Source organism: Paraglaciecola sp. QJM3NY_14 (assembly GCF_056173245.1).
Window position 1 is genome coordinate 3,402,615 of sequence record NZ_CM149664.1, and the last position, 461,373, is coordinate 3,863,987.

Here is a 461,373-nt window from a genome sequence, read left to right on the forward strand (position 1 = left end):
GCAAATCACCAGTAGTGGCTTACGCAATACCTTTCCTGAGAGTTTACTCAACTGGCTAGATAGGCTAAATCGTTGGTTATACGCTCCCTATTCACCGTTAAATGTATTTACCAAACGACGTAACATGCGCGTCACCCCGTTAAAGCCTTCGCACGCGTCTGCGGGTGAACGTTTGGTCAACGGCTCAGGCATTGGCTTGGTAGAACTTGACGATGAAGGAAAACCAACAAGTATCAGCCAATTGTTGTTTGATCAACAAATACAGTTTGAAGAAGCGGATATTGTCAACTCACCACACATGCGAAGACATGAAAGGTAAACAGTAGGGCAACAAAAACACAACGCTTCATTTACATACGCATTCATTTGGTAATTTTTTTGCTCTTACCTTAAGGTTTCACAGCCAAGGCTAAGAGCAGTTACATATCGTCACGTATGCCTTAGCAAATGACAAAACGATCAACCTAAGGGATACGCTAATGAAGACATCTTTAAAAACCATTGCTTGTGCGCTGGCAGTTAGTTTTAGCACTCAAAGCAGTGCAGCCCCCACAACTTTTGTCCACTTATTTGAGTGGAATTGGCATGACATAGCCACCGAATGCGAAACCTTTTTAGGCCCCAAAGGCTATGCCGCGGTTCAAGTATCGCCACCAAACGAGCACATCATCGCACAGCAGTGGTGGGCTCGTTATCAACCCGTTAGCTACGTGTTGCAAAGCAGAGGGGGAAACCGCGCGCAGTTCATTGACATGGTGCAACGCTGTGATTCAGCAGGCGTAGATATTTACGTAGACGCGGTCATTAACCATATGGCGGCAGGCTCAGGAAATGGAACTGCTGGCAGCAGTTTTGGCGCCAAGCAGTACCCTATATTTTCCCCCCAAGACTTCCATACAACCTGCACAATCAATAACTACAGTGACCGAGGACAGGTACAAAATTGTGAATTGGTTGGCCTAGCTGATTTAGACACGGACGCGCCTTACGTTCAAGACACCATCGCCGCCTACTTAAGTGACTTGACCAACATAGGCGTTAAAGGGTTTAGATTAGATGCCGCGAAGCATATGCCTAGTGCCGATATATCCAGTATATTATCCAAAGTCGCGGGCAATCCCTTGATATTTCAAGAGGTCATCGATCAAGGCGGAGAAGCTGTATCAGCCAGTGAGTATACCAGTAATGGCTTAGTCACCGAGTTTAAGTACAGCGTTGAAATAGGTAACACCTTTCGAAATGGTAAATTAGCGTGGCTAAGTAATTTTGGAGAAGACTGGGGGTTCATGCCTAGCTACCAAGCAGTGGTCTTTGTTGACAACCATGATAATCAGCGGGGTCACGGCGGCGGTGGCAACGTTATTACGTTTGAAGATGGCAGGTTATACGATCTCGCAAATGTGTTTATGCTTGCCTATCCCTATGGATATCCAAAGGTCATGTCCAGCTTTGACTTTCATTCTGATACCGATGCAGGTGCGCCCAATATGCGCGTACACAATAACGGTAATCTTGAATGCTTTGGGCAAAACTGGAAGTGCGAACATCGCTGGAGTTACATTGCTGGTGCGGTAGATTTTCGAAATAATACCCATGACGATTTCTCACTGTCCGACTGGTGGGATAATGGTGCTAATCAAATCGCCTTCGGCCGCAGCAGCTCAGGCTTTGTAGCCATAAACAAAGAGAGCTATCAACTTAGCGCAAGCGTACCTACTTCAATGCCACCAGGACAATACTGCAATGTACTGAAAGGTCAACTTGCCAGTGATGCTCAAAGCTGTTCCGGGGAGGTTGTAACCGTACAAAACGACGGAACCATAAACCTTAGCGTGGTTCCTTTTGATGCAATAGCGATTCATCACAATGCAAAAATCACAGACTCTGCCCCTACTCAAAATAGCCAAAGAACGGTCATATTCATTAAAGCGCAGACGCAAAATGGTCAGGATATGTTCGTGCGCGGCGGTATAGACCATGCCTATGCCAGCAGCCAATTAGGCAAGGCCTGCACGGCAGAAAACTATCAATGTGCAATTCCAATCACCCACAATAATCTGCGCAACACAACCACGGCGGTGTGGAAACAAAGTGAACAATACCTAGATTGGTATGGTGCTGAAAGCGCGCAAAATGCAGCCGCACAAGGCACCGCAATGGACTGGACGACAAACCTTTGGCCCGACAGCTATGGCCCACACAAAACAGTGGTCAACGACGGGTTTGGACAAGAAGTACTCAATGCGTGGGGGGAGCATTACTGGATGCTGGATGTACAAATGGATTGCAGTAAAACCGTAAACGGCTGGTTCGAACTCAAGGCCTATGTAAAAAACGGACAAGGCTTTGAAGGCGACGTGCAGCAAATCGGTACACCTTATCCTTCGAGCAATCATTTCGCTCAATGCGGTAAGATAAACCAATTCGAATTCAACAGTTCAACTGCGTATATCGTGCCGTTTTAGATAGCAGTTAGACTTTCAATCTGTGAGGAGTAGAGGCTGAATTAAAAACACGTGCGGGTAAACCTTACCCGCTATTTTCCAGCGTCACGTCAGTAGCAATGAGGCAGGTTATTATTTTAATTCCACCAGATAATGGTATTTGTCACTGCGGCAACGACTGATGCGGTATTCCATCGGTTTGTCGTTTAGCGACTGAGCGATGCGTGTTACTTCAAGCAACGGCTCACCAAGTTTTATGTCTAGTGTATCAACGTCATTTTGCGTGGCGAGATCCGCTTTGATACTGTCACGAATGGTATGCACGGTCAGGTTAAAGTTGGTTTGATAAAAGTGGTACAGCGTATGAGGCACTTCTTTTTCATCAAGCAATGCTTTGAACCATTTATGGGGCAAAAAAATGGTCTCAGCAATACAAAACTCGTTATCTAAAGTACGGCGCCTGATCAGTACAATCACTTTGTCTTTCGGATTGAGTGCTAGGGCCGCAGCAACTTTCTTATTGGCCGTTTGCGTTGAAATAGACAATAGCTCAGCCTTAGGCAATTCCGGGTTTTTACCATCCGCAATCAGCGGGTAAAAACGATAAAGTCCGTGATGCCCCGTATGCTCAGAAACAAACGTACCAATGCCTTGCCTGCGGGTAAGAATTTTAGCGCTCGTTAGGCTATTCAGCGCTTTACGCACCGTGCCCTGGCTGACGCCAAACTCGCTGGCCAGCTGAAATTCGTTGGGTAGCATTTCACCTGGCTTCCAGCGCTGCTCAACAATAAGTTGGGTCACTTGCTCTTCCACCTGTTTGTACAGAGGTTGGAAAGCTAAACCAGGTCGGCTAAGTTTGTTGTCAAAGCGATTTTCGTTCATATACGGCAAATTTGTTGAAACAAAATATAAGAGTAATATTAAGTGTATGTCTTATACAAGATATTATCGTTTGGTTTACATTAAACTTTGTTAAGGATCAATTCGGTGCATTTTTGCGAAGTGCATTAATCCCGCTATATCTACTAGTTTTAAGCATCGTTTCAATCACTTAATATGCAGACTCGGATAACGGAAAACCCAGCATGCAACTAAAACCCAACAAAGATTGACAAGAATTTAACACTACTATAACTTATATCTTATATAAGATTGTAAGGGTTGCTTGCATCGCCTCAGTGCTAGCATTTGCGCTTCCCCATTGTGCCATTATCACGAGTGAGAAAAATTCATGTCTATAACTACGTCTGTGTTTGATGTTACTGCCCCGAATTGGAACGATATAAAGCAAGCTGAAGTGACCGGCGCCGCGAGCTTGCAAAGTGATGCCAGTGTACTAATTCCGACGTCGCAAGGTGAGTTACACATCGCATTTCATACGTTTGGTGTGCGTGTACAAATTGGCACGAAAAACCAGCCTGACTATGGTCTACTCGTATCCACGCCGGAGGTAATAGCGGCAGATATCGTTTCAAATGAGCAGCAAACAACCCTGATTGCTGGCGACAGTAAGTTGGTGATCAACCACACACCCTTCACGTTTGAGTTATCACAAAACAGTAAAACAATTCAGCAAACTGCGACCGATGGTCACTTTGTGCGTCGCTACCGTTTACCACCTCTAGCCAAAGTGGATAAAGGCTGGTTAATAAGCCTAGAGCTCGACACCGACGAAGCCGTATACGGCTTAGGCGAAAAGTGGGGTAGCCTTAATAAGCGCGGTCAACTGGTGCGCTCTTACAACCACGATGCGCTAGGCGTAAATGCAGAAATTTCCTACAAAAACACGCCATTTTGTTGGAGCCCCAGCGGTTGGGGCGTGTTTGTGCATACCCCTGCCCCGGTAACACACGCTGTGGGTTATGCCACTTGGTCACAACGTGCTTACGGGGTATTGGTGGAAGATGAATGCTTAGATATGTTCTTGATGCACGGTGAGGATGGTAACGCCATTATCAACACCTACACAGATTTAACCGGCAAAGCGCCAACCCCTCCGGTATGGAGCTTAGGGGTTATTTTGTCGAAAGCGTATTACAAAGATGTGCCTGAATTATTGGCTACGGCAAAAGACGTACGCGACCACAAAATGCCGTGCGACGTTATCACCCTTGACGGACGTGCATGGCAAGACACAGATACCCGCTTTGCCTTTGAATGGGATCCCAAACGCTTTGACGACCCCGCGGCGGTGATCAATAAGCTCAAAGCAGACAATTTTAAAGTCTGCATATGGGAATATCCATTGGTTTCTATTCAGCATCCGCTTTTCGCCGAAATGGCCAAAAAAGGCTGGTTATTAAAAGACAAGCGCACCGGCGAAGCGTATCAATACAAGTGGGACATGAGCGCGTTTGCAGAAGTGCTGACGCCACTACCTGAGTCCGGCATTGTGGATTTCACCCACCCCGATGCATATCAGTTTTGGATGGAATCACACAAGCCCTTGTTTGATTTAGGCATTGATATGATAAAAGCCGACTTCGGTGAACAGGTCGAAGATGACAACATGCTTGCTCACAGCGGTGATTCAGGCAACCGCTTGCACAACGTTTACAGCTTTCTATACAACAAGTGCGTGTACGAAGCCGCAGAGAAGTATTCTAAAAACGGCCCTTTCTTGTTCAGCCGTTCAGCATGGACCGGCTCACAGCGCTTCCCTAGTCAATGGGGCGGCGACCCACAAGCCGATTGGGGCGGGCTAAGCGCCAGTATCCGGGGTGCTTTATCGTGGGGGATGTCAGGCGCGCCTTTCTTTGCCACTGATATTGGCGGGTTCTTCAAAGACACCCGAGATCAAGAGCTCTTTATTCGTTGGTCACAAGCCGCCGTATTCAGCGCTCATATGCGTTTACACGGCATAGGTCAGCGTGAACCTTGGAGCTATGGCCCTGAAGCAGAAGATGCAGTAAACCAAGCATTGGTGCTACGTTATCGCTTACTACCGTATATTTACAACGCCATGCAACAAGCAAGCAGTACAAGTGTACCCTTGATGCGCGCGATGCCATTGGCCTTTCCCAAAGATCGTGTTGCGGCAGCGCTTGAATCGCAGTTTATGTTCGGTGATGACATGTTAGTGGCTCCCTGCTTAAAACCCGGCGGAGAAGTAGAGTTCTACTTACCCGAAGGTGAATGGCAACGCTTCCCAAGTGAACAAACCTACCAAGGTGGCAAGGTTTATAACCTAACCCTTGGCGCTCAAGAAATGGCCGTGTTCGTACCTAAGGGCAAGCGCATACCACTTGGGCCAGATGTTGAACACACGGACGAGTTGACTGATAAGCAACCGCAAATTAGCCATTACTGGCCCAAATAGCCCTTAAGCGCAGTCGGAGAACACCTCATGCAAAATACTGTCAGTCGCGGGTTTTTAGCCATTAATCGCCCGCTAGGTAAGGTCAATTATGCCATCAGCACCCTTGGCAAAAATATTGCGGGCGTGCTGTTAAGCGCTATGTTGCTGATGATTTTAGCTCAAGTGTTCTACCGTTATGTGTTAAACGATTCCCTAGCATGGACCGAAGAGCTCGCGAAATACTTGATGGTATGGGTCACGTGTTTAGTTGCCCCTTGGGCTTATCGTGAAAATTTAAACGTGTCTATCGAGATGTTTGCCGACGCCCTTCCCAAAGGCTTACGCAGAATGTCAGAAATTATAATCACCCTCTTAGTGATTATGATAAGCGCAGTGTTTTTCAAACAAAGCGTGGCATTTTTCCAAGGTGGTTTTGAAATATATGCCTCGTCCATGCCCGTCAAGCTTGCTTACTTTTATGCCTGCGCACCGTTAATGTTTGCGGCCCTGTTTTTAGTGGGTATCGAAAACCTGATCAAACAACTCTTTGCTCGTGCTTATCTCACTGCGCAAACGATTCCCCCCATGGAAGTAGAATAATATGTCTATCAGTTATTTTTGGGTTTTCATTCTATTGCTCACTGCTGGCACGCCAGTGGTATTTGCCTTGTTAATTGGTCCTGGCGTCAGTTTAATGCTTGACGGTAACGAGGTTTTTTTCTCAGCGTTGTTAACCCGTTTGTACTCAGGGATGAATTCGTTCCCTTTGATGGCGGTACCGTTTTTCATCTTAGCTGGTGAGCTGATGAATCAAGGCGGGATCACCCAGTCTATTGTGCGCTTTAGCCAAACCTTAATAGGGCATTACAGAGGCGGCTTAGCACAAGTGAATATTTTATCGTCAGTGCTTTTCGCGGGGCTATCAGGCTCAGCGGTCGCCGACACCTCTGCGTTAGGTAAAATGCTTATCCCCGCTATGGAAGAAAACGGCTACAGCAGACGCTTTGCCGCTGCAGTAACGGCCGCTTCTTCTGTTATCGGCCCGATTATTCCCCCCTCAGGGATCATGATCTTGTACGCATTTATCATGAACGTATCTGTGGCGGGCATGTTCTTAGCAGGCATTACCCCGGGCCTATTAATTTGTGCTGGTTTGATGATAGTCACCAGCCGAATTTCCAAAAAACGTAACTACCCAGTAGCAAATCAAAAAGCGACTTGGTACGAGCGTGGCAGTGCCCTTAAATCGTCTTTTTTACCCTTACTCACCCCCGTTATTTTACTTGGCGGGATCGTATTAGGTGTATTCACCCCAACAGAAGCGGCCGCAGCAGCAGCGGGTTATGCACTGATCGTTACCTTATTTGTGACCAACACCCTTAAATTCCACAAGCTGCCGCACATACTCGTTAACGCAGCCGTGCAATCAGGAACAATTTTATTACTGGTCGGCTCGGCGGTAACCTTCGCTTGGATCATTACCGTGTCCGGTATGGCTGATATGTTAGCCGAACAAATCGTCGGCATAACCGACAACGTCTTGTTGTTGCTGCTGATCATTAACTTATTCTTATTCGCCATCGGAATGTTTTTAGATGCAGGCCCTGCAATTTTGATCCTAGGCCCTGTGCTAGCGCCTATTTTTATCTCGCTAGGCATCGACCCTCTGCATTTTGCGGTAATCATGTGCGTGAACTTAACGGTTGGCTTAGCAACCCCCCCTATGGGCTTGGTGCTATTTGTGGCTGCGTCCGTATCCGGCGAAAAAACCGAAAATATTGCCTACGAAATGCTGCCATTTTTAGCAGTTGAAGCCTTGGTGATTTTTATTATTACCTATTTCCCTGCGGTCACTATGACCTTACCTCGTCTGTTTGGGTTTGCTTGATATGAATACAAAACGCATTGTGCTTCTTACTGTTTATGCCGTCATTGCGGTGGCCAGTATGGTGGGTATTATTAACGCCAATTCTGATCGCGCTGAATTTATCATCAAGGCGTCTATTCAAGCATCGACTCAAGATGAAGATTATGTGGGTTTACTGGCGTTTAAAGAATACGTAGAACAAGCAAGTGAAGGCCGAGTACAAGTTCAGCTTTATTCCTCGGGCCAGTTTTGTGGCGGCGTGCCTGAGTGTATTGGTAACTTACAAAAGGGCGTGCTTGAAATGTTTCCTACCACGGCAGGCGGCACAGGAAATTTTTTCGCGCCTGCTCAAGTACTCGATTTACCCTATGTTTTTGATAACGACAAGCAAGCCCAGTGCGTGCTCGACGGGCCTATTTTAAGCAAAATGCGCAGCACCGTTTTAGACCGAAACCTGCAAATTCGCCTAATGGGTGTGACCAACACTGGCGGCTGGCGTAATTTCGCTACCACCAGCAAAGCCATTCATCATCCAAGAGATTTAATCGGACAAAAAATACGCACTACGCCGGCTAAAATACAGCAAGAGCTTGTACGGCAATTGAGCGCAAACCCGACGCCGGTTTCATGGGCTGAGCTCTACACTGCACTGGCAACAGGCGTGGTAGAGGGCAGTAAAAACGGTATTCAAGATATTATTGGGGCTAAATTAGAAGAGCATTTAAAATACATAGTGCTGGATGGGCATTCGTATATGGCGGCGCTATGGTGGTTCTCTGAGCCCGTTTGGCAATCATTACCTAAAGATATTCAAGGCATTATTGAACAAGGTTTTGTACGCCAGCAAAAAGCAGCAAATGATTTGGTATTTAATCAAGAAGCCAACTCATACACGTTGTTTGAAAAAGCAGGTGGTACGGTTTATCGCCCGTCTCCAAACGAAAAACAAGCTTTCAAAGATGCTTCAAAAAATATGCGTCAGTGGTTTAAAGATAATTACGGCGATGATTGGCTCACGTTGCTGGAAACCTCAGTGGCGCAATGTGCTACAAACGCTAGCTAACCTGTTACGAAAATGTATCAATTGTATTTATAGCCACTATAAGTAAGACGTAAAAACCTTTCTAATAACACTTATAAAGCCCATTTTTATTGGGCTACAAGCTTATTCTTCAAAGCCCCTCAATCAACAAAATAGATTTAACAAAAAGATTGCAATTAGTTAACTTTATGGTTAAATTTTGCCTATCTTTTGTCTTATATAAGACATCTAATGTTTGACACAAGATGCCCTATGCGTCAGCACAATGAGCATTTCATGCTGTTGATGAAATGAAATATTAAATGAAGAACGGTAAGCCAACTACCAACACACTGACATTCTGCAACCTGGACACGCTGCAAATGAACATTGGACTTGCCCCTAAAACAATATCGTGGAGAACACCATGTTACTAAGACCTAGCACACTACACTCAGGTATCACGCGCGCACTCGCTATCGGTACGTGCATGACAATCGGCTTCGCCGCCAACGCACAAGAAGCTGTGCCGGCAGAAGATAAAGGCCTAATGGAAAAGATCACTGTTACGTCGCAAAAACGCGTAGAAAACCTCAACGAAGTGCCTGTTGCTGTATCAGTGTTACGTGAAGATCAAATTAACTCGGCGTTCTCTGCAAACATTGAAGGCTTACAAGCTTTGGTGCCTTCAGTTAGCTTTCGTAAAGGTAACACCAACCGTAACTCAGCAATCACAGTACGTGGTATCGGTACTATTTCATTCAGTGTGGCGGCAGAGCCAAGTGTATCTACCGTGGTTGATGGTGTGGTACTAGGCCGTTCTGGGCAGGCATTCGTTGATTTATATGACTTACAACGTATCGAAGTACTACGCGGCCCTCAAGGCACTTTATTTGGAAAAAATGCGTCAGCTGGTGTGGTTAACATTACCACCAAGCGCCCATCTGATGAATTTGGCGGCACGGCCGAAGTGACTTTATTTCAGGACAACGAATACCGTTTGAAAACCAGTGTAACAGGTGCATTGAGCGATAACGTTAACGGTAGTTTGACGGTACTTAAATCACAGTTCGACGGCTACATCGACAATGTGTATAACAACGAAACAACCAACGGCTACGACAAGGAAGGTATCCGCGGTATGTTAGACATTACCGCCGCTAACGATACCGACATCCTGTTCATTTTTGAAAACGTAAAATCGAATGACAATTGCTGTGCAGATTTAGAACTTGCACCAAGCAACCGTTATGTTTCCTCTGACGCGGCCCCTGACAGCACAGGCAATGGCGACCTCGATTTAGAGCAACGTAAAATTGACCATGACTTTGAAACTCGCACCATAGATGAAACCACTGGTTTCTCAGTGCAAGTAGATAAAATGATTGGCGATCACGAATTTACTTCAATCACAGCTCACCGTAGCTGGGATAACACCGAGTTTCGCGAAGGTGATTTCACCTCAACCACGGGCTCTATTCCTTTGCCTGTTAACTTTGGTAGCGTGCCGGACGGTGGCGTTGGATTTCAGCTTCACGATACGGGTGTACAAAACTGGAAACAAACCTCTCAAGAGTTTCGTATAGCCTCTCCTATTGGCGGTGATTTTGACTATCAATTAGGTGCATTCTGGTGGACACAAAAATCTGAGCGTAACTTTACCCGTGACGCCAGCTGTCAAAATAACGGTGGTCAATTCCCAGCGGCTATTGGCACATACCTGACCGAAAGCCTTGGCGTAGCTGATCCTTCTGAAGCACAGATTAATCAATTTATCGCCGATGAAAATTTAAGCTGCAATGCTAACGACATCGTCAGTGCTACTGCCTTTATGCGCACCCAATTCGATAACTGGGCATTGTTCGCTGACGGTAAATATCACATTAATGACGACTTACGTTTATTGTTCGGTATTCGTTATACAGATGATGAGGTGAGTTACTCACACGACCGTCGCAGTAACGATGAATACAAGCGCACAGGTGTGGGCGTACGTAGCTTTGAAACCAACTATCAAGGTGAAACTGACGAAACGAATGTATCAGGTAAAATTGGTGTGCAGTACGACTTAACTGACAGCAGTATGGCATATTTCACTTTCTCGCAAGGTTATAAAGGCCCAGCGTTTAACGTGTTCTACAACATGGCCGATGCTGATGCACTGCCCATTGATAAAGAAACATCTGATGCTTTCGAGCTAGGTTATAAATACGCAAGCAACGATTTAATTTTCAACGCGGCTATTTTCAGAACTAACATCGATGGTTTCCAAGCGAATAACTCTGAATTACTTGATGGTGTCACCATTACCCGTTTAACAAACGCGGGCTCGGTGATTACTCAAGGTATCGAGTTTGATTTGATGTGGCAGGTAACAGACGACTTCACGCTAACCGGCGGCTTGTCTAAAGTTGATGCTGAAGTTGATGAGTTCAAATGCCCAGTGACTGATGCAAATTGTACTGGTCGCTCTGGTGCTGACTTACCTTTCTCACCTGACCTTAAGTACTCAGTGACAGGCGAATACTTATGGGAGCTTGATAACATGAACGTTATCCTCAACAGCTCATATGTATACACCGACGAAATGTACGCAGGTGCCCCAGGTGGCACCGCCACAGCAGTAGACCTGTTGCCAGATTACGGCATCTTAAACGCAAGCTTGGCGTTCTCGTTTGACGACGATGCATATCGCATCAGCTTAATCGGTAAAAACTTAACTGATAAGAGCTTTGTCACTACTTACAGTGGCGATAACTTCCGTTATCAAATTCCGCGTGATGCAGACCGTTATTTCGGTGTTCAATTACGTGCAAATTTCTAACCGTAAACGTCTAACCTTTCCCTGAGAGTTAGTGTGTGTTTAGGGCGCCTTAGTGGCGCCCTTTTTTATGTCCGCGATCAAGAAAAACGCACAAATTTAAAACAATCCTTTTATTCCATTTGCCACTGGGGTAAGTTTATTTATAATCGGTTTTTACTTATTATGTAGATGAGCCATTAGCCGATAAAATTCAAGTAGTTAGCTTTAAGCTGTGTTTTGCTCGCGGTTTAATCTGTGGGTGCATAACACGTAAATTGATATGGCGAGCCATATTGTTACTTTTTATTGATAATCTATTAGTTAATTATGAAATTTCACATTCAAAAGCATTTAGAATCTTACTTAGTAAAAGAACGCGTACCAACCGAATACCGAAAGTTAGCCTTAGGTTGTGAGTCACATCTTGAAGACTCTTGCACGTTAATCACTTTCCCCCACGATCGTAAAAACATGGTGAAAAGCAGTTTAGTACAAAAAGCACTGACCAAACTAGGTGAGCTTGAAGATCAAAGCTTGGTGGTGATAGGTGGTTGTTTTACCGCTGAATCAGTTGAGCTTCTTAATGAAGTGGATGCTGTTATATTGTCACTGTCTGAAGGTCATTGGACTGACTCGAGTCAGGGCCATATTCGCGCAAATCACGATTAATATATTCAGGCTTTTACCCTAAAAGCGAATGAAAGCGACGAACTTGCCGTCGCTTTTTTATTGCTGTTTTTTTGATACTGCATCTGTGAAGTTATTACTGCTGACTAGCGCTAGTCATTCTACGCTGCTTACTAGTGACAACAGGAAGACTTAGGCTTACTCGGCGCTTGGTCTTTAGTCTCTTGCTTGTTTACCATCTCATCAGATTTCAGCGAACAATGATGATCTTGCGGCGCTGCGGCTATTAAACCCCTCGCCTCAGCGACAATCTTCCATGAAGATTGAACAATCACTAAAGCAATGATGGTCCCTATGACTAAATCCGGGATTGACGAATCTAACCACACCACCAGCCCAGCAGACACAATCACACCCACATTGGCTATCATATCATTGCGCGAGCATATCCAACTAGCACGCATGTTAATGTCACCCGTTCGGTAGCGAGAAAGTAACACGAAGCAAAATAAATTTACGGCTAAGGCCAACAGCGAAATCCACAACATGATATTGCTTTGTGGCGCACTGCCATATATCAAGCGCCTGATGACATCAAATAAAATCAAGCCAGCTAACACCAGCTGCAGGCTGCCGTTGAACAGTGCCGCTTTTGCTTTGTACTCAATGGCCTTACCTACAGCGTAAAGCCCAACCATGTACACCATGGCATCCGCTAACATGTCTAACGAGTCTGCCATTAAGCCACTTGATTGCCCTACCCAACCGGCAATAAATTCTACGAAGAACATAGCACCATTGAGACCTAGTACAGTCCATAGCAACGTTCGTTGTTCTTTGTCTTGGGCGTTCACACCACAACATTCACTCATATGACTCCCATTGAATTGCGTATTAGTAAGCGTAGAATAAGGGTTCCAGTAACAGGAAGGTCAACCATGCAAATTAAACAATTAGCGCAAGTCACGAACGTCAGCGCCAAAACAATCCGCTATTATGAAGACATTGGGCTGCTACCCGAGGCAAAACGTGGGGAAAACGGCTACCGCTACTATCAGCAAACTGATGTGTCTTCACTGAATTTTATTCGTCGCTGCAAAGAGTTGCGCATGCCTCTGGCTGACATAAAAAGATTGGTGGCTGTGCAAAGTGATGGCAATGCCCCCTGTGCAGAGGTAGACGCATTAATTGCCCAGCAATTAGAGCAAATCCGCGTTGCCCAATATGAATTGCAACAACTGGAAAAAAACCTGCAAGCATTAGCCGACAGCTGTCAACACAGCCAGATAAAGAACTGCGATATTTTAAATCACTTACATGCCAACTAGGGTGCGCTGTACGCAGAAAAAAAAAGCCCTACAAATGCAGGGCCTAATGTGCCTAGTCAGGCTGCTAAGTGATGTTATTAACGCCGTGAAAAAAATTTCCTCATGAATTTACGCGGTACCGGGTTTCACTTTATAAAATATAGAAAATAACACTGGCACCACAATAAGGGTTAATACCGTCGCAAAGCCCAGACCCGCCATAATAGTAATTGCCATAGAGCCAAAGAAAGGATCAAACATCAGTGGCACCATGCCTAAAATGGTCGTCATGGCGGCCATACTGACGGGTCGTACACGACTAAGTGCACTGTCCACCACCGCCTTATACGCATCCTTGCCTGTGGCAAGTTCTATGTTTATCTGGTCCATCAATACAATGCCATTTTTCAAAATCATCCCGCTCAGGCTAAGTAAGCCAAGCAAGGCAGTAAAGCTAAAGGGTAAACCTGTGGCCAGTAACCCCATAGACACGCCTATGATAGCCAAAGGCACGGTAAACCAAATGACCAGCGGTTTACGCACTGAATTGAACAAAAAGACAGTAATGATAAACATCACCAATGCCCCCAAAGGTAAAGACGAAAACATCGCCGCTTGAGCATCATTGGTGGACTCGTACTCTCCTCCCCACGATAACTCATAGCCTTCAGGTAATGTTATTTCCTCAACCTTAGGGCGTAGACGGGCAAACAAAGACGCTGCGGTTTCATCCCCCAACACATCGTGATCAGCCATAACGGTTAAGGTACGCTTCCTATCTCGGCGTAAAATAAGCGGATCGATCCACTCCATTTTTACACCATCAATAATTTGCTCGATGGGTATGTATGTTTGCAAGGTAGGGCTCCAAATATTTAGATTCTCTAAAGATTCAAAATCCACCCTCTCTTCTTCCGGTAAACGTGTGATCACAGGCAACATATGCGTACCATCACGAATAATACCTATGGTGTTACCACCAAATGCCATTTGCAAAGTACTTGATAAGTCTTGCTTAGAAATGCCCAACCGCCGTGCTTTCGATTCATTAAACTGAGGCACCAGCTCTTTGGTACGTTCGCGCCAGTCATGACGAATATTTCGCGCACCAGGATCGGCATTAAACTCATCCTCTATTTGTACGGCAAGTGAACGTAATATGTCTGGATCTGAGCCTGTGATCCTTGCTTCGATCTTCGACCCTGGCGTGGGACCAAATTCCATAACCCTTAGGCGAAAGGTGGGATGCGCAAAGTTTTTATTCAAGTCAGCTTCCAAACCATCTAGTAGTAAAAACATGTTTTCCCGGGTGTCAACGCGCACGGTCATTTGCGCAAACGCCGCGTAACTTTGCTCGGGCTGATAGGTCAACATAAAGCGCTGCATACCTTGGCCTACAGTGGAGGCAACAAAATCAACATGCTCCAAAGACCCCAAATACGCTTCTACCTCAGCGCTCTGTTTAATCGTTTGCTGAATATCAGTCCCTTGTGGCATCCACACATCAACATGAAACATAGGCGTGCTAGAAGCAGGAAAGAACGATTGCTTCACGTTGCCAAAACCAATCACAGCCACCACTAATAACACGACCATAGATGCGACCGTGGTCCAACGAAAACGCAGGGCAAATCTCAGCATCGAGCCAAAAACAACAAACAATGCCCCTTTGTAAGCATCGTCTTCTTCGTCGTCATTCTGACTGCCATCAGTACTTTGTGGCTTTTCTTTAAGCAGTAGATTGGCTAAAAATGGCGTTAGGGTCAGCGCGGTTATCCAGCTTAAAAATAGCGAATAACACAATACCCAAAACAGCGATCCCATAAACTCACCGGTGGCATCTTTTGACAACCCAATGGGCGCAAATGCAGCTATAGCGATAACGGTAGCCCCAAGCAAAGGCCACTGTGTTTGCGTGACGATATCCTTTGAAGCTTGCAATCGGGTACGACCTTTTTTGAGCCCTACCAATATACCTTCAACAACGACGATGGCGTTATCCACCAGCATGCCCAGGGCAATAATCAATGCACCAAGAGAGATACGATGTAGCTCAATCTCGTTGTAGTTCATAAGCATGAACGTACCAAAAACCGTTAACAGCAACACGGTACCGATTATGATCCCGCTGCGCAGGCCCATGGCAAACAAGAGGACGACAATCACAATACCTACCGCCTGTGCCAGACTTATCACAAAATCACTGACGGATTTATCAACCTCTATCGCTTGATTATAGAAATAATCTAGCTCCACTCCGGCCGGTTTAATACTTTGCAATGCTTCAAACTCTTGCTCGATATGTTTACCGATTTCAACCACATTTACCCCTGGGGAAAATGAAATTCCTAAGCTTATTGCTTGGCTACCATTGAACGTCACCACATTATTTGGGCGCTCGGCAATGCCCCGTGACACTTTCGCCACATCTTTCAAACGAATAAGGTTACCTGTGTCTCGGCCATGAATAATGAGGTTTTCAAGCTCTTCTACTGAACTTAATGTGCCACTAGGTCGGATGATAAGCGACTGACCATTGACCATGATTTGGCCAGATTGCTGCACGCTATTTTGCTGATTAAGTAAACCAGTGACCGTGCTCATGTCTAAGTTAAGTGACGCTAAACGCTCTAGGGACAATTCGACAAAAAGCTGCTCGGTTTGATCGCCAGAGATTGCCACCTTACCAACGCCTTGCACCAACTCTAATTCCCGTCGTAGTTGATCCGCGTAGCGCTTAAGTTCAACTGCGTCGTATCCGTCGCCGGTGATCATGATCATAATGCCGAACACGTCACCAAAATCATCAAGGATCTGCAAAGAGCTCACGCCTGCGGGAAGCGTTGGCTGAACATCGTTTATCTTACGACGCATTTCATCCCAAATTTGCGGCAGGCTTTCGGGTCCATATATGGACTTCATACTGACTTTGAGTTGAGACATACCAGCAGAAGAAATCGAGGTAATAGTATCGATATAGGGTAATTGGCGAATTTCACGCTCTAGTGGATAGGTCAGCTCCTCTTCGACTTCTTGCGGTGTTGCACCAGGGTAAGTCGCAATAATCAAGGCGTCTTTTAGCGTGAATGCAGGGTCTTCCAAACGGCCTAAGCCGTAGAAGGCTGACAAGCCGCCTAAGGTTAAAATCGTCAGAAACAGCCAGCTAATGACTTTGTGTTTAATCGAGTATTCGGCGATATTCACTTTACGGCTCCTGGGATCGTCATACCCTGTCTTAATTTTCTTAAATTCGAGTTGGCAATCACATCGCCCTCACGCACACCGCTGGTAACAATTACACCGTTGGATTTAACCTGACTAACCTCAACCGGGAATGCTGTTACTGCCCCGTCTTGAATTTTCCATACTTTGAATTGCCCACGCTCGCTAGCTGCGTCAAGCGCGGTCACTGGTAAGGCATAGCCATGTAGCATCGACATCTGCGCTTTGATCATGTCAACACTGACGCGCACGTTAGTACCGGGTAAAATTTTAGGGGTAACTTGAGGCATACGTAGCCAAAATTGATAGGTCTGAGATTCAGGGTTTAGCTCACTGGTGTGCTCAAGGTAATCGAGTGGGTAATTCCCTTCGTAGCCATTGAAATGCGCGACAGGCCGATAATTTGGTACGCTCAATAATGGTTTCAAGCGCGTCAATACGGTGTCAGACACTGAAATTTCAACGTATACATCTTTGCTCTGATAGATACTGACGACCGTTTCGCCCGCGGCTGTGCGCTCAAAATCTTGTTTTGATACTTGCGAGATAATACCATCTACCGGGGCTTTGATGCGGGTGTAGCCAAGTTGTACTTCGGCCAGTTTGGCATTCGCTAGTGCAAGTTTGTAGTTTGCCTTGAGCTCGTCGAGTTCCGAGGAAGATAGCATTTCCCTCTCTCTTAGCTCCTTACCCCGTGCTAATTGACGTGCAACTAAATCAAGTTTTGCTTGGGCGTCATTCAACGTTTCTTTGCGTTTACTGTCATCCAAAATCGCCAATACTTGACCTTTTTTGACCTCATCCCCTTCTTGTACCAATACATCTAGAATTTCGCCTTCTAGACGAAACGATAGCGGTGTGAGCTCAGGGGCAATAACCTGACCATTGAATGCACGAAATTGGGTTTCAATAGGTGCGGGTACAGTAATGGTATCTAAAATAAGAGGCGGTTTACTGCGGTGTTCTATATTCGGCGAACACGCTTGCAGCATGATCGCGCCCATAAAAACCAAACTACATTTTGTACAATTCATCAAATTCCGTCCTCTTCTACCCACGGCTTAACAAGCTGACCCTCTTCAAGACCGTGAATGCCGGTTTCAACCACGAGATCACCTTGTTGCAACCCGCTATGAATAAAACCATTGTCATCTAATAGCACGGCTGTTTTCATCACACGTTTTTCATTTGGCTCGAATTTCCAAACGTGACCTTTTCCATCTTCTTTGCTGATCCACGCAGTTCTGGGCAAAGTGAATTGACGTTTATTCTCTGGGTTAGCCACATGTACTTGGCCACTCATGCCTGACAACAAGGTCACATCAGCAGGGCGGCGCACCGTCACGCGCGCAGTGTAAGAATTGGTATCAGTATTTGGCTGGGTGGAAATTTCTTTAAATTGAGCGGGTATTTGCTGTTCACGGGCTGAGTCCATCGTCACCCATACGCTCGATTGGCTAATCGCCTGCACGCCATAGTTTGAAACAAAACTGACGGGAACGGTAAAGACCACATCCATCACGGTGTTGTTTAGTACTTTCATCACTGGTTGATTAGCCGCCACCACCTGATGAGATTCGGCGTTAGTTAATGACACTGTGCCATCAAATGGCGCAATAATTTTAGTGTAGGTTAAGTCTGTCTTAGCTTGGGCGAGCTGAGCCTTAGCCACCTTGTAATTGGTTTCTGTTTGATCGAATACGTCTTTACTAATAAGGGTGTCTTTGATCAATGCTTTGGCTCTTAAATACTGTGTTTCAGCCAAATCAAACTCTGCTTGGCGAGTGTCCAAAGCGAGTTGGTAATCCGTTGGGTCTAACGCTGCCAGTAACTCGCCTTTTTTGACCTGCTTGCCCATGCGTGGCATGACCGATGCAATTTCACCGGCTACGTTGAATGACAACACCGCACGCTCTGTGGCATCCAGTTTACCGATAAAGCTGTCAACATGCTGACGGCTAAGGTCTGGCACCATAGTCAACTTTACTGGCTTAATAACACGGCTCACTTCTTGAGAGTTAACATTGTTGCACCCAGTTACGCCGACACTGACCAGCAAGATAACTCCTAGCGAGCCTAATACGCGACTGACATTTCTACTTAGCATTTCACTTATCTCATCTTTATTGCCCAGTCGTATAGCAAAATACTATACAGTCGTGCAGTATATTTAATTTATTGCTAAAATCAATATTTATTGACCTACCGGTACATTAAAAATTTTAAACAGCGTAAATATCTGTTACAACACCGCCAGCAAAAGGGTGAAAGAGTAAAAATGAACGTAAAAAAGCAAGGGCGTAGAAGCGCCGAAGATGCAGAGCAAACCAAATCAGACATATTAGAAGCCGCGGCTGAATTGTTCTGTGAGCTCGGATTTGAGCGTGTTTCTTTGCGAAACATCAGTGATAAAGCCGGGGTGTCTCATAGTCTGATACGTCATCATTTCGGCAGCAAAGAAGAAATCTGGCACGCAATCAGTGACGAACTGCATGAATTTATTGTTCGGTATGTGGCTGTGGTCTACCAAAAAATGTCTAAAACAGTCCCGGCTAACGTGCAGCTGTTCGAATTTGCTAAGCGTATGCTGGCATATATGTTGGTATTTAAACGTCCTGTTCAGTTAATGGCGGATGCCGTGCGCCAAGAAGATGCCCTGCTCGACTACTTCATTGGCAGTAGCGACGATATTGAAAGTTTTGTGGAAGGGCTGGTAAGCGCTCACAATACCGCTTTCCCTGAAGCACATATTCGCATGTGGGATTTAAAGTGGCAGATTGTAATGTATTCCCATGCCGCAGCATCCCTAACGCCGTTTCTAAAGGAAACTTGGTCTGACGAAACAGACGATCTCGACACCTGCTTACTGCGACACTTTATGTTGTTCGAACAGACCATGGCTGCAAGGTTAAAGATCGATAATGGCTATCGCAGCATCCCGAACAGTGTAAAAGAGTTGGTTTATGAATTACCTTGCTCGGTAACGCCAGAGGAATAGATTTTTATCGAGCTAACGTAGGTAAGGCATAAAAAAGCCTAGCAATGGCTAGGCTAACTCGTTTGTACTTACACTAGCCTATTTCACCTTTTTCGGCATTAAGTGCTGTGGCAATGGCGCTCGTCGCCCCATGGATCGCTCGCCATAGTTAGCACTCAAATAATCGAGTATTTTTTCCTCTTGGGGCAAAGGCCAAAGGTTTTGGGTTTTCTGCATCCAGCGAATAGTACTCAACCAGCGTTCACGGCTCATGTGATTTTGCGTCACCAATTTGGCCGAATGACAAGCGGTACAATGGGCCCGCACCATTTCAAAGCCGGGCTTGATGATAAAACCTGAACTAGGGTCTATTTCGCCGTTCTTGCTGGCTGAAGGTGTTACATCAGCTGCGCTAGTTAATCCACTTGCCAGCGCGCATACGCCTAACAGCATCAGCCTTTTAAGCCCATTTAGTCTACCGTTTAAAGTGCTCATGGTTATACCACTTGCACAGCAACACGATGGCAGGCATTGTTTAAATATCCTTTCGGGTTCCAGCCCGGCAATATCATGGGTTGGCTTATTCCATCACTATCAGTGGCCCTAGCCCAGACCTCAAAATAGCCTTTAGCAGGAAAGTTCAGCTCACTTTGCCAGTGTTGCCATGCATTGCGATTCACCGGTTTTTCAATCTTGGCTTGTTGCCATGTTTGGCCAAAGTCGACAGAGATATGCACCTCGCTGACCACTTTATCCCCAGCCCATGCGTGCCCGCGCACCGCAAAGGTTTGGGATTGCTTATGGCTTTCTCCTGATTTAGGAAAGGTAATAAGTGATTTAACAGGCATGGCATGAATAATACACATGTCCTCTGCGGCCACTTTGCTGCCAGGCGCAACCGGCTCACAGGGCACGCGATAAGCAGGTGCCGCCATTTTCGCGCCGTCATGCACTTGGTCACGGATCACAATACGCTCAAGCCATTTACCAGAGGTGGATGCTGGCCAGCCTCCTATGACTAAACGCAGTGGATGACCGTTCATAATTGGAATATCAGCATCGTTCATCGCCCAAGCAATCAGGTTTTCTTGTTCAAGGGCTTTATCGATAGGCACGCCGCGAGATATTGCTTCTTTGCTCGGGTCACCACTGATGTGCGTGTCTTTGCCGTAATAACCGATATATACCGCATCGTCTTTGATGCCAACGTCTTTGAGCACATCCGCTAAGCGTACGCCTGTCCATTTAGGGCAAGCTACCGCCCCTGTTGTCCACTGGTTCCCCTTGGCACCTGGGTTGAACTCCGCGCGCCCGTTACCGCCACATTCTAATGTTATTTGATAACTATGATGCGTAAATGTCTGTTTTAGATCCTCGAGACTATATTGTTTGCGTTGTTTGGCAGATTCACCTTCTATGGTGAGTACCCAATTGCTTACATCAATTTCATTGGGCGGAATACCATTGTTACGCACGAACATATTTTCGGCGCTGGTGATTTTATCATCCAGCATATGGGCAGGGGTTTCAGCATTAATTGGCCTGTCATTGAGCACCACCAGCCCCGCACTTTTACCTATGATTGCGGATGGGCTATTGGTTTGGGCGAACGCGCTGGATATCATGCCCGAGGGAAGTAAAGGCGCAAGTAAGGTTTGTGCGCCGGTAACGACGCCGAGTCCCAGTAGAAACTTTCGTCTGGACAGACCGCTATGCGCATTGTTAATAGGCGTTGTTGCGTGCGCCTCAAAAGACGAAGCACCTGCAGAAACTGTATTTGAATCAGAGTTAGTATGGGAAACATTGGAAATTGCCGACGAATGTTCGACAGAGGAAAAAGCAGACTCAGGCTTGGTCTGTGTTGGTTTCATGACATCACCTCATTAAGAAAATTTAAAGATAAGGAAGGCATACCAATATCAAGCCAGCAATCCATGCCGTTTCTAGCATTAGCAATAAAATTGGTTTGAAACCTACCGTCAGTAATTGGCTTAAGTTGGACTTCATACCAATTGCTGCGATGGCGATGACTAATGCAAAACGTGAGATATCAGTAGATATTTTGGTCAATGCCTCAGGCAAGGCTACTATGCTGTTGATGCTCATTAAAATAACAAAACCGATTAAAAACAATGGAATACCAGGTGCTTTAGCATGAGTAGTTTTGTCTAAATTCATCCTCAAGACCAGCAAAATACACACAACGACCGGCATCAATAATGCCACACGTACCAGTTTCGTCAGTGTTGCTAACACGCCAGTTTGTTCTGACACTGAGTAACCTGCGCCCACGACTTGAGCGACATCATGAATAGTGCCGCCTAGAAAAATACTGGTGGCGGTTTCATCAAGCCCTAACATACCAGCGATAATCGGATAGACCACCATGGCCATAGTCGATAGTGCAGTCACACCAATAATCGTCAATAGCGTGTCGCGATCTTTGTCTTTGCTGTCAGGTAAGACTGCAGAAATAGCCATAGCCGCTGATGCACCGCAAATCCCTACTGCGCCGCCAGTGAGCACGCCAAAGCGTTTTTGCAAGCCGAATGCTTTTGCTAATACGATGCCAAGCAAAATTGTGCTCATAATAGCCACGACCAATAACAAGCCGGTTTTCCAGCCTAATGCAATTAAGTCACCAAAGGCGATACGCAGACCAAGTAGCGCAACACCAATACGCAAAATAGTACTGGCGGTAAATTCGATACCGGTTTTACATTGGGTGCCTTGATGCAAAAAAGACATGGCGATGCCTAACAATAAGGCAAATAACATGGCGGGCGCGCCGTAATGGTCGCTTAAAAATAGCGCGGCCATGCCCACAGTTGTCGCCACCATAATGCCAGGTAGCAATGTTTTGATTCTTTCCATATGTGTTTTTTCCATATGTGTTGCTACCTGAAATTAAGGCGGGCTGTGAAGATGTATTAACGAGGCGATGCGTTAGCGATATTAATTCATCGCCAAGGCAACAAGCACTTCACGCTTGCGCTCACCTGAGTACGAACGGCGTCCGTGCATACTCATGTAGTTATCAACTAACGCAACGTCACCGTCTTGCCAAGGCAGGTCAAAGGTGTAATCTTTGGCTAAATCTGTGGCTAATTGCAGTCCTTCTACTGGGATCGCACTGCCATCGCCAAAAGTAATGGCACTTGAAGGGTTTTCCCGTACGCCTTTCCAGCCCATAAATGCAGCAATAAGCTGGTTGTAAAAGACCTCTTTACCGTTATCCAGTTTTATCACAGCAGGCAATACTGGCGTGGTGGCACGCAAACCGCCATCTTCAGTCCACGTCCAGCTATAACCTAGCTCTTTAAGCTTGGCTTCCGCTTCCGCTTGGCTTTCAACACTTAGGGTGCTCTTCCAGCTTCGACCTTGGCCTGAATTAACGTCATTTTCACTTGGCATGTGCGTGGTGTACTTTAAGCCTTTGTTGATGAAGTCTGCGGCTAATACAGGTTGCTGCGTTTTTAGCGCCGCAAACAACAGGTCAGAGCGGCAAATTGGCGTGGCTCCGCCTTCATCTGCAGCCGTTTTACAAAAGAAAAATACTTTGCTCGGTGAAATAGGCGTTTGAGCCATTTCGTGATGCAAGAAAATCTCTACATGCTTAGGCGCTTCATTAGCGGTGAATACCCGCTCAGTGAAGTTAATGCGCACAGCGTTAGACAACGACTCTTTGTAGGTGAAATTTGGGTACCCAAAGGCGTTAGAAAACTCGTCAAACGTTTCCGCTGAATCAAGAGGAAAACCTCTGAACAAAATAGCCCCTGACTCTTTTAGCTCAGCCTCAAGTGCTGCTTTGTTTTGCTCAATCCACGCTGCACAATCATCTAGAGACTTGACTGATCCGTCGTTTAAAACAACACGTGGAAAAACCGAGTCACCGCTTTTTAGTTGATGCGGTACGTCAACATAATTAATCGCTGGTACTGACATGATTACACCCTAATCGTAGATTGGATAAAAAGTATTGAATGCTTCTTCACAGAAATGGCCGGGATCGTTAAAACGACGATTACTGTTAAGTGCGTTAATATCGTCCATTTCTTGCTGCGACAGTTCGAAGTCAAAAATGGCTAAGTTTTCCACTAGACGCTCAGGTTTAGAGGTTTTTGGAATGATCGCATTGCCGCGCTGCACGCCCCAACGAAGCACTACTTGCGCTGCGGTTTTGCCTAAACGTTGTGCTGCTGCTTTGACCACACTTTGCTCTAGAACAGATTCAGCAGCCCCTGCCATATCAAGCTCAAGGTATGACAAAGCACCAAGAGGTGAGAACGCAGTCACTTGGATGTCGTATTGCTTCGCCAATTTCATCAGACGTTCTTGCGTCAAATATGGGTGCGACTCAACTTGCAACATAGCGGGCTTGATTTTAGCGTAAGCCATCAAATCATTGAGCAAACCTGTGTTGTAGTTACATACACCGATTTCCTTGGTTAAGCCCTTCTCAACCAATGACTCCATGGCGTGCCATGTTTCAAATAAAGGTACTGGCGCCAATTCCATCTTAGGATTAGCGGCACTAGGGTCTGTGATCCACTCAGGTGGGTAGCGATCATCAAAGGCGACAAACGGCTGAGCTATGGGGAAATGAATCAGATACAAGTCTAAATAGTCTAATTGCAAATCTGACAAAGAACGTTCGATTGCTTGTTGCACATGCTCTTTTGCATGATACGTATTCCATAATTTTGACGTGATCCATAAGTCTTCACGGGTACAGATGCCTTCGTCGATGGCGCGCTTAATCCCCTCGCCTACCTGTACTTCATTGCCGTAATCACAGGCGCTGTCTAAATGGCGATAACCTGCTTTAATGGCCTCATAAACGGCATCGGCACAGATATCTTGGGGGATTTTCCAAAGGCCGAATCCGACTTTGGGCATTTTGCTCTGACTGAGTGACATACATTCATTCCTAAGGTGAAAAGCTACGGGTAATAAATAGACGCTAATTAAATCTAATATTATGTCTTATATAAGACATAAGTTAAGGTACTGCTTGTGATTTGTCAAATAGTTGTGTACTAATTAACTCAAGCTAGCGGCGACAAGCAACTAAGACATTGAATTTACATGAATATTTAAAACATTGAGCGGTAAACAAAATGTAAACGAAAGGTCAAAATACGAAGAAAATGAATTGGATAATCCCTTTAAAAAGGCGAAATTATGCATACAAGACTAGCGTTTCTATTGATTCAGCAGTTCTCGCAACTTGCGCTCTGCTGCTTGGGCCGGTGTTTCGCTATGAGGGGATTGTAAGGGCGCTTGCGTGTGGTTTTGCGCAACATTGACCGCATCATCACGCTTTTGTTCGTGATAGTCGCGGTGCTCACTGTCACACTCTTCATCATCAAACAGCGCTGCAAGTTGTGCTTTTGCCTGGCGTTGTTTGATGAGTTTTGTATCGTCAAAAGCGCGGCTAGACAAAGCATAATATTCACAGAAGTTGGCCCGCTCTTTATCCACGATAAACTCGGCACGCTCTTCATTACAGCCTGTACGATTGTGGACATCATAATGCTGACACATTGTACAAGCATGAATATCACTATGACACTGGCTGCACTCTTCGCGACGAGACACAGGGGTAATGATATTGCTCAGATGCACGCCGCACTGCCAACATGTTGCCGTGGCCATTTGTTATACCTCTATATCAATAAATTTAGGATCATCAGACTCTGTGTTTTTTGCAGCTTGCCCCTTAGGCGCCTGCTCAGGCGATTTCACCTCGCTTTTGGCGACGTGCTGGAGCTGTGCGTCACGCTGATGTTGTTCGTCATGCGGATCTTGGGCGTCACGCGTAGCATTGCGTCGCTGGCGTTTCTTTTCCCTGGGGTCGTCTTTGTCAGGTCGGTAAGCTTCATCCTCTTCATCTATCTGTTTGATAGCACCCTTTTTATCAATTTTTTTGACCTTGAGTTCATCACGGGCAATGGGTGACTTCCCCTCACGAGGCAGAATAGAAAACAGCAAGTCGTTCAACATGGTTCTCTCCGTTTTAGCGTAGCTACCAAAAGCCAATAAAAGCAGCGATTGTTATCGCCGTACCTGTTCTTTACTGGTTACTAACCGAGCAGCTCATTAATTGCGTCAATTATCAACCGCACCAAGCATAACATTTAGAGCCTAGCGGTGGCGCTTGGTTCCCGCCGGATTTGTATGTACATCGACTAGGTTAATAAATAACCACACAGATGCTAGACCCAGTTATTTAAATTATGCTTTTTAGCAGTAACTTATACCTGTTTTACGTGACAAAACCTGTTGCAATCCCCTTTGCAACAGTCTTTCAATGCTCTTACAATACATTGATGTAAAAAGTTAGAAATTTACTATTGCATTAAGCAAGCCAATTAGCTAATGTTTGCGCCCTCAGTCGAAACACGGCCCAAGAATTACAATGTTTATCTCAATTACGCCAGCAAAACATCACTATCATATAGCATAACCTTTCAGGTTGGTGCTGGAAGGTCTATTGATTCCTTCCTGCGGCGTAACGATTAACTAGCCCTCGGAAGGAAACTTCCGGGGGTTTTTCATTTAAGGCATTGAAAAATATATAATTCGTGAGCATCGATAAGATGAATTAACGCAAATGATAATAGGACAAGCAACTTATGAGTGACAGCAACAGATTACGTATCGCAATTCAAAAATCAGGTCGCTTAAGCGACGACAGCATTGCGCTATTAAAAGCCATTGGCGTTAAACTGCAAATTCGTGACCGCTTGCTAATTGCTCACGCGACCAACTTACCTATCGATTTACTACGTGTGCGTGATGACGACATCCCTGGTCTAGTCATGGACGGCGTAGTTGATTTGGGCTTTATCGGTGAAAACGAGCTAGAAGAAAAAATGCTTGAGCGTCAGGCATCAGGTAAAAAATTCGAATTTAAAACTCTGCGCCGCCTAGATTACGGTGGATGCCGCTTATCTATTGCAGTACCAAACGAGTTTAACTACCAAGGTGTTCAATCTCTTGAAGGGAAAAAAGTCGCGACCACTTACCCTTTCCTACTCGAGCGTTTCTTTAAAGAAAATAACGTGAATGCGTCTGCAGTTATGTTGACTGGCTCAGTTGAAGTGGCTCCGCGAGCAGGCGTAGCCGATGCAATCTGTGACTTGGTATCAACCGGCGCAACCCTTGAAGCAAACGGATTGCAAGAAGAGGAAGAAATCTTCCAATCCAAAGCAGTACTTATACAACGTGGTGGTGAATTACCAGAAGCCAAAGCACAACTTGTGAGCCGCTTCTTGCCACGTATCGATGGCGTTATGCAGGCCAAAGAAAGCAAATACATCATGTTGCACGCACCTAAAACCTACCTAGAGCAAGTGAAAAGCTTGTTGCCAGGCTCTGGTAGCCCCACAGTGTTGCCATTAGCAGGCAGTGAAGACACCGTGGCTGTGCATGTGGTGAGCTCGGAAACCCTTTTCTGGGAAACCATGGAAAAGCTTAAAGCCCTAGGCTGTAGCTCTATATTGGTGATGCCAATCGAAAAAATGATGGGCTAGTGGTTCAGTTACCCATTGTGTAATTGAGCAAGTTAGCGAGCAGTACGAATACCTTTTATTGGTCAGTGAGACGAACGAAAATGCAAACATGGTCGGGCCTAAACGAAGGCCAACAACAGGCATTGTTAAGCCGCCCAGCAATGGCGGACAACAAGGCGCTCAGCAGTGCAGTAGCTGACATTATTCAGCAGGTTGCCGACAACGGCGATAACGCACTACGTGAATTAACCCGCCGCTTTGATGGCGTTGAACTGGGCGAGCTAAGTTTGCCAACGGGTGAACTGACTCGCGCCAAGCATGACATTAGCCATGACGTTAAAACCGCCATTGATACGGCATATGCCAATATCCACGCCTTTCACAGTGCTCAAAAGCCAAGTGATGTAAAAGTGGAAACGGCGCCGGGTGTGGTGTGCGAATTAAAACATGCCCCGCTAGATTCTGTTGGTTTGTATATTCCTGGCGGCAGTGCGCCGCTTATCTCTACTGTGCTGATGTTAGGTGCGACCGCACAAGTCGCTGGCTGCCCACGCAAGGTCTTGTGTACGCCGCCTAATAAGCAAGGTGAGGTGCCGGCCGAAATACGTTACGCCGCCAGCTTATGTGATATCAATGAAGTGTATTTAGTGGGCGGAGCGCAAGCGATTGCCGCCCTTGCCTTAGGCACTAAGTCCATTACCAAAGTGGACAAAATCTTTGGCCCAGGCAACAGTTTTGTGACCGAAGCCAAGCAGCAAGTCAGTCGTATTCCTGCAGGCCCAGCGATTGATATGCCAGCAGGCCCATCAGAAGTGTTGGTGATTGCCGATGGCAAGGCGGATCCTGTGTTCGTCGCGTCTGATTTACTGTCTCAAGCGGAACACGGCGCTGACTCGCAAGCGATTTTGGTCAGTGACTCAAAAGACGTGATCAGCGCCACACAGCGAGAAGTTGAACGTCAACTTGCCACCCTTAGCCGCCAAGACATTGCCCGCAAAGCCATGGCTCACAGCCGCTATATTTTCACTGATACATTGGACAGCGCCATTGATGTTAGCAACCAATACGCACCTGAGCATTTGATTGTGCAAGTTGAAAACGCGCGCGCCTGTTTGCCTAAGCTAAAAAATGCAGGCTCGATTTTCGTTGGCCAATGGTCGCCGGAATCAGCTGGTGATTACGCCAGTGGAACCAATCACGTGCTACCCACCTATGGCTATGCACGTAATTATTCAAGCTTAGGCTTAGCTGACTTTATTCGCCGTTACACGGTGCAAGAACTAAGCGCCAGTGGCCTACAAAACATTGGCAGTGCCATCATGGATTTAGCCCAAGCTGAAGGCCTAGATGCCCACAAGCAAGCCGTTGCCTTACGTTTAGAGACCCTGGCAAATCAACGGGAGCAAGATAATGGCTGAGCCCGTGAATAACCTTATCGACTTGTTGTTAAACGACAACATTAAAGGATTAAAGCCATATGAGTCAGCGCGGCGCTTGTTCTCAGGTGCAGGTAACAAACAGCAAGTCTGGCTAAACGCGAACGAATCGCCATTCGCCAATGACTTTACTATCGATGCCGAGCGTTTTAATCGCTACCCTGATTGCCAGCCCCCAGCGGTTATTGATGCTTACGCCGCCTACGCCGGTGTCCAGCCCGAGCAGTTACTGGTTAGCCGAGGTGCGGATGAAGGCATTGAATTACTCATTCGCGCTTTTTGTACACCAGGCAAAGACAGCGTGCTTATTTGCCCGCCGACCTACGGCATGTATGCCATCAGTGCAGAAACCTGTGATGTGGGTATTGAACGCGCTGGGTTAAATGATGACTTTTCATTAAACGTTGATGCCATCAAGGCCTTTAAAGGCAAAGTGAATCTGGTATTTATTTGCTCGCCAAATAACCCCACCGGCACCAGTGTTGACAAAAACCAGCTACTAGAGGTGATTGAACACTTTGCCGACAGCGCCATCGTGGTCATTGATGAAGCCTATATCGAGTTTGATAAAAACAACAGCTGGGCAGCAGAGCTAAGCAATTATCCGAATATCGCTATTTTACGCACCCTGTCCAAAGCATTCGCTTTAGCCGGTTTGCGTTGCGGTTTCACTTTGGCCCAAGCGCCTATTATACAAGCATTAATGAAGGTCATTGCGCCCTATCCTATTCCAGAGCCTGTGGCGCAAATTGCCGCTCAAGCGCTTAGTAGCGAAGGGTTGGTGACACTCGAACAACAAGTTGCCGTGATCAATCAAGAAAAAGCCCTGCTTAAAAGCGCGCTGGCTAAATTTGCAGACGTTGAGCTGGTCGGTGACGACAAAGCCAACTTTATTCTTTTTCGCACACCCCAAAAGTCTGCATTGATGAATCACTTGGTTGTCAGCGGTATCCTAATACGTGATCAATCGAAACAAGTTAACCTGGATAATTGCTTGCGCATCACCGTGGGCAGCCCAGAACAGAATAAACAATTGCTGAGCGAGATCAGTCGTTTTTTCACCTTTCAAACTTCTACGCAGGAGGCCTAACGTGAGCCTAAGTCAGCAAGCCATTTTATTCATCGACCGTGACGGTACCTTGGTTGAAGAGCCACCTATCGATAAGCAGTTAGACACCTTAGCAAAACTGGTTTTTGAACCAATGGTGATGCCGGTGTTAACCCAACTACAAAATGCAGGATTTCGCTTAGTCATGGTGTCAAACCAAGATGGCTTGGGTACTGATAGCTTCCCTCAAGCCGATTTCGACTTGCCGCACAATAAAATGATGGATATTTTCGCCAGTCAAGGGATCGTCTTTGATGACGTATTGATATGCCCGCATTTTCCTGAAGATAATTGTACTTGCCGCAAACCAAATTTAGGTTTGGTTAAAGACTATCTTCAACAAGGCAAAATTGATTTCACGCGCTCGTTTGTCATTGGGGATCGTGAGACCGACATCCAATTAGCCCAGAACATGGGCATTGTTGGTATTCGCTACGATCGTGACGCAAAAGACTGGCCTGCGATTGCCAAGCAATTATTGGCATCAAGCCGTATTGCTGAAGTGGTGCGTAAAACCTCAGAAACAGACATTCATGTTAAGGTCGATTTAGACTCACAGGCCAAATCGACAATAGAAACTGGCATTGGCTTTTTCGATCATATGCTTGATCAAATCGCCACTCACGGTGGCTTTGAGCTGAACCTACGGGTGGACGGCGATTTGCACATTGATGATCACCACAGTGTTGAAGACACCGCCCTAGCCCTTGGTGAAGCATTGAAAAAAGCCTTAGGTGATAAGCGTGGTATCGGTCGCTTTGGCTTTGCTTTGCCGATGGATGAGTGCCGCGCTGAGTGTATTTTAGATATATCAAACCGCCCTCACCTTAAATTTGAAGCCGAGTTTAGCCGAGACACAGTGGGCGAAATGGCGACTGAAATGGTGCCGCATTTCTTCTATTCAATTGCACAAGCCATGGGCTTGTCGCTGCATTTGTCGACCTCTGAAGGCAATGCTCATCACCAAGTCGAGAGCTTATTTAAAGTGTTTGGCCGTGCACTACGCCAAGCGATTCAAAAAAACGGTGAAGCACTACCCAGCAGTAAAGGAACGTTATAGTGAGTACGTCAGCACCTTTAGTTAGCAGCAAACAGAACATTGTAATTGTGAACACCGGTTGCGCAAATATTTCATCGGTAAAATTTGCCGTTGAACGCTTAGGGGTAAAAGTGGATGTGTCTGATGATGTTCAGGTCATTCAAAAAGCCGATAAAGTGTTTTTGCCCGGCGTAGGCAGTGCCAACGCCGCTATGGCCAGCATTGAGGTTAAACAGCTAAAATCCTGTATTCAGGGCCTAACGCAACCGGTATTAGGCATTTGCCTAGGCATGCAACTCATGGTTGAACGCTCTGAAGAAAGCCTAGTGGATAGCACCCCATGTTTAGGTATGATCCCCGGTGAGGTAAAACGCATGCAGGTGGGTGATTTACGTTTACCGCATATGGGCTGGAACACCGTGAACCCTGTTGAGCAAAACACCTTATTCAAAGGCATCGATGCTGGCAGTTACTTTTACTTTGTACATAGCTTTGCCGTTGCTGTGAGTGAATATACCCTCGCGCAAACCGACTATGGCATGGGGTTTTCAGCTGCGCTGCACAAAGACAATTTTTTCGGGGTGCAATTTCACCCTGAACGTTCTAGTGATGCGGGCGCCGCCCTTCTTAAAAACTTTATCGAGTTATAAACCAAATTATGATTATACCCGCAATAGATTTGATTGAAGGCTCTGTGGTTCGTTTGTATCAAGGCGACTATGAGCAAAAAACCCAATACGAACTGGACCCCATTGACGTAGTCAATAACTATGCCGATCAAGGCGCTAAGTGGTTACACATAGTGGATTTAACTGGCGCGAAAGACACCAACAAACGCCAACTAAAACTGATTGGCGACATGGTGGCCACTGGCCGCATGCAATTTCAAGCAGGCGGCGGCATTCGTAGCGAACAAGACGTCGCGCAACTGTTAGCGCTAGGCGTTAAACGTGTCGTTATTGGTTCACTTGCGGTGAAAGAGCCTGAGCTGGTTAAAGGTTGGGTCACTAAGTATGGCAGTGAAGCTATCGTACTCGCCCTTGATATCAACATTGACGAGCAAGGTAATAAATTTATTGCTACCCATGGCTGGCAAGAAAACTCCGGCGTGTCATTAGAAGCGCTGTTAGAAGACTTTTTGTCTGTGGGGGCCAAGCACGTGCTATGTACTGACATCAGTCGTGATGGCACATTACAAGGTGCAAACCATCAATTGTATAGCGAAATGGCTGCGAAATTCCCGACCATTGAATGGCAAGCATCGGGCGGCATTGGCAATTTGGATGATATCGCCGTCCTTAAACCAACCCATGTCAGCGGGGTTATTCTTGGCCGTGCCTTGCTTGAAGGAAAATTCACCGTCGAACAAGCGATAGAGTGTTGGCAAAGTTAATTTATCCCCTTTTTACGCGGTGAGAGCGCCGGTACAATCAAGCTAGACAAAGTCCTTAACAATTGTATGGGACGAAGTGATTGCACTGGAGCCGTGCTTACTAAATAATTGAATAACTTCAACCGTAAACGATCATGGCAAGGACACACCAGAGTCACCCCTGATCCCCTGTATTTAGGAAAAAGTAATGGCAGCATTTGGTACCGTTTTTATGCCTGAAATGGCATTGACTACATTTGAAAATGATCAGTGGAATAAAGCGCAAATAGTTTCTTCAGACAGCATTAGCCTGCACCCTGCAGCCCATGTTTTGCACTACTCAAGTACGTGTTTTGAAGGTTTGAAAGCATTTAAACACGAAGATGGCAGTGTGCATGTCTTTCGTATGGATCAGAACATAAAGCGTTTTGCTCAAAGTGCTCGCTTTTTGTCGCTACCTGAAGTTGATGAAGCGCAAGTCGCGCAAATGATCATGGATATTGTGGCCAAATATGCTGACGATGTGCCGTTGCCGCCAGGCTCGATGTATATTCGCCCGACACATTTCGGTACCGAGCCTGCTATCGGTAAAGCGGCAGTGCCATCACTGACCTCGATGTTATACGTATTACTGTCACCAGTAGGTGATTATTTCACTGGCGGCGCTAAAGCGTTGCGCCTGCTACTGGATGAAACCGGTATGCGCTGTGCGCCGCACATGGGCATGATTAAAAGCGGTGGCAACTATGCCAGCGCCCTAGGCCCGATTTCTAAAGCGCGTGTTGAGCACAACGCCGATCAAATCTTGTTCTGCCCCAATGGCGACGTACAGGAAACTGGCGCGGCCAATTTCTTGCTGATTGATGGCAATGAGATCATCACTAAAGGTCTGGACTCGACTTTTTTACATGGAGTGACTCGTAGCACTATTTTGACCCTTGCGGCTGACTTAGGCATGACCATCAGTGAGCGCGACATCACCGTCAGTGAGCTTCTTGAGCGCTCGGCTAAGCCTGGCGTTGAAGCTGCACTTTCGGGCACAGCTGCTGTACTCACGCCGGTGGGCACCTTTATTCATAACGATAAAGAATACACAGTCGGTAGCGGTGAAGCAGGCCCAACAACTGCGAAATTACGCCAAGCATTAAATGATATTCAATGGGGTAAAGCCCCAGATGTTCATGGTTGGCTGAAGCGCGTTAAGTAATCCCTATTAGGACGCCTGCTTGCATAAAGTAGGCGTCTGTTGTTCGTATAAATATTTTGATTAAAAAAGGTTTTCTATGCTCGCTAGGCGCATTATTCCCTGTTTAGATGTTCGTGATGGTCTTGTGGTAAAAGGCGTTAAGTTTCGTAATCATGAAACCATTGGCGAAATCGTTCCTCTGGCGGAGCTATACGCCCAACAAGGCGCTGATGAATTGGTGTTTTACGATATTACCGCTTCTAGTGATCAACGCGTGGTGGACAAAAGCTGGGTAACTCGCATCGCGCAAGTCATCGATATCCCTTTCTGCGTTGCCGGTGGTATCAAGTCTGTTGAAGACGCTGGACGCATTCTTGAAATGGGTGCAGATAAAATATCGATTAACTCCCCTGCTCTTGCTAACCCTAGCCTTATTCGTGAGCTACACGATACGTTTGGGCAACAGTGCGTGGTGGTCGGTATTGATAGCTACTTTAATGAAGAAACAGGAAAGTACCAAGTACACCAGTACACAGGGGACGAAAGCCGCACGCAAATTACTCGTTGGCAAACCGCTGATTGGGTCAAAGAAGTGCAGCAACACGGTGCAGGTGAAATTGTACTTAATTGCATGAATCAAGACGGTGTGCGCCAAGGTTATGATATTACGCAACTGACCGCCATTCGTGAAAACTGCGCGGTTCCGTTGATCGCTTCAGGTGGTGCTGGTGAAAAAGTCCACTTTAAAGATGTGTTTGAGCAGGCTGATGTAGACGGCGCATTAGCGGCGTCAGTCTTTCATAAAGGCATCATTCCAATACCCGAGTTAAAGGCCTATTTGCGCGAACAGCAGGTGGCTATTCGCGATTAAGCGGTAGCAAAGCCCGCGAGCGAGTTATACAACATTAAATTGATACGAATACGAGATAAACATGATCATCAATAAGCAAAACGTTGAGCAATTGGCTTGGCAGAAAATGGACAACCTTCTTCCTTGCATCGTGCAAGATGCGTCTACAGGCAAAGTTTTAATGCAGGGGTATATGAACAGTGATGCCATTCATCACACCCTTGAAACGGGCCACGTTACCTTTTTCAGCCGCTCAAAGCTGCGTCTTTGGACCAAAGGGGAAACATCTGGCCACACACTAAATCTCGTTCAGCTCAGCGCTGATTGCGATCAAGATTCAGTACTGGCTCTCGCTCACCCCAATGGCCCAACGTGTCACTTAGGTAACGAAACCTGCTGGGCTGATGCCGCTGCACCAGATGTCAGTTTTATCGCAGAGTTGGAGCAGGTTATTGCATCACGCAAGGGCGCATCTCCTGATTCTAGCTATACCGCCCACCTTTACAGCAAAGGGATAAAACGAATTGCCCAGAAAGTGGGTGAAGAAGGGGTTGAAACTGCATTAGCGGCTACGGTAAAAGATTTGGACGAGCTTAAAAATGAATCGGCTGATTTGCTATACCATCTACTGGTATTGCTACAAGCAAGTGATTTGTCATTAAGCGACGTCATCGAAGTACTAAAAGCTCGCCACGCGAAGTAGTCGTTTTACTATAAACTGAACGGTCGGTTTATCAATACTACCGACCGTCAAGTAATTTCCTTTTTATCTTTTTTTATCTTGTTTTATCTTTTTTCTCTCTTCTCAACTTTTTAGCACTTGGTTTATTGCTCACGTCGCAGTCATCTGTGCACTTTTAATACCTGCCACCATAGCGACTGCATCGCGCCACGCTCTTTCCCCTCGAGTGTAATGGGTGTCTAGTCTGATATAACCGTTCTAATTTATCGATACTTAGCGTTACAAGATTGTCATACTAATTCAATAATACGAAGGGTATAGTATCTCTATTCTTTATTAGGTAGTTGAAATGCTTAAAAATTCGTCTCAGCATTATGGTTGGTTAAGTATCGCTTTTCATTGGCTCAGCGCCGTTGTGGTTATTGGAATGTTTGCAGCGGGCTGGTGGATGGTCGAATTAAGCTATTACAGCCCTTGGTATACGGATGCCCCCCATTATCACAAAAGTGTCGGCATATTGCTTATGTGCCTTACCGTTGTGCGAATAGTATGGAAAGTAACCCAGACTAAGCCGGACCCACTAGGCAAACCATGGGAAATATTAGCCGCAAGAGTCACTCACGCCCTGCTCTATATACTGTTAGTAACCTTATTTGTGAGCGGCTATTTAATTTCCACTGCCGACAACCGAGGGATTGATGTATTCAACTGGTTTTCGGTAGCCTCTTTAGGTAAATTATTTTCCAATCAAGAAGACTTATCGGGCATGGTTCATGAATATGTCGCTTATACGCTCATCGCCTTAGCAAGCTTGCATGGACTAGCAGCGTTGAAACACCACTTTATTAATAACGACAATACACTGGTAAGAATGCTTACCTTTAAAAAACATAAGGAATAAAAATGAGAAAGTCACTTTTAGCATTCAGTTTACTTGCCCTACTGACTGGCAACGCATTTGCCGCAGATTATGTGGTGGACACAGCAGGCGCTCATGCCTCAATTAACTTTAAAATACAGCATCTTGGGTATTCTTGGCTAACCGGTCGTTTCAATACCTTCGATGGTAAGTTCAGTTACGACCCGGCCAAACCTGAAGCCTCTACCATCTCTGTGAATATCAATACGGATAGTCTTGACTCAAATCATGCTGAGCGTGACAAACACTTGCGCGGTGAAGATTTTCTGTACGTCAAAAAATATCCAATCGCTAAGTTTGTGAGCACCAAGGTAGAAAGCTTAGGCGGAGAGCGCTTAAAGATATTCGGGGACCTATCTCTGCATGGGATCACTAAGCCTGTGATCATCATGGCCGAGAAAATCGGAGAAGGAAAAGATCCTTGGGGCGGTTACCGTGTAGGCTTCTCAGGCACCACACGCATCGCTATGGCAGATTATGGCATTATGACAAATTTAGGGCCTAGCTCGACTCATGTTGAGCTGATGCTGAACCTAGAGGGTATTAAGCAATAACCCTCAATTGTACTTTTACAAATCATGGCCCGCTTATTAGCGGGCTTTTTTGTTATATTCAACAATAAAATAAAACCAATAAAATCAAAAGGTTAAATTTGAATTGAAATTTAATTTACATTTTTTAATTGAAAAATGTTGTGCCTATCCCTACATAGTATTTGTCGACGCCGAAAGGGTCGATACAAATTCAAAGGATAAGAATTTGGCAGGAAACTGCAAAGCCCTAAGGGTTACGCGAGGACCGCGTTAATAACATAACGTCGCCGCTAGTCGGGACATTTTAATCTCATATTGCTTTATAAAGAGGATATGCAAAATGCGTAATATCGATCTATCTCCACTATACCGTTCTTTCATTGGTTTTGACCACTTGGCATCAATGATTGACACTGCATCTCGTAATGAAAAACAATCTAGCTACCCTCCCTACAACATTGAGTTGATAGCCGAAGATAAATATCGCATCACCATGGCGGTTGCGGGTTTCGCAGAAAATGAAGTCTCGATTGAGGTGCAAGAAAACACCTTGAAAGTCACCGGCAATAAAGCCGCAGCAACAGACGAAGAGCGAAAATTCCTTCACAAGGGTATTTCAGAGCGTAACTTTGAACGCAAATTCCAGTTGGGCGATCACGTAAATGTGCTCGACGCCAAAATGGAAAATGGCCTACTCCACGTTAATCTAGAGCGTGTGGTACCCGAAGCGAAGAAGCCACGCACGATTCAAATTGGTAGTCATACTGAGAAGTTGATTGAGGGTGAAAGCAAACCCGCGAGTTAACTTATAAAATTTGATGTGTGTTCCCTGTGAATCAAAACGGCGCTTATTGAGCGCCGTTTTTTTTGCCTTGTATTGATTGAATAATGCCCCTATACGGGTACCTATAAGAAAGTGCTAATAGAGATAATCGATGTTCTGCACTGATAGTCCAATCAAAGCTACAAAGGTTAATATCATGCCTGAAACACGTTGCCAACTAGCCCCTGAATGATGTTTAAGGCCATAAGCGTGTAATATACGGCCTACGAGTAAAGCGAGGCCAGCAATGTGCAGCACAATAGGATAAGACGCGTTAATTTCTGCGACCAACATCAATACGAGTGTTAACGGAACATACTCTGCAAAGTTTCCATGGGCACGTATCACGCCTAAGAAATGGCTGTCTCCTCCATCTCCCAGGCTGATTTTCCCCGCTCGGCGACCTCTAACAACTAATATTGAAAGATACACGAAAGTGATCCCCAGTAGTCCAGCGTAAAATGCGGTAATTGGCGTGTGTAGCATAATAAATAAGTTCCTGTTTTAGTGTGCTTTCGTTTTTAGTTTAGGTTCTTCGAAACAAATAAAAATGATTATAGGCATAAAAAAACCCACTTTTCAGTGGGTTTTTCATCATTCAATTAAATAGCCATCATTAGCCAAGTAAAGATGACAACTGGTCGCTGACGACATCAACCGCTTTAGTACCATCAATTTTATGATACTGGCAGTTGTTGGCGCTTGCTTCACTCTGATAATAATCAACCAGTGGCTTAGTCTGTTCATGGTAAACACCTAAGCGGTGACGAACGGTATCTTCTTGGTCATCAGCACGGATAACTAAATCTTCACCCGTTTCATCATCTTTTCCGTCGTTTTGAGGCGGATTGTATTGTAGATGATAAACACGACCCGAAGCAGGATGCACGCGACGACCCGCCATACGCTCGACAATCACTTCATCAGGTACATCAAATTCGATAACGTGATCGACATTAATGCCCGCTTCTTTCATCGCATCAGCTTGAGGGATAGTACGCGGGAACCCATCGAGTAAGAAACCGCCTTTGCAATCATCTTGTGCAATGCGCTCTTTTACCAAACCAATGATGAGCTCATCAGAAACCAGTTTTCCTTCGTCCATAACGCGCTTTGCGGCGTTACCTAACTCAGTGCCAGCTTTAATTGCTGCTCGTAGCATATCACCCGTAGAGATCTGCGGGATGCCATATTTACCCATTAAATATTGAGCTTGAGTGCCTTTACCAGCACCAGGAGCACCAAGAAGAATAATACGCATATTCTTTGCCCTCGCCTTTAGTTAAAGTTAAAAAATTCTGTGCCGAACTTTACACATTCGGCCTTTTGGTTACAAGCCGTATAAGACGTATGTCTTAGGTCAAATGTGTAAACATCTAATAATGCATAATATACACAAAAAATGGGCTAAAGAGCCCATTTTTTAACGTTATGTTGAGTAATTTAGCGTTATTTTGCCAAATTCATTAGTAGGGTGTTTAAATTGTGCACAAAGGCTGCTGGGTCTTTTAGACTGCCTTGTTCTGACAACGCAGCTTGATCAAACAATACTTCAGTCCACTGACCGAAACGTTCTTCATCTTGCTCGTCAGCTAGCATTTTCACCAAGCTATGCTCTGGGTTAAGCTCGAAGTGATACTTAGCTTCAGGTACTGGTTGACCTGCAGCTTGCATCAACTTGATCATCTGAGTAGACATACCACTGCCATCAGCCACGATACACGCAGGTGAATCTGTTAGACGGTGCGTAAATTTCACCTCAGCGACTTTATCGCCTAGCACAGTTTTAACGCGTTCAGTTAGGCCTTCAACTTGCTTCTCAGCTTCCTCTTGGGCCTTTTTGCTGTCTTCGTCGTCTAAATCACCTAAATCTAATTCACCATGCGTAATGGATTGAAATGACTTTTCATCGAATTCAGTCAAATGCGACATAAGCCATTCATCCACACGGTCTGACATCAATAAAACTTCGATGCCTTTTTTGCGGAAAATTTCTAAATGCGGGCTAGATTTAGCTGCTTTGTAGCTATCGGCGGTAATGTAGTAGATTTTATCTTGGCCGTCTTTCATACGACTAACATAATCAGCCAAAGAAACGTTTTGCGCATCGCTGTCATTTTCAGTCGAAGCGAAACGTAACAAGCCTGCTACTTTCTCTTTATTGGCGTGATCTTCAGCGGGGCCTTCTTTTAGCACATTACCAAATTCAGCCCAGAAGCCTTGGTACTTTTCGCTGTCATTTTTAGCAACACGCTCAAGCATTTGCAATACGCGCTTAGTACAGCCCTGACGAATAGCTTGGGTGATTTTGTTATCTTGCAAAATTTCACGAGATACGTTCAAAGGTAGGTCGTTTGAATCAAGCAAACCTTTCACGAAACGCAAATACGTCGGCATGAATTGCTCAGCGTCATCCATGATAAACACGCGCTGAACGTATAGCTTCAAGCCGTGCTTTTGTTCACGGTTCCACATATCGAACGGTGCTTTAGCTGGGATATACAGCAAGCTATTGTATTCAGTTTTACCTTCAACCTTGTTGTGTGACCATACTAGTGGATCCGCAAAGTCATGAGAAATATGCTTGTAAAACTCTTTGTATTCTTCGTCAGACACTTCAGACTTATCGCGAGTCCATAGGGCTGTTGCCTTGTTTACGGCTTCCCACTTAGCAGGTTGCGCAGGCACTTTCTCGCCATCTGGGCCATCGCTTTCTGGAACTTCTTCTTTGTACATCATCACAGGAATGCTGATGTGATCAGAATACTTGCTAACGATTGAGCGTAGACGCCAGTCATCTGCGAACTCTTTTTCGTCTTCACGTAAGAACAAAGTAATTTCAGTACCACGGTCTGCTTTCTCGATATCTGCAACCGTAAACTCGCCTTCACCTTCTGATGTCCACTCAACGCCTTTGCTGGCATCGTCGCCTGCAGCACGAGAGCGCACGACCACTTTTTCAGCCACGATAAACGCAGAGTAAAAACCAACACCGAACTGGCCAATTAATTGTGAGTCTTTCGCTTGATCACCCGATAAATTACTGAAAAATTCGGAGGTACCAGATTTTGCAATCGTGCCTAAATGCTCAATGACACTCGCTCGGTCCATACCGATACCGTTATCACTGATGGTGATAGAGCCAGCGTCTTTATCAATGCTTAATTTAACGCATAAATCGCCGTCGCCTTCGTATAGACTATCGTTCGACAGCGCCTTGAATCGTAATTTGTCTGCTGCATCGGCAGCGTTAGAAACAAGTTCACGAAGAAATATTTCTTTATTTGAATAAAGTGAATGGATCATCAACTGAAGCAATTGTTTTACTTCGGTTTGAAAGCCATGAGTTTCTTGATGGGCAACGTCAGCCATGGACAAGTATCTCCTAAGTTAGTTGGTTTCTGTCTGTGAGTAAGGAGATAAGGTCGCTTGAAAGCATTTCAATACAAAAGATGAAAAAATTGTAACTATCAGTGAGATATTTGACGGCCTATGAACTAGACCGCCATAAAACGTAGAAATTTTCGCCTAAGACAGGCTTCGACGACCCACAAAAGCATGCGTCAACGTATTGCCATCAACATATTCTAACTCGCCACCCACCGGCATACCGTGAGCTAAGCGAGTCGCTTGAATGTCTCTCGCAGAGCACATCTGGCCAATGTAATGGGCCGTTGCCTCGCCTTCAACCGTCGGGTTGGTGGCTAGGATCACTTCCGTCAAATCTTTGCTGTCTAACAAATTCGCTAGTTCGTCTAACCCGATTTCACTCGGCCCAATACCATCGATAGGCGATAAATGTCCCATCAATACAAAGTACAAACCTTTAAATTCAGCGGTTTGTTCAATCGCCACCACATCTTGGGGGGACTCAACAACGCACAAAGTGCCCGCTTCGCTACGTCTAGGGTGAGCACAAATTTCACACAATTCGCTTTCGGTAAACGTACGGCACTGCTTACAATGCCCCACGTGTTCCATGGCGTTATGCAACACTTGGCTCAACTGCAAGGCACCACTTCTATTTCGCTCTAACAAATGAAACGCCATGCGCTGGGCGCTTTTCGGGCCCACACCGGGTAACACTTTAAACGCGTTAATAAGCTCTAAAATAAGAGGACTAAGCTTCATCTATACTGCCTTGAGTGAAATACTGAGAGTCGGCTTTCTTAGAACGGCATTTTGAAGCCCGGAGGCATCGCCATGCCGCCAGTGACATCTGCCATTTGTTCTTTGGTGGTTTCTTGCACACGACGTACTGCATCGTTGATGGCTGCCGCAACCAAGTCTTCAATCATTTCTTTATCGTCTTCCATCAAGCTATCGTCAATGTCAACGCGGCGTACGTTGTGGTTACAGGTCATAGTGACCTTCACCAAACCTGCGCCAGACTCGCCGGTAACTTCCATTTTGGCTAGCTCTTCTTGTTTCTTCTGCATGCGCTCTTGCATTTGTTGCGCTTGCTTCATTACATTACCCATTCCACCTTTAAACATATTTTTCTCTCTTAAACTTTGAAATAAAACTTAGCGTGCTTTGATTGAATCATTTAGCACTTGGGCGTTGAACATGTCTTTAAACATACAAATGGACTCATTAGTTTCGACCACTTGCTTGGCATATTCAAATCGCACCCGATTAATACTTTGTTGTAAGGCAAACGGCGTGTTAATCGCGTCACCTACATGTACCTCTAGGGTAATCTGTTGTTGCAACACATCGCTCAGTGCACGTTGCAATTGCTCTCTAGCTGAATCGGTATTCAGGTGCTCCTTGGTTTGCACCAAATTGAGCACGACTTTGTCGCCATCCCGAGTGAACTCAGAATGCAGCGCCAATTGCTTCGTCAGCGCAGCCACTTGCATCTGTGTTATCAACGCGCTCCATTTATCCAATTGGGGCGCTATTGTGACCTTTTCACCCGACTCAAGAAATGCAGGTACCTCATAGTCCACCTCACATTCTAAATCTTGCGCTAAATGAGCAGTGGGGTCGAAAACGGTATTTTCAATCTCTTGTTGGTTTTCTGCTATGTCTTCTTGTGCGTCAACGGGCACCGTCACTTCATCAAGGGCTAGCGCCTCGTGGCTTAGTTCATTAACAGATACATCACCACCAGTGACTTCGTTAACGGTTACTTCGTTAATGTCATTGATATCATTAAGAGAGGTTTGATTATTAACATCATCTGTCGCCCAAGGCGGTGCTTCCCCTAACTCGGCATGATTCGCATTAGGTACATCAGCATCGTTCGGATAAGGTGCATCTGCTTGAGCAGAGTACGCGTACGGCGCAGCTTGCTCAGGTGAATACTGCTCAGGTGAAGGCGGCTCAGGCAAAGATTCAGGTGAACTCGGGCTTTCAGCAGAAGCAGGCTTCGTGACGGGCTGATTCCTAGGAATTGCGCCAGCCATTGGTTCAACACCCGGTCCGCTACCACCAGGCAGAAACTGACTGGCATCATAACCACCCTCAGACTTTTTTACTGAAGGGGCATTCTCCTGTTCATCTTCCGCTGCCTGAGTGAGTTTACGGCGCAGCGCAAGTAAACTCTCGGTAGATTGACTTTGCGGCTTCGAGGCATCTTGTTGATGGACTGCTTGCTGATGGTCGACAGCTGTATTCGTATCATGTGGTTGCTGAGTCTGCGGCTGAATAAAATACTTAGCTTCTTGCAAAATGCCTGCTTGTTGCGCTTCCATGTCCTGCATTTGTGCACTGTGATATTCGTCATCATCAAACGGCTGAGCTGAAGCTTCATCTGCTAGTGTCTTTTCAACAGCAGCAGCCCCTTCCACTTGATTTTGTGTGGCCGCTTTGTCTGCATACTCACTTTTCGAGCCCACTACCTCAAGGGGTTGAGTGTTCTGACGGGCTGTAAAATCACTGTCGTTAGTAAAATCATTGTTAGACGTAGAGTCACTGGCAGTAGATGGCGCATCTTTTGGCGCTGCCGCACTTTGCGTGTTATCAATCTCAGTGGCAATTGGTGCTTGGGGCGCTTCCTCAGCTTGTGCCGTCGCAGCTACAACCGTTTCCTTAGACTCAACTGGCGTGTCGTCAGTGGGTGTAACAAGGTCGTGTTTGTCTCGCATTGGCAGCGGTGCACTACTCGGCCCACTACTCGATAATGGGCTTGGGGTCATAGCCACCAGCTCTTCAACACTAGTACTTACTTGCACTGGGCTAAAGGCCAACATGCGCAGCAGTGTCATTTCCAAGCCTGTTCTGGCATCCGCTGCAAATGGCATATCGCGCTTGCCTTGCAATGCAATTTGGTAAAGCAATTGTATGTGCTCAGGCAGTGCATTTTTTGCTAATTGATATATTGCCCGAGCGGAAATAGTCTCAAGTTTGCATGCATCAGGTACAAATTGGGTCAAAGCGACTTGATGTAGCAAACTCATCAATTCATTCAGCACCTGGCTATAGTCGACGGCTTGTTCAGACATAAAGTCGACCAATTCAAACACCGACTCATTTTGCTTATTCAGCACAGCATTGAGTAACTTGAGAACTTGCGTTTTGTCCATTAAGCCGAGCATGTCGGTGACTATGCTTAAACTGACGTTGCCATTGCCTTGGGCAATAGCTTGATCGGATAAACTCAAAGCGTCACGCATACTTCCCTGTGCAGCTCTTGCTATTTGCGCCAGCGCTTCTGGCGCATTTTGAAGTTGCTCTTGGGCAAAAACATGCTGTAGTTGCTGAGCAATTTGCGCTCGTGATAAGGCTTTAAGATTGAACTGCAAGCAGCGAGATAAAATCGTGATCGGTAGCTTTTGCGGATCGGTTGTCGCCAACAAGAATTTGACGTGTGGCGGTGGCTCTTCAAGGGTTTTAAGCAGAGCGTTAAAACTATGCTTAGACAACATGTGTACTTCATCAATTAAGTACACTTTGTATCGACCACGTGAGGGTCGATATTGTACGTTGTCTAATAATTCCCGAGTATCCTCGACCTTTGTGCGTGAGGCTGCATCGATTTCTAACAGATCAACGAAGTTGCCCTGCTCTATTTCAACACACGTAGAGCATTTACCACAGGGTTTTGACCCCATGCCCAATTCGCAATTCAGACTCTTAGAAAAGATCCGTGCGATAGTGGTTTTGCCCACACCTCGCGTACCCGTAAACAAATAAGCGTGGTGTAAGCGGTCATTATCAAGTGCATTTGAAATAGCTGCGACTACATGCTCTTGACCAACTAATTCACTGAAATTATTTGGCCGCCATTTTCGCGCTAGAACTTGATAGCTCATGTTATTGGATTACTCGCCTTCGAACTCACAAATTGAATGACTTTGTACACCGATTTCTTGCAGTTTGGCTTCACCACCTAAATCAGGTAATGAAATAACAAAACCAGCATGCTCAACGATACCGCCTAAACGTCTAATTAAATTAGCAGTGGCGATCATTGTGCCACCAGTGGCAAGCAAGTCATCTAGCATCAATACTTTCTCACCCGGTTTGACCGCATCTTCATGGATCTCTAGGCAGTCAGTGCCGTATTCAAGATCGTAGCTTTCGCTGATCACTTTACGCGGCAGTTTATTGGGCTTACGTACAGGTATAAAACCGATACCTAGCTCAATCGCCAGAGGCGCACCGAACAAAAAGCCGCGGGCTTCTGTGCCAGCCACTTTATCGAAATTGTATGGAGCGAACTCTTTTACCAAAAGTTCGATACTCGTCGTGTACGCTTTATGATCTTCAAGAATCGAAGTCACGTCACGAAATAAAATCCCAGGCTTGGGATAATCAGGTACGGTTTTAATAACCGACTTTATATAAGCAGCGGGCACAGCTTTCCCCGTTGTGGTGGATAATTAAAAAACGACGGTTAAAGGAAAACCATCCAACCAAGGATGACGTGCATTAATGGCAGTGCCAATAACGTCAACAGCCCAGCGGCCAGATAAGTGAAGTTGAACGGATCTTGAGAACCATTATTATCTTGCATTGAAAACCCCATTCGTCGCGATTTAACTAATATGAATTCAGCCGTAAATGGTAATTCAAACAAATAAAAATTGATAGCCTATTTACGTGCTAATCGCATACGGCACGAGTATCTGTTGCTCTAACATTTGCTGCACAATTTGATTTACGCCTTGTAACACTTGCGCTGGTTCTATTTGCGGGAGCGTTTCAATCATACTTTGATTCAGCGACTCGAGTGACAAATGCTGATTATTTTCAATCGTGACGAGCAAATGGGCTGTCATAGCGGTTATCAGCGTAAAATCTACTTGATCGTCGCTATCACGGTGGATCACTAAATAAACAGGCTCGCCAGGTTCGCTTGGTTGATAATCTTGGCTAATTTGGTGTACAGGAAACTGGTAACTAACCACGCTGGCAAGTTGTGATAATTGCACTGCTGTTACGTTTTGTGCTGCGTCGTATGTTTGAGAGTGAGTTTGCTTTCTGATAGATACCGTAAGCTCCATCCATTCATAGTGGGCCAGTTCAGCCATAAAAACGGGATCATGTGGTTGGCGTTCGTATTCATTGCTTAAATACTCAACGAACTCTTTACTGATATCCGTAAAATAGGGCGAACGGCATTCGTGCTCAGCAAAAAATTGCCGAGCAAGGCTGTTCCATTGCGCTTCGGTATACAAACTCTCAAGTACAGGAAAGCCCGAACTAAGAAACCCCTTGATATTGTTAAAGAACAAATCTCGGTAGATTTCCATTCGCCTTGGTTCAATGCCATGTGAGAAAGGGTGAGTAGCAGGATCTTTTAGGTGATCAATGAACGCCAGCTGAGTCTTTTGAAAGTCGTACATTTATGCCAAATCCTTGTGTGTCTCGGCCACCCTATGCTTATGCTGAATTTGTCGAATTTTGTCAACTTCAAGCAAGAGTTCTTCAATCGGAGGAATATTAAAATCACGCTCTAACAAGGTGGGGAAGACACCGTGGATCTCATACGCTTTTTCGAGTAAATCCCATACAGGTTGAATCACATCAGCGCCGTGGGTGTCCACTTTCAAATCGTCAGCCTCATCATAGTGCCCAGCAATATGACCATAGACAATTCGTGCTGTTGGCATTGCCTTCAAAAACCCCTCAGCGTCATAACCATGGTTAATTGAATTTACATAGATATTGTTTACATCTAACAGCATTTTACAATTCGATTCTTCCAATACTGCTAGTGTGAAGTCTTGTTCACTCATATTAGCGTTGGGCGCTGCATAGTATGATACGTTTTCTAGTATGAGCGGCCGCTCAATGATGTCTTGCACCATGTTAACTCGCTCAACCACGTACTTCACTGCGTCTTCGCTGAATGGGATTGGCATTAAATCGTAGAGATGGCCCTTACCTGAACAATAACTTAGGTGCTCGCTGTAATGCTGAATATTATGCGTATCAAGAAATGCTTTTACGTCTTTAACGAAATTAATATCCAGCGGCTCGGGGCCACCAATAGACAGTGAAAGTCCGTGGGTTGTAAACTCGCTGGTGCTGGTAAACTGATTGAGCTGCTTTTGGTACTTTCCTCCCAGCGGGATCCAGTTCTCGGGAGCGACTTCCCAAAAATCGACAGCGCTGGGAATATCGTCAATTAGTTCGTTGATCATCTCACGGCGTAATCCTAAACCCACGCCTGATAAATGCTTACTCTGCATCACTTACCTCTTCACTGCCGTTATAACGACTGTTTTAACCTAGCCGACAACTTACGTCGCCTAAACAATAAAGGCCAGCAAAGCTGGCCTTTATTCAGAAAATTCTAGTTAAGAATTAAGCTTGGCCGCCACATTTACCTTCGCCGCACTTACCTTCTTTAGCTGCTTTGTCGCCGCCACATTTACCTTCGCCGCACTTGCCTTCTTTGGCTGCTTTGTCGCCGCCACATTTACCTTCGCCGCACTTACCTTCTTTGGCTGCTTTGTCGCCGCCACATTTACCTTCGCCGCACTTGCCTTCTTTGGCTGCTTTGTCGCCGCCACATTTACCTTCGCCGCACTTGCCTTCTTTGGTCATTTTAGCTGCTTTGTCGCCGCCACATTTGCCTTCGCCGCACTTACCTTCTTTGGTCATTTTAGCTGCTTTGTCGCCGCCACATTTGCCTTCGCCGCACTTACCTTCAGCAACATCTTGCATATAACCAGACTCTAATGTTTGCATCCCAAAAGGTGCCGCGTTTGCTTGAAAGCTAACTGAAGCTAGTGAGCCTAGTACAACTGCACCAATTGCTGTAGCGATAGTAGTTTGTTTAATTTGTTTCATATTTGACACCTTAAGTAGAAGTAATAATTTTGTGTAATCTTGCTTACAAGTGATAAGACCCAACGATGTAAATGAATATTTCACCGGCAAGAAAAATATTTACATTTAATCCCTATTTCCTCCCTGAAACATAAGTTCACACCCAGTGTAGACTATTCCCCCAATGTTTGAGTGAAGCTTGAAAATGGTAAACAACCTCAATCGCTTATGTATTGCTCAGACGTGTGGTGGGTAAGTATACTTAGCATCTTAAAATAACTTAGGCGCCAAGCTGGGTAACTAAGGTGTTATTTTGTGCATATACGAAATTTTTTCAGCGCTTCACGTACCCCCATCATTTTATCTCTAACCATCATAGAACCTAATACGCTAGAGTCATTCATGGCGTAAGCTCATATCGCTGGTCGAATGTATCATTATTAACGTGCAAATTATTTTCAGGAAAAGCAAGGTTAGTAAGATGGCTCAATCACCCACCAGTGGCTAAGCCGTCTATTTATAGAGCTCTCACTTTATAACGGCTCTCAGTCGAGACGCTATAGTGCTTTAATCCTTGCTAATATAGCTGCATCTAGCGCTTTTTCGTGTTCCTTAAATACGCTAGCCCCTGTGGCTTGGGGAGTGTTGCCGTGTTTGGCTATAACGACTCCGAGCTCAGGATAAATGGCAATTGATTGGCCAAAAATACCGGATGCGCGAAACTCCTCGTTGCCAGTTTCTAACCACCATTGGTAACCATAATGAGGGTACGTGGTCGATGGCGTTATCGAGTCTTTTACCCAGTTGAGCGGCAATGGTGAATTGAGCGGTGACGACAATTGTTCATAGGCGAACTGCCCTAGCCGAGCAAAGTCTCGCAGGCTAGCCAGTAAGCAACAACCACCGGTTTCAACACCGTTTGGTCTATCAAGTACCCAAAACGCATCGTTTTCCATGGCGTTGGGTTGCCATATTTTATCTTGTAAATAGGTAGCAGCATTGTTACCAATCGCTGAGCGTAAAAGCTCGCCAATCAAGTTCGACTCTGCAGTATTGTAATTAAACACGGTACCCGGCTCGTGCGCTCTTGAAAGCGCTTTGACATAGTTAATTAATGTTATGCCATTTGCTCCGCCTGCTTTTGACACATCCGAATTTGGGTCGCTGTAATCTTCGTTCCACTGAACGCCAGAATTCATGTGCAGCACATTTTTAATGGTTACGCCCTCGTAAGCCGAGCCTTTCAGCTGAGGCAAGTAGTCAACCATCTGATCATTTACGCTTGCTATATAGCCATCTTTGATTGCAGCGCCAATCAGTAACGATGAAACCGATTTAGTGACTGAAAACGATATCCAGCGGGTGTTCTTATCATTTCCTTCTGTGTAATTTTCGTATACCAACTCACCGTCTTTTAGCACCACTATCCCTATCGCGCCTTTAAGAGCAATGAAACCTTCGATGGTATACTTGGTTTCTCCAACCTGGTAGGTAACACTTCCTAGACCGAGGTCATTTAACACCATGGGTTGTGCATTTTTAGATTTTGCAACCACTCGCGTCGGCCACATTCTGCTGATATTTTTAAAACCGATCGCACGCTCCTCTTGGGTCCAAAAGAGTATTTCACTGCTGCGCTCCAGTAATCTACTCTTTTCGATAAACGCATCATCAGAACGTGTATCGGCAGAAGCATGACCAATTATTATGCCAGTGGTGAATATTGATAACGTTAAAGATAAGGATAAAAAACGACTTGCATGCAGGCCGAACTGAGTGAATTTATTCATATACTTCATTTTTTGCTTTCCTAGCGTTGGCTGAATAGATAAACAAGACAAACCCATTTTAATGCTTAGCACTTTGCATTTAAAAATACGGTCAGTTTTTAGTCAATAACATATAACATTTGGTTAACATCGGCAAACTAAGCTGAACGTCGGCGAACCGCCAAAATCAGAAGGATACCGCGAAGACTTTGCTCTGGTTGAAAGAGTATCGTTTTGGCTCTATTCGTAAGATGAAACAATGCTAGAAATTACGAAAATCATACTAATAGATATGCAAAAATGCGTACGAAGCGCCGCACTAAAAACCGTGCAAAGCAATATGAGACGACTACTTCGAGCTTGAAATGAAAGCGGTGTGTGGCAAATGTTTAAAATAGCCTGTGCACAGGGTACTGTTGACTTGTTTCTACCACTGAGTTGAGCGCAGCACTGCCGATTTCCTACGTAATTCACTATCCCATTTAGGCTGTTTAATCAGGAAAGCTTATTTTGCCCATGGTGATATTCGGGATCCCCTGCTCTAGGTTGCCAAACGGCTGTTGCCCACCAACTAGGCATTCGTTGGCTAATATGGCGAATAGCACCGCTTCTTTGGCGTCTGGGTCTACCCCTAGCTTGCTGGTATCTTGGATGGCCGTCACGTTGGGGCACAATCGCAAAATATGCTCCATCAACAGCGGGTTATGAATGCCACCGCCGCTTGCGTAAACGTTGAATTCTTCAAGCTCGATAGCGGCATCATTAATGGCATTTGCAATTGTTCTCGCCGAAAATAAATTCAAGGTGGCAAGTACATCTTCATGGGCTAATTGTTGGGTAGCTGAGTGCGCCTGAGCAACACTTAAATAGTCCAAATTGAATACTTCGGGGCCAGTGGTTTTAGGAAAATCTAGCGCAAAAAACGCATGCTCTAACAAGCTATCCAATAACCCTAAGTGCACCTTGCCCTGAGATGCAATTGCACTGTCTTTATCATAGTGTAATGGCGAAAAATGGCGCTGCACGTATGCGTCCATGATGGTGTTGCCTGGCCCAATATCAGAACTAAATACCGCACTTGCATCTGCTGAGCAGGGCAAAAAGGTCAAATTAGCGATCCCACCCATGTTCAATAAAATGCGATTCTCTTGCTTACTGGTGAAAAACAAGTAGTCCCCATAAACGGCTAGCGGTGCGCCCTCACCTCCCGCTGCTATATGTTTCTGGCGAAAATCCCCTATGGTCAAAATACCAGTGGTTACGGCTAGGTGATCCGCATCACCAATTTGCAAAGTGGCGTTGCCAAACTCACTTTGACCATGTTGACGTAACGGGCAGTGATAAATCGTTTGCCCGTGGCTAGCGATGGCATCGATGTCTGTGGCAGCTATATTCCACTTTTCTAAACATTGATTGACCATCTGACCATGCAAAACGCCTACCCAAGGGTTTAGCAAGGTCACCTGTTGCAAGTCCACTTGGCGCTTAGCAAACACACTTTTTATTTTTTGTTTGTAACCATCGTCGTAATCCACGGTGCTAAATGCCACTAACTCGATTTGCGTGTCAGTGCCGTGCCCCTCAATGCGGCACAACGCCACGTCTAGTCCGTCTAGTGAGGTGCCACTCATCAAACCAATGATTAAGCGAGAGCGTTTTTTAGCGCTGCAATATAGTTGCTCGATGTGCTTGTTCATTATTTAATCTGCTCTTAATTACGACTGAGTAAGAATAATTTATCAATAAATATAAAATTAACAAGAAAGTTTTATTGCAATTTGTATTTTGCTGAGTAAATAATGAGTCTTGTGTACAAATAAGAATCACCAAAAGCACATTTTTCCATCGTGCTTTTTATTGCGCTTTCCATCGAATATTGACCTCGGGATAGAAGATAAATGAAACACAAAACGCATACTAGCAAGTTGCAACGACTCACCCTAACGCCCATCACGCTTGCAGTAACCGCTGCTTTTTTCAGTTGTGCCCCCATGGCGCAAGAGCAATCGCAAAAAGCAGATAAAACCGAAGTTATCTCCATCACAGGCTCTAGAATACAACGCACAGAGCTGGTATCAAGCAGTGCAGTAGCCAGTGTTGACCAAGTACAGATTAAACTAGATCGCGCCGTCAACGTGGAAGATATTACAACAAAATTACCCCAAGCAGCGGCGGGTGCAAACAGTACCGGCTCGACCGTAGGTGATTCATTCGGCTCTTCAACCATTGATTTACGAGGCTTAGGGCAAAACCGCACCCTAGTATTGATTGATGGCACGCGCGCAGTGCCATTTAGTTTCCGTAATTCTGTGGATGTTAACATGATCCCCACTGGCTTAATCAAGCGTGTTGATGTACTCACTGGCGGTGCCGCCGCTGTGTATGGTGCTGATGCAGTTTCTGGTGTGGTTAACTTTATCCTGAACGATGACTTTACTGGTGCTGAGTTTTCCAGCAGCTACGAAACCGCTGATGGCGGTAACGAAACACTTAATTTTGAAGGTATTTTCGGCGGTGATATCGCTGATGGTTTAGGTCATATAACAGGCTACCTCGGCTACTCTGAAAGAAAAGAGTTATTAGCCGGCGAGCGTGACTATGCAATGCAAAATGCCAACGCCATCATTAACACTGGCGGTTACTATACCGACGTGGCAACAGGCAATGCCTTTGCCATTGGTGGAGGCGGAAATGTGCTTGATGAGCGCCAAACAACAAGCTCAACTGCTGATCTGTACCTGACTCAACCGATGAAACGTTTGTCGAGCGGCCTATTATTTGACTTTGATCTAACTGACAACGCCACGGCTTATGGTCGAGTCATGTACTCTCAAGTCACGGTTGAGGGTGCTGGCGCAAGCGGACAAGCACCGATATCGGTCAATCAAGCAGTGACGTTAACCGCAGATAATGCCTTTTTAACTGATGACATTCGCAATAGACTAACCTTTGACACTGACGGCAATGCACAAGTAAACGTAGAACGAAATCTAGGCCTTGATGTACAACACACAGAAGCTGAACGAGATTCAATTCAACTACAATTGGGCATCAAAGGCGATATCACTGATTACTTACGTTACGATGTTTACGGGCAGTACGGTAAAACCGATGAAACCGCGACCTTATATAATAACGCCTATACAGTTGACGGCGCTGGCAATAATCGCTTTGCGGCGTTGGCCAATAGTGTCGATTTGTTCGATCCGAATTTGGATTTATCCAATTTCAGTGACCCACTTATTTATACCACCCGAGAGCGCACTCAAAATGTGCTTGCAGCAACTCTGTCTGGTGACTCATCAGCCATATTTGAATTACCGGATGGTCCCATCGATTTTGCAGTAGGTTATGAATATCGCAAAGAAACGGGCGAACAGACGCCAGGGGACGCATTCAGAAACGGCACCAGTTTTGCGACTGTAAGCGCATTTGATATGGATGCTAGCTTTGACAGTGAGGAATTTTATGCCGAGCTGCTAATCCCTGTGGTATCAGACGTCGCCTTTGCCAAAGAGGTGAGCATTGAAGGGGCTTATCGTGTTTCCGAGTATTCTAATACCGAAGCAGAAGATACCTATAAAATTGGCCTTAACTGGGCGATTAACGATGATATTCGCTTACGTGCGAACAAACTAACCGCGTTTAGAGCACCCAACCTAGGTGAGTTTGCTAGCCCAATCAGTGGCTTATCACTTGCCTTATTCGATCAAACAAGTGATCAGTTTGTAGCCCGATTTGCTGGGCGTTATAACGGAGATCCTTGCTTATTGGGCACAGGCGATACAGCTCAGTGCGAACGCTACGGTGCACCTGCGATCGGTACAGCTTATGATTCGAGCACAGCGGAGTATACCTATGGAGGCAACCCAGACATTAAGCCTGAACAGGCCGAATCTGAGACCCTGGGTATCGTCTACACCCCTGAGTACATTGACGGTTTCGATATCTCAATCGATTATTATCACATTGATATCTCTGATGCCGTTAGCCAAATTCAACCTGGCGCGGCGTTACAAAGCTGCTATATCGATAACCCTGATGCGAACAATCCATTATGTGGCGCAGTTTTGCGTGACTCAACCACTGGTTTTATCACCACAGCTATCGTTAATGACTTCAACTTGGCATCGATTGAACAAAGCGGTATTGATATAGCGACCAATTACATCATGGATGCGCCTGACGCCATTGGGGGTAAGCTCAAGTTTAGTTATCAAGGTAACCTAGTTACCGAGCAAACCCGCCAAAACAATGCCACAGTGGCGGCTATTGATTGTAAGGGGACCTACGGCAGCGCCTGCTCCGGCGACTTTGCCAGCGTGTTGCAAGCTGACTACAAGCACAGAGCAACCCTTGATTGGCAATTAGACACCATAAACATGCAGCTAGGTTGGAGACGAATAGGCGATGTGGATTACGCGTCTGACCGCTCCACTAGCATTAGCGCCCAAGATTATTTTGACTTCGCCGCATCTTGGCAAGCAACCGAGCAAGTGGTGTTAAACTTCGGTATCGACAACCTGTTTGACAAGCAACCGCCTACTCCATCAGCAGGAGCAAATCATTTCAATACAGTCAGTGATTACGATGTAATAGGCAGAACAGTTGGATTAGCTATTCGTTACTCCCCCAGTTTGTAGTGGCTAACTTGTGGTGAACGCGGTTCATGAGATGTGTCACCAGAATTATCACTAAATTACTGGTAAACTCAATCAAGCCCTGCATTAGCAGGGCTTTTTTATCAGCTCAGCACGCATAGACCAACCGTTAATGCATTTATACGCTTTGTTAGATATGACAATGGAAAAACGTGCGCCTATTTCGGTAAAATGAGGCATCATCTCAACAGAATTTGAGGTAAGGGTAATCGACTTCAATTTAGCGTATACAGTAAACTAGGCAGCTTAATTAAATGATGTGAAACAATCAAAAATGAAATCTAAAGTATCACCACAAGTTGAAGAGCAAGCGATGAAGTTAGCTAAGGGAAGACAAAAAAGTGGCCAAACGAAAGAGCAAACCAAGCTGATTGCTCAAGGCATTCAAAAAGGCATTGCGGATTACAAGAAGCAACAGGGGATAAAATTACGTGAAATTGACAAACAGCGTAAACAAAAAGCCAAACACGTTGCTGATAAACCTAATGAGCCAACAATCCAAGTTCTCCCAACCGCAGCTTTTAATCCCTTACCATGGGGCCTTTTAGCCCTGAGTTGGATTGGATTTATCGCATATGTAGTTTGGCAGAATTATTAACTGACTTTAGCAAGCATACCAGCCTATTTGGCCACTGAACTCAACATATCGACACCGGCGCTGGTCTTGATAATCACCTAAACTAACGACAAAGCACTCGCTCACCATCCACTGTGAGGACTCAGCGCAAACACCTCCATTCCAAACATTTGTTCGTCTTACCTTCATTGTTCATTTTTCATTTTTCATTTTTCATTTTTCATTTTTCATTTTTCATTTTTCAAACAGATACTACGCTTATGTTGTGTTTAATGCTTGTCATATGTTCTAGTTATCGCCAATTTAGCTGGTAATCACGTCGGCAGTAGCTCAGCCATCCGATATGGTCCTAAAATGGTACGAACGACGCTCACGTTTTCAATGTTGTTGCTCATGGGCTCACTCAGTTACAAGTTCGTGTTCTGAGTTGACGCAGGATTAGAAAAATACTTATTAATACCACTACAGTATTTTTCTCATCCCGCAATAAGAGACAAAAAGTAGGTTAGTTTGTCATTCGAGGTTAACGTTGCAACGTATGCTTGTTTAGATAAGCCAGAGTTTAAGCTGTGTGGTTCTTCCTATAAGAGGACGACAGAGCCTCTGTATCAATGACGATTGAGACATTGTGCGACGTTATTGCTTTTCTAAGGTTCTATTTTCTTCAAGGTTGAACTGGGTATCTTTTTTAACGGGCGTTTCTGTTCGTTGAATAGGCTGATTTCGAACGCACGATAGGGCATCTGACATGTACTGGCAGGTGCCGATGTATAAATCATTATGGGCCCCTTGGTAATCACAGGCCTGAGACCGCTCTTTCAGTTCACATGCATCAAGGGCTTTTATATTCAGTTGGCCTGCATGTGCCGTTGCGTTGCTACTGGCTAGCAGTGGTAAGATCGCAGCGCACAGAATGCGACACTTCATGATAAGCTCTCGAGTTAACGTCACAGGGGATACTCCCCCAGCGGCTCTCATTTAGCGCTCCCTAGGCGGTGGGCCGCCTGCTTCGTTTGGCGCTCCATCCGGTCTGCCGCCAGGAGGACCCCCATCAGGACCTACGCCAGGAGGCCCACCTGCAGGTCGCACAGACTCTCCATGTAAACAACCAATGAACATGTTCTCGCTTGGGCTTGCTGCATGATAATGATAGCCTCTTTTATCATCAGTCGTCCCTCTGCACTCATCCAAAGATTCTTCGTTACCCTTAGCATCGCGCATGGCATAAATGCCATACCCATCAACAGCATAGCCAATTAACGGTGCGTGCCCATCGTCACTTGCTTGAGCATCGCTACAGCCTGTTGTTGAATGATAGTGATACCCTTGATGCAGATTAATATGACCACCACAGTCATCAAAAGCGGCTATCGTGTAGCTACCCAAAATCTCGCTAACCGGCGCAGGGCCAGATAACTCTGTCCCATCTAACGCGATACCCACCGTATGCAGTCGCCCGGTATTAGCAGAGGGAATTGGTGTGGTTGGAATTAAATAGGTTAAAGAAAAGTCCTCGCCAAGGTAGCTCAACTCACACTCAATGCAGTTCTGCTTATATTGTTCTTCAACATCAGGACGGGCCGCCCCTGAGCAAGATTCTTTGTCTGCGGTGTAACGTATTTTTCTTGTCTTTGCATCGTAGAGTAACCATTTTTCATCACCGTAATAATCATCAAGCGTTAAGATAAAGTTACCGGTAAGGTCGACTAAGTCCCCCTCTGCATCTTTGTTGAACCAACTACCTGAGACGTCAGCGCCATCGTCGATTGTTCTGGGGCAAAATGGGCCTGGTGCTCGCCCTGCTGGCGCGCCAGAAGTGATAAATTGGTAACACGTAGTAGCGGTACCCTGGGCTGTTTCGCAATCAACAATTTTTGGCGGTTGTAAAAATGCCCCGTCAGCAAATAACGAAACCTCTAACCCCGCACTTTTGGTGGACTCTTTCCCTGCGGATGATTCGGATGAATCATCGCAAGCAGTAAGGCCGAATACACTAAGGGTAATTAACCCCACGAATAAATTTCTATTTATCGTGCCCTTTTTATTCTTCGTGCCCATATTACCGGTCCCTTTATTCAAATTTAAACCCGCTTGATATATTCAATAATCTCACAAACGAACGATTGTATGTGGATATTTACCTAGAATTACATTGCTTGTAACGAATGCAAATAAGCACCTAAAGAAAGTGAATCGCTTGTGTTGCATTGTTTATGGCTCTTATCTAGTTTCTACCAATGTATCTCTTATGACAAAGATTGAAGTGCAGATGACAAACCACCAACTGCGCAGTGAAGGGTAAATGAGCCGTGTACAGCATTGAAAATGAAAAAGGCATTGGATAAAACAGCGCTGAAGGATAGTCGCGCTTGCCAAATTGTTATAACATCACACTTTTCGCACCTACCCCTCCTCTGAGAAATACATAATGTTGTTGCCTGCTCCTACATCAGCCATTCCCACAAACATAATTACAGGCTTTTTAGGAACAGGGAAAACCAGCCTTATTAAGCAGTTACTTATCCTAAAACCCAAAGATGAGCGCTGGGCGATTTTAGTCAATGAGTTCGGTGAAGTTGGAATAGATGGCGCTTTTTTCAAAGGGCGACCTGAAGATAATATTTACATCAGAGAAGTGCCCGGGGGTTGTATGTGTTGCACCTCGGGCTTGCCCATGCAAATAGCGCTCAATCAGTTAATTTCCTATGCTAAACCCCACCGGCTGTTAATTGAGCCGACAGGTGTAGGCCACCCTAAAGAAGTACTCGCTGCCTTGCAGCAACCCCATTATCAAGATGTGTTTGATATTCAGGCAACGCTTACGTTAGTGGATGCCCGCGTAATCGCTCAGCCGCGTTATCGTGAAAACCTCATTTACCAAGAACAGTTGTCCATTGCCGATCGTATTATTGCGACCAAAATCGATTTATATAAAGGTGATGAAGTTGGCCATTTAAAAAGCTATCTTGCAGAGCAAGGCTTAGCCAATACGCCTTTGACTATGTTAGATAGTCCTCTGGCTGATCTGTCTATACTTGCGGGCACGACCGGCAGTGTTACAGTTAAAGCTCAGGCTTTATCTGACAAGTCTGAACATAAACATGAACACGAAAAAGAAGAGTCGCTAGTTGATGATTTACAGCAAGCGTTACAGCGAACTGGCCGCGTTACAATAGAAAACGCCGCACAGGGGTTTTCCTCTCAAGGCTGGATATTCAATGGCGATAAAATATTTGATTTCACTCAGGCGATGAACTTGCTCAGTGTGGTTGAGGTGGATAGGTTAAAAGCCGTGCTTATTACTGAAAAGGGTATTTTCGGATTCGATAAAGTTGACGAGGTGCTGACCTGTATTGAACTTGATGAAAGCCCAGATTCTCGCCTTGAGATCATTGATGCTGACGCGACTAGAATTAGCACTGCTGTGAATAAATTAGAAAGTACGCTCTTTGCCTAAAATGAGAAGTTCCAGCGCGGAATACACGCCCACGAAGGCATATTGTCAGCGAGATATTGCAATAGGTGCATGATATTTACAAGGCCTAAGCTTATGGTCGCTTAAACAAGGCTACAGAGCACGGCCGCCAGCGTGCTTAACGATCTTTGATTTCAGTCGCCAGTGTTGGCATCGCCTTTACTCATGCTAATATTGCACTACAAACTCTGTGAGCGCTGTTAGCAAAGGCGTAACCTGTCGGTTAGATACGTGAAGCAGATTGATGGTTAACGGCTAAGGTCTAAAATGACATAAGACTCCTTAGAGAGCTATTGGCCTGTTCTTTTTATATATACACATCTAGTAAAAACGCAATTCTCTGCCCTTGCTTCACTAAGGAAAGCAGGGCATGCATTTATTGCGCTTTCGGCTTTAGCTTTGACTTAAGCTTTCTCATCTTCTTGTTCGCTTGGTCCTTGCACGCTATCTTCTTGTCCGTTGTCTTCTTGTCCCTCTTCCTGCTCTAGCTGTTTAAGTTCTGGGCCATCGCTGGCTAATAGCAATGCAATCCAGCGGGTATCTTGGCCGGACTCTAGAGCGATTTTAACGATCATAGTCAAGGGTACTGACAACAGCATACCGACGGTGCCAAGCAACCAGCCCCAAAAGATTAAGGATAGAAATACCACCAACGTGGACAAGCCTAAGCCACGTCCCATATATCTTGGCTCAACTATATTGCCCATCACGGTATTCGTCACAACAAACCCCAGCGCAGTTAAACCTGCAACACCTGGCCCTAATTGCACTAGCGCAAGTAATACCGCTGGAATAGCGGCGATTATCGAGCCAATATTTGGAATGTAATTTAATAGAAATGCCATCATCGCCCATAACAGGTAATGGTCTACACCTAAGAAATACAACCAAAGGCCAATCACCAAGCCAGTAGCTAAGCTTACGAGAGTTTTAATCGCCAAGTAGTTTTTGACCGACAGTAAGAACTTGTCTATTTGACGCATCTTCATGTTCGGATCGTCCAAAGCAATATGAATTTTGCGAGGAAACGATTCGGCTTCAAACAGCATGAACACCACAATCAGAAGAATAAGCAAAAAGTTTGTTAGAACACCACCAAGGCTAGTTAATAAGCTAGTTGCCATATTCATAGCTGCGCCAGGGTCAAGATAAGACAACAGCTGGTCTTGATTAAGTTGTATATTGAAATCGTTTAAGCGCCCGATAACGAACGAAAATTGCTCGACCAATTGTTTACGGTATTTTGGTACGTTTTCGCTAAAGTCATTCATAGATTGCCCAACAAGCCCCGCGAGCATAAATCCAAAAACAACGATAAGCAGTATAACCAATACAACGGATAACGCTCTTGGCACCCGATAACGATTAGCCCAGTTAATTATGGGGCTGCAAGACATCGCAATAAAAATTGATAATAGAAATGGCACGACGATTGTGCTTGCCGCCTTAACGCCTGCGAGAACAACAACAAGTGACGCGAGTATTAACAACACTTTCAGCGAAGGAGAGTATTTCATTTGCATGGTTGATGTCACCTGTATAGTGAGTGAAAAAAGATAGTGGAAAGTTAGGTTGTTTTATAGCCTTACGCTGTGTATTTAGTATTATGAAATATATCAATGACAACTTGATATTATCCGTGTACAAAACCTTTAAAAGATATTAACGTACTGATTTTAGGTTATTTTTACGTCGTAAAACAAGAGTGGTAACAATATGAAGTTAAATCCAGCGACGATCCGGATAAAAAATCTACGCTTACGTACCTATATTGGTATTAATGAAGATGAAATAAAAAACAAGCAAGATGTCATTGTAAACGTGAAAATTGAATACAAGGCAGATCAAGCGACAGGTTCCGATAACATGGACGATGCGCTTAATTATAAGATTATCACCAAACGCATTATTCAATTGGTTGAAGATAATCGCTTTGCGTTATTGGAAAAATTAACCGCTGATGTGTTGGCAATTGCAGCGGAACACCCTAGGGTGATTTATGCTGAAGCCGAAGTTGACAAACCTCATGCTTTACGGTTTTCAGATTCAGTTTCCCTTTGTCTTTCGTGCTCTAAAACGTAACAAAACAAGGATTTTCTATGCGTATTTTGATTACTGGAGGTACAGGATTAATTGGTTCTAATTTAATCCCAAAGTTAAAGCCAAATGATATCACAGTGGTCACTCGCAACGTATCGCAAGCAGAGCTGATATTAGGTCATAAGGTCACGTTGATTTCGTCATTAGACGAATTCGAAAACCTTGATAATTTTCACGTGGTCATCAACCTAGCGGGCGAACCAATAATCAATAAACGTTGGTCAGATGAACAAAAAAAAGTTATCGAGCACAGTCGATGGGATATCACTGAAAAGTTAATCTCGTTGATGAAAGCCAGTAACGATCCCCCATCGTTATTCGTCAACGGCTCTGCCATTGGCTATTATGGTCGCCAAGGCGACGAGATAATCGATGAAGATTTCGACTCGCCGAATGATGAATTTAGCCATCAGTTATGTGAAAGATGGGAGTTTTTAGCCAAGCAAGCCGAATCAGAGCGCACACGCGTGTGCATTATTCGCACTGGGATCGTTATCACCCGTCGAGGCGGGGCATTAATGAAAATGGTCCCACCCTTTAAGTTTGGCTTGGGTGGCCCGATGGGCTCAGGGAAACAATACATGTCTTGGATCCACTTAGAAGACATGCTAGACGGGCTGATTCATATTATTGACAATATTGAGTGTAAAGGGATATACAACTTTACGGCACCGAACCCCGTGACAAACGCCCAGTTTAGTAAAACACTTGCGTCGGTGCTGCATCGCCCAAGCTTGCTACCAATGCCGTCTTTCGCCCTGCGAATAATAATGGGCGAGGCAGCAGATCTACTGCTATACGGGCAACGCGTCATTCCCAAAAGATTGCAAGAAAGCGGTTATCAATTTCAGTACCCTGAGTTGGAACATGCGTTGGAGTGCTTACGACTGTAGCGCTATGACCAAGCAAACAAGACGCACTGAAATACAAGATAAGTAAACACAGAAAAGCCGATAAATTAATTACGATTTATCGGCTTTTTACTTTTGGCTTTTATAAAATCAGCTTTATCTACAGAGCTTGTTTAACAGATCACACCATTTGACGCAGGAGATGGCTGGTATTTAAGCGCAGCAAACGCCAGCAACCAACCATACCTAAAGCCCCTACGACGATAGCACCCACAACAGGAGCAATAAACCAGTACTCCCAATGCAACATGGCTTCCATTTCAAACACTTGGCTTTGTAAAAAGAACAGGCTGACTTCATTGGCAAAGGCAGCCATTAGGCCCGCAACCAAACCAATAATAATAAATTCGAACAACACACTGGCTCGTATCAAACGCCCTTTCGCCCCCAAGGTACGTAAGATGGCTAGCTCTTGCTGTCGCTCGTCCATACTGGCTTGCACCTGTGCAATTAGTACTAATGCACCTGCAGCAAGCACAAGCACCAATATAAACTCAACCGCTAATGATACCTGTTGCACGATACCGCGAAGTTGCTCTATGCGGGCATCAACGTCAAATAAGGTGACACTGGCAAAAGGCTTCATCAAATCTGTGATATCTGATTTTCTCGACTTGTCTAAGTAAAAGCTGGATAAATACGTCGGCAAATACCCTTCCATCGCCTGCGGCTGAATAACAAAGAAGAAGTTTGGCTGCATAGTTTGCCAATTCACTTCACGTAAACTGGATACTTGTGTATTAATGATTTCACTGCCGACATTAAAGGTTAGTTTGTCACCTAGTTGAATATCAAGCCTATCAGCAATTCGCGCTTCAACAGATACCCCGTACAAACCACTTTCAAGAGGCTCACTAGAATCAAACCATTTACCAGCAGTGATAACATTCTCATGCTGTAATTCATCACTCCATGTCAGGTTGGCTTCTCGCCCTAACCCCTCGCGCCCCTGACGCTCACCAGGCTCTTCATCTTCTTTGCTGACTGCTGTTGAAACCTTTTCATCATTAATAGCCACAAATCGACCACGTACCACCGGGTAAAAATGTTCAATATCGACATTTTCTTGCGCAAAATGCGCCTGTAAGTCAGGTAGCTGCTGTTGAGTAATATTCACGAGGAAGTAATTCGGCGTGCCTTGGGGAAGCTGATTTTGCCACTGGGCTATCATGTCGTTGCGCATGACCAACACAATCAATAACAGCATGATGGTTACAGCAAAACTAATAAGCTGAATAGCATTATCCATGGCCCTGCGACGTATACGTGCCCATGCAAGTTGCCATGCTCCCATTTTACCACTGCCAAGCCTGCGGCCAAGCCAAATCAAACCGAAGGTGACAAGCAGTAAACTCATCACCAGTAAAATACCTGAGCCGAACAAAATAGCGCTTAAACCCAAATTACCACTGTACGCCCACATCAAACTGAAAATAGCCCCCCCTGATGCTAAAAATTGAATGAAGCGTGAACTTAATGATGCCCCCAAGTCACGCCGCAAAACCCGCAGCGGTGAAACCGAGAAGAGTTTAAGGAGAGGATAAAGTGAAAATAGCACTGCGCAGATAGCACCAGTAAAAACAGCGATAATCAGTGGTCGCCAAAACCACACGTCAAGTGACACATCTACGCTGCCAGCTAGCGCCCAGACCACAACTTGTTGGATCAAAAAGCCCAGTACAGTACCGATCGCAATTCCTAATACAGTAATGAAAGTGATTTGTAGCAAATACACTTGCTGCACCATTTTTTTACTAGCGCCTAATGTCTTCATGATCGCAACAGGATCATAGTGGCGTTGACTGTATCTTTGCGCCGCTACCGCAATTGAAACGGCTGCTAAAACGATAGCTAACAAACTAGCCAATAAAAAGTATTGCTCTGCCTTGGCGATAGAGCGGCCGATTGCTGAGTCATCGTCGCTGACTGACACCCAGCTTTGTAGCTCTTTATCTAATTGCGGCAACAGCCAGTCGTAATAATCATTTAAATCCGTATCACTGCCCGTAAAGAAGTAACTGAAAGAGGCACGACTACCAGGACCAATAATGTTCGTTGCAGCTAAATCTTGCTCGCTTATCAACACCTTAGGATCGCCGCCAAACACGCTGAAACCCGCATCAGGCACTTCTGACAAAACCTTGCTGACGGTGAATGCTTTGTCACCTACTTCAATTACCTGCCCTAAGCTCAACCCTAAATTTTGAAATAAACGCGACTCAACCCATGCATTTCCAGGTTGTGGCAAGGTGTCTGTTGCCTGCCCGGGAGCGAACGGTTGCTCAGCAATTTTGACTGTGCCTTTCAAAGGATAACCTTGCGCGGCCGCCCTCAAATCAACCAACATCATGTTGTCGCCAGAGAATGCCATAGAGCGCGTATAGACTTGATTCGCAGTATTTAGTCCAAACTCTTTGGCTTTCTCGATCCAGGTCTCATCCACCGGCTTGCGCGAATTCAGCACTCTGTCCGCGGCGATAAACTCAGCACTTTTATCTGTCAGGGCTGATTGTAATCGCTCACTGAAAAGCGATAGCGACAACACTGACGCCACAGACAAAATAATGGCCAACAAAATAATTGTTAGTTCACCGCGCTTTGCCTCATGTTTGAATAAACGCCAAGCTAAATTAAAAGTTTGCTTAGTCATGTATTACCCTGCCTGACTTTCTGAGGGCGTTATTACATCAATAGGATCAGTGGTCTTAGTAGAAACAGTCACTTCGCTAAGCTCACCCGCGTTCATCAATAATTGGCGCTGACAGTGCTTTGCCAATTCATTATCGTGGGTAACCAACACTAAAGTAGTGTGCGAATCCCGATTCAAATCAAAGAGTAACTGTTCAATTTTACCGCTGTTAGCAGCATCTAAATTACCGGTAGGCTCGTCGGCAAACAGAATTTTGGGTTTTGTGATAAACGCGCGAGCAATGGCAACCCTCTGCTGCTCACCGCCCGATAATTGATTCGGATAATGATCGCCGCGATGCGCCAGACCGACCTTCTCTAATATTTCTTGCCCAAGTTGCTTGGCGTTGTCCAATCCTGCAATTTCCGCAGGCAACATGATGTTTTCCAGCGCTGTTAAACTTTGAACCAACATAAAACTTTGAAAAATAAAACCGACTTTTTCGCCGCGTAGTTGAGCTCGCTGCTCTTCATTCATATCATGCAGCCCTTGACCGTCGAGATAGATGCTTCCACTACTCACTTCATCGAGCCCCGCTAGAAGGCTCAATAAAGTTGATTTACCGGAGCCGGACGCACCTACAATGGCAATCGACTCACCCGCCTTGACTTCAAAACTAATTGGCTGGAGGATCGAAAGCTCACCCTGAGACGTAATAACCGTTTTTGTAATCGCAGACGTTTTAATCATATTTGTAGGAGCCATAGTGTTTAAATTGATAACGAATTCATTGCGCATGCGCGCCAAAGTCATATTGATACTTTTACCGATAATATTGGTTTCAGATCAACTTTGGGCGAAATCCAGTAAATTGCTAATATTAGGCGATAGCCTAAGTGCTGGTTATGGTTTGACGCAAGCACAAAGCTGGGTAAGTTTGTTACAAGATGCGTGGCAAAAAAGCGACATTACCGTCGTAAATGCGGCGATAAGTGGCGAAACAACTGACGGGGCTTTGGCCCGCTTACCAAGATTACTGACTCAACATACCCCGAGTCACGTGTATGTGGAATTGGGCGGGAATGACGGTTTGCAGGGGCATTCAGTGAGCAAAATGCGCGTCAACCTTACTCAAATAGTCAAGTTAAGCCAAGAGTCAGGTGCAACGGTTATTTTGCAAGAAATGCAGATCCCCACGAACTATGGACGCAGATACACAGAGCTGTTTACTCAGGCGTATGGCACAGTGGCTAGTGAACGTGATGTCACCTTATTGCCGTTTTTTCTAGCAGACATTGCCCTTAACAACGAGCTAATGCAATCCGATGGAATTCATCCGAATGCCAAAGCACAACCTATGATCGCCAAATCAATGCAAGCCGCGCTCGGCCCTTTGATACACTAGATTGAATGAATACTGGCTTAAGATTTGAGTGAATAACGACGTAAGATTTGAGTGACGCCTCAGGCAGGTTGGAAGCAAACATACAGGTTAATTTTTCTCTCAGACTGGTAACTGACACGTTGAATGTCTAGACTTGTGTAACCGTTTTGATTAAGAGGATAATGTTATGGAAGTCAGTGCTTCAAGCGCTAGTTCAGTACAAACCAATGCACCAGCGCCAAGACAAGAGGTCGAGCGCCGGCCTCCCACGCAACCTGCACAATCTCAAACCCTGTCTAGCCCAGAAGCGAGCCCTCAAACCAGCTCAGCCTCTCAAGCTGCTGATCCTAACCAGCGGGTTGGCTCGATAGTGGATGTGCAGGTTTAATACCACTATATTTCAAAACGTTGTAAAAAAAGCGCTAAAGATAGATGAGCCAAATTATTATTATAATTTGGCTTTTGCCTATACAGTGCAGCTAAAACTCTCTTACGTGTCTTGCCGTAAAACTTGCACAATCTCTTTGGAATCACGCAATCTACGGACTTGCATAAACAAATTTTCAGCTTCTGGGTATTGCCGAGACAAATATCCCAACCACTGTTTAAGACGATTAGGAAAGTACTTGCCTTTGTCACCAAACAACTCGTAGCCAGAGTAATCTATCAGCAATTGATTTACCTGGGACCAACTCATCACATCTTGCTCGCCGCGCACCACTTGCGCCAAATTAGGCATCGCTAGAATGCCACGGCCTAACATGATGTCTTGGCAATTTGATTGTGTTTGGCAATTGAGTGCATCTTCATGAGACCAAATTTCACCGTTCGCAATAATGGGAACATTGACTTTCTGTTTAATGTCCGCGATCCACGACCAATAAGCAGGCGGCTTATATCCTTCTACTTTGGTTCTGGCATGGATCACCAGTAAATCAGCCCCAGCGGCCTCAATAGCAGCAGCATTCTCAAACGCGAGACTTTTATCGTCAAACCCTAAGCGCATCTTAGCCGTGACTTTGTGCTCTTTAGGCACTGCTTCGCGCACCGCACTGACAATATCGTATAAGGCTTGTGGCTCACGTAACAAAATCGCCCCACCTTTGCTTTTATTGACGGTTTTGGCTGGACAACCGAAATTCAAGTCGACACCATGAGAGCCTAATTCAACAGCACGTACCGCGTTTTCAGCTAAGGGCTGTGGGTTTTGTCCCAATAATTGCACCCGCACGGGCGTGCCATTGGGGGTAAACCCGCCATGATGTAATTCAGGACAAATACGATAAAAAACCTTTTTCGGTAGTAAACAGTTCACCACCCTTACGAACTCAGTTACGCATAAGTCAAAACCACCGACTTTACTCAACATGTCGCGCATGAGGTGATCAACCACCCCTTCCATCGGTGCTAAAATAACTTGCAACTTGCTTACTCAATATTAAAGTGAAATCGTCACGACAGCACAACGATTATAAAGAATGGCTAGAGAGGTTAACGAAATAAAGTGAGTTTATGAGACTAACTTAGCTAACTTGGCCCACATTGGCAGAACGCCTTCTTGCTGCACAGCACAAGAGGATCTGTTCTTTTCGCTCTGTTGACGCCGCGCCCCAACCAACAATTTCATCCAAAACTCGGAAACATCCCACGCACATATCTTGTTGATCAAGACAACAATTTCGTACGCACGGAGAAGCAATTTCTTTATCTTCCATAATGGATTTCACTACTTTAGGTTACTTTGCGCCAGCGTGTACCCGCCTCTGCAACAACAGATGTTATGAATAATTGTACCATAGCCTCAGTGCTCATAAATATAGTGACCTCTAGATTGCCCCTTAACTAGCAAGCATTTTTACCGTAATATCAAAACGCGCTCGTCGCATGGATCAGGGAAATAAATAAAAAATATACAAGGGAAAAAATATGGACAAAAATATAGATTATTCACAGTACAGCTATGAAGACTTGCTCAGCGCGAGAGCAGGACTCGATCAAGAAACCTACCCAGAACGGATAGATTAATATCTGAGAAGCGCCAGAAAGCGCTTGAGTCAACATCCCCGCCAGCGCTCAACCGTTATCAACTACGCCAATCTGACGTTATTTTCCATGGTAAAACCGCAGAGTTTTTTGGTATTTGGATAGTGAACATAATGCTCACGATAGTAACTTTGGGTATCTATTCAGCCTGGGCTACTGTGCGCACGAACAGATATTTTTATAACAATACTGAAATTGATGGCCATCGTTTTTCCTATTTAGCAGACCCAATCCAAATTTTAAAAGGAAGAATAATTGCTGTTATTCTATTTGCTGTTTACTCGATTGCGAGTGCCTTCAGTCCAACTTTGTTACTTATTTTCATCGTCGCTTTTGTCTTCCTAACCCCTATTATGATCATCTCTGCGGTGCGTTTTAAAATGCGCATGACATCTTATCGTAACGTCAAATTTGGCTTTAAAGGCCAGTATGGCGACGCCTTCGCGACGTTTATTCTACTGCCTATTGTGAGTGTCTTCACATTGTATCTGGCGCTGCCTTGGGCGCTGAAAAAAATAGATGAGTTTTTACACAATAATATGACCTATGGACAGCAGAATTTCAGCACTGAGTTAAAGAGCTCTGAATATTACATTGCTTCAATTGGCGCTCTTATTTTAGGTGTTGTTGTGGCAGGTCTGTCGTTATTCGCTTTGGGGGCTTCTTTTAGTACATTGAGCGCCGATGCAGCACAAGCATCCACTTTTTCAATGACCACTATCGGCATAATGTTTGGTTATTTGGTGGTATTTCTAATCGCAACGAGCTTTTACCAAGCTCATGTGCGTAATCATTTGTTTAACAGTACCCACATAGAGGGCGTGGCACGGTTTACCTCGACAGTGGCAACAACGAAATTGATCGGTTTAAGATTGAGCAATTTCGTCGCACTAATAATCACGCTCGGGTTTGCTTTGCCCTGGATCCACATAAGAACGTCTCAGTTCTATGCAAATGTGACTCAAGTCACTATTTTTGAAGGAATTGACGAGGTCGTTGATGGTGCTCAAGACGACACCAGCGCACTGGGCGAAGAAGTCGCCAATGTGTTTGATGTCGACATTGCACTAGGATAAAGCCGTGCACAGCGCAAATTTTTACCCGGCAGGCAGTTCACGCTGCCTGCTCGTTTCCTTAAATTTCACCAAAGATCATCTCGTTATTAGCAACAAAGATAACGAAGTTCTCCACACTATTTTTAAGCGCGAGTTGATTGTCGCGTCGAAACTCGCGTCCACAAATCGGGAAGTATCAATCCCTGATATTGGGCAGTTAGTCATCCCCGCTTCCAATGAGATTGATGAGCTCATCTACCCAACGAATAAATTGCAATCGGCAGCCAAACTCGAAAGTAGTTACAAAGCAATTATCATCAGCTTGATATTAGTGCCGTTGAGCCTGTTTTTGATATTTAAATATGGCATTCCTTACGCCGCACAGCAATTCGCGACAATCATTCCTGATAGTGCAGTGGAGTTAGCTTCAACCCATACATTGCATGCTATGGACAGTAGCGTTCTAAAGCCAAGCAAGCTGAGCCAAAACGAACAAGAGGCTTTTAGGACTCAGTGGGAAGAGCAACTCAATCAACTGCGGTTAAACAGCAATGCCTACTCCTTGCAATTTAGAGACAGTGAAACACTCGGGGCCAATGCGTTTGCTTTTCCGAACGGGTCGATTGTTGTTACTGATCAATTTATGGACTTGATAGAAGAAAACCCGTCATTACTGCACGCGGTGTTACTGCACGAAATAGGGCATGTTGAGCAGCATCATTCAATGCGACTCATCTCCCAGACGCTATTTTCCTCCCTTGTCATTGATTACTTTTTCGCTGATGTCAGTGGATTAATCGATATCTTTGCCGGTGTATCCACCACTCTAGTTCAAAACCAGTTTTCATCTCAGTTAGAATGGTAAGCAGATAACTTTGCGTTACAAACAATGAAAAGTGCAAATATAAGCACTGAGGCCTTCGCTCTAGCCCTTGAGAAATTAGCACAAACCTCGCCTGAACAGTCAAAAATGGATAAATGGTTGCAAACCCATCCATTGTTGAGAGAACGCATAGCCAATGCGAGAAAGTGACATAGTGAAGAATGTGAGTCTGGTGAATACCAACGCCATTAAATAATTAACTATCAATAAACCCAGCGTCTTTTAAACAGGCATGGGCGTCTTTTGGATCCGTAAAACGCTTTGGTACAATGCCCGCTTGCTTAAAATAGGGGAGTAACGCTTCGCCTTGACTTGGCTCGTCTACTATCCAACATTCAAGTTTTTGATTGCGTCGGTCTAATATTACATCTGATTTAAGGGGGGATGTACTCACTGACGCAGGCACCACCCAGCCTCGCATGTCCACAAGAACCGCCCAAACATTACCGCGCATGGAGTGCATTGCTTCACCGAGGTCAGACAGATATGCCATATCAGTTTGTAAGCTCCACTCACCCGTTGTTCTAACAGCAATAAGACGTGATTTGACGTTAATTTGGTAAGATGCAGGTGGCAATTTAGACTGATGAGACATGAATAAACAACGCTATTGACGTTTAGCTTTGACGACATAAACGTGGCTGAAACAGGGTGATAGCGGGCAAAACGCTCACCATTTTGACCATCCGTGATCGCCATTTAAATAAACAAAAAAAGCCGTACATCACTGTACGGCTTTTCTTATATGGCGTCCCCAAGGGGATTCGAACCCCTGTTACCGCCGTGAAAGGGCGGTGTCCTAGGCCTCTAGACGATGGGGACAGAAAATCAGCTTCCGAAAGCAAGCTTTCGAGATTTCCTGTAAGGCGAAGTGAGTCAGTAAACTGAGCGACCTTACCTTACAAAATAAGCTTTTAAGTTTCTGTAAGGTGAGTCAAGCCTGCGAGAGGAACGACTTAATCTTACAAAAACAAAATCTGTCAAACATAGCATTCACTGGCCTAGGTATGCCGTGAATGTCCTTGTTGTTAAAACATAAACCCTATCCGTAGGTTTACTTAATATGGCGTCCCCAAGGGGATTCGAACCCCTGTTACCGCCGTGAAAGGGCGGTGTCCTAGGCCTCTAGACGATGGGGACAGAAACTTTGTTCATCGAAGCAAGCTTCGATAAGTTTCTGTAAGGTGAGTCGAGCCTGCGAGAGGAACGGCTTAATCTTACAAAAACAACAATAAGTTCGGTTCATTTTCTGTAAGGCAAAGTGAGCCAGCGAACTGAGCGACCTTATCTTACAAAATTACCTTCTAAGTTTCTGTAAGGTGAGTCGAGCCTGCGAGAGGAACGACTTAATCTTACAAAAACAAAATCTGTCAAACATAGCATTCACTGGCCTAGGTATGCCGTGAATGTCCTTGTTGTTAAAACATAAACCTTATCCGTAGGTTTACTTAATATGGCGTCCCCAAGGGGATTCGAACCCCTGTTACCGCCGTGAAAGGGCGGTGTCCTAGGCCTCTAGACGATGGGGACAGAAACTTTGTTCATCGAAGCAAGCTTCGATAAGTTTCTGTAAGGTGAGTCGAGCCTGCGAGAGGAAAGACCTAATCTTACAAAAACTAAAATCTGTCTATATCATTACATTTACTGGCCTAGGTATGCCGTAAATGCTCCTTGATATGGTGGAGCCAGGCGGGATCGAACCGCCGACCTCTTGCATGCCATGCAAGCGCTCTCCCAGCTGAGCTATGGCCCCATACTTAAGTTTTACAAGTAAACTCGCTTTGACTTATTGGGTGTCATTCCCTGACAGCGGGCGCATTCTAGGCACCGCCCCCTTTTATGTCAACGACTTTTTTAAATTTTATCTATGATTGTTGTCTGTTTGCTATATATATGAGCGCTTTGTCTATACGTTGAGCAATTTGCTCAGGTTTTAGCAAATTCAATGTCACATCAAGTGAAGGCGAATTACCTGAACCGGTAGCGGCAACTCTCAATGGCATTCCAACTTTGCCCATACCTACCCCTAAAGTTTCCGCAGTTTTGTTAATCGCTTCATGGATGGTTTCAGCATTCCAAGTCGATAACGCCATTAAAGCAGCCTTAACCGCCTCAAGAGGCTCTTGCGCCACAGGGCGAAGATGCTTTTTAGCCGCCTTTTCATCAAAGTCTTCATACTCTTGATAAAAATAGCCACTGATCTCGGCCAACTCTTTCAACGTTTTTACGCGATCTGCTTGTACTTTAATGACTTCTTCTAGTGCAGGGCCGTTAGACACATCGATGCCTTGTTGCTCAAAGTGCCATTTTGCATAAGGTAACACCTCACTGACTGGTAGCTCCTTAATATAATGCTGATTTAACCAAATGAGTTTATCAGTATTAAAAGCTGAAGCTGATTGACCTATCGCATCTAAACTAAATAACTCGATCATCTCTTCTTTAGAGAAAATCTCTTGATCACCATAAGACCAACCTAAACGAACTAGATAGTTTAATAGTGCTTGCGGTAGAAAGCCGTCATCACGATATTGCATTACACTAACAGCACCATGACGCTTAGATAGTTTTTTGCCGTCATCACCTAATATCATAGATACATGGGCATATTCAGGTACTGGTGCCCCAAGTGCTTGTAAAATATTAATTTGGCGTGGGGTATTATTAATGTGGTCTTCACCGCGCACCACATGCGTAATCCCCATATCCCAATCATCAACCACAACGCAGAAGTTATAGGTCGGCGTTCCATCACTTCGTAATATAATGAGGTCATCTAGTTCACTGTTTGCAATTTCGATGTTTCCGCGAATATGATCTTTTACCAGCACTTTACCCTCTAACGGGTTTTTAAAGCGAATAACAAAAGGTTCGCCTTCTGGATGATCAGTACGGTCACGCCAAGTGCCTGGGTATCTTGGTTTTTCACCGTTCGCTTTTTGTTTTTCGCGGATTTCATCAAGCTCAGCACTGCTCATAAAACATTTATAAGCCTTACCTTCTTCAAGCATCTCATTAATGAGTGCTTTATATCGGTCGAACCGTTTTGTTTGATAATATGGGCCATCGTCCCATGTTAATCCTAACCACTCCATACCTTCCAAAATCGCATCGATGGCTTCCTGAGTAGAACGCTCTATATCCGTATCTTCAATTCGAAGTACAAATTTTCCACCTTGGCTTTTTGCATAAAGCCAAGAATAAAGTGCAGTACGTGCACCACCAACATGTAAAAAACCGGTAGGGCTTGGAGCAAAACGGGTAACCGCTGTCATGGTATAAATAATCCTATTACAAAAAATTGGCAGCATTTTACCAGTCAATGGCCCTTATAAGAAAGGTTAAACGAACAAAGGGCCCTGAAGAATTGAACATATATTGCTGTTTAATTTTACTTGCAGTGGTCTCAGCGCTTTCATTACTAATAAAACACTGGCTCTGGTCTTATCTAAACGGATGTTTTACATCCAGTTACCTAACGAACCAATTAATAAAAAATGACAAAATTGATAAAGCGTAGCCGATTTGCACTAGCGTAGTTAGTTTTGGGTGGGCTGCATAATACAATGCATTTCAAAGGTTAAATTTGACGTAAACGCCAATTAAAAGTTTTGTCACCTCATTCATAACCAATCAAAGAAAGCTGTTTTTTCTATTCCAGCGCATTTACTACCAATAAAACTGCACAATATTCACGCTATTCGGTTGTTTTTATAGCACTTGAACACTTTTTTAAATTTACAGTTGACACTCACAAACGCATACCTATAATAGCGCTCCACTTACAGAGGCAACTCTTTAAGTGAAACAAAAACGGTCGCTTAGCTCAGTTAGAAAAAGAGAAGAGCATCGCCACTCTCTGCAAGAAACGGTCGAGAGTCACTGGTTCAATTCGGTGTTAGTACAACGTTTCAATATACGGTCGCTTAGCTCAGTTGGGAGAGCATCGCCCTTACAAGGCGAGGGTCACTGGTTCAAGCCCAGTAGCGACCACCACTTTTCGACAAGAAACGGTCGAGGGTCACTGGTTCAAGCCAGTGTAGTATAACGTTTCACAAAAACGGGCGCTTAGCTCAGTTAGAAAAAGAGAAGAGCATCGCCACTCTCTACAAGAAACGGTCGAGAGTCACTGGTTCAAGTCGGTGTTAGTACAACGTTTCAATATACGGTCGCTTAGCTCAGTTGGGAGAGCATCGCCCTTACAAGGCGAGGGTCACTGGTTCAAGCCCAGTAGCGACCACCACTTTTCGACAAGAAACGGTCGAGGGTCACTGGTTCAAGCCAGTGAAGTACAACGTTTCAATATATGGTCGCTTAGCTCAGTTAGAAAAAGAGAAGAGCATCGCCACTCTCTACAAGAAACGGTCGAGGGTCACTGGTTCAAGCCAGTGAAGTACAACGTTTCACAAAACGGTCGCTTAGCTCAGTTGGGAGAGCATCGCCCTTACAAGGCGAGGGTCACTGGTTCAAGCCCAGTAGCGACCACCACTTCTTTAGTTATATCTCAATTTATACAAACCTCATTCTTTAAGTAACATAACTATATCTGCTATACCCAACGCCGCCCCTCACAAAAGCACAGGCGACGTGATTCAAGCCCAGTAGCGAAGACAAGCCTAGGTATCTCAATAGCGTTTCTTTTTTGGCTCGTTTGCATTCAAAACGTTTATTTTCTTCATTGATGCTTATTTGTACTTATAATTATGAGTGAAAGTACGATAACCTTTAATAATCAACCCTTTGAAATACATATATGAATCCACTGATCGCTAAAGAAACCAAAGTGCTGATCGTTGATGATCAGGTTCTCGCTAAAGGGTACATGAAGTATTCTTTGGAAGAGCTTGGTTTTAGCGATATCACCTATGTGGACAAGGTACACCTCGCTCTTAATAAAATCCGCCACCAGCGGTATGATCTCATCGTATGCTCATACAACTTAAAACATGAGCAAGATGGGTACTACTTTTACGATGAAATAAACCGAAACGGCGAGTTACCTCTGAGCACCGCATTCGTGTTTATCAGTGCTGATACCACAGCGGATCTAGTACAAAGTATTGTTGAATTACAACCTGACGATTTTCTCGCTAAGCCATTTACCGTGAAAGAGTTAGACCGACGCTTGTCGCGCATTCTGGGGCGTAAACGAGCTTTACAGAGTGTGTATTGGTGTATTGAAAAGAAACATTTCCCAAAGGCACTATCAGAAGTAGAAGTGTTTTTGAGTGAACCTAAAAACTCAGAGTTTTTTCCCTTGGCGTTGAAAATTAAAGGCGAAGTGTTGCAGCTATGCGGTCACTTTCCTCAAGCTAAAGCGTTCTACCAGGCGATTCTTAATGTTCAAACGTTTACTTGGGCTCAATTGGGCTTAGTAAAAACGTATTTACACTTGAATGAAGACGAAGCGGCAGAGAAGCTCGTACTTCGTCTCGCCTTTAAACCGGAATCACAATTGGCCGCATATGATTTACTAATGTCGTTGCAAATTAAGCAAGGTGATTTTGATACTGCTCTTGAATGCGTTTTAATGGCATCTGAAATATCCCCTAGAAATATAAGACGGCATAAAACCGCGTTGGATTTATCCAGAATTACCCACGATTATCATACGCAGCTTGAGGCAGCCAAAAAAATCGTTAAATTTGCTAAAAATTCTATTCACGACACGCCGGAGCACTACCTAAATGTCGCCCGCGCTAGTATTGATTACGCCATGACGGCTGATGAAGAGCAAACGAGTGCGCTGGTTAAGCAAGCAAATGAGTACATTCGCCAATCTCGCCAAGCATTCCCGAAGGCGGATATGCAAGACCAAATCAATGTAATCAACGCTCGACTCATGTATTTAGCGGATGAAAAAGATAACGCCAAAGCATTGCTTGAGCAACTAGACAACGACAACTGGGAGAATGAAACAATCGAAGCTTTGCTCGATAAAGCCAAAGCATTTCATGAGATAGGCATACACGAGCGTAGCCAAGAGATATTAAGTGAGATTATGCGCCGTTGTGATGAAAACGAGCAAGGTAATGAAATATTTCTTCACTATGTTGAACAAGAGCAAGAGGAAAAAAGTAGAATCAAGCAAAGCTCCAAAGAATTGAATAACCTAGCCGTCCAGCGTTTTCAAGAAGGTGATATCGACAGTGCATTGGGTACCTTCGCCGATGCCTTTACCATTATGCCTAAAACTCCCGCGATTGCGCTTAACTTACTGCAGGTGATGACTATAAAACGCTTACACACAGACGACAACTATCAAAAAACGATCCAGCGCTGCGTGCGCACGGTTGAAGCTGGCTCACTGAATGATGAGCAGGAAAATCGTTACATCAAAATACGTGAATTATTAGACGACATCGCCTAGGCCTTGTTGATATTAGCGGTACATTTGGGCAACAGTTTGTGACTAAATTGAGCATGATGGATGCTTATGAAACTGGTCGCTCTGTACAGAAATCATTCAACATGAAATAAATGACTAACAGCTGCTACCCAACCTTGGGCGTAAGTGAAACAATTTGCTCTTTATCTCAGTTCTTTGCATTGCCCATTAGGCCTTCGAGACTGTTTCGCGATCTAAAGTATTTCGATGTATTGACCAAAACTCGTTCAACAAAGTGACACTGCCCCTAATGTATTTTCGTATTAACGATTAAACCAGCGGATGATTTCACCTACGCTAAGTTACTTTATTTTGCTTGTTGTACTGTGCTTGAAGATAGACTTTTTGCTGAATAACCTGCGTGAGAATCTGCACGCTGGTCAGAATGTCTTGGTAGCGTAAATACAAAGGAGTAAAGCCGAACCGTAAAATATTCGGTGCTCTAAAATCGGCTATCACACCAAACTCGATTAATGCCTGACAAATCCCATGAGCGTGTTCATGTTTAAATGCCAATTGGCTGCCTCTGTCTTTCGTCGCTCGTGGCGATACGAGTACTAAATCAGATAGCGCCACCTCGGCTTCCACTAGCGCAATAAACAATTCACTTAACGCCTCTGATTTTTCACGTATTTGCTGCATCTTCACATCAGAAAATACCTCAAGTGCAGCATCTAATACACTCATAGATACCACATTTGGCGTACCACATAGATACTGAGTAATATTACCCGCTTGCTCATAACCCTGTGCAAAAGCAAAAGGTTGCTTATGCCCCATCCATCCTTTCAGCGGCTGAGATACCTGAGCTTGAAGGCGTTTGGCTACGTAAACAAATGCCGGTGCGCCAGGCCCACCGTTAAAGTATTTATAACCGCACCCCACAGCAAAATCTACGTCACATTCATCAAGCGCGATAGGCAACGCTCCCGCGCTATGAGCGAGATCCCATATCACTAAAATTCCTTGCTCATGCGCTAAGTGCGTTATGCGCTGCATATCCAGCAAGCGACCAGTGCGAAAATCAACCTGAGTCAGCATTAAAACTGCCACTTCAGAAGTAAGAGCTTCTTCTAGCGTGTCTTCCTCAATCGTTTTAAGATAACAATGACTTTCGCCCAACAGTGATGTAAGCCCTTCAACCATGTATAAGTCAGTGGGAAAATTCCCCGTTAAAGACAATACCTGAGAGCGATTTTTTTGCAGCGTCACCGCACTGGCAAGTACTTTGAACAAATTGATAGAGGTAGAATCACAGCAAATCACCTGCTCTGGTGCTGCGCCAATGAGTGGCGCAATTTTTTCACCTACGGTTGTCGGCAGGTCAATCCACGAATGTGTGTTCCAACTGGTAATGAGATCGTTGGCCCACTGATGCTCTAACACCTCTTTACCACGCAGCGCTGCAGCAGTTGGCATGGCTCCTAGAGAGTTGCCATCTAAATAAACAGTATCAGCAGGAAGCGTAAACGCTTCACGCTTTTCAGCCAAAGGGTCTATCAAATCCCATTGTGCTATTTGCTCTTCACTGATGTTTTCCATTATTCACTGACCCGTTGTTTTAACGCTGATAAAAAAACTTGATACGCATTTGTCTGAGGATGGATCCAATCAAAGTGCCCTGCCCCCTTTACAATTTGATATTCAAAATCACTCTTCAGTGCTTGGCTCTGCTCGACTATTTCATCAGCACTGCCTTGCAATAAGAGTGAATGCTCTTTTAGCGCGTAATGATCGGGCGAGCCTGAAGCGTAAGCTTCTGGCTTTTGCTCAGCACCGCCACCAAAAAAAGCAGGCGTAGCAGTTTGACAACTGTTATTACCTTGTGAATAACGAACCACATCAACAATAGCAGCTAAACCGATGACGCCTAGCAACTTGGCCCCGCCTTTAAAAACCTGTCGTTCTGGGGCGCTGGCCAATAACGCCAAATGTCCGCCTGCTGAATGCCCGACCAAAATCACCTTGTTTAAGTCAATCGGATAATCCTTAAAGGTTTGCACGAAACTCACTCCTTTTAAGACGTCATTCAAGCTACCAGGCCAACCGCCGCCATCATCGCCTGTGCGGCGATACTCTACAGACCAAACCGCGTATCCCTCTTTTGTCAACGCTTGGCTATACGCCTCGCTATGATCAACGCTGAAAGCGTTAAGCCAACAGCCACCGTGAACAAAAACGACTAATGGTGCAGTATCTTCAATCTCTTTACCCCGCACATTTTCCGGCAGATACAATTGTCCATACTGTAATACATCACTGCCATATGCGATTTTTTCACTGGCATTGGGCGCTACATCTAACGCCATCACTTGCGCAAAGCTTACATTTTGCAAAGTGGTAGTCTTTAAGACCTCAGCATTTTTTAGTACCTGCTCTTGCTCTGTTGTGTGCTTCGGTAAACTTGAGGTACAAGCGACCACAAAAAATACGAATAGCGGGAAAAGGCTGTACGAAATTCTCATTATCTCTCTATAGCATTTATGCGTAGTTATCTTATCGAATGGCAGAAGTAGAACAGATGCAGGTAAAAATTTGAAGCGTTGAGGAACAACTAAAAGAATGTCGGCAATGACAGAGGGAAGATGCTGGTAGCGCGATTACACCACCAGCGTATATATGAGGTAAAAAAAGCGCGATATTAAACTAGCATTTCAAACGCTATCGCGGTCGCTTCACCACCGCCGATACAAATAGCAGCTACGCCTTTTTTCAGGCTACGCTGCTTAAGTGTATGCAGTAAAGTCACGATAATACGCGCGCCTGAGGCCCCAATCGGGTGACCAAGAGCACATGCTCCACCTTTCACGTTTACTTTAGCGGGATCTAGACCAAGTTTACGCATACCCAACATAGTGACCATGGCAAAGGCTTCGTTGATCTCAAATAAGTCTACATCTTCTTTTGACCAACCCGTTTTCGCGAACAGTTTTTCCATCGCACCAACAGGTGCCACTGTGAAATTCTCGGGCTCAATAGCATTTGAGCTATGTCCAACAATACGTGCTAACGGTGTGTACCCTTTTGCTTTTGCTTCTTCTTCGCCCATGACCAACAACGCAGCAGCTCCATCTGAAATAGAGCTAGAATTCGCCGCCGTTACCGTACCGTCTTTCGTGAATGCGGGGCGCAAAGAAGGGATCTTCTCAGGGCGAGCGTTTCCTGGCCCTTCATCGTTTTCAATGACGACCTCACCTTTGCGAGAAGTGATTTTCACCGGTGTAATTTCGTCTTTAAACAACCCATTAGCTATCGCGTCACTGGCCTTAGTTAGCGAGCCTAATGCGAACTCATCCATTTGCTCTCGAGTCACGTGCTCTTCGTCAGCTTTAGACTGAGCAAAGCAGCCCATCGCTTTACCGTCATAGGCGTTTTCCAAACCGTCCAGCATCATATGATCCAAAATATGTCCATGCCCCATGCGATACCCCTGCCTCGCTTTGGGTAAGATATACGGCGCATTGGACATACTCTCCATACCACCCGCCACAAGCGTCTTAGCACTACCAGACTTAATCAAATCATGGGCAAGCATCACTGCCTTCATACCTGAACCGCACACCTTATTTAACGTTATCGCATCAGTACCAAGTGGCAAACCCGCTTTTATACTCGCTTGGCGAGCCGGCGCTTGCCCTAATCCAGCAGGTAAAACACAGCCCATAATGACTTCATCAACAACAGGTGCATCATCACCCGCATCTATTAATGCTGCTGTAATCGCATTTGCACCTAGCTCGCAGGCACTCAGTGCTGACAAGCCCCCCATAAACCCACCCATTGGTGTACGTTTAGCACTAACAATCACTACTGAACTGTTACTCATTAATTTACCCCTTATATTTTTGGTACAACCGTATCACTTCAAGACGCTAATAATTAAACAATTAATAAATATATAATAAACATTATATTAATGAAAAATACCTATTTATACATCTTCGCGCGTCCGTAGAATATTTTTCATACTTCGATGTTGACGAATTGTAACTCATACTTTACCTTTACGTTAAGTTACTCTTTACGTAAACGTAAAGCAAATATCCATTATTAAACAGAATAAGTAATTGCTGGATAACACATCAATTTGTCACAAGGCTGTTCCATGACTGAAAAATTTTACACCATTGGCGAGTTAGCAAAAGAGCTAGATATCACCTCCCGCTCTATCCGTTTCTACGAAGAGTCAGGGCTACTGAACCCCACCCGTAATGGTCAAAACCGAGTGTACAAGAAAAAAGACAAGGTTCGGCTTAAGCTAATTTTACGCGGCAAACGTTTAGGTTTTTCATTAGCTGAAACTAAAACATTGTTTGATTTATATGACAGCAATCAGAACTCAGAAGCCCAGTTAGAAGCCATGTTGCTGATGACAGAACAAAAACGCGCTGTAATGGATCAGCAACTAGAAGACATTAAAGCCTTAATGATGGAATTAGACGAAGTCGAAGCCCGTTGTAAGGACGAACTCACCACGATTAAGCGAGGACAAATCGCATGAATGCTCCATATCCAACACTGAACTTCGGCCTAGGTGAAGACATCGATATGTTACGTGACCACGTTTATAACTTTGCTCAAGGGGAAATCGCTCCTTTGGCTGAAAAGTCTGACATCGACAACAGTTTCCCTAACCAGTTATGGCCAAAATTAGGCGAAATGGGACTGCTAGGTGTGACCGTGGCTGAACAATATGGTGGTTCCAACATGGGATATCTAGCCCATGTTGTCGCCATGGAAGAGGTCAGCCGAGCATCCGCAGGAATAGGCTTGAGCTATGGCGCTCATTCCAATTTGTGCGTCAATCAAATTCATAAAAATGGCTCAGATGCACAAAAAGAAAAATACCTACCTAAGCTTGTCAGCGGCGAGCATATAGGTGCATTAGCAATGAGTGAGCCTAATGCTGGCTCAGATGTGGTAAGCATGAAATTGCGGGCCGATAAAAAAGGTGACCATTACGTGCTTAACGGCAATAAAATGTGGATCACAAATGGCCCTGACGCTGACACTTACGTGATTTACGCCAAAACCGATATAAGTGCAGGTTCAAAAGGCATGAGTGCTTTCATCGTTGAACGGGGCACGCCAGGTTTCAGCCAAGCACAGAAGCTTGATAAGCTTGGTATGCGCTCATCCAATACCTGCGAACTTGTATTTGAAGATTGCCCAGTACCAGCCGAGAATTTAATTCGCAATGAAGGCGATGGTGCACGTGTTCTGATGAGTGGCCTTGATTATGAACGCCTCGTTCTCTCAGGTGGCCCTCTTGGCATTATGCAAGCCTGTATGGACTTAGTCGTACCTTACATTCATGACCGCAAGCAGTTCGGTCAATCTATCGGCGAGTTCCAACTAGTTCAGGGTAAAGTTGCTGATATGTATACCCAAATGAACGCAGCGAGAGCTTATGTTTATACAGTAGCTCGCGCTTGTGATCGCGGCGAAACCACGCGTAAAGATGCCGCTGCAGTCATACTGTATTCTGCCGAACTGGCGACTAAAATGGCCCTCGATGCCATCCAATTACTTGGTGGCAATGGGTATATCAATGAGTTTCCTGCCGGTCGTTTATTAAGAGATGCAAAACTATACGAAATTGGAGCCGGTACCTCCGAAATCCGCCGCATGTTGATTGGCCGAGAGCTATTTAAAGAGTCAGCGTAAAGCGGAGTTTCACGTCAAAAAACGAACCCTAACTATCACACATCCATCGCGCCATCGTTGATTCGGTGGCCATTAAATTGGAGCAATAACGTGCCCCGAATTATCAGTAAAATAAACGCCAAAGCCCAAGAGTTTGCCGACAATGCAGCGCACATGCAGGGGCAAATTGATGATTTAAATAACAAGATAGCTTTGATAAAACAGGGAGGCGGCGATAAAGCCAATAAACGCCATACCGATCGCGGTAAATTACTGCCTCGCGACCGAATCAATGCGCTACTCGATGCAGGCTCCCCTTTTCTAGAGATATCGCAACTGGCTGCATGGGAAGTCTATGAAGACTATGTGCCCAGCGCAGGTGTCATTGCAGGGATAGGCCGAGTATCTGGCATCGAATGCATGATTGTCGCGAACGACGCGACGGTCAAAGGCGGTACTTATTACCCGTTAACGGTGAAAAAGCACTTACGTGCGCAAACCATAGCTCAGCAGAACAATTTGCCCTGTATCTACCTAGTAGACTCAGGCGGCGCTAACTTACCTCGCCAAGACGAAGTCTTTCCCGACCGTGAACATTTCGGGCGTATTTTCTTCAACCAAGCGAACATGTCGGCGCAAAATATTCCGCAAATAGCTGTGGTCATGGGAAGTTGCACCGCAGGCGGTGCTTACGTACCAGCGATGGCAGACGAGTCCATTATCGTCAAAAACCAAGGCACTATATTTCTTGGTGGCCCCCCTTTAGTTAAAGCGGCAACCGGCGAAGTGGTCACCGCACAAGAGTTAGGTGGCGGTGACGTGCACTGCAGAACATCTGGTGTGGTGGACCATTTGGCCAATAACGATCAGCACGCTTTGCACATAGCCAGAAACGCTATTACACGCTTAAACCGAACAAAACCAATAGCATTAGACGTTAAGCCCAGCGTTGAACCTGCATACCCCAAAGAAGACATCTACGGCATTATACCTAAGGATGCACGCCAGCCTTATGACGTGCGCGAAGTCATTGCTCGCGTAGTTGATGGCTCTGAATTTGATGAATTTAAGGCTCTTTATGGTAATACTTTAATTTGCGGTTTTGCACGCATCTTCGGCTATCCAGTAGGTATTATCGCCAACAATGGCATTTTATTTAGTGAATCAGCTCAAAAAGGAGCGCACTTCATTGAGCTATGTGCCCAACGTAAAATCCCCTTAGTGTTTTTACAAAATATCACTGGCTTCATGGTCGGCAAACAATACGAGGCCGGTGGCATTGCTAAGCATGGTGCAAAAATGGTCACCGCGGTCGCCTGCGCTAAGGTCCCTAAATTCACAGTACTCATTGGTGGTAGCTTTGGTGCCGGTAATTACGGTATGTGTGGTCGGGCGTATGACCCGCGCTTTATGTTCATGTGGCCAAATGCACGTATTTCGGTAATGGGTGGTGAACAAGCCGCCGGCGTGTTATCGCAAGTTAAACGCGAACAGCGGGAGCGCATCGGTGAAACTTGGAGCCAAGAGGAAGAGTTGCAGTTTAAACAACCCATAGTCGATACCTACGAGCATCAAGGGCACCCTTATTATGCATCAGCCCGTCTTTGGGATGATGGCGTGATAGACCCCGCCGACACACGCATGGTGTTGGGCCTGTGCATTTCAGCTAGCTTAAATAAACCCATTGAGGACACCCAATTTGGGGTGTTCAGAATGTAAGGTGCATTGAATATGGATCCTAACATGAGCCAAACTAATTCCCCCTCTTCAGCGCATGTGCTTTGCGACATTGATGAGCGTGGTGTTGCCACTGTCACCCTTAATCGCCCTGAAGTGCACAATGCATTTGACGATGTTCTCATAGCAGCTCTAACCGAGACATTCAGCCGGTTAGACTCTGATAATACTGTAAGGGCTGTCGTTCTCGCATCGACTGGCAAGAGCTTCTGCGCTGGGGCAGACCTAAACTGGATGAAGCGCATGGCAAGCTATTCATATGAGCAAAACCTCAATGATGCAAATGCATTGGCAACCATGCTGCATACCTTAAATACGCTATCAAAACCGACCATAACCCGGGTGCAAGGTGCTGCCTTTGGCGGGGCTATAGGCTTAATTGCCTGCTGCGATATGGCTGTGGGCAGTAAACTGAGCAAGTTTTGCCTAAGCGAAGTCAAGCTTGGTTTAATACCCGCCACTATTAGCCCATATGTTATTCAAGCTATTGGCGAGCGAAACGCTAGGCGTTATTTCACGACCGCTGAAGTATTTTCATCACGTAGAGCAAGACGCATTGGACTACTCAGTGAAAGCGTGACCGAAGAAGAGCTAGATAGCACGATTGAATCCCTCCTGGAGCATATTCTGAAGAATGGTCCGCATGCGGTTTCTGCAGCCAAACAATTGATAACAGACGTAGCAAATCGCGTCCCTGATACAGCGCTTAGAAACATGACAAGCGAACGCATAGCCAATACCCGGGTATCATCTGAAGGCCAAGAAGGCCTCGGTGCTTTCTTACAAAAACGTCGACCTAATTGGTATATCTCATGATTAAAAAACTTCTAATTGCCAACCGTGGCGAAATTTGCTGCCGCATTATCAACACGGCCAAACGTATGGGTATCCAAACCGTTGCGCTTTATTCTGATGCTGATAAGAACGCGTTGCATGTAAAAATGGCCGACGAAGCGATACATATTGGCCCTTCACCATCTAACCAAAGTTATTTAAAAGTGGATAAGGTCCTTGCTGCCGCTAAAGCAACCGGCGCGGATGCTATCCACCCTGGTTATGGGTTTCTATCTGAAAACGCTGAATTTGCCAAAGCCTGTGCAGATAACAATATTATCTTTGTGGGCCCACCTGTTGAAGCAATTGACGCAATGGGTTCAAAATCTGCTGCTAAACACATTATGCAGCAGGCCAATGTGCCCTTAGTGCCAGGGTACCACGGCGACGATCAGTCACCGGCGCTGATAAAAAAACACGCCGATGACATGGGCTATCCCGTATTACTCAAAGCAGCTGCCGGTGGTGGCGGTAAAGGAATGCGCCAAGTTTGGAGCGAAGATGAATTTGATGACGCATTAGCCGCAGCTAAACGTGAAGCGATGTCGAGTTTTAATGACGACATAATGTTAGTTGAAAAGTACTTAACCCAACCGCGTCACGTTGAAGTACAAGTATTTTGCGATCACCATGGAAATGGTGTGCATATATTTGAGCGTGACTGTTCAGTGCAAAGACGTCATCAAAAAGTCGTTGAAGAAGCCCCCGCCTTTAAGATGCCCCCTGAACTACGTGCAGCTATGGGCGATGCGGCGTTAAAGGCCGCCCAGACCATTAACTATGTAGGTGCAGGTACTGTCGAGTTTCTGCTCGATACGGATGGCAGCTTCTACTTTATGGAAATGAATACTCGCTTGCAGGTGGAACACCCGGTCAGTGAGATGATTTCAGGGCAGGATTTGGTGGAATGGCAACTGCGGGTCGCCGCCAATGAAACCTTGCCCAAAACACAAGACGAATTACATATTAATGGGCATGCATTTGAGGCACGAATCTACGCCGAGGATCCAGATAATGAATTCCTGCCTGCCACAGGTACACTTCATCTATTAGAAACACCGCAAGAATCAGAACATGTACGCATTGATAGCGGTGTGGTTCAGAGTGATGAGGTATCGGTTTATTATGATCCCATGATCGCTAAGTTGATTGTGTGGGATACAGATCGAGAACGTGCTTTAGCACGTTTAAGTCAGTCTTTGGCTGAATATCGTATTGATGGTGTGATAACAAATATTCCATTCCTGCGCAGCCTTATTGACACCCAAGCGTTTAAAGATGAAGAGATCGATACCCGTTTTATCGAAACTCACCACGATGAGATTTTTAACAAAGATAAGCAAACCCATGAGCATCAAATACTGAATTTGGCCATGTACTTATCATTAAATGAACAAGCTATCACCTCCCCTAGTAATCAAGATAATCAGTCTCCATGGGGATCCGTAAGTGATTGGCGAGCAAACGAACGTTATCAAAGCCGCTACTGCATCCAGACGCATGGTGAGGCTTATGAAACTGTGGTTGAACGGATAAAAAGTGACAACCAAGCTCCCCACCAACAGGGTACATTTATTGTTAAATTAGGGGAGCAAACTTATCAGTGCGAGGGGCAATTAGCAGGTAATCGATTGCTGGCAACTGTTAATGGGCATAGTGAAAGCGTCACCGTCAATAAAATTGACCATGACTACGCGCTCTTTCATGCCAATGGCATGACTAAATTTAGCCATATTCAGAAAGACTTAGGTGTTGCTGATGAAAACGACCAGCACGGTGCTTTCGTAGCACCAATGAACGGCACAGTAGTGACCCTTTTAGTTGAGCCAAAGCAAAGTGTTAAAAAAGGTCAAACCTTAATGATAATGGAAGCCATGAAAATGGAACATGCCATTAAAGCGACACAAAATGGTCATGTGCAGGAATTCTACTATCAGGCTGGCGAATTAGTCGATGGCGGCGCAGCCTTATTAGACTTTATAGCTGATGAGGAGCCTTTATCATGATGAGTGCTTTACCAAGTAAAGTAAAAATAGTTGAAGTGGGCCCTCGAGATGGCCTGCAAAATGAGAAAACAAATATTGATTTAGCCACTAAGGTATCTTTGATTGAGGCGCTTGCTAAATCAGGCTTAAGCATGATTGAAACAGGCAGTTTTGTATCACCTAAGTGGGTGCCACAAATGGCTGACTCAGCCCAAGTCTTTGCTGCAATAAATCGCCAAAACACCGTAATTTACAGTGCATTAACGCCTAATCTAACAGGATTTGAAGCCGCGGTAGCAGCAGGCGCTGATGAAGTCGCTATTTTTGGTTCTGCTTCTGAATCCTTTTCACAAAAAAATATAAACTGCTCAATTGCTGAGAGTCTAGCGCGTTTTGAACCGGTTATTGCTGCGGCGAAAGCTAAAAATATAAAAGTACGTGGTTATGTGTCGTGCGTTCTGGGATGCCCCTACGAAGGAGAGATAGCGCCTGCCAATGTGGCCAGTGTGGCTAAAACCTTGTTCGAGATGGGCTGCTATGAAATTTCGTTAGGCGACACGATAGGCGTAGGCACTCCTATAGCCACACAGAAAATGCTCAATGCCGTATTAGATGTGGTCCCCCTCTGCGCTGTTGCGGTGCATTTTCACGATACCTACGGTCAAGCTTTAGCGAATATTTTGGTGGCGTTACAATTGGGGATCAACGTAGTTGATAGCGCGGTAGCCGGCCTAGGCGGATGCCCCTATGCCAAGGGTGCATCAGGTAATGTAGCCACTGAAGACGTGGTTTACATGTTACATGGAATGGGCATTGCCACAGGTATTGATTTATCGATGTTAGCCAAGGCAGGACAAGACGTGTGTACGAAGTTAGGCATAAACTCTGTATCAAAAGTGGCAAACGTTTACGCCAATAAAGCCCTAACTCAGTAACCTCCCCCTTGCCGAGACGTAACCATACCAGCGGATCGCTCAGGGCGAAGCGTGGATGATCTGCTGTATTAACCACCATTTTGCTTGCTCTTTATTCGGAAAGAAACGATAACGCTCGCCAGCGTCGTCATAGATTAACCCAAGGTGGCGTTTTGAAAACTCTGGCGTTGCAGAGTGCTCGATAATCAAAGCGGATGCCACTCGCCCCAACGTTTTTTGTTCACGAATTGCTTTTGACATAAAGGCAGCAGCGTCTGGTACATAAATCGGATCGCCTCTAAGTACAACCAAAGCCCCCCATGGGCCAACACATAATTGCTTCAGTAAAGGCGCCACCTCTAATTCAGCCTCGACCACAGATTCTAAATTCCATGGACCACAGCCCTCAACGAGCAATATGTTTTCTTCTATATCAAGTTCAATACTGCCATGGGTTGGAAATCGACTCATATACTTCCTTAAATCAATACCTTATTGAACAGTTCAACGTTAAAAGCGCGCACATTAACCTGCGATGGCGTTGAAAGCCATTTACACGTTTTACGAGCCAAAGAAAACCTATCGCTCGGCAAAATGTCACCGGTAAGTCGGTGCGCTCACCGCGTTTGTTGAAACTCAGCCTCTGCAATAACTTTAAGGTTTTCTAAGCCCATTTGTAGGTCTTCACCGATCATTCGGTCCATAAAAAACGCCACATAGTGTAACAACGGATTAGCCCCAACGTCGCCATAATCGTGCCAAATAACGACCGTTTCTCCCTCTTTATCTCGCAAGGTTAGCTCACCGGTTGAGCCAACTCCCATATCAGGAAAAACAAGGGTATATATGAATCGCTGGTTTTCTTCTATGGCCACAATCTCCATTTCGCCATTACCTTGGCTTTCACTTTGCCAAGTAGATTTCATACCAACTGAGGAATCAGGGCCTGCGTAAGCCACTTGCATATCAGGGTCGCGTTCAAACCACACTCCCCAATGCTGCCACTTCTTTAAATCTTTCACATGTTTAAAAATAATATCTGCAGGAGCTTCAATTCTGATGGTTCTAACCACTTTAAATTCGGATGGTAACAACCATCCGACCACCACAAAAAACAACAGTATTGCAGCGATCCCAATTGCCATTTTTTTCAACATGCTCTTTCCCCTTCACTCACTGGCGGCTTTTATAACATTTTTTTAACTTTTCCATTAATTGCGACTACATACTGTACATAAAACAATCAAAAAATCTATGCAAATCAGAAATATGCCATAGGTTTGCATTGTGAAGCGAGAAGAAAAGCAACCTGTTTGGCGAAAATTAGATCATGCTTCCATCGCTATATAACTGCACCAATAGTGGAGTTTTAACCCTGTTCCTAAAACAGAGTGTTCTTTTATTGTACAGATTCAGTTTTTAACGGCTTCAAACGTTACTAATATGTAAAAAGACATAATAAATCAGCTGGAAGCAAATTGAATTTCAAGCGAGCCCGTGACACACTGAAGTTCACAGTATCTGATGACGTACACTTTACGCTCCGTGATTCTGTGTTTCCTGCGAAACGAGAACGTCTAAAAATCAAATAAGAATGGAGTCAAGTGTTATGCCCAATCCAAGCCCACGTTATATTAGCAACCTGACCCGAGATACCTACGCCCTGATTTTAGCTGGCGGAAGAGGCTCCCGACTACACGAACTGACCGACTGGCGGGCTAAACCCGCTTTATATTTTGGAGGAAAATTTAGAATAATCGACTTTCCACTATCTAACTGCATTAATTCCGGTATTAAACGCATAGGGGTGGTAACCCAATATAAATCTCATTCATTGATCCGACACCTTGTCAGGGGTTGGGGACATTTTAGAAAAGAACTAGGTGAATCAGTTGAGATACTACCTGCTTCTCAACGCTCTTCAGGCAATTGGTATGAAGGAACTGCCGATGCGGTATTCCAAAATATCGATATTATTCGCGATGAAATTCCTAAATACGTGATGATTTTATCCGGTGACCACATATACAGCATGGATTATGCGAACATTCTTGCTCATCATGTGGAATCTGGCGCGAAAATGACTGTCAGTTGTATGCCTGTATCTATAGAAGAAGCTGCTGGTGCATTTGGGGTCATGTCTGTAGACGAAGATTATCGTATTCTTGGATTTGAAGAAAAACCTGAGAATCCGACTCCTTTGCCTAACGACCCTACCCGTTGTCTTGCCTCTATGGGTAATTACGTTTTCGACACTGAGTTTTTGTTTGAGCATTTAAAACATGATGCGCAAAACGAAGGCTCAGAGCGTGACTTTGGTAAAGATATCATTCCGTCGATTATTAAGGATCACCCGGTATTCGCTTATCCATTTTCAAACGACGATGGTGAAGTCTCTTACTGGCGTGATGTGGGTACATTAGACTCATTTTGGTTGGCCAACATGGAATTGGTATCGCCCAAACCTCCCCTTAATCTTTACGATAAAAAGTGGCCTATTTGGACGTATCAAGAACAGTTGCCCCCCGCTAAGTTTGTCTGGGAAGAATACAACCGCTGCGGCGCGGCCATTGATTCCGTGGTCAGTGGTGGTTGCATAATATCTGGGGCAACCGTGCGCAAGAGTTTGTGCTTTTCTAATGTCCATGTTCACTCCTACAGTGAAATTGAAGAGTCAGTACTGTTACCGGATGTAGAAATAAAGCGAAATTGTAAAATCAAGAAAGCAATTATCGATCGTGGTTGTATCGTGCCTGAAGGCACTGTCATTGGTCATAACCATGATGAAGACCGAGCAAGGGGCTTCAGAGTCACAAACAAGGGTGTTGTGTTAGTTACCCGAGAAATGTTAGGTCTGAAAGTCGGAATATGATGAATATATAGAAAAAGTTGCCAACAAAAAAACCAGATTCAGTCTGGTTTTTTTGTGCCCTAACGTTACTTATCTGTGGCGACCGCCGTATTACTATCAGACGTTTCTGCGCGCCAGGCGTCAATTGTTCGGTTTATCAACTCAGCCGTTTCTACCGGTGACTCCAAAGGAAACATATGCCCGCCGCTAAACACCTCATGAGTGAGATGATTAGCCTTAATAAATGGCCTAATACGACGCTCAGTACACACATGGGTTTGAGAGCCCGTGACCAGTAGCGCTGGGCAGGTAAGCTTCCCATAGTACTTATATATATTGTGAGGAAGGTTTCTAAAAATAGAAGCCTCGACCTCAGGTTCAAAATGCAAGTGTCGGTGTTGCTCTTGAACGTGCGTTACACTGCTAACATAATCCGCAATGCAGTCACTATCCATATTTTTAAACAGCGCTCTAGCTTGAAAGTAAGCCACTAAATCTTCATCTTTTCCCCACTGTTTACAGCGCGTTACTGTTTTACCCGCGGGGGTTATCTTGTCAATTAACGGTGTGGCTTTGGCCCCCCTAAAGAAGACGCGAGTTAAGCCCGTGATCATGGGCGGATCAAGCATAATCAACCCCTTGAATAAATCAGGACGGGTACATGCAGCCATATAAGACACCACCCCACCAAATGAATGCCCTATGCCGTAAACTGGCTGATTTTCGGTAGATTCAATATGGGTGATTAACTCTTGGGTTTGATTACCCCAGTTTTTAGAGATTGGAAACCGGTTTGTATGGCCAAATTTTTCTATAGCAGACACGCAATAGTCGCTATTGAGCGCGCTAAATAACTTACGGTAACTCCCTGCTGGGAAGCCATTTGCATGGGCAAAATGCAGATGCACATTGTTATTTTGTTCCAACCTTATCCCCTTAAATTCATAGTAGCTCTATCCGTTACGTTTCTCTGCAGCAGCCCAATCAGCAGGGATTTTGCGAGCGGTCCATATGAAAGCGACAATAGCCAAAACATAGGGTACTGAAACAGCCGACAAGGATAATCGCAAAGCTTCCACTTCACCATGCTCAGCAGTTAACGATTTACTCAAAATTCCGATGAAAGTAGGACCACCGCCCAGTGCAATAATGTTTAAGACAAAGAAGAATAAGGCTGTCGACATAGCACGCACCTTAACCGGTGCCAGTGTTTGCGCCAAGGCAAACGATGGCCCCAAATAAAAACCACTGGTAAATAGCAGCACCGTCAGCAACATCAGAGACGTGTTTAAATCAGTAACCTGCACAGAATAAATATATGCAGGCACACCAACTAAAAGCCCAAGAGCAGGCACCCAACCGTACGCCCCTCTGTTAGTTTTACCCCATTTATCTGTGATTGCTCCACCGAACCAAACGCCAAACGCATAAGCAGTGCCGTTGATAATACCCACTTTGATTAGCAGGCTAGTCAAGTCCAAGTTCGGATAGGCGCGTAAATAGAAGTCCATCATCCAAGTAGAAATCGCATAACTTCCAAATGAGGCTAAAGAAATCGCAATACACATGCCCCACCACGACGGTATTGTTAACAGTACTTTGATGGACTGCCAGGAAGGTGTTTTAGCCGCCGCGGAATGTAAGTTCCCTCCCCTAGGCGGCTCCTTTATCGTTAACTTAAGCAAAATAGCGAGTAGTACCCCAGGGATACCCACACTGAGCATGACAAGCCGCCAGTTAGCATCCCCACCTTTTAAAATAAAAGCGGAAGCAAAAAACGCCAGCATGATCCCAAATGGGATCCCTAACGAATAAATCGCTAACGCACCTGCACGTTTTTCTTTGGGGTAAAGGTCAGACAAGATAGAGTGAGAAGGTGGACTGCCACCCGCTTCACCGATCCCCACACCAATTCTCGCAATGGCAAGTTGCGTATAGGTCGTAGCCATACCAGACAGTGCGGTAAAACCACTCCAAAGCGTGAGGGAAATCGCAACGATGTTAACGCGACTATAGCGGTCTGCTAACCAAGCAATAGGAATTCCCACCACCGTGTAAAGCACCGCGAAATAGAGCCCTTTTAACCAGCCTAATTGCGCGTCATTTAAACCCAAGTCAGCTTTAATAAAAGGCGATAAAATACCGATGATTTGTCGGTCGATAAAATTAAAGGCATAAACCAAGGTCAGTATTGTTAATACGTAGGTACGATAAGGTTTGCTCACCTGATTAAAATCTTCCTGCTGAACAACAGGGCTTTCGCTGGTATTCACTGTCATTACTGCTCCCTCAATTTAGATATTCTGCCCACAATAAATACCCTCATAGTAATCTTGTCGGTGTCTACATAACAAGCCATTTTGTATCAATAATGTAAAATAAATGTAAACATAACAAACACTTATATACCCATATAACACGAGCAAATTGTTCTATTGAATAGCTAGGATGTTAGAATTTTTACGTGGTAGAATTGCCCACAGACATCCGACCAGTTCTGCTATGCGTGCAGACCCAACATAAGTGACTGGATTTATGCATATTGATGACCTTATCGACGCGACAAATCACTATATCAATAGTGATGAACAAGATAGAGCCCAACTCACTATCCCTAAAGAATGGGCCCAAGGACGCACCGCATATGGTGGTTTAACTGGCGCCTTGGTATATAGCGCTATCCGTCAAAAAGTCAGTAACGATCGAGTACTTAGATCGTTTGCATGCAATTTTGTCGGCCCAGTTATGACTGAGACATCCTTTGACATCGAAGTTGAAATATTGCGAGAAGGTAGGAATGTTACGCAAGTGATAGGTAAGGCAATTCAAGATGGCAAGGTATGCGTGATGGTGCAAGCTGCCTTTGGTGTTTCACGAGACTCAAAAATTGATGTACGCAATACTGATACACATGCAATGCGAGCCCCTACCAAAGCAGATTTTCTGCCTCAAATTCCTAAGATTACGCCTAAGTTTTTACGCCATATAGACTTGGCTAGACAAGGTGGAGGCCTGCCCTTTACAGGAAGTAAAGAAAGCAAAATTGATGGTTGGATGCGATTTACTAAACCACCAAAAGAACTAACTGATGTCCATCTAATCGCTCTTATCGATGGATGGCCACCCACCACTTTGCAAATGCTTAAATGGCCAGCCCCCGCAAGTACTATGAGTTGGAACATTGAATTTATTTACCCTCATTACACCTTTTCCCCTAAAGACTGGTTTGCCTATCAAGTGCGCACACGTCAAGCCGCAGATGGCTACGCACAAACTGAAGCGAATATATGGGATACCCGAGGGCAGTTAATCGCAATCAGTAGACAAACCATTGCAGTGTTTGATTAGTGAGAATAAGCCATATTTAACACCACCAAAAAGAGCGCTGATAAGCGCTCTTTTTTTATCCTACTCGTAACTAATTAGTTCTCTACGGGATAAGATTCAGCCCAATTTAGTAAATGCTAAAGGTTGACGGGCTAAAAATAGCCAAGGTACTGATCAGCTGCATATTGGTAAAATCGAGCGCCGCGTCCAAATCTTCGTCATCTAAGTCGAGGATTTCATATTGCGCAGGTTCGATATTATCGAGTCGATTATAGATCTCACTGTATACGTTATTGAGCGCCAAACTAGACGCAAGCTGCAGTATTTTCTCTTCATGACTTTGTGCTTTGTGCAAAGAAGCATGCTGGTGGGCAATAGGCCCATAAATTTCACTGGGGATCCCCCAAAGCTTGAGCAATTCAGCGCTTATTTGCGCGTAGCTCAAACCAAGATACTTATTCTGCAAGGTGACAGGGCAATGCTCCGCCGAAAATGAACTGCACTGCGTTGCTACGTCGGGTGTAAGCTGCAACACGGCTAATTCGCCAATATTGTGTAGTAAACCGCACACAAACATCTTATCGGGATTTTTAGCGGACGTCTCTTGAGCAATGTATTTTGCTAACAAGCCACAGCTCACCCCTAGCTCCCAAAAAACACTGAAGTCCACCTCACTGTCATTCATATCTTTAAAAGCGTGTGAGATGCCGTACGCGAGCACTAAATCATAAACTGAGTCTGTTCCTATGACTTGAATCGCTTTATTAACGGTGGTTATCACTGTGGGAAATTTGTATAAGGCGCTGTTAGCTATTTTCAAAATTTGCGCTGCAATCGCCGGATCGTAATTTATGACCTCTGCCACTTCGTTGATAGAAGCACTGCCATCATCAATAAGCTGTTTTATTTTTGTGACTGAGTCAGGCAATACAAACAAATCACCTGCTTTTTCGGCATACTCAAGAGCATTCATACGCACGTTTATCCTTAATTTGATTATGTAAGAGTGTAAGTCAACCCATCTCTAATGTTCAAGATTAATACATCTAACGCTATGTAAATAGAAAAATGAAGAATAGTTACAAGGTAAATTAAATTCCATCGGTAAAACCTTGCTCAATTAATACTAAAGTATAATCATACAGAGACACAGTACCGACTAATCAACCTTAAAGAAAGCGAATAACTGATGACGAAATTTTGATCAGAACCGAACGCTTTGCAAAGAAGTAAAATTACAGATTGATTTAAGCACCACAAGAATAGCGATTACAGAACACAAGCACGTCGAAGATGTATCGCTGCAAAAATAAAATAGGGTGTTTTAGCAAAATGGGAAATCAAACGAAGAGATAAAATAAACTGGAGATTAGATGGTGGGTCGTGCTGGATTCGAACCAGCGACCAATTGATTAAAAGTCAACTGCTCTACCAACTGAGCTAACGACCCATCTAATTGTAACGCTTTGAATTGTTTGATTTAACTGGTGGGTCGTGCTGGATTCGAACCAGCGACCAATTGATTAAAAGTCAACTGCTCTACCAACTGAGCTAACGACCCATCAAATTAAATCTAACTGCAAATCAACTAAGGGAAAATATACCTTTCTTGCTTTGCTTCTCGTCTCTCGGTGACGAGGGCGCATATAATACTGAATTCGAAACTTCATGCAACCTTAAATTAAGCTTTATTTTCATAATTCGTATCGTTTGCTGAAAAAGCATACAAAACGCATGTTGCACGGTTATTTTTTACGCTAAAACGAAGCATTAACACTAATAAAATAAGGAATGCCGTTATCTATTTAACGGCATTTAATTTAATTTCAGCCAGTTTCCTTGCTGAAGAAGTCGGGTATTCCGTTAACACTTTTTTCCATAATTGTTCTGCTCGGGCAATATTTGAACGCTCTTGCTCACAAATACCTAATTTCAACATGGCATCTGCGCGCTTCGAAGAATCCGGAAATTGATTCATCAATGTTTCAAACTGATTTGCCGCTGCCGCCCAATCTTGTTTATTAAATAACAATTGCCCTAACCAGTAATGCGCATTTGAGGCATAACTAGAATTAGGGAAGTTTTGCAAGAAGGATTGGAACTCAGGAATAGCATCATCATACAGCTTGTCTTTTAAGATAAGGTTGACAGCTTTATCATACGCTTGATCTTCATTCAGGCTAGTTTGGGAGCTAGGTTGGCTAACTTGATTAGTCTGATTAAACTCGTCAGTGGCTCCACTGCCATTTTGTGTCATCACAGCAGCAATGCGTTTATCAATCTCTAAATACAGCTCTCGTTGACGCTCTAATATCCGCTCTAGTTGATAATTATGCTTCTCAATACTGCCACGTAACTCATTCACTTCATTCTGAAGCAAATCCAGCTGCTCCTGAACGCGATGTTGCTGCGCTGTACGTGTATTAAAAAGGCGCTCTAAGGTGGTTAGACGTGACTCTGTACTGCCACTGCTTACATCCGCTACAGGCGCAGGAGCCGCATTTACTGCGGCTCCAAATATCGCTGTCAGAGTAAGCGCAAGAATGCGTTTATTCATAAATCCAACTTTTATTGATATACAAGAACACCACGACGGTTTTCAGCAAATGCAGCTGCAGTGCCTGATGTATCAACTGGCTTTTCTTCGCCATATGAAACAACAGAAACTTGAGATGCGCTCACACCAGCATTCATCAAGTATGTCTCAACTGATTTAGCACGGCGTTCACCTAACGCAATGTTGTATTCAGGCGTACCGCGGTTATCACAATGGCCTTCAATAACTACTGCTTGGCCTGGGTTTTTCACCAAGAATGCAGCGTGTTGATCAAGCAAAGAGTAATACTTAGAACTGACGCTTGAACGGTCGAAATCAAAATAAACAACCTGATCTTCCATCAATGCACTTTTTTCTTTCTGCATGACTTCTTCAGGAGACAACATAGGCTTCATATTGCCTGCTTGCACTTTTGCTTCTTCTGCCGCCTTGCGGTCAGCTTCAGCTTGGGCAGCAGCAACACGGTTACTCTCTGCGGCTAACTCTTCTTCGCTAGGACCTGATGAACAAGCAACCATTGTCACAATAGGTAGTGCAAGTGTGATGCCTTTGAATATTTTGCTAAGTTGCATTTTCTAATTCCTTATTATTATCAAATTTATAAATAGGTTGAACTTGTTACAACAAAAATGGAGACCAACTTGGCGACTTAACCTGCCCATCAGAAGCGGGTAAACGCGCCTTAAAGCGACCATCCAAGGAAACCAAGGATAAAACTTGCTTGCCTTGGTGTAACGTACTGTAAATAATCATACTTCCATTTGGTGCAATACTCGGGGATTCATCCAAATAGGTTTTGGTTAATACCTGAATATTTCCGTTTTCTAAATCCTGAGCGGCAATATGGTAGTTCCCTCTGGTACGGTTGACCATAACCATGCGACCGCCGTCTGGGGTGATGGTTCCCCCAAGGTTCATTTCGCCATCAAACGTTACCCTTCTGACGTTGTTACTGGCTAAATCTACGCGATATATTTGCGGTTTACCACCCCGTTCGGAACTAAATATCAAGCTCTTACCATCGGGTGTCCAGCTCGGTTCCGTGTCTATCGCTCGGTTGCGAGTTATCCGCTCTAGGCGTTTAGAAGCCACGTCCATCACGTAAATCTCTGGGTTACCGTCTTTCGATAACACCATGGCTAATTGCCTACCGTTGGGTGAGAAAACCGGCGCACTGTTTATGCCAGGAAAATCGGTCATTTGCGTTCGGCTCATGGTGTATAAGTCTTGAATGTATATCTGTGAGCGCTTATTTTCAAATGTGACATAAGCCAGCTTGGTCCCGTCAGGCGACCAAGAAGGAGACATCAAAGGCTCTTTAGAGCGCAGTAACATCGTCTCGTTCACACCGTCATAGTCTGCAACGACGAGCTGATAAGGAAACTCATTGGTTTTACGGTCCCGCACAACAACGTAAGCAATACGCGTCATAAAGGCGCCCTTCTCACCCGTTAATTTTTCATACACCACATCACTGATGCGATGAGCGTATTGTCTAAATCCTTGGCCTGTAATAACAGTCTGGCGGCTATCTAAAATGTGGTCGTTACTGTTGGTTAATTTACCACCGCTTAATGCCCGCGCATTGCCACCGGTGATTTGACCTCTAATAGCGTCGACTAATGTGAAGTTAACACGATAACGATCAGGGCCTTCAGGGGTGACCGAACCCACCAAAATAGCTTCGACGCCGGTTGCTGCCCAAGCACTATAATCCAATTCATTGTCGTTATGAGGTTGCCCTGGCATGTCAGTGCTATCGATAGGGCTAAACTTACCGCTTCGCAATAGGTCGCCGCTAACCACTTCGGATAAGCTTTCTGGCATTTGGCCTGGGCCATTCCACTTGAATGGCACAATGGCAATTGGTCGCGCAGAATCGATTCCTTCGGTGATCACAATTTCCAAACTCGCCTGGCTAGATGCAGTGAGCATTACACTTAAAAATGTTAAAACACGGGTCAATCTTGTCATTATAAATTGGGCTCTACAGTTAAATTAATATCACGGAGCTTCTCATACACATCAGCTTCCTTTGATACCGGAAGGGTACCGGCCTTGAAAACAGCAGATTTAGCAGCTCTGCATAAGATAGGATCTCCACCTAGTTCTTTTACCTGAATAACTAAACCAGACGATGCTAAACGGATATTCAACTGGCAGGATTTTCCGCGCATTGAGTTATCTACAATTAGCTGTCGCTGAATAGCTTGATGGATCAGGGCTTGGTACTTTTGTACTTCGGTTAGTACTTGCTTGCTTCGTCGCTGCTGGCGCACAGCCTGCTCAGCTTCAAGTTGATCTTGCAAGGCACGCTCTTGACGCGCTTTCTCCGCTGCTTCTGCTTTCTTGCGCTGCGCCTCTTTCAAGGCTTTTTCTTCCTTCTCGCGCGCTTCCTTGGCCTTTCTAGCTCGCTCTTCCGCCTTCTTACGCTCTAACTCTTTGCGTTTACGCTCCGCCTCCGCTGCTTTCGCTTTGGCCTTTTCTCGCTCTTGCTTTTTACGCGCAGCAATTGCAGCTTGCTCAGCCTGTTTACGTTCTTCACGTTGGCGCTTGGTGCGTTGCTCTATTTCAACCGCTTCTTGCTCTTGTTGTTTACGCTTGCGTTCGGCCTCGTTCGCACGACGTTCCAGTTCAGCGATTCGGTCTTCTTCAACCTTTTGCTTGCGCTTCTTCTGATCTTCAATCCGCTTAATTTGGTCATCAACCGCGTTGGCATCTACCGCCACGGCCTCTATAACCGGTTGAGATGACGCCATTTCAGGCGTTTCTTGAGGCAACTTAACATCCATGCCTGCAAAGAGAAGCACTCCGAAAACGAGATGCAAACTCAGTGATTTAATCAAAGGTAGCGACAATTTTAACTTCATATCTGCTAAATGCTTATTTCTCAGGAGGGTCAGTCATAAGACCGACAGAAGGCGCACCAGCACGCTGCAAAAGCACCATCAACTGCACTATATTGCTGTACGGCACTGCGCCATCCCCTTTCACCACGACTGGGGTTTCAGGTTCAATTCGCAAATGCGCCGCAACTAATGTGGCCACATCTACAGCTGTCATGGCCTGCTCTTGGTCTTCAGCGATGTTCAGGAAGTAATTTCCATCTGCATCAACGGAAGCAATTAGCGGTGGCTTGCTATCATCTTCTAACGGTTGCGCTTCTGCTTTTGGTAAATCTACCTTAACACCTTGAGTCACAAGCGGTGCGGTTACCATAAAGATAATCAGCAACACCAACATCACATCGATGTAGGGCACAACATTGATTTCAGACACCGGACGACGGCGTTTTCTTACATACATAATCGTTGCCTATTAGCCCTGAGCTGGACCGTTGGTGACGGTATCCGCCTTTGTTACCAGCGACTGACGATGCAATATGCTGGAAAACTCTTCCATAAAGTTACCGTAGTTGTTTTCGAGCTTTTCTACTTGATGGCTGAAACGGTTATAAGCGATAACTGAAGGGATAGCGGCAAACAGCCCCATAGCGGTTGCGATCAACGCCTCAGCGATACCAGGCGCCACCATGGCTAGCGTGGCTTGTTGGACTTCACCCAAAGCGATAAACGCATTCATGATCCCCCACACAGTACCAAATAAACCGATATACGGGCTAATTGAGCCCACAGTCGCCAAGAAAGGTAAACGGCTCTCTAATTCGTCAATTTCTCTAGACAAGGAAACACGCATCGCACGGTAAGTACCGTCCATTATCGCCTCAGATGGGGTAGATGACGACTTACGCAAGCGGACAAATTCTTTAAAGCCAGCACAGAATAAACTGGCCATACCTTGCACTGATTCTCGAGCAGCTAATTCTTGATAAAGGCGATTTAAATCGACCCCTGACCAAAATTTATCCTCAAATTTTTTCATATCATTTTTTGCTCGGCTCAACGCCTGCGAACGCTGAAAAATAAACGTCCAAGATGCCACAGACGCGGCTAATAACAACAACATCACAAGCTGAACTAATAAGCTAGCTTGCCAAAATAATCCAAATATTGATAACTCAGCCGACACGCGAGAATTCCTCTAGTATAAATCCGGGGATGGCGATAGGTTTCATTTGCTGAAGGTCCACGCACGCCACCCTAATTAAAGCACTGACCAAGCGTTGACCACTTGGACTTATTATTGTTTGTTTGAACACCAAACTTGCGCGTTTCAATTCTACTATTTCGCTTTGAATTCTCAATAGTTCATTAAATCGTGCAGGCGCTTGATTGTCCATTTCGACACGTTTGACGACAAAACCGATAGATCGTTCCAATAACCCATCTTGTTCAATCCCCATCGAGCGCAACCACTCTGTTCTGGCGCGCTCTAGAAACTTCAAATAATTCGCGTAATAAACAATTCCGCCTGCATCCGTATCTTCATAATACACCCTTATTTGGTGTTCAAATACTGCTAAGTTTTTCTGCAACGTCACTTTTCCCCCACACTATTACATACCGTCTCCAACCAGCGCATAACTATGCGATGCAAAAGACTAATCATGATGCGCCACTAAAAATTAAAGCATTAAAATTCAAAAAGATAGATCCATTTAACTAAACCCAGCGTTGCAATACAACATAATAAGCGCGACAAATATGCATAGATATTCAATATTTTCGCAAAAATACGTTTATCAAAGATATTTGTAACAAAAAAAATAATAGGTTGGATAACACTCAGTAAAACATAAACCATTGTTTTTAATAAAAAAAATAAAAAATGACAGGTATTAACAAGTTTTATACAAAATAAGTAAAGACATTACGCATTAGAAAAACTAATCATAAAATGGTAATTTTTCTCAATTGTGGTTCTTCGCGGCGAGGCTATAATGACGTTGTCTTCTCGATTAGCGAATGTTTCCAACCATGCGTTAATCAGATGCTATGTCGACTCCCTGTTGACTGACATGTTCCCTGGAATTTTATTCCATTCAACTTTATTTGTTGCTTTGCCCGCATAATTTATGCGGGCTTTTTTTTGCCTATTTTTTACGACCTAAAAAGTAATACCACTCCTTTGGCGGTATACAAAATCAATTAGGCTCGTAATCATAACCAAAATGCAAATATGCCCGCTGAGACACAATTCGCCCTCTTGGGGTACGCTGCAAGAACCCTTGTTGAATTAAAAAGGGCTCTATCACATCTTCTATCGTGTCTCGTTCTTCACCAATCGCCGCCGCTAAGTTATCGAGACCCACAGGCCCACCCATAAATTTATCTATGATGGTGGTCAGCAATTTTCGGTCCATGTAGTCAAAGCCTTCTTTATCTACATCCAGCATATCCAGCGCAGCTGAAGCAACGTCACTGCTAATTTCACCGTTTGCTTTTATTTCGGCATAATCTCGTACCCTGCGCAGCAAGCGGTTACTGATACGCGGTGTACCGCGGGAGCGCTTGGCAATTTCCATCGCGCCTTCCTCGTCTAAATTTAATTCCAGGAAATGGGCAGAACGCTTTACGATTTGGGTTAAATCTTTAATATTGTAAAACTCAAGGCGCTGCACAATACCGAATCTGTCGCGCAATGGTGACGTCAATGAGCCTGCTCGTGTTGTTGCACCAATTAAGGTAAACGGCGGTAACTCAAGTTTAATTGAGCGGGCAGCTGGCCCCTCTCCTATCATGATATCCAGCTGATAATCTTCCATCGCAGGGTACAGAATTTCTTCCACCACTGGGCTCAAACGATGAATTTCATCAATAAACAACACATCGTTTTCTTCTAAATTGGTTAGCAGCGCCGCTAAGTCCCCCGCTTTTTCAAGCACCGGCCCTGAGGTCGTTTTGATACTCACGCCCATTTCGTTCGCCACGATATTCGCCAAGGTCGTTTTGCCTAAGCCTGGGGGGCCAAAAATCAATAAATGATCCAACGCATCACTGCGTTTACGCGCGGCCTGAATAAAGATATCCATTTGCTCACACACATGGTCTTGCCCTGTATAATCCGCCAGCATTTTAGGGCGAATAGCACGATCGATGACTTCATCTTCGCGTAGGGCGGTAGGTTGAATGAGACGATCGGCTTCTATCATGAGAATTATTTAACTTTTGGTAGTGGTTTTATATACAGTGCGTAGTCTATGAGAGTCGAGACGGATACTCAAGCAAACTGCATAGACTATTTAATAACGGGCTTTTAGGCCTGTATTTTCCTAGGTAAAATCAGATCATTGCCCGCAATGCTTCGCGAATTAATTCTTCACTGGTGATGTCTTTTACATACACAGAATTTATCACTTTACTCGCTTGAGGCGCCTTATACCCAAGTGCTATCAGTGCGCTTAGGGCTTCTTCTTTCGCATCACTTGAAGTAACAAAGGTATTTTCAATACTATTATTGCCTTGCAGAGCAAAATCATCACTTGCAGATTGCTCTAAGCTTAGTTTTTTAAAGCGATCGCGCATTTCTATCACTAAACGCTCTGCGGTTTTCTTACCAACGCCAGGTAACTTCACCAACGCGGTAATGTCTTCGTGTGCAACACACTGCATAAAATGCTGCCCCGACATGCCCGACAAAATCGTTAATGCCAATTTAGGCCCTACGCCGCTGGCTTTAATTAACTCTCTAAATACGGCGCGCTCATTTTTATCAGCAAAACCAAACAACAATTGTGCATCTTCGCGCACTACAAAGTGGGTATAAACGCTGGCCTCGGCACCTACCTCAGGTAATTGATAAAAACTGGTCATGGGAATTTGTATTTCATAGCCGACCCCAGCTACATCGATGAGTACCTCTGGTGGCTGTTTTTCTACTACTGTGCCGCGTATTCTGCCTATCATGTTCATTCTCTAGTGTTGTTATTTATCGTAATCTGCCGCGTACGGTCTTTTTCACCTGACCTGACATCTTGATGAGGTTTTCGTTGGTGTGGCTATGGCAAAGCGCAACCGCTAATGCATCTGCAGCATCAGCTTGAGGCGTGCCCGGTAGCTTCAAAATAAACGTGACCATATGTTGTACTTGGCTTTTTTGTGCGTTCCCGTTGCCCACCACAGATTGTTTAATTTGCCGAGCGGAATACTCCGCTACATCAAGTCCTTGGTTGGACGCTGCAACAATAGCCGCGCCTCGGGCTTGACCCAGTTTTAACGCTGAATCAGGGTTTTTAGCCATAAAGACTTGCTCAATAGCGAACATATCGGGTTTATATTGCAGTATTAACTGGCTGACACCGTCAAATATTTGCTGTAATCGCGGCGCCAGTGCGTCCCCCTGCATTCGAATACAACCACTGCCTAAATATTGTTGTTGTCGCCCTGCCCTTTGTATTACGCCGTAGCCAGTAATGCGTGAGCCAGGATCGATGCCGAGAATAATTGCCACGAGTTTCAATGTACCTATTAATTATATATTGCCGATTTACGTTGGCATGTTCGCATCAGGTACGCAATCTTTGATTGCAGCCCGATTTGTATCAGACCAGACTTTAGCCATGGCAGCGTTTTTTTCTAACCATTGATAGGCTAAATGCTCGGTGAGGATAATAGCTACATCATCCTTTACTTGTATTGAAAATACATGCTCGGTATTAAAGGGCGTGTTTGGCGGGTAGCGATGTTGCCAGATGTCACGAATGGCGTAACGATTGATCTGCTGATGATCGTGTAAGTGATAACCCGCTTGTTGAATATCAATGCCGGTTTCTTCTTTGACTTCTCTTAGGGCGGTATTGATAGCCAACTCGCCGATTTCCAATGTACCGGTCACCGACTGCCAAAAGTTAGGATCATCTTGGCGCTGCATCACTAATACTCGGCATTGGCAGTCATATATGACCACCAATGCCGATTCAGGACGCCGATAAGCATTTTTGCTAGTTTGCAGAAAAATTACTCCGCGCTTGGGGCTTTTTCCTGAACGATGTCAGTCTTGATTGACAACTCTTTCAATTGCTCGTCACTGGCAATACCAGGGGCATCCGTTAATGGACACGCAGCGGTCGTTGTTTTCGGGAACGCCATCACGTCACGAATAGACGTTGCACCTGTCATCAGCATTACTAAGCGGTCTAAACCAAATGCTAAACCGGCATGAGGTGGCGCACCAAATTTAAGAGCATCCAGTAAGAAGCCAAATTTCACTTCCGCTTCTTCTTCGCTGATCCCCAAGATATTAAACACTTTAGCTTGCATGTCTTGGTTATGAATACGCACCGAACCACCGCCTAATTCACAGCCGTTCAATACCATGTCATAAGCATTTGATAACGCATTGGCGGGGTCTGCAGCAAGTTGCTCTGCCGTCATGTCACGAGGAGCGGTAAATGGATGATGCAGCGCATAAAACTGGCCATCGAATTCTTCAAACATAGGGAAGTCAATCACCCAAAGCGGTTTCCACTCACCTTCAAGCAAGTCTAAATCTTCACCCACTTTCAAGCGCAGTGCCCCCAATGCTTCGGTTACAACCGTTGCGCTGTCAGCCCCAAACAATAGAATATCACCGCTTTGTGCTTCAACTCTTGATAGCACTTGCTTGGCCACATCTTCACCTAAGAATTTCAAGATAGGCGATTGCAAACCTTCAAGGCCCGCATCGATATCGTTTACTTTCATCCACGCTAGGCCTTTGGCACCATAAATCCCGACAAATTTAGTGTATTCATCGATTTGCTTACGGGTCATGCTCGCACCGCCTGGGACGCGGATAACCGCTACGCGGCCTTTAGCATCATTTGCCGGACCAGAGAACACTTTAAACTCTACATCTTTTAAGATATCCGCCACGTCCACCAACTCTAATGGGTTACGTAAATCAGGCTTGTCACTGCCAAATCGGCGCATGGCATCGGCATAAGTCATTTGCGGGAATTCGCCTAAATCAACGTTCAGCATTTTCATGAACAAGTTGCGGATCATCCCTTCAGTGATTTCCATTACTTGCTCGGCACCCAGAAAGGTGGTCTCGATATCGATTTGAGTAAATTCAGGCTGACGATCGGCACGTAAATCTTCGTCACGGAAACATTTAACGATTTGGTAGTAGCGGTCCATACCGGACATCATCAACAATTGCTTAAACAATTGAGGTGACTGGGGTAACGCAAAGAACTTCCCTTTATGGGTACGACTTGGCACTAGATAATCCCGCGCGCCTTCAGGGGTCGCTTTGGTCAGCATAGGCGTTTCGATATCAAGGAAGCCGTCGCCTTCAAGATAACTGCGTACGGCGCTGGTGACTTTTGCACGAAACTTAAGACGGTCACTCATCACTGGACGACGAAGATCAAGGTAGCGATATTTTAAACGCTGCTCTTCTGAATTCTCTTGATTGCTGTCCAGTGGCAAGACAGCTGATTTGTTCAAAATCGTTAAGCCTTTGCCTAAGATTTCGATTTCGCCGGTGCCCATGTCTTTATTCACTTGCCCTTGCGGACGAGCACGAACCAGACCTTCAATTTGAACACAAAATTCGCTACGCAAGCTGTTTGCGGTATCAAACAATTCGGCCAAGTCTGGATCGTAAACCACTTGAACGATACCTTCGCGGTCGCGCAAGTCGATAAAAATAACCCCACCCAAATCGCGGCGACGGTTTACCCAACCGCAAAGAGTGACTGTTTGTCCGATGTGTGATGCATTGATGTTGCCGCAATAATCTGTGCGCATGATGAAATAAGCCTCTAAACCAAGCTACTAAAATATAAGAAAAATAAGGCCGCGTAGTATATACCCAAAGCGGGCAATCCCCAAGTGAACCTAGTCGGCAATTGTTTACGTTCGCTAAAATGGCTTATTTTTAAACACGCAACACTTTATCTTAGTTTAGAGGTGCGTTGAGCCACGTAAGAATTGCTTGCTCAAGCTCTGAACAGCTTACCTTTTACTTCTAGGTTATGTAGGCTTTCGAAGATGGCGTTATTGTATCAAACTATAAATTTAAGACTGTTGGCCGATAACAATGTAGCGTCTCTTTGCTCTTAGCATTGAACGACCAAAATAATGATTCATTTTTCTACCTAGTGTCACAAATATAAACTCACAGTTGCCAACGGAATATTACATGTCGATACAGAGAAAATTTATTTCTTCCATCTTAGCCTTAATCGTCCTCTTCGGTGCTATCAGCATTACGGTCACAATCGTCACCGTAACGGATGACATACATTCAAGGGTTGAGAGAGATACCACCCAGACAAGCGGCAAGATCAAGAGCTTGTTAACCGTTATTGACTCCATTATGACTGATAGGGTTAGTAATAGCATGGCGCTATTGAAACAGCAGGCAAGCGCTCTTGGGCCCCCTGAATTAGGCTCGCTGGTGAGGGTAAAAGATCTTGAAATTCCAGATCTTGTGTTAGGACAATCCACTCAAGCAAACCAACATGCTCTAGTTGATAGCGTGACGAGTATTATGTCTGGTACAGCGACTATTTTTGTAAAAAGTGGAACTGATTATGTACGAATATCGACCAATGTGATGAAAGACAAACAGCGCGCGATTGGCACGAAGCTTTCTCCTACTGGTAATGCGATAAAAAACATAAATCAGGGTAAAGCATACTATGGTCAAGTCGACATTTTAGGGAAGCCCTATATTACAGGCTACGAACCCATATTCGCTGCCAACGGTGAGGTAATTGGAATTTGGTACGTAGGGTACTCTGCAGATTTAAAAGAGCTAGAATCTGCATTGGCTGAACAAACTATTCTGAATAAAGGGTTCGTTGCGCTTAGAGACATTACGGGAAATATTCGTCTTCATTCCCAACACTTATCCAAAAGTGCCATTGACGCTATTATCAATGAAAGGGATGAGAAGTGGACGCTCACCACAGTTCCTTTTAATGCATGGGGTTACGACATTTTACTGGGGTATTCTAATGAGGAGATAACCGACACAATATTTACTGAAATTACTAAAATTTTATTCACAACGCTGTTTATTGCAGCAGTTATTATTTTAGTGCTTATTGTATTAGTGAAAAAAATAGTAGGTGAACCACTGCACAAATATACCAAAGCTATAGAAGATATAGCCCAAGGCGAAGGGGATCTCACTATAAGATTCAATTCATCTAAATCAGACGAACTTGGACGCATGTCAAATGCTCTAGACAGTCTTTTAGACCGCATTCAGCTGACTATAAGCGATGTTACTCAGGCATCAGCCGAACTATTAGATTCTGCGAGAGAACTTACAACAATATCTACCCAGGCTAGCGATCTCGTGGTCCATCAAAGCGCTCAAACCGAACAAGTTTCTCTAGCCCTACATGATATGAACAATACAGCCCTGTCTTTGGGCGAAAGTGCCAGGAATGCAGAGGATGCCGCAAAAGCGGCGGACGGAGAGGCGCAAGTGAGTTCCACTGAGTTAGCACACATTATCGACTCTATTTCTCGTCAAGCAGATGAGGTAGAAAACTCCGCCGAAGTTGTTAATGAGCTTACAAATGCCAGTGCTGAAATCACGGGGGTTTTAGAGGTCATCCAAAATATCGCTGAGCAAACTAACTTACTTGCTTTGAATGCAGCAATTGAAGCTGCAAGGGCAGGAGAACATGGAAGAGGCTTTGCTGTAGTAGCCGACGAAGTCCGCACACTAGCCAGCAGAACACAGAGATCAACAGAAGAAATTAGAGCCATGATCGAGCGTTTACATCACGGCGCCAAGCAAACTACCGAAATGATAGCCCAAAATAAAGAAAACTCTCTGGTTAACGTCGAAAGCACAAGAAAAGCTGGGGTAGCAGTGGACGATGTGTTGCGTTCGGTGGCAAAAATTTCAGATTACAACATTCAAATAGCAACCGCAGTGGACCAACAGAAGCAAGCTTCAGCAGATATCAGTGAACGTGTAGCGAGCATTCACACATCTGGAAACGAAAATGCCGAGCACGTTAAAAACACTAAACTGGCGAGTGAAAATCTCAAAGCTATAGTCGAGAAAATGCTAGTAAAGTTAAAATACTATAAAGTCTAATAGTACAGTTTATTCATTCTGAACGTGTAAACAGCTTCTAGTGTATTATTTAAAACGAAGCATGATACAACTACGCAGTGTAGATAGCGGGTTGATACAAAGGGCCTATATATATCAAAGCTGGAGATAACCAAACCATTAACGGACACAGAGCAAGGAATTGTGTGACATATTACAGCTTATCGCTACTATGCTAAGAGTTAATATAGGCTGTCCTATTTGGACCCATGATGCTTGGTTTAGCAGTATTTATCCGCCCAAAAGCAGTAAAAAGACTGCCCTGCAATCCTATAGCAGGCTGTTTAATAGCGTAGAATGCAATAGCAGTTTTTATCATTTACCCAATCAAGACACCCTTAAAAAATGGCGCGACAGCGTGCCTGATGATTTTCGCTTTGTTCTAAAGTTACCCCGCAGTATTAGTCATTCGGGTCAACTCGATACATGCACAGACGAACTAAAGCACGCGATCGATAACTTAGCTGTGCTCGGCGAAACCCTTGGCGGCGTTATGTTACAGCTACCAAAGCAATTTACCCCAGCACATATCAACCAACTTGGCGTGCTCCTTGACACCATACCAACAGATTTACCTATGAGTGTGGAAGTCCGCCACTTGGCGTTTTTTCAAAAGGGCGGACAAGAAAAAGCGTTGAATCAGTTGTTACTTTCACATAAAACAGACCGAGTGATAATGGATACCCGCGCCTTATTTGCTTGTGATCCAAGTCAATTCACCGGCGAAGAGCGCGAATTAGTCATCGATGTTCAACGTAAAAAGCCGCGGGTCCCGACCAATGTTATCGCTACCGGTGATTCACCTGTCGTACGCTTTGTCGGCCATCAGCAGATTGACAAATGCACGTCGTTTTATCACCCCTGGATCAAGAAAATAAAATATTGGCTGGATGAGGGTAAAAGCCCTTCTATTTTCTTTCATATGCCTGATAACAAAGATGCACCTTGGTTAGCGGCGGCCTTTATTCATGATTATAACCTTACCTACCCTGATGCTCCGCTGCCTGCATTAGTATTACCAGCCTCGCAAAATAGCCATCAGCAGATATCTATATTTGACTCGCTAACCCCTTAGCTAACACTAAAGCCGGTTGCTCACAGCACCAAAACTAAAAAACGCCCAAAGTGAATCACTGCCGGGCGCTTAGCTAATCAAGCAAATTTGCCTGTTTAGCGGGTTGAGTCGTTTATCTAAACAACACTTTTTCTTGTTTGAACCAGTACACACAAAATCCCAGCAGTAATGCAGCAATCAATGCCGTTGAAGCAAAAATGCCAATTAACTGAAAATAGTCCATGGTACCTTTTACCAGCTCTTTCATGGCCAGCGCTACATTTGTCAAAGGCACCCAAGCCCAACCGCCTTTAAGTTCAACTCCCGGCATAAGTGCCACCATGACCGGCATGATAACGAAAATCACTAACGGCCCCATATAACTCTGGGCCTCTTTAAAGCTACGAGCGTAAATTGAAATACTCAGCAATACTGCCGCAAAGATAGCCACCAGCGGGATCAGCATCAAAAACATCAAAACAAAATCAACAATGCCAATTTGGCTCATAAAGTCAGCTACAAACTGCATAGCAAACCCGCGGCTGAGCACTCCCCCCCATACTGCCATGCTAACAACGGTAATCAATGCGGTGGTGGCGCCAGCACTGGCAATTGTTAAAAATTTACCTAAAACAATTTTCGTACGATCGATAGGTGAAATAAGCAGCGTTTCTAATGTGCCCCGCTCTTTTTCACCGGCACCAATGTCGGTCGCAGGAAACATCGCCCCTTGAAAACACAATACAAACAGTAAATAGGGCAGCATACCACCTATTTTCTCGCCCCAACTTTCCCGTTGACCCGCTGTGCTTATTTGCTCAAGAACGATGGGGTTTAACAAAGCATCTTGCTGCACTAGGGTGACACCAAGTTCAGAAAACGCTGATGTTTGATACGCATCGGCATACTTTTGCACCATTGAATTCACACGGTTGCGCACCATGTTTAATCCCGCGTCATTTAAATAAAGTGTTATGTTTAGCTGACCGCTTCGAAGGATATCTGCACTGTAGTTTTCTGGCAGTACCATTACAAAATCAACGGTGTCACTGTTAATTAACGCCGTGTAATCGGCGTTAATGGCAATATCTACGCGCTCAAATTTATCTGAGGCTGCCAAGTCATTTGTTAGCTCTGGCGCATACTGGTCGTTCACCACCGCGTATTTCAGGACTTTGCTTTCCGCTTTTTCGAATGCCTGAGCGGTGAAATACGCCATTCCGCCAAAAATTAACGGGAAAATGAGGATCGGTAACGCAATCATAAAAAACAACGTTTTACGGTCGCGCAGCAATTCTTTTATTTCTTTAAAAAAGACTAACCACATAGTATTTTCCCTCCTTATTGACGCTCAGTATCGATACTGGTTAAAAAAGCTTGATGTAATGAACCATTAGCGAGCTGGGTAAACGCCTTCAACTCCCCGTCAAATTTGCTCAACCCTTGGTCGATAACCGCTACGCGGTCGCATAATTCGCTCACTTCATCTAAATGGTGGGTAGAGAATATCACCGGCGTGCCCTGCTCTTTTAGGCCGCGAATGAAGCGCAATACGGTTTGTGTCGCCATAATATCTAGGCCGGTTGTCGGCTCATCCAAGATCACAACGTCGGGGTCATGCACCACCGCTCGGGCGATCGCGACTTTTTGTTTCATACCGGTAGAGAAGTTCTCACTGCGCCGGTCTATAAATGTATGCATATCAAGGAGCTCGGCAAGTGCCTCAATTTTGTGTTTGATTTGCACTGGCGTCATGCCATGTAATTTAGCGAAGTATTCAATGTTTTCACGACCAGAAAGTCGCCCGTATAAGCCTGTCGAGCCTGATAGAAAACCTATTTTTTTTCGCGCCATTACCGGATCCTGCAACACATCCGTACCATTAATGGTAATGCTGCCACTGTCGGGTTTGAGTGCCGTGGACAACATGCGTAAGGTCGTGGTTTTGCCAGCACCATTTGGGCCCAGCAAACCTAATACTTCCCCTTGCTGGCAGGTGAAAGACACATCAATGACAGAATGAAAAAAGCGCCCTTTAAGTCTGGGATCTTTACGTTCTTGCTCACTGAGTTTTTTAGGATTTTCAACTGAAAACTTTTTGGCTAAGCCAACTATCTCGATCATTCTTTTACCCTATTTAACTCGCGACTGCTTTTTCGCTCACGGCCATTATTTTCGCTCACGACTATTATTTTTGTTCACGGCTGTTTTTTTGCTCCAGCCCGCTGCTTGCCTTAGGTTGCAAATAGTTTGTTACTTTAGCCCAAATAGCTACAACCTAGTAGCTGAAAAATGCGACAATCATGTTTAAAATCATAAGATTAGTTATTTCAACAACCACAAAATAGGTTATACAAGGACACGTTTCATGGTCTCTCATCTCAATCCCTTCAGTGCCTGTATCGGTGTACTGCGCCATCCTAAGGCAACGTTTGCACAGTTAAAAGAGCAACATAACTGGTCGTGGTTGCCGTTTTTGTTGGTTACACTTGCCGCTGTTTTACCGGTTTATTACTATTTTCAGGTGGTTGATTTTCAGTGGTATAAAGAGGTCATTATTGCCAGTCAATTTGCCAACATCAGCCCCGGAGAACAACAAGCGATAAGCGCTTCACTCGACGCAACTAAAAGCATTGTTGGCACCGTGATTACCCCTGTGATTATGTTGTTAGTGTTGGTGTCTATTATCGCGTTTTACCTTAATGTGGTGACCAAATCAGATCCCCTGAACATCAATAGCTTTAGTGACTGGTTTGGTTTTACTTGGTGGATATTATTGCCATCGTGCGTGGGCGCACTGTTTAGCGGTGTCATCCTTTTTTGGCTAGATCATGGGCAAATTAGCTTTGATGCTGTGTCTCCCAGCGCCTTATCGTTCCTATTTGCTATTCCCGTGTCCTCCTCATGGTTTGGATTAGCCAGTAGCATCAAACTGGAAATATTTTGGAGCATGTACTTACTCGCCATAGGCATTAGCCAGTGGGTCACGCTAAGTCGGCGAAGAGCATTAGTGATTGCGTTTGCCCCTTGTCTGACTCTCTGGCTAGCTTGGGCGTTAATTATCGCCTTTGACTAAATGCATTTGGTTGTCAGGTTTGATAAAGGACGAGGTGCTTAAGCACGTTTAGGGCGAAAATAATCGGTATTTTGATAGAATTGTACGTCTGTATTAAGTTTACTCCACTGGGCAATCCCTAAAAGCGGTAAAGGTAATAAGGGTTTTGCTTGCTTAAAGAGTTCAGTGGTATTTATCAGCCCACACAAACACCGGTCAACTTCAGCGTTTTGCTCAAGCATGCTTCGCTGAGCAAACCCTGGCTCAACACGGACCGCCAGCCATTTTCCTGTTAATCCAATGAACGGGTTAAGCAACATTTCATAGTTGGCATGACCAAACATGCGGGCATGAATGCCTTCTCCCCACTGCGCTCTATTGCGGTACAACGCCTCAGTCCAGTGATGCTCACTCAGTAACTCAGTCACTTTTTTGCCCGCTGGTGATTCAACCGCCAAAATTACTCCACATTCATCAAAATGAGTAATATGATTGCGCTGGCGACTACGTGGGCTCAGGCCGTTCTGTTTAATGTCTTCAACATGCAGTTGGTTTAGACGCGTTTTGGTGAGGGGATATTGCAACCATACCAAACCGTTGAACAAGTCATGCCAACCATTAGCTCTGGTAGGAATATGCCCTTGGTTGAATATAATTTGCTCATAGTAATTATCAGTCGGGAGCAAAGTGTCTTGGTCAATAAAATCTGGGACGTTTCGAACATCTGCTAAAAATTGTTGTTTCAAGGTATTTAACCCTTCGGCATTCGGCCAATCGGAAAAATCACTGAGAAAAAACTGTGCGTTCAAACGGGCTAACGGGGCGCAAGATAATTGCTGTGTAAAGGGTTCATTCCAGGGTAACGACATAAAAAGAAAAACAAAATTCGTTGCGAGTAAGTTGATGAGTGGCATTATATCAACTCCTTTGTGTCTCGTATCCACAGAATACACATAGGCATGACATAAATTAAAACTAGGTGAATATAACAATGAAAAGAATTCAACTGGCCGCTATCCCGCTAATCAGTGCAACTTTGTTTGCCTGTGGTGTGAATAGCGATAACTTCTCTACGTCCAGTGCAGATAACGACTTTAGCCTTGCATATCAGAACATTACAGATGCAACGCTCAAAGCGCACACCAAAACCTTAGCCTCTGATGAATTTGAAGGACGCTCACCCACCTCAAAAGGTGAGAAAGTCACTCTTGATTATCTAGTCAGCAATTTTAAGCAGATGGGCTATCAACCAGGTAATGGCGACAGCTATTTACAAGCGGTTAATCTGTTAGAAATGACAGCCTCACCAGACATGACCATGACCATAGGTGACAACCAATTCACCTATAAAGAAGGCATGATTGCCTCAACAAAACGCGAGCAACAGCAAATCAGGGTGACTGACTCGGACGTCGTATTTGTTGGCTTTGGCGTTAACGCCCCAGAATACGATTGGAATGACTACGAGGGCCTTGATGTTAAAGGCAAAACAGTGGTTATTCTGGTCAACGACCCAGGCTTTGAGCGCCCTGACAGCGGAAAATTTCAAGGGAAAACCATGACCTATTATGGCCGCTGGACTTACAAATACGAAGAAGCGAGCCGTCAAGGTGCAACCGCAGCAATCATAGTGCATGAAACAGCCCCAGCATCTTATGGCTGGTCTGTGGTGGCAAATAGTTGGAGCGGTCCGCAATATAGCTTGGTCAGCGAAAATGGCAATGCAGATCGTGTTGCAGTGGAAGGTTGGTTGTCGAATGATGCGGCAAAACAGGTTTTCTCGGCTGCCGGATTAGATTTTGCCAAAGAAAAAGCCAAGGCCTTAAAAGGCCCCTACCACACTAGCCTAAAACAAAAAGCCTCAGTGACGGTAAACAGCACGATGAAAAAGTCGGTTAGCTATAATGTAATGGCAACCCTACCCGGCTCAGAAACACCTGACGAGCATGTCATTTACAGTGCCCACTGGGATCACTTAGGCAAAGATGAGAGCAAAGAAGGCGATAATATATACAATGGTGCCCACGACAACGCCACCGGTACAGCAAGCGCCCTTGCCATAGCAAAAGCGTATAAAGCGCTGGGCTCTGCTCCAAAACGTTCTGTAGATTTTCTTATCGTCACCGCTGAAGAGCAAGGCTTACTGGGCTCACAGTACTACGCAGAACACCCAATTATTCCGCTAAACCAAACAGTCGCGAATATCAATATGGACGCCATGAACGTACTAGGGCGAACGAAAGATGTTTCAGTTGTTGGCATGGGCAAGTCAGAACTAGAAACTTACTTGGCCAAAGCCGCGGCACGTCAAGACCGAACATTAACCCAAGAATCACGCCCTGAGGCCGGCTCATATTATCGTTCAGATCATTTCAGCTTCGCCAAACAAGGGGTGCCTGCTTTGTATGCGAAAGGGGGAAATATCCCTATCGATGCACAAACCGCACAGTACAAGAAGCGCACTAAAGTATTGATTACAGGCTGTTATCACCAAGTTTGCGATCAATTCCGTGAAAACTGGGATTTTTCAGGTGTACGTGAAGATGCCCAACTGTTGTTCGAGGTAGGATACGATATAGCCCAATCGGCAGATTGGCCTAAGTGGAATGCCAGCAGTGAGTTTCAGCGTAAGTAATTTTCTGCTGCTGAATTGTCCCGTCAAAACCGGTTGGTGAGTTTTCCAACTAACCGGTCATTTGCCTTTCAACTGACGAAATTATGTTTGATTAATGCTAATAAACAGCCGTTAATCTAACTAATAGCCAACAAGTGTAAAAAAATTACAGTTTCCCCTTGCTTTTTTTTCTCATGCTGGCAAATTCAAGGGCGCAAGAAAGTAATAATAAATACTATAACCAGCACTTTCCCCGCACGCATGTTTGGTTTTCAATGAAACCAAGCGAATCAGCTATATGAGTTAGTAACAAATAACCAAGAGAGAAGCCTTTTTATGTGTGGTATTTTCGGCATTCTGGACATCAAAACTGATGTATCAGAACTTAGAACGCAAGCATTAGAACTTTCCAAATTACTGCGCCATCGCGGTCCTGACTGGTCAGGTGTATGGAATAATGATAATGCCATTTTGTGTCACGAGCGCTTAGCGATCGTTGACGTTGACAAAGGCGCGCAACCACTTATCAGCCGAGATAATAATAATGTACTTGCCGTTAATGGTGAGATATACAACCACAAGGCTCTTGAGCAAAACCTCGCTCAACCATATGATTTTAGAACAAAATCTGACTGTGAAGTTATTCTTCCGTTATATGAACAGCAAGGTGTTGAGTTTATCGACCAACTGCAAGGTATGTTCGCATTCGTCTTGTACGATCAAGCACAAGATGCCTACCTTATCGCTCGTGACCACATGGGCATTATTCCTTTGTACACAGGGTTTGACGAGCACGGTAACTTCTACGTGGCCTCTGAAATGAAGTCTCTAGTGCCTGTTTGTAAGACGGTACAAGAATTCCCTCCAGGACATTATCTTTGGAGTAAATCAGGCGAGCTGAAAAAATACTATCAGCGCGACTGGATGAGCTATGAAAATATTAAAGACAACACCACTGATTTAAACGATTTGAAAGTGGCATTTGAAAAGTCAGTCAAATCTCATTTGATGTCTGATGTGCCTTACGGTGTGTTACTTTCAGGTGGTTTAGATTCATCATTAGTATCTGCTATTGCGGCCAAATACGTGGCAAAGCGGGTTGAAGACAATGACGAGTCTGATGCTTGGTGGCCGCGTTTACACTCTTTTGCTGTGGGTCTTGAAGGCGCGCCAGATTTAATCGCTGCGCAAAAAGTAGCAGATATGATTGGCACAGTGCATCACGAAGTACATTTCACCGTACAAGAAGGCCTAGATGCTATTCGTGACGTGATTTACCACCTTGAAACTTACGATGTCACAACTATTCGTGCCGCCACACCGATGTACCTAATGAGCCGTAAAATCAAGGCTATGGGGATTAAAATGGTGTTGTCTGGTGAAGGCGCGGATGAAATTTTTGGTGGCTATTTGTATTTCCACAAAGCACCAAACGCCAAAGAATTCCATGAAGAAACCGTGCGTAAACTTGAGCGTTTACATATGTTTGATTGCGCTCGTGCAAATAAATCTACCTCAGCTTGGGGCGTAGAAGCTCGCGTACCATTCCTTGATAAAGAATTCTTGGATGTCGCCATGCGCTTGAACCCACAAGATAAAATGTGTCTTGACGGCAAAATGGAAAAATGGATTTTACGTAAAGCGTTTGATAACGGTGAGTACTTGCCTGCTGAAGTGCTATGGCGTCAAAAAGAGCAGTTCAGTGATGGCGTAGGCTATTCATGGATTGACTCGATTAAAGAAAAAGTCGAGCAAGACATCACTGATCAACAACTCGCAACTGCTGCGTTCCGTTTCCCTATCAATACACCAGATACGAAAGAAGGATACTACTTCCGTACAGTGTTTGAGTCTTTCTTCCCGCAAGAAAGTGCCGCAAACTGTGTACCAGGTGGTAAGTCAATCGCCTGCAGTACCGTTGAAGCACTCGAATGGGATGCAAGCTTTAAAGGCAATGCTGACCCTTCGGGACGAGCTATGCGAGATGTGCACAACCAAGCTAACTAGTTGAGTGGTTCAATACGATTAGCAAACTAATAAAAACCGCTTCGGCGGTTTTTTTGTGCCTGTTAATCGGCGAATCGTGTACCTGCGAGTGTTAATGGAAGTCGGAAAAAGTCTAATAAATATCAAAAACAGTCATAAAAAAGGAGCTTACGCCCCTTATTCACTGATTTACAAAATGAACTAATATCTATTAGAAAGTCACTATTTCTTCATCAATCAAGTGGCCTACAACTGGGCTTTCTTGGGCATCAACAAAGGCCTTATCAATTGCTTTTGAACGACCACTTGTCACCTTACGGTAATTCGGATGAGTATAAATATAAGTCTGCTTTGACTTCAGAGCTTCCAGCACGCGCTGTGCAAGTACGCCAGCGGGTATCCCCGACTCTACCGCCAAAGTCGCAGCATTAGCGCCAGCTTGTAATTTCTTCTTATCTTGACGATCTGCGGGGGCAACCGCGTATTTTTCTTGTCGATTACGATGAGATTCGTGAATGCGAGTTTTTACAAATGCAGGGCACAACGCCGACACGTGAATATTATGCGGTGCAAGCTCTACTGCCCAGCTTTCTGTCATAGACACCACGGCCGCTTTTGAGGCGCAGTACGCTCCGGCATAAGGCATCCCCAACATGCCGGCCATAGAGGCTACATTAACGACCCATCCCCCTTCACCATGCTCTTTTATGGCGGGCACACACGCCTGCGCACCGTACAGAACGCCCATGACATTAACATCCATTACCCAGCGCCACGTTTCGTGTTCAGTATCTTCAATCTTACCGGGGATACCGCCCACACCAGCATTATTAATCACCATATGCACCTTGCCATAGGTATCTTTCGCCCGAGCGACCACGTCTTCCCATTGCTTATAATCTGTCACGTCTAATTCACAGGCCAGCACATTGACGCCCTTGTCTAGCAGTGACTGTCTAGATACCGCCAACGCCTGAATATCAATGTCGCCCATAACAATATTCATGCCCTGTTTGCCGAAGGCTTCGGCTAAAGCGAGACCTATCCCACCAGCAGCACCTGAGATGATGGCTGTTTTACCTGTAAATTCATTCGACATTGCTATTCCTCGTTCAATGGTGCCTAGCCGGTTCAAGCAATACCCGTCTGGCATGAAAACCAGCCCGCGTGATTTTCTTTATATTTAGAGTAAATCTGCTTGAAAGATTTATATACTTTATTTGCCTAATTCATCTGACTTCATCAGATGAATAGAAAATCCACATAGCAAGATGCCCCTGTCATTCCCCAATGCCTCAGAATATCTGATTTACCTCTTGAATACTGAACACCTCCCCCAACATTTATTGGTAGGAAAAATATCGGGGCGGCTGTATTAGCTGCTTAGCGCTTTTATCGTTTAGTAATGCTACTGCTTCAATCTAGTTAGGCAGCAGCGTTGGTTCACTAGCCGTCTTCAATATTCATAACCGGAGTAATAACTTTATGTCTCAGTCCAATACCTTTAACGCTTTGCTTGTTGAAGAGCAAAATGACAAATCGTTCAGCAAGAATATCGTGCAGCGTAGCATCAGTGATTTACCAGACAATGACGTGCTTATTGAAGTGCACTACTCATCACTTAATTATAAAGATGCTATGTCCGCCAGCGGCAATAAACGCATCAGCCAGCACTTTCCTCACACACCAGGCATAGATGCCGCCGGCATCGTGATAAGCGACAAATCAGGCACGTTTAACGCTGGCGATGAGGTATTGGTGTTCGGGTATGACTTAGGAATGAATACCCCGGGCGGCCTTGGCCAAATAATATCTATTCCCGCTGATTGGGCCGTTGTCTGCCCTGACACCTTGTCGTTAAAAGAAGCCATGACCTATGGTACTGGCGGACTTACCGCGGCCCTTTGTATTCAAAAGCTTGAGCAAATGGGCGCTAAGCCCAGTGATGGTCCCGTGGCAATAACGGGCGCCACCGGCGGCGTAGGCACAATTAGCATCGCGCTACTCAAGCAATTGGGTTATGAAGTGGTAGCGTTTTCAGGCAAACCTGAGCAGTCAGATAAGTTAAAAGCACTCGGTGCCAGTGATGTCCTGCTCCGAGACAGTCTTTTAGAGGTTAAAGACGCCCTTGCAGGCAAGCCTAAGTGGGCACACGCCATTGATACCTTAGGGGGCGATTACTTAACAGGGTTGTTAAAACAGCTTAAGCCTGGCGGCGGTGTGGCTTCAGTTGGTTTAGCAGCCTCTGCGGACATTGCCATGAGTGTTATTCCTTTTATCACTCGTGGTATATCCCTACTGGGTGTGGACTCTGTGTATATTCCCTTAAAAGACAAGAAGCACATTTGGCAACGGGTCGCGACCGACATGAAGCTACCTAATTTAGACCGCTATCAACAAGAAATCACCTTGAGCCAAACTCCCGAATATTTGGATAGATTTCTACAAGGCAAAGTGGTTGGCCGTTATGTGGTCAATGTAAAAGAGGCATAGAAGAATAAAATTACAGCAGTTGAGCCTGGTTTGGTCCCAACTATCGGATTGCGCCAGCGCTATATCTAACGCAGAAAGGCCACAGTGAAGTATTCACCGTGGCCTCTTTCACTGCCTATTTTTATAGGTTACTGCGAGTAAAAGTAATCCAAGAGACCCTGCTTTACATTCGCTACTTTTCAGATCCAGACGCGAGATCATCAAATTGATACCACAACTCTTTTCGTTCAAGAGGCGTCACAGAAGGTAAAAAGCTATTTTCTAATTCAAATACATGCCTAGAGGACATCTTCGCCCTATTTAACTTATCCTGAAATGTGCGCACAAAAAGCGCTTCAAATGAGCCATCGGCAATGGCTTTCTCTAACCCTTGTTCTAATAAATTAGCCAGCGGTCTGCTCTTTTTATTAACAAAAAAGTACATCGCCTCTGGATATCGAATCGCGATTTCTTTCTCTACCATCAAATCAGCATTGTATGCAGGATTATCAATTTCATCCCATATCTCAACAACTGAGCGCGGGAAAAAATCCCCTTGTGCACGGCGCAATAAATTAAACAAATTGCCATAAGAATTATCAGCAGTAACGTTGAATCCATTAGCTTGCAGCACCTTAGTATCAGGCCAGTCACGTCCTTGCACCGGGATAAGCTTTATCAGGTGCTCCAGTTTTTGAACATATTGAAAGCGTGCTGGCATATCGTCACGTATCAGCAACAAACGCCAACCAATTAATCCTTTGTAAATGGGGATGCGGATTGGTAGCAGTTGTTGCTCTCGCTGTTTGTCCGTGACACTCCAAACAACATTAACATCACGGCTGTCCATTAAGCGTTTTAGCGCTTTATTCTGCAGCATGATGCGCTCTGATGGCATAAGGGAATACTGCACCCCTGTTTTCTCAAGCGCTAGCGAAAGAAGCTTCACCGGGTAATTAGAACGCTTGTCTGATTCAGACATCGGTTTAGGATAAGTGATGCGCCATGTCGCCCCTTGTACTGCAAAAGACAGCAACATGCTGAGCAGGATAATGAGTTTAGCCACTAACTTCGCTCTCACTATCGTTTGAGAAAAAGCTGAAAATGGACTTTCGATCATCATCCACCACAGCCACAATAATTTTCAAGGAGCCGTCTTTTACTTGCTGCAAGGTATAAGAGGTAGCACAGGTAAAAATAACTTGTTTGTCTTTATCTAAAAACTGCCAGCGCATTTTCAAAAAATGTAGCGAGTCAGACAAGCGGATCGCCTGAGTCAAATTCGGTTTATGGTATACAATTTCAGCTGCTTGTAATCGTTTCACCAGCACGTGGCAAGATTTTGCTAAATCTTCACCATGAATAAACACACGTTTGTCATGATCATTCATCACCACCGTTGGTAATAAGCAAAAATCAATTAAACGCTCCTCATCTCGACGATCCAGCGCGTGGGCATAGTCTTGTAAAAATTTTATTGCATCACGTTGCATATAAAAAACCTTTGTTATTCAATTCCAATGAATTTGTGAGTTTGTAGAGATAGCCGCCAATTGCGGGCGATACAGGTTTTAATGCACAGTTCGGTTGCTCTTTTTTGTTGGCTTATAGGCTGCAAGTATATTAAAGGTTTTGGGTTGTCAGAGCCCACTAGCAGCGTCAATACATGTTCTAATTCCTCAATGTGTTTTTCCATGGCGACGGGATGTTTTATCTCGTTCGCTCGGTGCATTGCACTTTTTAACACATCACGTTTACCTGGCATATTAACTTTGGGTGACACAGTCACCCATGTGTCAGGATGGGTCAAAATTTCATAGGTTCCGCTGGTTTCAATTTGTACACTAAAACCATTTTCAATCAAAACAGTGGAAAGATTGGTTAAATCATACATACAAGGTTCGCCGCCAGTAAGAATAATATTACTGGCTGTATATTCATGCTGTTTAAATAAGGCTAACAATTGCTCGGGAGTATGTTCAAACCATTGGGCGGTATCTTCATTTTGTGCCATGACAACGGGCGCCGCTACTTTTAAGTTTTGGTCTATTTCCCACGTATGTTTTGTATCGCACCAAGGGCAGCCAACAGGGCAGCCCTGAAGACGTATAAAAATAGAAGGCACTCCAGTATGAGCGCCTTCACCTTGCAGAGATTCAAAAACCTCATTTATCTTGTATGTATTCAACAGCTTTCCTGTGGTTTTACTAAGGGTTATCTGGGATTTATCGACCGGATAGCTTAACATTAGCATCTTGAAACAGTCGATTATAGAGAAGCAGAACAAATGGTACAAAAGGTGGTGGTAATTTTTTCAGGAGGCATGGATTCATTTACCGTGCTAAATATGGCTGTCAAAGAGGGCTATGAAGTGCATGCCCTGTCTTTCAACTACGGACAGCGCCATAGCAAAGAATTAGATTACGCCAGCCGAGCTTGTAAAACCCTAGGCGTGGCGCATAAAATTATTGATATATCCGCAATCAATGAGCTCATTGGTGGCTCGTCACTTACCTCTGATGTGGATATTCCAGAAGGGCATTATGCCGAAGAAAGCATGAAGTCGACCGTGGTCCCTAATCGCAATATGATTTTATTATCCATGGCTGTAGGTTACGCCGTTTCGCTGGATGCAAATAAAGTGTACTACGGAGCGCATTCAGGCGATCACGACATCTACCCTGATTGCCGCCCTGAATTTGTTGAACGCATGAATGACGTCTGTGCAATTGCCAATTATGAAAAAGTGGAAATCGTGTCTCCCTTTTTGTACCAAAGTAAAATAGATATTTTAACCGCAGGGTTAAACATGGGATTGGATTATAACCTGACATGGACGTGTTATAACGGCCGAGAAAAAGCCTGTGGAAAATGCGGTGCCTGCCAAGAACGCTTAGAGGCCTTTGACAAAAATAACGCGCAAGACCCATTAGAATACGAATAAATGCCGATATGGGTATGGGCGGCACTACTCAATATAAAGCATTCACGTTATTCAAAGTCCAATTAATTCACTTGGGAATCCGTCAGTCTTGCACAAACAACATTCGCTGCAAGACTGCGTATTCAATCACGTAAAAGCTCAATAAGAACGGACTACGCGCATTAATAAAGTTTACTTTTCGGTTTGCTGAATAAAATAAGCCACTTCTTTTATCAGATGGCGCAGAACAGGATTCAAGCGCGTATTTTTACCGTTCATCATGAACAACTCGTGATTGAACTCAAACTGACGATTTTTGATCGACACCAATCCTAAGTCTTTGCCCTGATGTTCAACCATGTAATCAGGCAGCAACCCCATGTATTCACCCGTCATGATTGCTGATAAGCAACCATCGTACGAGTCTGAAAAGGTTTGAATAGACAAGCGTCGCTCACCGTCAATGTAGTTTCCAGACGACAATCCAGAAATACCAATAGCAGGGTAATCATCGATACGCACCGTATCAGGTAAGCCGTCGGCGTACTTTGCCAACGGATGCGTCGGCGCGCAATATAGTCGCCCGCGACATTTCACATCTATGGGATGAAATGTGACCGACTCAGGCTTGACCATATCATAAGTTGACAGCACTAAATGACATTCGCCAGACAACGCCACATGCTCAACTTCGTTGTATAAGCGCGTTTGAATATTAACGTGTATATCGTTGAATTTTTTCATGGTGCTTTTGACTGCTTTACTCACCGCAAGATGATAATTGAGCGGCAAGCCAGCCATCATCACTAAAGTAATATGCCCTGAGTAATCGTCGTGCAAGCTTTTTAAGTTGAATACAAAATTATCGAATGAGTTGAAAATACGTTTGGTTTCTTGAAAGACAACCTCACCTTCCTTACTCATCTGGAAACCACCGCGTCCGCGATGACACAACACAAGATCGAGGCGATCTTCTAACTTCTTGATAGCAGCACTTATGTTCGGGCGCTGCATACGCAATACAGACTCGGCCGCCGTGAAGCCATTACACGAAGCAACGGCGTAAAACACACGTAAAAGTTTTATATCAGACTCTTGCAGTCGATTAATCATGGTTAGCACCACTTATAGGTATAGTTATTGATACTTAAGAACATAATAGGCAAGGCGAAATGTGATTACAATGTAAATATCATGAAAACGAGGCGAACCTTCGCGAAAAACCACAAAAGTTCGACTAACGTTCAAAAGCGAGCATTTTATTTACCAAACTTTTGGCAGTGGGCAGTTCTTATTGTCAGCGGAAAAGGAAACGCCTTACCTATGACATATCCACAAGCTTCTTGCGCAGAGTTTCCACTTCATCTCTAAGAGAAGCCGCTTGTTCAAATTCCAAATCTTTCGCCATTTGAAACATTTTCTTTTCAAGCTCAGCAATATTTTTCATCAGCTCAGGGGCACTCATGCCGTTATATTTCTTGCCGGACTCAGCCACTTTACGCAACATGACTTTCCCTTGGCCAGAGCCCTCCCCAACATCCATGATATCTGTGATGGGTTTATTTAGCTGGGTAGGCACAATATTGTGTTTTTTATTGTGTTCCCGCTGTTTTTCGCGACGTCGATCGGTTTCATCCATCGCGCGCTGCATAGAGCCGGTTATCCGATCGGCATATAAAATAGCGCGGCCATTAATGTGCCTAGCCGCTCTACCTATGGTTTGAATAAGTGAGCGATCGGAACGTAAAAAGCCTTCTTTATCCGCATCGAGTATGGCGACCAACGACACCTCTGGCATATCTAACCCCTCTCGCAATAAGTTAATCCCCACCAATACATCAAACTTACCTAAGCGTAAATCACGTATGATCTCGATCCGCTCAACTGTATCGATGTCTGAGTGAAGATAACGTGCTTTCACGTTGTGCTCGTCTAGATACTCACTTAAATCCTCTGACATTCGCTTCGTCAGCGTGGTCACGAGGACCCGTTCATTAAGGGCTACGCACTTTTCGATTTCCGACAGTAAATCATCAACTTGAGTGCCCACTGGGCGGATTTCAATTTCAGGATCGATCAATCCCGTCGGTCGCACGACCTGTTCGACAATGTCGTCTGGGGTTTTAGCTAGCTCATATTTGCCTGGTGTGGCTGAGACGTAAATAGTTTGTGGGGCAATTTGTTCAAATTCATCGAATTTCAGCGGGCGGTTATCCAGTGCTGAGGGCAGTCTAAATCCGTATTCCACTAGCGTTTCTTTACGAGAGCGATCGCCTTTGTACATTGCGCCAATTTGCGAAACGGTAACGTGAGACTCATCGATAAACATCAAACCATCAGCCGGAAAATAATCAATTAAGGTGGGCGGTGGATCGCCCGGCGTACGACCAGACAAATAACGAGAGTAATTCTCGATGCCGGAGCAATACCCCAGCTCTTGCATCATTTCCATATCAAACTGGCATCGCTGGCTAATACGCTGCTCTTCAATCAACTTATTGACAGACAAAAGTTGTGCTTTTCGCTCTTTCAGCTCATCTTTTATGTGCTCTACAGCATCGAGAATTTTTTCTCTGGGTGTAACATAATGGGTTTTAGGGAAGATGGTTGCTCTGGCAACAGTTTTCTCCACTGCCCCCGTCAACGGGTCGAAAATACTGATCCGTTCGACTTCTTCATCAAATAATTCCACCCGCACAGCTTCCCGCTCGGAGTCAGCAGGAAATATATCAATGACATCACCGCGCACACGAAAAGTGCCGCGCTCGAATGCTACGTCATTGCGGCTATATTGAATTTCAGCCAAGCGGCGCAAAATATCGCGCTGATTCATGATATCGCCTTGGCGAAAATGCAACAGCATCTTCATGTATGAATCAGGGTCGCCCAAGCCGTAAATAGCAGACACGCTAGAAACAATGACCACGTCTCTGCGTTCCATCAATGCTTTTGTTGCCGACAAACGCATCTGCTCAATATGCGCATTTACCGAGGCATCTTTTTCAATAAAGGTATCACTCGATGGTACGTAGGCTTCAGGTTGATAGTAATCATAATAAGAAACAAAATACTCTACTGCATTATTCGGGAAAAACTCCTTCATCTCACCGTACAGTTGGGCTGCCAAGGTCTTATTATGTGCAAGAATTAAGGTCGGTCTCTGCACTTCATTAATCACATTAGCCATAGTAAATGTTTTACCAGAGCCGGTTACACCTAACAGTGTTTGAGCAGCCAGTCCACTTTCCAGCCCATCGACCAACGCCTGAATGGCTTTAGGTTGGTCCCCTGCCGGTGAATAATTAGACGTAAGTTGAAAGGCACGTGCCATGAATACTCCTTGAAAAAGGGAAAAGAACGATTAAGTTATGCATCAATGCGCTTAGCAAGCGAACGACAGAACCACAAATAGGCGATCGTGGCCGTTATTATGTTGGCTAAAATGCCAGCCCAAAACATACCTTTTAAATCGAATAGGTAACTCCCTAAATAAGATATGGGTACAAAAAAAACAAACAAGCGTAAAACACTCATAATTAAAGCCGACATAGGTAGATGCATCGCATTAAATGACGAGTTGGTTAAAATCACAATGCCTTGTACACCGTATCCCAATGGAACGATCATCAAATAAGTTTGAATTAGCTCAATGACTTCAGGCTCAGATGAAAACGCACTGGCGATAACACCAGATAAAAAATAAAACAGAACGAAAACCAATAACTGCCAAAGAATTACAAACCGCACACAAAGTTGGTAAGCCTTTGAGACTCGAGAAAGATTATTTGCTCCGTAATTTTGACTGATAAAGGGCGGTAATGACATGGATAAAGCCAGAATAACGATACTGGCAATAGACTCTAGTCTGCCACCTACCCCCCATGCAGCGACGGCGCCTGGACCGTATCCTGCGACCACAGCAGTTAGGATCCCCCCAGCCACCGGCGTTAACATATTTGCACCTGCTGCAGGCAATCCAATTTTTAAAATGCCGCTGATGGCCTGCTTTAACTCTGGAATAGTAAGTAAGCGAGACAGTATGAGCCGGCGCTTATAAGCGAGTAAATAAAGAATGTATACTAGCCCTAACGCCCAAGCGATTAATGTAGCAAGGGCCGCCCCCTGCATCCCCATGGCGGGAATAGGCCCCCAGCCAAATATCAGAATAGGATCTAAAATAACGTTAACTAGCCCACCGCCCGCCATAACATAACTGGGTGTTTTGGTATCTCCTGATGCCCGCAGGATACTATTGCCCACCATAGGCATTGCCAAAAACACACCTGCAGCGTACCAAACCACCATATATTGATGGATATACTCCAGAAGATTTTCACTGGCACCAAGCAAGGTAAAAATGGGGTCAATGGTAAACACCCCAATTAACGCTAGTACAGTTGCCAATACAAAAGCCAGCATTAATGCACCTGTACCAGACAGCTGTGCTTCACTATGATTATTACTTCCTAGGAACCTAGCAATAACCGCTGACGTCCCTATGCCAAGACCTATATGCAAACTGATGAGCGTAAAAGTGACAGGAAAAGTAAAACTGATCGCTGCGAGCTCGTCGGTTCCCAGCAACCCAATAAAAAAGGTATCCACCAATCCGAAAGACATCATCATAATCATGCCCACAAGCATAGGGACTGTCATACTTTGAAGAGTTTTACCTATGGGGTTATTTAACAGATCACGGCTGCCTGAAGACTCAGATTTTTGACTCACTCTAGGGGTTCCTTTGTTAACAAGCCGGTTATACTAAGCTAACGCATTTCATATGACTAACGAAAAGCTGTATCAAAATACGAGCAGGCCCACTGTCGCGGAAAAAGATAAGAAAATACGGTTATATGAATTAAATTCATTACCACACAAGCAAAACCCCTGAACTGTATGTGAAAAGTGACAATATTTGATCAACTGCTATGCACTTAGCACCAATTTGCAGATGAATTGATCATTAAGTTGCTACTTTTCCGGCAAAAACAGTAGGCATAAATCCAGTAATTTCAAGCACTATTTTTATAAAACTTTAGTTGCAATTAAAAACAACACACAAGCAAAAAAGCCCTGAGCGAAAATCATCCAAGCTAAGCTTAAAATGTCCAACAACAGGCTTAACACTATGATTTAAAAAGCAAAAAACAAAAAATCAAAAGATTTTAAGAATTCGTATTGACAACGAATTCACTAGGCTGGCGGGATGCATTGCGAATTCATGCACATAGTTATCCACAGATATAGTGGATAACTATCCCCGCCTCAACAAATCCGTGAACTTGAATGATAATTGCGCGATCCGTTTGTAAGTTGTCACTAACCTCTAGCAGTCTTACAATAGGTTACAGTTTTATTAAGCACTGATTATACATACAGTAATCACTGTAGTTTAAATAACTATTCGTTATATAGAAACCCGTTATTACTATTTGCGACTTCCCCCCTCGTCTCTTTGTATTGAGATCATAATAGTCAAAAGGTAAGTTCACCTTAGCGCCGTATCCCGACGGAGCAATATCCAAGGAAATGTTTTCTTTTTGGGTTTAATAATATGAATTCATCTCTTATTATTTTGGAAACGTTCAACTCTTGTACGATTAACCCAACAGATTGTACGAATAAAAATCAATTGATAAATAAACCTGCAAAAAGCCTAAAAATAGTTGTAATCGGTGTTGACACAAGACGGGATGCTCATTAATATTCGCCCCCGTTGAAACGGCCTCCAAGGCAACACTCTACTAGAGTATTAACTCTATGAAAGTGAGTTTCGATGAGCGTTATACGATTCCCCCTTAGCTCAGTTGGTTAGAGCGACGGACTGTTAATCCGCAGGTCCCCCGTTCGAATCGGGGAGGGGGAGCCAACGTGATATAAGCAATTTTTTTATATTAGTTGGCTCATTACGTTTGATTCGAAGCGCATTATATTCCCTCTGGGTCTATAAGTTTGATATATGATTCCCCCTTAGCTCAGTTGGTTAGAGCGACGGACTGTTAATCCGCAGGTCCCCCGTTCGAATCGGGGAGGGGGAGCCAATCAGGCTCAATATCTACTTTATCCTCTTTCATTATATTCTCAAGTTACCTTCAAAAGTTTTTGCATATCAAGTTGTTAATCGCCTTGAATACTTGGATAATACTGCACACTTTCTCGATGATGCATTCAGCTCGACCAACTTGTATTTAATACAGCTAATGTCGAATTGCTTTTTATCTATGTTCATTAACGGGAGTAATTGGTTTTAGTGCGCGCTAAGGTGTAATTTTGCTGCTGATAAACGAGATATGTCGCGTTAACGCTGATTAATCGTATTGTGCCTTCTATATACACCTGATTGAAACACCCAATGGGTAAACCTTAACGCCTAGTTTATCCGTGGACCGATATTGCCGCATTAACGCACTACTTTAAACAGGTTTCATTATTTTGATATTGCTTCTAGGTTGCAATCAACATGACTGAATTTTTACTTTTACTGATCGGAACCGTGCTAGTTAATAACTTCGTATTGGTTCAATTCCTTGGTTTATGCCCTTTTATGGGAGTCTCAGGGAAGCTCGAAACCGCCATTGGTATGTCCATGGCGACCACTTTCGTTTTAACCCTAGCGTCACTTTCTAGTTATTTGGTTGAACACTACATTTTGTTGCCTTTAGGCATCGAGTATCTGCGCACACTGAGCTTTATTCTTGTTATTGCTGTGGTGGTACAATTTACTGAGATGGTCGTGCACAAAACAAGCCCTACGTTATATCGCTTGTTAGGTATCTTCTTGCCGTTGATCACTACGAACTGCGCGGTATTGGGTGTAGCGCTACTGAACATTAACCATGAACACCACTTTATTGAATCGGTTATTTATGGGTTTGGTGCAGCCGTTGGTTTTTCATTAGTTCTCATTTTGTTCGCTGCGATGCGCGAGCGCTTAGCAGTGGCAGATGTACCTGCGCCGTTTAAAGGCGCCTCTATTAGCATGATAACCGCAGGGTTAATGTCGTTAGCCTTTTTAGGTTTTACTGGTTTGGTGAAATTTTAATGAGTTTTATGTGGGCCATTTTTACCGCACTTATCGCAGTAGGGCTGCTTGCCTTAGTATTCGGAGCCATACTCGGTTTCGCATCAATACGCTTTAAGGTTGAAGGCGACCCTTTAGTTGAACAAATCGATGAACTATTACCACAAACCCAATGTGGTCAGTGTGGGTACCCGGGGTGCAAACCTTACGCCCAAGCCATTGCTGATGGTGATGATATCAATAAATGCCCCCCCGGAGGAGACGCCACCATAAAGCGTCTTGCCGATTTGATGGGAGTTGAAGCCACATCTCTTGATGCGGCTCATGGCAGTGAAGACATAAAAAAAGTCGCGTTTATTCGCGAAGATGAATGTATAGGGTGCACAAAATGCATTCAAGCTTGCCCCGTTGACGCGATTTTAGGCGCCGCTAAACAAATGCATACCGTAATAAGTGACGAATGTACCGGCTGCGACTTATGTGTCGACCCCTGCCCTGTTGATTGTATTGACATGATCCCTACGCAGACCACGCCATCATCATGGCGCTGGAACATTGAAAGTATCCCCGTTAAGCAGGTGAGCTAATGAATCGTGAACTAATTCCTGCCTACGAAGACATCGTGACGCGTGTACAAAACAACAAATTATGGGATTTCCCCGGTGGGGTTTTTCCTGCACAGCAAAAAGAATTATCTAATCAACAACCGATCGAAAGTATCTCACTGCCTGAACGACTGTATATTCCGCTTAAGCAGCACATCGGAGTCGAAGGACAATTAATCGTTGCGCCAGGCGAGCAAGTACTAAAAGGCCAACCACTGACGCGAAGTGCAAACCCATTTTCAGTGCCGGTGCATGCGCCTACTTCGGGCACGGTTGTGAGTATCGGTCCACATATTTCAGCGCATCCGTCTGCGTTACCCGAGCAAACACTTATCATTGAGCCTGATAATTTAGACAAATGGGCAATCTTAAGCCCATTACAAGATTATCAATCACTGCCCAAAGTATCAGTGCTTGAAGCGATTTGTAATGCAGGCATATCAGGGATGGGCGGTGCGGGGTTTCCTACGCACATAAAATCGGCACCGAAGAAAGATGTCGAGTTCATTATTATCAATGGTGTGGAGTGTGAGCCGTACATTACTTCTGATGACCGTTTGATGCGGGAGCACGCTTGGCAAATACGTCAAGGTATCGATGTCTTATGTCATTTATTATCCCCTAAGCAAGTTTATATCGCGATTGAAGACAATAAACCTGAAGCTATAGAAGCGATGCGCGTCGCGTGCCAGCAAAGCGAACAATATAAAGTCGTTCCTATTGCGACCAAATACCCCGCGGGTGGCGAGAAGCAGCTGATCCAAGTCATCACAAACAGAGAAGTCCCCAAACAAGGGTTGCCCATAGATGTAGGGGTGATCATGCATAATGTGGGAACTTGTTTTGCTATTGCTGATGCGATTTTTAGCGGCAAACCGTTAATACAACGCGTAGTCACAATTACGGGCAAGGCAGTTGAAACCCCAAAAAATGTTTGGGCGTTGATCGGCTCTCCTGTAGCGCATTTGCTTTCCTCTGCTGGTTATGTGGCCCACAGACAGGCGCAAAAACACATTATCATGGGCGGGCCTATGATGGGCTTTACCGTGGCAAGCGATCAAGTGCCCGTGGTTAAGATAACGAATTGTTTGTTACTTCCCACATCTGATGAAATGGCTGAGCCTGAAGCGGAACAACCTTGTATTCGCTGTAGCGCGTGTGCTGATGCGTGCCCTGTATCCCTGTTACCACAACAGTTACTCTGGCACAGCAAAGCCAAAGAGTTAGACAAAGCCCAAGATTATAATTTGTTTGATTGCATAGAATGCGGCGCTTGTGCGTATGTATGCCCCAGTGAAATTCCGCTTGTGCATTATTACCGCGTAGCGAAAGCCGAAATTCGAGCGGAGCAAGAAGAAAAGCAAAAATCAGACAAAGCGAGAGAGCGCTTTGAAAGCAGAGCGGCACGCTTAGTGCGAGAACAAGAAGCCCGAGATGAAAAGCATCGCAAAGCAGCCGAAGCGCGCAAGTCAGCCATGCAAAATAAAGGCAATGACGCTCAAGATAAAATCGCCGCAGCGCTTGCCCGGGCCAAAGCTAAAAAGGCTGAGCAGGTACAAACAACGGCAAATAATCCAGATGTCAGTTCTGAACAGGCAACACTGCCCAAAGCAGCTGAGCCCGCGACAGTGACAAGCACAGAATCAGCAACTCAAAAATCTGGTACATCAAAAGATGATCGCGTGGCAGCGGCTATTGCTAGAGCGAAAGCCAAGAAAGCGCAACGTTCGGCGCCGGTTGAGGCTGATATAGGCTCTGGGCATGACACGCAGCCCAAGACAGCGGAAAACTCACAAGCAACAGGCGCAGAGACCGCAAGCCAAAAATCTGGTACTTCCAAAGATGATCGCGTGGCAGCGGCTATTGCTAGAGCGAAAGCCAAGAAAGCACAGCGTTCGGCGCCGGTGGAGGCTGATATAAGCTCTGAGCATGAAACGCAGCCCAAGACAGCGGAAAACTCACAAGCAACAGGCGCAGAGACTGCAAGCCAAAAATCTGGTACTGCCAAAGATGAGCGCGTGGCAGCGGCTATTGCTAGAGCGAAAGCTAAAAAAGCACAAAAATCTGCCAAAAATTTAGCTTCGAATCCCCCCACTGAGTCGGACGCCTCGCTTGATGCCCCCACTACTGCGTCTGATAGCGCCTCTATTCGTTCGTTAAATAAACCGAACGCACAAACACAGAGTAATGACTCTAGTAAGACGAAAGATGAGCGTGTTGCAGCCGCTATCGACAAAGCCAAAACCAAAAAAGCGCAAAAGGTAATAGAGAATGCATCAGCCAAGAGCGGCTTGGCATCCGAGTCGATTTCTAACCACCAAAGTGAGCCTGCTCAAGAGCCGGTAGATAAAGCACCTGAACAGCATGAATCTAAGGAGCTTGATCCTGCAGCACAGAAAAAGGCACGAATTGCCGCTGCGGTAGCCAAAGCGAAAGCGAAAAAATTAGCTAAAGACCAAACGTCGGGTGAAACGCAAAGTCCGAGTGACAAACCTATTACGCCTTCACCGGAGGCTCAAGATGCTCAACAGACCCAAGAGCACCAAGTAACTGATGCAGAACACGCATTAGACGAGAAGAAACGCCGCATCGCTGCTGCCGTAGCGAAAGCGAAAGCTAAAAAGGCGGCTCAAATGAAATCATCAGAAGAATAAAAGCGCCAATGAATTATAAACTAGCCAGTTCACCTCATCAGCATGTGCGACGCAACACCGGTCAGGTTATGCGCATGGTGATTTATGCATTAATACCAGGCATTCTACTACAAACTTGGTTTTTCGGTTTCGGGGTGTTGGTGCAAATAGCACTCGCGGTAATAACGGCGGTTGTCACTGAAGCGACAATATTAGAAATGCGTAAGCGCAACTTCGAGCGCGCTATCAAAGATTACAGCGCGATATTAACCGCTATTCTGTTGGCTATCAGCATTCCACCTTTTGCTCCTTGGTGGGTGATTGTCATCGGCACGTTCTTCGCGATTGCCATGGTTAAGCAATTATACGGCGGGCTGGGTTTCAATGTCTTTAATCCGGCAATGGCGGCGTACGTCATGTTGTTGGTGTCATTTCCGGTACAAATGACCCAGTGGCTACCTGCGCAAAGTCTCACCGCGCATCAACCCGGCCTTATCGACGCTATCTATGCAGTCTTTACTGGCTTTAGTGCCGATGGTTTTAGCCTAGCTCAGCTGCAAGGCGCTGCAGATGGTCATACCATGGCAACGCCTCTTGATGCCATTAAAACAGGACTTGCCCAGGGCTTAACTTATGAAGAAGGACTCCAGTCGGCCATTTTTGATGGCAGTTTAGGCATTGGGTGGTGGTGGGTTAGCACTGGATACCTGCTTGGTGGCTTATATCTGATACGCGCTAAGATCATCAATTGGCATATTCCAGGCGGCATGCTTGCAGGCGCGGCTCTATGTGCCGGTGTAATGTTTCTAGTGGATGCAGACCGATTTGCGTCTCCGTTATTCCATATTTTTAACGGTAGTTTGATCCTCGGTGCATTTTTTATCGCGACAGATCCTGTATCCGCGTCAACCACCAATAAAGGGCGTATTATTTTTGGCGCTGCCATTGGGTTTTGGGTGTATGTGATCCGCACATGGGGCGGTTATCCTGACGCAATTGCCTTTTCTGTTTTAATCATGAATATGGCAGTACCGCTCATTGATTATTACACCCGCCCACGCACTTATGGCCATACAAAACGCACTAAGGGAGAGCCAAAATGAAGCAGGTTATTGCCAAAAATGGGCTGATCCTAAGTTTGTTTGCAATTATTACCAGCGGCTTGATTGCCCTCACCTATTTCGGAACACAAGAACAAATAGAGCTACAACGTCAACAAACGTTGTTGGCGATCCTAGATGAACTTGTTCCAAGGGGTAGTTACGATAACCTGATGCAGCATGACTGTGTGCTAGTCACCTCACAGGCATACCTTGGCAGCAACAGTCCGCAGCATATTTATCGGGCAACCAGAGCTGGCGAGCCAGTTGCAGCAGTCATCGAAGCCACTGCTCCCAATGGGTATAGCGGGCGTATTGAGCTCGTGGTGGGGTTGTCAGGGGATGCAACCGTATCTGGTGTAAGAGTGATAGACCACAAAGAGACACCAGGCCTAGGTGACAAAATTGACTTACGTATCAGTGATTGGGTTTTGGGCTTTAACAATCAGCAACTGACAGAAGACAATGCATCCAACTGGGCCGTAAAAAAAGACGGTGGTCAGTTTGATCAGTTCACCGGTGCAACCATTACCCCGCGGGCAGTAGTAAGTGCCGTTAAAAATACCGCGCTGTATTATCAAGCTAACAAAGAGGCGATTTTTTCTGCCAGCAACGAATGTCGCAGCCAACTTGCATCACAAGGGTAAAATAGAATGAATGAATTCAAACAGTTAAGTTGGCAAGGCCTGTGGAAGAATAACCCGGCCCTAGTACAACTACTTGGTTTGTGCCCGCTACTTGCCGTTACTGCGACCGTTACCAACGGTCTAGGTCTAGGCTTAGCCACGACCTTGGTCTTGATTGGCTCAAACGCGACCGTATCGATTATTCGTAACCTAGTGCCAAATGAAATCCGAATTCCTATTTTTGTCATGATTATTGCCGCGTTTGTCACTGTCGTGCAGCTTTTAATGAATGCCTACACGTACGAGTTGTATCAGGCGCTTGGTATATTCATTCCTCTTATTGTGACCAACTGTGCAATTATCGGCCGAGCTGAAGCTTATGCCTCTAAAAACCCTATTGGCTATGCCGCATTCGACGGGTTGATGATGGGGCTCGGGTTTAGTGTGGTGCTTGTGCTTTTGGGGGCAATGCGTGAACTGCTTGGCTACGGTACTTTATTTGCCGGAGCTAACCTGCTGTTAGGCGATTGGGCAACCAGTTTAAAAGTGACGATTTTCACTACAGATTCCCCCTTCTTACTTGCCATTTTACCTCCAGGGGCATTCTTAGGTATGGGGTTACTGATCGCCGCTAAGAACATACTTGATAAGCGTTTTGAACGTATGTTTGCAGCCAAACAAGAAGCCAAAGTCGTTCAGCGTGCTCGTGTCACTGCTGAAACCTAAGCAAGATTTGACGAATACAGGACATTACTCGTAGATGAACCAACAGAAACGTGTAGAGATGTTAACGAGGTGGCGTGATGCTAACCCGCACCCTACAACTGAATTGAACTTCACAAGTCCCTTCGAGCTACTGATTGCCGTTTTGCTCTCAGCTCAGGCGACCGACGTGAGCGTTAATAAAGCCATGGCCAAGATGTTCCCTGTAGCCAATACACCTGAAGCTGTTTACGCCCTTGGCGTGGATGGCGTAAAAGAGTTCATTAAAACCATTGGGCTGTTTAATACCAAAGCCGTGAATGTGATCAAAACCTGCAAGATGCTTATCGAGCAACATAACAGCGTGGTTCCAGAGGACCGCGCAGCCCTTGAGGCATTACCTGGCGTTGGTCGCAAAACAGCAAACGTAGTTTTAAATACGGCCTTTGGCTGGCCGACAATTGCGGTAGATACCCATATTGACCGCGTATCGAATCGCACCAAGTTCGCCATGGGCAAAAACGTTGATCAAGTTGAGCAGAAACTATTAAAAGTCGTACCCGCTGAATTTAAAGTGGACGTGCACCACTGGCTAATACTCCACGGACGTTACACCTGCATCGCTCGTAAACCACGTTGCGGTAGCTGTATAGTAGAAGATTTATGTGAGTTTAAAGAGAAAACTTCAGACGAATGATCTCCTTAGTTTTAACGCGAGAAGGAACAAACAATGGACGGCACTAAACGTGCGAACGTAAAAATAGGGGCTGAGGTGTCAGTTGTGCTAAAAGAGCATCAGCGCTCTGGTGAATTAACACAGGGGACCGTTGCAAGGCTTCTGACTAACTCCCCTAACCACCCCCATGGTATTAAAGTAAGGCTCGAAGACGGTCAAGTGGGCCGGGTTAAGGTTATTCACAATTAAACTATCACTGCAAAGAAGCACCTCCTTAAAGGGTCAGCCATTTCGCTTACCTGGGTACGAATAGCGACTGCTAATGTTTGATTTATTCTCGTATTCATTGACCTACTCCACTGCGGGCATGCTACTGCTTACGGCTTTTCTAATAGGCATGTCAAAAACCGGTGTCGGTGGCGTCGCTTTATTTACTATTCCAATTATGGCTATCATTTTTGGCGGCAAAGACTCGTCAGGCTTGATGTTACCTTTGCTTGTCATGGCTGATTTATTTGCCGTTACCTATTACCGAAGGCATGTCAATTGGTCTTATTTGATGAAGTTGTTTCCCTCAGCGGCGGTGGGGGTTGTTTTAGCCACTTTAATAGGCAGTTATATAGACGATCAGCTATTTCGCGTCGTGATGGGGGGTATTATCTTTGTCAGCCTAGCCATCATGTTGTGGATGGAAACCGCCAACAAAGAGACTATCCCTGATTACATGTGGTTTGCCGTATTGATGGGGTTGCTAGGTGGCTTCACCAGTATGATTGGTAATTTGGCGGCCGCTGTCATGGCGCTTTACTTACTTAGCATGCGCTTACCGAAAAACGAATACATTGGCACTGGAGCATGGTTCTTTCTTGCAGTGAACGTGTTTAAGGTACCCTTCCATATTTTCAGCTGGCACACCATTTCTCTCAATTCATTTTCGTTGAACTTGGCCTTGCTGCCTTTTATTGCGATCGGGGCGTTCGTTGGCATCAAGATAGTGAGATACATACCAGAGAAGCAGTATCGTTGGTTAATATTGGCCGCTACAGGTGCTGCAGCCGTTATGATGGTCGTATAGCTGGCGCTATGACATTGCCATCAAACTTACGTTTTGAAAACCTGTTGCGGGGAAGAGTTAGCCCCCCTCTGGTTTGGGTCAAAATTCCTTCAAGAGTGAATCGTTGTAGTCTTCTACATGCAGAGTGAGTTGGTACTGTGAAATTAGTGCATCTAGCTTGGCTTGCTCTATCATTAATTCTTCCATCACAATGGTATTGTCGTCTAATTCCCACAATAAACGCGAGCCAGAGTAGCTATACTGCAATGCAATCATGGCATTAAGGTTACCTTTTGCCGCTGCAGCTTTAAGTTTAGGTAGCTTGCGATTAATTTTGTTGAGCGTTTTTTTCAGTTCCCAAACATAGGTAACTTCAGTCATAAAGTCGTGATGGCGATATTTGTTTAATAACCAACCAATGGTGACGCTAGATACGATGACACCGAGTAGATTCCAATGAAAGTGGCTGCCGCTTTGATCCGGAAATAGTGCAATCAATAGCTGTGAAATGCCCAAGCTACCAGCAGCTAATCCAAAAATACACATACCAATAACCCAGTTCAAGTGGCGACGGTAACGCTCTTTGTTAACGTTGATCAGTTGCATAACAGCTCTTTTTTGGAGATCAGTAGATACATCGACGAATTACGCTTCAACTTAACCTCTATCATGCAGTCAATTTAGCTGCTTGGATGGCTAACCCTTCGCACACTGAGTTAAACGCATCTCCCTGCATTAAAGGTAAGTGCGGTAACATAACCTCTCCTAATTCTTTTCTTACAATCGGAGATAAACTCATACCACCCGTAATAAAGAGCATCTCTGGCTCTTGTGCACTATTTTGCAGACACTCCTTAACCAATCCCTTTACGCGAGACAGCCAAGGCTGCATAGAGCTTTTTAGCGCCTCTATATCGATATTGACATCGTAATCTTGCTCAACATAATGCAGAGGTAAGGTAATGCTGTCTTTTGATGAGAGCATTTCTTTTGCCAAACGAGATGAATTAACCAGCCGCGCAGAAAGCTTATCCTCCTGAACCGTGAGTAATCGCGCTAGGAGCTTTGGCTCTTTCACATCTGATTTGGTTTGTGCGATAGCTAACCAGTATTCTTCAGAAAAGAAATGATTTAACTTTGGAATATCATCTACTGCGCACATATCAGAGTAATAGGTAGGCGGTACCGGTAACCCATTACGCATCAATAAGCCACGCCCCATTGTGGGTGCAATACTCTTTATTATGAGATTTTTATCACACTCCATTCCACCTAAGCGCGCCCCCGTCACTGATAGTACGTCTTGCTGACGGTCAAGGTTTATCTGCTTATCGGGTGATAACGTGATACAACAGATATCGGTAGTACCTCCTCCAATATCGGCCACCAACACATTGGTTTGTTTATCGAGGGTACGCTCAATTTGATAAGCAGCAGCAATAGGCTCCTCTAAAAACTCAACATGTAAGAAGCCAGCCTGTTGAGCGGCCTGGGTCATAATCTCTATCGCTTGCTCATTTCCCTCTTGACCGCGAGTACCATGGAACTTTACTGGACGTCCTATTACAGCAATATCGACGGTCATGTTGAGCTGATCTTGAGCGCTTAAACGAAAGAATTCTAGCTGCTTGGCAATAAGACCGACAAAAGCGTGCTGCTGCCCTGCCACCAAATTTGCACCTAAGAAATTCTTAGGTGAGTAAATCAAACGCCCCTTATCAGGTGTTTGCAGATAACGTCTGAACCCCTCTTCGCCAAAGGCAAATTTACCCGTTTCTACGAGCTGTTTTAACGGCAGATCTTGCACCGTCATATCTTTAAGTAATATTTCTATTGCGCGACGTTGCAGCTCAGGCAAGTTGTGAAATTCCACTCGAAGGGAATCAATTCGATCGCTGTAACGCTGCTGTTCTTTTGGATCAGGGGCTTCGTAATAGCCGTCCTTCGCTTTGTCGATTTGCTCACTAATAGCACGTTTTATTTGCGCTACTTTCGCTTCAATCATCGAGACAGGAGGAGTAGGTAATTCATTCTCGTAATAGATAAAGACAGACGAACGGATTTTATGCGCACCTTCTAGATCCGCATCCAGTTTTATGAAGTGATGTTGTTTTCCGTCAAAATAAGAGACCTCTGAATTTGAGGTTCCGTAATCAATACCTATCGCTGCCATATCTGCTGTACGTTATCCACTGTTAGTTATTCGAAGACAAAGCGCAGGAGTGTAAAGTAAAAATATTATTTCTTCATTAAATGTTTTGATTGCTGCCACAGCAAATAGGATAAATAGCCTTATGAATCCACATAATTACCGCTTTACAGGGTAATAAGATGCATAGGCTGAATTAGTTAAGGTCAAATTATATGACCCTGTAACAGAGCAGTTTAATTACTTAGTTGGCGTACACTAAACAATAATAAACTGCCCTGAGGGGTAATGAGCAGTCTAATTGAATAAGCCTTTGAGCTTATCACCCGCCTTATCTAGCAACTTCTCTTTTTGCTTTTCAAGTTCTTCATTTACTTTCTTTTTAGCTTCCTCTGCTAACCGCTTCTTTGCTTCAGACTTAGCAGCTGCCATGACATTATCGAGCATACTCTTTACTACGGCTGCACCGACTTGATCAGCAGGCATACCACTAGGTTCCCCAATAGGTCCCGCATTGAATGTCGGTAAAGTGACTTCGTAGGCTTTAGTTTTAAGCGCTAAGTCTCCTGTAGAAAGTTGCTCAAAATTTAACTTCAGGCGTACGTTACTCACAGTTACGTTTTCAACAATGACCAACGGATTAGCCCCGCCGGTCGTTTCAGGTTCAGCCTTACTTTCTGTGTTTGAAAGTTTACTTTCTACGTTATTTTTTAATACAAGTAGATTCCCCTTACCGCTTGCATCGACTTCATACAATACTTCTGGCGCATTCACTTTAATAGTTTGTACCACGTAAGGCTCGCTGAGTACCTCACCGATATCAAGGGTGATATCTCCTAGGCTAAACGCATTTTCATCACTAAAACCCTGTGGGTTTTTTACGTTTAAGCCACCAATGCTCATGCGGCCATCTGCAAGCGCTAATTCAACTTTCGCAACGGAAACTCTAGTACCAAGAAAGTCACTCCCCTGCTCCTCTATTTGGGTACGAATGAAATCCCCCGCAGCACTGAGTAGGTACCAAGCTACGCCTACGGCAAGCAATAATAATAAAACTAAAAATCCTAATCCTTTTTTCATAATATCCTCTTTAAATTATTCATCTTCAATTCGTAGTCTATCAGAACTCCTAAACTATCAGATATTCGCCTAATGTATAACGCACTGATCAAGTAGATAAGTCTCGAGATAAAAGACATCAATAGACAAATAAACGGGCTTTAGAAACGAAAAAGGCTCCACAAAGGAGCCTTTTTAACCAACTACTATCTAGTATGACTAGAGCGTAATACCGCGATTCTTCGCTTTCTCTTTTATATAAGGTTCCCAACTTCTCGCACTGCGTGAAGTTGATTTGTCCTTTTTGGCTTCTAAGACGTGCTTGTAAGCACTTCTGTATTTGCCTGTATAAAAGTTCGCTTCCATCATGGCCATATGAATACGACCGCGATCATCTGCGCCCTCATCCAATGCCTTTTGAAGGGCAGCAAGTGCATCACTGTACTTTTCAGCCGTTAGCAATAACGTACCTTGTTTGCGATAAAGGTCAGGGTCTGAATTTATCTTAGCAGCTTCGCCATAGTACTTGGCAGCTTTCAGATGATTCTTAGCCTGATGCCAAGAGTTCGCAAGATTAGTTAGTGCTTTATCATCACGTTTGATCAAACCACTTTCAACGTTCTTTTCGAATACCACAGCGGCTTTGTAAGGGATCTCATTAGTTGCGTACAACTGAGTCAATGCCTTAATTTCCGCTGCTTTCGTCAAGTAACCTTGGTCGTAAGCCATTTCGAACGTAGACAAACCTTTCTTATAGTCTTCAACTAACATGTAGAAGAAACCAAGCTGCGTCCAATTCGCCTTGTTGTCAGGAAAGATTTTCACCATTTCCTCAGCGACTTCCACAGTTTCTTTATACATCTTACGACTATAATAAGAGGTCAACTTCAATGCATATGCATTTTTGTTGGGCTTATCATCCAGTGCGATAGACTTATTCAGAGGCGAAATCATATCTGCATATGCTTTCGTCTCATACAGCGCTTGCCCCATACGAAGATACACATCAGCATCTTCTTTACAGGTAAAGTCCATCCACTCTTGATAACGCTTAACAGCTTGTTCATAACGCTTTTCTTGCATGTTCAGATCTGCAATTAAACGTAAGGTACCAGCTTGTTCAGTGTCATTGAGCGCCTTAGCGTTTACTGACTTTTCCAAATATTCTAAGGCCTTGGGGCCAGATTCAGATTTAGTCGCTAACAAGTTACCGATAAATCTGTCTGTAAAAGCACGGTCAAAAGTCTGCGACGTATCAATGTCATACAAAATAGACAGGGCTTCATCAACCAAATCTTCGTTGTATGCTTCGAACGCTTTTTGAACTTTTTTACCGGTTCTCTCACTAGGAATATTTGTAGGGCCACGTTTGTAACCAGGACAAACAATCGCTGCGGACTGAGCACTAACGAAACTGGAACTTAATGTAGAAGCAGCAAACGTTGCGCCAACCAACAATGTTTTAAAATATTTATTCATTATGATTGATCCAACTTAAAGTCTAACTGAACTTTCATACCGAACTGCTTCATAGGCTTACCGTCTTCAACCTTAGGCTTATACTTCCACTTTCTCAGTGCACGTTTAGCTTCACGGTCAAATACACGCTTAGGATCAGCTTCGATAACGTCGACATCTTCAACACCACCAACTTCGTTAATGGTGAAAGACAGTTTAACCCACCCTTCTTTGCCATCACGAGCAGCCTGTGCAGGATACTTAGGTTCAATTCGAACGATAGGTGTTGCATCGCCATCTCGTTGCATTGCACCAACACCACCGATGTCAACTGAAGCTCCACCAATATCGACAGCTGGCATATTAAAACTCAAGCCATCAGTATTAGCATCTGCTGTATCCGGCTCAACTGGCTCCAATTTAGGAGGCTGCTGGGGCGGAGGCGGAGGCGGAGGCGGTACACGAGTTCTAGTTTGAGTAGAATCATCCGGTGTAGACATAACAATATCAATTACAGGCGCAGGTGGTACCTTATCTGCTGGACGTGACGAGTTAGCAATTAACTTGGCCATGACAACAAATAATACAAACGCGATTACCCCACCAAGGAGTACAGAAACAATTAAACGTCCCATATTAGTTCCCCTTCGCAGCAATAGAAATGCGATCTATACCTGCAGCTTTGATTTGATCCATTACGTCGATCACCACACCATGTTCTGCATTTTCGTCAGCTTGAACTATTACAACATCTGAAGGCTGTTCAGCCATCAGGCGCTCTAAATTAGCACGAACACTGTCAACATCAATTTCACGCTTATCCATCCAGACGTCACCGTCTTCAGTAATTGCGATAAAGATGTTGGCATTCTTGGGCATAATCGCTTGCGTAGCACCAGGTTTGTTAACCTCGATGCCCGCTTCTTTAACGAAAACAGTCGTTACAATAAAGAAGATCAGCATGATAAACACGATGTCCAACATCGGCGTCATGTCTATCGCAGCATCTTCTTCTTCAACACGTACTTTGCGAGCCATAAATTCCTCTCTCTAATGATGGGGCAAACTGTCAACTAACTTTTCTTTAGCCATTTTTACTTTCGCCTCAAGACGAGAACTAAAAAATACGCCAGATAAAGCAGCGACCATCCCAGCCATCGTTGGAATCGTAGCCATTGAAATACCAGCAGCCATCAGGCGCGGATTGCTTGTGCCTTGTGTTGCCATTGTTTCGAAAACGCCGATCATTCCGGTAACCGTTCCTAAAAGACCGATTAGTGGACACATTGCAACAAGAGTTTTAATCAACAACATTCTTGCACTAAGTCCATCGGATGCTTGCGAAATCCATGCGTCACGGATTCTATGCGCATACCAAGAGGTAGTATCTTCTCGAGCATCCCAATTAGAGACAATTTCTTTTCTCATTTTAGGGAATACGGAAGCTAAGTACCAATAACGCTCTATCATCAAAACCCACATTAAGAAGAGCGCTAGGGCGACAACGTATAAAACGTCACCGCCGGCAGCGATAAAGTCCCTGACAGACTCCCATAGTTCTATCAGGTATAACATCTTAGGCTTTCTCCGACTCAGCGTGTGCCGCAATAATACCGGCAGTTTGCTCATCTAGAATATGAACGATTGACTTACTACGACCAGCAACGATGCTGTGCATAAGAATCAGTGGCAATGCCGCAATAATACCTTGAGCAGTTGTTACCAACGCCATAGATATACTACCGGCCATCAATCTTGGGTCGCCCGTACCGAACAAAGTAATTTGTTGGAACGTTGCAATCATACCTAGTACCGTACCTAACAAACCAAGTACCGTACCTAACAAACCAAGTAACGGAGCGATTGCTGCGAAAATCTTGATGATGTTAATACCGCTTTCAATCTTAGGTAGTTCTTTAAGGATTGCTTCATCAAGTTTCAATTCAAGATTCTCAGCATCAGTTGCTTTGTTATCTTTGTAAACTTGAAGGATACGACCAAGAGGGTTGCCATTTGAAGGGTTACCAGTGTTGTTTAACTGAGAACGCATTTTGCCGCTGATAATAGTCAGAGTAATAATCTTATAAAGACCAATAAGAAGACCAAGAATCAACATTGCTGTAATAACGTAACCCACTACACCACCAGCATGGTAACGCTCAGACATAGTTGCTTTTTCTTTAAGCAAGCCAAGAATACCGCCACGTGATGGATCTGCGTAGAAAGGCACTAAGCCAGATGTAGCTGATAGCAAATCTTGCGCTGAGCTAACTAGGTAACCGTCAGGTTGACGACCTAGAGGCTGAACGATTTCGTTTTGATCATCATATACCAAGTAACCTTGGTCACCAATCAAGTTAAACGTACCTACACGTACAACTTCTTGTGTAGTAGAACCACCATCCAAGCTGATAACTTCAGTTTGAAAACGTGATACTTGACCTGATTCAGTCATCTCAGTTTGAAGTGCGAACCATAAGTCTTCTAATTCCTGAATATTCGGAAGACCTTTAGACTCTTCTGACATGCTCTTCAAGAACTCGCCACGACCTGGGAATTCAGCACTTACGATAGACGTTGAAATCTGACCGAATGCTTCAGAAGATGCTTGACGAACAACACCAAACATTTCACCAAGGGTACCGGTTGCTTGATTAAGCTCCTGCTCTTTCTCTGCAAGGGCTACTTCATTGTCTGAATATTTCTTGGCAAGGTTATCACCACGAGTCTGTTCAGCTTTAAGAGCAGATTGCGCTTTTCTCAAAAGAGCCTGTTTATCGGCACGTGCAGATTGGAATTCTGCTTCACGTTCTTTATTGATACGAGCTTCAGAAACTCGATTTTTCTTAACTTCTTGCAGTAAGTCTTCTAGAGACGTAGCCGCATGCACTGAGGATGCGAATAAAGCTACCGATGCCGCAGCTAATACTGATTTATAGATTGTTTTCATCGATATTACTCCGCAGCTTTAATGGGTAGTTTGATTAGGTCAGCTGGCACGAGTTTGTTGGCCATACGAACAGCCGTTACAACAGAGCTTAGGTATTCATCACCTAATTTCTGCCAAGCTCTCGCGTCATTATCCCACACCCAAGCGTTTTTCTGATCCAAAGAAAGTGCTGCCAAAACAGTACGACCTAGGTTAAAGAAATCTACCGTAATTTCAGTTCCTTCGAAATCAAGTTTACCTTGATATGCACGAATGTTCTGACCATATTGGTTTTCGATTTGGTAAGCTTCAATTACCTGACGGAACTGTTCAGACGTAGTTACGTTTGAATTAGCCATAACGTCACGAAGACGCTCAACACGAGCACGACGTTCTTCAAGGTTAATTGGAATATCAAGTTCAATGAATTGCTCTAAACTATCGATCATTCTGAACATCAATGGAACAACACCACGTTTAACACCTTCAATACCGTCAATTTGACGTTGAAGAGAATCGATACCGCGCTGCTGGTCTGCAACCAAAGTTGCTAGATAGTCGTTATAAACTTTAAGGTTTTCTGTTTCATCAACAACTTGGCGATATTCAGAAAAGATGTCTAACGATTGCTCGTATAGTTTGTTAATTTTTTCTTGAGACTTCGCTGCATCCACGTGAATCTTTGACTCTTCTTTATGAAGATCATTCAACGGGTCTGCAGAGACAACAGCACTACTACCGAGTGCTAGTGCACCGATAACGGTAGAAGCAATAAGGTTTCTCTTGCTCATTTTGGACATAATTCCCAACCAATTTTCTTGTTTTGGATCCTCGCCGACGGGTAAAAAAACGTCGCAAGGGGCTTCTAAGCTTTATAAGTTATAGGGGCTTAGCATTAATGGAATTTAACACTAAGACTTCAAGATATTCACATGGAACCCTGCGAATTGTCAAGGTGACACATTCATATTAAGCGACAAAGTAGCTGAACTAAATGCATAGAGATTTCACTGTTTTTCATTGTTCTTACTCAAATTTCGAACAAAACTGGCTTTACATGACCGAACGAGATTATTTTTTATACAATGTAAGTACTAACAGTTATAAAAATAAGAAAACTTGATACTTAAATGAATACCTATGAATTTTCCGTATTGTAATATAAATAAAATTTTTAGACTTAAAAGAACCTACATTTTCTCTAAGACTTAATTAAATCATCAACCGCTAGAGGTGAGCGTCTGCCGTGATACTTTTGTGAATACTAATGTCTGCTATAACGCACTATTATCCCGTGGATCATTCAATAATGGGATATATTATGGCTTCTGCTGTTCCCCTGAAATCACAACTGAACAACAATTCATGGAATAATCACTGGGGCAAAACGTCTGATGTCGCTGCTTATGATGCTAGTGCAACGCACGTAAAAACCCTAAACCATTTTTGGAAAAATAGGTTCAGTGCAATCTCGCTGGAGAGAAATAAGTTATTAGACATAGCCTCTGGTGGGGGAGCATTGCTTGAAACCTTGGTTAGACAAGACTGTATATTGCCTGAAAAACTGTCTGAATTTTACTCTGCAGACTTATCTTATTCTGCTTTACGCTCTGTTAAATCAAAATATCCACTTAGCAAAGTTTTGCAAACTAACTGTGCACAGCTCCCATTTAAAAATGAATCATTTAACTTCATCATAAGTCAATTTGGAATTGAGTACTGTGGACTCAGCGCATTTAAAGAATGCAGTCGTGTATTGCGTAAAGACGGTAGGTTTATTGCTATATGTCACTACCAAGATGGCGCTATTCAAGCCGAATGTAAGCGTAACTTAAAAGTCTTATATGCTTTCAGCGATATTGATTTTTTTGCACATGCTAGGCGTGCTTTTAACGCAAAAGATGACAAAATGTCTGGAGATTTTTCCATAAAAATTGATGCAAAATTTAGGAAGGCGCTTTATGACGTCTCTGATTTGGTAACGCGGCAACCATATGCAGCTGGGGGACAGTTACTTAGGCTACTTAACGACACGCGTTACATGTATGAAAATTTAACTCGGTTCGATACCTCTGCTGTGTTGCATTGGCTAACTAAAATGGAAGAAGAGTTAATCAATTATCAAGAAAGAATGATTTTGATGCTTCAAAGTTCACTTAATAATTTATCGTTGAACAAAGCAGTCGAAGCGTTTACAGCTAATGGGGTTAGAAACGTTAAAATCGATGTTTTGAGCGCTAATCGAAATTTTAAACCATTTGCTTGGGCAATTGAGATCTTCTAGTAATCGTTGTTGTGTAATTAAACCATGCTAAAGCAAAGCGTCAAACTTTTACAAAATCATACACGAGGTGTCTGTTAACACTTAATCCTTTTGGAGTTTTAATAATTTATCTACTTCGTCATTCAAATTGACTCTCCCCCCCCCCCAAGATCTTACTGCAGAGATTATGATGTTCTCTGCGAGACTACCTCGATGCTTAGCATGCGCTTGAGAATTTAAGGCAATCAAACTCTAACAAGAACGACCATTGATAGTTGCAAAGTATAAAGTTAATTTAGCTCGAACCTAATCAGAACTCCACGAAAATTACATGTGGTTACCTGTCAGATCAGGTCTGAGCTATTACTGTTAACTACCTTGTGCACCTACATTATTTCGAGCATCATTTAAGACTTTTTTCGCATCCTCTAGTTCTCTGGCTCTTTGAGCTGCAGTAGTACATCTCTTCACAGGAAAACGGCTTCCAGTCACCGTAACGTTTTTACAGCGTAAATCACCTGTGTTACTAGCTGCTGAAGCACTCTCTTGGTTTTCAGCCTCCACTTGGTCTGCGTTATTATTGGTACTGCAAGCTGAAACTAGTGCAATGCAACCAACAAAAATAATTTTTTTGAAAATCATGAATATTCCCTTTTAACTGTGACTTATATACTTAAGTCTATTATATTTGAGTTTCAATCTTATAATTTCCACGATCAAACAACAATCTACTTTTCAAATTAGTCTCATCCTATTGACCTGTAGAATTAAGACCTTCGAAAGCTTTAATATGATGTATTTCAGATTTGTAGTTTTGACTTCTCGAAACGCCCCTTTTTAGAGGTTTCCTAACTTGCCATATGCTAGCGGTCTTAACTAATCTATTACTGTTATAAAAGTTTAAGTAATCGTCATCCCAAACCAAATTGCAGTGTTCGAACACTTCAGTACACACCTCCATAGGAAAGTCAACTAGACGCTCATAGTCAGCTACGTAAATATCATCTGGGAAAAGATTCTGCCAATGGCGTAAAAGCTTTTTATATTCTTGATAATAGTGTGCAATGTACTCAAGTTTAACAGCGTATCCCAATGATGAATCCAACTGTTGAAAGTACACAGATAAGCAAGTATCTATGGCATTCCTATCAGTACAGATGATTTTAGCGTTTGGAAAAATAGCTTTAATTAAGCCAATATATTTAAAGTTATCTGGGCGTTTATCCACTACTAATCCATTCTGTATATTTGCCTTTGAGATAAGATTTCGATAATTTTCTGAAATTATTTTGAGCTCTGGTTTGCCTAAATTTGCAATGTCAGCTTCCAAATTTCGAATTGATTGGTGTAAAAAGTTAAGCTCTCCGCCCGGTACTACACGGGGATGTTCTGATAATAAGCTTTCAATTAAAGTTGAACCGCTTCTAAACATGCCACATACAAATATTGGAGCGAAATCATTATCAAGTTGATTTTTTTCGCGCCAAAGCTCAGTGAAATGTGAAAGAATTTTTATTGTTTCGTTTTCAGTCCGAATTGGTAAATATTTATCTACACGCCTGCTTCCTAGATCATTTGCAAGCGTAAAATAATAGAAAGCTTTAGGGTAATCTCTACCTACATCATGGCTATGACCTAAAGCAAAATAAGAAGCTTCTAATTCAATATTTGAAATATTTGTACTTGACCTTCTTAGGACAGATTCGAGCCTCTGAAGCTCTTCGCTACCTAACGCTTGATCACCTTTTAGATATAATAATCTTGTAAGTGCTTTAATATTGTCAGGTTCAAGGCTACAAATTTTCAAATACTGTTCAGCAGCTTGATTTTTTTCTCCTAGCTCTTCGTATACCCCCCCCAAATTATACATAGCGGGTAGATAACTTTTGTTAGCTTTCAGAGCTTTGAAATAATGTTCAATCGCATTATCAGCATCGTTAATTCCTGCGTATATCACTCCCATATTTAAATAAACTTCGCTTGGATTATCGATATTTAACGATAGCGCCACACGATAACTTTCTAATGCTCGATTAGGCTCACCGCATCTCTTTAAATATATAGCGAAGTTATATCTTGCATTTGCATAGTCAGGCCTTCTAGCAATTAACTTCTCGTAGCAGGATATGCCTTCCTTTATCATTCCCCTCTTGTAACAAAGTTCCGCCTTCTCGTAATAGAAACACGTTTTCTTATTATTGAGTTCAATAAGAATCTCAAGATATCGAAAAGTAAGTGCGTCATCTTTTCGCCTTTTTGATATCTCTAGGAGGATGATATGTAACGATTCTTTTTCAACATTTCCCTGCTTTAACAAGGCTAAACAACTCTCTTCCGCCTCGTCGAACTTGAGCGATTCAAATAAGCCAACTATTTTTTCCAATCCTACATTTTGCAAATCTATTCTCGTTTTAAAAACTCTAAATATTTAAAATGTCAAAAAAAAGGTCGGCATATAAGCCGACCTTTTAAACGATAAATCAGTAATTAGAACGTTACTGTAACGCCACCGAATACATAACGACCTAAAGCATCGTAGAATCCAGGGAAAGTATTACCATTGCCCGTACCAGAAGGGGCGTTAACAATGATAGGTGGATCGCGGTCTAAAATGTTATTCACACCAACACGTAAATTAACATTCTCATGCGCTTGCCAGTTAGCACTCAAATCAAGATAGTTTTGAGCATCAATTTTACCTGGACCATCTTCTTGGCCAACACCTTCGTACTCATTGACTTCAGACATATGTCTCCAAGTAGCCGTCACATTCACGTCCCAAGGTGAAACCCAAGTCGCTTTCAAATTATGACGCCATTCTGGGGTCGGCTGTCCACATACAGTACGGTCCCAGTAGCCAGCACACTCGTCGATGTCGCCACCAGGAATTGATTGTGTAGCTAATGAATCAAGTAATGTCGCGATAAAGCCAAGTCTAAGCTCACCACCTTCACCTAAGTCCATCTCGTAGTTAGCGTCAAAGTCAACGCCTTCCGTTTTCAAGTAACCGATGTTCAAATCAGTAGCTGTGATAGACGAAGTACCAACCCACAAATTACCGTTAGGTCCACGATTGATTAAATCACAGTACGCGGAGTTACCGGTATCACCACATAACTGAAGTATAGTTGTTTCAGGTATTGATGAGATGGCATCTTTAACTTCAATTTTGAAGTAATCGACGTTAAGTGTGAAACCTGGTAAGAAATCAGGCGATAAAGCGACACCGAAGGAGAACGTATCTGATTCTTCTGGGTTCACTTCAGTGTTACCACCAGTGATACTGTTATACTGGCCAGCAGGGCTTTCTAAAGCACTCGTTTGATACTGCGCCTCTGTAAGGCCGGTATTTAGACACTGGGCCAATGTAAAGTCTCCGTCTACTCCACATGGATCAATATCCATGTTGAACAAACCTAGAGAAGAAGGACGGAACAACTCACGTATATTACCGGCTCTTACGGCACGTTGGAAGCTGGCTCTAACGCGTGCTTGGTCGTTAATCCCCCAGTTCATTGCGTATTTGTAAGTATTCGTTGTTTTATCAGTCGAATAATCAGAATAACGATATGCAAGTTCTAATGTTAGTTCTTCAGCAAACTCTTTTCCTTCTAATAAAGGAACGTTTAATTCACCGAAAATTTCTTTAACGCTGAAGTCACCACGAACACCTGCAGTCGGTCCACCTTGACCTGCGCCGTCACCAGATGTGAACCCAAAATCGGGTTCAAGAATAAGTTGTTCTTTACGATATTCAAAACCAGCTACAACACCAACACCCGTTGATGTGCCCGGAACAACAATGCCTGAGTCAGTCAAATCACCCGTTACATAACCACTCACTTGCGTTGATTTAGTATCACCGCGAGAGTAAAGAGGCTTAATTAAATAGGCTAATGCCTCGTCTGTGACTCCGCCTTCACTGAAAATATTCCACGTTACACAGCTAGGATCGCTCCCATCTAGGACTGATGCACACACAATGTCGCCTGAATCAGGATCAATTCGAGCGTCTAACGCTTTTTTCATATGATCAACAGATAGTTCATTACGGTACGTTTCGAGGTAAGAAACTGTTCCGTAATTAGCAAATACGTCATAGGACCAGTTGTCATCGATAATACCGCGAACACCTAGTACCCCACGTAATGAAGTATGGCGAAGATCATCTTGACGAGGGCCGCCTTCAACATTACGACGGCCAATATAAAAGCCTTCATAATAATCTTCATCAGTTAAACCTGCAGCACCACATGTTAGATCGAATTGAGAATCTGAAAGATACGGGTTACCACAAAATAATCGATCTGTACTGAAGAAGTTACCAGATGGAGCGATTTGCGCAACGCTGCGATCATCCATGTAACTTAGTTCAGCATAGACTTCTGCATGCTCATTAATTTCATAATGACCAGTAGCGCCAAACGTCTTACGCTCATCTGGGCGTTGGAAGTAGTTTAAAGGACCATAGTTATACAGGTCAGTAAACGGCACAAACTCTTCGCCGCTTAATTGATAGTTAAATGTGTCAAAATCGGTAAAACGACCTAAAGGAGTAGTACTTGAACCACCACACCCCATTGCATCTGGTGAGCCATTTATTGCACATGAACTGTAATCTCGTGATGACTGAACCACGGCCTGAATATCTCGGAAAGTACCGTACATGGTAACGTTTCCTCGTCCATCAGCTGTATTAGCACCAAACAAGAATGAGAAGTCGTTCGCATTACCATCATCAACGCTGCCGCTGGCAACTGGGAAACCCGAGCCTGATACCAGGTCTTGAATGCCAGAGTTATCATTGTCGTGTTGGTAAAAACTATGTTGATAATCAAAGGAGAAACCTTCGAAGTCATCTTTGAGAATAAAGTTAACTACGCCAGCAACCGCGTCTGAGCCGTAAGTAGCAGAAGAACCACCTGTCAGTACTTCGATACGTTCAATTAGTGCAGCTGGAATTTGGTTAACATCCGCGCTGATACCACCAGCAGAAGGTGACCCAGATGGTAAACGACGACCGTTTTGTAGAACGAGTGTACGCTCAGGACCAAGGTTACGTAAATCAATAGTAGCAGTACCGGTAGCCCCGTTAGCTGTACCTGAAGTTTGTCCAGCAAACACTGCTGGCATATCATTTAAGATATCTTCTACGCGAGTAATACCACTTACTTTGATATCAGCAGCTGAAATTTCAGTAACTGGGCTTGCACTAACCATATTGGCGCGCTGAATCCGAGAACCTGTTACTTGAATTTTTTCGATTGAAGCTTGATCAGTATCACTAGCTGTTTCCTGTGCGTAAACATTACTAGATGAAATAGCTGCAACTGTACCAACAGCCATAGCAAGACGAATCGACTTCGTCAACTTTGAGTTTGTAAACATGTATGTCTCCCTGGACCACTATATGTGTTTAGTGTTTATTCGCTAATGCGATTTTTTATTAAATAAAGGTAGTGAACCTCATCTGAATAGTATCCAAACAAACTTGCCTAGGTCAATGCTTTAGAACATCTAATACTCAAAAGTTATGAATGAAATACCAATATAGGGCGGTAAAAGTAAATTTATATTTACAATACATGACGTTTAACCTGTTCTCCCGACACTTATATAACTAGGAATGCACGTCCAAGACTCAATTTGGTAAGCGATGTTAAAAATAATTTGAAGTTTAGCTGGAGAAAGGCATCAAAGTAAAAGAGACAGCATTTATTCATCTAGGCGATTAAACGTTTTATTGGGAGGTGGAAAGTGTAAGTCTCTGAAACAAAGACTTTCATATTTTTCGTGTTGCTTTATGCTGACTTTGTTCTGACACGCACCTGAACTAGAAAGTGCGCGCGATCAATTATTTAAGCAACACAGGAACAATTAGGATGAAGCTTGATGATGACATACATAATTATTACGAACACTTGGTGCTTGAACACATTGCAAAGTTAAAGTTGCCTTTGTCCCAGGACGAGGACTACTTAGCAGATTTATGTTGTTTAGCACTGAACCAGCTGCCACCTAGGTATATACGTTACGAAGTAGACATGTCTTTTTATTTGGCGCAGAGCGAACGTCAGCAAATGGAGATGAATACACAGGACGCCGTGAATAAAGCCATTCAATTCTTAGATAAGAAAGACAATAAATAAGTTGATGCGGGGAATTGGGTGGCGGTTCTCCAGCCACATTCCGGCACATGAGTCGTCTGCTGCGGCTGCTCCCTTCCAGGCCTGACCGAGTTCACAGAGTATCATTGCGGAGGGACCAAAGAACCACCATAGAAACTTGCCTAAATGAGATAAAGTTGCTCTACATCAGTTAGGCGGCGCATTATGACAAAACTAGATTTAGATGCAAGCCACATCCTTGATATAAGGACTTTTTTGCCACTATTTTTTGAATTTTTCTTCTGCAATAGTGTTAGCGACCCTATTAGTGGCTAAGTTTTGTTCATCGGCACGTGTATATACTTCCATTAGTGTTGCGCCAATTTTTTCCAAGTGCGTTTTTAAAGCTTCATTAGAACTCAACATCTTTTGATGGTAAATATCGATGATCCCTCCAGCATTAATAACGTAGTCAGGGGCATACAAGATCCCTTTATCTTTAAGCAATTCACCTAAATCTTCCGACGCCAATTGATTATTTGCGGCTCCTGCAATGACCTTTGCTTTTAGCGTATTAATCGACTGACGGTTAATAGTAGCGCCCATTGCACAAGGGGCTACTACATCCACATCTAACGTAAGAATTTCATCGGGTGATACTATAGTCGCATTTAATTTTTCTTTCGCTCGATTTACCCCTTCAGGGTAAATATCAGCAACAAATAGTTCCGCCCCCTCCCGGTGCAAGTGTTCCGCAAGCCTGTACCCAACATGCCCTAGTCCCTGAATAGCGACTTTCTTACCCTGTAAATCTGAGCCAAAGTGATATTTAACAGACGCTTTAACACCTGTGAATACGCCATAAGCTGTTGAGGGCGCGGGATTTCCGTCTGCTTCCTCTCCTGCAAAATGGTAGGTGGCTTTGGTACCTGAAACATGTGTCGTTTCCTCAGCCATGATTTGTAGATCAGCGACTGACATGCCCGAATCTTCTGCACTGATGTATTTACCACTTAAGCTTTCCACAAAGCGGCCCATAGCACGCATCATATCAGCTGTTTTATGCTCGCGAGGGTCCCCAAGAATAACGGCTTTACCGCCACCCTGGTTTAGATTGGCCATTGCCGCTTTATAGGTCATGCCTTTTGACAATCTGAGCACATCGTTCAGTGCCTCATCCGAATTAGCATATGGCCACATCCTACAGCCACCAAGAGCAGGACCTAAATGGCTATTGTGCACAGCAATAATAGCTTTTAAACCGGTCTTTTTATCGTGGCAGAAAGCGACGTGCTCGTGTTCATCAAATTCGATATGGTCAAAAACAGACATTCTAATAGTACTCTGAGTAAGGTTAACGAAACTTGTCGCTATACTAGCGCAAATCAAAGAGGACATGCCTTGCGATGTTAATGTGACAGAATTACTACCTTGCAACAGTGGTCATTATCCGGTAGTTAATATAGGATATATATCCTAATATTCGTGCTTGAAAATGATAGAAATATTCAGCATGCTAGCCGCGAATTTTACTTCGCTAAAAATTGAAAATTAATGATGAAATTGGACAAGTTCGACCGCGAAATTTTAAGAGTAATGCAAAAAGATGCCACCGTTTCTATGGCTGAGTTAAGTCAAAAAGTTGGACTTTCCCATACTCCATGTTGGCGCCGAGTTAAAAGAATGGAAGCTGACGGCATTATTTTGCAAAAAGTGACTTTACTCAACAGCAAAAAACTCAACCTGGGTGTATCTGTATTTATATACGTGACGCTGAAAAATCACGATGGTGAATCATTAAATGATTTCGAAAAAGCGGTACAAAATATAGATGAAATAGTTGAGTGTCACACCACCAGTGGTGATAAAGATTATTTATTAAAAGTGATTGTCGAGAGCATCGAAGAATACGAACACTTACTCAAGTCTACATTGACTCATCTACCTTTAGTGGATCACCTCAGTTCAACCTTTGCTTTAAAGCAAGTGAAAAACACCACTGAGTTACCGATCAAACAGCAGTAACATGGGAAGTAATGAAGCAGGTTAAGCCTGCTTCATTACTAGTTTAAACATTAGCTCACACAGACATATCAACTTAAAATTAAACTGGCATATTGCGAACTGCGGCGCCAATGACTATTAGCCTTATTTGATTAACGATCTTGATCGATAACACCGCGACGTATCTGGTCTTGCTCAATCGATTCAAATAGCGCTTTGAAGTTCCCTTCCCCGAACCCCTCGTTCCCTTTTCTCTGAATTATCTCAAAAAAAACAGGTCCGATAACCGTATCAGTGAAAATCTGCAGCAAAATGCCGTCTCTCATTGGTGCGCCATCAATTAAGAGTTTTAAGCTTTGTAGGTCAGCCAAGTTCTCACCGTGTCCAGCAACGCGAGCGTCAACGCCTTCATAATAGGTGTCGGGAGTATCCATAAAGTTTACACCTACATTGCGTAAGGTTTTAACCGTCTGATAAATATCATTAGTACAGAACGCGATATGCTGAATACCCTCTCCATTGTACTCACGAATAAACTCTTCAATTTGGGATTTATCGTCAGAAGATTCGTTTATTGGAATACGAATTTTTCCGCAAGGCGATGTCATAGCCTTGCTTACCAGACCGGTTAATTTCCCTTCGATATCAAAATGACGAACTTCTCTAAAATTACCTAACCGTTCATAGAAGTTTGCCCACACTACCATGTTGCCGCGTTTCACATTGTGCGTTAGGTGATCCAGAGTCAAAAGACCAGCGTCACACTCTTTCATCTTCTCACGCCAGTTGGGGTAAAAGCGAAAATCCACCTCATAAATAGAATCATCACCATAGCGATCAACAAAGTAAAGTGTACTCTCGCCTATGCCATAGACCGCAGGAATATTCAGCTCCATAGATCCTAAGTTCCCAACAAATGCTTTTGCGCCGTTATCAAGCGCGTGTTCGAACGCTACCTTGCCGTCTTTTACTCTAAATGCCATACCGCACACACTAGGACCGCGCAACCTAGCGAACTCCTGTGCTTGCGAAGCAGGTTCAGCATTAATAATGAAGTTAATGTCTCCCTGCTTATACAACCAAACACGCTTTGATCTGTGTTTTGCTACCTCAGCAAACCCTAAAGAGCTAAACAAATCAGCTAAATCCTTTATTCCTTTTTCATCGGCTGCGGTATATTCGACGAATTCGAAACCATCGGTATTTAATGGATTGTAGTGCGTATCTGAACACATAATTTTCTCGTTATTGTTTGTCGATAAGGCACTAATAGAGCGTAAAAACGAAGTGGTGAATAGAGGAAAAAAGTGATCAGTTAAAACAAACGAAACGAACAAAAAGTAACATAAACTTTACATTACATTTTTTGCTCGCTTCAAGCGGTCAGAATCGCCAATATTGAGTATGAGCTTGTCAGCTTAACGCTACAGAGTTGTAGTTATATCTTTACGGACTTTTTATTTATTCCATAATCACGAAGCTTATTCGCAATAGCGGTATGACTAAGACCCAGTTTTTTTGCTAAAAGCCTTGAGCTGGGGTAACTCGGGTATAGCCGCTGTAAAATACTTTTTTCAAAGCGTTTTACTTCTTCGTCTAAACTACCATCGAAGTCTTCGGTCACAAAACTCATGGCATTGGTACTCGAAGGGATTTGAATATGCTCCTTTCCAAGCTCATTGCCTTCCAGCAAAGAGACCGCCCGATAGAGCACATTCTCTAATTGACGCACATTGCCAAACCAAGGATAAGCTTGAATATAATCGACACAGGATTTGGTTAACTTAGGGACTTTACGACCCAGCGTCAGGCTGTGCTGCTTCAGAAAGGTTTCCGCTAGAGGAATGATGTCCATTTTACGTTCACGCAATGGCGGAATACCCAAACTGAGCACATTTAAACGGTAATATAGGTCTTCTCGAAAACGTCCCTCCTGGACTAACTGAGCGAGGTCTTTTTGCGTTGTGCAAATAAACCTGACATCTACTTTTACTTCTTTAGTATCTCCAACGCGCCTAAACTTTCCATCTTGAAGCACGCGTAACAACTTCGCTTGTAGTTGAGGCGACATATCTCCGACTTCATCAAGGAATAAACTTCCACCCTGTGCAAGTTCAAGTAATCCTTCTTTCCCTGTACTTTGCCCGAAGGCGCCGGCGGCATATCCAAATAGCTCAGTTTCAGCTACGTTGTCAGGCAGTGAAGCACAATTTAACACTAAAAAACTGGCGTCTTTTCTTCGACTTGCTTCGTGACAGGCATGGGCGATTAACTCTTTGCCTGTGCCTGTTTCGCCGTATAATATAATGGGGCCATCAAGCTCAGCCATCCGCTTAGCCTCACGAACCACTTTTTTCATCACTTTGCTCGAGGCTTGAATCGACATAAAACTGTCAAGTGACGCCTCGTGAAATACGGTTAATTGCTGGCCTAGGCGCTGTTCTGACTTAAGCATAAATACTGCTCCTGCTAAAATAGGGTCGCCTCCAGAATCAGGCACCATAACGGGTAAGATATCGGCTAAGTAATTTTGCTCAATGAAGCGTACCTTCTGCGTAAGGCTGGCAATTTTCTTACTTTCTAACCAGCGCAGTGTATTGAACCCTTTCACTAACTCATCGATATCAACACCGATCAGTGCTTCACGCTCGGTTTCTAAACTCGCTGTAACCGCATCATTAATAAGCAAAATCCGCCCTTTGGTATCAACGGAAAACACAGGGTCTGGTAAGGTTTGTAGAAGTGCGCGTAACTGATTTTGCTCCCGTTCGAGGGGCATAAAAGGAATAGTTTTCACATCATCGATACCTGCTATCTTTCTAATTTTTGGCATCAGATGTTGGAAGTGCTCGAAATCCATATTTGGAAAACTTAGGTAAATTTTACCCATTTCATTGATTTCAATACCGCGTAAGTCGACCTCATGACTGACCAAAATATCGAGGACATCTTGCGTGATCCCCAGACGGTCCTGACAGCTTATTTCCAGACGCATAGCAATTCTTAATTTTAATTAATGTAAAGATAATATTACACAAAGTCACGCAGCAACACACCACATAAAACTATCCAGATGTGTCTTTAGGTGAGTAAATTCTCTGCAGATTGTTACGAAATGTAAGTGTTGCTAGCTAGTCACGCTACTCTTTTGCTCAAACATAGCGGGATATAAACCTAATTGCCGTCCCTGCTCTACTAACGCCATAATATCTGAGTTAGCTAAATCAAATAGTGATGAAAGCGAGTCGATGACAAAATATATAGGTTGAATAATATCAATACGATAAGGCGTACGCATCACCACGAGTGGGTTCATTTCACGACGCTCCGCGCTGGCATTTTCTAGCGCGAAGCGAGTCTCTTTAGGTGAGGATAAAATTCCCCCACCATAGATACGCATTCCTTCATCAGTATTCACTAAACCAAATTCCACAGTAAACCAATAAAGGCGCGCTAGATATTGGCGCTCTTTTGGCGAGGCGGCATATCCGAGTTTGCCATAGGTATGGGTAAAATGAGCAAAATCAGGGTTGGTAAGTAACGGACAGTGACCAAATATTTCATGAAAAACATCTGGCTCTTGTAAGTAATCAAATTCCTCTTCATTGCGGATAAATGTCGCGACAGGGAATTGCTTATTGGCCAGTAATTTAAAAAACGAATCGAAGTTAATTAAGGCTGAAACTTGAACGACCTGCCACCCGGTAGTCTCTGCCAGTACGGCATTAACCTCTGCCAGTTGCGGCACGCGATCCTCAGGTAAATTAAGTAACGCTAAGCCTTGCAAGTATTCATCACAGGCACGTCCGTTTAGCAGGCCTTTTTGCTGATGAAACAGGCGCTGCCACCTTTTATTTTCAGAGTCACTCCAATGAACAACACCGTTTGCATCAGGATCATGTGAGATATATTGAGATTGCTTAGTCATAATAACAAAACTGCCATATTTGAGTCATTCTTCGCACGAAGTCTACCCAAAACTGACTAAATCAGAAGACACAAGCTAGCAACAATAAAATTACAAAATGTAAACATTAAGCTACAAAACAGTATTGTCCATACTCTAAAGAAAAGTAGATCTGTTTTAACTTATCAGTGCGAATTTCGGCTTATATGGAGGCTAGGTTAATCTCAAGACAAACCTGCAGATTTTATGGTTAGGGGGTATAAAAAAGAGTAAAGCACACCAATGGCGCCTTAGATAACACTAGTGCACAACTCATACTGCGCTGGATGCTTTTGAAGCAACGCCACTCACTTATACATACTCCATACAAACTCACCTTCCGTAAATGGCTTACGGGCTGCAGCGGTGCATCACAGTACAGGTCCACAATCCTTAAATAAAAAGCCCTTATTTCAGCTGCTTATGCAAATCTGTCAATATTTTCTTACTTAACTGATTCAAACCTGGTCGCTTCACTGACAGCCAAGGTAAAGGCCTACAACTATGGATTGCATTTAAACCAATTCTGGCGGTTAGTACCCCCGCCCCCATTCCTTGGGCGATACGAGTGGACAGCTTGCCAGTAATACTTGCCCCAAGGGCGTAATTGCCTGCGTCAGAGATGATTTCAGCAGCACCTGCGTAAAGCATATTTTTAAACACTTGCCGAATCAAAGCGATGCGTCCCCAATACCCTAAGTGTACACCGTACACTTCACTCACCTGTTGCATCATGCGAATATTCCGCCACAGCACAATTGCCATATCCACCAGCGCAAACGGACTCACTGCAATCATCACGCTTGATGCGCCTGCGTTACGCATCACCTTAGCCAGTGCAGCTTGATCCACCTTGGTGATGACTTGTTGTTCAAACAAGCTCAATACTTCAGTGTCGGTATGGTGCTCATCAATGCTCTTTTGCCACAACGCTACCTCGTTTTCGTAGCCTGCTGGCAGCGTGTTAGCAATGTCTAAACAATGTTGTTTAGCCAGCCCTATTGCGGGTGTCGCGTAAAGCTCCAAAGAGGTTTGGCGGGAAGCGCTTTGTCTTTTAAGGCGCTTTAAGCCACGCCACTCACTGTACAAAGCAGCAAATACTAACGCTAATATGGACACACCAACGGCCAACCAGATGCCACTAAGCCAATCTTCGCTTAGATACATATCGCGTATAAAAAGGCCTATCTCTACAAAGCTTGCAAGCAGCACAACCACGCTTAGCATAGTGAAAAACGTTACCAACCATCGTTTACGTTTAGGCGTGTTTTCATCAACATCATTATCATGCGTAGCTTCAAATTCATACTCATCTTGAGCCAAAGCCTGCCAATTTGCAGCAGGATCGATAGTGGCGGCGCGTCGAATAGGTTCGAGTGGAACCTCTTCAGAATGGGAGGGTAAAAGTACCTTGGACTTGATATTCGCAGGGCCTTCCTTACCTTCAACCTCTGGTTTGTCAATATTGTTGTCAAGCGTACTCATCGTATTTTATCTCCAAGAATAAACTCTAGGACTCTGTCCATTCTGATATGCGGCAATGCATGATTTTCTTCTCTGACGGGCGGTGCGAAGCGGGGAAAATCAAACCCCTGCTGACGCCAAAATTGACTGTCCGGGCACTTTGCTGGTACATCCCCTGGAAACAAACGAATAGGTTTTCCGTCAGCATCTGCGCCTTGCAAAATCTGAATGTCTTGCCCCGCATGCTCAGCTCTGCCAGCACGTGACGCCCGAATAGCGGCTATTGCTGTAGATTCTGTGGATACACCATCGAATTGCATTTGTTTTCTTGCATTGTGTAGCATGGAGTCCAACAATTTCACCAAGTTACTTTGCTGATCAGGGGTGACATGATCAGCTTTGCTTGCGGCAAAAATGAGTTTATCAATTTTTGGCGTGAACAAACGTGATAATAAATTCGATTTTCCATAGGAAAAACTGGTTAGCAGCCAATTCAATGCGCGCTGCAAATCGTCAAAATGCGCTTTGCCATTATTTAACGCAGATAAACAATCTACCAATACAACTTGGCGATCGAAGCGTTTAAAATGCTCTACATAAAACGGTTTAACGACTTGCTCTTGATAGTGTTCATAGCGTCTGAAAAGTAAGTCTTGATTGCTGCCCTTTCGCTTACGATTTTTTGCTAGTTGTTCAATCTGTGGTGCTGATAATGGGAAAAAGTCCAACACTGGTGCACCAGCCAACTCACCCGGCAGAATAAAACGCCCAGGTTGCAGCAGTTGAAACCCAGCATTGCGACACTTATGCAGATAATCAGTATACAGTTTGGCAACGTGCTTTAGGCCGAGCTCATCTCCCTCCGCGTCTAAATCGAGTGTATCTCTGGCTATCAGAAAATCGCTGGCCAGTGCTTGACGCTCCAGTGACTGAAGCTCCGATTCACAATATTCTGACCATGCTAAAAAATCCATTTCCAATAAAGGTAAGTCGAGCAACCATTCGCCCGGATAATCAGTAATATCAAGTGTGAGCTTAGTATCTTCACTTATGTAACGGGATAGGCCAGAGTCTTTGCGATAACGAATGTGTAGCCTCACTTGACTGATGCCAGTCGTTGACTCAGGCCAAGTCGGCGGCGAAGTATTCAGCGCTTGCATCGCTTGCTCATAGGCAAAACGTTTTAAACTAAGATTGGGTTGCGCTTCCCGCTTTACCCCAATCAAGCGCTCTTCTCTCACCACTGAGAAAAAGGCTAATTCAGCCGTTTCATTTGCTTCTAATAGCTGGTTAACAATCGAGGTTATGAACGCTGTTTTGCCACTGCCACTCAAACCGGTCACGGCAAGATTAAGATGCCTATCGGCGATACGTGCCCCAGTCACTTTCACGTTATGCTTCACTTTCTCGATTAAGTGGCTGGTATTTAACAGTTTTTTCATTTCGACATCCTATTAAACTAATGAACGGTCTTGAGCACAGAGCAATCACACAGAGTAAGTCATTCGATATGGAGGCAAGAGGTCAAATTGAAAGGGTATCGGCCTGCTCATGTTTACTAAGCGTAACCATGGCACAGGCCTAAAAATCAGGTACAGCAAGGTTTATAAATTATTAATTTCGCGATTTAATTGATATTGAGCAGAAGTTACATACGTTTCAATCTGTCTTAATCGCACTTCATTTTTCTCAAATCGCTGTTTTATATCCGCGAAGGCTTGCTTAGGGGGCTCACCTGATTGCCACACCTTAGATTTTACTTTTACCTTCTCTTCTTCATCTTCACTGGCGTTTTGCCACCCTTTACCGCCTGAGGTCGATTGACCTCCTTGATGGCGGGTACTTTTAGCAGTCGAAGAACTGTGACGCGTTGATTTTTTTTCTAAAATAAACCAAGCCGCCACATAACTTACCACCACAAACGTGCCCGCCGTTAAGAAGAAAGCAGATACCACTAAGATACGTACTAGCCATAACTCGATGCCAAAGTACTCTGCGACTCCAGCACACACCCCGGCAATTTTACCTTTGTCCGGATCACGTGTTAACTCGCCTCTGGTATTCATACCTTGTTTCTCCACTGCGGCGCCTCTGCGTCAAGAATAGATTCTAACGTGTGGATCCTATCTGCCATTTTCTCTGCTCGGTCAGCTAGCCCTTGAAGGGTAGCGTATTCTTCATCAGACAATCCTTGGCTAATCTGTTTCTTACTGCGGTAATGCAAAATTAACCAAATCGGGGCGACAATCACCATAAATATGATGATTGGCGCAATAATTATCCCAATGATATCTTCCACAACCTTTCTCCTTTAATCGATATTAGTCTTGATTTTTCGAATCAGCTGATTGCTTCTTCACTTTCTTCTTCAATGCCGCTAACGCATCATCTATGTCATCATCGGCGGCTAAATCAGCAAACTCATCCGCTAAGGTCTTTTTACCAAGATCATATGCATCCACTTGAGATTCTAGATCATCTATTTTACGCTCATATTGCTCAAAGCGTCCCATCGCGGCATCGACTTTGCCATCGTTCAAGGTACGCTTAATATCCAAACGAGAACTTACCGTTTTTTGACGCATGATAATGGTTTTCTGACGAGCTTTAGCATCTGCCAGTTTATCCTGTAATTGCGTCACTTCACTTTGTAATTTACTAATTTGCTCATCTACCGCTGATAGCTCAGCGTCAAGGGTTACCGCATATTCATCACACTTTTTCTTTTCTTGTAGGGCCGCACGAGCAAGATCTTCTCGGTCTTTATTGATCGCTAGCTCAGCTTTGCTCTGCCAGTCACGACCCTCGTTTTGCAATTTACTAATTTGCGCTGTAATTTCCTTTTTATTAGCGATTGTTTTCGCCGAGGCTGAACGTACTTCAACCAATGTGTCTTCCATTTCTTGTATAATTAAGCGCACCATTTTTTCAGGATCTTCCGCCTTATCTAAAATGGCGTTGATATTTGAGTTCACTATGTCTGTGAAACGCGAGAATATACCCATAGTCTTTACCTCTATATAATGTCAGCTAATGGTGAACAACTAGCATGTGCTGGAAGCTCGTCTTGGTGGTTACTATTCAATTAGCAGGCCAACTTAGTGTAATGACTAAATATCTGATTTTAAACAAATATTAATTTACTCTCAGTCGACTGAGATCTACAATTATAATTACATACACCACAAGTTAGTCGATTAGACCACTTTTTGAGGATATTGATGAACCGCTTTCGCCAACAAGATAATTTGTTAGGACAATCCAATAGTTTCCTCGAAGTGTTAGAGCAAATATCGCAAATTGCGCCGCTGAATAAACCTGTATTGATTATCGGCGAACGAGGCACAGGTAAAGAAGGTGTAGCCGCCCGATTGCACTTTCTGTCTAAACGCTGGGACCAAACCTATTCAAAGCTCAACTGCGCAGCATTAAGTGAAAGTTTACTAGAGAGCGAACTTTTCGGTTACGAAGCAGGCGCATTTACTGGCGCAGCTAAAAGAAGAGAAGGTCGATTTGAGGCGGCAGATAACGGTACCCTTTTTTTAGACGAGTTGGCGAACACGTCAGGGTTAATTCAAGAGAAATTATTACGGGTTATCGAATACGGAGAATTTGAACGAGTAGGTGGTTCAAAGAGTGTAAAAGTAGATATACGCCTGATCGCAGCCACCAATGAAGACTTACCAGGGCTTGCCCAAACAGGGGAATTCAGAGCTGACCTTCTCGACAGACTAGCGTTTGATGTTATTACCCTGCCCCCACTTCGCGAACGTAAAGACGACATTATGATGCTGGCTGAGCACTTTGCGATCAATATGGCGCGAGAGCTCGAAATGGAAGTATTCAGTGGTTTTACTGAAAAAGCTAAACGCACCTTGCTCGAATATCAATGGCCAGGCAACATTCGAGAACTTAAAAACGTTGTTGAGCGCGCAGTATATCGCGCTAATAACCCTGATATTCCAGTGCACAATATTATACTCGACCCATTTGAGTCCATATATCGCCCTGCCACAAGAATGCGTACTGCCGATAGAATAAAAATCCCAGATGCACCAATACCAGATATTGCATCTACAACAACGGCGCCCCAAGCGAATTCCGTTGATAACGAACTCAATTCTACCAGCTTGCACTCAAATAGCTTTCATTTCCCAGTTGATTTAAAAGAGCTTTCACAAGACTTTGAAATTGATTTAATCAAGCAAGCCCTTGCTGATAGCCAATACAATCAAAAGAAAACCGCGGAGCGATTGTCTCTAACGTACCATCAATTACGCGGCTATCTAAAGAAATACAATTTGCTTGATACGCCCCCAGAAGACAGAGAATAACAGTCATGAATTATGCTTGGCTGCCCTCTTCCTCTGTTATGTTTGTCAGCATGTTCGTGACAATATCATTGACGTTAATTGGCTGTAGTCCTGAGTCCAGCGAGTACCGGCACCCCAATGGCATCATCTATTGTTCAGAAGGTAACCCGGTCAGTTTCAACCCTCAACTTGATACGTCGGGCACTACGGTTGACGTATCGTCTCACCAAATTTATGACCGTCTGCTTGATTTCGACTTGGTCACTGGGGAAATCATTTCTGGCCTTGCCAGCAGCTGGATGACCAGCGTTGATGGCTTGACCTATACCTTCCAACTGCGAAAAGATATTGCTTTTCACAGTACCGGTTATTTCACCCCAACTCGTTCATTTGATGCTGATGATGTGGTCTTTAGTTTTAATCGCTGGCGCGACAAGAACCACCCTTACCATGATGTATCAGGCGGGCGCTATCCGTATATCAATAGCGTTGGCTTGGGCGATCTTATCAGCGATATTAAACGCATTAACAGATACCGAGTCGAAATCACACTGGTGCGCCCTGAAAGCTCTTTTTTAGCCAATTTAGCCACCGATTTCTCAATTATATTATCAGCTGAATATGCTGAAAAACTTGCAGCTGCAGGCACACCAGATCTAATAGATACACATCCTGTAGGCACAGGACCATTTAAATTTAATAGCTTTAGACAAGACAGATACGTACGTTTTGATGCTCACCCTAAATATTGGCGCGAGCGCAGCACAACGCAACAACTCATTTTCGACATTACTCCTTCAAGCTCATTACGCTTGGCGAAGCTCATGACTGGCGAATGCGACTCTATGGCGTTCCCAACACACAGCCAGCTGGACATCATCCGTAAGCGAAAGGAATTAACACTCGATGAAAAACCAGGGTTAAATGTAGGTTTTTGGGCATTTAACACCACTAAGCCACCGTTTGATAAACCAGAGGTACGCCGTGCACTGGCCATGGCGATTGATAAGAACGCGCTTATGGAAGCGATTTATTTTGGTAGTGCGATCCCTGCAACATCCATAATTCCTCCTTCTTCGTGGGCCTTTCAACCGGATACCAGATCATCCACTTTTAATCCTTTAGCTGCAGCTAAATTATTACGTGAAAATGGTGTTGAGGAAGGCTTTAGTATGACTATTTGGGCAATGCCCGTTGAGCGTGCTTATAATCCTAACGCCATGAAAATGGCCGAATTAATGCAGCGCTACCTGCGAAATGTTGGTATTGATGCCAATATTGTCAGCTACGAATGGTCAACCTTCCGAGCGAGGTTAAATCAAGGTTTGCATGATTCCGTGTTAATTGGCTGGTCTGCTGATAACGGCGATCCCGATAATTTTTTCAGGCCGCTACTCACATGCTCAGCTATAGACTCAGGCACAAACCGCGCTCGTTGGTGCTCCAAGGAATACGACAAACTAATTGACCAGGCGCTCAATTACACCGCACAGGAAGACAGAGCATACTTTTATAGCAAAGCAATTGAACTGATTAATGAGCAAATGCCACTCATGCCTATTGCCCACGCATTTCGCTATCAAGCGTACCGGGACAATGTAACTGGCATTGAAATAAACCCGTATGGCGGCATTCAGTTTAGAAACGTGAGTAAGCAATAATGCTGAAGATTATATTGCGTCACGTGAGCTTACTGATATTGACCTTATTTATTTTGAGTTTTTTCTCATTCTCTTTGGCGTATTTATTTCCGGGCGATCCCTTGGTGAATTTAACCGGTATTCGCGATAGTTCTGAGCAAGGGTATGCTATTTTGGCTCAACAATACGCTATGCAAGACTCCTTCTTGAGCCAATATTGGCAGTACGTTAACCATCTATTTTCTGGAAACTGGGGGCTGAGTTTCAGCTCTGGCTTGCCGTTAGCAGAAGAAATCAGCCGCTCACTGGCAGCCAGCGTTGAACTTAGCGCATACGCACTGATTGTTTCTTTTGTTGTTGGATTACCCTTGGGCTTCCTTGCGGGCTTGCGGCACCATAAATTGACCGACTTTGCCCTCTTGACCACCAGTGTAATCGGATACTCCATCCCCGTCTTTTGGGCAGCCTTAATTGCTATTTTAATTTTCTCGATTCAACTGGGCTGGTTTCCGCTTTCAGGCAGAATTAGTTTGCTTTACGATGTCCCCTACCAGACGGGATTCATTTTAATTGATATATTGTTAAGTGACTTACCCGACAAAGAATTTGCCTTTAAAGATGCACTTCGTCATTTAGTCTTACCGAGTGTTTCGATCGCCATTGTGACCTGTACTATTGTCATGCGTATTACACGGCGCTCAGTAGTTGAGGTGATGAGCAGTGAGTACATACAAGCGGCTTATGCTCGTGGCTTAAGCCCGAGACAAGTATTTTTGCGCCACGGAGTGAAAAATGCACTTATTCCGATTTTACCCTTATTGGTTATGCAATTTACCACCTTGCTTACCAACGCTATGATTGTAGAAACCATATTCTCTTGGCCAGGTATTGGCAACGGACTCATTCAAGCTATTTACCAACGAGACTTTCCCGCTATCCGTGCTGGTATGTTAGCCGTATCTGCTTTGGTACTTACTTTTACCATTACGATAGATATGGTTATTCAAATATTTGACCCTGCGGGCAGAAGGCCAGAAAATGCCACGTCTTAATTTATACCAAGAAGAGTATTACCCTTCCCCCATACAAAATACGTGGAAAGAATTTAAAGAGAATCATGCAGCCGTATTGAGCCTGTATTGCGTTGTTTTCTTTATTTTTATTATGATTTTCGGTCCGTTCTTGGCCCCATATGATCCATTGCAACAAAATATTGATTTGCTATTAGTGCCTCCCGCTTGGGATAACAACGGCGATATCAGTTACTTATTTGGTACCGACGGTCTAGGCCGAGATATGCTATCGCGTATCATTTATGGCTGCAGAATGACGTTTGGTATTAGCTTAGTGTTGGTAATCATTTCAATGCTGATAGGCGTTGCGCTAGGCGCCATGGCTGGTATGAGTAAAGGATTGCGCTCCAGCGTGGTAAACCACCTACTTGATTCAATCATGGCTATCCCTACTTTACTCATTGCCATTATCATTATTGCCATTGTCGGCACGGGTCTTGTGAATAGCATGTGGGCTATCTCACTCGCGCTTATTCCACAGTTTATTCACCAAACCCGAGACATAGTGCGCCAAAAAATGAAGAAAGAATATGTACTGGCCGCCCAGCTCGATGGAGCGGGCAAGGTACACATATTTTTCAATTCAATATTGCCCAACATGGCTGAAATGCTAGTAGTGCAAGTGACCCTTTCATTGTCTGTTGCGATATTGGATATCAGCGCATTAGGCTTTTTAAATTTAGGTGCGCAAGCCCCTTCACCCGAGCTTGGCGCGTTATTATCTGAAGGGTTAACCACAGCTTACGTTGCCCCATGGAACATCGCTATTCCAGGGGGAGCAATATTCTTTATGATGATGTCAATTAACTTAGTGGGTGACGGTTTACGCTCAGCTTTACGCTATAGGTTGTTACGCTAATGAGCCTATTGGATATTAAGAATCTCACCCTGGAAATTGACTCTCAAAGTGGCTGGATAAAAGCCCTCGACAAAATTAATCTTGTCATTAACGAAGGGCAGATCCACGCTTTAGTAGGCGAATCAGGCTCAGGGAAAAGCATCATTGTTAAAGCGATTGTGGGCGCCATTTCGGATCGTTGGCGTATAACTGCTGACAGAATGACGTGGCGCGGCCAGGACTTACTAAAAATGTCAGTGCGCGAGCGGCGTAAAATTATCCGCTCGGATATTTCGGTTATTTTTCAGAACCCTAAAAGCTCGCTTGATCCCATAGTGACCTTAGGGGACCAGTTAAAAGAAGTTATATTAGCCACCCGTTTAGAAAAAGGCATGTTTTGGAACCGCGCAAAAGCCCGTAAGAAATATGCCTCTGAACTACTCCATCGCGTGGGGATTAAAGATCATGAGGTGTATATGCGCAGCCTACCTCACCAAATCCCTAATGACGTTTGTCAGAAATTTATGATTGCCATGGCACTTGCTTCACAGCCTAAATTGGTGATTGCAGATGATCCTACCCGTGGCATGGAAATAACGGACAAAAGCCAAATCTTGAAGTTGCTGAGTCGGGTGAATAAGGTTCGCAAACTAAGCATTCTCTTTGTGAGCCACGACTTACTAGCCATCTCCAGTATGGCTGACCATATGACGGTACTTTATTGTGGCCAGACGGTGGAAAGCGGACGCATGTCGCAATTGCGTAAGCGTGCTTTGCACCCTTATACAAAAGCACTGTTAGAAAGCGCCCCTAGTTTTCGCACGGACTTAGCGCCTAAGTCGCCCCTGAGCTCACTAGGAGGAACAATTCCCTCATTTCAACATTTACCTATTGGCTGTCGTTTAGGGCCGCGCTGTCCTAGGGCTCGCAGAGAATGCGTGAAAGTGCCCGAAGTGCGGCGCATTCATGAACATACTTACAGCTGTCATTTTCCTTTGCATCGAGACCAGAAGTGAACAACTTACTTTCAGTTGAAAATCTGACCTTTGAGAATTGTCACGGCAAACGATGGCAGAAAAAGGGAGCTAAATTTACGCTAGGCCCGGTTAATTTCAGCATTCAAGCGGGAGAGACCTTGGCTATTGTGGGGGCTAATGGCTCAGGCAAGTCCCTGCTTGCTAAATTATTAGTAGGCCTCGAGCAACCTGATAGCGGCTCAATCTATCTGAATGAGAAAAAATTAGAGCAATATGACAACAAGCATCGTGTGCTGAATATTCGCATGGTGTTTCAAAATAGCAATGAATCACTTAACCCAGGTATTACTTTAGGCTCCATCTTGGAAGAGCCTTTAAAGCTAAATACGAATCTAGGTGCGCAAGCGCGAGTCGCTAAAGTAGAACAAACATTAAGACAAGTAGGATTGCTGTCTGAACATCGATTTTTTTACCGCCATATGCTCTCTGATGGGCAGCGGCAGCGTGTTGCGTTAGCAAGGGCGATCATTCTCAATCCTCAAGTGATCGTGGCTGACGAGCCGTTTGCGGCACTTGATCCCTCGGTGCGCTCTCAAACTGTCAATCTGTTACTGGAGCTGCAACGAGAGCTAGGCCTTGGCTTTATTTTTATCTCTCATAATTTAGGCATAGTGCGCCACATAAGTGACAAAATGCTAGTAATGAAACAAGGTAAGGTCGTTGAGTCAGGTAAAACGGAAGTGATTTTTCATTGGCCTAAAGATGACTACACCAAAAAATTGGTTCACGCCCATCAAGCCCTCATTGATGGCCAAAGCTAATCCTCATTCCACCAAGGTCGAAAAACGATATCCAATAAAAAAGGGCTTAGCAGTGTATGTTGCTAAGCCCTTTTTAATGGTGTGTGCAGTTTTGTAGCGGGCTTATCCCACCAGTGCTAATAAGATACCTGCAGCCACTGCCGAGCCAAGTACACCGGCCACGTTCGGGCCCATAGCATGCATCAGCAAGAAATTATGCGGGTTAGTTTCAAGACCTACTTTATTGACGACTCGCGCGGCCATGGGCACAGCCGATACGCCAGCTGCCCCAATCAATGGATTAATTTTCTCGCTGGAAAGTTTACCCAAGGCTTTAGCCATCAAAATACCTGCAGCAGTACCGATTGAAAATGCTATTGCTCCTAAGCCCAAAATACCCAAGGTTTCGATGGTCAAAAATTTATCTGCTGATAGTTTAGAGCCAACCGCTAAACCAAGAAATATCGTGACGATATTAATCAATTCGTTCTGAGCAGTATTGCTTAAACGGTCAACCACCCCCGACTCTTTCATCAAATTCCCTAAGCAGAACATCCCAACTAATGGGGTTGCCGAAGGTAAGAACAAAATCGTCGCCAATAAAACCGCTAACGGGAAGATGATTTTCTCACGCTTAGAGACCACTCTCAGTTGCGCCATCTTGATGTTACGTTCGTCTTCAGTGGTCAATAGGCGCATTATTGGTGGCTGAATAATAGGCACCAACGCCATGTATGAATATGCCGCAACGGCAATAGCACCTAATAATTCCGGCGCTAATTTCGAGGCTAAAAATATTGCAGTTGGTCCATCAGCTCCGCCGATGATGGCAATTGCCGAAGCATCTTTTAAAGTAAATTCAAACCCCGGAACCAAATTCAATGCAATTGCGCCAAACAAAGTACCGAAAATACCAAACTGAGCGGCTGCACCCAGCAGCAGCATTCTCGGATTAGCGATTAAGGCGCTGAAATCGGTCATAGCGCCCACCCCCATAAATATGAGTAGTGGGAACACCCCAGTTTCGATCCCCACATAATAGATGTAGTAAAGCAGACCGCCCGGATCGCTAAACCCTGCCAATGGAATATTGGTTAAAATGGCACCAAACCCAATGGGCACAAGTAGTAAGGGCTCGAACTTCTTTACGATCGCCAAAAATAGCAACAAACACCCAACAGCCATCATGACAATCTGACCAATTTCGAAATGGGCTAACGACGTGCTTTGCCAAAGTAAGGTTAATTTATCCATAAATAATCCCTACGCCAACGTCAGCATCGTTTGGCCAGACTGCACTGCATCACCTTCTTTAACCAATATATCTTGGATGGTACCTGAAGCGGTGGAGCGAATTTCAGTTTCCATTTTCATCGCTTCCATGATGACAATTACATCGCCTTCGCTGATTGAATCGCCTGAGCGCACGAGCAACTTGAAAACATTACCTGCCAGCGGTGCTACAACATCTTCACCTGCAGCGGATACCGGCGCAGGTGTAGCTGGTGCACTATTTTGAGGGGCGGTGCCTGCTACCTGAATATCTGTCAGCTCCCCACCTTGGGCCACTTCAACAGCGTAGACTTTTCCATCAACTCTTACAGAGTAGGATTCTGTGGCTTTACTTGGTGTCGCACTCACCGCTGCGCTAGCGTCAATATTGTCAGCGGTGGGCACGGGCTCAAATGCATCGGGATTATGGCGATTCTTCAAAAATTTCAAGCCAATCTGTGGGAATAGCGCATAAGTAAGTACATCGTCTATCGCATTCTCAGCGAGCGTAATCCCTTGCTCTTTCGCTTGATTGAGTAAATCTTGCTCTAAGGTGTCTAATTCATCATCCAATAAATCAGCTGGTCGGCAGGTTATTGCTTCTTTGCCATCCAATACACGTGCTTGTAGCTCAGCATTCACTGGTGCGGCGGTGGCGCCATACTCGCCTTTTAATACACCAGCCGTTTCTTTGGTAATACTTTTATAACGCTCGCCGGTTAGCACGTTAAGTACAGACTGAGTACCGACGATTTGAGAGGTGGGAGTGACAAGCGGAATAAAACCTAGGTCTTCACGCACCCGAGGAATTTCCTTAAGAACTTCATCTAATTTGTCCTGAGCGCCTTGCTCAACTAGCTGCGATTCCATGTTAGTCAACATGCCGCCGGGCACTTGAGCTAATAGGATACGTGCATCTACCCCTTTCAAACTGCCTTCGAATTTAGCGTACTTTTTACGAACGTCTCGAAAGTAAGCTGCTATTTCAGCCAGTAAGGGCAAATCAAGGCCTGTGTCTCTTGGTGTATCTTCAACAATCGCCACTATGGTTTCTGTCGCACTATGGCCATAGGTCATACTCATAGACGAGATTGACGTATCCAACATGTCGATCCCTGCGTCAATCGCCTTCTGATAGGTTGCTGTGCTTAAACCGGTAGTAGCATGACACTGCATGGCGATAGGCACGCTCACGGTCTCTTTGAGGCGCGTAATAAGCTCTTCACATACATACGGCTTAAGCAAACCGGCCATATCTTTTATACAGATAGAATGTACACCCAAATCCTCTAACTGCTTTGCCATATCAAGCCATAGCGGCAATGAGTGCACGGGACTTACAGTGTATGAAATGGTGCCTTGGGCATGTGCCCCTACTTTGATTGCTGCACTAAGAGCCGTTTTGAGGTTACGAATGTCATTCATTGCGTCAAAAATACGAAAAACATCTACACCACTGGTGTGAGCTCGCTCAACGAACTTTTCGACCACATCATCAGCATAATGTCGATAACCTAACAAGTTTTGTCCGCGTAAAAGCATTTGTTGCTTGGTGTTTGGCATGGCCTTTTTAAGCAAACGTATACGCTCCCATGGATCCTCGCCCAAGTAACGAATGCAGGAATCAAATGTTGCGCCGCCCCATGTTTCTAAAGACCAGTATCCGACCTGATCAAGCTTTTCCGCAATGGGCAACATATCTTCAATTCGCATTCGCGTAGCAAGTAATGATTGGTGTGCGTCACGCAGCACTACATCCGTGATGGCTAGAGGTTTTGACATCTTGGGTTCCTATTAAACAATAAGTAAAAATTAACGTTGGCGACGGTACTGATCAACAGCGGCGGTAATAGCCGCAACCACGGGCGCGGAAACGCCTGACTGATTAGCTACGGGCGTTGCGCGGTTGCGAGTCTGGTTGAGTACGGACAATTCTTCTTCGGGAAATTTAGCACACACCCATGCAATCAAATTAACAGCGCCAATTAATAAGGTCAGAAATAGAAAAACCACTGACATCCCCACTAAGAGGAGCATTCCAGCTTCAAGTAATAACGACATTACATCAGGTTGCATAGTTAGTATTTCTCCGGTAACTGACAAAACGACCCGATAAGTACCATGTGCACTGAAATAACACAACTTTTAAGGCGGTTTAAAAAGGAATAAAAAATAAGGAATAATTCACTTTTCTTGCATGAATACCCAATAAATAGCTATTACACCTGCCTACTCTACATGTTGTAGAGAAAGATCAGGCTAACATTGTCTAATAGTAGATGATAAGCAGCGCGTCAAAATCGTGAGGAAGCGCTAAAAACGAGTGTGATGAATGGGAGAGCGAAATTCTGAGCAAAAAAAAACCCACTGAAATCAGTGGGTTTTTAATGTGGTGCGCATGGAAGGATTCGAACCTCCGACCACCTGGTTCGTAGCCAGGTACTCTATCCAGCTGAGCTACATGCGCAAAAACAGGACAATTTAATATTAGACTATTTATATTAAACTTAATAATGGTGCGCATGGAAGGATTCGAACCTCCGACCGCCTGGTTCGTAGCCAGGTACTCTATCCAGCTGAGCTACATGCGCAAAATCGTTATCGAATAAAACATATAAGGCACTCTACCTTGTTTTACTCAAGCTTACTTCCTTTAGTCTAAGCTTCTTAGCAATCTAATGATTACCGTTTAAGTTATGGCGGAGAGGGAGGGATTCGAACCCTCGATACGAGTAATACGTATGGTTCCTTAGCAGGGAACTGGTTTCAGCCACTCACCCACCTCTCCGGAAAACCGCTAAATTGTTGCTACTGATTTAGTCTTAGTTTGAGTATTATGCCAAAGCATAAACCATCTTACAAAGGCCTTATTTACTTAACTTCCGTAGCGTTGGAAGCGCCTTTCACCGTTTGGTGTCTCTCCTAAATCTGGAGCCGAAGTTTACCGACACACAGGAGTAAGTCAAACACTTTTTATAAAGATTTTTACTGCTTGCTGGTATTTTAAGCTGTTCGTACAAAAAGCGTCTTAAACGTATGATAATTCATCGCTAAAATGCGTATATCATGAAATTAACCACGGCTTTTTCGCATAAAAAAAGCTGGGTAAACCAGCTTTTTTTTATCAGAAAAAATAAAATTAATTATCTTCATCCGATGATGATGAGTCATGTCCTGCAAGCTGACCATTTTTTTCAGCTTGAATTCGCATGTAAATCTCCTCTCTGTGCACAGATACTTCTTTAGGCGCGTTAACACCAATTCTTACCTGATTACCTTTTACCCCTAATACCGTTACTGTGACTTCGTCACCGACCATTAAGGTTTCACCAACACGACGGGTCAAAATTAGCATTTTTTAGCTCCTTATCCATTTACAAAAAATAATCCCTAATTTAAAACTAGCGTATCCCTTTGAAATAACCAAAGAATTACACACTCGACGCTTCCTTATTTTTGTTGTCACGGCAAAAATTCGTCGGTTTTACATTTACAGCCTTTCTTGCAACCACTCTGAAACAGAGGCAATCGCAGTGTCTAAGTTCTCAGGTTGAGAGCCACCAGCTTGCGCCATATCAGGACGTCCGCCACCTTTTCCACCTACTTGCTGAGCCACAAAATTGACTAACTCGCCGGCTTTCACCTTTTGGGTTAAATCCTTCGTGACGCCAGCAATTAAACTAACCTTATCGCCAGTTGCTACCCCTAAAAGGATAACGCCACTGCCGATTTGATTCTTTAGATCATCTATCATGGTGCGTAAAGCCCCACTTTCAATGCCTTGTACATGATAAGACAATACTTTTACCCCATTTATTTCGTTTATCTGAGATAAAAGATCACTCCCCGCGCTATTAGCTATTTCCTGCTTAAGTTTAGCGACTTCTTTTTCGAGCGTTTTGGTCTGCTCGATAAGTTGAACAACGCGCTCACCCGCAGAATTAACATCTGTTTTTAAGACTGCGCTAATAGAACTTAGTTCGAATGTCTGTTGCTGTACATGTTGGAGTGCAGTCAAACCTGTTACCGCTTCTATTCGTCGCACGCCTGACGCGATACCGCTTTCAGAGATGATTTTGAATAATCCAATATCACCAGTGCGTTCGACGTGTGTACCGCCGCACAGTTCCATCGAGAAACTCCCCATGGACACCACGCGCACATCATCATCGTATTTCTCACCGAACAAGGCCATTGCACCAGCTTCTTTTGCTTGCTCTAAACCCATTAGTTGAGTTTGCAAAGGGTGATTGGCAAGTATCTGCTCATTCACCATGGTTTCCACAGCCAGCACTTGCTCTTTACTCATGGCTTCAAAATGCGAGAAATCAAAGCGCAAGCGATCCGCTTGTACTAATGAACCTTTTTGGTTTACATGCTCACCAAGAATCGATTTCAGTGCTGCGTGCATTAAATGCGTCGCGCTGTGGTTTAGCTTAATTGCATGGCGACGAACACCATTAACCTTTGCTAATACGCTATCTCCCACGCTTAGCTTGCTAAGGGCAGCGCCTTTATGGGCGATTGCTTTCCCTAACTTAACCGTATCTTTTACGCTGAAACCACCCGCGTCAGTGACTAACGTACCTGTATCACCAGCTTGACCACCCGCTTCGGCATAAAATGGACTCTCATCTAAAATAACTGTGCCCTCAGCACCTGCTGCTAATTCGTTAACTGATTGCCCTTTGAAAAACAGCTCAGTGACGGTTGCTGTGTTATCTTCATGTTCATATCCCACAAAGATTGACTCTAAATCGCTGCGAAGTTGCTCGTTGTAATCCACGTCAAAGTTACTGGCTTTTTGGGCCCGTTTTCGCTGCTCAGCCATCGCCTGCTCAAACCCTTCCTCATCAATGCTCAAACCTTTCTCTCGGGCTACATCATTGGTCAAATCTGCTGGGAAGCCATAGGTATCATAGAGCTTGAAGACCACATCACCCGGTACCACTTTACCTTCAAGCTCGTTCAATGCATCGTTTAGAATTAGCATTCCGCGCTCAAGCGTACGGGAAAACTGCTCCTCTTCCACTCGAAGCACTTTTTCAATCACTGCACGTTGTTCGTTTAGCTCTGGATACGCGTCGCCCATCTCTGTGGCCAATGCTGCTACTAATTTATAGAAAAACACGCCGTTTGCACCCAGCTTATTACCGTGTCGCACCGCGCGGCGGATAATACGACGCAGTACATACCCTCGCCCCTCATTCGATGGCATGACGCCGTCTGAAATAAGGAAACTACAGGAGCGAATGTGATCTGCCACCACGCGCAACGATTTGTCTTCAAGGCTTGTTACCCCAACAATCTTTGCAGTGGCTTTTATCAAGTTTTGGAAAATATCAATTTCATAGTTGCTGTGCACATTTTGTATAATAGCCGAAATACGCTCTAACCCCATCCCGGTATCGATAGACGGTTTAGGCAAAGGCAACATGTCACCATTGGCTTGACGATTGAACTGCATGAAAACCAAGTTCCAGATTTCGATAAAACGATCGCCATCTTCCTCTGGGGAGCCAGGAGGACCACCCCAGATGTGTTCACCGTGATCATAAAATATTTCAGAACAAGGCCCACAAGGCCCGGTGTCACCCATTGACCAGAAATTATCTGAGGTGGCAATACGAATAATTTTTTCTTTAGGAATGCCAATGTCTTTGTGCCAAATGTCAAACGCCTCGTCGTCCTCTGAATAAACAGTGACTAATAACTTGTCTTTCGGCAGTTTCAATACTTCGGTTAGAAAAGACCATGCATAACCGATGGCTTGGTGCTTGAAATAATCACCAAAACTGAAGTTACCTAGCATTTCAAAAAAGGTGTGATGACGCGCCGTGTAGCCTACATTTTCTAAATCATTATGTTTTCCGCCCGCTCTTACACACCGCTGAGATGAGGTTGCACGTGTGTACTTGCGTTGTTCAGTGCCTAAAAACACATCTTTGAATTGGTTCATACCCGCGTTGGTAAATAACAATGTGGGATCGTCGCTTGGAACCAGAGACGAACTAGAAACTTTTTGATGCCCTTTGTCTGCAAAAAAGTTTAAAAAGGCTTGTCGAATTTGCGCTGTGCTCTTACTCATGGATGATCCTGAAACAACATTTAATGATTTGAGGGTAAAAATGGCCTCAAACGGCCATTTTTAACTATTTATTAGTCGGCAAAGATAGCATGTTTTTTGCTAACTTGTTAAGGACTTCAAGGCACTTAGCGCACGCTTTTCATTGCCCGAATTTGTTCATGGCTAAAGCCTCTGTATTGCATAAAACGATTACGTTTTTGTTGCTCCTGCCAATCCTTCGCGGGCTTATGGCCAAACTTTTTTTCAGCTACTTGAATGGCGAGCGCATCCCAATCGATCTCTTGCTCGGTAATAGCAATGTCGATGAGCTCAGGCGCAATAGCGTGCTGACTCAGCTCACTACGTATGATTTTTTCACCTTTACCTTTTGCTACTCGGCTGCGCACAATCATCTCGGCATAACGTAGTTCGCTTTGAACGTCTGCTTTATTAAATTGAGCAATACGCTCTTCGCATAACCCCTTGTCATACCCCTTAGCTGTCAATTTCTGCAACAATTCGTGACAACTATGCTCGCGCATCGATAAATATTTGGTAATACTATATTTAATGTTCTTACTGTCGTTATCTGTCATATCAGGTAATATATTCACCCATCAAAGGGATCCTGTAGAGTGTCATGCGCCAAATATTTGATTTTAAATTTCTAAGCAGCATAGAGCAAATAGACAGTGAGGGTTGGAATGCGATTGCTGAGCAAAGTGACCCGTTTCATCAATATGCTTTTATTGAAGCACTGGAGCTTTCAAAATCTGTGGAAGCCAAAACAGGCTGGCACCCGCAACACCTCACAATTTATCACAATGACACTTTGGTAGGCATTCTACCTTTGTACACAAAGAATCATAGCTACGGGGAGTACGTTTTTGATTTTGCTTGGGCTAATACCTATCGCGAGTACGGTCTAAATTACTATCCCAAATTGATCAGTGCCATCCCCTTTACTCCGGTGCCAGGTTCAAGGTTAATGTTAAAAACCGGCACGGATAAATCACAATTGCTGCCCCAACTCTGCAAAGCCATTCAAACTTACATTTCGCAAAATAGACTTTCATCTATGCATTGGTTGTTTGTGCCTGAGGATTTAAGCGTAGCGTTAAATACACATCAGCACATGATGCGCAGGGCAGTTCAATTTCAATGGTTTAATCGAGACTACCAACATTATGACGATTTTTGCGCGGCGCTTACCTCTAGGCGACGAAAGTCGATTAGAAACGAAAGAAGAAAAGTACGAGATCAAGGGGTAAAACTCGAAAGGGTATTTGCTAAAAACCTGACCCCTGAACATATCGACTTTTTCTATCAGTGTTATCAGCAAACCTACTTAAAACGCAGTGGTCATCAGGGTTACCTTAATCGCGATTTTTTCAACCGATTGTACCACTCGATGCGTGACAATATTATGCTGGTGATGGCCACGCGTGACGATCAGCTTATCGCCAGTGCCCTTTACCTGTATGACGATAAGCAGCTCTATGGCCGATACTGGGGAGCGATGGAAGACATCAATAACCTGCATTATGAATGTTGTTACTATCAAGGCATCGAGTTTTGCATTGAGCAAAATATCGCTACATTTAATCCTGGCACTCAAGGTGAACATAAGATTTTACGCGGCTTTGAACCGATTTTCTGCTACTCAAACCATTGGTTAGCTGAGCCAGCATTTCATGACGGTGTAAGACGCTTCCTTCAGCAAGAAGACGCGGGGATCCGAACATATAAGCAAAACGCCACAGAATTATTGCCTTTCAAAGCAACGCAAGACTAGGTCACTGGTATCACAGAATTATCACGCTCGCCGATAGAGCGCGATGGATTTTACTAAGGTTTACGCCAAATGAGCATGAAATTATTAGCAGGCATAGGTTGTTGCTCTACAAGCTCTAGCTCCCCAGCCCACTGCGTTAACTCTGCTATATCGCGTATGCCACCACAGTCCTCATTCAACAAGTGTTGGTTGAAATCATGATTACTTTGGCTAGTGAACTCCCCGTTTATCGTAAACGGCCCGTACTGACAAAACACACCACCTGAAGGTAACTCTTTAGCTACTGTCTGCATCATGATCTCAGCTTCATGAGGTTGCATAATGTGAGTGGTGTTCGCGGTATATACGCAATCAACGCGGCTGACAGGCCAATTATCAGCCCCAACTTGAAACACCACTGGTTGATATAGATTAGGTGCCGGCAAGTCATCGAGCCAGGCTTGAATACTGGGGTGGTTATAGGCTAAATCACTGGTTTGCCAGTTTAAGTGGGGTAACTCTGGGGCAAAATACACGGCATGCTGGCCTGTGCCAGAACCAATTTCGAGTAAATGACGACGATCTTTCAATGCGCTTTTTAACACCGCTAGGATCGGTAGGCGGTTATTTTCGCATGAGGGACTATAACGTTTTTCAGTCATCGTACTATGAATATCCTTGTGCAGGTTGTACTGCAATAGCATTGGCTAATGGCTTAAAAGCACATCGAATACAGTACTAAGCATGTAGATTCGGGCCTAACCATTTCTCAGCTTCCAACTCAGTCCAACTTTTACGCGTCGCGTAGTCGAGCAACTGATCTTTTTGGATCTGTGCAACAGCGAAGTAACGCGCATCGGGATGAGAGAAGTACCATCCCGAAACGGCAGCCCCTGGCCACATGGCGTAACTTTCGGTCAATTTCATACCTGTGTTCTTCTCGGCATCAAGTAAGTCCCAAATGGCTTGTTTTTCAGTATGCTCAGGACACGCCGCATAACCTGGTGCAGGGCGAATACCTTGGTATTTTTCACGAATGAGCTCTTCATTACTCAGAGATTCATCCGGTGCAAAACCCCAGATTTCTTTGCGTACTTTCTCGTGTAAATACTCAGCAAAGCCTTCTGCAAGACGATCTGCAAGGGCTTTAACCATGATCCCGTTGTAGTCGTCACCATCGGCGATGTAGGCCTCAGCGAGTTCGTCCTCGCCTATACCTGCGGTCACTGCAAACGCACCAATGAAATCCGCTTTTTGCGATGACTTAGGTGCAATAAAGTCACTTAAACAGTTATTAAAGCCTTTGGCCTTTTCTGTTTGCTGACGAAGGTGATGACAGACTTCTCTAACATGAGTGCGCGTTTCGTCTGTATAAACTTCTATATCATCTTCAACCCTATTTGCAGGAAAAATCCCCATGACACCTTTCGCTTGCAGCTTTTTGTTTGCACACAAGTCATCAAGCATAGCGTTGGCATCATCGAATAACGACTGTGCTTCTTTACCGACTACGTCATCTTGTAAAATTCGAGGATACTTGCCAGCCAATGACCATGTTAGGAAAAACGGTGTCCAGTCTATATAAGCGCGCAGCTCTGTCAGCTCTACAGACACGGTTTGAACACCTAATTGTTTAGGTACAGGCGGTGTGTACTGGCTCCAGTCGAAGTCAAAGGCGTTAGCTCGGGCTTGCTCTAAGGTGACGGGACGACTGCGAGGCTTCTTACGGGCATGTTGCTCTCGAACCACGTCATATTCTTTAGAAATTTGCTCGGCGTAAGCAGGCCGATGCTCTTTTGATATCAGCTTTTGGCAGACACCAACAGCACGACTGGCATTGGGCACATAAACCACGGGTTGATCGTAATTCTGTTCAATTTTGACTGCGGTATGCGCTTTTGATGTGGTTGCACCGCCGATAAGCAAAGGTAAATCCAGACCGAGACGTTGCATTTCTTTTGCCACGTATACCATCTCATCAAGGGATGGGGTAATAAGCCCAGACAAACCAATCATGTCGACGTTTTCGTCTTTGGCTACTTGCAAGATTTTAGCGCAAGGCACCATCACGCCTAAGTCGATAATATCGAAGTTATTACACTGCAAAACCACCCCAACAATGTTTTTACCGATATCGTGAACGTCACCTTTTACCGTCGCCAACAAAATCTTACCGTTCGAGCTGCCAACTTCCTTGGTGGCTTCAATGTAAGGATTTAAATAAGCCACTGCTTTTTTCATGACTCGTGCAGATTTAACCACTTGAGGCAGAAACATTTTACCCTCACCGAATAAATCCCCTACTACATTCATGCCATCCATTAATGGCCCTTCAATTACGTGTAGCGGTTTTTCTGCTTGCTGACGCGCAAGCTCGGTATCTTCATCAATGTAATCAGTGATACCGCGCACAAGTGCATGCTCTAGGCGCTTATTCACTGGCAGGTCGCGCCATTCGAGGTTCTCTTTTACTTGCGCCTTACCATCGCCTTGATATTTGGGCGCAAGTTCTAAAAGCCGGTCAGTGGCATCAGGATGACGGTTGAGAATAACGTCTTCAACCGCGACTTTCAGCTCGGCTGGGATCTGGTCATACACTTCAAGCTGACCCGCGTTCACTATGCCCATATCCATTCCCGCTTTTATGGCATGAAATAGAAACACTGAGTGCATCGCTTCGCGTACTGGATTATTGCCGCGAAATGAAAACGACACATTTGATAACCCACCAGATATGTGGGCATGAGGTAAACCTTGTCTGATTCTGCGCGTGGCATTAATAAAGTCCACAGCATAATTGTTGTGCTCTTCAATCCCCGTGGCAACCGCAAAAATATTCGGGTCGAAAATGATATCTTCTGGAGGAAAGCCTATTTTTTCTGTTAATAACAGATAACTACGCTGACAAATTTCAAATTTTCTATCTTCGGTATCCGCTTGCCCTGCCTCATCGAATGCCATCACAACGGTGGCTGCACCATAACGTTTCAGTAATTTAGCTTGATGTAAGAAGTTTTCCTCGCCTTCTTTTAAACTAATGGAGTTAACAATCGCCTTACCTTGAACACACTTTAAACCTGCTTCGATTACTGACCATTTTGATGAATCAATCATAATCGGTACGCGAGAAATGTCAGGCTCTGAGGCAATCAAATTCAAAAAGCGCGTCATTGCTGCTTCTGAGTCCAACATGGCTTCATCCATATTGATATCAATGATTTGCGCGCCGTTCTCCACTTGTTGACGAGCAACATCTAGTGCTTTTTCAAAATCACCTTCTAGGATAAGGCGTTTAAACATGGCGGATCCGGTGACGTTAGTACGTTCGCCAACATTGATAAAAGATGCACTTGCTTGGGTCATAGGTTACTCAATTTACTTAATTTCATTCACTTGCCATTTCACTAAGCCAAAACTCGTCATGGCTCAATACCACTGCTTCAATCCGTATTTAGTGTACAAAGGGCTCAAGCCCAGAAAGACGTAGTTTAATTTCATGTTTTGGGATGACGCGCGGGGCAACGTCTTTAACCACGTTGGCGATAGCGGCGATGTGCTCTGGAGTAGAACCGCAACATCCTCCCACGATATTGACGAGGCCTGATTGCGCCCACTCGCGAATATGCTCAGCCATTTCATCACTTTCAAGGTCATACTCGCCAAATTCATTAGGTAGACCGGCGTTGGGGTGAGCGGATACCAAACATTCCGCCACAGTAGATACTTCATCAACATACTGACGCAACAAATCTGGCCCCAAAGCACAATTAAGACCAAACGAGAAAGGATTTGTATGACGCATTGAATAATAGAAAGCTTCTGCGGTTTGCCCAGATAAAGTTCGACCTGAGGCGTCAGTGATCGTGCCTGAAATCATTATTGGTAACGTTTTGCCTAATGACTCAAAAACGGTGTCTACGGCGAATAAAGCTGCTTTTGCATTTAACGTATCAAAGATGGTTTCCACCATAATCAAATCGGCGCCCCCCTCTATTAAGCCATTCGTCGCTTCTACATATGCTTCAACGAGCTCGTCAAATGTGACATTTCGCTCCCCTGGGTCGTTCACATTAGGTGATATTGATGCAGTGCGACTTGTTGGGCCTAACACTCCGGCCACAAAACGCGGTTTGTCAGGTGTCAGCGCTGTGAATTTATCAGCGGCTTTGCGGGCCAATTTAGCCGATTCTATATTTATCTCTTTGGCCAATGACTGCATGTTGTAATCAGACATGGATATTGTGGTGGCGTTAAAGGTGTTTGTCTCGATGATATCCGCACCTGCGGCTAGGTATGCACAATGAATATCAAAAATGGCGTCAGGCTGGGTAAGCGTTAATAAGTCATTATTGCCCTTAACATCACTATGCCAGTCGGCGAATCTTTCACCACGATAGTCATCTTCTTGAAAGTCATACGCTTGGATCATAGTGCCCATTGCGCCATCTAAAACGAGGATCCGTGATCGTGCGGCGTCTAGTAATGCTTGTTCTGAGGTTACCATTGACACATTTTTTCCTTTAAAACTGATAATAAATAGGTCTAATCTTTGTTCGACAATGATGCTAAATCATAAGGCGTATTCTGATACACGTAATAGTTTAACCAATTGGTAAACAGCAAACTACCGTGCGCTCGCCAAGTGACTAAAGGCCCTTGTGCCGGGTCATCATCAGGATAGTAATTTTCTGGCATGTTGGGGGTTAATCCCGCTTTTAGGTCACGCTTGTATTCTTGATCCAACGAATCAGGATCGTATTCAGGGTGTCCTGTGACGAAGACCAATCGTTTGTCGTCTGAGGCGACTATATAAGCCCCCGTCTTTTCTGAACTAGCTAACACACTAAGTCCTTCAACCGACTCGTAGTCTGCTACGCTTATTTCACCATAACGCGAATGAGGGGCATGAAATACGGGGTCAAAGCCGCGCATTAGTTCGTTATGTTCATCCTTCACTTGATGAGCAAATATCCCACTGAGTTTTTCGTCACGCAACCTACGGTTTTTACCGTGGAAGTGATATAAGGCAGCGTGTGCAGCCCAGCATGAAAACAAAGTGGATTGCACATGGCGCTGAGCCCATTCCAACACCACTTTCATTTTTTGCCAATATTTTACGTCGTCATAATCCAACAATGCCAAAGGCGCACCAGTGACAATCAATCCGTCGTATTGCTTATCCGCCACATCGTCAAAGTTTTGATAGAACGCCTTCATATGAGATTCAGGGGTGTTCTTTGGCGCTTGATTGTCGATGCGTATCAAGTCCACATTGATTTGTAACGGCGTATTGGATAAAAGACGCAAGAACTGCACTTCTGTTTCCATCTTGTTGGGCATTAAATTCAAGATACCGACTTCCAACGGACGAATGTCCTGCATAGCAGCACGATCGGTATCCATCACAAAAATATTCTCACTATTTAGAATGCTTTGTGCAGGTAATTCTGTCGGAATTCGAATAGGCATAGTGGCTCCAAGATGTGTTTAGATAGGTTAAATCTGGAGCAAAACGCCGTAAATGTCAACATCTTTACGTCTAGACGTCTAAACGTAAAAACTGCTTAAGTTCGAAGGAGCATAACCAAGTGCTCCTGTGTTTATCATTTCAACATTTTATGGAGAGACAATCTGTGTTGCGAGATAATTAAATCGATGCACTAGGTGATTAAGAAGAGAATAACCGTGGAAAAAAGCAAGTTAACGCCAAGCAAAAACCGCAAACTTTACCTTAGGGGTAATACGATATGAGCACCTGCAGCGTAACTTGCTCAGTGGAATTTTAGCGTTTGTGTAGATTGTAGATTAGTTCAGCTTCAGCTTTTGGCATATCACATTCGTGCATCAAATCATCAACTGAGTAACCACTGGCCACCAATTTAGCCGCTTGTTGGTACAGGCGACTTTGGGGATCCTGACTAGCGAGTTGCTCTTGTTGGCTAGCGGTTTGTCTTACCGTAGCAACCAGTGCTTTTATTTTGTCTCCCATGCCAATGCTGCCCACGCGCACTTCCTGCAACTCTTGTTGGTTAGCAAGCAATTGCTCTTGTAGTTCGCTCAACGATTCTTGTTGCCACTCATTCTGACGCTGCAATAAAGCAATACGTTTCGCCAAAACGGCGAAAGCACCGATAAATAATAAAATGGCGACCACAATAACCACGTAAATCAGATGGCTTATTTCCACAATTGCGTCCAAATCAGTTAATAACGAAACAGAGCATTAAATATTGGTTAACTCTTCCCACTCTTCATCACTTAAGAGTTTATTCAGATCGACTAAAATAAGTAACTCACCTTCTCGATTGCTCACACCTTGAATAAATTTGGCACTTTCTTCTGTACCTACATTAGGCGCGCTGTCTATTTCTGATGAGCGCAAATAAACAACCTCAGCAACACTGTCTACTAAAATGCCCACTACTTGTTCGTCAGACTCAATAATGACGATACGTGTGTTGTCCGTTAAATCTGTTGGCTCCAAGCCAAAGCGCGCACGAGTATCGATAACCGTTACCACATTACCTCGTAAGTTTATGATACCTAATACGTAATCTGGAGCGCCAGGAACAGGGGCAATCTCGGTGTGACGTAATACTTCTTGAACCTGCATAACATTGATGCCATAGGTTTCTTCCCCTAGCTTATATGTTACCCACTGCAAGACTTCATCGTTTCGATCAGATGGTACGTTATTTGATGTTTTGTCATCACTCATTTTTAATACTCCAGCAGCAATTGCTAGTTGTCTTTACTATTCATACCCTGCTGCAAAAGTGAAATTAATTGCTTCACGTTTACCAAGGCACACATCTTTTTCTTTACCATACCGCTAAGCCAAGTGCGCTTTCCGTCAAACTTGCGCCACTTAACATCTTCAGCTTGTAAGGTGATGGTGTCAATAATACGCTCACACGCCAAACCCCAACCGCTGCTATCTAGCATGATAAGATATTGATTTTTAGCTGAATCCGCCAGCTTTTCATTACATTTTTCAGGCATAACCCACATTGCAGTGTCGACAACTTTCATTTTTTCATCACGATGAAGCATCACCCCTTTAAACCAGTTCGGTTTACCAAAAATAGGCGTAACATCAGCTAACTGGTGGATCCCGCCAAGCTCAGTCAGTGGCAGTGCCAGAGACAACCCGGCCACTTCGAATATAAGTACTTGAAATACTTCATGATAAATACCTGTATCTTTAGCTACAGGGTTATCCGCGTTTTGGCTTTGCTTATTAACGGCACTGTCAGTATCTACCGTGTTGACCGTCACGCTCTCGTGTTGTTCGTGGCTGGGAAGTTCGGCGTCCTTTAGACTGTGTTCAAATACTTCATCGCTAGCAGGTTGCTCGTCGATACGTTTAGCCAGCACGTTATCGCTATCAATTTTTGCAGGCTCAAGCACAACTTCACTGGAGACTGAACTAGTCAGTTCTGTATGCAACACTGAGGCAGAGTCGAGCAACTGACTGACATGCTGCAACGACGCGTTTTGCTCAATCTCTTCGGTGAGTGGCCCATCTTGCTCGACATCTTCGATAAGTAAGGAAGACAAATATTCTTCCATAACGCTTTTTTTGCCTGGCGGTTTAGCATTCATTTCGCAGCCCCTAACAAACGTAAATGACGCAACAAACTTGTGTACGCTACCACACCTCGTGCTTTAGGCGCGTGAATTGAAGGTAACGCGTGGTTTGAACTGGCGTCTCTAAACTTAGTATCGATAGGAATTAATCCCTGCCAAACGTTATCACCATGGGTTTCTCGTAATGTGTGATAGGCGCCTATTGCCGCTTTTACGCGTTTATCAAACATGGTCGGCACTATGGTATAGCGAAACTCCTTACGTAATGACTGCTGCATAATGTGCAACGAGCCAAGCATTCGCTCTAACCCCTTGAGCGCTAAAAATTCGGTTTGAACTGGAATAATCACTCGGGTAGACGCAGCCAACGCATTGACCATGAGTACACCTAACACAGGCGGGCAATCAATTAACGCGTACTCGAACTCATCTTCGATCAACCCGAGCGCTTTTTTAAGGGTTAACCCCATGCCACTTTGATTCCCTAGCTTGCGATCTAATGTGGCTAGCGCCATGCTAGCAGGCAAGATGAACAGCGAGTCAAGTTTAGTTGGGCATAAGCAATCTAAAACAGCGTCTTTGTCTAAAGGCCCTTCGTGAATAAAGATATCGTATAAACTGCGTGATAATTCGTCAGAATCAATACCAAAATAGTAACTTAAGGACGCATGGGGATCGGTATCGATTAGGACGACCTTTGCTCCACGCTGCGCAAGCAAACCACCTAGGGTGACTGTTGTCGTAGTTTTACCGACGCCCCCTTTTTGGTTTGCTACTGTCCATACTTTCACGATAAATACCTTTCAGTCGCCTGCTGTTTTTTTAACTCTCTATCGAAAGTGTCAAAATACGTCAGTTTCTACGCCATCTCTTTTAAAATATGGCTTTCAAACGCATCTATAGAAAACTCTTTTTCAGCGATACCTGCATTCATTACAGCTTGTGGCATGCCATATACTACTGAGCTTAGCTCATCCTGCACCCAAATTTTTGCACCTTTACTTTTTAGCTTACTGGCGCCAAGTTTTCCGTCAGAGCCCATCCCTGTGAGTATGACCCCTAACACATCGCCTTGATATACATGCGCAATTGACGCAAACGTAATATCAACGCAGGGCTTATACAGTATATCGGCACTGTCTGGTGCATCATAAATTCGAAAAGAAACACGTTGACTATCGCCCTGAACGGTCATTTGACGACCTCCAGGCGCTAAATACGCGACGCCTGCTTTAACTTCTTCACCGTTCATCGCTTCTTTTACAGTCAATTGCGACAACTGATTCAGTCGCTCTGCAAATGCCTTAGTAAAGGAGCCCGGCATGTGTTGCACAATAAAGATAGGATAAGGAAAATTCTTTGGGACAGCTGTGAGCACTTTTTGTAGAGCAACCGGCCCGCCTGTGGACGTGCCAATCGCTAAGCAGCGATACTTTTTACCCGACGGAATACCACTGGACGAAGAATGATAAAGTGGTGCTCCCAACGGAACACTACTGGTCGCTTGCACTGAGCGTTTAGCAGGATTTCGACTAACCGGCTTATTAAACAAAATCGCTTTAGGAGGGGCCACACGCACAGAAGCGGGGCGCAGTCCGTGTTGCTTTCTACACAAGCTTTTGACCCGAGATTGCAAAAGCGCAACGGCATCTTGACGATTTGCCGCGATATCTTCGAACTTCTTGGGTAAGAAGTCCATTGCGCCTGCGTCCAGTGCGTCCAAGGTGGCTTTAGCACCTTGAAGTGTCAATGAAGAAAACATAATGATGGGGACGGGTTTACGGGCCATTATTCTTTTGACGGCAGTGATCCCATCCATGATAGGCATCTCCACGTCCATAGTCACTACATCAGGATTAAGCGTAGCGACCATCTCAATTGCTTCTTGACCATTTCTGGCCTCACCTATGACTTGTAAACTGGGGTCTTGCTCTAGAATTTCTTTTACACGGCGCCTAAAAAAAATCGAATCATCAACAACTAATATCTTGTATGCCATGTGTATTTTGTAAAAACCTCGTGTTTAACGCGCTTGTCGAATGGCATCGGCTTTTTTCTTAGCATAATGCTTTAGTAGGCCTGGAACATCTAGGATCAATGCAATCCCACCATCACTGGTAATCGTTGCGCCAGCCATGCCAGGAGTACCTTGTAGCAATTCATCTAATGGCTTAATCACCACTTCTTCTTGACCGATGAGCGCATCAACCACAAAACCGAGTTGCTGGGTACCAATTTGCACGACAACAACGTGTCCTTTGGCGCGATCTAGCGGGATTGGCTTAGCATTTTTGCGTACTAACCACTCGCGTAAATAGAATAATGGGATCGCTTTGGAACGAACGATTTTTGTTAATTGGCCATCAACTGTATTAGTTTTACTCATATCCATGTTGATAATTTCATTTACCGAGCCTAATGGCAGTGCGAAGGTTTGATCGCCAACCACTATCATAAGAGTCGGTAATATTGCCAAAGTCAGTGGCACTTTAATTTCTAGCGTGGTGCCTTTGCCCAGCACAGAATCGATATTGACCGTACCATTTAGCTGGTTAATTTTGGTTTTCACCACGTCCATACCAACGCCACGGCCTGACACTTCGGATATTTCAGTTTTGGTCGAGAACCCCGGAGCGAAAATTAAATTAAATGCTTCTTCATCTGTCATTCGAGCCGCGGCATCAGCATCTAATACGCCTCGAGAAATAGCTATTTCTTTAAGCTTATCAGGGTCCATGCCTTTACCGTCATCGACTATGCTCAGCAAAATATGATCACCTTCTTGAGAAGCTGATAGCTTTACCGTACCTAAAGATGGCTTGCCCGCTGCGACCCGATCCGCTGGCATTTCTATACCATGATCCACTGAATTTCGTACTAGATGCACCAGAGGATCAGCAAGGGCCTCGACTAAATTTTTGTCTAAATCTGTTTCTTCACCCTCTAGTTCAAGGGTAATTTCTTTCTTCAAGGTGCGCGCTAAGTCACGCACTACTCGAGGAAAACGCCCAAACACTTTTTTGATGGGCTGCATGCGCGTTTTCATCACGGCGCCTTGCAAATCGCCGGTGACCACGTCTAAATTAGCAATCGCTTTTGACATACTTTCGTCGTTGACGGATAAACCTAAACTAAGCAACCTGTTACGCACTAATACCAACTCACCTACCATATTCATGATTTGGTCTAAGCGCTTAGTATCCACCCTAACCGTCGTTTCCGGCTGTGGTGCTGCGGGACGCTTTTCCTCACGCTTAGAAACAGCCGACTTGTCCGCCGCCCCAGGGCTTTTGGCAGGTATATTGGCTTGGCTAGAGGCAATGCTGGGCACACTCGACTTAGTGTCGTTACTTTTATCAGTGGCTTTTTCACTTGCGGATTGCGACGGCGTGTTATCAGATACTGCAGACTTTACTGGAGTGTTTGGCGCTTTACTTGTTTCTCCGTTAGCTTCTTTTTTGGTAACAGGCCCTTGCCCTTTACCATGGAGCTGATCGAGTAACGCTTCGAATTCATCATCACTGATATCTTCTGATTCAGAATTTGGGCTTGCTACGGGCGCGTTAGTCGATTCAGAGGGAGCGTCTTGAGAGCCGCCAAACTGCCCTTCTCCATGAAGCTGATCGAGTAACGCTTCAAACTCATCGTCACTAATATCGTCACCATCACTACTCATATCAGCGCCACTGGAAGACTCTGTGGATTGTGGCGGCTTATTTGATGGTGATTGCGATGCTCCTCCAACGGGATTACCTTCACCGTGAAGTTCATCAAGCAAGGCCTCAAACTCGGATTCGTCAAAGTCATCCGAATTTGTTTTAGGCTGAGATGCCGCTTCACTGGGCGCCTCGATTGCTGGCGTTTCGATAATTGGAGGCGCAGCAACTTGGTCTTGCGCCTCTGGCTTACTCAGGCGATGCAATGTATCTAATAACGATTGCTCTGCTGCTACCAAGGGTTTGTTCGATTTTACATCTTCAAACATGGCGACGACTTCGTCGGTTGCTTGAAGAATAATATCCATTAACTCCGGCGTTAATGAACGTTGGCCATTACGCATGACATCGAATACGTTTTCAGCGCCGTGACAAATATCGACTAATTCGGTTAACGAAAGAAAGCCCGCGCCACCTTTAACCGTATGGTAGCCTCTGAAAATCGCATTCAGTAAATCCGAATCTTGCGGATTATTTTCCAACTCAACCAGCTGTTCTTGAAGCTGCTCTAGTATTTCACCCGCTTCTACTAAAAAATCCTGAAGGATCTCCTCGTCAACATCAAACCCCATATTGTAACGCCTCTAAAATCCTAAACTTGACAGTAAATCATCAACATCATCTTGATTAGATGCGACGTCATCACGGTTAGCTGCATCGAGAATTGGGCCTTCCGCTTTAACACTATCGGCTTGTTTATCAGATATATGAGGAATTTCCGTTGACTCTGATCCACCGAACATCGTTAACATATGCACTAGGCTGTCTTCTACTTCTTTAACTAGTTCAATGACCCGGCGAATAATTTGCCCTGTGATGTCCTGATAGCCTTGAGCTAGTAGCATCTCGGTTAATAATGCGTTTAATTTTCCAGACTCGTCCTTCCCCTCTTCTAAAAACGTGTCGAGGCGTCTGCACAGGGCATTGAATTCGCCCAGCTCTAACTGACGATTAAAAAGCTTCTTCCACTCAGGAATGATTTCGTTCATTTCAGAATTGAGCTTTTCGGCAATGGGCATGCAATCATCGACTAAGTCCATCGTGCGATTCGCGGCTTGCTCAGTGGTTTCAATAACATACGTGAGCCGCGTTTTAGCGTCAGGGATCTCTTCATTCGCTAAATTAGCAATACGTTCATCGAGTTGAAAGTTATTCAAAGAATCATGAAGTTGGCGAGTTAATTTACCCACCTCTTCGAACAGTTCGACAGAATTGGTGTCATTGACACTATCGAGAAGCTGCTGAGCGCCTTGATTATTACCACTTTCAAGTAAAGCGACTAATTGCTTTGCATCTTCTAGCTTCATGGGGGCTGGATGTGAGGTCATAAGGCCTTCCTTATCGTTGAGAAAAGCCTGACTAACCTAAGCGTTCAAATATCTTGGCCAACTTCTCTTTAAGGGTCGCAGCAGTAAATGGTTTGATAACATACCCATTAACACCAGCCTGCGCCGCCGCTACAATTTGTTCTTTTTTGGCTTCTGCCGTTACCATTAACACTGGTGTGTGTTTAAGGTTTTCATCAGCACGGATCGCCCGCAATAAATCAATTCCTTGCATGCCTGGCATGTTCCAGTCAGTCACTACAAAATCAAAATCACCTTGTTGAAGCATAGGCAATGCGGTACTGCCATCATCCGCTTCTTGAATATTAGTAAAACCTAGATCTTTCAATAGGTTCTTGATAATGCGACGCATTGTCGAGAAATCATCAACAACCAAAATTTTCATATTCTTATCCAAAACTTTCTCCGCTCGAGGCAAAATCAAAACATTTATATGTTATTTGTTTATTCTTCAATACGCCAAGTCTGCATTTTACTTTTTAGTTTTAGCATAGCTTGGCTGTGTATTTGGCTAACACGTGATTCACTCACGTCTAGAACTTCACCTATTTCACGTAGATTCAATTCTTCGTCATAGTACAATGATAATACAATTGCTTCACGCTCAGGTAAGGTTGTAATGGCATGGGCTAAGGCTTTTTGAAAAGAGCCTTGGAGCAAATCTTCAAACGGAGTATCAGAGCCTTTAGTTTGCTCTGTTGTCACCACATCTTCCGATACCCCTAAATCTTCCATGCCAATAATTTTACCTGCATTCACTTCACCGAGCATTTGGTGATATTGCTCAATGCTCACTTCAAGTTTTTTGGCTATATCTACATCTCTGGCGTCACGGCCTGTCTCACGCTCAACTTTATTAATGGCATCCGTTATCGCACGGCCATTTTTATGCACAGAGCGTGGTGTCCAATCACCTTTTCGAATCTCGTCAAGCATAGAGCCGCGAATTCGAATCCCTGCAAAGGTCTCAAAACTCGCACCTTTGGTGCCATCGAAGTTACGAGACGCTTCAAGTAAACCAATCATACCGGCTTGAATGAGATCGTCGACCAATACGCTGGCGGGTAAGCGGGCAATAAGATGATGAGCAATGCGCTTTACCAATGGAGCATGACGCTCCACCAGTGCATTTCTGTCATCTAACTGCTGATACGCAGCGGCTTTACTGTTCACCGAATATCGCCCACGGCTTTTTTGGCCACCAACTGCTCTAGGAAGAACTCTAAATGCCCTCCTGGCTGAGAAGGCACTGGCCAACCTGCTGCCTGTTGAGCTAGCTTTTTAATAGCGATAGCCGCTGGCGAAGTTGGATATGCTTCAACAATCGCTTTTTGCTTACGAACCGACTTACGAATATTTTCATCAAACGGTACTGTGGCGACTAGTTCTAAGGCCACGTCTAAAAAGCGGTCGGTGACTTTTGTTAACTTATTGAACAACTCTTGTCCTTCTCGCATATTACGCACCATGTTGGCGACAATTTTAAAACGAAAAACACCGTGCTCTTTATTCAAAATTTTGATCAATGCATAGGCATCTGTGAGGGATGTGGGTTCATCACACACTACCACTAAGATATCTTGTGAGGCACGTGAGAAGCTTAAAACCATATCAGAAATACCCGCCGCAGTATCAACGATTAATACGTCAATCTGCGAGCGCAGCTCACTGAATGCTCTAATTAAGCCTGCATGTTCGGTTGGAGTGAGTTCAGTCATTGACTGACTGCCAGAGGTTGCTGGCGCAATTTTAATCCCGTGGGGACCTTCAACAAGGACTTCGTCTAGAGTGCATTCCCCTGACAATACATGTGAAAGGTTTTTCACGACACGTAAGCCAAGTAACACATCCACGTTGGCTAAGCCTAAATCTGCGTCTAATACCATGACTCTCTTACCCTGCTGGGCCATAGAGATCGCGGTATTTAACGTGACGTTGGTTTTACCCACGCCGCCCTTACCACCGGTAACGGCGATCACTTTAATTAATCGAGATTGATTCATTCTTCTTAAGCTACTCGCTTGGTCCTCAATCATACTGCCACTGCTGCGTTATTTAGTGAGTTACCACTAGTATGAATTAATACGTGCTTTTTATAAAGCTTAGCGGCGCTGGTTATTAAAAATTTTGCATCTGCCACTTTCAAGTCTTCCGGAACCTTTTGGCCATCGGTAATAAAGCTCACGGACAATTTGTGCTCGATGGCCGCACTAATTGCCTCTCCAAGACTGTAGCATTCATCTATTTTGGTGAAAATACAACCCTGTAAAGAAATCTGTTTGTAAGCAGCAATGGTTTGCTGCATAACTTGATATTGACTGTTGGCTTGCATGACCAAATAACTGCTGATATTCGCCGTTGTACTCTGCTTCAACGTTTCTAACTGCTTGATCAGTCTAACATCTCTTTGCCCAAACCCTGCAGTATCAATAAGTATAAGTCGCTTATTCCTAAACTGGAATAACAGATCTGATAACTCTTCAGCGTTCTGCGCTTTTTTCACCGAGCAACCAATAATTCTGGCATAGGTAGAAATTTGCTCGTAAGCAGCGATTCGATAGCTGTCAATGGTGATCAAGCCGACGTTTTGAGCACCGTATTTTTGCGCAGCTTGTGCGGCAAGTTTTGCCACAGTCGTTGTCTTCCCCGTCCCAGTAGGGCCCATTAAAACTGCGATGCCGCCTTTGGTCAGTAAATTACTTTCTTCAGTTTGTATGCGATTAGCCAGCAGTTTTAATAAAAACAACCAAGCTTGACGCTCATCAGTATCTGCCGGGGTATAAGAAACCACTTCATTGGCCAGTGCTTCACTGATACCCATCTTTTGTAACTTGTTGGTTAAATAGCCGTGTAAAGGATGGTTTCGTCCTTTGTCTTGTTGCAAAAGACCAGCCACTTGGAACTGAAGCACATTACGTAAAGAGGCTAGCTCTTGACGCATTTCATTTAATGCGTCTTGCTGATGCGGTACGTTGGGTACTTCTGGTTGCGCCTGCGTTTGGCGTTGCGGCTGACTTGTTACATTTTGAGGCCTTGCAGGCTGCGCAACAGGCTGACTCACTTGATGAGCTGACTCTTTTGCTTGAATTTGTTTTTCAAGCAATGCTCTAAGACTATCCGGTCCGCTGTCACCGATGATTTCACTGAGGGTAGGAGTGGATTCTGCTTTGGGCTTCGGTGCAGAAGCCAAACTGGACTCGGCGCGCTTAGGGCTTGCAGCTGGCTCTTTGTCATATGCAGCGACAATTTCCACGCCATTGCTTAGCTTTTTATTAGACATGATGACTGCGTCATCGCCCAACTCGTCTTTGACTTGTTTCAAAGCTTCGCGCATGTCTTTGCCATAAAAGCGTCTAATTTTCACAATTTACCCCTTGCTACTTGCATCTGGTGACGGACTATTGACCCACCGCACTGACTATTTTAATTTGTTTGTCATCTGGAATTTCTTGATATGACAACACATGCAAACCTTGTACTGCGTGTTTCAAGAACCTTGATAACACGGGGCGCAACATACCTGAAGTAAGTAACACGGCAGGTTCGCCCGCTAATTCTTGCTGTTGAGAAGCATCATTTAGTGACTTTTGTAAACGTTCAGCTAAACCAGGTTCTATTCCTGCGCCATCTCCTCCACCGGCTTGTAATGACTGGTGCAACATCTGTTCCAACTCTGGCGCCAAAGTTATGACTGGTAACTCAGCTTGTCCGCCGTTGATCTCTTGAATAATTAGGCGCTTAAGCGAGATACGCAGCGCCGACACTAATACATCAGGATCTTGACTCTTAGGTCCATACTCACACAAGGTTTGTACAATGGTGCGTAAATCACGGATAGGCACGCCTTCGTACAATAGCGTTTGCAGCACTTTAACCACGGTACTAAGTGACAAAATATCAGGCACTAAACCTTCGACTAATTTAGGGCTTTGCTTGGCAAGCATGTCCAGCAATTGCTGAACCTCTTCATGACCAAGTAGTTGATAGGCATTATTAGTCAGAAGTTGACTTAGGTGAGTCGCGACAACCGTGGCGCTATCCACAACGGTATAACCTAACGTTTGTGCATGCTCACGTTGGTTCGAGCGGATCCAAACGGCATCTAAGCCAAATGCAGGATCTTTTGTAACGGTTCCATCTAATTTGCCAAATACCTGACCTGGGTTAATCGCCAGTTCGTCGTCGTGGCTGATTTCGGCTTCGCCAACAGAGACCCCCAACATGGATATGGTGTAATTGTTAGGACTTAAATCTAAATTATCGCGAATATGAACTGGGGGAATAAGAAAGCCAAGCTCTTGAGACAATTTCTTACGAACCCCTTTAATACGTGTCAATAACTCGCCGCCTTGTGATTTATCTACCAGCGGGATCAAGCGGTAACCTACTTCTAAACCAATGGTGTCAACGTGTTGTACGTCATCCCAACCTAGTTCTTTAATTTCAGCAGGTTTTGGTGTGCCACGTTCTTTTTCAGGCGCCAATACTTCCGGCTGTGAGGCCAATTTCTTTTCGCTCCAGTGCTGGTAATAAGCATATCCGCCCACTAACGCACTAAACCCCAAGAAAGCCACATGCGGCATGCCCGGCACTATACCCATGACAAACAAAATACCACTGGTGATGTATAACGCTTGGCGATTACCTAATTGACGAGTGAGTTCTTGTCCCATTTCTTGGGAGTCGTTTTCACGAGTGACGATTATCGCTGTCGCTACAGACAACAATAACGAAGGAATTTGTGCAACTAGGCCATCACCTATGGTTAGCAATGTATAAATCTCGACGGCCTGCCCGAAGGCTAAGTCGTGTTGAAAAATGCCAATGAATAAACCGCCCACTATGTTGATCAACATAATGAATAACCCTGCAACCGCATCCCCTTTTACGAATTTAGACGCACCGTCCATTGAGCCATAGAAGTCGGCTTCACTGGTCACTTCAAACCGGCGTTTACGGGCTTCATCTTGGTCGATAAAACCTGCGTTTAAATCTGCATCAATGGCCATTTGCTTACCTGGCATTGCATCTAACGTAAAGCGTGCGCTCACTTCTGAGATACGTCCAGCACCTGCGGTCACCACTTTAAAGTTAATAATCAACAGAATGGCAAATACCACAATACCCACAGCGTAGTTACCACCAATAACCACTTCGCCAAATGCTTGGATCACTTTCCCCGCCGCATCACCGCCTTCGTGCCCTTCCAGCAAAACAATCCGTGTTGATGCCACATTCAAGGCTAAGCGCAGTACAGTGGCAATTAGCAGAACGAGTGGGAAAATTCCGAAGTCGACGGGCTTCTTAGTGAAAACAGACACTAAGATAATGACCAGTGATAAAGCAATATTAAAGCTAAACAGCACGTCGAGAAGAAACGCTGGCATGGGTAAAATAACCATTCCCATGATGGCCAACAATACAAGAGGCGCACCAAGTCCAGACATAACAGACTGAAATTGATTTTTGTCGAAACGATTAAGATAAGCTGTTAGTTGCATAGCGCGTATTTTTTGACACCTGACGGACGTTTTACTTCATAAAGCAACTACCGCGCCAAATGAGGTAAAACACCCCTACGCCATGCATTAATCTTTAGTCTAACCGCAGGCTGGTGAGACTTTAGCGCCTCAATTCGTAAGGGATAGGAAGGTTTGTGGGTACTGACTTAGGACGTTTTCCCTTGCCATTTTTGTAGGCTTTTAGTTGAAAGACATAAGCCAAAATTTGCGCCACGGCCATGAATAGCTTAGCCGGGATCTCAGACTCCACTTCAGTAGAGTAATAAATTGCTCGAGCCAACATGGGCGATGCGACAATAGGCACTTCATGTGCGTCGGCTATTTTACGTATATGCATCGCCATTTCATCGACCCCTTTGGCAACGAGCACGGGTGCTCGGGTGCCTTGTTGGTCATATTTCAAGGCGATGGAATAATGCGTCGGGTTCGTTACCACCACATCGGCCGTAGGTACTTCTTGCATCATACGGTTTGCAGCAGCTTGAAATTGTAATCGACGAATACGGTTTTTAACCTGTGGGTCACCTTCAGCGTTTTTGTTTTCGTCTTTCACTTCCTGTTTCGACATTTTCATTTCTTTGTTGTGCTTGTAACTTTGATACGGCACATCAAACGCCGCGATAGGAATAAGTGCGCAGCACATCATGAGAAATGCCCATGATATTAAGTCCATCGCATGAAATAAGTTTTGTGGATACAGCTCTAAATCAAGGTGTAAAGCTTCATCCTTAAATACCAACATAGCGACATAAGCCATGCCCATCACCACTATCACTTTGGCTATCGCTTTAAGCAATTCAACTAACCCATTCATACCAAACATACGCTTAAAGCCAGCGAGCGGATTGAGCTTATTGGCTTTAGGTGCCGCACCCTGCCAGGTGAAATTGTAGCCACCAAGCGCAATATTGCCGTAAATGCCCGCTGCGGTAATGATGACCATGTACAGCATAACGGGCGTAGCGACTGTTTCGATCGCTGAGCCCCATGCTTGAAACATATGCGTAAAGTCATAGGTTTCATCACGCGATAGAGTAAATGTGCGCTGAGTAACTAGGTAAATCGCCTTGGCAATTTGCCCTCCCATCATGATGAACGCAGCAGCGCTAAAGACTAAAACAAGGGCCGTCGAGAGTTCTTTGGATCGCGCGACTTGGCCCTTTTTTCTGGAGTCGGTGATCTTTTTGGATGTGGGGTCTTCTGTTTTTTCATTAGCGTCAGACATAAACCGCCTCCTTTAAGGACAAACTCTAACAAGTTGACACATCATTTGCTGAGCTCTATCCCACTGTACTTCAAAGTGGTAAGTGAAATTATCCATGGTGATCCAGATAATCACCAACCCCATGATTTGCGCGATACTGAAACCCAGACTAAAAATGTTCAATTGCGGCGCCGCCTTGGTCATAACACCGAACGCCAAGTTAACAATCAATAAAGATACAATCGGCGCTAAAGACAAGGTCACGGCGGAAATAAACATCCAACCAGCCCAATGGGCGATTTCTTTAAATTGCTCTGGCTGAAGCCACGCTTCTCCTACTGGAAATGCAGTAAAGCTCATCACCACCATACGGATCATGGCTAAATGGCCATCTAGTGCCCAAAAGAGCAGAGTCGCTAGAATTAAGTAGAACTGACCTACCGCGGGTACATTGATGCCATTGACTGGGTCGACGATGGAAGCAAATCCAAGCCCTGTTTGCATCGCCACGACTTGCCCTGCCAATACAAAGGTATTCAGCACCATGGTTGAAATAAACCCCAAGGAAATACCGATAATAAGTTGCTGGATCACCAACACGAAAGTACTTACTGAGAGTATTTCTACAACCGGCACAGGTGGTATAACAGGCAAAATAATGAAAGTAATAAACAGCGTCAATAAAGCGCGTACAGTAGTTGGAACTGTTTTCGCACTCAAGCCAACCATGGTCGCCAACATGCCCGATATACGCATGAATGGCAGTAACATGTCACCCATGAACTGAGTGATAATGTCGGCGGAAAACGCCATGCTAACCCACCACTTCCGGGATACGCTCTACCATAGTGAAGGTGAAGTCCATTAACTGCTGTACTAGCCAATGTCCACCCCAGCTAAGGGCCAATAAAGTGACAATCAAGCGCGGTAGAAAGCTCATTGTTTGTTCGTTTATGGATGTGGCGGCTTGAAATACTGCGACGATTAACCCCACAAACAAGCTAGGCAAGATGATGGCTGACACCAACAAAATGACCATGTTCAAGGCTTCTTTCAATATGTCAACAAAGACCTCTGGTGCCATGACTAAGTCCCCATTCCAAAGCTGTTTGCTAGGGTGCCAAAAATAAGGTTCCAACCATCCACCAGCACGAACAACATTAGCTTGAAGGGCAGCGAAACGATCATAGGCGATAACATCATCATCCCCATAGCCATGAGGATTGACGCTACCACCAAGTCCAAAATAAGAAATGGAATGAACAACATAAAACCGATTTGAAACGCGGTTTTCAATTCGCTAGTGACAAAAGCGGGTATCAACACATTCATTGGCACATCGGCTGGCTCTTGAAACTGGTCTTCATAGCCGCCTATTTCCACAAATGTTTCTAAGTCTTTTATTCTCGTCTGTGCCAGCATAAAACCCCGCAATGGCTCTTTGGCTAATTCGTAAGCTTGTATCGAGGTGATTTGTTCACTTAAGTATGGCTGTAGCGCTGTTTCATTAATTTTTTCAAACACTGGCGCCATGATAAACATAGACAGGAATAAGCTCACGCCTATCAATATTTGGTTGGAAGGGGATTGTTGCAAACCAATCGCTTGGCGCAAAATAGAGAGTACGATGATGATACGAGTGAAAGACGTCATCATCATAATAAATGCAGGCAACAAGCTCAGCGCAGTCATGATCGCCACAACTTGCAATGTCATGGTGTAATCTTGCGAGCCATCCGCGTTTTCAGTCATGGTCAGCGCGGGGATACCGGGCTCAGCAAGAACCCAACTAGGAACCATTAATAGTCCCGTCGCCAATAGCAGTAAAAAAATCTTATTCATCGTGGACTCCCGCACTTTTTTTGCTGCCAGTGTTGGCGTTAGGCTGTAACTTACCTGCCATAAACATATTCAGTTTATCTTTGAAATTGTCACCAACAGGCGGTTTGTCATTTGAAATAGGCGTGTCGAGTTTTGCTAAGTGATTAATATTCTGCGCCGTCACACCAATGAGATGCTGTTCTTCGCCCACTTCTATGACGAGCACGCGCTCTTTAGTGCCTGCCGCTAAAGAAGCTATCACTTTTAACTGCCCCGTGCTGCCGCCAGTGACGTTAAACCGTCGCATTATGAACGCCAACATGAAAACCACCGCGATCACCAGCAGTAGGGATAGAAAAATTGACACTATGGATGAGGTATCAGAGAGGGTTTTAGCTTCAGCAAATGCTGTATTTGAAGCTAAAAACAGAGGGCTCAGTACATACCAAACCCTTGTTTTAAAAGAGGTTTGTTTAGCGGAGCTTTTTGATTCTTTCCAGTTGACTAATAACATCAGTTAAGCGAATACCAAATTTATCGTTGACGACTACTACCTCACCATGAGCAATCAACGTGCCATTTACTAACACATCAAGTGGCTCACCTGCGACACGGTCTAACTCAACGACAGAACCTTGGTTCAACTGCAATAAATTGCGAATACTGATATGGCTACGTCCTACTTCCATAGAAATAGTCACAGGAATATCCAAAATCGTATCTAACTTGCGCTTTTCCGCAGGGGATATCTCTTTGTCTTCTTCAAGCTCGTCATATTCGGCAACAGTAGCGTTACCGTCTTTGCTTTCTTCATCTGCTTGTTCAGCCATGGCCGCTGCCCAATCATCTAAACCTTCTTCTTCGCTCATAATCTTTGCCTCTTGATTGGTTACAAATCATCTTCAAGGGTTTGTAACTCGGCGTCGCTATCGATTCTGCGGCCGCCTTTGGTTAATAATTGTAATTCCGATTTGACAGACGTAGGTCGCGGAATTTTATCGGTAATCTTAAGTGCTAGGTTGTCTCGTGAACGGCCCAGCTTCGCTCTGAATGTGGGTAATTCCTCTATCATCACAGTGATGTGCTCGGGCATGTCGATAGGAATAATATCACCGGCTTTCATGTCCATGATCTTTTGTAAGCTAAGCGTCAAATCCATCATGTGAGTAGAAAGCTCGACTTTCACGTCCATAATTTCATCACGTAGTGCTTTGCTCCAACGCAGGTCAGTGTCTTCCTTATCACTTTGCACACCTGCATCGAGAAGTTCTCGAATTGGCTCTAACATTGAGTAGGGCAATGACACATGAAAGTCCCCCCCACCACCATCGAGTTCAATATGAAAAGAGCTGATTACCACCACTTCCGTGGGACTAACAATATTGGCCATCGCTGGGTTAACTTCTGAGTCCAAATATTCGAAAGACACGTCCATCACGGGGGCCCACGCCTCTTTATAATCCTCAAAAATCAGTTTGAGCAGCATCTGAATGATACGTCGCTCTGTCGGCGTGAACTCTCGGCCTTCGATTTTTGCATGATAGCGCCCATCACCACCGAAGAAGTTATCTACCAAGATAAACACTAAACGCGCTTCCATGGTGATTAGCCCAGTGCCTTTAAGTGGACGGAAGCGAACCATATTCAAACTAGTAGGTACAAACAAGGTGTGGATATACTCGCCAAACTTAATCATTTGGATCCCGTTAATAGACACTTCCGCCGAACGGCGCATCATATTAAATAGGCTGACCCGCATGTGCCTGGCAAATCGCTCGTTGACGATTTCCAGTGTCGGCATTCTTCCCCGGACGATCCGATCTTGCGAAGAAAAGTCATACTCCAGCGCAGTGCCATCGCCCTGTACTTCTTCGGCGTCATCTTCTTCGACTTCGTCTACTCCGTGAAGTAGCGCATCGATTTCATCTTGGGATAATAAGTCGCTCAATCTCTTTCTCGCTTTTGCTTATTGCATCACAAAACCGGTGAACAATACTTGCTCTACCAATTCATTACCTGACACGTCTTTCAAGGTTTTCTGAACTTCCTTTAAAGCGTTATCACGAATGGCAGCTTTGCCCGCTTCTGTGATTAAATCATCAGCATTCGCTTGGCTAAATGCTCTGTTTAATGCCCCTTGAATCGACGGTATGTGCATTTTCACTTGCTCTTCAGCACTGCTGCCGCGAACCATAAGCTGCACTTTAATTTCGACTAAACGGTCTCTATTTGCGCCTGGCACGTTAAACGTAATCGGATTAGGAATAGCCACATAAAGTGCGGTTCCCGTTTTTACAGCCTCTGACGTTTCACCACCATCCCCCTCCATTTGGGCTTGCTCTTCACCTTCCATTGTAACGACCTCGTCTTCACCACCAAGCAAAAAATACGCTGCGCCACCACCACCTAGCAGTAAAACAACCACTATGATGATAATCATCATGAGTTTGCTTTTCTTGCCACCCTCTTCCATTTGTAATTCTTCTTCAGCCATGCCAACACCCTGTATAATATTTTGCTGGTATTATCGTTCTTACTCAGAAAATCGCAATCTATAAGCCATACCTAAGTGTCAAACAAAGTAATCAATACCCCCTAAAGAGCCATTGACAATAGGTTGTTGTAATATCCCGTCAGGCACCTCACCATCGGCACTCCCCTGCTCTGAACTGCGTCCCGGTGCATCACCTGAGCCGCCACCGGCCGTTTGCTGTTCTTGTTCTTGGGATTCTTGTTCAACCGATGATTGACCTAACTCAATGCCTTTTTCTGCCAGCATCTCTTTTAATCTCGGCGCGGCGTTATCAATCGCCTCTTTCGCATGTATCGATTGCACCACAAAGCTCACGTTCGCTGATTCACCGCTGACTGACACTTTTACATGCATCGAGCCCAATTCAGCTGGGTCGAGGCGGATATCGGCAACCAACTGATTGGCATTCACCATGAAGCGTACTTTTTCAGCCAATTGCTGATGGGCCTCTGGTTTGGCCAAATTCAAGGCTTTGTCGAATTGTCCTTGCTGCAATTGATTGGCTTTGTTGTGTTCGGCCATGTTAATACCTAGCTCTCGATAAGTCGCATTTGCCGTTTGCTGATGCGAGGCTTGCTCGAGTGCGGTGCTCATCAATTGCGCCACGTCCAATATTTGAGACACAGAGCGCGTCGCCAATTCTATCTGTTCTTGCTTATTAGAAAGCATATTGCTTGCCAACTCTGGTGACGCTTTTATGGCGTCATTCACCAAGGCTTTTAGATCGATGCCAGGCTCTCGCCCTTTTTCGAGCTGCGCTTTTACTTCAGCTAAACCGGTTTTAAGGGCGGCGACAAAGTCAGCCGTGCCGCTGGGGTTGCTATCAGCGTCAACTTTATTAATAAGGGTGTTGAAATTTACGTTAGCAGTTGAGCTTAATTCGGCGTCTGCTTGCAGCGCCCCTTTTAACATGGCATTACTTGTCGCGTCCCCTGCAGTGCTAGCGGTTCCTCCCTTTTGTAATTCTTTGGCAAGCAGCGCTAATGCACTTTCAAGCTTCTCGGGTGGTAACTGTAATAGCTTTTTCAATTCAGGCGCACTGTCTAACATTGCTAGTTGTTGCTGGGTTAAGTCACTTTCTAAGGCCAAGGATTCGGTTTGACCAGTACTTTGCTCGCTTAATGCTGAGCCTTCAAGCAAATCAGCTGTGCTGACAGCCACAGCGTTCGCAGTCTCTGGAACGCTATTTAGGGCATCCCCCTTAGCTGGCGTTGTAACGCTCATCAAGCTAACCACAGCTTCTGCAATACCTGCTAGCGTTTCATCGCTTATGACTTTATCTTGCTGGAATAATTGCTTTTGTGACAAATCCAGCGCAGCAAGTTCATTTTCCAGTGAGTCACTATCTAGCGCGTCTTCGCCTTTAGCGTCGAAGGTGCTTAAATCGTTTAAACGTGAGCTGCCATCTACTTGTTGTTGACCCACAATCAGTGATTCTAATTCTTTAAGCAATTCTGGGTTATTCTGAAGTAGCGCCATCATTTTACCGACGTCATCATCAGTAGTGAGCTCCGTTCCTTCATCAGCCGCTTCGTGCTCAGGTACTAATGCCTTATCTGCATTCGCCTGAGTCTTTTCTCCGAAAATGTGATTTAACAAAGCCAGAAGCAATGCTTCCTCGTCGCCGTTCACGCTATCAGCCAGTTTATTATCATTTAACGTGTTGACAGGAACGTCAGTCCCGCTTGCACTGGCAAGAGCGCTGTCTTGCCCTTTGCTGCTAATAGCGTCTTCACTATTAAGTGCTAGTTGTTCAATAATCGAAAGCCAGTGATTAGCATCTGCTTCATTTTTGCTACCCGTCGTGATTCGTGAACTTTCAGTATTGCCCTTTGAGGTATCAATTTGCTGCTTATCATCTGCCGTTAACCCAGTTTCATCAGGTGCGGTATCGACTGGCGAGTCAGATTTTCTTGTCTCTTTATTGTCACTCACTTTGCCAGTGTTGGCACTGTCGGAAGGGTTCTTGTGAGAGTACTCTTCTTTAGTGCCCAGATGTTTTTCCGGTGCCAGCTTATCTTTCGCCGTGGTTTTTGGCTCTGAGCTTAGTTTCGGTTGCGTAGTTTCTTTGGGCGAATGCTGAGTCTTATTTTCCTTGGCCAGCATATAGGCAAATTCATCCGCGTTTTGCAGCTTGGATAGGCTTTCGTCACTCACATCAACCGCATAAGCGGCAACGTCTGATTTTGCGGTGGCAATATGTTGCAGCATCTAAAATCCTCTACACTCAAAAACGAATAACAATTTACTTTATTAAAAACAATACCTTAAAATATGATTCTGCATTACTGAATAGTAAATGTGGCAATTTTCACGTTTTAAGTATGCATTGTTTTGTGTACTTGCTAAGGGACACAGCAATCTTCATTCCAAAGTAACTCTAGGCACTTCGCCAACCATAAAGATGCTGAGATATTTTCTTACGCTGGTAGGTGGTAGGTAATACCTATTCCAGTAAATAATTGCTGAGACTGGTTAATTATTTGCTGGGGTTAGTATAGGCAACAAACTGAAATGATAGACATGAGAATGAAATGCGACGTTAATGGTCGCTTAGATGCAATTATTTGCTACGGATGAATTTTTGTAACGCGAGCTCGTCAAGCATCTGTTGCTCTGCTCGGTCCTGTTTTTGTTGTATTTTAAGGGCCTGTTTATCAAGTAGCATCTCGACTGCTTTTCGCTTTCTTTGCTGGGCAAGCCACTGTGCTTTACGCTGCTCAGCCACCACCAGCGCATTACTGACTTGTTTTGTTTGTTGTTCACAGGCCGCGTCAATTTTGCCGACAAATGACTGGTGCTGCCCGTAATTTTTGGCGGCTAACCCTAGCTGACCTTTTCGGATCCCTTCTTTCAAATAATTTACCCGATATTGCTCAAGTCCACTAAGTTTGTTTTGATTATCAACCACATTTTGCTGCGCCAACTGATAATCGGTCGCCATCTTTTGTTCTTTTCGTCGCTCCCAATCAGCGACCATTTGCAATTGCTTACTTACCGGCATTTCGAGCTCCGTGACTATATGGGGAAAACCTTATTAAAAAAGTCATCAATGCTAAGCAACTTATATTCTTTAAATAAACAGGCATTATGCTGGCCCCAACCCGGTACCCAACTTAACCATCGTTTCTACACTCTCATCAAAGGGTAAGATTTGCTGCATGCCTTGTTGTAAAAAAGCATTGATCGCAGGCTCAGCCTTAATGGACAAATCAATGCGCGGATCGTTACCCCTGGTGTAAGCACCAATGCTGATGAGGTCGCGATTTTGCTGGTAGGTTGAATAGACTTGGCGAATACGCCGCGCCACTTGAACATGTTCAGGGCTTACGACCATGGGCATCACTCGACTTATGGAGGCTTCGATATCTATAGCAGGGTAGTGCCCAGAGTCAGCTAATTGACGAGAAAGCACAATATGCCCATCCAAAATAGCCCTAGCTGAATCGGCGATAGGATCTTGTAAATCATCTCCTTCGGTCAACACGGTATAAAACGCAGTAATCGAACCTTGGTGTTCACCGCCATTTCCTGCACGTTCCACTAATGCGGGTAAACGTGCAAATACTGACGGCGGATACCCTTTAGTCGCTGGCGGCTCACCAACAGCAAGGGCTATTTCTCGCTGCGCCATGGCGTAACGCGTAAGTGAGTCCACTAGCAACAACACATTCATACCTTTGTCGCGAAAATACTCCGCGATAGTCACCGCGGTTTCACACCCTTTTAAGCGCATCAGGGGCGAGGTATCAGCTGGCGCAGCAACCACAACGGATTTTTGGCGCTCTTCATCGCCTAGTATATCTTGAATAAATTCTTTTACTTCTCGGCCCCGTTCACCGACCAAACCAACAACAACCACGTCGGCGCTTGTTCCTCGGGTCATCATACCCAATAATACGCTCTTACCCACGCCACTGCCGGCAAACAAGCCCATACGCTGACCACTGCCAACCGTGATCATACTATTTATGGCGCGCACGCCTACGTCCAGAGGCTCTCTGATAGGTTTCCTAGATAAGGGGTTCATGGGTGGGCGCGTTAATGGCACACGTTTCTCAGCTTTAATGGCACCTAAACCGTCCAAAGGTTGGCCGTTTCCATCAACCACTCTGCCTAATAGCGACATGCCAACAGGTAATCCTTGTTCGCGATTAAGGGGTTGAACGCGTGAGCCTGGTACTATGCCTTTCACTGCTTGAGTGGGCATTAAATAGGTAATGTGTTCGGCAAACCCCACTACTTCAGCTTCTATTTCACCGTCTACGGTTTGTATTAAACATTGGCTCCCCACTGGCATTTGACACCCAACCGCTTCGAGGGTTAACCCGATACCACGCACCAACTTGCCTGCTGCAACGACCGGAGCTTGAGGGACTTGTTGCTGCAGTGCTTTAATATTCCCTAAGATATCCAGAGGCATAGCTAACTACTCGTCTTCGCTAGCATTAATAGTATCTAAGCCCTGCTCTAGCAGAAACTTGTCGAGCACGTCTTTAACGCGACGCTCTATGCTTACATCTACCGCATTGCTTTGTGTCACGATGTCGCAGCCACCTTGAGATAAATTGGGCGCTTCAATTAACTGCCATCCGTGTTTCTCAATTTCTTGCTCACTAAAGTGCTCAGTCACCAACACTAAATCATCTGGATGAAGGTGAATTTGATACTGGCGCTCATTAATCGGTAGCGCTTTTAGCCCTTCACTAATCGCATTAAAAATAATATCTGAGTTAGTTTTAATTTCGGCCCTAATCACTGATTTCGCTAGGGATACGGCCAACGAAACAAGTTCTTTCTGCAGTGTCTCTTCTACCAACGCGACCGGGTTGTGCAAGGTGTCTAACAGGCTGCGCCAGCTCTCTAATTGTTGATTAACACTTTCTTGAGCCTCGGCTAATCCTTGGGTTTTACCTTCTTCAAGTCCCTGCGCCAAGCCTTGTTCTTTGCCTTGTTCAAACCCTTCTTGATGACCCTTTTCTAAGCCCTCTTTTTTGCCTTCTTCAAACCCTTCACTTTGAGCAGCCTCTCGAATGGATTCGATTTCTTGAGCGGTAGGGGGCGCGAACTCCTCCTCTTCTTCTACTTGATTTTCAGGGGGTTCGTATTTCCAGTTCGAACGTCGATTTAACGCATTAGTCGTGGTTTCAACTGCCTTACGCTCATCTTCAACGAAAGGCAAATCCCAAGCGCTAATGTGTTTGTCTTGCTCACCATCGTAATCGTTCATTGCATGTCTTTGCTGTTAGCTAGCGTCTTATAAGAATTCATCACCGCCTCCGCCTCCAAGCATAATTTCACCCGCATCGGCTAAGCGACGAGCCACAGATAATATTTCTTTTTGCGCTGCTTCGACTTCACTTAAACGCACTGGACCCAGGGCTTCTAAATCATCAAGCAACATGTCTGCGGCTCGCTTAGACATGTTGGCGGTAATTTTAGTTTTGAGGGCATCATCTGCCCCTTTAATCGCTTTGAGTAGAGCGTCTTGCTGAACCTCACGCAAGATAGCTTGAATGGCTCGGTCGTCTACTTCTGCTAAGTTGTCGAATACAAACATAAGATCTTGAATTTGCTGACTCATTTCTTCGTCTTGTTCACGGATTGCATCCATCAACTGGCCTTCAATGTTGGTATCAAGGTAGTTCATGATATCCGCCGCAGATTTCAAGCCGCCCATTTTTGCCGCCTGGGTGCCCGCTTGTCCAGCAAACTGCTTCTCCATGATTTCGTTTAATTCTTGTAACGCAGCAGGCTGGACTTCTTCTAGATTGGCTACGCGCATCATTAAATCTAAGCGCACTTTCTCTGGGAATTGGGCAAGAATTTCAGCTGATTGTTCAGCATCCAAATAAGACATAACAATCGTTTGAATTTGTGGGTGCTCATTGCGAATAATACTGGCAACCTGTTTTGAATCCATCCACTTGAGAGAATCAAGACCTTTGGCACCGGTACCCATCAAAATTTGATCGATAAGGTTCGCTGCTTTGTCTTCACCAAGGGCAGAGGTCAAAGCGCGTTTTACAAAGTCTTGGCTTTGGAAGCCGATGGTGCTGTATTTTTGAATTTCATCAATGAAGTGTTTATGTACAGCTGTGATTTTGGGCTGAGTCATATCATCAATTTGCGCCATCGCTTGACCCAACCTTTGTACCTGCTTGGGCTCAAGATGCTTAAGAATTTGGGCCGCATCTTCTTCCGTCAAACTGAGCAGTAAGATAGCTGCTTTTTCAACGCCTTCTAATTTTCCAACGTCATAACCGCTTTCTGCAGTTCCGGTTGTTGCTGGTGCTGTATTTTCATCTGGCATGATGTTTATCTCTTACTCGTAACTTAGATGCGCGCTGCTTAGATTATTCGTCTTGTAACAACCAGTTCTTAACCACTTGCGAAGACAACTCTGGCTCGTTAGCCACCAATGCGCGAACAGCCTTCAGTACATCTTCGTCTTTGTGCAAATCAGGTAACATAAAGCTACCGTCAGCAGCAAAACCAACTTGTGAGTCATCAAACTCTTGCGACAACATACTGATGGTTTCATCACCTAAGTCTAACCCCTCATCTGCATCGAACTCATCTTTTGAGGTGGTCTCTTCAGGGTAAATAAGTTTACGTAGCATCGGACGAACCACGGCCAAAAGCAACACGATTATCACCAACCCTCCAATCACTAACTTCAGGATAGGCATAAATTTAGGGTCTTCCCAAATGGGCAGTTCTTCTAACGCGACCTCACCTTCCCGGCTAAAAGGAATGCTCACAACTTCCAGTGAATCACCGCGGGTAACATCGAAACCTATTCCCCCTTGCAACAAACGGCGGATATCAAGTAACTCAGCCTGCGAACGAGGAACAAGTGTACTTGTGCCGTCTTCACCTACTGTCGATACATGATCAAGCGCAACCGACACACTCAAGCGACGAATGACACCAGTTTGCTGCTTAGTGTGGCTGATGGTGGTATCTAGCTCGTAATTTCTCGTTTCTTCTTTGTGATTACGCCCTGGTACTGTTGTTTGTGTGTTACTTGCGCTAGCTTCTTCGGGGATATTCGAATCGAGCGGAGGTTGATTGGTCAAGGCGCCAGGTATACCACCTAGCATGCCGCCGACACTGTTTTCTTCTACTGTCATTTCACTGCGCACAGCAGGTAAGTCAGGATTGTAACTGCGTTTGGTTTGCTCAACAGCGGTAAAGTCCATGGTCACATCAGCTTGAGCGGTATAGTTACCCAGACCAAGAACGGGGATCAAAATAGAATCAATTTTCTGCAAGTACTCAGTCTCGCGCTTACGCTCCATTTCAAACTCTTTTTTACTTCTCGCCGCTTCACTGTCTTGTGAACCAGAATTGAGAAGCCGCCCATTGCTATCGGTTACTGTGACACGCTCAGGCTCTAAGCCCTGCACCGCAGATGCAACAATGTCCACGATAGAGCTCACCTCTTCATTGCCCATTATCGCACCGCGTCTTGAGGTTACGACGACGGTAGCGCTGGCTTTTTTCTCACGGCGGGCAAATACATTCTCTTTCGGCAAAGCCAGTAATACTTTCGCACGCGTAACCGCGCTCATTTCTTCCAATGTGCGCGCTAATTGTTGTTCACGCGCATGCTTTAAACGTACCTTTTCAACACGTTGGCTCACACCGAATCCCATATCTTGCATGATGATGTCGGTGCCTTCAGACACGCCTTGGCTTAGGCCTTGGCGAGCCATACCTAACTTAATATTTTGATATTGATCAGCGCTGACATAAACAGTATTACCTTCAAGGCGGTAATCCACTTGGTTCTGGTCAAAATAATCTAACGCTTCAATCAACTCTTGGGTTTGCATCTTCGCTAGCGGACGATAATCAGGCTCCTGTGCCCAAATCATAATAAATACCGCTATCGCCACACATATGACTAAAGCCACAACGAGTGTCAGTTGACGAACCATGTCGGTGGAGCCAAGTGAATCCATAAAACCAGATTTTTGCTCTGCTTCTGAACCACTTGAATATGGATCCGCGCCGGCATTGCTCATTGCCAATTCTGTACCTGTTGCTTCTGCCACGAGTTAGCTCCTAAACCGGCATGTTCATAATGGTTTTGTAGGCTTCGAGTACTTTGTTACGTACTTGAATAGTGGCCTCAAACGCTATACTAGACTTTTCTTTCGCTACCATGACATCCGCTAAACTGAGACTTTTATCTCCCATTTCAAAGCGCTCTGCTTGGCTTTTAGCGTCTAACTGCATAGAGTTGACTGACTCAATCGCTTGGCCAAGCATATCGGCAAAGTTTTCCCCTGATGGATTGACCTGGATACCATTCAAGCTGGCAGGATTGATTTCACCTAATCCTGCTTTGCTTTGCAAAGCCATGCTTTGCATGTCTTGATAAAGAGATTGTGCCTTGATATCCATGATGTGCTCCTGGCGAATTGATGAGATGACGGTATTCAGTCTCAACCAGTTAAAAGCAAAGTTAGTGCCAATAAAAATAAAGCATATATTTCAATACTTTACATTGATTTCAGCACGATATAAAACATGACGGTTTATTGACATAAAACTAAAGTTTACTGATTTGTGTGAGTAACAATCGTAGCGAACCAGTAAACGGGAGTAAAAGAATGAGAAGTCTACTTTAGGGGTAAAAAAACCGCCTATCGTTTAGGCGGTCAATGGTGGTATTACGTTAGCCGTAGTGTAGTGCCAACACTTACATTTTGATTATTTGTAAGACGGTTTAGGCTGGTAACTCAATACCTACTTCGCGCATTTTAGCTAATTTATAACGCAGTGTGCGCGGGCTAATACCCAATCGTTCTGCTACGTCTTTCCTGCGTCCTTGGCAAGACTGTAAGGTGTCCAAGATAATTTGATGCTCTTGCTGACGAAGCTCCGAACCTAATTTACTTTCATCTTCTTCAATAATTTGTTCGTGGTTATTGTTTAACTCACTTTCAATCGATTCAAGCATAAGATCATCAGCTTCGATTTTTTCGCCATCGCATAAAATGAGCGCTCGCTGCACAACATTTTCTAATTCTCGTACGTTGCCAGGCCAGCTATGCTGTAACATTTTACTGCGCGCTGAAGAAGAAAAGCCGAGGGCGCTCGCACCTTGTTTACTACGATGACGAGCCACTAAATGCTCCGCTAATGGCACTATGTCCCCTGGGCGTTTATCAAGGGGCGCCCACGTTAGCGGAAATACGTTAAGACGATAATACAAATCTTCACGGAATAAACCCTCGTCCACCGTTTGGCGAATATTCCGGTTACTAGTAGCCACGACACGCACATCCAGTGGGATCATTTTACGGCTACCGAGGCGCTCTACTTCTTTTTCTTGGAGTACGCGCAGTAATTTAGCTTGCAAACCTAAATCCATCTCACTTATTTCATCAAGCAAAATGGTGCCACCTTGGGCTTGTTCGAACTTGCCTGGGCACGCCTGAATAGCGCCAGTAAAGGCACCTTTATCGTAACCAAACAACGTTGCTTCAAGCATATTTTCAGGAATAGCAGCGCAATTTATTGCCACAAATGGCTGCTCCGCCCGAGAAGACTGATCGTGAATGTACCGGGCTAACACCTCTTTGCCTGAACCACTTGGCCCAAGCACCATAACGGTTGCATCAGATTGCGCGACTCGTTGGGCGAGTTGCAGTAACTTGACACTACTTGGGTCAGCAACAATGGGGTCGTATGAGAGAACTTTTTGAGCAGGCGCATAACGCCCTACTAGATTCAGCAATACTTCTGGCGCGAAGGGCTTTGATAAGTAATCCGTTGCGCCATCGCGCATAGCCGTCACTGCATCGTCGATGGTGGCATAGGCTGTCATCAATAGCACAGGAACATTTGGATATTTGTTTTTTAAGCTGCGTAATAGCGATAATCCACTCATTTCGCCCATTTGAATGTCGCTCACGACCAGATCGATAGCTTCTTCGTTCATCATCATCATACCGCGCTCTGCGCAGTCTGCAGCTAATACGTTATATCCGCCAAGTAATAGCGTGTCGACTAAAGCTTCACGCAAACCTGCATCATCTTCGACAATAAGGATCGTTGTTTTAGACATAAAATTAACTCCTCGCCTGTTGGGCGTGAATGTTTGTTGCTCCAGCGGATAAGCCGTCATCTGCGGTTCGCGTTAATATGGGCAGCACGATAGTGAAACATGCGCCACCAGAGGCTAAGTTTGAAACACTGACTTCGCCCTGATGAGACTGCACGACGGTTTTAACGACAGCTAACCCCAGCCCTGTACCTTGGCTGCGAGTGGTAAAAAACGGTTCAAATATATGATCAATCTTGTCTTTGGGGATACCGGGACCATTGTCAGTCACTGTTAAGCGCATGCAATCGGGCTTTAGATCGTCTCTTTGAGCACTAAAAACAATGCGTGCACCGTTTGATTTAGCAATTAGCGCGTTGTGAATTAAGTTTTGCAACGCACCGCTCAAAGCAGTCTTGTTGCCTATAAAATGAATGTTTGGCTCGGGTAATATGATATCTAAAATACCGCCACTCTTATTGAGCATGGCTTCACTGCCAGCTTTCACTTCACGCATCATGTCCTCAAGAGAGATATCTACGAGTACTTGTTCATTGCCACTTTTGGCGAACAGTAGCATGTCGTTTACTTGGCCTTCTAAATCACGTAAACGAGAGAGCAATTTATCACTGAAACGCTGACGAGACTCCTTTGCCAAATCTCCGCTAGATAAGTTAGCGGCATATAACATAGCTGCAGATAACGGCGTGCGAATTTGATGAGCCAATGAGGCGACCATTTTGCCTAAAGAAGACAATTTTTGCAGGTGGCCGATGCGTTGTTGAAGTTGGCGCGTTTCGGTCAAATCCGTCAATACAATCAGCTGACCTGGTTCGTTTACCAAGGGAGTGATAGACAATTTTACTTTGCGACCGTCAAACAAGGACACTTCATGCCCATCGTCAGCTTGAGGTTTAAAAGAGCGCTTGATGATATTACGCCACACTTGCCCTTCCAAAGGCTCACCCAACAGTGATTTAGCTAAATGATTGGCTTGCTTCACATGGCCTTTACCATCAATAACTACCACACCTGCGGGCATGACTTGTAATAAGTGTTCCAACCTAGTGGCTTGTTGACGCAGAGCCTGAATGTCTTGCGTGGTGTCAATTGGACCAAGCGAGGAAGTGCTATTTACATCAACAGAATTTGAGAACGATATAACAGCCCCTTTTGAAGAAGGTGCCTGAGTCGTGTTTTGGGTCTGTAAATTACTTAATGCCATATGTTCCTCACGTCAAAACTTAGACAGATTGAATACAGCTGTTAGGTAAGCACATCCTATGCCAATAAAATACCAGTGCAATATCAATTGGTTACTGAAAAAAATGTGTCATTTTTTTGTCGAAGGAGGGTTTACGAATATTCGAAAAGAGAAGTTAGGCTTTGCTAATATCGTATTTCCGCATCTTTTCTACTAAGGTGGTACGGCGCATTCCTAGCACTTCGGCTGAGCGAGCAACGACCCAGTCCTGCTGCTCCAATGCTTGGGAGATTAAGCTGACTTCCATCTCTGAAATATACTCTTTGAGGTTAATCCCCTCTGGAGGTAATTCAGTAGAATTATTGCTCTCGTCGTAGTTTTCGTCACTGTCACTTTCTGCTTCGGCTGAAAACAAGGCGTTAAGCGCTTCGCGCTCGAGTAATTCTTCTGGGTAGTCAGGCTCATAATCATCAGCATCTAAATGCTGGTATTTATGTGGTAAATCCCCCACATCAATTAATTGGTTGGGGTATAAAATCATCAGACGCTCAACAAGGTTAGATAGCTCTCTAACGTTACCTGCCCAACTATGCTCCATGAGCGATTTCATCGCATTTTCGGTAAATTTGATCTGAGCGTTTTCTCGCTCCATGCGTGAAACGAGTTCCTGTAAAAGAAGAGGAATATCTTCGTGCCGCTCGCGCAGTGCCGGGCTATCGATAGGAAAAACGTTCAAGCGATAATATAAATCCTCTCGAAAGCGCCCTTGCTCAATCATCTCTTCAAGATTTCTGTGTGTTGCAGCAACGACCCGAACGTCACAACGAATAGGCTTCATTCCCCCTACCCGTTCATAAGTGCGTTCTTGCAGCACACGTAACAATTTCACTTGCATTTGCAAAGGCATGTCGCCGATTTCATCTAAAAATAGGGTGCCGCCTTCGGCTAATTCAAAACGGCCTTTGCGAGAACTCACGGCGCCCGTAAATGCTCCTTTCTCATGACCGAACAGTTCACTTTCAAGCAACTCGCCAGGTATGGCCCCACAATTAACTGGAATGAAAGGGCTTGTACCACGCTTCGACAAATAATGTACGTTACGAGCAATGACTTCCTTGCCGGTTCCTGATTCACCGAGAATAAGTACGTTTGCGTCAGTCGGCGCGACTTGCTCAATAAGGTGCCTTACACTTTGAATTTGATTGCTTTTGCCCACTAAACTGCGAAACAGTTTTGTTTTATTTTGCGGTGTGGTGTTGCGGTTGGGTTGCATCCGACGATGCTCTTGGCATCGATGTAACATTTGCGTCAGTAACGGGTAAGTCACTGCCCCATCAACAGTGCCTACTCGGTTGGCACCGGACTTAAAATTTGGATCTTTACTATCAACTAGAATAAAAGGTTGCTGGGGAAATTTATCACACAGCTCACCCGCTAAATCAATATTCAGAGCATCAATCAATACAGCATCAAAAACAGGATGAGATTTGAGAGTACTGACAGCTTGCTCGAATGCGATAGCGGTACTGCTTTCACCGAGAAAGGTCAATATGGTGTTCAGATTATGCCCGAGCGTGGGTCGCCCACTGATAATCAGAATATTACTCATGCAGCCCTCAATATTTTCGTGTTAATTAACTGTTTTACTTCTGGTTTTAATTTTAACCATTCATTGGTGATTAGCAATAGAGGAATGAGGGCTAAATTTAAAGGTTATAAAAATTAAAAATAAATCCCAAGTATAACAAAGAGTTAAAAAAATCATCTATGACTAAAAGCTAGGTGGAACATGATTCAAAACGCACAAAAAAACAGCATAAAAAAAGGCCTGAATGGCCTTTAGTTTATCGCAGCTTGTTTATTAACCATTTAATAAACTAAGTACTTGTCCTTGCTGTTGATTTGCTTGAGCCTGCACAGAAATGCTCGCTTGGCCAAGTATATTGGCTGCAGCGCTATCCGCCGTTGCTTGCGCGTAGTCTGTGTCTTGAATACGACTGCGGGCTGCAGCAACATTCACATTTGACTGAGTTAAGTTACGCGCTGCACTCTCAAATTGGTTTTGCGTAGCCCCCAAATCGGCTCTAGCGGCGCCAACAAACTCGGCCGCTTCATCTGCAACCGCTAATGCTTCTTCGGCACCTTGCGCTGTGCTTAGGTCTACATTTAGCACATCAGTTAAACTTGCGGCAACATCTTGAGTAGCCACACCGATTTTCTGCCCAGCATTGGCACCAATTTGAAAATCAATAGTGCCGGCATCACTTAGTAGTGACTTGCCGCCGAATTCAGTTTGCTCAATCGTTTGGGATATATTCTCTTGTATCTGAGACACTTCAGCTTGAATGGCTTGGCGATCTGAGTCGCTCAAAATCCCATTACCGGCCTGTACCGACAATTCACGAATTCGGCTTACATCATCATTAATACCAGATAAGCCACTCTCTGCGACTTGCGTTAACGACACGCCATCATAAGCGTTAGTTACCGACTGACGGTTGCCTTCAACTTGAGAGGTCAACCTGTCAATAATCTGCTGAGCAGCGGCTCCATCTGCGGCACTGTTGACCTTTTTTCCAGAAGCTAGCTTCTCAAAGATCGACTCCTGTTTTTGTTGAACTTGTTGCAACAAAGATGAATTAGACTCTGTATTTAGATTAATCATATTTTTCTCCTAGAAATTGTACCTCTACAACTTCTTAAAACCTGAATTAAGATTAGCAAAATATGGGTTAAAAAGTAAGCAGCGAAAAAGTATGTTTTACGATACCTCTCTATTGGGATCAATACTTAGGTGAAATTCAGTCTATTAGTTAGTCCAATTCTGGCGTGAAAATGTAGCGTTTGATGATGCGGCTCTAGGTTTCTGTATTTTCATCAAATGCTTATGTACACTTTGTGTCAAATAATTAGCAGTAAAACGGCCCAGTTATTGCAGATTTTGCCATTGACCTTGTGTCAATGACGTTTCGACGAGTATCCCAGCGCTATGGGTTAAAACGCTTAGTACTGAGTAATTGAAGCGTCGCTACTGATAATCATAACAACCGTGACTATAAGTGAACCATGTTAAAAAATATTCGCCTGCACTTAGAGAAAGATGAAGAAAAACAAGCCGCATTGGATGATGCGCTAGCTAAAAGCATTGTTGAAACACGCAGCAATAGCTTTAATGCATTTCAGCGCAATATTCCTTCACTTCTTCCCTTGATCAAAGATTCTAAGCTTTCAAACCTATCTTTATTTATTAATAAGTGGGGCGAGACCAATATCGTTGATTATGGAATAGGCAGAACATTTTATGGTTTTCACCCTCAAGAAGAAATAAATCAGCAGGTAGCGCAGTCACTTGAACATTGCCCTAGTGTTGAGTTTCACAAAACAAAAATACAATCAAAGCATACTGATACGCTCACGGACCCATTAGATTTTACCCAACTGGAAAGCTTTAAGACCGAGCAAGCCATGGGTCCTATGCCAGATGAAGTGGAATGTTTAGTGGTACTGGGCTGTGGCCTCGGTTTGCACATAAAGCAATTACTTGAAGCGCGAACGATTAAAAACCTCATTATTTATGAACCTGAAGTGCAGTACTTTCAATGCTCAACAATGGCGACGCCTTGGGCTGATATTTTTGCTTTAGCCAAAGCAAAAGGGACTTCACTGTTCATTCAAATAGAGAAAGATGGCAGAGACTTACTGTCGGATATAAACGAACTTAGGGAACACATTTCCTTAACCCGTTTTTATGTTTATAAGCACTATAATCAGCAGGTGTTCGATTCGATTCATCAGGATATCTGCACGCGTAGCTGGGAAGAAATTAGCAATAATGGCTTTACCATCGCGCGCGAGAAAAGTCATTTAGAATACGTACCATTCTGGACGCCTAAACTAGACTTAAATACGCACCGCCAAGTGTCACCCCAGAGCGCGTTATTCAAACAGAACCTAGGCGCATTTAAAAAATACTTCCCAAATATTTATCAGCAATACAAAGACTACAAACCCAAGATTTGGTTGCCAATTAAAAGCCAGTCTGAAGAGGTAAACGTACTAAAGTCTGAGGGGTTGTATACCTGGTACGGAAACTCACCAAAGCAAGACTGCATCTTAAATTTTGAAAATTTTAACGAACAACCGAATAAAGATGGGCTCGTGCTTGGTTATAAAGGCACTAAACTCGCGCACTATATCCATTATCAGTTTGTAAATGAGACTCAAGAGCTTTTAAAAGAAGCAGAAGAAGAAGTGGGTGAATTGCCCGAAACAATTGCTTCTATCATCATGTTTGGGCTGGGTATTGGTTACCAATTAGAAAAATTGCTGGAAGAACACACGGTGGAAAAACTGTTTGTTTGCGAGCCTAATCCTGATTTTTTTTACGCGTCTTTGTACGCCATAGATTGGCAAGCCATCTTTGAAAAAGTAGAAGCCAGTGATGCACGCATATATCTAAATGTAGGTGATGATGGCACTCACTTATTCAATGACCTGCTAAACCAATTCCACTCGATTGGCCCCTATATTTTAAATAATACCTATTTTTACCAAAGCTACTATAACGCTTCACTCAATAGCGCCATTGCCCAGCTCAGGGAGCAGCTTCAGGTGGTTATCTCCATGGGAGAATACTTCGATCATGCCTATTACGGCATCGAGCACATGAAAGAAGGGTTCCGGCGCGATTATCCAGTACTCATGAATACCCCATCGCAATTCCTAAGTTATGAAGATAAGGAAGTCCCGGTTTTTATAGTAGGTAATGGGCCCTCTTTAGATATGTCGATTGAGGCAATCAAAGAATGGCGTGACCAGGCTATCGTCATTAGCTGTGGTACCGCCCTCCAGGCGCTTTATAAGAATGGCATCACGCCTGATTTTCACGCCGAAATTGAGCAAAACCGCAGCACCTTCGATTGGCCGGTGTTGATAGGTGATTTAGACTATTTAAAAGAAATAACGCTTATTTCCTGCAATGGTATTCACCCAGACACATGCGAGTTATACAAAGATGTACTGATCGCGTTTAAAGAGGGGGAATCATCAACAGTTTCTGCATTAAGTGTACTAGGAAAGCAGCACTTCGAAGTACTTCAGCAATCCTTCCCTACTGTTAGTAATTTTGTAACTAACATTATTAGTGTACTGGGCTTCAACCATATTTATTTAATGGGTGTAGATTTAGGTTTTGTTGATGTAAACCATCATCACTCGAAGTCTTCTGGCTATTACCAAGAAGATGGTAAAGAAACCTACGACTACTCGACCGCTAATATCACCTCACTTGTTGTACCAGGTAATTTTAGGCCTAAGGTAAATACTAAACATGAGTTTAAAGTATCACGGCAGATCATCGAGCAAGTCACTTACCGAAAGCCAAAAGAACAAACCTTCTACAATTGTAGCGACGGAGCAAGAATCAAAGGAACGACCCCACTTGAGATCGATAATCTACTCATCATGGCGAGCAATGATGAGCGTGACCATGCTTTGGAAAAACTGCATAAAAAGGTTTTCTCAACCAAGCACAGTACCCACTTTATCGAAAAATATGAAAAGCAGTTCTCACATAAATTAATGCTTGAAGAAGTGCAGCAACTGCAAGAGTTGGTTGAGGAATACTTATCAACACCTGACGATATAAATAAGCTGATTAATGCTCAAAAAGAGTTACTGTTTGATTCTTATCAGACGGGCCGCTCTCTGCAGTTTTATTACATGTATGGTACGGTAAACTATGCCAATGCGATTTTTACAAAACTTTCACTTCAACATTCAGAGAGATTTAAAAGTGTTGAACTTTGCATTACTGCCACATCCAAATGGGCTAATTTACTCAGGAATTTAAAAGAGTTTTTGTGTTTCTCTAAAAATACAAAATATTTTGATACATCAGGCTTCAATGTTTGGAAGAGAGAATCTAAATACTTAGAAGAAGTGGGATTCGGCAGGTCAATGTTAATCGTTACTAAAGATCCTAATTTTGAAAATAGCATCAAATGGAATTTAAAAGTTCATTTTCCATTTATAAATAATATTTACTTTACTAAAAGTCCAATCAAGGAATACAAAACGAAAGATTTCGACTATGTCGTTTATGAAGAGAATTCGAAAAATCCAAGTAAAAAAGGCCTCATAAACACTATTAGCCTAACGTCATCTAATGATGTTCGGAAAAATCCTTTTAATAATGAGATGCTACTTGCTAAACCCAATATAAATGATGAATCTGTAGTGAACAACTTAGTATCAACAACTTTTTTACTAATAAGATGTTGTTTAAGCTTATCTTCACCGTCATTTATTATCCCTAAATTATTAGGTTGTGATAAAACAAAATTCAATGAAGATGTTTTATATACAATACCAGGCGATTATATTGCCTTAGACTTTGTTCATTTCATTTCTATCTATAGAAAAGAAAAAATTGAATTAATATCTGAACAAGTAAAAACAAGGGGGAGATTGGTGCTAGGAGACATACGGATGAAACATTTATTACTTACTCTTACAACGAAAGAGAAGTTGAGCGAATATAGACATACAGCGGCTGAAATCGAAAATTAAAAGGAATTAATATGCCAGGCATTTATGGATATACAAAAAGTGAATCAAATGAAGATAACATTCATTTAATGTCTACTGCTTTAATAGTTGACTCAAACGACCTAATAATTGACGATATAGTTAACGACTCTTCAATACAAATGTCTCATATACATTTAAAGTCAACTAAAAACCACAAAAAAACCTTTAATAAAAATGGAATTTTCATATCAATACAAGGTGAAAAATATAATTATATTGAAAATACTTTTGAGGAGTTACTTTACGAGTCATACATCAATCAAAAACTAAAAGATATATTGAGTAAAATTGATGGTTACTTCCATGCGATAATTTATGACAGTATTAATAAAAAAGTTCACCTAATATCTGATAGGTACGGCATGAGTTTATTGTATTATTGCTCTATGGATAATAAGTTAGCTTGGAGTGCTGAAGTAAAAGGATTACTTGCCCTACCTAGAACAGATTACACTTTAAACGAAGACGCTATAAATTCTTTTCTCGAACTAGGTTATTTAGTTGAAAATGAGACGCTACTTAAAAATATCGAGCTAGTCCCACCTTCAACAATTATTACATATGATCTAAAATCAAGTAATTTAGAACAAACCACTTATTGGAAGTGGTCTGAAATTAAATTACAAAATGTTTCTTTTGATAGCGCTGTTGAACAACTTGGGACGCTATTTTTAGCCTCTGTAAAAAAACGATTTAGCCCGGATGAAAAAATGGGAGTATCATTGAGTGGGGGATTGGATAGTAGAGCGATCATTGCTGCTGTAAACACCTTGTATCCCGACTATATTGGAGAACTCTACACCTTTGGAATAGAAGGTTGTGACGATATAGAGATAGCTAAAATCGTAGCAAAGAAAACAAAGTGGAAGCATACAATATATAACTTTTCTGAATCTAACTGGTTTGAATCTCGTTTTAATTCTATTTGGCGAACTGATGGTATGCTAAGCATGATGCATATGCACGGAATTGAATTTCTAGAAGAGGTATCGAATAAAATCACGTTTAACTTAAATGGTTATGCTGGAGATGTTGTATGTGGTGGCGGCTGGTTAAATCATCTACCTTTAGATAAGCAAGCGAATAATAGTGACTTAAAACAGTTTTACAAAAATCAAACCGATAGAGTAGATTTTGATTCAGACTTTTATGCGATAGATAAATGTGAACCTCACCTTTTAATGAATAGAGTCAGGCGCTTTACTAATATGGGCAGTGTTAATAGCCTTCATAAAATAACTCAGAGAAAACCGTTTTTCGATAATAATCTAATTGAATTTGTATACTCTTTACCCGATGATTATAGAAAAGATAATAAATTGTACGCTGATATGCTGATTAAGTTTTTCCCTGATTTTTTTGAAAGTATACCATGGCAAAAAACACGGAAAACATTACTAGGTAAAGAATCAAATTTACTATCATACCCAAAAATAAGCCGCGGATACATTAATTACGCAAAAGGAATAAGAGACGAAGAAGTCCTTCGTAAGATTACTAATATGCTGCATTATGAAAGTTCAAGATATAGTAAATTTACAAATATTGATCCTATCTCCCAATACCTAAATCCACACTTAGCTTCCTTTAAAGTTAACCATGTAGAAAATATCTTCAGGTTCGTTACTCTCGAATATTACCTCCAAAGAACATCCATTTTTCAAAGCTAACTAAAAGAAAATATACACAACCCTGAAACTTGTCAGTTGAAATAAAGGCAAAAAAATGAAGAAAATTTTAATTTATGGAACGTCAAATAAAGCACTCGCTGAATTAACTGCACTGTCTTTACAATATGAAGTACTTGGCTTTGTAGATAGTAATATAAAACGACAGGGCAAAATTCTGTTAGGTTTAAAAATCTATCACTATTCAGACTTAGAAAATTTAAATTTCGATCTAATCATTATTTGCAGTGATTTTTTTACTGATATTTCAAACACTTTAAAGTCAGTAGGTATTGATAACTATGTAAATTCAAATGACATTGAAGAAATACAAAAAAATTCAGCTCAAATTTTTTCTCTTCAAGAAGAGTTTAGAAGTAATATCATTGAAAATATCCCCCAAATACCTCTTCAGCATTCACATATCAAAAACTGTACACTACTTGTTAACCGATTAGAATTATTACAAAAACTACCACAAGAAGGCATCGCGGCAGAGCTCGGCGTTGACACTGGAAGTTTTTCTTCACAGATTTTGAAAGAAAACAAACCCAAAACACTACATTTGATTGATGTCTGGGATAGTACACGGTTCAATCAAACTCTTTTAGATAAAATAAAGAGTAAATTTGAGCAACAAATACGCTTAAAATCCGTAGTTATTAATAGAAGCTTATCCCATGAAGCAGTCCATGATTTTCCCGATAATTATTTTGACTGGATCTATATAGATACAACACATAAATATTTGCAAACTAAGTTAGAACTAGAGCTATATGCCCAAAAAATAAAGCCTGGAGGGATAATAGCCGGCCACGACTATTGTATGGGGAATTGGGAAAAATCGTTTAAATATGGTGTTATTGAGGCAGTACATGAGTTTTGCGTGACACATAAATGGCGGTTAAAATATCTCACTATGGATATTAAGGAAAATCAAAGTTTTGCTATCGAGAAAATAAATTAGCGAAATCATATATATATATATTAAAATTCACCTCAACTGGGATAAAAAATTGATTAAATATGTTCATATTATGATTTCTGAAAAGTTTATGCCTCCCTACATAGAATTTATCCAAGAGAATTTTCACGTTTCTGAACACCAGTTTATTTATATCACCAGTGAAAAATATCAATTTGGACTGACGCCTTCCCATAATGTCAAATTTATTCATACTGATGATGACTTTTTATGTTTAGTAAAAATTTTACAAGCAGCAGAAAAAATCATTCTTCACGGTCTATGGCGAGATAAAATTAATAATTTACTAATTACCTTTCCGGACCTATTACAGAAATCGTATTGGGTAATGTGGGGAGCAGACTTTTACAATCCTGATAGTAAAAATGATGAACACAAAAAGATAATTGAGACGATTGGTCACCTTGTCTCTTATTCCGCTGGTGACATACAGTTTGTTAGAACTTGGTATGGAGCAAAAGGACACGCTATTATAAACTTTGCTTATCCTAGCAATTTATATCAACCAACTGAATATACTCAAAAAAATCATACTTCAAAAAATATCTTACTAGGTAATTCCGGTGCAACAAATAACAATCACTTATTTTTATTGGAACAAATATCGAAATACAAACACAGAATAGGCAAGGTTTACACGCCTCTATCTTATGCCAATAAAGGCCATCCTGAACACATAAAAAAAGTAATTAAATATGGCAATGAATTATTTGGTGACCAATTCATACCAATGACAGAGTTTTTACCATTTGATGAATACAAAAACTTACTTAAAGAGGTGGACATAGCTTTATTTGATCATGATCGCCAACAGGCAATGGGAACTATAGTTACGCTATTAAGTTATGGCTGTAGAGTGTTCATTCGCCCGTCTGTTACCACATGGGATACACTGAAAGATTGTGATATAAAACTGTTTGATATAGCTAAATTAGACGAAGGATTTTTAACTGAATACCATGCACAGAGGAACATCAATAATATTAAAAAACACTTTTCCAAACAATCTTTAGTACACCAATGGCAGTATTTATTTAATCTACCAAACGGTTGAAAAGTTGACTAATCAAGGCTATGAGAAAGAGTAAACACAATGTTTTTGTTATTTAACTTTAACCTTTATTAGATTTTGCATATCGTTTGTTTTGGTTAACATTTCATCGAGTGAATTGAATTTTAAAAATACGATTCCTAGTTTGTGAGTTAATGGCTCTGTAATTTCATCGCCTTTATGCCACCATAAGTATTGTTTCACTATATTGCTCTTCACAGTGGTATCTATACTGACAGTGTCTATCGTTCCTGCTTTATCTGCCATAATACAATGGCGACTATAAAAACCCTCGTTATTTCGTTGATTGAGTTCACTACAATCGCCCCCAGTAAAGGCTTTAATAATGTAGCTAGAATAGTCTACTGAAGTGGCAAGCTTGACTAAATTTAAGTATAAATCTCCCGGAGGTCTTCGACATATCTCAATGATAATAGGTTGCTCATCTTTAAGAATAAACTGCACATGAAATATTCCATCTTTGAGCTTCATTAAATGTACGATTTGTTCTGAGTAACTAATTAACTTTGCAATGACATTTGAGGGAACAATGGACGGAGTTGATGCCGCCGAAACCATATACTGATTAAGAAAGTAATGCTCATTATCTAAGAAGTTGAACGCCACTTTACCATCTACGATAAAAGCAGAAAAACCATGCCTAGTCCCTTCTATAAAATCTTCTATGACAATCCTTTTTGTTTTCGACATTTCAAAAGCTATTTTGATAGCTTCCTTAGCTTCCAATTCAGACGAAGCCTTCAGAATGCCTTTACCACCGGTTAGATCTACAGGTTTGACCATGACAGGAAACTGGAAGAGCTTCAGATTATCTACGGCCTTGATTGGGTCGATAAAACCCATAGCATTAGGACTAGGAATACTATGCTTTAGCGCAAACTCCCGATATGAATCCTTATGATGAATTTTTTGCGCCAATAAATAACTGTCATGTCCCGGTAAATTCATTCTTTCCGCCACATAAGCACAGCTTATTGCTGAAAAATCATTGGCACAGGGGCAGATAGCATCTATTTTTAATGATATAGCAACTTGAAGCATCAATTCATTGTTTGAGAAATCTGCTAAACAGGTCTCGTCAGAATATTCATGGGCCATATCAAGAGGATTGTTTCCTGATGTGATGACATAAAAACCTAGCTTTTGCGCGGCCAAAACTAACGGGATATCAGCATAGCCCCCACCAGCAATCAATAATTTTTTTTTCATATATGGATTACGTTACCACTCTCGATTAAATGATTAACTCATTAACTAACCTATTTTGGTCAATCCCTAATTTATTAAATTGCTCTACAATAAGTGCATAACCTTGAACAGCTGCAATAACAATAGGAAGGTCAGACTCCTTGAGAACCGAAGGGCATTTTACTTCTTTGTCAAAATAAACGCTGCCTATTTTATTCGGTGTAGCATCAACAAAATAAGCAATTTCCGCTTGCTCAAAAAAGTGGCTTTTGGAAACGAGGTATTTAGCTTGTTGCCCTGCCCCCCAAACGATTACTCGAGGATACTTTTTAGCCGTAGCTATGAATTCGAACCCAGTTAGATTATGCAGCCTATTGACATAATCAGGACTATTTAATGCAAAAATATCTCCTAATCGATGCCATAACAACTCGTCAAAGTATATTGCAGAACAGCCTAACTGTTTTAGCAATCCAAACATTAAAACCATAGAAGTAGCTGATTCAATACTCACATGCTCTTTTTTAAAATCACCGCTTATTTGAAAAACACAGTTCTGTAACGAATAGCTTTTCATTAAAGTTACGAAAGAGCGAACTTCATTTTCAGAGTCATTATTTTCAGTGAAAATATATTTAATGGTTATTTTTTTGTTGTTAACTTCTGAATAGTCTTTGAGATTGCTACATACTCTGTGTAAATAATCCCGTCCTCTAATATTTTCAAAGGTCTCTGTCGTACCAGCATCAATACTTGTTATTAGTTGCCCACGATTTTCTATCAGTAATATATCTATTGCTGGGCTATGTTTTACCGAGTTACTCAGAACTCGTTGCTGCACGTTAGGAATTTTTTCAGCTAACATTCCAGTAATTTTCTCAAAGCCTTTACCCAAAACCGGCTCACCCCCCCCCCACACAACTAATGCGCAGTTTTGTAATGCCTCATCTTCTATAAATTTCTCGATACTGCCTTCAATATCGTATTTTTGCTTTTCACCACCGTAATATTCATCACTGCAATAGGTACATTTTAAATTACATACTGAATGATATTCTAATGATAAATAATGGATATCTAGCTTATTGAGAGTATCCCACTTTTTAAATTCAAGAAAAGAACACCCTTCACATGGATTACTTATTCCAGCATTAATTTTTTGATGTAACTCCCGTTTAGCTTCCAATATCTCCCTACTACCGTGAGACTTCTCGGAGCCATCAGTAACATCAAACAATTTCACGTCTCCGCGCATTTCACCGTCTACGAAAAAACGTTTGCAACAAGTACGAACTTCATTGGAGCGCATAAATACAGAATGCTGTAAATCCGTACAACTCCAACTTTTACCATCTAGCTGACTAATCTGCGTACAAATTGTTTCTACTTTTTCTGTTTCACTCAAACTTTTCTCATCCATCTTATCAAAAAATAAACGACATAAATTTCCATATAATGTTTTACAATTTTTGAGAGTTTCTACAAATTCTTTACTTTTGCGTTTTTCTTGACTAAATAGCCAAAGGGCTGAAAAAAGCGGATGTATATTTGTTGCGCTACTCCTTTGACGAGCTATTTCTCGTATTCTAGTCGCGATAACACCAATAGTGCCGTAGTGGTATGCAGCTAGATACCGATCTTTAACCGCACTCGTTAATTTAGCATTTTTAAGAATATTGAGTATTGTATTCCAGGCACGTAAGTAACCTTCAACATGTGCTTTAGATATAGTATTGATAATTGAATTTCGATGGTTTCTTTTTAAATAAATAATGTGATCAAAATAGCGTATATCACTGGCGTTGAAATAAACATTAAAAATAAAATCTACATCTTCATGAAGACCAGAGTCAAATTTCATATTTGACTCAACTAACAATGATCTTTTCATCGCTGTAAAAATCACTGATCCGTCCATACGATGGGATAAATAAGCTTCAATTAATTTATGCTGATGTGAAAAATAAACGTTATCTCGACGCCCTATACGTTGACTACTTTTTAAGTTTTTTTCAGACTTTTGACTCTCTGTCCAATCAAATCCGACAACGTCTAATGATGGTGATTTTTGATTATTAATAAACTGCTGGAGAGTTCGAATGCCATTATATTTTAGTTCATCGTCACTATCCAAAAATATAACCCATTGGTTAGTAGCAACTTTTAAACCTTCGTTTCTAGCTATTCCAGGGCCAGTATTAGTCGATAATTCAACTAGTTTTAAATTAGGAATAATATCGTAATAACGCCGAACAATAGAACAGGTGTTATCCGCAGAGAAATCATCGACTAGAATCACTTCGATATCTGAAGAAGAAAGGTTTTGGCTAACAATACTATCTAAACAATCGCTAATAAATTTACTAGCATTATAAGTCGGAATGATAATCGAAAATGACGCGCTCATATGCACCTCAAAACTTGATTGAACAGACTTACTGCTATCGTTAAGTTCATTAAGACTCAACCCGTTCCCAGGTTTTATTCTTTGCTGATCGAACCATCGCCTCTAAAAATGTTAACCCTTCAATAGCTGTATCAACGCCAAAAACCCATGGTGAAGTGCTTTTAGCGGTTTGCTTAAACTCTTTCAAGCTTTCAGCCAAATCAAAATAATGGTTAGCAAATGCCTCAATAAATCCTGCTGGGTGACCTGCTTTAAATCGGTTGTAACGTAATTCACTAGCAACATTTAGCTCTACTGATGTACGTTCAATAATCTGTTTATGGCTATAATTATCAGTAAATGTAATGCTCTCAGGCTGCAACTGAAACCATTCGGCAGCCCCTAAAGTACCGTACACCCGCACACGTAAACCATTACTGTGACCTATCGCACATTTACTGAACCAAACTTGTACATCCAAATTGTTGGTATATTTTGCTAAACACATCGTGTTGTCGATTATATCCGGCACCAAACCATAGCTATTATTCATTGCAACAAGTTCAACAGGCTTTTGAGCGGATAAAAATGAAACCATTTGATGTAAATGGACACCGAGATCTAAATAAGCTGTGGGAATTTTTTGATCAATTGTACGCCACTTTTGAGGACGAGGTTTATTACCATCTTTATCCAACCTCATAAATCCTTCTTGAGGCATTTCAATTTGAATTTGATTTAATGTGCCTAGCTTTCCTGTGGAAATTAAGTTTCTCAACTCTCTAACCATTGGGTACCCAGTGTAATTATAAGTAATAGCTAAAAAGCCCTCACTATCTTCCACTACACTTCTAAGTCGTTTAGCTTCTTGTGACGAAGTTACTAGTGCTTTTTCACAAATGACAGCATAACCCGACAAAATGGCCTTTTCGACGATATCGGCATGCAGCGGAGTTGGAGTTAAAACAACAATGGCATCAAGTTTACCCTTCTCACTAAGCAACATTTGTTGCCAGTCATTATAAACACGATCAAGTGGAACGCCCCAACTGTCAGCAGTTGATAAATTCACTTCTGGGTGAGTGCTAAAACATCCCGCCTGTAACTTCCACATCCCATCCATTTGTGATGCGATTTGATGGGTTGTTCCTACCGCAGAGTTTTCTCCTCCGCCAATAAAACCAATCCGTAACTTTTCTAAACTCATACTTTATATCCGGTGATTTCTAGCGCTATTCAGATATAAACAATAATATCTTTCCAACTACACTAAACTTTTAACAATGCGCTAGTAAACGATTATTTTGAGATTCAAAATAATCAAAAACATGATGAGTTATTACATCAATCTCTTCATTTTTCAATCCAAAAAACATAGGTAACCTCAACAATCGTTGTGATTCATTTGTTGTTCTTTGCATTTTGGAATGACATATACCGGCGTTCCTCCCCATCGGGGAACTATGCAATGGAACATAATGAAAAACACTCACGACACCTTTAGAGTACAGATATTTAATAAGACTATCGCGGCAGCTTACATCTTTCACTCGAATATGAAAAATATGCCCGTTATGCTCGCAATCAACAGGTATTGTCGGAAGTTGAATGTGACCTGATAACTCTATTACAGATAAAAGTGCGAAATATTTATTCCAAGATGCCAATCGTTCATCTTTGATTTGTTGAAAGTCCAACAGTTGTGAATACAAATACGCTGCACTTAACTCTCCTAACAAATAGCTACTTCCCACATCTACCCAAGTATATTTATCTACTTTTCCTTCAGAAAATTGACGCCTATTGGTTCCCTTTTCTCTTAATATTTCAGCTCGGTCGACCAAATCAGGATCATTGATAACTAGCATTCCACCTTCACCACCTGCCGTAATATTCTTGGTTTCGTGAAAACTGAAGGTTGCAATATGCCCATGCACACCAACGGGCTTCCCTACGTAGTTACTGCCGATACACTGAGCAGCGTCTTCAACTACTTTTATATTATATTTTTTAGCAACGTCCATCAGTCTATGCATATCACAGCTAACACCAGCATAATGCACCGGAACGATAGCTTTTGTTTTTGACGTTATAAGACTTTCTAATAACTCAACGTCAATATTTAATGTTTGAGGGTCTATTTCAGCAAACACTACTTTTGCACCACGTAAAACAAACGCATTAGCGGAACTAACAAAGGTGTACGAAGGCACTATGACTTCATCACCATTTTGAATATTGAGCAGTATTGCGGCCATTTCTAGGGCATGTGTACAGGAAGTCACCAACATAGCTCTTTTACAGCCTAATTTTTCTTCAAACCATTTTTCACAGAGTTGGGTATATTTGTTGTTCCCGGACATTGCAGAGCTATTCATAGCATCGAATACGAAAGCATCTTCATGTCCTGTTCTTGCTGGTTTATTAAACGGAATCATTGATTACCACCTAATGTATACGTTAAATTACCGCGCCTTGGTTTATTTATCGACCTTATTGTAAGAACCTTTAAAATGGCTATATATCCATTTAAATTCGCGGAACACTTGTTCTTCTCGTCTAAAAAGTTAAGCCTCTTTCCTGATTACTAATCGAATCTGCTTTTCCTTTTGTAGTAAAAAAACAGATTTATAAAAACTGACCTTCGCCATAAAATCTGAAAGGAATTTAGGCAGCCGTGAGCTTTTAGACCATTTGTTTTTGTAACGCTCAAAGTATAGTTCCTCTAAATCAACTATTTTAACATTGGGAAAATTACTTAAAGATTCTTTTAAGGTATAGCTTGTTGTCCAGTTTAGTGTATCTAACCCTTTGGTTGGCTTATTCAAAATTTTCAAATATATTTTAGCGAATTTTTTATTCATTCTGGGTAGGAATGGAAGTCCATAATGAGGCTCATAAAAGCTATTATAATCAGGGGCTTGTATCTTTAATTTTCCTCCAACTTTTAACACCCTGATTAGTTCATTTAACGTTTGTTCAACGTCTTGTACATGCTCTAAAGTTTGATAGGTAGTGATAAAGTCAAAATAGTTATCTTCAAATGGGATTTTTTCACCAATTCCCTCAATAACTCTGTCACTATAATATTCCGGATAATTGAGCTCTTTGATTTTCATATCCATATAGGATAATTTCCACTTTTCAGGTTCAATACCATAAACGTCATAACCTTGATTCAACCCATAAAACAGAAATGTCCCTACTCCACAGGCCATATCCAGAATTTTTCCTTTATGATCGTCAAAACTTTCAACTTCTTTCCATCGTCCGTTTAAATTTTTAGAATCATCGTGCCAGATTCTAGCAAGCTCTCTGGTCACTTCAATATTGTCATAACCAAAATATTCGATACTGTCTTCAACAAGCTTGTTTAGCAAAAAGGTTTTACTATCCATTGACACTTCCCTGCAATTTCGGGGCGGCTTCAAAAAAACAAGTTATCCTAGGTGTTCGATTTAAACCTTTGGCAACCATTAAAATTTGTTCGGTAATTTGCTCCACTTGAGAAAAGCTTGCTACGACTATAGTACAGGGATCCTCCATTACCGAAAAAGCTTCATTTAAGGTAAATTCATTTGATTTCTTTGTTGCACTTTTTTCAAATTTTTTATCGATAAAACCTTTGATACAATGTGTGCTTGGAATGTACTTTTCAAGCATTAACCAAGTTTCACCAACTCCATAAATATATAAATCTAGCACCCCGACTTTCTCTATATTTTTCACCAGTGAAATAATTCTAGCGTCTATTCCGAGTTCGCTATTATATTTCGCAATATCAACATCAAATTTTGGAAATAACTTTACGAAACTGTTGACATCAATCATTTTTGAGTGCTCTGAAGCACGATAAAGTAGATTCCAATACTCTGAAGGGAAGTTCTGTTTAATTTCTTTAAGAGTATTCTCATTGAGCAGCTTCGATTGGTAAAGAGTTCGATACAAGTGACATAAGAGTCTGTTACTTTCATTTCCAGTAGTAAACTTATAAATATTATTTAATCTAACCGTAATGGTACGCAATACGCTTTTTAAAAATGCTTTCTCATAATCCTTAGCCGCTCCATTTTCGGTCAAAAAACTTTTTCTCCAGCCCATGACATTGATACTTTCAGTAATTCTCAAAATATTAATACTTTGGCTTTTTGACCCCTCGGTACGAAACCAATTATAAAAGGCGTCTGCAATGAAAGTGACCGACTTTGAAAAGTAAAGCAGCTTCAATAAGGTAGCATTATCTTCATTATTTCGAGTCCTTTCCGAAAACATACACTTAGGATTAAGAAATAAATCACGATGATAAATCTTTGCCCAAACTGCGGAGGGTTTATCTAAAGAAACAATATCCGAAAAGTAGTCCTTGGCGTTATAATTAGTTTCAAAAGAGTGTTTCTTAATCGTCTGATTTAATTTTATTTCTTGGTGGCCACAAACTACAATATCGTTTTCAAATGTGGCTTTATTGAAAAGAGAATTAAGCATTTCTTTATGAGCGGTGTCATCACTATCCATGAAAGTAATATATTCCCCTTTAGCCGAACGTATTCCTGCGTTTCTTGCTGTACCTGTACCTTTATTACTTTGGGTTATAAGTTTCACACGTTTATCAGCTTTCACTAACCCTCTTAAAATGTCTGCACTTTTGTCCGTAGAACCGTCATCTACAAATATGATTTCAATATCTGTTAAAGTTTGTTCTCGAAGCGATTCGAAACATCTATTTAGATATAGTTCAGAGTTGAAAACTGGAACAATAACCGAAACTTTGAAGGACATCTATTGAGCAGTCTTTTTCGCGGTTGTCACTAAATGGACGTCACCCTTTATTTCACAATGTACTTCTGAAAATCCTATTTTTTCCATTAAAAATTTCATCTTTCGCACATTGTAACCAGATTTATGGACATCCCAGTAACTGTTATTATAATTGGCCTCAAGAGGATCGCACTCTGCTTGCCATCCCCAAAAACCAGCTGAGCTGTATAACGCATCAGAACGCTCTTTAGTAAAAGTATCCTCATTCCATTCGGCTTGAAGCCACTGCTGGCAATGAAAGTCCATATTCGGCACTATAATTCTAACCGTTGCATTCAATGCTAGTGCTTTATACCAATCTTCAAGGGTTAACATTGCTTCTGCGTTAGTTAAATGCTCAAGCATGTGCCGAGAGTAGATATGAGATACACCGCTAAAGTGTCTTGAGACCTCCCAGGCTTTGCATACACAATCAACGTGGGGTAACTCCCTCAAATCACAATGAATAAACCCTTCACGAGCATCAGGCCCACAACCTACATATAAATTTATTGGGTTTTCTTGATTTAATTTTTTCATTTAAGGTTTAACCGCCTTGGCTAAGGTAAAACACCCATCGGATCCAGCTACCACCCTACCAGAGACAGGATCGTGTTGTGCGTAGAGTTGTACATCTCTAAATCCAGATGTGAGCAATAAGTCAACCAACTCTTTATTGGTATAATGCTTTAAATGGAATTCAAATTTCACCGGGTCAAAGGGCATGACATCTTGATTTGGCGTGGAGCAGATAAGTTGTCCACCGGGTTTGAGCACCTTAAAAAATACATCTAATAACTGTTGATCAAAATCCACATGTTCTATGGTTTCAAACGACACCACCGCATCTTGAGTATTAGCTGCAATATCCAGTAACTTGGCATCTTGGCAACAAAAAGTCGTATTTTCATTGCTAAAATGCTGTTTAGCATGCGCTATAGCCGCTTGTTCAATGTCTACGCCTGTTAATTTAGCGCCCGTGTGTTTAGCCAACATTAAGGTGCCGTAGCCTATACCACAGGCCAAATCTAAAACTTGAGCATTACTGGGTAGCGTGACTAATTGCTCACAAGCAAACTCGTACCTATTTAAATGGTCTGGGCGAATTTGGTCGTAGTGAGTTGATATTTGTCTTTCACCACGGTGCATGGTTTTAGTGGCACTGGCGTTGATTTGAGCCCCTTCAACATGTATCTGTATTTCACAAAACCCTGCACGCTCCAGTAACAACTTTAACCTCGCTTGGTTATAACCAGACTTAAAGATATCTTGTTGATTAGATTCATAGTTGTCATTTCTAGGGTTACCGTTGTGTTGCCTACCCCATATCCCTGCAAACGCTTTACGCGCGTTGGAGTCGGCATTGAGTAAATCTTGATTATCCCAAGTAGCGCTTTGCCATAACTGTATAAAATAATCGGTATTTGGCACACTGAGCTTTATTTCACCATTTATAACTAAGCAGTCAAACCAGGTCAGCATCGCTAAATCCGCTTCCATACTGGTTAAATACGGTAAAATATTACTGGCAGTTAAGAGCTCGATGCGATTTTTTTCACTGAACCTTTCCCACACATTCGTTAGTGGTGTTTGGCTATTTGCTTGCTTCAGCCAATATTGCTGGTCTTTGCGCACTAGCTGGCATTTGTTCACACTACTTTCTCCTGCTGTCGCACGTGGTCATTTCGCTCACTGACCGAACCTTGCTTTTTATTATTTTTGCTCAAAAGTGAAGGCGAGATAAAACTGAAGGTTTGTAATTTACCTAAATCAAAATAAGTATCAGTCACTGTGAATTGGCGGTAGCACATAGCCGCCAACAGCCGATCAACTTGGCTAATATGTTTTTTAAGTAAACAGTCACCTTCAACGACTACTTTTTTACCCAGCAAGGCCGCCTCATACAAAACCGAAGAGTTGATGCCATGGACTCTATCTGCATGAGCACAAAGTTGTATTGTATCTTCACTGCTTACCCTTCCATGTGAATATCGATAGGTGTGACTCAATCTATCTTTAGGGTGGGGTTTAAATACTAAGTTTTGCTTTGGGTATTGCTCTTCAATAAAATCAATAAACGGTTGCATGCCCTTGGTAAATTTTGAATGATTAAGCACATTAGAATCACTAGGCACTTGGAGTGGGATAAAAACATAACGCTCTTGGCTATGCTTAACATCTTGCGAGGCCAATAAAAACTGCTGACGTAACAGCTTTAAGTCTTGCAACATTTGCTCATTCACCCAGCTAAGATCATCAAAGTAGAGTTGACTATTGTTATTGACCCCAAGGCGGTCAAAATAAAAGTATTGATGCTGCGGAAAAAAACCACATTCAGCAAAGGTTACTTCTACTTTTAACGCCTTTAATTTTTCAATAATGGGTAAAAATGCTGATGTAGAGCCATTCCAAACAATGACACTTTTAGCTGATTGAAGATAATCATCGTTAAAACGTTGCAACGGATGGTGAACATCAACTCGCGTGCCGGCGCCTTCTAGCGCGGCAAAAAAACATTGTAAATAGGCAGGGCGGTTGATACTGGCATACAAATCGATATAGAGAAGTGTGTTATCGCTAATGCCTAATTCGGCTTGTGTTGAATGTGCTGGGGCGCACAACATCATATCCCAAAACTCTGCACTTACCTCTGTTTTAGTGGCTAACCTGTGAATCATCTCAAGTTGAAAGTGCCCAGTACCCAGCACAATTATCGACAGCTCTAAACGACTTTGTTCGTCTTCAATTTGTTGCTCTATATGCGGGTAATCTGCTTGAATATTGCTTACCCACCAAATAGTTGGGAGGCTGAGGTTTAATTTGGAAAGTTGTGCCAACAAACCTTTAGCGTAAGCACCATCACCAACCAGACAATATTCCTGCTTATCCAGCTCGGAAATTTTTCGTATTATACGCTTTTGGTTTGCAGCAATAGCTTCACTGGCCAACATCTTAAGCAGATCCTTGCCCAGTGAACCGATTAAAAATATTCAGCGCATTACCTACCGCATCATCCATATTGTAATACTTATAATCAGCTAACCTACCAGCCGTGATCACGTTCTCAAACGCTTGCAACCTTTGTTTGTATTGCTCGAATCGCTCTTGGTTAGCTTGATTAAAAATCGGGTAATACGGGACGTTTTTATTTGGATTGTGGCGGTCATAGTCTTGTGGGTATTCTTTTACAATGACGGTTTGGTCTGATTGTTGTCTTAGGATATGCTTGAATTCGGTTATGCGAGTATACGCATGTTCGTTGGGGTAATTAACCGTTGTATTTGGTTGAAACTCTCTAATATTAAGGGTTTGAAAATCAAATTGCAGTGACCGATAAGGTAACTCCCCGTCTGAATAGTCAAATAATTGGTCAAGCATACCAGTAAAAACCAATTTACCGTCAAACGCTCGCCCCTTAAATTCCACTGACTTAGTTGCGTCATTTAAGCGAATTAGACTACTTGCGTCGCTACTGAGTTGTACCTCTATATTGTCGTGGTTTAATAAATTGGCGATAAGCTGAGTATAACCTTGGCTTGGAATTGCTTGATATTTATCATGAAAATACCGGTCATCTCTAGAGACGATTATGGGCACTCTAGCGGTAACCTCAGGTGAAATGTCTTCAGGTGAACAACCCCATTGTTTAGTCGTATAATTTACAAAAAACTTTTCGTAAACCAACTCAGCTAATTGTTGCAGTGTAGCGAATTGACTTTTTCTCAGTTCCAGAATGGGCACTTTGCCCCCTGCCCCATATTGCTGCACTAATAAAGCTTCGATTTCCTGTGCTTGCTCATCAGGGTAGAGTTGATACAAAGTATTCAGATTAAAAGGGATGGGCACCAATTTACCATCAATAAACCCCAGTACTTTATGTTCGTAGCGCGTCCACTGGGTAAACTGACTCAGATATTGCCACACATGCTCTTTATCGGTGTGAAACAAATGAGGCCCATACTGATGCACCGTAATACCCGAATCGTCGGTGTAGTCATAACAATTACCTGCAATATGAGACCGTTGTTCTAACACTAAAACCTTTTTATTTTGCTGACTGGCAAAACGTTCAGCCATGACGGCCCCAGAAAAACCAGCACCAACGACTATAACATCAAAACTAGACATTTAAGCAGCTTCACTTAACAGTTTGTTTAGTTGCTCAGCGTCGTGTCTGCTTTCAAACACCGCACGATGTTTTTCACTAAAAAAGTAATCTTTTTTAGAAGCTAATTCGATGTACTTGATAAAAAGGTCATTCGCACCTCTGATCAGAAAATATAAGGCGGCAGCAAACCTATGATGAGCGATACCTGCATCGATGATTGTTTGATTAACACCAAACTGTACAGCTTGTTGGCAGGCCAATTCAATATCCATCAATGACTGTTCGCGTCTGGCATAAGAGCGGCTGGTTTGCTGGCCAAAACTATTTTCATGAATACGATAGCGGCCTAACACTTGTGGAATAAAATCAACATTTGCAGATAAATAACCTGCATTATTAATATAAAAGGCATAATCAAAAATGATCTTACATTTAGCTGAAATCGTCATTTGCAGATTTTGATGATTTCTAAACATTACACTACTGGCTTGCATGTAGGTGCCATATTTAATCATATGTTCAATTGTGGAACGCGCTGGGATATATGACCAGTTATAAAAATCTTCCGAATATAGCTTAATAGTTTTGTCCGTGACCGAATCAAACATGTCGGATTCGTGATAGACCATGTGGCAATCTTCGTGTGTATCTAAATAATCTACTTGACGCTGTAACTTTGAAGGCAACGCAATATCGTCCCCATCAAGATAGGCTATATATTCGCCTTTAGCCGCTGCAAGCAAGGTGCCCATGTTAGCCGCTAAGCCTTGGTTTTGAGTCTTGTATATGGCGTTTAACTTGTTTGGAAACAAAGTCTCAAGGGTTGCTATAACCGCTTGAGTATTATCTGTTGATGCGTCATCGCAAACAATGACTTCAAAGTCAAAATCAGTCTCTTGTTCAAGTACTGAAAGTAAACATTCAGCAATAAAATTTTGTAAATTATATGCAGGAACAAGAACTGAAAGTTTCATAACAGGTTATACCTCAAACGACTATTCACTGAATTAGCTTTTAATTTTTATACTTATCTTATCGGCCTTTTTAAGCGAAACTTAACTAAGCCGTGCTACCCGCATCAACCGTCATTACAGTGCCAGTGATAGCAGAGCCTTTGTCACTTAATAAAAAGCTAACCATGGCAGCGGCATCCTCAACACTGGCTAATTTACCTAATGGGCTTCTGCGTTTAATTGATGCTAGCTTTTCACCTTGTAAATCGCCTGTCATATCAGTTTGCATATAACCGGGCGCCACACAATTTACGGTGATACCAGCTTTACCTACTTCCCTAGCAAGTGATTTACTAAAGCCTTCTAACGCTGCCTTACTAGCAGCATAAACGCTCAGTCCGTTAAATCCTGTTTTTGCGATAATTGAAGATATATTAACTATTCGCCCCCTTCTATTAAGTAGCATTGAGCGCAGCAAGTACTTACTTAACAACATGGGAGATTGCACATTAAGGCGCATTAAATTATCTATTTCACCGTTCGGCATAGTCGCCAGTACGCCGTCATGCCCCACAGCAGCATTATTCACCAATCCGTAAGGACGCCCGAAGCGCTTGACTATTGACTTACATAGCGCCGGCAAAGCATCTAAATCAGCTAAATCTGCTTCAATAAAATGACAACAATCAGGATACGCGTCGCTCAAACTATGCAGTTCAGGGCTGTAGGTACGCGCAAGTGCTACCACAGACAAACCTGATGCAAGGGTATCTCGACAAACCGCTAACCCTAAGCCTCTACTCGCGCCTGTTACTACGACGTACTCAGCCATGACTATCGCTCCTGCTTAATTTGCCCGTTGGGCTCATCACTAAACTGTCAATTTGACGTAATTTTACAGGAATTTCAAAGCGTTGTAGCATCAATTTACACTGTGCGCGAACAGTTCGGCTGATATTTCCCCAGTCTTGATTGGGCTCAATAACAATATCAGCCACGACAAGGTTGCCCAGCACACTATTGGGCTGACCATACACTTTTGCCTGAGACACTCCGTTAACCGACAAAATGACTGATTCGACTTTTTCTGGCGTCACTTTGTTTCCGCCAACATTAATAACGCCCGACGCCCGTCCGAGAAAAATTACTCTATCGCCGTCTGCTCGCACAATGTCTTGGGTATCTAGATAGCCATTGTCGTCAATAAGCTTTTCGAGTTTAGCATCAAGCTCGTGAGCGGGTTTGATCCGTAAATGCTGATTTTGGTCAATCTTAAGATGCGCGTTAGCCACTCCTTGTTGCAACCAACTGACAGGAAAGCCAGCTATTTTGTCAGCCACCACAAACCCCACTCCCGCTTCGGTAGAGGCATATATGTGTCGAATACTAGCAAGGGGATACAGTTCAGAGAGCTTATCGAGCAAAGGTTGGTCCGCAATCTCCCCTCCCAATGTGATGCGCTTTAGTGGCACGTGTTGTAACTGGTTTGTCATCAGCATTTGACGCCACATACTTGGAGTGGCAGATATGGCATTGACCTTGGCCTTTGCATATTGCTGCAGTCTTGCTATTAAGTCATGCGTGGTGTCGTCCACCAATGTTGCCCCGCTGATGAGCACCTGTAATAGTACTTGTAACCCGGCGTATCGATAGGCTTGATAGCAATTTGCCCATTTCAATTCTGAGAGCGTGTTTGAATATTTTGTATTCAAGGTTAAGGAAGTGAGTGTATGCGCAAACCATTTAGGTTGGCCTGATGTACCCGACGAGGCTAACCACCAGCGAGTAACCACTTCTCGTGTATCAGATTGTGCTTCCAACTTGCCTAAAGTGTGAGGATCTTCTACCGCGCTCTTGTTCTGACTGAAAAGTTGCTTGGGCGGCGAGTTAATATCTATCGAGAGCCGCAAGCAGCTATTCTCAATACTTTTAGCTAGCTCGGTTGAGCATAAATAGAGATCACTACACAAGCCATCAAATGTGAGTAACCCCACACAAAAAGAAGCGCTGTCGGTATAAATGAGCGCCAGAGGTTTATTTTCTAGGTACTGATATTCAGCTCGCCAGAGCTTGGCTCGCGCCAATAACTGCTCTAATGAAAACGACTGGCTTGTATTCGCAATCACAGGAGTGACTGCCTTTGTTAGTAAAAGCGACGCTAAGCTACTCATTAGTCGCGTGTTTGCTCTAACCCCTGGGCGTAAATCGCAACAAACTCGGCGAAAGTCGCAGGGTACACTTTTATTGCTAGCTCTGTGAAAGGATCGATGCCTAACTCTTCTTCTAATTGAGCTACTAACATTGCGTAGCCTAATGAATCAAGCCCTGACTGCAGCAACAACGTATCAGGCTCTATTGGGTCAATTAATCTACAGTCGCTTAACTCAGCAACATCACGCATAGCGCGCATAACGATCTGTTCAATATTCACTTTTATTCCTTACTCAAGAATGTCACTTGCTGACACCCTCTTTGAATGGGTTTGGGTAGTTTAACTAATACAGCGTCTCGGTGTTGCCGCCATTTTTGCATCGCATAATAGAAATAATGGATGTCGTAATGGCTAATATCTGACAGACCGTTGCTTCGGCGCATGCCGCCACTTTCAATTTTTACTCGTTCGTACTCAAATAGCGTATGTAGTTTTAAAGCCGCAGTATTAAAAGATAATACTTGTGCCTCAAGACCAGTGCAGTTTATCTTTTGTTGAGCATACTCAAGTGCAGCCCACTCGAGTATTAATCCACTACCTGGTGCGCAATTTACCTCCCCCAGATAACATCCCCACTGCATCACGGAATGTTGAGTATCACTAACGTTCAACACACCAATAGGGCGAGAGTGTTGGCAGTAAATCCAGCATTCACGGTTGGTATCTTGCATTAAAGCTTCAAACCAATGCTGATGTTCATCCCACGTAATAAGTTTATCGCAATGCATATTTTCCCGCACTCTTTCACTATTGCGCCAATGCCAAACAGCTGATAAATGGGATGCGTTAATCGGTACAAAACAATGCTCACTGGTAACGTCATTCATAGCAAGTTAATCTCATGTGGTTCATTAGGCAGCCCTGAATAAAGTGCAGTAAAAATACGATTAAATCCCGCTTGCTGACGAGCAGATAATGCATTGCTATGCATTTGGTTTAATAATTCTGGTTGATGCCACAGTGCCATCGATTTTTGTACTATTTGCTCAAGCAATAATGCTTTGGCGTTCATTTCAAATGTTGGCTGATCTTGCAGAGCATTTTCAATACTCACGAAGCACCAGCCCTGACCTCTCGCCTGCTCACTAGCGAACAATTGATTCTTAGCCGTGACCACTAAAATTGAAGGCGTCGCACAATGTAACAGTTCAAACTGACTAGCGCCGGCAGCCGAAATAGCTAAACGCCCCTGTTGAAATACTTCTGCTACTTGCTGGCAGTCGTGAAAGTATTCTATCGATAGGTGGCTATGTTTTATAAACTTTTCTAGCTCATCAGTATGCTGATAACCACTTCCTGTAATGATAGTGATCGGAAGTCGAATAGAAGATTCAGAAAAAAGTTTCAGCAAGGGCAGAGTTAGCTGACTTGGATCACTACCGCCGAACATCAAGATCAAGCGGTTACGCTTATTTAAGGGGAGTGTTTGGACCCGATCAAATTCTTGCCTAAGAACACGATAGCTATCACCCGCACAGCACAATGCATTTGGTGCAAGGTCGCTATAGTTTAGTTTATCTGCCCCACTCGCCCAATTGATGAGCATAGATAAATGCTCATCTTTAATACCCGCGTCCAATAACTGGCCATCGTCAAACATGGCCAGTTTACAGGTATTTAAACCCAGTAATTTTCGATAATCGGAATCAAATTGGTATCCGTCTAGGATTAGCCAGTCAGCTTGCTCTTTAATGCACAGTTGCTGTAATTCGTGATGTTCATCATAACGTGAGCTAGCAGTAATAACGTGCAATTCCCCCACCCAATCACTGCGGGATTGGCAATGCCGCAAACTACTCTGACTAATAGCAAAGATCACTTTTACATTGCGACTATGTAAACCTTGCGCTAATGCAAGGCAACGCATCACGTGCCCTAAACCGATATCCGCTCCCGCGTCTACCCGAAAGATAATACATTGCGGTTTGCGTGTATTATCTAACATGGGACCAGTTAAGTGCTGTGCCTTTCATTATGTCTTGTGTCGCCTGCTTACCTTGCAAGTCTTCCCAGTGTTTGGGCGCTAAACCAAAAGCCGGACGGACTACGCGCAGATTCATCTCAGTAAATGCCTCGCCTGCTTTAATATTTTCACTAGCATAAATTGAGCGGCGATACTGTTTGGACTTTTGTTCAACATCACTGCCCCCGTATTTTACCTCGCCGAGCGCTTGCCAAGCCCGCTGTGTTTCATCCACCAGCATTTTAAATTCACTTGGCTCTAATGAAAAAGCGGCATCAACCCCCCCTGCTCCCCTATCAAGTACGAAGTGTTTTTCAATAACAGCTGCGCCTAACGCAATCGAAGCAACTGACACGCCAACGCCAGCGGTATGATCGGATAGCCCGACCTGACAACTAAACGCATCACGCAGATGAGGAATGGTGTGCAAGTTTGTATTTGACGCCTGTGCTGGATAAGTACTGGTGCATTTAAGCAATATGATATCGTCGCAGCCCGCAGCTTTAGCTGCAACTACCGCAGCCTCAATTTCACTTAATGATGCCATGCCCGTTGACATAATAATCGGCTTCCCCATAGACGCCGTTTTGCTAATAAGCGGAATATCTGTTAGCTCAAAAGAGGCAATTTTGTAACACGGCACTGCTAAGTCACCAAGAAAATCGACGGCGTTAGCATCAAAGGGAGAACTGAAAGCCAGCATACCGAGCTCTTTGGCTCTATTAAACAGCACACTGTGCCACTCATACGGCGTGGCAGCTTTTGCATATAAACCGTGTAGAGAAGCACCATGCCATAAACTGTCTTTTTCTTGGATAACAAAATCGGCGGTATTGACATCCAGCGTCATGCTATCGGCTGTAAATGTTTGCAATTTGATAGCGTGGGCGCCTGCCTTAGCAGCGGCTTCAACCATATCCAGAGCTAACGACAGTTGTTGATTATGGTTACCGCTCAGCTCGGCAATGATAAAAGGCGGATGCTGGGGGCCAATAGGCCTGTCACCAATGAAAATCGTGGACTGTTTATTTATCGACATAGATACGTTCTTAGCATGTGTACGTGTTAACTTTTAGGTTATCGACTTTGTCCGGCAAAAATTGACTCTATGCCATCTGCCAACTCTTCAGGTGTATCACAACAGCACTTAGATTGCTCACTTTGAGTAAAAGGGCAATGCACTGGGCAACGAGCAGTTTGGTCGGTGGCGTAATCGGGCATACTGAACAAAGGAGATTCGCTGGCGCTAATTAACAGTGTTAAGCAACCCACTGCCTTGCCATACCATTGTGATTCCCCCGGCTTGGTGACAACCAAATCGGCATCAGCCACATCATTCAATGTTTCTATTAAAGGTCTTTTTTTACCTCCATTAGTCCAAACCTGAAACCCTTTGCGTTCAAGCATCTCTTTCAGTTCAAAAATATATGGATAAGCATATCCATCATGAGCATCAGCTAGACACAACGCGATTTTTTTCGCTGTCGTTTGTTCAGACCTTGACTCAGAATAAACATTCTCAGAAGTAAGTGAAATGTTGCGGTGTATGCACTCAATCGGCAAACTCACATCAATATCAATGTCTGTGAAACCGCAACATTCACGCAAGTAAAACTCAGTGTACCCTGCATCAAACTGTTGAGTGTTCCACCATTGACTATGCAAACGTGTCATGCCGTGAAAAGTACTTTGCATATAGCGCTCAGTCGTTTGAACAAAATCGGGTTGCAACGTTTGGTCTTGGAATTGGTTGAGTAATGTTTGGACTGAGATGTTTAACATATTGCCAGCGACATTCTCACCTGCATCATGAAGAAACCGCGCCAAAAAACAAGGCATGAAAGCAGTATCGAAGTTGACTATTTGTGTGTATTCATTGGGAATTATTGTTTCGGCTAAGCCCAAAAAAGCTTCAATTGCGACTAATAAATCATTAGGCCACGCGTGGGCCGGCAAGGTTATCGTTTCCACGTTCGGGTCGACTAGATGAATAATATCGGCGCCAGCACTAAAAGTCAGAAAATCAATCTGACTGTCAGGGAATTTAGTTTGAAAATGCCGCAATGCTGCAACCCCTATTGTTGCTGTGTCTTTAACACTCAACATTCGGATTAGCAGAATTCGCTCAGCATTCACTGAAGTGGATTGCTGCATATTACCCCCCTTTTTGTGATTGCATGTACGCTTTATACATTAACTCAGCGCGCTCCCAATCCTCAAGTGTATCAATGTCTTGCACTAAATGGCGAGGTAACACAATTGGAATACTCGTTTCACTAAATGTGGGGGTCCCTTTTAAAAAGGCTTCGCTTTTGCCCCAATAGAATTGCCCCGCGTCATGATAAGCTTCTTCTAAGTCTTGTGAGCGCTTGGGGATGTCTTGTGGACTAAAAGGATACACGCCCCCATTTTGCATTTTTAATGCCCGCTGAATGGGGAATGGAAAACTGGTAACAGAAAACGCAAAGTGCTTAGAAACATCCGCTTTTAACCTTTTAAACCCATCTTTTAACGCAGTCACTTGGAGGAAGGGAGCTGTAGCGTATATGCAGCAAGTATGACTTGGCGCTTCGCCCTGCTCCTGAACAAACTTTATTGCGTGCTTAACAACTGGCACTGTACCGGTGAAATCATCAGAGAGGTTTTCTGGCCTCATAAATGGAACGTCAGCGCCACACTTTATCGCAATATCCGCTATGTGCTGACTGTCCGTAGAAACAATAATCTTGTCAAATAATCCAGAATTTTTGGCCGCTTCGATGGAGTAAGCGATTAACGGTTTACCACAGAACATTTTACTGTTCTTACCAGGGATACGTTTGCTTCCTCCTCTGGCAGGAATAATAGCGAGGTTCATTTATTAGACTTCACTGTAAAACATCAATGAGTGTATCAATCACATGCTGCTGCTGTGAAGCTGACATTGTCGGAAACAACGGTAATGTAATAGCATGTTTATAAAAGGCCTCAGAAAAAGGAAAATCACCTTTTTGGAAACCAAGCTTTTGATAATAAGGCTGAAGATGAATGGGAATGTAGTGTACGTTAACACCAATCCCCCGACTTCTAAGCGCGTCAAACACTGCCTTTCGGTCGTGCGTTGAAAGCTCAATCATAAAAAGGTGCCACGCACTGGTGGCAAGCGTTTCCTCACTTGGCAATTTAATAGGCAACGGACGTAGTGCTGTTAAATACACAGCCGCTTTTTCACGTCGGTGTTGAATAAACGCATCTAACTTATTTAACTGGGATAAACCCAATGCACCATGAATGTCACTCATACGGTAATTGTAACCAAGCGCTTGCTGCTCGTAATACCAAGCGCCTTGATCTTGAGTTTCAAAAGTGGATAGCTCCCGAGTGATACCATGCTTTGCGAACAGCGTAAGTCGCTTTAGCAGTTCCTCGTCGTTAGTGGTTATTGCTCCGCCCTCAGCCGAGGTAATAGACTTAACAGGGTGAAAGCTTAACACCGTCATATCACTAAACTGACAACTGCCAACCGGCTTATCTTGATAGGTTGCCCCTAAGGCGTGCGCCGCATCTTCAATAAGCGTAATATTGTGCATGCTTGTTAGTGCAGAGATCGCTTGCATATCACAAGACTCCCCCGCAAAGTGCACCACGATCAATACCTTAGGGAACTTGCTACAGTTAGCCAGTTTGTTTTTGAGGCCTTCAATAGAGATGTTCCGTGTTAGCGGGTCAATGTCTACAAAATCAACGTCGGCCCCGCAGTAGCGAGCACAGTTGGCTGAAGCAACAAAGGAGTTGGGCACCGTCCAAACGACGTCTGACGAGTCAACGCCTGCCGCTAAACAAGCCACATGTAAACCCGATGTACCGCTGTTTACCGCTAAGGCATAGCTTGCCTGAGTATATTGACAAAGGGCACGTTCGAAAGCTGGGACCGTTGCCCCTTGCGTTAAAAATTGATTTTGAAGTACATCGACGACAGCATCTATATCGTCCTGATCAACAGTATGACGACCATATGGCAACATGTTCAATGCTAATCCGTCGTACTATCTAGTGTGCGTAGCTCTTCCACAGATAAGAAATGAGGATTAGTGCCGGAATGATACTCAAATTTATCCTCAACGGGTTTACCTGTCTCACCAATTTTGTTGCACTTATAGTCAATATTTTTTTCGAAAAAAACGATGGCAGGTGTTATTACATAATGATCATCGAACTCCAATGAATGATGCGCCATCTCTTCCGGCACCATCACCTCATGCAGTTTTTCACCAGGGCGAATACCAACAAGCTCATGTTCACGAGTGCCGCTCATAGACTCTACCAAGTCGAGAATAGCGACAGATGGAATTTTAGGAACAAAAATTTCGCCACCTTGCATTCGCTGAAAGTTCTTTACCACGAACTCAACGCCTTCATCTAATGTGATCCAAAAGCGTGTCATTTCTGCATGGGTAACTGGTAAATTAGATTTACCTTGCTCCATCAATGATCGATAAAACGGCACTACTGAGCCACGTGACCCAACAACATTGCCATAACGAACCACAGAGAACCGTGGACCCTTAGCTCCAGAAATATTATTTGCCGCCACAAACAACTTGTCCGACGCTAACTTAGTTGCTCCATACAAATTAACCGGATTGGCTGCTTTGTCGGTGGACAAAGCGATGACGCGACTTACGTTAGCTGCTATTGCCGCATCAATCACGTTTTGTGCGCCGTTTATATTCGTTTTGATACATTCATTGGGATTATACTCAGCCGCTGGCACTTGCTTTAGGGCTGCGGCATGAACCACGAGGTCCACATCCCGCATGGCAGAGAGCATACGTTCTTTGTCACGTACATCACCGATAAAATAGCGCATGCAGGGCGCATCAAAAACTTGCTGCATTTCAAACTGCTTTAATTCATCTCGAGAATAAATAATGAGCTTTTGCGGTTGGTAATTTTTTAAAATAAAGGAAACGAAACGCTTACCAAATGAGCCGGTACCGCCAGTAATAAGGATTGATTTATTATTAAACATTGTTGTTCATCACCAAGGGTTAGGCTTTCTTTGGTTTTATTCTAGTGTATATGACTATGAATCTTAAGGATATTCGCAAAATAGAGATAATTGAACACTCCTTTACATACACAACACCTTTTCAGCTAACCTTAGTAGTATTTTTTAACCGCCTTTCGTCCACGAATTAAACCACTTAACTGCTTTAAAGACGCATCAAAAAGCTGCTGCGCAAGCGCTACTAGCGCATCATTGACCTTGATCTCCGCTTCACAAAATTCTGTTTTTTGCGCAGGCGCCAAGGAATCTAAATATTCTTTAATACATCTATCTCGCTGAACTGATATCGTATGAAAAGATTTTTCATCAAGCGCTTCATCTTCTAATAAAGACGAAAGTTTCTGATTAATACTCACCAATTCACTGGGTGTGAAAGGGTGATTTAGTTCGATTCTTCTCACACTACAGCTTGTCGCTTTTGGCGCTGCGCTTCATAAGCATCTTGCTTAGCGTCGTCTGGAATTTGTGACCAGGCCGTTTTAATAGGCAACATTAAGCCGATGACCTCATCCATGATCTGCAGATTGTTCTGCACTGTCGCATCGGTTAACCTTTGAACCATATAGTCGTAAAGTGAGAATAAATTTTCCGCCACTTCGGCATTATTAGTCAAATCAAGCGTATCACGCAGATTGATTAAAATAGCTGTGCATCGACCGATATGCTGAGCTTTTTCAGCATATTCTTTACGCTCCATACAGCCTTTTGCATACGCCATTCTATCAAGTGCCCCTTGCATTAACATCAAGGTCAATTTATGTGGATCTGCTTGGGCAATCTCTTGTTTTAAGTTGCCTTTCTTATAGGCATTGATACCTTTTAAAGCCATCTGTATTCTCCTATCCTACCTATGCAGAACCTAGTGATGCCAGAAGTGCTGACCCCGTTTGGTTAAGCTGTGCAACAGTCTGATCTAAATTTAAATATTTATCACGTAGGATTTGTTCAGTCGAGGCCATCCGCAATTCGAATTGTTCTCTCTCATCCGCTAACTGATCTTTCTGGTCTTGTACTGATTTCTCTCTCGATGTCAGTAAGCCACTGTAATTTGTATACTGCTCTATGTAATCGTGCATTCTAACAGCTACACCGTTTTCGCTATCCGCAAACAGTGCCGCTATATCGTCAAAGCTATCTTCTAGAGCGTCTTTTAGTCTATCTTCACCACTACCAAAACCAAACTTATCCGATGAACCTATCTCCAAGTCACCGTCTTCATTAAATTCAATACCCAACTGGAACAACGTCCCCAACCCTGACGACGAAACATTAGCACTGATCATATTTGAAAGACCTTGCTGAATCCCTCGTATCATAGAGTCACCAGCAAGAGCGCCATCCTCTTCCAAATCTGACGCGCCATAACGAGTTAATGTGGTAATTTGGGTATTTAACGCATTAAAGTTATCAACGAAGTCGCGTATTTTGCCTTCTAGTCCCTCTGCATCAAAGCCTATTTTCAAATTCGATGTCTTGGGCGTTATGCCATCCTCATCTAATTCTGATAACTGAGACACGGTGAAGGAAACGTTCTCAATAACATTTTCAAATTCCGTGGTACTGCTCTCAACCGCTATACCGTCGATTGTCGCTTTTGAGTTCTGAGCACTTTTGACTGGGTCTAAATAGCTAGCAGTTTCCGTTGAGTCAGTCGTCGCGACTCTGTTTAAGTCGGCAATGTTGTTATCGTTAACGATCATTAAATCGTTACCTTCACCTTGAACTGATGAGGTAAATACTAACTTTGCACCGCCCGAGGCAGTGCCAGTATCAATAATGCTCGAACGAACACCGAAGTTATCTTCAGAGCTGTTAATAGCAGAACTTAATTGCTGGAGCGTCATGCCAGCTGTCACGTTGATGGAAAAGGTATCAGTGGTCGCGCCGATCTTAAATGTCAAACTGCCAGCTTGAGCACTAACGGAGTCAGACGTGCTTGAAAAGCCTCCATCGACCGCATTATCCGTTTCTATCCGACTACCACTGGCTAACTGCGTGACAGCAATTGCGTAGTCTGCCTCTACAGCACTGTTTGATGCCTCAGCCGTAAACGGTTCAATGTTCTCGCTCGGGTTTTTAATCGTCGGCTCTCGGCCTTTTAGGTTGGCATCGCTTCGCAGTTCATCTACGCTGTCTAAAAATTCCTTCATTTTAGACTTCAGCGTACCAATACTGGATATTTCAGCATCATAAGATTCTTCTTGAGAATCAAGACGCGCCTGCTTAGGCGTGCGCTCAGCTTCCAATAACTGGCTAACTAAAGCCTCTAGATCAAGGCCTGAACCTACTCCTAGCGATTGAATTGACATAACTACCTCTCACCTAAAATTAAGTTAGGCCTGCTTGTTAAAAAACATACCTACCGCCGAACCTACATCCATTTGTAAATCCTGTATCCGCCGCGATAAACTGAGCACCTCTTCTGTGGGGATTTGTCTAATAACGTCCCCACTTTCGGAGTCCGTTACCTTAACCACTTGTTTACCACTATCTTCGTCCACCGAAAAATTTAATTGCTTGTTTCTGGTCTGAACAAATTCATTCACTTCCAAAAGCGCTTCATCCAGCTCTTGCGTTGAAAGCTCACGATCTTCTTGTACTTGTTTATCGGCTGTCGCAGCAAACCCTTTAGTATCCTCATTGTTTATATCACTGGCATATTTAACATCGGGTACGGGAACATTCGTTTGTGTTTTAACATCCGTATTGAGAACATTTTCATTGTTAGTTAATTCAGCAACATTCCTGCCAACTTGTGAAAGATTAACTTCCATAACTCACCTCTCAAACAAAGAAAGGAGCAAAGGCTTAATAATGTCCAATGCTCCCTATCGAGTTTCTAACCAACCGAATTATACAATTCAGTATAATCCACTTTTTAATCCATTAAATATAACCTAGCCCAATAAACTCAATGCAGTTTGGGGGGCTTGATTTGCCTGACTTAACACCGACAGAGATGCTTGTTGAATGATTTGATTACGAGTCAGTTCTGCCGTTTCAGCCGCAAAATCTGTGTCGCGAATACGTGAACGTGCACTAGAAATATTTTCAGAAATATTGCTTAAGTTTCTAATGGTAGATTGAAAGCGATTTTGCACAGCCCCAAGATCAGCACGAACTCCTCCAACCACCGAAATTGCTTCAGAAATAGCGGTTAATGCCGCAGATGCCCCATCAACGGTGGCTACATCGACGCTATCAATGCTCAGACCTGTTGCCCCGAAACCATCATTACGAGATAAATTAACGGATATATTCTGATTACCATTTGCACCTACTAAAAAGCTCGCTGAAAATGTGCCATCAAGGATGTCAGTTGTACCAAATTGCGTGTCAGTTGATATTCTGGTTATTTCAGACTTTAATGCCGAAACTTCTTTTTGCAATGCTCCGCGATCTGCTGACGAGTTAATTCCGTTTTGCGACTGTACCGCTAATTGACGAATGCGCTGCAATGACGATGTAACTTCTCCTAAGGCACCTTCTGCGGTTTGCGCTAATGAGATTGCATCGTTTGCATTTCTGGCAGCTTGGTCTAAACCCTGTATCTGTGTCGTTAAACGATCAGAAATCTGTAGCCCAGCCGCATCATCCGCCGCGCGATTGATGCGAAAGCCCGATGATAAACGTTCGAATGATGTATTAAGTGATGCGCCTGAATTGAACAACTGACGCTGAGCATTCAACGATGCCACGTTGGTATTAACGAATAATGCCATGATAAAACCTCCTGGAAACCCACCAATAGCGCGTTGCGCATGGTAAGCCCGCCTCAAAATTCAGTAGCAATGAGCCTCCTCATTGTTACCGCCTCACTACATTATTGCTCAGCACCTCTACTTCGCAATAACACTATAAATGACCGATTAGATCACCCCTCAACTAATGTTATCGACCATGACTTCAACAACTTTAGTTTTTTATTTCATTTTTTTATTTTGAATGTATTTAGGACGACAGCAAAAGTAACTTTCAGAAACGAAAAGTTGGCACGCGAGGTGCTTATTAAATATGGTGAAGCAATAAGAATTGAGAAACGCCAAGAAGTTGGCGAGAAAATAAAAAAGGCCGGGCCAAATGACCCGACCGAATTGCTCACGTTAGGAGAACGAGCAAAAGAGTTTCTGTCCGACTAGCAGATCAGAGAATGAATACTGGCCTCTCAACCAAACTTCTACACTCTCAGTTCTGTTGGTCGGCGTTTTGCGCGAGTTAAACCACGCATCATCCCTGAATAATGCCAACAACCTTCCTTAGTTGCCTACCGGGCGGCCTCTCACTTCCTACCCTCTGAGTAATATCTTAGTCATGAAACAATGACCTAACATTGTTTCACGTGCATATTTGTTACTGAACAGCAATGAGAGTTGCTTTGTTTACCTCTTGTAACTGCGCCTTTTGTAACTGCACCTTTTGTAACTTCGCCTCTTGCAACGGACTTTTTCTGCCGTTGTAATGGCAATTCCTGTAAACTGATAACCTTTCGTTGCCGCTACCTGCCGATAAACTATAGTCGTTATCGGCTAATTCAAGTTTGGCTCCCCAGGGATATCCGTCAACCCAGAGAACATGTAAACTCGGTAACGCTTATCTTATCCCTAAAAGTAACCATGCTTTACAGCATACAGATACTTTAAATATCCTTTCACCTGCAGCGTAAATACACTCATTCGCGACTTACGTTATTTTCCTTCCTCATACAGAAGAGGTAATGTCTCAATACATACCATTTGGTGCACTTTAACGGTATGACTCACCGGCTCAGTCGATACACTAACTTTCAGCACTAGGCCCTATCAGTCTGGGTCACTTTCATCATCTATTAATGCCTTTGTCTAGCTACCTTGCCTTTAGTTAGAAGCCCGTTTTATTAATAGCCAATGTTCAACAGCCTTAATTTCAAAATTTAGTAGTGCTATTTTGGCACATAAAGTGCTTCATCTAGCTTGCCAACTGGTACCCTGGTTGGCCTATTTTGTTTGTGTTACCACACGACAAAATGTATCGAGCGCAAGCTCTAGCTGACAGGCAGGTTTGATGGCCTAAACCTCAAAACCTCACTACCTCCTGGCGTCTTCCTTGTCTGTCAGCCATTTCACTTTCTTTGAAATCCCTTTGATCATCCGAGTTGCCACTGATCTAGGCACTATTATTAACCTTGCAGTAGTTGCAGAGCGGATTGTGGACGCTGATTAGCTTGACCTAGAACAGTAATACTCGCCTGTTGAATAATCTGCCACCGAGTCAATTCTGCCGTTTCAACTGCAAAGTCAGTATCTCGAATACGACTGCGGGCTGCTGACACGTTTTCAGATATGTTGCTCAGATTGCGTATAGTTGACTGAAATCTATTTTGAATAGCACCGAGATCAGCACGCTTAGCATCAATAACCGATATTGCTTCTAATACAGCGACCATCGCTCTTGATGCTTGGGCTTCTGTGGCAACGGAGATAATTTCTCCTTCGAACAAACCCTCTGGCCCATATCCATTTGCTCTAGATATATTGACGCTGATTGTCTGACCCGGGTTTGCTCCCACAAGAAATGCAGATGAGAACCCACCACTTAGGATATTTACACCACCGAATTGAGAAGTAGCAGCGATTCGGCTCATTTCAAATTTGAGCGCATCGACTTCTTTTTGCAATGCCAGTCTATCTGCTGATGCATTAATCCCGTTTTGAGCCTGAACGGCTAAAACCCTAATACGTTGGAGTGCGGTGGTGACTTCCCCTAGCGCTCCTTCTGCAGTTTGCGCTAAAGAAATGCCATCATTGGCGTTTCGCACGGCCATGTTAAGGCCTAAAACCTGGGTCGTAAGTCGGTTAGATATTTGCAATCCAGCCGCATCATCTTTGGCACTATTAATGCGAAATCCAGATGATAATCTTTCAAATGCCGTGTTTAAATTATTGTTCGACGTGAATAACTGACGAGTAGCGTTCAACGACGACACATTCGTATTAACGAATAAGCTCATTTTCTTTCTCCTAACGATTTTTTAAACTTTCACCCGACTATTATTTTTTTGTATCGTGGTGAATACAGGACCTTGCTTTAATTATTATTGGTCTCTGTTTCTAGTGCTGGCTTATTATTTTTTTGAGTTACCTAGCGACTATGTTTAAGTTATCGAACGGATACAGAAAATCCTTTAGCATTAAAATTGACTAAATATTTTTCTACTTCAAATTCAAACACTTACAGATAAAAATAAACGCAAAAAAAGCCGAGGGATACCCCTCGGCTTTACGCTCTTACTTTAGGAGAGAGTGAGCAGACTCTCAACTGATTGGTTCTTTTTAACCTGGTGCACTACCTCCTGGCTTCAAAGCCCCAAACAGTAGGGTCTCGAAACCTAGGTTAACTAACCAATTAACCTAGTAAAGATAAAGCTGACTGAGGACGCTGATTCGCCTGACTCAGTACGGTTAAACTCGCTTGCTGAATGATTTGGTTACGCGTCAATTCTGCAGTTTCAGATGCGAAGTCAGTATCACGAATACGTGAACGAGCACCTGATACGTTTTCAGAGATATTAGACAGGTTACGGATAGTTGATTGGAAACGGTTTTGAAGCGCACCCAAGTCCGCTCTTACGCCACCTACAGAAGAGATAGCTTCAGAGATAGCCGTTAGCGCTGCAGATGCACCCTCAACGGTATCTACGTTAACATCATCAATGCTCAGGCCTGCTGCACCGAACCCATCGGTACGGGACAAGTTTACAGAGATATTCTGTCCACCATTGGCACCTACCAAGAACTTAGCCGAAAAATCTCCTTTAAGGATATCAGTCGTACCAAACTGAGAATCAGTTGAAATACGCGTGATTTCAGATTTAAGGGCTGAAACTTCTTTCTGCAAAGCTACACGGTCTGCAGAAGAGTTAATGCCGTTTTGCGATTGAACAGCAAGCTGACGGATACGCTGTAATGAAGATGTTACTTCACCTAATGCGCCTTCAGCTGTTTGCGTCAATGAAATCGCGTCGTTCGCGTTTCTAGCGGCTTGATCAAGACCTTGTACTTGAGTGGTCAAGCGGTCAGTAATTTGAAGACCTGCGGCATCATCTGCTGCACGGTTGATTCGAAAGCCTGATGAAAGACGTTCGAAAGAAGTATTCAAGCTGTTAGCTGAATTAAATAATTGGCGTTGTGCGTTCAAAGACGACACGTTGGTATTTACGTATAAACCCATGGTTTTCTCCTACACTCTCAGTCCAGTTTTCACTGGCAACCGAAAATCTTAATCGGTGGTTAAATAACACTAATTAGTATGATGATTCGTTAAATAAATCATCACTACTGGCTCTCTCAAAAATGTTATCGACGGTAGGATAATTCTCTTTAACTAAAATTTGCCGTTTTTTCGTTAAACGGCAACGAATTGCCGCTTTGCAATTGCTAAACAATTGAGTTTCAATGGTTTTATTAAAAGCGCCACGGTCAAAAATAATGCAAATAAAAAGTATTAAACGCGTAACTCACGCGCACAAACATCACGCATTTAGCGATTTATGTGAGTTTAAAGGGGCGCTTTACTGTTGTTTTAGAGTAGCGAGCAATCATGTGAGTGACGATGGTGTCGTTAACGTGTTAACCCTCACCGATGATGGCAAAATAACGTATAAACAGCATATCAGCCTGCCTTCTAGTGATTTGCGTGACCCTAAGCTGAGTATTACACCCTCGGGGGAGCTCATGTTATTGGCGTACTCTCGTCGAATACGTTCGTCTGCCTCTGCTAGCGGGTTGGGGTCACATAGCCCGGTCGTGTGGACTTCGCAGGATGGACTAAGTTGGTCTAGCGCCAAGAATATCGGTGAGAAACACTGGTGGCTATGGCGACTTCGCTGGCACAAACAAAAAGCATATGGGCTTGCATATAATCGTTCAGCCAATGCGGTACACTTTTACGGGGGTAACCCAAAGCGTAGCTTCCACCGCGACAAAACCAATGCCTTTAGTTTGCAAACCCACGACAAAGGCTACCCGAACGAAAGCGATATGTGTTTTGCAGAAGATGGCACTGCTTATGTGGTTTTACGTAGAGACAGCGATACTTATAGTGCCCAGTTTGGAACAAGTAAGTCACCTTACGCACATTGGCATTGGATTGATTTAGGCTTCTATTTAGGTGGGCCTAACATGCTAAAGCTCGATGAACACAATGCGCTACTAGCAGGCAGGATAATATATAAAGGCAAATTCGTGACAGCGATACTAAATCTAGAGCTTAAAAGCGCAAAAATCACACTGCTCAAGGTTTTGCCTTCAAGTGGGGATAATAGCTATCCCGGCATGGTTAGACGCAAAGATACCGTGTTTGTTAGTTATTATTCATCACACCAAGACCGACAAGCGCACATATATTTAGCTCAGATAGCGCTTTAAACGGATAAAGCACTGTTTGAAACTTTAAGGCTGTAACTGAATGCGAAAACTTTCAGTTCAGGCCTGAGCTACTAGAGCTTAACTGATGTAATCGAAAAGCGATAACCCTGTCACTTTTGCAAATGTAGCTTGGGCCGCTTGTAAAGCAGTCTCTTGTTTGCTTAGTTCTGATACCGCTTCTGCGTAGTCAACATCTTCGATATTTGCTCTAGCCGTTTTATTGGATATTTCGAGATCTAAGTTTGACGCAAATACCGATTGCGCCACATTGAGCTTCCCACCGAGCAACGATATTGAATCAGCGATACTGGTCAAGCTATTATCTACACCTATCAAGGCATCGCTAATTGCCTGTTCATAATCTCCGTCGGAAATATTTTCATCTCTGAGACTGTTGTAAAAGTCATTGAGAGTTTCAGCAATATTTTTCTTTTCAGGTTTTTGTAGCGTGTAATTAACGGTATCGCCTACAGCGCCTTCGATCGTAAACTCTTGCCCTTGAAACTCGAAAGGCTCACCACTGGTATAGGGTTGCGTGCCCACCACAGTGCCAGTACCAACATTGGTAATAGTCACTTCATCGACACCCGTAATACTTATCTGATATTCATTATTCGCTGGGGTAACAGGGTCGTAATTTTGTTTGTGAAACTGATCAAATTCGCTTTGAGCACTTATTCTGGTTGATGCCGATGCAACACCACTTGTGGAAGTAATTTGGCTGTCCAATCTTGCGTACACATCTTCGAATACCGTTTGACCAGAGTTATTCATCGCTAAAGAAAAGGTATTTGAAATGCGAATATCGTTTAACCCTTCGTCCCCCTCAAAGACGTACTTATTACCAGCTGCCCCGGCGGTATAACTGAATGCAGGGGTAGAAGATTGGTAACCAGCAAAAATATATTCACCATTTGCACTTTGGCTATTCATAGCATCAAATATTTGATCTCGAATTTGTCCAATCTCTATGCTTATTGCATTACGGTCATTAACATCCAATATGCCATTACCCGCTTGAATCATGAGCTGCCTTGCTCTTTGAATATTGTCGGTTACGTTTCCGAGTATAGTTTCTTCTTGTTCAATACTGTTGGTCAGCAAGTTGTTGTTCTTGTTGTATTGCGCAATTAAATCAATTTCTTCTGTTAAACGTATCACCTGAGCAGAACCAACGGGATCATCCGACGGTCGAAGTAATTTTTTACCGGTAGATAGCTGCTGCTGAACATCCGACAAATCATCTTGATTATCTAGTACAGCACGAATGCTTCTATCATATAACTGACCAGTGGAAATTCGCATTATAAACCCCTCACGTGTTTCATTATCTCACCATACTCAAAATGGTATCGAACATCTCTTGCGCAGTGTTTAATAAGCGAGCTGAAGCCGCATAAGATTGCTGAAAGCGCACTAAATTGGCCGCCTCTTCATCTAAACTCACACCTGACACTGAGTCATACCAATCTTTTGATTGTAGCTTTAGCGCCTCGCCTGCTTTGACCGCAATATCCGCATTGGCTGCTTTTTGCCCTATATCGCCAACAATATTGGCATACGCTTCATGGAAACTAACCGGATCACCAGATCCCGCATTATTGAGTTGCATGCCGTTCTCGTTCTGCAGGTTAGCCATGATTAAGCCATTACGGTTATCATTAAGCCCATTTTGGTTGAAACCGATAGAGAATGTATCTCCCGCTTTCGGCTCCCCTTGCAACGTAAAATCGTAACCTGGGTAATTATCAAGTGCACTAAATGCTGCGGGCCACCCTGGCGTGCCAGAAGCTTGCTCTAAAAGGTTATCCATCGATGAAATACCACTCACAGTCGTGATAACAGTACCTGCGCTATCAAGCACTTCATATTCAGTGGCAGAGTTAAACCGCACCGCTGCAGGTGCACCGACTCCACCACCGGGCGCAGCGCCAGGCGCATGAATACCTCCGGCCCCGTCAAAACCCGATGAGCGTGAATCAAAAGGTGCGGTGTCTACAAAGGTATTTGTCACTGTTGTTGAAACGAGCTCTGAGCCGCCTAAATTATCTTCGCCGGCTTCTATTCTAATCGGGCTTGCTAACGCTAAGTCTTCTGGGCGTGTGGTGAACACTTCGATTTTGTCTGCCACATCTTTGGTCGGTTGCAATAAGAACTGATCGCCTACCGTGTAACCAGTGCCTTTTGAAAACTCTAACTCGATACCCCCAAAGATTTCATTATACTCGCCACTTTGTGCAGTTAACCCTGTATAAGTCTGAGTAAGAGCCGCACCGTTCACATCGGTCACAGCTGAGCCATCTAGGTTCAGTAATTCAACGGTGACATCTACAGTTGGCGGCACCCCCGCCGTGACTCCGTCAACGGTAACTCGGTAATCAGCGCTGGTAATTTCACTGGCACCGCCTTTTGAAATACGGCCATTAACGATAGAAGTGCTATCAGCATTGCCTGGATAGTTCAGCGCCGTGGTGATAGGGCGTGTAAAAATCTCGCCTCCCAATTGCTGGTCATAATCCATACCCGCCCGGTTTTGCGTATTCACAGCTTCGGTTACCGCTAAAGCGATTTGCCCTAGCTCTCGGCGACTAGGCTCCAATACCTCGTCACGATAGCGAAATAACCCACCAATCGTCCCTCCTAGCTCGGTTTCCGCTAAGTTTAAAGAGGTTGGTTTGCCATTACTGGTCAGCTGTAACGATTTATAGTTCAAATCTGCACTGTTACTCACTTCAAAAACACTAAACGTGCCGTCTTGCATTACAAGTGACTCACCTGAGGTGAGGTTAATCATGATGGAGCCATCATTGTTTGAACTGTTTCGGGTCTCAATCGACACCAGACTGCTTAATTCCAGCACCGCATTATCTCTTTGATTCATCAGCGCACCAGGCTCATCGTGACGATTATTAGCTTGAGCGATTCGAATAGACTCATTAAATGAGGCAATAGATTCGACTAAAGAATTCACTTTATTTAATGAGGAGGTAAACTCAAAATTAACTTCCCTCTCTTTCTCAGCCATAAAGGTCGATAATGTGCCCATCTGGCCAAGCATTGACTCGGCATCGCCCAACACCAATTGTCGAGCAGACATATTTGTCGGATCATCATTAGCCGTTTGCAGAGATGCAAAAAAACGGCTCATACTACTTGAAATGCTATTTGCTTCGCTGGCGAAAACATTATCTAAAACAGCCGTTTTGCTCCAATAAGCTTCATGCTCAGCAAGATTGGTGGTGTCTCGGCGCAGCTGGTTCTGAGCAAACGTGTTCATTACTCGCTCAGTAGTGAATTGGCCAACACCTCCGGTTAACTCAGCTACGAAGTTTGTTCGCTCACGAACATAACCTTCGGTGTTCACATTGGCTATATTATTACCTGTGGTACTGAGTAATTGATTACTTGCCTCCACACCAGAGCGGGCGATAGAGAGCAGATCCGCCGTTCTAATCATGATTTATACTCCGCAAACTGATGTTGTTCATGGTTGATAATTATTCAGTGAGCCGCTGTTTAGAACGGAAATAACTTTCTGCGCATACGTTGGGTCGGTGGCATAACCCGCTTGCTGCAATTCGTCGAAGTAGCGTTTAGGATCGCCAGTATTTTGCAGCGCTTGCTTGTATCTCGGGTTGTCTTTTACAAATGACGCATAGTCTTGCATCGCATCATCGAAGGAATTGTAAGCTCTAAATTCGGCTTTTTTCGGCGCTGCAAGCCCTTGTTCAAACTCAATAGTGTTCACCTTTACAGTGTCACCTTGCCAGCCATTGCCCGCTTTAATCCCAAACAAGTTGTGGGTATTGCCTTTCTCAGTGTGCATCATGTATTGTCCCCAGCCAGTTTCCACCGCTGCTTGGGCCAATAATGCTTTGGGCTCGATGCCTAGTTCTTTTGCCACTTGCTGAGCAACAGGATAGAGCGCATCCAAAAATTCGTTCTGATCACTAAAAGCGGCATCTTTGTAACCTGCATTGGATGCTGCGGTCTCAGGCAGGCGTTGTTCGGGTAGCGCTATTTGTTGCGCCTGATGAATGCTTTGTGCACTGTGACGATTAATATCTGACAGGTTGCCATCATTTCGAATAACACTTGAGGGTGTGAATCCATTCCCGCCTTTGCTTAACTGTTTTACGATAATGTCGGCCAAGCCGATACTGCCGTTATTCGACATATCTGTCGCTAACTGCTGATCGTGCATATCGCGATAAAACTTAACTTGTTCAGAGTTAAATGGGCTGTCTTTGTCTGCCATAACATCTTGAGCTTTTCGCATAGACTTGAGCATCATTTGCACAAAAATAGCCTCGAACTGCTTCGCGGCCTCTTGCAGAGCCGCATCATCGCCGCTTTGTGCTGCTCTGCGCAGTTTGTCTAAGCCTTGAATGTCATTCGCATTGCGCGACATATCAAATTGACCTTGAAACTTTATGCTGTTGTCTATGTTATCCATCGACTATGCCTCGGCCCGGTTAATCACGCTAAATTACGACCAGCTCGCCTTGTAAGGCACCTGCCTCACTTAGTGCTTCAAGTATTGCCATCAAATCCCCAGGGGCTGCACCTACTTCATTTACTGCGCGCACTAGTTGGTCCAACGTCACGCCTGGATCAAACTTAAACATGCGAGTGTCGTCTAGATTCACATCAATAATGGACTGGTCTGTAACGACTGTATCTCCCTGCCCTAAGGGGTTAGGTTGTGTTACCTGCTGATTTTCACTGATCGTCACTGTTAGCCCACCGTGTGTAATGGCCGCGGGTAGCAGACGTACGTCTTGACCAATCACTATGGTCCCTGTGCGACTGTTAATAACGATGCGTGCGGGTGCTTTAGCTGGCATAAATTCAAAGTTTTCTAGAGTAGCTAAAAAGCCCACTCGCTGACCTACATCTCGGGGGGCTGACACGCGAACCGATGCTGCATCAATAGGGGTTGCAATCACATATCCTTTATCGGGATCCGCGCCTAAACGCTGATTAATGGTATCGGCTAGGATCTTGGCTGTTGAAAAATCCGGATAATTTAAATTGAGCGTTAAAAAGTCATTTTGCATGAAGCCGCTAGGCACAGCGCGCTCTATCAGAGCACCGTTTGCGATACGACCAACCGTGGGCGTGTTGGCGACAATTTTAGAACCGTCTGCTCCCTCAGCGCCAAAACCACTGACTACCATGCTTCCCTGGGCAACGGCATACACTTTGCCATCAAGACCTTTTAGAAAAGTTTGCAGTAATGTCCCCCCGCGCAAACTTGCCGCTTCACCAACAGAGCTCACCGTTACGTCAATCGTTTGCCCTGGCTTTAAAAAAGGCGGCAATTCAGCGTGAACTGCCACAGCAGCCACGTTCTTTATTTTAGGCTTTAGAGAGCTGTCTAGGCTGATGCCGAAGTTCGACAACATGGTACGAAAACTTTGTTCAGTAAACGGACTTTGCTCACCGGTACCAGGCAGACCCACCACCAAACCGTATCCAACCAGTTGGTTACTTCTTACGCCCTGTACACTTGCTAAGTCTTTTATGCGTTGAGCCTGGCCCACCGGAGCAATAATAATGCTCGATACCATGAGAATGAATAGAAGTAATTTCATATACCGCTCCTGCCTAAAAAGGCCAGTACTCAGAAGAAAAGAACTTGGTCAGCCAACCTTCTTTTTGTGCTGACGCAAACGTGCCTGTGCCGCTGTACTGAATACGAGCGTTGGCAATTTTAGTCGATACTATTTCATTCGTCGGACTAATATCAGCTGGGCGTACGACGCCTGTTAGACGGATATATTCGTTACCGTTATTTAACGTTAACCATTTTTCACCGCGCACTAATAAGTTTTGATTGGGGAAAACTTTCATCACGGTGACAGAAATATCGCCGCTTAGGTTATTACTTTGGTTCGCTGACGCATCCCCAGTAAATTCATTTGAGCTGTCTACACCAAGTTGAATTGACTGAGAGCCAATATTAACGGCGTTCCCGCCTAAACCAACAATAGGGTTTACATCCAGAGCCGACTCTTTAGAGGTGGTTGTTCCTGCTGATTTAGTTGCGCTGGTATTCTCTTCTAGGCTTACCGTTATAATGTCGCCTACGCGACGAGCTTTTACGTCAGAGTACAAACTATTGGCCATGTCAGCCTGAAAAATTGAGCCGTCTTCGGCAATTTTCTGCCGCGGCAAATCAGCCGTAATAGGTGCATAGTAAGGGTCGTTCGGCATGATATCCGGCTCGGGCGTGCTCTGGCATGCGCCGAGTAATCCACTTAATCCAATGACATATAAGGCTTTCATAATATTAACCATTAAAGTTGTTGAATGACCTGACCTAACATCGAATCCACGGCCGAAATCACTTTAGAGTTCATCTCGTAAAGGCGCTGGCTTTCAATCAAATTCACCAGCTCTTCTGTCACGTTAACGTTAGATGTTTCCAGTGCTCCCTGAACAACCGTGCCTAACCCTTCAAGGCCAGGCACGCCTTGAATTGGCGCGCCGCTGGTTGCCGTTTCCACATATAAATTCTGACCGATAGGCTGTAAGCCCGTCATATTAACGAAATCAGAAAGACTGATTTGCCCTAGCACTTGTGGGTCAGCCTGACCACGAATAGAAGCGGATACCTCCCCGTCTTGAGAAATCGTAATTTGCTGAGCATCTTCGGGCACAGTGATATTAGGCTGGAGTAAAAAACCGGCCCCTGGGGTGACGATTTGCCCCTCATCATTAAGTGTAAACTGACCGTTTCGGGTATAAGCAATACTGCCATCTGGCTGCTGTATCTCGAAAAAGCCGCGCCCTTGAATCGACATATCCAGTGCATTTTCTGTGGTCAGCATATTTCCCTGAGTATGGGCCTTTTGCGTGGCAACCACTTTGCTACCTGCGCCAAGCATCAAACCCGAAGGCAGTTCAGTATCGGCTGATGAGCGACCGCCAGGCTGGTTAATATTTTGATAAAGCAAATCTTCGAAAATCGCCCTGTCTTTCTTAAAACCAACGGTACTGGCGTTGGCCAAGTTGTTCGAAATAACAGCCACATCAGTTTGTGCTGCGTCGAGTCCGGTTTTGCTGATCCATAATGCTGGGTGCATAGGTCACCTCCTCTTTAAAATTATCTTAAGCTCGCTAGCGCTAAGTCGTTTTCAATCATGATTAGATAATACGCAGCAATTGATTCGCTCTTGAATCAAGATCACTGGCTTCTTTCATGAATTTAATTTGCATCTCGTAATGGCGCTGCAGGCTGATCATGTCGACCATTTCTTCTACAGGGTTCACATTACTGCCTTCTAACATGCCGTTGCGTATACTGACCGTTGGATCAAACTGCGCCAACTCACCGTCTTTCTGGCGAAACAAGCCATCATTTCCCCTTTCAATATTGTCTAAAGCTGGGTTTACCAATTTCAATCGCCCTACTTCTTCAAGCACGGTTTCTGGCGCCCCTTGAGGTCGTACAGAGATGGTTCCGTCACCGGCAATGTTAATATTCGACAAAGGGATAGGTAAAAAAACGGGACCAAACTCTCCCAAAATAGAATTACCAGAAGAATCCTGAAGTTGACCATCAGCACTGATCTGTAAGCTACCGTTGCGACTGTATGCTTCAGCTCCATTAGCATCGAGGACCGATAACCAGCCCTCTCCTTGGATCGCTACATCCAACTCACGCTCTGTTTGGATCATCGCCCCGCCTTCAAAATTATTGGCAGGGTTCTCTGTCATGGAAAATACTCGAGTTGGTAGCCCTTCACCAAATGCCGGCATGCTGCGCGCCTGCTCTAACTGGGCGCGGAAACCAGTGGTCTGCGTATTAGCAAGGTTATTTGCACGAACAGCGGTACCAAGAAGATCTTGTTTAGCACCACTGGCTGCAATATAAAGCAATTTATCCATGACAACTTCTTGACGAAAAGTGAACTTAATAAGAACGCTGCAAATAAGATGCCATTCATCGACGAACAAGTTTTAAATAGACAAAAGTTGAAGCTGTGAAGAAGTGTATAGCGGGCTTTACTTCGATATGAAAAAGGCCACAAATTGCGGCCTTTTAGTATTAATATATTGAATTTATTAACGAATATTCAAGATAGTCTGGTTAAGCTGGTTGTTAACTTCGAGCGCTCGAGAGTTCGCTTGGAAGTTCCGTTGAGCGATAATCAAGTCAATTAGCTCAGTGGTCAAGTTCACGTTTGCCTGCTCTAATGCGGATGAGTTGATGTCACCAAAAGTACCAGTTGTTGCCTCACCGGCAAGTGCTTCACCGGATAGGATACTTTCTTGCCACTGGGTATTACTTTGCTGCGTCAAACCTTGGTCATTAGCAAAACGCACTAGCGCAACACGAATGATTGGCTCAGATGTACCGTTTGAATAGGTTGCACGAACAAGACCGTCCGCACCGATATCGATACCAGTCAACCGGCCTACTGCCAGTCCATCCTGCTCGAGTGAAGTCACTTCAAACGCGGAAGCAAACTGGGTTGGTTCATCAGGGGTAGCATTACCTGGGTCGAAAGCAAAATTAGTGGTGATGGTTTGCGAAGGGTCAGAACCATTAGCTAAAATTGTTCCGCCTAATGCGACAGAGGTGATATCGCCCGTAGCACTACTCGTGCCATCGGCATTGGCAATACTGGTAAAATCACCACCAGCGCTAAAGGTCATTCTATATCCAGCGACCGGGGAGCCAGTGGTTTCTCCGACTACATTTGGCCCAGTAATAGGTGGAACGCCTGGCGTATCGCCTTCGGTATTTAATGCAATATCATCCATATAAGTAGTAACCACCCACTCATTGGTGGCAGCTTGATCCTTCATGAAGTAGTAAGTCATAACATGACTATCACCCAATGAGTCGAACACAGTCACTGAAGTTGCCGCGTTATAAGTCAGTGGATCGTCAGGATTAAATAAATCTAAATCGACAGCATCGTCCCCTGCGGGTAAATTCATCTTTAATGATACTTCTGACGTAGGCTGCGGAGAGCCGGATGAGTCAGGGATACGAACGGCTTGGGTTGTACTTAATGCTACTGAAGATGATGTCCCATCAGGGTTCACAGGGAAACCAAGCAAGTTATCACCATTGGAGTTGACTACGAAGTTTTCAGCATCCAGCTTGAACATACCAGCTCGCGTAAATGAAAACTCTCGAGAGTCAATTTCTGGGATGGTGGCAAAGAAGCCATTGCCTGTCACCGCTAAATCAAGTGAGTTATTAGTAAACTGCAGACTACCTTGGGAAAATTGCTGAGCGACTTCCTGGGTAATTACGCCGTCACCTACCTTAGTTTTACCGCCCGCTAACAGTGATGATGCATATACATCGCCAAACTCTGCTCGGGATTCTTTAAAACCAACCGTATTCACGTTAGCAATGTTGTTTGCCGTTGTATCTAAGTCTCTTTGCGCAGCGGAAACGCCACTCAATGCAATATTAAAAGACATGTTAAGTTCTCCTGTTAACCACCAAGTTGAATGACGTCGTCGAGCTTGACGCTGACATCACCATCTAGATTTAATATGACACCTTGACTACTGCCAGCTAAGCTGACGCTATCAACGTGTCGATTGACTGCTGTAACGAGTTGCTGGGGCTCGCCCGACACATTACCTTGCGCTTTGACCACATAATTGCCAGGAGGCATAAAATTGCCAGCAGCATCTTTTCCGTCCCAGTTGAATTGAATATTGCCAACAGGCTGCGTACCGATATCAAGAGTCTTGACGATACTACCCGATTCGTTCTCAATCGTAATTTTGGTATTAAGTGTAGTGGAATCGTTAATCACAACCCCGGATACCCCCTGACCTTCGCTGGCCATGTGTGCCACATCACCCTGCAATAGTACTTGTTGACCAATCAGGCTAGACGCTTGCAATGCTTGGTTTGAAGTCATGGACGTGGCGAAGGTTTCAAATTTCTCGTTGAGCTGGCTGATACCATCGGCCATAGTGAAGCTTGTCATCTGCGCCACCATCTGATCGTTGTCAACCGGCTTACTAGGGTCCTGGTTGGCCAATTGTTCAGTCAGCAAGGAGAAAAAATCTTCTTGTGACAAATTTTGATTGCTTTCATCAGCGACGGGAACCGTTTCAGGTTGCCAATAAAGGTCACTGTTTAAGCCGTTCTTAATTAATGTATCCACGTCAATTCCTCGAAATTATTCGGTCCGCGAACGATTAGCTGCCTTGGCCTAAGCGCAGCACATTCCTGAACAAACGTTTAGTAGTGTCTGCTACTTGAACATTTGTTTCATAAGCTTTAGACGCTGACATCATGTCTGCCATTTCTTCCACTATGTTCACATTTGGCTTATATATGTAGCCATTTTCATCAGCCATCGGGTGACCTGGGCTGTATTCGATTTGAAGGGGAGCATCGCTCTCTACAATTCCCATAACTTGCACACCTGTACCCGCATTCTGATCTTGAGATGCACGTTGTAATTCGGCAGCAAATACAGGGTGACGCGCCTTATAGGTTTGGTCATAGCTGCTACTAACGGAATTCGCATTTGCCACATTACTTGCCGTCGTGTTTAAACGAACGCTTTGAGCACTCATGCCTGTGCTGGCAATATCCATTACGTTAAATAAACTCATTAGTTTTGACCTCCGCCGATGGCTTTCTTCATGCCTTTAATTTTACCGTTGAGAAACTCGACACTCGCCTGATAACGTAAACCATTATCTAGAAACGCATTCCGTTCGACTTGTACATCAACGTTATTGCCATCGCCGGTATCAGGTTGATTATTGATGCGGAACTGCATCTCCCCTGATCCTTGCATATGGCCTTTAATATGATTTTCGTGAGTGCGGGTAAGGTTTTGATTACGACCATTTTGGGCGCTGCGCATAGCGTCTTGAAAGTTAATGTCTCGCGCTTTGTAACCGGGCGTATTGGCATTGGCCAAGTTGCCAGCCAGCACTTCCATACGTTCAGTACGTACTTGAACCGCCTTGTGGGTGAATCCCATTAACTTATCTAAACTGATTGCCATTCGCTTTACTCCTCATTCGTCAGGAGTAAAGCAATAGCTATGCCATAAAAGAATTGACAGTTAGAGGAGGGATAGCTAACAAATTGAAATTGTTAACTTTTTTTAACGTAATACAAACCGCTACCGCTACGATTCATAACGAAATCATTGGAAATACCCGACATTGACTCCGATGCGCCAACAAAAAGAACACCTTGTGGTTGCAGGCAAGCGGCAATTTTTTGCAGTATCGACGCCTTGGCATTTGCCGAGAAGTAAATCAGTACATTGCGGCAAAATACAACGTCGTAGCGTGTGACGCTTGAGAAGGGAGTCAGTAAATTGATGGGTTTAAACGTGACTAAACTGCGCACACTTTGCTTTAAAACACTGCTGTTACCACCGACGCATGCGTCAAAAAACCGCCCTCGACGTTCATCTGACAACCCTCGAGATAGTGATAAATTATCGTATTGTGCTGCTTTTGCTAACGTTAACATATCACTTGAAATATCGGTTGCGACGATATCTATACCCGCCGAAAACGCGTTTGAATACCTAGCTTGATATTCACGTACAGCCATAGCGATTGAATAAGCCTCTTGTCCAGAGGAGCAAGCTGCACTCCAAATTTTAATCGGTTTACCGGTCTTTGATAGTGAGGGAAATAGGGTATTTTGCAGCGTTTCAAAGGGGTAACCATCGCGGAACCACAGTGTTTCATTTGTGGTCATGGCATTGATCACTGCATTTATTAATGCCACATCGTGATTGGCGATGGTCCGCTTGATCAGTTCCGACAGGGATTTTTGCTTAAATTTTGCAACTAGTGGTGACAACCGACTGTTTACCAGATATTGCTTGTTATCCCCCAGCACGATGCCACATCGATTCTCCAAATAACGGCAAAATAAACTGTATTCTTGTGCATCAAGTGTATTACTGGTCAATCGCTTTCCTAGACAGTTATTTGTTATCAAACCATTTTTGCACAGAGGTCACCAGTTCGTCGGGATGAAACTTAGCGATAAAATCATCGGCTCCAACCTTTTGCACCATCGCCTGGTTAAACACTCCGCTTAAAGATGTATGCAATACAACGTGCAAATCTTGTAAAGCCGGATTGTTTTTGATCTCAGCAGTTAGGGTATAGCCGTCCATTTCAGGCATTTCAATATCAGAGACTAAAATACCCACCTTGTCTGTGATGTTGCCTGTTTCCTCCGCCAGCTCTTTTAAACGATTCAAAGCTTCTAAACCATTTTTAGCCATTTCTATTTCTAGTCCTAATGTGGATAGAGCTTTTTTGACCTGGTTTCTCGCTACAGAAGAATCATCAGCAATAAAAATAATCTTCTCACGTTTGTTTTCAACCGAAATACTCGATACGTCATCGCTCACGTCAGTACTGATAGGTGAAATTTCATTTAGAATTTTCTCAACGTCCAAGATCTCAATTAACTCTTCTTCGAACTCTGTCACCGCAGTCAAGTAACTCGCGCGGCCGCTACCTTTAGGTGGCGGCATGATCGCCTCCCAATTGGTATTAATGATGCGCTCTACTGCGCCGACTAAAAAGCCCTGCACTGAGCTATTGTATTCAGCGATAACGACAAAAGCAGAATTTAGGTCAATGATTGGCTTGCCACCAGTGGCCATGCTCATATCAATGACTGATATTGTTTGCCCACGAATGTGCGCTATACCGCGCACGTAGGAATTTAATTTTGGAATAGAGGTTAATTTGGGGCATTGCAGTACTTCTCGTACTTTAAACACATTAATACCAAATTTCTGCCGCCCATTTAATCTGAATAGCAATAACTCTAAGCGATTTTGCCCAACCAATTGGGTTCGCTGGTTAACTGAATTCATTATTTCAGACATGTAAAACTCCATAAAAAATAAAAATCGGCGTAATAGTTGCTTTCAACCCTATATCGCGGCAAGTACTTCGCTTATTGTGCTAAATCGTCTATTTTTTGACGCTGTGCACAGTCTGTATTTGCCTAAGCATAGACAAATTGGTCTCAAGTGAAAATGAATAATAACGTTATTTATAAGGTGTTTGCCGCCATTACCATACTGCCGTTCATTCATACTGCAGGCTTTGCGAGTACAAATACCCATCAAGCACGTTCAGCACAACTGATTGAAGGCGCTGAACAGTATGTATCGTCCCAAATCAGTTCATCGGCTAATACCCAGCTTAACATTAGCACTGCCGACATTGATCAAAGAGTAAACTTGCCATCGTGCCCCACTCCAATTGTATACAGTGCCAGTTTGGAATCACTCCAACAGAGCAATGTAGCGGTGAAAGCGCTGTGCAGTTCAACTAATTGGTACATGTATTTAATGGTCAATGTGAAACAAATGCAGCCGGTTGTGGTTATTTCTAACGCTGTCAGTCCTGGCACTATATTGAATCAAAGTAACATCGAGCTAATCAACATGAACCGTGCGCTTCTTAGACGCACTACTTTTTCAAATGTGGATGATGTGATGGGTGCACGCATCAAACGTCGCGTTAGACCCGGGCAACCCATTACACCTAATAATTTATGTTTCGTGTGTAAGGGTGATACAATTATTATCAATGCTTCAAATTCCATGATGCAAGTTAAAGCAACGGGCGTAGCGATGCAAGATGGCAATATTGGTGACACCATAAGCGTGACGAATAGCCGTTCGAAAAAGCAAATCAATGCACGCGTTGCGAGTACCAGTGAAGTCGTTGTCGGCATATAAACCAAAGCAGCGAGGTAGCGAGTTTTAAGAACGCAAATAATGCAAAAATTGTGTAAGTCATCCTAAAGATATGCCCTAGGCTGCCGATACAATATTTGAGGAAAGTTTAAAAAGGTCAGGTAGTCATTATGTCTATTAACAACATTAACAACAATGGTCAAAAGCAAGTTATTGATAACCAAAAAGTTAATCAACAACAAACGCAAAACCAACAAGCGAATGAAGCTGCTGTAAAGAGCACGTCTTCGCAACCTGTGCGCCAAGATTCTGTTTCGTTAACTCAATCTGCACAGCAATTAGCCCAAGTGCAGAAGAAAAGCGCCGAAGCGCCAGTGAATCAGGAAAAAGTTGATCGTTTAAAGAAAGCGATTCAAAGTGGCGAGTACAGTGTAAATCCTGATAGTTTAGCGAAAAATATTGCATTGCAAGAATCAGAAATATTTGGCAGAAACTAGTATCGGCAGCATAATGATTGCCTACTAAAAAAGGGCAAAAAGAATGTCAGAGTTAATAAAAGCAATAACGAAACAGTTCGACCATCTAGAAAACCTCATTCAAGTGCTTGACTCTGAGCTACACCTCATTAGCACCAGAGACGCTGAAGCCCTCATCAATCTACTCAAGAAAAAAGAAGACTTGCTCACTTATATTCAAGAGCAGGACGACGCTATCAGTCGATCTTTTGACGTTACCTCTGAAGAAGAACGAACTGGCGAAGAAATTACAGCCATGTTTGAGCGCGCAAAACAGCTAGTGTCGGAATGTGAATATCGCACAAAAATAAATCAGACAGCGGTTGAACAAGGTCAACTCCGACTAGAACATTTACGCACATTGCTACTTGAGTCTCGCGCCAAAGAATCTATGACCTACGATAAAAGCGGCAAAGCACGAGGCGGCAAAAGTGGTAGAGGGATAAGCGCTTAAATTGCGCGTCATTTAGTTAAGCGCTGTTATTAACTTCGTTAGCGCTGCTTTTTATAGAATTACTCTAAACAAGGGTTATTAATAGCTCTTTCAATAACGATATTAACACGCTCTTTTCTTCTACACCGTTTTATAACAGTGTAAAAACGAAAAGAGTCAGACTCTGATATAACTAATTTGTCATCAAGCAATTTACCTTAAAAAACTGCACATCTAACATTCATTCACGGCAACCTATTGCCGCCTAGCCAATTTAAGTAGCTCGTCGCACCCGTATCTTAGTGCTAACCTTACTTCTAATAGTAATGTACATCCTTTACTCGTTTTGGCCGCGCCGTTGAAAGGTAAATGTCATAAACACGTTTAAAATCTAACTCTAGTTCTGTTGCATACAGATCGTCACCCACCGGGTAGCTTTTAATAACGCGAGCACCGCGAATAACTCCTTGAACTGAGCTCGACAAGCGCTCATCTGACAACAAAAAATTGGATAACGTTTGGCTGCCGTCAACTTTTTGGCCATACACTTGCTCTGTGAGCTCGCGGTACGCATCAAGTTTCGAGGCCTTGATCGCCATTAACATTTTTGTGGAGTCTGAATTGCCACGTTGTCCTTTAATTGGCGCATAACCGATGGCTGATAGCACTGGGTAATCTTGCGGCTCCACCACTTCCCATTCAACTTGTTTATCAAAGACTGATGAGCAGCCACCAAGCATTAGGCTCAAGCCCAATAAAGTCATACTTAATCTCTTCATAATCATTCCAGTGATGACGGACCTGCACCTCTAGGTAAGTGCATTTATGGTCATTCATAGTTGTAACCTGATAAGTAGTAGCAAGAGCAAGCAAGAACCACACCTTATTTACTAATGTATGACGAAAGAGAGATAACCAATGACACTTTTCAAAACTGCTTAATTTAGGTACAAAAAATGCTTTATTTAAATATATTGGGGAAATTGACAGTTCAATATTCTATTTCGTCATTTTTCAAAGAGTGAAAGCACCCCCTTAGCCATCATCACAAGCGAGCCACACTATGCCAAAGCTAGGCGACATGCTAACCGTCTTATTAATCTGGGTTTTATGGGTACTCATCTTTGTGCCAATACCAACCAATGCAGCGTGGTTCGAGGCGACGGGCCAAGCAGTTATCAATAACGGCAATAAGGCCTTAGCCAAAAAACAGGCCACTCAAGAGGCCGTCAAACAGGCATTGATGTTTGCGGGCGCATCCATTACCAGTGTACAGGCGATGTCAAATGGCTTACTAGAAAATGACCGGTTCGAAATCCGCAGTGGCGGTGAGGTCAATGACTTAGCTTTGATCAGTGAAACTTACCACGATGATTATGTGACCATCGTCATTCGCGCAGACATCTTTGCCCAAAGAACACAATGTGATGCAGCGCAGTATAAAAAGCGCTTGGTCAGCACTTGGTTCCCTATTCGAGACCGCCAGCAAGGTATCACTGGTGGGTTAACAGAATTTGGCCAAACGGTCAGTGAGCTCTTTGAACAACAGTTTAACCAGACCAGTCGTTTCGCCCGCATGACTCAGCGTCAACCTTACTATTTATCACCACAAAGCCCTGACATACAAAGCGATATCATCACGCTTGCTCGTCAAACTGATAATCAATATGTATTGATTGGGGAAATCACCGAGTTATCCGTAGAGCGCTCGTCCCGTAACGCGCTGCTATTTTGGCAGGACGCGCCATTGTCTCGGAATTTTCGTTTAGAGCTATCTCTATACGACGGCAACAACGCTTCTTTACTCAAGCAAGAACGCATGGCTATTAACACGCCGTGGGAATTCGAACTACACCAACAGGTCAGCCCATCCAGTCGGCAGTTATGGCAGTCGCAATTTGGTCAAGCCGTGACAGCAACCATTACCGAACAAGCGTCATTAATAGATGAAGCCTTAGACTGCCTACCTACTTATGCTCGTGTTTTACAGGTCAGTAACGAGCAACTCACCATTAACATTGGCAAACAAGATGGTGTACAGATTGGTGACGAGTTAACCCTTTTCAAACATGCCCAATTTGTGGATGCCATCGGTAACCTTCATCAACAATTACAGCTTCATCCAAATCAAGTAAAAGTGATGCAAGTATACAATGAAACCGCAGTGTTAACGTCGACCTCAAGTGCCCCACTGGCTAACATTCAGCCAAACGATTTCGTTGCACGTCAGTAGCCCTTTCAATATGAGTGGTGCTGGGCAATAATAGCTGCACTTGAACGGCGTCCCCGTAGTTTAATGGATAAAACGAGCCCCTCCTAAGGGCTAGATCTTGGTTCGATTCCAGGTGGGGATACCAAATTAGTTTGAGATTGAATCACTTTTTGCCGCCAAAATTTCTCACGACAATTCGCTTCCTAAATAGCAACCCATTTATCTTACAACTGGCTTTATCTATTTAGAAACCTTCTTTTTACTGGATGTATGCCCATAAGCATGTTTTGGGAAGCATAACTGGCGATGTGTGAATTGAATTAGGTGGGTAAATAGCGAACAGACCACTTTGTTCAAATATGCTCAGGGGCTTGTGCCCCTAAGCATGACGTTTATGCGTCTTGTTCTCTAGCGTGACGCACGAGATTTGTCATCCAAGAACCTCCCGAGCACCAGTTTTCATCAGATGCTTCCGCTGATGCAACGGCAACGACATATGGCCCATCGTTCCAAAATGCAAACATAGGCCCACCCGAGTTACCAGGTGTTAAATCCGCGTGGGTGCTCATCGATCTACCTGGGCCGAGATCATACCAAGGCTCATCAAGTTTCTTATCCCTTTGATAAGTTGGGCGCAATGCACCGCCTATACTTCCAGGATAACCGATGTTGAACCAATAGGGTTCGCCATCCCATGAACTGTTGTATGTCCGAGTTCCCATCCAACCAAATAAATCACCGATCCTATCACTCGTCACTAACACGGCATAATCTTCATCAACCTCAAACCAACTGACAGTACGTCCAGTAATTTTGGTGTAAAACCAAACTCTTGATATAGATGTGCTTGCTCTAAGAGAGCCGGCAGACCTATGTACTTCAACCGTGCCAGCCCCATTTGAACTCCAATCAACTACGTGACTTGCCGTTAACACATGGCGAGGACCTACAATAACGCCAGACCCACTCCCAGCTGAAGTAACGACTTTACAAATGGTTCCCCATGGATAGCTCGTGTCATTGTATATTCTGCGGTCTTCTGCGTTAAAAACCGTTAATGGCGATAAGTCTTTGCCATTGAGAGATACCCGCGTGGGCTTAGCTAGCTTTGCTTTGCAAGGCTTTGGGCTGGTGCCGAACCACTTAGGTATCATTGGGATGGTTGGTTTATTGTCAGCATCTTGGATACTTTTATGCTCGACGCTCTTCAGTTTGTAACTCTTTAACTCAGGCAGGAGCATCGACTGCAGCTCCTTGGGAATGTTACCTTTCGAACTTCTAGCAAAAAATTTAGCCACTTGATCGTAGGCTAAGGGGGATTCAACATCTTTTTCATTTCCATTAGTCATTAGAATTTCCTTTTAAAAATAATTAATGTTTATCAGTAACCTTTACTAAATGATTACTACGATAAGCATAGTCGCTGCTCAGTATTGACGCGAACCGCATAGAATTTTCTTACCCAAATGGGAGGGAAACAAACAAGAGATTAAGCTCCTAATCAGCTAATTTAATATCAAAATAGACAATTTAAACCTAGGCACGCCCGGACAAAATCTCGCAATATAGCTAAAAACAACATAAGTGGAAGCGGCTCTGGCCTTCTTATTTCGAAAGAAATAACTGCGATTGATGTAAAGCGTAGATGCGTGTCCGGCAGAGCCGGTTATTTCAACGACTGAACTTGAAGCAAGAAAACTGAGTGTGCTGGATGATAATCTTAATCGTCACAAAATTATCACGAAACATAGTTAATTCACTTCATTTGAACATTTAAACAACACGTCTCTTTAGCAGTAAAGTTTCTGCGATATATATCACTATTCGCTCATACCGAATGCTGCTCATCCCGCTTGCAAGTTATTGATAATAGTTTGCATTACCCTTTCTCTTTACATATTATCTTCGCGCCTTTTAACATGCTTGACACACAATCAACACAAAAGTAACGGATACCTAAACTAAAATGAAAAGAACGCTACTCGCTACCGCTGTCGCAACCACAATGTTTACCTCAGTTGCACAAGAAACACAGAACAATAATGCAATTGACACCGTTACTATTTACGGCAATCAACTTAAGGTCCAGGAAGCCACAGGTGCGGCTCAGTACATTGGTGAGCAAGACTTAGAGAAGTTCGCCTACACAGATATTCAACGCATTATTAGGCAAGCGCCGGGTGTGTCTTTGCAAGTAGAAGACGGTTACGGCTTACGCCCAAACATCAGTATCCGCGGTGTAGCGACTGAGCGAAGTGGCCGTATTACGTTATTAGAAGACAACGTTTTGATAGCTCCTGCACCCTACTCTGCCCCTTCAGCGTATTACTTCCCTACCGCTGGGAGAATGAGCGCTTTTGAAGTTGTTAAAGGCCCTGCGGCGATTACCCAAGGGCCCTATACTATAGGCGGGGCAATCAATATGATTTCAACACCTATCCCTAGCACTCAAAGCGGACAAGTCACATTGGAGGCAGGTCAAGATGCGACCTATCGTGCCCATGCCACAATAGGCGGTCAGAATGACAGTGGCTTCGGTTATTTACTTGAAGCGCACCAATGGCAATCCGATGGTTTTCAAGATATTGACCGCAGCAGCAACGACACAGGTTTAGATGTGACCGATGTCACCATGAAACTTGCCTATTCACCAAGAGATTCACGCCATAGTGTAGAGCTTAAACTGCAGTACACAGAACAAGATTCAGAGCAAAGCTACTTAGGTTTGACGGATGCTGATTTTGCCAACAATGCACAGCGTCGCTACGGCTTATCGGCCCTAGACAACATCAGCACAGAACATACACAAGTGATGTTGAATTATGCGTTTGAAATCAATAAAGACTTACACTTCACGGCAGTTGCCTATAACAATACCCACGAACGTGATTGGTTTAAAACCGAAGGCATTGACTTAGACGGTAGCGAAAACGCCCAAGACTTCTCGCGTACCAGTTGGTCAGATGTCGTCAACGCTATCAATAACAATGAGTCAATTGGTGATACCAGTGTCGCTATGCTTCAAGGTATCTTAGATGGCAGCGTAGACACCGACATCGGGAGTATTCAATTGCGCTCTAACAGCCGAGAGTATTTTTCACGTGGTATCCAGTTTGGTTTGAACTGGAATAAGCAATTTGGTGAAGCCAAGCACCATATTGAGATGGGTGTGCGCCTACACGAAGATGAAGAGGACCGCCTACAGCGTAACAGTACGTATCAGCAAGTAGACGGCCAATTGTTATTAAGTGATTTAGGTGAGCTTGGCAACGCGGGCAATCGAGTACAGGATGCAGATGCATTAGCGCTGCACGTTTACGATCGGATCGAGCTCGGTGATTGGGTTTTCACGCCAGGTCTACGCTTCGAAGATATCAGCCAAAGCCGCACTCGTTACACGAATGGCGCTGAACGAGTATTTCGTGACGACAGAGAAAATGACACCACAGTCTTATTACCTGGCTTAGGCGTGCTGTACAAAGTAGATGGCAACTTAAACTTGATTGCCGGTGCTCATAAAGGATTCACTGCACCAAGTAACTCCCCAGGTGCGAAAGAAGAAGAAGCGGTTAACTACGAATTAGGCTTTCGTTACAACAATAACGCTTTGAACGCAGAGCTAGTCTACTTTTTAAGTGACTACGACAACATCGTAGGTGTGTGTACTGCATCTTCTGGCAGTAATTGTGAAATAGGTGACGCGTTCAATGGGGATGCAGCTACCGTACAAGGCATTGAATTCTTACTGAAAACTGAATTAGGCCAATTCAACGGCGTGCGCATTCCATTCAATATAACCTACAGCTACATCGACAGTGAATTTGATACGGACATTTCAGGCACTGACTTTTTTGGTGACGTTAGTGCGGGCGACAGTATTCCTTATATTCCAGAAAACCAAGGGCAAATAACCATAGGGTTAGAAGGCGATAAATGGACGACTTACCTAAATGCCGTGTATGTAGACGGTGTTTGTACTCGTGCTTCGTGTGGCGGTTTCGAGGTGACAGACAGTTCATTCATTCTTGACCTATCTGGCTCGTACAACGTAAGTAACGACTTACGTGTTTTCGCTCGTATCGAAAACCTAACCGACCAAGAAGACATTGTCAGCCGTCAACCTTACGGTGCTCGCCCTAACAAATCGCGTACGGCTTCTGTAGGCGTTACTTACAGCTTTTAATCGGAATTTGCAGTAACGTATTTAATCAACATAAGCTATATCGCACATCGCCTTACATTTGAAGTCAACCAAATCTAAGGCGGTGTTTTATTCTTTACGACCAGTATTTTTCTGTCGTCAACGTTCTTACCAACACTCCAAATAGCCACACCCTTTCCTTTTGAGCGTGCAAATGCATCAACTGCATCGTTCTTTGCCTCAAGAATTTGTTGCTAACCATGTCATCGAGCCTAAATTTTCGTTAAATCAAGCTCATAATCAATACTGACTTGGTAATTTATCTTGAATCAACGTTATAATCGAGCCAGTTGTAATTCGCTAGAGGATGTATACGAGTTTATGTCGAACGATAATAGTAAAGATGAAATGCCCTCCATGGTTTTGGATAAAGACGATGTGGAATCTTATCGTCGTAATCGTGGCCCTGCTCCATCGAAAAAGGAAAAATCATCTCCCACGAGTACACCCAGTAAAGCGCCAAAAGCGAAAGGCTCTGGCCCTTCTTGGTTAGCGTTAACTTTGATTATTATTATTTTAGGTGCGGGAATCGGTTATACGGCCTACACCATTGAGCAACAAAAGCTAGTGATCATCGAAGCGCAAAAGCGCATCGGCGATTTGGAAAACCGGCTTTCCGCCACTGGTGAAGAGATGGACCAATCAGCGGTCGCTCTGCAAGTTAAAGTGGGTGAGCTGAGCAAAAAAACGCAAGATTTGTGGGAACAAATGGATAAGCTTTGGGCTTCCGCTTGGCGCAGAAACCAGTCTGAAATTAAAGATCTCGAAGCGAGTATGAAATCTCAAAAATCAGCCATTGAACAGAGCATCAGTGCCGTAAAAGGTGAAACTGACGTGAACGCCACAACGGTAGGCCTATTGCAAGAACAGTTAGACAGCACTAACAATACGGCTAATCGCTTAGCACAGCTGTTAAACCAAGTAGAGCAAACCGGCATAGATACTGAACAGCAAGTAACCAGTTTGCGTGAAAAATTAATGTCCACTGCATTAGCCAGTAATGGTTTAACTGGTCGTATCGCTGAGCTAGAAAAATGGCGCAAAAACGCTGAGCAGCAATTGAAGGCCAGTAATCAACCTGCTGCTGCAACTCCCTAACACTTAACAATTGCTCTGAAATAACGCCTGACATGGATTCATGTTTACTTATATTAAAAAAGGAGACCTAGGTCTCCTTTTTTAATTGGATCGTTATCTTATCTACTCAACGAAATAACTATTCAACAAAACCCTCATTGGCTTTTACCGTTAACGGATGATAACCAGGTTTAGCTTCTGCGAAGGCTTTTTTCGCCAACACTTTACCTTTAGGCGTTTGCGACAGTGCCTTATAAATCGGTTTCACCAGCTTGTTACGGCCAATACTCACTAAATAACTATGCACCCGAGGCAGTGCTGGTTCATACCAATTTTCCACGGCCATTAACAACCAGCTATGGGCAATCTCATTGTTCTTACTTTGGGTTAAATCAAATGCCGTATCCAATTCAGCTAATTTATTTTGGCTAAGCGTGTCAGGCATGTTGTTCAAAAAATACAGCCACTGATGAACAACCCAATTCTTTGCGTCAATATCTTTGGCTTTTAACTCGCCACTGAGCCACTGATTGCGGGCATCATCGACAATTTTAAACGCATTTGAATGTGGCACAGGTGCGCCTTGCGGGATCCCCGGTTCGAATATCCATTGATGAATACGTTCCGGTGACAATTTATCAGCATAGTCTTTTAACAACGTATCGTTCAAATAGGCCATGAACTGGTCTGTGGTGATACTTTGAAACGCGAAATGTTCGAAATAATTTAGTAAAAATTGATCAAAATTATCGCGTCCGACTTTTTGCTCTAACTCCCTTAAAAACAACGCGCCTTTTTCATAAGGAATATTGCTAAACACCGCATCGGGATCTCGTCCTCGAAGATCGATAGCAAGTATTTGATCATCTGCAGGTAAGCTATCAATATCGGCTTGTAAGTCTTGGCGGCCTAATACTGCTTCCATGTTGTATCTATCATCGCCATACACCATTTGCATGATGCGGTAAGTTAAATACGTAGTGAATCCTTCGTTCAACCATAGGTCACGCCACGTCGCATTTGTGACTGTGTTGCCAGACCATGAATGTGCTAATTCATGCGCAATCAATGACACTAGGCTTTTATCACCTGCAATCACCGTTGGCGTTATGAACGACAAGCGGGGATTTTCCATGCCACCAAACGGGAAAGAAGGCGGCAATATTAATAAGTCGTAACGATCCCAGCGGTAAGGCCCGTACGTCTTTTCGGTCACCTCAAGCATGGATTCCGTGTCAGCAAATTCGTCAGCTGCTGCATCAAGTAACGCCGGCTCCGCATATACACCGGTGCGCTTACCCATAGGTTTAAATTTTAAATCCCCTACTGCCAACGCGATCAAATAGGCTGGGATTGGCTGGGGCATATCAAACTCGTAGACACCGTCACGAACCGTATCAGGGTCGTTCGAAGCGCTCATCACCGCTAGTAGCTCTTTTGGTGTATGCACAGTTGCGCTGTAAGTAACACGCACCTGAGGTGAGTCTTGTAATGGCATAAAGCTACGCGCATGAATCGCTTGAGACTGAGTAAACAAAAACGGATGCTGCTTACCTGCTGTTTGTGCAGGTGTTAACCATTGTACACCTGATGCTTGTGGTGAGGTTTGATATGAAACTGTGACTTTATCGACGCCTTCAGGCACGGTGATAGACAGAGGAGCGCCTAAAAAAGAATCTTCTTTCCCCAAAAAGTAAGGCACCGGCATGCCGTTTGCTGTTATCCCTTTAATGGTTAAATCTCGCGTATCTAAGACCAGCGTGTTGTTGCCTTCTTGCATACGTTTTACCGTCAACTCCACATCGCCTGTGATAACTTTTTTATCAAAGTTAACATCCAAGTCTAATGCTAAGTGGGTCACACTGATTTGCTCTGGGTTTGAAAATGAATGGTAGTCTTTACCTGATTCAATATTCATTGCGGCATTGGTCAAAGTATCCGAAGATGCAGGATGACTGGTTTGGTTAGTGTTGCCTTGTCCGGCACATCCGCCTAATGCAAAAATGGCAGATATGGTTGTCGCTAAAATGGCTGACTTCATTGTTGTTCCTGATGGTGAGTCCACCATAAATTGTGGCATATACCGACACCAAACAGAACCGTTAACCCACAGCTGAACAGTCAATATTTTGTAAATTGAAATTTCTTTGTTAACCCTTATATTAGTACGTGCAAGTGCGCGAAGTGCCCAACGCATAATCGAATGGAGAGCAGTATGTCATTTGACGAAGAATGCTTAGAAGATGATTTTTTATCGGCGATGAGTGGCGTCATACCATTAGGCCCAGATGATAGAGTCAGCACAACCCAAACTGAGAAAACCCTCGCCCAACAATTGAGGCGCAAAGCATTAGAGCAGCAACTGAATCGCGCGAACAATTTTTTATCCTCTGAAATTACCCAGATAGTAGCGCCAGATGACATGCTCAGCTTTAAGCAGGATGGTGTGCAAGAGGGAGTGTATAAAAATTTACGCTTGGGTAAATACCCGATTGATGATGTGTTGAACCTGCACACTGGCAGTTTCGAAAAGTCTCGCCAGTTGTTGTTCGATGCCATCACGGCAAACCACGCTAAAGGCGTGCGGTGCATGCTCATCAAGCATGGCCGTGGTGAAAAAAGCAAACCCATAGCAGGTTACTTAAAGAGTGCCGTTAACCATTGGTTGTTACAATTGCCCCAAGTGATTGCCTTTCACAGCGCACAAATTCACCATGGGGGAAGCGCCTCTGTCTATGCATTGCTGAAGAAAAGCGAACAGCAAAAAGACCTCAACAGGGAATTACATCGTAAAAAATAGCCGCTGTGAAAGAATATATTCAAGCGTAAGATGCATGCATGAAAGAGGTACGTTATCTGGTTGCTTCGTAACGTTCAACACAGTTGATCAAGCACATCAAAACGGCAGTCCGTTTATTTTTCTGCTTGTTTTTCCGCTAATACTGGGGCGCTTACATCATGCGGTATTGCATTCGTCGACACAGGTTGTGATTTTGCTGAAGCGCTAAATATAGCGGCTACAATGAGAAATACGACAGTTGCTAACACACCTGCCAAACCAAAACCTTTAGATGAACGATTCATATCAGTCTCTTATTATTTTATGGGGTACTTGCATCCTGCCCTAACATCTTAACATCCTTTTTACAAGCAGAATTGCAAAGTTCTGTCAAGAAACGAACGAATAATAATCAGCTTTGACTTAGGTTACAAGTTTTTATTAAGTAAAATCAGTAAATTGAAAGAATAAAAAAAATTTCTCTTTCGAAAACGTTTTGTTTGTTTTTTAAACATTGATTGTTTTTTGCGACATAGAAACTAAACGAAAGTCGTAAACCTCTAATACCATAAAAGAAAATCAAAAAAGCCCCAAATCTGGGGCTCTCTTTATCGGGTGTAATATTTACCTAAGGACGCCTTCCCTTGGCTTATCCCAAATAAACACGGGCGTTTCTAAACATTCGCATCCACGGGCTATCTTCTTGCCAATCGTCCGGATGCCAAGAGTTTGCCACCGTTCTAAACACACGTTCAGGATGCGGCATCATGATGGTTGCGCGCCCATCCTTTGAAGTTAAACCTGAAATTCCGGCAGGAGAGCCATTCGGGTTTGCTGGGTATTGCTCAGTAACCTTGCCGTAGTTATCAACATATTGCAGGGCAATAGTATTGCTATCTAGCGCAGCTTCTAAGCCAGTAGTTTGAGCAAATTCAGCACGCCCTTCGCCATGGGATACCGCAATTGGCATTTTTGAACCTTGCATGCCTTTGAAGAATATCGACGGGGAGTCTTTCACCTCGAGCATGGCAACACGGGCTTCAAAACGCTCGGATTGGTTAGTCACGAAATGGGGCCAATGTTCAGCCCCAGGGATTAGCGACTTAAGATTTGATAACATCTGACAGCCGTTACACACACCAAGGCTAAAGGTTTCGTTACGCTCGAAGAACGCTGAGAATTCATCACGCGCCATGGCGTTGAACAAAATTGACTTAGCCCAACCTTCACCAGCACCTAGTACATCACCATAAGAAAACCCACCACAGGCCACTAAACCTTGGAATTCACTAAGCGACACCCTACCGGCGAGTATGTCACTCATGTGCACATCCACTGAAGCAAAGCCTGCGCGGTCAAATGCAGCAGCCATTTCAACATGTGAGTTCACGCCCTGTTCACGCAATATCGCCATTTTAGGGGCGATACCTTTTGCGATATACGGCGCCGCAACATCTTCAGTGACATCGAAAGAAAGTGCAGCATGCAAACCAGGGTTATTTAGGTCGTTCTTGCTCGCCAGTTCTTGCTCTGCGCATTCTGGGTTGTCACGCAAACGCTGCATATGATGCGTAGTTTGCGCCCATGCGTTGCGATACACCCCGCGACTATTTTGTAGCACAGGCTCACCTTCGCGAGAAAAACGGATTTGATCATCATCGGATAACGTTCCAATCACATGACTCACGCCCGATAGGCCATTGGCAGCTAATATTGCGTCGACTTGATTCAGTATATCTGCATCAAACTGAATAACCGCACCTAATTCTTCGTTAAACAAGGCGCTAGCATTGTCACCGGTTAATGCGTCTAGCTTAATATCTAAGCCAGTATTACCGGCAAACGCCATTTCCACTAAGGTCGTAAACAAACCACCATCAGAACGGTCATGATAAGCATGTAATGCTTTTTCATTCACCAACTGTTGAATCGCTAAAAAGAAACCTTTGAGCAACTCAGGGGAATCGACATCTGGTGTTTTATCGCCCAACTGTTGATAAACCTGCGCTAAACAGGATGCCCCCATACGATTTTGACCTGCCCCCAAATCGATTAACATCAGGCACGTATCACCTTTTGTTGTCAATTCTGGGGTCAAGGTTTTACGCACATCTTTCACCGCACCAAAAGCGGTGATCACCAATGACATGGGCGAAGTAACCGCCTTATCACCTTGCGCATCTTGCCACTGGGTTTTCATAGACATAGAGTCTTTACCCACTGGAATAGTCAATCCTAGGGCTGGGCATAACTCTTCACCAACCGCTTTGACCGCTTCGTAAAGGCCCGCATCTTCCCCTGGATGACCAGCTGCGGCCATCCAGTTAGCTGATAATTTAATCCGTTTTAGCTCGCCAATATCGGCAGCGGCAATGTTAGTCAAGGCTTCGCCCACCGCTAATCGCGCAGATGCACCATAGTTTAATAATGCAGCCGGTGTGCGCTCGCCTAAAGACATCGCCTCACCTTGATATGTATCAAAAGCAGCAGCGGTGACGGCGACATCGGCCACTGGGATTTGCCAAGGGCCGACCATTTGGTCACGATTGACCAAGCCCGTTACCGAGCGATCGCCTATGGTGATCAAAAAGGTTTTCTCTGCCACCGCGGGCAAATGTAACAGGCGCAGAGCGGCTTCATCTAAATCGATATTGCTAACATCAAATGCGTTGCCCGTCAGCGCTTTTGATTGTACATCACGATGCATTTTAGGCGCTTTACCAAGCAAGACGTCAAGGGGCATATCAATCGGTTTGTTATTGAAATGGCTGTCATCCAAGGTCAAGTGGCGGGCTTGTGTCGCCTCACCGACCACAGCAAACGGCGCACGTTCGCGGGCACAAATATCGGTAAAGGTGGCTAAATTTTCAGGGGCCACTGACATCACATAACGTTCTTGCGACTCGTTACACCATACCTCTAGCGGGGTCATACCGGGTTCATCGTTTGGTACGTTTCGCAATGAAAAGACTGCACCACGCCCACCGTCGTTAACCAATTCAGGGAAAGCATTGGACAAACCACCAGCGCCCACATCGTGAATAAACTGAATTGGATTGTTTTCGCCTAGTTGCCAACATTTGTCGATTACTTCCTGACAACGTCGCTCCATTTCAGGGTTGTCACGTTGTACCGAGGCAAAGTCTAAATCTTCATTAGACTCACCCGATGCCATTGACGATGCTGCCCCGCCGCCTAGACCAATGTTCATGGCCGGGCCACCCAGAGCGATAAGCTTGGCCCCAACGGTGATTTCACCTTTTTGAGTATGTTGCTTACGAATATTGCCTAACCCACCCGCCAACATGATGGGTTTGTGATAACCGCGCACTTCTTCCCCATTGAAGCTGGTCACTTTTTGCTCGTAGGTACGGAAATAGCCAAGAATATTCGGGCGACCAAACTCGTTGTTGAAAGCTGCACCGCCCAGTGGGCCATTTTGCATAATATCGAAGGCCGTCACGATGCGCTCTGGCTTGCCATAATCGTTCTCCCAAGGTTGCTCAAACCCTGGAATACGCAAGTTAGATACAGAAAACCCGACTAAACCTGCTTTTGGTTTAGAGCCGCGACCTGTAGCACCTTCATCTCGAATTTCACCACCAGAGCCTGTTGCCGCACCACTGAAAGGGGCAATAGCAGTTGGGTGGTTATGGGTCTCGACTTTCATTAGAATATCGATGTCTTCATGGTGATAGCGATACTGGTTGTTGTCTGCTTGCGGGAAGAAACGCCCTGCGAAACTGCCTTCCATTACTGCGGCATTATCCGCGTAAGCAGAATGCACATAGTCTGGACACTTTTCGTAGGTATTCTTAATCATTTTGAACAATGATTTAGGCTGCGTCTGCCCATCGATCGTCCAATCAGCGTTAAAAATTTTATGGCGGCAATGTTCTGAGTTTGCCTGAGCAAACATGTAGAGTTCGATGTCGTTAGGGTTACGTCCCAACTTTTCGAAACTGCTAATCAAATAATCCACTTCATCTTCGGCTAAAGCCAAGCCCAATCGCACATTGGCACTGACTAACTCTTCACGCCCGCCGCCTAACACATCGATAGACGTTAACGGCTTCGGTGCTTCGTGCTTAAACAAGATACTCGCGTCTTGTAAATCGCTGACCACGCTTTGAGTCATGCGATCATGCAGAACATTCTTTAGCTGAATAAGTTGAGTGTCATTTAGTGGGTCAGCATCTACGTAAAATGCGCAGCCTCGCTCTAAACGCTCAACGTTAGTAAGACCACAATTGTGCGCAATATCAGTGGCTTTTGATGACCAAGGGGAAATCGTTCCTGCTCGCGGTATGACCAATAACAGCAGCCCTTTATGCTGTTTCTCTTGAATTTTGGGGCCGTAGGTCAGAAGTTTATCCAATACCTGCTGGTCGTTCGCTTCTAGCGGCGCACTGACTTGAGCAAAATGCACAAATTCAGCAAACAAAGCGTGAACAGGTAAGTTGAGGGCCTCAATTGACTGCATGAGTTTTTTAGTACGAAATTCAGAAAGGGCTGGAGCGCCGCGAAGGACAAGCATAAAGGTAATCACCAAGTTGCAGGGCTCACCCACTTTCGTGATGGCAAACCGATTTTCGGGAAAATTTTAAGCGCAGGATTATATACTGATTTTCGTGTAATTGATAAGCGATTAACCCCTTGAATAAAGACTTTTATTAAATGATAAATATCTGGATGAATTCATCACTTTTGGTCACAATATCAATCGATGTTTTTTTAAGGGGTGTCGTATTTCTTTTCGTTGTTCTTTTCATCATTTTTTTTATCAACCTTTTCGTTATGGTTTTCTGCTTGCTGTTTCACTGATACTCAGCGCGTGCGATGAACCTAAAAAGCAAGATAGCTTACAACACGTGCTCGACACGGGCGTGCTACGTGTGGGTACGATTTACGGCTTAACGACCTATTACAATGGCCCTAATGGCCCTGAAGGGTTTGAATATGAGTTAGCAGCCGGTTTCGCTGAGTACCTCGGGGTAAAACTAGAAATATTTCCTTATTACACAGTCAATGAGCTTTTCCCTCAACTCGATAACGCCCATTTAGATGTGATTGCAGCAGGCATTAACGTTAGCCCAGAACGTTACGCTCAATATCGTTTTGGCCCTGCTTATCAGAATGTCAGCCAGAAATTAGTTTTCAAGCAAGGGGACGTGCGCCCTCGCGAATTAGACGATCTAACCGGTGATTTCATGGTCGTTGCTGGTAGTGGTCACAGTGAAACCTTGCGCAATTTTAAAGGGCAGTACCCAGATTTAAGCTGGCAAGAAACCAACGATAAAGATTCAGAGGAACTACTTGAAGCAGTATTGGCGGACGAGCTGGACTACACAGTGGTCGATTCTAACATTTTGGCTTTGATGCGCCGTCGGTACCCTGAGCTAAGTATTGGGTTTTCTTTGAGCCAATCACAAGGGATTGCTTGGGCCACCAGCCAAAAAAGTGACGATGCGTTGCGTGCAGCTTTGATTGAATATTTTGGGAAAATTCATCAAAACGGTACCCTCGCTGCATTGGAAGATAAACATTTCGGCCATGTTCGCCAGTTCAACTACGTAGACACCCGTGATTTCATTCGCTCAGCCTCGAAGAAACTACCGAAATATCAGCCCTTATTTGAGCGATATGCCGATGATTTAGACTGGCGTTTGTTAGCCGCTTTGAGCTACCAGGAGAGCCACTGGAACCCCAAAGCAAAATCAGTCACAGGTGTTAGGGGCTTGATGATGCTCACCTTAAATACAGCGAAAGATTTGGGAGTAACGTCACGCCTCGATCCAGAACAAAGTATTCGCGGTGGCTCAGAATATCTATCAACCTTGCTTACCCGCATTCCAGACCGCATTCCACACCCTGATAGATTATGGTTTGCGCTGGCCGCCTATAATGTCGGCTTGGGGCACTTAGAAGATGCTCGCGTGTTAACCGAACGCCAAGGGGGCAACCCGGATATGTGGGTTGATGTGAAAAAGCGCCTTCCCCAATTAAGACAAAAGCGCTATTACAAGACCACGCGCTATGGATACGCTAGAGGTAACGAAGCCGTTATTTATGTGGATAATATTCGTCGCTACTATGACACCCTCGTTTGGCTCAATGAGCAGCAACCGGAGCTTCTACCTACGGAGCTTGATGAGACAGTTCTTGATGAGACAGAGCTTGATGACACAGAACTAGACGGCGATACAGTCGATGAAACGGCAATAGAAGCCCTGCTAGACGATGACTCAACGTCAGAAAGAGGGTCGAGTGAGCGTAGCGAGGTAGGACAGACTGAAGCAAAAATCATAGAAACAACTGACGAAGCAAAAAATGAAAACGCTGATACAGAAGGCGCTGAGGACGTTGATGATACTGAAGATATTAACAGCGCTGAGGGCGCTATTAATGCTGAAGGCTCCGACAATACAGAAAATGACCTATAATGTTTACCTTCTCGCTTGCCACGTTTAGTACTCGAGACGCTTTTATCGACTAAAACTCGAGGCTCTGCTCTATCTAAGTACACTTTATTTTACAACCTTACATCCCCTATTTTTACCTGTCATTTTTCATTCACAATCAACTGTTAGATTATGTTTTAGTGAACATTAATACTCTTTCCTGTGTCTATCATTAGTTAGGAAAGATCCAATTGGGTACTTTGACAGTAGAATCACAGTGTGAAACGTAAATTCACTGAAACATAAACGTTTAACCTTACTACCTTATAAAGAATGTTAAACAGCATTAGTGACAGAAATATTGCATGTTGAAACGCAAGAACACTGTCAATCTTGGTTTAAATGAAGAGAAGATAAAAGAAAAGACGAAAGGAAAAAGAATGAAAAAAAGAGCCACTATCAACAATCGCAGTCGCGTTGCAAATACCAGCCGACGTCGTCAATTATTAAAGCGTGTACACAGCAAAGTCATTAGCCGCCGACAGCAGTACCAAATGACAGAGTTGACTGAAGAATGGGCAACTGCGATAGCCAACTAAGCCTTTTTTTGTTTGTTGGCTTTAATTTGCGCACGGCGCTGACGAAAAAAAGCCGATATTGTTTCACCGCACTCCTCACCTAAAACACCACCTACTACCTCTACTTGATGGTTTAAACGCGTATCGTTAAGCACATCCATAATACTACCCGCGGCACCCGTCTTAGCATCATAAGCACCAAACACTAAACGCTTAATGCGACTGTGCACTAATAAACCCGCACACATAGTGCATGGTTCTAGCGTCACATATAGGGTGGTATCTATTAATCGATAGTTTTTAACATTGATGCCAGCTTGCCGTATCGCCAGCATCTCTGCATGAGCTGATGGGTCGTTGAGCGTGATAGACTGATTCCAACCTTCCCCAACGATTTGCTGATCTTTAACCAACACGGCACCTACGGGGATTTCTCCTGCCTGTGCTGCTTTACTTGCAAGACTTAGCGCGTGTCGCATCCAAAGTTGATCTTGTTCTAAACTCATCTTACTCTTAAATTTATTGTATGCAGGGACATGAAGTTGGTTAAATAGATTAAATATTTCGTCAAATTAACCAATCAAGACACTAATGATGCTCGCTATAAATCGCTAACCAACTGATAAAACTAGTTTTTTAATTTTGGTCAGCGAATTGCTTAGTACCATATAAATATGGATACTATTTTAACACATAGATTTGAGGAATAGACATGAACATCACTGCCGTTGCGATCGTTGCTATAGTTTGTTGGGCCATTGTTGAACTAACCAATGGAACAAAAACCAAGAAAAAAAATAAAGCCGCACTCGAACAAGATGCTGAATTAGCGAAGCAAGTGTCCAGTTTAAAAGAGCGCATTGAAACATTAGAAAAAATTGTAACCGATGAAAAATACGACTTACATCGTCAGTTCGATGATCTAAAGAAAGATAGAGTTGCCTGAGACCTAAAAAATCCGCTCAACGAAAAAGGGCCACCTCATATTGAGTTGGCCCTTTTTTTGTTGAGTCGTTATCCTGAACCTATTTGTGCGTAATAGGCACGGCATACATAGACAAGACTTTGCGTTTAATTTCTGCGGACTCTTCACTTAAACGAGAGGTTAAATGTAATTTGGCTTCATCGACTTCGGCCTGAGTAAACGAACCGTCATTCCCACTCCCACCTTGTCCCAACAATTCAACAGCCGCATCAGCGCTCGCAAAACGTTGGTAATTTTGTTTTATCTGACTATCAATTTGCTCAGCTACTGCTTTAGCACTTTCAAATTCAGCATCTAAAATCTTACCAAATGCCACATGCACATTACCTTTAAAACCCACTATTCCATCGACTATGCTGCGAATATCTTCGCTATCGGCTTTGTCGTAACTTCCTTCTACTTCTGTGGTAAGTAACTCTTTGGCTTTACTTAGATCACAAGGATCGAATTCATAAGAGATAGAGACAGGTACAATCCGGATGCTTCGAACATAATCTGCTAAAGATTGCTCTTTAGGTTTATTCAAACTAAGCATAGAGACAATAGCGGGATTCGTTGCATCCACACCATCCTTTGCTCGTCCTTCCCTTTGGGCAATCCAAATATGTTGGGCATCATATTTTAAGGTATGAAAAATATATTCGCTGAGCAACTTAGCATCAGCCAGCTTTTGTCGCCTGTCTTTAGCGCTGCGATGTACGATAAAGCACTTATTCAAGCGGATTAGATCTGCTACCCAATCTTGCTTAAGGAGATTATCCCCCACGGCAATTCGAACCGTGTCTTGACCGCTTAAATGTAGTGACCAATTGACAAAGGCAGGATCTAAAGCGATATCACGGTGGTTACTAACAAAAATACACGGTTGGCTTAAATCCAACGCTTCAAGACCAGATACGCTGAAACTGTCCGTCGTTTGCTCGATCATGCGCTCCATATAGGGTTCGACCAAGACTTGAAAGTCGCGAAGACTTTTAATGTTGTTACGCCGCTTAGACAAATACCACCGAGTCACCGCTCTTAATAGCGGATAACAAAAGCGCGGCCAGGTAGAAAACCGAAAGGCAACTAAACTGTCCATGAGTTGTCGATTACGGATTAGCCGCTCCAGTACCTGGGGCAAATCGCAATCGTTAAATGGACGAATTGAGTCAAACTTTTCATTCATGAAGGAAAACTACTTACGGATAATAAACGGGCCAGCATTTTGCCTGCGAACAAGCAAATCAGCAAACCTAATTTGGTCAATATCGGCAGCAACGCCGCTGTTCCTACCTGTTGTTATACCCTACAAATGGCAGTGTATTACGCCTGAAGTTCGCGACAAATAATGTCCACTTCACCATTTTGGGTAGTGATGTAAGTCGAGTCACCTGTAATCGTGAACGACATATCACTGGTACGTGAAACCAGTTTAGCCAGCGCTTGAATATCCTCCCAAGGGAATTGATAAACTTGCACAGGTAACGCCGAAAAGCTCGATTGACTCTGTTGCCACCAAGTATCAGATTTACTATTGAAACTATACACTTTGGTATTTTTGGCCATGCGGCTGGCTTTTTTGATCCGCTCTCTGGCAGGCTCGCCCACGTCAATCCATAAATGTAATTGATCGTCTAGACCCCGCAACCAAATGTCCGGCTCTTCGACGGAGCTAAGTCCCTTGGTAAAGCTCAACAACTCATCGGCGTTTAGACAATACGCAAGTACTCTGGCCATCATGCGTTCCACCGTTTCTGATGGATGTTGAGCCACAGTCAAATTAAGTGCAGTGTAATAGTCGCGATTAAGATCAGACAAAGAAATTTTGAATTTATAGATCGTTGGCTTTAACGCCATAATGGTTACTCAAAGTAAGATATTGAATACAAAATAAATAAGGCCAGCAATACTGGCCTTATTCACAAGAAAAGCTACTCCCACTCAATAGTGGCGGGTGGTTTACCTGAAATGTCGTATACCACTCGTGAGATACCATCTATTTCGTTGATAATACGGTTGGAAACTTTACCCAAAAATTCGTAAGGTAAATGGGCCCAATGCGCGGTCATAAAATCAATCGTCTCTACTGCACGCAATGAAACGACCCAATCGTATTTACGTGCATCACCCATAACGCCTACTGACTTCACAGGTAGGAAAACCGTAAAGGCTTGGCTTACCTTGTTATACAAATCATGCTTATGTAGCTCATCGATAAAGATGGCATCAGCGCGGCGCAACAAGTCACAGTATTCTTTTTTCACTTCACCTAACACCCGAACACCTAACCCCGGCCCCGGGAATGGGTGGCGATACAACATGTCATAAGGCAAACCCAGCTCTAAGCCGATTTTGCGTACTTCGTCTTTAAACAATTCACGCAATGGCTCAACCAAGCCCATCGCCATATCGTCTGGTAAACCACCAACGTTATGGTGTGATTTAATCACGTGAGCTTTACCGGTAGCAGAGCCAGCTGACTCGATTACATCAGGGTAAATCGTACCTTGTGCCAACCACTTAGCATTTTTCAGCTTTTTCGATTCTTCATCGAACACTTCAACAAACACACGGCCTATTATCTTACGTTTTGCTTCAGGCTCATCCGTACCGGCCAATGCAGATAAGAAGCGCTCTTCTGCATCAATTTTGATAATATTAAGTCCAAAATGATCGCCGAACATGTCCATGACTTGCTGGCCTTCGTTTAAACGCAATAAGCCGTTATCCACAAATACACAAGTCAGGTTTTTGCCTATCGCTCGGTGCAACAGCATCGCCACAACTGATGAGTCAACACCACCCGACAACCCTAGAATAACCTCATCATCGCCAATTTGTTTTTTCATGCGCGCAACCGCGTCCTCGATGATTGCGCCAGGCGTCCAGAGCTTTTCGCATTGACAAATGTCTAGCACGAAATGCGACAACATACGCTGCCCCTGACGAGTGTGCGTCACTTCTGGGTGAAACTGCACACCGTAGAATTGCTTTTCGGGGTGTACGATCGCAGCAAATGGGCAACTATCGGTTTTCGCCGCGGTAATAAATCCGTCCGGTACCGCCGCCACTTTATCACCGTGGCTCATCCATACATCAAGCAACGCATTACCATTGGGACTAACATGGTCTTCGATATTATTCAGTAACGCCATTTGCTCAACCACTTCCACTTGAGCATAACCAAATTCGCGCATATCTGAACCTAATACGGCACCGCCTAACTGTTCGGCCATGGTTTGCATGCCGTAGCAAATACCAAATACGGGGACCCCCGCATCAAAGACATATTGCGGCGCACGCGGCGAGTCTTTTGCGTGAACAGATTCGGGTCCACCAGATAAAATAATACCGTTTGGATTAAATTCACGAATTTGCTCTTCGGTTACATCCCATGCCCATAATTCACAGTACACGCCTATTTCACGCACTCTACGTGCGATAAGTTGAGTGTACTGAGAGCCGAAGTCGAGAATGAGTATGCGTTGGTCGTGAATGTTTGTTGTCATCTTGGTACTCGTGTTATTAGCGCAGTGGCGATAAAAAAAGGCTGGTTAAAAACCAGCCCAGTAGTCAGTTTAAATCATTAACCTAAGCGGTAGTTTGGCGCTTCTTTGGTAATGCTTACATCGTGTACATGAGACTCCCCCATGCCGGCAGCCGTCACTTTAACGAACATAGCTTTGGTACGCATGTCGTCAATGGTGGCTGACCCCGTTAACCCCATTGCTGAGCGCAATCCGCCCATTTGTTGGTGAATGATGGTTGAGATAGGGCCTTTATATGCGACGCGACCTTCAATACCTTCTGGTACCAATTTTTCAGCGCTGTTGCTGTCTTGGAAGTAACGATCTGACGAACCATTGTTTTGATCCATCGCTCCAAGTGAGCCCATGCCGCGGTACGATTTGTAATAACGGCCTTGATATAATTCTACTTCCCCAGGCGCTTCTTCAGTCCCGGCTAGCATACTCCCTACCATTACCGAGCTGGCACCTGCGGCAATTGCCTTAGCAATGTCACCAGAGAAACGAATACCACCATCAGCGATAACCGGAACATCAGTGTCTTTGAGCGCTTCAACGGCGTCAGAAACCGCAGTAATTTGCGGTACACCGCAACCAGTAACAATACGCGTAGTACAAATAGAGCCTGGGCCGATACCGACCTTCACCGCATCAACACCTGCATCTGCTAGGGCTTTTGCACCTGCACCTGTGGCTACATTACCTGCGATTAATTGTACATCAGGGAAGTCAGAACGGACTTTTTTCACGCGATCAATAACGCCTTGAGAATGACCATGTGAAGTATCAATCAGCAATACGTCAACGCCAGCTTCAACCAATAACTTAATACGCTCATCAGTACCTGCACCAACGCTCACGGCAGCACCAACGCGTAAACGGCCTAATTCATCTTTACAGGCGTTAGGCTTGCTTTCCGCTTTTTGGAAATCTTTAACCGTAATCAACCCGGTTAAACGAAATGCGTCATCAACCACTAAGATTTTCTCGATACGGTGTTCATGCATTAGCTCAAGCACTTGGTCTGAATCAGCCCCCTCTTTTACCGTCACCAAATCGTCTTTGCGAGTCATCACTGATGAAATGGGTTGATCTAAACGATTTTCAAAACGTAGATCGCGGCCGGTAACGATACCTACCAAGGCATTGTCTTTATCCACAACAGGGAAACCAGAGAAGCCATGGTGCTTACTTAACGCGTTAATTTCACCTATGGTGGCATTTGGCGAGACGGTAACAGGGTCTGATACCACACCACTTTCGTATTTTTTCACCATACGAACATGATCGGCTTGGGTTTCAGCTGGCATATTTTTATGAATAAAGCCGATGCCGCCTTCTTGCGCTAAGGCAATAGCAAGCCGTGCTTCGGATACAGTATCCATAGCAGCTGAAATAAGTGGGATATTTAGCGTCACACCGCGGGTTAATTTGGTTTTCAAATCAGCGGTATGGGGGAGAACGGTTGAGTGCCCGGGCACTAACAACACATCATCAAACGTAAGAGCTTCTTTAGCGATCCGTAACATGCAACAACACCTGTTAAATGGGTTTTTATTGCGGCGCAATTGTAGCGGCTTTACCTTATCAGGTAAACTCCAATCCTGTTATTTATTTAAGATTTTATGCCTTATGTTTAGTGCGTCACCCGCAAACCGAAATATCTTCACCGTGAGTAAGCTAAATCATCTCGCTCGCTCGGTTTTAGAATCTGAAATCGGCCAAGTTTGGCTCAGTGCTGAAATATCAAATTTCGTTGCTGCCAGTTCAGGACATTGGTATTTCACCCTCAAAGACAACCGCGCTCAAATCAAAAGTGCGATGTTCAAAGGTGCTAATCGCAAAGTCATAACTCGCCCGAAAGAAGGCGACAAAGTATTGGTACGGGCCAATTTGAGTATTTATGAGCCAAGAGGAGATTATCAGCTGATAGTTGAGCATCTTGAACCTGAGGGTGAAGGTCAACTTAAGCGACAGTTCGAAGCGCTAAAACACGCTCTTTCTGCACAAGGCTTATTTGCTAATGAGAACAAGCAACCATTACCTGACAGCATTAGCCGAATTGGTGTAGTCACATCTGCGACAGGTGCAGCGCTACACGATATTCTCACGGTATTAAAACGTCGCAACCCTGCTGTCGAAGTTATTATTTATCCTACCCAAGTACAAGGTGCTAACGCCAGTAGGCAAATTTGCCGAGCGATTGAAATCGCCAATCAGCGTAATGAAGTGGACATACTTATTGTCGGGCGCGGCGGCGGCTCGTTAGAAGATCTATGGTGTTTTAATGAAGAGAATGTAGCTTGGGCTATCCATTACAGTGTACTGCCCATTGTGAGCGCTGTGGGCCACGAAGTGGATATTACAATTGCTGACTTTGTGGCTGATTTACGCGCCCCTACCCCATCGGCAGCAGCGGAATTAGTCAGTCAGTCACAAATTGAGATGCTAAGCGCATTGACGGCTAAACGTGACAGGTTATACAAAAATACCCGTACATTGCTCAAGGAGCTGCACTATCAGCAGCAGTCGTTGACACAAGAACTCAATACTTATCACCCTAAAAATCAACTTCGCCAACACATGCAGCGGGTGGATAACCAACTAACCGCTATCACCCATAATATAACAACTCGATTAATGCGCGCCAAGCAAAACTGCGATAGCCGTATCAGCAAATTGTCACAGTTATCGCCCAAGGCATTATTGAAAGAACAACAGAACACCCACAACTTGTTGTCACAGCGTTTAACTCAAGCGTGGCGCCGCGGCGTAGAGCAACGTCATTTAAAGCTCGCTAATGCCAGCCACCTTCTTGATACCGTCAGCCCACTATCAACATTGGCTAGAGGGTATAGCATCACGTTTAAAAATGACAAAGTAGTGAAAAGCCAAAAAGATTTAGTAAAGGGCGATGTGATCACCAATCGCTTTGCTGACGGTGAAACCAAAAGTACTGTGAATTAGCGCGTGTTGACAGTGAGCCCCTAGAAACGAAAAAGCCCCCTTAATCTTTGTTAATCGATTAAGGGGGCTTTTTTTGCAAAGCAACTTAGTTACCTTGTTACTTTATTCGCTATGGGTTGCCATCACTTATTGTTTTTATGCATTCGCATCAGCATTTTACGTTTACGGCGTTGTGAATCCGTCATGGTATTGGTATTACTTTCAAATGGGTTAGCGCCTTCGCGGAATTCCACCTTGATTGGCGTACCCATGACTTTTAATGACTTACGGAAGTAATTCATCATATAACGCTTGTACGAATCTGGTAAGTCTTTCACCTGATTTCCGTGAATAACAATTATCGGTGGGTTATATCCCCCCGCATGAGCATACTTCATTTTCACGCGACGACCGCGCACAACAGGCGGCTGGTGATCGGCTTGTGCCATGTCCATGATACGTGTCAGCATTGAGGTATTAATGCGCTTAGTGGCGCTGTTATACGCTTCTTGAACCGATTCAAATAAATGCCCAACATTGGTACCGTGCAGAGCTGAAATATAATGCAAACGGGCAAAGTCGATAAAGCCTAAACGTCTATCGAGTTCACGTTTAATTTCATCTTTCACGTCTTTTGCTAGGCCATCCCACTTGTTCACTGCAACCACCAGTGACCGCCCAGAATTAAGCACAAAGCCTAACAAACTCAAATCTTGATCTGTCACTCCCTCTTGGGCATCTATCACTAAAAGCACAACGTTTGCTTCTTCAATCGCTTGTAATGTTTTAACAATTGAGAACTTCTCAACGGCCTCTGAGATACTGCGGCGACGGCGCACACCTGCCGTGTCGATCAGTACATATTCGCGATCGTCGCGCTCCATAGGGATGAAAATACTGTCACGGGTTGTGCCTGGTTGGTCATACACCACAACGCGCTCTTCACCTAAGATACGATTGGTCAGTGTGGACTTACCTACGTTTGGTTTCCCCACAATTGCCAACTTAATTGGGGATGCCAGTAACTTTTCCAGTTGCTTTTCAGCGTCGATTTCTTCATCGGCTTCTTCATCTTCTGGCACTTGCATATCAGGGAATTGTTCTGATAACGGCATTAAAGTATGGGTTAATAACTGCGTGACACCGCGACCGTGGGCTGCAGCTATCTGATTAACATCTCCTAAGCCTAACGCAAAGAAGTCAGCACTTTCACTGTCACCATCGATTCCATCAACTTTATTGGCCACGACGTAAACAGATTTATTCTGTTTACGTAGATGCTCAGCAATGCCTTGATCTGCCGCCGTTAAGCCAGCACGGGCATCGACTAAAAATAAGACAACGTCAGCTTCATCAATGGCCATTAATGATTGGTTGGCCATTGCCATATCAATGCCTTGCTCATCACCGCTGATACCACCGGTATCTACTACGATGAATTGTAAGCCTTCATAGTTAGCCTGACCGTACTTACGATCTCGGGTTAATCCAGGAAAATCCGCAACTAACGCATCGCGAGTGCGCGTTAAGCGGTTAAACAACGTGGATTTACCCACATTAGGGCGGCCAACTAAGGCGACAACGGGTAACATATTTCACAATCCTTAAAACGCAAACGGCTCAGGAACATCCCAAGCCGATTAATATTATCAACGTGACACAAGCCACTTTGGGTCAAATTAGGGCACTTGAATAGCCACTAACTTGCCATCACGAGTTTGAGTATACAGCATATTGCCATCAACCACTGGGGCGCTATAAATACTCTCATCTTCGTCATCTCCCCCTACATCAACCCGAGAAACAATTTTGCCGTCAGTTTGATTAAAGAAATGTAAGAAGCCCCACTTGTCGCCCGAAACCAAATATTCACCAATGGGTTCAGCAGCGGTAAGCAAGCGCTTTTTAAGAGCGCTTTGACTCCACTTCTCAATACCATTTCTAGCATCGAGTGCATACACGTTGCTGTCTGAATCAACTACAAACAAGGTATTGCCGGCCTGGGTTAAACGACGGTAAGATTTGTATTCACGCTTCCATATCGTACGGCCACTTCTAAGCTCTACTGACGCTAAGCTACCATCGAAAGAAATAACATAAATAACGCCGCCAGCCACTAATGGTTTGCTGTCGATATCTACAATACGGTCAAGCTCAGTCGCACCTGTTGCAGAGCCTATGGGTTGCTCCCATGCGGTTTGCCCTGTACCTAAAATGTTCACCGCTAATTTACCCGACGCTGTCCCTACAATGGCGCCACCATTTGCCGCCACTGGCGCTGCAATACCACGTAACGATAGAGGAGGAACGTCAGACTCATAAGACCATATCTGTTCGCCTGACTCGGCGTCTAAACCAAACATGGTGCCGGAGCCAGTATTAATAACAACAACACCTTCATCAATCGCGGGAGCCGCTAATACTTCGCCTTTGACCGTAACAGACCATTTTTCTTCGCCTGTATGCACATCAAGGGCTTTCACATCGCCGTTCTCTGTGCCAAAAAACAGGGTTTCATAGGCAACCGCTAAGCCACCTGCGATTTTTGCAGAAGCGCCACTTGACCACAAATTGGTAATACTAGACGTAAAACCTTCATGATTGTAGACGGCGTAGTTTTTCGTCCAGATCTCATTACCGGTTTCTTTGTTATACGCAGCCACTTTGCCTTGGCGATTTGCTGCGAATACCATGTCATAGGCAACAGCAGGCTTTAGGCGAGAAAAGTAATGGTCTATGCCATCACCCAACTCGGTATCCCATAATGTTGTAGGCGTGAACTCAGAATCAATCGGCTTAAGGATACGGATTTCTAACTCTTCATCATCGGTAAACCATCCTGAAATAGTGCTACAAGCTGATAAACCAAAGGTACTAATCAAAATTAAGGGCAGTAATGCTTTTTTCACGTTTAAATCCTTACCCATTCGCCGCAAGAGCCAAATTATCAAGCTTCATTTTAACCACGCTGTTCGCACTATTTGCCGCCACTGCTGCACTGTACGCACTGCGTGCTTTATCAAACATTCCTTGCTTAACGTAAATGTCGCCTTTAATTTCCTGTTGCTGAGCGTTAAACGCCGTTGTGGTTACTTTATCCACACTAGCAAGCGCTTTTTCAGGTTGCTCTAAAGCCAATTGCACACGCGCTAAACGTAAATTTGCTAACGCATTCACCGCGTCGCTTTCGCTATTAGCTGCGGCAAATGAAAGTTGTTTTTCTGCTTCGTTCAGATCTTTGCGATCAATTGCTTGTTGCGCAAGTTGAAACGCCATTAGCACTGCGTAACCTGTGTCGCTGTTTTCATCAATGTAGGCTTTAGCTTGGCCAAAATTGGCGTCCTGTGCCTGTAAAGCAGCGGTTTGCGTTTCAAATGCTGCTGATGCTTGCTCTTTTGCAGCGATTTGTTCATCGTTGTAATAACGCCATCCCCACAGGCCGCCTAAACCAAGAACTGCACCAACGATAATGGCGGTACCGTTCTCTTTCCAAAACCGTTTAATCGCTTCAACTTGTTGTTCTTCTGTTTCGTAATGTTCCATCGCAACTTCCTCTTACTGCACCACCGCTTCAACTATGAGCAGCGACTAATTATCTATTTTAATCGTATTAAAGCGAAAACAACTCAACCAATGTCGACTCAAGTTCTGAGCGAGCAATGCGACTTTGAGGTTTGTCTTCTCGTAAAAACTTAATGCTGACTTGTTCTTCTTGTTGCTCGGTTTCACCTAACACCAAGGCGACTCGGGCGGCACTTTTATCTGCACGTTTCATTTGCTTCTTAAAGTTTCCACCACCAAAATGGGTCTGTACTCTAAGGGTTGGCATAACATCACGCAAACTTTCTGCAATTTGAAGCGCATATAACTCGACCTCATCTCCCATAGCCGTCACGTATACATCCACTGGGGACGCAACAAACTCTTCTGCGCCGCTTGCTTGCAGCATTAACACTAAACGCTCCATGCCGATAGCAAACCCAACGCCTTGAGTGGACTTACCGCCGAGCTGTTCAACAAGACCATCGTAGCGGCCACCTGCACACACAGTACCTTGAGCCCCTAAACTATCAGTCACCCATTCAAAAACCGTACGGTTGTAGTAGTCAAGCCCTCGCACCAAACGCGGATTAACTCGGTATTGGATACCTAAGGTGTCTAAACGTTCACATAAAGCGTGAAAATGTTCTTTAGATTCAGCATCTAAGTAGTCGATCAGGCTTGGCGCATCTGTAATAGCCGCTTGTACTTGTGGGTTTTTACTGTCTAGCACTCGCAAGGGGTTACTTTCTAAGCGGCGTAGGCTATCTTCATCTAAGTGTTCTTTTCTCGCGAGCAAGAACTCGACTAGGGCTTTGCGGTAGGTTTCACGCGCTTCATTTGAACCGAGCGAGTTAAGCTCTAAGGTTACCTGCTCAGAGATTCCAAATTTTTTCCATAATCGAGCGCTAAGCGCAATCACTTCAGCGTCAATGTCTGGACCGGCTAGGCCGAATACTTCTACACCGAACTGATGAAACTGTCGATAACGACCCTTTTGTGGGCGCTCGTGACGAAACATAGGCCCTAAATACCACAATCGCTGCTGTTGGTTGTACAACAAACCATGTTCGTTTCCAGCGCGGACAACACTGGCCGTGCCTTCTGGACGCAACGTTAAGCTGTCGTCGTTGCGGTCTGCAAAGGTATACATTTCTTTTTCGACAATATCTGTCACTTCGCCAATTGAGCGCTTAAATAAATCGGTGCTTTCGACGATGGGCGTGCGTACTTCTTGGTAACCATAACTGGCAACGACTTCACGGATCGCTTTTTCAGCCCATTGCCATAAGCCTGACTGTTCAGGAAGGCAATCATTCATGCCTCGTATTGCCTGTATTTGTTTAGACACTAAGGAAATTCTCTTTGACTAGGTAGTATTAAAAAGCCCCGTATTATAGGGGCGTTGTAGGTAAACGTAAATGAAGACTCCGCTTTATCACGCTTTTTTGCCTAAGTCGGCAATTATCCTAGATGCTTTATGTCGATTTTCTTGCTGCTATCAAGCAATGCAGCTTTCGCTCTAATGCGCTTTTCCAATTGGTCAACCAGATCATCGTTCGACAAACGCTCTTTTTGACGTTTGCCATCCACGTAATAGCCGCTCATATTGCGTGCGCCTGTTAAGCCCAAATCTGAGACTTCAGCCTCACCAGGTCCATTGACCACGCATCCAATAATCGACACATCCATAGGGGTCAATAAATCTTCTAAGCGTGTCTCCAATGCATTTACTGTGCTTATTACATCGAACTCTTGGCGAGAGCAGCTTGGGCAGGCTATAAAATTGATACCACGTGAGCGAATACGAAGCGATTTTAGAATATCAAAACCCACTTTGATTTCTTCAACTGGATCAGCCGCCAGCGAGATACGGATGGTATCGCCTATCCCTTCGGCAAGTAACATTCCAAGACCAACGGCACTTTTCACTGCACCAGCACGAAAGCCGCCCGCTTCGGTGATACCAAGATGTAACGGTTGATCAATTTTTTTGGCTAATTCACGATAGGCACCTACAGCTAGAAATACGTCTGAGGCTTTAACGCTGACTTTAAACTGATCGAAATTGAGTTTATCGAGAATATCAACATGACGCATGGCTGACTCAACCAATGCATCTGGTGTGGGCTCACCGTACTTCTCTTGAAGGTCCTTCTCTAATGAACCGCCGTTGACACCTATACGAATAGGAATGCCTTTATCGCGGGCACAATCTACAACTGAACGCACGCGCTCCATACTGCCGATATTTCCTGGGTTGATACGTAGACAATCAACACCGTATTCAGCGACTTTTAAAGCAATTCGATAATCGAAATGGATATCTGCAATAAGTGGAACATTAACTTGCTGCTTAATTAATTTGAACGCCTCAGCTGCATCCATGGTGGGTACGGATACACGCACGATCTCCCCGCCCACGGCCACAATGCGTTTAATCTGCGCTACGGTCGCCTCAACATCTGTGGTCAGCGTATTGGTCATAGATTGCACCGCAATAGGTGCTCCCCCGCCAATAGGAACGCTACCTACATTGATCCTAGTTGATTCTCTGCGCTTTATTGGTGACTCTGCAAACATGCTGTTTCCTAACTCAATTTGATAAGGTCAAACGTGTGCTCAGGGCTTACGCCCGGCACATATTACCTAATGGCTTTATTACGACCGAGGTAAAGTAAATTTTGCGGTACTGTTTGGTGCTAAAAATGACATATCTAGATCTTCATCCGCGTACCGTATTTGCACCACACTTGGTGCCCCTAAAATGACTTCAAAGGGGGCGACTCCAGAAATACTCATAACGCGGCCCGCAACTTTAACTCCAACAGCAATGGTTTCTCCGGTCGCATCAATAACGCTCACCCAACAATCGTCGTTAAAGGTAAAAACTACATCAACTAATTCACCCGTTTGCTCTGTTTGTGCCGTAGCGGACACTTGCGGGGTGAGTTGGGCAGAAGCACTTTCACTGTTTACGGTTACCGCTGGGGCAACACCGTCTTGAGGGGACGCATTATCAGGGGTTAAAATACTGTTACTATCACTATCTTCAAGGCTGACAATTGCCTCAGGCTCAATCTCGTTGCTTTGGTTTAATTCATCGCGTGGGAATTCGGTCGTTTCTTGGGCCATATCGGTAGAACGTAAACCTGACTCGTTAACATCTCCAGTGGCGATAACGGCAGTGTCGTTTTCAACATCGCTTTGGATATCGACAGACTTTTCACTTTTTACGTTATTTTGTGCTTCACTTTGTACAGTGGGGGTATCTAACGTACTTGCAGTCTCGTTGTCACCCTGTTGAAACCACCAGACAACCACAAGCGCAACAACTATCGCCAAAATCAGGTAGGTAACTAACATGAGCTTGTCGTCGTTAGCTTGATGAGCTACGCGACGGGAGAAACTCTGTAATTTTGCGGGTTCTTTTTTATGGGTATCCAGATTATCTAACCCGTCGAGGACTTGAGCTTCCGACACGTCAACCTGGCGAGCATACAATTTAAGATAGCCCTTGATGAAAGTCATCGAGATACTAGGGTCGTATTCATCGTTTTCTAACGCGATAATTAAGCTCGGCTTTAAATGGATCAGGCCAGCAATTTGCTCTACCGTTAAACCTTTTTCTAATCGCGCAGCCTTCAATACAGGTCCTGGACCGAATACTTGAGACTCTTCCATATGTTGTACTTCTTCACTCATTTAACTAACGCTACTCTTAATAATGATTGGGGACGGCTATTTGGGTTCAACAACGATCAATTTTTGCCCGATATAGATGGATGCAGGATCAGAAATGTTGTTCCACTCCATAAGTTTGCTCATCTTAACGTTATATTGCAAAGAAAGGCGATAAAGATTCTCTTTCGCCGTAACAACGTGATATTGAGTTGCTTTTAAATCTGGCTGTGCATATCCCTTTGTAGGCTTTACCGCTGGCACACTAACAGACTGTACAGGCGAATCTATAGCTTCAATACCATTGATGTAATCCTGGGCTGGCTGAAAGTCTGGATAAAGACTCAACAGCATATTTGCATAATCACTCGCTCGATTTGGTGAACCAGCGCCCTGCTCTATTTTTACCGCCAACCACAAACTATCAGCAGAAACGGATGCCACTTTTTCATAGCGACGCAGGCTATCTCTCGCTGCAGCAAAACGATTGGCCTGTAACTGCATTTGCGCTAACAAGAATAAACTTTTAGCTCGGCCTGGTTGATGATTTAGCGCGTCTTCGAGAAATCCAATCGCATCATCTAACGCATTTTGACTTTGGCTACACAGCGCTAGGTTCTCGTAGGTTTCTGCAGATGAATTATAAATATCACTATTCAATGCTTTGAAGAAATAGACTTTGGCTTGTTCGTAATCGCCTTGGGCGCACAAAAACGCGCCGTAGCTATTGGCGATATCGGCATTTTTAGGCGCCAACGCCATGGCTTTTTTATATGACGTTGAAGCAGATCTATACTCTTCGACGTTCTGAAAATAATATGCCATACCGTAATGCACATCTGCCATTTCTGGAGCAAAGGACAGTGCTTTATCCAGATTAAATTTAGCTTGGCTGAAATTACCGTTTTCTAGATAGGTTAGCCCTAAAGATAAGCGCGTCTTTGCGGCCTTTTGCTTATCGAAATCATCTGCGCCTGTCCCAGCATTTTGGCTAGCACAAGCGCTCAAGACGAGAATAAAAATGACACTCATTGCATGGAAAAAATTCATCGGGATCATTCGGTTAGTACTCAATGTTCCATTTTTACCGAAATTTCATCACCCTTCATCTGTTTTTTCAACATTCGTTTAGTTCTATCAACCACGTCGCCCACAAGTTGACCACAGGCTGCATCAATATCATCCCCTCGAGTCTTACGCACGACTACCATCAAGCCGTAACTCGAAAGCACTTTCGCGAAGCGATCAATGCGTGAATTACTCGAGCGACTGTAAGGAGAGCCCGGGTAAGGATTAAACGGAATCAAGTTAATTTTACATGGCGTATCGGCCAATACTTTCGCCAGTTCATGGGCTTGGTCGGTACTGTCATTGATACCGTTGAGCATGACATACTCTACTGTCACTTTACCTTGGTTAGCATTCGATTTAGCTAGATAACGGCGCACCCCAGCCAAAAATTCTTGAATAGGATATTTTTTGTTGATTGGCACAATCTCGTCACGTAACTTGTCGTCTGGAGCATGAAGCGAAATAGCCAGCGCTACATCGATCTGATCGCCTAACATATCAAGTGCAGGCACCACTCCTGAAGTACTCAAGGTCACACGGCGTTTTGATAAACCAAATGCGAGATCATCAAGCATTAAATCCATCGCCGGCACCACATTCTTCAAGTTTAACAGCGGCTCGCCCATCCCCATCATGACCACATTAGTAATGGGACGTTTGGCACTATCATTAGATAAACCGATGGTCGTTGCTACGCGCCACACCTGACCGATAATTTCAGACACACTTAAATTGCGGTTAAAACCTTGCTGAGCGGTCGAGCAAAAAGTGCATTCTAGGGCGCAGCCAACTTGTGACGACACGCATAAGGTTGCGCGGTCTTCATCAGGGATCCACACAGTTTCAACTTCTTGTCCGCCTTCTAGGCGTAACGCAAATTTAATCGTGCCATCACTTGCGCCTTGCTGATAAGCGATTTCTGGCGCTTTGACTTCACATTGCGCTTTTAGCTTTTCACGTAACGCTTTGTTCAAATTAGTCATTTGATCAAAGTCTGACACCCCAGCTTGATAAATCCATTTCATCATTTGGTCGGCACGAAATGGCTTTTCGCCAATCGAACTAAAATACTCTCTTAAACCCGCTCGGTTAAAGTTGAGTAAATTGATTTTAGTCGGTTTTGCTGACATCACTTCTGACATGGAACGGGGTACCTCAAATAAAAGAAACTAGTGTACATTTTTTATGCGAAAACTACCATTTTGTTGGTCGTTCTAGCGCGTTTAGATCGCAAAAGGGAGCCTAAGCTCCCTTACATACAAACGTTAATAAAATTAACGAGTGCGTGGGCAGATTTCTTCGTCAGAGAAGAAGTATGCAATCTCACGTGCTGCTGACTCAGGCGCATCTGAACCGTGACACGCATTTTCGTCGATTGATGCAGCGTAGTCTGCACGCAATGTACCAGCAAGTGCTTCTGCAGGGTTAGTTGCACCCATGATTTCACGGTTTTTAAGAACAGCGTTTTCGCCTTCTAAAACCTGAACCATTACTGGACCTGAAGTCATGAATTCAACCAAAGCGCCGAAGAAAGGACGTTCGCTATGCTCGGCATAGAAACCTTCAGCTTGTTCTTTACTAAGGTGAAGCATTTTAGAGGCAACAATGCGTAGACCTGCGCTTTCGAAACGGTTGTAGATTGCGCCGATTACATTTTTAGCAACTGCGTCTGGTTTGATAATTGAAAAAGTACGTTCTAAGGCCATGATTGGTCTCCGATTACAAAATAAAAAAAGGGCGATTAAAAATTCGCGCGGATTATATGCGTTTCCTTGGCAAAAGCCCAACAAATCACGAAATTAATCTGCCGAGGAATTAAAACTTCGTTTTTCAATGCCCGAGGGACTTTAGATTGACGTATATTCGAACCGACAAACTGTTTATGATAGCACTACAGGAAAACCAACAATAAGGAGAAACGGTGCTTCGCCTACTTTTTTTACTGCCACTTATTTTATGTTTGTTATGGTTTGCTTACCTCAGACTACGAGGATTTTCATTGCGCCAGGGGAAACAAGGCTTCATCTATATCTTGGTTTTCTCCGCTATTATCGCGGCCTTCTATACGGTGATGCTGTGGTTAACAGCCACATAAAAAATATTAAAAAAACGAAAAAGAAGACAACAAAAAAGGAGCCGAAGCTCCTTTTTTATTTTTCAGGTAACGCTTAGTAAATTTCTACATCTGCTTGTTCACGCAGCGCATTAACAAACTCACCATAGGTGAACTGTGCTCGCATTGTAGATAATCTATTTTGCAACGCTGCTACATCAGTGCTTGGTAACTCAGCGCCGTCATTAACTTTCATTAGCTGAACTAAACCGACATCGCCATTGAACAGCTCAACCACTTGCGCGTTTGATTCTTTGTCCTCAGTCAATTTGAACAAAGCAGTCACTAAGGCTGGAGAAATCTGAGAGCCACTTCTTGCAACCGCTTCCTGCTCCTGCCACTCAACGGCTTTAGCTTGCAAGCTTTGGCTGACGTCCTGCTCAGCTTTAATATCAACTAATAAAGTTTCGGCCCACTCTTTAGCTGCTTGCTGTGCTTGCTCAGCCAATAAAATATCATTAATTTCAGGTGATACTTCTTCAAGGGCTTTAGTACGCTGAGCTTCGTAATTAGCAACGCGCACGAACATAACGTGATTTTCGCCTAGCTCGATTACATCGCTGTTTACTTGATCGTTAATCAGCTCATCAGAGAATGCTTGAGCAACAACGTTAGGATAATTAACCGCTGCTGGAACACTGTCTTGGCTAAACATCACGGTTGTGTTGACATCAACCTCAGCGATAGCTGCCACTTCATCAAGTGTATCAGGCGTTTCAAAAGCGACTTCAGCCATGTGTAATTGCTTGGCATAGAACTCTTCTTCAGCGCGTTCAGATTTAAGCTTGGCGATCACGTCTTCTTTCACGTCTGTGAATGGGCTTGTCTCTTCAGGCTTTATGTCTGTTAGTTTGATGATATGGTAACCAAATTCACTTTCTACCACACTAGATACATCACCAACATTGGCCAGTGCGTAAGTCGCTTCTTCAAATGCTGGATCCATCATACCTGCGCTAAACCAATCCAAATCGCCGCCATTCTCAGCACTAAATGTATCACTAGAATACTCTTTGGCGAGTTCGGCAAAGTCACCACCGTCGTTAATTTTAGACAAGACATCTTCGGCTTGCTGACGAGCGCCTTGCTCATCATCGCCGAATTCTATAAGAATGTGTGAAGCGCGGCGTTCTTCTTGGGTTCTAAAATCTTGTATATTTTGTTCGTAGTATTGCAGTGCTTCATCATCTGAAACAACAATGTCGGTTAATAAGTCGTCTACTGACAATTCCACATAGGCCAAGCTCACTTTTTGCTCGGTATCAAATTGAGTGATGTTGGCTTGATAATAGTTCTCAACGTCATCGTCAGATACGTTAATACCATCTTTGAAGGACTCGGCAGGTATGGTTAAGTAGCGCGCATCTCGCGTTTGCTGTTGAAGCTTATAAGCCTGTGTGGTTTCAGCTGCTAGCGTGAACTCTGAGCCTAATAATGCATTTGAAAGTTGACGACGAGTCATGTCAACCCGCATATAATCGCGAAATTCGTTTGGCTGAAAGCCAGCTTGACGTAAAACGGCGGTGTAACGCTCATTATCGAATTTGCCGTCAAATTGAAACTCTGGCATTGCGACAATCGCTTGCTTGATTTGTGCATCGCTGACGCGTAAGCCCATATCAATGGCTGCTTGCTCAAGAAGTTTGTCGCCGATTAAACGGTCTAAAACACCCTGCCTAAATTGTTGCAAATAAGCACTATCGGCGGTCAATGCAGCGAATGCTTCACCGTATTGTGACTCCATGCGTCCGCGTTCGTTTTGATAGGCGCGTTCTAAATCGGCTTGAGAAATAGTGTCATCGTTAACTTTAGCTGCCGCAGTTTCGGCAGAAGAATTGATATAGCTACCGACACCGGCAAATACAAAACTTAAAATCACCAATCCTAGGATAGCCATGGCCCAAGTGCCCTGGGTTCCCTCTCTGATTCTTTCCAACATGTTCGTTTCTAACTCCAAATGAGTTGCTTTAGATAAGCTGAATTTTTTACTAGTTATTAGGGCGTGTTGACCTAAAGAGGCAGGATTATATATTAAACGTAATCATAATTAACAGCAGATAAACAAAAGGCGATGATAAATCATCGCCTTTTTTTTGGAAAAGCTTTGCTTAGTTACAAGCGTCTTTAAGGGCTTTACCCGCTTTGAAAGACGGAACTTTAGCTGCTGAGATTTGAATAGTTTCGCCAGTTTGTGGATTACGACCACTACGAGCTGCACGCTCACGTACTGAGAATGTACCGAAACCTACAAGAGCAACTTGATCACCTTCCTTAAGTGCTGCAGTAATAGCATCAGTCAATGCATCTAGTGCACGTCCTGAAGCTGCTTTAGAAATGTCTGCACTTGCAGCGATTTGGTCGATAAGTTGAGACTTATTCACAATATGATCCCCTTCAATTGTTATTATTTGAGTTTCCGCAAAACAAAAATGCGGCAAACGTTATACCAAGCTTAAATTCGAACTTCAAGCATATATTCACAAAATTTTAACTTTATAGATATCGCCGCAATCCCTTTTGTGACAAGGCCTAAAGCGAAACTGGGATAAAGGCTACCACAACTTATTGCTCTGTGAAGCCCTATTTTCCAAAAAAAACAAAAAAATTCGCCGTAAGTGGCTATTTTTTACCCTTGCTTGGCTTTTCAAGGCTAAAACGCTCGGGATTTTCTTGTAATGCCAGCTCTAAAACATCATCAATCCAGCGCACAGGATGAATTGACAGGTCTTGTTTTACATTATCTGGGATCTCTTGTAAATCGCGTTCGTTCTCTTTCGGAATGATAACTGTTTTTATTCCGCCTCTGTGTGCTGCCAGCAGTTTCTCTTTCAAACCGCCAATTGCAAGCACTTCGCCCCGTAAAGTAATTTCACCTGTCATGGCCACATCACAGCGCACAGGATTGCCCGTAAGTGCAGAAATCAATGCCGTGCACATGCCAATACCAGCACTCGGCCCATCTTTAGGGGTTGCTCCTTCAGGTACGTGCACGTGAATGTCACGCTTCTCATGAAAATCACTGTTGATACGCAGCTTTTCAGCTCGGCTACGCACCACCGTCATCGCCGTTTGTATCGACTCTTGCATGACATCACCCAACGAGCCCGTTGAGGTCATCTTGCCTTTACCCACGACCGATGTCGCCTCAATGGTCAACAGCTCCCCACCGACCTGAGTCCAGGCCAACCCTGTTACTTGGCCAATCTGGTTATTGTTTTCTGCCTTTCCGTAATCAAAGCGTTGCACACCTAGATATTCAGACAAATTATCTTGAGATACAGTCACGGATTTTATGTCTTTGTTGAGCAAAATATTTTTCACCGCTTTGCGGCACACTTTGGATATTTCCCGCTCTAAGCTACGCACACCCGCTTCACGCGTGTAATGACGGATCATACCAATGATCGCGGACTCTTCGATCACTAACTCTTTGCTCTTCAAACCATTACGACTGATTTGTTTCTCAAGTAAGTGGCGTGTGGCGATGTTTAGTTTTTCATCTTCTGTGTAGCCAGATAAACGAATCACTTCCATTCTGTCCAACAACGGTCCGGGAATGTCCATACTGTTCGACGTAGCAACAAACATGACGTCAGACAGATCATAATCAACTTCTAAGTAGTGATCACTAAACGTGCTGTTTTGCTCGGGGTCAAGCACCTCTAATAACGCTGAAGATGGATCTCCACGCATGTCAGAAGACATTTTGTCGATTTCATCAAGCAAAAACAGTGGATTTTTCACCCCCACTTTTGCCATTTTCTGTATCAACTTACCCGGCATAGAGCCGATGTAAGTACGTCTGTGGCCGCGTATTTCTGCTTCATCACGAACACCGCCTAACGCCATGCGCACGTATTTGCGCCCTGTTGCTTTGGCAATAGACTGTCCCAGTGAGGTTTTACCCACCCCTGGAGGGCCCACTAAGCATAATATTGGTCCTTTGAGCTTTCTAACGCGTTGTTGAACTGCTAGATACTCAATAATACGTTCTTTGACCTTTTCAAGCCCGTAGTGCTCCGTATCAAGCAACTTATCAGCGGCAGCTAAATCTTTCTTCACTGCACTGCGTTTAGTCCAAGGCACATTGGTTAGCCAATCGATGTAGCTACGCACCACGGTGGCTTCGGCAGACATGGGTGACATCATTTTTAATTTGCTAAGTTCGGTCGTTGCTTTTTTCTTAGCTTCTTCTGGCATCTTAGCGTCGTCGATTTTCTTGCTTAGCGCTTCAAATTCGTCAGGCGCTTCGTCTAGTTCACCGAGTTCTTTTTGGATGGCTTTCATTTGCTCATTCAAATAATACTCGCGCTGACTCTTCTCCATCTGTTTCTTAACGCGGGTACGAATTTTTTTCTCGACCTGCAGCAAATCTATTTCACTTTCCATCAATGCCATCAAGTATTCAAGACGATCGTTAACCTGATCCATTTCTAATACTTTTTGCTTTTCAGCTAATTTAAGGGGCATATGCGCTGCCATGGTATCGGCTAGGCGAGCAGCTTGCTCAATCCCGCTTAACGAAGTCAGTACTTCAGGTGGGATCTTCTTATTAAGTTTTACATACCCTTCAAACTGAGAAATCGCTGAGCGAATAATGACTTCTTGCTCATTCTCTTCGACTTCAAGGTCGTCTTTATTCGAAATATTTGCGATGAAAAAATCATCGGTGCTGACAAATTCAGCAATTTGAGCACGCTGATTACCTTCAACCAACACTTTCACCGTGCCGTCTGGTAACTTTAACAGCTGCAAAATGGTCGCTATGGTGCCGACAGTAAAAATATCATCAGGCTGTGGCTCATCGGTACTGGCGTCTTTTTGCGCGACTAAAAATATTTGTTTGTCTTTATCCATCGCGGCTTCTAAGCAACGTATCGACTTCTCGCGACCGACAAATAAGGGAATAACCATATGCGGATAAACCACCACATCACGTAATGCCAAGACCGGCATTTCTGTGTAATCAACATTCTCTTTGGTCATATATTGTCTCGTGTAATAAAAAGGAAAATCTTCGCAATGAAATTGTATATGGGGCTTAGCACAAAAAGTTCAAACGAAAAACTGAAACTAACCTCATTAGCTGTTCATTCTATACCACTAATAGAGCATAAAAAGTGAAGCGAAAAAAGTGTATCCGTGAAGATGAGGGGGAGGATCGGAGATAAATCTGATAATAGAAAATGAAAAGGCTCCCTTAGGAGCCTTTACTATTTATAACGCATTGGTTATTCCGAAATGGATTTTTTATCCGCTGCACTATCGTAAATTAGAATCGGTTTTGATTCCCCACGAATGACAGTTTCATCGACTACCACTTTGCTTACGTTCGACATAGAAGGTAACTCGTACATCGTGTCGAGTAACACTGCCTCAACAATTGAACGCAGACCACGAGCACCTGTTTTACGTGACATCGCTTTCTTAGCTATCGCTTGCAAAGCATCTTCTCTAAACTCTAACTCAGTATCTTCTAAAGAGAATAAAGCTGCATATTGTTTCGTAAGAGAGTTTTTAGGCTCACGCAAAATTTGAATAAGTGCTTCTTCACTCAACTCTTCAAGACTGGTTAGCACAGGTAAACGCCCGATAAACTCAGGAATTAGACCGTATTTGACCAAATCCTCCGGCTCAACTTTTTTCAACAACTCGCCTTCTTTCGACTTATTGCTGCTGTCTTTAATTGCTGTACCAAAACCAATACCGGTGCCTGTATGCGCGCGTTGTTCGATGACTTTATCAAGCCCCGCAAATGCCCCGCCACAGATAAACAGAATTTTAGAGGTATCGACTTGCAAAAACTCTTGTTGAGGATGTTTACGTCCACCTTGCGGCGGAACAGACGCAATGGTGCCTTCAATCAGCTTAAGCAAAGCCTGCTGCACGCCCTCACCGGATACATCTCGTGTAATCGATGGGTTATCTGACTTACGAGAGATCTTGTCGATTTCATCGATATAAACGATTCCGCGCTGCGCCTTTTCAACATCGTAGTCGCATTTTTGCAATAACTTCTGAATGATATTCTCTACATCTTCACCAACATAACCCGCTTCGGTCAGAGTAGTCGCATCGGCCATCGTAAATGGAACATCTAATAAACGAGCTAGTGTTTCAGCGAGCAAGGTTTTACCACTACCTGTTGGGCCCATTAGCAAAATATTACTTTTACCTAGTTCAACACCGTCATGCACGTCACCATTACGCAATCGTTTATAGTGGTTATATACTGCGACGGAAAGCACCTTCTTGGCGTGTTCTTGACCGATGACATAATCATCCAGATGAATGTGGATCTCTTTCGGTGTAGGAAGCTCGTCTTGCTTTTGCTTCGGAGCGATTTCTTTGATCTCTTCGCGAATAATGTCATTACATAATTCAACGCATTCATCGCATACAAAAACTGACGGGCCAGCGATGAGCTTTCTCACTTCATGCTGGCTTTTCCCACAAAAAGAACAATAAAGTAGCTTGTTATCGCCATCTCCGCTTTGCTTATCACTCATCTATTATCTCTTCTTTATTTGGTTGACCTAGTGCGCTTTATTGCTCTTTCCTTGCAAATGGGCGCACTAAACATAATCAACAATAACTAATTACTTCTTAGCGTCGCTATTGCTAGCATCCGGTCTGTTAGCGAGTACTTGATCCACTAAACCGTAATCCACAGATTCCTGCGCGCTTAAGAAATTATCTCTGTCGGTATCACGAGCTACTTTATCGTAGTCTTGACCCGTATGAGCCGCCATCAAGCGATTCATTTTCTCTTTAATTGACAGGATTTCTTTGGCATGAATTTCAAAATCAGACGCCTGACCTTGGAATCCGCCCAACGGCTGATGGATCATAACGCGGGCATTCGGTAGACAGTAACGCTTACCTTTCGCACCACCAGACAACAAAAATGCGCCCATACTAGCCGCCTGACCGATACACACTGTGCTGACATCAGGTTTAATAAAGTTCATGGTGTCGTAAATCGCCATACCGGCTGTCACTGAACCGCCAGGAGAATTAATGTAAAGGAAAATATCCTTTTCTGGATTTTCAGCTTCTAAAAATAACATCTGTGCGACGATAAGGTTAGCCATATGGTCTTCGACTTGGCCAACCATGAAAATGACGTTCTCTTTTAGCAAGCGTGAATAAATATCATAAGAGCGCTCGCCTTTAGCGGTTTGTTCAACCACCATAGGTACTAATGCATTTGTAGGATCAAACGGTGTATTCATCATATATATTTCTTCACAAATAAAAATGCTCGGTATTTACCGAGCATTTAAGCAGTTGCAGACTAGATAAGTCAATTAACAAAGGGCAAATTACGCCTGTTTGTTCATGATCTCATCAAAAGCTTTGTTTACTTCTTTCACATTTGCTTTGCTAAGAAGCACTTCAACAGCTTGCTCTTCTAACGCGACATTTTGCATTTGCTGCATCAATTCGTCATTAGTTTTGTAGTACTCGATCACTTCTTGAGGATCTTCGTACGCTGAAGCAGCTGTTTCGATCAATGCATCAACCTTAGCAGAGTCTACTTTCAACTCTTCAGTTTTGATGATTTCGCCAAGCAACAAGCCAATTGAAACACGCTTACGTGCGTTTTCTTGGAACAAGTCAGCTGGAAGCTCAGGAAGATTATCAACATTACCACCTTGTTGCTGGCTGAAGCGCTGCTTAGCTTGCTCACGTAGGGCGTTAATTTCTTGATCAACCAATGCTTTGGGCAAGTCAATTTCGTTGTTTGCCAACAAACCTTCGATAACTTGCTCTTTTACGTTAGCTTTCAACGTTTGCTCAAGCTCACGTTGCATGTTTTTACGTACTTCAGCATTAAGTGCTTCAACGTCGCCGTCTTCTACACCAAACAATTTAGCAAACTCTTCGTCAACTTTAGGAAGGCTCAGACCTTCTACTTTGTTAACAGTAATTTTGAATTGGGCTTCTTTACCCTTAAGTGCTTCTGCATGGTAATCTTCAGGGAAGGTCACGTCAGCAACAACTTCTTCGCCAGCTTTAGCGCCAACGATTGGCTTTTCAAAACCAGGGATCATACGATCTTTGCCCATTTCGAGCTCAAAGTTTTCAGCTTTACCGCCTTCAAACTCTTCACCGTCAATAGTACCAACGAAATCCACCGTCACGCGGTCATCTTTCTTAGACTTACGCTTTACTTCTTTCCAAGTAGCGTGCTGTTTACGCAACGTTTCCATCATCGTTTCAAGATCAGCATCAGTAATTTCTACCACTGGCTTCTCTACTTCGATTTTCTCAACGTCTTTCACTTCCACTTCAGGATAAACTTCAAACGCAGCAACAAACTCTAAGTCTTGTCCGTCAACGTCTGTCTTCATTTCGAAGTTAGGCATGCCTGCTGGCGTAATTTTTTCTTGAACGATTGCTTCATAGAAGTTGCGCTGCATAGCTTCGCCAGCAATTTCTTGACGTACGGCTTGACCATAACGTTTTTTAATAACGCTTACTGGTACTTTACCTGGGCGAAAACCATTAATACGTTGGGTCTTAGCTAACTGTTGTAAGCGAGACTTAACCTGTGAATCAATTGATTCTGCAGGAACAGTGATGGTAAGACGGCGTTCTAAACCTTGAGTCGTCTCAACGGAAACTTGCATTCTTCTACCTCAACTTTGCGCTCGTCTGCGCATTTATAAAATTTTTGATGGGTTTTTTATCGGTGGGATTCGACCAAGGTAAACTTAATCCACCCATGCAATCGCGAGTTGACCTATTTATCTTCTCGCCTATCCGGATAAAAAAGACGCAGCAGTATAGCGATACAGCTACTTTAAGTCGAGCCGAAATGCGAAATAGTTTAATTCAAAAAAATAACGAAGAAGTACAGTCAGAAATAGAGGATATAAAGAGAGTAAAACGAAATGTAACTGAGATATAAATAAGAAAGATGGTGCGGAAGGAGAGACTTGAACTCTCACGCCCTAAGGCACTGGAACCTAAATCCAGCGTGTATACCAATTTCACCACTTCCGCAAGTGGGGTGGACGATGGGGCTCGAACCCACGACAACCGGAATCACAATCCGGGGCTCTACCAACTGAGCTACGCCCACCAAAGCTAACATTGTTGCCAGGTTCGCGTGGTGCGCCCGGCAGGATTCGAACCTGCGACCACCCGCTTAGAAGGCGGGTGCTCTATCCAGCTGAGCTACGGGCGCTCTACGAATCTGTTACAATTTTAGAGAAAGTGGTCGGTGAGACAGGATTCGAACCTGCGACCCCTTGGACCCAAACCAAGTGCGCTACCAAGCTGCGCTACTCACCGACTTAACAACCCGAAGAGTTATTCTCTGTCTCTCAACGGGGAGCGCATAGTAAACAGATGTATTTCTGGCGTCAAACACTTTTTTAAAAGAAATTTACTGACTGCTGCTTTTTTTAGCAATATGACTGCGAATCAAACAAAATGAGCATTAATCACACTGATACGCCGTCAATTCTTTCGTATCGAATGATAGCTAATCATCACTCATTTCTTCAAATTCCATGCTAACAATCCTAGAACAAGCTTATTTTTCGCCATCAAATGTCCACCTGCCGTTCTTTTTTGGACTAAACCCAATGCGATTTAAGTAATTTTCATGTTCATAACTGTCAGCCAGTGCCACTATTTCTGTATATCCAAACTGTTTTGCGAGTTGCTGCCCCTTACCAATTACGTATTCACCGAGGTGACAATCACGATAAGCGGGGATCACGAAATCAAAATCAACCACAAACTGACCACCTTCTTCGCTAAAGCCTGACAACATACCTACGACCTCGGTTCGCTCAGTAAGAAAAAAATAAGCGCGACGCGGGTCGGCTGAGACTTTCATAAAGCGCGGAAACAGGTGTTTGATTTCTTGTTTGTGGTAATCCAGAAAGAAATCCACGTAATTTGATGGGCGACTCACAGCAAGGACTGAAAATTGACGCTCAACATCAAACAGTAGCCTGCGCAGAAAAAACAAATTCGTCAGGGTGATAAAGCCATTTAATATCGCCACTGGGTAAGCCTGGATAATAATACCGTATAAGCAAAATGACGATGCTCCCGCTAAATTGAACCAACGCAGACGTACAATCGAACTGCGCGTTAAAGAATAAGCAATTACCGCTGACGCACAATAACCAAAAATTTCTACTGGAGAGAGTTCCAAACCACACACCTTTATAAAGAGATTAAATTACGTAGACGCATATCTTTGTTTAGAAGCCGCAAAGGGGCAAGCAGATTCGATACTATTTACTAATTAGCACAAGTCCGATTGTTGAATCTGGTACAGTATGTGACAATACAGCCCCCTAGTCTTTCAGTTACTTTATACTATGCCTGCTCAAAAAATTGATGGTAAATTAATCGCTCAACAGGTGCGTCAGCACGTAAAATCTCATGTTGAATCTATTGTTTCTTCGGGTAAACGCCCCCCCGGCTTAGCTGTCGTTTTAGTAGGTAGCGATGCGGCATCCCATGTCTATGTGACCAACAAGCGCAGAGCCTGCGAAGAAGTAGGCTTTGTTTCTAAATCCTACGACTTACCTTCAACGACGTCACAACAGAAGCTGCTCGAACTTATCGATACTTTAAATGCAGATGAGGAAATTGACGGCATATTAGTGCAACTACCTTTACCCGCAGGCTTAGACAAGGAACAAGTTCTTGAACGGATATTACCGCATAAAGATGTAGACGGTTTCCACCCTTACAATATTGGCCGCTTGGCTCAGCGTATCCCAGCACTGCGCCCTTGTACCCCTAAAGGCATTATGACTCTCATCGAGTCGACTAAACGTCCAATAAAAGGTTTAGATGCGGTTATCGTAGGTGCCTCAAATATTGTTGGCCGACCTATGTTTATGGAATTATTACTTGCGGGCTGCACAGTCACTAGCTGCCACAAATTCACTAAAGATTTACAGTCTCATGTTGAGCGGGCTGACTTAATAGTGGTGGCCGTGGGTATTTCTGCGTTTATACCAGGTGAATGGATTAAACCGGGCGCAATTGTGATCGATGTAGGTATTAATCGTCAAACAGACGGCACACTCATTGGCGATGTGGATTACGCGACTGCGGAGCAACGAGCAGGCTGGATAACACCGGTTCCTGGTGGCGTAGGCCCCATGACGGTCGCGAGCCTTATCGAAAATACGTTAGAAGCTTACGTTAAGTACCACTCAAACTAAGGTATACCTGCGTCACGTGAATATCTGTGCACACCACCCTGATGTCATTCAATCCATTCGCACTTGGTTGAGTGACATCATCATTGGCCATAACTTTTGCCCTTTCGCGAAACGTGAATTTGAGCGCAATAGCATTAAGTATACGGTAAGCGACGCGTATTCTTTAGCAGATGCTACGGAACAATTTCAGACTGAGCTTCAAACACTGGAAGAAAATAATACCATTGAGACCAGCTTGATTATTTTCAGCTCAGGTTTCAAATCCTTCGATGATTACCTAAATTTGGTTGAAATGAGTCAAGCGCTCATCGACAAAGGGGGATACGCTGGTGAGTTTCAGCTTGCCAGTTTTCATCCGGATTATTGTTTTGAGGGCGAGCCTCTTGAGGATTTGTCCCACTATACGAATCGAGCTCCCTATCCTATTTTGCATGTGCTGCGAGAGAGTAGCCTTGAGCGAGTGTTAAAAACCTTCCCTGATCCTGAAAATATTCCAACACGAAATATCGCCAAAGCACGACAGTTAGGCAGCGAATATTGGCAACAAGTCATGCAGCGCCTGAGCCCTGTTAAATAAGGCAGAGTACACTGCCTTATTTGGCTAACGCTGTTAAGTTCTATCGTTCTATCGACTTACTTAGGTGATTCACCTTCATCAATAGGATAAGAGCGTATCGGTTCTTGTGCTTCTTCTTGCGCTTGTTCAAGTAAAAAGTCATCTAGGCTTTTATTCAATTGTTCCGCATTGAACTTCGGTATTTGATAAATCCAATCGGCCCAATAGTCAGTCGGAGTCGCATTGGCAATGCGCATATATGCGTTGTCTTGCGTCTGTGCAAGTTCAACTTGAAACGCATGTCCATAAGCTGTGTTTACATCTAACGTTAGCATTGGCGATAACGTTTCCCACTGAAGTGTTGTTTGAGGCAAAAGCTGCTCGAAGTGCAGGCCGGCAAGATTAAGAGCGACGGCATCTAATACCCCAGCGTACTTAAGCGCTTGATTTTGCCCTCGACCGGTTAACACAAATGATTCATCTGGACCGGCTCTCACAATCTGCCACGTATCACCATCGACGCGGGAAATACTTGATAAATCCGTTTCATCAAACGGTAAGATAGGCTGCTGTAACCATTCACTACTCGTCATGGGCAAGTTTATCGCACGATCGCTCAACCACGCTTGCGACTGCTTGGGTATACGCATGTAACTTTTATTGCCTACTGAAGATTGATTGCCTACTAATACCTGCCAAGATTTGCCGTTACCGCCGAGCGCAACTAAGGTGGCTAAGCTGTCTTCGGCTGAAATATCTTGTAAGCCTAAATGATGATAATTACTGGCTTTGCTCGTTTTAGGTTCGATTAACTCAGCTTTGGAAAGCGCATTTACTAATGTAGCCAGTTTTTCTCGGTCTACTGGAAACATCCCCACTTGCACACCATTGTCAGCATAGACTTCAGTCTGCCAACGATCACCCTCGCGCCGAGCGTTAAGTAAAACGCCTGTGGCATTTGTCAGGGTGATACGATCCACGGAAGCCGCATTTTCAGTCAGTGACGGAAGTGCCGCATCTGCTGCATCTTGAGAGCTGAGGTCGTGATGCAAAAGCCAGTAACCTGCCCCACACGCCAATACAGCCAGTACGCCCAGCACGATTAAAGAACGATTCATGATGGCTCCTTAACGGCGGCAACGGGCGACGTATTTTTAGCCTTGTAGCGACTACGTGACAAACGCCTAACCCCCATCAGTAATAGCACTAACACTAATGGAGCAATAACAATGTTGGTGAACTTAATAAGGTTGCCCAAGGTTTCAATATCCTTATCTAACTGGTGACGCACTTCTCTCAGGGATTTGCGTATTTCAATTTTCTGAGTCATAAAATCGTCAATGGCTTTTTGCTGCTGCGAAGAAATGACTAACGCCCCCCCCTCACCTTGCTGCTCTTGCAATTGCGCCAACTGCAACTCGGCCTCTTCCAACTGTTGTTGAAGTATTTTTTCCTGCTCTCGGAATTTTTGCTCCGCGACCAATTTGAGCTGCTCAACCTTATCAAAAGGCCGTGCAAAAGTGCCTCGACTTCGAATGCTAATGAGTGCATCACTGCCTGCAAGATTCTCAACCGCGTTGGTGACGAAGTCACCGTTGTTGGCAAATGGCGTGGTAATGGTTTGACCAAAAAATGATGATTGCTGCACCCAAAATCTGTCTGATAGTAAATCGGTATCACCCACTAACATTACGTTTAAGTCTCTTGTGCTGGATAAAGCTCCTTCGCTTTCAATGCCCTCTGGCGGCAACTCGAAAGCCGACTTTGCATTTCCTGTGATCCTCGTGGCCAACACATACTCTTGATTACTGCTCGTATATTCCTGACTTAACGCTAAAGGCTCTCTTGTCTGTGCGTATAATGCACTATCGATTAGATCTGAATTTTGAGTTGAATGAATAAGCGTGGCCCAGCGCTGGCCTGGACTAGCGCCTTTTTTAAAAACCCCAAAAGACGCCCCATTAATCAAATCTAAATTTGAGGTGGTTACTTCTTTATCGTTCAATTCATTGGCGCTAAAGCCCACAAAACCGAAGTGCCTAGCAACATCACCGCTTTGGGTGCGCACATCTAAGCCTGCATAAGCATCGAGCAAGACGTGCTGCTCGTCGTAGTTAACGCCCCATGCTTTAAACAAACGAGAAAGGTTCGAACTGTTCGCTCCCATGCCTGCCCCCACAAGCATACTCATTTGATCTGATTCATTATGCGGATCAACAAAAATCAGGGCTCTTCCACCTTTCATCGTGTATTGGTCGATGGCGTATAATAACTCGTCGCTCAAATTTTTCGGGTGAGCGACAATTAACACATCGGTACCTTTAGGTAACTCTGTCGCATCGCTGCCGATTTTATCGACGACATATAGTTGCTGTAACTGTCTATAAAAGGTCCACGGTTGTTCGAACTCACCCGTCATCGGATTTTGTCCGCCTGCCACTGGCAAATCAGTTAATAACGTCACTTTAACTTGCTTAGGATTAACCAGTTGATAAATCAATTTACTGATTTCGTACTCTAAAAATCGCTCCTGCTGAGGATCAAAGAACGCAATCACTTGCTGGTCATCTAGCGCATTTGTTGCGCCCAACCCTAAATAAATCGCTTCACCGGCGGTACCGATGTTTGCGCCTGTGAGTCCAAACTGATCTGCCCTATCCTCTTTTTCAGAAAAAGGTTCGGGGTCAAGAATATGCAGTTTAATTTTACCGTTGGAACGCCCAGCATATTCTTCAAGTAAACTTTGTACCCGCACCGCGTAATTACGCAAAGTCGTCATATTCTTTGATGCTTTGTCGGAGAAGAAAAAGTACAGATTCAACGGCTCATCAATTTCCGTTAAAATTTGCTGACTACCTTGCGACAAAGAATAAACATTGTTCTCAGTTAAATCGACACGATATACGCTAAGCAACTGATTATTCAGTAAAACTAAGGCGCAAAACAGTATTGCGATAAAGAGCATGCTTAACCAAGTAATAAATCGAGTAGACATGGTTAATCCGCCTTCTTTTGTTCAATAATAAGTAAACCTGCGTACAGCCAAGCCATTGTCACGAGCAAGAAGTACCCCAAATCATTTAGTGCTATCACGCCTTTTGCCATCGCTTCAAAATGGGTCAAGAAGCTAAATGACGCCACAGTATCGAGTAATAGCGAAGGTGCCCAGCCTTTAAATGAATCCAATACGATCGAACTGCCACTGACGACGAACAAAAAACACACCACAATAGCCAGAATAAAGGCGATAATTTGATTCTTGGACAAGGCAGACATACACATGCCGATAGCCAAAAAAGCGCCCGCCATCAACCAACTCCCTAAGTATGCCGCGACAATGATGCCATTATCAGGCTGTCCAAGATAATTAACCGTTAGCCACAATGGAAAAGTCAAAATTAAGGCTAATCCTAAAACGCTCCAGGCTGCTAAAAATTTACCTAATGTTACCTGCCAAGTGCTCACGGGCAAGGTCATTAATAATTCTATACTGCCACTTTTGCGCTCTTCGGCCCAACTACGCATGGCGATAGCGGGTACCAAGAACAAATATAACCAAGGATGAAAATTGAAGAAGGCCAATAAATCAGCTTGGCCTCGCTCATAAAAACCGCCGATAAAGAAAGCAAAGACCGAAGATAGCACTAAGAAAATGCCGATAAAGACGTAGGCGACAGGTGAGGCAAAGTAACCTGCAAACTCCCGTTTAAACAAAATAAAAATATGTGCCACAGCTAAGCAACCTCCGTTGTCAAATCTCTAAAGACTTGGTCTAAACGACCTTGCTCAATAAACAAAGTATCCACGGGTAATTTCGCACGCTGCACATGAGCAGTGACCTCATGCAATATATGTTGTCCCGGTTCAGGAAAAAGCGTGACGTGACCTGTTTTTTGCTCGACCTCCATTTCAGCTACCCCTTCTAACTCCGCTAAACCAGAGATATCAGCTAGATAACTTAAATGGATCGTAACCGCTTGATAATAACGCGACCGCTGCTGCAATCTTAAAGGCGTATCATCAAACAACAACTTTCCTTTAGCGATGATCATTACACGGTTACACACAGCCGTGACTTCTTCTAAAATGTGAGTGGAAATGATAACTATTTTGTCTTGGGCAAGTTGTGTGATTAACTCGCGTACTTGATGTTTCTGATTCGGGTCGAGACCGTCAGTAGGCTCGTCTAGGATTAATATATCCGGATCATGAATCAATGCCTGAGCAAGACCAACGCGTCGTTTAAAGCCCTTTGATAAGTTTTCAATAGGTCGATTGACGACGTCTTGTAACTCAATTTTTTCGATGACGTTTCGAATGCGTTGTTCCTTTTCTTTACCCCTAAATCCTCGGACCTCGGCAATAAATTTTAGAAACTGATAAGTCGTCATATCGCCGTAGGCTGGTGCACCTTCTGGTAAATAACCAATTCGTTCCTGAATGTCTTTCGTATGCTGCGAGATAGACATATCAAAAATATCAATACTACCGTGAGTCGGCTGCAAGAAACCCGTGAGCATTTTCATAGTGGTAGACTTACCGGCGCCGTTTGGCCCCAAAAAACCGACTATGTCTCCAGGTTTGACGTCAAAGTTGAGATCCTCGACCGCAGAAAAATGACCGAACGATTTCGACAAATTCTTAACAGATATCATTGTTTTCCTAATTATGATCTAAAGACAGCGTGATTAAGATATAGCCTTCCTAGGTCTCTTTCAACGCTTGCACCTAAGAGAAAGAAGGATCAATTACGCTTAATTAACCATTCTGTAAATTTCACCAAGTTTAACGGTTAATGATCCCCAAAGGGAGTCGAATTTTGTGCTTTACGCGCGAAATTTCTTGGCAAAGAGACGCGCTTCCCTTATTGTCTCGCAATATGAGCATGGCAAAATCACTTCTACATACAGCCGACTTACACATTCATAGTCGCTACTCAATATTCAAGCGTATCATTAATCTGATCATTGTTATCGTGATGGTATTACTGTTCGTGAACCTGTGGTTCGTGGATAACGATAATGCGCAGAATTGGCAGAGTAAACAAAGTACTCAATTAGGTAATAGCTTAGGGTTAATCAGTAGCCAAATTATTGCCCAACCTCTAATCGATAGAGATGAAGCGCGGATTGATCAAGTGCTAAAAATATTACTCAACGATCCCCACGTAGACGCGGTTGCTGTTTATGATCAATACGGCCAACAGGTGGCGCAACAAGGTGTTGAAAGTTCTATCGTCGCTCAATACCAATCTAATGAACAGAATACGCCCTTAGTATTTGTTAGAGATATTCGAGTAGAAAAGCAGATTTATGGATATGTTCGCTTATTGTTAAACGAACAGACTGTCATGGCACTGCACAGTGAATATCAAAGCCAACTGCGTCAGCAGACTCAAGTACTCGGTATATTAGCTGCCTTAGCAGCCCTGCTAATGACGCGAATTTTCTATAAAGTACGTTACCGGCGTTATATTCATCCCAGCGACGCTGAAAAAGTTACTCATTAGTTTAATATATTGGGCAAGATATCAAGGGTGTTTTGCCAACATGCCTGCTTAACGTCGTTTTCAGGTTCCGTCCTCAAAGCTTGAAGTGCATTCAAGATAATCGGTAAATAGCTCGGGCTGTTACGTTCACCTTGTTTACTATGAATAGGCATATCAGGAGCGTCGGTTTCTAACACCAAGCTCGAAAGGGGAACTTGAGCGATCACTGCGCGTGTTTTCTTCGCTCTAGGGTAGGTAATGGTGCCGCCAATGCCTAACTTAAAGCCTAGGTCAATATACGTCCGTGCTTCTTGAAGGCTACCCGAAAAAGCATGAATAATGCCGCCATTACAAAACTTACTTTTTTTTAGCAGCCTAATCAACGCATTATGAGATTGCCTATGGTGCACAATGACAGGTAGCTGATGCTGGTGAGCCAAATTGAGCTGTTCACTAAACACTCGCTCCTGCAGCACTTCGTCAGTGGGCAGACTGAAATCCAAACCAATTTCTCCAACGGCAACGACCTTATCTTGGTGCAAGGATAGCTGTTGGTCCAACATTTGTAATTGCTCACTGCGGTAATTGTGCAAAAAGTAGGGGTGCAAACCTAACGCGAACTTAAGCTGCGAGTACGACTCGCACAGTGAAACTTGCCGTGGCCACAGCCTTGCTTGAGTGCCTGGAATGACAATTGAATTAACCCCGAGCTGAGCACATTTTTGCAACACTTGGTCGCGATCGAGATCAAAAGCGGGGAAATCTAAGTGACAGTGACTATCGATCACAGTCTTAACTCGTTAGGGCATCAAACGTTGGATTAACCAATTCGAGCTGTTTTCTCTACTAAACAAGAAGCGATCGTGCAATCTATGCTCCCCACCCTGCCAGAACTCAATCTCTTGAGGTATGATTTTAAAGCCTCCCCAGAATTCTGGAGCAGGAATGTCCTTGTCAGAGAACTTTATTTTGGTGTCTTCAAAGCGAGAAAGTAATGCATCGCGGCTTTCAATCGGTTGGCTTTGTTTGGATGTCCAAGCAGCAAGCTGACTCGATAGTGGGCGAGACGAGAAATAGTGTTGTACATCTTGGCGAGGTAATAGCGAAGCGCTTCCTCTAACTAACACTTGGCGCTCTAAAATATGCCAAGGAAAATGCAGGGAGATTTTGCTATTAGTGAGTAGGTCTTGTGCTTTGCGACTACCCAAATTAGTGTAAAAGACAAAGCAACCGTCCATAACATCTTTCAATAAAACGATACGTTGTGACGGCTGGCCCTGACTATTAACCGTTGCTACCGTCATGGCAGTTGGATCAGGTAAGCCGGCCTCGACTGCGTCCGCCATCCACTTATCAAACTGTGCGTAGGGATCTGCCAGCAATGACGCTTCAGTGAGATGCCCTTGGCTATATTCCCGTCTTATTTGACTTAAAGGTTGCATGCTTTACTCCCTCAAAAACGCCATTCAATAAATGTTGGTTATAACACGCGAATCTAGGTGCTTATACGAACTTTAGATTAATTATCCTGCCCGTAACCCAAACTGCGCAGCGCACGTTCGTCATCAGCCCAACCTGATTTTACTTTTACCCAAAGTTCTAAAAATACCTTGGTATCAAACAGGCTTTCCATGTCTTTTCGGGCTTCTGCACCAATTGTTTTTAAACGTTGTCCGCCCTTACCGATGACCATGCTTTTTTGACTATCGCGCTCAACCAATATCAAGCCATTGATACGATAAACACCGTTTTCAGCCATCATGAATTGCTCGATTTCGACAGTAATTGAATAAGGTAATTCATCACCTGTGAAGCGCATCAATTTCTCACGGATGATCTCAGCCGCCATAAAACGGCTAGAGCGGTCGGTGATGTAATCATCAGGGAAATAAAACTCACTTTCAGGAAGTGTTTCATTCACCATATCGCGTAATTCATTCACGTTTTTGCCGTTTCTGGCTGAAATAGGCATGATTTTATCAAAGGCGTGTTGTTCACCTAACCACTTTAAATGTGGCAGCAATATTTCTTTGTCTTTTACGTTGTCTGACTTGTTGACGATCAACCAGCAAGGCACATTACTTTGCATGATTTTGGTTAATACCATTTGATCGTCTTCATTCCATTTTGTGCCCTCGACAACGAATAGCACCAAACCAACATCAGAAATAGAACTTGATGCGGCACGATTCATAAAACGGTTAATCGCACGCTTCTCTTCAATATGCAAACCTGGGGTATCTACATATATGGCTTGGCGATTTTCATGAGTGTCGATGCCCATAATACGATGGCGGGTAGTTTGCGGTTTGCGTGAGGTAATACTCACTTTTTGGCCTAGAAGCGCATTGAGTAGGGTTGATTTACCTACATTAGGACGGCCGACGATGGCAATCATTCCACAATAAGTGATATCAGACATTTTTTAAATTCTCGAGTGCTTGCTTTGCTGTGCGCTGTTCGGCGCGACGTCTACTTTTTCCACGACCAATAATAGGTTTGCTCAACCCTGATACTGTGCATTGCACCGTAAAAGTCTGGTCATGGGACTTGCCGCTAATATCAATGACTTCGTATTCGGGTAAAGGCAGCTGCCGACCTTGCAAATATTCCTGTAACCGCGTCTTATCATCTTTGGGCGTTGCATCTGGGTTGAGTGCATCGATGCGCTTAGCAAACCAAGCTAAAATTAATGGCTCGCAGCCCTGCATGCCCACTTCTTGATAAATAGCACCTATAATAGCTTCGACAGCATCAGCCAATATTGAATCTCGACGATGGCCGCCGCTCTTAAGCTCACCTGGGCCAAGTAACAGCAAGTCACCTAAGGAAAACTCTCTGGCCACTTCTGCCAAAGTATCACCTTTGACTAAACTGGAACGCATTCGCGTTAAATTGCCCTCAGGCTGTTTAGGAAAACGCTCAAAAAGTGCTTTTGCGATAACAAGGCCCAGTACGGCATCACCTAAAAATTCTAAGCGCTCGTTATGATTCGCACCCACGCTTCTATGGGTGAGAGCCACCGTTAGGTTTTTTGGGTCCTGAAACTCATAACCGAGTTTGGTGTATAAAGGTTTGTAAGGATCAATCAACTGCATCTAAATAATGCTACCTACTCGATTAAAACGTACGTCGGTTGGGATCCAACTTGGTACCCAGCTACTAGGGGCACGGTCGAACTCGAAACTGATCCAAATCGCCACGGCTTTGCCAACTAGGTTTGCATCCGGAACGAATCCCCAGAAACGACCGTCTAAGCTATTATCACGGTTGTCACCCATCATAAAATACTGGCCTTCAGGGACTATCCACTCATCGGCTTGTGTGCCGGGTTGCTGATAATAATCCTGCGTACGATTCAAATTACTGGGTAAACGGAAGATATCATGTGTTACTTCACCTAGTTTTTCTTGGTACTTTTCCAGAGGCACAAAGTTTTGATAAGCCTCGCCGCGATCAACAAAGTTTAATTCTACCGGTTCAATAGCGGAGCAGTCTTTGCCTGAGTTACACGCTGGCTTAACAAATAGCTGCTTGTTTCGGTAAATAACCGTGTCACCTGGTAAGCCAATCACTCGCTTAATGTAATCTTGGCTAGGATTTTTGGGGTACTTAAATACCGCAACATCTCCGCGCTCTGGCACACCTGTGTCCCAAAATTTACTTCTGAAGACAGGGTCTTTTACTCCGTAGGCGTATTTTTCAACCAGAATAAAGTCACCCACTAACAAGGTAGGCATCATCGAACCTGATGGAATTTGAAACGGTTCATATAGAAACGAACGTAACACCAATACAAACGCTATGACGGGAAAAATTTGTTGAGACGTATCCACCAGCCAAGGTAATGTTTGCTCTTCTGGGTCGCCGGTCACACTGGAGCCATCTTCCCCTGTCACCGCTCGTTCTTTACGTTTTGGTGCGAACATTAAAGAGTCAGCAAGCCAAATGAGGCCTGATGCTAGGGTAAGTACCACTAAAAACAATGAAAAATAATTTGCCATTTACTTACCTACCTTAAGTAGAGCAAGGAACGCTTCTTGGGGAAGTTCAACGTTACCCACTGACTTCATACGTTTCTTGCCGTCTTTTTGTTTCTGAAGAAGTTTCTTCTTACGACTCACATCACCACCGTAACATTTGGCGATTACGTTTTTCCGTAATTGCTTAATCGTGCTACGCGCTACTATCTGGTTGCCGATAGCAGCTTGAATAGCAATATCGAACATTTGACGTGGGATCAGCTCACGCAACTTTTCAACCAAATCACGCCCCCGAGATTGAGCATTGTCCTTATGGGTGATCATCGCAAGCGCATCCACTCGTTCGCCATTGATGAGAATATCCAGTCTAGACATTTCAGCTGTTTGGAAGTGTTTGAAATTGTAATCAAGTGATGCAAAACCACGGCTTGTGGATTTGAGCTTATCGAAAAAGTCCATAACGACTTCAGCCATAGGCAGTTCATAAGTCACCGCCACTTGCTTGCCATGATAAGTCATGCTGGTTTGTACACCACGCTTATCTACACACAAGGTAATAACGCTGCCTAAATACTCTTGCGGCACAAGGATGTGGGCTTCTACGATAGGTTCGTGGATTTCATCGATGGAGTTAACGGGTGGTAACTTTGAAGGATTATCTACGTAAAGCGTTTCACCATCAGTGGTCACAACTTCGTAAACTACCGTTGGCGCAGTGGTGATCAAATCTAAATCATACTCGCGCTCTAAGCGCTCTTGAATAATTTCCATGTGCAACATGCCAAGGAAACCAATGCGGAAACCAAAACCCAGAGCTGATGAGCTTTCAGGTTCAAAGAACAAAGACGCATCATTCAAACTAAGTTTAGCCAGTGCATCCCGAAAATCTTCGTAGTCATCTGAGCTAATAGGGAAAAGCCCTGCGTAAACCTGAGGCTTCACTTTTTTGAAACCCGGTAGCGCCGCATCCGCAGGTGCGCGAGCAAGAGTAATCGTATCGCCCACGGGTGCACCGTGAATTTCTTTGATGCCCGCAACGATAAAACCTACTTCGCCTGCACGTAATATACCGGTGTCTGTGGCTTTAGGCGTGAAAATACCGACTTTATCGGCTTGATGCACCACACCCGTCGACATAATTTTAATCTTATCATTCTTGCGTAACTCGCCCTGGACGATACGCACCAACGACACGACACCTTGGTAGTTATCGAACCAAGAATCTACGATAAGGGCTTTTAGTGGGGCGTCAATATCACCTTCTGGTGGCGGAATTTGGCGTACAATCACTTCAAGTACATCTTCAATACCAATACCGGTTTTAGCAGAGCAACGTACGGCATCGATTGCGTCAATCCCCACAATGTCTTCGATCTCTTCAGCTACGCGGTCAGGCTCCGCTTGAGGTAAATCGATTTTATTTAAAATCGGCACCACTTCCATATTCAAATCGATGGCTGTGTAACAGTTAGCGAGTGTTTGCGCCTCAACACCTTGGCCGGCATCTACGACTAAAAGCGCACCTTCACAGGCAGCTAAAGAACGCGACACCTCGTAGGAGAAATCCACGTGTCCCGGCGTATCAATGAAGTTTAGTTGGTAAGTTTCACCATCTCTCGCTTTGTAGTTGAGCGTGACACTCTGAGCCTTAATGGTAATACCGCGTTCGCGCTCAATATCCATTGAATCGAGAACTTGCGCTGACATTTCGCGTTCGGATAGACCACCACAATGCTGGATTAAACGATCCGAAAGTGTGGATTTACCATGGTCAATATGGGCGATGATCGAGAAGTTACGTATGTGCTTGTGTTGCATAGACTTTTGAAATGTACCTAGTACGTTTTGCCTGCCCTAAGCGTAATTTTGCAAGCAGCAGATATGTGCTCAAGGAAATTAGGGGAACAAATTAAATTAAATAGACGCGGATTTTACAATTTTATCAGCCAATTTGCGATAAAGAACTCAACGGATATGCATAATTAATGCTCGAAATAGCGTTTAAGGCTCAATGATGTTTACATCAATACAGTCTACTCGGGTTTTCAAGCTGGGTAAGACGGCTAAAAGTTGGGGTTCGAACTGCGTTTTAGTGCCTGAGATATAGCGTTTTACGCCTAAAAAACTGACAGCGGCAGCGACCATGGAAGATAAAATCACCCAACCTTCCCCCTCAATTGAGTAGCTTGATAGCAATAAAGTACTAGTGGTTGCCACGACAATCATGGTCAGAAGAGGCAGCATATAAACGAGCAACGAAGCACTTAGCAGCATAGATTCAGGAATGCCTAGTTTAACATCTTGCCCTACAGCAACTGATTCGTCGCAAGGTAACCATAGCGCGTCGCGTTTATTGGCTAGCGCTCGGGCAATCACACCCGTGCCGCAATTGTCTTTTGCATGACAACTGCCACAGGTAGATTTTACCTGAGTAGCGATTTTAATAAATTGATGTTCATGACGCATTTGGACGTCAATGACAGTGCCAACTTCTTCAATCATCTCAATTAGTGGCTAAGTGGATGGAACTGGCAATATGATTAGCTGTTTCAGGGGGAAGCTTACCCACTACAGTCACATTCAGCCTCCCCTGATTTAGGGTGAGTAAGGTATCTGATTCGTGGCGCAGCAAAATATCTTGGTTTATTCCATCGTTCTGGCTTTCACGCATGTATATAGATACATCTACAAGGCCATCGCTCAACATAACATATTCAACAGATTGCCCTGTGATTGGCAAACGATGAATATCACGTTTAACCTCAACCATGCCAACAGGCATATAGGCAATATCCCAAATCGCTTTAGTATGCGTTTGCGGCCTTAACTTTAATACCTCTGGTAACATAGCAGGTTCGATTTTTTCAAAAAAATCATCAGGCTGCTCTGTGACGTGACATGCTGTCACTTGTATTTGTTCTAGTAACTGGCCGTTTAAATCCACTAAGTTCATTTTAAGCATCAGGCCGGTTTCTTGGTCAAGCCAGACATTCATGCCAAATCTAGATTTATCTTTACTAACAATGCGAATTTGCTGGGCGGCTCGTCCAGATACTCTGCTACGACCCACCATAACAAAATCGTAGCTGTCTTTGATTTCATCAGGCTGTTGGAAAAACTCACTGGGAAATGGCCCGTTGATAACCCTTGATTGCAAACTATATGGTGGAACATTTGGCTCAAAGTAACTTACTTTATCGTCGATTCGTACGACTTCCCTACCCGGGCCATTGAGTAAATTCAGTTGCTCCATTTTGACACCGCTAGCACTTACACCGTGACGCCATAAGTAGGGTTGAGAGTCAACGCCGGGCTTGAGCAGTACAAATGAAATACTGTAGTTCAGGTTACTGTGGGCATAAGACATCTTTTCGAGCCAGCCATGGGCGCTATCAGACGGAAAAGCTTTAGCAGGTTCACTGTGGGATGACGCTGGAAGGTCTACAGACACTGTCTTTTGGTCGTCTTCGACTGACTGACCAATGCTAGAAAAAGATAAAGACACTAGGCAGGCAAGCGTAACCTGCCTAATGCATTGGAAAGATTTACTTTTGTGAGATGCTTTCAACGTTGTTTGACTGTTCAGTATCATATAACTCTACTTCAGATTCGCCTTCGGCCGGTGCGGCTTTAAAACGTAATTGCTGCTTATGGTCATTCAAGTAGGCGTTAATGACTCTGCGCTGCTCTGATGCATCAGCTCTAGGTAGAGTACGCGTCTGCTCTAAGCTGACCGGTGATAAACCACCTTGGATACCCAACAATGCAGGAGCAGAATTGAATGGTTGCTCTACATCAGTCTGGTTGTACTGCTGTACACCGATTATCATCGCTACTGCAACTGATGCTGCAATGGCCATTTGCCCACCTTGTTTAGCAAAGGGTACCACAGAACCAACCAAAGGTAGATCACGCCATGTTTTCTTCGGTGCAAGAATGGCAGGTTCTGATGCCAATGCAGCGGCTACATTTGCAGCAATATCGACATTGATTTGTGCTGTCATCTCTTTACGCAAACTGTCGCGTATTAAGTGATAGCTTTGCCATTTGTCGGCAAGCTCAGCATCATTTTTAATTCCATCTAGTAATTGTTCGTCGTGTAACTCACCATCAACTAGAGCAGACAAATTTTCAATCTTTTGCGTCATATAACAAGCTTCCTGAATATACGCTTAAATAAACTGTCACTTGAAATAAAAATCTATCTCAAATTAACTTGCAACTGCAACATGTCAACATGACATTGTTACAACAGTCACCGTTCTTAATCCCTTTGCTAACGTTGCAGCAAAGGTTGAATAACCTTATCCAGTGCTTCACGAGCTCTGAATATCCGTGATCGAACAGTCCCAACAGGACAATCCATCACATTAGCAATCTCTTCATAACTTAGCCCTTCTAATTCCCGCAGGCTAATGGCCATGCGCAAATCTTCGGGTAATTTATCCATCGTATCAAACAGCAATTTTTCCATTTGATCCGACATTAAACTTTTTTCTGGCGAATTATTCTCTTTCAAGGCATCACTGCCATCATAAAAATCCGCGTCTTCTGCGTCCACATCGCTCGCAGGGGGCTTTCTACCTTGCGAAACTAAATAATTTTTAGCGCTGTTTACGGCTATACGGTATAACCAAGTGTAAAATGCGCTATCGCCCCTAAAATTAGGTAATGCACGGTAAGCTTTAATAAAGGCTTCTTGTGCTACGTCAGCAACGTCACCGGAGTTCTTCACATATCGTGATACCAAATAAGACACCTTGTGTTGGTACTTAACCACCAACAATCCGAATGCGTCTTTGTCTCCTCGTTGCACTTTTTCAACTATTTGTTGATCTGTTAACTGCTCGCTCATTCGAGCCGATACTCCTGCTACAAATATTATTTTGGCTCATGCAAGCACTATAATTGACCATGCCTTTTGCAATAAGTTCGTTTTGTAAGAATTTTTTTCGAAATAAGGTCGAAATAAATTCGAAATATAGTTTTGTTATCGTGGGCTAATAAGGGCTGATCCAATTGAATATCATTGTATTTTTTACAACATTAATTAGTATTGCCACCCTCTATTGGCATTATTGGTGTAGTTTACCCTATGCACTCCACTGTTGAACATCGTTGTGACGTACTAATTATAGGCAGCGGCGCTGCCGGACTTAGCCTAGCATTGAAATTGGCTGAGCATTGCCAAATTATCGTTTTAAGTAAAAGTAGTTTAGCGGAAGGGTCGACACGATATGCCCAAGGCGGTATCGCCGCTGTATTCGACGAAGACGATTCAATCGAATCCCACGTAAAAGATACGCTTAATGCAGGTGCAGGCTTATGCGATGAACAAGCGGTTCACTTTACTGCTTCTAGAGCAAAAACCTGCATGCAGTGGTTGATTGACTTCGGTATGCCGTTCGATCAAATGACCGACACCAACGATGGTGAACAGCGTTATCATCTTACACGTGAAGGTGGGCACAGCCACAGGCGTATCCTGCACGCAGCCGATGCGACCGGGGAAGCCGTTCAAGTCACTTTAATCGAAGCGGTCAAACAGCATCCGAATATCCATATATTTGAACGTTATAATGCGGTTGATCTAATCAAAAGCAAGGATGAGCAAAATCAGTTGTTAGGCGCCTATGTGTGGAACCGAAAACATGAACATGTTGAAGTGATCCGCAGCAAATTCACCGCACTTGCCACTGGTGGCGCCAGCAAAGTTTATCAATATACTTCCAACCCAGATGTTTCCAGTGGTGATGGAATAGCCATGGCGTGGCGTGCTGGTTGCAGCGTTGCTAATATGGAGTTTAATCAATTCCACCCAACCTGTTTATTTCATCCTGAAGCACGCAACTTTTTGATCAGTGAAGCTCTGCGCGGTGAAGGCGCCTTTTTATGCCACGCAGATGGCACGCCCTTCATGCAAAAATTTGATGAGCGTGGTGACTTGGCCCCAAGAGATATAGTCGCACGGGCCATTGATTTCGAAATGAAACGCCTTGGTGCCGATTGCATGTATTTAGATATCAGTCATAAACCCGCTGATTTTATCAAAAAGCATTTCCCCAACATCTATCGTAAGTGCCGGGCGTTGGGCATCGATATCACCAGACAGCCCATCCCTGTCGTACCAGCAGCACATTATAGCTGTGGCGGTGTGGTGACTGACTTTAATGCAAAAACTGACTTAGATAACCTGTACGCGCTAGGTGAGGTAGCATATACCGGTTTGCATGGTGCAAATCGCATGGCCAGTAACTCGTTGCTTGAATGCATAGTGTTTGCTCACTCAGCCGCTGATCACATTATCAAGCGCTTGACTGACGGGGACTCAAATGAGGGTATTCAGCCTTGGGATGAGTCACAAGTGGGCGACTCAGACGAGGAAGTTATTATTCAGCATAATTGGCATGAGTTACGTCTTTTCATGTGGGATTACGTGGGGATCGTGCGCACTGACAAGCGCTTAGCAAGAGCGCAGCATAGAATCGAACTGTTAAAACAAGAAGTGGATGAGTACTACTCTTACTTCAGAGTGAGCAATAATTTATTGGAACTGCGTAACCTACTGACCGTTGCTGAGCTTATCGTGAAGTGTGCGCAGCAACGCAAGGAAAGCCGTGGCTTACACTACAACTTAGACTACCCTGGCTTGCTCGAAAACCCGAGCCCGTCGGTTATCCCAGGGAAAATCACCAAATAGTGTCACAGTGACTGCACCTCTCCGCTCAGGTGGGGTGCGCCTGTATCTTGGTTTTTAAGTGAAAACTTCATCGCCCTCTCCTGGGTATTCTCTGAAACCTCTTTACTATTCACTTCATCAATAGCCCCAACATCACCAGCTTTACTGTGCGTAGCCTCGCACTGTGAAAATACGACACGACTTGGCAACATTGCTGGCTTAATGAATTGAACCTGAGTGTTAAATGGCTGAATGAATAAATCCTGATCTATCTGCTCTAATGCAGAAAGACAACGAGATTTAGACCACATACCATGAGCGATAGCGTGTTTAAAACCGAACAATCTGGCGCTTAGCTTAGATAAATGAATGGGGTTAAAATCCCCTGACGCTCTTGCATAATCACGCCCTAGGCCAGGATGCAATTGCCACATCTGCTTGCTCTGTGCGCTCCCTTCAAGCCCAGTTGTGGCCTCATTCGCTGGGGTACTTTCTTTATTCATTGCACTAAATCGAGTACTTCGATACAAATTACTGCTGACGGATGACCAGCACAGCTCCCCATCGACGTGCACATCTGTAACGATTGAAAATACAATCCCTTTAGCATGGGACTTCATATCTTTGAAGTGGCAACGAAACACACAGGCTTCACTCGCTTGCACAGGGCGATATTGAATAATTTCATTATTAATGTGCACCAAGCCCAACAAAGCGAAGGGAAAATCTTTTTGCAGCATCAACATCAAATGCATTGGGAAACTTACCACGTGCAAATAACACGGATGAAGATGCTCCGCTCGCCATCCTGTCACGGCATGAAACTGCTCGATACTTGAATCTAATAAACGTGCCGGAGCAAAAGACAAGGGCTGCTTGGGTAGATCGTCGAACGTAGGCGGCAATTGGTTAATATTGTCTCGTTTAAGAGCAGCCTTAAACATCAGGTTAGCAAAACGAGGTAACGTCGTTAATGGAGTCTTCATAATTTTAGATTTTTGGCTTTTTTAGCAGGTTCTTGCACGCTGCTGACTTGCTATGATACAGCGACACAATCGACGATAGTCTTTCTCACTAACGCTGTCCTTGAATATCCAACTCCAACGAATAGAAGTTTTCTGGGGTTGATGTCGCTGTAACAGAGGTATGCGTTGCACCCATAGTAGACTGCCAAGCATTTTAGATTGCTCACCGATCCACCAATTAGCATCTTGCCTGGCATCGAGATAATTCCACTCACCTTCGTAGCTCACCTGCACCACAAACTTAGAATGCTCTCTTTTTCGCCACATGCTTATGCAATATACCGTAATCAAACTGCCTAATATGAACTGCAGCAAGAGCTGATAACGCAGGCTATGAGGCTGCCAAGCAAAAACACTTGTCAATAAAACAACGTAAGCCAAACAGGCGATATACGCTTGCATTCGCGACGGTTTTACTTCAACTCTATACTTTGACACGACTTAATATGTGATCTATCAAGCGCTTGTAATCGGGATTATTACACGCTTGATGGCCCATTAGCCAAGCGTATAAATCGGGATCATCACATGTAAGCAGGCTCTCAAAAATAACTTTATCCGCTTCAGATAAATCGTTGAATCCCTCTTCAACAAACGGCATAAAGATAACATCTAATTCTAACATTCCGCGCCGGCATGCCCATTTCAGGCGCGCATATCTTTGTTTGGTAAACATGGATCATCCTATTGTGATTATTCGAGCGCAGTTTAGCATAATTTACCGTTTATAATCCTCATCTGAAACGCCATTGCTTTCTCAATATTTCCCCTTGCTAAATAGCATTTTAACCTCATATCAATTACCCATTACGAATTAAGCTGAGATAACACTTGTGATAAACACCATTGATACCGCGGACACCATCCCTGCAGATTTTATTTGTCGCTTAGATGACTTGCATGTACTGAACATCAGTGGTGAAGAGCGTATCAAATACTTGCAAGGCCAAGTCACCGCTGACATGACAAAACTTAGCGCCCATGAAGCTCTGTTTGGCAGCCACTGTGACTTTAAAGGCAAGACTTGGAACATTTTTTACGCCCTAGAGCACAATGACTCTGTGCTTTTCGTAAGCCATAAAGAAAGTGCCGCGGCGTCATTGCCCGAACTTAAAAAATACGGTGTGTTTGCTAAAGTCGATTTCGTCGATGAGCCAACCCAGTGGGCATGTTTTGGTGGACAAGGGCAGCAGCTCGAGGCTGTTATCAGTCAATTATTCGGTAGTACACCGGCTGAACACTTGCAATCGCTTAGCAATGCTAACGGTGTGGTGTTAGCGCTAGGCTCAGAAAACAAACGCTTCATGCTTGTACTTACACCTGAAGGCCAAGCTCATTTAGCTGCACATGAAACGCTAACGTATGCTGATAAGACCCTATGGGAAGTGCTTGATATAAAAGCGGGGGTTGCTGAATTGCGCACTGTCACCAGTAATGAATTTGTGCCGCAAATGATGAACTTACAAGCACTAGATGGCATCAGTTTTAGCAAGGGTTGTTACATGGGCCAAGAAGTGGTGGCTCGAACTAAGTTTTTGGGCAAAAACAAACGAGCGGCTTTCATCCTTAAAGCTGACGAATCGGTAAATCCGCTGCCTGGCGATAACCTTGAAATTCCGATCGGCGAAAACTGGCGAAAGGGGGGGACAGTATTACGCAGTGCAACCCTAAACAAAGAAACTTGGTTATTAGCGGTTGTGGCAAACGACACTGAAATTAATTCGATAATGCGGTTGAAAGATCGACCTAATGCGGTATTTACCGTGCAATCTCTGCCATATTCATTAGAATAAAAGGCGAATACTTAATTTTTAATCGGTGAATATTTCATGTATTCACCACCAATTTTTATGGGTACCCAATGAATATAACCACCAACACAGTCGTTACCATGCACTTCACTGTAAGTGCGCCAGATGGCACACAAATCGACTCGTCAAAAGAATCAGAACCAATGGTTTTCTTGCAAGGTAGTCATTACCTGATCCAAGGTTTAGAAGATCATTTGGAAGGTAAAGAGGTTGGTGAGAAATTCGTTATCGATATCGAGCCTGAACAAGCCTATGGCGAGCGCCACGACACCCTAGTTCAAGAAGTGCCACGTTCAATGTTCGAAGGTATGGAAATTGAGCCTGGCATGACATTCAGAGCAACCACAGATGAAGGTGAGCAATCTGTGATGATCCTTGATGTTGATGACGAAACGGTTGTAGTTGATGGCAATCATCCGTTGTCTGGCTTGACGCTTACATTTGATGTAGAGGTATTAGAAGTTCGCGCAGCAACTGAAGAAGAAATAGCTCACGGCCATCCTCATACTGCTGAAGGATGTGGTCACACTCATTAGTAGATGTTTCTAATTCTAATATTAATCGGGTAAGACTAACCGGTAATAAACACAAACGAGGCCAAATGGCCTCGTTTTTTATAGCATGTGCTCAAGCACTTAAATTAAACGGCGTCTTCATTTTCCTCCCCTGTACGGATACGAATAACGCGCTCAACTTCGTAAACGAAAATTTTCCCGTCACCGATTTTGCCGGTTTGCGCTGTTTTCATAATCGCTTCGATAGCCAGTTCTACTTGCCCGTCTGGGATAACGACCTCTAGCTTCATTTTAGGTAAAAAGTCTACATTGTATTCGGCACCACGATATAACTCCGTGTGTCCTTTTTGACGTCCAAAGCCTTTAACTTCGGTTACCGTCATGCCACTCACGCCAACTTCAGCAAGTGCTTCTCGCACATCATCCATTTTAAACGGCTTAATAATCGCTTCGACTTTCTTCACTTTTCTTCTCTCCAGATGGTGTGCTTAATCATAAATTGTGGGAATAGGTACACGTTTATGTTGCGTCTTTTTATAAATTTCCAATAGGCGCTCTGTCACTTGTTGTGGCACAGGCTTCCCTTCAAGAAAATCGTCAATGTCATCATAACTCATTCCCAATGCTTGCTCGTCAGCTTTTTGCGGGCTTAAGCTCTCTAGATCAGCTGTCGGCGCTTTATGCACAAGATTATCGGGTGCGCCCAAATAACTTGCCACCTGCCTAACCTGACGTTTATTCAGGCCAAACATTGGCGCCAAATCACAAGCGCCATCACCGTACTTAGTATAGAACCCAGTGATATTCTCAGCAGAATGATCCGTGCCTAACACTAAACCGTCAAGCATGCCTGCAATTTCGTATTGCACGACCATGCGTGTTCTCGCTTTGACATTGCCTTTAACAAAATCACGTTTGGTATCACTAGCAGGCAATATCCCTGCATCACTTAATGCTTTGCTCGTTTGCTCATCAATCGCATCTGCGCCTGGCTGCACATTCACCGATATTGACTGGCTCGGTTGGATGAAATCAATCGACAATTGGGCGTCGTCTTCATCGGCTTGAACTTTGTAAGGCAACCGCACAGCGACAAATTGGTAATCAGAGCTTGATGGTGAATTCAATTGATTCACCGCAATTTGTGCTAATCGACCTAAAGTGCAAGAGTCGATCCCACCACTGATCCCCAATACGAGGGTTTTTAACCCCGAAGCAACCAAATGGGATTTAATAAAATTAACACGGGTCTGTACTTCGCTTTCAACATCAATTTGCGGTTTCACACGCATTTCGTCAATCACCGCTTGCTTGTGCATTTTTCTCTCACTCTGCTGGTAAAACTGATTATTAGAATGGCCCACTGATAGCTAACATCTGCGCTATAAATTCAGTCAGAAGCCATTAGGCTGAAAAATCAGGGCTGAATAACAACCTCTAGCCCATCTCCTTCTTTTACATTCAATGCTTCATAGGGTGATAAAGGTGCATGCCCAACTAATCCACTGTTAGAGCCATTCATCGATGCATATATTCTGCTTTGGCCCAACAATAGGTTTTCTATGACACCTCTTTGGTAGCTAGCATAATAATCTTGTCCAACATTCTCAACAGTTTGTATCGCTTGTTGCAGTATATTTACGCTTAGCGTATCGGATGAGCGCCAATCTGCGAGTAATGTCACATTAACATCATAAAAAGGCGCTAGGGCAATCCAGCGGTCATCATTGCTGGCAATAAGTGTGTTCAAGTACGCTAAATCTTCGGCATACAAGCGCTCTATATAGACACCATAGGCTGCTAGTTGAAATTGCCCTAGGGGCAATGTGATATCCCGTCCTATTATCGGTGGCGGTAGCGCCGTATTTTGAATATACGCAGCCAACACTTGTTTTATATAAGCGGTATAGGCGTCACGGTTATTTTGCTGCGCTAAATGCTGAGCAGCGAATTCGGTGATCGCTAACTGCACAAGATCACTCGCCACATGATAAAAGCCATCTACTCGCTTGAATCGACAAACTTCCTGATATTCATTCCCTTCAGCGAGAGCTTCTTCAAATACATTGTCACCTATACGATTGTAGTGCTTATGCGCATCACCTGATTCGAGTCGATAATAGTTTTGAGTATTGACCATCGCACTTGTATCGTGATGGTCGTTACAGCACTGCTCACAACGGGCGTGTTGCCCTGGCTCTGCAACGCCTCTAGCTTTGAACACCTCTTGCCCTTGGGTTGTGCTCAATCTATCCCCTTGAATGACCGTCATTGCAGGCATTTTTCCTAAGCCATTTTGCGCTACTCGGCAATCACATCCAACTACAAGCTGGCTTTCTAACCGTGTTTTCTCATACTCATTGGCAAATAATTCAACTCGATTTTGCTCAATTTTTATCGCGATATTATCCCCCACAACATCAATAATCGGCGCCCTGCCCTGTAGCGCTAAATCACTATCGATATGATGCAAAACGTCAATATTGTCCCTCGTAGGCATGTACGTCACCGGTAAAGGCTGGTTGTTCCCTATGTTGGCACTCACCACATGCTGACTCCGGGTAAAAGGTACTGGCGTTAATTGGCTGTGCAAAGAGACAGTTAGTGCCTCCCCAAATTGGTCTTGCCAACCAACGGTGATCTGTAACATCTTTTTAGGTGCAACAACAGGCAAGGTTTGCGGTAAATTAACATTGCCTTCAGGTAGCCAAGTATCAGGCAGTAAATCGTTATCGGTATCGACGAAGTACATGTTTTTCACTTGCCAGTGCAATTCAAAGGGGATTGTCTGGGTTTGTGATTGCCAAAGCTTTACTGCAACCTCCCCTGCGGCGATACCCCCTCCTGTGTCAGAATGTATATCTTGATAACTTTTTTGCCCAGCACTGCTATGCACAACACTGAAACTGTGCAGGTCACTTAACTTTTTCTTTGCCAGTGTGAGTGCCTGCTGGCGCAAATTTAACGTATAGTCGAGTTTTATATAATGGGATTGTAACTGCACATAACCAGCGACACCGAACAGCATAATGGCGGTAGCAATCAGCACTTCTAATAAGCTAAATCCAGAATGAGTCTTCATCTAAAAATCACGCCAACTTCCGCTGATTTTTCCGATACGTTGCATGTCAGCATCTTGATGCAGTTTCGTTAATACATTTAACTGGTATCGAATTGCCAATTGACTCAAAGCTGCATCAATGGGGGAGAGCAGCACTAATGCGCCATTCAGCTGTGCACTCGCTGCCATGGCTATTCTTTTCGCGTTAGGTGGGTTTTGCGTGCTCAGATAAATAACCAGACCAAAAATTTGACTATCTTCAGGCATCAGCAAAGCTGAGTCCGCTAGAATTAACATAATTGGGGTATCAATACTGCCAATCTGTTGGCCTATTTCTAAACGGCATTCACCTTGTATCCATATGACACGTGTATCCGCAATCGTTAATGGCTCGCAATCCGCGGCGATAAGCGACACTTCACTCTTTAAAATGTGCCAGTCAGGCACAGGTATATTGAACAGGTATTCCAATACATCCGCCGGGAACCCCTCGTGCTCTTGCAGCGTATCAATGCCTAAGTTGGTATTGTTCGAATACATATCTAAAGCACATCTGTTTTCATCAAATATCTGCAATGCACAGGTTCGACTGTCTACATCAATAGCGAAAAGGGTCTTATCCGTCCATATAGAGACAGGCACCCCATTACCACCAGCATTCGGGTTCGCCCCTAGGACAAAACGTAAGTCATTAGGTATGTCAACGGCGCTGATCAAAGGTACTGGCGGGATAATGTGAAGAAAAGGATAACGAAGTACCTGCTCGCTCACCTGATGTCGACTCTGCCCATCAGCAGATAAGCCAGCAGATTCGATGGTGGCCCACTGTGTATTCAAGCCGTTACGTTGGAATGGATTAAATTGAGCACTCACAATCGCACGCGCATTATTGCTGAACGTTATATTGTGCTCTTCGCCTTGCCAGATAACATCAGATTGCATAAGGCTCATACCATGCGCTAACCCGCCTTGCGCTGCAGCCGATGACAATGCTTGGTTTTGGCTGTTGAGCAGTATTTTATGTTCAAGGGACTTCACGCGCCCAGTATGGACGGTGACTAAACTAGCTAGCACTAACAACAAGGAGACCGTCACAAGCATCATAGCGCCTTTGCTTGCGCGCTTAGAATGATGCCCATAGTCATATTTATTGAGCATCATTGTTCACTAAAAAGCGTATTGTGCTTTGGCGTGACACATCTGGCTGAGCCTTCAAGTTAGCCACCAGATTCATCTCTACTTGCGTCAATACCCTCTGTCCAACGATAAACTCCGTTAACGTGAAATGTAGACGCGTGACCTGCACAACATTGGGGTCTGTGACATCATGCCAGCCATTGCTATTACATTGCGCTCCAGTTGTGCGCATCTCTATTGCTTTACCGCGCAGGCGATAGCCATAATTTTCATTGCCATCTTGGGTATCCAGAACCCCATTAGCATTGCGATCGTAAGCAAATAAAATACAGCTATCTTCGATTTCATTAGTAAACTGGCTAAGGGTTAACGAATCTGCGAAAGGATTTAACGCATTAATAGGGTCGATAATTTGTGCTGATGCACCTGCGTGAAAGCCCGCTCTGGCGATATCTCGGGCTAACATCTGAGAGACTAAGGTAAACTCTTCATTCAGACGAGAAGAGGTCAATAAATTAGCATTTACCCCGACCCCAAACCCGATAAAAGCGGTAAATGCAGACAACGCTGATACGCCCAAAGCTAACGAATCCCCTCATAATTATGAGCAGAAACAATAATATAGACACGCATAGCGCCATTTGATCTAATAAATTTCGCCAAAAACCAACCAGATAACAACACCATGCGTGATATTCATATCTTACACGATTTGCTTAAAAAGCAATGCCCTAATCTACATGCCAAACGTCTTTCCTCTTTGATGGTTGCCACCCAATCTTTGCTAGATGGTCAGCAACTGTCGTTGACCGAATTGGGACGAAATATCTCAGGATCAGTGGCCCCGAAACACAACATTAAACGCATCGACAGGCTGCTTGGTAATAACAACCTACATAATGAACGGCTCGACATCTATCGTTGGCACGCTCGCTTGCTTTGCGGTGCTAACCCCATGCCCGTTGTCCTTGTGGATTGGTCTGATGTGCGTGAGCAGCTCAGGCATTTAACCTTACGTGCATCGGTCAGTGTTCAGGGGCGCTCTGTCACGCTTTATGAGCGCGTATTTTCATTCGGTGAATACAATTCACCTGTTAGTCATAATCCGTTTTTACGGGAGTTGGCGAGTATCCTGCCGTCGGGTTGTTGCCCGTTGATTGTGACCGATGCAGGCTATCGTAACCCTTGGTTTCGTGAAGTCGAAAAGCATGGATGGTTCTGGCTAGGCCGAGTGCGCGGTGATGTGGGATTTAAGCGTGATGGGCAAGCATCATGGCAAAGTAATAAGTCGTTTTATCCCAGTGCAAATTCTCGGGCCAAATACCTTGGGTGTGGGCAATTAGGGCGTAAAAGCCCGCTTCATGCACACCTGCATTTGTACAAAGCAAAGGCCAAACATCGAAAGGACAACCGTTCTTCAAAGGCAGGGCGAAACCACACCGCCCAGCAAAGCTATCGTGCGGGTAGCAAAGAGCCTTGGCTACTCGCCACTAATCTTCCCGAGAACGATAAACTTAACTCAAAACAGCTGGTTTCCCTTTATGCAAGACGGATGCAAATAGAAGAAACCTTCCGCGATATTAAAAGCCCTCAATACGGAATGGGACTGCGCCACAGCAACAGTCGCTGTACCAAACGATTCGACATATTACTGCTGATAGCGATGCTCGCAGAATGGCTATTACGGCTACTCGGTATCATCGCCGTGAAGCAAAACTGGGAAAGAGCATTTCAAGCAAACACCATCCGTCATCGGCGCGTGTTATCCATTATTAGGCTAGGCAGAGAAGTCAGGAAAAGGGCAAAAGATTACAGGATGAACTCAGCTCAAATGACATGGGCTATCGCCCAATATATTACCTGGGTTCACAAAGAAGGAAGACCAATTCTATGAGGGGATCCCCCAGCGCCCAAAGACATGGCAATCATCAGCTCTATCAATGAACTGCCTTTGCTAAGAAATCGCGAATTCAACATTGTCTGTATGCCACAATATCACCTTCGTTCACGCACAGACGAACCCGCCCCATATTACTTACAATAAGTTTGAGTTCATCCGTCGTATCACCAAAAATCAACGAGCCTGAATCCCCCATGGCCATGCCTCTTGCACCGTCAAATACCGCACTATCATTCTGGCCAAAGCGCAATTGCGTCAGTTGTACAGAGGAAAAATCACTATGTTGAATGCGCGACTGCACTCCCAACACTGAGCAACTGTCTTCGATTCGACAATTACATACTTCGGATAGGTTCATACCTAGGCACCACGCTTGGCCGTCTTGAATAGTAACGAATATATTCTGCCCAGATGCGATAGCACTTGCGCGAGCGTGTTGCATAAAGAAATAGCTCTCTTGTGCCGCTTGCTTAATATGTAGCTGCTGTTTTGAATCTAATAATGAGGGGACGCCTAGCGTCATTAATATCATGGTAATAGATATCACCAACATAAGTTCTAATAGAGACATTCCTTTGCACATGTTCATCAGTATGCGTGATCCGAAAATGGGGCTACAACATGAAAGTAACGCGCGAACTTAAGCGAGGAGCAGTGTAATCAATCAGAGGGCAACAAACCCGAGTACACAAAGCTTTGACTGCATTTTGCGTGGCGAAAAATAATAATTGAGCATATAAATATAGACTAGATCGAGAAAAATTTTAGGCCGAAGGTAAAGCCTATCTTGAAGAGATAAAATACAAGGATGAATTGTGTATCAACACCTCGCGTATAACCGCTATATTGGATTTAGTTTGATTGAACTGATGATTGTGGTGACCATCATCGGGATACTCGCCATGGTCGCCCTGCCCAGTTATCAAAATCACATTGTACAGACTCGTCGTGTTGATGCGCAAAACGCCTTATTGAAATGGCATTTACAACAAGAGCGTTACCGGATTTCCCACACCACGTATGCTGACGAGGTCGCCTTAGCGGTACCGACAAATGACTTATATGAATTTAGTGTTTCGAACATATCTGCAACTCGTTTTACATTGCAAGCCGAAGCGTTGTCAACGCAACTGGCAGATACTGGCTGTACAACTCTAACTATCAATCAATCTATGACACAGTCTCCGGCAAATTGCTGGCCCCGATAATTCTGATATTAAAAGCTTAATCATCACTACGCTTTTAATACCATAGCCACTTGGCTCATACGTTACCTTGCCAGTATTAACGTTACACTTTGAGCATGAGAAAAGTCTATCGTTACCAAAATGAAAACCCCGCAGCGCAACGCGGTGTGACGCTTATCGAATTGATGATAAGCGTCAGTATTGCCATTATTCTCGCCGCGAGCGTAGCACCTAGCTTACAGGCGACCATTTCCCACAACACAATTGCAGCGCAGATGAATAAAATCAGTGCTTTAGCCCAGTATGCCAGAGGCCACTCGATAGATAATCAAATTGAAACAACCTTTTGTGCTACATCAGATTACGCAACTTGTTCTAATAATTGGGCGCTAGCCAAAATGGTCTTTGTTGATACCAACGGGGATGGTGAACGCAACGCAAACGAATCATTGCTTGCATCCTTAAGTATCGAGAGGAACAACATTGCTGTTCAAGGCCCTCAAAACCCCGTTGTTTTTACTATAAACGGCGGAGCTAATAATAATGCAGACATCCTATTTTGCGGCGAAGAAACGTCATCTCACCGGGCATTGTTCATCAGTTTACAAGGTAGAGTAAAAACTAGTCGAGACAGTGACAACAACGGGGTTTATGAGGGCAGAAACGGAGAGACTTTAAGCTGTTCTTAAACTGCTATTGAGTGCCAAACTCAATTAGCATCGCCAACAGAACTCAGAAGCAGAAATGGCTCCGTCTGCATTTTGATCCCACGCTTTACGCCCGTCACTATAATAGTAAAGTGCGCCTTGGCTAGCGACCAAAGGCTGCGCCTTAATTCGATAGGCAGAACCACCACCCGACAGGCTATCAATCGTCAAGTTGTACGCTTTATTATCCGCTGATTCACTGGCGGGTGAATGATGGGCGAAAATAGCTGGTTCTCCTGTATCTGCTCCCTCATTTGCCGCACCTGCATAACTAAAGTTAGCTAACTTATGACGCTCCATTTGCGCCGCAAACGTCATTAGGTCAGCTTGGGCGACATTGCGTTTGCTGTCTACCATGTAGCTTTGATAACTTGGATAGGCAACCGTACTAACGATCCCCACAATAGCAACAGCGATCATCAACTCCATCAAAGAGAAGCCGCCATTAGCCGCCATTCTCGAGGGGGTGTTCATACGCCTTTTATTCATCTTCTTGTCTTTCAATTTCCGTTTTCCAACTGCTCTTTTGGATCCGCTCGAAGCGACCATAAATGTTTTGTGCTAAACAGCCAAAGGCCGAAGTACAGACGACTTCATCACCTTGCTCATCTACTTCAATCACCGCTGACGCACACTCAGTTCCTAAACACACGACAGGCTGTAAAATATCCTCAATAAGGATTTTGGTGTCTGGTGCGATACCCGTTTGCTTGAGATCGGCAAATCGATCTTGATGGGTCGTTTGATTATCATTGTTCAGATCCACCACCGCATTACCGTTAATTAATTCCACTAAATATGCGCGGCTGTTACCACTAGGAGGGGCGCATAGGCTGTCGTTTGCTGTGGCAGGCAAATAGGTAGTGAAGAACACTTGATAATTTAATATTAAAGGCGAGGCTAATACTTTCTCGCCTCCAGTGCTAAGGTCCACCAGCCAACCCGCCCTACTGGCGAATAGTGCAATTTGCTCCTCTACCACGGTTTCATCTGATGAGGTCAGTAGATGGGCCGTCGCATCATATAAGTCATCACGGGTAAATGCATTTTCAGGTAAGCCATAATGACCCTGTTCATCTGTTGAGAAGATGCCAAAGTCTTTTAACATATAAAAACTGTCTTGAATCTGCGCATTCAATGGATGTGCTCGATAACCAGAACCGATTGCCACAGCATAAAAATTTTCATCAACGGCACTTATTTGAGCAACATCAGGCGCATAGTAAAAGCGTCGATTGTCTTCTGCCAAATCCCCCCCTAAATCAGCGAGTAAACCGCCGCTGACTAAGTCGCTACGCCCCGAACCATTATGTATGTCTAGGCGAAACAGTTGTCCTCCTAAATCGGCCACATACATATGATCTGCTAAGCCATCATTGTCCCGGTCAATCACCGATATACGAGCAGGAATACTGTATTGCATGTCGCTTAGTAATAAGTCCGCAGCGCTGTTGCTGACTGACCAAATTAACTCCCCGCTGTCAGCATCTACAATAAACACCGCGTTACCGAAATTGTCAGCGCTGCGAGCTATTTTGTTGTCTTGCTCTGCGTCATAACCGCCACCAAAAATAAGCACATTGCGTATAGTTTCGCCCACTTTGATTTTGGTGACGGTTGGCCTTGACCATGATTGCCCAAGCTTTTCAAACCCCGTGCTTCCCCCGATAATCTGATGCACTAAGGTAGGATTTGATTTACTGGAAATATCAAAGGTATAGTAATTTCGACCGCCACGGCGCATGCCTACATAAAGATAAACCTTGTCATCAAAATGACGTAATACCAGATCGCCGTCTAAACCATAGATATGATTCGACGTGGTGTTTTCGCGGTAAAATTCATACAAATTGCCGAGTAACTCTTGAGGAATGACAGCAAAATTTTCACTACCCGTTTGGGCGTCAAATGAATGCAAGAATCCCTGATTAGTCGCGACAAAAATAGCGCTGTCGGTAGCTGAATAATTGACAATGACAGGCTGAGAATGAATAGGATCTCCCATTTGTAGGCGCACGTCAGATGTATCACCATCACCATCGTCATCTTTTAAGTCAACACCTCTTACCCACTTCAGTAAGTTGCTACGTATGGTGCTCGCATCATCAAGCATATCAATGGATAAGGCTTGCTCAGTGATATTACTGTTACTTTCATGCATACGGTTATCAGTGGTAGCGAACGCCCCTGGTGCTGAAAACGTAAATAGATTACGCGCCAAACTCATTTTACTCGCCGCCCCGCCTTGGCGAACATCATTACCATCAGTTAACACTGACCAATAGCTATGGGCTTGCTCAGAGAAAAAGCCATTGCCGTCATCCACAGCAGGCAAACCGTTTTTATCTAAAATAGTATCCCCATCGATTTTGTATTTCTTCAGGTTTCCAGGCCAGTTGCTTCCCTCAGACGGTTTAAACAACGCAAAGTACAACTCGTCTTTATGGGTTAAGCGATTTAATTGATTCACCGCAACCCCTGGGGAGACAAATGTCGCGTTCACATCTTTAACGGTTTTCAAAATCGATTGAAATGCACCTAATAATTCTTGGCTGTTATCCGCTTGATAAAAACCTCCGCCCCCTTGTAAGGCTATTTGATTCAAAAAACTATTGGCTTCGGTATTCGCTGCAAAACCTATGGTGTGCGTAATAATGCGGCTGTCTATCACGGATCCCTCAGAATCTGCTACGTTTCGAACTAAACTTAAGCCGCATTTTTCACCGCCACTGCCTGTGCACGACGCGCTAAGTAAGCTCTCAATCTCATCAACACTGTGGTTATTGTTCGCTTCGCCGTCCGAGAGTAAAACGATATGATTATTCACTTGGCATTGGCGATCTGAAATGGGCGAAATATAGCGAGCCCCTTGAGGAATTTGTTGAGTGATGCAGTTAGATGAACTTAAATTGTCTTCTTCGCAGCCTGGGGGGAGCGTAGCATCTTGTCCTGAATATGAAAGTCGGTGACTGACACGCGTGTTACGCCTAACGGTATTCGATACACTATTATTGCCCCGCGCCAGGCCATAGTTCACATCAAGCCCGCCGTAATACATCACACCTTCATATAGAGTATCCACGATTGGGGTATAACCACTGGCACTGAGCTCATCCACTTTGCTGACTAAGTGCTCGCGCACAGTTGAGGTTTGGCCCGGTGTCGCTTGACCTTGAAATTCGATGACTAATTTAGCGGCTCCCGAAGGGCGCTCTGCATACGTATAGGCCCCCCGCGTATTGCTAAAGTCAGACAAGATAAACATTATGTCATTGCCCAACTGCCAATCATTGCGCTCTACCAACTGATTAATAATACTCGCAACTGACGGGCTCTGATAATCTCGATTTCGATACCATCGCTCAATGCCACTCCAGTTGACCGATGCGGTTTTGGCTTTATTTCTCAACAAATATCGGGGGTAGTTATTAAAGCTGTTTGGATCCGCTTCATTCGCTGCTCGAATTGTCATTGATGCGCTGTTATTGCTGCTGTTTTGATAAGCAGTGAATTCAAGGTAGGCATTGCTTACCACGGCACCTTGAGGTAAAGCGATATTACGAAAGCGCAAACCAATGTAATCGTTACTGCTGGCATTGAAGGTCAATTCGCTACCCGTTGACTGATATCCATTGCCGCGCTCTTCAGCATTGTTAGATTGACTGTCAATTTGATACGTCAAGTCTCCAGTAACACACCCCGTAGCGGTAGTTTCATCGTACACCACCACCAGTTGCGGTGAGAGGCCTCCTCCTTGTTCGACGCTTTCAGCCAGCCGGTTGCTGGCAGCACTTAGGCCTTGGGTCGTCAGAATAATATTAAGATCATTGCCCCCACACCACTCGCTTTGATCAACAACTTCTTGTACCACTGTACTAAAATCAATGCTCGCAACTGTGTCGCCAACTGAGGGCCAATCGTTATTTTGCTCCCAAAGCACGTAATTCGATGTTTTCGTGCGTTGGCTGATGTCTTGCTGGTTACTGGTGTAAGTCAGTGCATTGGGGGTAAGTTCCGCATTAATCTGAATTTGGGCTGCTGAAGCATCAAAACCCCGGGAGGTAAAGCGCAAGTACGCACTTGTGATGGTTGCTCCTTGAGGAATGTTCAAGCTCTGGTAGCGAAGCCCCGTAAACACAGTGTCGGTTCCTGCAGATAGGGTTAAACTACTATTGTTAAGATTAACCACACCGCTGCGCTCAGTAGCATCGTCAGTCCCAACAACGATAGGCACAATCAGTTCCGGTGAAACCGTGTCATCTATGGGGCGCACAGGGTAAAGTATGGGACCGCCATAATCCGAAAAACGCATTAAACCGGCATTTACGTTGGTCACCGAACGCAAGGTCTCTTTAAGGGCGTTTTGTACTCTGAGCATACGCGACTCATTGGTGTCGTCATCGGCTGTCATACTGCCCGAAGTATCCATGATAAAGAGCACATTAGGGTCGTATTTGACCTGCTCTGTGCTCGCGCCAAAGTAGATTTCCAGATCGTCAGCTACTGCTTCCAGCGATGGAAACAAGCCCAATAATAGTATTAGCATGTTGAAACGGGACATCATACCTCCGGTCATTGTGACGCTGGCGCCAGTACAGCAGCTGTTAAACTATTGGCAACAATCGAACGACTCCCTTGCATTTGGCCGCACCCCTTAATAATAAACACATGACAAGTAATATGACTGCCACTGATAACGTTACTCGAGCCCAAACAAGCCTGCTCTCGCACATAGGCCGTACGGGACCAACTGTCAATAGCAGGGCTAGTGTCATAGTGCCCCTGTGCTTGATGCAAAGCTCCCTTAGAAAGCCCAGCACTGGTCACCTGCCTGTTAGTCCACGCGTCAGGATCTTGGCAGCGAAGTGCCTCATTCTGTATGTCCAGCGCCGTGTTTTGTCGTGCTTGTGTTAATGGGTCTATCATGTTCACATCACTGATAACCGCGCTGTCTTCGGATTCAAACACCACACCCGCAATCGCCGCCTCTGCGGCGTCAAACGCAAGTGTTTGCGTTTGTAGCGATACCGCCATTTTATCTTGCAATAACCCGCTCGAGACAGACGCAATTCCCAGTACGGTTAAGCTCACCAGTACCAGCAATGCGAAAACCATTACTAAGCCTTTCTGCTTATGTCCTCGCGCCAAATTGCCACTACAAAGTGTCTGTTTCATAGCTTTCTACTGCGCATGTAATTTTTGACATTACGCAGCGTGACCGTGGTTTCAAAGGGTTTAAATAAACCAGTACCACTTTGTGTGGTGGGCGCTTCATTGAGTAATTTAAACGCTTTTTGAGCGCTGACCTTCACTTCACCCTCCCCCCGCAAAAGCACGCCTAAGCGCAGTGCCACCACCTGACTGCCGCTCGCTAATACTAATGGGAGCTCCCCCGCTGTAACATAACGTATAGGACGCCCCGAGCTATCCCCTGACAAAATAGCATTCGTGATCCCATAAAGCGCTTGAAAGCTGAACACATCATCAAGAATGATTTCAGCGCTGTTATCAACTTCATCATTGTTCGCCAGCATTGCCCTTAACACCCGCCCATCAAAGCCTCGGCAACGTAACGTATTGTTCTGCACAAAATAATGATTCACTACGAAGAATTCTTCCCCGTCCGCATAGCCCAAACGATTACCACGACAGTCAATACTCCCTTGCAAACCAATAACCACCTGATCATTTGCCCCTGCATTTCCATCGGTTGCGCCAAGCGCAGGCATAGCAACAAAATCGCCTGGCAAAATAACGGGATGATTTTGTACAAAGCTAGCTTCTTCTATCACATCTACCGCTGTGTTAAGGCTTGAGGCGAGCAGATCTGAACGCCCAGCCATGAGCATTTCTGTGCGCAGACGACTAATCACAAATCGGCCATTCTCTTGAACTGACGTCACGGCTTGATTCACGCCTTGCGTCACCCGCGAACTCACCATGACTTGAATAATGGCACCAGAGATAATCAAGCCTAATGCTAAAGCAATCATTAACTCTATTAGGCTAAAGCCCGTTTGCATTTGACCATGAGGCACACTTTTAGTCCTCACAGCGTTAAATCCAGCGTGACACAATCATGGGCATCACTCCGATTGAGGTTGCACTCACTGTTTAAAATACGCTCTTGGTTTTGCCAGCTCTCTACCGGCCAAGCGATCATAATCTGATGACGGGAGCCCGCGCTGCAACTATGTGCATCTAATGTATTGTTGTCATCACAGGTTAATGAAATCGATAAGCTTGGCGCAGCGGATGTAACCGCGCAGGACATTTCGTATGCATCAAACTGGGCGAATTGCGGGCTTGTACATTGGTTTTGTAGGCAATTTGGAATACTCGCTGGCAATGCCAAGCAAAAGCACTCATAAGGTAAAGCAGATGAATCGCAAGACAGGCTGGCAAAATTATAGGCATTATTCACGAAATATTGATTATCTACCGTCAGCCCTTCACCAGAAGGGGCAGCAGCAGCGCGCAAACGCTCGCTGAATTGCTGAGCAACTAATACGGCTTGGCTGCGATGAAGTGCATCTGCGTTAGAAAAAGCACTTACAAACTGTAACGATGCCACACCTAACAACCCCACCGTTAGAATAAATAACGTCACTAGGATTTCAACCATACCGACCCCCTTCATAATGAGGAATGAAGCTGGGTGCAGAGTGTGCTTGGCGATGAAACTTGAACCTTTAATAACGGATAACCACAGGCGTAATAGTGATATTGAAGCTTAGCGCACTAACGCGCTACGTTAGTTATCGACTTTAGACCATAGGTATAATTGGTGTGTAGGCTTATGACTAACTTATTTCGGGATGGGACAGCAGATATAAAAAAGTCGCTAGAGAGAAATAAAAGCTCTTTTAGCGACTTGTTTTTCTAACGTGCTGGCATCTTGGATACGACCAAACCCAGCGCGTCTAGCTTACTTGTTTTACTCGTAACTCTTTGGGCACTGCAAACTCGATGTTTTCGAGGCGACCAGGACGCTCAGTAGCACTGCTTGCACCCCATTCTTTTAACCTGTCGACCACACCTTGTACTAATACTTCTGGAGCCGATGCACCTGCGGTCACACCAATATGTTTAGCGTTCGCTAACCATTCTTTTTGAATACAATTAGCATCTGCTATCAAATGCGCTTTTGCCCCAATCTTTTCAGCCAACTCTCGTAAGCGATTTGAGTTAGAGCTATTTTGCGCGCCGACCACTAGCAACACATCGCAATCCGCTGACAATTCTCGTACCGAATCTTGGCGATTTTGCGTGGCGTAACAAATATCGTCTTTACGTGGCCCTTCAATTGCTGGGAACTTGGCGCGCAACGCGTCAATCACGTCAGCGGTATCATCCACAGATAAAGTGGTTTGACTACAGTAGTACAACGCGGATGGGTTTTTCACCTCGAGGCGGGCAACGTCATCAACCGACTCAACCAAGTAAATACCGCCATCTTGATTGTCGTACTGGCCCATGGTGCCTTCCACTTCGGGGTGACCCTGATGGCCAATAAGTACACATTCTGTGCCTTTTGAGCTAGCGCGCATCACTTCCATATGCACTTTAGTGACAAGTGGACAAGTTGCATCAAACACCTTCAAGCCACGAGAGCTCGCTTCGTTGCGTACAGCTTGAGACACACCGTGGGCCGAGAAAATCACTATGCTGTCATCAGGTACTTCCACCAGCTCATCAACAAAGACCGCCCCGCGCTCTTTAAGACCATCCACCACGAATTTGTTATGTACCACTTCGTGGCGCACGTAAATAGGCGGTGAGAAAATTTCTAACGCGCGTTCAACGATGGTGATGGCTCGGTCAACACCGGCGCAGAAGCCTCGTGGGTTAGCCAAATGAATTTGCATAATGTTTCCTAGTGTTAACTCTTGCTTTGAGCTCAGTGGTGTAAGTTACGCTACTGAGATAATTTCGACATCAAAGGTAATCGTTTGCCCAGCCAAAGGATGATTAAAATCAACCGTGACTGACGCCCCCGCGACTGAGCGCACAATGCCAGGTAGCTCACTACCATCAGGTTGAGAAAAGGTCATGATCATGCCTTCTTCTGCTGGCGTTTCGCCACTGAATTTGTTGCGATCAAGATGGTAGATATTGTCTGGGTTTGGAAAACCGAACGCGTCTTGAGGCTCAAGGGTAAATGACTTTTTATCGCCTGCGCTTAATCCCAAAAGACAGGCTTCGAAGCCTGGGGTCAAATTACCATCGCCAATAACAAGCTTAGCAGGCTTATTATTGACTCGGGTGCTGTCCGCCGCTGAGCCATCAGATAATTTCAAGTCAAAGTGCAATACCACTTCACTGTTGTCTGTTATGACTACAGATGAATCACTCATTTACATTGTCCTTATTTTTAAACATATCTATGACTAGTAAAAACGCGCCTAAGCAGATTGCGCTATCAGCTACGTTAAACGCAGGCCAATACCAATCTTGGTAATAAAGCACTAAGAAATCGATAACAAAACCGTGTAATAAACGGTCAAACACATTGCCGAGCGCGCCACCAATAATCAAACAAAACGCCACAGGCAACATAACCTGTTGGCGGGTGGTTTCTTTTAACCACCAGGTGACTAAACCACATACGGCGATAGCAATACCTGTGAATAACCAACGTTGCCAACCACCAGCATCACTTAAAAAGCTAAATGCTGCCCCGTAGTTGTACACGTGAGTTAAGTTAAAAAAAGAGGTGTACTGAATCGCTTGGTACGGCTCTAAATTCGCCACGATCCAGTGCTTAGTAACCTGATCGATGACAAACACCACCACGGCTAACCACAAAAAGCGCAGACCGCTTTGTCTAAATAAATTAAGCATAGGCGCGCGTTTCACCTTCGCCATCAACGTTAGTGACACAGCGCTGACACAACTCAGGATGCGACTCATTTGTACCCACATCTTCACGGTGATGCCAGCAACGAGCACATTTTTTGCCTTCTGATGCGCTGATATGTAACCACAATCCAGGCACTTCGGTTTCTGTGGCATCAGCAGGCTTGCTCTCAACCGCTTCCACTGTTGCAGACGAGGTAATAAACACAAAGCGCGCTTCATCTTGTAATTTGCTAAGCAACTCAGCAAGCTCTGCGGTAGCGTAAATTTTCACCTCTGCTTCTAAAGAGCCACCAATAGTGCCTTCTTTACGAGCCAGCTCAATTGTACGATTAACTTCATCTTTAACCGCTAACACCTGCTGCCAGAATGCATCGTTAAATTCGGTATTGTCCGCTTGAGCAGTCAACCCTTTATACCATGTACCGGTGAAAACGAATTCGTCTTCTTGCCATGGCATTTCTTGCCAGATTTCCTGAGCAGTAAAGCTAGTGATCGGTGCCATCCAGCGCACAAGCGCCTCAACTATATGATACAAAGCTGACTGGCATGAGCGACGTGCGTGGCTGTCACTCTTCGCGGTGTACTGACGATCTTTGATGATATCCAGATAGAAACTGCCCATTTCAATCGAACAGAACTGCATCAATTTCTGTGTTACCACCAGCAAGTCATAAGCTTCATAGGCTTTTACGATCTCGCGTTGCATGGTGTGGGCACGACTTACGGCCCACTTGTCCAATTCAACCATTTCTTCAAACGGAACCAAATCAGTTTTTGGGTTAAAACCGGTTAAATTAGCAAGCAAGAAGCGTGAGGTATTACGAATACGGCGATAGGCATCAGCCGAACGTTTAAGGATTTCATCTGACACCGCGATTTCACTGCGATAATCAGTTGATGCCACCCACAAGCGCAGTATATCTGCCCCCAGTTTATTGGTAACTTGTTGAGGAGCAACCGTGTTACCCAAAGACTTTGACATCTTTTTGCCTTTACCATCAACAGTAAAACCGTGAGTAAGCACTTGCTTATAAGGTGCCTGGCCTTTAGTAGCAACAGAGGTCATCAGTGATGACATAAACCAACCTCTGTGCTGGTCAGAGCCCTCTAAGTACAAGTCAGCTGACGCAGGAATATCATCACGCTTGTCGACCACAAAGTAGTGGCTCACACCTGAATCAAACCAAACGTCTAATGTGTCTAATACCTTAACGAACGTATCTGCATCATCCCCTAGCATTTCTTGGGGGTCAATATCCCACCACGCTTGTATGCCTTCGCTTTCAACACGTTGAGCCACTTGTTCAATTAAGGCGTCGGTATTTGGGTGCAAATCACCTGTGTCTTTGTGCACGAATAACGCGATAGGAACGCCCCACGTACGCTGACGTGATATACACCAATCTGGGCGACCCGCTACCATGCTTTCGATGCGGCTTTCGCCCCACTCAGGGATCCACTGAGTTTTATGAATTTCTTTAATGGACGCTGCACGTAGGCCATTCTTGTCCATGCTAATAAACCACTGAGGTGTCGCACGGAAAATTAACGGCGTTTTATGACGCCAACAATGTGGGTAACTATGGGTGTATTTAACGTGATGCACTAGCGCGCCGCGCTCTGCTAATACTTCAACCACATGTTCATTCGCCTTAAAGACATGCTCTCCGGCAAATATCGGTGTGTTTTCAAGATAAACACCGTTAGCACCGACGGGGTTAGCAACTTCAAGGTTATATTGGCGACCGACGTTGAAATCTTCCACACCATGACCTGGCGCAGTATGTACGCAGCCAGTACCTGAATCTGTCGTTACATGCTCACCTAAAATAAGTGGCACAGTGAAGTCGTAAAACGGATGCTGTACCTGCATGTTTTCAAGGGCTTGGCCTAACGCAGTCCCCAACACGTGAGTATTCTCAAAGCCAAAACGTTTAACGCACTCATCAAGTAGATCTGTTGCCACAACTAAGCGCTCGTTACCATTTTCTGATTGTACTTGAACCAGGCTATATTCTAATTCTGGGTGCAATGAAACTGCGCGGTTTGCAGGCAACGTCCAAGGCGTGGTGGTCCAGATAACCACTGAAATTGTGCCTTCACCTAAACCTTCACCTATTGCGGTAAAATGTTTAGTGAAACTGGCTTCATCGGCGATATTGAAACGCACATCGATAGACGGCGACACTTTGTCTTGGTATTCCACTTCGGCTTCAGCCAAGGCAGAGCCACAATCTGTACACCAATGAACAGGCTTAAAGCCCTTTTCAAGGTGACCAGAGCGTACAACGTTACCCAACTCGCGGATAATGTTCGCTTCAGAGCTGAAGTCCATTGTTTTGTAGGGCTTGTCCCATTCGCCAAGCACGCCTAAACGAATAAAGTCAGCTTTTTGCCCATTAATTTGCTTTTCGGCATAGTCTCGGCACTTTTGTCTAAACTCTGCTGCAGTGACTTTCTTACCAGGTTTTCCGACTTTTTTCTCAACCATGAGTTCGATTGGCAAGCCGTGGCAATCCCAACCGGGTACGTAAGGAGAATCAAAATCTGATAAGGTTTTTGATTTAACAATCACATCTTTAAGAATTTTATTCACTGCGTGGCCAATGTGAATATCACCATTGGCGTACGGAGGGCCATCATGCAAGATAAAAGGCGTTTTGCCTTTTTTAGCAGCGCGAATTTTGTGATACAGCGCTTTATTCGTCCAGTCTTGCAGCATTTTAGGCTCGCGCTGAGCAAGATTCCCACGCATTGGGAACTCAGTCTCAGGCAAATTCAAAGTATGTTTGTAGTCACTCATTGATTGCTAAATCCAAAATCGTCGTTGTTCGTCATTAAATTTCAGTTAACCCCAAGCAATTGTTTTGCTTGCTCGGCGTCACGTTGTATTTGTTGGTGCAACTGTTCGAACGAATCGAACTTAATTTCGTTGCGTAATTTTGCTTTTATGGCCACAGAAATAAAGTGACCATATAGGTTGCCGGTAAAATGAAAAATATGCACTTCTAACTGAGAACGTTGCCCATTTACCGTCGGGCGCGTGCCAATGTTCGCCACGCCACTATATACCTTACCTGCTATGTCAACTTGAACCGCAAACACTCCATTAATGGGGGCATTACAGCGTTTCAGCAATAGGTTGGCAGTAGGAAAGCCAATCGTGCGGCCTTTTTTATCACCATGCAGTACCTTGCCCGAAATCGTAAACGGTCTACCAAGCATCTTTTCAGCAAGCGAAAAGTTGTTTTCACTCAGTGCATTGCGGACTTCGGTAGAGCTAATACGGCAATCTTCTAAGCGAAAGCTTTGCGTACTCACCACACTAAAACCGCATTTTCGCCCTTCAACTTGCAGCATAGCGAAATTACCTACTCGCCCTTTGCCAAAGCGAAAGTCATCGCCCACGACTAAAAATTGCACACCTAAGTCTTTAACTAATAGCTGCTCAACAAACTGCTCTGCGGTAAAAGAGGCAAAACGTTTATCAAACTTCAAACACAGTAAACGGTCTACACCTAGTGCTTTAAGTTGTACATATTTATCACGTAATAAACTGAGTCGCGCGGGTGCGTTATCCGGTGTAAATAATTCCTCAGGCTGAGGTTCAAACACCATAACGGTAGCAGGCAAGCCCAGTTCCCTTGCCTTCACAACGACTTGACTTAACACGGCTTGATGCCCCAGATGAACGCCGTCAAACTTTCCAATTGTCAGTACGCATCCTCGATGTTTATCTCGAAGATTATGTAAACCGCGGACTAATTCCACTTCGTTCCTCTTATATTAAGTACGTCATCTATTAAGTACGTCATCAAGCCAAGCCACTGCATCAGCTTTTAAGCTACCCCAAGCACGTAAGGTGCCCGAGCATGTATCTCATGTTTAATACTGTTTGGCTAAAATCAAAGCGACGGATTATAGCGAACTACGCGCAGAGATACAGCCCGTTATAGCGCAGTTCGTTCAATTAACGTGAATTGCTTTTGATAGTAACTGTTTTGGGCGTATCCCGAGGGCAAATCCACTCAACAAAAACACCGCCCCAGCTCCCGCTATCATGACGGCCAATTGTGTCATTTGCATCATCGGCTCCCACATCAGCCAATTAGCAATCGTCGGTCGGTAATAGATAAGCCCAGCAGCCATGATTAAGGTCGAAATTAAGACTTTTGTTAAGAACACCAGAGTACTCGCAGAGAGTTTGTAGACCCCTAAACGATGCAACTTGCTGTATAACAAGCCCGCGTTCATGGTGGCTGACAAACTAGTGGCTATCGCCAATCCGAGGTACCCGAATGGAATAGCGAAAATTAAGTTAAACACCATATTCGACGCCATGCACCAAATACCGTACTTCACCGGTGTTTTAGTATCTTGACGAGAGAAAAATCCCGGAGCAAGTACCTTAATTAACATAAAGCTAAGTAATCCAGTGGCATAGGCGATTAAGCTGTACGAGGCGAGAGTGGCGTCTAATGCAGTAAATTCACCGCGTTTAAACAATACGATCAACATAGGCTCCGCTAAGATCATTAAACCAGCTGCAGCGGGAATTCCTAGTAAACTTACCATCCGCAGCGCCCAGTCGATGTTGGCACTAAACGCCTTGGCATCGTTTGTCACATGATTACGCGACAAGGTCGGCAGTATGACAGTAGCGATAGCAATACCAAATAATCCTAAAGGAAATTCCAGTAAGCGGTCAGAGTAGTAAAGCCAACTAATGGAGCCTGTGACTAAGAAGCTTGCGATAAAGGTATCAAACAACAAATTAAGCTGGCCAACCGATACCCCGAACAAGGCCGGTATCATCAATTTACGCACTTTGGTTACTTGTGGGTCTGACCATCCCCATTGCGGTTTTACCAGTAATCCAGCTCGATACAAGAAAGGTAACTGAAATGCGAATTGCACTATGCCACCAATAAATACTCCCCACGCTAATGCAAAACCTGGCTCTTCAAAGGTATCCGCCATAAAAATAGCACAGCTTATAATCGCTACATTTAACAGCACTGGGGTGAATGCGGACACAGCAAATTGGTTTAAGGTATTTAAAATGGCGCCGGTTAAGCCTGCTAACGAAATAAACATTAAATAAGGAAACGTGATCTTCAACATCAAGGCTGCCAGCTCGAATTTCGCCCCTTGGGGCTCATCATTGAGATACTCCATAAACCAGCCTGCGCCAAACAGCGCAGTGACCACCGGAGAACCGATGACGCCGAGAAACGTTACTACGGTCACTATTACCCCAAGCGTACCGGACACTTTGGCAATAAATTGCTTCATGGCATCTTTGTCATTTTCATTGCTAACTTCTGTCAGCACAGGGATAAACGCTTGAGCAAATGCGCCCTCAGCAAATAAACGACGAAGAAAATTGGGAATTTTATTGGCAAAGAAAAACACATCAGCTGCCGCCCCAGCCCCCATTAAATTCGCCACCACAACATCTCTGACCAAACCCAAGACTCGTGATAAAAACGTCATACAACTGACAATCAATCCGGATTTCAACAAACGATTCGACACACGACTTCCTTTAAAAATTAGATAACCCGAATAACACTGCGCTTAAACAAAGTGCCTATTATGCGCCAAGGGTAATTTAGTTAGAAGCATTCATCTGAAAAACAATCACCTACATGTATAAGCACACTCTCACTCGGTGTAACCGAGTTGGCCGCCCTTGATAAGGCGAACGGGTATGGGGTGAGCGAGTATGAGGTGAGCGGGAATAAGGTGAAGAATGTGGCGTTAATTTAACTTCTTAGTGCATTGCCTCTTCGCTCAATCACGGAACTCAGGTAAACTACTATCTGGCAGGTGCGAATGCCTATTAACATCGCCCATTTAGCTGCTTGTGAACACGATTCAAATCCAGCATTACGATACCCTGAGAATTAACTGCAGTTTTGCACAATAAATACGCAAAAGCATTTGACAAACACAGGTCTGATAGGCACAATCCGCACCCTTGAATTTTGACTAGAATTTTTTGGGAGTTCCACTTGGCTAACATTAAGTCTGCTAAGAAACGTGCACTACAATCAGAAAGACGCCGCCAGCACAACGCTAGCCGTCGTTCGATGACACGTACATCTTTGAAGAAAGTACTTGCTGCAATCGCTTCTGGCGACAAAGCATCTGCTCAAGCTGCATTTGCAGCTGCTACACCTTTGATTGACCGCATGGCAACTAAAGGTCTTATCCATAAAAACAAAGCTGCTCGTCATAAGAGCCGTTTGTCTGCACAGATTAAAGCATTAGCTTAATATCAGTTCAGAATTTTTATTGTCAAAAAAGCGCTTAGGCGCTTTTTTTGTGTTTAAAATTTACGTTTCTCACTGCCCCTCTTCTTTTTGAAATAGATTAAAGTAACTTGAATTAATCTAAGCTAATACTATTCCAGTAAATAATTACTCAGTGGTTAATTATTTTTGCTGGGATTGATATAAATAAACAATGATATTCATTTAAGGAAATCACATGAGAAGCATACATCTGTATCGTTCGCTTGCACTAACCGGCACCTTGCTGCTCAGTGCTTGTGCATCAACTGAACCGACGGACACAGCGACTAATCAACTTGCTGAACTAAGCTCGAAAGCGATGAATAGCGATACCGCTTACGAAATAGTGAAATCACTCACAGTAGAAGTTGGACCACGAATAGCGGGCAGTGAAGGTGATAAGCGCGCGGTTGAATGGGCGGAAAGTAAATTTAAAGAACTGGGATTTGATAACGTCTACAAAGAGCCTGTTCGCGTAAGAAATTGGTCTCGCGGTATTGCAGATGCAACAATCATCGCTCCTTATCAGCAGAAACTATTTATCACCGCATTAGGTGGCTCAGTGGCTACTCCTGAAGGCGGCCTTACCACTCAAGTGGCTATGTTCGACTCTTTGGCTTCATTAAAACAAGCGGACGCAGCGCAAGTAGATGGAAAAATCGTTTTCATTAATCAACGCATGCAACGTGATCGCGCTGGTAAAGGCTACGGCCCTGTCGTTATTGGACGCTCACAAGGTGCTATTGAAGCGGCAAAGCTAGGCGCCAAGGCGGTCCTTATACGCTCCGTCGGTACCGATAATTCGCGTTTTGCGCATACCGGTGTTATGCAATATTCCGACGATGTACAGAAAATACCCGCAGGCGCGTTATCAAACGCTGACGCTGACAACTTACAAGCTATGATCGACGCAGGTAATGATGTGACATTAGCAGTGGACATGCGTGCTAAAGAACACGGCTGGCAGACGTCTTATAATGTTATTGGGGAGTTTACCGGTACAGAGTCTCCTGAAGAGGTTGTGCTGATAGGTGCTCACTTAGATTCATGGGACGAAGGCACAGGTGCGCTGGATGATGGCGCAGGTGTCGGAATTGTTACCGGCGCAGCTACCTTGATTAAAACCCTAACTGGTCAACCCAAACGGACGATCAGGGTAGTACTTTATGCGTCTGAAGAATTCGGCTTAACTGGCGCGCAGGAATATACCCGTAAGCACAAAGAGGAATTAGGCAATATTATTGTTGCAGCAGAGTCTGACTTTGGTGCGGGGGAAATTTATCAAATGGATACCCTTTTTACGCCGGATGCTGTTGAGGCGGCTACCCCCTTATTTGCCGCCCTTGCCAAAATAGGCATTAAACAAGGCCATAACCAAGCTGGCGGCGGCCCTGATGTGTCAATGCTCCCCAAGCACGGAGTGCCCGTGGTTTCTTTGCTACAAGATGGCACCTATTATTTTGACTACCATCACACGGCGAATGACACCTTAGACAAGGTTGATCCAAAAGCATTAGCGCAAAACCAGGCCGCTTATGCGTTGCTTGCTTATTTTATGGCGAATAGCGATATTGAGACGCGCCCAGCACCTAAAGACCTGGCACAATCACATTAGTGAAGTCAACGCAGTATCGTATTTCACACAAAAAAGGCGAGGTGTCGACATGACATCTCGCCTTTTTAATGGCTTAAGTTAGGGCAACTTACGTCACAACTTTACGCAAATTCAGCGGCCAATGGCTCTATAAAAGCCAACGCTTCTTTTTCAGGCTCAAGAGTTTCACAAGCATCAATCTTAAGCATATCTGCAACTGGCTTGCCTTGTAACTCAAGTAATAGCGCTTGTATTTGCTCGCCCGCCCCGCAGTACGAATCACAGTAACTACTATCACCTAAGCCAATGACAGCAAACGGCTTCTGATCCATCAAAGGGAACATGTCCTTTAAATCTGCAACAAAAAACTCGAGATTCGGCGGAATATCCCCCTGCCCCGTAGTGGAAGAAACAAAAATGTACCCATCACAGCGTTTAAAATCATCAATGCTTGGGTCGTCATATATTTCGCTAACCACTTGTTTACTGGTGAGCAGCTCTTGTACTTGCTCTGCAACATGTTGAGCGTTACCGTAAACTGAACCAACGAAAATACCTACTTTACTCATTTTTTTACTCTTCCTTTGCTAAAACAAAATTAGTTTACCGACTATTTGAAAGCAGATCTAACCTATCTAACGATGGTAATTCCCAGCCCCATTGCACCATCAATGTAGACATCCTTTGATCGAAATCATTCACTATCGCCAATTTTTCGTTACTTACTGGATGTGTCATGCACATTTGTTGGCAGGTCAATGCCAAACCATTAAATGAAAACTGGTCACGCATAAATTTATTGTGTTTTCCATCACCATGAGTGGTATCACCCACGATGGGATGATTAATATGGCACATGTGCCTACGCAATTGATGTTTGCGACCCGTCTTTGGGTGCAGCCGCACGAGCGTGTATCGAGCCGAGGGATAACGACTGACAGCAAAAGGCAACTCGAATTGCTGTAGCGGCACGTATTCTGTTTGTGCTTCTTGGGCGTCTTTATCTTGTTTAGCACGCTTATCTGCTATTTTATCGAGCTTTTCTTTAAGGGCATAATCAATCAAACCCGCTTCTTTTACATGGCCACGCACAATGGCGAAGTACGTTTTTGCAATTGTATTACCAGCAAATTGCTCCCCCAGCAGGCGCGCAATATCTGCAGACAAAGCGAACACTAGTACTCCGGAGGTTGGGCGATCTAAACGGTGAACCGGAAACACATGCTGACCGATTTGATCCCTGAGCATCTGCATCGCAAATTGGGTTTCGTGCCGGTCAATCATGCTTCTGTGTACTAATAAACCAGCGGGTTTGTGAATAGCGACTAAGTATTCGTCTTGATACAAAATAGTTAATGTCATTATTCTACTCCACTAAATTGAAGGTCAATTTGCGCTAACACGTCAAGTACTGGTTCCCGCGTTGGCTGCCCTGTCGTGTATTCTTTAGCCCACTCTTGTGCCATCGGCATAAGTGCCATTCGTGTGGGCAGTGGCTTTTCTTCTTGTAGCAGTTCATTCATCTTGGGAATAAAGATAAATTGCAGCCACTGAGCAAACCCCATACGATCACAAGCAAAAGGCAATTCACTCTGCATTGCCCAAAGTGATGGCGGGGAAGAAGACCATTGTTCAGCTGTTTTTAGTGCCACGGCCAATTGCGATAACAGCTTCTCTACTTGGACTTCTGAGCCGCTACATGGCATGCTTCCGCTCATATTTAATCATCTCAAAATTAGGTTGTTTCCGCGTAATGCGCGGCAGTTTATAGGTAAACATGAATCAAATCAGCTCCATCAGTGAATTTCTTCTTCACGCTCAAACTGAATACCATGTATTTGATATGGGTCGGACTATTCGCAGTATTGATAGCCAGACTTTTTTAGACATAGAAAACGCCAGTGAAGCTGCCCCCTATCCTCGCCAGCAACACGCATGGTTTGGTATTATTTTTTATAGTCGGCAATTGAGTCGCGAACATTACATTTGGTTTGTAAAACTTCCTTTGGATGAAAAAGGCTTAGTTATCAGTGCTACGCGCAATCATTTTTTACAAATAATCACTGATGCTTTAGGCGCCCAGTTAGAACACAACAAAGCGGCCCAAGGGCGGTTACCAGAAAATCCGTATACGTTCGTTCCAAACCAACAGCAACTGGCCGATTTTAATAGCATGAGCCGCAATGTATTACGGCTACCGCCCAGTGAGTATTATTCACCTGCTGTGCGTTACTTCGCTGAGCCTCAAGCCCACGACTGGCAGAATGTCGCATTGCAAGGTATTGCCGATATTGCCGCGAGCGTGCGCCGTAAAGAAGGCGCGCTGTTGATTACTGAAAATATTACTAAGGTAGCCCCTCAAGTGCAGCAAGCGTTAATGTCATCACTTGAGAATTACACTTTAGATAAAGACACTAGCCAGTGTTTAATTGACCATGCGCACCAGCGTTTTGATGAGCCTCTGCAGATCCAGTGGACCTTACGCGCGTTAAGCCAAAGTGTTGCTAATACTGTCGTTAACACCTTTATCCAGCGCGTACTTGATTCGCAGCACGGTAAAGCGCCAGAGATCATGTTGTTGATTGCAGCAAGACATTGGCGCTGTTTACAAAACGAAAAAGTCTTGCGCCAGTATATTAGTCAACTTGCCGACATTGATATCGAACTGTGCGCCGATTTATACAGTGACTTAGTGCAGATCCCAAGTATTCGCCCTACTATGCTCGGTGTCGTCAGATGGCAAGATAAAACCCCAGCAGTAACGCAAATGATCGGCCATTTATTCAGCGGACAACAAAAATGAACTTGTTTGATTTGACCTTATTTCTGGTGATCTTATTGGTAGTATTTCAGTTTTGGCGCATGCGAGCCATTACTGAAAAGGCTAACCAATATCTCGCTCAGTATTGTGATAAGCATGGCTTGCAACTAATCAGCAATGCACGGCATAAAACCCGCTTGGGTAGTTACAGAGGAAAGCTCGATTGGCAAAGTTGCTTCGTATTTGAATTTTCAGGTAATGGTGAAAACAGTTATCAAGGCACGCTTACTATGGCCGGAAAGCACATTTTAAACGTTGATACTCCTGCGTATCGAGTAGATTGATCGTTTGGAAAAGTAAATGTAAGCTGAGTTATACACGGCTTCTTTATTGAGCCCAGAAACTGCAAAGGCGCGGCCTGAATCATTTCAAGCCACGCCTTTACATAAAAATTGAAGGTCCCTCTGTGCGCTCCTTCGCAACAACTACGTCACACCATCCTTGTCTTGTCCTTCTGTCATTCATCCTGAATGCGGCACTTGTCCCAAGTGTGTCCTTTTCCTTTTATCACTTTCCTAGGTGAGTGCTGTCTTCCCGGCAGCGATCCTGTTTGCGTCCAATGCGCTTACATCCCTATAAGCAACTCATCCTGAGTTAGTCCATATCCTTTTAGCTCTGTCGAGCAACTTCGTCCTGAAGCATCCATTTCATCCCTGTTCCATTCATCCCGAATGAACGCTCATCCTGAGCGGGTCCTTGTCCATAGCGCTGTCGCGCGACTTCCTCCTGAAGTATCCTTGACATCCTTTCTATTCATCCAGAATGGGCACTCGTCCTGAGTGTGTCCTTTTCCTTATTACCATTTCCAAATGGGGTGCTCATACTGAGCCTTTCCTGATAATCCTTATAACAGTTTATCCTCTAAACTGTATTGCTCGTCCTGAGCTTGTCCTAGGTCATCCTTGTGTCTTCCTGACTCGTCGTGTTTCCCTGTGACGAAACAAACTATATAACAAACAAAAACATTTTCGACATAGATCCGTGACACTTGTGTGATGCCTCTTAGCCTAAAGTCTAAATTTTGGATTAAATTCATTTTAATTCAATAAGTTGGGAATATAACAGAGAGAAATACTGGCGTTTAAAATGACTTTATCCTACACCCTTGTACGAAATCTCTTACAAGGGGTGGAGTTTATGTCCTAACGTTAAATGGTGGGGCAGGTAATTAAATTAGGCTTCGTTTGTAAAAGTTCCATTTTTATTCGGCAATTTTGTAAAAAAAAGTACAAAAATTGACAATTACTGGCGCTCACAAAACATTAAATGCCCTGTGATATGTCCTGTTTCTAATGCTTCGAGCATTTTATATTGCCCATCTTCAAAAAATGATAAGCATTTAGGTAAGGTGACGTATACGCCTATCCCTTCACTGGCAGCATCTTCTTTCATCACACTATCAATAGCACTCATCAAAATGTGCCCTAGGCCATAATGTTGGTAATCCGGGTGTACACCGATAAACGACAACATATGGTAGCGCTGAGCCGGAATATGCTCTCGCACCTTCTGCTCTTTATCTACCATCTGCTTGGTGCCAAAGTAACCAGCAGTCAATAACATTTTAAGGCGCCAGTGCCAAAATCGGCTTGGCCCAAACTCAGCATCCGGCCCAATTAAACAGGCCACGGCGAGTAAACGCGTACCGTCAAATAGCCCTATCATAGGTTGCCTAGCTTGCCAAAAAGCATTGAGCTCTTCTCGAATGGCTGAACGCAACCGAGACTCGTATCCTTCTTTGTTGTATTGGAATATATCCATAAACAAAGGATCATCATGATATGCCTGATATAAAATTGACGCGGCAATCTTTAAATCTTCCGCGGCTAAATATATCGCTTTGATGTTATCCATATCTGGGGCGACAACGGTTTGAGATAATGGCATGCTGCTCTCTCCTAGGAGGTTTTAATTCTCATTACATTTCCATAATACATGTTAATATTTTGTAAAACGACAATTAAGTCAAACATAAACCATTAAAATATCAGGAGTATTCAATGGAAAATTATCACACGACAATGGGTGACCTGTTTGAGCAGTTGGGTTTAGGGGGACAGGAAGGTGATGTTGAAGCTTTCATTGAGGAACATAAAGGGTTGCGCCAAGGTGTGCACATAGAAGACGCTGAGTTTTGGTCAAAAACGCAAGCGGAGTTTATTCGAAATGCATTGCTAGAAGATGCGGAGTGGGCAGAATTAATTGATCAATTGAACACGCGACTGCGTTAAATCACACTCAGAATAATCGATGCCATGCTCGTACAACAATTTACATCATGCTCTTAGCGAGCATGATGTGTTTGATTTTTACTGATTCAACATATTTAAAGCAGAATCACCCCACCCCACAAGCTGATCATTTTTTATCACCAAAGGCGTGCATTCGTCTTTCGTTGTTACACCATCGTCCTCTTTGCGCTGTGTGCGATAATATAAAACGTGATATTGATCATCACCTTTCTTTACGAATTCGCTAAAATCGGCAACGCCCATGCGATCCATCACCTCTCCCGTACTTAAGTTCGGCTGAAGGCGTGCCACTTCTTTGCGGTTGCTCCTTTCTTTCTTCTGCCAATCAGATTGATAACCGTCATGGCCATCACCGTCCACAGATATAACGCAGCCCGACAATAATAATGATAACCCCAATGTACCTGCCAAAATGAATGGCTTCATAATCAACTCCTGTTTTTAGTCTTATTTAATAACAATTTATGTGCGTCGTGATATTCACTTGATAATGGATATACAAAATCAGCGCCAATAGTTATCTAATTGATTCAAAAGACTATTTTAAATTTACAAAACACCTTAGCTCAGGTTAAATAGTCGTTACCGCTAATATTTCGCTGAATTGACCAAACTCATGACAAAACCTTTATCGCATATTGTGGCACTGTGCCAAACGTTAGTTAAAGAGGGGAAAAAACCAAGTGTAGGATTAGTGCGCAGCCGCGCAGCGGGAAAACTATCGGTGCCTGATGCCATAAAAGGCATTCAAAGCTGGCAAGCACAGCCCAATCAGGTAGTGGAGCCCAACGAAGAAGAAAACACAAAGAGTGTTGAACCCATCGCGCCAGAAGACAGAGTTGCTGAGCTTGAAAAGCAGGTGCTTCATTTAACTCAGCAACTGGAAAATTTGCTAGCGAAGGTGTAAATAATTAGTCAGTCGTCGTGGGCTCTATTTCATCTAAAAAAGTCGCTAAGTCGGGGGATATTTGCTCTTTAGGCTGCAAACCAACTTGCTCTAGCATCACCGCCCCCGATTGGTTATCCACACTTAATACAAAATCATCTTCATCTGTGAGTGCAATAAAGATAGTCTCGGGTTGGCGTAAGCGGCGTTTCATGAGTATGTGCCCCACGATATTTTGCTGAAGTCGTTCAAAATCTTCTTCATTCCACGCCTGTAATATCTGCAACTTACCACTAGGGTGCTGAGCCACTATGTTGTCGCTCCAGTAGCGAGAATAAAATTGCGCCACATCCGGATGCAGTGTTAGCTCTAAAGCTTCTGATAGGTCTTTAAATTCAGATGCTTGTTCACGCAATACCGGTTTCCAAGCAATTGATTTGCCTGATTCAGGGAGCACGTCTGTAGCATAACAAGGGGATGGCCAATCCGCGTCATACTCGATGACCCCTGCTTCAGTATGATCCTTAACAAAGGCTGCAAAACGTCCCATAAAATCATCTAATGATTGATTTACTCTTGAAGTCATATTGTAAGTCCGTACTTCGTTTCAAATACGGGTTAATGTAGCATTAAATTGCCTTCATCTTCTGGTAAAATAGAGCCTAACCTAATGTAAAATATCGTTAACCTGTCATCAGCTAGAGGCTCTTACATGCAAGATAAATCACTTCCTTCGGATATCTTAAGCTCCTTAACATTAGGCAAAGCGACACAATATAAAGAACACTACAGCCCAGAGTTACTGCAAGGCGTTCCTCGCAGCCTAAACCGTGATGAACTCAATTTAGGTGACACATTGCCATTTAAAGGGGTTGATCGCTGGAACGGTTACGAATTGTCGTGGCTAAACTTAAAAGGTAAGCCAGAAGTGGCTATTTTGCGCTGTGAAATACCTTGCGAGTCAGTTAATTTAATCGAGTCTAAATCGTTTAAACTCTATTTAAATAGCTTCAACCAAAGCAAAATCGAATCTATTCTTCATGTACAAAAGATGATCAGCAAAGATCTATCTGCCTGTGCAGGCTTGCCTGTAAACGTACAGCTTTTTGCGCGAGAAACGTTTCCTGGCTTACAACTTGGAACACTTGAGGCTCAGTGCATCGACGATTTAGATATTCGTGTCGACAACTACGACTTAGCGCCATCCATTTTGCAGGTTGAAGAAGAGCAGGTGCAAGAAACTCTGTGTAGTCACTTACTCAAATCTAATTGTTTGATCACCAATCAACCCGATTGGGGCAGTGTGTTGATCCGGTATCACGGCCGTAAAATTGACCAAGAAAGCGTATTGCGTTATTTAATATCTTTTAGACAGCATAATGAATTTCATGAACAGTGCGTAGAACGTATTTTCAGCGACATCATGCGATATTGTGAACCACAGAAACTGACTGTGTATGCACGTTATACCCGTCGCGGCGGATTAGACATTAATCCATTTAGAAGTAATTTCGAGAGTATTTACCCAGAGCTGAGATTAGCTCGCCAATAAAACAGCATTAGTCACATGTGAGCCACTTATTTTTCTTTCACATGCCCATGCTGTTTTCATTTAAGGAAATCAATGAAAAGCATTCAGTTAAATCCCGTTGGCGCTATGAGCCAATTGTCCAAGTTAGAAGTCGACAAGCTAAACCAATCTGCTGATAGTCAGCTTTATCACTTGTTTCGAAGTTGTTGCTTAGCCGTTTTAAATAGCGGTGCTGAAACCGATAACTGTGAAGACTTATTTGAAGAGAACGCCAAGTTCGATATCCGTTTAATCAGTCGCGAGCGCGGGGTGAAAATTGAATTAATTAACCCACCCGCAATTGCCTTTGTGGACGATAAATTAATTAAAGGAGTACACGAGCACTTATTCTCTGTGCTGCGTGATCTGCTCCATATGAGGGATAGCTTTGATGCCACAGAGTTCCCTGGGGTGGCTGAATCAGCGTATATCACGCATAAAGTATTCGATATGATGCGTAATGCGCAAACCATTAAAAATACCGCTGAATTGAACTTAGTGGTTTGTTGGGGCGGGCACTCAATTGGCGAAACGGAATACCAATACACCAAAGAGGTAGGGTATCAATTGGGCTTACGCGAACTGAACATTTGTACGGGTTGTGGCCCAGGCGCAATGAAAGGCCCAATGAAAGGTGCGACAATTGGCCACGCGAAACAACGTTACCAAAATCGCCGCTATTTAGGCATCACCGAACCCAGTATTATTGCGGCTGAGCCACCGAATGCAATTGTGAACGAGCTCGTCATCATGCCGGATATAGAGAAACGTTTAGAAGCATTTGTGCGTATGTCCCATGCGATTATCGTTTTTCCTGGCGGAGCGGGAACCGCAGAAGAGCTTCTTTATTTACTAGGACTCATGCTAAATGAAGAAAATAAAGAGCAAGTGTTACCCATCATTCTTACCGGCCCCAAAATCTGTGAAGGATACTTTCACGCCATAGACAAATTCATTGGGGCAACCCTAGGTAAAGAAGCGCAGTCTCTTTACCAGATCATAGTTGATGATCCCACATTGGTTGCTCAGACCATAAATCAAAAAAGAGCAGATGTACGCGCCTATCGTAAAGCCCGCGGTGACTCGTTTGACTTTAACTGGTCATTGAAAATCGAAGAGGAGTTTCAAGTACCTTTCATTCCCAGCCATGCCAGTATGACAGCATTAAACCTGCATTTTGATCAACCCAAAGCAGAGCTGGCAGCAAATCTACGCAAGGCATTTTCCGGTATAGTCGCCGGCAACGTAAAAGCAGAAGGCGTCAAACTGATCCGCGAGCAAGGTCCATTTAAACTTAATGGTGACCGAGCGCTCATGACCTTAATGGATGAACTTCTGCAATCGTTTGTTGTTCAGCAGCGAATGAAATTACCGGGCAGTGAATACGTGCCTTGTTACGAAATTATGTAATAAAATAAAACTGGGCGTGGTATTTTTAAGCATTGCGAAAGATTAACCGCCCAGTTTTTAAATTTTAATCATGACAGAACGACAAAAATGAATAAGAAAATAGTCACTCGTATCGGCATCGGTGTAGCTTTGTATGGTGTTTTTGTAGCAGCGGTACTGCTGTTTTATCCTGACAATGCTCAGGATATGGACTGGAAAGATCGTGAAGAGTACAACAAGGTTCAAGTTGCCAAACTTGAGCTAGGGCAAACTAAACAACAAATATTAGCCTTGCTTGGCGGTCCTGATATCAGCGAAGCCAAGAAAACCGAAGGCGAGATGTACCAAGTCATGTTCTTTCGTACGCAACATGTAAAATCAGACGGCATCACAACTCAAGATGAGTGCACAGCACTTCTTTTGCAGAATGACGAGTTAATTGCTTGGGGTGACAGTGCCTACCAAGATTATTTAACCTTATAAGGGTTACCCGCTCTGTGCCTGATAGTTTAATTAAACAGCAGTATCAGAGCTTACATAAGTTGCTGGCGTTCTATCGCCGCCCTGCCCCGGAACCAGACTTGGTCCAGAAAACACTTGATTTCAATAACGCGTTATTAGGATTAGCCAAACAGTATCCAGATCTTACCTTCGCACAAATACATCTTTATAAAGCGTCGCTACCGCGTCATTACAATTTAGCCTTCAGCGCTAGTTTGATGACAGCGCTGTTATGCGTGCGCAATCGATTTAACGAAACAACCACGATACAACTCATGAGCGCAGCCCTAAGTATTTTTGGGTTAGCTGAAGAGGCATCTAATGTTGACCAAAGTGAGCAGTCCGGCTCTTCAAAAGTGACACAACATGAACCGCTGGCCAAAATATCCCCCAACAAAGCGTTTTGTCGCATCTTAAACCAGTACCAACAAGGCGTATGGCTACAAGGATATAGCCACAGCTCGAGGCTAAATAAGGCCCTCAAAGAACATCTTAATCGGTTGCAGCACGAGGGCACCGACACTTCTGTTTTAGCATTGGCAATCCGATTAACTTTGCTGATGCATGATGTACAAAAAAAGACCAAGCAAAGCTTTCAAAGTGCCCTTGCATTAATTGTTCAAAATTCGCCAAGCGCGCAAGCACAGTTATTAGAGCCGCTGATGGCATACCCAAGTGCTACACCGCCTGGCACTTACGTGATGCTAGATGACGGCTCGCTGGCCCTGGTTGTCGGCATCTCAGGTGATAAATTGCTTTGCTACCCGCAACGTACGTCCCGACATTCATCGACGCACTCCTCTCATTTTAGTGTTGCCAAGACTCGCGTCAAACACGCTTACCCTGGGCAAGCGATAAAGAAACTCGGTAACCTCACATCTTGGTGGGGAAATGATTGGCAATTATTTGAGCAAGAGTCGAGCGTAAAAGCAGAGTCGCCATTTATGCAAAGTTTTAAAATGAGCCGCCCCCCTGCGACCTTAACGGCAATACAAAGTCAGTTAAATAAACCGGTTCAAGATATCAACAAATTAAGCTTGGCCATTGCGCGGGAGCCTTCATTTGCCCAGCACTTACGTAAGACCGCATCCCAAAGTAGTCGACAAAAACTTCCCATTAAAGACATTCAGCATGGCTTGATGATTCACGGATTCGAGCGCTCTGGCAGTATCATTATGCAACAAGCGCTGCTAAGTAGATTAAACCAACACCATTTCCCTTTGCAAAGAGCGTTTATTAGCTTCGTACAGTTACGCGGCCACATTGCAGCGAGCTTAGCGAAAGTGGGAAATGTAGGCATTCCCGAACAAGCGTGCACCTTGGCATATTTTGCCTGCGTCGGCTTATTTACCCATGTTCAACTAAAAATTCAAACCCAATGGCAAAAAAGTAACCGTACTAGCTATGATATGACGACATTGGTGCGCTGCGTTAAGCCGGAACAGCTACGCAGTCATGCAGTGTCCATGGCTGAAGCTTGGCAGCAAAGGCGTCACGAAGTTGTCGCATTAAATAATTACCATGATGTGAATTATCTAACCGATAATAAGCGAAGCCCTCAAGTCGAACTGGCTGCTATATTGGGGATCAGCTTGATGCTGGCGAGAGAACTTTATTTTAGCGATGCCAAACGTTGTGTGCAAAGCCAAGAATATTGTAACCGCGCCTGTAAAGCGTTACATATAAATGAGCAAGAATTAGTACTTATCAAGTCTGAAGCCTATGCCATCTGTCATAGTTTTTCACCGTTGTAATTCCGCGTTACAGCGTATCACAACTGGTTTTAATAGCGCTTTTGTGGTATAAATCGCGCCCTAAAAATAACGACTTGTGTGTTGATAAACATAGCACATATCGCTGTATTCATAGCAGCGCTCGACAGACGACAATTGACGGCCCCCCGTCAGAATTAACTTTAAGGATTAGTTTATGACTAAGCAACGCATTACTGTCATTCGTGGAGATGGTATCGGCCCAGATATTATTGACTCTGCACTACAAATTTTAGACAAAGTAGGCTGTGATTTTGATTATGACTTTGCCGATGCAGGCTTAGTTGCCCTAGAAAACCACGGGGAACTGTTACCTCAAGAAACGCTTGATTTAATCGCTAAAAATAAAGTCACCCTAAAAGGGCCATTAACCACACCCGTTGGTGAAGGCTTCACGTCAATCAACGTGAGTTTACGTAAAAAATTCCAGTTATACGCCAACCTGCGCCCTGTATTATCGTTTAAAGGTACGAAAGCGCGATATGAAGATATCGACATAGTAACCGTGCGTGAAAACACGGAAGGAATGTACTCAGGTCTCGGTCAAGTCGTGTCTGCAGACGGAAACGAAGCCGAAGCCATGAGCAAAATTACACGCACAGGTGCTGAACGTATTTTGACCTACGCCTATGAAATGGCAATTCGTGATGGTCGCAAAAAAGTAACAGCGGTACACAAAGCGAATATTTTGAAGTCAACGTCTGGTTTGTTCTTAAAAGTGGCTCGAGAGGTGGCACAACGTTATCCACAAATCGAATCGACTGAAATGATTGTCGATAACTGCTGCATGCAATTGGTGATGAACCCTCATCAGTTTGATGTCATTGTTACCACGAACTTATTTGGTGACATTTTATCTGACCTTTGTGCTGGTTTAGTTGGCGGCTTGGGTATGGCGCCAGGCGCAAACATCGGGCAAGACTGTGCGATTTTTGAAGCCGTGCATGGCTCAGCGCCTGATATTGCAGGTAAAAACCTTGCGAACCCAACGTCGGTTATTCTTGCTTCCATACAAATGCTTGAATACTTAAACATGGGCGAGCAAGCTGAAAAAATCCGCTATGCACTAAAACAAGTCATCGAAACGGGCGACCGCACCACAAGAGATTTAGGTGGAGAGCACGGAACAAGTGACTTCACTCAAGCGATGTTAGAACGCTTATAAATCCCAAGTCTATTTATTATAAAAGGGACTCTACTGGGTCCCTTTTTTTCGCTTAGCACTATATATAAGCCCCTTTTCTTTACCTTATTTAAAAGCGCGACTAGTCTTACTGCTGTGCAATTGCACCGAAATGGATCAATTAAACAAGGAGTTTCACTATGAAGAAGTTTATCGCTACCCTATTTTTTGCAGGTGTTTTATTGTCTGGTTATGTTGGCAACGTTGTTGCTGAAGCCAAAGTAGACAAAAGCAGTGTCACACAGAAGAAGTCGCAGAAGATCAATTTGAATACGGCAACAGCCGAGCAGTTAGTCACATTGCCAGGTATTGGTAAGAAAAAAGCAGCCGCGATCATCGCCTATCGAGACAAAAGTGGTAAGTTCGCTAAAATCAGCGATCTTGCTAACGTCAAAGGTATAGGTAAAAAAATGGTGGCTAAACTCGCTGCTCACGTACAGGTCAAATAACGATTAACGTTAGAGTAAGGCATAAAAAAAGCCCCGTGATAGAAAACATCACGGGGCTTTTCATTTAATTAAGTATGTAGTTATTTCACAAGCGTCTGTAAAAACTCGTTAAACTCAGCACCTAATTCGGGGTGGCGCATCGCATATTCAACGTTCGCCTTCATGTAGCCTAACTTGCTGCCACAATCATGGCTTTTACCTTTCATGTAATAAGCATCAACTTGCTCGGTTTGCATCAAAGAATCGATAGCATCTGTTAGCTGAATTTCATCACCTGCACCAGGCGTAGTTTTAGCAAGAAGATCCCAGATTTTTTCTGACAAGACATAACGTCCAACAACAGCTAAATCTGATGGCGCATCTGATAGGTTAGGTTTTTCTACCATACCGTGCATCTTCGCTGATTCACCAGGTGACAGTTCTGCACCGTCTAAATCAACGATACCGTACTTGCTAACATCTTCTTGAGGAACACTTTCCACCATGATTTGGCTGACTTGACTGGTATTAAATTTAGCCGTCATGTCTGCGAGGTTATCCTTCTTAGGGTTACATGTACCCTCATCAACAATAACGTCAGGTAGAACCACAGCGAAAGGCGCATCACCAACCATAGGGCGAGCACACAATACAGCGTGACCTAAGCCTTTAGCGACACCTTGACGCACGTGCATAATAGTAACGTCCTTGGGGCAGATTGCTTGAACCGCTTCCAATAGTTGACGTTTCACACGCTTTTCTAGCGTAGCTTCAAGCTCAAAACTGGTATCAAAATGGTTCTCGATGCTGTTTTTACTCGCATGAGTCACTAAGATAATCTCTTTTATGCCTGCATTCACACATTCGGATACAACGTATTGAATAAGTGGCTTATCAACAACCGGTAGCATTTCCTTTGGGATCGCTTTGGTTGCTGGCAACATACGCGTTCCAAGACCTGCTACTGGAATAACGGCTTTCTTTACTTGACTCATTTTACTGTCCTTTTACTGATAATCCACGACCTATTGCATAGTAATGCAAGCCGTATTCCAACATCATGTTGGGTTCAAATAAATTCCGTCCGTCAAAAATTAGCGGAGAAGAAAGTTTTTCTTTAATTAGTTCAAAATCAGGTGCGCGGAATGCTTGCCACTCAGTACAAATAACCAAGAAGTCAGCACCGTTGAGAGCTGATTCTTTGGTGCCTACTAGGTCTAAATCATCACGGCTACCGTAAATACGCTGGGTTTCTTCCATCGCTTCAGGGTCGTACGCTTTAACTTTAGCGCCAGCTTTCCATAAATTTTCCATTAATACGCGGCTTGACGCTTCACGCATATCGTCGGTATTCGGTTTGAAAGACAAGCCCCATATAGCGACTGTTTTGCCTTTCACATCACCACCGAAGTGACGCATGATGTATTCGAACAATTTCTCTTTTTGTGCGTAGTTAACTTCTTCAACTGCTTCTAGCACTTTCGCACTGTAGCCAACACCAGTGGCACTGCGTACAAGTGCTTGAACATCTTTAGGGAAGCATGAACCGCCATAACCACAGCCAGGGTAAATGAATTGATAACCGATACGTGGATCAGAGCCGATACCACGACGTACGTTCTCAATGTCAGCCCCCATTAACTCGGCGATATTAGACATTTCATTCATAAAGCTGATTTTTGTCGCTAACATGCAGTTAGCGGCATACTTAGTTAGCTCAGCACTACGAATATCCATCACGATAATTTTGTCGTGATTACGGTTAAACGGTGAGTAAAGCTCGCGCAGTTTCTTCTCAGAAGATTCACTCTTAGTGCCGATGATAATACGATCAGGGCGCATACAATCGTTAACTGCGGCACCCTCTTTCAAAAACTCAGGGTTAGACACCACATCAAATGTAACGCTCTTACCAAGTGATTCCAGCGTCTCTGAAACTTTTGCGATCACTTTATCAGCAGTGCCTACTGGCACAGTTGATTTATTAATAATGATTTTGTGTGAGTCCATGTGCTCAGCAATTGTTTTTGCCACAGACAACACGTATTTCAAATCAGCTGAGCCATCTTCATCTGGTGGTGTACCTACCGCAATAAAAACTACTTCGCCGTGAGCGATGCCGCGAGCAGCATCGGTTGTAAAATCAACTCGCCCTGCTTCGTAGTTACTTTTCACCAATGGGGTCAAACCAGGTTCATAAATTGGTATATGGCCTTGCTTTAATTTGTCGACTTTATTTTGGTCTACATCAACACAAACCACATCATGACCGACTTCTGCCATTACTGCTGCTTGCACCAAACCGACATACCCAATTCCAAATACTGTAACTTTCATCGAAGTAATATTCCTTAAATGTAAATTCAGGCGAATCATACCGCCCAATTATGACAAACTTTTGATCCTATCAGCTAAAGCAAAAACAATGCCTAGACGCCACATAAGGCTTTCATAGCATTCATTACTATCAACTGTCTTTTTTTCGCGACTAACTTTACATTTTACCCTTTATTGGTGCCAATTGGGAATGGCATTAAAAAAAGAATCTAATTAATCGCACTATCAATAATCAAATGATTGATCTTACGCTTTTTCCATCTGTAAATGGCAAGCCTAAGTATATTTATATTTGGTGTTAGGCATTGGTTTTACACTGCTTAAAAAGTATTTTAATGATTGTTTTATCTACACCTATTGAGGTCAGTAAATTATTCCATTAGAATCGGGGTAGTCTTGATTTTACTTAACATGAAGGGATTGTATTATGAAAAAGATTCTTATGGCTGCAACAGCAGCATTAGCACTTGCTGGTAACCCAGTAGCCGCTCAGGAAAATGCCGGTGGAAGCGAAGCTTCTGCTGCAACCGTTGGTGGTGTAGGTGTTGGTACTATTGCTGCCGGTGTTGTCGGTTTGGCTATCGCTGGTGCAGTTGTGTCTAACAACCGTGGTTCATCTACCGTGGTTGATGGCGGCGACCCTGACCCAACTTGTAATGGCGATGATGCTTTAGTTGACGGCGTATGTGTTGGTACTACAACTACTGTTACCGTAACTGGTACTGGTACGATGACTAGCACAACTACTGTGCCGGTGACGTTTACTTACGCACCTACTATCTAAGCTTTTCTGAAGCTTCTGAAAGCCGCCGACAAAGGCGGCTTTTTTATTGGATGACCACAATTACCATAAGCGGAAATGCCGTTCACTATGCACTTTAAACCATTGATATTTATTTTTATCTCCACCATTACTCTTTGCAGCTGTGGCGGCACATACCACGCTTACTACGACACTTTAAAAATTGCCCTCGAAGAACCTCAAGATGCGAGTATGACTTTAGAAGAAGTCAGTCAATCATCTATAGACCTTATGTCGGTTACTCGTGGTGAAAGACCCACCGCTATAATGGCATTAGCCTACCTTGAGAAAGGCCAGCACAAATGGGTATCAGGCGACGACATCATGTTTGTCCTCGAGAAAGGAAGAGTCGTTAAAACTGTTGGCCTAGATAACGACCTTATTCACTCAATGAATACCATGGATGATCCATTAAAAGATCCGAATCATTTATTGGAGGATCGTCATTGGCAATTTGCGCTAGATTGGAAAAATGACGAATATGGTTACCCAGTCGCATCTACATTCGATAAGCCTAAATCAGAAGAGCTAACCATATTGACGAAATCAATTGATTCGTTACGTTTTACCGAAACATTACGTTTTGAAGCCCCTTCAGAATATATTCAAACGGCACGCGAATGGCATAATTACTACTGGTTTGACAAAACCACTGGCACGCTTATTAAATCTAAGCAGACTCTCTCGCCGTTATCAGAACCAATTGAAATGACGTACTTAAGCCGCATCGCGCGCTTAGATTAATTATTTGAGCCTTAAACAATGATCAAGAAATACCAATCGATATTGTTTGTAGCGATTACCAGTTTTAGCTGTGTAACGAGTGCGAACGTAACCGTAAAATGGAATGAAGTTGACTATACATTCGACTCCACCGTCCGTTTGACTGATGTCCTTTCTAAATTAGAATTGAATACTAAAATATATTGGCCGTCGGCTGCTCTATTTATCCCTAATGATGTCGCTCTTGAGAAAGCGCGACAGTCGTCTTTAAGTTACCTTAATCTTCTTGCTAGTCATTTGCCAAGTGATACTCACGAACATAAAAGAGTCTTCACAAATTTAACTAATGAACTTCAACATTGGTATTTGGCCAATCGCCTATCCGTTAAGATTGACTATGATTTAGCGCGTGTGTCTGCAGCCCACAATCCGCAATTTGATGACGGCTATTATGTTGTAAGTCTACATGAGCGTCAAAAATCAGTTGAAATAATTGGTGCTGTAACTAAAACCGTAGAGGCAAAACATCTACCCCACACCGATGTGAGTGAATATTTAAGCAGTGCGAATATTTCATCTTTAGCAAATAAAGACACCGTTACAATCATACAAGCAGATGGACGAATAATAGAAGCCCCAACTGCTTACTGGAACCGACAACACCAAGAAGTTATGCCCGGCAGCATTATTTATGTTCCATTTAAAGAATCATTGTTTACACCTCAGTACGCAGAATTGAATCAACTAGTTGTGGCGTTAGCCAAAAACAGGCTACCCAAATGAGTCGCATGAAAAGAATAAATAGCAAACGCTTTTGTATTGTCTCTGTCAGCGCCGCTTTAAGCTTCACCTCAAATGTAAACGCGCAGTCTAACATCGAAGATTGGAACGTTGCTCCTGTCGGCAGCTCTTTGATGGTGCATGGTGGAACGGGTTTAATCCAAACCCCTACATCTCGGATGTTAACCGATGGCGACTTACGAGTGAGTTATACCGACAACGATGAGTATCGTTTTTGGTCAGGCACACTGCAGTTGTTCCCTTGGATGCAAACAACGGTGCGATACACTGACGTGCGCACCCGCCTTTATAGTCCTTTTCCAGGGTTTAGCGGAGATCAGACCTTAAAAGACAAAGGGATAGACGTTAAGTTTCGCCTATTGAACGAGAGCTACTATCTACCTGAGCTATCAGTTGGCTTCAGAGATTTCGGTGGAACTGGTTTTTTTGAAAGTGAATTCATTGGCTTAAGCAAACGAGCAGGGAGTTTTGATTTCCACCTTAATGTGGGATGGGGATATCTTGGCACCTCAGGTAATGTATCAAACCCATTTTGCGATGTATCCGACAGCTTTTGTGAACGCCCAGGCGGTTTCACTGGTAACGGCGGTAAAATCGACTATCAACGTTTCTTCAAAGGTCCGGCTTCAATTTTTGGCGGTATTGAGTACCAGACCCCATGGGAGCCGCTGCGCCTGACAGTAGAGTATGAAGGGAATAATTACGTCAATGATCGTGCAGGCTCACTGGAGCAAGATAGTAACTGGAACTTTGGTGCCAATTATCGCTGGAATAATTTTGATTTTAGTGTGAACTATCAGCGCGGTAATACTCTCGGTTTCGGCGTAAGTTATAACTTCAATTTACACACTATCTCACAAATCAAAATCGATAAGCCACCTCGCCCGCTCACTGATGAAAGAAACGATTTTTCAGTCAGCAACATCAATGGCCAACGAATGACGCAAGATTTGTATTATCAAGCAGGCTTCGCACTAAGCACTTCCCATATAACGGATGACGCAGTCACTATTTATGGTCAGCAAACCAGTTACAGATACGAAGACGAAGCCACCGAACGTGTAAGTCGAATCCTCGCTTCAGAACTGCCTGACACAGTAGATACGTACAAAATAGTCAATACCTCAGGTTCGGTACCAATGGTTGAAACCGTCGTTAACGCAGCAGAGTTTAAACGCCAAGCGCGATATAAAACATTGGAGCCAGATTTAAAACGTAGTTACCAGCGCATGGACGTCAGCGACGAAAGTGTGAGCAATTTTAATCCTAAAAATACAAGTGGTTTCTTTACCGGCATAGAAGCATTTTGGATCCAAACATTCGGAAACCCGGAGGAGTTTTACCTTTATCAAGGCGGTGTTATGGTAAATGGTGGATACAGTTTCGATGGAAAAACCAGTGTTGTGGGCACAATTAAGGCTAACTTGTTGCAGAATTTCGATAAGTTTAACTTCACTCGCGATCGTGCCCCTAGCACACTGCCTAGAGTAAGAACGAATGTTCGGGAATATGTTTCAGGCCGAGATATAAGCCTAGAAAACTTATACTTACATTGGAATGACAGAATAGCAGACAACTTGTATGCCCAAGTCTATGGAGGTTATTTAGAAACCATGTATGGCGGCGTGGGCGGCGAACTACTTTACCGCCCAGTTGATAGCAACCTAGCTTTCGGTTTCGACATAAACTACGTTCAACAGCGGTCTTGGGAAAACGACATAGACTTCTTTGACTATAAGGTCCTTACTGGTCATGCTAATGTCTTTTGGCAACCCGGCTTCTTACCTGACACCCTTTTGACGGTTAAAGTGGGTCAGTACTTGGCTAAAGATAAAGGCGTTACAATTGACTTTGCCAAACGCTTCGACAGTGGAATTGTTGTAGGAGCATACGCAGCGATAACCAATGTAAGTTCTGAAGAATACGGCGAAGGTAGCTTTACTAAAGGCTTCTACCTTTCCATCCCATTCGACTTGTTTTCCCTCAAGCCAGCCAAAGGGAGTGGTAAAATACCGTGGATCCCAATTTCACGAGATGGTGGTCAGGCACTTAATCGCCCTATCGAGCTGTTTGGTGTTACGAACGAACGCTCTCCTTTCGCTCGATAGCAGCTCAGAACGGAATAAAACACATCTGGCGAGATCCCCCGCCAGATGTGTCTTTTTTTATGGAAAATTTATAAAAGATTCAAGTGAAACTGGAAGAAGAACCACGTTTTTCAGGCTGATATCAGTTCTTAAATGGTAGAAATGTGGGCATACGAAAGGGAGCGCAAATTATTGGAAATTAGGCGTGTTTTGAAAGATTGTTTCCAAAAAGTGTTTACCAGTGCTGACTAAAAGAACCATCTCGTTTTAATAATCCGTCAATTATCCCACAACACATAAATTTTACCCGTTGCCAGCGATCTGTTTGCAAAAATGCATTCGCGAAAAAGCGGATTGGCATGCATAAAAGATTGCGTATCTTCCAATACCAGGGCACATAACCTCTACGGCTTAAAATAAGAATATTTCGGAATTGGTAGTACAAACGAATCGGCGAACCCACTTTATAAGTAACACCAGCAAATTTATGACGGGCATCTCCGAGTTGATGAACCATTTCTACCTTTTCGGCGATCGCAACCATCTGGTTCTGCTGCTTAGCACGCCAGCACCATTCGTGATCGACACCATCGATAAACAAAGCTTCGTCTTTAAAACCAATCGTTTCAAGCTTAGATAAATCTATCATCATGCCAGAAGAGATAATCTGTGTTACACAGACTAAATCATCATAAACCGATATCTCTCGTTGCACTCTTGGTTTAACCGTTTTCTCAGTAAAAGAACAAATAATGCGGGGACCTATGGCCACTAAAGGTCTGTTTTCAACGCGTGACGCAACCATCAAAGAAGACAAACGAAAAGCAAAGTCACTATCGATAGAGCTGTCTTGATCGAGCAAAATACCATATTCGCAATTGGCTGCTTTCAAATCGCGTAAACCAATATTATGCGCTGCGGCAATGCCTAAGTTGTTCGGGAAATGATGATAGTGTAAGTTGTCATGATCGAGCGATAATTCAGTGGGCATAGGGGAATTATCGACAATACTCAATACATCTACCTGCTCCACCACACTTAATAAAAGTGGAAGTGTCTGAGACAACTCAGGCTTGTAAAGGATTATTGTCGCGCCAATCACTCGTGTTTAACTCGCTTGTTTAAAAGATACCGGTCTATTTTATACGCTAGTTTAACAAGTTTCGCTGGCATTAGCCGTAATATTAATACACTACATGCATAGACAATATTCCCGACACCATAGCGCTTAAGCACTTTCATTGTGTAAAAGCGCGCTTTAAACTCGTTTAACGACTTGCCGTAACCTCTGCGCTTGTAAAAATCATTTACACGGCGAAACTGTAAAAGCTTATCTGGCAAGTTTGCAAACTTAAATCCAGCAGCAGCAAGCTCAGCCCAGAAAAAGTAGTCTTGAGTATTCTTTAAATCACTACGATAGCGAAAACCTTTCTGGAAAACATCAAAGCGAATAGCGACTGTCGGGTGATTAATAGAACAACGCTTAGGTAGAAACCGCATAATTTCATGATGTTTCAAAGGAAGCTTGCGTTGGCCAACTTTTTCGCCGTCTTCGTTTATCTCTGTCAGGCCACTGCCTAAAACTGAGATAGTAGGATTTGCTTCTAAAAACGCTATTTGTTTCTCTAGTCTGTTGTTTAAAGAAATGTCATCTGCGTCCATGCGAAAGAAAAACTTTGCTAAAGGCGCATTGACCGCGGCCCAATCAACCACAAAATTCATACATCGGCTTAAACCAACATTGTGCTGTGCCTGAACCATTTGAATATTGTCACACCCATTAGCCTTTTTGAAAAGTAATGCGCGAAGTTTCAATGGTATTTCACCGTCGATGACGATCACATAAATGAAATCTTTATATGACTGTTGCAATACACTGTTAATCGCTTCTTCGACCCACTCAATTCGGTCTCCAGCATATACGCCCATACCCACAATTGACTCACAGGAGCGATACTTTACTGTTTCACTAATAATTTTAAATGAATTACTCAACTTGGAAAGCGACCTTAATTTGTGTTTTTATTTTACTGCAAGCCACTAGGGTTGACGTCTCGTTGGTGAAGGAGAATTTTGACGGCGGAGTATAGCAAATTTATGTAAATAAGTACTAAAGCGATCTTTAGTGCTAAATGCCACTTTTCCCGAGCTCTGCTATTGCTATGAATATTAACGTTTGAATTGATATTGAGAAAAATCCGAAAGTTTTTTTACCTCTTTGACGAAGCTATTAATCGCCTCAGATTTGATCGACTCTTCGTCCACATTCAAATTACTATAATGCTCGTAATATGTGATTATGTCTTTAAAAGCGGCATCTATAAATTGTCTAACATCCGAGGTATCGAACATTAAATGCAACTCATCCTGCAAAAACTTGAACAACTCATCATGCACCAAAACACTTAGAGCTGAACCGTGCGCAGTCTTCTTACTTCGTTTTGGTAAAAATAAAGAAGGCAAAGTTTTCACCGAGGTAAAAAAACAGAACTTATTCACTCTAGCTTCAAGTATGCCATTAAATACTCCGGGGCAACTATGGCGTCTTGCTATGATATATATACTTGCGTCTAACTCACCAAGTAACTCCAATACATGCAACGCTCCACCTTCAGCAAAAACGATTTCATCAGCACCTTTATAGGTTTGCAATTGCTCTAGTAAGGTATGTTCTTCTGGGTAGAAAATGTAGAAACCATTTCGCTTGAACAATACTTCTAAGTAGGATTCCCCTGCATATGCTCCTCTTAAAGAAAAATGAATCCGGCTTACATACACTTTTTTATGCAAACTAACATTAGTTTGAACACCATTTTTTCGTTCGCATCGAATAAGAAATGACTTGTAGCTGCTATTTATTGGTAACTGAGAACGAAAATAGCTAGCTTGCTGCGGAACATCAAGCGCCTCATAAGACGAAGCAGAAAACTGAAGTTTAAGTTTGTTCTCAGGGATCCCTAAATAGCCTAATACTTCATTAAACACAGGTGGCAACTTGTAACGGTATTTTTGGATGAAATTTAATTTTTTTGCACACTGGGGAAGAAAAACTACTCCTGCATAACTTACATTATTCTTTTGCGAATGAAGGTCGTAAGCCCATGTCCGGTGTATACATTCAGCAAGGAAGTGGCCAAAATTTTTGAATATTGGTCCTCCGAAAAGATATTTACCTTTCTTAACCGATAATTTACCAGACCAAGAATGTAAAAATTCAGTATCCGTTACAATCTCTAACTGAGATTGCGCCTTATGAACTGGACCCCAACGACCTTGATGAAAATTTTGTTTTAGAGTAGTGGATATTACACCACCTTTAACATTACCAGGATTACTGCCTGCCGCCATAGCTAAAACAGTTGCGTTGTGCAACTCACAAAGTTCTGCTGGCTTAAGCACGGTATTGTCCGTTAAGTCATTAGGGTTATTACTAAACATAAATAATATTGACTAATCTTTGATCGAAAAATTTTCGAACCGCAACGTCAAATTCGGATTATATGCAGGGTCATTATTTATGATATCAGCCCATGTTTGTTGCAAATAATTCAGTTCGTTTTCAAAACGTTGACGCTTTTCAAGGGTATCATCGGCTCCTCTGGATATAGATTCATAATGAAAAAGCTCCGCTTCGGCACAAAATAGGTTACGTCGGCCTAACGCTAAAACTCGAAGACAAAAATCTACATCGTTAAACGCAACACTGAGCTGCTTTTCATTCAGACCACCAACCGCCTCATAGTCCACTTTTTTGACAAGTAAGCAGGCAGCAGTCACTGCACTAAAATTATGTGTTGCCACTAGCCGATTAAGATAACCTGAGTGATAACGAGGAAAGTACTTATGTGCATGACCTGCACCTCCGCCATACCCCATCACTACGCCAGCGTGCTGAATACGCGTATCTGGATACAATAATTTAGCGCCTACACATCCAATATCAGAACGGAGCGTTTGCCCCACCATATCACCTAGCCAAGTAGCGCTTATGACTTCTATATCATTATTAATCAACCCAATGATCTCGCCCTTAGCTTGGCGAACGGCGAAATTATTAATTGCCGAATAATTAAATTCATAAGGATAAGACAATACGGTAACTTTAGGCTCAGAGCGTTGTAATTCATCAAAGTAGACTAAAGCATCTTGATCGTCAGAATTATTGTCGATCAATAAAATGTCGAAATTTTGATAGCTTGTTTTCCTCAAAATCGAGGTAATACAGGTTTCCACCAATTCTTTGGCGTTTTTGGTTGGAATAACCAATGTCACGAGTGGTTGCGAATTTTTATGCCAATCGAGTTTTGCTACAGAGCTTTCCCCGCCCTTGGTAACAGTGAATTCGCCTCTATTGAGCTTTGCTAATTCTTTATGCCAATGCATCGGCTTGTTGTTAGTTTGATGAAGTAAACACAGAGGAATATGTTTGACCACGACATTTGGCTCCTGAAGATAACTATCAGCCAGCCAACGTGCAATTGAGCTCAAGCCTTGATTCTCATTTACAAAGTGAGCAAACCGTTCGATAGCACCCGCCCCTTGCAAAAACACCCCCGTCCTCACGTAGCCAGTGGTTAGTTGAAGATCTGGATTCCAAGCTGGGAAAAATTCTGCTTGATGACGTTTTCCCGAAACACTAATTGTATCGATATCACAATAAAATACGCTAGCAGCGTTGTCTTTTTTTAAATAATAAGTAAAAACGTTAACTGCGGATGGATGAAGAACGTCCCCCCCTCGCAAGATAATCAAGGGCAGTGAAACGGACTCACCAAGCAGCTCTTTGCTAGCTCCAAGGAACTTGTCTGATGAGTCACGAAGCTGATTCAGTAAGCGCCCCACCAAAGTATCTTCACCGCAGAGATAAATCCCGTGTACACCAGTATTTTCCATAGCCTCATTTATAGAATGAAGGTCATTTTCAAGCTGGCCACTTAAGGCTATTAAGCAGTTGACTTGATCATCGGCAACGTCCTTCGCGCATATGGATCCAATTTCTTTAGATTGCCTAGCGATCGTTTTTATGTACAATTTTTGTAGCTTTTCAGGGCTCGGAAAGCCATAAAAGAGACCAGATTTTTGCAAACTGCGGCTGTATAGACTAAAGAGCCAAAGGTTTTGACGCATCTTTTTTCTAATATTTATCGGAAATATGCCCACAAATAATTTGAGAGCTAACATGATTTTTTTCACAATTTTTTGTTTCAAAGGTACTTCTTTCTGTAAAATTCGGATAAGTAATCGTTAGCTCTTTTACGTGTGAACAGGTGGCCCTCTCAGTTTCAAGAAACTTCGTCCACCTGCTGACACTTTAACTAATAACCGATAAACTAATTATCTTGAAATTATGACAACTTAGGAACGGACACTTATTTGTGTACTCACCTCTAGTTTATTCACCAAGTTTAAATGAAAACGATTTACTTTGCAGCCAGAACCACCAAGCGTTGGGATATATTTGGGTATTACAAGTTGTAATATGAACTGAAGCGACAACCTGTAGCCAAACTTAAAGAGATACTTATGACTATTGCGAACAGATTAAATACTCTATAAGGTTTTGCCCCCGCTAGTCTAAGCGAAGTTTGTCAGTATAGCTTCGTAGCAAAAAGCGTACGAGCAAGAGCGTAAGGTAACCGCAAAATCATACCGCATTACCTTGCTTTATTTTCATAAGGAAGACAGCTTGAATGACAAGGCACTGAGATTTTGTGAGCTTAACCAAAATGCATTAAATTCATCTTTGATCATTGTAGGTCTTATACACAATTCAATAAAGAAAATTTTCCATATATATTCGGAAAATAATCTTTATGAAAAATTCAAGTTTTACAGTTTTGGTACTTAATTAATGAATATAGCTATTTTAATGATGCAAAAAAATGAGAGTGAGCTACTAGAAAAATGGGTAGCTTTTCATTCATACTTAGTAGGGAGTTCAAATTTATTTATATATGACAATGGCAGCCAGAATGAGCGTGTTATTGAGCAATTAAAGGTCCTTGAAAGCAGAGAAGTGAATGTGATTTGGGATTTTAACAGCAAATCGGACTATGAAGAAAGAGGCACGATTTTCTGTAATAAAATAAAAAACTTAGATAAGAAAGGTTTTTATGATTTCTATATGGTAATCGATTGCGACGAGTTCTTAGGTGTAGTAGATGAAGAAGGAAATATAGCGTTTGACCCATTAGCATTAGAATATAGCCTTTTAAAATATCAGGACAAGACTGAACTATTAATGATTGACAGTCAGTATTACAATTCCAGCATAAGTCCGTGTTGGTTTAACAAGCAACCCTTTCGTAAGTGCTTCTTCAAAAAGAATACGATTTCAAAACTTGACCAAGGTTTTCATCATGGTCAGGTAACGACCTCAGATAAAGAAATTAGAACTAATTTAATTCATATACACTTTCATAACAAACCGTATGAAATTGCTAAGATTCATGCCAAGGAAAAACTTACCGGAAGGGTCGATAATTTCAACTTAGATTCATTAAAGAACTATACTGGAAAAGGTTTTCATTTAGTGAGGTTTTTCTTGCAAACAGAAGAAGAGTATATAGAAAATCAAGTCGCCTTAAATCATATAAAATCTACCTCGCTATTCGATAAGCTAAAACAATTAGATATGAATTGGCCTTTTTTTCATACAATTTTAGACGCTAGAAGAAAGTTGGGGTTTACTGAAGAAGACGATAGCTTTGAGAAGGTGTTACCAAAATTTAGAGGTTCAATAGACTATATCAAATTTGAAGGTAAATACCTAAAAATCAAAGGGTGGGGTATCGTAAATTACAGTCGTCCGATAAAACAGATATTTTTGAAATTAAGAGACAATAAACGACTCAAATTTAAAATTGTTGAAAGGATAGAGCGCAGGGATGTTAACAAATTGCTAAATGTAAATGGCAGCGCTTTAGGCTTTTCCGCTGAACTGCTTCGCTCTGATTTAACAGGCATCAATGATGATTCAAGCAATGCATCGCTCATAACATATCTGGACTCTGAATGTGCTTATTATGAATTTGATATGCAAAAAAGACATAGAGAGTTTGATTATTTCTTTACAAATGACCAAGCAGGTTAATAGTCAATTATGAAGAAACAGTTATATATCCACGTTGGCCCACCGAAAACGGGTACATCGATATTACAAAGTTGGTTAAGTCAACACGCGACAGAGCTCAGCGATTCTTCGAAGATTTGTTATCCAAGGCATGGAGTTGACGAAAATCAAGTTAGTTCAGGCCACAATCAAATATTTTTGGAAAAGGCGCCTGGAAAAAAATCAATTTTTTCCCATGAAAAATTTCGAAATTTATTAAATAGATTCGATTCTAGTGACTTGAACATTTTACTACTCAGTTCAGAGTATTTCTTTTATCAGATTCCTGAATTTTTAACCTACACCGACGAATACGAAATTAGATTTATTGCCTATATTCGCCCAGAGTATGAATTCATTGAGTCTATATACAATCAATCAGTAAAGAGAAATCGTCAGAATATGCCAATGGCAATGAGACGAGAAATTAAATACACATATCTAGATACTTTGATTGAATATATTGAGAAATATGGAAGCAAGTACTTTTTACTGAGAGCTTACGGTGCAAGAAGATTTTTTAATGAAAATATAATTATCGATTTCCTATCTATTTTCAATTTTCAAAATCTCCCTACAAAAAATATCAGTATACCAATAATAAACTCATCTTATAGCTTTGATTGTTTGGAATTTAAACGATGGGCAAATAAATTTTTAACAGAAAGTTTAGATAATACACTTGATAAAAAGCTGCAGGCGTACCCTGGTGGAACCAAAGATTACACTTTACTCCCTCATCAGACATATCTCGATTACAAATCAAACAGCAGAGTTAAAATATCTAATATAAATAATGCTTGTTCCATCGAAAACTATGAGAGTTTAATTGAGTATATCGATAATTCAAAACGTCCAGTCTATATGCATCAAGATCTATATGACGAACACCTAATTAAGGTACTTAACTTTCTAATAAACGAAGACGTCGGATTCGCCAAGAGCCTTTTTAAGCTGATATACAACAGTAGTGAACTATCAAAAAGTGACAAGCATAAGTTATTGATTTTTAAATCAACGTTAGAAAAAGCTAGAAAAAGAAATTTCCTCTATAGGTTTATCGGAAAACTGTTTAGATAATTTTAATTTCAATTCCCCTTAATCCATATAAATAGGTTAAATATGCATAATTTGAGTGAAGAGAAGTGGTTGGCGCATAGATACAACATAGAACCATGGTCAGCCAGCACCTTTCAGAATTCAGAGCAGGTACAGGTTCAGCTGATTTTAGCAAAAATGGCAAATGCGAAAATAGGCAAGAACTGCTATATAGCCCCTGACTGCAATTTTTTTACAGATAAAGCATTACTGGGTAACTCAGTTAAAATCGCATCTCTAGCGACCCTTAGAGGAAACATCACATTAGGGAACGACGTTTCAGTAAACCCACTTACAAATATAATTGGAACTGTCAATATCGGTAACGCTGTCCGTATAGCAAGTTCAGTACAGATATTCGGTTTCAATCATGGTTTTTCAAGAATCGATAAGTATATTAAAGACCAGCCAATAACCTCTCAAGGTATTAATGTTGGAGATGGTACATGGATAGGTGCAGGTGCTACGATATTGGATGGTGTAAGTATCGGCACAAACTGCATCGTAGCAGCTGGGGCTGTGGTAACGAAATCCTTCGAGGACTTCAGCATAATTGGTGGTAATCCAGCCAGGCTATTAAAAACACGTCTAACCCCTGGTGCAAAAAAAGTGTCGTTGACCTATTCAGTTAGACCTAATGAGAAACTAGATTTCTGTGTTGACCTTCCCATCACTGGGTACTTAGATAACTCTCAAGCATCTCTCAATGGATGGTTTGCAACAACTCACCTGTTCGATGGACTATTTCTTATTACCGACAATAAAAAAGAGTCTATCGAATTAAACCAAAAGCGTGATGACGTGAAATCACACTTGGAAAAATATAGACCTTCACTGGCTGAAAGCGGCAAAATTTGTGGGTTTTCAACACCAAAGCTCAACAAAAATCATCAAATAGCATTACAGGTCGGGCGAAAGCATATTGAATTATGCTCTATCAACTTGCGTTAATAGAGCATAATTGCATTTAAATCATGATATAACCGCTTACTAGAATGTAGTTCAAGAATATTTTTTACTTAAACGACAAGTAACCTTGGCATATCTATCATAATAAAGTGGTGCAGCAAGTTCTATGTGGTCGAAAAATAAAAGAAAATTAATCGTCAGTACTGTGAAAACTATTCACCAAAAAATGGATAGCGCCCGCAGTTTGATATCAATCCCCCCCACTTTAAAATTTCGTTTTCATTCAGAGGGTTAGTCAATACAACAGGATAGCCTGCTGCCTGCCACTTGTCTTTCGGATGAAGAATATGCATATTGGATAAACCGAAATCACCACATATTTGCGCGTCAGAACGCACACTGTCACCAACATGTATATGTGATTTCCCTAAAGCAGCGATGTTATCTTTAACATATTGCCACATCGCACCTGCGTCTTTGCGCATTCCCAAATCGCTCGAAACAAGAAGTTTAAAAGGAATGTTAAGACCTATTTTTCGCAACATTCGCTCGACCTGTGCATGTGTATAATAAATATCAGTGATAAACCAAATATCACGGCCCGAATCGCTTAATCGATTAACAACACTGACCATTTCATCTTTCGGCTTAATCATGTCTAAATCTAACTCAAATTCTAAGTCTAGATACTGGCACTTATCATTTTCATTCCAACTGAGGCCTTCTGCTAACGCGTCGTATACTTCGGTAATGGAGACATCACCTTTAAATGATTTTGCCTCTCTGAGCGATAACTCCGCGCTGTTGCGAGCGGCTATAAATGCATCAGGGCTGTCAAATACTCCTTTATCAGCAAGGATTTTTCCAAGTTTCAGTTTGGCATAATCAGGCTCGGTAAAAGCTCTACGTAGCATGGTGTCGAAAATATCAAATGTTACTATCTCGAAATTGCTAAGTTCATTTAAGAGTTGTTCGGGGTGCTTATGATATTGTGCGAATATCTGGGATTTATCTAACGTAAAACGCCCGGCAGGAGGATAATAAAAGAACTGCTTGTATCCTTGCTTTTCACTTAACAAGCCTATCGAACGCTCTAGCGCATGTAACCATGAGCCATCATTAGGCAGTGGCTCTTCAGGGAAGTCCTCGTATGAGAACGATTGAGATAATAGAGGTGCTAACGCATCAGGCCGAGCCCAAAACATCCCACCTACAGGATAATTTACAAAATCTTGCGATATATCTATGCCCCAACTTTCAACAAAATCTGCGGCGAAACTTTTGTTACACGTCCAATGATTTACCCATGATGGCATCATCCAAAATGACGTCGGATAATACATGCCAAAATCTGGGTTTTTAGCAAATAAACGTAAAATCGACTTAACGGTGTGGTTGTCTTTCAATAAGTATTGATTTAAATAGTCAAACCACTGTGTTTGTTCGCGACCTGAATACAATGATTTTTTAGAATGCAAATGGCACATCAAATCATACTGAAGTAGCTCTTTGCCAAACTCAACCAACATAGGACCAAAATTTCGACCTCTATTTGGGGTTACAACTACCTTCAATTTATTCACTGTGCCCAATTGAGAAAAATGCTTATTTGCCTTATCAGCAATCTCACCTGTTGAAGCGGCAACAAAAACATCAATATTGATTGGGAATGTCCTTAGGCATTCAGCAAATTTTTCTATAAAGTCTGAATAAAATACATGCAAACATATTGCAACTTTTTGCTGACGCCAAGTCCTGGATTCTTCTGGTATTAACTCGTCGACCGGGTCCCAACGTGATAAAGCATGGGATGATATGCGCCCTTCATTGCGACCGTGATTCATAAAATGAACCAAAGGGCTTATTCCTGCATGATAGATATCGACGTTAGCTCTGAGATAAGTTTCAGTATCAAATAAAGCTGAGGGGTTTACATTAGCAAATTTAGATTTGTGCAAATAATCTTCAAACGCTCTAAGAGGATGGGAAAAGTTGCCGTAATGCGCTTCATACCACTCAAGATTAAATAACCCCTCCCTAGTAGCCTGCTTAAACGCTTTACTAACTTGCCGTTTCGTTTGAAGTTCGAATCTATATTGTGCGTTTCTAATTTTACTTTTTATCTTGTCAAGCATTTTTTACTACAGTCCAAAAAAAGTTATTGGATTAACATTGGGATTACCCGAAATAGCATCATCTACATCAAACATCGGCCAGGTCGCACTAGGCAGCATATTACGTTTAGTTGCGTATTGGGCAAATAGCATTTCTATTTCGCCAGTCGAAAAACGAATGTTATTTTCAAATGCTAATTCAACAAAATCTATTGCCCCCTCAAAAATCGTCGAGAGATCTTGAAAATTATTTTGCGCATAAGCTTTTCTTGCGAAGGTGAAATTGAACGAACCATCCACTTTACTCTTGTGTATATCAATGAATTGGCCTTGAGGAGCTGTTAGTAGGCCTTCAAGAAATAAAGATCGGTCTAACATCAGGTACCCCTCCCCCATATTAACACCCGATTTGAATGCCCCATTCATGTTCACCTCATTATTGCGTATCGATTGCGTTCCAGATTTGGTCGCGATGAAATACATCCCATGAGTATCCGTTTCAACAATACTAGTCAATAGTTTCTGAATTGTCCCTGAGTATCCCACATCCAAAAAGAGTGGATTTTTGGCCTTGGTTAAACCTGTTGACTGCAAGTATTCTTTATAAATCTCAAGAGGTCCGCGTGTTATGCGTTCTAAATGACCCGATGCACCGAGCAGCAATGCTTTGACATCATTCTTCTGGTCAGGTAGCTCCCATTTACGCATTAATGCATCTTCATTAAAGAGTTTTTCGACATCTCGTTCAGTTAAGCCAAACCGCCTTATTAATAAAACTTTAAGTGAACCAGAAAAACCATGAGACAACGAATAATCCAAGAAAAAGGTATCATTCATTCCAAGTCGAAATAAAAAAGATCGAGATGCATAGATATAGCTTGAGTCTATTTTAAGCATAAAAGCTTTCGAAACGAGACGCTTATAAATACGTTGAAATAAATATCCTTCACGGGCCAGAAAACCTAAATAATCTATATTGTTTTGCAAACAGTATGTGCGGATGTTGAAAAAATATTCACTGCAAATGGGACCAAGAAAATTATAGCCAAATTCATACAACGACGTGCTTTTGTTCATGGGAAGACTTATTATCCATCTTTTAGGAGTAAAGCAGATCTATCACCAATAAAAAATATTTTCATTGGCACCTCGACCTCAAGAAATACAATTGTAATGGTATTACACCATTGAAGTAAATGTTTAAGGTGACATAGCTATAATTTTATTCGCAACAGTGGCTCATAATATACGAGCAGACACTTTAGTACGTAACTAAAAGGATATGGCAGTCGCGCATCAATGGGCGACGTTGGGGCTTGAAGGGGTAACGCATTAGTTGAGCGATTTTCCGGGAGTTTAAAACTCGATTAGATGTTAAAAACAGCTTAACCCACTCGTGAACATATGAAGTAAGATATGGCTGACTATATGATATATTACAACCTAGGTCGGTAACATACGGCAAATGGCAATATGTCACCGATTAAATATGAAATATATGAAAAAAGTGTTCGATTGCAGTTTACCAGTACAGGCGGATACTTGTCAGATTTTTGTAAAATAAGGAATCATAAAATACATTAAATCACAAGTTATGATTCAATTTTTTGATGCACATAAAAGTATCAAACTCATCGATTAATTTATATTGTTTAGATGATAATAGCTCCATAACACACTTGTATGGCCCATCATCTTTGACACCCGTATCATCGAAAATTATCACACCATTTTTAACAACTTTTGGTAGCCAAACAGCAAGGTCTCTTTTTACTCCTTCGTATGAATGATCGCCATCAATCCAAAGTAACCCTACATTTTCATTGAAGTCATTCAGATCTTCACTAGATAAATTAACTAAATTGACATTTTGATATGCATGAGTCTTTAACATGGTTTGATAGAAAGCTTTTCTATCTTCAGGTCCAAAAACACCGCCATAAATACCGACAAAACTTTTATGGGGTTCAACAGAATACACCTGATTATTACTACCTAATTTCGCACCAATTGACAGTGCTGTTGCAGTTCGCCCTCGGTAAGCCCCAACCTCAACAATAGTATGCTCTATACTTGTAGACATTGCACTGTCACATAAATACTTAAATTTTGAAAATTCAGCCATTCCTTCTGTTTTGGTCATCATTTTATACAAAAAGTGCGCATAAGATTTATTTTTCATATCGGGTAAGTGACTATTATCAAAGTCATAACCTAGAAAATCGATATCTTCTGCATAGACATCTGCAAGTATTGCTTCTGACTCTTTATCGAACTCATCTTTATAACTAGGATGTAGAGTTGTATTAGATTTTATTAGGTTTACTTCTTTACCGACTAAATTTGCTACATTTTGGATGTCTTCGTTTAAAGTTTCAAAGTATCCTAAATAGTCAACTCCCAAATCACCCCGTAAGTCAACTAGTAATTTTTTTTGGGGCATAAAGTGTAAACAATTGGTAAACGCCTCAGCCATGAGAGTGCTTGATAGAAGTTCTTTAGGTGATTGATAAGGTAAAAGCTTTTGTTGCCACAAAAAGTCATGTGTGTTGTCTAAGCCTCCTTTTTTTAAAAAGTGGAATGCTGAAACAAATCTATCCCATGGGTTTCTGACGATTGCAAAAGAAAAATAATTGCCTATATCACCTCCTATTTCATGTATATAATCCGAAAGTGATTTATGACCAGCTCCCAAATTACCATAGAACGCTTTACATATAGATAATCCTGCAGATTTTGGTATATGAATGAATATTTCATTAAATAACAAATGATTATAAAAAACAAAAGAGCCGTTTTTATTAGGTATTGTTATCATTTTAGTTTCAATAAAAGTAGAACCATGGTAAAAATCTAATTTATTTACTTGATTACTTTGGCAATGAATACTTAGAGGGAATGAGAAAGCTAACTTACCATCCCCCACACCTATGCCTTTCAAATCTTCTCGATAATTGTTAGAAATAATACTTTTTAAGTACCTTCCGTTTATATATAAGTCTAACGTTACTTTAGCAGCAGGGTTATTTTTATCCATAGCCCAACCATAAATTGAATCACCATCAAACAACCCAACATTCAATAATATTTCATTTTTAGAAATAAGAAAATTTTGATGGATAAAACTTGAATATTTTATGCCCGTTTGTGATTCTATATAGCTAACAAATTCAGTATTGTCTGACAAAGTTAAAAGTTTTTGGCGTTCTTGCGAAGTAATTTCAAATGTGTTGAGACAACTGTAAGTTGATTTTTTACGATCTTGCAAATCATAAAGTAAGTGTTCAACTCTATCAGCCATCCATTGAAAATCACTTGTTTGAGTCCTAAAAGCAAACTCAATGGAAGTTGCAGGTAATCTAAAAGCCGACGAGTTTATTTCAGATAAGACAGATTCGAGTAAAGATATATTATAATGTTCATTGTTATTTTTTTCCCTAACCCGTTGAAAAGTATACAAAAATAAAACTGCCAATTGGCTTAAAGTCTCATTATTACGCTTATAGGCCAATTCAGGCAGTGAGTTTCTTTTGCAAAAATCAAAAACCACATCTTCACGATGCAAACTTTTTTTGTCAAATAATATATATTCAACGTCATTAAAAACAGTTTCAAATTTTTCTAATTTATCTTTATACCGAGGAAAGTACTCCTCACTCTCAAATGATATTTCATGAGTTTTTACAATTTGTTGAAAGGCACTGCTCATAAAAGAAATTGGCTCTCTTACGTAGGCAATTACCTCTATTTTATCTACATACTTTAATAAAGTTTCCTTGAAATTAAACAATTCTTTTTCACTTAACTTCACTAGGCTTTCTGCTGAAAAGATAATGGTGGTGTATTTCTTCTCAAGATTTGAAAAAAGTAGATTTTTATAATAATCAGTATTTTCGTTTATCTTTTCAGTAGAGCCAGAATTATCTAATAACTCATTGTCCTGAGTTGGATTATCTAACAACGCATATAATAGTGGGCCGCTATGATTTGGGGTTTTAAAGTCGGCATAAATGATATCATTTGGTAGTTTTTGGAAACTGTTATAAAGGTAAGTTTGTAATGAAGAGCTTCCTGTCTTATGCATTCCAATATGCAAAATACACTTTTTATTAATATTCATCATTCATTAGCCTTAATATAATTACCAAATTAAATTTTTAGAAACTGACTTGAGGTCATATTGAGTGTTTAAGCAAACTTGAGACAAAACTCTCTCTACCGCATGCATATAACTACCATCATTGGGTAGCGGCTCTGGTTCAATAAAGTCTTCCCAGTCTAATTCAAACAATGGTGCTATAGCTCTTGATCTTGCCCAGAACATTGTTCCCAAAGGAAATATATTGGCAAATTGCATTTTCTCTATTTTCATTGCTTCACACAGCGTATCCGCGAACGTTTGATTTTCGCCCATATCAACACAATGCCTATCTTCGGGTATAACTAACCCTGTTGTTTTATCATTGAATGCAGCTAAAACTTGGTTTACATTGTTTTTATCACCAATCAGTGATTCAAGTAAAAATGTTCGCCAATCATCACCGGAAAAATCTTTAGCCTCATTAGATACCTCTGCAGATTTTTTACTATGAAAGTGCCCAATAATTTCATAGCATCCTTGGTGAATTTCTTCTTTAAGCCCTTTAAAAAGCGGAAGTACATCTCGCCCTACGTTATCTACCAGCTTAAGTACTACAGCATTTGCACCACAAGATGAAAACTTGTCTTTTATCACCTGTGTATCTGAAGCATTAACATGCGTGATAAACAAATCAAAATCACCCGGTAAGTTAGAGAAGTATGATGAAAACTCCTCAGCCAGTTCACAGTAATACAAATGCAAGTGTACTGCATATTTGAAATTTACATGAGTTGTACTAACATCAAGTTTATCGCTATCGTGTAGCATTAAACAATTATGCGTTATAGGTTTACTATTTTTTTTCAGTGCTTCATAAAGAGGTATTTGGTAAATATTACCTTCACCTTCTGTTGCTAACCAATGTTTTTCATTAAAGCCGTGTTTTGGATTAAATAAGTGTACCCCCTTCAGTGCTAATTGGGTGTATAAATTCAAGGCTGTAGGTTCGTCAGCGCCCGTACCAAAATATGCATAATCAAATTCCCCTGACTCTTTGATTAGCTGTTTAGCTATAATAACTTCTTTCCTAAACCTGCAGGCTTCATCAATTACTTTTTCTAAAAACTGTAAATATTCATCAAAACATAGATGCTTATTAACAATTTCCCTGTTAACTTTTAACTTGCTTTTCACTTTTAGTTGCAGAGCAATACCTTCAGCTAACTTGTGTGTATCAAGATAATCTACAATGGTACAGTCAGCTTGGTGGTTCTTCATGAATTCAGCACAACCAGTACTTCCTTCGAAACAAGCTACATGGACATTTTCTTGTAAAGCATCTATAACAACATTAGGAAAAGGATCTAATCTTGAAGTCATGGCAAAAACATCGGTGATTGCAAGAATGTTATCAAGATTTTTTTGATGTTCTAAAAATACAACATCATCATTTAACCCAGATTTTTCTATTTGAGTTTGTACCCAGTTTGAATAGGCAAAATCTGAATCAGGTTCATAGCCAGCACCCACCCAAACGAATTTACAATTGCCTTCATAACTGTCTTTCACTTGCTTTGCCATGGAAATAAATAAGTCAACTCCCTTTCTAATTTGTACATATCCTGCACCTAGAATTATTTTAGTGTCATCTCTATTTTTTATGCCTAGTTTTTTATATAAGACATCTATAGAGTCTATATCGCCATGCCCTTCAGGAATAAAAGGAAGCTTACCCTGAGGCTTTATTCTAATATGGTTTGGCTCTTCTTTTACTTTGTCTAATTCTCTAAACTCTTTAAGAATTGAATCTTTAATAATAGAAGCAGGAACGATCACCCTGTCGGCGAAATAAGACGTATGAAGTATTCTACCTTTCCAGTAATATTCTGAAAATTCATGTACTAAAGAAACAGTTGGAATATCTAGTTCATTTGCAGCTTGTAACAAAGGAAATGTTTCTGCTGAGTTACAAATAATTGCTTTGATAGGATATTTTCTTTTTAACCCGTTCAAAACTATCCTAGCAATGCCTGGCCCATTACCTTGTAAATCACTAACTAGTAAGAAACATGCCTCAGTAAATGCTGCATGCAATTGTCTCTCCTTAATTAAGATATTGATAACATTATATTTTTCTTTAAATTGATCACTTATATTGTAACCAACAAGAGGGGCTCCGGTGGCTGAAGATTCATGACAAACTACAATTAAAGTCTCCAGTTTTTCATTATATTTTTTTCCACCATTGACAATATGTTGCTCAAAATCAAAAAAACCAACACGTCCCTCAGATTTACCGTATAAAGCATAATGATAAAGAGGGTTTACTTTACTTAATTTTATGTCTGGGTATTGTTCTAAGTATAGAGACGTAATAAAAAAACCAGGGAGTATCAAGTCCCGTTCAGTCCAATAGAGAATGTAATGTAACAATGGTGAATCTAACTGTTCTTCAGTTGAAATACCATTAAAGTCGTAATAGTCAGACCAGGACAAATTAATATTGTTTAAATGCTCAAATTCATGGAGTTGAGTAGCGTTTAAATCATCGATACTTAACGGTTTGTTATTTTTCGATTCAATATTGGGATGGCGGCCTTCCCCAACGCCTGATGTTAAATAATGAACTAAAGGGTTAATGCCTGAGTCGAGAACGTCTTCATATTCTGAAAGATAAAAGCCAGTATCAAAGACACCTTCAAATAATGGTCTATCTACCATCCAATTATTTATATAATGGACTATTGCTATCGATTTTTCTTCAACCCCATATTTTTTACCATATTCTGACCATTCTATATTGGAGCTTTCCAAAACAAAATACTCATGTGCTTTATGTTTTTCGTTAAAAATTTCAGAAGCATGCAAACTTTCAGCAACAGCGTTTTCTATTTCTTCTATTTCTTCTATTTCTTCTATTTCTTCTATTTCTTCTATTTCTTCTATTTCTTCAGAGAATGGTCTACGGCCTTCACTGATACCATAATTCAGATAATGCACCAGTGGATTCATACCAAGTTCAATAACATCCGGATAATTATCAATATAAAAACCACTGTCAATTATACCAGGGAGTATTAGTCTAAATTCTACTGCATATAAAATAAAAAACAGTTCATATTCTAGTATGGAATCAATTTTATTATATTCATAAAAATTTTTCCAATCAATATCTAACGCTTTAATAAAGTAATATTCGCTTTTATGGATATCGCTTAAATTTTCAAAGGTATTCATTTCAGTATTTTCATTCCATTGGAGCTATTTCGACAATAACTTTTTATAAATATAATCTTCAGATGTTTTTAATTCTTTAGGCAAAATACCTAGAGCTTTTATTTTTGAAACATCTAGTATATTTTTACGGACATCATAGTCACTTGCTATAAAATCGCACTTATAAGTAAACTGAGGAATCAATTTTTTAGTATAAATTAGTAAATCAGATAATGATTTTGAATGACCAGAGGCAACATTAAAAATTTCTATAGGATTATTCGTTTCGAACAATAATATGTTGACTACAACTTCAGCCATATCTGATGAGTGAATAAAATCTCTATAGTGACCATGGTCTTTAAATGTATTAAATATACCACCTGTTTTGACAGTATTTATTAAAACATCAATAAAACCATGCTTTGTATAAACCTCATTTCCAAAAGGATTAGACAACCTGGCACATTTGTAACTAAAACCAGATTCATAAGCTTGCTTCTCGTATAAAGACTCTTCTATAGTTTTTGCTCTACCATACCAGGAAATTGGTAACAGCAAACTATCCTCTTTAAAAGGTTCATCTATATATTCGCCATAAACCGTACCAGCTGATGATATATGCAATAGAGTATCTACTTTAGAGTTCCGTAAAATTAGATTTAGCTTCTGAATACTTTCCCAAAACTGATAAAAAACCAATTTCGTATCTGATTCAAAGTCTTTAGGTTTGTAAGACCCCATAGCGTTAATTACACAAGAATAATCAGTAATCAATTCACTAATCTTATCTCTGTCATCTAGGCTAGCTTGTATAAACTTGGGGTGATCATTTGCATTCCTTGAAACACCTACCCAATCAATACCAGCTATTTCTAATCTTGAAATGATAGCACTACCCACGAAACCACTGGCGCCTAGAACGCATACTTTGGGAGTCACAGTAGCTTTTCCCACCAATTAGAGCTATCTAAATACCACTCAATTGTTTTATGAATTCCTGTTTCGAAAGATTCAACAGGTGTATAACCTAACTCGTCATTGGTCTTAGTTGCATCAATCGCATAGCGCCAATCGTGTCCAGCTCGGTCTTCTACAAATGCGATCAGAGATTCTGCTCTGTTATCTATAGCACTTTTAGCTAATGGATATTTAGCGACAAGTTCATCGTTATTTTGGAATTTATCGTTAAGTAATTTACATACCAGTTTTACAATATCGATATTTGCCCATTCGTTATGGCCACCAATATTGTAATTTTCACCTAAACGGCCTTTGCTCAATACCAATTCGATGCCGCGGGCGTGATCTTCTACAAATAACCAATCACGGATCTGCTGACCGTCGCCGTACACAGGTAAAGCTTTATCAAAAAGAATGTTAGTGATAACTAACGGGATAAGCTTCTCTGGAAAATGATATGGCCCATAATTATTCGAACAGTTCGAAGTGGTCACTTCTAAACCATAAGTATGGTGATAGGCACGCACTAAATGGTCGCTGGCCGCTTTTGAAGCTGAGTAGGGTGAGTTTGGTGCGTAGGCGGTTTCTTCAGTAAATGCAGGATCGTTTGGTCCTAACTCACCGTATACTTCATCGGTAGAAACATGATGAAAACGATGTTTCAAAGGTTCTTTCCCTTTGGCTCGAGGAAGGTCAATCCACACTTTCTTTGCGGCTTTAAGTAAACTATATGTACCAATAATATTCGTCTCAATGAACGCATCTGGACTAGTAATAGAACGGTCTACATGAGATTCGGCGGCAAAATGTACGATAGTATCTACTTGATATTCAGTCAACAGTGACTCCACCAATGCCGTTTCACAAATATCGCCTTTAACAAAAACAAACTTTGAATTAGGCTCTAAGGATGCTAAATTTTCTTGGTTACCCGCGTAAGTAAGTGCATCCAATACAACCACCGTATCTTCAGGATTGCTTTGCATCCAATATAATACGAAATTAGCACCAATAAAACCGGCACCTCCAGTTACAAGTAAAACTTTATTTTTATTCATATGAGAAATCTTTTAAATTTTTATAGTGGCTAGTAGTTGAATAACATTACTCAACTCTACCCGCCAATGTTTAGGTTGCAATCCATCGAACGCAGTCTTTAGTGTTGCTTTATCTAGCACACTATAGCTTGGTCTTTTAGCCGGTGTTGGGTAGGCAGATGTTGGAATTGGGTTAACTGAAATAGCTTCTTTTAATAGTCCATGTTGGATACCAATTTCTTGAATTGCTAATGCAAAGTCATACCAACTACATACTCCTGAATCAGTAAAGTGATGTAGTCCGGTTACATTATTTTCAACAGCATATAAACAGGCTTTAGCTAGTGCACTTGCAGAAGTAGGTGAACCAATTTGGTCATCAATAATAGCTAATTCGGTTTTTTCGGTCATCAACCGCAGCATAGTCTTTACAAAGTTAGTACCAAACTGCGAATATACCCAGCTAGTTCGGATAATACAGCTCACTTTTGATGCGTGCTTCTCGATAGCTTTCTCGCCTTCAGCTTTACTGGCTCCATAAATACCAATAGGTGCATATAAATCATCGACACTATATGGTGAACCTTTATCACCAGAAAAAACATAGTCAGTGGATACATGAACAAATGGTACGTTTGTCTGACTGGCATATTTGGCTAAATTACCCACGCCCAATGTATTGATGTCATAGGCCTGTTTTTGCTCAGACTCCGCTTTATCAACAGCGGTATAGGCAGCAGCATTGATAACTCCGGAAACTGAATATTTATTTAAGATCAGATTGACACTTTCTGTATCAGTTATATCAATATTCTCGCGCCCCAAAAACACTAAGTCATCTTTTAATAGTCTTAACTCTTGCGCTAACTGACCACTTTTCCCAATAACGATAGTTGTCATCTAAACATTCCCAATGACTCGCTTAACTTATTCAAAACTAGGCGCTGAATTAAAATCTAAATCTTCTTCATCTTTTGCAGATAAGCTTGGCTTTTCACGATTAACAAGAGGCCAATCAATACCAATTGTTTCATCGTCATAGCGGTTGGATACTTCTGATTTTGGGTGATAATAGTCAGTGCAGCGGTAACCGAACTCAGCAAACTCGGAAGTGACATAAAACCCGTGAGCAAAACCTACAGGCACCCACAATTGAAGTTTATTTTCAGCTGATAATGATACTCCAACGCTTTTACCAAATGTAGGTGAGGATTTACGCATGTCCACAGCGACGTCGTACACTTCGCCGCTTATCACTCGTACTAATTTACCTTGAGTATGTTCTAGTTGATAATGTAGAACACGAAGAATGCCGTGTTTTGATTTACTGTGGTTATCTTGCACGAATTCAACATTTGCCACATTTTTTTTGAGCCAATCATCTCTATACGTTTCCATGAAAAAGCTTCGCTCATCGCCATAGAAGGTGGGTTCGATAATTTTCACATCTGGAATGCTTGTTGGTTGTAAATTCAACTTATTTCACTTTTTCAGTTAAAAGCTTATTAAGATATTTGCCATAACCACTTTTTATCAGAGGTTTTGCCAACTTCTTAAGCTCTACTGCACTAATGAACCCTTTTCGATAAGCTATTTCTTCAGGACAACATATTTTCAAACCTTGGCGCTTTTCGATCGCAGCTATAAAGTTTGATGCTTCAAGCAAACTATCTATCGTACCTGTATCTAACCAAGCAGAACCTCGTCCCATCAATTCCACTCGTAAGTTTCCTTGCTCTAAATATAGGTTGTTGAGGTCAGTTATCTCTAATTCACCACGTATTGATGGTTTTACCTTTTTAGCTAATTTAACAACCTGATTATCGTAAAAATATAAACCAGTAACTGCATAGTTAGATTTCGGTTTTGCAGGCTTTTCTTCGATAGACAATGCTTGCCAATCATCATCAAAATCTACCACGCCATAACGCTCAGGATCATGAACATGATATCCAAAGATTGTGGCGCCCGAACTTTGTTTATTTGCGTTGGTAAGGGAATATTGCAAATCGTGACCGTAATAAACGTTGTCACCTAAAATCAACGCACAATGATCATCTCCTATGAACTCTTCCCCTAGTAAAAATGCTTGGGCAAGGCCGTCTGGTGATGGTTGTTCGATATAGCTAAATTGAACCCCCCAAGCTTCCCCAGTACCCAACAAGGACTTAAAACGCGGCAATTCTTCAGGGGTCGATATGATTAAAATATCTCTAATACCAGCTAAAATTAAGGTGGAAATTGGATAATAAATCATTGGTTTATCATAAACCGGCATAAGCTGTTTACTTACAACTGCGGTCAAGGGATGAAGGCGTGTTCCTGAACCTCCGGCTAAAACTATTCCTTTTCTTCTCACTTTATCACCTAAATTATTATTCTAAATTACTAACTTTAATTCTATTATGTAGCTTCTAACGAACGTTATACTTGTATCCTGATTTATCGTAATTCTGCTACCGTTGCCAACAATATGCGCCCGATACCAAATATCATTAGAGTCACTGCTAAAAATAGGCTGATATTATAAAACGCTTCAGGGTATTTTGCTTCTTCAGGTATCGTCGGCGTTTCAACTGTGACTAAATACTTAAGTTGTCTATAAGCTTCTATTCTCGATTTTTCGAGGGATACCTGCGACGAAGTATAAGCTTGTAACGCAAGCTCCATGTTTATCTTGTAATCACTAAACTTGGCTAATATTTGACTCACACTCAAGTTTTTTTCATCATCTGGTAATCCTTCCATACCCGAATTTTGGCTTGTAAGACGAGAACGTTCTTTTTCAAGTTGCTGCTGCATACTTTCTAATTGCGAGCGGGCCTGGATAACTTGCGATGCGTTTTCACTCATACTACTTTTAAGGGATCTGAGCTCTGTTAGTTGTGCAGCGATTTTTCCTTCCAATTGATAAGTAATTTGTTGAAGAGCTATCCCCTCTGCTTCGGGGTCTAGAAGGTCATGGCGCCGCTGAAAGGATAGAAGTCCGGTCTTAGCCGTTTGTAATCTCTGCTCCACCTTCAAATGCTCTAACTTGACGAATTCCAATTGCTTTTTAGCAAGATTGTGTCCAATTTCGTTAATATACCACTCAGCATGGTCGACTATAGTTTTACTCATTAAATGAGCAAATGATGGTTCAAATGCCTGTACAAATATACTTACAACTTGCGATTCATCATCGATTTCGACCGTTATCTTGTCTGAGTAATAATTAAATAGACTTTCTCTACTTGCGTCATTGCTAAGCCGGCTAAAATAATCATGCTCATTGTTACTGAAATGGTCTTTAATTTTCAGCGTTTTTTCTAAGTAGTCCATCATGTCATTTGAATGAATGAAGACTTTCACCAACTCAGTGTCAGAATTTGCGCCACTAACACCAAACCCTGACATTAGGGCCATCGCAGGGTCGAGAGTGGCCATACCATCCGGTTCACGTACAATCAATCTCGCTTGGCTTTCGTATCGTGGGCTCGCTATAACTATCTGATAGAAAGAAAATAGAAAAAAAGGCGCCAAAACAAATAGCGTGAAAGGTCGTTTAAATTTTGAAAATTGAGGATGAGAAAACACACCTGCAATTTGTTCTTTGAGGCTCTGAGCGTTATTTAGCAATCGTGCACTTTTTGATTCACGAGACGATGTCATGGCGAGTGCTGGAGTCTCTTCTAATGCTTGTTTTTGCAATTCAGTTAGTCGATGCTGATTTTGTTCTGTAGGGTTAAGGTTCTTGACTCGTTGCATAAGCCTAAACGCAAGTGCAATATCCTCTGGAGCAAGCTCTTCAACTCGAGCAATCAAGTAATGCCAATCTGACCACTGCTCAGCAGACAAGGATGCCCGCAATACTCGAAACCTCTCTTCTAACTCTAATTGAGCCCGTTGGGTCATATTTATAATGCCTGATATTGTTTGATCCCTTGCTCGAGATCGTTATAAAAAGTTAATTCACCTTTGTGCAGCACTATTGCACTGTCACAAAATTGTCTAATTTCATCCATTTCATGGCTCACCATAATCACATTCGCAATTTCACTGCGCTCTAATAATGCTTCTTTAGCTTTTTTCCGAAATTTAGCATCGCCAACGGATGTCACTTCATCAATTAAGTAAACGTCAAAATCGATTGCAATTGAGCATGCGAATGCCAATCGAGGCTTCATGCCACTTGAGTAGGTTTTTACTGGCAAATTAAATTTTTCGCCTAATTCCGCGAACTCCTTTACACGCTTGACGTAAGTATCTAAATCTGCGACACCGTTCACTTTTCCGATAAAACGGGTATTTTCGCGACCCGTCATCTGTTGATGTATACCTGTGGTTAGTGCTACTGGCCAAGACAGACTTAGATCCGTGATAATTTTGCCTCTGTTAGGATATTCACTTCCGGCTAATAATCGAAATAGAGTAGACTTACCGGCCCCATTTGAGCCCAAAATACCGATATTATGGCCTGAGGGAATATCAAATGTGAGGTTTTTAAAAATATACTGCTTCCCTAAACGCGAAGGATAATATTTTGTGACGTTCTCTAGCCTTATCATCGGCTTATCGCCTGTTTCCATGAAACATGGTATATGGCGAGTGCAGCAAAAGAAAATAATAAAACACTGCTGCTGAGATATTGTAAGCTAACCCCTTCATGTCCATAAGTAGAGTGAAGTGAATATCGCGCTAATTCTATGGCATGCAATACAGGATTCCAATCTAGATAATGCCAATATTCTCGGGAAAAATCTTGTAGTGAAAAAAATATGCCTGATATGAAAAATAAGGGTCTAGTCAATAAATCTTTTATCTTGCTTATTTCTTGTATAAACATTTCCGCTATACCGAATAGTAAACCTAATGACACTGCGAAAAGCCACAACTGAAAAAAACAAGCTAGGAACAACAAAGGGTTGGAAACCTTTAAATCCATACCCATGAAATACATTATTACCATAATACCAGTAATAACGAAGATCTTTACCAATAGTTCAAAAAGCGCTCCAGCTAATACGGCGCTAATGGGTTGTACTTGCCTGAAAGCGAATAACGCCTTGTTCCTTATTATTGCGCGGGACGAACCATTCATGGTTTGCAAAAAACTTTGAATAAACAAAATCCCTATCGCCATAAAGGTGAAAGTCGGTATCGTATGGGTTTCTTCACCACCTAAGCGCCCACGTATAAATGATAGAACAAAAATAAAAATGACAGGATTGAAAATAGCCCAACTCAAACCAAACTTATCATTAAAACCAGTCCGAATTTCACGAGCAAAAAGAGCAAATATAACATCGCGCCATATTTGCCATTTATTACGTTTTAATACAGTCGTCATTAAATTTCGTCGACCACTTCTAATCTCTTGCTACGTTTGCAGCAATTGCGATTTGATAAATTATTTGAGTAATGTCTTTGACAGATTGCAGTAACTTAGTATCGACTTTCGGCAAGACTAATATTTGGTCCCCAGGAGCAAGCTCGCTACCATTTTCACTACTAAACCATAAATTATTATCGCTAGACATGAAGCTGGTCAGTCCGTTGGCGTGAACGATAGCAATGCGCTCGTCATCTGCTCTGTCACTAAAGCCCCCTGACCAAGCTACATAGTCTGTTAACTTGGCATCAGGATTGTACACAATCGCTTGTGGCATAAGCACTTCACCTGAGACTTGAATTAAGTCGGTTTGCGCTGGAATAATGATTTCATCCCCTTGCTCTAGTCTGATATTTGCAACTTTACCATTTTCAGCAACAATTACTTTGCCCAGCGGCTCGACTTGACGTGCTCTTGCAACAAACTGGGTCACCAGCTCCGCTTCTTGCGCTCTTATAGATGCCTCACCACTACTTGAAGCTGGGGCGGTAAAGATACTGCGCTCTAGTCGCTGTAACGATTCTTCTAGTAGTTCTTTTTGCTTTTCGACTACGCTTTCACGTTTAATGTAAATCGCACCATAATTAGACTGTTCCGGGTCAACTTCAATATGGCTAAGTAAGTCTAAAAGACGTGTATTTTTTTCAACTGTATAGAAAGAGGGCCCTTTATAACTACCGGAAATTTGAACACTGATCACCTGCGGGCGAATATCATCGTTAAATAACACCGTATCGCCATCAACCATATTGAAATCAGTAAAATCATTCAAAGGCAAATACACTGACATGAAACCGCCTTCACGATTACCTGTAACGGCAACATGGCTTGTTTTAGCAAGAGGGCGGGCGTAATACATTAGATCTTTACCCGCAGAATGCATGTCCTCTAATTCAAACCTAAAAGGGTATCTTGCTGCGCCTTCAACCGTCACCATCGGGCCTTGTTCTTTCACTAAGATGACGTCTTCGTCCTTAAATGAAAACGCTTTGAGCCGTCCCTCTTTTAAAAAGTCATACAAATCGTACTCTAGTACGATTTTACCTTGGCGCATGATTTGAATATCGCGGTAACTGCCACGAAAAGGATCTATTCCTCCGGCACGCTTAAGGAAAAATAATAAAGAATCAGACGCCAAGCCCGCATATTGCCCTGGGCGCTCTACTGGGCCAGCAACAAAAACACTGATAGGGGTAGCAGTGAGAAGGTTTACATATACATTGACGTTATTCGTATAAATCGACTTTATCTTTTGAGTAACTACATTATTAACTTGATTAGCAGGCACATCTTTTACTTTTATGGGACCAACATCAGTAATAAATACGTTACCTTGATTATCCACTGTTACAACGTCAGCGCTATTGACGGCTCCCCACATTTGAACAGACAATTTATCACCAGGGGCAACCAAGTAAGCGCTATTTAATCCGTCACTGCGCTCGGACTCAAACCCACCGTCGAATAAGTTAGCCCCAAACGGAGCAGGTAGTCCGGCTTCTTCATCAGATAATGGCCTAGCGTTTTTGCTATTGGGCACGTTTACATTCGAACCCCGTCCTGTGCTATTGCCGTTTGATTGAATGTATTGTGATACATCGACCTGCTGATTTTGAGCAGCAGCTTCACGCGCTTGGCGCATCTGCTCTTGGGAAACATTCTGCTGCGCATAGGTAACAGAAGAAAGTAGGATTAATAAGGTGCTGAAAACTGTGAACAATAAGGGTTTAACATTCATTACGGCTTAACCTCACTGATGTTTTCATTGTACGTGGAGATCACTGACTTGACTCGATACCACTGTTTTAAAGCATTCTGACAAAACAGATACTGCCGGCTATATTGTGTTTCAGCTGAGCGACAAATAACCCCACTCGCCGAAAAAAATTTAGGACCGAGAATGACCGCTTGTGCATCGATCGAAATCGAAGTATCAGCACTGCTGTTTGAGAGTGAGCGTTGCATTGAATCGTCTTCTACTGGAGTGGAAACAACGTATTCATGTTCTACGAGAGGCCTACTGGCAGTAGGTTGGCTGATACTTGTACAACCTTGGAAAAGCATTACGCTCGCCAGTACATAACAATATTTATTCATACACAACATAGAGTCTAAAATTCAGTGGGTGAAGACTAACGCGAAGCAAAGCATTAGTAAAACGACTTGAGGCATTCGGGGTTAAATTTAACTACCGAACGCCTTTATTTTAAGCAGTTCGCTTATCGCGAATAAAGCGAAGAATTGTCCATATATTTTGGATCACAAAACTATAAATAACTAACAGTGCGATAAATCCACCAAACATAATTGACTCAGGCACATTAAATATTTCGCCTAATATCCCGATCGCTGCGTAACCACAACCAAGCAGTAAAATTGCCGCTAAAGCGCGGCGAGATGAAAGTCCCGCGCGCATAAAAATATTGTGTAAGTGTTGACGATCAGGGCGCAACATCGATTGCCCTTTACGTGCTCGGCGATACATGATGGCAGCCATATCCATCAACGGTAGGCCAATAATCCACGCGGCTGTAATAGGGCGCATAGCAGGGCTACTGCCTTGTGTATAATCAACCATTAGCCAAACGATGGTTAGTCCAACGAACATACTGCCGCTGTCACCCATAAAAATCTTGTTACCTTTGAACCCTTTCCAGCTGAGGTTAAACGCTAAAAAAGGAACAATCGCAGCGATAATCAACATTGGGCCCATAATGGCACTGCTGTTATTTGAGAATATCAGCAAAAACACGACGCCACTTAGCACCACTAAGCTCATACCACCGGCTAATCCGTCAATTCCATCGATCATGTTGAAGGCATTAATTACCCCCACTACGCATATCAATGTGAAAAAATAACCAAACATGCCAAGCTCTGAACTACCTGAACCCAGTATGTCGCCAACAGAACTAATATGATTCTGAGCGCTCCATGCCATTATCGCGGCAACACCAAACTGACAAATCAGACGCCCTTTGGGGCTTAGATCAAATTTGTCATCTAACATACCAAGCAACACAATAAACGCTGCAGCAGTAAAGAATAAGGAACCGTTTTTAAGCCACACGTCGGTCACAAAGCTTGCAATGAGCACAGCCATAAAAATAGCCACCCCACCGGTTAACGGTACAGTGTCACTGTGATGCTTCCGCTGATTAGGTTCATCTACAAGCCCAAGGTGATGGGCCATAGGGGTCATAACAATAAGTAGAATAAATGCGACGAAGGCCGCCGTAAATATCGGAAAAAATTCCAAATGAGCTAACATACTACTTGATAATCCTTTTCAAAGTATTGCCGAATAAACTTTTCAATCTCAACCTCAACAACACCTTTCCTGCACAAACATATATGAATCAGGCGCAAATAAGTCTTAACCTAAAGTGGGGTTGACTAATATGAACAGTTACAACACCCACTGACGAAATGCAGCGGTATATTAGCAAATCAATAACCTGTATTACCAGCATTTAAACGTTAAATTTTGTACTCGCAAATTTGGCACTGTAAATTCAACGTTTATGTCGAATTAACCTCCCTAAAATGCGCCACAATTCCGTTAATTCAAGCGAAATTCTTAAAGGTAGCAACCTTATGCAGCATATATTTTGTACCCATTTGCAGCTTAAACCGATTGGATTTTCTTGCAGAATTTACTGCCTTTCTTGTCTTCATCCCTTGGCTCTAGTATAAACGTGGCTGAAAATCGTTAACTACCGTTAGAGTAGTCGGCAAAAACAATAATCATAACCAGACTTTTAGCATCTTCATTCGTGTTTCTTTTTTAATATAAAGACGCTAACTGGGTTTACGGCAGGTATTATGACAACAAAAACAAAAGATTTTTTAGGCCAACCAGGGGGCCTTTCTACCCTATTCTTCACTGAGATGTGGGAGCGCATGAGCTACTATGGCATGCGCGCATTATTAGTACTTTTCATGACCGCGAGTATTCAAGAAGGCGGTTTAGTGATTACGGTAGCATCCGCTACTGCGATTTACGGCTTATACACTGGCGCAGTTTATTTTATGGGTTTGCCCGGCGGCTGGATAGCCGATCGCCTAATTGGCGGACAGCGAGCTGTTTGGTACGGCGGTGTGATCATCATGTGTGGTCACATAGTGTTGGCGATTCCTAACAACTCAACCTTCTTCGTTGGCTTAGTGCTAGTGGTGTTAGGCACAGGTCTACTTAAGCCAAATATCGGCGCTATGGTCGGTCAACTGTATGCAGATGACGACGATCGTCGTGATAGTGGGTACACACTTTATTATTTAGGTATCAACCTAGGTTCAATCATTGGTTACATCGTATGTGGTTATTTACAAGTTGAAATGGGCTGGCATTGGGCTTTCGGTGCAGCAGCCATTGGTATGGGTATTGGCTTAATTCAATATCGCATGACCATTCACAAATTAGACGGCGCAGGTGCACAACCTATGGTGGCCATGTCTGCGACCGCCACTAAGCGTTCTTGGCAAGTCATTGCTGTTGCCATGATCGGATTGGCCGTTGTAACGTATCTGATGATCAGCGGTCAGCTTAGTTTTGACCCTGTTACCATGGCGCAGTACGTGGCTATTGCAATTACTGTGGTGTTCTTGGCTTATTATGCCGGTGTGTTCTTTTTTGGTAATTTGGACGGCAATGAGAAACGCAGCTTAGGTGCGCTTTTCTTGGTGTGCTTAGCCTCTATCTTTTTCTGGACCGGCTTTGAGCAAGCAGGCTCATCGCTAAACTTGTTTGGCCGTGATTATACTGAGCGTATGTTAGGCGATTTCGAGATCCCGACAGCTTGGTTCCAATCCGCTAACTCGTTCTTCATCATTATTTTATCACCGTTTTTCGCGGCTTTATGGATAAACCTAGCCAAGCGCATGCTGACGCCATCATACGGCCTTAAATGTGCTGTCGGCTTAATTATTATGGCAACGGGTTTCTTGGTCATGTTCTTTGCAGCCCAAGCTGCTGCGACGGGCTTGCGCGTTGCACCCTATTGGTTAGTCGCTACTTACTTCTTACATACCGTAGGTGAATTATGCTTAAGCCCTGTTGCATTAGCTGCCGTAAGTAAGCTTTCTCCCAAACGTTTTGCTGGTCAAATGATGGGTGTTTTCGTATTAACTTATTCAATCGGGAACGTCATAGCCGGTCTGTTGGCAGGTAACTTCGATCCGAATAAAGTAGAAGATATGCCTAACCTGTATTTGCAAATTAGTTTATTCACCATTGCCATCGGTATTGTCATTTTCTTGCTGAGCTTTAAAACCAAAGCATGGGAAAAGCTTGCTGAGAACAAGCGAGCATAATGAATGCAGAGCTGGTCAACGAGCCAGCTAACAAACGTGGTTCGCCAGTGGCGAACTGATTAATAATATAATACTATAAATAGCGCCTACCTGTTTAACTTCAGCTAGGCGTTTCTTTTAGATAAGCAAGAGTGAAATGAAAATCTATTTTTCGTCTAGAGACATTCCGAGTATTGCCCATTTGCCGCTGACTGAGCGGTTAGCCGCCATTCAAATTGCTCAAAACAAACTAACAGGACCTGAAAAGCTTCTGCTCAACGTTTTAAAGTTAGCGGTGCTCTTGCCTATATTCATCCTAATATTTAGAAGCACTGAAAGCTGGTATTCACTGCTTTGGGCGGCACTGGTAGCTGCCCTTTACCCCTTAGTGCTTAGACCAATACAATATAGTCTGTGCGCGAAATACATTCCCCAAATTGACCACCAAGGAGAGTAACCCGATGCAAACAATTTTAGTAACAGGCGGCGCTGGCTACATTGGCAGCCACACGGTTTTACAATTGCTGGAAAACAACGACAAGGTCGTTGTTCTCGATAACCTATGTAACTCTTCAAAAGAGGCGTTAGCTCGCGTAGAAGAGCTAACCGGCAATCAAGTAACGTTTGTAGAGGGGGATATTCGTGATGCCAATGTGCTCGATACGCTATTTACCTCTCACAGCATTGATTCGGTTATACACTTTGCTGGGCTAAAAGCGGTCGGTGAATCGGTTGAAAAGCCATTGATGTATTACGATAACAACGTCTACGGTACCCTGGTGTTATGTGAATCTATGGCTAAGCACAATGTGAAAAGCTTGGTCTTTAGCTCTTCTGCTACGGTTTATGGCGATCCTGTTGAATTACCTCTGCATGAAGGATTACCCACTGGGCAACCGACGAACCCATACGGTCAATCCAAGTTAATGGTGGAATTGGTATTGCGGGATTTGTATAAGTCTGACAACAGTTGGAACATTGCTGTGCTGCGTTACTTCAATCCAGCAGGGGCGCATCCTTCAGGGCGTATAGGAGAAGATCCAAACGGTATTCCTAACAATTTGATGCCGTTTATCACCCAAGTGGCGACAGGGAAACGTGAATTCCTGTCAGTTTTCGGTAACGACTACGACACACCTGATGGCACTGGGGTACGTGATTACATTCACGTAGAAGATTTAGCCGCTGGCCATCTTAAGGCGCTAGACAAGCTACAAAGTGATGTTGGCTTAGTGACTTACAACTTAGGTACGGGCCAAGGCTATAGCGTAGTCGACATGGTGAAAGAGTTTGAAAAGCAAAGCGGGCAAACCATTGCTTATAAATTCGTACCTCGCCGTGAGGGTGACGTAGCAGCTTGCTACGCAGACCCAAAACTTGCCAGCGAAGCTTTAGGCTGGAAGGCAGAAAAAGGGTTGGCCGATATGTGCCGCGATTCTTGGAATTGGCAATCGAATAATCCGAACGGTTATAAGTAAAATTCAGCATTCAGTTGTAGAAGCTAAACCAATTCCTGTAAAAACAAAAAAAGCCCAATTAACCTAAGTTAATCGGGCTTTTTTTTGATGCTTATCATAGCGATTTTATTTACTTAGGATTAACCACTATTCAAGGCTATTCAAGTACGCATCAATATCATCTTCAAGGGCTTCTTCTTCTTGCGTTTTTTCCACTTGGCCGTCTTTCACTTTAAACTCTAAGTTTTGGAAATACGCATTTTTAACAAAGCTGTACGGATCGGCAGATTGCTCAAGCTGCTGCTCTTGAGACATCAAAGTTGCACGACTCTCAAGCACTTTAATGCCCGTTCTAAAAGCTGAAAAGTAAAAGTTAAGCGCATCTAGCGGGGTATAGGAAGTATCTACAATGTCCCCCACTCCACTTCGAATATCATTAGGGCCTAAAGCCGGTATCATCAAGTACGGGCCCGTACCGACGCCCCATTTACCTAATGTTTCACCGAACTCTTCTTCATTACGTACTAAGCCCAATTCAGTTGCTACATCGATTGTGCCTAAAAGCCCCACAGTCGAATTCAACAAAAAACGGCCAATACTGATTAACATGCCATCAGGCTTGCCTTGCAATAAGTTATTCAAAGAGTTAGAAGGCTCTTCAAGATTCAGCGCTGCGTTGAATAATCCAGTACGAGCGAATTGCGGCGTGTAATCAACATAAACCACGGTTACTGGCCGTAGCACATAGTTATCAAGAATGTCGTAGTTAAAATCCCAGAAGGTGCGGTTAACGGATTCAAACGGATCTTTCGGGTCGTTATATTCCTGTGCTTGTTCGTCTGTACTGTTACTTGACGCACAGCCGCCCAAGGTCAATAACACAAAAAATAGCGAGCCTATTTTTAGTTTATTCACGGTAATTCCTCATTGATTAATATCGTGTATTGTTCGTTTTTCGATTTATTAAGTGTTATCTCTAACGTTCCTTGTAAATCACCGCTTGTTTTCATGACATTGCCAGACTGAGATATTTTAGCCACTAACCGCACCTTTGATAATTGCGACAAGGTTAGCGTGGGCATTACAGCGTTCGCATCTGACAATTCAACCGTAATGGGTAATTCGCCCATAGGCATTTTCACCACTGCTGCTGGCATTTTGCTGCCACCATTTGCATCTTGGGCATAAACAAACAAAAAACCATTTTGCGGTATTTTAGCAGTAAGTGACTTATCTAAGGTAACGTTTACACTCACCATTACAGGCGCGCTATCAGGCTTTGCTGCTGAAGAGTTTTTATCTTCTGATGGCATTGCACCCGCTAAAGGCTCTTGTTTAATCAGCGATTCCGGTGTGACTGCGGCATTCCCTTGTAACTGGGCTATTTGCGCTTCGATTGATTGATATATCGGCGCCTCTTTAGGCACAAATGCTTTTAATCGCTGCCAAGTTTTAATTGCTAGTTCTTTGTCACCTTGTTGGGTAGCCGCCATCGCCAACATACCTAATGCCCCGGTGTTTTGTGGATCCAACTGTAATATGCGATTCAAATACACTTTTGCCTGTGCGAGATAACTTTCTTGATTCACCATTAATAGCATTTGGCTGTAACTGGCTAGCGTTTCGACATTGTCAGGTTCAATTGCAAGTGCTCGCTCAAAGGCATCCATCGCGCTTTCAACACGATTAGTAGCTACATATACACGGCCAAGTAGCGTCCAACCTATGGCATCATTTTCACTGCTAGTAAGCTTAGTTCTTAACCCCAGCGCGAATTGCTGCAGATCTTCTTCGGTGACTGAGGCGTCACCTTGCGTCACAATGCGCTCAGCCAATTCCGGTAGCTGTGCTTTGGCATCTTGCCAGTTATTCAATGCTGATACATTGTTCACCTGAAAGTACAATACAGCGACTCCGACCACACTCAGCAAGCCGCCAATAAGCAAGACACCGCGAGCAGAGGTAGCATTCTGAGTCTGTGAGTCTTGCTCGTCGAGCAACGCAATTTTCAGATCTTTCTCTGTTTCTAATCGGTCTTGATGACTTAGCAAGCCTTCGTGCTCTTCCCGTTCCAGCTCAAGCAAACGTTGCCGAATTAAACGGGTATTAGTCAATGTATCTTGGCGTTTTCGCCCTTCTACTAACCAGGGAAATACAACGAAACCAGCCGCCACCAGTAACAAAACGATCCCCGTTATCCAAAATACGCTCACTTATCTTCCTCCAGCAACCTTTCCGCGGCTTGCAGCTTATTCTCATCTTGGCTTACTGGCTTTTGCTGGCGACTGCGCACAACAAAAACAATGCCGAAACAGACAAAAAACGCCGGCAATAACCATAACCAAACCGTAGTGGCGTTCACAGGCGGCTGATAATAAACAAAGTCGCCATAACGCTGCTTCATATAATCAATAATTTGCTCGCGAGATTGCCCTTCATTGACTAGCTGATACACCTTACGGCGTAGGTCAGCAGCAATCATGGCGTCTGAATCGGCGATATTTTGGTTTTGACACATAGGACAGCGCAGCTCTTTAGTTAATTCAAAGAACAACGCACTTTGCGCATCGGTTTCAAACTGGTAGGTTTCTTCACTGGCAAAGATTGAGGTACTTAGCACAGTGTACAGTGCCAAGATAAGAAATTTAAAACGTATCATTCTGCAATCAACTCCTGATATACAGACTCGAACTTGTTCTGCCACACTCTAGGATTAATATCGCCAATATGATGCAAGCGCACCTTGCCTTGCTTATCAATCAAAAAGGTTTCGGGCGCACCCGTTACTCCTAAATCTAAGGATAGGTCACGCTTTACATCAAAAATATTGTAAGCATAAGGGTCACCTAATTGACCAAGTTTCTGCTCAACTTCTTGCTGCACTCTTTCGACGGTTTTAATACCAAAATCTGGGTCGATGTCCTGATCGTAATACAAACCGACTATGTGTTTACCCTCGTTTTTTAACTGCTCTAAAAACGGAATTTCCACAGCGCAGGTAACGCACCACACGCCCCACACGTTCAGCAGGGTGACCTTGCCCACAAACACTTCTGTGGTGTAGGTTAAATCGGTATCCATTAGATCAGGCAATACAAAACTCGGAACGGGTTTGTTCAACAAAGTTGATTCGTGCTCTCTTGGGTTGCTAAACAACCCTTGAAATAAGAATATCGCTAAGCCCACAAACAGAATTAAAGGCAATACGAATAACGAAATCTTTCTCATGATCGAGACTCCACTGCATCTTGAGAAGCTGGCACCTGCGGCGCGTTCAGTTTTATTTGGTCTTTAGCAACTTTCTTGCTAGCTAGTTTCTGCATGCGATAACGCTTATCTGAGATAGACAAAATGCCACCAAATCCCATGATGAAAGCCCCGGCCCAAATCCAATTTACAAACGGTTTTACGTAGATGCGCAAAGCCCAATCGCCATCGTCAAGTTGCTCGCCAAGTGCGACAAACAAGTCGCGGTGAATATTTGAATCAATCCCTGCCTCTGTCATCACATTGCGCTGCACGGTATAAATCCGTTTTTCAGCTTGCAGATTAGCGACTACTTCACCGTCTTGTTTCGCCACTACATGCCCTTGATAGCCGGTGTAATTCGGCCCTTTAACGTTACTTACACCATTAAAGGTAAAGTCATAACCCATGAGTTGAACGGTTTCGCCATACGCCATGCGCACGTGTTTTTCTTGGTTGTAGTTACTTACTAAAGTGATACCAATAATACTGACCGCGAAGCCCAAGTGGCCGACCACCATGCCCCAATGGCTAGGCGTCAGTTTAGCCAAGGCCGAGAAAATCGGTTGTTGTGACAGTTTTTTATCGGCATTAATGCGCTGATGTATTTCCATGATCGTGGTGACCACAATCCAGAACCCCATAACCATACCTAACGCCGCCATATAGGATGTTTGCTCGAAATTCGCCGTCACCAATATCGCAGCAGACAAGCTCAGTCCAAACGCGAGCAATAACTGTTTATACAGCGCCGAGGGAGCCTGATTCTTCCAGCGTGACAATGGCCCGATGCCCATCAGTAATACAAATGGCACAATCAAATAGCTAAACATTTGATTAAAGAAAGGCGCGCCAATTGAAATAGACCCCAGACCTAACTCTTTGTGCACTAATGGTAAAAGTGTTCCTAATAACACCACCAAGCAGGCCGCGGTCAGAAATACGTTGTTTCCAGCGAGCATCACCTCACGGGAAAATAATTGGTAACGGCCAGCACCTTTAAGTTGTGGTGCACGGATTGCGAACAGTAAAAGAGAGCCGCCAATCACCACAACAAGTAAGCCTAAAATAAAAAGACCTCGACTTGGGTCACTGGCAAAAGAGTGCACAGATACCAAAATACCCGAGCGCACTAAAAACGTACCAAGTAGGCTTAACGAGAACGCAGCAATAGCCAGTAAAACAGTCCATGATTTAAACACTTTACGCTTCTCGGTTACCGCTAAGCTGTGCATTAACGCGGTACCTACGAGCCACGGCATAAATGAGGCGTTTTCAACGGGATCCCAGAACCACCAACCGCCCCAGCCGAGCTCATAATAAGCCCACCAACTACCTAGGGCGATCCCTACGGTGAGAAATGACCATGCAGCAATTGTCCAAGGACGAGACCAACGGGCCCACGTTGAATCTAACTGACCAGAAATCAATGCGGCTAAGGCAAAAGCGAAAGCCACAGAAAACCCAACATACCCCATGTACAGCATAGGTGGATGAATTATCATGCCGAAGTCTTGAAGAAGCGGGTTTAGATCACGCCCATCAACAGGGTAAAACGGCAGTAATACATCAAATGGATTCGATGTAAGCAACATAAACAAGTAGAAACCAATCGCTACCATGCCAAGAATAGACAAGACTCGAGCCACCATTTTCAGCTCTATCGCTTTACTAAACAACGCGACGGCGACAGTCCAAATCGAAAAGATCATCACCCATAGCAAGAATGAGCCTTCATGCCCGCCCCATACGGCAGTGTATTTATACACAAGCGGCAAGGTACTGTTAGAGGTGCTCGCCACGTAAGCCAAACTGAAATCGTCATGTACAAACGCCCATGTTAAGCAAATATACGCAACTAGGGTAAACGCAAACATACCGATGGCCAGCGGTTTCGCCATTTGCATCAGTTTTAAGTGGTCTTTTTGTGCGCCCCACAAAGGATAAATAGCGAGTGATATCGCCATGAGTAACGCTAAAACCAGTGAAATATTTCCTAATTCAGCCACCATATCAGCCACTCACCTTTGGCGTTGAGTAAGCCTGCTCTGGCTTCACATGTTTGATGCCTTTCATTTTTTCTGCTAACTCGGGTGGCATATATTCTTCGTCGTGCTTAGCCAACACTTCATGTGCTTCAATGTGATTTTCGGCTGTTAAGACGCCCGTGGCGACGATGCCCTGCCCTTCACGAAATAAATCTGGTAATAAGCCTTGGTAGCTCACTGTCACGATTGGACCTGTGTCGACTAAATCAAAACTCACCGCTAAACTTTCGTTGTCACGCTTAACCGAGCCGGGAACGACCATGCCTCCTATACGCAAACGCTGCCCCACTTGAGGAACTTCTTTTACTTGGCCTATTTGCTTGCCGTCGATGACTTCCGAAGGCGTGTAAAACAGATCAATGTTTTGACTCAAGGCATAAAGCATTAAGCCGATAGCTGCGCCGATTACCAATACGATAGCGGATATCACTATCAGGCGTTTTTGACGTCTAGGATTCATTTTTTTTCTTCCTCATTTTGTAGCGACGCTTGCGCTGCAGCAGTAGCCTTTGCCGCTTTAATACGCATTTTTCGGGCCTGCTCTTTTTCTACGGCATTAAACAATTGCTTTTTTTGGCGAACGGCATCAAAAGCGAGAATAGCGAGAGCCAATAAACTAACGCCGAAAGACAGCCACACGTAGAATCCGTAACCGCCCATATCTAAAAATGCACTGACACTTTCAAACTGCATGCCTTACTTCCTCTTCGTTTGGGTAACTAGCGCTTGAACCCAAGGGCGATGCAGCTCACGACGTAATATCTCGTTCTGGAAACGTCGAATAAATATTGCGCCCATCACCAAAGCCAGTCCCAGAATGCTTATCAGCAAAGGCCAGAGCATTTCAGGCGCTACCGATGGCTTATCAAATTTAGTGATACTCGCGCCCTGGTGTAAGGTATTCCACCATTCCACGGAAAAATGAATAATCGGCAAATTAATCACACCTACCAGTGCCATCACACCTGCTGCTTTGCCTCCTTGCTGCTTATCCTCAAATGAGGCATACAAGGAAATAACGCCTAAGTACAAAAATAACAAAATCAACTCAGAGGTTAAGCGCGCATCCCACACCCACCAAGTGCCCCACATGGGTTTCCCCCAAGCAGCGCCGGTAAACAATGCGATAAAGGTTACCACTGCACCAATTGGCGCGAGCGCTATCATGGCCATAAATGCGGTGCGCACCTGCCAGACTAAACCGATAAAAGCTGAAATCGCCATCGCACTGTATGCACCCATAGATAAGATCGCGCTAGGTACGTGAATATAGATTATGCGAAAGGAATCCCCTTGCTGGTAATCAGAGGGAGCAAAAGCAAGGCCCCATATCATCCCAACGCTAAAAGAGATAAGCGATGTAGTGACAAACCAAGGGAGTAAGCGCTCACATAGCTGGTATGCATTTTGGGTTTTCGCATAAGGATGTAACCATTTCCACATCAGTTTTGACTCACTCGTAATGCGTAGGCAATAGCGAAGGGCGCCAAAGCCAAGGAGATTAATAACATTGCACCAATAATGGCTAATTGGGCCGTATACGGTAATTGTAATGACGCAGCTTCTACCGCTGCAGTAGCAAAAATAAGTAACGGAATAAACACCGGCAGTAGCAGCAGTGCTAATAACACGCCCCCTCGATTAAGCCCTAGGGTTAATCCGACGGCAATGGCGCCCACTAAACTCAATAAAGGCGTACCCAATAAAAGTGTACTTAACAACGCCCAATACATAGGTTCAGTTAAATTTAAAAAAAGCGCCAAAAGAGGTGATAACAACAAAAGCGGTACGATACTGGTGAGCCAATGGGTAAACACTTTAACCAGCACCACAAACGGCAGCGGCGTCGCCGACAACATTATTTGCTCAAGTGAACCATCATTATAATCATCTTTAAACAAACGCTCCATACCCAGCAATGATGACAAGATCGCTGCAACCCATATCACACCAGGCCCAACCTTTTGCAATGTAGCTGGGTTTGGCCCTATGCCTAACGGAAACAAACTTATTACCAAAATGAAAAACATCATTGGCTGCATCAGCTCTGAACGCTGGCGATAGGCTAAAGCCAAATCGCGTGAGAATATCGCTTTTAATGCAATGCTCATATGCGATATTCCAACTGTAACTCTTTTGTTGGGTAATCCACATCTAACGCTTGATGAGATGTCATTACCACACACCCACCTTGCTGCAAATGCTGAATAATTCGAGCGTTTAACAGTGCAATCCCTTGTACGTCTAGAGCAGTGAATGGTTCATCTAATATCCATACTGTGGCAGTGGTTTTTAACCAAAATCTCGCTAATGCAACACGCCTTTGCTGCCCTGCCGATAAATTACTTACCGGCACATCTTCTAAACCCACTAACCCTAGTACACCCAATACATTGTATATTGCGTTTTCACTGGTCATTACATTGTGTTGGCAACACCAATACATTAAATTCTCGAGTGGATTTAAACTGCGGTTTATGCCCAAAGCATGACCAAAATAGAGTAAGTCACTTTGGTAAGCCTCGCGATTTTGCATAATGTTTTGCCCGCGGTACGCAACCGACCCGCTGTCAGCGTTTACTAATCCGGTTAATACTCTCAATAGACTTGTTTTGCCCGCACCATTTGGCCCCTTGATATACATCAAATCACCCGCAGAAACAGATATATTTATCTCATCAAACAGCAACCTATCGCGCTTTGAAACAGATAATTGATGAGCAGAAAGTAGCGGCAAAGCAGTCCCTAGATAAACAAATAGTTAGACAAAAAAACGCCGCGATAATACCACAGCCCAACAATCTGGAATACTCAGAAAATCAAATAAGTCGTATCAATTCATGTACTAAAGTTGTCATTTTAGGGTACTAAAGAATGATTCTTATAAAAATGCCAGAGCTTTGATAACAATATGAACGGCAGTAATGCGCCCCCTAGGTGGTACGCATCAGCCATAGTGTGTTCATAATGAGAAAACGCTGTTAATTCCCGTGCTATTGCAAAACTAAAAGACGCGCTAAGCCTACAGTTTTGGATTAATACCATTACACGTTAATAAGCGATCACTCAGCGATTGTGTAGAAGGCTTAAACAAGGCGCATGACTGGCCGCTCTTTATTAAAAGACAACTCGTTCTCTTTCGACGTCATGCAACGCATGTGTGAGTCCTTTTAAAACTCGCCTAAAAGGAATGCTACAGCAGCTTTTGCTCTGTGTTTTCACTATTTGAAAGGGAACAACCATTACTGCATAGTGACACCTTAATCTAAAGCGCTGGACGCATTCTGATGCGGCACTTATTGATGCGGATTGGTATAAGAGCATGCTACATTTAGATTAATATTATTCGCTAACAGCCGATAAACGATATATGTCAGATAGCCCCCCTATTTCCTCAACGCAGACGACGCAAGCTACTCACCCAGCTAAGGTCGCGCCAAGTACCAGTGGGCATAGTTCTGAGGCTATCATTAAGCAAGTATCACCTGCCCTTGTGACGGTCAGCTCCAAGGCGCAAGGTCAGCCTGTTGCGCTCGCAACAAGTGAGATTAAAGGTCAACTCGATCCGAAGTTGCGCTATAACGTTAGTGTTACCATTGATGTTGCAAACACGGCCACCTCTACTAAGGCAACGCCGCAAGTATCCACCGCAGCTTCATTGTTATCAGTTCAGCCCTCAACCGAATCTCAGCCTAAAGCGGCGCCTCAACCCGCTGTAGGCACTCAACCCGCTGTAGGCACTCAACCCGCTGTAGGCACTCAACAAGCGACTAGCACTCCAATTCTGCTATTTACCAGCTCTCAAACAACAAGCGCCAAGCAAACCAATGCAACAATAAACAGTCAACAACTAGAACGAATTTTAAGCTTACCACCTAGCCAAATACAGGCTGCTCGCATTCCTCCGACATTATTGAGCACTCAAGCTCAAGTCGTCGCAATCGATGCTAAGTTAACAACATTGACGTTTACAAGCTCAGCTACTCAGCAAAGTTCCAGTGTAAGTTTATCTACCTCTTCCCCAGCCCCTAATCCTTTCAGAAAGGGCGAAATACTCAATGTGCAGCTTAAACCGGTTGGCAACCAGTGGCAGATGTTACTTAATAGTCTTAACACTGGCTCTCAGGGCATTTTCGCCAAAGCGACTAATGATCAGATCTCGCCTGTGCTTAAACAGGTACTCGTTGATTCAGCCTCAAAAATGCCAGTGCAAGGTAATACGCTACAACCTCGACAGAATACTCTCCCCTTTAATCAAAACTCGCCTCAAATAGTAATTGATAGCAAGGCATTGGGTCGCGCTCTGACATCGACAGCACCCCTGATACGCAACGCGAATATCGGCGCAAATACTTCACAGTCGAATGTGAGTACTTCCCAGAATATTAAAAACAATCCTCTATTAATGACGGCGTTACAAAGCTCTATCGCAACAAAATTACATTTGGCGATAAATAAAGATGGTGGGGCGGTTATTCAAAATATCGATGAGCTGAATTCAGTCACCACGAAACCGTCAGCCCAGATACAGATAACTGGAAAAAATATCGACAGCATTGCAACACTGTTAAAAACACTAAATGTCCCCGTCGACGCGCAAACACACAGAGCACTTCTACTTATTGCGAGCAACAGCGCGCAAAGGTCAGCCGCTCCTATCATAGATCCTTTGTTGAATCAGTCTCTAGATAGGAAAAATTCAGAGCTGCCTTCAAATCACCAGCCAATAAATAGGTCACAAAGCCATATCTCAAAGTTAGCAGGATCTGCTGCTTCATCCTTTCGCCATGGAATAAATCAGTTTCTGAACAACATAACGGGCGATCAGCAAGCTACTGCAAAGGCGATAAACTCTGGGACAGCCAGTACCATTCTATCCAATAGCAGTAAGCCTGATAGCGTTTCAAAATCCACAGCAATACACTCTACTGATAGCTCAACGGCTAAAACTCCACCAATTGGCAGACAAGCTGAGACTTCAGTAAACGATGAACAGGTTGATAAAGCGAATATTGTCGCCCCGCAAATGACGCCGAAGGTTAAAGCGCAAGCGATAGAAGTGCTGCATTCGTTATTGCGCGTTGTGCAAGCAAGAGCTGAGCAGCCCAGTGAATCATTAACCAGAATAGCCAGTGCGCTAAACGATACGCAATTTATTGAGGAGCCAGGGGTAAAAGGTCTTAAAGAACATGTACTGGAACAAATAAAACAAAATGTACCTCAAGGTAAAGAGCAGGACGCTAATCAAATACGTCAGCTATTAACAAACCAAGCACTGAGTTTAAGTGCAACGCAAATTGTTAGTCCTGTTTCAGGGCAAGGCATGCTCAGCGGCTTAGTAACGTTAATTCAAATATCTCTGGCATCACGCTTTGCGCGCAACCAACCTCACCAAAGCGAGAAACTATCCCAAGGGATTAATTCTCTTTTTAGTTCTGAATCGAGCGCGGGTTCTGGCAAAACGAATAGTAGCGCACCAGTCAGCTCAAAGGGGTTGAATGAGTTTGCTCAGCTAGAACAGAAGCATCAAATCTTGCGAGAAATAAGTCGTTTATTTGCCGGTCATCAAAGTAGTAAAATTGGCAATGCCGAGCAACTCCTGCAAGGTCAAGACAGTTTTTACTACACCTTGCCCTCTGCGTTTGGCAATAAGTTGCAAGATATCGAGTTATTAGTCAGACGTGAGAGTGATTCAAGAGAAGACGGGAAAGAGGATGCAAACGACAACAATCGAATTTGGCATTTGACCATGAAATTAAGTGCTGGTGATTTAGGGGAATTGTTGACCAAGGCCAAATTGCGTCAAGGTACACTAGAGTTAGACTTTTATACTTCTAATGAGCAAACCAAACACCAAGTAATGAATTACTTGCCTCTATTTAATAAACGCCTGACTGCGTTAGGAATAGAAGTCACCAAAACTCAGTGCCAATTAGGAAAAATTCCTGACACGTTACGTCAACGACCTTATCACCTACTGCAGACTAAAGTTTAGTCACGCTAATTCGAATTTAAATAGGTATCCCGTGACCGATAATACAAATAAAGACAACTCGAAAGCCAGAAGTGCCGTCGCACTGAAACACCATGAGGGTGATAAAAAAAATGCTCCTCAGGTGGTTGCGAAAGGGTTCGGCGACTTAGCAGATGAAATCATAGCGCTGGCGAAAGAAAGCGGCGTGTTGATCCATGAAGATCCGTACTTAAGTGAATTTTTAGCGAGTTTAGATTTAGGTCAAGAAATCCCAGAAGAGCTATACCACGTGATTGCCGAACTCATCAGCTTCTCCTACGTTCTGCAGGGAAAATTCCCAGAGAGCTGGGCGAAAGACTATAACAAAGTGTCCAAGCAGGTTTGATCGAATTATTTTTCTGTCAACATCAATAATATAAAAAAAACCGCCAAGTGGCGGTTTTTATTAAGTACAAGCTCTACTTATTCTTCGTCAGCTTTTGCAGGCTCTTCTGCTTTAACGGTTTTCTTTAATAGCAGTTCAGCACGCAGCTTTTGTTCAATGTCGTTAGACATCTCGGTATGCTCTTTAAGGTATTTAACCACGTTAGCTTTACCCTGACCGATGCGTTCGCCATTGTAGCTGTACCAAGCGCCCGCTTTCTCTACAAGCTTCTGCTTAACACCTAAATCAATCAATTCGGCTTCTTTACAGATCCCTTGACCGTACATGATCTGGAACTCAGCTTGTTTAAATGGCGGAGCCACTTTGTTTTTAACCACTTTTACCCGAGTTTCGTTACCGACTACTTCATCGCCGTCCTTAATCGCACCGATACGGCGAATATCTAAACGTACTGAAGCGTAGAACTTAAGTGCGTTACCACCAGTTGTCGTCTCTGGTGAACCAAACATCACACCAATTTTCATACGAATCTGGTTAATAAATATTACTAAGGTGTTCGAACGCTTAATGTTACCCGTTAGCTTACGCAAGGCTTGTGACATCAAACGGGCTTGCAAGCCAACGTGTGAATCACCCATGTCGCCTTCGATTTCCGCTTTTGGTGTCAATGCCGCTACAGAATCGACTACAACCACATCAACTGCGCCTGAGCGAACTAACATGTCACAAATCTCTAACGCTTGCTCACCAGTGTCCGGCTGTGACACTAACAAATCATCAATGTTAACACCCAACTTACCAGCATAAATTGGATCAAGCGCATGCTCAGCATCGACAAACGCGCAAGTTTTGCCCATTTTTTGCGCTTCAGCAATAGCTTGTAACGTAAGCGTGGTTTTACCTGATGATTCAGGTCCGTATATTTCAACCACACGTCCACACGGTAAGCCGCCTATGCCTAAGGCGATATCTATAGTCAGAGACCCAGTAGAAATCGCTTCAATATCCATTGCTTGGTTGTCACCCAAGCGCATGATTGCGCCTTTACCGAATTGCTTTTCGATTTGACCAAGAGCGGCGGTTAGCGCGCGAGTTTTGTTATCGTCCATCAGTATGTCCTATGGTTCAGCCCGTGCACTTACACTTGGTTAAAGTCTAAATCGACACAGATAATTGAAATTATATGGGCGTAGTATACTGTACAACCATACAGTTACAAGTCACTTTATGAAAATATTAACAAAGGATGAGTTTACCTTTATATAAAGGTACGGCTTATAGAGAAACGGCTTATCAAGGCACAGCAGCTGCGAGCATTGTGAGACAGCATCAGGGTCGTAATCGCAGAGTCGTTGAATTTTAGTGTTCAAGTTCCTTTATTGCAATGCTGTCTAAGGTTGAGCCTAAATCTATCTTTTACGTGCTAATTTACGCTCACGCATTTAGTTACTTAGGCATCGAATCGAACTTCTTGCATACAGTAGCTGAGTCAAACCATGGAGCTCGTTCAGTATAAAAAATCTGACTCTGAGGTTGGATATTAGGTTCACAATCTAAGCTGCCAGCAGGCACAACCAACGCTTTACCAGACAAAGACTTATAAGGTACAGCGCTACCACATTCACCACAGAACGCATTTGAAATGCTACGTCCAGCAACGTTAAAGCGCGTGATGAGGCCCTCTCCAGTGAGCCATTTAATATTGTCAATGTCTGTAAACAGATTGGCCGCATATGCCGAGCCAGTTGCCTTTTGACATTGTGTACAATGGCATAAGTGGAATTGACTAAAATTATTCTCGCATGTAAACGTGACGCGATTGCACAAACAGCTACCTAATACTTGCTTCATTAGCTTCTCATCAATTATTTTTGAATAAATTTAAATAAAGGAAACGAGCTACAGTTCAAAATCTAATTCGTAACTATGTTTTCCGTCTTGCTGGATGATCCGCATCGCGCCCTTTAACCCAGCCAAATCGCCGCTGGCAGAACCTTCCAACACTGAAATATTCAGAGATTGTGTTTCAGGTGACATGTTACCATTATGCAATAAAGAAAACGTCCCAGCCCTGCCCTTGAGCGTTCCTTCAAACTCTTCAATTGCAAAATATACTGCAACACCATTATCTGTGCGCTTACTGATCATTTGCCCTAGCCCTTTGCCTGCCAAGCCCCCTTGGTAGGTTTTATTGATTACCATACGTCCAGCGGGCGCTGCCTCGTCTTCTTGTGGTGTTAAGTCCACCTCAAAAGTGCCTGTTGCGATCATAATTAATTCCTTATGTGAATATTGCTAACGCTTAAAGAGCGTTCTTTTATCTAATTTCATAGCGAAAGGTTAAATCCTACTTCCTTTGCCACAGTGGGAGTAATTTACCGTTTCCCGCCCGAAGACAATGACTCTGCTTTACAATGTATGACTAACTGATTCAGTGCATACTCAATAGCTCGGGCCCGCACCTGATGCCGATCCCCCGTAAAACACTGGCAAGACGTTGTTACCTCCCCATTTACCGAAAAACCGAACCAAACGGTACCGACAGGTTTTTCTACACTTCCGCCATCAGGCCCGGCAATTCCGCTGACCGACACAGCAACATTTGATCCAGCGGCTTTAGACGCTCCCGCCGCCATCTGTTGCACCACCGCTTGAGACACTGCGCCATGCTCGTTTAAGGTTTGCTCGCTCACGCCCAACATAACTTGCTTTGCTTCGTTTGAATAAGTGATATAACCACTTTTAAACCAGCTTGAGCTTCCAGATGTACTTGTGATGGCGTATCCTATGCCCCCTCCAGTGCATGACTCAGCACAGGTAACACTCCAGCCTAGTTGCTGCAGATGTTCACCAAGTTGTTGTGCCAATTGAATTGAATTGTTTGTCATAATTTACATCCATACAGGGTTATTTGACGCGCTGAAAAATATTCAGTGAATACTATAAGCATGCCAAACAATGATCACTAAACAAAGCGTTAAAATTACATCGCGATCCCGATAAGAGTGCCGTAGCGAATGCCAAAAACAAATTCATCAGCAGCGTCAATAAACGCTAATCCCTCATCTTTGCAGCAGCATACGCCTATGATGCAGCAGTATTTGAAAATTAAAGCTGAACATCCAGATATTCTATTGTTTTATCGCATGGGAGATTTTTATGAATTGTTCTTTGACGATGCTAAAAAAGCCGCCGAACTACTCGATATCTCCCTAACTGCCAGGGGGAAATCAGGCGGCAATGCCATCCCTATGGCAGGCGTTCCTTATCATGCGGTAGAAAATTATTTGGCTCGACTAGTGAAAATGGGCCAGTCAGTCGCTATCGTCGAACAGGTGGGTGACCCCGCAACCAGCAAAGGGCCTGTTGAGCGAAAAATGCAACGTATTGTTACCCCAGGTACAGTATCAGACGAGGCACTCCTTAACGATAAACAAGACAGTATATTAGCCGCGGTTTTTTGCCCCACGCAAAAAGCAAATCAAGAATTGATATTCGGGTATGCCACCTTAGATGTAACCAGCGGTCGCTTTACGCTATGTGAGCTCAGTGGTGAGGAAGCTCTCGCTGCCGAGTTACAACGCACGAATCCTGTCGAGCTTTTATACCCTGACGATTTTGCCTACAGTCATCTTATCAATCAGCGAAAGGGTTTACGTCGCCGCCCGCAGTGGGAGTTCGATTTACAAACCGCCACTACCCAGCTTACTAGCCAGTTTGGTACCAATGAGCTATCTGGTTTTGGCGTGCAAAACCACCACGTCGGTATTTGTGCTGCAGGTTGCGTGATGCAATATATCAAAGACACCCAGCGCTCAGCCCTGCCCCACATTGACCGAATCGTGCTTGAGTCCCACAACGACACAGTCGTGATGGACGCCGCCACACGGCGTAACTTAGAGCTAACGTTTAATTTATCTGGTGGTATTGAAAACACGCTCGCGAGTATTCTTGATAGAACCTCAACACCTATGGGCAGCCGTTTGTTGCAACGATGGATCCACCGTCCGTTAACGGATGTCACCGTGCTTAAAAAACGTCAACGAAATATTCAAGGGTTGATGGAGTCACCCTATACCCAGTTACAAGGTGCCCTGAAAAAAATAGGTGACATGCAGCGCGTGTTAGCAAGGCTGGCGCTGCGCAGTGCTCGTCCGCGGGATTTTGCCCGCCTGCGCCAAGCCTTTGCACTATTGCCCGATATTCAACACTATCTTGAGCACGAAATTAGTCACACTAGCGAAAGCGCTCAGCCGAGCGACTTACTTCACTTGGCAGAAAAAATCAGTCAATACCCTGACTTCGCAGACTTGTTAGAACGCGCAGTCATTGAAGCCCCCCCAGTATTAATCCGCGATGGAGGGGTCATAAAAGAAGGATATAACGAAGAGCTTGATCGCCTACGTGCGCTGTCAAAAGGGGCGACCGACTATTTAGAAGAATTAGAGCTACGCGAAAAAGAGCGTACTGGCATCGCGAGCCTCAAAGTGGGCTACAACCGAGTGCATGGTTACTTTATTGAAGTCAGCCGCAGTCAATCTGACCTCGTGCCTGTAGAGTATGTTCGTCGCCAAACGCTGAAAAATAACGAACGTTACATCATCCCAGAACTCAAAGAGCACGAAGACAATGTGCTTAGCAGCCAAAGTCGCTCATTAGCCCTTGAAAAGCGCTTATACGATGAGCTTTTCGATTTACTCTTACCGCAATTAACACAACTAATGCAAAGTGCTGATGCACTAGCAGAATTAGATGTACTCACTAATTTAGCCGAGCGCGCTGAAAGCCTTAATTATCACCGCCCAGAATTATGCCCTCAAAGCGGCATTCACTTTAGTCAAGGTCGCCACCCTGTTGTAGAGCAGGTATCAGATGCGCCCTTTATCGCCAACCCAATTAACGTTAACCCAAATCGCAGAATGTTGGTGATCACCGGCCCGAACATGGGCGGTAAATCAACGTACATGCGTCAAACCGCCCTCATCGTGTTGATGGCTTATATCGGCAGCTATATACCTGCGCAAGATGCTCAGATTGGCCCGATTGACCGCATATTTACCCGCATTGGTGCTTCCGACGATTTAGCCTCTGGCCGTTCCACCTTCATGGTAGAAATGACCGAAACCGCTAACATTTTGAACAACGCCACGGCGAATAGCTTGGTGTTAATGGACGAAATTGGCCGAGGTACCAGTACCTATGATGGCCTTTCTTTAGCGTGGGCCTGCGCTGAGTATTTAGCGACCAAGCTGCAATCTTTCACCTTATTTGCTACCCATTACTTCGAGTTAACAGGGCTAGCGGATGCATTGCCAGAGTTAGCCAATGTGCATCTAGATGCCGTTGAGCACGGTGAAAGCATTCGTTTTATGCACGCAGTGCAAGATGGTGCAGCCAGTAAAAGCTATGGTTTGCAAGTAGCTCAACTCGCAGGCGTACCGAAATTAGTGGTACAAGCGGCTAAACGCAAATTACATGAACTTGAAACGGGTGATATTTCCAAACAAGGTCGACAAGAGACGTCGCCAGTCAATACAGTTTATGCAACAGAAAAAGTAGAGACGCAGCTGGACTTGCTCAGTCAGACAAGCGAAGCCGAAGACTTACTGCACAGTATTCAGCCCGATGATTTAACGCCTAAGCAGGCCCTTGATTACTTGTACCAACTAAAAAAATTGGTTCGATAAATAAATATCTTTTAAAAGGGAAATGACTATTCCCCCTCGGACGTGCTGAACTTTGCAGTTCATTTTTGTAGCGGTCTGTGTGTTGTTTAGGCAAGGCAAATGGTTGAAGGTCTAGTGGGCTAAATCAAAACCATTCAACGCGGTATAAACAGCACATAGGCGCTACCCGAAGGGTTCTTGGAAGTCTTTTACTCGTTGTTACAGTCCATTAACTTAACCCGCTAGGCCCACTGGACTGTTTTGCGAATAAAACGCTTCTATTTAGACCGAAATTCGTACAGCAATGTTTAACACGCCCTAGAGCCGCTCCATTAAACTCAATAAGCTCATGGGAGTAACAGGTTTTTCCAAAAAACCCACTGCACCAATTTCGTATGCCAGATTAACGGTTTCTTCTGACGTATCAGCGGAGCACATGACTATTTTTGCGTCAGGAATTTCATCGTGAAGAATGCTTAGTAATTCCAAGCCATCCACTTTAGGTAATTTGATATCCATCAGAATCAATTGGTAGTCTTTGCGACAAACTCTAGACATGACTTCTGCTGAATCGTGAGCGGTATCAACATGCACATATCCATTCCCTTGTAACACAGTGCATATAAAGGTGCAGATGGCTTCAACGTCATCAACAACCAAAATGGGACGCAATTTATCCATAAAGCGGATCCTTTTACTATTTGCTCAGTAGTGTAAACCAATAAAATCTCATTTTCCGTATATTTTTTGCAAAGCTGGAGCGGTTTTCAATTGTCTGTAGGGCTGCGTTTGAGTATACTATTGCGCCGTCCGGTACTGAATAATGTCACGCCTATTTAAAGGCAGCTAGACTACTCCAGTATTAAAAAATCTCATTCAACTCCAACGCCTTAGGGTACTCATGACAAACTATATTTTCGTCACAGGTGGTGTCGTATCATCACTTGGTAAAGGCATTGCTGCTGCATCGCTCGCTGCCATTCTTGAAGCACGTGGTCTTAATGTGACCATGCTCAAGCTCGACCCATACATTAACGTCGACCCTGGCACCATGAGTCCTATTCAGCACGGTGAAGTGTTTGTCACCGACGACGGCGCTGAAACAGACTTAGACTTAGGTCACTACGAGCGCTTTATTCGTACCCGTATGACTAAGCGGAATAACTTCACCACTGGCCGCGTTTACGAAGAAGTCATCAAACGCGAACGTCGCGGTGATTACTTAGGCGCCACCATTCAGGTGATCCCACACATTACTAACGAAATAAAACGTCGCATTATTGCTGGCGCTGAAGGCGTAGATGTAGCCATCGTTGAAATTGGCGGTACAGTGGGTGATATCGAGTCGCAACCGTTCCTAGAAGCGATACGCCAGCTGGGTACTGAAGTTGGCCGTGACCACGCCATGTACATGCATTTAACATTGGTTCCGTATATAGCGGTATCTGGCGAAGTAAAAACCAAACCAACTCAACACTCCGTTAAAGAGTTGCGCTCTATTGGTATTCAGCCTGATATTTTGGTTTGCCGTTCAGAAAACGCGCTACCGTCTAACGAGCGCTCTAAGATTGCCCTATTCACTAACGTAGCAGATAAAGCCGTTATCTCGTTAAAAGATGCCAACAGTATTTATAAAATTCCTGCCGCATTAAAAGCACAAGGTATGGATGAGCTCGTCGTGCAGCGCTTTGGCTTAGAGTGCCCAGAAGCGGATTTAACCGAGTGGGAACAAGTGCTATACGCTGAATCGAACCCTGTCGGCGAAGTCACTATCGGTATGGTAGGCAAATACGTTGAGTTACCCGATGCGTATAAATCAGTCAACGAAGCCTTAAAACACGCGGGCTTAAAAAATCGCTTAACGGTCAATATTCGCTATGTCGATTCACAAGACATCGAAAGCAAAGGCGAGCAAATCCTTCACGGGCTTGACGCTATCCTAGTGCCAGGTGGTTTCGGAGAGCGCGGCATTGAAGGTAAAATTGCTGCGGCCAAGTACGCTCGTGAACAAAAAGTGCCTTATTTGGGGATCTGTTTGGGTATGCAAGTGGCGATTATTGAATTCGCCCGAAATGTTGCAGGCATGGAAAGCGCCAATAGTTCTGAATTCGATCCACAAACACCGTATCCTGTTGTCGGTTTGATAACCGAATGGTTAGACGCAGATGGCAGCACGGCACAACGCTCTGAGGCGTCAGATTTAGGCGGCACAATGCGTTTAGGTAGCCAACTTTGCCACCTCATTCCTGGTAGTAAAGTGCACGATTTGTATGGTTCAGCAGAAATATACGAACGTCACCGTCACCGCTATGAAGTAAATAACAATTTACGTGATAAATTAGAAGCATCAGGATTAAAAGTAACTGGTCTGTCTACTGATAAACGTCTAGTAGAAGTAATTGAATTAGGCGATCATCCTTGGTTCGTAGCAGGTCAGTTCCACCCTGAATTTAACTCTACACCCCGTGACGGTCACCCTTTGTTTGAAGGGTTTGTTAAAGCTGCGGGCGAATATTATAAAAATAATAATTAGAGCCAGTTAACACTGGGGCCTTGTGTGCCCCGCGCAAAAACTAGGCAGAGTAACGATTGAAAACTCAGAATATCTGCTCGCAGATAAACGATAAATTTTTATAAACAAGGCAACAACTATGTCAAATATCAGTAAAATCATTGGTCGTGAAATCATGGACTCTCGTGGTAATCCCACTGTAGAGGCAGATGTATATTTAGAGTCAGGCGTAATGGGCAGAGCTACTGCACCATCTGGCGCATCTACCGGCTCTCGTGAAGCGTTAGAATTACGCGATGGTGATAAAAGCCGTTATTTAGGCAAAGGCGTACTAAAAGCAGTCGCCGCGATCAACGAAGATATCGCCCCAGCCTTGTTAGGCAACAGTGCATTTGATCAGAAGAAAGTCGACCAAATCATGATCGACTTAGACGGTACTGAAAACAAAGAAAAATTTGGTGCCAACGCGATCCTAGCAGTATCACTTGCTGTGGCTAAAGCAGCTGCGCTTGATAAACAAATTCCTTTGTATCAGCACATATCTGAGCTTAACGGCACAGCTGGCAAATATTCAATGCCAGTCCCTATGATGAACATCATCAACGGTGGTGAGCATGCTGATAACAACGTCGATATTCAAGAATTTATGGTTCAGCCAGTAGGTGCGCCTAACTTCCGTGAAGCATTGCGTATGGGTGCTGAAATATTTCATAGCTTGAAAAAAGTATTATCTGCTAAAGGCTTAAGCACCGCAGTAGGCGATGAAGGTGGCTTTGCCCCTAACCTAGCGTCTAACGAAGAAGCTCTTAAAGTCATTATTCAAGCGGTTGAAAATGCCGGCTACGAAATGAATAAAGACGTAACCCTTGCCTTAGATTGTGCATCATCTGAGTTTTATGTAGATGGCAAATATGATCTTAAAGGCGAAGGTAAAGTATTTGACTCAGAAACCTTCGGTGACTACTTAGCTGACCTTGCAGCTAAATACCCTATCATTTCAATCGAAGATGGTCTTGACGAAAGCGATTGGGACGGATGGGCAAGTTTGACCAAGAAAATCGGCGACAAAGTACAACTTGTTGGCGATGACTTGTTTGTAACTAACACCAAAATCCTTAAGCGCGGCATCGATAACGGTGTAGCGAACTCGATTCTAATCAAGTTCAACCAAATCGGTTCATTAACGGAAACACTTGAAGCGATTCGTATGGCGCAAGATGCAGGCTTCACAGCGGTTATTTCTCACCGTAGTGGCGAAACTGAAGATGCCACTATCGCTGACCTAGCGGTGGGTACTGCGGCGGGACAAATCAAAACAGGTTCATTGTGTCGTTCTGACCGTGTTGCTAAGTACAATCAACTATTGCGAATTGAAGAAGCACTAGGTGACGCTGCAACATACGGTGGACGTAAAGAAATAAAGGGTCAATAAGACCTATATCTGAAGCGCCCTAGTGTTTATTAGGGCTTTTAGATGTAAGTGGGCAGCACATGCTGCCCCTCATTTATTATGGTCACGCCTCCCGCGCAGCCCCAAGTAAATATATTCACTGACTCACATCAGCAGACTCATTTTGCTGAAATTTGCAATGCGCTTTATGAGCGTGAGCTAATGACCTTAGCGCAACACCCTTTTACTAACATCAGTTTACTACAGCGCAAGCTTGGTGGTTTACGCCATCATATTAAACGCGCCGCCTATCACTTTATTCATCATAACGGCCCGCTATTAGTGGATGTACACAATGCCAGTTGGCAAGCCAAACAAAGTGCAAATTGCATTGCTAAAAAACATGACGCTAGCAAAACTACTGAATCGTGGTTTACTCAATATGCCCGCTCTGGCCTGCCTGTCGCTATTTACATAAGCGATTTGAATGGCGATCACCTAGAGCTTGATTCCATTGATCGAATTGATACCGACAACCAGCGCTTACATAGTAATAAATGTGGTTGGTTCAATATGGATGGGACGAGCGTAAACGCAGACCAAGCTAGCGTTGCGGCGTCTCAAAGCCCTGCAAACTCACCGAACACTGCAAACAGTCAACAGCTTCTATTGCGCCCCAGCAAAGCCGTATTTAGCGCCGCTTGCTGTGGCCACACATGGAATCACAAAGGTCGCAGCCAACCTCGCACCCTAACACTGCGCGAGTTACTTTTATCTGGCAGTATCAATTGGAAAAACTTCCGCTGAGAAAAGCCATGGGGCAAAGTCCCTTTGATAATCTGGTCGGATTAGCTTGTATTCCTATAGAAATCAAACTTATATGCAATTTTGTTCTATGCCAATTTGTTAACTAAGGTTGACGCATAAGCCGCAAAGAGTTACAAATACCGCACTGACGTTTCGAGCTTATAATAATGACATCATTACTACTATCAACTCTACTTCTGCTGGCAGCAAGACTGCACGGGTAGGTTGTAAGCGAAACGCAAACAATAACTAAAAACCCGTGCTTAGCAGCACGGGTTTTTTCGTTTAAGTGCCTAAACAAGCGCTGATCATTCAAAGAGGAAAACACATGTCCAACCAAGTCAAAATATTCGACACCACATTACGTGATGGCGAACAAGCGCTAGCAGCCAGTTTGAGTATGAAAGAAAAACTACAAATTGCCTTAGCGCTGGAACGACTTGGTGTGGACATCATTGAGGCGGGCTTTCCGGTTTCCTCCCCTGGCGACTTTCGCTCAGTTCGCAGCATCGCACAAGAAGTAAAAAATGCCACAGTCTGCGGCTTATCTCGCGCCTTAGAAAAAGACATAGATGCCTGCGGCGAAGCATTAAGTGTTGCCGACAATTTTAGAATACACACCTTCATCGCCACCTCAGATATTCATGTCGCTAACAAATTGCGTAAATCTCAAGACGAAGTCGTCGAGATGGCCGTTAACGCCATTAAGCACGCAGGGCGTTACACTGACGACATTGAGTTTTCTTGTGAGGATGCGGGCCGAACCCCGATTGATTACTTATGCCGCATGGTTGAGTCAGCGATTAACGCTGGCGCAACGACGGTTAACATTCCTGACACCGTTGGCTACACCACCCCCACGGAGTTTGGCGGTATTATTCAAAACTTATTTAATCGCGTACCCAATATCGATAAAGCGACTATTTCTGTGCATTGCCACAACGATTTAGGACTGGCGGTTGCCAACTCGTTAGTCGCAGTTGAGTACGGCGCTCGTCAAATCGAATGCACTATTAACGGTATTGGTGAGCGTGCGGGTAATTGCTCGCTAGAAGAAATCGCGATGATTTTGCAAACCCGTCAAGCCATGTTAGGTCTGAACACCAACATTCGTAGTCAGGAGATATCTCGCACCTCAAAACTAGTCAGCCAACTATGTAATATGCCGGTACAATCAAATAAAGCGATTGTCGGTGCCAATGCCTTTAGTCATTCTTCGGGGATTCACCAAGATGGCGTCTTAAAAGCGCAAAACACTTATGAGATAATGACCCCTGAAAGTGTCGGGATCAATAAAAACAACTTAAACCTAACCTCTCGTTCGGGTCGTCACGTTATCAAGCACCGTCTTGAGGAGCTTGGCTATAAAGCCGAAGATTATGACCTAGATACTTTGTATGCCTCATTTGTAAAATTAGCGGATAAAAAAGGCCAAGTGTTCGATTACGACCTTGAAGCCTTGCTGTTTTTCGACAAACAAAAACCTGCTGACGAACACTACAAGCTACTTTATTTACAAGCCAGTTCGGGCAAAGAGATCATCCCGAGCGCGACGGTGAAGTTACAAGTGGGCGAAGAGGAAATCATCGAGTCTTGTACCGGCAACGGCCCAGTAGATGCCGCCTACAAAGCAATCATTAAAGTACTAGGCCATGAACAACTTGAAATAGTCGACTTCAAGCTTGATTCAAAAGGAGAAGGCGCAGATGCCCTCGCCCAAGTTAGCGTTATTGTTGAATATAATGGTCGTCGTTTTAACGGTATTGGTCTAGCCACAGATATCGTTGAATCAGGCGTCAAAGCCCTGATCCACGTATTGAATAACACTCATTTAGCCGATCAAATTGATCACCAGAAAAAGCAACAAACACAAACTGCCGGAGTTTAAGTAGCACATGTCAAATTATAACATTGCCGTATTAGCGGGAGATGGCATTGGCCCAGAGGTCATGCAAGAAGCGAAGAAAGTATTATCAGTTGTAGAGCAAAAATTTAATCTGACGTTTACGCTGAATGAATTTGATGTTGGCGGAATCGCCATCGACAATCACGGTAAAGCCCTACCTGAGGCAACGCTGAAAGGCTGTGAAGATGCTCAAGCCATTTTGTTTGGCTCCATTGGCGGCCCAAAATGGGACAGCCTACCGTTGGAGGAGCGCCCTGAACGAGCAGCTCTATTGGCTTTACGCGGTCACTTTGATTTGTTCAGTAACTTGCGCCCAGCGAAAATCTATCCGGGTCTTGAGTCTTTATCTCCTCTGCGTGCAGATATTGCCGCCAGCGGTTTTGATGTCCTTGTTGTACGCGAACTAACAAGTGGTATTTATTTTGGCCAGCCAAAGGGCATCGACGGTGAAGGCGAAGAGCAATTCGCTTATGACACCATGCGTTACAGCAAAAAAGAAATTCGCCGTATCGCCATCAGTGCCTTTGAAGCCGCACAAAAACGTGGCAAAAAAGTCACATCGGTTGATAAAGCTAACGTATTAGTGTGCAGTCGTTTATGGCGTGAAGTCACCGAAGAAGTCGCTAAAGACTACCCAGACGTGACGCTAGAGCACATCTACATTGACAACGCGACCATGCAATTATTACGTTACCCAGGCGATTTTGATGTGATGCTATGTTCAAACTTGTTCGGGGACATTATCTCAGACGAGTGCGCCATGATTACAGGCTCAATGGGTTTATTGCCATCAGCTAGCATAAACAGCGAAAACTTTGGTTTATATGAGCCTGCAGGCGGCTCAGCACCGGACATCGCCGGCAAAGGCATTGCTAACCCCATTGCGCAAATTTTATCAGCATCTATGCTACTGCGATTTAGCTTAAATCTAAATGACGCTGCAGATGCAATTGATGCCGCCGTGTTGAAAACGCTGGCAGATGGCGTATTAACCGGTGAGCTACTTAGCCCAGAAAACCACGACCAAGCCAAATCGACCAGTGAAGTAGGCGACTATATAGCGAATATTATCGCCAGCGCAAACGCATAAAGGAAAGACCAGATGAGTACCACCTTATACGACAAAATATTTCAGGCCCATATTGTCGATGAAATCGGCGACGATGCATTATTGTATATCGATCGTCATTTAATCCATGAAGTTACCTCCCCGCAAGCGTTCGATGGCTTGGCGCAAAAAGGACGTAAAGTCCGTCGTCCTGATCTGACCTTCGCCACCATGGATCACAGCATATCAACGCGCTCTCTCGCCATAGATGCGTGCGGCCCAGCGAACAAACTACAACTTCAAACCCTAGCAGACAATTGCGAAGCTAACGGCATTCAGTTGTTCCCTGTGGGTCATCAAAAGCAAGGTATTGTACATGTAATGGGCCCTGAACTTGGCCTAATCAAACCAGGAATGACTGTGGTTTGTGGCGATTCACACACAGCCACCCACGGTGCTTTCGGCGCACTTGCCTTTGGTATTGGAACGTCTCAAGTTGAGCACGTATTCGCGACCCAAACTCTTAAGCAGAGTAAAGGTAAGTGCATGCAAGTTAAGGTCAATGGCGCTCGCCCACTTGGGGTAACGGCAAAAGACATCATCTTAGCCATTATTGGTAAAATTGGTCATGCCGGAGCCACAGGATGCGTTATCGAATATTGCGGTGACACCATTGAAGGTTTGAGCATGGAAGAGCGCATGACGGTATGTAACATGAGCATTGAAGCCGGTGCAAAGGCTGGCTTAATTGCCCCTGACCAAACCACATTTGACTACCTTGCAGGTCGTGAATACGCACCAAAAGGCGCAGACTGGGATGCCGCTGTAGCCTACTGGAAGACCCTTGAATCAGATACAGATGCTAAATTTGATATTGTGGTAGAACTTGCCGCCACAGACATCGCACCACAAGTGACTTGGGGCACCAACCCAGGCCAAGTGATTGGGGTCAATCAGCCTATTCCTGCGCCAGAAGACTTTAGTGATCCTATCGACCGTGACTCAGCCGTTAAAGCGTTGAAATACATGGATATACAAGCAGGTCAAAAATTAGCAGATCTAACCGTAAATCACGTATTTATCGGCTCATGTACCAATGGCCGTATTGAAGATATGCGTGCGGCTGCCGCGATTGCTAAGCAAGGCAAAGTCGCAGAGAACGTCACCGCTATTGTGGTACCAGGTTCTGTGGCAGTTAAAGCACAAGCAGAAGCCGAGCAACTCGATAAAATCTTCCTCGATGCAGGCTTTGAGTGGCGCTTACCTGGTTGTTCAATGTGCCTAGGCATGAATGATGACATTCTAAGCCAAGGTGATCGCTGTGCCTCTACCAGCAACCGTAACTTTGAGGGTCGCCAAGGCCGAGGTGCTCGTACACACTTGGTCAGTCCTGCAATGGCCGCAGCAGCAGCGTTAGCCGGGCGTTTCGCCGATACCCGTGACTTCATTGCCAACGATTAATTATTAGGAATAACCATGAGCAATCAATCTAGCCCAGCTAATGCTGGCATCAGCGTTCATACCGGTCATGTGGCGCCGTTAAATCAAGCCAATGTCGATACTGACCAAATCATTCCTAAGCAGTTTTTAACGTCAGTGACGAAAAGCGGTTACGGAAAGCATTTATTTCATGATTGGCGTTATTTGGATCTTCACGAACAAGAGCCAAACCCTGATTTTGTGTTAAATAAACCAGAGCACCAAGGGGCCAGTATTTTGCTGACCCGTGAAAACTTTGGTTGTGGCTCAAGCCGTGAACATGCGCCTTGGTCCCTCGATGATTACGGCTTTAAAGTGGTTATCGCGACCAGCTTTGCTGATATTTTTTACGGTAACTGCATCAATAACAGTCTATTACCGGTACAACTTGAAAGTGCACAAATAGACGCCCTCTTCGAGGCAGTTGCACAAGATCCAGCATGTCAGGTAGTGGTAGATTTACCCCAACAACAAGTGCGCTTTAATGATCAGGTGATAGGTTTTGATATTGCCCCTCACCATAAAAACAACTTGATTAAGGGGTTAGATGCTATTGGACAAACCTTAGAGCTTGATGCCAAAATTAAAGCGTTTGAAGACCAACAACCCGCTTGGCAGCACTAGATACTCTGCGATATCGGTCATGACAATGTAGCCACGTTTTATGCGTGGCTACGCACCCTGCGCTTAATTATCATACAAATGAAAATCCTTTTTCATTTCATTGCCTGTTAACATCATTCACGTCAAAAAAAATATAACATGCTGATTCATATTAGTTTTTTTAACTTATAGTTTTGCATTCCAATTAAGACAATTTGAAAACGTTTACAGGTTGCTTTTCTGCGGCTAACCTATGGTTAATCACGGCTATCGAACAAGAGAGAATTTTTTGGCTAAGTTAGGCATTAAGGACATTGCAGCTATTTCTGGGGTATCCCCAGCCACAGTGTCGCGTACACTGCGCAATCCCGATATTGTCAGTGAAGAAACCCGCAAAAAAGTCATGAAGGCAGTCGAAGAAGGCGGATATACACCAAGTCGATTTGGTGCAAATCTGCGCACCCAAAAAAGTGGCAATATTATCGTTGTCATGCCGGACATCACCAATCAAGTTAATGCTGGTATCATCCGCGCGATTGAACGTGAAGCGCAAAAAGCCGGTTATTCTATTTTGTTGGGTGACACCCAAGGCTTAGCTGAGCGTGAAAAGCATTATGCGAATATGGCGCAATCAGGCCAAGCAGACGGTGTACTCTTGTTCACCTTCCACATGCCATTTAACCTCAATGAAAATCAGCCTGTGGCCAAACAACTGCCTCCTATTGTCAACTCTTGTGAATCAATCCCTATCGAAGGCATTAGCAAAGTCATGATTGATAATAACGCGGGGGCTCGTACAGCAGTTGAGCACCTTTTAAGCCTTGGTCACAAGCGTATTGCTGCCGTCATGGGCCCGCGGGACACACCAAGCACGCTCGAGCGCTTAGAAGGATATCAAGCAGCCCTTAACGACGCCGGCATCGAGATAGATGAGCAGTTAATCATTCGCGGTGATTACGGCTTAGATTCTGGCATCGGCGCTATGGAGCAGTTACTTAAATTACGATTAAGGCCTACAGCCGTATTTTGCTTCAGTGATGATATGGCCATCGGCGCCATGAGTGTCTTGCAAGAGAATGGTTTTCGCATTCCCCAAGACATATCTATCATGGGGTTTGATGACATTCGCTACGCTAGGTTAATGACCCCAGCCCTGACCACTATCCACCAGCCCTTGGAAGATATAGGCAAGGCGTGTATGGCGCTGTTATTAGAACAACTATCGGGTAAATCTGAGCAAGCAAGATATGTTGAATTGCCGTTTGAGCTAATCGTTCGCCAAAGTACAGGCCCTGCGCCTAACGATACTTAACAAGATATTTATCCCATCAAAAATCCATTACACTAAAGAAAACATCCCCTTAGTGAGTGAGATATGAATAAAATACTAGTCGTCATCAGCAGTGTATTTCTGTTAAGTGCATGTGATTCAAACGAAGTGGGTGATGTGAGCTTAGGCTTATTTACCACCAAAGACATTAAGCTAAATATACTGCAAGACCCCATTGTCAGTGGTGTAACCTGCCATGTAGCAAGCATTGAAGCCGATCTTAGTTTTTCCGATCCATCGGACAGCTCTATCGCTTGTCGTCAAACTGGGGAAATCACCCCAGAAATGATTGCCCAAATCGACAAGTCAGAATCCGGAGATGTGGTCTTCAAAAAATCCAAAAGTGTATTTTTCAAGAGCATGAAAATACGCCGAATTTTTGATGCACGCAGTCAAACCCTCATGTATGTTTCTTACTCCACGAAAGAGACATCAGGCAGCTTTAAACATAGTCTTTCGACCGTTCCCTTGTGGGGAACAAAAGCATTCAACACCTATACTGGCTCTTAACCGAATAAAGGCAATCAAAAGGTCATAAAACGCCCTCGATGCTTATGCAACGAGGGCGTTATTCACACCTCAACAGACCGCTAGCGTGCTCTGCTTAACCGACGATTGTCGCGATCACGTGATGCTCACCGTTGAATTGACTGTAATCAACGAGATTGCCCTGCACTTTTTTACCATCAATTTCTAGCTGCACCTTGCCTGACCCAAGGCCATCGGGATTACGTACTTCAATACTATAATGCGCACCTCTGAAGCGGCGAGACACAGCAAAGCTAGGCCAGTCAGCAGGAATGCAAGGCGCTATCGTTAAGCCCGCATAGTCCGGTTTAATGCCCAATATATATTGGCTGGCCGCGTAATAGCACCAAGCCGCTGTACCCGTTAACCATGAGTTTTTAGCTTGGCCCGGCGTTGCAGCATCAGTCCCAGCAATCATCTGGCTGTATACATAAGGCTCTGTTTTATGCAGGCTTTTAACGTCTTGCAAGTAAGCAGGCGAAATACTGGAAAAATATTCGAGTGCTTTATCGCCCCGCCCTAGCATGGCTTCTGCCACCATAATCCATGGATTGTTATGGCAAAATATTCCCGCGTTCTCTTTATAACCAGGAGGGTATGAAGATATCTCCCCCAAATATTTATCGTACTCGCTAAACGCTGGCTGGTTCAGCATAATGCCGTGGGGCGTGGCTAATCGTTTTGCAACAGAATCGAGTGCTTGGCGTGCCTTTCCATCTTGCATACCAATCCCTGCCATCACGCAGAACCCTTGAGATTCGATAAATATTTGGCCTTCTTTATTTTCGTGACTCCCTATTTTTTCGCCCTTGGCGTTGTAGGCCCGCAAAAACCACTCGCCATCCCACCCATGCTTGAGCACAGCATCTCGCATTGCATCGACTTGCTTTTGTGCATAATGGGCCAGTTCAGCCTTACCTAGTTGCAAGCAGAGTTGTACAAAATCTTGGCCGTAAAGCACAAACTGGCCCGCGATCATCAAAGACTCGGCAACGTCAGACTTACCGCGCTGGGTGGTTTGATAGGACTCGTTTGGATCGTCAGAAAAACAATTAAGGTTTAAGCAATCATTCCAGTCTGCTCGGCCAATTAACGGTAACCCATGGGGCCCAAGGTTGTTAACCACATGCTCAAAAGCACGCTTCAAATGTTCAAAATGGTCTGGCTCCCCAGTTTCATCGCCGTCAAACCCTACCTTTTCAGTGAGAATCGAAAAATCCCCCGTCTCTTTAATATAATTAACCGTGGATAACACCATCCACATGGGATCATCGTTAAAGTTGCCACCTATGTTGGCATTACCTTTTTTAGTCAGAGGCTGATATTGGTGATAAGCCGAGCCGTCTGATTTTTGCGTCGCACTGAGATCTAAAATTCGCTCTTTGACCTTATTCGGCACCATATGGGCAAAACCAATGGTATCTTGATTTGAATCACGAAAGCCCATGCCGCGCCCTATCCCTGATTCATAAAATGAAGCGCTGCGTGACAAATTAAAAGTCACCATGTTCTGATATTGATTCCAGATATTAAGTGAGCGATTAAATTTTCTGTCTGGGCTGTTAATTTGAAAGTTACCCAACAAGGTGTCCCAGTGTGTCGCCAAATCATCTAACGCCCGTTGCACACTGTGGTTATCAGCGTAGCGCTTGATCAGTTCTTGCGCCGGCGTTTTGTTGATGACCCCAGGAGATTGCCATTTTTGATCTTTTTCCACTTCACAGTAACCCAAAACAAACACTAGGGTACGCTCTTCACCCGGCGCTAACTCGACTTCTACATGATGTGAAGCGATAGGCGACCAGCCATGGGCATGAGAATTGGCAGACTGGCCCTGTTCAACGCATAAAGGGTTTTCAACACCTCGATAAGGCCCTAAAAAACGCTCTCTGTCGGTATCAAACCCGCTGATAGGTTGATTAACCGAGTAAAATGCATAGTGATCTCGGCGCTCGCGGTATTCGGTTTTGTGATAAATAACACCGTCTTCTACTTCCACTTCACCAGTGGACAAATTCCGTTGAAAATTAGTGCCGTCATCCTCAGCGTTCCACAAACACCACTCGATATAAGAAAACAAACTGATTTTTCGGTGCCTAACGCCAGTATTTTTAAGGGTCAATCGATGTACTTCAGCCTTTTCACCTAAAGGTACAAAGCAAGTAAGTTCAGAATTGATCCCTTGGTGACTCACTAGAAAACGGCTGTAACCCATACCATGTCGGCATTGGTATTTTTCGGGTTGGTTAGCCACAGGTCGGCCCGAGGCAGACCAAATCTCATCATCACATTTTAAGTAGAAATAACGGCCTGACGTATCGACGGGCACACTGTTATAGCGATAACGCGTTAAACGGCGAAACTTGGGATCTTGATAAAAACTATAGCCACCAGCAGTATTCGAAATTAACCCGTAAAACCCATCGTTACCTAGGTAATTTATCCATGGGGTTGGCGTAAATGGCGTGGAAATGACGTATTCTTTTTGCTGATCATCAAAATAGCCAAATTCGGTATTCATGGCATCAGTGGATGGCTCGATCATGGGAAAACTCTCTCTAAGTAAATACGCGGCCTAAAAGCCAAAGCGCTATTGATGATTAGTTTGAATGGTGTTTCTGCGCTCAATAAGCTGGGTGTTCATTAGCTGTTGCTTTTTATCCGTCAGTGGATAAAACAGCATCAGCAATGCTCCGGCTAACCCAAAAGCTGCGGGAATAAAGCTCATAAGCTGTTGCATGCCAGGGAGTGAGGCTTCAATCGTGCTCGCATCCATACCGTCATAGCCATAACCTGCCAACACAACCAGCACCAACGCGCCTGCGAAACCGTTACCGGTTTTTTGCACAAAGGTCCCCGCGGAATATACAAGGCCGGTCGCCCGGCGACCGTTCCGCCATTCTGAGTAATCAGCGGCATCACCTAACATGCTAAAGAATAAGGTTGGCATCATTGCAGCAAAAAATTCCGCGCTACAGCCGAGAATAAATATGTAGCCAATGTCTTCCCCTGGTATCCAATAAAACCCGCACGTTAGGGCACTACTAAGAAGCAGGGCAACAATAAACAAATTTCGTCGACCAAGCTTATTCGCTAAGTAGCTAGTGCACAGTGCACCTATGATTGACACTACCAACAAGGCGATAAAATACTGGCCTGTGAGTAACTCATCGCCCACAAAGTACTTGAAGTAATATGCAATCACGCTGTACTTAATACCGTTGAACATCATAGTAAGAAAGCCCATCCCAAGTAGAATAAGCCAAGGGCGATTCGTCAATAGATCGAGCATGTCTTGCTGGGTACCAGACACATCTCCTCGAGGACGATTTAACATCCGGCGCACCAACCAAGTAGCGGTTGCGAAAACCAGCACAAACAGAGCGCCAGTCGCAAGATTGCGGTAATAGAAAAATAGGCTCATTGAGAGCAGTGGCACAAGTACGAAAGGAGATTGCTTAGCTAAATCCCATAACTCACTGCGAAAGCTGCCGCGCACTTGTTCAATGGGAATAACCCGCTCTTTTGTCGTCGCGACGGATGTCACCATCAGAGCCATTAATAGGCCTGCGAACACATACATGGTGTACTGATACCCTTGCACGTCGTCACCGCTCCCTAACATAGCTACTAGGCTTGGCAGAAAACCCATCACAAATAAGCCTCCCACGAAGGCACCAGCAAAACGAAATCCAGACAAGCTAGTGCGCTCTTTATCATCTTCGGTCATCACCCCCATCAAAGCAGAATAAGGGACGTTATTAACGGTGTACGCCAGCGTCAGACCTATGTAGGTCAAATAGGCATAAACTAATTTGCCTGTGTCACTCAAGTTTGGTGTGGTGAAGCACAGCACCATAAACGCCCCTAAAAAAGGGGTAGACCACAAAATCCAAGGTCGAAATTTACCCCAAGCGGTGTGAGTACGATCAGCAATCATCCCCATGATGATGTCTGTCACACCATCGGTCAGGCGCACCACCAAAAATAAAATAGCCGCAGCAGACGCTGCCAAGCCAAACGTATCGGTATAGAACACAGCTAAATAAGCTAAGGCGCCACGCCACACCAAATTCGCAGCCGCATCCCCCATGGCGTAGCCAATTTTCTCGTATAAGGGTAAGGCTTTCATAAATGATGCGTGCTGTTGACGGGATACTGGCTGCGTTGAAGCATAGTTATTATTCCTATTCCAGTGCTATTGGGGCGACTGTCTTTGTAACAACAGTACAAGATTAACGTGGTGATAAACCTAGTCTTAGGTAATTGTTAGCGTAACGTTAAATGCAAATGAAAACGTTTTCAAGACTTTTGTATCTTTTTCTTTATGCCGCTTAAGATAGAGCAGTCAATCGAACGCTAGAGCGAAGATTAAAATATTGAAAGGTAATAATTTAGACCCGACACTAGGCCAGTCTTGGTATGCCTAAGGTGCTTTTGTCTTACCGGTCGTTACAGTCTAGGCGCTCTAAAGCAGTAGCCCTATGTACACTGCAACACCGTTCAAACACTTACACTTTTTGAAAACCGTACTGCTTAACGTGACTGAGCAATTGACGATTGCTTTTCAGCCCAGCCATGAGTTTGCGCACATGCTGCTGGTTTTCCTTCAAGTGTTTGACGGCACTTTGTGGCGTGTCAAATTCCCTTGATGACACATCATTCAAGGTTTCAAAGCCCATCCCGTACAAAACATATTGGTAACTGGCTGATGGAAACATGATTTCATTTTGCACAAAGTCATTGCGACTAGGTGGTTGAAAACGCCACTGCGTGAGTAATGATCTAAGCCGCGGGGATATTGACTCAGGTGCACGCATTTGATGCCAGTACAGCTCACTGCGCGCGCTTAAAACATAATGCAACTTTAGAAATTCGACTATGTTTTCCCAGTGCAAAAGGAATCGTCGGTTAAAGTTATCCTGGGTAACCTTCATATGCTCTGTTGTTACAGGCAGGTTTTCAGCAATGGCGGTAGCCGAGAGCTCAACTAATGCTAATGCAGATGCCTCTAAGGGCTCTAAAAATCCCGCTGACAAGCCAACCGCGACACAGTTTTTATGCCAAAAATGACTACGGTGCCCAGGTTCAAAATTGATCTTTCGTGCTTTGAGCGCATCAGCACGTTCAGGCCCAATAGACTGCGCCACATAGGCTTTAAGTGTTCGCTGCGCCTGCTCATCGTCAGTATGCTTGCTAGAATAGGTATACCCCACCCCTCGTCGGTCTTGTAAGCCGATATCCCATATCCATCCGGCCTCTTGGGCAGTTGATACGGTCGCCGAGACGATAGGGTCATCATCATTAGTGTATGGCACGTGCAGCGCCATAGCACTGTTGTTAAACAGCACGTCGCTTTTATCGATAAATGGCACATTAAAATGTTGCCCTAGTAATAACGAACGCGCCCCTGTGCAATCGATAAATAAGTCGCCGGTTAGCTCACCACTTTGACGTGTTTGTAATGCTTTAATGTCGCCATCATCGTGACTAATCACACCTTCAACGTGATCTTGAATATGGCGAACGCCTAGCTTAGCCACGCAGTGCTGCTGGATTAACTGCCCAAATTTGCCTGCATCAAGGTGGTAACCGTAATTGAGCACCCCTGCATATTCAGGGGTAGCGTTTTGTTTTGGGGCTAACCCTGCCTGACAAATATGACTTTGCGCACAAACCACGTCAGCAAAAGGATGCTCAGAGGCATAGGTTTTCCACGCGCTGTATTGATTTGCTTTGCCGTAGCCGCTTGGGATCACAAAAGGGTGGTAGTAAAAGTCATTGTCTGCGCCGTTTTTCCAGCCGACAAACTTTGAGCCCTGTTTAAACGCTGCGCCGCAGTGGCGAATAAATTCAGTTTCGCTAATCCCCATGCGCTGCAAAGAGTTACGCATTGAAGGCCAAGTTCCCTCCCCCACGCCAATAATATTCACATCGGGTGATTCAATTAGGCTGACGCTAATTTTGCTTTGCTGTGAGCCACATTGGTGCTCTGCGGCAATGATCCCAGCGGTTAACCAACCTGCACTGCCACCACCGACGACAACGATATTTTTGATACTGCGGTTACTCATTTGTGACTACCCATGTTAAACATGACATGCTATTTACGGACGCTTTGGCACAATACTCTTTATACTACCCCATCTAAGTGGATGACACGCAACAACTGCTTTATGTTTTCCTTTGTTGCGTCTTAGCGGCCTACCCGTCACTCTGCCTGCTAGTGCTTATGACGCTTTGCAATAGCGCTGAATAAACTGTTGATGACTAGGCAATTGGGCAACTCGTTGCTCTATTGCGCTGCGCATGCCAGCTAAAAAGCGCGTTAACTCATCCTTATTCATTTCATTCACGATATGGTGATACTGCTCTGGCGCTAGGCCTTGCCCCAACATGACTTGCGTCCATGAATCGACGCGGAATATATCGCCATCATCTAAAAAGACTCTCCCCGTTTCTTTAAACAAGCAAATTTTGTGGGCCAAAGATGCAGGCACTTCCATGCTTTGGCAATGCTGCCAAAACGGTGAGTCATCACGAGTGGTAACCTTATAGTGCAATACAATAAAATCACGAATACTGTGCAGTTCACTGGTGAGTTTTTCATTGTATTCATCAATAGTGGATTGGCACACACCATCGAAGGGGAACAAGCGCATTAGTCGTACGATGCCTGTCATAATCAAATGAATGCTGGTGGACTCAAGTGGCTCTACAAACCCACTGGCTAAGCCCAATGCCACACAGTTTTTGTTCCAGCCCTTGCGTCTGCGGCCGGTCTTGAACTTAATCACTCTGGGTTCGTTAATGGGGACGCCATCCAGGTTAGCGAGTAAAGTGGTTTTTGCTTGGTCGTCACTCGTGTATCGGCTACAGAATACCATGCCATTGCCTACGCGATGCTGTAACGGAATTCGCCACTGCCAACCAGATTCATGGGCGGTAGCACGGGTATAAGGTAGAGGATCAGAATTGGCTTGAGTTTGCACCGCGACTGCGCTGTCGCACGGTAACCAATGTGACCAATCCTCGTAACCAGTATGTAAGGCTTCTTCTATCAGCAGACCTTTGAATCCTGTGCAGTCAATAAAAAAGTCTCCCTCAACAACTTGACCTGATTCAAGTGTTAAAGATTGAATGAAGCCACTCTCTTGATGCTTATTCACCTGTTGAATTTTACCTTCAATTCGAGTCACCGAATCGGCGCAAAAATTCCGTAGAAACTTAGCGTATAGCGTGGCATCTAAATGGTAGGCAAAGTTCATTGGCGCATTTGCAGAGAAGGCAAACTTCCCTTGCTTTGAAGCCTGAAGCTCGTAGCAGTAATCCCCGAAAGGGACGTCTATTCCCAGCTCTTTTCCCCGTAGCCAGAAATGATGGAACTCCCCAGCCCAACACTCTTTTCCCGTGACACCGAAGGAGTGAATATAACTGTCATCTTTTTGTCCCCAGTTATTAAATTCAATCCCCAGTTTGAAGGTACTATTGGTGGCTCGCATAAATGCTTGCTCGTCGATATTCAGCAGTTTGTGTAGTGTTCGAATGGGCGGAATAGTGGCTTCGCCTACCCCTACCGTGCCAATCTCGTCTGACTCAACCAAGGTGACATCGAGTGATTTTCCCAGTAATTTAGATAGCGAAGCAGCAGCCATCCAACCTGCTGTTCCACCACCAGCGATAACCACTTTTTGTACTCTTTGTCGTTTCTGCCCATTCTGGGTGCTCTGCGTTTTCTCGTTGTTCAAGACTAACCTCGCCATCCATATAATTAGGTTGAATACGTTTGATTCAAAGCTCTTTGCTGAAGCTCTTTTCTAAAGCTCTTATTCAAAGCTCTTGTTTCAATATAACTAAAAAACAAGCCGCGATAAATCGCGGCTTTAAATGCCGATTAACTCGGCAGACCTACAGGTACACACTTGTTACACATTAGAACGTATATCGGGCACCTAGCGCGTAGCGCGCGCCAAGTTGTTCCAAGTTCCATAATTGAGCGGACGTACGCCCGTGACGGCGACTGTTCTCATCCGTAATGTTTATCCCTTCAAGGAATACAGATAAATCATCATTCACTTGATACGACACATTAAAATCGATTTGCGAGTAAGACTCGGTAAAGCCCGGTTCATTCACGTATTGACTCGTGGTGTCTAAAAACTTATCACGCCAGTTGTAAGCAATACGGCCCTGCCAGCCATCTTTCTCATACATGGCCACCAAGTTTGCCGTATCACTTAAGCCCACTAACGCGAATTGCGTTACCGATGGGTTAGCAGTGATATCGTAACTTACATCACCATTGACTGTGGTGTAGTTGGCTTGTAAACCAAAGCCTGTGTCTCCGAAGAAGTGCTGAGCAGCCAGCTCGAAGCCATAAATATTGGCGCTCTTATTATTCACTGGTTTTGAATTAATAAAGGTTAAGAATGGGTCATCTTCATTAGGTAACACATCATACTGGGCTTCGAATTGCTCTATGGTTAACGAGTCATAAGCGATGTTGTTTTCCATGGCTGCCACCATGTTAAACAAATTAGTATCGGTTAACGGTTGTCCAATACGTTCAAGTTCAGCGGCCGCAGCCTCTGCACGTGGTCCAGCGGTCGCATCACGTAGACCGAATACGCTTTCTTCCACCTGCTCGTTACCAATAAAGTTCTTCACTCGTTTATCGTAGAAGCCTAACGATACATAACTGGTATCTTCAAAATAGTATTCAACGGATAAATCGATATTATCAGACTCAAGTGGCACCAAAGAGGGGTTACCTGAGCTAGCGGTTGCAGTTGCGCCTTGGGTGATTAGCGTTGGACCGCTTGGCGTGCCCACGGATGCTGCCGCGCTCAAGTTATTGTACGTTGGGCGAGCAATGGTCTTGCTGTAAGACAAGCGCGCCTTAACGCCATCCATCACTTCAATATCAAAATCAATACTGGGTAGAATATGGTCGTAGTCAGAATCAACGGCCACGTCTTGAGTCTCAGAGCCAAAGCGCACATTAAAATCGTTGTTACCCTCCCACGCTATTGCACTGGGCAAGCTGATGTTAGCGACCGATGTAGAATCAGTGCTTTCGTAACGAACACCCGCAAGGATATTGTACGGACGACCACCTAACTCTCCGTCTAATTCAAACTCTACATAAGCCGCAAATATGTCTTCTTCAATTGTGCGGTTAGTGGCGAACGGGTTATCGGCTGCAAATGCGAAGCCGTATTCCTGCGCGGCAAATGCGCCAATCTGTGCTACATCACCAGTGAAACCTTGGCTGAAAATGCCGTTGGTGTTGTAGTCATCAAACTCGTCGGCAAAACTAAACGGCGTTAAGTAGTCCGCTGGCAATTCACCCGGGTTTTCGATACCCCAGTTACCCATGGTACGTCTGGTTAATGATTGCAGTGACGTGCTTTCCATTGAGCGCGATTCAACACCGAAATTAATCCCGCCATCGTCAAATGAGTACTCACCATCCAACCGGAATTGGGTGATATCTGTGCGCTGAGAATTAAAATTCATATCAAGAATTGCAGTACCTACATCATCTTGGTCAAGCACGCCATTACCGTTTAAGTTGTCACGCGCAGCGTCATCAAAATCTACCGTCATGATAGGGAAATCACCAGAGAAATCAGCCCCCTGCCCACGGTTAACATTGGCCCCTAACCCTAGGTTAGTCCAGGTACCATAAGGCGCATCTGGGCGCCCTTCGGCTGATGAATCATGCACATCGAAGAACATGACTAAGCTGTCGTTGACGTGGTACTCAACATTAAAGCCAACAGATTTGTTTTCATTGACTTGGTTCAGCTCCTGAATGGCTAGCCCCAAATCGCGCGGCAGTAAATCACGGCGTTCTTGTTCAATCAATATAGGGGTTTTAACCACTTCGTCGTCAAAGGTAAGCTCTGAGAAGTAGCCATCATCCATCCAGATGGATTGCTCTGCGCGAGCCTCGTATAGGTCCTGTTTTGAATAGGTGTAATCTAAGGTTGCGGTTAAATCTTCTGATGGGGCATATTGAAAAGTAAGCTGCGCATTAGTACGTTTACGTTCACGATCAGCAATTGAGTAACGTAAATCAGCTGGGATGGCAAACAATTGACCGTCTGCTGGACCATTGTTTACCACCACCGCAGGCCCATTAAAGCCAGGTAAATTAGGATCGGTTTGGTTAGGTGATTGTGGAATGCTGCCCTCGTACGGGTTGACACGCCATTCATTAACAAATGCACCCACTGCTGAGCTGTCACGCTCTTGTACACTGGCAGATAAAGACACACCAAAAATGCCGTCGTCATCAACAAAATTAAAGAACCCTGATACTTCAGGTGTTACGTCATCCCCCACACGGTTAGTGGTGTCCATCAATGCTTTTGCACCAACAGAGCCGGTAAAGCCGCTTTCAAGTGCGTCTAGTGGGCGCGCCGTCTTAATGTTAACGGTTGCCCCGATACCGCCCGTTGCTATGCTAGCACGACCAGTTTTGTAAACTTCCACACCACGTACGCTTTCAGAGGCTAAATCGGCAAAATCAAAAGCCCGTGAATTTGGCGTGCCACCACCGCCAGGAATAGCAGCACCTGGCATGGCACGACCATTTAGCGTCACCATATTAAAATCAGGTCCAAAGCCTCGAGCCGTAATCTGGCTTCCCTCACCGTTACTCCGACTAATAGAAATACCCGTGATGCGTTGCAAAGATTCCGCTAAGTTAGTATCAGGAAACTTACCTATGTCTTCTGCAGAAATGGCATCAACCACACCAGCAGAATCACGTTTAATCCCCATAGATTCTTGAATACTCGAGCGCATGCCTCGTACTTGGATCACCTCCAAGTCATTCGCGCTTTCTTGAGCAACGGCAACCACAGGAGCAAGTACTGTCGTACCAAGCAGTATTGAAATACTCTTGGTCAGTAGTGACTTATTAAATTTCGCATATGTGTTCATTTTTGTGCGTCCTTTGTGTTTCTATTAGTAGAATTAACCTAAACCATACAAGTTGGAAGTCAGCTACTGCTCTTGACCACTTTTTTATTTTCATTAATGAAAGCCGGTCTTCCCAAATACGTTGCGCGGTCGCTGTAACATCAATACCCTCAGGGCATAAATACATGTTTTGCGTTTACCCAATTGAGTCTCGCCCAACCACCAATGTAAACGTTTTCATAATGCTAGGTTTATTTTAACAATTCGTCAACATTTTTAGTCGATAAGCCGTTTAATTTTAAACATCACTATCAAGCTAATGAAATGTTACAAATACATTAATACAAACTCGACCAGTGTGGGTATCACAAAATCGGTGACTAATATGACAAATTCGGCGCTAAGATAGCTATAATTTAACAAAGGCCTTATAAACAAAGGGTAAAGATGGACAGCGAAAATATTAATAATTATATGTTTGCCTATACCTAAAACGTTAAAATGTTAATGAAAGTAGATAAATAAGCGTTAAAATTATATCTGAAGCACTGTGCAACATGCGCAAATAACGACAAGAAGTCGTGCATTAAATACAAGAACAATGAGATATAGGTTAACAAAGTAACCTGAAAATATTGAGATCCAAAGCATAGCGAATGAAAATTGATGAAAACGAAAACATTTACAGTACGTATCGTATACGATGATACTGCTGCACCTATCAGGCAGACTGGTACTAATAATTGGCTTATATCAAGCTGCAACGTCGCCACTGTGTGCATAATGACCATTCAGGATGAAGCTTAATGGGTCACAAAAATAGCGCTAGTGTCTGCAAATTCCATCGAGTCAAGATAATATGCATTAGTAAATGAGTGAAATGCAGCGTAACTATCTTTGGTGAAAATCTGCCGAAAAAGTCGACACTGTTTCTACATTTGAGGGATCGGCATATTTATAAGTCCCACCCACTTATGATGCAATACGCTAAAACATGTTAACTCGCGCTGTATGCTCTACAGAAAACGTTTTCAGATGAACTTTGTAGATGTAGCGGTTTGAAAGCGTTATGAAATAGGAGATATAAGGGGTTGAGGGTTGATATACCTAGGATGAATTTGAGTCGAGTAGTCGAATAAACTTGTTATCTATTTCCGCTTTCGCGCCGCTTTTAATCAAACGTTGAAACGCGCGATCGAACTTATCCATCCACATTTTCGCTTCGGGGTAAGACGTTGAAATGATGAAATGCAAAGGCACTTGCTCTACATACTTTTTAAGCACAACCAGCTTACTGTCTGTTAAGCGGTCATTATTGACCTCATTCACAGAAACATAGTCATTTGTCAGGCCAGCGTCACTCCACCCCCGCTGCACATGTCCTATGCATGCGGCGCCATCAACCACGCGATTAATCTTCAAATTGAGACTTTCCACTACACCACCTTTCACAAATTCGGCCGAATAGCCGTAAGGTAAGCATAAGCGTTTATCCTTCAATTGTTGTACATCAGTAAAATTCGATGCCTTACTGACATAGAAACGTACTGGGATAAAATTGATAGGCTTAGAAAAATAGTATTTCTTAGCCCGCTGAGCAGAATAGACATAAGGAAATGTCCCCAGGAAACGTTGCTCTGTAGTCCATCGTTCTCCCCTACTCCATGGCAAAATGTGTATATCAACATTGAGCCCCATCTCTGCAAACGTACGTGTTACAAGCGCTTGAGACCAGCCACCGTGGGGCATCTTGGCGGATATAAAAGGGAAGTAGCTTTGGCCGGTTGTTAAGCGTATCCGCTTATTCACCGCTTCAAAAGGTTTAGGGGCAGCGCCCTGGTCATCCGTATATATGACGCGAGCATCATTAGGCTGATGCAAATCGTCTTGATTAGCGTGAGGGAGGCTTGGACTGTCTGATGCATTTGCCACCTTCAGAATACTAATTACCAAGAAGAGTAAGCAGGCCTTCGAGGCGAAGGTAAAGTGCAGCAAACAAAAGTGCGGTTCCTTGGCAGCCATGTCTGGTTGATATTCCTATTTGCGGTAAACGAGCAAGTAATAAACGCATTATGCATATTACTTGCTGCAGTTCTACATAATCATGGTCACTATAAAGGTGGTCGGTTGTGTAGCCCACTGGCGAGTGATAATTTTACCACTCGCTAAGTGCCGACATGCTGAACGTTTGCCCCTGATAGTTCAGGATCACATGTTGTGGCTCTATATGCTCGATACGCACTTTATCTGCAATCATATCCCCTTCATTCAGCGTCCTGTTATTCACCTTTACCCATCTATCTTGCGCTGAAGATGCATACATGTGCGTGGTAAAAACCATGGGGGGCAGTTGTGTTAACACCCATGCAGGCAACTGATCAATACGCGGTGTATCTTCACTTTTTGTTTGCGTGGCTTCGAATGGCTGTTCGGGCTCTTTGTCCAATTCTGTGATCGCCTTCTCAAAGCGCTTCAATAAGTCAGACGATATTCTGGGGCTTGGCTCTGGCTCTGCTTCAGGTCTGGGGTTGACTTGCTGTTCAAAGGGAGGCGTTGTCTTAGATTGAGTATTACTATGCGGCTGGTTAGCGGCCATTGCGACAGATTCATTAACTGCATTTTGATTGCCGCGTGTTTGAGCAACATCTGGCTCGTTCGATTTTACCATTAAGACTTTTTCGTTGTTATTCGCAGAAGGTTTGTCTCCCCCAGGATCCTTTTCGCTCGCGCGCAAATTATCAGCAAGGGTTCCATTTGTGTCTATCGCAGAACTCGCATTTTCTCGACTACCTCCAGCGAAACCTTCAACAATGGCGGCGTCATCTTGTGCCGCTGGACTGGTGAGCTTGGCTAACAATGACGGGCCGATAGCTACGCCCCACCCCAATGCAAATCCAATAAATACCACCACCACGCCTTGCAATAGCGGCTTGGTATAGTATTGCCAGCGAGAAGGCAACGCCTGGATTGACGGTAAAAACAAACTGCGATTGAATTGATCTGACACCGCCGCATCAGCGCCATGTAGACCTCTAGCCCCGGCGACGCGCTCACTTTCGAGTAATTTCTGCGTTTGTGATTTTTGTACTTTAGGGCGGTCAATCTCCACGGTTTGGGCAGGGTCAATTTCCACCTGCTGTACGCCCATTTCCCCTAACCCTGTGACCATTTCCATACTGGTCACTAAACCGGACTTACGTATTTTAATTGGGCCGTTTTGCTGCGTAATCTTTACTATCACCATACCAGGCAGTAAGGCATCAATATTGATAAGGTTATCCATACCAATGGCCTCCCATAAAGCCTAACCCGAAGGCCAGTACAAACAAGCCTGCGAGTATTAGGGTACGCTGTTTTCCTCTGCGCTGAGCCACCACATCAGCGCCCAAGATTTGCTCTGCGGCAGCATAAAATATATGGGTATGTACCACGGGAGCTTGTTTAGTAAACGTTAACGTTAACGCCCTGTCACATAGTAAATTAATCACCCTCGGTATACCGCCAGTGACCTGATACACAGCGCCCAGTGCGCCTGCACTAAAAACACTGCTATCGCCGTTTGCTACCCCTAATCGGTGATGAATATAGGCTTTTACTTCACCAGAAGTGAGCGGTAGCAAGTGGTAACGGGCGGTGATGCGCTGGGCTAATTGGCGCAGCTCGTTACGTTTCAACAATTGCTGCAATTCTGGCTGACCGATTAACACCACTTTGAGCAGCTTTTCCCGGTTGGTCTCAAGGTTGGTCAACAAACGTAACTGCTCAAGCACCTCTGGCAACAAATGCTGGGCTTCATCCACAATCAATATCGTGTTCAAGCCTGCGTTGTGATTAATCACCAGCTTGTTGAGGATCAAATCCGTAAAGTATTTTAGGCTCGCTCGTTCGTGTTGATAATCTATGCTTAACTCGTCACAAATGGTGGCGAGTAACTCAATGGCTGAGAGCGTTGGGTTAAGCACCATGGCGACCTGAGTATTATCAGGCAGCTGTTGTAATAACTTACGCGACACGGTGGTTTTCCCCGTTCCGACTTCGCCTGTTAACATCACAAAACCGCCACTTTCCCGTAACCCAAAGGTCAAATGAGCAAGGGCTTCCTTGTGTCTTGGACTCATATATAGGTACGCGGGATTAGGTGCGATAGAAAACGGATTATCTGAAAGTCCGAAATAATTAAGATACATAGCTGCGGTTCTAGTGGCCGATTGAGGATAAGCGGAAGATAAACTAACGGCTTCATTCAAGCTTGTCAAAGGTAAGACGCGTTATGCATAAAGCTGATGTTTACAGTTTTAGCACTGCAATTTCGCCCCCGCCAATTCGAGTAAATTTAACTGCTAAGCGACTTTCACAGGCGGTGCACATTATTAATCGCTTATTCCTATGCGTATTTTTGCTCATCGGATAAATCAGGCATAATAAGGCGATTCTCAAATTTAAGGTGACTATGCAAGTATATTTAGTGGGTGGGGCAGTACGGGATAAGCTACTCGAGCGACCAATAAAAGATAATGACTGGGTTGTCGTAGGTGCCAGCGAAGCCGATATGCTGGCCAAGGGCTTTCAGCAAGTGGGTAAAGACTTTCCAGTATTTTTGCACCCTAAAACCCAGCAAGAATACGCCCTAGCCCGCACCGAGCGTAAAATAGGCCAAGGCTATGCAGGGTTTGAGTGTGACACCTCTACCAATGTCACGCTTGAGCAGGACTTACTGCGCCGGGACCTAACCGTGAACGCCATGGCAATGGATGACAACGGCAACATTATCGATCCCTTCAATGGCCAAAAAGACCTTAAAAATCGCGTTTTGCGCCATGTGTCTGACGCGTTTGAGGAAGACCCGCTGCGCGTATTACGCGTTGCACGGTTTGCAGCGCGCTACGCGAGTTATGGCTTTAGCATAGCGGATGAAACCAAAACCTTAATGGCTAACATAACCCAATCGGGGGAGCTCAGTCATTTAAGTGCTGAGCGAGTGTGGGTCGAAACCGCAAAGAGCTTACTTGAAGATACCCCCCAAATATATTTTGAAACCCTGCGCGAATGCGGCGCCTTAAAAGTGTGGTTTGCTGAGCTTGATTGCTTATGGGGCATTCCTAATCCAGCCAAATGGCATCCCGAAATTGACACTGGCATTCACAGCATGATGGTACTGGAACAATCGGTGCGGGTATCTCATAAGCTCAGCGTACGTTTTGCCGCTTTAGTGCACGACCTAGGCAAGGGGTTAACACCCCCAGAAGAGTGGCCGTCACACCGCGGGCATGAAAAACGTGGCCTTGTGCCCATTAACACCCTTTGTGAGCGGCTAAAAGTCCCCAATGACTGTCGTGATTTAGCGTTATTAATGAGTGAATTTCATAGTCATGTGCATCATGCGTTTAAGCTCAAAGCCGCCACGATCAATGATTTCTTAGACAAATGTGACGTATGGCGAAAGCCTGAGCGCTTTGCCGATTTGTTGCTGGCCTGTACCGCCGATGCGAAAGGGCGAACGGGCTTTGAAGAGCGCCCCTACCCCAACGCAGACTATATTTGGCAAGCCTATTTACTCGCCAAAGAGGTCAACGTACAAGAAATAGTGCAAGCAGGTTATAAAGGCGCAGAAATAAAACAACAACTCAGACAAAAACGCATTCATGCTATCGCCACAAACGTGGCATAATAGTCGTCCGCTTTTGTAGCATCCAAACGATAAACAGAACACACAAGGCTTACCATGTTATCCACCACTCAATTAAACACCATGCTGACACTGCAAGACGGCATGAACCGAAAAGTTAACCCACAATGGCTTAGCGCAAATTACGCCTATTTACGCGCCGCTATGATCGAGTCGGTTGAAGGAATTGAGCATCACGGCTGGAAATGGTGGAAAGCCCAACAAAAAGACTTGCCTCAGCTACAGATGGAGTTGGTCGATATTTGGCATTTCGCACTATCGTCAATCATTATTCAGTTTGACGGTGACATTGCCCAATCGTCTAGCACGATTGCTCAGCAACTTGCATCAAATACCAGCAGTGTGACGTTCGATGGTAAACCCTATGATTTTACCAATTTAGATATACTCGACAATTTACAATTAATGGCTGGCCTGTGCGCCGCTAATCGTTTTGACGTACCTTTGTTCATCAAAATCGTTGAGCAGGCTGAAATGAACGCCGACGAGCTTTATCGTCAATATGTGGGCAAAAATGTTCTAAACTTCTTCCGTCAAGACAACGGTTACAAAGAAGGCAGCTACCATAAATTATGGAATGGCCGTGAAGATAACGAACACTTGGTTGATGTGTTAAACGCCTTAGATATTGCCTTACCAGATTACAGCGACCAAGTGTATCAAGGTTTACAACAGCGCTATCCCACTGCTTAAACACGCAGTTAAAATAACATCTCGGAGGCTCAACAATTTTGTAGCCACCATAATATTAAGTACAACGTTAAGAAGCATATAAACGCCATGTTTGAGCAATTAGAATTAGATGATGAACTTTGCCGCGCAGTCGCCGATTTAGGTTACAGCGAACCCACCAGCATTCAACAGTTGGTCATTCCAGCGGCGATGGAAGGTAAAGACATACTCGCATCCGCCCCAACCGGCACAGGTAAAACGGCGGCGTTTCTATTGCCCGTATGCCAATTCTTATTAGATTACCCGCGCCGCCATCCTGGCTCGACCCGTATTTTGATTTTAACCCCAACCCGAGAATTAGCTCAGCAGGTTTATAACCAAGCACTTGAGTTAAGTCGCTACACAGACATAGTGTGCGGCGTGATCACAGGTGGCATCAACTACGGCACCGACCGCGATACTTTTGAGAAAAACCTCGATATATTGGTGGCCACTCCAGGGCGCTTGTTCGAGCACATCGAACAAGAAAGCTTTGATTGTCGTGACATCGAGTGCCTGATTTTAGATGAAGCTGACCGTATGCTCGACATGGGCTTCTCATCAATCGTTAATCAAATATCGGCTGAAGCCCGCTGGCGCAAGCAAAGCATGTTGTTTTCTGCCACCCTAGAAGGCACTGGTATTAGTCGTTTCGCCAAAGACATACTCAACGACCCCGTTGAGTTGGAGGCTGCATCTAGTCGTAAAGAGCAAGGTAAAATACATCAATGGCTACATATCGCCGATGATGCAAAGCATAAATATGCTCTGCTAAAACATATTCTGACCCATCAAGTGGAATCTGCCGTGGTGTTTGTGAAAACCCGCGACCGCCTGAATGAGTTAAAGCAAATTCTGGAGCGCGACGGCTTTACCGTGTGCTGGCTACAGGGCGAAATGCCCCAAGACAAACGTAACTTGTCCATGGCCAAATTCCGCTCTGGTGAAGTCAAAATATTGATTGCCACCGACGTTGCCGCCCGTGGTATTGATGTTGAAAACATCAGTCATGTTATCAACTATGATATGCCGCGTACCGCAGACGTTTATGTACACCGTATCGGTCGTACAGGTCGCGCTGGCAACAAGGGTACGGCCATTTCTTTGGTTGAAGCACACGACATTGGCATAGTGCCCAAAATCGAACGCTACACCGAGCAGCCGCTTAAACGCCGGGTAATCGACGAGTTACGCCCGAAAAATAAAGAAGCCAAGCCGCCAGCTAAAAGAAAGATCAGCAACAAAGCGAAAAAAGCCGCCGGTATACCGCTGAAAAAGAAAGCCAAAAAGAAAAAGAATCGCGGTTAAAGCGTGTCGTTTTAGCCAGCCGGTTTGTCGCCAATTTTCACATTTAATACGTCTAGCTAAGCTGAATGTAACGCACAAAAAACCTGCAAATTTGCAGGTTTTTTTGTGTTAGTTAAGTGTGGTGTTAGTTCGTACTGGTGGGCTCGGTGAGTACTTTAAATGTTGTAACTCAATACAAATCCCCTCACGCTTACCATGCTGGATGCCCCTCAAGCAGTGTTCTTTTTAATTCGCCATTTCTAGCATCCTGCTCGGTCCAACTTTCTCCTAATTTACGGTTTATTAGATTAAGACAAGACTCTTTTGGCGGGTCATTTGGTTGTGCAAAGATGGTGACACACATACTATCAGTCGTTACTCGCCACTCCCCTTTACTCGTTTGACCTTGCTCTGCAAGGTGTTCAAAAGAGCCGTCAGGATCAAAATATATAATGCTTGCACCAAACCTATTGGTTATTTTTAGGGCGTTACCCGATATTAATATTTGAATTTTCTCAACGCCCAAATCTGAAGCGCCTGCATTCATACAAAAAAACATAAGAATAACAGCAATCAGTGATATTGGTTTGCGAGCTTTCAAAGTGCTGTACATGTTAAGTCCTAGATTCTGGCGAGCACACATCATTAAAGTTCCATTGCCGCCATATATTGACAAACATAAGGGTGAAACCCAAAGCCCCCTTCTATTCCAGCCTATTTGTTTATACTCGTTGCCACATATGCAGACAGACTGAAATCAACTCTGCTCACTCTTGGTGGGTATTTCTAGCAAGGTGAATTGGCTGTCGGTATCTCCTACCACCCTTACGCTGCAACGTCCCCAACTAGCGGGTATATTCCATGTGCTGTCTGTGGTCGCTGTGTATAACTCGCTTTTATTGTGACAACGCAGTTCCACTGTATTTAGGGTGCCGTTCACGTCATGTAAACTAAAGGCGCGCCTGCTCAGGGCATGCCACCAATCACCGTCTTGTTTGACTTTCCCTGGAATAGCTATGACTTGGTCGCTTTTGAGCACATTGAGTATTTGGGTCACATAAGGTTTGAGCATGGCGATGTTTTCGTCGTTATTTTCTTGCGTCTCAACGCGCTGAAACGTATCTAAGGCGTCAAGGTATTGGGACTGATTTATTTGCAACACAAACTTACGGCTTAACAATAATCGATGCGCTTCGCTGCCCAAATACTTGCCTTTGCTATCAGTATTCAATATATGTTGAACGTGCTTAAGCTCAGCCACCTCATCCGCTTCAGCCTTTGCCAAGTCAGCACGTAGCAACGAATAAAAGCTAAACTCTATGCTATTGAGCAAGCCTTTGTCTTTCATGTTGTCACTCAGCTCACGCGCTAAGGCAATATCATTGCTGCTTAGTGCAGCACGCACACTCTCATAATTGCGTTTAAACTTGCGCCTAACCCCTCTTTTGTCCCCGTCTAACTTAAAGTCCATTTGTACTTTGTTGTGGCATTGCTCAATTGGTTTGCCATCAACAAAAGCCGGGCTATATTGCCAGTTTTTCATTGCTCTTATTGCTGCGCTTTCAAAGGCTTTCATACCACTTGAATCAACCACAACGATATCGTTGACGCTGCCGTCAGTACCCACCACAAAATTCAATTGCACCCAGCCCTCAGCGCCTTTTCGTGCCATGCTCAATGGATACTTAGGTGCTACACGTTCAATAGGTTCCGGGAGCTTAGCGGACTCCAAAAGCACAGTGCTTGGTTCGCTGATTGCGATGGGGTGGGCCTGTGCTTCCGTTTGAGGCTTATTGATAGCACTCGCATTACCAGTGATTAAACTTGCACTACTAATGAGGAGTAATTTGGCGGTAAATGTCATAAAGCATCCTTGCGCTACTAAGCGGTTAAGTTTGGAAAAA

General features: G+C 43.8%; 405 protein-coding genes, 19 tRNA genes, 1 other RNA gene, 1 pseudogene and 1 other annotated feature (1 of these 427 cut by a window edge). Of the genes and pseudogenes, 134 read left to right on the top strand and 292 right to left on the bottom strand.

Features of this window, described 5'->3' with window-relative positions; translation table 11 throughout:
* Positions 1–319: the end of an alkaline phosphatase D family protein gene (locus AC0VYA_RS14440; RefSeq protein WP_475488751.1), read on the top strand. The gene continues 1,649 nt to the left of window position 1, outside the view; only the last 319 of its 1,968 coding nucleotides appear in the window; its start codon lies off the left edge, out of view; its stop codon occupies positions 317–319.
* A gap of 160 nt (positions 320–479) precedes the next feature.
* Positions 480–2,465, top strand: a complete 1,986-nt coding sequence (locus AC0VYA_RS14445; RefSeq protein ID WP_475488752.1) for an alpha-amylase — start codon at positions 480–482, stop codon at positions 2,463–2,465.
* Between the two features lie 111 nt (positions 2,466–2,576).
* Here the strand turns inward: AC0VYA_RS14445 and AC0VYA_RS14450 are convergent, their stop codons facing one another.
* Positions 2,577–3,326: a GntR family transcriptional regulator gene (locus AC0VYA_RS14450; RefSeq protein WP_475488753.1), complete on the bottom strand. Its 750-nt coding sequence runs from the start codon at positions 3,324–3,326 to the stop codon at positions 2,577–2,579.
* Between the two features lie 349 nt (positions 3,327–3,675).
* Here AC0VYA_RS14450 and AC0VYA_RS14455 point away from each other — a divergent pair, with 349 nt between their 5' ends.
* The 6 genes from AC0VYA_RS14455 to AC0VYA_RS14480 all read left to right on the top strand — a co-directional run bounded on the left by AC0VYA_RS14455 (position 3,676) and on the right by AC0VYA_RS14480 (position 12,102).
* Positions 3,676–5,763 (top strand): glycoside hydrolase family 31 protein, encoded by a 2,088-nt coding sequence (locus AC0VYA_RS14455; protein WP_475488754.1) that lies wholly within the window; start codon positions 3,676–3,678, stop codon positions 5,761–5,763.
* A gap of 27 nt (positions 5,764–5,790) precedes the next feature.
* A complete protein-coding gene (locus AC0VYA_RS14460; RefSeq protein ID WP_475488755.1) occupies positions 5,791–6,342 on the top strand; it encodes a TRAP transporter small permease in 552 nt (183 codons plus the stop codon).
* A 1-nt stretch (position 6,343) separates the two neighbouring features.
* Positions 6,344–7,630, top strand: coding sequence for a TRAP transporter large permease (locus AC0VYA_RS14465; RefSeq protein ID WP_475488756.1), 1,287 nt, complete (start codon positions 6,344–6,346; stop codon positions 7,628–7,630).
* Between the two features lies 1 nt (position 7,631).
* Positions 7,632–8,672, top strand: coding sequence for a TRAP transporter substrate-binding protein (locus AC0VYA_RS14470; RefSeq protein ID WP_475488757.1), 1,041 nt, complete (start codon positions 7,632–7,634; stop codon positions 8,670–8,672).
* Positions 8,673–9,057: 385 nt separating this feature from the next.
* Positions 9,058–11,454: a TonB-dependent receptor gene (locus AC0VYA_RS14475; RefSeq protein WP_475488758.1), complete on the top strand. Its 2,397-nt coding sequence runs from the start codon at positions 9,058–9,060 to the stop codon at positions 11,452–11,454.
* Positions 11,455–11,760: 306 nt separating this feature from the next.
* The gene (locus AC0VYA_RS14480; protein ID WP_011575631.1) at positions 11,761–12,102 is read left to right on the top strand and encodes a hypothetical protein; all 342 of its coding nucleotides are present in this window, start codon (positions 11,761–11,763) and stop codon (positions 12,100–12,102) included.
* Between the two features lie 131 nt (positions 12,103–12,233).
* On the opposite strand, the gene AC0VYA_RS14485 is transcribed toward AC0VYA_RS14480, so the two are convergent.
* Positions 12,234–12,932 (bottom strand): cation diffusion facilitator family transporter, encoded by a 699-nt coding sequence (locus AC0VYA_RS14485; RefSeq protein ID WP_011575632.1) that lies wholly within the window; start codon positions 12,930–12,932, stop codon positions 12,234–12,236.
* A gap of 66 nt (positions 12,933–12,998) precedes the next feature.
* Between AC0VYA_RS14485 and AC0VYA_RS14490 the strand changes: the two genes are divergently transcribed.
* On the top strand, positions 12,999–13,388 hold the full coding sequence (locus AC0VYA_RS14490) for a MerR family transcriptional regulator (RefSeq protein ID WP_473474939.1): 390 nt from the start codon (positions 12,999–13,001) through the stop codon (positions 13,386–13,388).
* 108 nt (positions 13,389–13,496) lie between these two features.
* On the opposite strand, the gene AC0VYA_RS14495 is transcribed toward AC0VYA_RS14490, so the two are convergent.
* From AC0VYA_RS14495 to AC0VYA_RS14505, 3 genes are read right to left on the bottom strand one after another with little or no spacing between them, the layout of a single operon-like run.
* Positions 13,497–16,571 (bottom strand): efflux RND transporter permease subunit, encoded by a 3,075-nt coding sequence (locus AC0VYA_RS14495; RefSeq protein ID WP_475488759.1) that lies wholly within the window; start codon positions 16,569–16,571, stop codon positions 13,497–13,499.
* Positions 16,568–17,623, bottom strand: a complete 1,056-nt coding sequence (locus AC0VYA_RS14500) for an efflux RND transporter periplasmic adaptor subunit (RefSeq protein ID WP_011575635.1) — start codon at positions 17,621–17,623, stop codon at positions 16,568–16,570. Before AC0VYA_RS14500 ends, AC0VYA_RS14495 begins: the two co-directional genes overlap by 4 nt.
* Positions 17,623–18,696 (bottom strand): efflux RND transporter periplasmic adaptor subunit, encoded by a 1,074-nt coding sequence (locus tag AC0VYA_RS14505; RefSeq protein WP_011575636.1) that lies wholly within the window; start codon positions 18,694–18,696, stop codon positions 17,623–17,625. Before AC0VYA_RS14505 ends, AC0VYA_RS14500 begins: the two co-directional genes overlap by 1 nt.
* A 171-nt stretch (positions 18,697–18,867) precedes the next feature.
* On the opposite strand from AC0VYA_RS14505, the gene AC0VYA_RS14510 reads away from it, so the two are divergent.
* Positions 18,868–19,587 (top strand): TetR/AcrR family transcriptional regulator, encoded by a 720-nt coding sequence (locus AC0VYA_RS14510; protein WP_475488760.1) that lies wholly within the window; start codon positions 18,868–18,870, stop codon positions 19,585–19,587.
* 78 nt (positions 19,588–19,665) lie between these two features.
* Here AC0VYA_RS14510 and AC0VYA_RS14515 read toward each other — a convergent pair whose 3' ends face one another.
* The 7 genes from AC0VYA_RS14515 to AC0VYA_RS14545 all read right to left on the bottom strand — a co-directional run bounded on the left by AC0VYA_RS14515 (position 19,666) and on the right by AC0VYA_RS14545 (position 25,572).
* A complete protein-coding gene (locus tag AC0VYA_RS14515) occupies positions 19,666–20,061 on the bottom strand; it encodes a hypothetical protein (protein WP_475488761.1) in 396 nt (131 codons plus the stop codon).
* 2 nt (positions 20,062–20,063) lie between these two features.
* Positions 20,064–21,437 carry a sulfite oxidase gene (locus tag AC0VYA_RS14520; RefSeq protein ID WP_475488762.1) on the bottom strand — a complete coding sequence of 458 codons (1,374 nt, stop codon included), beginning with the start codon at positions 21,435–21,437 and terminating at the stop codon, positions 20,064–20,066.
* Positions 21,438–21,459: 22 nt separating this feature from the next.
* Positions 21,460–22,440 (bottom strand): YeiH family protein, encoded by a 981-nt coding sequence (locus AC0VYA_RS14525; protein ID WP_475488763.1) that lies wholly within the window; start codon positions 22,438–22,440, stop codon positions 21,460–21,462.
* Between the two features lie 81 nt (positions 22,441–22,521).
* Positions 22,522–23,511 (bottom strand): TauD/TfdA family dioxygenase, encoded by a 990-nt coding sequence (locus AC0VYA_RS14530; protein WP_475488764.1) that lies wholly within the window; start codon positions 23,509–23,511, stop codon positions 22,522–22,524.
* A 9-nt stretch (positions 23,512–23,520) separates the two neighbouring features.
* Positions 23,521–24,486, bottom strand: a complete 966-nt coding sequence (locus AC0VYA_RS14535) for an aldo/keto reductase (RefSeq protein ID WP_475488765.1) — start codon at positions 24,484–24,486, stop codon at positions 23,521–23,523.
* Between the two features lie 285 nt (positions 24,487–24,771).
* Positions 24,772–25,224 carry a hypothetical protein gene (locus AC0VYA_RS14540; RefSeq protein WP_475488766.1) on the bottom strand — a complete coding sequence of 151 codons (453 nt, stop codon included), beginning with the start codon at positions 25,222–25,224 and terminating at the stop codon, positions 24,772–24,774.
* A gap of 3 nt (positions 25,225–25,227) precedes the next feature.
* The gene (locus AC0VYA_RS14545; protein ID WP_475488767.1) at positions 25,228–25,572 is read right to left on the bottom strand and encodes a hypothetical protein; all 345 of its coding nucleotides are present in this window, start codon (positions 25,570–25,572) and stop codon (positions 25,228–25,230) included.
* Positions 25,573–26,010: 438 nt separating this feature from the next.
* Positions 26,011–26,124 (top strand) — a sequence feature (His leader region).
* A gap of 80 nt (positions 26,125–26,204) precedes the next feature.
* Between AC0VYA_RS14545 and hisG the strand changes: the two genes are divergently transcribed.
* The 12 genes from hisG to AC0VYA_RS14605 all read left to right on the top strand — a co-directional run bounded on the left by hisG (position 26,205) and on the right by AC0VYA_RS14605 (position 37,013).
* Complete coding sequence (gene hisG, locus AC0VYA_RS14550; RefSeq protein ID WP_011575645.1) at positions 26,205–27,104, top strand: ATP phosphoribosyltransferase; 900 nt, start codon at positions 26,205–26,207, stop codon at positions 27,102–27,104.
* 80 nt (positions 27,105–27,184) lie between these two features.
* The gene (gene hisD, locus AC0VYA_RS14555) at positions 27,185–28,501 is read left to right on the top strand and encodes a histidinol dehydrogenase (protein ID WP_475488768.1); all 1,317 of its coding nucleotides are present in this window, start codon (positions 27,185–27,187) and stop codon (positions 28,499–28,501) included.
* Complete coding sequence (gene hisC / locus AC0VYA_RS14560) at positions 28,494–29,609, top strand: histidinol-phosphate transaminase (RefSeq protein ID WP_475488769.1); 1,116 nt, start codon at positions 28,494–28,496, stop codon at positions 29,607–29,609. Before hisD ends, hisC begins: the two co-directional genes overlap by 8 nt.
* A 1-nt stretch (position 29,610) precedes the next feature.
* Positions 29,611–30,687, top strand: a complete 1,077-nt coding sequence (hisB, locus tag AC0VYA_RS14565; RefSeq protein WP_473474962.1) for a bifunctional histidinol-phosphatase/imidazoleglycerol-phosphate dehydratase HisB — start codon at positions 29,611–29,613, stop codon at positions 30,685–30,687.
* On the top strand, positions 30,687–31,316 hold the full coding sequence (hisH, locus tag AC0VYA_RS14570; RefSeq protein ID WP_475488770.1) for an imidazole glycerol phosphate synthase subunit HisH: 630 nt from the start codon (positions 30,687–30,689) through the stop codon (positions 31,314–31,316). The genes hisB and hisH overlap by 1 nt, the downstream gene beginning before the upstream one ends.
* Before the next feature lie 8 nt (positions 31,317–31,324).
* Positions 31,325–32,059: a 1-(5-phosphoribosyl)-5-[(5-phosphoribosylamino)methylideneamino]imidazole-4-carboxamide isomerase gene (hisA, locus tag AC0VYA_RS14575; RefSeq protein ID WP_473474966.1), complete on the top strand. Its 735-nt coding sequence runs from the start codon at positions 31,325–31,327 to the stop codon at positions 32,057–32,059.
* A gap of 187 nt (positions 32,060–32,246) precedes the next feature.
* Complete coding sequence (locus AC0VYA_RS14580) at positions 32,247–33,245, top strand: branched-chain amino acid aminotransferase (protein WP_011575651.1); 999 nt, start codon at positions 32,247–32,249, stop codon at positions 33,243–33,245.
* 76 nt (positions 33,246–33,321) lie between these two features.
* A complete protein-coding gene (gene hisF, locus AC0VYA_RS14585) occupies positions 33,322–34,095 on the top strand; it encodes an imidazole glycerol phosphate synthase subunit HisF (protein WP_011575652.1) in 774 nt (257 codons plus the stop codon).
* A gap of 61 nt (positions 34,096–34,156) precedes the next feature.
* A complete protein-coding gene (gene hisIE / locus AC0VYA_RS14590; protein ID WP_475488771.1) occupies positions 34,157–34,777 on the top strand; it encodes a bifunctional phosphoribosyl-AMP cyclohydrolase/phosphoribosyl-ATP diphosphatase HisIE in 621 nt (206 codons plus the stop codon).
* Positions 34,778–35,105: 328 nt separating this feature from the next.
* A complete protein-coding gene (locus AC0VYA_RS14595; RefSeq protein WP_011575654.1) occupies positions 35,106–35,657 on the top strand; it encodes a cytochrome b in 552 nt (183 codons plus the stop codon).
* Positions 35,658–35,659: 2 nt separating this feature from the next.
* Entirely contained in the window at positions 35,660–36,229 is a 570-nt protein-coding gene (locus tag AC0VYA_RS14600) for a YceI family protein (RefSeq protein ID WP_475488772.1), read from the top strand.
* A gap of 319 nt (positions 36,230–36,548) precedes the next feature.
* Positions 36,549–37,013, top strand: a complete 465-nt coding sequence (locus tag AC0VYA_RS14605) for an Hsp20 family protein (protein WP_011575656.1) — start codon at positions 36,549–36,551, stop codon at positions 37,011–37,013.
* A gap of 114 nt (positions 37,014–37,127) precedes the next feature.
* On the opposite strand, the gene AC0VYA_RS14610 is transcribed toward AC0VYA_RS14605, so the two are convergent.
* The 12 genes from AC0VYA_RS14610 to AC0VYA_RS14665 all read right to left on the bottom strand — a co-directional run bounded on the left by AC0VYA_RS14610 (position 37,128) and on the right by AC0VYA_RS14665 (position 50,727).
* Positions 37,128–37,517, bottom strand: coding sequence for an MAPEG family protein (locus AC0VYA_RS14610; protein ID WP_475488773.1), 390 nt, complete (start codon positions 37,515–37,517; stop codon positions 37,128–37,130).
* A 130-nt stretch (positions 37,518–37,647) separates the two neighbouring features.
* Positions 37,648–38,292, bottom strand: a complete 645-nt coding sequence (adk, locus tag AC0VYA_RS14615) for an adenylate kinase (RefSeq protein ID WP_011575658.1) — start codon at positions 38,290–38,292, stop codon at positions 37,648–37,650.
* A 188-nt stretch (positions 38,293–38,480) separates the two neighbouring features.
* Positions 38,481–40,403: a molecular chaperone HtpG gene (htpG, locus tag AC0VYA_RS14620; RefSeq protein WP_475488774.1), complete on the bottom strand. Its 1,923-nt coding sequence runs from the start codon at positions 40,401–40,403 to the stop codon at positions 38,481–38,483.
* 156 nt (positions 40,404–40,559) lie between these two features.
* On the bottom strand, positions 40,560–41,162 hold the full coding sequence (recR, locus tag AC0VYA_RS14625) for a recombination mediator RecR (protein ID WP_011575660.1): 603 nt from the start codon (positions 41,160–41,162) through the stop codon (positions 40,560–40,562).
* Positions 41,163–41,200: 38 nt separating this feature from the next.
* Complete coding sequence (locus tag AC0VYA_RS14630; protein WP_006991930.1) at positions 41,201–41,527, bottom strand: YbaB/EbfC family nucleoid-associated protein; 327 nt, start codon at positions 41,525–41,527, stop codon at positions 41,201–41,203.
* 30 nt (positions 41,528–41,557) lie between these two features.
* Positions 41,558–44,293 carry a DNA polymerase III subunit gamma/tau gene (gene dnaX / locus AC0VYA_RS14635; protein ID WP_475488775.1) on the bottom strand — a complete coding sequence of 912 codons (2,736 nt, stop codon included), beginning with the start codon at positions 44,291–44,293 and terminating at the stop codon, positions 41,558–41,560.
* Positions 44,294–44,302: 9 nt separating this feature from the next.
* A complete protein-coding gene (gene apt, locus AC0VYA_RS14640; protein WP_006991928.1) occupies positions 44,303–44,839 on the bottom strand; it encodes an adenine phosphoribosyltransferase in 537 nt (178 codons plus the stop codon).
* 240 nt (positions 44,840–45,079) lie between these two features.
* A complete protein-coding gene (locus AC0VYA_RS14645; protein WP_475488776.1) occupies positions 45,080–45,829 on the bottom strand; it encodes an HvfC family RiPP maturation protein in 750 nt (249 codons plus the stop codon).
* A complete protein-coding gene (locus tag AC0VYA_RS14650; RefSeq protein ID WP_011575664.1) occupies positions 45,830–46,678 on the bottom strand; it encodes an HvfB family MNIO-type RiPP peptide maturase in 849 nt (282 codons plus the stop codon).
* 115 nt (positions 46,679–46,793) lie between these two features.
* Positions 46,794–47,282: an HvfA family oxazolone/thioamide-modified RiPP metallophore gene (locus AC0VYA_RS14655; protein WP_473474982.1), complete on the bottom strand. Its 489-nt coding sequence runs from the start codon at positions 47,280–47,282 to the stop codon at positions 46,794–46,796.
* Between the two features lie 536 nt (positions 47,283–47,818).
* On the bottom strand, positions 47,819–49,060 hold the full coding sequence (locus AC0VYA_RS14660) for a serine hydrolase domain-containing protein (protein ID WP_475488777.1): 1,242 nt from the start codon (positions 49,058–49,060) through the stop codon (positions 47,819–47,821).
* Between the two features lie 461 nt (positions 49,061–49,521).
* Positions 49,522–50,727: an anhydro-N-acetylmuramic acid kinase gene (locus AC0VYA_RS14665; protein WP_475488778.1), complete on the bottom strand. Its 1,206-nt coding sequence runs from the start codon at positions 50,725–50,727 to the stop codon at positions 49,522–49,524.
* 201 nt (positions 50,728–50,928) lie between these two features.
* Between AC0VYA_RS14665 and AC0VYA_RS14670 the strand changes: the two genes are divergently transcribed.
* Both AC0VYA_RS14670 and AC0VYA_RS14675 read left to right on the top strand, forming a co-directional pair.
* Positions 50,929–53,673 (top strand): TonB-dependent receptor domain-containing protein, encoded by a 2,745-nt coding sequence (locus AC0VYA_RS14670; RefSeq protein ID WP_475488779.1) that lies wholly within the window; start codon positions 50,929–50,931, stop codon positions 53,671–53,673.
* A 292-nt stretch (positions 53,674–53,965) separates the two neighbouring features.
* Entirely contained in the window at positions 53,966–54,289 is a 324-nt protein-coding gene (locus AC0VYA_RS14675; protein ID WP_475488780.1) for a DUF2956 domain-containing protein, read from the top strand.
* Between the two features lie 615 nt (positions 54,290–54,904).
* Here AC0VYA_RS14675 and AC0VYA_RS14680 read toward each other — a convergent pair.
* Positions 54,905–55,246, bottom strand: coding sequence for a hypothetical protein (locus AC0VYA_RS14680; RefSeq protein WP_475488781.1), 342 nt, complete (start codon positions 55,244–55,246; stop codon positions 54,905–54,907).
* The gene (locus AC0VYA_RS14685; protein ID WP_475488782.1) at positions 55,247–56,326 is read right to left on the bottom strand and encodes a YHYH protein; all 1,080 of its coding nucleotides are present in this window, start codon (positions 56,324–56,326) and stop codon (positions 55,247–55,249) included. It lies immediately after the preceding gene.
* A 370-nt stretch (positions 56,327–56,696) separates the two neighbouring features.
* Between AC0VYA_RS14685 and AC0VYA_RS14690 the strand changes: the two genes are divergently transcribed.
* Entirely contained in the window at positions 56,697–57,725 is a 1,029-nt protein-coding gene (locus AC0VYA_RS14690; protein ID WP_475488783.1) for a CobW family GTP-binding protein, read from the top strand.
* 422 nt (positions 57,726–58,147) lie between these two features.
* On the opposite strand, the gene AC0VYA_RS14695 is transcribed toward AC0VYA_RS14690, so the two are convergent.
* Entirely contained in the window at positions 58,148–59,266 is a 1,119-nt protein-coding gene (locus tag AC0VYA_RS14695) for an AI-2E family transporter (protein WP_475488784.1), read from the bottom strand.
* A gap of 193 nt (positions 59,267–59,459) precedes the next feature.
* On the opposite strand from AC0VYA_RS14695, the gene folX reads away from it, so the two are divergent.
* Both folX and AC0VYA_RS14705 read left to right on the top strand, forming a co-directional pair.
* Positions 59,460–59,825 carry a dihydroneopterin triphosphate 2'-epimerase gene (folX, locus tag AC0VYA_RS14700; RefSeq protein ID WP_475488785.1) on the top strand — a complete coding sequence of 122 codons (366 nt, stop codon included), beginning with the start codon at positions 59,460–59,462 and terminating at the stop codon, positions 59,823–59,825.
* A 17-nt stretch (positions 59,826–59,842) separates the two neighbouring features.
* Positions 59,843–60,736: a TIGR01777 family oxidoreductase gene (locus tag AC0VYA_RS14705; protein WP_011575675.1), complete on the top strand. Its 894-nt coding sequence runs from the start codon at positions 59,843–59,845 to the stop codon at positions 60,734–60,736.
* 139 nt (positions 60,737–60,875) lie between these two features.
* Here the strand turns inward: AC0VYA_RS14705 and AC0VYA_RS14710 are convergent, their stop codons facing one another.
* Positions 60,876–63,404, bottom strand: a complete 2,529-nt coding sequence (locus AC0VYA_RS14710; protein WP_475488786.1) for an ABC transporter permease — start codon at positions 63,402–63,404, stop codon at positions 60,876–60,878.
* 3 nt (positions 63,405–63,407) lie between these two features.
* Positions 63,408–64,133, bottom strand: coding sequence for an ABC transporter ATP-binding protein (locus AC0VYA_RS14715; RefSeq protein ID WP_475488787.1), 726 nt, complete (start codon positions 64,131–64,133; stop codon positions 63,408–63,410).
* Between the two features lie 16 nt (positions 64,134–64,149).
* On the opposite strand from AC0VYA_RS14715, the gene AC0VYA_RS14720 reads away from it, so the two are divergent.
* Entirely contained in the window at positions 64,150–64,788 is a 639-nt protein-coding gene (locus AC0VYA_RS14720) for an arylesterase (RefSeq protein WP_475488788.1), read from the top strand.
* Positions 64,789–64,954: 166 nt separating this feature from the next.
* Entirely contained in the window at positions 64,955–65,155 is a 201-nt protein-coding gene (locus AC0VYA_RS14725; protein ID WP_475488789.1) for a hypothetical protein, read from the top strand.
* A gap of 102 nt (positions 65,156–65,257) precedes the next feature.
* Here AC0VYA_RS14725 and AC0VYA_RS14730 read toward each other — a convergent pair whose 3' ends face one another.
* Positions 65,258–66,190 (bottom strand): tRNA-dihydrouridine synthase, encoded by a 933-nt coding sequence (locus AC0VYA_RS14730; protein ID WP_475488790.1) that lies wholly within the window; start codon positions 66,188–66,190, stop codon positions 65,258–65,260.
* Between the two features lie 100 nt (positions 66,191–66,290).
* Positions 66,291–66,482: a DUF1289 domain-containing protein gene (locus AC0VYA_RS14735; protein ID WP_475488791.1), complete on the bottom strand. Its 192-nt coding sequence runs from the start codon at positions 66,480–66,482 to the stop codon at positions 66,291–66,293.
* A 441-nt stretch (positions 66,483–66,923) separates the two neighbouring features.
* On the opposite strand from AC0VYA_RS14735, the gene AC0VYA_RS14740 reads away from it, so the two are divergent.
* Both AC0VYA_RS14740 and AC0VYA_RS14745 read left to right on the top strand, forming a co-directional pair.
* Positions 66,924–67,886 carry a YjgN family protein gene (locus tag AC0VYA_RS14740; RefSeq protein WP_475488792.1) on the top strand — a complete coding sequence of 321 codons (963 nt, stop codon included), beginning with the start codon at positions 66,924–66,926 and terminating at the stop codon, positions 67,884–67,886.
* Positions 67,887–68,196: 310 nt separating this feature from the next.
* Positions 68,197–68,898, top strand: a pseudogene (locus AC0VYA_RS14745) (M48 family metallopeptidase).
* Positions 68,899–68,944: 46 nt separating this feature from the next.
* Here AC0VYA_RS14745 and AC0VYA_RS14750 read toward each other — a convergent pair.
* The 6 genes from AC0VYA_RS14750 to gltX all read right to left on the bottom strand — a co-directional run bounded on the left by AC0VYA_RS14750 (position 68,945) and on the right by gltX (position 72,023).
* Positions 68,945–69,343 carry a hypothetical protein gene (locus tag AC0VYA_RS14750; protein ID WP_473475024.1) on the bottom strand — a complete coding sequence of 133 codons (399 nt, stop codon included), beginning with the start codon at positions 69,341–69,343 and terminating at the stop codon, positions 68,945–68,947.
* 151 nt (positions 69,344–69,494) lie between these two features.
* Positions 69,495–69,570 (bottom strand) — tRNA-Glu (locus AC0VYA_RS14755).
* Positions 69,571–69,812: 242 nt separating this feature from the next.
* A tRNA-Glu gene (locus tag AC0VYA_RS14760) sits at positions 69,813–69,888 on the bottom strand.
* A gap of 314 nt (positions 69,889–70,202) precedes the next feature.
* A tRNA-Glu gene (locus tag AC0VYA_RS14765) sits at positions 70,203–70,278 on the bottom strand.
* Positions 70,279–70,425: 147 nt separating this feature from the next.
* Positions 70,426–70,501 (bottom strand) — tRNA-Ala (locus tag AC0VYA_RS14770).
* A gap of 112 nt (positions 70,502–70,613) precedes the next feature.
* Complete coding sequence (gene gltX / locus AC0VYA_RS14775) at positions 70,614–72,023, bottom strand: glutamate--tRNA ligase (protein ID WP_011575683.1); 1,410 nt, start codon at positions 72,021–72,023, stop codon at positions 70,614–70,616.
* 645 nt (positions 72,024–72,668) lie between these two features.
* Here gltX and AC0VYA_RS14780 point away from each other — a divergent pair.
* The 4 genes from AC0VYA_RS14780 to AC0VYA_RS14795 all read left to right on the top strand — a co-directional run bounded on the left by AC0VYA_RS14780 (position 72,669) and on the right by AC0VYA_RS14795 (position 75,118).
* Positions 72,669–72,744: transfer RNA gene (locus AC0VYA_RS14780), tRNA-Val, on the top strand.
* Between the two features lie 171 nt (positions 72,745–72,915).
* Positions 72,916–72,991 (top strand) — tRNA-Val (locus AC0VYA_RS14785).
* Positions 72,992–73,160: 169 nt separating this feature from the next.
* A tRNA-Val gene (locus AC0VYA_RS14790) sits at positions 73,161–73,236 on the top strand.
* 265 nt (positions 73,237–73,501) lie between these two features.
* Entirely contained in the window at positions 73,502–75,118 is a 1,617-nt protein-coding gene (locus tag AC0VYA_RS14795) for a response regulator (RefSeq protein ID WP_473475025.1), read from the top strand.
* A 315-nt stretch (positions 75,119–75,433) separates the two neighbouring features.
* On the opposite strand, the gene kynU is transcribed toward AC0VYA_RS14795, so the two are convergent.
* From kynU to AC0VYA_RS14810, 3 genes are all read right to left on the bottom strand, one after another.
* Positions 75,434–76,678: a kynureninase gene (gene kynU / locus AC0VYA_RS14800; protein ID WP_473475026.1), complete on the bottom strand. Its 1,245-nt coding sequence runs from the start codon at positions 76,676–76,678 to the stop codon at positions 75,434–75,436.
* The gene (locus AC0VYA_RS14805; RefSeq protein WP_475488793.1) at positions 76,678–77,601 is read right to left on the bottom strand and encodes an alpha/beta hydrolase family protein; all 924 of its coding nucleotides are present in this window, start codon (positions 77,599–77,601) and stop codon (positions 76,678–76,680) included. The genes kynU and AC0VYA_RS14805 overlap by 1 nt, the downstream gene beginning before the upstream one ends.
* A gap of 176 nt (positions 77,602–77,777) precedes the next feature.
* The gene (locus tag AC0VYA_RS14810) at positions 77,778–78,962 is read right to left on the bottom strand and encodes a thiolase family protein (protein WP_475488794.1); all 1,185 of its coding nucleotides are present in this window, start codon (positions 78,960–78,962) and stop codon (positions 77,778–77,780) included.
* Between the two features lie 279 nt (positions 78,963–79,241).
* On the opposite strand from AC0VYA_RS14810, the gene AC0VYA_RS14815 reads away from it, so the two are divergent.
* From AC0VYA_RS14815 to AC0VYA_RS14840, 6 genes are all read left to right on the top strand, one after another.
* Positions 79,242–79,637, top strand: a complete 396-nt coding sequence (locus AC0VYA_RS14815; protein ID WP_011575688.1) for a MerR family transcriptional regulator — start codon at positions 79,242–79,244, stop codon at positions 79,635–79,637.
* Entirely contained in the window at positions 79,634–80,803 is a 1,170-nt protein-coding gene (locus tag AC0VYA_RS14820) for an isovaleryl-CoA dehydrogenase (protein ID WP_006993598.1), read from the top strand. Before AC0VYA_RS14815 ends, AC0VYA_RS14820 begins: the two co-directional genes overlap by 4 nt.
* A 90-nt stretch (positions 80,804–80,893) precedes the next feature.
* Positions 80,894–82,501 carry a carboxyl transferase domain-containing protein gene (locus AC0VYA_RS14825; RefSeq protein ID WP_475488795.1) on the top strand — a complete coding sequence of 536 codons (1,608 nt, stop codon included), beginning with the start codon at positions 80,894–80,896 and terminating at the stop codon, positions 82,499–82,501.
* A gap of 12 nt (positions 82,502–82,513) precedes the next feature.
* Complete coding sequence (locus AC0VYA_RS14830; protein ID WP_475488796.1) at positions 82,514–83,335, top strand: enoyl-CoA hydratase/isomerase family protein; 822 nt, start codon at positions 82,514–82,516, stop codon at positions 83,333–83,335.
* Positions 83,332–85,359, top strand: a complete 2,028-nt coding sequence (locus AC0VYA_RS14835; protein WP_475488797.1) for an acetyl/propionyl/methylcrotonyl-CoA carboxylase subunit alpha — start codon at positions 83,332–83,334, stop codon at positions 85,357–85,359. The genes AC0VYA_RS14830 and AC0VYA_RS14835 overlap by 4 nt, the downstream gene beginning before the upstream one ends.
* Positions 85,356–86,273, top strand: a complete 918-nt coding sequence (locus tag AC0VYA_RS14840) for a hydroxymethylglutaryl-CoA lyase (protein ID WP_475488798.1) — start codon at positions 85,356–85,358, stop codon at positions 86,271–86,273. Before AC0VYA_RS14835 ends, AC0VYA_RS14840 begins: the two co-directional genes overlap by 4 nt.
* 39 nt (positions 86,274–86,312) lie before the next feature.
* On the opposite strand, the gene AC0VYA_RS14845 is transcribed toward AC0VYA_RS14840, so the two are convergent.
* Positions 86,313–86,723: a hypothetical protein gene (locus tag AC0VYA_RS14845; protein ID WP_475488799.1), complete on the bottom strand. Its 411-nt coding sequence runs from the start codon at positions 86,721–86,723 to the stop codon at positions 86,313–86,315.
* Positions 86,724–86,869: 146 nt separating this feature from the next.
* Positions 86,870–87,409, bottom strand: coding sequence for an SRPBCC family protein (locus AC0VYA_RS14850; protein WP_475488800.1), 540 nt, complete (start codon positions 87,407–87,409; stop codon positions 86,870–86,872).
* 452 nt (positions 87,410–87,861) lie between these two features.
* On the opposite strand from AC0VYA_RS14850, the gene glgC reads away from it, so the two are divergent.
* Entirely contained in the window at positions 87,862–89,124 is a 1,263-nt protein-coding gene (glgC, locus tag AC0VYA_RS14855; RefSeq protein ID WP_475488801.1) for a glucose-1-phosphate adenylyltransferase, read from the top strand.
* Between the two features lie 65 nt (positions 89,125–89,189).
* Here the strand turns inward: glgC and AC0VYA_RS14860 are convergent, their stop codons facing one another.
* Together AC0VYA_RS14860 and AC0VYA_RS14865 are read right to left on the bottom strand one after the other, a co-directional pair.
* Positions 89,190–90,029, bottom strand: coding sequence for an alpha/beta fold hydrolase (locus AC0VYA_RS14860; RefSeq protein WP_475488802.1), 840 nt, complete (start codon positions 90,027–90,029; stop codon positions 89,190–89,192).
* A gap of 27 nt (positions 90,030–90,056) precedes the next feature.
* Positions 90,057–91,382: a spinster family MFS transporter gene (locus AC0VYA_RS14865; RefSeq protein WP_475488803.1), complete on the bottom strand. Its 1,326-nt coding sequence runs from the start codon at positions 91,380–91,382 to the stop codon at positions 90,057–90,059.
* Positions 91,383–91,638: 256 nt separating this feature from the next.
* Here AC0VYA_RS14865 and AC0VYA_RS14870 point away from each other — a divergent pair, with 256 nt between their 5' ends.
* A complete protein-coding gene (locus AC0VYA_RS14870; RefSeq protein ID WP_475488804.1) occupies positions 91,639–92,451 on the top strand; it encodes an acyl-CoA thioesterase in 813 nt (270 codons plus the stop codon).
* Positions 92,452–92,557: 106 nt separating this feature from the next.
* On the opposite strand, the gene AC0VYA_RS14875 is transcribed toward AC0VYA_RS14870, so the two are convergent.
* The 15 genes from AC0VYA_RS14875 to aspS form a co-directional block, all read right to left on the bottom strand.
* Positions 92,558–93,403, bottom strand: a complete 846-nt coding sequence (locus tag AC0VYA_RS14875; protein ID WP_473481327.1) for an HDOD domain-containing protein — start codon at positions 93,401–93,403, stop codon at positions 92,558–92,560.
* A 401-nt stretch (positions 93,404–93,804) separates the two neighbouring features.
* Positions 93,805–93,880: transfer RNA gene (locus AC0VYA_RS14880), tRNA-Lys, on the bottom strand.
* Positions 93,881–93,915: 35 nt separating this feature from the next.
* Positions 93,916–93,991, bottom strand: a tRNA-Lys gene (locus AC0VYA_RS14885).
* A 240-nt stretch (positions 93,992–94,231) separates the two neighbouring features.
* On the bottom strand, positions 94,232–94,987 hold the full coding sequence (ybgF, locus tag AC0VYA_RS14890; protein ID WP_011575700.1) for a tol-pal system protein YbgF: 756 nt from the start codon (positions 94,985–94,987) through the stop codon (positions 94,232–94,234).
* Positions 94,988–94,998: 11 nt separating this feature from the next.
* Positions 94,999–95,559: a peptidoglycan-associated lipoprotein Pal gene (gene pal, locus AC0VYA_RS14895; RefSeq protein ID WP_011575701.1), complete on the bottom strand. Its 561-nt coding sequence runs from the start codon at positions 95,557–95,559 to the stop codon at positions 94,999–95,001.
* A gap of 46 nt (positions 95,560–95,605) precedes the next feature.
* Positions 95,606–96,961 (bottom strand): Tol-Pal system beta propeller repeat protein TolB, encoded by a 1,356-nt coding sequence (gene tolB, locus AC0VYA_RS14900; protein WP_475488805.1) that lies wholly within the window; start codon positions 96,959–96,961, stop codon positions 95,606–95,608.
* Positions 96,961–97,857 (bottom strand): cell envelope integrity protein TolA, encoded by an 897-nt coding sequence (gene tolA / locus AC0VYA_RS14905; RefSeq protein ID WP_475488806.1) that lies wholly within the window; start codon positions 97,855–97,857, stop codon positions 96,961–96,963. Before tolA ends, tolB begins: the two co-directional genes overlap by 1 nt.
* Positions 97,858–97,870: 13 nt before the next feature.
* A complete protein-coding gene (gene tolR / locus AC0VYA_RS14910; RefSeq protein WP_011575704.1) occupies positions 97,871–98,293 on the bottom strand; it encodes a protein TolR in 423 nt (140 codons plus the stop codon).
* A 12-nt stretch (positions 98,294–98,305) separates the two neighbouring features.
* Entirely contained in the window at positions 98,306–99,016 is a 711-nt protein-coding gene (gene tolQ / locus AC0VYA_RS14915) for a protein TolQ (RefSeq protein ID WP_011575705.1), read from the bottom strand.
* Positions 99,006–99,428: a tol-pal system-associated acyl-CoA thioesterase gene (gene ybgC / locus AC0VYA_RS14920; protein WP_011575706.1), complete on the bottom strand. Its 423-nt coding sequence runs from the start codon at positions 99,426–99,428 to the stop codon at positions 99,006–99,008. The genes tolQ and ybgC overlap by 11 nt, the downstream gene beginning before the upstream one ends.
* A gap of 603 nt (positions 99,429–100,031) precedes the next feature.
* On the bottom strand, positions 100,032–101,039 hold the full coding sequence (gene ruvB, locus AC0VYA_RS14925; RefSeq protein ID WP_011575707.1) for a Holliday junction branch migration DNA helicase RuvB: 1,008 nt from the start codon (positions 101,037–101,039) through the stop codon (positions 100,032–100,034).
* A 130-nt stretch (positions 101,040–101,169) separates the two neighbouring features.
* Positions 101,170–101,793 carry a Holliday junction branch migration protein RuvA gene (gene ruvA / locus AC0VYA_RS14930; RefSeq protein ID WP_041713928.1) on the bottom strand — a complete coding sequence of 208 codons (624 nt, stop codon included), beginning with the start codon at positions 101,791–101,793 and terminating at the stop codon, positions 101,170–101,172.
* A gap of 22 nt (positions 101,794–101,815) precedes the next feature.
* Entirely contained in the window at positions 101,816–102,337 is a 522-nt protein-coding gene (gene ruvC / locus AC0VYA_RS14935) for a crossover junction endodeoxyribonuclease RuvC (RefSeq protein WP_006993621.1), read from the bottom strand.
* Between the two features lie 36 nt (positions 102,338–102,373).
* On the bottom strand, positions 102,374–102,838 hold the full coding sequence (gene nudB / locus AC0VYA_RS14940) for a dihydroneopterin triphosphate diphosphatase (RefSeq protein WP_081429944.1): 465 nt from the start codon (positions 102,836–102,838) through the stop codon (positions 102,374–102,376).
* Between the two features lie 5 nt (positions 102,839–102,843).
* Positions 102,844–104,622 carry an aspartate--tRNA ligase gene (gene aspS / locus AC0VYA_RS14945; RefSeq protein ID WP_473475059.1) on the bottom strand — a complete coding sequence of 593 codons (1,779 nt, stop codon included), beginning with the start codon at positions 104,620–104,622 and terminating at the stop codon, positions 102,844–102,846.
* Positions 104,623–105,016: 394 nt separating this feature from the next.
* Here aspS and AC0VYA_RS14950 point away from each other — a divergent pair, with 394 nt between their 5' ends.
* Together AC0VYA_RS14950 and AC0VYA_RS14955 are read left to right on the top strand one after the other, a co-directional pair.
* Entirely contained in the window at positions 105,017–106,939 is a 1,923-nt protein-coding gene (locus AC0VYA_RS14950) for a methyl-accepting chemotaxis protein (RefSeq protein ID WP_475488807.1), read from the top strand.
* Between the two features lie 190 nt (positions 106,940–107,129).
* The gene (locus tag AC0VYA_RS14955; protein ID WP_475491076.1) at positions 107,130–108,032 is read left to right on the top strand and encodes a DUF72 domain-containing protein; all 903 of its coding nucleotides are present in this window, start codon (positions 107,130–107,132) and stop codon (positions 108,030–108,032) included.
* Between the two features lie 112 nt (positions 108,033–108,144).
* Here the strand turns inward: AC0VYA_RS14955 and AC0VYA_RS14960 are convergent, their stop codons facing one another.
* Entirely contained in the window at positions 108,145–109,338 is a 1,194-nt protein-coding gene (locus tag AC0VYA_RS14960) for an ABC transporter permease (protein ID WP_475488808.1), read from the bottom strand.
* A gap of 14 nt (positions 109,339–109,352) precedes the next feature.
* On the bottom strand, positions 109,353–110,135 hold the full coding sequence (locus tag AC0VYA_RS14965; RefSeq protein ID WP_475488809.1) for an ATP-binding cassette domain-containing protein: 783 nt from the start codon (positions 110,133–110,135) through the stop codon (positions 109,353–109,355).
* A 244-nt stretch (positions 110,136–110,379) separates the two neighbouring features.
* Between AC0VYA_RS14965 and AC0VYA_RS14970 the strand changes: the two genes are divergently transcribed.
* Positions 110,380–111,087, top strand: a complete 708-nt coding sequence (locus AC0VYA_RS14970) for a YIP1 family protein (RefSeq protein ID WP_475488810.1) — start codon at positions 110,380–110,382, stop codon at positions 111,085–111,087.
* 38 nt (positions 111,088–111,125) lie between these two features.
* Here AC0VYA_RS14970 and AC0VYA_RS14975 read toward each other — a convergent pair whose 3' ends face one another.
* Positions 111,126–111,980 (bottom strand): DUF3025 domain-containing protein, encoded by an 855-nt coding sequence (locus AC0VYA_RS14975; RefSeq protein ID WP_475488811.1) that lies wholly within the window; start codon positions 111,978–111,980, stop codon positions 111,126–111,128.
* A 77-nt stretch (positions 111,981–112,057) separates the two neighbouring features.
* Between AC0VYA_RS14975 and AC0VYA_RS14980 the strand changes: the two genes are divergently transcribed.
* Together AC0VYA_RS14980 and asnB are read left to right on the top strand one after the other, a co-directional pair.
* Positions 112,058–113,701: a M28 family metallopeptidase gene (locus AC0VYA_RS14980; protein ID WP_475488812.1), complete on the top strand. Its 1,644-nt coding sequence runs from the start codon at positions 112,058–112,060 to the stop codon at positions 113,699–113,701.
* A gap of 315 nt (positions 113,702–114,016) precedes the next feature.
* Positions 114,017–115,687 carry an asparagine synthase B gene (gene asnB / locus AC0VYA_RS14985; RefSeq protein WP_475488813.1) on the top strand — a complete coding sequence of 557 codons (1,671 nt, stop codon included), beginning with the start codon at positions 114,017–114,019 and terminating at the stop codon, positions 115,685–115,687.
* A gap of 190 nt (positions 115,688–115,877) precedes the next feature.
* On the opposite strand, the gene AC0VYA_RS14990 is transcribed toward asnB, so the two are convergent.
* On the bottom strand, positions 115,878–116,765 hold the full coding sequence (locus AC0VYA_RS14990; protein ID WP_475488814.1) for an SDR family NAD(P)-dependent oxidoreductase: 888 nt from the start codon (positions 116,763–116,765) through the stop codon (positions 115,878–115,880).
* Positions 116,766–117,151: 386 nt separating this feature from the next.
* Between AC0VYA_RS14990 and AC0VYA_RS14995 the strand changes: the two genes are divergently transcribed.
* Entirely contained in the window at positions 117,152–118,159 is a 1,008-nt protein-coding gene (locus tag AC0VYA_RS14995; protein WP_475488815.1) for a YhdH/YhfP family quinone oxidoreductase, read from the top strand.
* 172 nt (positions 118,160–118,331) lie between these two features.
* Here the strand turns inward: AC0VYA_RS14995 and AC0VYA_RS15000 are convergent, their stop codons facing one another.
* From AC0VYA_RS15000 to queE, 3 genes are all read right to left on the bottom strand, one after another.
* Positions 118,332–119,120 (bottom strand): hypothetical protein, encoded by a 789-nt coding sequence (locus AC0VYA_RS15000; protein ID WP_041714493.1) that lies wholly within the window; start codon positions 119,118–119,120, stop codon positions 118,332–118,334.
* 76 nt (positions 119,121–119,196) lie between these two features.
* Complete coding sequence (locus tag AC0VYA_RS15005; RefSeq protein WP_011575721.1) at positions 119,197–119,631, bottom strand: hypothetical protein; 435 nt, start codon at positions 119,629–119,631, stop codon at positions 119,197–119,199.
* A gap of 14 nt (positions 119,632–119,645) precedes the next feature.
* Positions 119,646–120,386: a 7-carboxy-7-deazaguanine synthase QueE gene (gene queE / locus AC0VYA_RS15010; RefSeq protein WP_475488816.1), complete on the bottom strand. Its 741-nt coding sequence runs from the start codon at positions 120,384–120,386 to the stop codon at positions 119,646–119,648.
* A 39-nt stretch (positions 120,387–120,425) separates the two neighbouring features.
* Between queE and queC the strand changes: the two genes are divergently transcribed.
* Positions 120,426–121,082: a 7-cyano-7-deazaguanine synthase QueC gene (gene queC / locus AC0VYA_RS15015; RefSeq protein ID WP_473475079.1), complete on the top strand. Its 657-nt coding sequence runs from the start codon at positions 120,426–120,428 to the stop codon at positions 121,080–121,082.
* 171 nt (positions 121,083–121,253) lie between these two features.
* Here queC and AC0VYA_RS15020 read toward each other — a convergent pair whose 3' ends face one another.
* From AC0VYA_RS15020 to AC0VYA_RS15030, 3 genes are all read right to left on the bottom strand, one after another.
* Positions 121,254–122,174, bottom strand: coding sequence for a LysR family transcriptional regulator (locus AC0VYA_RS15020; RefSeq protein WP_006993641.1), 921 nt, complete (start codon positions 122,172–122,174; stop codon positions 121,254–121,256).
* Positions 122,175–122,382: 208 nt separating this feature from the next.
* Positions 122,383–124,392 carry an excinuclease ABC subunit UvrB gene (gene uvrB / locus AC0VYA_RS15025; RefSeq protein ID WP_475488817.1) on the bottom strand — a complete coding sequence of 670 codons (2,010 nt, stop codon included), beginning with the start codon at positions 124,390–124,392 and terminating at the stop codon, positions 122,383–122,385.
* 35 nt (positions 124,393–124,427) lie between these two features.
* Complete coding sequence (locus AC0VYA_RS15030) at positions 124,428–125,789, bottom strand: MATE family efflux transporter (protein WP_475488818.1); 1,362 nt, start codon at positions 125,787–125,789, stop codon at positions 124,428–124,430.
* 1,064 nt (positions 125,790–126,853) lie between these two features.
* Here AC0VYA_RS15030 and AC0VYA_RS15035 point away from each other — a divergent pair.
* The 11 genes from AC0VYA_RS15035 to AC0VYA_RS15085 all read left to right on the top strand — a co-directional run bounded on the left by AC0VYA_RS15035 (position 126,854) and on the right by AC0VYA_RS15085 (position 135,499).
* Positions 126,854–126,930 (top strand) — tRNA-Asn (locus tag AC0VYA_RS15035).
* A gap of 95 nt (positions 126,931–127,025) precedes the next feature.
* A tRNA-Asn gene (locus AC0VYA_RS15040) sits at positions 127,026–127,102 on the top strand.
* Positions 127,103–127,521: 419 nt separating this feature from the next.
* The gene (gene rsxA / locus AC0VYA_RS15045; RefSeq protein WP_475488819.1) at positions 127,522–128,103 is read left to right on the top strand and encodes an electron transport complex subunit RsxA; all 582 of its coding nucleotides are present in this window, start codon (positions 127,522–127,524) and stop codon (positions 128,101–128,103) included.
* Positions 128,103–128,669 (top strand): electron transport complex subunit RsxB, encoded by a 567-nt coding sequence (gene rsxB, locus AC0VYA_RS15050; protein ID WP_011575726.1) that lies wholly within the window; start codon positions 128,103–128,105, stop codon positions 128,667–128,669. The genes rsxA and rsxB overlap by 1 nt, the downstream gene beginning before the upstream one ends.
* Complete coding sequence (rsxC, locus tag AC0VYA_RS15055) at positions 128,669–131,341, top strand: electron transport complex subunit RsxC (RefSeq protein WP_475488820.1); 2,673 nt, start codon at positions 128,669–128,671, stop codon at positions 131,339–131,341. Before rsxB ends, rsxC begins: the two co-directional genes overlap by 1 nt.
* An 8-nt stretch (positions 131,342–131,349) precedes the next feature.
* Positions 131,350–132,423: an electron transport complex subunit RsxD gene (rsxD, locus tag AC0VYA_RS15060; RefSeq protein WP_011575728.1), complete on the top strand. Its 1,074-nt coding sequence runs from the start codon at positions 131,350–131,352 to the stop codon at positions 132,421–132,423.
* The gene (gene rsxG / locus AC0VYA_RS15065) at positions 132,420–133,067 is read left to right on the top strand and encodes an electron transport complex subunit RsxG (protein WP_473475090.1); all 648 of its coding nucleotides are present in this window, start codon (positions 132,420–132,422) and stop codon (positions 133,065–133,067) included. Before rsxD ends, rsxG begins: the two co-directional genes overlap by 4 nt.
* A 6-nt stretch (positions 133,068–133,073) precedes the next feature.
* Positions 133,074–133,772, top strand: coding sequence for an electron transport complex subunit E (locus tag AC0VYA_RS15070; protein WP_475488821.1), 699 nt, complete (start codon positions 133,074–133,076; stop codon positions 133,770–133,772).
* A gap of 34 nt (positions 133,773–133,806) precedes the next feature.
* Positions 133,807–134,445, top strand: a complete 639-nt coding sequence (gene nth / locus AC0VYA_RS15075) for an endonuclease III (protein WP_475488822.1) — start codon at positions 133,807–133,809, stop codon at positions 134,443–134,445.
* Positions 134,446–134,478: 33 nt separating this feature from the next.
* The gene (locus tag AC0VYA_RS15080; RefSeq protein ID WP_006993653.1) at positions 134,479–134,673 is read left to right on the top strand and encodes a YwbE family protein; all 195 of its coding nucleotides are present in this window, start codon (positions 134,479–134,481) and stop codon (positions 134,671–134,673) included.
* A 73-nt stretch (positions 134,674–134,746) separates the two neighbouring features.
* Positions 134,747–135,499, top strand: coding sequence for a TSUP family transporter (locus tag AC0VYA_RS15085; RefSeq protein ID WP_473475098.1), 753 nt, complete (start codon positions 134,747–134,749; stop codon positions 135,497–135,499).
* A 78-nt stretch (positions 135,500–135,577) separates the two neighbouring features.
* On the opposite strand, the gene AC0VYA_RS15090 is transcribed toward AC0VYA_RS15085, so the two are convergent.
* The 9 genes from AC0VYA_RS15090 to AC0VYA_RS15130 form a co-directional block, all read right to left on the bottom strand.
* The gene (locus AC0VYA_RS15090) at positions 135,578–136,084 is read right to left on the bottom strand and encodes a DUF3087 family protein (RefSeq protein WP_473475100.1); all 507 of its coding nucleotides are present in this window, start codon (positions 136,082–136,084) and stop codon (positions 135,578–135,580) included.
* A 61-nt stretch (positions 136,085–136,145) separates the two neighbouring features.
* Complete coding sequence (locus tag AC0VYA_RS15095) at positions 136,146–137,651, bottom strand: Hsp70 family protein (RefSeq protein WP_475488823.1); 1,506 nt, start codon at positions 137,649–137,651, stop codon at positions 136,146–136,148.
* Between the two features lie 273 nt (positions 137,652–137,924).
* Complete coding sequence (locus tag AC0VYA_RS15100) at positions 137,925–138,707, bottom strand: hypothetical protein (protein WP_475488824.1); 783 nt, start codon at positions 138,705–138,707, stop codon at positions 137,925–137,927.
* Between the two features lie 198 nt (positions 138,708–138,905).
* Positions 138,906–140,165: a tetratricopeptide repeat protein gene (locus AC0VYA_RS15105; RefSeq protein ID WP_475488825.1), complete on the bottom strand. Its 1,260-nt coding sequence runs from the start codon at positions 140,163–140,165 to the stop codon at positions 138,906–138,908.
* On the bottom strand, positions 140,165–140,779 hold the full coding sequence (locus AC0VYA_RS15110) for an energy transducer TonB (protein ID WP_006993659.1): 615 nt from the start codon (positions 140,777–140,779) through the stop codon (positions 140,165–140,167). Before AC0VYA_RS15110 ends, AC0VYA_RS15105 begins: the two co-directional genes overlap by 1 nt.
* Before the next feature lies 1 nt (position 140,780).
* The gene (locus AC0VYA_RS15115) at positions 140,781–141,182 is read right to left on the bottom strand and encodes an ExbD/TolR family protein (RefSeq protein ID WP_011575745.1); all 402 of its coding nucleotides are present in this window, start codon (positions 141,180–141,182) and stop codon (positions 140,781–140,783) included.
* A gap of 12 nt (positions 141,183–141,194) precedes the next feature.
* Positions 141,195–141,719 carry a MotA/TolQ/ExbB proton channel family protein gene (locus AC0VYA_RS15120; protein WP_006993661.1) on the bottom strand — a complete coding sequence of 175 codons (525 nt, stop codon included), beginning with the start codon at positions 141,717–141,719 and terminating at the stop codon, positions 141,195–141,197.
* Position 141,720: 1 nt separating this feature from the next.
* On the bottom strand, positions 141,721–143,094 hold the full coding sequence (locus tag AC0VYA_RS15125) for a MotA/TolQ/ExbB proton channel family protein (RefSeq protein ID WP_475488826.1): 1,374 nt from the start codon (positions 143,092–143,094) through the stop codon (positions 141,721–141,723).
* 5 nt (positions 143,095–143,099) lie between these two features.
* The gene (locus AC0VYA_RS15130; protein ID WP_011575747.1) at positions 143,100–143,864 is read right to left on the bottom strand and encodes a DUF3450 domain-containing protein; all 765 of its coding nucleotides are present in this window, start codon (positions 143,862–143,864) and stop codon (positions 143,100–143,102) included.
* A gap of 530 nt (positions 143,865–144,394) precedes the next feature.
* Between AC0VYA_RS15130 and AC0VYA_RS15135 the strand changes: the two genes are divergently transcribed.
* Positions 144,395–145,357, top strand: a complete 963-nt coding sequence (locus AC0VYA_RS15135; protein ID WP_475488827.1) for a class I SAM-dependent methyltransferase — start codon at positions 144,395–144,397, stop codon at positions 145,355–145,357.
* Positions 145,358–145,705: 348 nt separating this feature from the next.
* Here AC0VYA_RS15135 and AC0VYA_RS15140 read toward each other — a convergent pair whose 3' ends face one another.
* The 3 genes from AC0VYA_RS15140 to AC0VYA_RS15150 form a co-directional block, all read right to left on the bottom strand.
* Positions 145,706–145,978 carry a hypothetical protein gene (locus tag AC0VYA_RS15140; protein ID WP_475488828.1) on the bottom strand — a complete coding sequence of 91 codons (273 nt, stop codon included), beginning with the start codon at positions 145,976–145,978 and terminating at the stop codon, positions 145,706–145,708.
* 109 nt (positions 145,979–146,087) lie between these two features.
* On the bottom strand, positions 146,088–147,734 hold the full coding sequence (locus AC0VYA_RS15145; protein WP_475488829.1) for a tetratricopeptide repeat-containing sulfotransferase family protein: 1,647 nt from the start codon (positions 147,732–147,734) through the stop codon (positions 146,088–146,090).
* Positions 147,735–147,823: 89 nt separating this feature from the next.
* Positions 147,824–150,724 carry a TonB-dependent receptor domain-containing protein gene (locus AC0VYA_RS15150; protein ID WP_473475113.1) on the bottom strand — a complete coding sequence of 967 codons (2,901 nt, stop codon included), beginning with the start codon at positions 150,722–150,724 and terminating at the stop codon, positions 147,824–147,826.
* Positions 150,725–151,218: 494 nt separating this feature from the next.
* Here AC0VYA_RS15150 and AC0VYA_RS15155 point away from each other — a divergent pair, with 494 nt between their 5' ends.
* Positions 151,219–151,485, top strand: coding sequence for a late competence development ComFB family protein (locus AC0VYA_RS15155; RefSeq protein WP_475488830.1), 267 nt, complete (start codon positions 151,219–151,221; stop codon positions 151,483–151,485).
* Positions 151,486–151,509: 24 nt separating this feature from the next.
* Here the strand turns inward: AC0VYA_RS15155 and ffs are convergent.
* Both ffs and AC0VYA_RS15165 read right to left on the bottom strand, forming a co-directional pair.
* An RNA gene (gene ffs, locus AC0VYA_RS15160) (signal recognition particle sRNA small type) lies at positions 151,510–151,606 on the bottom strand.
* A gap of 119 nt (positions 151,607–151,725) precedes the next feature.
* A complete protein-coding gene (locus AC0VYA_RS15165; RefSeq protein ID WP_475488831.1) occupies positions 151,726–152,775 on the bottom strand; it encodes a Glu/Leu/Phe/Val dehydrogenase dimerization domain-containing protein in 1,050 nt (349 codons plus the stop codon).
* Positions 152,776–153,000: 225 nt separating this feature from the next.
* Between AC0VYA_RS15165 and AC0VYA_RS15170 the strand changes: the two genes are divergently transcribed.
* The gene (locus AC0VYA_RS15170) at positions 153,001–153,468 is read left to right on the top strand and encodes an Lrp/AsnC family transcriptional regulator (protein WP_041714501.1); all 468 of its coding nucleotides are present in this window, start codon (positions 153,001–153,003) and stop codon (positions 153,466–153,468) included.
* A 131-nt stretch (positions 153,469–153,599) separates the two neighbouring features.
* On the opposite strand, the gene hppD is transcribed toward AC0VYA_RS15170, so the two are convergent.
* From hppD to pspA, 8 genes are all read right to left on the bottom strand, one after another.
* Positions 153,600–154,682, bottom strand: a complete 1,083-nt coding sequence (gene hppD, locus AC0VYA_RS15175) for a 4-hydroxyphenylpyruvate dioxygenase (RefSeq protein ID WP_475488832.1) — start codon at positions 154,680–154,682, stop codon at positions 153,600–153,602.
* Positions 154,683–154,885: 203 nt separating this feature from the next.
* On the bottom strand, positions 154,886–156,442 hold the full coding sequence (gene tyrR / locus AC0VYA_RS15180; RefSeq protein WP_475488833.1) for a transcriptional regulator TyrR: 1,557 nt from the start codon (positions 156,440–156,442) through the stop codon (positions 154,886–154,888).
* Positions 156,443–156,574: 132 nt separating this feature from the next.
* A complete protein-coding gene (gene phhA / locus AC0VYA_RS15185; RefSeq protein ID WP_473475120.1) occupies positions 156,575–157,375 on the bottom strand; it encodes a phenylalanine 4-monooxygenase in 801 nt (266 codons plus the stop codon).
* Positions 157,376–157,801: 426 nt separating this feature from the next.
* A complete protein-coding gene (locus tag AC0VYA_RS15190) occupies positions 157,802–158,878 on the bottom strand; it encodes a YcjF family protein (protein WP_475488834.1) in 1,077 nt (358 codons plus the stop codon).
* Positions 158,875–160,299, bottom strand: a complete 1,425-nt coding sequence (locus AC0VYA_RS15195; protein WP_475488835.1) for a YcjX family GTP-binding protein — start codon at positions 160,297–160,299, stop codon at positions 158,875–158,877. The genes AC0VYA_RS15190 and AC0VYA_RS15195 overlap by 4 nt, the downstream gene beginning before the upstream one ends.
* A 162-nt stretch (positions 160,300–160,461) precedes the next feature.
* Entirely contained in the window at positions 160,462–160,923 is a 462-nt protein-coding gene (gene pspC, locus AC0VYA_RS15200) for an envelope stress response membrane protein PspC (RefSeq protein ID WP_011575759.1), read from the bottom strand.
* The gene (gene pspB, locus AC0VYA_RS15205; protein ID WP_006993677.1) at positions 160,920–161,156 is read right to left on the bottom strand and encodes an envelope stress response membrane protein PspB; all 237 of its coding nucleotides are present in this window, start codon (positions 161,154–161,156) and stop codon (positions 160,920–160,922) included. The genes pspC and pspB overlap by 4 nt, the downstream gene beginning before the upstream one ends.
* A 22-nt stretch (positions 161,157–161,178) precedes the next feature.
* Positions 161,179–161,862, bottom strand: a complete 684-nt coding sequence (gene pspA, locus AC0VYA_RS15210) for a phage shock protein PspA (RefSeq protein WP_006993678.1) — start codon at positions 161,860–161,862, stop codon at positions 161,179–161,181.
* 216 nt (positions 161,863–162,078) lie between these two features.
* Between pspA and pspF the strand changes: the two genes are divergently transcribed.
* Genes pspF through AC0VYA_RS15240 form a run of 6 tightly spaced genes read left to right on the top strand, consistent with a single transcriptional unit; the run spans position 162,079 to position 168,519 of the window.
* Positions 162,079–163,191, top strand: a complete 1,113-nt coding sequence (gene pspF / locus AC0VYA_RS15215) for a phage shock protein operon transcriptional activator (RefSeq protein ID WP_475488836.1) — start codon at positions 162,079–162,081, stop codon at positions 163,189–163,191.
* 5 nt (positions 163,192–163,196) lie between these two features.
* Positions 163,197–164,831 (top strand): ABC transporter substrate-binding protein, encoded by a 1,635-nt coding sequence (locus AC0VYA_RS15220; protein WP_475488837.1) that lies wholly within the window; start codon positions 163,197–163,199, stop codon positions 164,829–164,831.
* A complete protein-coding gene (locus AC0VYA_RS15225) occupies positions 164,831–165,862 on the top strand; it encodes an ABC transporter permease (protein WP_011575762.1) in 1,032 nt (343 codons plus the stop codon). Before AC0VYA_RS15220 ends, AC0VYA_RS15225 begins: the two co-directional genes overlap by 1 nt.
* Positions 165,849–166,742 (top strand): ABC transporter permease subunit, encoded by an 894-nt coding sequence (locus AC0VYA_RS15230; RefSeq protein ID WP_011575763.1) that lies wholly within the window; start codon positions 165,849–165,851, stop codon positions 166,740–166,742. The genes AC0VYA_RS15225 and AC0VYA_RS15230 overlap by 14 nt, the downstream gene beginning before the upstream one ends.
* Positions 166,742–167,737 (top strand): peptide ABC transporter ATP-binding protein, encoded by a 996-nt coding sequence (locus tag AC0VYA_RS15235; RefSeq protein WP_006993683.1) that lies wholly within the window; start codon positions 166,742–166,744, stop codon positions 167,735–167,737. Before AC0VYA_RS15230 ends, AC0VYA_RS15235 begins: the two co-directional genes overlap by 1 nt.
* Positions 167,734–168,519, top strand: coding sequence for a peptide ABC transporter ATP-binding protein (locus AC0VYA_RS15240; RefSeq protein ID WP_011575764.1), 786 nt, complete (start codon positions 167,734–167,736; stop codon positions 168,517–168,519). The genes AC0VYA_RS15235 and AC0VYA_RS15240 overlap by 4 nt, the downstream gene beginning before the upstream one ends.
* Before the next feature lie 102 nt (positions 168,520–168,621).
* Here AC0VYA_RS15240 and AC0VYA_RS15245 read toward each other — a convergent pair whose 3' ends face one another.
* The 9 genes from AC0VYA_RS15245 to AC0VYA_RS15285 form a co-directional block, all read right to left on the bottom strand.
* Positions 168,622–169,752: a sodium ion-translocating decarboxylase subunit beta gene (locus AC0VYA_RS15245; RefSeq protein WP_006993686.1), complete on the bottom strand. Its 1,131-nt coding sequence runs from the start codon at positions 169,750–169,752 to the stop codon at positions 168,622–168,624.
* 9 nt (positions 169,753–169,761) lie between these two features.
* The gene (oadA, locus tag AC0VYA_RS15250) at positions 169,762–171,552 is read right to left on the bottom strand and encodes a sodium-extruding oxaloacetate decarboxylase subunit alpha (RefSeq protein ID WP_475488838.1); all 1,791 of its coding nucleotides are present in this window, start codon (positions 171,550–171,552) and stop codon (positions 169,762–169,764) included.
* Positions 171,553–171,582: 30 nt separating this feature from the next.
* On the bottom strand, positions 171,583–171,846 hold the full coding sequence (locus AC0VYA_RS15255; protein WP_475488839.1) for an OadG family protein: 264 nt from the start codon (positions 171,844–171,846) through the stop codon (positions 171,583–171,585).
* Positions 171,847–172,160: 314 nt separating this feature from the next.
* A tRNA-Arg gene (locus AC0VYA_RS15260) sits at positions 172,161–172,237 on the bottom strand.
* Positions 172,238–172,284: 47 nt separating this feature from the next.
* Positions 172,285–172,361, bottom strand: a tRNA-Arg gene (locus AC0VYA_RS15265).
* Positions 172,362–172,467: 106 nt separating this feature from the next.
* Positions 172,468–172,558, bottom strand: a tRNA-Ser gene (locus tag AC0VYA_RS15270).
* Between the two features lie 351 nt (positions 172,559–172,909).
* Positions 172,910–173,125 (bottom strand): carbon storage regulator CsrA, encoded by a 216-nt coding sequence (csrA, locus tag AC0VYA_RS15275; protein ID WP_006993689.1) that lies wholly within the window; start codon positions 173,123–173,125, stop codon positions 172,910–172,912.
* A gap of 135 nt (positions 173,126–173,260) precedes the next feature.
* Positions 173,261–175,858 carry an alanine--tRNA ligase gene (alaS, locus tag AC0VYA_RS15280; protein WP_475488840.1) on the bottom strand — a complete coding sequence of 866 codons (2,598 nt, stop codon included), beginning with the start codon at positions 175,856–175,858 and terminating at the stop codon, positions 173,261–173,263.
* Positions 175,859–175,983: 125 nt separating this feature from the next.
* Complete coding sequence (locus AC0VYA_RS15285) at positions 175,984–176,451, bottom strand: regulatory protein RecX (RefSeq protein ID WP_011575768.1); 468 nt, start codon at positions 176,449–176,451, stop codon at positions 175,984–175,986.
* Positions 176,452–176,477: 26 nt separating this feature from the next.
* Between AC0VYA_RS15285 and AC0VYA_RS15290 the strand changes: the two genes are divergently transcribed.
* Complete coding sequence (locus tag AC0VYA_RS15290; RefSeq protein ID WP_475488841.1) at positions 176,478–177,632, top strand: GNAT family N-acetyltransferase; 1,155 nt, start codon at positions 176,478–176,480, stop codon at positions 177,630–177,632.
* Between the two features lie 53 nt (positions 177,633–177,685).
* Here the strand turns inward: AC0VYA_RS15290 and AC0VYA_RS15295 are convergent, their stop codons facing one another.
* The 35 genes from AC0VYA_RS15295 to AC0VYA_RS15465 all read right to left on the bottom strand — a co-directional run bounded on the left by AC0VYA_RS15295 (position 177,686) and on the right by AC0VYA_RS15465 (position 215,272).
* Complete coding sequence (locus tag AC0VYA_RS15295; RefSeq protein WP_041713945.1) at positions 177,686–178,273, bottom strand: DUF938 domain-containing protein; 588 nt, start codon at positions 178,271–178,273, stop codon at positions 177,686–177,688.
* A 76-nt stretch (positions 178,274–178,349) separates the two neighbouring features.
* Positions 178,350–180,974 carry a methionine synthase gene (gene metH, locus AC0VYA_RS15300; RefSeq protein WP_475488842.1) on the bottom strand — a complete coding sequence of 875 codons (2,625 nt, stop codon included), beginning with the start codon at positions 180,972–180,974 and terminating at the stop codon, positions 178,350–178,352.
* Between the two features lie 88 nt (positions 180,975–181,062).
* Positions 181,063–182,115 (bottom strand): homocysteine S-methyltransferase family protein, encoded by a 1,053-nt coding sequence (locus tag AC0VYA_RS15305; RefSeq protein ID WP_475491077.1) that lies wholly within the window; start codon positions 182,113–182,115, stop codon positions 181,063–181,065.
* A gap of 38 nt (positions 182,116–182,153) precedes the next feature.
* Complete coding sequence (gene metA / locus AC0VYA_RS15310) at positions 182,154–183,080, bottom strand: homoserine O-succinyltransferase MetA (protein ID WP_473475147.1); 927 nt, start codon at positions 183,078–183,080, stop codon at positions 182,154–182,156.
* A 313-nt stretch (positions 183,081–183,393) separates the two neighbouring features.
* Positions 183,394–183,798, bottom strand: a complete 405-nt coding sequence (locus AC0VYA_RS15315) for a DUF2802 domain-containing protein (RefSeq protein WP_475488843.1) — start codon at positions 183,796–183,798, stop codon at positions 183,394–183,396.
* A 36-nt stretch (positions 183,799–183,834) separates the two neighbouring features.
* Positions 183,835–184,329 (bottom strand): chemotaxis protein CheW, encoded by a 495-nt coding sequence (locus tag AC0VYA_RS15320; RefSeq protein WP_011575773.1) that lies wholly within the window; start codon positions 184,327–184,329, stop codon positions 183,835–183,837.
* A gap of 23 nt (positions 184,330–184,352) precedes the next feature.
* A complete protein-coding gene (locus AC0VYA_RS15325; protein ID WP_475488844.1) occupies positions 184,353–185,216 on the bottom strand; it encodes a chemotaxis protein CheW in 864 nt (287 codons plus the stop codon).
* The gene (locus AC0VYA_RS15330) at positions 185,213–185,992 is read right to left on the bottom strand and encodes a ParA family protein (protein ID WP_475488845.1); all 780 of its coding nucleotides are present in this window, start codon (positions 185,990–185,992) and stop codon (positions 185,213–185,215) included. Before AC0VYA_RS15330 ends, AC0VYA_RS15325 begins: the two co-directional genes overlap by 4 nt.
* A gap of 68 nt (positions 185,993–186,060) precedes the next feature.
* On the bottom strand, positions 186,061–187,200 hold the full coding sequence (locus tag AC0VYA_RS15335; protein WP_475488846.1) for a protein-glutamate methylesterase/protein-glutamine glutaminase: 1,140 nt from the start codon (positions 187,198–187,200) through the stop codon (positions 186,061–186,063).
* A gap of 24 nt (positions 187,201–187,224) precedes the next feature.
* Entirely contained in the window at positions 187,225–189,489 is a 2,265-nt protein-coding gene (locus tag AC0VYA_RS15340; RefSeq protein ID WP_475488847.1) for a chemotaxis protein CheA, read from the bottom strand.
* 12 nt (positions 189,490–189,501) lie between these two features.
* Positions 189,502–190,245, bottom strand: a complete 744-nt coding sequence (locus AC0VYA_RS15345; protein WP_473475156.1) for a protein phosphatase CheZ — start codon at positions 190,243–190,245, stop codon at positions 189,502–189,504.
* Between the two features lie 31 nt (positions 190,246–190,276).
* Positions 190,277–190,660 carry a chemotaxis response regulator CheY gene (cheY, locus tag AC0VYA_RS15350; protein WP_011575779.1) on the bottom strand — a complete coding sequence of 128 codons (384 nt, stop codon included), beginning with the start codon at positions 190,658–190,660 and terminating at the stop codon, positions 190,277–190,279.
* 47 nt (positions 190,661–190,707) lie between these two features.
* Positions 190,708–191,436: an RNA polymerase sigma factor FliA gene (locus AC0VYA_RS15355; RefSeq protein WP_006993705.1), complete on the bottom strand. Its 729-nt coding sequence runs from the start codon at positions 191,434–191,436 to the stop codon at positions 190,708–190,710.
* Positions 191,433–192,299 (bottom strand): MinD/ParA family protein, encoded by an 867-nt coding sequence (locus AC0VYA_RS15360; RefSeq protein WP_011575780.1) that lies wholly within the window; start codon positions 192,297–192,299, stop codon positions 191,433–191,435. Before AC0VYA_RS15360 ends, AC0VYA_RS15355 begins: the two co-directional genes overlap by 4 nt.
* On the bottom strand, positions 192,296–193,627 hold the full coding sequence (gene flhF / locus AC0VYA_RS15365; protein WP_475488848.1) for a flagellar biosynthesis protein FlhF: 1,332 nt from the start codon (positions 193,625–193,627) through the stop codon (positions 192,296–192,298). Before flhF ends, AC0VYA_RS15360 begins: the two co-directional genes overlap by 4 nt.
* 34 nt (positions 193,628–193,661) lie before the next feature.
* A complete protein-coding gene (gene flhA / locus AC0VYA_RS15370) occupies positions 193,662–195,764 on the bottom strand; it encodes a flagellar biosynthesis protein FlhA (protein ID WP_011575782.1) in 2,103 nt (700 codons plus the stop codon).
* Between the two features lie 121 nt (positions 195,765–195,885).
* A complete protein-coding gene (flhB, locus tag AC0VYA_RS15375) occupies positions 195,886–197,010 on the bottom strand; it encodes a flagellar biosynthesis protein FlhB (RefSeq protein WP_011575783.1) in 1,125 nt (374 codons plus the stop codon).
* A 12-nt stretch (positions 197,011–197,022) separates the two neighbouring features.
* On the bottom strand, positions 197,023–197,802 hold the full coding sequence (fliR, locus tag AC0VYA_RS15380) for a flagellar biosynthetic protein FliR (RefSeq protein ID WP_475488849.1): 780 nt from the start codon (positions 197,800–197,802) through the stop codon (positions 197,023–197,025).
* 1 nt (position 197,803) lies between these two features.
* On the bottom strand, positions 197,804–198,073 hold the full coding sequence (gene fliQ, locus AC0VYA_RS15385) for a flagellar biosynthesis protein FliQ (protein WP_006993711.1): 270 nt from the start codon (positions 198,071–198,073) through the stop codon (positions 197,804–197,806).
* A 2-nt stretch (positions 198,074–198,075) separates the two neighbouring features.
* On the bottom strand, positions 198,076–198,831 hold the full coding sequence (gene fliP, locus AC0VYA_RS15390; protein WP_011575785.1) for a flagellar type III secretion system pore protein FliP: 756 nt from the start codon (positions 198,829–198,831) through the stop codon (positions 198,076–198,078).
* Entirely contained in the window at positions 198,824–199,132 is a 309-nt protein-coding gene (gene fliO, locus AC0VYA_RS15395) for a flagellar biosynthetic protein FliO (RefSeq protein ID WP_475488850.1), read from the bottom strand. The genes fliP and fliO overlap by 8 nt, the downstream gene beginning before the upstream one ends.
* 151 nt (positions 199,133–199,283) lie before the next feature.
* Positions 199,284–199,679, bottom strand: coding sequence for a flagellar motor switch protein FliN (gene fliN, locus AC0VYA_RS15400; protein WP_011575787.1), 396 nt, complete (start codon positions 199,677–199,679; stop codon positions 199,284–199,286).
* A gap of 20 nt (positions 199,680–199,699) precedes the next feature.
* Positions 199,700–200,758 (bottom strand): flagellar motor switch protein FliM, encoded by a 1,059-nt coding sequence (fliM, locus tag AC0VYA_RS15405; protein WP_475488851.1) that lies wholly within the window; start codon positions 200,756–200,758, stop codon positions 199,700–199,702.
* 18 nt (positions 200,759–200,776) lie between these two features.
* Entirely contained in the window at positions 200,777–201,304 is a 528-nt protein-coding gene (fliL, locus tag AC0VYA_RS15410; RefSeq protein ID WP_473475167.1) for a flagellar basal body-associated protein FliL, read from the bottom strand.
* A 78-nt stretch (positions 201,305–201,382) separates the two neighbouring features.
* Positions 201,383–203,554, bottom strand: coding sequence for a flagellar hook-length control protein FliK (locus AC0VYA_RS15415; RefSeq protein ID WP_475488852.1), 2,172 nt, complete (start codon positions 203,552–203,554; stop codon positions 201,383–201,385).
* Positions 203,555–203,906: 352 nt separating this feature from the next.
* On the bottom strand, positions 203,907–204,347 hold the full coding sequence (gene fliJ / locus AC0VYA_RS15420; RefSeq protein ID WP_011575790.1) for a flagellar export protein FliJ: 441 nt from the start codon (positions 204,345–204,347) through the stop codon (positions 203,907–203,909).
* An 84-nt stretch (positions 204,348–204,431) separates the two neighbouring features.
* Positions 204,432–205,766: a flagellar protein export ATPase FliI gene (gene fliI / locus AC0VYA_RS15425; RefSeq protein WP_006993720.1), complete on the bottom strand. Its 1,335-nt coding sequence runs from the start codon at positions 205,764–205,766 to the stop codon at positions 204,432–204,434.
* A 6-nt stretch (positions 205,767–205,772) separates the two neighbouring features.
* Positions 205,773–206,573, bottom strand: coding sequence for a flagellar assembly protein FliH (gene fliH / locus AC0VYA_RS15430; protein ID WP_475488853.1), 801 nt, complete (start codon positions 206,571–206,573; stop codon positions 205,773–205,775).
* Positions 206,574–206,600: 27 nt separating this feature from the next.
* Positions 206,601–207,656 carry a flagellar motor switch protein FliG gene (gene fliG / locus AC0VYA_RS15435; RefSeq protein ID WP_011575792.1) on the bottom strand — a complete coding sequence of 352 codons (1,056 nt, stop codon included), beginning with the start codon at positions 207,654–207,656 and terminating at the stop codon, positions 206,601–206,603.
* 43 nt (positions 207,657–207,699) lie between these two features.
* The gene (fliF, locus tag AC0VYA_RS15440; RefSeq protein WP_011575793.1) at positions 207,700–209,406 is read right to left on the bottom strand and encodes a flagellar basal-body MS-ring/collar protein FliF; all 1,707 of its coding nucleotides are present in this window, start codon (positions 209,404–209,406) and stop codon (positions 207,700–207,702) included.
* Between the two features lie 10 nt (positions 209,407–209,416).
* Complete coding sequence (fliE, locus tag AC0VYA_RS15445) at positions 209,417–209,758, bottom strand: flagellar hook-basal body complex protein FliE (RefSeq protein WP_011575794.1); 342 nt, start codon at positions 209,756–209,758, stop codon at positions 209,417–209,419.
* A gap of 325 nt (positions 209,759–210,083) precedes the next feature.
* On the bottom strand, positions 210,084–211,427 hold the full coding sequence (locus AC0VYA_RS15450; RefSeq protein WP_475488854.1) for a sigma-54-dependent transcriptional regulator: 1,344 nt from the start codon (positions 211,425–211,427) through the stop codon (positions 210,084–210,086).
* A gap of 4 nt (positions 211,428–211,431) precedes the next feature.
* A complete protein-coding gene (locus AC0VYA_RS15455; RefSeq protein WP_475488855.1) occupies positions 211,432–212,628 on the bottom strand; it encodes a sensor histidine kinase in 1,197 nt (398 codons plus the stop codon).
* A 154-nt stretch (positions 212,629–212,782) separates the two neighbouring features.
* Positions 212,783–214,216, bottom strand: coding sequence for a sigma-54 dependent transcriptional regulator (locus AC0VYA_RS15460; RefSeq protein WP_475488856.1), 1,434 nt, complete (start codon positions 214,214–214,216; stop codon positions 212,783–212,785).
* Between the two features lie 252 nt (positions 214,217–214,468).
* Positions 214,469–215,272 (bottom strand): flagellin N-terminal helical domain-containing protein, encoded by an 804-nt coding sequence (locus AC0VYA_RS15465; RefSeq protein WP_475488857.1) that lies wholly within the window; start codon positions 215,270–215,272, stop codon positions 214,469–214,471.
* 401 nt (positions 215,273–215,673) lie between these two features.
* Between AC0VYA_RS15465 and AC0VYA_RS15470 the strand changes: the two genes are divergently transcribed.
* From AC0VYA_RS15470 to AC0VYA_RS15485, 4 genes are all read left to right on the top strand, one after another.
* Complete coding sequence (locus tag AC0VYA_RS15470; RefSeq protein WP_475488858.1) at positions 215,674–219,177, top strand: 6-hydroxymethylpterin diphosphokinase MptE-like protein; 3,504 nt, start codon at positions 215,674–215,676, stop codon at positions 219,175–219,177.
* A gap of 11 nt (positions 219,178–219,188) precedes the next feature.
* On the top strand, positions 219,189–220,868 hold the full coding sequence (locus AC0VYA_RS15475; protein WP_475488859.1) for an asparagine synthase-related protein: 1,680 nt from the start codon (positions 219,189–219,191) through the stop codon (positions 220,866–220,868).
* A 55-nt stretch (positions 220,869–220,923) separates the two neighbouring features.
* Positions 220,924–221,832, top strand: coding sequence for a class I SAM-dependent methyltransferase (locus AC0VYA_RS15480; protein ID WP_473475188.1), 909 nt, complete (start codon positions 220,924–220,926; stop codon positions 221,830–221,832).
* 70 nt (positions 221,833–221,902) lie between these two features.
* Positions 221,903–222,904, top strand: a complete 1,002-nt coding sequence (locus tag AC0VYA_RS15485; RefSeq protein ID WP_475488860.1) for a TDP-N-acetylfucosamine:lipid II N-acetylfucosaminyltransferase family protein — start codon at positions 221,903–221,905, stop codon at positions 222,902–222,904.
* A 48-nt stretch (positions 222,905–222,952) separates the two neighbouring features.
* On the opposite strand, the gene AC0VYA_RS15490 is transcribed toward AC0VYA_RS15485, so the two are convergent.
* The 28 genes from AC0VYA_RS15490 to AC0VYA_RS15625 all read right to left on the bottom strand — a co-directional run bounded on the left by AC0VYA_RS15490 (position 222,953) and on the right by AC0VYA_RS15625 (position 252,785).
* Positions 222,953–224,131: an ATP-grasp domain-containing protein gene (locus AC0VYA_RS15490; protein ID WP_475488861.1), complete on the bottom strand. Its 1,179-nt coding sequence runs from the start codon at positions 224,129–224,131 to the stop codon at positions 222,953–222,955.
* Between the two features lie 25 nt (positions 224,132–224,156).
* The gene (locus AC0VYA_RS15495; RefSeq protein ID WP_475488862.1) at positions 224,157–226,517 is read right to left on the bottom strand and encodes a glycosyltransferase; all 2,361 of its coding nucleotides are present in this window, start codon (positions 226,515–226,517) and stop codon (positions 224,157–224,159) included.
* A gap of 49 nt (positions 226,518–226,566) precedes the next feature.
* Positions 226,567–227,703, bottom strand: a complete 1,137-nt coding sequence (locus AC0VYA_RS15500) for a Gfo/Idh/MocA family protein (RefSeq protein WP_160181685.1) — start codon at positions 227,701–227,703, stop codon at positions 226,567–226,569.
* Positions 227,704–227,773: 70 nt separating this feature from the next.
* Positions 227,774–228,934 (bottom strand): dTDP-4-amino-4,6-dideoxygalactose transaminase, encoded by a 1,161-nt coding sequence (gene rffA, locus AC0VYA_RS15505; protein ID WP_475488863.1) that lies wholly within the window; start codon positions 228,932–228,934, stop codon positions 227,774–227,776.
* A gap of 129 nt (positions 228,935–229,063) precedes the next feature.
* Positions 229,064–229,894, bottom strand: coding sequence for a class I SAM-dependent methyltransferase (locus tag AC0VYA_RS15510; RefSeq protein ID WP_160181683.1), 831 nt, complete (start codon positions 229,892–229,894; stop codon positions 229,064–229,066).
* The gene (locus tag AC0VYA_RS15515) at positions 229,887–231,275 is read right to left on the bottom strand and encodes a glycosyltransferase family 2 protein (protein ID WP_475488864.1); all 1,389 of its coding nucleotides are present in this window, start codon (positions 231,273–231,275) and stop codon (positions 229,887–229,889) included. Before AC0VYA_RS15515 ends, AC0VYA_RS15510 begins: the two co-directional genes overlap by 8 nt.
* Entirely contained in the window at positions 231,276–231,833 is a 558-nt protein-coding gene (locus AC0VYA_RS15520; RefSeq protein WP_160181681.1) for a class I SAM-dependent methyltransferase, read from the bottom strand.
* On the bottom strand, positions 231,834–232,946 hold the full coding sequence (locus AC0VYA_RS15525) for a class I SAM-dependent methyltransferase (RefSeq protein ID WP_475488865.1): 1,113 nt from the start codon (positions 232,944–232,946) through the stop codon (positions 231,834–231,836).
* Positions 232,943–234,244 (bottom strand): capsular polysaccharide export protein, LipB/KpsS family, encoded by a 1,302-nt coding sequence (locus AC0VYA_RS15530; protein WP_475488866.1) that lies wholly within the window; start codon positions 234,242–234,244, stop codon positions 232,943–232,945. The genes AC0VYA_RS15525 and AC0VYA_RS15530 overlap by 4 nt, the downstream gene beginning before the upstream one ends.
* Before the next feature lies 1 nt (position 234,245).
* Positions 234,246–235,421 carry a UDP-galactopyranose mutase gene (glf, locus tag AC0VYA_RS15535; protein ID WP_475488867.1) on the bottom strand — a complete coding sequence of 392 codons (1,176 nt, stop codon included), beginning with the start codon at positions 235,419–235,421 and terminating at the stop codon, positions 234,246–234,248.
* Positions 235,422–236,375 carry a glycosyltransferase gene (locus AC0VYA_RS15540; protein ID WP_473475205.1) on the bottom strand — a complete coding sequence of 318 codons (954 nt, stop codon included), beginning with the start codon at positions 236,373–236,375 and terminating at the stop codon, positions 235,422–235,424.
* Between the two features lie 85 nt (positions 236,376–236,460).
* Positions 236,461–237,186 carry an SDR family NAD(P)-dependent oxidoreductase gene (locus AC0VYA_RS15545; RefSeq protein ID WP_475488868.1) on the bottom strand — a complete coding sequence of 242 codons (726 nt, stop codon included), beginning with the start codon at positions 237,184–237,186 and terminating at the stop codon, positions 236,461–236,463.
* Positions 237,179–238,480 carry an AMP-binding protein gene (locus AC0VYA_RS15550; protein WP_475488869.1) on the bottom strand — a complete coding sequence of 434 codons (1,302 nt, stop codon included), beginning with the start codon at positions 238,478–238,480 and terminating at the stop codon, positions 237,179–237,181. The genes AC0VYA_RS15545 and AC0VYA_RS15550 overlap by 8 nt, the downstream gene beginning before the upstream one ends.
* Before the next feature lie 44 nt (positions 238,481–238,524).
* Positions 238,525–238,785, bottom strand: a complete 261-nt coding sequence (locus AC0VYA_RS15555; protein ID WP_475488870.1) for an acyl carrier protein — start codon at positions 238,783–238,785, stop codon at positions 238,525–238,527.
* A 2-nt stretch (positions 238,786–238,787) separates the two neighbouring features.
* Positions 238,788–239,393 (bottom strand): UDP-4-amino-4,6-dideoxy-N-acetyl-beta-L-altrosamine N-acetyltransferase, encoded by a 606-nt coding sequence (gene pseH, locus AC0VYA_RS15560; RefSeq protein ID WP_475488871.1) that lies wholly within the window; start codon positions 239,391–239,393, stop codon positions 238,788–238,790.
* Positions 239,390–240,511, bottom strand: a complete 1,122-nt coding sequence (gene pseG, locus AC0VYA_RS15565; protein ID WP_475488872.1) for a UDP-2,4-diacetamido-2,4,6-trideoxy-beta-L-altropyranose hydrolase — start codon at positions 240,509–240,511, stop codon at positions 239,390–239,392. The genes pseH and pseG overlap by 4 nt, the downstream gene beginning before the upstream one ends.
* The gene (gene pseI, locus AC0VYA_RS15570) at positions 240,501–241,568 is read right to left on the bottom strand and encodes a pseudaminic acid synthase (protein WP_475488873.1); all 1,068 of its coding nucleotides are present in this window, start codon (positions 241,566–241,568) and stop codon (positions 240,501–240,503) included. The genes pseG and pseI overlap by 11 nt, the downstream gene beginning before the upstream one ends.
* A 38-nt stretch (positions 241,569–241,606) precedes the next feature.
* Positions 241,607–242,683, bottom strand: a complete 1,077-nt coding sequence (locus AC0VYA_RS15575) for a glycosyltransferase family 9 protein (protein ID WP_475488874.1) — start codon at positions 242,681–242,683, stop codon at positions 241,607–241,609.
* A gap of 1 nt (position 242,684) precedes the next feature.
* Complete coding sequence (gene pseF, locus AC0VYA_RS15580; protein WP_475488875.1) at positions 242,685–243,386, bottom strand: pseudaminic acid cytidylyltransferase; 702 nt, start codon at positions 243,384–243,386, stop codon at positions 242,685–242,687.
* A 10-nt stretch (positions 243,387–243,396) separates the two neighbouring features.
* Positions 243,397–244,533 (bottom strand): UDP-4-amino-4,6-dideoxy-N-acetyl-beta-L-altrosamine transaminase, encoded by a 1,137-nt coding sequence (gene pseC, locus AC0VYA_RS15585; RefSeq protein WP_475491078.1) that lies wholly within the window; start codon positions 244,531–244,533, stop codon positions 243,397–243,399.
* An 8-nt stretch (positions 244,534–244,541) separates the two neighbouring features.
* A complete protein-coding gene (pseB, locus tag AC0VYA_RS15590) occupies positions 244,542–245,540 on the bottom strand; it encodes a UDP-N-acetylglucosamine 4,6-dehydratase (inverting) (RefSeq protein ID WP_475488876.1) in 999 nt (332 codons plus the stop codon).
* Positions 245,541–245,671: 131 nt separating this feature from the next.
* Entirely contained in the window at positions 245,672–245,935 is a 264-nt protein-coding gene (locus tag AC0VYA_RS15595; RefSeq protein ID WP_475488877.1) for a hypothetical protein, read from the bottom strand.
* Positions 245,936–245,976: 41 nt separating this feature from the next.
* A complete protein-coding gene (fliS, locus tag AC0VYA_RS15600; protein ID WP_011575828.1) occupies positions 245,977–246,408 on the bottom strand; it encodes a flagellar export chaperone FliS in 432 nt (143 codons plus the stop codon).
* A gap of 19 nt (positions 246,409–246,427) precedes the next feature.
* Positions 246,428–247,888, bottom strand: a complete 1,461-nt coding sequence (gene fliD, locus AC0VYA_RS15605) for a flagellar filament capping protein FliD (protein ID WP_475488878.1) — start codon at positions 247,886–247,888, stop codon at positions 246,428–246,430.
* A 24-nt stretch (positions 247,889–247,912) separates the two neighbouring features.
* On the bottom strand, positions 247,913–248,353 hold the full coding sequence (locus AC0VYA_RS15610) for a flagellar protein FlaG (RefSeq protein WP_475488879.1): 441 nt from the start codon (positions 248,351–248,353) through the stop codon (positions 247,913–247,915).
* A 123-nt stretch (positions 248,354–248,476) separates the two neighbouring features.
* Complete coding sequence (locus AC0VYA_RS15615; RefSeq protein WP_473475231.1) at positions 248,477–249,301, bottom strand: flagellin N-terminal helical domain-containing protein; 825 nt, start codon at positions 249,299–249,301, stop codon at positions 248,477–248,479.
* A 1,433-nt stretch (positions 249,302–250,734) separates the two neighbouring features.
* The gene (locus AC0VYA_RS15620) at positions 250,735–251,565 is read right to left on the bottom strand and encodes a flagellin N-terminal helical domain-containing protein (protein ID WP_006993064.1); all 831 of its coding nucleotides are present in this window, start codon (positions 251,563–251,565) and stop codon (positions 250,735–250,737) included.
* 395 nt (positions 251,566–251,960) lie between these two features.
* Positions 251,961–252,785, bottom strand: coding sequence for a flagellin N-terminal helical domain-containing protein (locus tag AC0VYA_RS15625; protein ID WP_473475233.1), 825 nt, complete (start codon positions 252,783–252,785; stop codon positions 251,961–251,963).
* Positions 252,786–253,042: 257 nt separating this feature from the next.
* Between AC0VYA_RS15625 and AC0VYA_RS15630 the strand changes: the two genes are divergently transcribed.
* A complete protein-coding gene (locus AC0VYA_RS15630) occupies positions 253,043–253,981 on the top strand; it encodes a hypothetical protein (RefSeq protein ID WP_475488880.1) in 939 nt (312 codons plus the stop codon).
* Positions 253,982–254,059: 78 nt separating this feature from the next.
* Here the strand turns inward: AC0VYA_RS15630 and flgL are convergent, their stop codons facing one another.
* The 13 genes from flgL to AC0VYA_RS15695 form a co-directional block, all read right to left on the bottom strand.
* Entirely contained in the window at positions 254,060–255,286 is a 1,227-nt protein-coding gene (gene flgL, locus AC0VYA_RS15635) for a flagellar hook-associated protein FlgL (protein ID WP_473475237.1), read from the bottom strand.
* A 22-nt stretch (positions 255,287–255,308) separates the two neighbouring features.
* Positions 255,309–257,438 (bottom strand): FlgK family flagellar hook-associated protein, encoded by a 2,130-nt coding sequence (locus tag AC0VYA_RS15640; RefSeq protein WP_473475239.1) that lies wholly within the window; start codon positions 257,436–257,438, stop codon positions 255,309–255,311.
* A 27-nt stretch (positions 257,439–257,465) separates the two neighbouring features.
* The gene (gene flgJ / locus AC0VYA_RS15645; protein WP_473475241.1) at positions 257,466–258,437 is read right to left on the bottom strand and encodes a flagellar assembly peptidoglycan hydrolase FlgJ; all 972 of its coding nucleotides are present in this window, start codon (positions 258,435–258,437) and stop codon (positions 257,466–257,468) included.
* A 28-nt stretch (positions 258,438–258,465) separates the two neighbouring features.
* Positions 258,466–259,578: a flagellar basal body P-ring protein FlgI gene (locus AC0VYA_RS15650; RefSeq protein ID WP_473475242.1), complete on the bottom strand. Its 1,113-nt coding sequence runs from the start codon at positions 259,576–259,578 to the stop codon at positions 258,466–258,468.
* A 13-nt stretch (positions 259,579–259,591) separates the two neighbouring features.
* Positions 259,592–260,272 carry a flagellar basal body L-ring protein FlgH gene (gene flgH, locus AC0VYA_RS15655; RefSeq protein WP_041714510.1) on the bottom strand — a complete coding sequence of 227 codons (681 nt, stop codon included), beginning with the start codon at positions 260,270–260,272 and terminating at the stop codon, positions 259,592–259,594.
* Positions 260,273–260,283: 11 nt separating this feature from the next.
* Positions 260,284–261,072, bottom strand: coding sequence for a flagellar basal-body rod protein FlgG (gene flgG / locus AC0VYA_RS15660; RefSeq protein WP_006993073.1), 789 nt, complete (start codon positions 261,070–261,072; stop codon positions 260,284–260,286).
* 61 nt (positions 261,073–261,133) lie between these two features.
* Entirely contained in the window at positions 261,134–261,877 is a 744-nt protein-coding gene (locus tag AC0VYA_RS15665; protein ID WP_473475244.1) for a flagellar basal body rod protein FlgF, read from the bottom strand.
* A 177-nt stretch (positions 261,878–262,054) separates the two neighbouring features.
* Positions 262,055–263,431: a flagellar hook protein FlgE gene (gene flgE, locus AC0VYA_RS15670; RefSeq protein ID WP_011575841.1), complete on the bottom strand. Its 1,377-nt coding sequence runs from the start codon at positions 263,429–263,431 to the stop codon at positions 262,055–262,057.
* 14 nt (positions 263,432–263,445) lie between these two features.
* Positions 263,446–264,132 carry a flagellar hook assembly protein FlgD gene (locus AC0VYA_RS15675; protein ID WP_011575842.1) on the bottom strand — a complete coding sequence of 229 codons (687 nt, stop codon included), beginning with the start codon at positions 264,130–264,132 and terminating at the stop codon, positions 263,446–263,448.
* A 34-nt stretch (positions 264,133–264,166) separates the two neighbouring features.
* Positions 264,167–264,589: a flagellar basal body rod protein FlgC gene (flgC, locus tag AC0VYA_RS15680; protein ID WP_011575843.1), complete on the bottom strand. Its 423-nt coding sequence runs from the start codon at positions 264,587–264,589 to the stop codon at positions 264,167–264,169.
* Complete coding sequence (flgB, locus tag AC0VYA_RS15685) at positions 264,589–264,990, bottom strand: flagellar basal body rod protein FlgB (protein ID WP_006993078.1); 402 nt, start codon at positions 264,988–264,990, stop codon at positions 264,589–264,591. Before flgB ends, flgC begins: the two co-directional genes overlap by 1 nt.
* Before the next feature lie 92 nt (positions 264,991–265,082).
* Positions 265,083–265,919, bottom strand: a complete 837-nt coding sequence (locus AC0VYA_RS15690; RefSeq protein WP_011575845.1) for a CheR family methyltransferase — start codon at positions 265,917–265,919, stop codon at positions 265,083–265,085.
* A 16-nt stretch (positions 265,920–265,935) separates the two neighbouring features.
* Positions 265,936–266,856, bottom strand: a complete 921-nt coding sequence (locus AC0VYA_RS15695; RefSeq protein ID WP_011575846.1) for a chemotaxis protein CheV — start codon at positions 266,854–266,856, stop codon at positions 265,936–265,938.
* A gap of 153 nt (positions 266,857–267,009) precedes the next feature.
* On the opposite strand from AC0VYA_RS15695, the gene flgA reads away from it, so the two are divergent.
* From flgA to flgN, 3 genes are all read left to right on the top strand, one after another.
* A complete protein-coding gene (gene flgA, locus AC0VYA_RS15700) occupies positions 267,010–267,720 on the top strand; it encodes a flagellar basal body P-ring formation chaperone FlgA (RefSeq protein WP_473475249.1) in 711 nt (236 codons plus the stop codon).
* A gap of 128 nt (positions 267,721–267,848) precedes the next feature.
* Complete coding sequence (gene flgM, locus AC0VYA_RS15705; RefSeq protein WP_011575848.1) at positions 267,849–268,175, top strand: flagellar biosynthesis anti-sigma factor FlgM; 327 nt, start codon at positions 267,849–267,851, stop codon at positions 268,173–268,175.
* 43 nt (positions 268,176–268,218) lie between these two features.
* The gene (flgN, locus tag AC0VYA_RS15710; protein ID WP_473475250.1) at positions 268,219–268,647 is read left to right on the top strand and encodes a flagellar export chaperone FlgN; all 429 of its coding nucleotides are present in this window, start codon (positions 268,219–268,221) and stop codon (positions 268,645–268,647) included.
* 296 nt (positions 268,648–268,943) lie between these two features.
* Here the strand turns inward: flgN and AC0VYA_RS15715 are convergent, their stop codons facing one another.
* Positions 268,944–269,405 (bottom strand): LPP20 family lipoprotein, encoded by a 462-nt coding sequence (locus AC0VYA_RS15715; protein ID WP_475488881.1) that lies wholly within the window; start codon positions 269,403–269,405, stop codon positions 268,944–268,946.
* Between the two features lie 302 nt (positions 269,406–269,707).
* On the opposite strand from AC0VYA_RS15715, the gene AC0VYA_RS15720 reads away from it, so the two are divergent.
* Entirely contained in the window at positions 269,708–270,859 is a 1,152-nt protein-coding gene (locus AC0VYA_RS15720) for a flagellar assembly protein FlgT (RefSeq protein ID WP_086003964.1), read from the top strand.
* A 49-nt stretch (positions 270,860–270,908) separates the two neighbouring features.
* A tRNA-Arg gene (locus AC0VYA_RS15725) sits at positions 270,909–270,983 on the top strand.
* Positions 270,984–271,230: 247 nt separating this feature from the next.
* On the opposite strand, the gene AC0VYA_RS15730 is transcribed toward AC0VYA_RS15725, so the two are convergent.
* Positions 271,231–272,187 carry a trypsin-like serine peptidase gene (locus tag AC0VYA_RS15730; RefSeq protein ID WP_475488882.1) on the bottom strand — a complete coding sequence of 319 codons (957 nt, stop codon included), beginning with the start codon at positions 272,185–272,187 and terminating at the stop codon, positions 271,231–271,233.
* Between the two features lie 617 nt (positions 272,188–272,804).
* On the opposite strand from AC0VYA_RS15730, the gene AC0VYA_RS15735 reads away from it, so the two are divergent.
* Positions 272,805–275,021 carry a TonB-dependent receptor family protein gene (locus AC0VYA_RS15735; RefSeq protein ID WP_475488883.1) on the top strand — a complete coding sequence of 739 codons (2,217 nt, stop codon included), beginning with the start codon at positions 272,805–272,807 and terminating at the stop codon, positions 275,019–275,021.
* 339 nt (positions 275,022–275,360) lie between these two features.
* Positions 275,361–276,137: a hypothetical protein gene (locus tag AC0VYA_RS15740; RefSeq protein WP_475488884.1), complete on the top strand. Its 777-nt coding sequence runs from the start codon at positions 275,361–275,363 to the stop codon at positions 276,135–276,137.
* 118 nt (positions 276,138–276,255) lie between these two features.
* Here the strand turns inward: AC0VYA_RS15740 and AC0VYA_RS15745 are convergent, their stop codons facing one another.
* Positions 276,256–278,157, bottom strand: coding sequence for a M1 family metallopeptidase (locus AC0VYA_RS15745; RefSeq protein WP_475488885.1), 1,902 nt, complete (start codon positions 278,155–278,157; stop codon positions 276,256–276,258).
* A 174-nt stretch (positions 278,158–278,331) separates the two neighbouring features.
* Here AC0VYA_RS15745 and smrA point away from each other — a divergent pair, with 174 nt between their 5' ends.
* Positions 278,332–278,916: a DNA endonuclease SmrA gene (smrA, locus tag AC0VYA_RS15750; protein ID WP_473475261.1), complete on the top strand. Its 585-nt coding sequence runs from the start codon at positions 278,332–278,334 to the stop codon at positions 278,914–278,916.
* Between the two features lie 113 nt (positions 278,917–279,029).
* Here the strand turns inward: smrA and AC0VYA_RS15755 are convergent, their stop codons facing one another.
* Both AC0VYA_RS15755 and purL read right to left on the bottom strand, forming a co-directional pair.
* Entirely contained in the window at positions 279,030–279,200 is a 171-nt protein-coding gene (locus AC0VYA_RS15755) for a hypothetical protein (RefSeq protein ID WP_475488886.1), read from the bottom strand.
* Between the two features lie 344 nt (positions 279,201–279,544).
* A complete protein-coding gene (gene purL / locus AC0VYA_RS15760; protein WP_475488887.1) occupies positions 279,545–283,432 on the bottom strand; it encodes a phosphoribosylformylglycinamidine synthase in 3,888 nt (1,295 codons plus the stop codon).
* A 286-nt stretch (positions 283,433–283,718) separates the two neighbouring features.
* Between purL and mltF the strand changes: the two genes are divergently transcribed.
* A complete protein-coding gene (gene mltF / locus AC0VYA_RS15765) occupies positions 283,719–285,338 on the top strand; it encodes a membrane-bound lytic murein transglycosylase MltF (protein WP_475491079.1) in 1,620 nt (539 codons plus the stop codon).
* 398 nt (positions 285,339–285,736) lie between these two features.
* The gene (locus tag AC0VYA_RS15770) at positions 285,737–285,895 is read left to right on the top strand and encodes a hypothetical protein (protein WP_006993095.1); all 159 of its coding nucleotides are present in this window, start codon (positions 285,737–285,739) and stop codon (positions 285,893–285,895) included.
* Here the strand turns inward: AC0VYA_RS15770 and tadA are convergent.
* On the bottom strand, positions 285,892–286,380 hold the full coding sequence (gene tadA, locus AC0VYA_RS15775; RefSeq protein WP_473475266.1) for a tRNA adenosine(34) deaminase TadA: 489 nt from the start codon (positions 286,378–286,380) through the stop codon (positions 285,892–285,894). The genes AC0VYA_RS15770 and tadA overlap by 4 nt on opposite strands.
* A 206-nt stretch (positions 286,381–286,586) precedes the next feature.
* On the opposite strand from tadA, the gene AC0VYA_RS15780 reads away from it, so the two are divergent.
* Complete coding sequence (locus tag AC0VYA_RS15780) at positions 286,587–286,820, top strand: hypothetical protein (protein ID WP_473475268.1); 234 nt, start codon at positions 286,587–286,589, stop codon at positions 286,818–286,820.
* Between the two features lie 79 nt (positions 286,821–286,899).
* Here the strand turns inward: AC0VYA_RS15780 and AC0VYA_RS15785 are convergent, their stop codons facing one another.
* From AC0VYA_RS15785 to guaB, 4 genes are all read right to left on the bottom strand, one after another.
* Positions 286,900–288,027, bottom strand: a complete 1,128-nt coding sequence (locus AC0VYA_RS15785; RefSeq protein WP_475488888.1) for a 1-acyl-sn-glycerol-3-phosphate acyltransferase — start codon at positions 288,025–288,027, stop codon at positions 286,900–286,902.
* Positions 288,028–288,164: 137 nt separating this feature from the next.
* Positions 288,165–288,698 (bottom strand): YaeQ family protein, encoded by a 534-nt coding sequence (locus AC0VYA_RS15790; RefSeq protein ID WP_475488889.1) that lies wholly within the window; start codon positions 288,696–288,698, stop codon positions 288,165–288,167.
* 74 nt (positions 288,699–288,772) lie between these two features.
* Positions 288,773–290,350: a glutamine-hydrolyzing GMP synthase gene (guaA, locus tag AC0VYA_RS15795; protein ID WP_033185988.1), complete on the bottom strand. Its 1,578-nt coding sequence runs from the start codon at positions 290,348–290,350 to the stop codon at positions 288,773–288,775.
* A gap of 77 nt (positions 290,351–290,427) precedes the next feature.
* Positions 290,428–291,897 carry an IMP dehydrogenase gene (gene guaB, locus AC0VYA_RS15800; RefSeq protein WP_011575864.1) on the bottom strand — a complete coding sequence of 490 codons (1,470 nt, stop codon included), beginning with the start codon at positions 291,895–291,897 and terminating at the stop codon, positions 290,428–290,430.
* 103 nt (positions 291,898–292,000) lie between these two features.
* Between guaB and xseA the strand changes: the two genes are divergently transcribed.
* Positions 292,001–293,335 carry an exodeoxyribonuclease VII large subunit gene (xseA, locus tag AC0VYA_RS15805; RefSeq protein ID WP_475488890.1) on the top strand — a complete coding sequence of 445 codons (1,335 nt, stop codon included), beginning with the start codon at positions 292,001–292,003 and terminating at the stop codon, positions 293,333–293,335.
* A gap of 122 nt (positions 293,336–293,457) precedes the next feature.
* On the opposite strand, the gene der is transcribed toward xseA, so the two are convergent.
* The 20 genes from der to AC0VYA_RS15905 form a co-directional block, all read right to left on the bottom strand.
* On the bottom strand, positions 293,458–294,906 hold the full coding sequence (der, locus tag AC0VYA_RS15810; protein WP_011575866.1) for a ribosome biogenesis GTPase Der: 1,449 nt from the start codon (positions 294,904–294,906) through the stop codon (positions 293,458–293,460).
* Positions 294,907–294,993: 87 nt separating this feature from the next.
* Entirely contained in the window at positions 294,994–296,223 is a 1,230-nt protein-coding gene (gene bamB / locus AC0VYA_RS15815) for an outer membrane protein assembly factor BamB (protein WP_041714512.1), read from the bottom strand.
* 10 nt (positions 296,224–296,233) lie between these two features.
* Entirely contained in the window at positions 296,234–296,857 is a 624-nt protein-coding gene (locus tag AC0VYA_RS15820; RefSeq protein ID WP_475488891.1) for a YfgM family protein, read from the bottom strand.
* A 67-nt stretch (positions 296,858–296,924) separates the two neighbouring features.
* Positions 296,925–298,205: a histidine--tRNA ligase gene (hisS, locus tag AC0VYA_RS15825; protein WP_475488892.1), complete on the bottom strand. Its 1,281-nt coding sequence runs from the start codon at positions 298,203–298,205 to the stop codon at positions 296,925–296,927.
* A gap of 113 nt (positions 298,206–298,318) precedes the next feature.
* Positions 298,319–299,437, bottom strand: a complete 1,119-nt coding sequence (gene ispG, locus AC0VYA_RS15830) for a flavodoxin-dependent (E)-4-hydroxy-3-methylbut-2-enyl-diphosphate synthase (protein ID WP_011575870.1) — start codon at positions 299,435–299,437, stop codon at positions 298,319–298,321.
* 78 nt (positions 299,438–299,515) lie between these two features.
* Positions 299,516–300,559 carry a RodZ domain-containing protein gene (locus AC0VYA_RS15835; protein ID WP_475488893.1) on the bottom strand — a complete coding sequence of 348 codons (1,044 nt, stop codon included), beginning with the start codon at positions 300,557–300,559 and terminating at the stop codon, positions 299,516–299,518.
* 36 nt (positions 300,560–300,595) lie between these two features.
* On the bottom strand, positions 300,596–301,594 hold the full coding sequence (gene pilW / locus AC0VYA_RS15840) for a type IV pilus biogenesis/stability protein PilW (protein WP_475488894.1): 999 nt from the start codon (positions 301,592–301,594) through the stop codon (positions 300,596–300,598).
* Between the two features lie 11 nt (positions 301,595–301,605).
* Positions 301,606–302,748, bottom strand: coding sequence for a dual-specificity RNA methyltransferase RlmN (gene rlmN, locus AC0VYA_RS15845; RefSeq protein ID WP_011575873.1), 1,143 nt, complete (start codon positions 302,746–302,748; stop codon positions 301,606–301,608).
* 132 nt (positions 302,749–302,880) lie between these two features.
* Positions 302,881–303,312 (bottom strand): nucleoside-diphosphate kinase, encoded by a 432-nt coding sequence (gene ndk, locus AC0VYA_RS15850; RefSeq protein ID WP_006993112.1) that lies wholly within the window; start codon positions 303,310–303,312, stop codon positions 302,881–302,883.
* A 462-nt stretch (positions 303,313–303,774) separates the two neighbouring features.
* The gene (locus AC0VYA_RS15855) at positions 303,775–305,658 is read right to left on the bottom strand and encodes a SurA N-terminal domain-containing protein (protein ID WP_475488895.1); all 1,884 of its coding nucleotides are present in this window, start codon (positions 305,656–305,658) and stop codon (positions 303,775–303,777) included.
* A gap of 169 nt (positions 305,659–305,827) precedes the next feature.
* Positions 305,828–306,100 (bottom strand): nucleoid-associated protein HU-beta, encoded by a 273-nt coding sequence (gene hupB, locus AC0VYA_RS15860; protein WP_006993116.1) that lies wholly within the window; start codon positions 306,098–306,100, stop codon positions 305,828–305,830.
* 238 nt (positions 306,101–306,338) lie between these two features.
* Positions 306,339–308,705 carry an endopeptidase La gene (lon, locus tag AC0VYA_RS15865; protein ID WP_011575876.1) on the bottom strand — a complete coding sequence of 789 codons (2,367 nt, stop codon included), beginning with the start codon at positions 308,703–308,705 and terminating at the stop codon, positions 306,339–306,341.
* Positions 308,706–308,950: 245 nt separating this feature from the next.
* A complete protein-coding gene (gene clpX, locus AC0VYA_RS15870; protein WP_475488896.1) occupies positions 308,951–310,228 on the bottom strand; it encodes an ATP-dependent protease ATP-binding subunit ClpX in 1,278 nt (425 codons plus the stop codon).
* A 90-nt stretch (positions 310,229–310,318) separates the two neighbouring features.
* Entirely contained in the window at positions 310,319–310,957 is a 639-nt protein-coding gene (gene clpP, locus AC0VYA_RS15875) for an ATP-dependent Clp endopeptidase proteolytic subunit ClpP (protein WP_006993119.1), read from the bottom strand.
* A gap of 87 nt (positions 310,958–311,044) precedes the next feature.
* Positions 311,045–312,355: a trigger factor gene (tig, locus tag AC0VYA_RS15880; protein ID WP_011575878.1), complete on the bottom strand. Its 1,311-nt coding sequence runs from the start codon at positions 312,353–312,355 to the stop codon at positions 311,045–311,047.
* Between the two features lie 291 nt (positions 312,356–312,646).
* Positions 312,647–312,731: transfer RNA gene (locus tag AC0VYA_RS15885), tRNA-Leu, on the bottom strand.
* A gap of 3 nt (positions 312,732–312,734) precedes the next feature.
* A tRNA-His gene (locus tag AC0VYA_RS15890) sits at positions 312,735–312,810 on the bottom strand.
* Positions 312,811–312,838: 28 nt separating this feature from the next.
* Positions 312,839–312,915, bottom strand: a tRNA-Arg gene (locus AC0VYA_RS15895).
* Between the two features lie 30 nt (positions 312,916–312,945).
* Positions 312,946–313,022: transfer RNA gene (locus tag AC0VYA_RS15900), tRNA-Pro, on the bottom strand.
* Between the two features lie 244 nt (positions 313,023–313,266).
* The gene (locus AC0VYA_RS15905) at positions 313,267–313,899 is read right to left on the bottom strand and encodes a GNAT family N-acetyltransferase (RefSeq protein ID WP_011575879.1); all 633 of its coding nucleotides are present in this window, start codon (positions 313,897–313,899) and stop codon (positions 313,267–313,269) included.
* A gap of 169 nt (positions 313,900–314,068) precedes the next feature.
* Between AC0VYA_RS15905 and folD the strand changes: the two genes are divergently transcribed.
* Together folD and AC0VYA_RS15915 are read left to right on the top strand one after the other, a co-directional pair.
* The gene (folD, locus tag AC0VYA_RS15910; RefSeq protein WP_473475291.1) at positions 314,069–314,926 is read left to right on the top strand and encodes a bifunctional methylenetetrahydrofolate dehydrogenase/methenyltetrahydrofolate cyclohydrolase FolD; all 858 of its coding nucleotides are present in this window, start codon (positions 314,069–314,071) and stop codon (positions 314,924–314,926) included.
* 16 nt (positions 314,927–314,942) lie between these two features.
* A complete protein-coding gene (locus AC0VYA_RS15915) occupies positions 314,943–315,503 on the top strand; it encodes a DUF1415 domain-containing protein (RefSeq protein WP_475488897.1) in 561 nt (186 codons plus the stop codon).
* A gap of 56 nt (positions 315,504–315,559) precedes the next feature.
* On the opposite strand, the gene AC0VYA_RS15920 is transcribed toward AC0VYA_RS15915, so the two are convergent.
* The 4 genes from AC0VYA_RS15920 to AC0VYA_RS15935 are packed head-to-tail and all read right to left on the bottom strand — an operon-like array spanning position 315,560 to position 320,137.
* Entirely contained in the window at positions 315,560–316,600 is a 1,041-nt protein-coding gene (locus AC0VYA_RS15920; protein ID WP_475488898.1) for a DUF4340 domain-containing protein, read from the bottom strand.
* On the bottom strand, positions 316,597–318,477 hold the full coding sequence (locus AC0VYA_RS15925) for a GldG family protein (protein WP_475488899.1): 1,881 nt from the start codon (positions 318,475–318,477) through the stop codon (positions 316,597–316,599). Before AC0VYA_RS15925 ends, AC0VYA_RS15920 begins: the two co-directional genes overlap by 4 nt.
* A 2-nt stretch (positions 318,478–318,479) precedes the next feature.
* Positions 318,480–319,214 (bottom strand): ABC transporter permease, encoded by a 735-nt coding sequence (locus AC0VYA_RS15930; protein WP_011575884.1) that lies wholly within the window; start codon positions 319,212–319,214, stop codon positions 318,480–318,482.
* Between the two features lie 2 nt (positions 319,215–319,216).
* On the bottom strand, positions 319,217–320,137 hold the full coding sequence (locus tag AC0VYA_RS15935) for an ABC transporter ATP-binding protein (RefSeq protein WP_475488900.1): 921 nt from the start codon (positions 320,135–320,137) through the stop codon (positions 319,217–319,219).
* 230 nt (positions 320,138–320,367) lie between these two features.
* On the opposite strand from AC0VYA_RS15935, the gene AC0VYA_RS15940 reads away from it, so the two are divergent.
* Positions 320,368–320,991 carry an AhpA/YtjB family protein gene (locus AC0VYA_RS15940; RefSeq protein WP_232283236.1) on the top strand — a complete coding sequence of 208 codons (624 nt, stop codon included), beginning with the start codon at positions 320,368–320,370 and terminating at the stop codon, positions 320,989–320,991.
* Here AC0VYA_RS15940 and AC0VYA_RS15945 read toward each other — a convergent pair.
* From AC0VYA_RS15945 to rpoE, 10 genes are all read right to left on the bottom strand, one after another.
* The gene (locus AC0VYA_RS15945; RefSeq protein WP_475488901.1) at positions 320,988–321,758 is read right to left on the bottom strand and encodes a TatD family hydrolase; all 771 of its coding nucleotides are present in this window, start codon (positions 321,756–321,758) and stop codon (positions 320,988–320,990) included. The two genes, AC0VYA_RS15940 and AC0VYA_RS15945, sit on opposite strands and share 4 nt — an antisense overlap.
* A 12-nt stretch (positions 321,759–321,770) precedes the next feature.
* Positions 321,771–322,412 (bottom strand): pyridoxamine 5'-phosphate oxidase, encoded by a 642-nt coding sequence (pdxH, locus tag AC0VYA_RS15950; protein WP_475488902.1) that lies wholly within the window; start codon positions 322,410–322,412, stop codon positions 321,771–321,773.
* A gap of 77 nt (positions 322,413–322,489) precedes the next feature.
* Positions 322,490–323,392, bottom strand: coding sequence for a GTPase Era (gene era / locus AC0VYA_RS15955; protein ID WP_011575889.1), 903 nt, complete (start codon positions 323,390–323,392; stop codon positions 322,490–322,492).
* The gene (rnc, locus tag AC0VYA_RS15960; protein WP_011575890.1) at positions 323,385–324,068 is read right to left on the bottom strand and encodes a ribonuclease III; all 684 of its coding nucleotides are present in this window, start codon (positions 324,066–324,068) and stop codon (positions 323,385–323,387) included. Before rnc ends, era begins: the two co-directional genes overlap by 8 nt.
* A complete protein-coding gene (gene lepB / locus AC0VYA_RS15965) occupies positions 324,069–324,974 on the bottom strand; it encodes a signal peptidase I (RefSeq protein WP_011575891.1) in 906 nt (301 codons plus the stop codon).
* Positions 324,975–326,771 (bottom strand): translation elongation factor 4, encoded by a 1,797-nt coding sequence (gene lepA / locus AC0VYA_RS15970; RefSeq protein WP_011575892.1) that lies wholly within the window; start codon positions 326,769–326,771, stop codon positions 324,975–324,977. It lies immediately after the preceding gene.
* A gap of 183 nt (positions 326,772–326,954) precedes the next feature.
* The gene (locus AC0VYA_RS15975) at positions 326,955–327,455 is read right to left on the bottom strand and encodes a SoxR reducing system RseC family protein (protein WP_475488903.1); all 501 of its coding nucleotides are present in this window, start codon (positions 327,453–327,455) and stop codon (positions 326,955–326,957) included.
* A gap of 1 nt (position 327,456) precedes the next feature.
* Entirely contained in the window at positions 327,457–328,458 is a 1,002-nt protein-coding gene (locus AC0VYA_RS15980; protein WP_475488904.1) for a MucB/RseB C-terminal domain-containing protein, read from the bottom strand.
* Between the two features lie 40 nt (positions 328,459–328,498).
* Positions 328,499–329,101, bottom strand: a complete 603-nt coding sequence (locus tag AC0VYA_RS15985) for a sigma-E factor negative regulatory protein (RefSeq protein ID WP_475488905.1) — start codon at positions 329,099–329,101, stop codon at positions 328,499–328,501.
* Between the two features lie 128 nt (positions 329,102–329,229).
* Positions 329,230–329,808: an RNA polymerase sigma factor RpoE gene (gene rpoE / locus AC0VYA_RS15990; RefSeq protein WP_006993139.1), complete on the bottom strand. Its 579-nt coding sequence runs from the start codon at positions 329,806–329,808 to the stop codon at positions 329,230–329,232.
* A gap of 240 nt (positions 329,809–330,048) precedes the next feature.
* Between rpoE and nadB the strand changes: the two genes are divergently transcribed.
* Positions 330,049–331,653 (top strand): L-aspartate oxidase, encoded by a 1,605-nt coding sequence (nadB, locus tag AC0VYA_RS15995; protein ID WP_011575896.1) that lies wholly within the window; start codon positions 330,049–330,051, stop codon positions 331,651–331,653.
* Between the two features lie 2 nt (positions 331,654–331,655).
* On the opposite strand, the gene AC0VYA_RS16000 is transcribed toward nadB, so the two are convergent.
* From AC0VYA_RS16000 to AC0VYA_RS16010, 3 genes are read right to left on the bottom strand one after another with little or no spacing between them, the layout of a single operon-like run.
* Complete coding sequence (locus AC0VYA_RS16000) at positions 331,656–332,618, bottom strand: MaoC family dehydratase (RefSeq protein ID WP_475488906.1); 963 nt, start codon at positions 332,616–332,618, stop codon at positions 331,656–331,658.
* Positions 332,619–332,639: 21 nt separating this feature from the next.
* Positions 332,640–333,059: a protein YgfX gene (locus tag AC0VYA_RS16005; protein WP_475488907.1), complete on the bottom strand. Its 420-nt coding sequence runs from the start codon at positions 333,057–333,059 to the stop codon at positions 332,640–332,642.
* A gap of 22 nt (positions 333,060–333,081) precedes the next feature.
* Positions 333,082–333,333: an FAD assembly factor SdhE gene (locus tag AC0VYA_RS16010; protein ID WP_011575899.1), complete on the bottom strand. Its 252-nt coding sequence runs from the start codon at positions 333,331–333,333 to the stop codon at positions 333,082–333,084.
* A gap of 157 nt (positions 333,334–333,490) precedes the next feature.
* Here AC0VYA_RS16010 and ygfZ point away from each other — a divergent pair, with 157 nt between their 5' ends.
* Together ygfZ and AC0VYA_RS16020 are read left to right on the top strand one after the other, a co-directional pair.
* Positions 333,491–334,450: a tRNA-modifying protein YgfZ gene (gene ygfZ / locus AC0VYA_RS16015; protein WP_475488908.1), complete on the top strand. Its 960-nt coding sequence runs from the start codon at positions 333,491–333,493 to the stop codon at positions 334,448–334,450.
* A 68-nt stretch (positions 334,451–334,518) separates the two neighbouring features.
* Positions 334,519–335,004: an FKBP-type peptidyl-prolyl cis-trans isomerase gene (locus AC0VYA_RS16020; RefSeq protein ID WP_011575901.1), complete on the top strand. Its 486-nt coding sequence runs from the start codon at positions 334,519–334,521 to the stop codon at positions 335,002–335,004.
* A 104-nt stretch (positions 335,005–335,108) separates the two neighbouring features.
* Here the strand turns inward: AC0VYA_RS16020 and AC0VYA_RS16025 are convergent, their stop codons facing one another.
* The 5 genes from AC0VYA_RS16025 to AC0VYA_RS16045 all read right to left on the bottom strand — a co-directional run bounded on the left by AC0VYA_RS16025 (position 335,109) and on the right by AC0VYA_RS16045 (position 339,761).
* Positions 335,109–335,447, bottom strand: coding sequence for a P-II family nitrogen regulator (locus AC0VYA_RS16025; RefSeq protein WP_006993147.1), 339 nt, complete (start codon positions 335,445–335,447; stop codon positions 335,109–335,111).
* Between the two features lie 24 nt (positions 335,448–335,471).
* Positions 335,472–336,302 carry an ammonia-dependent NAD(+) synthetase gene (gene nadE / locus AC0VYA_RS16030; RefSeq protein ID WP_011575902.1) on the bottom strand — a complete coding sequence of 277 codons (831 nt, stop codon included), beginning with the start codon at positions 336,300–336,302 and terminating at the stop codon, positions 335,472–335,474.
* A 98-nt stretch (positions 336,303–336,400) separates the two neighbouring features.
* Positions 336,401–338,065, bottom strand: coding sequence for a type IV pilus modification PilV family protein (locus AC0VYA_RS16035; protein WP_475488909.1), 1,665 nt, complete (start codon positions 338,063–338,065; stop codon positions 336,401–336,403).
* Positions 338,066–339,205, bottom strand: coding sequence for a PIN domain-containing protein (locus tag AC0VYA_RS16040; RefSeq protein ID WP_475488910.1), 1,140 nt, complete (start codon positions 339,203–339,205; stop codon positions 338,066–338,068).
* Complete coding sequence (locus AC0VYA_RS16045; protein WP_475488911.1) at positions 339,192–339,761, bottom strand: prepilin cleavage protein; 570 nt, start codon at positions 339,759–339,761, stop codon at positions 339,192–339,194. Before AC0VYA_RS16045 ends, AC0VYA_RS16040 begins: the two co-directional genes overlap by 14 nt.
* A 105-nt stretch (positions 339,762–339,866) precedes the next feature.
* On the opposite strand from AC0VYA_RS16045, the gene AC0VYA_RS16050 reads away from it, so the two are divergent.
* The gene (locus AC0VYA_RS16050) at positions 339,867–341,075 is read left to right on the top strand and encodes an IS4-like element ISPat1 family transposase (RefSeq protein WP_475488912.1); all 1,209 of its coding nucleotides are present in this window, start codon (positions 339,867–339,869) and stop codon (positions 341,073–341,075) included.
* A 76-nt stretch (positions 341,076–341,151) separates the two neighbouring features.
* On the opposite strand, the gene AC0VYA_RS16055 is transcribed toward AC0VYA_RS16050, so the two are convergent.
* Positions 341,152–341,652, bottom strand: a complete 501-nt coding sequence (locus AC0VYA_RS16055) for a GspH/FimT family pseudopilin (RefSeq protein WP_232283239.1) — start codon at positions 341,650–341,652, stop codon at positions 341,152–341,154.
* Between the two features lie 244 nt (positions 341,653–341,896).
* On the opposite strand from AC0VYA_RS16055, the gene AC0VYA_RS16060 reads away from it, so the two are divergent.
* Together AC0VYA_RS16060 and AC0VYA_RS16065 are read left to right on the top strand one after the other, a co-directional pair.
* Positions 341,897–342,289: a type IV pilin protein gene (locus AC0VYA_RS16060; protein WP_475488913.1), complete on the top strand. Its 393-nt coding sequence runs from the start codon at positions 341,897–341,899 to the stop codon at positions 342,287–342,289.
* Between the two features lie 95 nt (positions 342,290–342,384).
* The gene (locus AC0VYA_RS16065) at positions 342,385–342,957 is read left to right on the top strand and encodes a GspH/FimT family pseudopilin (RefSeq protein ID WP_475491080.1); all 573 of its coding nucleotides are present in this window, start codon (positions 342,385–342,387) and stop codon (positions 342,955–342,957) included.
* Between the two features lie 24 nt (positions 342,958–342,981).
* Here AC0VYA_RS16065 and AC0VYA_RS16070 read toward each other — a convergent pair whose 3' ends face one another.
* The 11 genes from AC0VYA_RS16070 to murJ all read right to left on the bottom strand — a co-directional run bounded on the left by AC0VYA_RS16070 (position 342,982) and on the right by murJ (position 357,375).
* The gene (locus AC0VYA_RS16070; RefSeq protein WP_049765965.1) at positions 342,982–343,395 is read right to left on the bottom strand and encodes a type IV pilin protein; all 414 of its coding nucleotides are present in this window, start codon (positions 343,393–343,395) and stop codon (positions 342,982–342,984) included.
* A 61-nt stretch (positions 343,396–343,456) separates the two neighbouring features.
* Positions 343,457–347,536, bottom strand: coding sequence for a PilC/PilY family type IV pilus protein (locus tag AC0VYA_RS16075; RefSeq protein ID WP_475491081.1), 4,080 nt, complete (start codon positions 347,534–347,536; stop codon positions 343,457–343,459).
* An 11-nt stretch (positions 347,537–347,547) separates the two neighbouring features.
* On the bottom strand, positions 347,548–348,150 hold the full coding sequence (locus AC0VYA_RS16080; protein ID WP_475488914.1) for a PilX N-terminal domain-containing pilus assembly protein: 603 nt from the start codon (positions 348,148–348,150) through the stop codon (positions 347,548–347,550).
* Complete coding sequence (locus AC0VYA_RS16085) at positions 348,147–348,998, bottom strand: PilW family protein (RefSeq protein ID WP_475491082.1); 852 nt, start codon at positions 348,996–348,998, stop codon at positions 348,147–348,149. The genes AC0VYA_RS16080 and AC0VYA_RS16085 overlap by 4 nt, the downstream gene beginning before the upstream one ends.
* A 26-nt stretch (positions 348,999–349,024) precedes the next feature.
* Complete coding sequence (locus AC0VYA_RS16090) at positions 349,025–349,600, bottom strand: pilus assembly protein PilV (RefSeq protein ID WP_475488915.1); 576 nt, start codon at positions 349,598–349,600, stop codon at positions 349,025–349,027.
* Between the two features lie 298 nt (positions 349,601–349,898).
* A complete protein-coding gene (gene ispH / locus AC0VYA_RS16095; RefSeq protein ID WP_475488916.1) occupies positions 349,899–350,843 on the bottom strand; it encodes a 4-hydroxy-3-methylbut-2-enyl diphosphate reductase in 945 nt (314 codons plus the stop codon).
* 45 nt (positions 350,844–350,888) lie between these two features.
* Positions 350,889–351,332, bottom strand: a complete 444-nt coding sequence (fkpB, locus tag AC0VYA_RS16100) for an FKBP-type peptidyl-prolyl cis-trans isomerase (RefSeq protein ID WP_006993161.1) — start codon at positions 351,330–351,332, stop codon at positions 350,889–350,891.
* Positions 351,325–351,819, bottom strand: a complete 495-nt coding sequence (gene lspA, locus AC0VYA_RS16105; RefSeq protein WP_006993162.1) for a signal peptidase II — start codon at positions 351,817–351,819, stop codon at positions 351,325–351,327. The genes fkpB and lspA overlap by 8 nt, the downstream gene beginning before the upstream one ends.
* Entirely contained in the window at positions 351,812–354,640 is a 2,829-nt protein-coding gene (gene ileS / locus AC0VYA_RS16110) for an isoleucine--tRNA ligase (RefSeq protein WP_475488917.1), read from the bottom strand. The genes lspA and ileS overlap by 8 nt, the downstream gene beginning before the upstream one ends.
* Positions 354,641–354,681: 41 nt before the next feature.
* Positions 354,682–355,608 carry a bifunctional riboflavin kinase/FAD synthetase gene (gene ribF, locus AC0VYA_RS16115; RefSeq protein WP_039987407.1) on the bottom strand — a complete coding sequence of 309 codons (927 nt, stop codon included), beginning with the start codon at positions 355,606–355,608 and terminating at the stop codon, positions 354,682–354,684.
* A gap of 195 nt (positions 355,609–355,803) precedes the next feature.
* Positions 355,804–357,375: a murein biosynthesis integral membrane protein MurJ gene (murJ, locus tag AC0VYA_RS16120; protein WP_475488918.1), complete on the bottom strand. Its 1,572-nt coding sequence runs from the start codon at positions 357,373–357,375 to the stop codon at positions 355,804–355,806.
* A gap of 479 nt (positions 357,376–357,854) precedes the next feature.
* Between murJ and rpsT the strand changes: the two genes are divergently transcribed.
* Positions 357,855–358,118 (top strand): 30S ribosomal protein S20, encoded by a 264-nt coding sequence (gene rpsT, locus AC0VYA_RS16125; RefSeq protein WP_006993166.1) that lies wholly within the window; start codon positions 357,855–357,857, stop codon positions 358,116–358,118.
* Positions 358,119–358,332: 214 nt separating this feature from the next.
* Positions 358,333–359,751: a M28 family peptidase gene (locus tag AC0VYA_RS16130; RefSeq protein ID WP_475488919.1), complete on the top strand. Its 1,419-nt coding sequence runs from the start codon at positions 358,333–358,335 to the stop codon at positions 359,749–359,751.
* 101 nt (positions 359,752–359,852) lie between these two features.
* Here AC0VYA_RS16130 and AC0VYA_RS16135 read toward each other — a convergent pair whose 3' ends face one another.
* The 3 genes from AC0VYA_RS16135 to AC0VYA_RS16145 are packed head-to-tail and all read right to left on the bottom strand — an operon-like array spanning position 359,853 to position 361,448.
* On the bottom strand, positions 359,853–360,299 hold the full coding sequence (locus tag AC0VYA_RS16135; RefSeq protein ID WP_006993168.1) for a flavodoxin domain-containing protein: 447 nt from the start codon (positions 360,297–360,299) through the stop codon (positions 359,853–359,855).
* Positions 360,300–360,333: 34 nt separating this feature from the next.
* Complete coding sequence (truC, locus tag AC0VYA_RS16140) at positions 360,334–361,092, bottom strand: tRNA pseudouridine(65) synthase TruC (protein ID WP_475488920.1); 759 nt, start codon at positions 361,090–361,092, stop codon at positions 360,334–360,336.
* Positions 361,092–361,448 carry a YqcC family protein gene (locus AC0VYA_RS16145; protein WP_475488921.1) on the bottom strand — a complete coding sequence of 119 codons (357 nt, stop codon included), beginning with the start codon at positions 361,446–361,448 and terminating at the stop codon, positions 361,092–361,094. Before AC0VYA_RS16145 ends, truC begins: the two co-directional genes overlap by 1 nt.
* A gap of 59 nt (positions 361,449–361,507) precedes the next feature.
* Here AC0VYA_RS16145 and AC0VYA_RS16150 point away from each other — a divergent pair, with 59 nt between their 5' ends.
* Both AC0VYA_RS16150 and AC0VYA_RS16155 read left to right on the top strand, forming a co-directional pair.
* Positions 361,508–362,533 (top strand): DUF3549 family protein, encoded by a 1,026-nt coding sequence (locus tag AC0VYA_RS16150; protein ID WP_475488922.1) that lies wholly within the window; start codon positions 361,508–361,510, stop codon positions 362,531–362,533.
* Entirely contained in the window at positions 362,530–362,835 is a 306-nt protein-coding gene (locus AC0VYA_RS16155) for a DUF3301 domain-containing protein (protein WP_011575923.1), read from the top strand. Before AC0VYA_RS16150 ends, AC0VYA_RS16155 begins: the two co-directional genes overlap by 4 nt.
* A gap of 958 nt (positions 362,836–363,793) precedes the next feature.
* Here AC0VYA_RS16155 and AC0VYA_RS16160 read toward each other — a convergent pair.
* On the bottom strand, positions 363,794–364,438 hold the full coding sequence (locus AC0VYA_RS16160) for a GNAT family N-acetyltransferase (protein WP_475488923.1): 645 nt from the start codon (positions 364,436–364,438) through the stop codon (positions 363,794–363,796).
* A gap of 113 nt (positions 364,439–364,551) precedes the next feature.
* Between AC0VYA_RS16160 and AC0VYA_RS16165 the strand changes: the two genes are divergently transcribed.
* Positions 364,552–364,782, top strand: a complete 231-nt coding sequence (locus AC0VYA_RS16165; protein ID WP_006993174.1) for a DUF2789 family protein — start codon at positions 364,552–364,554, stop codon at positions 364,780–364,782.
* 78 nt (positions 364,783–364,860) lie between these two features.
* Here the strand turns inward: AC0VYA_RS16165 and AC0VYA_RS16170 are convergent, their stop codons facing one another.
* On the bottom strand, positions 364,861–365,229 hold the full coding sequence (locus AC0VYA_RS16170; RefSeq protein WP_473475343.1) for a DUF3192 domain-containing protein: 369 nt from the start codon (positions 365,227–365,229) through the stop codon (positions 364,861–364,863).
* A gap of 190 nt (positions 365,230–365,419) precedes the next feature.
* On the opposite strand from AC0VYA_RS16170, the gene AC0VYA_RS16175 reads away from it, so the two are divergent.
* Positions 365,420–365,710: a hypothetical protein gene (locus AC0VYA_RS16175; protein ID WP_475488924.1), complete on the top strand. Its 291-nt coding sequence runs from the start codon at positions 365,420–365,422 to the stop codon at positions 365,708–365,710.
* A gap of 4 nt (positions 365,711–365,714) precedes the next feature.
* Here AC0VYA_RS16175 and syd read toward each other — a convergent pair whose 3' ends face one another.
* The gene (syd, locus tag AC0VYA_RS16180; protein WP_475488925.1) at positions 365,715–366,275 is read right to left on the bottom strand and encodes a SecY-interacting protein; all 561 of its coding nucleotides are present in this window, start codon (positions 366,273–366,275) and stop codon (positions 365,715–365,717) included.
* A gap of 126 nt (positions 366,276–366,401) precedes the next feature.
* On the opposite strand from syd, the gene queF reads away from it, so the two are divergent.
* The 6 genes from queF to AC0VYA_RS16210 all read left to right on the top strand — a co-directional run bounded on the left by queF (position 366,402) and on the right by AC0VYA_RS16210 (position 372,553).
* The gene (queF, locus tag AC0VYA_RS16185; RefSeq protein ID WP_475488926.1) at positions 366,402–367,241 is read left to right on the top strand and encodes an NADPH-dependent 7-cyano-7-deazaguanine reductase QueF; all 840 of its coding nucleotides are present in this window, start codon (positions 366,402–366,404) and stop codon (positions 367,239–367,241) included.
* Between the two features lie 72 nt (positions 367,242–367,313).
* Positions 367,314–368,669, top strand: a complete 1,356-nt coding sequence (gene ppnN, locus AC0VYA_RS16190; protein ID WP_475488927.1) for a nucleotide 5'-monophosphate nucleosidase PpnN — start codon at positions 367,314–367,316, stop codon at positions 368,667–368,669.
* An 87-nt stretch (positions 368,670–368,756) separates the two neighbouring features.
* Complete coding sequence (locus tag AC0VYA_RS16195; RefSeq protein ID WP_475488928.1) at positions 368,757–369,131, top strand: DUF3192 domain-containing protein; 375 nt, start codon at positions 368,757–368,759, stop codon at positions 369,129–369,131.
* A gap of 14 nt (positions 369,132–369,145) precedes the next feature.
* Positions 369,146–370,903 carry an HDOD domain-containing protein gene (locus AC0VYA_RS16200; protein ID WP_475488929.1) on the top strand — a complete coding sequence of 586 codons (1,758 nt, stop codon included), beginning with the start codon at positions 369,146–369,148 and terminating at the stop codon, positions 370,901–370,903.
* A 175-nt stretch (positions 370,904–371,078) separates the two neighbouring features.
* Complete coding sequence (locus AC0VYA_RS16205) at positions 371,079–372,086, top strand: isocitrate dehydrogenase (RefSeq protein WP_475488930.1); 1,008 nt, start codon at positions 371,079–371,081, stop codon at positions 372,084–372,086.
* A gap of 158 nt (positions 372,087–372,244) precedes the next feature.
* Positions 372,245–372,553 carry a ComEA family DNA-binding protein gene (locus tag AC0VYA_RS16210; RefSeq protein WP_475488931.1) on the top strand — a complete coding sequence of 103 codons (309 nt, stop codon included), beginning with the start codon at positions 372,245–372,247 and terminating at the stop codon, positions 372,551–372,553.
* Between the two features lie 80 nt (positions 372,554–372,633).
* Here the strand turns inward: AC0VYA_RS16210 and galU are convergent, their stop codons facing one another.
* Together galU and AC0VYA_RS16220 are read right to left on the bottom strand one after the other, a co-directional pair.
* A complete protein-coding gene (gene galU / locus AC0VYA_RS16215; protein WP_011575935.1) occupies positions 372,634–373,527 on the bottom strand; it encodes a UTP--glucose-1-phosphate uridylyltransferase GalU in 894 nt (297 codons plus the stop codon).
* Between the two features lies 1 nt (position 373,528).
* Positions 373,529–374,869: a UDP-glucose dehydrogenase family protein gene (locus AC0VYA_RS16220; RefSeq protein ID WP_475488932.1), complete on the bottom strand. Its 1,341-nt coding sequence runs from the start codon at positions 374,867–374,869 to the stop codon at positions 373,529–373,531.
* Positions 374,870–375,296: 427 nt separating this feature from the next.
* Here AC0VYA_RS16220 and AC0VYA_RS16225 point away from each other — a divergent pair, with 427 nt between their 5' ends.
* From AC0VYA_RS16225 to AC0VYA_RS16240, 4 genes are all read left to right on the top strand, one after another.
* A complete protein-coding gene (locus tag AC0VYA_RS16225; protein ID WP_475488933.1) occupies positions 375,297–375,653 on the top strand; it encodes a hypothetical protein in 357 nt (118 codons plus the stop codon).
* An 87-nt stretch (positions 375,654–375,740) separates the two neighbouring features.
* Positions 375,741–376,415, top strand: coding sequence for a YjbF family lipoprotein (locus AC0VYA_RS16230; RefSeq protein ID WP_475488934.1), 675 nt, complete (start codon positions 375,741–375,743; stop codon positions 376,413–376,415).
* An 18-nt stretch (positions 376,416–376,433) separates the two neighbouring features.
* Positions 376,434–377,177 carry a capsule biosynthesis GfcC family protein gene (locus AC0VYA_RS16235; protein ID WP_475488935.1) on the top strand — a complete coding sequence of 248 codons (744 nt, stop codon included), beginning with the start codon at positions 376,434–376,436 and terminating at the stop codon, positions 377,175–377,177.
* Positions 377,174–379,303, top strand: coding sequence for a YjbH domain-containing protein (locus AC0VYA_RS16240; protein WP_475488936.1), 2,130 nt, complete (start codon positions 377,174–377,176; stop codon positions 379,301–379,303). The genes AC0VYA_RS16235 and AC0VYA_RS16240 overlap by 4 nt, the downstream gene beginning before the upstream one ends.
* Positions 379,304–379,517: 214 nt before the next feature.
* Here the strand turns inward: AC0VYA_RS16240 and AC0VYA_RS16245 are convergent, their stop codons facing one another.
* The 4 genes from AC0VYA_RS16245 to AC0VYA_RS16260 all read right to left on the bottom strand — a co-directional run bounded on the left by AC0VYA_RS16245 (position 379,518) and on the right by AC0VYA_RS16260 (position 384,175).
* Complete coding sequence (locus tag AC0VYA_RS16245; RefSeq protein WP_475488937.1) at positions 379,518–380,348, bottom strand: glycosyltransferase family 2 protein; 831 nt, start codon at positions 380,346–380,348, stop codon at positions 379,518–379,520.
* Positions 380,349–380,380: 32 nt separating this feature from the next.
* Positions 380,381–381,277 carry a glycosyltransferase gene (locus AC0VYA_RS16250; RefSeq protein WP_475488938.1) on the bottom strand — a complete coding sequence of 299 codons (897 nt, stop codon included), beginning with the start codon at positions 381,275–381,277 and terminating at the stop codon, positions 380,381–380,383.
* Positions 381,278–381,451: 174 nt separating this feature from the next.
* Positions 381,452–382,681, bottom strand: coding sequence for a glycosyltransferase 61 family protein (locus AC0VYA_RS16255; protein ID WP_475488939.1), 1,230 nt, complete (start codon positions 382,679–382,681; stop codon positions 381,452–381,454).
* A gap of 51 nt (positions 382,682–382,732) precedes the next feature.
* A complete protein-coding gene (locus AC0VYA_RS16260; RefSeq protein ID WP_475488940.1) occupies positions 382,733–384,175 on the bottom strand; it encodes a glycosyltransferase family 2 protein in 1,443 nt (480 codons plus the stop codon).
* Between the two features lie 958 nt (positions 384,176–385,133).
* Here AC0VYA_RS16260 and AC0VYA_RS16265 point away from each other — a divergent pair.
* The 3 genes from AC0VYA_RS16265 to AC0VYA_RS16275 are packed head-to-tail and all read left to right on the top strand — an operon-like array spanning position 385,134 to position 388,442.
* Entirely contained in the window at positions 385,134–386,375 is a 1,242-nt protein-coding gene (locus AC0VYA_RS16265; protein WP_475488941.1) for a glycosyltransferase family 2 protein, read from the top strand.
* Between the two features lie 9 nt (positions 386,376–386,384).
* Positions 386,385–387,473, top strand: coding sequence for a hypothetical protein (locus AC0VYA_RS16270; RefSeq protein WP_475488942.1), 1,089 nt, complete (start codon positions 386,385–386,387; stop codon positions 387,471–387,473).
* Positions 387,474–387,515: 42 nt separating this feature from the next.
* Positions 387,516–388,442, top strand: a complete 927-nt coding sequence (locus AC0VYA_RS16275) for an acyltransferase (RefSeq protein WP_475488943.1) — start codon at positions 387,516–387,518, stop codon at positions 388,440–388,442.
* A gap of 170 nt (positions 388,443–388,612) precedes the next feature.
* On the opposite strand, the gene AC0VYA_RS16280 is transcribed toward AC0VYA_RS16275, so the two are convergent.
* The 15 genes from AC0VYA_RS16280 to wecA all read right to left on the bottom strand — a co-directional run bounded on the left by AC0VYA_RS16280 (position 388,613) and on the right by wecA (position 408,453).
* The gene (locus AC0VYA_RS16280; protein ID WP_475488944.1) at positions 388,613–390,535 is read right to left on the bottom strand and encodes a rhamnan synthesis F family protein; all 1,923 of its coding nucleotides are present in this window, start codon (positions 390,533–390,535) and stop codon (positions 388,613–388,615) included.
* A gap of 6 nt (positions 390,536–390,541) precedes the next feature.
* Positions 390,542–391,591, bottom strand: a complete 1,050-nt coding sequence (locus AC0VYA_RS16285; RefSeq protein WP_475488945.1) for an HAD family hydrolase — start codon at positions 391,589–391,591, stop codon at positions 390,542–390,544.
* A gap of 508 nt (positions 391,592–392,099) precedes the next feature.
* Positions 392,100–394,637 carry a class I SAM-dependent methyltransferase gene (locus tag AC0VYA_RS16290; RefSeq protein WP_475488946.1) on the bottom strand — a complete coding sequence of 846 codons (2,538 nt, stop codon included), beginning with the start codon at positions 394,635–394,637 and terminating at the stop codon, positions 392,100–392,102.
* A gap of 18 nt (positions 394,638–394,655) precedes the next feature.
* Positions 394,656–397,832: a rhamnan synthesis F family protein gene (locus tag AC0VYA_RS16295; protein ID WP_475488947.1), complete on the bottom strand. Its 3,177-nt coding sequence runs from the start codon at positions 397,830–397,832 to the stop codon at positions 394,656–394,658.
* 24 nt (positions 397,833–397,856) lie between these two features.
* On the bottom strand, positions 397,857–398,753 hold the full coding sequence (locus tag AC0VYA_RS16300; RefSeq protein WP_475488948.1) for an NAD-dependent epimerase/dehydratase family protein: 897 nt from the start codon (positions 398,751–398,753) through the stop codon (positions 397,857–397,859).
* Positions 398,750–399,832, bottom strand: coding sequence for a dTDP-glucose 4,6-dehydratase (gene rfbB, locus AC0VYA_RS16305; RefSeq protein WP_475488949.1), 1,083 nt, complete (start codon positions 399,830–399,832; stop codon positions 398,750–398,752). Before rfbB ends, AC0VYA_RS16300 begins: the two co-directional genes overlap by 4 nt.
* 12 nt (positions 399,833–399,844) lie before the next feature.
* A complete protein-coding gene (gene rfbD / locus AC0VYA_RS16310) occupies positions 399,845–400,711 on the bottom strand; it encodes a dTDP-4-dehydrorhamnose reductase (RefSeq protein ID WP_475488950.1) in 867 nt (288 codons plus the stop codon).
* A gap of 27 nt (positions 400,712–400,738) precedes the next feature.
* Entirely contained in the window at positions 400,739–401,287 is a 549-nt protein-coding gene (rfbC, locus tag AC0VYA_RS16315; protein WP_475488951.1) for a dTDP-4-dehydrorhamnose 3,5-epimerase, read from the bottom strand.
* Between the two features lies 1 nt (position 401,288).
* A complete protein-coding gene (gene rfbA / locus AC0VYA_RS16320) occupies positions 401,289–402,170 on the bottom strand; it encodes a glucose-1-phosphate thymidylyltransferase RfbA (protein WP_475488952.1) in 882 nt (293 codons plus the stop codon).
* 83 nt (positions 402,171–402,253) lie between these two features.
* Complete coding sequence (locus AC0VYA_RS16325; protein ID WP_475488953.1) at positions 402,254–403,705, bottom strand: KpsE/RkpR family capsule polysaccharide export protein; 1,452 nt, start codon at positions 403,703–403,705, stop codon at positions 402,254–402,256.
* A 2-nt stretch (positions 403,706–403,707) separates the two neighbouring features.
* On the bottom strand, positions 403,708–404,358 hold the full coding sequence (locus AC0VYA_RS16330; protein WP_475488954.1) for an ABC transporter ATP-binding protein: 651 nt from the start codon (positions 404,356–404,358) through the stop codon (positions 403,708–403,710).
* Positions 404,355–405,140: an ABC transporter permease gene (locus tag AC0VYA_RS16335; protein ID WP_475488955.1), complete on the bottom strand. Its 786-nt coding sequence runs from the start codon at positions 405,138–405,140 to the stop codon at positions 404,355–404,357. The genes AC0VYA_RS16330 and AC0VYA_RS16335 overlap by 4 nt, the downstream gene beginning before the upstream one ends.
* 19 nt (positions 405,141–405,159) lie before the next feature.
* Entirely contained in the window at positions 405,160–406,920 is a 1,761-nt protein-coding gene (locus AC0VYA_RS16340) for a polysaccharide biosynthesis/export family protein (protein ID WP_475488956.1), read from the bottom strand.
* Positions 406,920–407,279, bottom strand: coding sequence for a hypothetical protein (locus tag AC0VYA_RS16345; RefSeq protein WP_475488957.1), 360 nt, complete (start codon positions 407,277–407,279; stop codon positions 406,920–406,922). The genes AC0VYA_RS16340 and AC0VYA_RS16345 overlap by 1 nt, the downstream gene beginning before the upstream one ends.
* Positions 407,280–407,388: 109 nt before the next feature.
* Complete coding sequence (wecA, locus tag AC0VYA_RS16350; protein WP_475488958.1) at positions 407,389–408,453, bottom strand: UDP-N-acetylglucosamine--undecaprenyl-phosphate N-acetylglucosaminephosphotransferase; 1,065 nt, start codon at positions 408,451–408,453, stop codon at positions 407,389–407,391.
* Between the two features lie 554 nt (positions 408,454–409,007).
* Between wecA and AC0VYA_RS16355 the strand changes: the two genes are divergently transcribed.
* From AC0VYA_RS16355 to galE, 3 genes are all read left to right on the top strand, one after another.
* A complete protein-coding gene (locus tag AC0VYA_RS16355; RefSeq protein WP_475488959.1) occupies positions 409,008–410,495 on the top strand; it encodes a peptide MFS transporter in 1,488 nt (495 codons plus the stop codon).
* A 136-nt stretch (positions 410,496–410,631) separates the two neighbouring features.
* Positions 410,632–410,931: a DUF6170 family protein gene (locus AC0VYA_RS16360; RefSeq protein ID WP_475488960.1), complete on the top strand. Its 300-nt coding sequence runs from the start codon at positions 410,632–410,634 to the stop codon at positions 410,929–410,931.
* Between the two features lie 4 nt (positions 410,932–410,935).
* Entirely contained in the window at positions 410,936–411,952 is a 1,017-nt protein-coding gene (galE, locus tag AC0VYA_RS16365) for a UDP-glucose 4-epimerase GalE (RefSeq protein WP_475488961.1), read from the top strand.
* 126 nt (positions 411,953–412,078) lie between these two features.
* On the opposite strand, the gene AC0VYA_RS16370 is transcribed toward galE, so the two are convergent.
* Genes AC0VYA_RS16370 through ccmA form a run of 10 tightly spaced genes read right to left on the bottom strand, consistent with a single transcriptional unit; the run spans position 412,079 to position 419,962 of the window.
* Positions 412,079–412,846, bottom strand: coding sequence for an MlaA family lipoprotein (locus AC0VYA_RS16370; RefSeq protein ID WP_475488962.1), 768 nt, complete (start codon positions 412,844–412,846; stop codon positions 412,079–412,081).
* Positions 412,843–414,144 carry a c-type cytochrome biogenesis protein CcmI gene (ccmI, locus tag AC0VYA_RS16375; protein WP_475488963.1) on the bottom strand — a complete coding sequence of 434 codons (1,302 nt, stop codon included), beginning with the start codon at positions 414,142–414,144 and terminating at the stop codon, positions 412,843–412,845. The genes AC0VYA_RS16370 and ccmI overlap by 4 nt, the downstream gene beginning before the upstream one ends.
* Positions 414,141–414,590, bottom strand: a complete 450-nt coding sequence (locus tag AC0VYA_RS16380; RefSeq protein ID WP_475488964.1) for a cytochrome c-type biogenesis protein — start codon at positions 414,588–414,590, stop codon at positions 414,141–414,143. Before AC0VYA_RS16380 ends, ccmI begins: the two co-directional genes overlap by 4 nt.
* A complete protein-coding gene (locus tag AC0VYA_RS16385) occupies positions 414,587–415,159 on the bottom strand; it encodes a redoxin family protein (protein ID WP_011575986.1) in 573 nt (190 codons plus the stop codon). Before AC0VYA_RS16385 ends, AC0VYA_RS16380 begins: the two co-directional genes overlap by 4 nt.
* The gene (locus tag AC0VYA_RS16390; RefSeq protein WP_475488965.1) at positions 415,156–417,189 is read right to left on the bottom strand and encodes a heme lyase CcmF/NrfE family subunit; all 2,034 of its coding nucleotides are present in this window, start codon (positions 417,187–417,189) and stop codon (positions 415,156–415,158) included. The genes AC0VYA_RS16385 and AC0VYA_RS16390 overlap by 4 nt, the downstream gene beginning before the upstream one ends.
* A gap of 1 nt (position 417,190) precedes the next feature.
* Entirely contained in the window at positions 417,191–417,685 is a 495-nt protein-coding gene (gene ccmE / locus AC0VYA_RS16395) for a cytochrome c maturation protein CcmE (protein ID WP_475488966.1), read from the bottom strand.
* A complete protein-coding gene (gene ccmD, locus AC0VYA_RS16400) occupies positions 417,682–417,918 on the bottom strand; it encodes a heme exporter protein CcmD (RefSeq protein ID WP_475488967.1) in 237 nt (78 codons plus the stop codon). The genes ccmE and ccmD overlap by 4 nt, the downstream gene beginning before the upstream one ends.
* Before the next feature lie 3 nt (positions 417,919–417,921).
* The gene (locus AC0VYA_RS16405; RefSeq protein ID WP_475488968.1) at positions 417,922–418,668 is read right to left on the bottom strand and encodes a heme ABC transporter permease; all 747 of its coding nucleotides are present in this window, start codon (positions 418,666–418,668) and stop codon (positions 417,922–417,924) included.
* Positions 418,668–419,336 (bottom strand): heme exporter protein CcmB, encoded by a 669-nt coding sequence (gene ccmB / locus AC0VYA_RS16410; RefSeq protein WP_473475420.1) that lies wholly within the window; start codon positions 419,334–419,336, stop codon positions 418,668–418,670. Before ccmB ends, AC0VYA_RS16405 begins: the two co-directional genes overlap by 1 nt.
* A complete protein-coding gene (gene ccmA, locus AC0VYA_RS16415) occupies positions 419,333–419,962 on the bottom strand; it encodes a cytochrome c biogenesis heme-transporting ATPase CcmA (protein WP_475488969.1) in 630 nt (209 codons plus the stop codon). Before ccmA ends, ccmB begins: the two co-directional genes overlap by 4 nt.
* Before the next feature lie 633 nt (positions 419,963–420,595).
* Between ccmA and fliK the strand changes: the two genes are divergently transcribed.
* Both fliK and AC0VYA_RS16425 read left to right on the top strand, forming a co-directional pair.
* Positions 420,596–423,220 carry a flagellar hook-length control protein FliK gene (gene fliK, locus AC0VYA_RS16420; protein WP_475488970.1) on the top strand — a complete coding sequence of 875 codons (2,625 nt, stop codon included), beginning with the start codon at positions 420,596–420,598 and terminating at the stop codon, positions 423,218–423,220.
* A gap of 31 nt (positions 423,221–423,251) precedes the next feature.
* Positions 423,252–423,584: an EscU/YscU/HrcU family type III secretion system export apparatus switch protein gene (locus tag AC0VYA_RS16425; protein WP_475488971.1), complete on the top strand. Its 333-nt coding sequence runs from the start codon at positions 423,252–423,254 to the stop codon at positions 423,582–423,584.
* Positions 423,585–423,661: 77 nt separating this feature from the next.
* Here the strand turns inward: AC0VYA_RS16425 and recA are convergent, their stop codons facing one another.
* The 4 genes from recA to AC0VYA_RS16445 all read right to left on the bottom strand — a co-directional run bounded on the left by recA (position 423,662) and on the right by AC0VYA_RS16445 (position 426,472).
* Positions 423,662–424,693 (bottom strand): recombinase RecA, encoded by a 1,032-nt coding sequence (recA, locus tag AC0VYA_RS16430; protein ID WP_011575995.1) that lies wholly within the window; start codon positions 424,691–424,693, stop codon positions 423,662–423,664.
* A gap of 337 nt (positions 424,694–425,030) precedes the next feature.
* Positions 425,031–425,435 (bottom strand): GFA family protein, encoded by a 405-nt coding sequence (locus tag AC0VYA_RS16435; protein WP_475488972.1) that lies wholly within the window; start codon positions 425,433–425,435, stop codon positions 425,031–425,033.
* 48 nt (positions 425,436–425,483) lie between these two features.
* Positions 425,484–425,855: a DUF3224 domain-containing protein gene (locus AC0VYA_RS16440; RefSeq protein WP_473475429.1), complete on the bottom strand. Its 372-nt coding sequence runs from the start codon at positions 425,853–425,855 to the stop codon at positions 425,484–425,486.
* A 104-nt stretch (positions 425,856–425,959) separates the two neighbouring features.
* The gene (locus AC0VYA_RS16445; protein ID WP_475488973.1) at positions 425,960–426,472 is read right to left on the bottom strand and encodes a CinA family protein; all 513 of its coding nucleotides are present in this window, start codon (positions 426,470–426,472) and stop codon (positions 425,960–425,962) included.
* A 129-nt stretch (positions 426,473–426,601) separates the two neighbouring features.
* On the opposite strand from AC0VYA_RS16445, the gene mutS reads away from it, so the two are divergent.
* Positions 426,602–429,271 carry a DNA mismatch repair protein MutS gene (gene mutS / locus AC0VYA_RS16450; protein ID WP_475488974.1) on the top strand — a complete coding sequence of 890 codons (2,670 nt, stop codon included), beginning with the start codon at positions 426,602–426,604 and terminating at the stop codon, positions 429,269–429,271.
* A gap of 297 nt (positions 429,272–429,568) precedes the next feature.
* On the opposite strand, the gene AC0VYA_RS16455 is transcribed toward mutS, so the two are convergent.
* Entirely contained in the window at positions 429,569–429,931 is a 363-nt protein-coding gene (locus tag AC0VYA_RS16455; RefSeq protein ID WP_011576000.1) for a response regulator, read from the bottom strand.
* Between the two features lie 220 nt (positions 429,932–430,151).
* On the opposite strand from AC0VYA_RS16455, the gene AC0VYA_RS16460 reads away from it, so the two are divergent.
* From AC0VYA_RS16460 to AC0VYA_RS16500, 9 genes are all read left to right on the top strand, one after another.
* Complete coding sequence (locus AC0VYA_RS16460) at positions 430,152–431,783, top strand: CTP synthase (RefSeq protein ID WP_011576001.1); 1,632 nt, start codon at positions 430,152–430,154, stop codon at positions 431,781–431,783.
* Between the two features lie 118 nt (positions 431,784–431,901).
* A complete protein-coding gene (gene eno, locus AC0VYA_RS16465) occupies positions 431,902–433,194 on the top strand; it encodes a phosphopyruvate hydratase (RefSeq protein WP_473475437.1) in 1,293 nt (430 codons plus the stop codon).
* 78 nt (positions 433,195–433,272) lie between these two features.
* Entirely contained in the window at positions 433,273–433,959 is a 687-nt protein-coding gene (locus AC0VYA_RS16470; protein ID WP_475488975.1) for a hypothetical protein, read from the top strand.
* Positions 433,960–434,287: 328 nt separating this feature from the next.
* The gene (gene leuA, locus AC0VYA_RS16475; protein WP_473475441.1) at positions 434,288–435,847 is read left to right on the top strand and encodes a 2-isopropylmalate synthase; all 1,560 of its coding nucleotides are present in this window, start codon (positions 434,288–434,290) and stop codon (positions 435,845–435,847) included.
* A 7-nt stretch (positions 435,848–435,854) separates the two neighbouring features.
* On the top strand, positions 435,855–436,955 hold the full coding sequence (gene leuB, locus AC0VYA_RS16480; protein WP_475488976.1) for a 3-isopropylmalate dehydrogenase: 1,101 nt from the start codon (positions 435,855–435,857) through the stop codon (positions 436,953–436,955).
* Positions 436,956–436,967: 12 nt separating this feature from the next.
* On the top strand, positions 436,968–438,374 hold the full coding sequence (gene leuC / locus AC0VYA_RS16485) for a 3-isopropylmalate dehydratase large subunit (protein ID WP_475488977.1): 1,407 nt from the start codon (positions 436,968–436,970) through the stop codon (positions 438,372–438,374).
* 15 nt (positions 438,375–438,389) lie between these two features.
* The gene (leuD, locus tag AC0VYA_RS16490) at positions 438,390–439,016 is read left to right on the top strand and encodes a 3-isopropylmalate dehydratase small subunit (protein WP_475488978.1); all 627 of its coding nucleotides are present in this window, start codon (positions 438,390–438,392) and stop codon (positions 439,014–439,016) included.
* Positions 439,017–439,284: 268 nt separating this feature from the next.
* On the top strand, positions 439,285–440,307 hold the full coding sequence (locus AC0VYA_RS16495) for a LacI family DNA-binding transcriptional regulator (protein WP_475488979.1): 1,023 nt from the start codon (positions 439,285–439,287) through the stop codon (positions 440,305–440,307).
* A 63-nt stretch (positions 440,308–440,370) separates the two neighbouring features.
* A complete protein-coding gene (locus AC0VYA_RS16500; protein WP_011576009.1) occupies positions 440,371–440,835 on the top strand; it encodes a CreA family protein in 465 nt (154 codons plus the stop codon).
* Between the two features lie 94 nt (positions 440,836–440,929).
* Here the strand turns inward: AC0VYA_RS16500 and AC0VYA_RS16505 are convergent, their stop codons facing one another.
* The 8 genes from AC0VYA_RS16505 to AC0VYA_RS16540 form a co-directional block, all read right to left on the bottom strand.
* A complete protein-coding gene (locus AC0VYA_RS16505; RefSeq protein WP_475488980.1) occupies positions 440,930–443,398 on the bottom strand; it encodes a glycoside hydrolase family 94 protein in 2,469 nt (822 codons plus the stop codon).
* 45 nt (positions 443,399–443,443) lie between these two features.
* The gene (locus tag AC0VYA_RS16510; RefSeq protein WP_475488981.1) at positions 443,444–444,985 is read right to left on the bottom strand and encodes an MFS transporter; all 1,542 of its coding nucleotides are present in this window, start codon (positions 444,983–444,985) and stop codon (positions 443,444–443,446) included.
* 379 nt (positions 444,986–445,364) lie between these two features.
* The gene (locus AC0VYA_RS16515; protein WP_475488982.1) at positions 445,365–446,927 is read right to left on the bottom strand and encodes a tryptophan halogenase family protein; all 1,563 of its coding nucleotides are present in this window, start codon (positions 446,925–446,927) and stop codon (positions 445,365–445,367) included.
* Between the two features lie 156 nt (positions 446,928–447,083).
* Positions 447,084–448,616, bottom strand: coding sequence for a tryptophan halogenase family protein (locus tag AC0VYA_RS16520; RefSeq protein WP_475488983.1), 1,533 nt, complete (start codon positions 448,614–448,616; stop codon positions 447,084–447,086).
* Between the two features lie 169 nt (positions 448,617–448,785).
* Entirely contained in the window at positions 448,786–451,806 is a 3,021-nt protein-coding gene (locus tag AC0VYA_RS16525; protein ID WP_475488984.1) for a TonB-dependent receptor, read from the bottom strand.
* A 1,086-nt stretch (positions 451,807–452,892) separates the two neighbouring features.
* On the bottom strand, positions 452,893–453,807 hold the full coding sequence (locus AC0VYA_RS16530; protein WP_011576015.1) for a substrate-binding periplasmic protein: 915 nt from the start codon (positions 453,805–453,807) through the stop codon (positions 452,893–452,895).
* Positions 453,808–453,940: 133 nt separating this feature from the next.
* Positions 453,941–455,068 carry a general secretion pathway protein GspB gene (locus AC0VYA_RS16535; RefSeq protein WP_475488985.1) on the bottom strand — a complete coding sequence of 376 codons (1,128 nt, stop codon included), beginning with the start codon at positions 455,066–455,068 and terminating at the stop codon, positions 453,941–453,943.
* Positions 455,061–455,972, bottom strand: coding sequence for an ExeA family protein (locus AC0VYA_RS16540; RefSeq protein WP_011576017.1), 912 nt, complete (start codon positions 455,970–455,972; stop codon positions 455,061–455,063). The genes AC0VYA_RS16535 and AC0VYA_RS16540 overlap by 8 nt, the downstream gene beginning before the upstream one ends.
* A 263-nt stretch (positions 455,973–456,235) precedes the next feature.
* Between AC0VYA_RS16540 and AC0VYA_RS16545 the strand changes: the two genes are divergently transcribed.
* The 3 genes from AC0VYA_RS16545 to srmB all read left to right on the top strand — a co-directional run bounded on the left by AC0VYA_RS16545 (position 456,236) and on the right by srmB (position 459,490).
* Entirely contained in the window at positions 456,236–457,453 is a 1,218-nt protein-coding gene (locus AC0VYA_RS16545) for a multifunctional CCA addition/repair protein (protein WP_475488986.1), read from the top strand.
* 54 nt (positions 457,454–457,507) lie between these two features.
* Entirely contained in the window at positions 457,508–458,164 is a 657-nt protein-coding gene (locus AC0VYA_RS16550; protein WP_011576019.1) for a dUTP diphosphatase, read from the top strand.
* Between the two features lie 87 nt (positions 458,165–458,251).
* The gene (gene srmB, locus AC0VYA_RS16555) at positions 458,252–459,490 is read left to right on the top strand and encodes an ATP-dependent RNA helicase SrmB (RefSeq protein WP_475488987.1); all 1,239 of its coding nucleotides are present in this window, start codon (positions 458,252–458,254) and stop codon (positions 459,488–459,490) included.
* A gap of 190 nt (positions 459,491–459,680) precedes the next feature.
* Here srmB and AC0VYA_RS16560 read toward each other — a convergent pair whose 3' ends face one another.
* On the bottom strand, positions 459,681–460,082 hold the full coding sequence (locus AC0VYA_RS16560; RefSeq protein WP_475488988.1) for a hypothetical protein: 402 nt from the start codon (positions 460,080–460,082) through the stop codon (positions 459,681–459,683).
* Between the two features lie 144 nt (positions 460,083–460,226).
* The gene (locus AC0VYA_RS16565) at positions 460,227–461,333 is read right to left on the bottom strand and encodes an energy transducer TonB (protein WP_475488989.1); all 1,107 of its coding nucleotides are present in this window, start codon (positions 461,331–461,333) and stop codon (positions 460,227–460,229) included.
* Positions 461,334–461,373 lie beyond the last annotated feature (40 nt).

Coding starts and splice junctions, on each gene's coding strand:
- AC0VYA_RS14460 (WP_475488755.1), top strand. CDS start 5,791: ATGCAAAATACTGTCAGTCGCGGGTTTTTAGCCATTAATCGCCCGCTA.
- folD (WP_473475291.1), top strand. CDS start 314,069: ATGCCTGCTCAAAAAATTGATGGTAAATTAATCGCTCAACAGGTGCGT.
- eno (WP_473475437.1), top strand. CDS start 431,902: ATGTCAAATATCAGTAAAATCATTGGTCGTGAAATCATGGACTCTCGT.
- AC0VYA_RS16080 (WP_475488914.1), bottom strand. CDS start 348,150: ATGAAACAGACACTTTGTAGTGGCAATTTGGCGCGAGGACATAAGCAG.
- AC0VYA_RS15780 (WP_473475268.1), top strand. CDS start 286,587: ATGAACATCACTGCCGTTGCGATCGTTGCTATAGTTTGTTGGGCCATT.
- flgJ (WP_473475241.1), bottom strand. CDS start 258,437: ATGGATAACATAGACAACAGCATAAAGTTTCAAGGTCAATTTGATATG.
- AC0VYA_RS15150 (WP_473475113.1), bottom strand. CDS start 150,724: ATGTTTACAAACTCAAAGTTGACGAAGTCGATTCGTCTTGCTATGGCT.
- rsxG (WP_473475090.1), top strand. CDS start 132,420: ATGAAGCAGGTTATTGCCAAAAATGGGCTGATCCTAAGTTTGTTTGCA.
- AC0VYA_RS15985 (WP_475488905.1), bottom strand. CDS start 329,101: ATGACGCAAAAGATTGAAAATTTGTCTGCTCTAGTTGATGGTGAGTTA.
- AC0VYA_RS14710 (WP_475488786.1), bottom strand. CDS start 63,404: ATGACTAAGCAAACTTTTAATTTAGCTTGGCGTTTATTCAAACATGAG.
- rsxB (WP_011575726.1), top strand. CDS start 128,103: ATGAGTTTTATGTGGGCCATTTTTACCGCACTTATCGCAGTAGGGCTG.
- AC0VYA_RS15855 (WP_475488895.1), bottom strand. CDS start 305,658: ATGTTGGAAAGAATCAGAGAGGGAACCCAGGGCACTTGGGCCATGGCT.
- AC0VYA_RS15755 (WP_475488886.1), bottom strand. CDS start 279,200: ATGAATCGTTCATCTAAAGGTTTTGGTTTGGCAGGTGTGTTAGCAACT.
- rpoE (WP_006993139.1), bottom strand. CDS start 329,808: ATGAGCGAGCAGTTAACAGATCAACAAATAGTTGAAAAAGTGCAACGA.
- AC0VYA_RS15730 (WP_475488882.1), bottom strand. CDS start 272,187: ATGACTAATGGAAATGAAAAAGATGTTGAATCCCCCTTAGCCTACGAT.
- hisIE (WP_475488771.1), top strand. CDS start 34,157: ATGATCATCAATAAGCAAAACGTTGAGCAATTGGCTTGGCAGAAAATG.
- rsxC (WP_475488820.1), top strand. CDS start 128,669: ATGAATCGTGAACTAATTCCTGCCTACGAAGACATCGTGACGCGTGTA.
- AC0VYA_RS15290 (WP_475488841.1), top strand. CDS start 176,478: ATGCGCCAAATATTTGATTTTAAATTTCTAAGCAGCATAGAGCAAATA.
- hisD (WP_475488768.1), top strand. CDS start 27,185: ATGCAAACATGGTCGGGCCTAAACGAAGGCCAACAACAGGCATTGTTA.
- AC0VYA_RS14795 (WP_473475025.1), top strand. CDS start 73,502: ATGAATCCACTGATCGCTAAAGAAACCAAAGTGCTGATCGTTGATGAT.
- AC0VYA_RS15220 (WP_475488837.1), top strand. CDS start 163,197: ATGAATTATGCTTGGCTGCCCTCTTCCTCTGTTATGTTTGTCAGCATG.
- AC0VYA_RS16505 (WP_475488980.1), bottom strand. CDS start 443,398: ATGATCGAGCCATCCACTGATGCCATGAATACCGAATTTGGCTATTTT.
- flgL (WP_473475237.1), bottom strand. CDS start 255,286: ATGCGAATTTCCACTGGTCAGTTATATGATAGAAGCATTCGTGCTGTA.
- AC0VYA_RS14490 (WP_473474939.1), top strand. CDS start 12,999: ATGCAAATTAAACAATTAGCGCAAGTCACGAACGTCAGCGCCAAAACA.
- AC0VYA_RS16275 (WP_475488943.1), top strand. CDS start 387,516: ATGCATAATTTGAGTGAAGAGAAGTGGTTGGCGCATAGATACAACATA.
- AC0VYA_RS16005 (WP_475488907.1), bottom strand. CDS start 333,059: ATGCAAGCGTATATCGCCTGTTTGGCTTACGTTGTTTTATTGACAAGT.
- rfbD (WP_475488950.1), bottom strand. CDS start 400,711: ATGACAACTATCGTTATTGGGAAAAGTGGTCAGTTAGCGCAAGAGTTA.
- AC0VYA_RS15255 (WP_475488839.1), bottom strand. CDS start 171,846: ATGCAACCTGATGTAATGTCGTTATTACTTGAAGCTGGAATGCTCCTC.
- AC0VYA_RS15295 (WP_041713945.1), bottom strand. CDS start 178,273: ATGACTGAAAAACGTTATAGTCCCTCATGCGAAAATAACCGCCTACCG.
- AC0VYA_RS15340 (WP_475488847.1), bottom strand. CDS start 189,489: ATGGGGTTTGATGTTGACGAGGAGATCCTTCAGGATTTTTTAGTAGAA.
- ccmE (WP_475488966.1), bottom strand. CDS start 417,685: ATGAATCCTAGACGTCAAAAACGCCTGATAGTGATATCCGCTATCGTA.
- AC0VYA_RS14595 (WP_011575654.1), top strand. CDS start 35,106: ATGCTTAAAAATTCGTCTCAGCATTATGGTTGGTTAAGTATCGCTTTT.
- AC0VYA_RS14485 (WP_011575632.1), bottom strand. CDS start 12,932: ATGAGTGAATGTTGTGGTGTGAACGCCCAAGACAAAGAACAACGAACG.
- flgB (WP_006993078.1), bottom strand. CDS start 264,990: ATGGCAATCAGTTTAGATAAGTTAATGGGATTCACCCACAAGGCGGTT.
- srmB (WP_475488987.1), top strand. CDS start 458,252: ATGTTTGAGCAATTAGAATTAGATGATGAACTTTGCCGCGCAGTCGCC.
- AC0VYA_RS16205 (WP_475488930.1), top strand. CDS start 371,079: ATGACTAAGCAACGCATTACTGTCATTCGTGGAGATGGTATCGGCCCA.
- fliQ (WP_006993711.1), bottom strand. CDS start 198,073: ATGGCACCAGAGGTCTTTGTTGACATATTGAAAGAAGCCTTGAACATG.
- clpX (WP_475488896.1), bottom strand. CDS start 310,228: ATGAGTGATAAGCAAAGCGGAGATGGCGATAACAAGCTACTTTATTGT.
- fliN (WP_011575787.1), bottom strand. CDS start 199,679: ATGAGCGAAGAAGAAGGTTTAGATGATTGGGCAGCGGCCATGGCTGAA.
- AC0VYA_RS15325 (WP_475488844.1), bottom strand. CDS start 185,216: ATGAATGCTAAACCGCCAGGCAAAAAAAGCGTTATGGAAGAATATTTG.
- AC0VYA_RS15120 (WP_006993661.1), bottom strand. CDS start 141,719: ATGTTATACCTGATAGAACTATGGGAGTCTGTCAGGGACTTTATCGCT.
- AC0VYA_RS15140 (WP_475488828.1), bottom strand. CDS start 145,978: ATGATTTTCAAAAAAATTATTTTTGTTGGTTGCATTGCACTAGTTTCA.
- AC0VYA_RS15135 (WP_475488827.1), top strand. CDS start 144,395: ATGGCTTCTGCTGTTCCCCTGAAATCACAACTGAACAACAATTCATGG.
- AC0VYA_RS16460 (WP_011576001.1), top strand. CDS start 430,152: ATGACAAACTATATTTTCGTCACAGGTGGTGTCGTATCATCACTTGGT.
- AC0VYA_RS15450 (WP_475488854.1), bottom strand. CDS start 211,427: ATGTCTAAAACAACGATCCTTATTGTCGAAGATGATGCAGGTTTGCGT.
- ileS (WP_475488917.1), bottom strand. CDS start 354,640: ATGAGTGACTACAAACATACTTTGAATTTGCCTGAGACTGAGTTCCCA.
- AC0VYA_RS16520 (WP_475488983.1), bottom strand. CDS start 448,616: ATGGCGAGGTTAGTCTTGAACAACGAGAAAACGCAGAGCACCCAGAAT.
- AC0VYA_RS16150 (WP_475488922.1), top strand. CDS start 361,508: ATGAATCAAATCAGCTCCATCAGTGAATTTCTTCTTCACGCTCAAACT.
- AC0VYA_RS15695 (WP_011575846.1), bottom strand. CDS start 266,856: ATGTCTGAAATAATGAATTCAGTTAACCAGCGAACCCAATTGGTTGGG.
- AC0VYA_RS15625 (WP_473475233.1), bottom strand. CDS start 252,785: ATGGGTTTATACGTAAATACCAACGTGTCGTCTTTGAACGCACAACGC.
- AC0VYA_RS14515 (WP_475488761.1), bottom strand. CDS start 20,061: ATGAGCACTTTAAACGGTAGACTAAATGGGCTTAAAAGGCTGATGCTG.
- AC0VYA_RS16535 (WP_475488985.1), bottom strand. CDS start 455,068: ATGGATAACCTTATCAATATTGATGCCTTACTGCCTGGTATGGTGATA.
- AC0VYA_RS14965 (WP_475488809.1), bottom strand. CDS start 110,135: ATGATCGAGATAGTTGGCTTAGCCAAAAAGTTTTCAGTTGAAAATCCT.
- AC0VYA_RS16010 (WP_011575899.1), bottom strand. CDS start 333,333: ATGTTTACCAAACAAAGATATGCGCGCCTGAAATGGGCATGCCGGCGC.
- kynU (WP_473475026.1), bottom strand. CDS start 76,678: ATGGAAAACATCAGTGAAGAGCAAATAGCACAATGGGATTTGATAGAC.
- AC0VYA_RS14980 (WP_475488812.1), top strand. CDS start 112,058: ATGAAAAGAATTCAACTGGCCGCTATCCCGCTAATCAGTGCAACTTTG.
- AC0VYA_RS14690 (WP_475488783.1), top strand. CDS start 56,697: ATGTTGTTGCCTGCTCCTACATCAGCCATTCCCACAAACATAATTACA.
- AC0VYA_RS15190 (WP_475488834.1), bottom strand. CDS start 158,878: ATGAGTACGCTTGACAACAATATTGACAAACCAGAGGTTGAAGGTAAG.
- htpG (WP_475488774.1), bottom strand. CDS start 40,403: ATGGCTGACGTTGCCCATCAAGAAACTCATGGCTTTCAAACCGAAGTA.
- AC0VYA_RS16075 (WP_475491081.1), bottom strand. CDS start 347,536: ATGTCCCGTTTCAACATGCTAATACTATTATTGGGCTTGTTTCCATCG.
- AC0VYA_RS15575 (WP_475488874.1), bottom strand. CDS start 242,683: ATGCAGCAATCCACTTCAGTGAATGCTGAGCGAATTCTGCTAATCCGA.
- hisC (WP_475488769.1), top strand. CDS start 28,494: ATGGCTGAGCCCGTGAATAACCTTATCGACTTGTTGTTAAACGACAAC.
- AC0VYA_RS16445 (WP_475488973.1), bottom strand. CDS start 426,472: ATGACAAACAATTCAATTCAATTGGCACAACAACTTGGTGAACATCTG.
- ccmB (WP_473475420.1), bottom strand. CDS start 419,336: ATGAGCATTGCATTAAAAGCGATATTCTCACGCGATTTGGCTTTAGCC.
- AC0VYA_RS14990 (WP_475488814.1), bottom strand. CDS start 116,765: ATGTCGAATGAATTTACAGGTAAAACAGCCATCATCTCAGGTGCTGCT.
- AC0VYA_RS15345 (WP_473475156.1), bottom strand. CDS start 190,245: ATGACCTCACATCCAGCCCCCATGAAGCTAGAAGATGCAAAGCAATTA.
- AC0VYA_RS16000 (WP_475488906.1), bottom strand. CDS start 332,618: ATGAAGACTCCATTAACGACGTTACCTCGTTTTGCTAACCTGATGTTT.
- pseF (WP_475488875.1), bottom strand. CDS start 243,386: ATGAACCTCGCTATTATTCCTGCCAGAGGAGGAAGCAAACGTATCCCT.
- AC0VYA_RS16405 (WP_475488968.1), bottom strand. CDS start 418,668: ATGTGGAAATGGTTACATCCTTATGCGAAAACCCAAAATGCATACCAG.
- era (WP_011575889.1), bottom strand. CDS start 323,392: ATGTCTGATATCACTTATTGTGGAATGATTGCCATCGTCGGCCGTCCT.
- flgE (WP_011575841.1), bottom strand. CDS start 263,431: ATGTCTTTTAATATTGCATTGAGTGGCGTTTCCGCTGCGCAAAGAGAC.
- AC0VYA_RS16165 (WP_006993174.1), top strand. CDS start 364,552: ATGGAAAATTATCACACGACAATGGGTGACCTGTTTGAGCAGTTGGGT.
- AC0VYA_RS16160 (WP_475488923.1), bottom strand. CDS start 364,438: ATGCCATTATCTCAAACCGTTGTCGCCCCAGATATGGATAACATCAAA.
- fliS (WP_011575828.1), bottom strand. CDS start 246,408: ATGGCTTTAAAAGGTATCAATGCCTATAAGAAAGGCAACTTAAAACAA.
- AC0VYA_RS16545 (WP_475488986.1), top strand. CDS start 456,236: ATGCAAGTATATTTAGTGGGTGGGGCAGTACGGGATAAGCTACTCGAG.
- pilW (WP_475488894.1), bottom strand. CDS start 301,594: ATGATCCCGATGAATTTTTTCCATGCAATGAGTGTCATTTTTATTCTC.
- AC0VYA_RS16195 (WP_475488928.1), top strand. CDS start 368,757: ATGAATAAGAAAATAGTCACTCGTATCGGCATCGGTGTAGCTTTGTAT.
- AC0VYA_RS15500 (WP_160181685.1), bottom strand. CDS start 227,703: ATGAGTTTAGAAAAGTTACGGATTGGTTTTATTGGCGGAGGAGAAAAC.
- pal (WP_011575701.1), bottom strand. CDS start 95,559: ATGCAACTTAGCAAAATATTCAAAGGCATCACACTTGCACTACCTATT.
- rsxA (WP_475488819.1), top strand. CDS start 127,522: ATGACTGAATTTTTACTTTTACTGATCGGAACCGTGCTAGTTAATAAC.
- xseA (WP_475488890.1), top strand. CDS start 292,001: ATGTTTAGTGCGTCACCCGCAAACCGAAATATCTTCACCGTGAGTAAG.
- AC0VYA_RS14705 (WP_011575675.1), top strand. CDS start 59,843: ATGCGTATTTTGATTACTGGAGGTACAGGATTAATTGGTTCTAATTTA.
- AC0VYA_RS14650 (WP_011575664.1), bottom strand. CDS start 46,678: ATGCAGAGTAAGCATTTATCAGGCGTGGGTTTAGGATTACGCCGTGAG.
- AC0VYA_RS14505 (WP_011575636.1), bottom strand. CDS start 18,696: ATGCTAAGTAGAAATGTCAGTCGCGTATTAGGCTCGCTAGGAGTTATC.
- AC0VYA_RS14470 (WP_475488757.1), top strand. CDS start 7,632: ATGAATACAAAACGCATTGTGCTTCTTACTGTTTATGCCGTCATTGCG.
- AC0VYA_RS15080 (WP_006993653.1), top strand. CDS start 134,479: ATGGACGGCACTAAACGTGCGAACGTAAAAATAGGGGCTGAGGTGTCA.
- AC0VYA_RS14865 (WP_475488803.1), bottom strand. CDS start 91,382: ATGACAGTGAATACCAGCGAAAGCCCTGTTGTTCAGCAGGAAGATTTT.
- AC0VYA_RS15620 (WP_006993064.1), bottom strand. CDS start 251,565: ATGAGCTTATTCGTTAATACGAATGTGTCGTCGTTGAACGCTACTCGT.
- AC0VYA_RS14480 (WP_011575631.1), top strand. CDS start 11,761: ATGAAATTTCACATTCAAAAGCATTTAGAATCTTACTTAGTAAAAGAA.
- AC0VYA_RS15925 (WP_475488899.1), bottom strand. CDS start 318,477: ATGTCTACTCGATTTATTACTTGGTTAAGCATGCTCTTTATCGCAATA.
- AC0VYA_RS15935 (WP_475488900.1), bottom strand. CDS start 320,137: ATGATATCTGTTAAGAATTTGTCGAAATCGTTCGGTCATTTTTCTGCG.
- AC0VYA_RS15020 (WP_006993641.1), bottom strand. CDS start 122,174: ATGATTAATCGACTGCAAGAGTCTGATATAAAACTTTTACGTGTGTTT.
- leuC (WP_475488977.1), top strand. CDS start 436,968: ATGAGTACCACCTTATACGACAAAATATTTCAGGCCCATATTGTCGAT.
- uvrB (WP_475488817.1), bottom strand. CDS start 124,392: ATGGCACGTGCCTTTCAACTTACGTCTAATTATTCACCGGCAGGGGAC.
- AC0VYA_RS16565 (WP_475488989.1), bottom strand. CDS start 461,333: ATGACATTTACCGCCAAATTACTCCTCATTAGTAGTGCAAGTTTAATC.
- hisF (WP_011575652.1), top strand. CDS start 33,322: ATGCTCGCTAGGCGCATTATTCCCTGTTTAGATGTTCGTGATGGTCTT.
- AC0VYA_RS15530 (WP_475488866.1), bottom strand. CDS start 234,244: ATGTTGGCCAGTGAAGCTATTGCTGCAAACCAAAAGCGTATAATACGA.
- adk (WP_011575658.1), bottom strand. CDS start 38,292: ATGCGTATTATTCTTCTTGGTGCTCCTGGTGCTGGTAAAGGCACTCAA.
- pseI (WP_475488873.1), bottom strand. CDS start 241,568: ATGTCGATAAATAAACAGTCCACGATTTTCATTGGTGACAGGCCTATT.
- AC0VYA_RS15360 (WP_011575780.1), bottom strand. CDS start 192,299: ATGATTGAGGACCAAGCGAGTAGCTTAAGAAGAATGAATCAATCTCGA.
- rlmN (WP_011575873.1), bottom strand. CDS start 302,748: ATGTCAGAAGTGATGTCAGCAAAACCGACTAAAATCAATTTACTCAAC.
- AC0VYA_RS14540 (WP_475488766.1), bottom strand. CDS start 25,224: ATGGCCACGGCAACATGTTGGCAGTGCGGCGTGCATCTGAGCAATATC.
- AC0VYA_RS14950 (WP_475488807.1), top strand. CDS start 105,017: ATGTCGATACAGAGAAAATTTATTTCTTCCATCTTAGCCTTAATCGTC.
- flhB (WP_011575783.1), bottom strand. CDS start 197,010: ATGTCTGACGCTAATGAAAAAACAGAAGACCCCACATCCAAAAAGATC.
- rffA (WP_475488863.1), bottom strand. CDS start 228,934: ATGATTCCGTTTAATAAACCAGCAAGAACAGGACATGAAGATGCTTTC.
- AC0VYA_RS15610 (WP_475488879.1), bottom strand. CDS start 248,353: ATGGAAGTTAATCTTTCACAAGTTGGCAGGAATGTTGCTGAATTAACT.
- AC0VYA_RS16210 (WP_475488931.1), top strand. CDS start 372,245: ATGAAGAAGTTTATCGCTACCCTATTTTTTGCAGGTGTTTTATTGTCT.
- pseC (WP_475491078.1), bottom strand. CDS start 244,533: ATGTTGCCATATGGTCGTCATACTGTTGATCAGGACGATATAGATGCT.
- AC0VYA_RS16035 (WP_475488909.1), bottom strand. CDS start 338,065: ATGAAGACTCATTCTGGATTTAGCTTATTAGAAGTGCTGATTGCTACC.
- AC0VYA_RS15235 (WP_006993683.1), top strand. CDS start 166,742: ATGAGCCTATTGGATATTAAGAATCTCACCCTGGAAATTGACTCTCAA.
- hisG (WP_011575645.1), top strand. CDS start 26,205: ATGAGTGACAGCAACAGATTACGTATCGCAATTCAAAAATCAGGTCGC.
- pdxH (WP_475488902.1), bottom strand. CDS start 322,412: ATGCAACCTTTAAGTCAAATAAGACGGGAATATAGCCAAGGGCATCTC.
- AC0VYA_RS15475 (WP_475488859.1), top strand. CDS start 219,189: ATGCCAGGCATTTATGGATATACAAAAAGTGAATCAAATGAAGATAAC.
- AC0VYA_RS14805 (WP_475488793.1), bottom strand. CDS start 77,601: ATGAGAATTTCGTACAGCCTTTTCCCGCTATTCGTATTTTTTGTGGTC.
- AC0VYA_RS15540 (WP_473475205.1), bottom strand. CDS start 236,375: ATGAAACTTTCAGTTCTTGTTCCTGCATATAATTTACAAAATTTTATT.
- AC0VYA_RS16090 (WP_475488915.1), bottom strand. CDS start 349,600: ATGGTTGAAATCCTAGTGACGTTATTTATTCTAACGGTGGGGTTGTTA.
- nadB (WP_011575896.1), top strand. CDS start 330,049: ATGCACTCCACTGTTGAACATCGTTGTGACGTACTAATTATAGGCAGC.
- fliI (WP_006993720.1), bottom strand. CDS start 205,766: ATGCCTCTGGATATCTTAGGGAATATTAAAGCACTGCAGCAACAAGTC.
- flgH (WP_041714510.1), bottom strand. CDS start 260,272: ATGAAAGCCTTATATGTCATTGGATTAAGTGGATTACTCGGCGCATGC.
- AC0VYA_RS16085 (WP_475491082.1), bottom strand. CDS start 348,998: ATGCAAACGGGCTTTAGCCTAATAGAGTTAATGATTGCTTTAGCATTA.
- ruvA (WP_041713928.1), bottom strand. CDS start 101,793: ATGATAGGCAGAATACGCGGCACAGTAGTAGAAAAACAGCCACCAGAG.
- flgA (WP_473475249.1), top strand. CDS start 267,010: ATGAATAATAACGTTATTTATAAGGTGTTTGCCGCCATTACCATACTG.
- AC0VYA_RS15110 (WP_006993659.1), bottom strand. CDS start 140,779: ATGGGACGTTTAATTGTTTCTGTACTCCTTGGTGGGGTAATCGCGTTT.
- AC0VYA_RS14660 (WP_475488777.1), bottom strand. CDS start 49,060: ATGAAGTATATGAATAAATTCACTCAGTTCGGCCTGCATGCAAGTCGT.
- recR (WP_011575660.1), bottom strand. CDS start 41,162: ATGAAGCTTAGTCCTCTTATTTTAGAGCTTATTAACGCGTTTAAAGTG.
- AC0VYA_RS16295 (WP_475488947.1), bottom strand. CDS start 397,832: ATGAATACCTTTGAAAATTTAAGCGATATCCATAAAAGCGAATATTAC.
- AC0VYA_RS15790 (WP_475488889.1), bottom strand. CDS start 288,698: ATGGCGTTAAAGCCAACGATCTATAAATTCAAAATTTCTTTGTCTGAT.
- AC0VYA_RS15920 (WP_475488898.1), bottom strand. CDS start 316,600: ATGAATCGTTCTTTAATCGTGCTGGGCGTACTGGCTGTATTGGCGTGT.
- nth (WP_475488822.1), top strand. CDS start 133,807: ATGAACCAACAGAAACGTGTAGAGATGTTAACGAGGTGGCGTGATGCT.
- AC0VYA_RS14685 (WP_475488782.1), bottom strand. CDS start 56,326: ATGGGCACGAAGAATAAAAAGGGCACGATAAATAGAAATTTATTCGTG.
- purL (WP_475488887.1), bottom strand. CDS start 283,432: ATGCTTGTCCTTCGCGGCGCTCCAGCCCTTTCTGAATTTCGTACTAAA.
- asnB (WP_475488813.1), top strand. CDS start 114,017: ATGTGTGGTATTTTCGGCATTCTGGACATCAAAACTGATGTATCAGAA.
- lepA (WP_011575892.1), bottom strand. CDS start 326,771: ATGCAACACAAGCACATACGTAACTTCTCGATCATCGCCCATATTGAC.
- flgC (WP_011575843.1), bottom strand. CDS start 264,589: ATGAGTTTATTTAACGTAATGGATATTGCCAGCACAGGCATGAGTGCT.
- AC0VYA_RS14465 (WP_475488756.1), top strand. CDS start 6,344: ATGTCTATCAGTTATTTTTGGGTTTTCATTCTATTGCTCACTGCTGGC.
- smrA (WP_473475261.1), top strand. CDS start 278,332: ATGTCATTTGACGAAGAATGCTTAGAAGATGATTTTTTATCGGCGATG.
- AC0VYA_RS16330 (WP_475488954.1), bottom strand. CDS start 404,358: ATGATAAGGCTAGAGAACGTCACAAAATATTATCCTTCGCGTTTAGGG.
- fliD (WP_475488878.1), bottom strand. CDS start 247,888: ATGTCAATTCAATCGCTAGGAGTAGGTTCAGGCCTTGATCTAGAGGCT.
- AC0VYA_RS16040 (WP_475488910.1), bottom strand. CDS start 339,205: ATGATGCTCAATAAATATGACTATGGGCATCATTCTAAGCGCGCAAGC.
- AC0VYA_RS14445 (WP_475488752.1), top strand. CDS start 480: ATGAAGACATCTTTAAAAACCATTGCTTGTGCGCTGGCAGTTAGTTTT.
- AC0VYA_RS15715 (WP_475488881.1), bottom strand. CDS start 269,405: ATGAAGAGATTAAGTATGACTTTATTGGGCTTGAGCCTAATGCTTGGT.
- AC0VYA_RS16230 (WP_475488934.1), top strand. CDS start 375,741: ATGCACTTTAAACCATTGATATTTATTTTTATCTCCACCATTACTCTT.
- metA (WP_473475147.1), bottom strand. CDS start 183,080: ATGCCTATTCGAATTCCGACAGAATTACCTGCACAAAGCATTCTAAAT.
- recA (WP_011575995.1), bottom strand. CDS start 424,693: ATGGACGATAACAAAACTCGCGCGCTAACCGCCGCTCTTGGTCAAATC.
- AC0VYA_RS15090 (WP_473475100.1), bottom strand. CDS start 136,084: ATGCAACTGATCAACGTTAACAAAGAGCGTTACCGTCGCCACTTGAAC.
- AC0VYA_RS15770 (WP_006993095.1), top strand. CDS start 285,737: ATGAAAAAAAGAGCCACTATCAACAATCGCAGTCGCGTTGCAAATACC.
- glgC (WP_475488801.1), top strand. CDS start 87,862: ATGCCCAATCCAAGCCCACGTTATATTAGCAACCTGACCCGAGATACC.
- AC0VYA_RS14530 (WP_475488764.1), bottom strand. CDS start 23,511: ATGTCAGTACCAGCGATTAATTATGTTGACGTACCGCATCAACTAAAA.
- ispG (WP_011575870.1), bottom strand. CDS start 299,437: ATGTTTGCAGAGTCACCAATAAAGCGCAGAGAATCAACTAGGATCAAT.
- leuA (WP_473475441.1), top strand. CDS start 434,288: ATGTCCAACCAAGTCAAAATATTCGACACCACATTACGTGATGGCGAA.
- guaA (WP_033185988.1), bottom strand. CDS start 290,350: ATGACAACAAACATTCACGACCAACGCATACTCATTCTCGACTTCGGC.
- AC0VYA_RS16390 (WP_475488965.1), bottom strand. CDS start 417,189: ATGGTGGCTGAATTAGGAAATATTTCACTGGTTTTAGCGTTACTCATG.
- AC0VYA_RS16280 (WP_475488944.1), bottom strand. CDS start 390,535: ATGCTTGACAAGATAAAAAGTAAAATTAGAAACGCACAATATAGATTC.
- AC0VYA_RS16360 (WP_475488960.1), top strand. CDS start 410,632: ATGAAAATCTATTTTTCGTCTAGAGACATTCCGAGTATTGCCCATTTG.
- AC0VYA_RS14870 (WP_475488804.1), top strand. CDS start 91,639: ATGCATATTGATGACCTTATCGACGCGACAAATCACTATATCAATAGT.
- AC0VYA_RS16135 (WP_006993168.1), bottom strand. CDS start 360,299: ATGAGTAAAGTAGGTATTTTCGTTGGTTCAGTTTACGGTAACGCTCAA.
- AC0VYA_RS16290 (WP_475488946.1), bottom strand. CDS start 394,637: ATGATGAATATTAATAAAAAGTGTATTTTGCATATTGGAATGCATAAG.
- tolA (WP_475488806.1), bottom strand. CDS start 97,857: ATGAAGTTAAAATTGTCGCTACCTTTGATTAAATCACTGAGTTTGCAT.
- flhA (WP_011575782.1), bottom strand. CDS start 195,764: ATGCAACTAACAGCTTATCTTAATCGTTTCGACAAAAATCAATTTCAG.
- AC0VYA_RS15170 (WP_041714501.1), top strand. CDS start 153,001: ATGAAATTGGACAAGTTCGACCGCGAAATTTTAAGAGTAATGCAAAAA.
- AC0VYA_RS15415 (WP_475488852.1), bottom strand. CDS start 203,554: ATGCTGCAACATATTGCCACCGCAAAATCAGACGTTGCCGCTTATGCG.
- der (WP_011575866.1), bottom strand. CDS start 294,906: ATGTTACCCGTTGTCGCCTTAGTTGGCCGCCCTAATGTGGGTAAATCC.
- AC0VYA_RS15630 (WP_475488880.1), top strand. CDS start 253,043: ATGCAAATAAAAAGTATTAAACGCGTAACTCACGCGCACAAACATCAC.
- AC0VYA_RS16155 (WP_011575923.1), top strand. CDS start 362,530: ATGAACTTGTTTGATTTGACCTTATTTCTGGTGATCTTATTGGTAGTA.
- AC0VYA_RS14675 (WP_475488780.1), top strand. CDS start 53,966: ATGAAATCTAAAGTATCACCACAAGTTGAAGAGCAAGCGATGAAGTTA.
- AC0VYA_RS16435 (WP_475488972.1), bottom strand. CDS start 425,435: ATGAAGCAAGTATTAGGTAGCTGTTTGTGCAATCGCGTCACGTTTACA.
- tig (WP_011575878.1), bottom strand. CDS start 312,355: ATGCAAGTTTCCGTTGAGACGACTCAAGGTTTAGAACGCCGTCTTACC.
- wecA (WP_475488958.1), bottom strand. CDS start 408,453: ATGTTAGCTCATTTGGAATTTTTTCCGATATTTACGGCGGCCTTCGTC.
- AC0VYA_RS16530 (WP_011576015.1), bottom strand. CDS start 453,807: ATGGCTGCCAAGGAACCGCACTTTTGTTTGCTGCACTTTACCTTCGCC.
- pseG (WP_475488872.1), bottom strand. CDS start 240,511: ATGTTAGATAATACACGCAAACCGCAATGTATTATCTTTCGGGTAGAC.
- AC0VYA_RS15495 (WP_475488862.1), bottom strand. CDS start 226,517: ATGAGCGCGTCATTTTCGATTATCATTCCGACTTATAATGCTAGTAAA.
- AC0VYA_RS16340 (WP_475488956.1), bottom strand. CDS start 406,920: ATGAATGTTAAACCCTTATTGTTCACAGTTTTCAGCACCTTATTAATC.
- AC0VYA_RS14695 (WP_475488784.1), bottom strand. CDS start 59,266: ATGCAAATGAAATACTCTCCTTCGCTGAAAGTGTTGTTAATACTCGCG.
- AC0VYA_RS14845 (WP_475488799.1), bottom strand. CDS start 86,723: ATGAGTCGATTTCCAACCCATGGCAGTATTGAACTTGATATAGAAGAA.
- AC0VYA_RS16440 (WP_473475429.1), bottom strand. CDS start 425,855: ATGATCGCAACAGGCACTTTTGAGGTGGACTTAACACCACAAGAAGAC.
- AC0VYA_RS15000 (WP_041714493.1), bottom strand. CDS start 119,120: ATGTCTGAATCAGACAAGCGTTCTAATTACCCGGTGAAGCTTCTTTCG.
- AC0VYA_RS14580 (WP_011575651.1), top strand. CDS start 32,247: ATGGCAGCATTTGGTACCGTTTTTATGCCTGAAATGGCATTGACTACA.
- AC0VYA_RS16020 (WP_011575901.1), top strand. CDS start 334,519: ATGAATATAACCACCAACACAGTCGTTACCATGCACTTCACTGTAAGT.
- AC0VYA_RS14545 (WP_475488767.1), bottom strand. CDS start 25,572: ATGTTGAACGACTTGCTGTTTTCTATTCTGCCTCGTGAGGGGAAGTCA.
- AC0VYA_RS15115 (WP_011575745.1), bottom strand. CDS start 141,182: ATGGCTCGCAAAGTACGTGTTGAAGAAGAAGATGCTGCGATAGACATG.
- AC0VYA_RS14840 (WP_475488798.1), top strand. CDS start 85,356: ATGATGAGTGCTTTACCAAGTAAAGTAAAAATAGTTGAAGTGGGCCCT.
- hisA (WP_473474966.1), top strand. CDS start 31,325: ATGATTATACCCGCAATAGATTTGATTGAAGGCTCTGTGGTTCGTTTG.
- metH (WP_475488842.1), bottom strand. CDS start 180,974: ATGACCCAAGCAAGTGCATCTTTTATCAATGTTGGCGAACGTACTAAC.
- ppnN (WP_475488927.1), top strand. CDS start 367,314: ATGAAAAGCATTCAGTTAAATCCCGTTGGCGCTATGAGCCAATTGTCC.
- csrA (WP_006993689.1), bottom strand. CDS start 173,125: ATGCTAATTTTGACCCGTCGTGTTGGTGAAACCTTAATGGTCGGTGAC.
- AC0VYA_RS15105 (WP_475488825.1), bottom strand. CDS start 140,165: ATGAATAAATATTTTAAAACATTGTTGGTTGGCGCAACGTTTGCTGCT.
- AC0VYA_RS16175 (WP_475488924.1), top strand. CDS start 365,420: ATGACAAAACCTTTATCGCATATTGTGGCACTGTGCCAAACGTTAGTT.
- AC0VYA_RS16525 (WP_475488984.1), bottom strand. CDS start 451,806: ATGAACACATATGCGAAATTTAATAAGTCACTACTGACCAAGAGTATT.
- AC0VYA_RS15940 (WP_232283236.1), top strand. CDS start 320,368: ATGGCAAAATCACTTCTACATACAGCCGACTTACACATTCATAGTCGC.
- alaS (WP_475488840.1), bottom strand. CDS start 175,858: ATGAGTAAGAGCACAGCGCAAATTCGACAAGCCTTTTTAAACTTTTTT.
- AC0VYA_RS15735 (WP_475488883.1), top strand. CDS start 272,805: ATGAAAAGAACGCTACTCGCTACCGCTGTCGCAACCACAATGTTTACC.
- AC0VYA_RS16385 (WP_011575986.1), bottom strand. CDS start 415,159: ATGAGAAAGATTTCGTTATTCGTATTGCCTTTAATTCTGTTTGTGGGC.
- leuD (WP_475488978.1), top strand. CDS start 438,390: ATGAGCAATCAATCTAGCCCAGCTAATGCTGGCATCAGCGTTCATACC.
- AC0VYA_RS16335 (WP_475488955.1), bottom strand. CDS start 405,140: ATGACGACTGTATTAAAACGTAATAAATGGCAAATATGGCGCGATGTT.
- mutS (WP_475488974.1), top strand. CDS start 426,602: ATGCCAAAAACAAATTCATCAGCAGCGTCAATAAACGCTAATCCCTCA.
- AC0VYA_RS14960 (WP_475488808.1), bottom strand. CDS start 109,338: ATGTGGTTAGTCTTTTTTAAAGAAATAAAAGAATTGCTGCGCGACCGT.
- syd (WP_475488925.1), bottom strand. CDS start 366,275: ATGACTTCAAGAGTAAATCAATCATTAGATGATTTTATGGGACGTTTT.
- AC0VYA_RS14475 (WP_475488758.1), top strand. CDS start 9,058: ATGTTACTAAGACCTAGCACACTACACTCAGGTATCACGCGCGCACTC.
- lon (WP_011575876.1), bottom strand. CDS start 308,705: ATGACCAAAGAGAATGTTGATTACACAGAAATGCCGGTCTTGGCATTA.
- AC0VYA_RS14520 (WP_475488762.1), bottom strand. CDS start 21,437: ATGAAACCAACACAGACCAAGCCTGAGTCTGCTTTTTCCTCTGTCGAA.
- leuB (WP_475488976.1), top strand. CDS start 435,855: ATGTCAAATTATAACATTGCCGTATTAGCGGGAGATGGCATTGGCCCA.
- AC0VYA_RS15485 (WP_475488860.1), top strand. CDS start 221,903: ATGATTTCTGAAAAGTTTATGCCTCCCTACATAGAATTTATCCAAGAG.
- AC0VYA_RS15455 (WP_475488855.1), bottom strand. CDS start 212,628: ATGGCATTAAGTAATTTACAGACCCAAAACACGACTCAGGCACCTTCT.
- AC0VYA_RS14715 (WP_475488787.1), bottom strand. CDS start 64,133: ATGATTAAAACGTCTGCGATTACAAAAACGGTTATTACGTCTCAGGGT.
- fliH (WP_475488853.1), bottom strand. CDS start 206,573: ATGAACGATTACGATGGTGAGCAAGACAAACACATTAGCGCTTGGGAT.
- folX (WP_475488785.1), top strand. CDS start 59,460: ATGAAGTTAAATCCAGCGACGATCCGGATAAAAAATCTACGCTTACGT.
- tolR (WP_011575704.1), bottom strand. CDS start 98,293: ATGTATGTAAGAAAACGCCGTCGTCCGGTGTCTGAAATCAATGTTGTG.
- AC0VYA_RS15095 (WP_475488823.1), bottom strand. CDS start 137,651: ATGGCAGCGATAGGTATTGATTACGGAACCTCAAATTCAGAGGTCTCT.
- AC0VYA_RS14450 (WP_475488753.1), bottom strand. CDS start 3,326: ATGAACGAAAATCGCTTTGACAACAAACTTAGCCGACCTGGTTTAGCT.
- fliL (WP_473475167.1), bottom strand. CDS start 201,304: ATGGCTGAAGAAGAATTACAAATGGAAGAGGGTGGCAAGAAAAGCAAA.
- AC0VYA_RS15835 (WP_475488893.1), bottom strand. CDS start 300,559: ATGAGTGAAGAAGTACAACATATGGAAGAGTCTCAAGTATTCGGTCCA.
- oadA (WP_475488838.1), bottom strand. CDS start 171,552: ATGTCAAAACCTCTAGCCATCACGGATGTAGTGCTGCGTGACGCACAC.
- AC0VYA_RS15470 (WP_475488858.1), top strand. CDS start 215,674: ATGTTAAAAAATATTCGCCTGCACTTAGAGAAAGATGAAGAAAAACAA.
- tolB (WP_475488805.1), bottom strand. CDS start 96,961: ATGACAAGATTGACCCGTGTTTTAACATTTTTAAGTGTAATGCTCACT.
- AC0VYA_RS15480 (WP_473475188.1), top strand. CDS start 220,924: ATGAAGAAAATTTTAATTTATGGAACGTCAAATAAAGCACTCGCTGAA.
- AC0VYA_RS16550 (WP_011576019.1), top strand. CDS start 457,508: ATGTTATCCACCACTCAATTAAACACCATGCTGACACTGCAAGACGGC.
- AC0VYA_RS14455 (WP_475488754.1), top strand. CDS start 3,676: ATGTCTATAACTACGTCTGTGTTTGATGTTACTGCCCCGAATTGGAAC.
- AC0VYA_RS15165 (WP_475488831.1), bottom strand. CDS start 152,775: ATGTCTGTTTTTGACCATATCGAATTTGATGAACACGAGCACGTCGCT.
- AC0VYA_RS14835 (WP_475488797.1), top strand. CDS start 83,332: ATGATTAAAAAACTTCTAATTGCCAACCGTGGCGAAATTTGCTGCCGC.
- nadE (WP_011575902.1), bottom strand. CDS start 336,302: ATGCACAAGCAAGCGGTGATTGACGAAATGCGTGTGAAACCGCAAATT.
- tadA (WP_473475266.1), bottom strand. CDS start 286,380: ATGAGTTTAGAACAAGATCAACTTTGGATGCGACACGCGCTAAGTCTT.
- AC0VYA_RS14600 (WP_475488772.1), top strand. CDS start 35,660: ATGAGAAAGTCACTTTTAGCATTCAGTTTACTTGCCCTACTGACTGGC.
- AC0VYA_RS14510 (WP_475488760.1), top strand. CDS start 18,868: ATGAACGTAAAAAAGCAAGGGCGTAGAAGCGCCGAAGATGCAGAGCAA.
- AC0VYA_RS16270 (WP_475488942.1), top strand. CDS start 386,385: ATGAAGAAACAGTTATATATCCACGTTGGCCCACCGAAAACGGGTACA.
- galE (WP_475488961.1), top strand. CDS start 410,936: ATGCAAACAATTTTAGTAACAGGCGGCGCTGGCTACATTGGCAGCCAC.
- hppD (WP_475488832.1), bottom strand. CDS start 154,682: ATGTGTTCAGATACGCACTACAATCCATTAAATACCGATGGTTTCGAA.
- AC0VYA_RS16345 (WP_475488957.1), bottom strand. CDS start 407,279: ATGAATAAATATTGTTATGTACTGGCGAGCGTAATGCTTTTCCAAGGT.
- AC0VYA_RS15515 (WP_475488864.1), bottom strand. CDS start 231,275: ATGTCCTTCAAAGTTTCGGTTATTGTTCCAGTTTTCAACTCTGAACTA.
- AC0VYA_RS16170 (WP_473475343.1), bottom strand. CDS start 365,229: ATGAAGCCATTCATTTTGGCAGGTACATTGGGGTTATCATTATTATTG.
- AC0VYA_RS15720 (WP_086003964.1), top strand. CDS start 269,708: ATGCTAACCGTCTTATTAATCTGGGTTTTATGGGTACTCATCTTTGTG.
- flgM (WP_011575848.1), top strand. CDS start 267,849: ATGTCTATTAACAACATTAACAACAATGGTCAAAAGCAAGTTATTGAT.
- AC0VYA_RS15510 (WP_160181683.1), bottom strand. CDS start 229,894: ATGGATAGTAAAACCTTTTTGCTAAACAAGCTTGTTGAAGACAGTATC.
- AC0VYA_RS15650 (WP_473475242.1), bottom strand. CDS start 259,578: ATGAAATTACTTCTATTCATTCTCATGGTATCGAGCATTATTATTGCT.
- AC0VYA_RS15155 (WP_475488830.1), top strand. CDS start 151,219: ATGAAGCTTGATGATGACATACATAATTATTACGAACACTTGGTGCTT.
- AC0VYA_RS15740 (WP_475488884.1), top strand. CDS start 275,361: ATGTCGAACGATAATAGTAAAGATGAAATGCCCTCCATGGTTTTGGAT.
- AC0VYA_RS16130 (WP_475488919.1), top strand. CDS start 358,333: ATGAGAAGCATACATCTGTATCGTTCGCTTGCACTAACCGGCACCTTG.
- pspC (WP_011575759.1), bottom strand. CDS start 160,923: ATGAATACCAGAGGCGAGTTAACACGTGATCCGGACAAAGGTAAAATT.
- tyrR (WP_475488833.1), bottom strand. CDS start 156,442: ATGCGTCTGGAAATAAGCTGTCAGGACCGTCTGGGGATCACGCAAGAT.
- AC0VYA_RS16240 (WP_475488936.1), top strand. CDS start 377,174: ATGAGTCGCATGAAAAGAATAAATAGCAAACGCTTTTGTATTGTCTCT.
- AC0VYA_RS14875 (WP_473481327.1), bottom strand. CDS start 93,403: ATGAATGCTCTTGAGTATGCCGAAAAAGCAGGTGATTTGTTTGTATTG.
- AC0VYA_RS15070 (WP_475488821.1), top strand. CDS start 133,074: ATGAATGAATTCAAACAGTTAAGTTGGCAAGGCCTGTGGAAGAATAAC.
- AC0VYA_RS14955 (WP_475491076.1), top strand. CDS start 107,130: ATGCTAAGAGTTAATATAGGCTGTCCTATTTGGACCCATGATGCTTGG.
- AC0VYA_RS14850 (WP_475488800.1), bottom strand. CDS start 87,409: ATGTTGAAAAAAATGGCAATTGGGATCGCTGCAATACTGTTGTTTTTT.
- gltX (WP_011575683.1), bottom strand. CDS start 72,023: ATGACAGCGGTTACCCGTTTTGCTCCAAGCCCTACCGGTTTTTTACAT.
- phhA (WP_473475120.1), bottom strand. CDS start 157,375: ATGACTAAGCAATCTCAATATATCTCACATGATCCTGATGCAAACGGT.
- AC0VYA_RS15335 (WP_475488846.1), bottom strand. CDS start 187,200: ATGGCATACAAGATATTAGTTGTTGATGATTCGATTTTTTTTAGGCGC.
- AC0VYA_RS16470 (WP_475488975.1), top strand. CDS start 433,273: ATGGTCACGCCTCCCGCGCAGCCCCAAGTAAATATATTCACTGACTCA.
- flgN (WP_473475250.1), top strand. CDS start 268,219: ATGTCAGAGTTAATAAAAGCAATAACGAAACAGTTCGACCATCTAGAA.
- AC0VYA_RS14970 (WP_475488810.1), top strand. CDS start 110,380: ATGGTCTCTCATCTCAATCCCTTCAGTGCCTGTATCGGTGTACTGCGC.
- AC0VYA_RS14830 (WP_475488796.1), top strand. CDS start 82,514: ATGGATCCTAACATGAGCCAAACTAATTCCCCCTCTTCAGCGCATGTG.
- fliP (WP_011575785.1), bottom strand. CDS start 198,831: ATGAATAAGATTTTTTTACTGCTATTGGCGACGGGACTATTAATGGTT.
- AC0VYA_RS15125 (WP_475488826.1), bottom strand. CDS start 143,094: ATGAAAACAATCTATAAATCAGTATTAGCTGCGGCATCGGTAGCTTTA.
- ccmD (WP_475488967.1), bottom strand. CDS start 417,918: ATGCAGTTTGAAAGTGTCAGTGCATTTTTAGATATGGGCGGTTACGGA.
- AC0VYA_RS15820 (WP_475488891.1), bottom strand. CDS start 296,857: ATGGAACATTACGAAACAGAAGAACAACAAGTTGAAGCGATTAAACGG.
- AC0VYA_RS15545 (WP_475488868.1), bottom strand. CDS start 237,186: ATGGCTGAGTACGTCGTAGTAACAGGCGCGAGTAGAGGCTTAGGGTTA.
- AC0VYA_RS15085 (WP_473475098.1), top strand. CDS start 134,747: ATGTTTGATTTATTCTCGTATTCATTGACCTACTCCACTGCGGGCATG.
- queC (WP_473475079.1), top strand. CDS start 120,426: ATGGTACAAAAGGTGGTGGTAATTTTTTCAGGAGGCATGGATTCATTT.
- fliO (WP_475488850.1), bottom strand. CDS start 199,132: ATGTTGGCGTTCATAATGCGACGGTTTAACGTCACTGGCGGCAGCACG.
- AC0VYA_RS15490 (WP_475488861.1), bottom strand. CDS start 224,131: ATGAAAAAAAAATTATTGATTGCTGGTGGGGGCTATGCTGATATCCCG.
- AC0VYA_RS15245 (WP_006993686.1), bottom strand. CDS start 169,752: ATGGATAAATTAACCTTACTTTGGCAAAGCACGTCGTTAGCCCATTTC.
- AC0VYA_RS14630 (WP_006991930.1), bottom strand. CDS start 41,527: ATGTTTAAAGGTGGAATGGGTAATGTAATGAAGCAAGCGCAACAAATG.
- AC0VYA_RS15520 (WP_160181681.1), bottom strand. CDS start 231,833: ATGAAAAAATTAAATCAAGAAAACCCAATAAATTTATATGTAGGTTGT.
- fliK (WP_475488970.1), top strand. CDS start 420,596: ATGTCAGATAGCCCCCCTATTTCCTCAACGCAGACGACGCAAGCTACT.
- AC0VYA_RS15975 (WP_475488903.1), bottom strand. CDS start 327,455: ATGATTGAAGAAGTTGGCACTGTCATTGACGTCCAAATGCGTCATGAA.
- AC0VYA_RS16510 (WP_475488981.1), bottom strand. CDS start 444,985: ATGAAAGCCTTACCCTTATACGAGAAAATTGGCTACGCCATGGGGGAT.
- AC0VYA_RS15745 (WP_475488885.1), bottom strand. CDS start 278,157: ATGAAGTCAGCCATTTTAGCGACAACCATATCTGCCATTTTTGCATTA.
- pspA (WP_006993678.1), bottom strand. CDS start 161,862: ATGGGTATATTCTCGCGTTTCACAGACATAGTGAACTCAAATATCAAC.
- pspF (WP_475488836.1), top strand. CDS start 162,079: ATGAACCGCTTTCGCCAACAAGATAATTTGTTAGGACAATCCAATAGT.
- ruvB (WP_011575707.1), bottom strand. CDS start 101,039: ATGATAGAAGCCGATCGTCTCATTCAACCTACCGCCCTACGCGAAGAT.
- AC0VYA_RS14665 (WP_475488778.1), bottom strand. CDS start 50,727: ATGAACAAGCACATCGAGCAACTATATTGCAGCGCTAAAAAACGCTCT.
- AC0VYA_RS16560 (WP_475488988.1), bottom strand. CDS start 460,082: ATGTACAGCACTTTGAAAGCTCGCAAACCAATATCACTGATTGCTGTT.
- pseH (WP_475488871.1), bottom strand. CDS start 239,393: ATGAATGACGTTACCAGTGAGCATTGTTTTGTACCGATTAACGCATCC.
- AC0VYA_RS15615 (WP_473475231.1), bottom strand. CDS start 249,301: ATGGCATTATTCGTTAATACCAACGTGGCATCGTTGAATGCTCAGCGT.
- ybgF (WP_011575700.1), bottom strand. CDS start 94,987: ATGAATAAACGCATTCTTGCGCTTACTCTGACAGCGATATTTGGAGCC.
- AC0VYA_RS15320 (WP_011575773.1), bottom strand. CDS start 184,329: ATGAGTGATGACAAAACATCAAATAACGTACCATCTGATCGAAACGAT.
- AC0VYA_RS14995 (WP_475488815.1), top strand. CDS start 117,152: ATGTCTCAGTCCAATACCTTTAACGCTTTGCTTGTTGAAGAGCAAAAT.
- AC0VYA_RS14680 (WP_475488781.1), bottom strand. CDS start 55,246: ATGAGAGCCGCTGGGGGAGTATCCCCTGTGACGTTAACTCGAGAGCTT.
- AC0VYA_RS14610 (WP_475488773.1), bottom strand. CDS start 37,517: ATGCTACACACGCCAATTACCGCATTTTACGCTGGACTACTGGGGATC.
- AC0VYA_RS16260 (WP_475488940.1), bottom strand. CDS start 384,175: ATGGAAAATACTGGTGTACACGGGATTTATCTCTGCGGTGAAGATACT.
- ndk (WP_006993112.1), bottom strand. CDS start 303,312: ATGGCCTTAGAACGTACTTTTTCAATTATCAAACCAGACGCAGTTGCT.
- flgG (WP_006993073.1), bottom strand. CDS start 261,072: ATGCACCCAGCATTATGGATCAGCAAAACCGGACTCGACGCAGCACAA.
- AC0VYA_RS14975 (WP_475488811.1), bottom strand. CDS start 111,980: ATGCCACTCATCAACTTACTCGCAACGAATTTTGTTTTTCTTTTTATG.
- rnc (WP_011575890.1), bottom strand. CDS start 324,068: ATGCAGTTGATTGATCCTTACAAACCTTTATACACCAAACTCGGTTAT.
- AC0VYA_RS14740 (WP_475488792.1), top strand. CDS start 66,924: ATGCTCACGATAGTAACTTTGGGTATCTATTCAGCCTGGGCTACTGTG.
- AC0VYA_RS14725 (WP_475488789.1), top strand. CDS start 64,955: ATGGAAGTCAGTGCTTCAAGCGCTAGTTCAGTACAAACCAATGCACCA.
- AC0VYA_RS14645 (WP_475488776.1), bottom strand. CDS start 45,829: ATGTACGACTTTCAAAAGACTCAGCTGGCGTTCATTGATCACCTAAAA.
- AC0VYA_RS14820 (WP_006993598.1), top strand. CDS start 79,634: ATGAATGCTCCATATCCAACACTGAACTTCGGCCTAGGTGAAGACATC.
- queF (WP_475488926.1), top strand. CDS start 366,402: ATGCAAGATAAATCACTTCCTTCGGATATCTTAAGCTCCTTAACATTA.
- lspA (WP_006993162.1), bottom strand. CDS start 351,819: ATGCTTAATTTATTTAGACAAAGCGGTCTGCGCTTTTTGTGGTTAGCC.
- AC0VYA_RS16145 (WP_475488921.1), bottom strand. CDS start 361,448: ATGAGCGGAAGCATGCCATGTAGCGGCTCAGAAGTCCAAGTAGAGAAG.
- AC0VYA_RS14735 (WP_475488791.1), bottom strand. CDS start 66,482: ATGGAAGATAAAGAAATTGCTTCTCCGTGCGTACGAAATTGTTGTCTT.
- rfbB (WP_475488949.1), bottom strand. CDS start 399,832: ATGAATAAAAATAAAGTTTTACTTGTAACTGGAGGTGCCGGTTTTATT.
- AC0VYA_RS16235 (WP_475488935.1), top strand. CDS start 376,434: ATGATCAAGAAATACCAATCGATATTGTTTGTAGCGATTACCAGTTTT.
- fliR (WP_475488849.1), bottom strand. CDS start 197,802: ATGGCGTTTTCCGCCGACATTATCACTCAGTTCATGGGTGACATGTTA.
- fkpB (WP_006993161.1), bottom strand. CDS start 351,332: ATGAGTGATTCATCTGTAGTCATAACAGACAACAGTGAAGTGGTATTG.
- AC0VYA_RS14605 (WP_011575656.1), top strand. CDS start 36,549: ATGCGTAATATCGATCTATCTCCACTATACCGTTCTTTCATTGGTTTT.
- galU (WP_011575935.1), bottom strand. CDS start 373,527: ATGAGTCAAGTAAAGAAAGCCGTTATTCCAGTAGCAGGTCTTGGAACG.
- rsxD (WP_011575728.1), top strand. CDS start 131,350: ATGAATTATAAACTAGCCAGTTCACCTCATCAGCATGTGCGACGCAAC.
- AC0VYA_RS14670 (WP_475488779.1), top strand. CDS start 50,929: ATGAAACACAAAACGCATACTAGCAAGTTGCAACGACTCACCCTAACG.
- fliG (WP_011575792.1), bottom strand. CDS start 207,656: ATGCCAGATGAAAATACAGCACCAGCAACAACCGGAACTGCAGAAAGC.
- AC0VYA_RS15460 (WP_475488856.1), bottom strand. CDS start 214,216: ATGAGTAATATTCTGATTATCAGTGGGCGACCCACGCTCGGGCATAAT.
- AC0VYA_RS15230 (WP_011575763.1), top strand. CDS start 165,849: ATGCCACGTCTTAATTTATACCAAGAAGAGTATTACCCTTCCCCCATA.
- fliE (WP_011575794.1), bottom strand. CDS start 209,758: ATGGATATCAAGGCACAATCTCTTTATCAAGACATGCAAAGCATGGCT.
- AC0VYA_RS16380 (WP_475488964.1), bottom strand. CDS start 414,590: ATGATACGTTTTAAATTTCTTATCTTGGCACTGTACACTGTGCTAAGT.
- AC0VYA_RS16225 (WP_475488933.1), top strand. CDS start 375,297: ATGAAAAAGATTCTTATGGCTGCAACAGCAGCATTAGCACTTGCTGGT.
- dnaX (WP_475488775.1), bottom strand. CDS start 44,293: ATGAGCTATCAAGTTCTAGCGCGAAAATGGCGGCCAAATAATTTCAGT.
- lepB (WP_011575891.1), bottom strand. CDS start 324,974: ATGGCAAATTATTTTTCATTGTTTTTAGTGGTACTTACCCTAGCATCA.
- AC0VYA_RS14810 (WP_475488794.1), bottom strand. CDS start 78,962: ATGAGTAACAGTTCAGTAGTGATTGTTAGTGCTAAACGTACACCAATG.
- AC0VYA_RS16455 (WP_011576000.1), bottom strand. CDS start 429,931: ATGGATAAATTGCGTCCCATTTTGGTTGTTGATGACGTTGAAGCCATC.
- AC0VYA_RS15130 (WP_011575747.1), bottom strand. CDS start 143,864: ATGAGCAAGAGAAACCTTATTGCTTCTACCGTTATCGGTGCACTAGCA.
- AC0VYA_RS16515 (WP_475488982.1), bottom strand. CDS start 446,927: ATGAGTAACCGCAGTATCAAAAATATCGTTGTCGTCGGTGGTGGCAGT.
- AC0VYA_RS16285 (WP_475488945.1), bottom strand. CDS start 391,591: ATGAACAAAAGCACGTCGTTGTATGAATTTGGCTATAATTTTCTTGGT.
- fliJ (WP_011575790.1), bottom strand. CDS start 204,347: ATGCCGGTAAGTAAGCAATTGCAAATGGTCGCTGATTGGGAGCGACGA.
- AC0VYA_RS15305 (WP_475491077.1), bottom strand. CDS start 182,115: ATGGTAACCTCAGAACAAGCATTACTAGACGCCGCACGATCACGGATC.
- AC0VYA_RS16500 (WP_011576009.1), top strand. CDS start 440,371: ATGAATAAAATACTAGTCGTCATCAGCAGTGTATTTCTGTTAAGTGCA.
- AC0VYA_RS16065 (WP_475491080.1), top strand. CDS start 342,385: ATGAGAAAAGTCTATCGTTACCAAAATGAAAACCCCGCAGCGCAACGC.
- AC0VYA_RS16055 (WP_232283239.1), bottom strand. CDS start 341,652: ATGTCTCTATTAGAACTTATGTTGGTGATATCTATTACCATGATATTA.
- ispH (WP_475488916.1), bottom strand. CDS start 350,843: ATGCAAATTCATTTGGCTAACCCACGAGGCTTCTGCGCCGGTGTTGAC.
- AC0VYA_RS14500 (WP_011575635.1), bottom strand. CDS start 17,623: ATGAATTGTACAAAATGTAGTTTGGTTTTTATGGGCGCGATCATGCTG.
- AC0VYA_RS16355 (WP_475488959.1), top strand. CDS start 409,008: ATGACAACAAAAACAAAAGATTTTTTAGGCCAACCAGGGGGCCTTTCT.
- AC0VYA_RS15100 (WP_475488824.1), bottom strand. CDS start 138,707: ATGAAAAAAGGATTAGGATTTTTAGTTTTATTATTATTGCTTGCCGTA.
- AC0VYA_RS16540 (WP_011576017.1), bottom strand. CDS start 455,972: ATGTATCTTAATTATTTCGGACTTTCAGATAATCCGTTTTCTATCGCA.
- AC0VYA_RS15005 (WP_011575721.1), bottom strand. CDS start 119,631: ATGCAACGTGATGCAATAAAATTTTTACAAGACTATGCCCACGCGCTG.
- AC0VYA_RS14815 (WP_011575688.1), top strand. CDS start 79,242: ATGACTGAAAAATTTTACACCATTGGCGAGTTAGCAAAAGAGCTAGAT.
- AC0VYA_RS15665 (WP_473475244.1), bottom strand. CDS start 261,877: ATGGATAAATTGCTTTATATTGCAGCCAGTGGTGCTAAACAAGATCTT.
- aspS (WP_473475059.1), bottom strand. CDS start 104,622: ATGCGCACAGATTATTGCGGCAACATCAATGCATCACACATCGGACAA.
- AC0VYA_RS15465 (WP_475488857.1), bottom strand. CDS start 215,272: ATGATTAATCTAAATACAGAGTCTAATTCATCTTTGTTGCAACAAGTT.
- truC (WP_475488920.1), bottom strand. CDS start 361,092: ATGACATTAACTATTTTGTATCAAGACGAATACTTAGTCGCTATTCAC.
- queE (WP_475488816.1), bottom strand. CDS start 120,386: ATGTTAAGCTATCCGGTCGATAAATCCCAGATAACCCTTAGTAAAACC.
- glf (WP_475488867.1), bottom strand. CDS start 235,421: ATGTCTAGTTTTGATGTTATAGTCGTTGGTGCTGGTTTTTCTGGGGCC.
- AC0VYA_RS15195 (WP_475488835.1), bottom strand. CDS start 160,299: ATGAAAAAACTGTTAAATACCAGCCACTTAATCGAGAAAGTGAAGCAT.
- pseB (WP_475488876.1), bottom strand. CDS start 245,540: ATGTTTAATAATAAATCAATCCTTATTACTGGCGGTACCGGCTCATTT.
- guaB (WP_011575864.1), bottom strand. CDS start 291,897: ATGTTACGGATCGCTAAAGAAGCTCTTACGTTTGATGATGTGTTGTTA.
- AC0VYA_RS14655 (WP_473474982.1), bottom strand. CDS start 47,282: ATGAAACAAATTAAACAAACTACTATCGCTACAGCAATTGGTGCAGTT.
- AC0VYA_RS15225 (WP_011575762.1), top strand. CDS start 164,831: ATGCTGAAGATTATATTGCGTCACGTGAGCTTACTGATATTGACCTTA.
- AC0VYA_RS15640 (WP_473475239.1), bottom strand. CDS start 257,438: ATGATTAGAACGGCGGATCTGCTCTCTATCGCCCGCTCTGGTGTGGAG.
- AC0VYA_RS16220 (WP_475488932.1), bottom strand. CDS start 374,869: ATGAAAGTTACAGTATTTGGAATTGGGTATGTCGGTTTGGTGCAAGCA.
- AC0VYA_RS16325 (WP_475488953.1), bottom strand. CDS start 403,705: ATGACCCAACGGGCTCAATTAGAGTTAGAAGAGAGGTTTCGAGTATTG.
- AC0VYA_RS14525 (WP_475488763.1), bottom strand. CDS start 22,440: ATGGAAAGAATCAAAACATTGCTACCTGGCATTATGGTGGCGACAACT.
- AC0VYA_RS16050 (WP_475488912.1), top strand. CDS start 339,867: ATGCGTGATATTCATATCTTACACGATTTGCTTAAAAAGCAATGCCCT.
- clpP (WP_006993119.1), bottom strand. CDS start 310,957: ATGATGAATACACCGTTTGATCCTACAAATGCATTAGTACCTATGGTG.
- AC0VYA_RS14750 (WP_473475024.1), bottom strand. CDS start 69,343: ATGTCTCATCAGTCTAAATTGCCACCTGCATCTTACCAAATTAACGTC.
- AC0VYA_RS15785 (WP_475488888.1), bottom strand. CDS start 288,027: ATGAATGAAAAGTTTGACTCAATTCGTCCATTTAACGATTGCGATTTG.
- AC0VYA_RS16070 (WP_049765965.1), bottom strand. CDS start 343,395: ATGATCGCTGTTGCTATTGTGGGGATCGTTAGTACGGTTGCCTATCCA.
- AC0VYA_RS16265 (WP_475488941.1), top strand. CDS start 385,134: ATGAATATAGCTATTTTAATGATGCAAAAAAATGAGAGTGAGCTACTA.
- AC0VYA_RS14535 (WP_475488765.1), bottom strand. CDS start 24,486: ATGTCACTCAGTCAGAGCAAAATGCCCAAAGTCGGATTCGGCCTTTGG.